This window comes from Azospirillum sp. UENF 211521, from assembly GCF_058780535.1.
Genome location: NZ_JBSNCF010000002.1, coordinates 628063 through 1076682 on the forward strand (window position 1 = coordinate 628063; position 448620 = coordinate 1076682).

416 protein-coding genes, 1 tRNA gene and 13 pseudogenes (1 of these 430 only partly in view) are annotated in these 448620 nt (G+C 68.8%); 182 read left to right on the forward strand and 248 right to left on the reverse strand.

The window, feature by feature from the left end; genetic code table 11:
• Positions 1-58 precede the first annotated feature (58 nt).
• Positions 59-2008: a methyl-accepting chemotaxis protein gene (locus ACWPN5_RS19520; protein WP_247888073.1), complete on the forward strand. Its 1950-nt coding sequence runs from the start codon at positions 59-61 to the stop codon at positions 2006-2008.
• 102 nt (positions 2009-2110) lie between these two features.
• On the forward strand, positions 2111-3100 hold the full coding sequence (locus tag ACWPN5_RS19525; RefSeq protein ID WP_145680605.1) for a small ribosomal subunit Rsm22 family protein: 990 nt from the start codon (positions 2111-2113) through the stop codon (positions 3098-3100).
• Between the two features lie 3 nt (positions 3101-3103).
• Here the strand turns inward: ACWPN5_RS19525 and ACWPN5_RS19530 are convergent, their stop codons facing one another.
• Entirely contained in the window at positions 3104-4222 is a 1119-nt protein-coding gene (locus ACWPN5_RS19530) for a DNA topoisomerase IB (RefSeq protein ID WP_145680606.1), read from the reverse strand.
• 145 nt (positions 4223-4367) lie between these two features.
• On the opposite strand from ACWPN5_RS19530, the gene ACWPN5_RS19535 reads away from it, so the two are divergent.
• The 3 genes from ACWPN5_RS19535 (at position 4368) to ACWPN5_RS19545 (ending at position 7653) form a co-directional block, all read left to right on the forward strand.
• On the forward strand, positions 4368-4679 hold the full coding sequence (locus tag ACWPN5_RS19535; protein WP_145680607.1) for a hypothetical protein: 312 nt from the start codon (positions 4368-4370) through the stop codon (positions 4677-4679).
• A gap of 74 nt (positions 4680-4753) precedes the next feature.
• Positions 4754-6379, forward strand: a complete 1626-nt coding sequence (locus ACWPN5_RS19540) for an alpha-glucosidase family protein (protein ID WP_145680608.1) — start codon at positions 4754-4756, stop codon at positions 6377-6379.
• Between the two features lie 167 nt (positions 6380-6546).
• Positions 6547-7653, forward strand: a complete 1107-nt coding sequence (locus ACWPN5_RS19545) for a TRAP transporter substrate-binding protein (protein ID WP_145623558.1) — start codon at positions 6547-6549, stop codon at positions 7651-7653.
• A gap of 63 nt (positions 7654-7716) precedes the next feature.
• Here the strand turns inward: ACWPN5_RS19545 and ACWPN5_RS19550 are convergent, their stop codons facing one another.
• Positions 7717-8337 carry a glutathione S-transferase family protein gene (locus ACWPN5_RS19550; protein ID WP_307833677.1) on the reverse strand — a complete coding sequence of 207 codons (621 nt, stop codon included), beginning with the start codon at positions 8335-8337 and terminating at the stop codon, positions 7717-7719.
• 205 nt (positions 8338-8542) lie between these two features.
• Between ACWPN5_RS19550 and ACWPN5_RS19555 the strand changes: the two genes are divergently transcribed.
• From ACWPN5_RS19555 to ACWPN5_RS19565, 3 genes are all read left to right on the forward strand, one after another.
• On the forward strand, positions 8543-10354 hold the full coding sequence (locus tag ACWPN5_RS19555; protein ID WP_492296952.1) for an extracellular solute-binding protein: 1812 nt from the start codon (positions 8543-8545) through the stop codon (positions 10352-10354).
• A gap of 17 nt (positions 10355-10371) precedes the next feature.
• Positions 10372-10776: a response regulator gene (locus tag ACWPN5_RS19560; RefSeq protein WP_200478655.1), complete on the forward strand. Its 405-nt coding sequence runs from the start codon at positions 10372-10374 to the stop codon at positions 10774-10776.
• Positions 10777-10993: 217 nt separating this feature from the next.
• Positions 10994-11446, forward strand: a complete 453-nt coding sequence (locus ACWPN5_RS19565; RefSeq protein ID WP_200478656.1) for a hypothetical protein — start codon at positions 10994-10996, stop codon at positions 11444-11446.
• 41 nt (positions 11447-11487) lie between these two features.
• On the opposite strand, the gene ACWPN5_RS19570 is transcribed toward ACWPN5_RS19565, so the two are convergent.
• Both ACWPN5_RS19570 and ACWPN5_RS19575 read right to left on the reverse strand, forming a co-directional pair.
• A complete protein-coding gene (locus tag ACWPN5_RS19570; protein ID WP_492296953.1) occupies positions 11488-12684 on the reverse strand; it encodes an E22 family MetX-like putative esterase in 1197 nt (398 codons plus the stop codon).
• 104 nt (positions 12685-12788) lie between these two features.
• The gene (locus ACWPN5_RS19575) at positions 12789-13109 is read right to left on the reverse strand and encodes a heavy metal-binding domain-containing protein (protein WP_014197078.1); all 321 of its coding nucleotides are present in this window, start codon (positions 13107-13109) and stop codon (positions 12789-12791) included.
• Positions 13110-13328: 219 nt separating this feature from the next.
• Here ACWPN5_RS19575 and ACWPN5_RS19580 point away from each other — a divergent pair, with 219 nt between their 5' ends.
• The 6 genes from ACWPN5_RS19580 to ACWPN5_RS19605 all read left to right on the forward strand — a co-directional run bounded on the left by ACWPN5_RS19580 (position 13329) and on the right by ACWPN5_RS19605 (position 17555).
• Positions 13329-13964, forward strand: coding sequence for an XRE family transcriptional regulator (locus ACWPN5_RS19580; protein ID WP_145680614.1), 636 nt, complete (start codon positions 13329-13331; stop codon positions 13962-13964).
• 354 nt (positions 13965-14318) lie between these two features.
• Entirely contained in the window at positions 14319-15260 is a 942-nt protein-coding gene (locus tag ACWPN5_RS19585) for a YqaJ viral recombinase family protein (RefSeq protein WP_200478659.1), read from the forward strand.
• Between the two features lie 30 nt (positions 15261-15290).
• Positions 15291-16103 (forward strand): hypothetical protein, encoded by an 813-nt coding sequence (locus ACWPN5_RS19590; protein WP_492296955.1) that lies wholly within the window; start codon positions 15291-15293, stop codon positions 16101-16103.
• 39 nt (positions 16104-16142) lie between these two features.
• Entirely contained in the window at positions 16143-16469 is a 327-nt protein-coding gene (locus ACWPN5_RS19595; RefSeq protein WP_492296957.1) for a hypothetical protein, read from the forward strand.
• 39 nt (positions 16470-16508) lie between these two features.
• A complete protein-coding gene (locus ACWPN5_RS19600) occupies positions 16509-16829 on the forward strand; it encodes a hypothetical protein (RefSeq protein WP_145680617.1) in 321 nt (106 codons plus the stop codon).
• 90 nt (positions 16830-16919) lie between these two features.
• Entirely contained in the window at positions 16920-17555 is a 636-nt protein-coding gene (locus ACWPN5_RS19605) for a LysE family translocator (RefSeq protein ID WP_145680618.1), read from the forward strand.
• A 25-nt stretch (positions 17556-17580) separates the two neighbouring features.
• On the opposite strand, the gene ACWPN5_RS19610 is transcribed toward ACWPN5_RS19605, so the two are convergent.
• Positions 17581-18660, reverse strand: a complete 1080-nt coding sequence (locus tag ACWPN5_RS19610; protein ID WP_492296959.1) for a diguanylate cyclase domain-containing protein — start codon at positions 18658-18660, stop codon at positions 17581-17583.
• A 155-nt stretch (positions 18661-18815) separates the two neighbouring features.
• Positions 18816-21197 carry a Tex family protein gene (locus tag ACWPN5_RS19615; protein WP_492296961.1) on the reverse strand — a complete coding sequence of 794 codons (2382 nt, stop codon included), beginning with the start codon at positions 21195-21197 and terminating at the stop codon, positions 18816-18818.
• Positions 21198-21605: 408 nt separating this feature from the next.
• On the opposite strand from ACWPN5_RS19615, the gene hyfB reads away from it, so the two are divergent.
• From hyfB to ACWPN5_RS19645, 6 genes are read left to right on the forward strand one after another with little or no spacing between them, the layout of a single operon-like run.
• Complete coding sequence (hyfB, locus tag ACWPN5_RS19620; RefSeq protein ID WP_492296963.1) at positions 21606-23639, forward strand: hydrogenase 4 subunit B; 2034 nt, start codon at positions 21606-21608, stop codon at positions 23637-23639.
• Positions 23636-24592, forward strand: coding sequence for a respiratory chain complex I subunit 1 family protein (locus ACWPN5_RS19625; RefSeq protein WP_492296965.1), 957 nt, complete (start codon positions 23636-23638; stop codon positions 24590-24592). Before hyfB ends, ACWPN5_RS19625 begins: the two co-directional genes overlap by 4 nt.
• A gap of 1 nt (position 24593) precedes the next feature.
• The gene (locus ACWPN5_RS19630) at positions 24594-25256 is read left to right on the forward strand and encodes a hydrogenase-4 component E (RefSeq protein WP_145680623.1); all 663 of its coding nucleotides are present in this window, start codon (positions 24594-24596) and stop codon (positions 25254-25256) included.
• Positions 25253-26710: a hydrogenase 4 subunit F gene (locus tag ACWPN5_RS19635; RefSeq protein WP_492296966.1), complete on the forward strand. Its 1458-nt coding sequence runs from the start codon at positions 25253-25255 to the stop codon at positions 26708-26710. The genes ACWPN5_RS19630 and ACWPN5_RS19635 overlap by 4 nt, the downstream gene beginning before the upstream one ends.
• 10 nt (positions 26711-26720) lie before the next feature.
• Entirely contained in the window at positions 26721-28262 is a 1542-nt protein-coding gene (locus ACWPN5_RS19640) for a hydrogenase large subunit (RefSeq protein ID WP_492296967.1), read from the forward strand.
• 11 nt (positions 28263-28273) lie between these two features.
• Positions 28274-28795 (forward strand): NADH-quinone oxidoreductase subunit B family protein, encoded by a 522-nt coding sequence (locus ACWPN5_RS19645; RefSeq protein WP_492296969.1) that lies wholly within the window; start codon positions 28274-28276, stop codon positions 28793-28795.
• 14 nt (positions 28796-28809) lie between these two features.
• Here the strand turns inward: ACWPN5_RS19645 and mazG are convergent.
• From mazG to ACWPN5_RS19735, 18 genes and pseudogenes are all read right to left on the reverse strand, one after another.
• Positions 28810-29613, reverse strand: a pseudogene (gene mazG, locus ACWPN5_RS19650) (nucleoside triphosphate pyrophosphohydrolase); the annotation flags it as partial.
• Positions 29614-29791: 178 nt separating this feature from the next.
• Positions 29792-30211, reverse strand: a complete 420-nt coding sequence (locus ACWPN5_RS19655) for a hypothetical protein (RefSeq protein WP_492296970.1) — start codon at positions 30209-30211, stop codon at positions 29792-29794.
• A gap of 72 nt (positions 30212-30283) precedes the next feature.
• Positions 30284-30553: a hypothetical protein gene (locus ACWPN5_RS19660; protein WP_492296972.1), complete on the reverse strand. Its 270-nt coding sequence runs from the start codon at positions 30551-30553 to the stop codon at positions 30284-30286.
• A 133-nt stretch (positions 30554-30686) separates the two neighbouring features.
• A complete protein-coding gene (locus ACWPN5_RS19665; protein ID WP_200478860.1) occupies positions 30687-31499 on the reverse strand; it encodes an inositol monophosphatase family protein in 813 nt (270 codons plus the stop codon).
• Positions 31496-32026 carry a hypothetical protein gene (locus ACWPN5_RS19670; protein WP_492296973.1) on the reverse strand — a complete coding sequence of 177 codons (531 nt, stop codon included), beginning with the start codon at positions 32024-32026 and terminating at the stop codon, positions 31496-31498. The genes ACWPN5_RS19665 and ACWPN5_RS19670 overlap by 4 nt, the downstream gene beginning before the upstream one ends.
• Positions 32027-32123: 97 nt before the next feature.
• A complete protein-coding gene (locus ACWPN5_RS19675) occupies positions 32124-32408 on the reverse strand; it encodes a hypothetical protein (RefSeq protein WP_145680632.1) in 285 nt (94 codons plus the stop codon).
• Positions 32409-32580: 172 nt separating this feature from the next.
• Positions 32581-33840, reverse strand: coding sequence for a GTPase HflX (hflX, locus tag ACWPN5_RS19680; protein ID WP_492296975.1), 1260 nt, complete (start codon positions 33838-33840; stop codon positions 32581-32583).
• Positions 33841-33892: 52 nt separating this feature from the next.
• The gene (gene hfq / locus ACWPN5_RS19685) at positions 33893-34141 is read right to left on the reverse strand and encodes an RNA chaperone Hfq (RefSeq protein ID WP_035675971.1); all 249 of its coding nucleotides are present in this window, start codon (positions 34139-34141) and stop codon (positions 33893-33895) included.
• 95 nt (positions 34142-34236) lie between these two features.
• Positions 34237-34935, reverse strand: coding sequence for an HAD family hydrolase (locus ACWPN5_RS19690; RefSeq protein ID WP_492296977.1), 699 nt, complete (start codon positions 34933-34935; stop codon positions 34237-34239).
• A complete protein-coding gene (locus ACWPN5_RS19695; protein ID WP_492296979.1) occupies positions 34932-35795 on the reverse strand; it encodes a D-amino-acid transaminase in 864 nt (287 codons plus the stop codon). The genes ACWPN5_RS19690 and ACWPN5_RS19695 overlap by 4 nt, the downstream gene beginning before the upstream one ends.
• A gap of 42 nt (positions 35796-35837) precedes the next feature.
• Positions 35838-37214, reverse strand: a complete 1377-nt coding sequence (gene trkA / locus ACWPN5_RS19700; protein WP_145680636.1) for a Trk system potassium transporter TrkA — start codon at positions 37212-37214, stop codon at positions 35838-35840.
• A gap of 209 nt (positions 37215-37423) precedes the next feature.
• Positions 37424-37732, reverse strand: coding sequence for a hypothetical protein (locus ACWPN5_RS19705; RefSeq protein ID WP_145680637.1), 309 nt, complete (start codon positions 37730-37732; stop codon positions 37424-37426).
• A gap of 364 nt (positions 37733-38096) precedes the next feature.
• Positions 38097-39497 carry a nitrogen assimilation response regulator NtrX gene (ntrX, locus tag ACWPN5_RS19710; protein WP_145672018.1) on the reverse strand — a complete coding sequence of 467 codons (1401 nt, stop codon included), beginning with the start codon at positions 39495-39497 and terminating at the stop codon, positions 38097-38099.
• Entirely contained in the window at positions 39487-41808 is a 2322-nt protein-coding gene (locus ACWPN5_RS19715) for a sensor histidine kinase NtrY-like (RefSeq protein ID WP_145672020.1), read from the reverse strand. Before ACWPN5_RS19715 ends, ntrX begins: the two co-directional genes overlap by 11 nt.
• A gap of 186 nt (positions 41809-41994) precedes the next feature.
• A complete protein-coding gene (gene ntrC / locus ACWPN5_RS19720) occupies positions 41995-43440 on the reverse strand; it encodes a nitrogen regulation protein NR(I) (protein ID WP_145672022.1) in 1446 nt (481 codons plus the stop codon).
• The gene (locus ACWPN5_RS19725; protein WP_145680638.1) at positions 43437-44639 is read right to left on the reverse strand and encodes a two-component system sensor histidine kinase NtrB; all 1203 of its coding nucleotides are present in this window, start codon (positions 44637-44639) and stop codon (positions 43437-43439) included. The genes ntrC and ACWPN5_RS19725 overlap by 4 nt, the downstream gene beginning before the upstream one ends.
• A complete protein-coding gene (gene dusB / locus ACWPN5_RS19730) occupies positions 44639-45625 on the reverse strand; it encodes a tRNA dihydrouridine synthase DusB (protein WP_145680639.1) in 987 nt (328 codons plus the stop codon). Before dusB ends, ACWPN5_RS19725 begins: the two co-directional genes overlap by 1 nt.
• A 124-nt stretch (positions 45626-45749) precedes the next feature.
• A complete protein-coding gene (locus tag ACWPN5_RS19735) occupies positions 45750-46565 on the reverse strand; it encodes a cytochrome C assembly family protein (protein WP_492296982.1) in 816 nt (271 codons plus the stop codon).
• A 199-nt stretch (positions 46566-46764) separates the two neighbouring features.
• Between ACWPN5_RS19735 and ACWPN5_RS19740 the strand changes: the two genes are divergently transcribed.
• Entirely contained in the window at positions 46765-47919 is a 1155-nt protein-coding gene (locus ACWPN5_RS19740; protein WP_492296984.1) for a bifunctional 2-C-methyl-D-erythritol 4-phosphate cytidylyltransferase/2-C-methyl-D-erythritol 2,4-cyclodiphosphate synthase, read from the forward strand.
• Positions 47920-47990: 71 nt separating this feature from the next.
• The gene (locus tag ACWPN5_RS19745) at positions 47991-48494 is read left to right on the forward strand and encodes a CinA family protein (RefSeq protein WP_145680641.1); all 504 of its coding nucleotides are present in this window, start codon (positions 47991-47993) and stop codon (positions 48492-48494) included.
• A gap of 13 nt (positions 48495-48507) precedes the next feature.
• Here the strand turns inward: ACWPN5_RS19745 and ACWPN5_RS19750 are convergent, their stop codons facing one another.
• From ACWPN5_RS19750 to ACWPN5_RS19785, 8 genes are all read right to left on the reverse strand, one after another.
• Positions 48508-48975: a type II toxin-antitoxin system RatA family toxin gene (locus tag ACWPN5_RS19750; RefSeq protein WP_040134124.1), complete on the reverse strand. Its 468-nt coding sequence runs from the start codon at positions 48973-48975 to the stop codon at positions 48508-48510.
• A gap of 44 nt (positions 48976-49019) precedes the next feature.
• The gene (gene lipA / locus ACWPN5_RS19755) at positions 49020-49976 is read right to left on the reverse strand and encodes a lipoyl synthase (protein WP_137116308.1); all 957 of its coding nucleotides are present in this window, start codon (positions 49974-49976) and stop codon (positions 49020-49022) included.
• A 262-nt stretch (positions 49977-50238) separates the two neighbouring features.
• Complete coding sequence (lpdA, locus tag ACWPN5_RS19760) at positions 50239-51636, reverse strand: dihydrolipoyl dehydrogenase (protein WP_114860153.1); 1398 nt, start codon at positions 51634-51636, stop codon at positions 50239-50241.
• A gap of 13 nt (positions 51637-51649) precedes the next feature.
• On the reverse strand, positions 51650-52993 hold the full coding sequence (locus ACWPN5_RS19765) for a pyruvate dehydrogenase complex dihydrolipoamide acetyltransferase (protein WP_492296986.1): 1344 nt from the start codon (positions 52991-52993) through the stop codon (positions 51650-51652).
• Positions 52994-53006: 13 nt separating this feature from the next.
• A complete protein-coding gene (locus ACWPN5_RS19770; protein WP_145680643.1) occupies positions 53007-54404 on the reverse strand; it encodes a pyruvate dehydrogenase complex E1 component subunit beta in 1398 nt (465 codons plus the stop codon).
• 78 nt (positions 54405-54482) lie between these two features.
• Positions 54483-55499 (reverse strand): pyruvate dehydrogenase (acetyl-transferring) E1 component subunit alpha, encoded by a 1017-nt coding sequence (gene pdhA, locus ACWPN5_RS19775; protein WP_014198781.1) that lies wholly within the window; start codon positions 55497-55499, stop codon positions 54483-54485.
• Positions 55500-55711: 212 nt separating this feature from the next.
• Positions 55712-56083: an FtsB family cell division protein gene (locus ACWPN5_RS19780; RefSeq protein ID WP_492296989.1), complete on the reverse strand. Its 372-nt coding sequence runs from the start codon at positions 56081-56083 to the stop codon at positions 55712-55714.
• A gap of 164 nt (positions 56084-56247) precedes the next feature.
• On the reverse strand, positions 56248-56634 hold the full coding sequence (locus tag ACWPN5_RS19785; RefSeq protein ID WP_200476946.1) for an acyl-CoA thioesterase: 387 nt from the start codon (positions 56632-56634) through the stop codon (positions 56248-56250).
• Positions 56635-56816: 182 nt separating this feature from the next.
• On the opposite strand from ACWPN5_RS19785, the gene parE reads away from it, so the two are divergent.
• Complete coding sequence (gene parE / locus ACWPN5_RS19790) at positions 56817-58805, forward strand: DNA topoisomerase IV subunit B (protein WP_492296990.1); 1989 nt, start codon at positions 56817-56819, stop codon at positions 58803-58805.
• A 124-nt stretch (positions 58806-58929) separates the two neighbouring features.
• On the forward strand, positions 58930-59487 hold the full coding sequence (locus ACWPN5_RS19795; RefSeq protein ID WP_145680645.1) for a hypothetical protein: 558 nt from the start codon (positions 58930-58932) through the stop codon (positions 59485-59487).
• Between the two features lie 18 nt (positions 59488-59505).
• Here the strand turns inward: ACWPN5_RS19795 and ACWPN5_RS19800 are convergent, their stop codons facing one another.
• The 3 genes and pseudogenes from ACWPN5_RS19800 to ACWPN5_RS19810 all read right to left on the reverse strand — a co-directional run bounded on the left by ACWPN5_RS19800 (position 59506) and on the right by ACWPN5_RS19810 (position 60804).
• Complete coding sequence (locus ACWPN5_RS19800; RefSeq protein WP_492298004.1) at positions 59506-59958, reverse strand: alpha/beta fold hydrolase; 453 nt, start codon at positions 59956-59958, stop codon at positions 59506-59508.
• 4 nt (positions 59959-59962) lie between these two features.
• A pseudogene (locus ACWPN5_RS19805) lies at positions 59963-60211 on the reverse strand (alpha/beta fold hydrolase); the annotation flags it as partial.
• Positions 60212-60261: 50 nt separating this feature from the next.
• The gene (locus ACWPN5_RS19810) at positions 60262-60804 is read right to left on the reverse strand and encodes a hydrolase (RefSeq protein ID WP_200476942.1); all 543 of its coding nucleotides are present in this window, start codon (positions 60802-60804) and stop codon (positions 60262-60264) included.
• 277 nt (positions 60805-61081) lie between these two features.
• Here ACWPN5_RS19810 and ACWPN5_RS19815 point away from each other — a divergent pair.
• The 4 genes and pseudogenes from ACWPN5_RS19815 to ACWPN5_RS19830 all read left to right on the forward strand — a co-directional run bounded on the left by ACWPN5_RS19815 (position 61082) and on the right by ACWPN5_RS19830 (position 66318).
• Positions 61082-62663, forward strand: a pseudogene (locus ACWPN5_RS19815) (DEAD/DEAH box helicase).
• A 5-nt stretch (positions 62664-62668) separates the two neighbouring features.
• Positions 62669-62911, forward strand: coding sequence for an Lrp/AsnC ligand binding domain-containing protein (locus tag ACWPN5_RS19820; RefSeq protein ID WP_014198771.1), 243 nt, complete (start codon positions 62669-62671; stop codon positions 62909-62911).
• 173 nt (positions 62912-63084) lie between these two features.
• Positions 63085-65496, forward strand: coding sequence for an LPS-assembly protein LptD (locus ACWPN5_RS19825; protein WP_492296993.1), 2412 nt, complete (start codon positions 63085-63087; stop codon positions 65494-65496).
• Between the two features lie 96 nt (positions 65497-65592).
• Positions 65593-66318, forward strand: coding sequence for a hypothetical protein (locus ACWPN5_RS19830; protein ID WP_145672047.1), 726 nt, complete (start codon positions 65593-65595; stop codon positions 66316-66318).
• Here ACWPN5_RS19830 and ACWPN5_RS19835 read toward each other — a convergent pair.
• The 4 genes from ACWPN5_RS19835 to ACWPN5_RS19850 are packed head-to-tail and all read right to left on the reverse strand — an operon-like array spanning position 66315 to position 70390.
• Positions 66315-68339 (reverse strand): O-linked N-acetylglucosamine transferase, SPINDLY family protein, encoded by a 2025-nt coding sequence (locus ACWPN5_RS19835; RefSeq protein WP_492296995.1) that lies wholly within the window; start codon positions 68337-68339, stop codon positions 66315-66317. The genes ACWPN5_RS19830 and ACWPN5_RS19835 overlap by 4 nt on opposite strands.
• 13 nt (positions 68340-68352) lie before the next feature.
• Positions 68353-68688 (reverse strand): YdbL family probable chaperone protein, encoded by a 336-nt coding sequence (locus ACWPN5_RS19840; RefSeq protein ID WP_145680651.1) that lies wholly within the window; start codon positions 68686-68688, stop codon positions 68353-68355.
• Positions 68685-68951 (reverse strand): YnbE family lipoprotein, encoded by a 267-nt coding sequence (locus tag ACWPN5_RS19845; protein ID WP_145672053.1) that lies wholly within the window; start codon positions 68949-68951, stop codon positions 68685-68687. Before ACWPN5_RS19845 ends, ACWPN5_RS19840 begins: the two co-directional genes overlap by 4 nt.
• The gene (locus ACWPN5_RS19850; protein ID WP_492296996.1) at positions 68948-70390 is read right to left on the reverse strand and encodes an intermembrane phospholipid transport YdbH family protein; all 1443 of its coding nucleotides are present in this window, start codon (positions 70388-70390) and stop codon (positions 68948-68950) included. Before ACWPN5_RS19850 ends, ACWPN5_RS19845 begins: the two co-directional genes overlap by 4 nt.
• 223 nt (positions 70391-70613) lie before the next feature.
• On the opposite strand from ACWPN5_RS19850, the gene ACWPN5_RS19855 reads away from it, so the two are divergent.
• Positions 70614-71165, forward strand: a complete 552-nt coding sequence (locus tag ACWPN5_RS19855) for a peptidylprolyl isomerase (RefSeq protein ID WP_145680653.1) — start codon at positions 70614-70616, stop codon at positions 71163-71165.
• A gap of 152 nt (positions 71166-71317) precedes the next feature.
• Here ACWPN5_RS19855 and ACWPN5_RS19860 read toward each other — a convergent pair whose 3' ends face one another.
• Positions 71318-73978, reverse strand: coding sequence for a serine/threonine-protein kinase (locus ACWPN5_RS19860; RefSeq protein WP_492296999.1), 2661 nt, complete (start codon positions 73976-73978; stop codon positions 71318-71320).
• 278 nt (positions 73979-74256) lie between these two features.
• On the opposite strand from ACWPN5_RS19860, the gene ACWPN5_RS19865 reads away from it, so the two are divergent.
• Positions 74257-75195: an aldose 1-epimerase gene (locus ACWPN5_RS19865; RefSeq protein WP_492297001.1), complete on the forward strand. Its 939-nt coding sequence runs from the start codon at positions 74257-74259 to the stop codon at positions 75193-75195.
• A gap of 46 nt (positions 75196-75241) precedes the next feature.
• Here the strand turns inward: ACWPN5_RS19865 and ACWPN5_RS19870 are convergent, their stop codons facing one another.
• Positions 75242-76051 carry a lysozyme inhibitor LprI family protein gene (locus ACWPN5_RS19870; protein ID WP_200476945.1) on the reverse strand — a complete coding sequence of 270 codons (810 nt, stop codon included), beginning with the start codon at positions 76049-76051 and terminating at the stop codon, positions 75242-75244.
• Positions 76052-76064: 13 nt separating this feature from the next.
• Positions 76065-76982 (reverse strand): hypothetical protein, encoded by a 918-nt coding sequence (locus ACWPN5_RS19875; RefSeq protein ID WP_145680657.1) that lies wholly within the window; start codon positions 76980-76982, stop codon positions 76065-76067.
• A 261-nt stretch (positions 76983-77243) separates the two neighbouring features.
• Between ACWPN5_RS19875 and ACWPN5_RS19880 the strand changes: the two genes are divergently transcribed.
• The 3 genes from ACWPN5_RS19880 to ACWPN5_RS19890 all read left to right on the forward strand — a co-directional run bounded on the left by ACWPN5_RS19880 (position 77244) and on the right by ACWPN5_RS19890 (position 84270).
• The gene (locus ACWPN5_RS19880; RefSeq protein ID WP_492297004.1) at positions 77244-80588 is read left to right on the forward strand and encodes a transglutaminase family protein; all 3345 of its coding nucleotides are present in this window, start codon (positions 77244-77246) and stop codon (positions 80586-80588) included.
• A 129-nt stretch (positions 80589-80717) separates the two neighbouring features.
• A complete protein-coding gene (locus tag ACWPN5_RS19885) occupies positions 80718-83312 on the forward strand; it encodes a circularly permuted type 2 ATP-grasp protein (protein WP_492297006.1) in 2595 nt (864 codons plus the stop codon).
• A 73-nt stretch (positions 83313-83385) separates the two neighbouring features.
• Positions 83386-84270 carry a transglutaminase family protein gene (locus tag ACWPN5_RS19890; protein ID WP_307833702.1) on the forward strand — a complete coding sequence of 295 codons (885 nt, stop codon included), beginning with the start codon at positions 83386-83388 and terminating at the stop codon, positions 84268-84270.
• A gap of 157 nt (positions 84271-84427) precedes the next feature.
• Here the strand turns inward: ACWPN5_RS19890 and ACWPN5_RS19895 are convergent, their stop codons facing one another.
• The 3 genes from ACWPN5_RS19895 to ACWPN5_RS19905 form a co-directional block, all read right to left on the reverse strand.
• Entirely contained in the window at positions 84428-87565 is a 3138-nt protein-coding gene (locus ACWPN5_RS19895) for an efflux RND transporter permease subunit (protein ID WP_492297008.1), read from the reverse strand.
• 3 nt (positions 87566-87568) lie between these two features.
• A complete protein-coding gene (locus tag ACWPN5_RS19900; RefSeq protein ID WP_492297010.1) occupies positions 87569-88699 on the reverse strand; it encodes an efflux RND transporter periplasmic adaptor subunit in 1131 nt (376 codons plus the stop codon).
• A gap of 142 nt (positions 88700-88841) precedes the next feature.
• Complete coding sequence (locus tag ACWPN5_RS19905) at positions 88842-89210, reverse strand: hypothetical protein (protein ID WP_492297012.1); 369 nt, start codon at positions 89208-89210, stop codon at positions 88842-88844.
• A 166-nt stretch (positions 89211-89376) separates the two neighbouring features.
• On the opposite strand from ACWPN5_RS19905, the gene ACWPN5_RS19910 reads away from it, so the two are divergent.
• Entirely contained in the window at positions 89377-90192 is an 816-nt protein-coding gene (locus tag ACWPN5_RS19910; protein ID WP_492297014.1) for a phosphodiesterase, read from the forward strand.
• Here ACWPN5_RS19910 and ACWPN5_RS19915 read toward each other — a convergent pair.
• Positions 90150-91010 carry a glycosyltransferase family 2 protein gene (locus tag ACWPN5_RS19915; protein WP_492297016.1) on the reverse strand — a complete coding sequence of 287 codons (861 nt, stop codon included), beginning with the start codon at positions 91008-91010 and terminating at the stop codon, positions 90150-90152. The genes ACWPN5_RS19910 and ACWPN5_RS19915 overlap by 43 nt on opposite strands.
• Before the next feature lie 260 nt (positions 91011-91270).
• Here ACWPN5_RS19915 and ACWPN5_RS19920 point away from each other — a divergent pair, with 260 nt between their 5' ends.
• Complete coding sequence (locus tag ACWPN5_RS19920) at positions 91271-91897, forward strand: ATP-dependent Clp protease proteolytic subunit (RefSeq protein WP_114859990.1); 627 nt, start codon at positions 91271-91273, stop codon at positions 91895-91897.
• A 97-nt stretch (positions 91898-91994) separates the two neighbouring features.
• On the opposite strand, the gene ACWPN5_RS19925 is transcribed toward ACWPN5_RS19920, so the two are convergent.
• Together ACWPN5_RS19925 and ACWPN5_RS19930 are read right to left on the reverse strand one after the other, a co-directional pair.
• A complete protein-coding gene (locus ACWPN5_RS19925; protein WP_186465944.1) occupies positions 91995-92207 on the reverse strand; it encodes a hypothetical protein in 213 nt (70 codons plus the stop codon).
• Between the two features lie 75 nt (positions 92208-92282).
• Positions 92283-92795, reverse strand: a complete 513-nt coding sequence (locus tag ACWPN5_RS19930) for a hypothetical protein (RefSeq protein ID WP_492297018.1) — start codon at positions 92793-92795, stop codon at positions 92283-92285.
• 271 nt (positions 92796-93066) lie between these two features.
• Between ACWPN5_RS19930 and ACWPN5_RS19935 the strand changes: the two genes are divergently transcribed.
• Positions 93067-94551, forward strand: a complete 1485-nt coding sequence (locus ACWPN5_RS19935; RefSeq protein WP_492297020.1) for a tetratricopeptide repeat protein — start codon at positions 93067-93069, stop codon at positions 94549-94551.
• Positions 94552-94555: 4 nt separating this feature from the next.
• Here the strand turns inward: ACWPN5_RS19935 and ACWPN5_RS19940 are convergent, their stop codons facing one another.
• From ACWPN5_RS19940 to rpoZ, 10 genes and pseudogenes are all read right to left on the reverse strand, one after another.
• Positions 94556-95596, reverse strand: coding sequence for a YcjF family protein (locus tag ACWPN5_RS19940; RefSeq protein ID WP_492297022.1), 1041 nt, complete (start codon positions 95594-95596; stop codon positions 94556-94558).
• Complete coding sequence (locus tag ACWPN5_RS19945) at positions 95593-97008, reverse strand: YcjX family GTP-binding protein (RefSeq protein ID WP_492297024.1); 1416 nt, start codon at positions 97006-97008, stop codon at positions 95593-95595. The genes ACWPN5_RS19940 and ACWPN5_RS19945 overlap by 4 nt, the downstream gene beginning before the upstream one ends.
• 78 nt (positions 97009-97086) lie before the next feature.
• Positions 97087-98130, reverse strand: a complete 1044-nt coding sequence (gene era, locus ACWPN5_RS19950; RefSeq protein ID WP_145680667.1) for a GTPase Era — start codon at positions 98128-98130, stop codon at positions 97087-97089.
• Entirely contained in the window at positions 98123-98872 is a 750-nt protein-coding gene (gene rnc, locus ACWPN5_RS19955; RefSeq protein ID WP_200478808.1) for a ribonuclease III, read from the reverse strand. Before rnc ends, era begins: the two co-directional genes overlap by 8 nt.
• 63 nt (positions 98873-98935) lie before the next feature.
• Positions 98936-99706, reverse strand: a complete 771-nt coding sequence (gene lepB, locus ACWPN5_RS19960) for a signal peptidase I (protein ID WP_014198741.1) — start codon at positions 99704-99706, stop codon at positions 98936-98938.
• Complete coding sequence (gene acpS, locus ACWPN5_RS19965) at positions 99703-100170, reverse strand: holo-ACP synthase (RefSeq protein ID WP_492297027.1); 468 nt, start codon at positions 100168-100170, stop codon at positions 99703-99705. Before acpS ends, lepB begins: the two co-directional genes overlap by 4 nt.
• A pseudogene (locus ACWPN5_RS19970) lies at positions 100167-100920 on the reverse strand (pyridoxine 5'-phosphate synthase). The gene acpS and the pseudogene ACWPN5_RS19970 overlap by 4 nt, the downstream one beginning before the upstream one ends.
• Before the next feature lie 99 nt (positions 100921-101019).
• Positions 101020-101442: an HIT family protein gene (locus ACWPN5_RS19975; RefSeq protein WP_492297029.1), complete on the reverse strand. Its 423-nt coding sequence runs from the start codon at positions 101440-101442 to the stop codon at positions 101020-101022.
• Positions 101443-101482: 40 nt separating this feature from the next.
• Positions 101483-103654, reverse strand: a complete 2172-nt coding sequence (locus ACWPN5_RS19980) for a RelA/SpoT family protein (RefSeq protein WP_145680672.1) — start codon at positions 103652-103654, stop codon at positions 101483-101485.
• Between the two features lie 105 nt (positions 103655-103759).
• Positions 103760-104206, reverse strand: a complete 447-nt coding sequence (gene rpoZ / locus ACWPN5_RS19985; protein ID WP_145672097.1) for a DNA-directed RNA polymerase subunit omega — start codon at positions 104204-104206, stop codon at positions 103760-103762.
• Between the two features lie 297 nt (positions 104207-104503).
• Here rpoZ and ACWPN5_RS19990 point away from each other — a divergent pair, with 297 nt between their 5' ends.
• Positions 104504-105085 carry a LabA-like NYN domain-containing protein gene (locus ACWPN5_RS19990; protein ID WP_145680673.1) on the forward strand — a complete coding sequence of 194 codons (582 nt, stop codon included), beginning with the start codon at positions 104504-104506 and terminating at the stop codon, positions 105083-105085.
• A 34-nt stretch (positions 105086-105119) separates the two neighbouring features.
• On the opposite strand, the gene ACWPN5_RS19995 is transcribed toward ACWPN5_RS19990, so the two are convergent.
• Positions 105120-106142 (reverse strand): esterase-like activity of phytase family protein, encoded by a 1023-nt coding sequence (locus tag ACWPN5_RS19995; RefSeq protein ID WP_492297032.1) that lies wholly within the window; start codon positions 106140-106142, stop codon positions 105120-105122.
• Between the two features lie 302 nt (positions 106143-106444).
• On the opposite strand from ACWPN5_RS19995, the gene ACWPN5_RS20000 reads away from it, so the two are divergent.
• Positions 106445-107511, forward strand: a protein-coding gene (locus tag ACWPN5_RS20000) for an IS630 family transposase (protein ID WP_492296215.1) whose coding sequence is annotated in 2 segments (ribosomal slippage) — positions 106445-106930 and positions 106933-107511 — 1065 coding nt in all. Because the reading frame shifts where the segments join, the coding sequence is not laid out codon by codon here.
• Positions 107512-107557: 46 nt separating this feature from the next.
• A complete protein-coding gene (locus ACWPN5_RS20005) occupies positions 107558-108250 on the forward strand; it encodes a sensor histidine kinase (RefSeq protein ID WP_492297034.1) in 693 nt (230 codons plus the stop codon).
• A 21-nt stretch (positions 108251-108271) separates the two neighbouring features.
• Here the strand turns inward: ACWPN5_RS20005 and ACWPN5_RS20010 are convergent, their stop codons facing one another.
• From ACWPN5_RS20010 to ACWPN5_RS20070, 13 genes and pseudogenes are all read right to left on the reverse strand, one after another.
• On the reverse strand, positions 108272-108676 hold the full coding sequence (locus ACWPN5_RS20010; RefSeq protein WP_492297036.1) for a NifB/NifX family molybdenum-iron cluster-binding protein: 405 nt from the start codon (positions 108674-108676) through the stop codon (positions 108272-108274).
• Between the two features lie 78 nt (positions 108677-108754).
• Complete coding sequence (locus ACWPN5_RS20015) at positions 108755-109288, reverse strand: MarR family transcriptional regulator (RefSeq protein WP_145680677.1); 534 nt, start codon at positions 109286-109288, stop codon at positions 108755-108757.
• A 159-nt stretch (positions 109289-109447) separates the two neighbouring features.
• Positions 109448-110257: a DUF2076 domain-containing protein gene (locus ACWPN5_RS20020; protein WP_492297037.1), complete on the reverse strand. Its 810-nt coding sequence runs from the start codon at positions 110255-110257 to the stop codon at positions 109448-109450.
• Positions 110258-110349: 92 nt separating this feature from the next.
• On the reverse strand, positions 110350-112767 hold the full coding sequence (gene lon, locus ACWPN5_RS20025; protein ID WP_492297039.1) for an endopeptidase La: 2418 nt from the start codon (positions 112765-112767) through the stop codon (positions 110350-110352).
• An 11-nt stretch (positions 112768-112778) separates the two neighbouring features.
• Positions 112779-113186, reverse strand: coding sequence for an Hsp20/alpha crystallin family protein (locus tag ACWPN5_RS20030; RefSeq protein WP_145680680.1), 408 nt, complete (start codon positions 113184-113186; stop codon positions 112779-112781).
• Positions 113187-113218: 32 nt separating this feature from the next.
• On the reverse strand, positions 113219-113425 hold the full coding sequence (locus ACWPN5_RS20035) for a DUF2934 domain-containing protein (RefSeq protein ID WP_145680681.1): 207 nt from the start codon (positions 113423-113425) through the stop codon (positions 113219-113221).
• 168 nt (positions 113426-113593) lie between these two features.
• Positions 113594-113845: a hypothetical protein gene (locus ACWPN5_RS20040; RefSeq protein WP_145680682.1), complete on the reverse strand. Its 252-nt coding sequence runs from the start codon at positions 113843-113845 to the stop codon at positions 113594-113596.
• Between the two features lie 93 nt (positions 113846-113938).
• Entirely contained in the window at positions 113939-114766 is an 828-nt protein-coding gene (locus ACWPN5_RS20045) for a universal stress protein (protein ID WP_492297042.1), read from the reverse strand.
• Positions 114767-114913: 147 nt separating this feature from the next.
• Complete coding sequence (locus ACWPN5_RS20050; protein ID WP_492297044.1) at positions 114914-116722, reverse strand: autotransporter domain-containing protein; 1809 nt, start codon at positions 116720-116722, stop codon at positions 114914-114916.
• A 241-nt stretch (positions 116723-116963) separates the two neighbouring features.
• Complete coding sequence (locus tag ACWPN5_RS20055) at positions 116964-117554, reverse strand: cytochrome b (RefSeq protein WP_200479074.1); 591 nt, start codon at positions 117552-117554, stop codon at positions 116964-116966.
• 203 nt (positions 117555-117757) lie between these two features.
• Positions 117758-119746 (reverse strand): PP2C family protein-serine/threonine phosphatase, encoded by a 1989-nt coding sequence (locus tag ACWPN5_RS20060; protein ID WP_492297046.1) that lies wholly within the window; start codon positions 119744-119746, stop codon positions 117758-117760.
• Positions 119747-119902: 156 nt separating this feature from the next.
• A complete protein-coding gene (locus ACWPN5_RS20065) occupies positions 119903-120370 on the reverse strand; it encodes a M48 family metalloprotease (RefSeq protein ID WP_492297047.1) in 468 nt (155 codons plus the stop codon).
• Positions 120371-120452: 82 nt separating this feature from the next.
• A pseudogene (locus ACWPN5_RS20070) lies at positions 120453-120908 on the reverse strand (M48 family metalloprotease); the annotation flags it as partial.
• Positions 120909-121154: 246 nt separating this feature from the next.
• Between ACWPN5_RS20070 and ACWPN5_RS20075 the strand changes: the two are divergent.
• Together ACWPN5_RS20075 and ACWPN5_RS20080 are read left to right on the forward strand one after the other, a co-directional pair.
• A complete protein-coding gene (locus ACWPN5_RS20075; protein WP_200476787.1) occupies positions 121155-122063 on the forward strand; it encodes a DnaJ C-terminal domain-containing protein in 909 nt (302 codons plus the stop codon).
• Position 122064: 1 nt separating this feature from the next.
• A complete protein-coding gene (locus ACWPN5_RS20080) occupies positions 122065-122433 on the forward strand; it encodes a chaperone modulator CbpM (protein WP_200476786.1) in 369 nt (122 codons plus the stop codon).
• A gap of 1 nt (position 122434) precedes the next feature.
• Here the strand turns inward: ACWPN5_RS20080 and ACWPN5_RS20085 are convergent, their stop codons facing one another.
• The gene (locus tag ACWPN5_RS20085; RefSeq protein WP_014198714.1) at positions 122435-122626 is read right to left on the reverse strand and encodes a hypothetical protein; all 192 of its coding nucleotides are present in this window, start codon (positions 122624-122626) and stop codon (positions 122435-122437) included.
• Positions 122627-122961: 335 nt separating this feature from the next.
• On the reverse strand, positions 122962-123891 hold the full coding sequence (locus ACWPN5_RS20090; protein ID WP_145680689.1) for an NAD(P)/FAD-dependent oxidoreductase: 930 nt from the start codon (positions 123889-123891) through the stop codon (positions 122962-122964).
• A gap of 177 nt (positions 123892-124068) precedes the next feature.
• Here ACWPN5_RS20090 and ACWPN5_RS20095 point away from each other — a divergent pair, with 177 nt between their 5' ends.
• The 3 genes from ACWPN5_RS20095 to ACWPN5_RS20105 all read left to right on the forward strand — a co-directional run bounded on the left by ACWPN5_RS20095 (position 124069) and on the right by ACWPN5_RS20105 (position 125382).
• Positions 124069-124458 (forward strand): Hpt domain-containing protein, encoded by a 390-nt coding sequence (locus tag ACWPN5_RS20095; RefSeq protein WP_145680690.1) that lies wholly within the window; start codon positions 124069-124071, stop codon positions 124456-124458.
• Between the two features lie 73 nt (positions 124459-124531).
• Positions 124532-124903, forward strand: a complete 372-nt coding sequence (locus tag ACWPN5_RS20100; RefSeq protein WP_247888082.1) for a response regulator — start codon at positions 124532-124534, stop codon at positions 124901-124903.
• A gap of 98 nt (positions 124904-125001) precedes the next feature.
• On the forward strand, positions 125002-125382 hold the full coding sequence (locus ACWPN5_RS20105) for a hypothetical protein (RefSeq protein ID WP_145672131.1): 381 nt from the start codon (positions 125002-125004) through the stop codon (positions 125380-125382).
• A 30-nt stretch (positions 125383-125412) separates the two neighbouring features.
• On the opposite strand, the gene ACWPN5_RS20110 is transcribed toward ACWPN5_RS20105, so the two are convergent.
• Positions 125413-126360, reverse strand: a complete 948-nt coding sequence (locus tag ACWPN5_RS20110) for a glutathione S-transferase family protein (protein ID WP_492297049.1) — start codon at positions 126358-126360, stop codon at positions 125413-125415.
• 64 nt (positions 126361-126424) lie between these two features.
• Positions 126425-127027, reverse strand: a complete 603-nt coding sequence (gene wrbA, locus ACWPN5_RS20115; RefSeq protein WP_492297050.1) for an NAD(P)H:quinone oxidoreductase — start codon at positions 127025-127027, stop codon at positions 126425-126427.
• Between the two features lie 126 nt (positions 127028-127153).
• Here wrbA and ACWPN5_RS20120 point away from each other — a divergent pair, with 126 nt between their 5' ends.
• Positions 127154-128092: a LysR family transcriptional regulator gene (locus tag ACWPN5_RS20120; RefSeq protein ID WP_145680694.1), complete on the forward strand. Its 939-nt coding sequence runs from the start codon at positions 127154-127156 to the stop codon at positions 128090-128092.
• Between the two features lie 30 nt (positions 128093-128122).
• On the opposite strand, the gene ACWPN5_RS20125 is transcribed toward ACWPN5_RS20120, so the two are convergent.
• A complete protein-coding gene (locus ACWPN5_RS20125; RefSeq protein WP_492297051.1) occupies positions 128123-129442 on the reverse strand; it encodes a class I SAM-dependent DNA methyltransferase in 1320 nt (439 codons plus the stop codon).
• 597 nt (positions 129443-130039) lie between these two features.
• On the opposite strand from ACWPN5_RS20125, the gene ACWPN5_RS20130 reads away from it, so the two are divergent.
• The 5 genes from ACWPN5_RS20130 to ACWPN5_RS20150 all read left to right on the forward strand — a co-directional run bounded on the left by ACWPN5_RS20130 (position 130040) and on the right by ACWPN5_RS20150 (position 134561).
• Positions 130040-130684: a transglycosylase SLT domain-containing protein gene (locus ACWPN5_RS20130; protein WP_247882931.1), complete on the forward strand. Its 645-nt coding sequence runs from the start codon at positions 130040-130042 to the stop codon at positions 130682-130684.
• 81 nt (positions 130685-130765) lie between these two features.
• A complete protein-coding gene (locus ACWPN5_RS20135; protein ID WP_200476782.1) occupies positions 130766-131605 on the forward strand; it encodes a 23S rRNA (adenine(2030)-N(6))-methyltransferase RlmJ in 840 nt (279 codons plus the stop codon).
• A gap of 110 nt (positions 131606-131715) precedes the next feature.
• Positions 131716-132711 carry a hypothetical protein gene (locus ACWPN5_RS20140; protein WP_145680697.1) on the forward strand — a complete coding sequence of 332 codons (996 nt, stop codon included), beginning with the start codon at positions 131716-131718 and terminating at the stop codon, positions 132709-132711.
• Between the two features lie 31 nt (positions 132712-132742).
• The gene (locus ACWPN5_RS20145; RefSeq protein ID WP_492297052.1) at positions 132743-133744 is read left to right on the forward strand and encodes a hypothetical protein; all 1002 of its coding nucleotides are present in this window, start codon (positions 132743-132745) and stop codon (positions 133742-133744) included.
• 91 nt (positions 133745-133835) lie between these two features.
• On the forward strand, positions 133836-134561 hold the full coding sequence (locus ACWPN5_RS20150; protein ID WP_247888084.1) for a protein tyrosine phosphatase family protein: 726 nt from the start codon (positions 133836-133838) through the stop codon (positions 134559-134561).
• Positions 134562-134574: 13 nt separating this feature from the next.
• Here ACWPN5_RS20150 and ACWPN5_RS20155 read toward each other — a convergent pair whose 3' ends face one another.
• Entirely contained in the window at positions 134575-136353 is a 1779-nt protein-coding gene (locus ACWPN5_RS20155) for a tetratricopeptide repeat protein (RefSeq protein WP_492297055.1), read from the reverse strand.
• Between the two features lie 370 nt (positions 136354-136723).
• On the opposite strand from ACWPN5_RS20155, the gene ACWPN5_RS20160 reads away from it, so the two are divergent.
• Positions 136724-139324 carry a hybrid sensor histidine kinase/response regulator gene (locus tag ACWPN5_RS20160; protein WP_492297057.1) on the forward strand — a complete coding sequence of 867 codons (2601 nt, stop codon included), beginning with the start codon at positions 136724-136726 and terminating at the stop codon, positions 139322-139324.
• 46 nt (positions 139325-139370) lie between these two features.
• Here the strand turns inward: ACWPN5_RS20160 and ACWPN5_RS20165 are convergent, their stop codons facing one another.
• Entirely contained in the window at positions 139371-141164 is a 1794-nt protein-coding gene (locus ACWPN5_RS20165; protein WP_059399253.1) for an ABC transporter ATP-binding protein, read from the reverse strand.
• Between the two features lie 190 nt (positions 141165-141354).
• Between ACWPN5_RS20165 and ACWPN5_RS20170 the strand changes: the two genes are divergently transcribed.
• Entirely contained in the window at positions 141355-142371 is a 1017-nt protein-coding gene (locus tag ACWPN5_RS20170; protein WP_145680702.1) for a patatin-like phospholipase family protein, read from the forward strand.
• Between the two features lie 14 nt (positions 142372-142385).
• Here ACWPN5_RS20170 and ACWPN5_RS20175 read toward each other — a convergent pair whose 3' ends face one another.
• Positions 142386-142709, reverse strand: coding sequence for a hypothetical protein (locus tag ACWPN5_RS20175; RefSeq protein ID WP_145680703.1), 324 nt, complete (start codon positions 142707-142709; stop codon positions 142386-142388).
• Positions 142710-142889: 180 nt separating this feature from the next.
• Between ACWPN5_RS20175 and ACWPN5_RS20180 the strand changes: the two genes are divergently transcribed.
• Positions 142890-143420, forward strand: coding sequence for a GNAT family N-acetyltransferase (locus ACWPN5_RS20180; RefSeq protein WP_492297059.1), 531 nt, complete (start codon positions 142890-142892; stop codon positions 143418-143420).
• A gap of 78 nt (positions 143421-143498) precedes the next feature.
• Here the strand turns inward: ACWPN5_RS20180 and ACWPN5_RS20185 are convergent, their stop codons facing one another.
• Together ACWPN5_RS20185 and ACWPN5_RS20190 are read right to left on the reverse strand one after the other, a co-directional pair.
• Complete coding sequence (locus ACWPN5_RS20185; RefSeq protein WP_014198692.1) at positions 143499-143678, reverse strand: hypothetical protein; 180 nt, start codon at positions 143676-143678, stop codon at positions 143499-143501.
• Between the two features lie 139 nt (positions 143679-143817).
• The gene (locus tag ACWPN5_RS20190; RefSeq protein WP_247888086.1) at positions 143818-144570 is read right to left on the reverse strand and encodes a porin; all 753 of its coding nucleotides are present in this window, start codon (positions 144568-144570) and stop codon (positions 143818-143820) included.
• A gap of 278 nt (positions 144571-144848) precedes the next feature.
• Here ACWPN5_RS20190 and ACWPN5_RS20195 point away from each other — a divergent pair, with 278 nt between their 5' ends.
• Complete coding sequence (locus tag ACWPN5_RS20195) at positions 144849-146738, forward strand: potassium/proton antiporter (protein WP_145680706.1); 1890 nt, start codon at positions 144849-144851, stop codon at positions 146736-146738.
• Between the two features lie 28 nt (positions 146739-146766).
• Here ACWPN5_RS20195 and ACWPN5_RS20200 read toward each other — a convergent pair whose 3' ends face one another.
• Both ACWPN5_RS20200 and rpoH (ACWPN5_RS20205) read right to left on the reverse strand, forming a co-directional pair.
• The gene (locus tag ACWPN5_RS20200; RefSeq protein ID WP_492297062.1) at positions 146767-148845 is read right to left on the reverse strand and encodes a putative bifunctional diguanylate cyclase/phosphodiesterase; all 2079 of its coding nucleotides are present in this window, start codon (positions 148843-148845) and stop codon (positions 146767-146769) included.
• Positions 148846-149200: 355 nt separating this feature from the next.
• Positions 149201-150076, reverse strand: coding sequence for an RNA polymerase sigma factor RpoH (rpoH, locus tag ACWPN5_RS20205; RefSeq protein ID WP_492297064.1), 876 nt, complete (start codon positions 150074-150076; stop codon positions 149201-149203).
• Between the two features lie 252 nt (positions 150077-150328).
• On the opposite strand from rpoH (ACWPN5_RS20205), the gene ACWPN5_RS20210 reads away from it, so the two are divergent.
• Together ACWPN5_RS20210 and ACWPN5_RS20215 are read left to right on the forward strand one after the other, a co-directional pair.
• Positions 150329-150703 carry a response regulator gene (locus ACWPN5_RS20210; RefSeq protein WP_145680709.1) on the forward strand — a complete coding sequence of 125 codons (375 nt, stop codon included), beginning with the start codon at positions 150329-150331 and terminating at the stop codon, positions 150701-150703.
• Positions 150704-150818: 115 nt separating this feature from the next.
• The gene (locus tag ACWPN5_RS20215; RefSeq protein WP_492297066.1) at positions 150819-151829 is read left to right on the forward strand and encodes a M23 family metallopeptidase; all 1011 of its coding nucleotides are present in this window, start codon (positions 150819-150821) and stop codon (positions 151827-151829) included.
• 14 nt (positions 151830-151843) lie between these two features.
• On the opposite strand, the gene ACWPN5_RS20220 is transcribed toward ACWPN5_RS20215, so the two are convergent.
• From ACWPN5_RS20220 to ACWPN5_RS20245, 6 genes are all read right to left on the reverse strand, one after another.
• On the reverse strand, positions 151844-152296 hold the full coding sequence (locus ACWPN5_RS20220) for a hypothetical protein (RefSeq protein WP_145680711.1): 453 nt from the start codon (positions 152294-152296) through the stop codon (positions 151844-151846).
• A 204-nt stretch (positions 152297-152500) separates the two neighbouring features.
• Positions 152501-152989, reverse strand: a complete 489-nt coding sequence (locus ACWPN5_RS20225) for a YajQ family cyclic di-GMP-binding protein (protein ID WP_145672163.1) — start codon at positions 152987-152989, stop codon at positions 152501-152503.
• A 128-nt stretch (positions 152990-153117) separates the two neighbouring features.
• Positions 153118-153654, reverse strand: coding sequence for a hypothetical protein (locus tag ACWPN5_RS20230; protein ID WP_137140886.1), 537 nt, complete (start codon positions 153652-153654; stop codon positions 153118-153120).
• A gap of 22 nt (positions 153655-153676) precedes the next feature.
• Complete coding sequence (locus ACWPN5_RS20235) at positions 153677-154312, reverse strand: DUF2135 domain-containing protein (protein ID WP_014198682.1); 636 nt, start codon at positions 154310-154312, stop codon at positions 153677-153679.
• On the reverse strand, positions 154309-154974 hold the full coding sequence (locus ACWPN5_RS20240) for a MotA/TolQ/ExbB proton channel family protein (protein ID WP_145680712.1): 666 nt from the start codon (positions 154972-154974) through the stop codon (positions 154309-154311). Before ACWPN5_RS20240 ends, ACWPN5_RS20235 begins: the two co-directional genes overlap by 4 nt.
• Positions 154975-155474: 500 nt before the next feature.
• Entirely contained in the window at positions 155475-155885 is a 411-nt protein-coding gene (locus ACWPN5_RS20245; RefSeq protein WP_145680713.1) for a bacteriohemerythrin, read from the reverse strand.
• 204 nt (positions 155886-156089) lie between these two features.
• On the opposite strand from ACWPN5_RS20245, the gene ACWPN5_RS20250 reads away from it, so the two are divergent.
• Positions 156090-156383 (forward strand): DUF3072 domain-containing protein, encoded by a 294-nt coding sequence (locus ACWPN5_RS20250; RefSeq protein ID WP_145680714.1) that lies wholly within the window; start codon positions 156090-156092, stop codon positions 156381-156383.
• Between the two features lie 36 nt (positions 156384-156419).
• Here ACWPN5_RS20250 and ACWPN5_RS20255 read toward each other — a convergent pair whose 3' ends face one another.
• The 7 genes and pseudogenes from ACWPN5_RS20255 to ACWPN5_RS20285 form a co-directional block, all read right to left on the reverse strand.
• Entirely contained in the window at positions 156420-157424 is a 1005-nt protein-coding gene (locus tag ACWPN5_RS20255; RefSeq protein WP_079284970.1) for a peptide ABC transporter ATP-binding protein, read from the reverse strand.
• Complete coding sequence (locus tag ACWPN5_RS20260) at positions 157424-158413, reverse strand: ABC transporter ATP-binding protein (protein ID WP_145680715.1); 990 nt, start codon at positions 158411-158413, stop codon at positions 157424-157426. The genes ACWPN5_RS20255 and ACWPN5_RS20260 overlap by 1 nt, the downstream gene beginning before the upstream one ends.
• A gap of 8 nt (positions 158414-158421) precedes the next feature.
• Positions 158422-159348, reverse strand: a complete 927-nt coding sequence (locus ACWPN5_RS20265; protein ID WP_059399254.1) for an ABC transporter permease subunit — start codon at positions 159346-159348, stop codon at positions 158422-158424.
• An 8-nt stretch (positions 159349-159356) separates the two neighbouring features.
• A pseudogene (locus ACWPN5_RS20270) lies at positions 159357-160366 on the reverse strand (ABC transporter permease subunit).
• Positions 160367-160498: 132 nt separating this feature from the next.
• Positions 160499-162100 carry an ABC transporter substrate-binding protein gene (locus ACWPN5_RS20275; RefSeq protein WP_145680716.1) on the reverse strand — a complete coding sequence of 534 codons (1602 nt, stop codon included), beginning with the start codon at positions 162098-162100 and terminating at the stop codon, positions 160499-160501.
• 136 nt (positions 162101-162236) lie between these two features.
• Entirely contained in the window at positions 162237-162707 is a 471-nt protein-coding gene (locus ACWPN5_RS20280; RefSeq protein ID WP_492297072.1) for a GNAT family N-acetyltransferase, read from the reverse strand.
• A gap of 30 nt (positions 162708-162737) precedes the next feature.
• Positions 162738-163502, reverse strand: a complete 765-nt coding sequence (locus ACWPN5_RS20285; protein WP_035679133.1) for a class I SAM-dependent methyltransferase — start codon at positions 163500-163502, stop codon at positions 162738-162740.
• Between the two features lie 112 nt (positions 163503-163614).
• Between ACWPN5_RS20285 and ACWPN5_RS20290 the strand changes: the two genes are divergently transcribed.
• Both ACWPN5_RS20290 and ACWPN5_RS20295 read left to right on the forward strand, forming a co-directional pair.
• Positions 163615-164412, forward strand: a complete 798-nt coding sequence (locus ACWPN5_RS20290; RefSeq protein WP_492297074.1) for a helix-turn-helix transcriptional regulator — start codon at positions 163615-163617, stop codon at positions 164410-164412.
• Positions 164413-164441: 29 nt separating this feature from the next.
• Positions 164442-165383 carry a DMT family transporter gene (locus tag ACWPN5_RS20295; RefSeq protein WP_492297076.1) on the forward strand — a complete coding sequence of 314 codons (942 nt, stop codon included), beginning with the start codon at positions 164442-164444 and terminating at the stop codon, positions 165381-165383.
• Here the strand turns inward: ACWPN5_RS20295 and hutU are convergent.
• From hutU to hutI, 4 genes are read right to left on the reverse strand one after another with little or no spacing between them, the layout of a single operon-like run.
• On the reverse strand, positions 165361-167049 hold the full coding sequence (gene hutU, locus ACWPN5_RS20300) for a urocanate hydratase (protein WP_492297078.1): 1689 nt from the start codon (positions 167047-167049) through the stop codon (positions 165361-165363). The genes ACWPN5_RS20295 and hutU overlap by 23 nt on opposite strands.
• A 43-nt stretch (positions 167050-167092) precedes the next feature.
• Positions 167093-167506, reverse strand: a complete 414-nt coding sequence (locus tag ACWPN5_RS20305; protein ID WP_492297080.1) for a type II toxin-antitoxin system VapC family toxin — start codon at positions 167504-167506, stop codon at positions 167093-167095.
• A gap of 12 nt (positions 167507-167518) precedes the next feature.
• Entirely contained in the window at positions 167519-167755 is a 237-nt protein-coding gene (locus tag ACWPN5_RS20310; RefSeq protein ID WP_145680723.1) for a FitA-like ribbon-helix-helix domain-containing protein, read from the reverse strand.
• A 38-nt stretch (positions 167756-167793) separates the two neighbouring features.
• Positions 167794-169053, reverse strand: a complete 1260-nt coding sequence (gene hutI / locus ACWPN5_RS20315) for an imidazolonepropionase (protein WP_492298006.1) — start codon at positions 169051-169053, stop codon at positions 167794-167796.
• Positions 169054-169057: 4 nt separating this feature from the next.
• Here hutI and ACWPN5_RS20320 point away from each other — a divergent pair, with 4 nt between their 5' ends.
• Together ACWPN5_RS20320 and ACWPN5_RS20325 are read left to right on the forward strand one after the other, a co-directional pair.
• Complete coding sequence (locus ACWPN5_RS20320; RefSeq protein WP_492297081.1) at positions 169058-169933, forward strand: ChbG/HpnK family deacetylase; 876 nt, start codon at positions 169058-169060, stop codon at positions 169931-169933.
• Positions 169934-170113: 180 nt separating this feature from the next.
• A complete protein-coding gene (locus ACWPN5_RS20325) occupies positions 170114-170896 on the forward strand; it encodes a class I SAM-dependent methyltransferase (RefSeq protein WP_492297083.1) in 783 nt (260 codons plus the stop codon).
• Here the strand turns inward: ACWPN5_RS20325 and ACWPN5_RS20330 are convergent.
• The 4 genes from ACWPN5_RS20330 to ACWPN5_RS20345 all read right to left on the reverse strand — a co-directional run bounded on the left by ACWPN5_RS20330 (position 170860) and on the right by ACWPN5_RS20345 (position 174192).
• Positions 170860-171288, reverse strand: coding sequence for a GtrA family protein (locus ACWPN5_RS20330; RefSeq protein WP_247888088.1), 429 nt, complete (start codon positions 171286-171288; stop codon positions 170860-170862). The two genes, ACWPN5_RS20325 and ACWPN5_RS20330, sit on opposite strands and share 37 nt — an antisense overlap.
• Positions 171285-172922 (reverse strand): AMP-binding protein, encoded by a 1638-nt coding sequence (locus ACWPN5_RS20335; protein WP_492297084.1) that lies wholly within the window; start codon positions 172920-172922, stop codon positions 171285-171287. The genes ACWPN5_RS20330 and ACWPN5_RS20335 overlap by 4 nt, the downstream gene beginning before the upstream one ends.
• Positions 172919-173452, reverse strand: a complete 534-nt coding sequence (locus ACWPN5_RS20340) for a MarR family winged helix-turn-helix transcriptional regulator (protein ID WP_145680728.1) — start codon at positions 173450-173452, stop codon at positions 172919-172921. Before ACWPN5_RS20340 ends, ACWPN5_RS20335 begins: the two co-directional genes overlap by 4 nt.
• A gap of 176 nt (positions 173453-173628) precedes the next feature.
• Positions 173629-174192 carry a hypothetical protein gene (locus ACWPN5_RS20345; RefSeq protein WP_200476759.1) on the reverse strand — a complete coding sequence of 188 codons (564 nt, stop codon included), beginning with the start codon at positions 174190-174192 and terminating at the stop codon, positions 173629-173631.
• Positions 174193-174546: 354 nt separating this feature from the next.
• Here ACWPN5_RS20345 and ACWPN5_RS20350 point away from each other — a divergent pair, with 354 nt between their 5' ends.
• Entirely contained in the window at positions 174547-176106 is a 1560-nt protein-coding gene (locus ACWPN5_RS20350) for a tyrosine-type recombinase/integrase (RefSeq protein ID WP_492297087.1), read from the forward strand.
• A gap of 47 nt (positions 176107-176153) precedes the next feature.
• Here ACWPN5_RS20350 and ACWPN5_RS20355 read toward each other — a convergent pair whose 3' ends face one another.
• Together ACWPN5_RS20355 and ACWPN5_RS20360 are read right to left on the reverse strand one after the other, a co-directional pair.
• A complete protein-coding gene (locus tag ACWPN5_RS20355; RefSeq protein WP_492297089.1) occupies positions 176154-177212 on the reverse strand; it encodes a tyrosine-type recombinase/integrase in 1059 nt (352 codons plus the stop codon).
• Between the two features lie 97 nt (positions 177213-177309).
• Positions 177310-177480: a hypothetical protein gene (locus ACWPN5_RS20360; protein WP_492297090.1), complete on the reverse strand. Its 171-nt coding sequence runs from the start codon at positions 177478-177480 to the stop codon at positions 177310-177312.
• Positions 177481-177672: 192 nt separating this feature from the next.
• Between ACWPN5_RS20360 and ACWPN5_RS20365 the strand changes: the two genes are divergently transcribed.
• Entirely contained in the window at positions 177673-177867 is a 195-nt protein-coding gene (locus tag ACWPN5_RS20365) for a hypothetical protein (RefSeq protein ID WP_492297091.1), read from the forward strand.
• 368 nt (positions 177868-178235) lie between these two features.
• Here the strand turns inward: ACWPN5_RS20365 and ACWPN5_RS20370 are convergent, their stop codons facing one another.
• The 8 genes and pseudogenes from ACWPN5_RS20370 to ACWPN5_RS20405 form a co-directional block, all read right to left on the reverse strand.
• Positions 178236-178451 carry a hypothetical protein gene (locus ACWPN5_RS20370; protein ID WP_492297093.1) on the reverse strand — a complete coding sequence of 72 codons (216 nt, stop codon included), beginning with the start codon at positions 178449-178451 and terminating at the stop codon, positions 178236-178238.
• A 158-nt stretch (positions 178452-178609) separates the two neighbouring features.
• On the reverse strand, positions 178610-179167 hold the full coding sequence (locus tag ACWPN5_RS20375) for a hypothetical protein (protein WP_492297094.1): 558 nt from the start codon (positions 179165-179167) through the stop codon (positions 178610-178612).
• 141 nt (positions 179168-179308) lie between these two features.
• A complete protein-coding gene (locus ACWPN5_RS20380) occupies positions 179309-180547 on the reverse strand; it encodes a hypothetical protein (RefSeq protein WP_492297096.1) in 1239 nt (412 codons plus the stop codon).
• A 189-nt stretch (positions 180548-180736) separates the two neighbouring features.
• Positions 180737-181537: pseudogene (locus ACWPN5_RS20385) on the reverse strand (tape measure protein).
• Positions 181538-181555: 18 nt separating this feature from the next.
• Entirely contained in the window at positions 181556-181687 is a 132-nt protein-coding gene (locus tag ACWPN5_RS20390; RefSeq protein WP_492297098.1) for a hypothetical protein, read from the reverse strand.
• A gap of 580 nt (positions 181688-182267) precedes the next feature.
• Positions 182268-183095, reverse strand: a complete 828-nt coding sequence (locus tag ACWPN5_RS20395; RefSeq protein ID WP_492297100.1) for a DUF3800 domain-containing protein — start codon at positions 183093-183095, stop codon at positions 182268-182270.
• Positions 183096-183392: 297 nt separating this feature from the next.
• On the reverse strand, positions 183393-184316 hold the full coding sequence (locus tag ACWPN5_RS20400) for a hypothetical protein (protein ID WP_492297102.1): 924 nt from the start codon (positions 184314-184316) through the stop codon (positions 183393-183395).
• A gap of 1138 nt (positions 184317-185454) precedes the next feature.
• Complete coding sequence (locus tag ACWPN5_RS20405) at positions 185455-186015, reverse strand: recombinase family protein (protein ID WP_492297104.1); 561 nt, start codon at positions 186013-186015, stop codon at positions 185455-185457.
• A 1283-nt stretch (positions 186016-187298) separates the two neighbouring features.
• Between ACWPN5_RS20405 and ACWPN5_RS20410 the strand changes: the two genes are divergently transcribed.
• From ACWPN5_RS20410 to ACWPN5_RS20420, 3 genes are all read left to right on the forward strand, one after another.
• A complete protein-coding gene (locus ACWPN5_RS20410; protein WP_492298007.1) occupies positions 187299-187727 on the forward strand; it encodes a BRO-N domain-containing protein in 429 nt (142 codons plus the stop codon).
• Between the two features lie 974 nt (positions 187728-188701).
• Positions 188702-188803 carry an HNH endonuclease gene (locus ACWPN5_RS20415; RefSeq protein WP_492298009.1) on the forward strand — a complete coding sequence of 34 codons (102 nt, stop codon included), beginning with the start codon at positions 188702-188704 and terminating at the stop codon, positions 188801-188803.
• 58 nt (positions 188804-188861) lie between these two features.
• Positions 188862-189029 carry a hypothetical protein gene (locus ACWPN5_RS20420; protein ID WP_492297105.1) on the forward strand — a complete coding sequence of 56 codons (168 nt, stop codon included), beginning with the start codon at positions 188862-188864 and terminating at the stop codon, positions 189027-189029.
• Here ACWPN5_RS20420 and ACWPN5_RS20425 read toward each other — a convergent pair.
• Positions 189005-189529: a hypothetical protein gene (locus ACWPN5_RS20425; protein WP_492297107.1), complete on the reverse strand. Its 525-nt coding sequence runs from the start codon at positions 189527-189529 to the stop codon at positions 189005-189007. The genes ACWPN5_RS20420 and ACWPN5_RS20425 overlap by 25 nt on opposite strands.
• Before the next feature lie 89 nt (positions 189530-189618).
• Here ACWPN5_RS20425 and ACWPN5_RS20430 point away from each other — a divergent pair, with 89 nt between their 5' ends.
• The 5 genes from ACWPN5_RS20430 (at position 189619) to ACWPN5_RS20450 (ending at position 192335) form a co-directional block, all read left to right on the forward strand.
• The gene (locus ACWPN5_RS20430; protein ID WP_492297109.1) at positions 189619-189741 is read left to right on the forward strand and encodes a hypothetical protein; all 123 of its coding nucleotides are present in this window, start codon (positions 189619-189621) and stop codon (positions 189739-189741) included.
• 24 nt (positions 189742-189765) lie between these two features.
• A complete protein-coding gene (locus ACWPN5_RS20435; RefSeq protein ID WP_492297110.1) occupies positions 189766-190026 on the forward strand; it encodes a hypothetical protein in 261 nt (86 codons plus the stop codon).
• Between the two features lie 60 nt (positions 190027-190086).
• Positions 190087-190305: a hypothetical protein gene (locus tag ACWPN5_RS20440; protein ID WP_492297112.1), complete on the forward strand. Its 219-nt coding sequence runs from the start codon at positions 190087-190089 to the stop codon at positions 190303-190305.
• 223 nt (positions 190306-190528) lie between these two features.
• A complete protein-coding gene (locus ACWPN5_RS20445; protein WP_492297114.1) occupies positions 190529-190675 on the forward strand; it encodes a hypothetical protein in 147 nt (48 codons plus the stop codon).
• Positions 190676-191540: 865 nt separating this feature from the next.
• Positions 191541-192335, forward strand: a complete 795-nt coding sequence (locus tag ACWPN5_RS20450) for a response regulator (RefSeq protein WP_145680730.1) — start codon at positions 191541-191543, stop codon at positions 192333-192335.
• A 77-nt stretch (positions 192336-192412) separates the two neighbouring features.
• Here ACWPN5_RS20450 and purU read toward each other — a convergent pair whose 3' ends face one another.
• Positions 192413-193279: a formyltetrahydrofolate deformylase gene (gene purU / locus ACWPN5_RS20455; RefSeq protein WP_040134208.1), complete on the reverse strand. Its 867-nt coding sequence runs from the start codon at positions 193277-193279 to the stop codon at positions 192413-192415.
• 169 nt (positions 193280-193448) lie between these two features.
• On the opposite strand from purU, the gene ACWPN5_RS20460 reads away from it, so the two are divergent.
• A complete protein-coding gene (locus ACWPN5_RS20460) occupies positions 193449-193835 on the forward strand; it encodes a hypothetical protein (protein ID WP_145680731.1) in 387 nt (128 codons plus the stop codon).
• Positions 193836-193879: 44 nt separating this feature from the next.
• Here ACWPN5_RS20460 and ACWPN5_RS20465 read toward each other — a convergent pair whose 3' ends face one another.
• From ACWPN5_RS20465 to ACWPN5_RS20480, 4 genes are all read right to left on the reverse strand, one after another.
• Positions 193880-194401: a hypothetical protein gene (locus ACWPN5_RS20465; protein ID WP_449227345.1), complete on the reverse strand. Its 522-nt coding sequence runs from the start codon at positions 194399-194401 to the stop codon at positions 193880-193882.
• Positions 194398-195009 (reverse strand): DUF2135 domain-containing protein, encoded by a 612-nt coding sequence (locus ACWPN5_RS20470; protein WP_492297116.1) that lies wholly within the window; start codon positions 195007-195009, stop codon positions 194398-194400. Before ACWPN5_RS20470 ends, ACWPN5_RS20465 begins: the two co-directional genes overlap by 4 nt.
• On the reverse strand, positions 194996-195739 hold the full coding sequence (locus ACWPN5_RS20475) for a MotA/TolQ/ExbB proton channel family protein (protein ID WP_186465946.1): 744 nt from the start codon (positions 195737-195739) through the stop codon (positions 194996-194998). The genes ACWPN5_RS20470 and ACWPN5_RS20475 overlap by 14 nt, the downstream gene beginning before the upstream one ends.
• A gap of 430 nt (positions 195740-196169) precedes the next feature.
• The gene (locus ACWPN5_RS20480) at positions 196170-196322 is read right to left on the reverse strand and encodes a hypothetical protein (RefSeq protein WP_162473411.1); all 153 of its coding nucleotides are present in this window, start codon (positions 196320-196322) and stop codon (positions 196170-196172) included.
• 307 nt (positions 196323-196629) lie between these two features.
• On the opposite strand from ACWPN5_RS20480, the gene ACWPN5_RS20485 reads away from it, so the two are divergent.
• The 3 genes from ACWPN5_RS20485 (at position 196630) to ACWPN5_RS20495 (ending at position 199583) form a co-directional block, all read left to right on the forward strand.
• Positions 196630-197427, forward strand: coding sequence for an N-acetylmuramoyl-L-alanine amidase family protein (locus ACWPN5_RS20485; protein ID WP_492297118.1), 798 nt, complete (start codon positions 196630-196632; stop codon positions 197425-197427).
• 165 nt (positions 197428-197592) lie between these two features.
• Positions 197593-198177 carry a BON domain-containing protein gene (locus ACWPN5_RS20490; protein ID WP_035679005.1) on the forward strand — a complete coding sequence of 195 codons (585 nt, stop codon included), beginning with the start codon at positions 197593-197595 and terminating at the stop codon, positions 198175-198177.
• A gap of 23 nt (positions 198178-198200) precedes the next feature.
• Positions 198201-199583 (forward strand): hypothetical protein, encoded by a 1383-nt coding sequence (locus ACWPN5_RS20495; RefSeq protein ID WP_145680735.1) that lies wholly within the window; start codon positions 198201-198203, stop codon positions 199581-199583.
• 18 nt (positions 199584-199601) lie between these two features.
• Here the strand turns inward: ACWPN5_RS20495 and ACWPN5_RS20500 are convergent, their stop codons facing one another.
• Both ACWPN5_RS20500 and ACWPN5_RS20505 read right to left on the reverse strand, forming a co-directional pair.
• Positions 199602-200006: a class I SAM-dependent DNA methyltransferase gene (locus tag ACWPN5_RS20500; protein WP_492297120.1), complete on the reverse strand. Its 405-nt coding sequence runs from the start codon at positions 200004-200006 to the stop codon at positions 199602-199604.
• A gap of 448 nt (positions 200007-200454) precedes the next feature.
• Positions 200455-201060, reverse strand: a pseudogene (locus tag ACWPN5_RS20505) (tetratricopeptide repeat protein); the annotation flags it as partial.
• On the opposite strand from ACWPN5_RS20505, the gene ACWPN5_RS20510 reads away from it, so the two are divergent.
• Together ACWPN5_RS20510 and ACWPN5_RS20515 are read left to right on the forward strand one after the other, a co-directional pair.
• The gene (locus ACWPN5_RS20510) at positions 201059-204649 is read left to right on the forward strand and encodes a tetratricopeptide repeat protein (protein WP_492297122.1); all 3591 of its coding nucleotides are present in this window, start codon (positions 201059-201061) and stop codon (positions 204647-204649) included. The pseudogene ACWPN5_RS20505 and the gene ACWPN5_RS20510 sit on opposite strands and share 2 nt — an antisense overlap.
• Positions 204650-204875: 226 nt before the next feature.
• Complete coding sequence (locus ACWPN5_RS20515; RefSeq protein WP_040134215.1) at positions 204876-205058, forward strand: YdcH family protein; 183 nt, start codon at positions 204876-204878, stop codon at positions 205056-205058.
• Positions 205059-205152: 94 nt separating this feature from the next.
• On the opposite strand, the gene ACWPN5_RS20520 is transcribed toward ACWPN5_RS20515, so the two are convergent.
• The 19 genes from ACWPN5_RS20520 to ACWPN5_RS20610 all read right to left on the reverse strand — a co-directional run bounded on the left by ACWPN5_RS20520 (position 205153) and on the right by ACWPN5_RS20610 (position 226940).
• Entirely contained in the window at positions 205153-208968 is a 3816-nt protein-coding gene (locus ACWPN5_RS20520) for a tetratricopeptide repeat protein (RefSeq protein WP_492297124.1), read from the reverse strand.
• A gap of 66 nt (positions 208969-209034) precedes the next feature.
• The gene (locus ACWPN5_RS20525; RefSeq protein WP_492297126.1) at positions 209035-211119 is read right to left on the reverse strand and encodes a tetratricopeptide repeat protein; all 2085 of its coding nucleotides are present in this window, start codon (positions 211117-211119) and stop codon (positions 209035-209037) included.
• Complete coding sequence (locus tag ACWPN5_RS20530) at positions 211116-211541, reverse strand: flagellar biosynthesis repressor FlbT (RefSeq protein WP_145680738.1); 426 nt, start codon at positions 211539-211541, stop codon at positions 211116-211118. Before ACWPN5_RS20530 ends, ACWPN5_RS20525 begins: the two co-directional genes overlap by 4 nt.
• Positions 211542-211672: 131 nt before the next feature.
• On the reverse strand, positions 211673-213538 hold the full coding sequence (locus ACWPN5_RS20535; protein WP_145680739.1) for a flagellin N-terminal helical domain-containing protein: 1866 nt from the start codon (positions 213536-213538) through the stop codon (positions 211673-211675).
• Positions 213539-213680: 142 nt separating this feature from the next.
• Positions 213681-214805: a ketoacyl-ACP synthase III gene (locus ACWPN5_RS20540; protein WP_492297128.1), complete on the reverse strand. Its 1125-nt coding sequence runs from the start codon at positions 214803-214805 to the stop codon at positions 213681-213683.
• 16 nt (positions 214806-214821) lie between these two features.
• Positions 214822-215553 (reverse strand): SDR family NAD(P)-dependent oxidoreductase, encoded by a 732-nt coding sequence (locus ACWPN5_RS20545; RefSeq protein WP_145680741.1) that lies wholly within the window; start codon positions 215551-215553, stop codon positions 214822-214824.
• The gene (locus tag ACWPN5_RS20550; RefSeq protein ID WP_492297130.1) at positions 215550-216638 is read right to left on the reverse strand and encodes an ANL family adenylate-forming protein; all 1089 of its coding nucleotides are present in this window, start codon (positions 216636-216638) and stop codon (positions 215550-215552) included. The genes ACWPN5_RS20545 and ACWPN5_RS20550 overlap by 4 nt, the downstream gene beginning before the upstream one ends.
• Before the next feature lie 127 nt (positions 216639-216765).
• Positions 216766-217044, reverse strand: a complete 279-nt coding sequence (locus tag ACWPN5_RS20555; RefSeq protein ID WP_200478250.1) for an acyl carrier protein — start codon at positions 217042-217044, stop codon at positions 216766-216768.
• A complete protein-coding gene (locus tag ACWPN5_RS20560) occupies positions 217041-217499 on the reverse strand; it encodes an alpha/beta hydrolase (protein WP_492297132.1) in 459 nt (152 codons plus the stop codon). The genes ACWPN5_RS20555 and ACWPN5_RS20560 overlap by 4 nt, the downstream gene beginning before the upstream one ends.
• Positions 217417-217860 (reverse strand): alpha/beta fold hydrolase, encoded by a 444-nt coding sequence (locus ACWPN5_RS20565; RefSeq protein WP_492297133.1) that lies wholly within the window; start codon positions 217858-217860, stop codon positions 217417-217419. Before ACWPN5_RS20565 ends, ACWPN5_RS20560 begins: the two co-directional genes overlap by 83 nt.
• 7 nt (positions 217861-217867) lie before the next feature.
• On the reverse strand, positions 217868-218101 hold the full coding sequence (locus ACWPN5_RS20570; RefSeq protein WP_145672226.1) for an acyl carrier protein: 234 nt from the start codon (positions 218099-218101) through the stop codon (positions 217868-217870).
• A 15-nt stretch (positions 218102-218116) separates the two neighbouring features.
• Positions 218117-218875: a cytidylyltransferase domain-containing protein gene (locus ACWPN5_RS20575; RefSeq protein WP_492297135.1), complete on the reverse strand. Its 759-nt coding sequence runs from the start codon at positions 218873-218875 to the stop codon at positions 218117-218119.
• Complete coding sequence (gene pseI / locus ACWPN5_RS20580; RefSeq protein WP_145680746.1) at positions 218876-219925, reverse strand: pseudaminic acid synthase; 1050 nt, start codon at positions 219923-219925, stop codon at positions 218876-218878.
• 30 nt (positions 219926-219955) lie between these two features.
• On the reverse strand, positions 219956-221575 hold the full coding sequence (locus tag ACWPN5_RS20585) for a glycosyltransferase (protein WP_145680747.1): 1620 nt from the start codon (positions 221573-221575) through the stop codon (positions 219956-219958).
• Between the two features lie 65 nt (positions 221576-221640).
• A complete protein-coding gene (locus ACWPN5_RS20590) occupies positions 221641-223590 on the reverse strand; it encodes a tetratricopeptide repeat protein (protein ID WP_492297137.1) in 1950 nt (649 codons plus the stop codon).
• Positions 223591-223604: 14 nt separating this feature from the next.
• Positions 223605-224312: a sugar phosphate nucleotidyltransferase gene (locus ACWPN5_RS20595; protein WP_247874697.1), complete on the reverse strand. Its 708-nt coding sequence runs from the start codon at positions 224310-224312 to the stop codon at positions 223605-223607.
• Positions 224313-224476: 164 nt separating this feature from the next.
• Positions 224477-225028 carry a GNAT family N-acetyltransferase gene (locus ACWPN5_RS20600; protein ID WP_145672236.1) on the reverse strand — a complete coding sequence of 184 codons (552 nt, stop codon included), beginning with the start codon at positions 225026-225028 and terminating at the stop codon, positions 224477-224479.
• A gap of 29 nt (positions 225029-225057) precedes the next feature.
• Positions 225058-225816, reverse strand: coding sequence for an SDR family NAD(P)-dependent oxidoreductase (locus ACWPN5_RS20605; protein WP_145680749.1), 759 nt, complete (start codon positions 225814-225816; stop codon positions 225058-225060).
• Entirely contained in the window at positions 225813-226940 is a 1128-nt protein-coding gene (locus tag ACWPN5_RS20610) for an aromatic ring-hydroxylating oxygenase subunit alpha (RefSeq protein ID WP_145680750.1), read from the reverse strand. Before ACWPN5_RS20610 ends, ACWPN5_RS20605 begins: the two co-directional genes overlap by 4 nt.
• Before the next feature lie 118 nt (positions 226941-227058).
• On the opposite strand from ACWPN5_RS20610, the gene ACWPN5_RS20615 reads away from it, so the two are divergent.
• Complete coding sequence (locus tag ACWPN5_RS20615) at positions 227059-228141, forward strand: 3-oxoacyl-ACP synthase III family protein (RefSeq protein WP_492297139.1); 1083 nt, start codon at positions 227059-227061, stop codon at positions 228139-228141.
• An 11-nt stretch (positions 228142-228152) separates the two neighbouring features.
• Positions 228153-228923, forward strand: coding sequence for an SDR family NAD(P)-dependent oxidoreductase (locus ACWPN5_RS20620; RefSeq protein ID WP_200478257.1), 771 nt, complete (start codon positions 228153-228155; stop codon positions 228921-228923).
• Between the two features lie 117 nt (positions 228924-229040).
• Here the strand turns inward: ACWPN5_RS20620 and pseG are convergent, their stop codons facing one another.
• The 4 genes from pseG to ACWPN5_RS20640 all read right to left on the reverse strand — a co-directional run bounded on the left by pseG (position 229041) and on the right by ACWPN5_RS20640 (position 233312).
• Positions 229041-230126: a UDP-2,4-diacetamido-2,4,6-trideoxy-beta-L-altropyranose hydrolase gene (pseG, locus tag ACWPN5_RS20625; protein ID WP_492297141.1), complete on the reverse strand. Its 1086-nt coding sequence runs from the start codon at positions 230124-230126 to the stop codon at positions 229041-229043.
• A gap of 17 nt (positions 230127-230143) precedes the next feature.
• Positions 230144-230818, reverse strand: coding sequence for a hypothetical protein (locus tag ACWPN5_RS20630; protein WP_492297142.1), 675 nt, complete (start codon positions 230816-230818; stop codon positions 230144-230146).
• Between the two features lie 71 nt (positions 230819-230889).
• The gene (gene cydB, locus ACWPN5_RS20635; protein ID WP_492297144.1) at positions 230890-231897 is read right to left on the reverse strand and encodes a cytochrome d ubiquinol oxidase subunit II; all 1008 of its coding nucleotides are present in this window, start codon (positions 231895-231897) and stop codon (positions 230890-230892) included.
• A 5-nt stretch (positions 231898-231902) separates the two neighbouring features.
• The gene (locus ACWPN5_RS20640) at positions 231903-233312 is read right to left on the reverse strand and encodes a cytochrome ubiquinol oxidase subunit I (RefSeq protein WP_492297146.1); all 1410 of its coding nucleotides are present in this window, start codon (positions 233310-233312) and stop codon (positions 231903-231905) included.
• 300 nt (positions 233313-233612) lie between these two features.
• Here ACWPN5_RS20640 and rpoH (ACWPN5_RS20645) point away from each other — a divergent pair, with 300 nt between their 5' ends.
• Entirely contained in the window at positions 233613-234512 is a 900-nt protein-coding gene (gene rpoH / locus ACWPN5_RS20645) for an RNA polymerase sigma factor RpoH (RefSeq protein ID WP_040134236.1), read from the forward strand.
• A gap of 155 nt (positions 234513-234667) precedes the next feature.
• Here rpoH (ACWPN5_RS20645) and ACWPN5_RS20650 read toward each other — a convergent pair whose 3' ends face one another.
• From ACWPN5_RS20650 to ACWPN5_RS20670, 5 genes are all read right to left on the reverse strand, one after another.
• A complete protein-coding gene (locus tag ACWPN5_RS20650) occupies positions 234668-235429 on the reverse strand; it encodes a DUF6969 family protein (RefSeq protein WP_145680757.1) in 762 nt (253 codons plus the stop codon).
• A gap of 81 nt (positions 235430-235510) precedes the next feature.
• The gene (locus ACWPN5_RS20655) at positions 235511-236191 is read right to left on the reverse strand and encodes an ABC-type transport auxiliary lipoprotein family protein (protein WP_492297148.1); all 681 of its coding nucleotides are present in this window, start codon (positions 236189-236191) and stop codon (positions 235511-235513) included.
• Positions 236188-237147: an MlaD family protein gene (locus tag ACWPN5_RS20660; RefSeq protein ID WP_145672264.1), complete on the reverse strand. Its 960-nt coding sequence runs from the start codon at positions 237145-237147 to the stop codon at positions 236188-236190. Before ACWPN5_RS20660 ends, ACWPN5_RS20655 begins: the two co-directional genes overlap by 4 nt.
• 9 nt (positions 237148-237156) lie before the next feature.
• Positions 237157-237909 carry an ABC transporter ATP-binding protein gene (locus tag ACWPN5_RS20665; RefSeq protein WP_040135477.1) on the reverse strand — a complete coding sequence of 251 codons (753 nt, stop codon included), beginning with the start codon at positions 237907-237909 and terminating at the stop codon, positions 237157-237159.
• Positions 237910-237960: 51 nt separating this feature from the next.
• The gene (locus ACWPN5_RS20670) at positions 237961-239097 is read right to left on the reverse strand and encodes an ABC transporter permease (RefSeq protein WP_145680759.1); all 1137 of its coding nucleotides are present in this window, start codon (positions 239095-239097) and stop codon (positions 237961-237963) included.
• A gap of 199 nt (positions 239098-239296) precedes the next feature.
• Between ACWPN5_RS20670 and ACWPN5_RS20675 the strand changes: the two genes are divergently transcribed.
• Together ACWPN5_RS20675 and ACWPN5_RS20680 are read left to right on the forward strand one after the other, a co-directional pair.
• Positions 239297-239812: an adenine phosphoribosyltransferase gene (locus ACWPN5_RS20675; RefSeq protein ID WP_035678983.1), complete on the forward strand. Its 516-nt coding sequence runs from the start codon at positions 239297-239299 to the stop codon at positions 239810-239812.
• Positions 239813-240071: 259 nt separating this feature from the next.
• Positions 240072-241745, forward strand: a complete 1674-nt coding sequence (locus tag ACWPN5_RS20680) for a CocE/NonD family hydrolase (protein WP_492297150.1) — start codon at positions 240072-240074, stop codon at positions 241743-241745.
• A gap of 12 nt (positions 241746-241757) precedes the next feature.
• On the opposite strand, the gene ACWPN5_RS20685 is transcribed toward ACWPN5_RS20680, so the two are convergent.
• Positions 241758-242576 carry a Fic family protein gene (locus ACWPN5_RS20685; protein WP_492297152.1) on the reverse strand — a complete coding sequence of 273 codons (819 nt, stop codon included), beginning with the start codon at positions 242574-242576 and terminating at the stop codon, positions 241758-241760.
• Between the two features lie 220 nt (positions 242577-242796).
• On the opposite strand from ACWPN5_RS20685, the gene ACWPN5_RS20690 reads away from it, so the two are divergent.
• Complete coding sequence (locus ACWPN5_RS20690; protein ID WP_145680762.1) at positions 242797-243219, forward strand: bacteriohemerythrin; 423 nt, start codon at positions 242797-242799, stop codon at positions 243217-243219.
• A 66-nt stretch (positions 243220-243285) separates the two neighbouring features.
• Here ACWPN5_RS20690 and ACWPN5_RS20695 read toward each other — a convergent pair whose 3' ends face one another.
• Together ACWPN5_RS20695 and ACWPN5_RS20700 are read right to left on the reverse strand one after the other, a co-directional pair.
• Positions 243286-243930 carry a BON domain-containing protein gene (locus ACWPN5_RS20695; RefSeq protein WP_145680763.1) on the reverse strand — a complete coding sequence of 215 codons (645 nt, stop codon included), beginning with the start codon at positions 243928-243930 and terminating at the stop codon, positions 243286-243288.
• Between the two features lie 209 nt (positions 243931-244139).
• Positions 244140-244616: a CYTH domain-containing protein gene (locus tag ACWPN5_RS20700; RefSeq protein ID WP_492297154.1), complete on the reverse strand. Its 477-nt coding sequence runs from the start codon at positions 244614-244616 to the stop codon at positions 244140-244142.
• Positions 244617-244815: 199 nt separating this feature from the next.
• On the opposite strand from ACWPN5_RS20700, the gene ACWPN5_RS20705 reads away from it, so the two are divergent.
• Positions 244816-245052: a hypothetical protein gene (locus ACWPN5_RS20705; protein ID WP_492297156.1), complete on the forward strand. Its 237-nt coding sequence runs from the start codon at positions 244816-244818 to the stop codon at positions 245050-245052.
• Positions 245053-245116: 64 nt separating this feature from the next.
• Here the strand turns inward: ACWPN5_RS20705 and ACWPN5_RS20710 are convergent, their stop codons facing one another.
• The gene (locus ACWPN5_RS20710) at positions 245117-245275 is read right to left on the reverse strand and encodes a DUF3309 family protein (protein ID WP_145680764.1); all 159 of its coding nucleotides are present in this window, start codon (positions 245273-245275) and stop codon (positions 245117-245119) included.
• A 153-nt stretch (positions 245276-245428) separates the two neighbouring features.
• Positions 245429-247108: a CorA family divalent cation transporter gene (locus ACWPN5_RS20715; protein ID WP_145680765.1), complete on the reverse strand. Its 1680-nt coding sequence runs from the start codon at positions 247106-247108 to the stop codon at positions 245429-245431.
• Between the two features lie 191 nt (positions 247109-247299).
• Between ACWPN5_RS20715 and ACWPN5_RS20720 the strand changes: the two genes are divergently transcribed.
• Together ACWPN5_RS20720 and ACWPN5_RS20725 are read left to right on the forward strand one after the other, a co-directional pair.
• Positions 247300-248022: a hypothetical protein gene (locus tag ACWPN5_RS20720; RefSeq protein WP_492297158.1), complete on the forward strand. Its 723-nt coding sequence runs from the start codon at positions 247300-247302 to the stop codon at positions 248020-248022.
• A 199-nt stretch (positions 248023-248221) separates the two neighbouring features.
• A complete protein-coding gene (locus ACWPN5_RS20725) occupies positions 248222-248986 on the forward strand; it encodes a metallophosphoesterase family protein (protein ID WP_145680767.1) in 765 nt (254 codons plus the stop codon).
• Positions 248987-248990: 4 nt separating this feature from the next.
• Here the strand turns inward: ACWPN5_RS20725 and ACWPN5_RS20730 are convergent, their stop codons facing one another.
• Positions 248991-249896 carry a LysR family transcriptional regulator gene (locus tag ACWPN5_RS20730; RefSeq protein WP_492297160.1) on the reverse strand — a complete coding sequence of 302 codons (906 nt, stop codon included), beginning with the start codon at positions 249894-249896 and terminating at the stop codon, positions 248991-248993.
• A gap of 136 nt (positions 249897-250032) precedes the next feature.
• Here ACWPN5_RS20730 and ACWPN5_RS20735 point away from each other — a divergent pair, with 136 nt between their 5' ends.
• Positions 250033-251034: an aldo/keto reductase gene (locus ACWPN5_RS20735; protein WP_145680769.1), complete on the forward strand. Its 1002-nt coding sequence runs from the start codon at positions 250033-250035 to the stop codon at positions 251032-251034.
• 113 nt (positions 251035-251147) lie between these two features.
• Here the strand turns inward: ACWPN5_RS20735 and pyk are convergent, their stop codons facing one another.
• Positions 251148-252566, reverse strand: a complete 1419-nt coding sequence (pyk, locus tag ACWPN5_RS20740) for a pyruvate kinase (protein ID WP_492297163.1) — start codon at positions 252564-252566, stop codon at positions 251148-251150.
• Between the two features lie 355 nt (positions 252567-252921).
• Between pyk and ACWPN5_RS20745 the strand changes: the two genes are divergently transcribed.
• Positions 252922-256686 carry an autotransporter outer membrane beta-barrel domain-containing protein gene (locus ACWPN5_RS20745; protein ID WP_492297164.1) on the forward strand — a complete coding sequence of 1255 codons (3765 nt, stop codon included), beginning with the start codon at positions 252922-252924 and terminating at the stop codon, positions 256684-256686.
• Between the two features lie 4 nt (positions 256687-256690).
• Here ACWPN5_RS20745 and ACWPN5_RS20750 read toward each other — a convergent pair whose 3' ends face one another.
• Both ACWPN5_RS20750 and ACWPN5_RS20755 read right to left on the reverse strand, forming a co-directional pair.
• Positions 256691-257665: an alpha/beta hydrolase gene (locus ACWPN5_RS20750; RefSeq protein WP_492297166.1), complete on the reverse strand. Its 975-nt coding sequence runs from the start codon at positions 257663-257665 to the stop codon at positions 256691-256693.
• Positions 257666-257846: 181 nt separating this feature from the next.
• On the reverse strand, positions 257847-259256 hold the full coding sequence (locus ACWPN5_RS20755) for an FAD/NAD(P)-binding protein (protein WP_492297168.1): 1410 nt from the start codon (positions 259254-259256) through the stop codon (positions 257847-257849).
• Positions 259257-259450: 194 nt separating this feature from the next.
• On the opposite strand from ACWPN5_RS20755, the gene ACWPN5_RS20760 reads away from it, so the two are divergent.
• Positions 259451-260455, forward strand: a complete 1005-nt coding sequence (locus tag ACWPN5_RS20760; RefSeq protein ID WP_145681159.1) for a C-terminal binding protein — start codon at positions 259451-259453, stop codon at positions 260453-260455.
• Between the two features lie 11 nt (positions 260456-260466).
• On the opposite strand, the gene ACWPN5_RS20765 is transcribed toward ACWPN5_RS20760, so the two are convergent.
• The 8 genes from ACWPN5_RS20765 to ACWPN5_RS20800 form a co-directional block, all read right to left on the reverse strand.
• Positions 260467-261549, reverse strand: coding sequence for a malate/lactate/ureidoglycolate dehydrogenase (locus ACWPN5_RS20765; RefSeq protein WP_492297169.1), 1083 nt, complete (start codon positions 261547-261549; stop codon positions 260467-260469).
• A gap of 2 nt (positions 261550-261551) precedes the next feature.
• Positions 261552-262793 carry a threonine synthase gene (locus tag ACWPN5_RS20770; RefSeq protein WP_492297170.1) on the reverse strand — a complete coding sequence of 414 codons (1242 nt, stop codon included), beginning with the start codon at positions 262791-262793 and terminating at the stop codon, positions 261552-261554.
• 175 nt (positions 262794-262968) lie between these two features.
• On the reverse strand, positions 262969-263865 hold the full coding sequence (locus ACWPN5_RS20775) for an ABC transporter permease (protein ID WP_492297171.1): 897 nt from the start codon (positions 263863-263865) through the stop codon (positions 262969-262971).
• The gene (locus tag ACWPN5_RS20780) at positions 263862-264710 is read right to left on the reverse strand and encodes an ABC transporter ATP-binding protein (protein ID WP_492297172.1); all 849 of its coding nucleotides are present in this window, start codon (positions 264708-264710) and stop codon (positions 263862-263864) included. The genes ACWPN5_RS20775 and ACWPN5_RS20780 overlap by 4 nt, the downstream gene beginning before the upstream one ends.
• A gap of 4 nt (positions 264711-264714) precedes the next feature.
• A complete protein-coding gene (locus tag ACWPN5_RS20785) occupies positions 264715-265737 on the reverse strand; it encodes an ABC transporter substrate-binding protein (protein WP_492297173.1) in 1023 nt (340 codons plus the stop codon).
• 174 nt (positions 265738-265911) lie between these two features.
• Complete coding sequence (locus ACWPN5_RS20790) at positions 265912-266814, reverse strand: TauD/TfdA dioxygenase family protein (RefSeq protein ID WP_145680777.1); 903 nt, start codon at positions 266812-266814, stop codon at positions 265912-265914.
• 65 nt (positions 266815-266879) lie between these two features.
• Positions 266880-267077 (reverse strand): hypothetical protein, encoded by a 198-nt coding sequence (locus tag ACWPN5_RS20795; RefSeq protein ID WP_145680778.1) that lies wholly within the window; start codon positions 267075-267077, stop codon positions 266880-266882.
• Between the two features lie 3 nt (positions 267078-267080).
• Positions 267081-268190: an ABC transporter substrate-binding protein gene (locus tag ACWPN5_RS20800; RefSeq protein WP_492297174.1), complete on the reverse strand. Its 1110-nt coding sequence runs from the start codon at positions 268188-268190 to the stop codon at positions 267081-267083.
• Between the two features lie 295 nt (positions 268191-268485).
• Between ACWPN5_RS20800 and ACWPN5_RS20805 the strand changes: the two genes are divergently transcribed.
• On the forward strand, positions 268486-268749 hold the full coding sequence (locus tag ACWPN5_RS20805; protein ID WP_492297175.1) for a hypothetical protein: 264 nt from the start codon (positions 268486-268488) through the stop codon (positions 268747-268749).
• Positions 268750-268855: 106 nt separating this feature from the next.
• Here ACWPN5_RS20805 and ACWPN5_RS20810 read toward each other — a convergent pair.
• Positions 268856-268949, reverse strand: a tRNA-Ser gene (locus ACWPN5_RS20810).
• A 197-nt stretch (positions 268950-269146) separates the two neighbouring features.
• Here ACWPN5_RS20810 and ACWPN5_RS20815 point away from each other — a divergent pair.
• Positions 269147-269380, forward strand: a complete 234-nt coding sequence (locus ACWPN5_RS20815) for a hypothetical protein (RefSeq protein ID WP_145680781.1) — start codon at positions 269147-269149, stop codon at positions 269378-269380.
• A 30-nt stretch (positions 269381-269410) separates the two neighbouring features.
• On the opposite strand, the gene ACWPN5_RS20820 is transcribed toward ACWPN5_RS20815, so the two are convergent.
• The 4 genes from ACWPN5_RS20820 to gatC form a co-directional block, all read right to left on the reverse strand.
• On the reverse strand, positions 269411-271525 hold the full coding sequence (locus ACWPN5_RS20820; protein ID WP_145680782.1) for a PAS domain S-box protein: 2115 nt from the start codon (positions 271523-271525) through the stop codon (positions 269411-269413).
• Positions 271526-271623: 98 nt separating this feature from the next.
• Entirely contained in the window at positions 271624-273075 is a 1452-nt protein-coding gene (gatB, locus tag ACWPN5_RS20825) for an Asp-tRNA(Asn)/Glu-tRNA(Gln) amidotransferase subunit GatB (RefSeq protein ID WP_492297176.1), read from the reverse strand.
• 21 nt (positions 273076-273096) lie between these two features.
• Entirely contained in the window at positions 273097-274578 is a 1482-nt protein-coding gene (gene gatA, locus ACWPN5_RS20830; RefSeq protein WP_145680784.1) for an Asp-tRNA(Asn)/Glu-tRNA(Gln) amidotransferase subunit GatA, read from the reverse strand.
• On the reverse strand, positions 274578-274865 hold the full coding sequence (gene gatC, locus ACWPN5_RS20835) for an Asp-tRNA(Asn)/Glu-tRNA(Gln) amidotransferase subunit GatC (protein ID WP_014198426.1): 288 nt from the start codon (positions 274863-274865) through the stop codon (positions 274578-274580). Before gatC ends, gatA begins: the two co-directional genes overlap by 1 nt.
• Before the next feature lie 264 nt (positions 274866-275129).
• Here gatC and ACWPN5_RS20840 point away from each other — a divergent pair, with 264 nt between their 5' ends.
• The 4 genes from ACWPN5_RS20840 (at position 275130) to ACWPN5_RS20855 (ending at position 279361) form a co-directional block, all read left to right on the forward strand.
• The gene (locus ACWPN5_RS20840) at positions 275130-276806 is read left to right on the forward strand and encodes a methyl-accepting chemotaxis protein (protein ID WP_145680785.1); all 1677 of its coding nucleotides are present in this window, start codon (positions 275130-275132) and stop codon (positions 276804-276806) included.
• 63 nt (positions 276807-276869) lie between these two features.
• Positions 276870-277442 carry a Holliday junction resolvase RuvX gene (gene ruvX / locus ACWPN5_RS20845; protein WP_492297177.1) on the forward strand — a complete coding sequence of 191 codons (573 nt, stop codon included), beginning with the start codon at positions 276870-276872 and terminating at the stop codon, positions 277440-277442.
• Between the two features lie 7 nt (positions 277443-277449).
• Entirely contained in the window at positions 277450-278379 is a 930-nt protein-coding gene (locus tag ACWPN5_RS20850; protein WP_492297178.1) for an AEC family transporter, read from the forward strand.
• A gap of 94 nt (positions 278380-278473) precedes the next feature.
• Entirely contained in the window at positions 278474-279361 is an 888-nt protein-coding gene (locus ACWPN5_RS20855) for a hypothetical protein (RefSeq protein WP_492297179.1), read from the forward strand.
• A gap of 21 nt (positions 279362-279382) precedes the next feature.
• Here the strand turns inward: ACWPN5_RS20855 and ACWPN5_RS20860 are convergent, their stop codons facing one another.
• The 3 genes from ACWPN5_RS20860 to ACWPN5_RS20870 form a co-directional block, all read right to left on the reverse strand.
• A complete protein-coding gene (locus tag ACWPN5_RS20860) occupies positions 279383-280129 on the reverse strand; it encodes an SAM-dependent methyltransferase (protein ID WP_145680789.1) in 747 nt (248 codons plus the stop codon).
• 153 nt (positions 280130-280282) lie between these two features.
• On the reverse strand, positions 280283-280714 hold the full coding sequence (locus ACWPN5_RS20865; protein WP_492297180.1) for a GFA family protein: 432 nt from the start codon (positions 280712-280714) through the stop codon (positions 280283-280285).
• A 36-nt stretch (positions 280715-280750) separates the two neighbouring features.
• Complete coding sequence (locus tag ACWPN5_RS20870; protein WP_200476745.1) at positions 280751-280981, reverse strand: DUF1127 domain-containing protein; 231 nt, start codon at positions 280979-280981, stop codon at positions 280751-280753.
• A 167-nt stretch (positions 280982-281148) separates the two neighbouring features.
• Between ACWPN5_RS20870 and ACWPN5_RS20875 the strand changes: the two genes are divergently transcribed.
• The 6 genes from ACWPN5_RS20875 to plsY are packed head-to-tail and all read left to right on the forward strand — an operon-like array spanning position 281149 to position 285955.
• Positions 281149-282102, forward strand: a complete 954-nt coding sequence (locus tag ACWPN5_RS20875) for a transcriptional regulator GcvA (RefSeq protein WP_145680792.1) — start codon at positions 281149-281151, stop codon at positions 282100-282102.
• A gap of 30 nt (positions 282103-282132) precedes the next feature.
• Complete coding sequence (locus ACWPN5_RS20880) at positions 282133-282489, forward strand: DUF6152 family protein (protein WP_200476747.1); 357 nt, start codon at positions 282133-282135, stop codon at positions 282487-282489.
• Positions 282490-282517: 28 nt separating this feature from the next.
• Entirely contained in the window at positions 282518-283024 is a 507-nt protein-coding gene (locus ACWPN5_RS20885; protein WP_492297181.1) for a hypothetical protein, read from the forward strand.
• A 55-nt stretch (positions 283025-283079) separates the two neighbouring features.
• On the forward strand, positions 283080-284057 hold the full coding sequence (locus tag ACWPN5_RS20890) for an aspartate carbamoyltransferase catalytic subunit (RefSeq protein ID WP_145680795.1): 978 nt from the start codon (positions 283080-283082) through the stop codon (positions 284055-284057).
• On the forward strand, positions 284050-285357 hold the full coding sequence (locus ACWPN5_RS20895; protein WP_492297182.1) for a dihydroorotase: 1308 nt from the start codon (positions 284050-284052) through the stop codon (positions 285355-285357). The genes ACWPN5_RS20890 and ACWPN5_RS20895 overlap by 8 nt, the downstream gene beginning before the upstream one ends.
• A gap of 4 nt (positions 285358-285361) precedes the next feature.
• Positions 285362-285955, forward strand: coding sequence for a glycerol-3-phosphate 1-O-acyltransferase PlsY (gene plsY / locus ACWPN5_RS20900; protein WP_145623934.1), 594 nt, complete (start codon positions 285362-285364; stop codon positions 285953-285955).
• Between the two features lie 10 nt (positions 285956-285965).
• On the opposite strand, the gene ACWPN5_RS20905 is transcribed toward plsY, so the two are convergent.
• Together ACWPN5_RS20905 and ACWPN5_RS20910 are read right to left on the reverse strand one after the other, a co-directional pair.
• Positions 285966-286349, reverse strand: coding sequence for a response regulator (locus tag ACWPN5_RS20905; protein WP_492297183.1), 384 nt, complete (start codon positions 286347-286349; stop codon positions 285966-285968).
• 90 nt (positions 286350-286439) lie between these two features.
• Positions 286440-288332 (reverse strand): DEAD/DEAH box helicase, encoded by a 1893-nt coding sequence (locus ACWPN5_RS20910; RefSeq protein WP_145680798.1) that lies wholly within the window; start codon positions 288330-288332, stop codon positions 286440-286442.
• Positions 288333-288578: 246 nt separating this feature from the next.
• Here ACWPN5_RS20910 and ACWPN5_RS20915 point away from each other — a divergent pair, with 246 nt between their 5' ends.
• The 7 genes from ACWPN5_RS20915 (at position 288579) to ACWPN5_RS20945 (ending at position 296010) form a co-directional block, all read left to right on the forward strand.
• Positions 288579-288878: a cupin domain-containing protein gene (locus ACWPN5_RS20915; protein WP_014198409.1), complete on the forward strand. Its 300-nt coding sequence runs from the start codon at positions 288579-288581 to the stop codon at positions 288876-288878.
• A 26-nt stretch (positions 288879-288904) separates the two neighbouring features.
• Positions 288905-289324 (forward strand): hypothetical protein, encoded by a 420-nt coding sequence (locus ACWPN5_RS20920; protein ID WP_014198408.1) that lies wholly within the window; start codon positions 288905-288907, stop codon positions 289322-289324.
• 213 nt (positions 289325-289537) lie between these two features.
• Complete coding sequence (locus ACWPN5_RS20925) at positions 289538-290182, forward strand: metal-dependent hydrolase (RefSeq protein WP_492297184.1); 645 nt, start codon at positions 289538-289540, stop codon at positions 290180-290182.
• 224 nt (positions 290183-290406) lie between these two features.
• Positions 290407-292023, forward strand: a complete 1617-nt coding sequence (locus tag ACWPN5_RS20930) for a hypothetical protein (RefSeq protein WP_492297185.1) — start codon at positions 290407-290409, stop codon at positions 292021-292023.
• 182 nt (positions 292024-292205) lie between these two features.
• Positions 292206-292742 (forward strand): (2Fe-2S)-binding protein, encoded by a 537-nt coding sequence (locus tag ACWPN5_RS20935; RefSeq protein WP_145680801.1) that lies wholly within the window; start codon positions 292206-292208, stop codon positions 292740-292742.
• Positions 292739-293737, forward strand: a complete 999-nt coding sequence (locus ACWPN5_RS20940) for an FAD binding domain-containing protein (protein WP_145680802.1) — start codon at positions 292739-292741, stop codon at positions 293735-293737. The genes ACWPN5_RS20935 and ACWPN5_RS20940 overlap by 4 nt, the downstream gene beginning before the upstream one ends.
• Positions 293734-296010 carry a xanthine dehydrogenase family protein molybdopterin-binding subunit gene (locus ACWPN5_RS20945; RefSeq protein WP_492297186.1) on the forward strand — a complete coding sequence of 759 codons (2277 nt, stop codon included), beginning with the start codon at positions 293734-293736 and terminating at the stop codon, positions 296008-296010. Before ACWPN5_RS20940 ends, ACWPN5_RS20945 begins: the two co-directional genes overlap by 4 nt.
• A gap of 115 nt (positions 296011-296125) precedes the next feature.
• Here the strand turns inward: ACWPN5_RS20945 and ahpF are convergent, their stop codons facing one another.
• Together ahpF and ahpC are read right to left on the reverse strand one after the other, a co-directional pair.
• Entirely contained in the window at positions 296126-297706 is a 1581-nt protein-coding gene (gene ahpF / locus ACWPN5_RS20950; protein WP_040134338.1) for an alkyl hydroperoxide reductase subunit F, read from the reverse strand.
• A gap of 231 nt (positions 297707-297937) precedes the next feature.
• Positions 297938-298501 carry an alkyl hydroperoxide reductase subunit C gene (gene ahpC, locus ACWPN5_RS20955; protein WP_145680804.1) on the reverse strand — a complete coding sequence of 188 codons (564 nt, stop codon included), beginning with the start codon at positions 298499-298501 and terminating at the stop codon, positions 297938-297940.
• A gap of 234 nt (positions 298502-298735) precedes the next feature.
• On the opposite strand from ahpC, the gene ACWPN5_RS20960 reads away from it, so the two are divergent.
• Positions 298736-299674 (forward strand): LysR substrate-binding domain-containing protein, encoded by a 939-nt coding sequence (locus ACWPN5_RS20960; RefSeq protein WP_492297187.1) that lies wholly within the window; start codon positions 298736-298738, stop codon positions 299672-299674.
• A gap of 58 nt (positions 299675-299732) precedes the next feature.
• Here ACWPN5_RS20960 and ACWPN5_RS20965 read toward each other — a convergent pair whose 3' ends face one another.
• The 5 genes from ACWPN5_RS20965 to ACWPN5_RS20985 form a co-directional block, all read right to left on the reverse strand.
• Complete coding sequence (locus ACWPN5_RS20965; protein WP_492297188.1) at positions 299733-300344, reverse strand: helix-turn-helix domain-containing protein; 612 nt, start codon at positions 300342-300344, stop codon at positions 299733-299735.
• 47 nt (positions 300345-300391) lie between these two features.
• Positions 300392-301408: a sulfate ABC transporter substrate-binding protein gene (locus tag ACWPN5_RS20970; RefSeq protein WP_492297189.1), complete on the reverse strand. Its 1017-nt coding sequence runs from the start codon at positions 301406-301408 to the stop codon at positions 300392-300394.
• Between the two features lie 193 nt (positions 301409-301601).
• Positions 301602-302507, reverse strand: coding sequence for a prephenate/arogenate dehydrogenase family protein (locus tag ACWPN5_RS20975; RefSeq protein WP_174440307.1), 906 nt, complete (start codon positions 302505-302507; stop codon positions 301602-301604).
• Positions 302508-302783: 276 nt separating this feature from the next.
• Positions 302784-303878, reverse strand: a complete 1095-nt coding sequence (hisC, locus tag ACWPN5_RS20980; protein ID WP_492297190.1) for a histidinol-phosphate transaminase — start codon at positions 303876-303878, stop codon at positions 302784-302786.
• A gap of 8 nt (positions 303879-303886) precedes the next feature.
• Complete coding sequence (locus ACWPN5_RS20985) at positions 303887-304801, reverse strand: chorismate mutase (RefSeq protein WP_137104967.1); 915 nt, start codon at positions 304799-304801, stop codon at positions 303887-303889.
• A 145-nt stretch (positions 304802-304946) separates the two neighbouring features.
• Between ACWPN5_RS20985 and metX the strand changes: the two genes are divergently transcribed.
• The 3 genes from metX (at position 304947) to ACWPN5_RS21000 (ending at position 307499) form a co-directional block, all read left to right on the forward strand.
• Positions 304947-306170 carry a homoserine O-acetyltransferase MetX gene (gene metX / locus ACWPN5_RS20990; protein WP_492297191.1) on the forward strand — a complete coding sequence of 408 codons (1224 nt, stop codon included), beginning with the start codon at positions 304947-304949 and terminating at the stop codon, positions 306168-306170.
• A complete protein-coding gene (gene metW, locus ACWPN5_RS20995; RefSeq protein WP_492297192.1) occupies positions 306167-306817 on the forward strand; it encodes a methionine biosynthesis protein MetW in 651 nt (216 codons plus the stop codon). The genes metX and metW overlap by 4 nt, the downstream gene beginning before the upstream one ends.
• 97 nt (positions 306818-306914) lie before the next feature.
• Positions 306915-307499 carry a PRC-barrel domain-containing protein gene (locus ACWPN5_RS21000; protein WP_145680811.1) on the forward strand — a complete coding sequence of 195 codons (585 nt, stop codon included), beginning with the start codon at positions 306915-306917 and terminating at the stop codon, positions 307497-307499.
• A gap of 4 nt (positions 307500-307503) precedes the next feature.
• On the opposite strand, the gene ACWPN5_RS21005 is transcribed toward ACWPN5_RS21000, so the two are convergent.
• Together ACWPN5_RS21005 and ACWPN5_RS21010 are read right to left on the reverse strand one after the other, a co-directional pair.
• The gene (locus ACWPN5_RS21005; RefSeq protein ID WP_145680812.1) at positions 307504-308067 is read right to left on the reverse strand and encodes an RBBP9/YdeN family alpha/beta hydrolase; all 564 of its coding nucleotides are present in this window, start codon (positions 308065-308067) and stop codon (positions 307504-307506) included.
• 61 nt (positions 308068-308128) lie between these two features.
• A complete protein-coding gene (locus tag ACWPN5_RS21010; protein WP_186465964.1) occupies positions 308129-308905 on the reverse strand; it encodes a class I SAM-dependent methyltransferase in 777 nt (258 codons plus the stop codon).
• Positions 308906-308968: 63 nt separating this feature from the next.
• On the opposite strand from ACWPN5_RS21010, the gene gloB reads away from it, so the two are divergent.
• The 3 genes from gloB to ACWPN5_RS21025 are packed head-to-tail and all read left to right on the forward strand — an operon-like array spanning position 308969 to position 310845.
• Positions 308969-309730: a hydroxyacylglutathione hydrolase gene (gene gloB / locus ACWPN5_RS21015; RefSeq protein WP_492297193.1), complete on the forward strand. Its 762-nt coding sequence runs from the start codon at positions 308969-308971 to the stop codon at positions 309728-309730.
• Positions 309731-309784: 54 nt separating this feature from the next.
• Complete coding sequence (locus tag ACWPN5_RS21020) at positions 309785-310390, forward strand: glutathione S-transferase N-terminal domain-containing protein (RefSeq protein WP_492297194.1); 606 nt, start codon at positions 309785-309787, stop codon at positions 310388-310390.
• 26 nt (positions 310391-310416) lie between these two features.
• On the forward strand, positions 310417-310845 hold the full coding sequence (locus ACWPN5_RS21025; protein WP_492297195.1) for a cupin domain-containing protein: 429 nt from the start codon (positions 310417-310419) through the stop codon (positions 310843-310845).
• A gap of 92 nt (positions 310846-310937) precedes the next feature.
• Here the strand turns inward: ACWPN5_RS21025 and dcd are convergent, their stop codons facing one another.
• Positions 310938-311522 carry a dCTP deaminase gene (dcd, locus tag ACWPN5_RS21030; RefSeq protein ID WP_145623733.1) on the reverse strand — a complete coding sequence of 195 codons (585 nt, stop codon included), beginning with the start codon at positions 311520-311522 and terminating at the stop codon, positions 310938-310940.
• 160 nt (positions 311523-311682) lie between these two features.
• Here dcd and ACWPN5_RS21035 point away from each other — a divergent pair, with 160 nt between their 5' ends.
• The gene (locus ACWPN5_RS21035; protein WP_492297196.1) at positions 311683-312558 is read left to right on the forward strand and encodes a hypothetical protein; all 876 of its coding nucleotides are present in this window, start codon (positions 311683-311685) and stop codon (positions 312556-312558) included.
• Between the two features lie 13 nt (positions 312559-312571).
• On the opposite strand, the gene ACWPN5_RS21040 is transcribed toward ACWPN5_RS21035, so the two are convergent.
• Positions 312572-312976 carry a four-helix bundle copper-binding protein gene (locus ACWPN5_RS21040; RefSeq protein ID WP_492297197.1) on the reverse strand — a complete coding sequence of 135 codons (405 nt, stop codon included), beginning with the start codon at positions 312974-312976 and terminating at the stop codon, positions 312572-312574.
• Positions 312977-313132: 156 nt separating this feature from the next.
• Here ACWPN5_RS21040 and ACWPN5_RS21045 point away from each other — a divergent pair, with 156 nt between their 5' ends.
• On the forward strand, positions 313133-313882 hold the full coding sequence (locus ACWPN5_RS21045; protein WP_145680819.1) for a sulfite exporter TauE/SafE family protein: 750 nt from the start codon (positions 313133-313135) through the stop codon (positions 313880-313882).
• Here ACWPN5_RS21045 and ACWPN5_RS21050 read toward each other — a convergent pair.
• Positions 313872-314909 (reverse strand): SDR family oxidoreductase, encoded by a 1038-nt coding sequence (locus tag ACWPN5_RS21050; RefSeq protein ID WP_145680820.1) that lies wholly within the window; start codon positions 314907-314909, stop codon positions 313872-313874. The genes ACWPN5_RS21045 and ACWPN5_RS21050 overlap by 11 nt on opposite strands.
• A 190-nt stretch (positions 314910-315099) precedes the next feature.
• Here ACWPN5_RS21050 and ACWPN5_RS21055 point away from each other — a divergent pair, with 190 nt between their 5' ends.
• Genes ACWPN5_RS21055 through ACWPN5_RS21065 form a run of 3 tightly spaced genes read left to right on the forward strand, consistent with a single transcriptional unit; the run spans position 315100 to position 316945 of the window.
• Positions 315100-315336 (forward strand): sulfurtransferase TusA family protein, encoded by a 237-nt coding sequence (locus tag ACWPN5_RS21055; RefSeq protein ID WP_145680821.1) that lies wholly within the window; start codon positions 315100-315102, stop codon positions 315334-315336.
• A 32-nt stretch (positions 315337-315368) separates the two neighbouring features.
• The gene (locus ACWPN5_RS21060) at positions 315369-316607 is read left to right on the forward strand and encodes a DUF2478 domain-containing protein (RefSeq protein WP_492297198.1); all 1239 of its coding nucleotides are present in this window, start codon (positions 315369-315371) and stop codon (positions 316605-316607) included.
• Positions 316608-316618: 11 nt separating this feature from the next.
• Positions 316619-316945, forward strand: a complete 327-nt coding sequence (locus ACWPN5_RS21065; protein ID WP_200477816.1) for a DUF1244 domain-containing protein — start codon at positions 316619-316621, stop codon at positions 316943-316945.
• Between the two features lie 45 nt (positions 316946-316990).
• Here ACWPN5_RS21065 and ACWPN5_RS21070 read toward each other — a convergent pair whose 3' ends face one another.
• The gene (locus tag ACWPN5_RS21070; RefSeq protein ID WP_492297199.1) at positions 316991-318244 is read right to left on the reverse strand and encodes a molybdopterin molybdotransferase MoeA; all 1254 of its coding nucleotides are present in this window, start codon (positions 318242-318244) and stop codon (positions 316991-316993) included.
• A 395-nt stretch (positions 318245-318639) separates the two neighbouring features.
• Between ACWPN5_RS21070 and ACWPN5_RS21075 the strand changes: the two genes are divergently transcribed.
• The 8 genes and pseudogenes from ACWPN5_RS21075 to ACWPN5_RS21110 all read left to right on the forward strand — a co-directional run bounded on the left by ACWPN5_RS21075 (position 318640) and on the right by ACWPN5_RS21110 (position 324583).
• Positions 318640-319314: an amino acid ABC transporter permease gene (locus ACWPN5_RS21075; protein WP_145672398.1), complete on the forward strand. Its 675-nt coding sequence runs from the start codon at positions 318640-318642 to the stop codon at positions 319312-319314.
• Positions 319315-319328: 14 nt separating this feature from the next.
• Positions 319329-319982 carry an amino acid ABC transporter permease gene (locus tag ACWPN5_RS21080; protein ID WP_014197338.1) on the forward strand — a complete coding sequence of 218 codons (654 nt, stop codon included), beginning with the start codon at positions 319329-319331 and terminating at the stop codon, positions 319980-319982.
• 33 nt (positions 319983-320015) lie between these two features.
• Positions 320016-320828 carry a transporter substrate-binding domain-containing protein gene (locus ACWPN5_RS21085; RefSeq protein WP_200477818.1) on the forward strand — a complete coding sequence of 271 codons (813 nt, stop codon included), beginning with the start codon at positions 320016-320018 and terminating at the stop codon, positions 320826-320828.
• 143 nt (positions 320829-320971) lie between these two features.
• The gene (locus ACWPN5_RS21090; protein ID WP_059399204.1) at positions 320972-321760 is read left to right on the forward strand and encodes an amino acid ABC transporter ATP-binding protein; all 789 of its coding nucleotides are present in this window, start codon (positions 320972-320974) and stop codon (positions 321758-321760) included.
• A 26-nt stretch (positions 321761-321786) separates the two neighbouring features.
• Complete coding sequence (locus ACWPN5_RS21095; protein WP_492297201.1) at positions 321787-322725, forward strand: 2-hydroxyacid dehydrogenase; 939 nt, start codon at positions 321787-321789, stop codon at positions 322723-322725.
• A gap of 12 nt (positions 322726-322737) precedes the next feature.
• Positions 322738-322824, forward strand: a pseudogene (locus ACWPN5_RS21100) (hypothetical protein); the annotation flags it as partial.
• Positions 322825-322876: 52 nt separating this feature from the next.
• Entirely contained in the window at positions 322877-323791 is a 915-nt protein-coding gene (locus tag ACWPN5_RS21105) for a LacI family DNA-binding transcriptional regulator (RefSeq protein WP_492297202.1), read from the forward strand.
• Positions 323792-323830: 39 nt separating this feature from the next.
• Entirely contained in the window at positions 323831-324583 is a 753-nt protein-coding gene (locus ACWPN5_RS21110; RefSeq protein WP_492297203.1) for a 2-keto-4-pentenoate hydratase, read from the forward strand.
• A 176-nt stretch (positions 324584-324759) separates the two neighbouring features.
• On the opposite strand, the gene edd is transcribed toward ACWPN5_RS21110, so the two are convergent.
• Together edd and ACWPN5_RS21120 are read right to left on the reverse strand one after the other, a co-directional pair.
• On the reverse strand, positions 324760-326562 hold the full coding sequence (gene edd / locus ACWPN5_RS21115) for a phosphogluconate dehydratase (RefSeq protein WP_492297204.1): 1803 nt from the start codon (positions 326560-326562) through the stop codon (positions 324760-324762).
• Positions 326563-326590: 28 nt separating this feature from the next.
• Positions 326591-327094 carry a gluconokinase gene (locus ACWPN5_RS21120; RefSeq protein WP_492297205.1) on the reverse strand — a complete coding sequence of 168 codons (504 nt, stop codon included), beginning with the start codon at positions 327092-327094 and terminating at the stop codon, positions 326591-326593.
• Between the two features lie 166 nt (positions 327095-327260).
• Here ACWPN5_RS21120 and gntR point away from each other — a divergent pair, with 166 nt between their 5' ends.
• Positions 327261-328319: an HTH-type transcriptional regulator GntR gene (gene gntR / locus ACWPN5_RS21125; RefSeq protein ID WP_492297207.1), complete on the forward strand. Its 1059-nt coding sequence runs from the start codon at positions 327261-327263 to the stop codon at positions 328317-328319.
• Between the two features lie 97 nt (positions 328320-328416).
• Complete coding sequence (gene gnd, locus ACWPN5_RS21130) at positions 328417-329859, forward strand: NADP-dependent phosphogluconate dehydrogenase (RefSeq protein WP_492297208.1); 1443 nt, start codon at positions 328417-328419, stop codon at positions 329857-329859.
• A gap of 224 nt (positions 329860-330083) precedes the next feature.
• Here gnd and ACWPN5_RS21135 read toward each other — a convergent pair whose 3' ends face one another.
• From ACWPN5_RS21135 to ACWPN5_RS21145, 3 genes are all read right to left on the reverse strand, one after another.
• Positions 330084-330884, reverse strand: coding sequence for an oxepin-CoA hydrolase, alternative type (locus ACWPN5_RS21135; protein WP_492297209.1), 801 nt, complete (start codon positions 330882-330884; stop codon positions 330084-330086).
• Positions 330881-331300, reverse strand: a complete 420-nt coding sequence (locus tag ACWPN5_RS21140; RefSeq protein WP_492297210.1) for a PaaI family thioesterase — start codon at positions 331298-331300, stop codon at positions 330881-330883. The genes ACWPN5_RS21135 and ACWPN5_RS21140 overlap by 4 nt, the downstream gene beginning before the upstream one ends.
• A gap of 73 nt (positions 331301-331373) precedes the next feature.
• The gene (locus ACWPN5_RS21145; RefSeq protein ID WP_492297211.1) at positions 331374-332354 is read right to left on the reverse strand and encodes a S1C family serine protease; all 981 of its coding nucleotides are present in this window, start codon (positions 332352-332354) and stop codon (positions 331374-331376) included.
• Positions 332355-332563: 209 nt separating this feature from the next.
• Here ACWPN5_RS21145 and lysM point away from each other — a divergent pair, with 209 nt between their 5' ends.
• Together lysM and ACWPN5_RS21155 are read left to right on the forward strand one after the other, a co-directional pair.
• Entirely contained in the window at positions 332564-333052 is a 489-nt protein-coding gene (gene lysM, locus ACWPN5_RS21150; protein ID WP_282184070.1) for a peptidoglycan-binding protein LysM, read from the forward strand.
• Positions 333053-333210: 158 nt separating this feature from the next.
• Entirely contained in the window at positions 333211-334098 is an 888-nt protein-coding gene (locus ACWPN5_RS21155; RefSeq protein ID WP_137116075.1) for a regulator of G-protein signaling domain-containing protein, read from the forward strand.
• A 3-nt stretch (positions 334099-334101) separates the two neighbouring features.
• Here ACWPN5_RS21155 and ACWPN5_RS21160 read toward each other — a convergent pair whose 3' ends face one another.
• From ACWPN5_RS21160 to ACWPN5_RS21185, 6 genes and pseudogenes are all read right to left on the reverse strand, one after another.
• Positions 334102-334854 carry an ABC transporter permease gene (locus ACWPN5_RS21160; protein WP_492297213.1) on the reverse strand — a complete coding sequence of 251 codons (753 nt, stop codon included), beginning with the start codon at positions 334852-334854 and terminating at the stop codon, positions 334102-334104.
• A complete protein-coding gene (locus ACWPN5_RS21165; protein ID WP_492297214.1) occupies positions 334851-336959 on the reverse strand; it encodes an ATP-binding cassette domain-containing protein in 2109 nt (702 codons plus the stop codon). The genes ACWPN5_RS21160 and ACWPN5_RS21165 overlap by 4 nt, the downstream gene beginning before the upstream one ends.
• 30 nt (positions 336960-336989) lie before the next feature.
• The gene (locus ACWPN5_RS21170; RefSeq protein ID WP_492297216.1) at positions 336990-337496 is read right to left on the reverse strand and encodes a glycine betaine ABC transporter substrate-binding protein; all 507 of its coding nucleotides are present in this window, start codon (positions 337494-337496) and stop codon (positions 336990-336992) included.
• A gap of 100 nt (positions 337497-337596) precedes the next feature.
• Positions 337597-338151, reverse strand: a pseudogene (locus tag ACWPN5_RS21175) (glycine betaine ABC transporter substrate-binding protein); the annotation flags it as partial.
• Positions 338048-339187, reverse strand: coding sequence for a ferrochelatase (gene hemH / locus ACWPN5_RS21180; protein WP_492297217.1), 1140 nt, complete (start codon positions 339185-339187; stop codon positions 338048-338050). The pseudogene ACWPN5_RS21175 and the gene hemH, both read right to left, overlap by 104 nt.
• Positions 339188-339255: 68 nt before the next feature.
• The gene (locus ACWPN5_RS21185; RefSeq protein WP_492297219.1) at positions 339256-340038 is read right to left on the reverse strand and encodes a GntR family transcriptional regulator; all 783 of its coding nucleotides are present in this window, start codon (positions 340036-340038) and stop codon (positions 339256-339258) included.
• 224 nt (positions 340039-340262) lie between these two features.
• On the opposite strand from ACWPN5_RS21185, the gene ACWPN5_RS21190 reads away from it, so the two are divergent.
• The 9 genes from ACWPN5_RS21190 to ACWPN5_RS21230 all read left to right on the forward strand — a co-directional run bounded on the left by ACWPN5_RS21190 (position 340263) and on the right by ACWPN5_RS21230 (position 349148).
• Complete coding sequence (locus tag ACWPN5_RS21190) at positions 340263-341282, forward strand: ABC transporter ATP-binding protein (RefSeq protein ID WP_492297221.1); 1020 nt, start codon at positions 340263-340265, stop codon at positions 341280-341282.
• 52 nt (positions 341283-341334) lie between these two features.
• Positions 341335-342651 carry an ABC transporter substrate-binding protein gene (locus tag ACWPN5_RS21195; RefSeq protein WP_492297223.1) on the forward strand — a complete coding sequence of 439 codons (1317 nt, stop codon included), beginning with the start codon at positions 341335-341337 and terminating at the stop codon, positions 342649-342651.
• A 169-nt stretch (positions 342652-342820) separates the two neighbouring features.
• Positions 342821-343744, forward strand: a complete 924-nt coding sequence (locus tag ACWPN5_RS21200; protein WP_137104899.1) for an ABC transporter permease — start codon at positions 342821-342823, stop codon at positions 343742-343744.
• A gap of 3 nt (positions 343745-343747) precedes the next feature.
• Positions 343748-344587 (forward strand): ABC transporter permease, encoded by an 840-nt coding sequence (locus ACWPN5_RS21205; RefSeq protein WP_492297225.1) that lies wholly within the window; start codon positions 343748-343750, stop codon positions 344585-344587.
• Between the two features lie 17 nt (positions 344588-344604).
• Positions 344605-345351: an aspartate/glutamate racemase family protein gene (locus ACWPN5_RS21210; protein WP_492297226.1), complete on the forward strand. Its 747-nt coding sequence runs from the start codon at positions 344605-344607 to the stop codon at positions 345349-345351.
• Between the two features lie 14 nt (positions 345352-345365).
• Positions 345366-346208: a GNAT family N-acetyltransferase gene (locus ACWPN5_RS21215; RefSeq protein WP_492297228.1), complete on the forward strand. Its 843-nt coding sequence runs from the start codon at positions 345366-345368 to the stop codon at positions 346206-346208.
• Between the two features lie 131 nt (positions 346209-346339).
• Positions 346340-346720: an RcnB family protein gene (locus ACWPN5_RS21220; protein WP_492297230.1), complete on the forward strand. Its 381-nt coding sequence runs from the start codon at positions 346340-346342 to the stop codon at positions 346718-346720.
• 102 nt (positions 346721-346822) lie between these two features.
• The gene (locus ACWPN5_RS21225) at positions 346823-348781 is read left to right on the forward strand and encodes an O-linked N-acetylglucosamine transferase, SPINDLY family protein (RefSeq protein WP_492297232.1); all 1959 of its coding nucleotides are present in this window, start codon (positions 346823-346825) and stop codon (positions 348779-348781) included.
• Between the two features lie 109 nt (positions 348782-348890).
• Positions 348891-349148, forward strand: a complete 258-nt coding sequence (locus ACWPN5_RS21230; RefSeq protein ID WP_200479568.1) for a hypothetical protein — start codon at positions 348891-348893, stop codon at positions 349146-349148.
• Here the strand turns inward: ACWPN5_RS21230 and ACWPN5_RS21235 are convergent.
• From ACWPN5_RS21235 to ACWPN5_RS21295, 13 genes and pseudogenes are all read right to left on the reverse strand, one after another.
• The gene (locus tag ACWPN5_RS21235; protein WP_200479569.1) at positions 349118-350194 is read right to left on the reverse strand and encodes a response regulator; all 1077 of its coding nucleotides are present in this window, start codon (positions 350192-350194) and stop codon (positions 349118-349120) included. The genes ACWPN5_RS21230 and ACWPN5_RS21235 overlap by 31 nt on opposite strands.
• A gap of 231 nt (positions 350195-350425) precedes the next feature.
• A complete protein-coding gene (locus tag ACWPN5_RS21240) occupies positions 350426-351175 on the reverse strand; it encodes a response regulator (protein ID WP_492297234.1) in 750 nt (249 codons plus the stop codon).
• Positions 351176-351260: 85 nt separating this feature from the next.
• A complete protein-coding gene (locus ACWPN5_RS21245; RefSeq protein WP_492298010.1) occupies positions 351261-351545 on the reverse strand; it encodes an Hpt domain-containing protein in 285 nt (94 codons plus the stop codon).
• Between the two features lie 177 nt (positions 351546-351722).
• A pseudogene (locus ACWPN5_RS21250) lies at positions 351723-351998 on the reverse strand (response regulator); the annotation flags it as partial.
• 133 nt (positions 351999-352131) lie between these two features.
• Positions 352132-354135 (reverse strand): annotated as a pseudogene (locus ACWPN5_RS21255) (sensor histidine kinase); the annotation flags it as partial.
• A 453-nt stretch (positions 354136-354588) separates the two neighbouring features.
• Positions 354589-354906, reverse strand: coding sequence for a hypothetical protein (locus tag ACWPN5_RS21260; RefSeq protein WP_492297236.1), 318 nt, complete (start codon positions 354904-354906; stop codon positions 354589-354591).
• Between the two features lie 10 nt (positions 354907-354916).
• Positions 354917-355351, reverse strand: a complete 435-nt coding sequence (locus tag ACWPN5_RS21265) for a hypothetical protein (protein WP_492297237.1) — start codon at positions 355349-355351, stop codon at positions 354917-354919.
• A 148-nt stretch (positions 355352-355499) separates the two neighbouring features.
• On the reverse strand, positions 355500-356273 hold the full coding sequence (locus ACWPN5_RS21270; RefSeq protein WP_145680852.1) for a hypothetical protein: 774 nt from the start codon (positions 356271-356273) through the stop codon (positions 355500-355502).
• Positions 356274-356294: 21 nt separating this feature from the next.
• Complete coding sequence (locus tag ACWPN5_RS21275; RefSeq protein ID WP_492297239.1) at positions 356295-357548, reverse strand: ATP-grasp domain-containing protein; 1254 nt, start codon at positions 357546-357548, stop codon at positions 356295-356297.
• Complete coding sequence (locus ACWPN5_RS21280) at positions 357545-358330, reverse strand: GNAT family N-acetyltransferase (RefSeq protein ID WP_492297240.1); 786 nt, start codon at positions 358328-358330, stop codon at positions 357545-357547. Before ACWPN5_RS21280 ends, ACWPN5_RS21275 begins: the two co-directional genes overlap by 4 nt.
• 1 nt (position 358331) lies before the next feature.
• On the reverse strand, positions 358332-359384 hold the full coding sequence (locus ACWPN5_RS21285; protein WP_492297241.1) for an ABC transporter substrate binding protein: 1053 nt from the start codon (positions 359382-359384) through the stop codon (positions 358332-358334).
• Entirely contained in the window at positions 359381-361360 is a 1980-nt protein-coding gene (locus tag ACWPN5_RS21290; protein WP_492297242.1) for an MFS transporter, read from the reverse strand. Before ACWPN5_RS21290 ends, ACWPN5_RS21285 begins: the two co-directional genes overlap by 4 nt.
• Positions 361357-362208, reverse strand: a complete 852-nt coding sequence (locus tag ACWPN5_RS21295) for a hypothetical protein (protein WP_492297243.1) — start codon at positions 362206-362208, stop codon at positions 361357-361359. The genes ACWPN5_RS21290 and ACWPN5_RS21295 overlap by 4 nt, the downstream gene beginning before the upstream one ends.
• A gap of 343 nt (positions 362209-362551) precedes the next feature.
• On the opposite strand from ACWPN5_RS21295, the gene ACWPN5_RS21300 reads away from it, so the two are divergent.
• The 4 genes from ACWPN5_RS21300 to topA all read left to right on the forward strand — a co-directional run bounded on the left by ACWPN5_RS21300 (position 362552) and on the right by topA (position 368990).
• A complete protein-coding gene (locus ACWPN5_RS21300; RefSeq protein ID WP_492297245.1) occupies positions 362552-363526 on the forward strand; it encodes a response regulator in 975 nt (324 codons plus the stop codon).
• Between the two features lie 154 nt (positions 363527-363680).
• Positions 363681-364889, forward strand: coding sequence for a helix-turn-helix domain-containing protein (locus ACWPN5_RS21305; protein WP_492297246.1), 1209 nt, complete (start codon positions 363681-363683; stop codon positions 364887-364889).
• 85 nt (positions 364890-364974) lie between these two features.
• Complete coding sequence (dprA, locus tag ACWPN5_RS21310) at positions 364975-366096, forward strand: DNA-processing protein DprA (protein ID WP_492297247.1); 1122 nt, start codon at positions 364975-364977, stop codon at positions 366094-366096.
• A gap of 53 nt (positions 366097-366149) precedes the next feature.
• The gene (gene topA / locus ACWPN5_RS21315; RefSeq protein ID WP_492297249.1) at positions 366150-368990 is read left to right on the forward strand and encodes a type I DNA topoisomerase; all 2841 of its coding nucleotides are present in this window, start codon (positions 366150-366152) and stop codon (positions 368988-368990) included.
• Positions 368991-369180: 190 nt separating this feature from the next.
• Here the strand turns inward: topA and ACWPN5_RS21320 are convergent, their stop codons facing one another.
• Positions 369181-369852, reverse strand: coding sequence for a TIGR02117 family protein (locus tag ACWPN5_RS21320; protein ID WP_492297250.1), 672 nt, complete (start codon positions 369850-369852; stop codon positions 369181-369183).
• Positions 369853-369977: 125 nt separating this feature from the next.
• On the opposite strand from ACWPN5_RS21320, the gene rnr reads away from it, so the two are divergent.
• From rnr to rpmG, 3 genes are all read left to right on the forward strand, one after another.
• Positions 369978-372263, forward strand: a complete 2286-nt coding sequence (gene rnr / locus ACWPN5_RS21325) for a ribonuclease R (RefSeq protein ID WP_492297252.1) — start codon at positions 369978-369980, stop codon at positions 372261-372263.
• Between the two features lie 215 nt (positions 372264-372478).
• Positions 372479-374002 carry a S41 family peptidase gene (locus ACWPN5_RS21330; RefSeq protein ID WP_492297253.1) on the forward strand — a complete coding sequence of 508 codons (1524 nt, stop codon included), beginning with the start codon at positions 372479-372481 and terminating at the stop codon, positions 374000-374002.
• 161 nt (positions 374003-374163) lie between these two features.
• Complete coding sequence (gene rpmG, locus ACWPN5_RS21335) at positions 374164-374331, forward strand: 50S ribosomal protein L33 (protein ID WP_012974790.1); 168 nt, start codon at positions 374164-374166, stop codon at positions 374329-374331.
• A 120-nt stretch (positions 374332-374451) separates the two neighbouring features.
• On the opposite strand, the gene ACWPN5_RS21340 is transcribed toward rpmG, so the two are convergent.
• The 5 genes from ACWPN5_RS21340 to ACWPN5_RS21360 form a co-directional block, all read right to left on the reverse strand.
• On the reverse strand, positions 374452-375849 hold the full coding sequence (locus ACWPN5_RS21340; RefSeq protein ID WP_492297255.1) for a PleD family two-component system response regulator: 1398 nt from the start codon (positions 375847-375849) through the stop codon (positions 374452-374454).
• A gap of 27 nt (positions 375850-375876) precedes the next feature.
• Positions 375877-376254, reverse strand: coding sequence for a response regulator (locus ACWPN5_RS21345; protein WP_145672476.1), 378 nt, complete (start codon positions 376252-376254; stop codon positions 375877-375879).
• Between the two features lie 94 nt (positions 376255-376348).
• Positions 376349-378121, reverse strand: a complete 1773-nt coding sequence (locus ACWPN5_RS21350; protein WP_492297257.1) for a sensor histidine kinase — start codon at positions 378119-378121, stop codon at positions 376349-376351.
• A 197-nt stretch (positions 378122-378318) separates the two neighbouring features.
• Entirely contained in the window at positions 378319-379143 is an 825-nt protein-coding gene (locus ACWPN5_RS21355; protein WP_145680865.1) for a GGDEF domain-containing protein, read from the reverse strand.
• Between the two features lie 247 nt (positions 379144-379390).
• Positions 379391-380377 (reverse strand): 2-hydroxyacid dehydrogenase, encoded by a 987-nt coding sequence (locus ACWPN5_RS21360; RefSeq protein WP_145680866.1) that lies wholly within the window; start codon positions 380375-380377, stop codon positions 379391-379393.
• A gap of 105 nt (positions 380378-380482) precedes the next feature.
• Here ACWPN5_RS21360 and ACWPN5_RS21365 point away from each other — a divergent pair, with 105 nt between their 5' ends.
• Together ACWPN5_RS21365 and ACWPN5_RS21370 are read left to right on the forward strand one after the other, a co-directional pair.
• A complete protein-coding gene (locus ACWPN5_RS21365) occupies positions 380483-381361 on the forward strand; it encodes a cell envelope integrity EipB family protein (RefSeq protein ID WP_211111416.1) in 879 nt (292 codons plus the stop codon).
• Between the two features lie 148 nt (positions 381362-381509).
• Positions 381510-381728: a hypothetical protein gene (locus tag ACWPN5_RS21370; RefSeq protein WP_145672482.1), complete on the forward strand. Its 219-nt coding sequence runs from the start codon at positions 381510-381512 to the stop codon at positions 381726-381728.
• Between the two features lie 128 nt (positions 381729-381856).
• Here ACWPN5_RS21370 and aspS read toward each other — a convergent pair whose 3' ends face one another.
• Entirely contained in the window at positions 381857-383686 is a 1830-nt protein-coding gene (gene aspS, locus ACWPN5_RS21375) for an aspartate--tRNA ligase (RefSeq protein WP_200477272.1), read from the reverse strand.
• 166 nt (positions 383687-383852) lie between these two features.
• Here aspS and rnd point away from each other — a divergent pair, with 166 nt between their 5' ends.
• Together rnd and ACWPN5_RS21385 are read left to right on the forward strand one after the other, a co-directional pair.
• The gene (rnd, locus tag ACWPN5_RS21380; protein ID WP_492297258.1) at positions 383853-385019 is read left to right on the forward strand and encodes a ribonuclease D; all 1167 of its coding nucleotides are present in this window, start codon (positions 383853-383855) and stop codon (positions 385017-385019) included.
• A 264-nt stretch (positions 385020-385283) separates the two neighbouring features.
• Positions 385284-386573 carry an EAL domain-containing protein gene (locus ACWPN5_RS21385; protein ID WP_186464724.1) on the forward strand — a complete coding sequence of 430 codons (1290 nt, stop codon included), beginning with the start codon at positions 385284-385286 and terminating at the stop codon, positions 386571-386573.
• A gap of 52 nt (positions 386574-386625) precedes the next feature.
• On the opposite strand, the gene ACWPN5_RS21390 is transcribed toward ACWPN5_RS21385, so the two are convergent.
• Positions 386626-388179, reverse strand: coding sequence for a Ppx/GppA family phosphatase (locus ACWPN5_RS21390; RefSeq protein ID WP_145680870.1), 1554 nt, complete (start codon positions 388177-388179; stop codon positions 386626-386628).
• 19 nt (positions 388180-388198) lie between these two features.
• Positions 388199-390346, reverse strand: a complete 2148-nt coding sequence (locus ACWPN5_RS21395) for an RNA degradosome polyphosphate kinase (RefSeq protein WP_492297260.1) — start codon at positions 390344-390346, stop codon at positions 388199-388201.
• A 216-nt stretch (positions 390347-390562) separates the two neighbouring features.
• On the opposite strand from ACWPN5_RS21395, the gene ACWPN5_RS21400 reads away from it, so the two are divergent.
• The gene (locus tag ACWPN5_RS21400; protein ID WP_492297262.1) at positions 390563-391081 is read left to right on the forward strand and encodes a SixA phosphatase family protein; all 519 of its coding nucleotides are present in this window, start codon (positions 390563-390565) and stop codon (positions 391079-391081) included.
• A gap of 71 nt (positions 391082-391152) precedes the next feature.
• A complete protein-coding gene (locus ACWPN5_RS21405; protein ID WP_492297263.1) occupies positions 391153-392760 on the forward strand; it encodes a CYTH and CHAD domain-containing protein in 1608 nt (535 codons plus the stop codon).
• 159 nt (positions 392761-392919) lie between these two features.
• Here ACWPN5_RS21405 and ACWPN5_RS21410 read toward each other — a convergent pair whose 3' ends face one another.
• Positions 392920-393834: a LysR family transcriptional regulator gene (locus tag ACWPN5_RS21410; protein WP_145680873.1), complete on the reverse strand. Its 915-nt coding sequence runs from the start codon at positions 393832-393834 to the stop codon at positions 392920-392922.
• Positions 393835-393906: 72 nt separating this feature from the next.
• Here ACWPN5_RS21410 and ACWPN5_RS21415 point away from each other — a divergent pair, with 72 nt between their 5' ends.
• Positions 393907-394389: a DMT family transporter gene (locus ACWPN5_RS21415; RefSeq protein ID WP_145680874.1), complete on the forward strand. Its 483-nt coding sequence runs from the start codon at positions 393907-393909 to the stop codon at positions 394387-394389.
• A 40-nt stretch (positions 394390-394429) separates the two neighbouring features.
• Complete coding sequence (locus ACWPN5_RS21420) at positions 394430-395032, forward strand: FMN-dependent NADH-azoreductase (protein WP_145680875.1); 603 nt, start codon at positions 394430-394432, stop codon at positions 395030-395032.
• A 76-nt stretch (positions 395033-395108) separates the two neighbouring features.
• On the opposite strand, the gene ACWPN5_RS21425 is transcribed toward ACWPN5_RS21420, so the two are convergent.
• The 5 genes from ACWPN5_RS21425 to ACWPN5_RS21445 form a co-directional block, all read right to left on the reverse strand.
• On the reverse strand, positions 395109-395888 hold the full coding sequence (locus ACWPN5_RS21425; protein WP_114858152.1) for an SDR family oxidoreductase: 780 nt from the start codon (positions 395886-395888) through the stop codon (positions 395109-395111).
• Complete coding sequence (locus ACWPN5_RS21430; RefSeq protein ID WP_052584373.1) at positions 395827-396591, reverse strand: HdaA/DnaA family protein; 765 nt, start codon at positions 396589-396591, stop codon at positions 395827-395829. The genes ACWPN5_RS21425 and ACWPN5_RS21430 overlap by 62 nt, the downstream gene beginning before the upstream one ends.
• Positions 396592-396632: 41 nt before the next feature.
• Positions 396633-397694, reverse strand: coding sequence for an AI-2E family transporter (locus tag ACWPN5_RS21435; protein ID WP_200477276.1), 1062 nt, complete (start codon positions 397692-397694; stop codon positions 396633-396635).
• Entirely contained in the window at positions 397691-398251 is a 561-nt protein-coding gene (locus tag ACWPN5_RS21440; protein ID WP_114858155.1) for a CDP-alcohol phosphatidyltransferase family protein, read from the reverse strand. Before ACWPN5_RS21440 ends, ACWPN5_RS21435 begins: the two co-directional genes overlap by 4 nt.
• An 88-nt stretch (positions 398252-398339) precedes the next feature.
• Complete coding sequence (locus ACWPN5_RS21445) at positions 398340-399797, reverse strand: DUF2066 domain-containing protein (protein WP_492297266.1); 1458 nt, start codon at positions 399795-399797, stop codon at positions 398340-398342.
• A 156-nt stretch (positions 399798-399953) separates the two neighbouring features.
• Between ACWPN5_RS21445 and purM the strand changes: the two genes are divergently transcribed.
• From purM to ACWPN5_RS21460, 3 genes and pseudogenes are all read left to right on the forward strand, one after another.
• Positions 399954-400988, forward strand: coding sequence for a phosphoribosylformylglycinamidine cyclo-ligase (purM, locus tag ACWPN5_RS21450; RefSeq protein ID WP_374191463.1), 1035 nt, complete (start codon positions 399954-399956; stop codon positions 400986-400988).
• Positions 400976-401645: pseudogene (purN, locus tag ACWPN5_RS21455) on the forward strand (phosphoribosylglycinamide formyltransferase). Before purM ends, purN begins: the two are co-directional and overlap by 13 nt.
• 82 nt (positions 401646-401727) lie before the next feature.
• Positions 401728-401877, forward strand: a complete 150-nt coding sequence (locus tag ACWPN5_RS21460) for an aa3-type cytochrome c oxidase subunit IV (protein ID WP_109072472.1) — start codon at positions 401728-401730, stop codon at positions 401875-401877.
• Between the two features lie 74 nt (positions 401878-401951).
• Here ACWPN5_RS21460 and ACWPN5_RS21465 read toward each other — a convergent pair whose 3' ends face one another.
• Both ACWPN5_RS21465 and ndk read right to left on the reverse strand, forming a co-directional pair.
• On the reverse strand, positions 401952-402431 hold the full coding sequence (locus ACWPN5_RS21465) for a hypothetical protein (protein WP_200477280.1): 480 nt from the start codon (positions 402429-402431) through the stop codon (positions 401952-401954).
• A 187-nt stretch (positions 402432-402618) separates the two neighbouring features.
• Positions 402619-403041 (reverse strand): nucleoside-diphosphate kinase, encoded by a 423-nt coding sequence (gene ndk, locus ACWPN5_RS21470; RefSeq protein ID WP_014197473.1) that lies wholly within the window; start codon positions 403039-403041, stop codon positions 402619-402621.
• A gap of 215 nt (positions 403042-403256) precedes the next feature.
• Here ndk and ACWPN5_RS21475 point away from each other — a divergent pair, with 215 nt between their 5' ends.
• From ACWPN5_RS21475 to ACWPN5_RS21485, 3 genes are all read left to right on the forward strand, one after another.
• Positions 403257-405152, forward strand: coding sequence for an ABC-F family ATP-binding cassette domain-containing protein (locus ACWPN5_RS21475; RefSeq protein ID WP_492297267.1), 1896 nt, complete (start codon positions 403257-403259; stop codon positions 405150-405152).
• Entirely contained in the window at positions 405149-405850 is a 702-nt protein-coding gene (locus ACWPN5_RS21480) for an exopolysaccharide biosynthesis protein (protein WP_492297268.1), read from the forward strand. Before ACWPN5_RS21475 ends, ACWPN5_RS21480 begins: the two co-directional genes overlap by 4 nt.
• Before the next feature lie 245 nt (positions 405851-406095).
• Positions 406096-406608, forward strand: coding sequence for a class I SAM-dependent methyltransferase (locus tag ACWPN5_RS21485; RefSeq protein WP_247882954.1), 513 nt, complete (start codon positions 406096-406098; stop codon positions 406606-406608).
• A 21-nt stretch (positions 406609-406629) separates the two neighbouring features.
• Here the strand turns inward: ACWPN5_RS21485 and ACWPN5_RS21490 are convergent, their stop codons facing one another.
• Entirely contained in the window at positions 406630-407391 is a 762-nt protein-coding gene (locus ACWPN5_RS21490) for an SDR family NAD(P)-dependent oxidoreductase (protein WP_200477282.1), read from the reverse strand.
• Positions 407392-407527: 136 nt separating this feature from the next.
• Here ACWPN5_RS21490 and ACWPN5_RS21495 point away from each other — a divergent pair, with 136 nt between their 5' ends.
• Both ACWPN5_RS21495 and gmk read left to right on the forward strand, forming a co-directional pair.
• Positions 407528-408394, forward strand: coding sequence for a YicC/YloC family endoribonuclease (locus ACWPN5_RS21495; RefSeq protein WP_492297270.1), 867 nt, complete (start codon positions 407528-407530; stop codon positions 408392-408394).
• 24 nt (positions 408395-408418) lie between these two features.
• Positions 408419-409066: a guanylate kinase gene (gene gmk / locus ACWPN5_RS21500; RefSeq protein ID WP_492297272.1), complete on the forward strand. Its 648-nt coding sequence runs from the start codon at positions 408419-408421 to the stop codon at positions 409064-409066.
• A gap of 115 nt (positions 409067-409181) precedes the next feature.
• On the opposite strand, the gene rsmA is transcribed toward gmk, so the two are convergent.
• The 5 genes from rsmA to ACWPN5_RS21525 all read right to left on the reverse strand — a co-directional run bounded on the left by rsmA (position 409182) and on the right by ACWPN5_RS21525 (position 413086).
• Positions 409182-410030 (reverse strand): 16S rRNA (adenine(1518)-N(6)/adenine(1519)-N(6))-dimethyltransferase RsmA, encoded by an 849-nt coding sequence (gene rsmA, locus ACWPN5_RS21505; protein ID WP_492298011.1) that lies wholly within the window; start codon positions 410028-410030, stop codon positions 409182-409184.
• Positions 410031-410112: 82 nt separating this feature from the next.
• A complete protein-coding gene (locus ACWPN5_RS21510) occupies positions 410113-410664 on the reverse strand; it encodes a hypothetical protein (RefSeq protein WP_145680889.1) in 552 nt (183 codons plus the stop codon).
• 119 nt (positions 410665-410783) lie between these two features.
• The gene (locus ACWPN5_RS21515; RefSeq protein WP_492297273.1) at positions 410784-411635 is read right to left on the reverse strand and encodes an alpha/beta fold hydrolase; all 852 of its coding nucleotides are present in this window, start codon (positions 411633-411635) and stop codon (positions 410784-410786) included.
• A 28-nt stretch (positions 411636-411663) separates the two neighbouring features.
• On the reverse strand, positions 411664-412473 hold the full coding sequence (locus ACWPN5_RS21520; RefSeq protein WP_492297275.1) for a lytic transglycosylase domain-containing protein: 810 nt from the start codon (positions 412471-412473) through the stop codon (positions 411664-411666).
• Positions 412474-412549: 76 nt separating this feature from the next.
• Entirely contained in the window at positions 412550-413086 is a 537-nt protein-coding gene (locus tag ACWPN5_RS21525; protein WP_492297276.1) for a hypothetical protein, read from the reverse strand.
• Positions 413087-413275: 189 nt separating this feature from the next.
• On the opposite strand from ACWPN5_RS21525, the gene ACWPN5_RS21530 reads away from it, so the two are divergent.
• Together ACWPN5_RS21530 and ACWPN5_RS21535 are read left to right on the forward strand one after the other, a co-directional pair.
• Positions 413276-415606 carry a hybrid sensor histidine kinase/response regulator gene (locus ACWPN5_RS21530; protein WP_492297277.1) on the forward strand — a complete coding sequence of 777 codons (2331 nt, stop codon included), beginning with the start codon at positions 413276-413278 and terminating at the stop codon, positions 415604-415606.
• A 127-nt stretch (positions 415607-415733) separates the two neighbouring features.
• Positions 415734-415856 carry a hypothetical protein gene (locus tag ACWPN5_RS21535; protein ID WP_257722160.1) on the forward strand — a complete coding sequence of 41 codons (123 nt, stop codon included), beginning with the start codon at positions 415734-415736 and terminating at the stop codon, positions 415854-415856.
• Between the two features lie 19 nt (positions 415857-415875).
• Here the strand turns inward: ACWPN5_RS21535 and pdxA are convergent, their stop codons facing one another.
• From pdxA to lptG, 3 genes are all read right to left on the reverse strand, one after another.
• Positions 415876-416913: a 4-hydroxythreonine-4-phosphate dehydrogenase PdxA gene (gene pdxA / locus ACWPN5_RS21540; protein ID WP_492297279.1), complete on the reverse strand. Its 1038-nt coding sequence runs from the start codon at positions 416911-416913 to the stop codon at positions 415876-415878.
• Complete coding sequence (locus tag ACWPN5_RS21545; protein ID WP_145680895.1) at positions 416913-418355, reverse strand: peptidylprolyl isomerase; 1443 nt, start codon at positions 418353-418355, stop codon at positions 416913-416915. The genes pdxA and ACWPN5_RS21545 overlap by 1 nt, the downstream gene beginning before the upstream one ends.
• A 139-nt stretch (positions 418356-418494) precedes the next feature.
• Positions 418495-419589, reverse strand: a complete 1095-nt coding sequence (gene lptG, locus ACWPN5_RS21550) for an LPS export ABC transporter permease LptG (protein ID WP_145680896.1) — start codon at positions 419587-419589, stop codon at positions 418495-418497.
• 226 nt (positions 419590-419815) lie between these two features.
• Between lptG and ACWPN5_RS21555 the strand changes: the two genes are divergently transcribed.
• From ACWPN5_RS21555 to ACWPN5_RS21565, 3 genes are all read left to right on the forward strand, one after another.
• Positions 419816-421318 carry a leucyl aminopeptidase gene (locus ACWPN5_RS21555; protein ID WP_492297282.1) on the forward strand — a complete coding sequence of 501 codons (1503 nt, stop codon included), beginning with the start codon at positions 419816-419818 and terminating at the stop codon, positions 421316-421318.
• A 71-nt stretch (positions 421319-421389) separates the two neighbouring features.
• The gene (locus tag ACWPN5_RS21560) at positions 421390-421839 is read left to right on the forward strand and encodes a DNA polymerase III subunit chi (RefSeq protein ID WP_145680898.1); all 450 of its coding nucleotides are present in this window, start codon (positions 421390-421392) and stop codon (positions 421837-421839) included.
• A gap of 201 nt (positions 421840-422040) precedes the next feature.
• Positions 422041-423288 (forward strand): ATP-binding response regulator, encoded by a 1248-nt coding sequence (locus ACWPN5_RS21565; protein WP_200478036.1) that lies wholly within the window; start codon positions 422041-422043, stop codon positions 423286-423288.
• 82 nt (positions 423289-423370) lie between these two features.
• Here ACWPN5_RS21565 and ACWPN5_RS21570 read toward each other — a convergent pair whose 3' ends face one another.
• The 4 genes from ACWPN5_RS21570 to uvrB all read right to left on the reverse strand — a co-directional run bounded on the left by ACWPN5_RS21570 (position 423371) and on the right by uvrB (position 428687).
• Positions 423371-424687, reverse strand: a complete 1317-nt coding sequence (locus tag ACWPN5_RS21570; protein WP_211101611.1) for an MFS transporter — start codon at positions 424685-424687, stop codon at positions 423371-423373.
• Between the two features lie 218 nt (positions 424688-424905).
• Entirely contained in the window at positions 424906-426021 is a 1116-nt protein-coding gene (spbR, locus tag ACWPN5_RS21575) for a SpbR family protein (RefSeq protein ID WP_492297285.1), read from the reverse strand.
• A gap of 148 nt (positions 426022-426169) precedes the next feature.
• A complete protein-coding gene (locus tag ACWPN5_RS21580) occupies positions 426170-426448 on the reverse strand; it encodes a neuropeptide-like protein 29 (protein ID WP_145680901.1) in 279 nt (92 codons plus the stop codon).
• A 100-nt stretch (positions 426449-426548) separates the two neighbouring features.
• On the reverse strand, positions 426549-428687 hold the full coding sequence (uvrB, locus tag ACWPN5_RS21585; protein WP_109138712.1) for an excinuclease ABC subunit UvrB: 2139 nt from the start codon (positions 428685-428687) through the stop codon (positions 426549-426551).
• Positions 428688-429010: 323 nt separating this feature from the next.
• Here uvrB and ACWPN5_RS21590 point away from each other — a divergent pair, with 323 nt between their 5' ends.
• Complete coding sequence (locus ACWPN5_RS21590) at positions 429011-429814, forward strand: S1 family peptidase (protein ID WP_492297288.1); 804 nt, start codon at positions 429011-429013, stop codon at positions 429812-429814.
• The gene (locus ACWPN5_RS21595; RefSeq protein ID WP_492297289.1) at positions 429807-432071 is read left to right on the forward strand and encodes a S8/S53 family peptidase; all 2265 of its coding nucleotides are present in this window, start codon (positions 429807-429809) and stop codon (positions 432069-432071) included. Before ACWPN5_RS21590 ends, ACWPN5_RS21595 begins: the two co-directional genes overlap by 8 nt.
• 69 nt (positions 432072-432140) lie before the next feature.
• On the opposite strand, the gene ACWPN5_RS21600 is transcribed toward ACWPN5_RS21595, so the two are convergent.
• Positions 432141-433013, reverse strand: coding sequence for a branched-chain amino acid aminotransferase (locus ACWPN5_RS21600; RefSeq protein WP_492297291.1), 873 nt, complete (start codon positions 433011-433013; stop codon positions 432141-432143).
• A gap of 140 nt (positions 433014-433153) precedes the next feature.
• Here ACWPN5_RS21600 and ACWPN5_RS21605 point away from each other — a divergent pair, with 140 nt between their 5' ends.
• On the forward strand, positions 433154-433666 hold the full coding sequence (locus ACWPN5_RS21605) for a MarR family winged helix-turn-helix transcriptional regulator (RefSeq protein WP_035676767.1): 513 nt from the start codon (positions 433154-433156) through the stop codon (positions 433664-433666).
• A gap of 36 nt (positions 433667-433702) precedes the next feature.
• Here the strand turns inward: ACWPN5_RS21605 and ACWPN5_RS21610 are convergent, their stop codons facing one another.
• Both ACWPN5_RS21610 and ACWPN5_RS21615 read right to left on the reverse strand, forming a co-directional pair.
• Positions 433703-433843, reverse strand: a complete 141-nt coding sequence (locus ACWPN5_RS21610; protein WP_247888816.1) for a hypothetical protein — start codon at positions 433841-433843, stop codon at positions 433703-433705.
• Positions 433844-434126: 283 nt separating this feature from the next.
• Entirely contained in the window at positions 434127-434333 is a 207-nt protein-coding gene (locus tag ACWPN5_RS21615) for a cold-shock protein (RefSeq protein ID WP_014197503.1), read from the reverse strand.
• A gap of 324 nt (positions 434334-434657) precedes the next feature.
• Here ACWPN5_RS21615 and ACWPN5_RS21620 point away from each other — a divergent pair, with 324 nt between their 5' ends.
• The 10 genes from ACWPN5_RS21620 to treY form a co-directional block, all read left to right on the forward strand.
• Positions 434658-436850 carry a hybrid sensor histidine kinase/response regulator gene (locus tag ACWPN5_RS21620; RefSeq protein ID WP_492297292.1) on the forward strand — a complete coding sequence of 731 codons (2193 nt, stop codon included), beginning with the start codon at positions 434658-434660 and terminating at the stop codon, positions 436848-436850.
• A gap of 87 nt (positions 436851-436937) precedes the next feature.
• Positions 436938-437636 (forward strand): response regulator, encoded by a 699-nt coding sequence (locus ACWPN5_RS21625; RefSeq protein ID WP_145672531.1) that lies wholly within the window; start codon positions 436938-436940, stop codon positions 437634-437636.
• A gap of 43 nt (positions 437637-437679) precedes the next feature.
• Positions 437680-439041 (forward strand): ATP-binding protein, encoded by a 1362-nt coding sequence (locus tag ACWPN5_RS21630; protein ID WP_145680907.1) that lies wholly within the window; start codon positions 437680-437682, stop codon positions 439039-439041.
• Between the two features lie 34 nt (positions 439042-439075).
• A complete protein-coding gene (locus ACWPN5_RS21635) occupies positions 439076-439408 on the forward strand; it encodes an HNH endonuclease (protein ID WP_145680908.1) in 333 nt (110 codons plus the stop codon).
• A 105-nt stretch (positions 439409-439513) separates the two neighbouring features.
• Positions 439514-440692: an NAD(P)/FAD-dependent oxidoreductase gene (locus ACWPN5_RS21640; RefSeq protein WP_492297295.1), complete on the forward strand. Its 1179-nt coding sequence runs from the start codon at positions 439514-439516 to the stop codon at positions 440690-440692.
• A 65-nt stretch (positions 440693-440757) separates the two neighbouring features.
• Positions 440758-440922: a hypothetical protein gene (locus ACWPN5_RS21645; RefSeq protein WP_200480013.1), complete on the forward strand. Its 165-nt coding sequence runs from the start codon at positions 440758-440760 to the stop codon at positions 440920-440922.
• Positions 440923-441020: 98 nt separating this feature from the next.
• On the forward strand, positions 441021-441272 hold the full coding sequence (locus ACWPN5_RS21650; protein WP_145680910.1) for a hypothetical protein: 252 nt from the start codon (positions 441021-441023) through the stop codon (positions 441270-441272).
• Positions 441273-441377: 105 nt separating this feature from the next.
• Positions 441378-441692 carry a hypothetical protein gene (locus ACWPN5_RS21655; RefSeq protein WP_145680911.1) on the forward strand — a complete coding sequence of 105 codons (315 nt, stop codon included), beginning with the start codon at positions 441378-441380 and terminating at the stop codon, positions 441690-441692.
• Between the two features lie 80 nt (positions 441693-441772).
• Entirely contained in the window at positions 441773-447424 is a 5652-nt protein-coding gene (gene treZ / locus ACWPN5_RS21660; protein ID WP_492297298.1) for a malto-oligosyltrehalose trehalohydrolase, read from the forward strand.
• Positions 447425-447536: 112 nt separating this feature from the next.
• On the forward strand, positions 447537-448620 hold the start of the coding sequence (gene treY, locus ACWPN5_RS21665; RefSeq protein WP_492297299.1) for a malto-oligosyltrehalose synthase. Its footprint extends 1685 nt past the window's final position; 1084 of the gene's 2769 nt are visible here — the first part of the coding sequence; it begins with the start codon at positions 447537-447539; its stop codon lies beyond the right edge, outside the window.

Genomic DNA, 448620 nt, shown 5'->3' on the forward strand with positions numbered 1-448620 from the left:
GGAGATGGTAGCCGGTGCGAATGAACGGGCGAAACGCTCGACCTTTCAAGTCGTTGTGGTGGATTGCCTGATTGCGGGCGTTGTGGTGGCCGCTTTGGCGGTGTTCGGCGGCATGACCGCCATGGAGGCGACGCGGATCGCCGACGGCAACGCCGAACTGGCGCAGCAAGTTGCCGAGAACCAGCGGATCGCACTGGAGGCCGAACGGCTCGCCAAGCTGGGCGAGGCGGTGATCGCCAGCGGAGACGAGGCGACGCGGGCCGAGGCGCTGACCAGCCTGGACGCCCACGCGGCGCGGATGTCGGCCAACGCCGCGCCGGAGATCGCGCAGACCGTCGCCAAGGCGGTCGCGGCGAGCCGGGAGGCCGCGGCCATCGGCGCCAAGGTCGAAGCGCTGGACAAGAAATTCGGCTTCAACATCAGCCGCGCCGAAAGCCTGTCGGGCGACATCGCCCGCGGCCTGTCCGCGGCGATGCGGGCGACGGCGCAGCCGACGGACGAGCAGGCGCTCGCCACGCTCTTCTCGACGATCCGCGACGCCAAGTTCCTGCTGACCCGCCTGCCGTCCCAGCTCTACCCGCCGGCCGTCGGCAACGACCTGCGCCAGTTCCGCGAGCACATGGCGAAGGCCATGGAGCTGCGCCGGCATCTGCCGTCCGCCGACGAGTTCGAGAGCGTCGCCGACGACATCGCGTCCTTCGCGGCACTCGACGAGGCCTTCACGCAGCGCACCGAGACGCTGCGCCTGACCACCGACGCCAACGCCCACAACCAGGAGGTCCGGACGCTGGTCGACGGGCTGGTGCAGGGGATGAACGCCGCCTCCGATGCGGTGACCACGCGCAGCCAGGAGGGCGCGGCGGCGCTGACCGCGGTGCTCGACCGGCTGACGCTGATCGCGCTGGGGGCTTTCGTGCTGATCGGGCTGATCGGCGGCCTGAACATGCTGCTGGGCTACCGCTTCATCATGCAGCCGGTGCGTGACGCCAGCCGGGCGCTCCAGGCGCTGACCCGTGGGGAGGGCGCGGTGCCCCTGCGCCCCTCGCCCCTGCGCGAGATCGCCGACATCCACGGCGCGGTCGAAGCCTTCCGCGAGGCCCTGGACGCGCGCCAGCGGGCGGAAGAGACCCGACGGCACCAGGAACGCCGTGCCGAGGAGGAGCGCCGCGCCCTGATGGCGGAGTTGGCGGATGGGCTGGAGCGCACCGTGCAGGCGGTGGCCGGGTCGCTGTCCGTGGCGGCGTCGGAGGTCACCGGTTCCGCCCGCGCCGTCGCCGGCATGGCGTCGGACACCGCGCAGCGCACCCGCGCCGCCGCGGACGCCGCCGGCACGGCGACCAGCAACGTCGGCGCTGTGGCCTCGGCCAGCGAGCAGCTCTCCGCCTCCATCGACGGGATCGGACAGCAGATCGCCCAGTCGCGCAGCGTGGCGGAGGACGCCATCGCCGAATCCCGGCGCGCCGACGGCCTCACCAAGGGCCTGTCGGACTCCGCCCAGAAGATCGGCGAGGTGGTCGCCATCATCACCGCCATCGCCCAGCAGACCAACCTTCTGGCGCTCAACGCCAGCATCGAGGCGGCGCGGGCCGGCGACGCCGGCAAGGGCTTCGCTGTGGTCGCCACCGAGGTGAAGGCGCTCGCCTCCCAAACCGCTTCCTCGACGGAGGAGATCGCCACGCTGGTCCATGGCATCCAGCAATCGACCATGGGTGTGGTTGACGCCATCGCCCGCATCGGCTCCACCATTGGCGTGATCGGCGAGAGCGTGAGCGGCATCGCCGCGGCGGTCGAGCAGCAGCGCCAGGCGACCTCGGAGATCACCCACAACGTGCGCATCGTGGAGTGCATGAACACCGACGTGTCGTCCAACATCGGCGACGTCAGCCGGGTGGCGGTGGACACGGGGCGCTCCGCCGACGCCATGATGGGGGCGGCCGACCGCCTGTCGGAGCTGGCCGGCACCCTGAACGGCGCGGTGGACGATTTCCTGCGGCAGGTGCGGGCGTAAGCGCCGGTTCCCTGTTTTGTCCCGGGCTCTGTTTTGTCCGTGTGCGCGGGGCGGGCGGCGTGCTAACAGGCGGAACGAGACCACGCCTGCTCCTCCGGACCCATGGAACTTCCCCCCTCGCTCCGCCACGCGGTGGACCGCGCGCTCGACGGCATCGCCCTGTCCGATCTGAAGCGCGCGGCGGACCGCCTCTCCCAACGCTACCGGGCGGAGGTGCGGGACGGGCGTTTCCACCTGTCGGACGATCTGGCGGCGCGGGCCTATCTCGCCACCCGCCTGCCGGCCACCTTCGCCGCCGTCCGCTCCAGCATGGCGGCGGTGGCCGAGGCGCTTCCCGACTTCGCGCCGGTCACCGCCCTGGACGTCGGGGCCGGGCCGGGAACCGCGCTGTGGGCGGCGTCCGACTGCTGGGTCAGCCTGGACGACGCCCTGCTGATCGAGGGCAGCCCGGCCATCCGCGCGGTCGGCGAGACGCTGTCGCAAGCGGCGACGCCCGCGCGGGTCGCATGGCGGGCCGGCGACGCCACGGGTGACCTGCCCGGTCTGGAGCCGCGCGATCTGGTGACGCTGGCTTATGTGCTGGACGAATTGGCAGAGCCGGCGCGCGACCGGCTGGTCGACCGGCTGTGGTCGCTCACCGCCGGGACGCTGCTGATCGTCGAACCCGGCACGCCCGCCGGCTGGGCGCGGATCGTCCGGGCGCGGGAGCGGCTGGTCAGCGCCGGCGCCCATCTGGTGGCGCCCTGCGTGCACAGCGCCGCCTGCCCGCTGGCCGCCCCGGACTGGTGCCATTTCTCCCGCCGGGTCGCCCGGTCCCGCCTGCACCGCATGGCCAAGGGGGCGGAGGTGCCGTGGGAGGACGAGAAGTTCGTCTACATCGCCGCCTCCCGCCAACCCGGCGCGCGCCCCGACGCCCGCATCATCGCGCCGCCCTGGAGCGCCGGGAACGGACGCATCGGCTTCAAGCTCTGCGGCCGGGACGGCGCTCAAACCGAGCGGATTCTCGGGAAGCGCGACGGCGCCGCCTTCAAGGCCGCGCGCCGGCTGAACTGGGGCGACGGCCTGTCCACCCCGGACCAGTCGAAGGCATAGGCCCTACGCGGCGCGCCGCCGTCGGCTCTCGCTGGCGCGGGACCGCCGTTCGCGCTCCAGCCGGCCGCGCAGGAAGGCCAGAACGGCGGCCTCCTCGGCCTCCAGCTCCGGAAGCTCCTCGCGCAGTTCGGTCTCGACCTCGCGGGTCAGGGAGTCCAGCAGGTTGCCCTCCAGATAGGCGTCCAGAATCTCGGGATGGACGTAGCTCTTGCGGCAGACGCTGGCGGTGTTGCCGAGGCGGGCGGCCACCTGCTCGATGGCGTGGGTGACGTTGCGCTTGGCCTTGGCGGCGCTGTCGAAGGTTTCGAACTCGCGCAGCGCCATGGCGGCCAGGACGGTACCGGCCCAGGTGCGGAAGTCCTTGGCGGTGAAGTCCTGGCCTGTGGCGGCACGCAGATACTCGTTCACGTCGCCGGAACTCACCGCGTGGCGCTGCCCGTCGCGGTCGACATACTGGAACAGCTCGTCCCCGGGCACATCTCGGCAGGCACGGACGACGCGGGCGAGGCGGCGGTCCTTCAGCGCGACGTTCCATTCCTTCCCGGACTTGCCCTTGAAGGTGAAGCGGATTTCCGACCCCTCGATGTCGGCATGGTCGTCGCGCAGGGTGGTCAGTCCGTAGCTGCTGTTCTCGCGCGCGTAGCTTTCGTTGCCGACGCGGATCAGCGTGGTCTCCAGCAGCCGGACCACGGCGGCCAGCACCTTTTCCCGCGGCAGGCCGCGGCGGGCGAGGTCGCCGTCCACCTGACGGCGGATGGCCGGCAGGGCGCGGCAGAAGTCGAGCATCCGCCCAAATTTCGTGCCCTCGCGCATCTCGGTCCAGCGCGGGTGGTAGCGGTATTGCTTGCGCCCGCGCGTGTCGCGGCCTGTGGCCTGGAGGTGGCCGTCCGGGTCCGGGCAGATCCAGACGCCGCGGTAGGCCGGGGGAATCGCCAGCTTGCGGATGCGCTCCAGCGTGTCCTCCTCGGTCACCCGCGTGCCGTCGGGCCAGCGGTAGGAGAAGCCCTTGCCGGCGCGGCGTCGCCGGATGCCCGGCTCGTCGTCGCAGACATAGCTCAGCCCGGCGCAGGCCGCGGCCTCTTCCGCGTCGGTGCGGGGATCGGTGACCGTCACTCCGTCCATGCTGGAATCCCCATCGGTTGCCAGCCCATCGGCTGCCAGCGGGAAACATCGGCGCCGCGTTTTGGTTGCATGGTTGCGGCGCGCGCGCCGTTCGGCGACCATGGCCCCGGCCAAGAGGCCCGCCGGCACCGAAGGGAAGAGGACGATGGAAGAGACCAAGCTGACCGCCGCCCTGCCGAACCTGGACATCCAGATCCTGCACCGGGACGACCCGGAGCGCGGGGCCGAGACGATCGCCATCCAGATCACCGCCACGCCGTCCTTCGACGCGCTGCGCGGGATGATGGGGCCGGCGCTGCTGGCCTCGGCCAACCCGCTGCTCAACCCGGCCCTCGCCAACGCCAACCCGATGCTGGCCCTGTGGACGGCGCCGATGCGGATGTGGAGCGACGCCGTGCGGCTGGCCTGGGCGCCCTGGCTGCGCCTGACGCCATCGCCGGGTGCTCGGAAGCCGTGACCAAAACCGGCCCGGTAACCGATCGTTAGGGCTATGGGGCGACCCTTTCCACGAGTCTCTTGTGGAGGGTCCTTATGTCCCAGGCGTCTTCGTGGCTGCGCGGTGCCGCGCTGTACCAGATCTATCCCCTCAGCTTCCTCGACCGGAACGGCGACGGCTGGGGCGATCTGGACGGCGTGCTGGACGGCCTCGGCCATGTGGCGTCGCTCGGCGTGCAGGGTGTGTGGATCAGCCCCTTCTACCCATCGCCGCAGAAGGACTTCGGCTACGACATCACCGACCACCGGGCGGTCGACCCGCGCATGGGCCGGCTGGAAACGGTGGACCGCATCATCGAGGCGGCGCACGGCCACGGGCTGAAGGTGATCCTGGATCTGGTCTGCGGCCACACCTCGGACGCGCACCCGTGGTTCAGCGACAGCCGCCGGTCGCGCGGCGGGGCGTTCGCGGACTGGTATGTCTGGGCCGACCCGCGCCCCGACGGCACGCCGCCCAACAACTGGCTGTCGGTGTTCGGCGGACCCGCCTGGACCTGGGAGCCGCGGCGGCGCCAGTATTACCTGCACCATTTCCTGTCCAGCCAGCCCGCCCTGAACCTGAACGACGAGGCGGTGCTGCAAGCTCTCGGTGACACCGCAGCCTTCTGGCTGGAGCGCGGGGTGGACGGCTTCCGCATCGACGCGGTGGACTTCTTCGCCCACGACCCGCAGCTCCGCTCGAACCCCGCGGCGGCCTGGAACGGGGCGGAGCCGCCGGCCAAGCTGTTCGCCCTGCAACAGCATCTCTACGACATGATGCACCCGGCCATTCACACCGTGCTGGCCCGGCTGCGCGCGGTGGTCGACCGTTATCCCGACCGGGTGCTGCTGGGCGAGCTGTCGAGCCAGCCGGGCGCGGCACGGCGCATCGCCGCCTATTGCGGGCCACAGGGGCTGCACGCCGCCTACACCCTGTCGCTGGCCAAGCAGCCCTTCACAGCACAGAACTTCGCCGGGGCGCTGACCGGCACGCCGCAGCCGGAGGCGATCTGCTGGAGCTTCTCCAACCACGACGTCGAGCGCGCCGCCAGCCGTTGGCTGCCGCCCGGCGCCGATCCGGAGCGCTTCAACGCCCTGTTGGCCACCCTGTTCGCTGTGCTGCCCGGCACCGTCTGCCTCTATCAGGGGGAGGAGCTGGCGCTTCCCAACGCGGCGCTGGCGCCGGAGGATCTGCGCGACCCCTTCGGCATCGCCTATTGGCCGGATTTCCAGGGGCGCGACGGCAGCCGCACGCCGATGCCCTGGCGGTCCGGCGCCGCCAACGCCGGTTTCTCCAGCGCGGTCGACACTTGGCTGCCGGTCGCCGAACCCCACCACGCCCTGGCGGTGGACGCGCAAGAGCGGCGCCCCGGCAGCCCGCTCGACGTCTGGCGGGACGCCCTGCGTCTGCGCCGGCGGCACCCGGCGCTGACCCAGGGCGGCGTGGCGGCGGTGGAGGAGGCCGGCAACGTCCTGGCTTTCGAGCGCACGGGGGAGGGGGAGGAGTTGCTGGCCGTCTTCAACCTGTCCGACCGGCCGGCGGAATACGCGCTGAAGCGCAAGCCGCCGATGGCCGCCCTTGACCTGCCGCGTCCGCCGGGGACGCCGGTTCCGGAGGTCAGCGCGGATGGACGGACGCTGGTCCTGCCGCCGCTCTGCGCCTTCCTGGGGCGGCGTGGCTGAGCAGCGCGCGTAATCCGTGGGACCGGGGTAGACCTGTCATGCGCTTTTGTGCGATGAATCGGAACGAAAACGCTGCTTTGTTACAGTTGTGAAAATTCCCTCGCAACAAGTGGTCCGACGGACCGCTTGAAACGAAAAGGGAAGGCGGAGTCCACGGGAGAAGAATCGTGAAAAGACGTGCGTTTCTGAAGTCGGCGGGTGCGGGCGCTGCGGCCGCGGGTGCGGGGCTGGCGGTGGCCGGCGTGGCCGCGCCGGCCATTGCGCAGTCGCAGCCGGAAATCCAGTGGCGCCTGGCGTCGAGCTTCCCGAAGAGCACCGACATCCTGTTCGGCGCTTCGGAGCTGATCGCCCGCCGCGTCGCCGAGAGCACGGACGGCAAGTTCCAGATCCGCGCCTTCCCGGGTGGTGAGCTGGTGCCCGGCCTCCAGGTGCTCGACGCCGTGCAGAACGGCTCGGTCCAGTGCGGCCACACCTGCGGCTATTACTATGTCGGCAAGGACCCGACCTTCGCCTTCGACACGGCCATTCCGTTCGGTCCGAACGCCCGTCAGACCACCGCCTGGTTCCAGGCCGGCGGCCTCGATCTGATGCGCGCCTTCATGAAGAACCACAACGTCATCCAGTTCCCGGCGGGCAACACGGGCGCCCAGATGGGCGGCTGGTACCGCAAGGAAATCAAGACCGCCGCGGACTTCCAGGGCCTGAAGATCCGCATCGCCGGCATCACCGGCCAGATCATGTCGAAGATGGGCGCCACCCCGACCCAGATCGCCGGCGCGGACGTCTACCCGGCGCTGGAAAAGGGCACCATCGACGCGACCGAGTTCGTCGGCCCCTACGACGACGAGCGTCTGGGCTTCCATCAGGTCGCCAAGTACTACTACTACCCGGGCTGGTGGGAAGGCGGGCCGAACGTCTCGCTCTACGTCAACCTGCAGGAGTGGGAGAAGCTCCCCAAGTCCTACCAGTCGATCCTGACGGCCGCCTGCGCCGAGGCGAACACCTACATGATCGCCCGCTACGATTCGGAGAATGCCAAGGCTCTGAAGCGTCTGGTCGCCAAGGGCACCATCCTGCGCGCCTACCCGCGCGACCTGATGGAGCAGGCGCACAAGATCGCCTTCGAGTATTACGACGAGTTGGCGAAGACCAACCCGAACTTCAAGACGATCTACGAGAGCTGGAAGCCGTTCCTCGACGAGACCCAGCTCTGGTTCCGCGTCGCCGAGCTGCCCTACGACAGCTTCGTCGCGTCCGCCGGCACCAAGAAGTAAAAGCGCTCGCTTAAAGAAAGGCCCCCATCCGCAGCGCGCGGGTGGGGGCCTTTTCTTTGGGGGTCAGCCGATGTCCTGCTGCGGCATCAGCGCCATCTGGCGCTTGGCGCCGGGTTGGGCCAGCATGCGGGCGTGCCACGCCTGGACGTTGGGGTAGGTGGCGATGTCGATGTTCGACTCCTCCACGAGGTCGATCCACGGGAAGGCGAAGATGTCGGCGATGCTGACCCGTTCGCCCTCGATAAAGGTCCGGCCCGCCAGATGGCGGTCGAACTGGGCGAGCCCCCCGGCCGCCGCGGCGTCGATCCAGGGCAGGGCGTTGGCGTCGCCGTTGAACTTGCGCACCGCGCGGGCGCGCTGGACCGGCAGAAGCACGTCGGCCAGCCAGGACAGCCACTCCGCCAGCCGTACCCGCTCCGCCTCGTCCCGCCCACCGAATTGGCCGGTCTTTTCCGCCAGATAGGTCAGGATGACGCCCGATTCGGAGATGCTGAGATCACCGTGCACCAGGGTCGGCACCCGGCCGAAGCGGTTGATGGCGAGATAGTCCGGGGACTTCTGCTGGCCGCCACGCAGGTCGACATGGCGGTAGACGTAGGGCACGCCGGCCATCGACAGGAACAGGACGACGCGGGTGGCGGGCTGCGAGTTGAAATTGCCGTAGACGGTGAATTCAGCGGACACGGTCGAAGAACCCTCCATGCTGTCGCGCTTGGCCGCGCGGATTGCCGAAAACCATGACCGCAAGCCCGCCGCGACACCAGAGCAAATCGCGGGGCGCGATGCCGCGGGCTGGGGAAGGGGGTTTCGCACCGCCTCATCCCTCCCACATGTTATCAGAGCGGAACCGGGGCCGAGCGCCCTGGAGCAAACGATGGGAGGATGAGGCATGCGCCGTGTGGCCGCTGGACTGTTGATCGGGATGATCGCCGTCGCCGGACCGGCGGGCGCGCAGTCGCAGCCGCAGCACGGCATGGCGCTGTATGGCGAGCCGAAATACGGGCCGGACTTCCGGCATTTCGACTACGTCAACCCGGACGCCCCGAAGGGCGGCAAGGTGACCCTTCAGGCCATCGGCTCCTTCGACACGCTGAATCCCTTCACGCTGCGCGGCGTGCCCGCGGCTGGAGCGACGCTGATCTACGATACGCTGATGACGGGGTCGGCGGACGAGCCCTTCACCGAATACGGCCTGCTCGCCGAAAGCGTGGAGATGCCGGAGGACCGTTCCTCCATCACCTTCAACCTGCGCTCCGGCGCGCGGTGGCACGATGGAAAGCCGGTGACCGCCGAGGACGTGGTGTTCTCCTTCACCATCCTGACGGAAAGCCATCCCTTCTACCGCAGTTATTACGGCGCGGTGGACAAGGTCGAGGCGGAGGGGGAGCGCCGCGTCCGCTTCACCTTCAAGCCGGGCGACAACCGCGAGCTTCCGATGATCGTCGGCCAGCTGCCGGTGCTGCCGAAGCATTATTGGGAGGGCAAGGATTTCCAGTCGACCACGCTGGAGCCGCCGCTGGGCAGCGGTCCCTACCGCATCGCGTCCTTCGATCCGGGCCGCGGCATCACCTATGAGCGGGTCGCCGACTATTGGGGCCGGGACCTGCCGGTGAATGTCGGGCGGAACAATTTCGGCAGCATGGCCTACGAGTACTACCGGGACGCCAGCGTCGCCCTGCAGGCCTTCCGCGGCGGGCTGTACGATTTCCGCCAGGAGAACGTCGCCAAGACCTGGGCCACCGGCTACGACTTTGACGCGGTGCGCGACGGCAAGGTGGTGAAGGAGGAGATCGCCAACGAGGTGCCGGCGGGCATGCAGGGCTTCGTGTTCAACACGCGCCGCCCGGTCTTCGCGAACCCGAAGGTGCGCCAGGCCATCGCCTACGCCTTCGACTTCGAATGGACGAACCAGACCCTGTTCTACGGCGCCTACAAGCGGACGGAGAGCTATTTCGAGAACTCGCCGCTCCAGTCCAGGGACCTGCCGCAGGGCCGCGAACTGGCGATCCTGGAGCCGCTGCGCGGAAAAATCCCCGCCGAGGTCTTCGAGAAGACCTACCACCCGCCCAGCACGGAGGGCCAGAACGGGCTGCGTCGCAACCTGTTGGAGGCCAAGCGGCTGCTCGACGAGGCGGGGACCGACGTGCGCAACGGCGTGCGGGTTGATGTCGCGACCGGCAAGCCGCTGGACTTCGAAATCCTGCTGGACAGCCCGACCTTCGAGCGGGTGACTCTGCCCTTCATCGAGAATCTGAAGCGGCTCGGCATCCGGGCCAGCATCCGCACGGTGGACACCACCCAGTACGAGAACCGCACCCGCGACTTTGATTTCGACATGATGGTCCATGTCTGGCCGCAGTCCCTGTCGCCGGGGAACGAGCAAACCGGCTATTGGGGATCGGCCTTCGCCGACCGTCCGGGAAGCCAGAACATGGCCGGTGTGCGCAGCGAGGCGGTCGATCACCTGATCGGCGAGATCGTCCGCGCCAACAGCCAGGAGGATCTGAAGGCCGCGGTGGCTGCGCTCGACCGTGTGCTGCTGTGGGGCCATTACGTGGTGCCGCACTGGTACTCCGGCGTCTACCGCGTGGCTTATTGGAGCCGGCTGAAGCGTCCCGAGACCGTGCCGCCCTATTCGCTTTCCTTCGACTCCTGGTGGCTGTCGGACGCCTCGGCCGCCGGCACCGGCAAGACGCCCTGACGAGCGGAACGGTTTCCATGGATGCCCATTCGCCGGACCGGACACGGACCATTCTCGTCGTCGACGACAACGCGCTGATGCGCAAACTGCTGGTTCGCTGCCTGGAGGAAGGCGGTCACCGCGTCGTGGAGACGGACGACCCGCGGGGCGTGCTCGACCTGATGCGGGCGCTGAAACCCGATCTGGTGATCCTGGATGTGGTGATGCCCGGCCTCTCCGGCGTCGACCTGATGCGGATGATCCGCGCCGACCGGGCGTTGGCGCGGACGCTGGTCGTCGCGGTCACCAACCTGTCGACACCCACGGACATGCTGCGCTTCTCCCGCGCCGGCTTCGATGGCCATGTGGCCAAGCCGATCCAGCCACGGGACTTCCTGGCGACGATCAACGATTATCTGGGCGGAAAAGGTAATCGGATATAAATTCATTACAAAACAAGCATTTATAAGATTTTCCTGAGATATCGCTTTCGATAGATCGCCATCCGGAAACCTTTAACTCATCACTCAAATAATTCTCTACAATGGCTTGATAAAGCTGAGCTTTTAGCAAGCCCATGCTCTCTGGTCGACGGACGCTCCTCGTGGGCGGCCGATCCGTGCTATGATCCCACCGTCCTTGGCGTTTTTCCCGCGGTTCATGAAAGTCGTCGCCGCCGTCCCGCTGCTGCTTGCGCTGCTGTCCACACCCGCTGCGGCGGACCCGATGCGGGTGGAGCGGACCGATCCCAGCCATCTGCGGGCTTTGAACCGCTCCGTCCTCGCCCCGGAGGTCATTCCCCCTCGTCCCCGCTACGTGCGCAGCCAGGCGGTCTACAATCTGCCGAAGGGGATGGACGGCCTGACCCGCTACGATGCCGCGCTGTCACGCCTGTGCCAACGCGGCGCCTTTGGGCAGGAAACCGATGGATTCTACTGGGCGCGGACGCCGGACAAGCGGTATGGCGTCGCTTTTTCAGGCGGGGCGAACCTGTCGGACCCGCAGAACAAGCGGAAGTCCAGCGAGGTGTACTTCTTCGACGGCCAGGACAGCCGCTGCAAAGTCTATGTCGGCGATCAGGCCAAGCTGATGCCTCATTACGTCGGTCCGTGAACACGCGCCCCGCCGGGGGGCGGCGGGGCGCGTGTGGATCGTCACTTGGCCATGAAGGACGCGATTGTATCGCCGGCCTTGGCGATGTTGGCGATGCCGTCGAGGTGGCCGAGGCTGGTGGTGATCGCGTCGGTGTAGGTGACCGAGACGCCCTGTTTCTCCAGCCGGTCCTTCAGCGGGTGCATGGCGCGTTCCGGCGGGAAGACGAGGTCATCGGCGGAGGGGATCAGCAGGACCGGCGCCTTGATCTTCGCCAGCCCCTCGTCCAGCGCGCCGCCGCCGCCCACCAGGAAGGTCTGGTTGGCCTTCACCAGATACAGGAAGTGGTTGGCGTCGCTGACCGCGGCGCGGGCCGCCGCCGCCTTGTCCAGCCACGCTTCGATGGCGTACTGGTTGTTCATGCTGGCGGCCGGGTCCTTGCCGTCCTCCGCCCAGCCGCGGCCGAAGGTGGCGTCGGCCCATTTCCAATGGCGGGCGTGCAGGGTCACCAGCTTCAGCGCCTCGGTCAGCCCAGCCTTCGGCTCCGCCTTGCCGTAATAGTCGCCGCCCTGCCAGTTCGGATCGACGCGGATGGGCGCCGCCCACAGGTTCAGCCAGCCGATGAGAAAGGGGTCGGCCTCGGCCCCGCCGATCACCGCGACCACGCGCTTGACCATCTCCGGATGGGAGGCGCCCCATTCCAGAGCCTGGAGCGATCCCATGGATCCGCCCATCACCGCATGCAGAGACTTCACATCAAGACTGTCCAGCAACGCCTTCTGGACATTGACAAAATCGCGGATTGTGACGACCGGGAAACTCATGCCGTAGGGCTTGCCGGTGTCCGGGTTGACGCTGGCCGGGCCGGTGGTGACGACGGTCGGGTCCTTCGGCGACAGGTTCACCAGCGTGTCGGAACTGATGATGAAGTACTTGTCGGTGTCGAGCGGCTTGCCCGGCCCGATGATGGAATCCCAATAGCCGGGGGCCGGGTCCTCCATCTTGTACTTCCCGGCGGCGTGGCTGGTGCCGCTGAAGAAATGGGTGACGAGGATGACGTTGTCCTTGGCGTCGTTCAGCTTGCCGTAGCTTTCCCAGCCGATGCGGACGTTCTTGATCGTGCCGCCGCCCACCGTGGTGTAGGACGGCATCTCGAACACCTTCTTCTCCACGAGGCCCTCGAAGGCCAGGGCCGGCGCCGCGCAGAAGAGCCCGGCGGCCAGAGCCAGGCCGCCGAGCCATTTCGCCAGAGAACGCATGTCGTCCCTCCCGTTTCTCAAAGTCCCTATCGATGCGGGGAGGGAGTGTAAGGGGGTGCGACCGCCCGTCCAGGCGGGCAATCGGCCTAAACGATTGGTGGAACTCAGCCCAGCCGGACGGCCGTTCCGTTGATGGAAACCATCAGCATGCCGTTCTCCTTGCCCAGCACTTCGTAATCGATGTCGACGCCGACGATGGCGTCGGCCCCCAGCGCCCGCGCGGCGTCCTGCAGATCGGCGAAGGCGGCCTCGCGGGCGTCGCGCAGCGCGTTCTGGTAGCCGCCGGCCCGGCCGCCGACGATGTCGCGGATGCCGGAGAACAGGTCGCGGAACATGTTCACGCCCAGAATCGCCTCGCCGGCGACCATGCCGAGATACTGGGTGACGGGACGGCCTTCGACGGTGTCGGTGCTGGTGACGATCATCGGTTCCTCCGGATGTGGTTTTCCGCCATCCAGATGGCGGCGCGCGCGGCCTGTCGCAATGGGTGGGGAAGGGGCGCAGGCGGAGGGAAGGGGAGTCCGACGCGATACTGCGAAATCGCAGCGCATCCTCGGCGAAATTGCGACATAAGCGAAGAAACCTTGCGCGTTCCGTCAACGTTCTCTCTTATAAGGCGCTCTTTCGGCGGGGAGGACGGCGGTATGGACGACACGCGGCGGGCGATCCTGCGCTGGATGACCGGTGTGATGGAGGCCCAGGGCTGGAGCGCCGGGGCCTGGGCGCGGCTGGCCGAGGTGACCCCGACCAACATCACGCGCTTCCTGCGGGACCCAGCGCGCGGCAGCGTTCCCAGCGCGGAGACGCTGGGCCGGCTGGCCCGCGTCGCCGGGTCGGAGCCGCGCTTCCTCGACGAGACCGCCTACACGCCGGTCGCCCGCGTGCCGCTGCTGTCGGTCGAGCAGGTGCGCGCCTTCCTGGAACTGGGGCGGCGGGCGGGCGAATCCTTCATCGCGGCGGCGCTCAGCGGCGGCGCGCGGGGCGTCGCCGTGGACCGCCCGGCCTCGCGCCGCGCCTTCGCGCTGACCATCGCCTCCTCCAGCCTGAACGCCGCCGGCGTGTTGCCCGACGACTGCGTGGTGCTGGAGCCGCTGGACGTGCTGGTCCCGCAGGCCGGCGACGTGGTGGTCACGGTGGGCGACGGAACGGTGTGCGGCTACCGCTTCTTCCCGCCGCACCTGCTGCCGGTCAGCACCGACCCCGGTTGCCGCCCGACTCCCATCGACCGTGCCAACGTCGCCGGCGTCGCGGTCCACATCACCCGCTGCCTGCGCGCTTGATCGCCCGTATTTGGCGGGAATCTGAAAGAAAAACGGTGCATTCGGCCGCCTGAAATTCTTTTCCACGGCCCCCTTTGACGCCACGAATCCATGCCCATCTGTGCCGAGTCGCCCGATTCGGTCACAGCATGACCGCGGCCGCGCCGCATTCTACTTAGTTTTTTGAAAAGGTTCGAAGATTCGATCCTACGGCCAAGCCGCAGGTTCTCTTTTTGTTCTTGAATGCTGCGTGTTCGCAGCCCATATTTACGCTGCTGGTTATGGTTAACGGCGATGGCGCTGCGAAGACGCACCGAACTCGGGGCCGGAACAGAGGCCAGGCACGTGGGGAAACGGCTGGGGGCCGGCAGGGGAATGGCGATTACGGACGCGCAGCGCGCCGCGCGGGCAGGGCGGATCGGGTCTTCCGACGCCACCCGCATCATGGCGGGCGATTGGTTGAGCCTGTGGCGCGAGAAGACGGGGCGGTCGACGCCGGCCGATCTCGACCTCGTCGCCGCGGTCCAGATCGGCATCGCGACCGAACACCTGCATCCCCGCTTCGTGGAGAAGGCCACCGGCCGTCCCTGCGTGCCGGCGGAACGGACCTGGGTCCATCCGGAGCATGACTGGATGGTCGCCCACCCGGACTTCCTGACGTGGGAGGACGGCACGGATGGCGACGCGCCAGACATGCTTGTGGAGGCGAAATTCACCGGCGGCTTCCAGACCGATGCGGAGCTGGCCCAGCGCTACCACTGGCAGGTCCAGCACCAGCTGGTGGTCACCGGTCTCGACCGGGCCATGCTGTCGATCCTGCGCCCCACCGGCCACGCGCTCGTCCGCGTGCCACGGCGGGAGGCCGACTGCGAGCGGCTGATGACGACGTTGGACGCCTTTTGGTGGCACGTCGCCAACGACGTGGAGCCCGGCGACCCGGTGCCCACGGAGGCGCCGGCCTACGAGACTCGCCGGGTGGTCGACATGGCCCGGCACAACCGCTTCGCCGCCTTGGCGGCTGAGCTGGTCGACCGCCGCGCCGCCGCGCTCGCCGCCCGCGAGGCGGAGGCGGCCCTGAAGGCGCTGATGCCCGCCGACGCCCGCATCGCCTTCGTGGCTGGGGATGAGCCGGGCCGTGGCCTGTACCTCGCCCGCGACCGCGAGGGGCGTCTGTCGCTGCGTTACGGCGCGCCGCCGCGGCGGGCGCTCGACACCGCCGAACCGTGGCAGCCCGCCACGGCCGATCCGTCCCCTGACCCGAGCCTGGACGCTGTGCTCAGCGGCGGCTGGGGTGAGGGGAGAGACGAACGCTACTGACCAAAGGGGAACCCGACGACCATGGGACGCATGAGCAAGACCGACACCGTTGCCGAAACCGAGAAGACCGTCAGCACGGCCGCTCCGAAAATTGCCGGTTCCCAGACCTCCACCGCGGGGTCCGCCACCGTGGATGCCGCCGCGGCGGACCCCATGCATCTGTGGAACCGGCTGAAGCGGACCGACCCGAAGGCGACCAAGCCCTTCACCCGCTCCGGCGGCTTCCGCGGCACGCAGATCGACCCGACGTGGCGCCTGATGATGATGACCGAGGTGTTCGGCCCGGTCGGCAAGGGCTGGGGCTATGAGCAGATGGACTGGACCATCGCCGAACGCATGGTCTTCATCTGCGCCCGCGTCTGGTATCTCGACCCGCAGACGGGCGAGAAGTGCTGGACCGGCCCGCAGTGGGGCGGCACCGAGATGGTCCGCCGCCGCAACGGCATCGAGGCGCCGGACGACGAGTGCTTCAAGATGTCGATGACCGACGCGGTGGGCAAATGCCTGGTCCAGCTCGGCCTCGCCGCCGACGTCCATATGGGCCAGTTCGACGACAGCAAGTACCGGGAGGAGGCCGAGGCCTTCTACGCCGCCAAGTCCAACCCGGACCTGCAGCCGGCCGCCATTGCCGCCTTCGAGGAGGAGATCCGCAAGCGGCTCGGCGCCTGCCTGGACCTGGACGACCTGGAGGAACTGTGGCGCACCGGCGCCGGCACCCGCCTGCGCGAGATCGGCACGGTGGACCGCACGGCCCAGCACCGCATCACCAGCCTGTTCGCCCAGAAGAAGGCGGAAATCCTGAAGCAAGACGACGACGAGGGCGGCGATCTGGAGGCCGCCTGAGCCACGCCACTCCTGCGGCGTGGAAGGGAGAAGCCCTGTATGACACCCGCAAGCACGACGACCAAGCACACCCACGCCGAACGCTCGCCCAGCGGCCTGTTCCGCATGAGTTCCTGGGAAGGCGAGATGGAGCGCAGCCACCCGCAGCTTCCACGCTGGTACTGGAACGAGGCGGAGCGCCGCAAGCAGTATGCCCGCTGGGTCGAGGCGGAGGCGGAATCGCTGGCCCTGCGGCTGGCCGGGCTGCTCCGCCCCGACACCCCGGCGGATTCCGCCGGCCCCGCCCGCCTGCTGGTCGAATCGCTGGCCCGCGACGCCGAATGGGCGCGCAGCCTGGAAGACCGGCTGCTTTGCAGCGCCGCGTGATCGAAAGGCCGCCTGATGTTCAAGAAGGATGCACGCGCCATGACCATAGAAGAGGTCCAGTCCCGGCTGCGCGCGGCCCACGCCCGGATCGGGCATGAGGGACGCTTCGCCCTGACGCTCACGCTGAACGGGACCGAGGACGGTTACATCACCCACTGGTTCCGCCCCGACCCGCACGCCTTCGAGGACTGCCGTGCGGTCGGTTCCGGGTCGATCGCCGAGTGCCTCGCCGCCCTCGACCGTTATGTCGAGGCCTACCGGCGCCAGCCGACGACCGAGGAGGTCGGCCGGACGATCGGCCTGCCGGACCTGCCGCCGCGCGCCCACCACGGCGCGAGCTTTCTGATGGCCGCCGAGTGAAGCCGGGCGGGACGCCGCAACCAATTGGTGGCTGACGATCGCGCCCGCCATCCCTAAACTGCGGTCTTCCCGATCAGCGGAGCCGTGTCCATGGATGGGTCCGTTCTTGCCCTTTTGAGCGTTCTCGGCGCCCTGGCCATCGGCGCCATCAGCCCCGGCCCGAGCTTTGTCCTGGTGGCCCGCACGTCCATCGCCGTGTCGCGCCGCGCCGGGCTGGCCGCCGCCGTCGGCATGGGGATCGGCGGCGTGGCCTTCGCAACCCTGGCCCTGCTAGGCCTGCACGCCGCGCTGACCCAGGTCGGGTGGCTCTATCTTGCCCTGAAGATCGCGGGCGGCCTCTACCTTGTCCATCTGGCGGTGCGGATCTGGCGGGGGGCGGCGGAGCCCATCCGCGTTCCGGACGGGACGGCCGAGGCGGACGGTGTCCTCCGGTCCTTCGGGATCGGTCTGGCGACCCAGATCAGCAACCCGAAGACCGCCATCGTCTACGCCAGCATCTTCGCCGCCCTTCTGCCGGCTTCACCGCCGGGCTGGGTCCTGCTGGCACTGCCGCCCTCCGTGTTCCTGGTCGAGGCGGGCTGGTACGCCATCGTCGCGGTGGCCTTCTCCGCCGGCCGCCCCCGTGCTGCCTATCTGCGGTCCAAGACGTGGATCGACCGGCTGGCCGCCTCGGTCATCGGTGCGCTGGGCGTTCGGCTGGTGATGGACGCGGCCACGCCATCCTGAGGGCCAACCCAGACCGCTGCACCGGTCAGGCGGTGCCCAGCTCCAGCCGGTTCTTGCCCAGGCGTTTGGCCCGGTACATGGCCTGATCGGCGCAACGCAGCAGCACGCCGGCGTCGGCACCGTCCGACGGGTAGAAGGCCATGCCGACGCTGGCCGACACCGACAGGTCGAGGCCGGGAATGGGACGGTCGATGCAGTCGATCACCTTCTCCGCCACCGCCCGGGCGTTCTCGACGGAAATGTCTCCCTCCAGCAGGACGGCGAACTCGTCGCCGCCGATGCGGGCGGTGGTATCGCTGCTGCGCAGGGCGCTGGACACGCGTTGCGCGGTGGTCACCAGCACCTCGTCGCCCTTCTGGTGGCCGTGGGTGTCGTTGACCTCCTTGAATCCGTCAAGGTCGAGGAAGAGCAGGGCGAAGCTCCTGTCCTCACGCTTGGCGCGGGCAATGGCGTGCTCCAGCCGGTCTTCGAAGCGGATGCGGTTGCACAACCCGGTCAGCGCGTCGTGCCCGGCGAGGTAGCGCAGCCGCTCCTCCAGATGGTGCTGGGCCGTGGTGTCGCGGGCGATCCCCTCGATTCCGATGGGCCGCCCGGCGGGATCGCGCCGGATGTAGGCGTTGGCGGAAATCCAGAAGACGGTGCCGTCCTGCCGCCGCATCGGCATCCGATGGTCGCGGACCTCGCCGCCCGCCTCCTCCAGCGCCGCGAGGAACTTGGCGCGTCCGTCCGCCTCCACGTAATGGTCGGCGATGCGGGTGCCGATCACCGTCTCGGGGGCCAGCCCGAACTCCCGCGCGAACTGGGGAGAGGCCATGCTGATGCGACCGTCCAGGTCGGTGCGGAAGAAGGAGTCCGGCAGCTTTTCGATGACCGAGCGAAGGTCGGCCTCCGACTGCGCCAGCCGCTCCAGCGTGGAGCGCAGGGCGTCCTCCGAGCGGGTGCGCCGCCGGAACTCCTGGCGCAGGAAGCCCCACAGCGCCAGGGCGGTGAACAGGACGAAGGCCGTGCCCTTGACGTTCTGGATCAGCACCACCTCGCCCAGCCCGGCGGCGTCCAGAACGAGGTCGGACCCCACCACCCACGCGGTGGCAAGGCCCGTGTACAAGCCGACGATTCGGGTTGCCGAAGAAAGCATGGGCGCAACTGCGGTTGGCGTCGGTGCAGACTAGCCTTTGGCGCACGAACCGTCCATGGGAAGAGTACCGGAGTGTGCCGGCACCCGCCCCATGACACGCGTCCCGCTGGGCGCCCGTTGCGGCCTTACCGCTTCTTGCCGGCCTGCGCCCGCGCGAAGGCTTCGGCGAAGGCGTTGTTGATGGGCTCCGGCGCCTTCGCGGGTTTCGGAGCCGGGCCGCCCTTGCCGGGCGGCGGGCCGCGGCGGTCGTCACGGCGGTCGTCACGGCGCCTGTCGTCGCCACGCTGGCCTTCACCCCGGCCGTCCCCGCGACCCTGGCCCTTTTCCGGGCGCGGGGCGGCGTCGGTCAGGCGCATGGTCAGGCCGATGCGCTTGCGCGGGATGTCGACCTCCATCACCTTGACCTTCACGATGTCGCTGGCCTTCACGACGGTGTGCGGGTCCTTCACGAAGCTGGTGGACAGCTGCGAGATGTGAACCAGCCCATCCTGGTGCACGCCGATGTCCACGAAGGCGCCGAAGGCGGTGACGTTGGTCACCACCCCTTCCAGAACCATGCCGGTCTGGAGGTCCTTCAGCTCCTCGACCCCCTCCTGGAAGGTGGCCGTCTTGAACTCCGGACGCGGGTCGCGGCCGGGCTTCTCAAGCTCCTTCAGGATGTCCTCGATGGTCGGCACGCCGAACCGCTCGTCGGTGAAGTCCTCGGCGTTCAGCCCGCGCAGGAAGCGGGCGTCGCCGATGACGCTGCCCAGATCCTTGCCGGTCTTCTTCAGGATGCGCTCGACCAGCGGGTAGGCCTCGGGGTGGACGGCGGAGGTGTCCAGCGGGTTGTCGCCCTCGCGGATGCGCAGGAAGCCGGCGGCCTGCTCGAAGGTCTTCGGGCCGAGGCGCGCCACGTCCAGCAACTGCTTGCGCGAGCGGAAGGCGCCGTTGCGGTCGCGGTGCTCCACGATGTTGCGGGCGATGGTCTCGTTCAGGCCGGACACGCGGGTCAGCAGCGGGACGGACGCCGTGTTCAGGTCGACGCCGACGGCGTTCACGCAGTCCTCCACCACCGCGTCCAGCGAGCGGGCGAGCTTGCCGCCCGATACGTCGTGCTGGTACTGGCCGACGCCGATGGACTTCGGCTCGATCTTCACCAGCTCGGCCAGCGGGTCCTGGAGGCGGCGGGCGATGGAGACGGCGCCGCGCAGGCTGACGTCCAGCTTCGGGAACTCCGCCGCCGCGGTCTCCGACGCGGAATAGACCGACGCGCCGGCCTCGCTGACCACCAGCTTGGTCAGCTTCAGCTCCGGGTGGCGCTTGAACAGGTCGGCGACCAGCTTGTCGGTCTCGCGGCTGGCCGTGCCGTTGCCGATGGAGATCAGCTCCGCCTTGTGGCGCACCGCCAGGGCGGCGATGGCGGCGATGGCGCCGTCCCAGTCGTTCCTCGGCTGGTGCGGGTAGACGGTGGCGGTGTCGACCAGCTTGCCCGTGGCGTCGACCACGGCGACCTTCACGCCGGTGCGGATGCCGGGGTCGAGGCCGATGGTGGTGCGCGGGCCGGCCGGGGCGGCCAGCAGCAGGTCATGCAGGTTGCGGGCGAAGACGCGGATGGCCTCGTCCTCGGCGCGCTCGCGCAGGTCGCCCATCAGGTCGGTCTCGACATGCGGGCCGATCTTCAGCTTCCAGGTCCAGCGCACCACGTCGGACAACCACTTGTCGGCCGGGCGGCCCTGGTCGCGGATGCCGGTGTGGGCGGCGATGGTGCGCTCCGCCGGGTGGGGCTGCCCCTCCTCGACCGGCAGATCCAGGCGGATGTCCAGAACGCCCTGGGTCCGGCCGCGGAACAGCGCCAGCGCGCGGTGCGAGGGCACCTTCGCCCAGGGCTCGTCGAACTCGAAGTAATCGGAGAATTTGGCGCCCTCGGCCCGCTTCTCCTCGATCACCTTGGCGGTCACCACGCCCTTGTCGGCCATGGTGGCGCGCAGCCGGCCGACCAGCTCGGCGTCCTCGCCGAAGCGCTCCACCAGGATGTGGCGGGCGCCGTCCAGCGCCGCCTTGACGTCGGCCACGCCCTTGTCGGCGCTGACGAAGCCGGCAGCCTCGGCGTCCGGCGGAAGCGTCGGATCGGCGAGCAGACGGTCGGCCAGCGGCTCCAGCCCCGCCTCGCGGGCGATCTGCGCCTTGGTGCGGCGCTTCGGCTTGTAGGGCAGGTAGAGGTCTTCCAGGCGCGTCTTGGTGTCGGCCTGGCGGATCTGCAGTTCCAGCTCCGGCGTCAGCTTGTCCTGCTCGCGGACGGAGGACAGGATCGCCGCGCGCCGGTCTTCAAGCTCGCGCAGGTAGGACAGCCGTTCCTCCAGCGTGCGCAACTGCGTGTCGTCGAGCCCGCCCGTGGCCTCCTTGCGGTAACGGGCGATGAAGGGAACGGTCGATCCTTCGTCGAGCAGCTTGACGGCCGCGGCGACCTGGGATTCGCGGACCGAAAGCTCGTCGGCGATGCGTTGGCTGATGGACGTGGACGGCATGGAGGACCGGTGACTGGTGAAAGGGAAGGGTGCCTCCTATAGCGCGAAGGGGGCCTTCCCGGCCAGTGCCGATCTGGGAGAGGCGGGGGAGACCGGTCCGGAGGCCGGTCCGGAGCGGACGCGCGAGTCCGGAACCCGATTCTTGCGAAAAAGTATAGTCAAAGAAAAACTCCGCGCGATTCACGCGTCGTTAACCTTAACGGGCGCATATCTTCCCCTGCAACTTGGTTGCGTTTCCTCCCGAACAAACTCCGGCGGCTCCCGATTTGGTGAGCCGCCTTTTTTCTGTGCGCGTGGCGCCCAAAGCACGCGCATCCACGAGATGAACACGACAGAGTTTTTCCCCTTGCGTTCATTGGGAGAAACATCCTTACTGATTGTGGGTCTAATCCAAACGGATTCGCTGCCTTGGGACTGGTCGTTTCGGCAATCGCCTTTCTGTTCGCAGTGGCCGTCGTCGGCGCCGCGGCGAAGCGGCTGCCGCAAGCACCCACGGTGGTCTATGGCGGAACGGCGGCGGCCTGTGCGCTGATCGCGCTGTGGGCGGCGCTGCGGCTGGCCGGGGGCGGGGCGGACGCCGACTTGGTCCTGCCGGTCGGACTGCCTTGGATCCAGGCCCATCTGCGCGCCGACGCGCTGTCCGCCGTCTTCCTGATCGTCGTCAACCTGGGCGGCATCACCGCCAGCCTGTTCGGCTGGGGGTACGAGCGGGCGCATCACGAATCCCATGGTGCTTCTCAGGACGGCCCGGTCCTGCCGCTCTACCCGCTGTTCCTGGCGGGCATGAACATGGTGCTGATCGCCGCCGACGCCTTCACCTTCCTGCTGTCCTGGGAGTTCATGTCGCTGGCCTCCTGGCTGCTCGTGCTCTCCACCCACCGGGACCCGGACACGCCCAAGGCGGCGCGCCTCTACCTCCTCATGGCGAGCTTCGGGACGGCCTGCCTGCTGCTGGCCTTCGGGGTGTTGGCGACGGCGCACGGCGACTACAGCTTCGCCGCCATCCGCGCCCACGCCCCGGCGGCCGGGGCCGCGGCGTTGGTCGTGGCGTTGATTCTGTTGGGGGCGGGGTCGAAGGCCGGGCTGGTGCCGCTGCATGTCTGGCTGCCGCTGGCCCATCCGGCCGCCCCCAGCCACGTCTCGGCCCTGATGTCCGGCGTGATGACCAAGGTCGCCGTCTACGCGATGATCCGCGTGCTGTTCGACCTGCTGGGCGAACCGGAGTGGTGGTGGGGCTGCGTGACCATGGGATTCGGCGCGCTGACCGCCGTGATGGGTGTGCTCTACGCGCTGATGCAGGACGACGTGAAGCGGCTGCTCGCCTATTCCACGGTGGAGAACATCGGCGCCATCGTCATCGCGCTCGGGCTGGCGCTGGTCTTCAAGGCCGCCCACACGCCGGTGATCGCGGCGCTCGCCCTGGCGGCGGCGCTGCTGCACGTCGTCAACCATTCCCTGTTCAAGAGCCTGCTGTTCTTCGCGGCGGGCGCCATGCTGACCGCCACGGGGGCGCGCGACCTGAACCGGCTGGGCGGGCTGATCCACCGGATGCCGACCACCGCCGTCCTCGCCCTGATTGGCGCCGCGGCGATCTCGGCCCTGCCGCCGCTGAACGGCTTCGTCGGGGAATGGCTTCTGTTCCAGGCCATCCTGAACGCCCCGGCCTTGTCGGAATGGTCGCTGAAGATCGAGATCGCCGTGGTCGGCGCCGCCTTGGCGCTCGCCACCGCGCTCGCCGGCGCCTGCTTCGTCCGGCTCTACGGCATCGCCTTCCTGGGCCGCCCGCGGTCGCGCGCCGCCGCGGAGGCGGTCGAAGTCGGGCGGGCGATGCGGCTCGGCATGGCGGTCCCGGCGGTGCTCTGCGTCGTTCTCGGCGTCCTGCCGACTCCGCTGATCCGCCTGTTCGAGCCGGCGCTGCGCCTGCTGGTGGAGGCCGGGCCGTTCGACGGGCGCGCCTACCAGCCGTGGTTCTGGCTGGCCCCGACTTCGGCCATCGGCAACTCCTACAACGGCCTGATCATGCTGGTGGTGATCGCGCTGCTGTCGGTCGTGCTGGTGCTGGGCATCCATCGCAAGGCGAGCGACCGGGTGCGCTGGTCGATCCCCTGGGGCTGCGGCTTCGAAGGGCCGGACCCGGCGGCGGTCACCCAATACACGGCCTCCAGCTTTGGCCAACCGATCCGCCGCGCCTTCGGCAGCACGGTGTTCCGCGCCCGCGACCATGTGGACATGCCGGCACCGGGCGACACGCGCCCCGCCCGCCTGTCGGTGACCTGGACCGACCCGGCCTGGGTCGTGGTGGTGGAGCCGCTGGCCCGCGCGGTGGGGTGGCTGGCCGAGAAGGCCAACCGGTTGCAGTTCCTGACCATCCGCCGCTACCTGACCCTGATGTTCCTGGCGCTGGTCGTGCTGCTGGTGATGGTGGCGGTGACGCAACGATGACGCCGCTGCTCGCCACCCTGTACCAAATTCTGCAGATGCTCCTGGTGCTGGCACTGGCGCCGCTGCTGACCGGCTGGGTGCGGCTGGTCAAGGCGCGGCTGGTCGGGCGGCGGGGGCCGTCCGCTCTCCAGCCCTACCGCGACCTGCTGCGGCTGCTGCGCAAGGAGGTGGTGCTGGCCCGCAACGCCTCCTGGCTGTTCCGCTCCGTCCCCTACATGATGTTCACGGCGATCTGGCTGGCCGCCGGGCTGGTGCCGGTCTTCACCACGCAACTGGCGCTCGCCCCCACGGCGGACCTGATCGCGCTAATCGCCCTGCTCGGCTCGGCGCGCTTCTTCCTGGCGCTCGCCGGGATGGACACGGGGACGAGCTTCGGCGGAATCGGCTCGTCGCGCGAGATGATGATCGCGGCGCTCGCCGAGCCGGCGATGCTGATGATCGTCTTCTCGGTGGCGATCCTGGTCCGCAGCACCTCGCTCGCCGAGATCGCCGACTTCATGATGTCCGGCGCGGTCGGGCTCCGCATCTCCCTGGCGCTCGCGCTGATCGCCCTGGTCATGGTCGCGATCGCCGAGAACGCGCGCATTCCCATCGACAACCCGGCCACGCACCTAGAGCTGACCATGGTGCACGAGGCCATGGTGCTGGAGTACTCCGGCCGCCATCTCGCCCTGGTCGAGGCGGCGAGCATGCTCAAGATGCTGCTTTACATGGCGCTGATCGCCTGCGTCTTCGCGCCCTGGGGCATGGCCACCGCCGGGTCCGGCGTGGCGGCGGCGCTGGGCGGCGTGGTCGTCTTCGTGGCGAAGCTGGCCGTCGGCGGGACCCTGCTGGCGCTGTTCGAGACCTCCATCGCCAAGATGCGCGTCTTCCGGGTCGGCGAGTTCCTGGGCGGCGCCCTGCTGCTGAGCCTGCTCGGCGCGATCTTCCTCTACGTGTCGCGGGGGGTATGAGGTGAGCGACCTGGGCTATGACGCCGCGCACATGCTGGGGGCCGTCGTCCTGCTGATGAGCTTCGCTCTGCTCTACCAGCGGCGGCTGTTCTCCCTGCTCAACGTCTTCACCCTGCAGGCGCTCGCCCTGACCGCGACGGCGGCGTGGCAGGCCTACTCCCACGGGGAGCCGCACCTCTACATCACAGCACTCCTGACCCTGGTCCTCAAGGCCATCCTGATCCCGGTGGCGTTGCACCGCATCATCGTGAAGATGAAGATCCACCGCACGATCGAGCCGGCGCTGGGCATCGGGCTGACCATGGTGGCGGGCGTGTCGCTGGTCACCCTGTCGATCCTGCTGGTTCTGCCGGTGACGGCCGACGCCACCGCCCTGACCCGCGAGAACCTGGCGCTGTCGCTGTCGGTCGTCCTGCTCGGCCTGCTGATGATGATCTCCCGGCGCAACGCGGTCAGCCAGGTGGTCGGCTTCATGTCGATCGAGAACGGGCTGATCCTGGCGGCGGTCGGCGCGGCCGGCATGCCGCTGGTTGTCGAGATGTCGGTGGCCTTCTCCGTCATGGTGGCCTTCATCATCTTTGGCATCTTCCTGTTCCACATCCGCGAGCGGTTCGACACGCTCGACATGCAGAAGATCGAGAGCTTCCGGGGGGAAAGCGATTGAGCGTCGTCGCCGTCATCGTCGCCACCCCGCTGATCGGCGCCGCCGTCCTCGCCCTGGTTCCCGGCCACCGGCTGGGCGCGCGGCTGAACATCGGCTTCTCCGCCGTCACGCTGCTGGCGTCCCTGGTCCTGTTCGGGCTGGAGCCGTCGAGCGGCGCGCTGTTCGTGGTGGACGCCTTCAACATCTACCTGATCGCGCTCACCGCCTTCGTCGGGCTGACCACCAGCGTCTTTTCCGCCGGCTACATCGCCCACGAGATCGCAGTGGGCAAGCTGGACGAGCGCAAGCTGCGCTTCTACCACGCCATGTACCAGGCCTTCATGTTCACCATGCTGCTGGCCCTGTCGGCCAACAACCTGGGCGTCATGTGGGTGGCGGTGGAGGGGGCGACCCTGACCACCGTGCTGATGGTCAGCCTCTACCGCACCGCCGCCAGCATCGAGGCGGCGTGGAAATACTTCATCCTGTGCGGCGTCGGCATCGCGCTCGCCTTGTTCGGCACCATCCTGATGTACATGGCTGCCCAGCCGGTGATGGGACCGGGCATGGCGGCGATGACCTGGACGGAACTGATGGGCCACGTCGCCAAGATCAGCCCGGCGATCCTCAACCTCGCCTTCGTATTCCTGCTGATCGGCTACGGCACCAAGGTCGGTCTGGCGCCGCTGCACGCCTGGCTGCCGGACGCCCACGCGGAGGGGCCGACGCCGATCTCCGCCGTGCTGTCGGGCCTGCTGCTGAACGTGGCGCTCTACGCCGTGCTGCGCTTCAAGATGCTGCTGGCGGCGAACGGGCAGGCCATCGCGCCGGGGCCGCTGATGATCGCCATGGGGCTGGCCTCGCTGCTGCTGGCCGGGCTGATGCTCTACCGGCGGCGCGACGTGAAGCGCTTCTTCGCCTACAGCTCCATCGAGCATATGGGCATCATCACCTTCGCCTTCGGCATGGGCGGGCCGCTCGCCAACTTCGCCGGGCTGCTGCACATGGCGATGCACAGCCTGACCAAGTCGGCCATCTTCTACGCGGTCGGCCACGCCGTGCAGGTGACGGGGACGCAGCGGATCGAGCGGATTTCCGGCCTGACGGTCAGCCATCCGGCGCTCGGTTGGGGCCTGCTGGCCGGGGTCGTGGCCATCGCCGGGTTGCCGCCCTTCGGCGTGTTCATGAGCGAATTCCTGCTGGTCACCAGCACCTTCGCGCGGCAGCCGGTGCTGGCCCTGCCGCTGGTCGTTGGCATCCTGGTCGCCTTCGGGGCGCTGGTGCTGCGGGTCCAGCAACTGTGCTTCGGCGCGCCGGGCATGGTGGAGGGCAGCGGCGTTCCGGTTGCCGAGGTGCCGCTGCAGGGGACGCTGGTTCCGCTCTACGCGCATCTGGCGCTGGTTCTGGTGGCGGGGGTCTGGCTGCCGGGGCCGCTGGTCGCGTGGTTCCAGGCCGTCGCGGCGCTGCTGGGGTAGGGGAGGCGGCATGTACGGGGAAGAACCGCTGTTCGGCCTGTTGAACCGCATCGGCACGCCGGTTGAGGGGCACCGGCCCTGGCCGCGCTACCGGCTGGGACGCGACGGCTGGCTGCGCCTGATCGAGGAACTGGCGGGCAACGGCTGGAGCCTGCTCGGCCTGTGGGGGGAGCCGAAGGCGGTCCACGCCGCCTTCCGCGAGGATTTCTCCGGCGACGTCGCGGTGGTCAGCCTCGACTGCCCGCAAGGCCGTTTCCCGAGCCTGAGCGCCGTGCGCCCCGCCGCCAACCGGCTGGAGCGCGCCGCCCACGACCTCTACGGCTTGGTGGCGGAGCGCACCACCGACCCGCGCCCCTGGCTGGACCACGACGCCTGGGGCGTGCGCCGTCCCCTGTCGGAGCAGCCGGCGGCCCCGGTTCCCAGCCCCGGCCCCTACACCTTCCTGCCGGTGGAAGGCGAAGGGTTGCACCAGATCCCGGTCGGCCCCGTCCACGCCGGCATCATCGAGCCCGGCCATTTCCGCTTCACCGCCAACGGCGAGACCGTCGTCCGGCTGGAGGAGCGGCTCGGCTACGTCCACCGCGGGGTGGAGGGGCTGATGCAGGGCAGGCCGGTGGCGGAGACGGCGAGGCTGGCCGCCCGCATCTCCGGTGATGCGACGGTGGCGCACAGCCTCGCCTTCGCCCGCGCGGTCGAGGCGGCGCTGGGGATCGAGGTGCCGGCGCGGGCGGTGTGGCTGCGCGCCCTGATGGCCGAGCTGGAGCGGATCGCCAATCATCTCGGCGATATCGGGGCGATCTGCAACGACGCCGCCTTCGCCTTCATGCTGGCCCAGACCAGCCAGTTGCGGGAGCGCGTGCTGCGCACCGCGGACGCCTGCTTCGGGCACCGGCTGATGATGGACCGGGTGATCCCCGGCGGTGTCGCCACCGACCTGCCGGAGCGCGGCGCGGGCCTGCTGCTGGAGCTGGTGGCGGAGCTGCGCAAACGCTTCCCACCGCTGGTCGCGGTCTATGACGGCAAGGCGTCCTTGCAGGACCGCACGGTCACGACGGGGATCGTCTCCGCAGAGCTGGTCACCCGCTTCGGTGCCGGAGGACACGTCGGACGCGCCTCCGGCCGTGACCAGGACGCCCGCCGCAGCCCCGGCTACGCGCCCTACGACGAGCTGAATTTCGAGGTGCCGGTGCTGACCGAGGGCGACGTGAACGCCCGCGTCTGGGTGCGCATCCGCGAAGTGGAGCAGTCCCTGTCGCTGATCGAGCAGATCGTCACCCGCCTGCCGGCGATTTCGCGCGGCCTCGACCACCCGTCGGTCCCGCTGGAGGCCGGCCGGGGCGGGGAGGGCATGGCCTTGGTCGAATCCTTCCGCGGCGAGATTCTGACCTGGGTGCGGCTGGACGGGGAGGGCATGGTCGCCCGCTGCCACCCGCGCGACCCTTCCTGGTTCCAGTGGCCGTTGCTGGAGGCGGCCATCGGGGGAAACATCGTCGCCGACTTTCCGCTGTGCAACAAGTCGTTCAACTGTTCCTACGCGGGACACGACCTGTAAGGAGGCCGCCGATGCTGAAGCACATCCTGACCTCCCTGACCGGCGGCCCTGTCACCGAGGCCGCGCCTGCCCCCGCCGATGCGGCTTTGGCGGAGCTGGCCGGACAGTTGGACAAGGCCGCCAAGGCTCGGCTGGGCCGCAGCCTGTCGATCCGCGAGGTCGACGCGGGGTCCTGCAACGGCTGCGAGCTGGAAATCCACGCGCTGAACAACCCGATCTACGACCTGGAACGGTTCGGCATCCGCTTCGTCGCCTCGCCGCGGCACGCCGACGTCCTGCTGGTCACCGGTCCGGTCGCCCGCAACATGCGCGAGGCACTGATCCGCACCTGGGACGCCACGCCCGGCCCGAAATGGCTGGTGGCCTGTGGCGACTGCGCCGTCAGCGGCGGCCTGTTCGCCGGCGGCTACGCCTGCGTCGGTCCGGTGGAGGAGGTGCTGCCGGTGGACCTGCGCATCCCCGGCTGTCCGCCACGACCGGCCGATCTGCTGGCCGGCCTGCTGGCCTTGCTGGAGACCAGCGCGGCGCGGTGAGGGCGGGTCAGGAACTCGCCGCGTTCCTCGCGCTTGGCCTGCTGCCAGAAGGCCTCCATCTCGTCCAGCGTCGCCTCCTTGGGGGTGCGGCCCTGCTCGGACAGAAGCGCCTCAATGCGGTGGAAACGGCGTTCGAACTTGGCGTTGGTGCCGCGCAGCGCCGATTCCGGCTCGACCTTCAGGCGGCGGGCGAGGTTGACCAGAGCGAAGAGCAGATCGCCCAGCTCGTCGGCCACCCGATCCGGGGCGGAGCCGCTGTCCATCTCATGCCGCAGTTCGCGGACCTCCTCCTCGATCTTGTCGAGGATGTCCCGCGCGTCGGTCCAGTCGAAGCCGACGCGGGCGGCGCGGTTCTGCAGCTTCAGGGCGCGGGTGAGGGCAGGGAGACCGGCGATGACGCCCTCCAGGGCGGACGGGGCGCGGCCTTCCTCGGCGGCCTTGGCGGCGCGCTCCGCGGCCTTGTGGTCCTCCCAGCGCGAGGTCTGCATGTCGGCGCCCTTGACCTCCTCGGCGCCGAAAACGTGCGGGTGGCGACGAATCATCTTGTCGGCGATGACGCCGGCGACCTCGTCGAAGTCGAACAGATTCTCTTCGCGGGCCATCTGGCTGTAATAGACCACTTGGAAGAGCAGGTCGCCCAACTCCTCGCGCAGCGCCGGCATGTCGCCTTTTTCGATGGCGTCGGCCACCTCGTAGGCTTCCTCGATCGTGTGCGGCGCGATGGTGGCGTAGTTCTGCTCCAGATCCCACGGGCATCCGCCGTTGGGGTCGCGCAGGCGGGCCATGACGTCGATCAGGCGGTCGATGTTGCGGGACATGGGAAGGTCTTCTTCGGCAGCGGGATGGAATGGGTCAGCGACCTTAGCGGACCCGTACCAGCGAGAAAAGAGCGTGCGCCCCGCCGGAGCATTGAAATCATATAAGAGAGATTATGGAAAATAAGTTCTTGAAGAAGCGAGGAGGGCGCCTTTGGCAGCCCTCCGGTCCTCGATGGCTTCAGCCTCCGCGGAACCCCTTCAAGCTTTCGGCGGGTGGCTGAGGTGGAAAATCCGCGCCGCGGGCGGCCTGGATCAGCGATTCCACGAAGGACCGGTACGGATCGCCGGAAGTCTTTGCGGATTCTGCCGGTTCGATCGGCGCGTCATAGCCGGTGTCGCTCGGAGTAAGCGCTCCATACTCGGAGTTCTCCAGGGTCGGCGACAGAAAAATCGAGTGGGTCGTCGTCTCCGGCTCGCCGACGTGACGTTGGGAGGGCTTCAGCGAGAAGTTCCCATCAGCGTCCGGCATCGACAGGATCATCACGCCATGCTCCACCGCCTCCTTGTCCCGCGCGTTCTGCCGCGCGTCGTTGTCGAAGGCGCTTCGTGGGTAGACGCTCTCGATGCTTGAGGGATCGTGGATGTTGGCCGTCTGCATGGATCACCCGCCGTTGTTGCGTTGGTCCAACACATGGTGGCGATGGCGGGTTCCGAGGGATCGCGGGCCTTTTCACTCCATGGAATGCGCGTGCGTGGCGGGCCGCGGCTTCCGACGCTGCGGCGGTGCCACGCTGAGCACCGGTTCGGCGTCGATCGCGCGAACCACCTCGTGATCCAAGGCGGCGTCCGCGGTCTCGGGCTCGGTGGAACACTGTGCCGCGTCGGCGGCCAGGACCGCCGCTCCGCCTGAAGGCTGACATTCGGCGATGCGCTCCGCGCAGGCCGTGGGCGCCAGCAGTGACGCCACCAACAGCACGCGCTTCAGGGCAATGGCCTTCATGATCGGGCGCTCCGCAAGGCTCACGGCGGCCGTTTCCGGCATCCTGGCACTATAAGGCCGCCTTACCCAGGGAGTTCCCGCCGAATCCGGTCCCCGCCGGAGGACGTGTGCGGTAGTCCGGTGCGCGTTCCCCTTAGCCGAACAGATGCCGGTGCATCGCCTCCCAACTCGCACGGTCGGGGGTCAGCATCACCCCACCGTTGAGGGCGGTCGGACGATAGGGCGAGCCGTCGAACAGCGCGCTGTAGCCGCCGGCCTCCGCGTGGAGCAGAACGCCAGCCGCGTGATCCCATGGCATCAGCCGGTGGTACATCGAGAAATGCGCCCGGCCGTCGAGCAGGCGCAGATACTCCTGCGCGGCGCTGGACAGGCAGACGCGCGGGCCGAGGGAGCGGCCGCGCTCGTCGAGCTGGCGTCCCAGATCCTCCGCGCAGAAGCGCGTCGACAGGGCTCCGGTCATCTCGGCCAGGGGGACCGCCGGGGCGACCGTGACGCGCTTGCCGTTCAGGTGGGCGCCCTGCCCTTTCACCGCCGTGGCGATGCGCCCGTCGCACGGGTCGTAGATCCAGCCGGCCACCGTCTCGCCACGGCAGGCCAGGGCGATGATCACCGCGAACAGCGGGCGCCCGTTCGCGAAGTTCAGGGTGCCGTCGATCGGGTCGATGATCCAGACCGGCGCATCGCCGTGGATGCGGTCGAGCAGGGACTTGTCCTCGGAGACGGCCTCCTCCCCCACCACCGTGCTTCCGGGAAGCAGGTCCAGCAGGCGCGGCGTCAGGGCGCGCTCCCCCGCCTCGTCGGCCAGCGTCACGAGATCGGCCGGACCGGTCTTCTCACGGATGCCGGCGTTCGCCAGATCGCGGAAATAGGGAAGGATTTCGCTTTCCGCGACCTCGCGGATGATCGCGGAGACGCGGTCGACGTCGGGAATCGGAAAATCTGTCACGGTTTCGGTGCCGCTTTGTTGGATCGGGGGTCGAGTCTCAGAACCGTTCCGCCATCCTTCGGCGGTTCCGGCAGCATGACTTTGCCGTCCAAGCCGCTGTCTTTCAACGCTTTGACCAGCGCGTCATAGGTGGCTTGATCGGCCGCGGGGTTCGGGGCGGGCGGCGTGCCGGTCGGCGGGCCGGGGTCCGGCGGCTTGCGCGGCGCGTTCGGATCGGGCGGGGACTGCGGCACGTCGCGCGCCTCCCGTGTTTCCTCCTTGGGCGGCGGCGGGGGCGGACGCCACAGGCGGAAGCAATCGGTGAAGGTCGCTTCCTTGCAGGCTTTCAGCAGTTCCTTCGGGTCCGGCGCCACCACCAGCGGGCCGGGCGGCGCTGGAGGAAACTCCGCAGGCTCCGGCGGCAGGGGGGCTTCCGGGGCGACCGGTGGCTCCTCCACGAATCCCGGCGGCAGCACCCGCTCGGCGGCGGAGGCGGTGCCCGCGAAGGCCAGAAACGCCAGGGACAGGAGAGCGATCGGTACGCGCAAGGGAATCCGGAAAAAGAAAGCGGGCCGAGCGTCCATTATGGCGCCCTGCCCGCTGCATAGCCACGGACAAATCCTTGTCCCGGCACAGCCGTCTCCGTCAGGAGCGCGGCAGGCTTTCGCTCGGGGTGGCGTGCAGCGCCCAGGCGGCCAGTTCGGACCGCAGGGCGGCAATCTTGCCGCTTTCCGTCGGGTTGGTTTCCTTGCGCCAAGCGTCGCTGATGATTTCCAGCAGACGGGCGCGTCCGGCGGTGTCGCGCGACAGTTCCTGGATGCGCAGCACCGCGGCACCGGGCGACAACTGCTCCTGCCGGGCGACCAGGGTCACCTGATCGGCCAGAAAGGCGGTGATCGAGAAGTGTGTAGGATCGGTCTGCAAACGCATAGGCGGGCCTCCTCCCGGGGATAACCCATCGGCTCCCCGTGTCGAATATCGGGGGCGCGTTAGGAAAAGGCTACACCTCGGACGTCGTAGGACGGGGCTGAAATCGGGCGCGTCATGTCGTCGCATGTGCACGAACGAATTATGACGCGCCCGACTCCTTTATGGCGAAAGATCAGCCGTGCACGAACCGTTTCTCGAAACGGGCCAGATCCGCCGGGTCGATGGCCACCTGGATGTGGGCCTGGACCTCGTCGTCCCGCCGCTCCAGCACCTCACCTTTTGCATAGAGCCACGCGAGCGCCGCCCCATCCCCCAACTCGACCGACAGGTCCACCACATGGCGGTGGGCGTTCATCCGCTGGTCAAGCAGCCGGTCGAGATCGGCGATCCCCGCCCCGGACAGGGCGGACACCGCCACCGCGCGCGGGTTGCGGGCTGTCTGGGCCAGGATCGCCTCACGCGACTCCTCGTCCAGCGCGTCGATCTTGTTCAGCACCTCGATCACCCGGTCGTCGGCGTCCGGGTCGATGCCCATGTCGCTCATGACCTCGTGCACGTCGGCCTTCTGGGCCTCGCTGTCCTGGTGGGACACGTCGCGGACGTGCAGGATGATGTCGGCGGCGTCCACCTCCTCCAGCGTGGCGCGGAAGGCGGCGACGAGGCCGTGCGGCAGGTCGGAGATGAAGCCCACCGTGTCCGACAGGATCACCTTGCGCCCGGACGGCAGCGTCACCTGACGCATCGTCGGGTCCAGCGTGGCGAACAGCAGGTCCTTGGCGAAGACGTCGGCGTTGGCCAGCCGGTTGAACAGCGTCGACTTGCCGGCGTTGGTGTAGCCGACCAGCGCCACCACCAGGTACGGCACCTTGGCGCGGGCCTTGCGGTGCAGGCCACGGGTGCGGCGGACCTCCTCCAGCTCCTTCTTGATCTTGACGATGCGGTCGCCGATCAGGCGGCGGTCCATTTCAAGCTGGGATTCGCCGGGGCCGCCGAGGAAGCCGAAGCCGCCGCGCTGGCGTTCCAGGTGGGTCCAGGAGCGGACGAGGCGCGACTTCTGGTAGGTCAGAGCGGCCAGCTCGACCTGGAGCATGCCTTCACGCGTGCGGGCGCGGGCGCCGAAGATCTCCAGGATCAGACCGGTGCGGTCGATGACCTTGACCTTCAGGGCCTTTTCCAGATTGCGCTGCTGCACCGGCGACAGCGCGTGGTCGAGGATGACGAGGGACGCCTCCGTCTCCTCCACGATCTGGGCAAAATGCTCCACCGTCCCCGACCCGAGAAGGATCGAAGGCTGCGGGCGGTTCACCCGCGCGCATTCGGCGTGCACGACCTCCAGATCGATGGCGCGGGCAAGGCCCACCGCCTCGTCCAGGCAGGATTCGGGATGGCGCAGGACCCCGTCCGCCTCATTGCGGAGGACGGGGTGGACCACGATGGCGCGGCCGGAGGCATCAGGCGTCCGGCCGTTGCCATTGGTCGAAAGATCAGACGTTTTCACCTTCCTTGGGCGGCTCGAAGAGTTGGATCGGATGCGCGGGCATCACGGTGGAGATGGCGTGCTTGTAGACGAGCTGCGAATGCGCGTCGCGCCGCAGCAGAACCGAGAAGTTGTCGAACCAGGTGATGATTCCCTGAAGTTTAACACCGTTCACGAGGAACACGGTCACGGGAGTCTTGTTCTTGCGGACGTGGTTGAGGAACACGTCCTGCACATTTTGGCTTTTTTCAGACATTTTATGTCGCCCCCTTCTTCAGTGTTTTTTGGGGCCCCTTGTTAGAAGCCCGCCCCCTGCAGCGATAAGGTCATGGTTGGTCGCAACCGTCTCGACTACTGGTCATCCGATATGGTGTCACCACCGCTGCCCACCAAGCCGCACAATGCATGGCAGGTGTCGTACCGATGGGCCGGAGGGAAGCGGGTGAAGCCGCTGCCCTCGCCCGCCCCTATTAGCACCGGGACCATTCCCGCGCCATGGGCACATTCCATGTCGATGTCGGCGTCCCCCACGAACCAGACGTCCGGGCCGGGCGGAATGTTCGCCGGTTCCAGCGCCATGAGGACCGGCGCCCGATGCGGCTTGTCGAATTCGGCGTCATGGGCGCCGACCAGACGGCCGAAATAGCCGGTCCAGCCCAGCGCGTCGGCCTCCGCCCGCAGGAAGCGGCCGGTCTTGTTCGACACCACCGCCTGGTAGATTCCGCGTTCGGCGAAGCCGCGCAGCAGCGATTCCGCGCCCGGCAGAGCGCGGAGATGCTCCAGGTGATGGGATTCGAAGTAGGCGTAGAAGAGATCGCGCGCGTCGGTCCAGCGTTCCCCGAAGATGCGGGGGAAGCTGTCGCGCAGCGACTGCTTGATGCGCTCGCGCGCCTCCTCCTCGGTCCAGGCCGGATGGCCGAAGGTGACCAGGGCGTGGTTCAGCGCGGCCCGCACGGTGCCCCAGTTGTCGACCAGCGTGTTGTCCCAGTCGTAGAGGACGGCGCGCGGCAGCACGGGCAGGCGGTCGATGACGGCGGCGGCGTCGCTCACGACGGCACCCCGGCGGCCACGTAATCGAGATAGGCCTGACGCAGCGTCCGGGTGACCGGCCCTGGCCTGCCCTCGCCCACCGGCTTGCCGTCGATGCGGGTCACCGGCAGCGCGAAGGTGCCGGCGGAGGACACGAAGGCCTCGCGGGCGGCGAGCGCCTCCTCCACCGTGAAGCTGCGCTCCTCCACCGGGATGCTGCGCTCCCCGGCCAGCCGCAGGAGCGACAGGCGGGTGATGCCGTTCAGGATCTTCTGCGACGGGGCGCGGGTCACCAGCACGCCGTCCCGGGTGACGATCCAGGCGTTGGAGGAGGACCCCTCCGTCACCGTGCCGTCCGGATCGATCAGCCACGCCTCGTAGGCGCCGGATTCGGCGGCCTGCTGCTTGGCGAGCACCGGGGCGAGGAGGCCGACCGTCTTGATGTCGCGCCGGCCCCAGCGGATGTCCGGCACGGTCACGACGGCCACGCCCTTCTCGAGCTGCTCCGGCTTGGCGAAGGCGGTGACCCGCTTAACGGTCATCACCAGGGTCGAGGGGACGTTCGCCGGGAACTTGAAGTCGCGCGGGGCGACCCCGCGGGTGACCTGGAGGTAGAGCGACCCGTTGCGAACGCCGTTCCGCCGCACCAGCTCGCGGGCGATCATCGTGACGACGCGCGGGGCCGCCGGCCAGTCCATGCGCAGCTCCGACAGGCTGCGGCCCAGACGCTCCATATGGCCGTCCAGGTCCGCGAAGCGCCCGTCGAGGAGGGTCACCATCTCATAGACGCCGTCGGCGAACTGGAAGCCGCGGTCTTCGACATGGACCGCGGCCTGCCGGTGCGGCAGGTAACGGCCGTTGACGTATGCCCATCGAGCCATGGAAGTTCTTTTTGTTGGTGCCAAAAACGATACGGGAGGCGATCAGAAGAATTCAAGCCGGACGGCGAACATCTTCTCCACCTTTTTCACCTGACCGGCGGTGGCCAGGATGATGACGCGGTCCTTGGGGCGGATCACCGTGGCCGGGCGCGGGATGATCACCTCGTCGCCGCGCACGATGGCGCCGACGATGACCCCGGAGGGCAGTCTCACCTCGCGCAGCGGCGTGTTCACCACCGCGGAGGTTTCCAGCGCCTCCGCCTCGATCACCTCGGCGAAGCCGTCGCGCAGGCTGTGCACCGCGCGGATGCGGCCCCGCCGGACGTGCTGGAGGATGTTCGACACGGTGATGGCGCGCGGGCTGACCACCGCGTCGATCCCCAGCGGCGACACCAGCGAGGTGTAGGACGCCTTGTTGATCAGCGTGATGGCGCGCTTCGCCCCGTGCCGCTTGGCGAGCAGCGAGGACAGGATGTTGCCCTCGTCGTCGTTGGTCACGGCGACCACCGTCTCGGTGGCGCGGACGTTGGCCTCTTCCAGGATTTCCGGGTCCAGCCCGTCGCCGTGCAGCACCATGGTGCGCGACAGGCGCTGCGCCACGAACTGGGCGCGGCTGCGGTTCATCTCGATGATGCGGGCGGTGACGTGGGGGTACTTCGCCTCCAACTCCTCCGCCAGGCACAGCCCGATGTTGCCGCCGCCCAGGATGATGATGCGGCGGGCCTCCACCTCCTCGTGGCCGAAGGCGGCCATGGCACGGTTGAGGTGGCGGTTGTCGCAGGCGAAATAGACCTCGTCGCCGGGCAGCATCTGGTCGTCGCCGCCGGGGATGAAGGAGCGGTCGTTGCGGATGATCGCCACCACCTCCAGCCCCAGGTCGGGGAACAGGCCGGTCAACTGGCGCAGCGGCGTGTGCAGCACCGGGCAGGTTTCCGTGCACAGCACGCCGACGACGCGGACCTTGCCGTCCGCCAGAGGGATCATGTCGAAGGCGCCCGGCACCTGGAGCCGGCGGGCGATGGCCCGCGCCACCGCGATCTCCGGCGAGATGATGACGTCGATCGGCATGTGGTCGCGGCTGAACAGGTCCGCCCAGATCGGCTTCAGATAGCTCTGGTTGCGCACGCGGGCGATCTTGGTCGGCACCTTGAACAGCGCGTGCGCGACCTCGCAGGCGACCATGTTGATCTCGTCGATCTGGGTGACCGCGATGATCATGTCGGTCTCGCCCGCCCCCGCCGCCTCCAGCACGTCGGGGTGGGAGGCGTGACCGACCATGGCCTGCACGTCGAGCGTGTCGCTGATCCGCTGGATGAGTTCCGGCGAATGGTCGATCACGGTGACGTTGTTGCCTTCGGACGCCAGATAGCGCGCGATGTTCGAACCGACCTGCCCGGCTCCGCAAACGATGACCTTCACGGCCTATGCACCCTTCCCCGCCCATTTTCCAGGCACTCAGGCCGAGGACATTACCATTTTGCGGTTGGACGCACCAACTCTATGTTTGCGAAGGGAAATACGGGCCAACGCTGGAAGCCTGGGGCGGAAGAAGGGGGACGAAGGCGCCGTGCCCATCCCCCCTCCCCGACCGTCATTGCGAATCCCGGACCGGTGCGCCGGTCCCGGCGTCAGCTGTTGTCGATCGTGTAATAGAACTGCGTGACGACCCCGTCCGGAGCACCGTCCCTTCGGGTGTCGAAATTGAAGTCCTGCGACCGGCCGTCGATGTTGACCGATCCCTGGAAATGGGCGGGCCCGCTGAAGTTCACACCGACCAGCAGGAGCTGGTTCACGCCGGCCTGCAGGTTGCCGGTCAGCACGACCTGTTCATTGATCGCTTCACCGCCGCCAATGCGGTTGTAAACCTGAGCCCCATTCAAATAGGCAACAAGCTGGTTGTCGGTATAATTGACAGTCAGAACGGCTGTTGTCGTCATTTTACGGTTCCTCCTCAAAGAAATAATGTTTTTTCGGTCGTTGAGCGCGCCCACAAACAATAAATATTTACGCAATTATCGTCGATCAACAGTAAAAATGTTATTTATGGTTTCATGAAATATATAAATACAATTGTATTTGCGGGTTGCTCGAAAAACAGGAGGATTTAACGTCAACTGCACTCACAGAGTGACAATGCAGCGACGCATTATCAGCAGCCCATGCTCGTGCCAGAAGGCGGCCGATGCCGGTCACGGACAATGAAAAAAGCAGGCTCTCAAGCCGCCCGCATTCCGGGCGTGCTTGGGAAACCTGCTTGTGAAACGGCGATGACGAGCGGCTCTTGACGATACGGCGGCAGGGTCACTCGACGAACAGTTTTCCCTTTTCGCTGCCGTGCACACCAAGCGATTTCAGCTTGCGGTGCAGGGCGGAGCGCTCCATCCCCACGAACGAGGCGGTGCGGGAGATGTTGCCGCCGAAGCGGGTGACCTGGGCCAGCAGATATTCGCGCTCGAACACCTCGCGGGCCTCGCGGAGCGGCAGGCCCATGATCTCGCCCCCCTTGTCCCATTTCAGGACGGTGGGGGTGATGGCGCCGATCTCGGGCGGCAGCTGGTCGGCGCGGATCGGCTCCTTGGGGTCGCCCTGCGCCATGATCAGCAGCCAGTCGACCACGTTGCGCAGCTGGCGCACGTTGCCCGGCCAGTCGTAGGCCTGGAGCGCGGCCATGGCGTCCTCGCCGAACTCACGGATCGGCAGACCGGCGGCTTCGGCGGAACGCTGCATAAAATGGCGGGCCAGCAGCGGGATGTCCTCGCGCCGCTCGGCCAGCGAGGGCACGCGGATCGGCACGACCGCCAGCCGGTAGAACAGGTCCTGGCGGAAGCGGCCCTGGTCGATCTCCGCCTGGAGATCGCGGTTGGAGGTGGCGACGACGCGCACGTCTACCTCGACCCGCTGGCCACCGCCGACCCGCTCGAAAACCTGCTCCTGCAGGGCCCGGACGATCTTGCCCTGTGTTTCCAGAGGCATGTCGGCCACCTCGTCGAGCAGCAGCGTGCCGCCGTGCGCCTGCTCGAAGGTGCCGATCTTGCGCCCGCCGCCGTCGACCCCAGCCTCCGTCCCGAACAGCTCCATCTCCAACCGGTCGGGGCGCATGGTGGCGCAGTTCAGCCCGACGAAGGGGCCGCCGGCGCGGCGCGAGCGCGCGTGGATCAGTCGGGCCACCACCTCCTTGCCGGAGCCGGCGGGGCCGGTGATGAGGACGCGGCTGCCGGTGGGCGACACCTTCTCGATGCTCTGGCGGACGTGGTTGACGGCGGTGGATCGGCCGACCAGCTCCACCTCGCCGCCGGCGCGCAGCTTCAGCTCCTCGTTCTCGCGCTTCAGCCGGGCCGCCTCGATGGCGCGGTCCACCATCAGCAGCAGCCGGTCGGCCTTGAACGGCTTCTCGATGAAGTCGTAGGCGCCGATCTTGATCGCCGACACGGCGGTCTCGATGTTGCCGTGGCCCGAAATCATGATGATCGGCAGGTTCCGGTGGTCGCGCATCAGCTGTTCGAGAATCTGGAGCCCGTCCAGCCGGCTGCCCTGCAGCCAGATGTCCAGAACCACGAGGCTCGGCCGGCGCGCCGACACCTGCGCGAACGCTTGGTCGGCGTCGGCGGCCTCGCGCGTCTTCATGCCTTCGTCGTTCAGGATGCCGGCGATCAGCATCCGGATGTCCGCTTCGTCGTCGACGATCAGAATGTCATGCGCCATGGGCTGCGTGCCTCTTCTCTTCACCGGTCTCCGCCGGCGTGCCAACGCCGCCGTGGGCGTCGCCCGCGGCCATGCCGGAGCTGGTGGACGTGTTGGGGATGACCAGACCGACGCGCGCCCCGCCGCCTTCGCGGTCCTCCAGGGTCAGCACGCCGCCGTGGTCCTCCATGATCTTCTTGACGATTGCCAACCCCAGCCCCGTGCCTTTGGCGCGCGTGGTCACATAGGGTTCGGTCAGCCGGTCGCGCTCCTCGGTCGGCAGGCCCTTGCCGTTGTCCTCGACGATCACGGCGATGCGCTCGGCATCGACCTCGACGCGGATGGCGATGTGGGCGGGCGGCAGTTCCGTTCCATCGGCGGGCTGCGGGCGCCCTTCGATGGCGTCCGCGGCGTTCTGCAGCAGGTTGGTCAGCGCCTGGCTGATCTGGCGGCTGTCGCAGGGCACGGTCAGCGGCCCCTGGGGCAGCGCCATGTCGAACTTGATCTTCCCGGCGTGCGCGCTGGACTGCAGGAACACCGCCTGCCGGACGAGGTCGTTGAGGTTGCAGGGCTTCATCACCGGCTGCGGCATGCGCGCGAAGGCCGAGAATTCGTCCACCATGCGCCGGATGTCGTCCACCTGCCGGACAATGGTGTCCGTGCACATGGTGAAGACCTCGGTGTCGCTGGTGATCTCCTTCAGGTATTTGCGGCGCAGCCGCTCGGCGGAGAGCTGGATCGGCGTCAGCGGATTCTTGATCTCGTGGGCGATGCGGCGGGCCACGTCGGCCCAGGCCGCCTTGCGTTGGGCGGAGACCAGCTCGGTGATGTCGTCGAAGGTCACGACGTAGCCGCGGATCTCGCCGCTGCCCCGCCCTTCGGTGGAGATGCGGACGAGCAGCGTCAGCGGCGTCGTGCCGGGGCGGCGGACCTGGATCTGGTCCTGCACCACCCGGCCGGGCCGGCCGGGCGCGTGGTCCAGAAGCTCCCCCATCTCCGGCGACAATTCGGCCAGCCGCATCCCGATCAGGCTCTCCGCATCCTCGACGCCGAGAAGGCGCGCGGCGGAGAAGTTGGGCAGCGTGATGCGGCCGTCGGCGTCCAGCCCGATCACCCCCGCCGACACGCCGCCCAGAACGGTTTCCGTGAAGCGGCGGCGCTCGTCGATCAGACGGTTGGCCGAGAGGAGCTCGTGCCGCTGGCTTTCGATCTCGGTCGTCATGCGGTTGAAGGCGCGCGACAGCAGGCCGAGTTCGTCCTCGCCCGGTGGCTCGGTGACGCGGACGGTCAGGTCGCCGGCGCGCACCCGTTCCGCCGCGCCGATCAGGGCGCTGATCGGCCGCGCCAGCCGCGTCGCGAAGATCAGCCCCGCCCACACCGCGGCCAGCAGCAGGAGAAGCGCCACGACGAGGAAGATCAAAGTGAAGGTGATCTGCAGGCTGCCGCGCTGGCTTTCCAGCGCCCCGAACTCCCGCACCGCCCCTTCCGCCGAGGCCATGTGCGACAGCACGCGCGGCTCCACCATGCGCCCGACGTAGAGATAGGTGTCGGCGAAGCGGTCGAGCCGGACCAGCGCGCGCACGCGGTCGTCGTTCTCACTGACGATCATCGCCACCTCGCCGCGGCGGGCGGTGGCGAGCTTGTCGTCGGGAATCGGATCGAACTCCAGGGCGAAGGTGTAGCCGGAGCGCGCGACGATGGCGCCGGTCGTCCCGTTGAAGACGATGGCCTCCGACAGGGCGCGCAGCATCGCCTGGGTGGCGACCACTTGCTCGAACCGCTCCGGATCGCTGGCGAGGCGCGCCGCCTCCTGGTTCAGGTCGTTCGCCATGGCGAGCGCGTCGGCGCGGATGTTCTGCTGGTGCTCGTGCAGATAGGCGCTGGCGACGGCCAGCGATTCGTTCACCGCGGTGCGCACCCGTTCGCTGAACCAGGACTGCACGCCGACATAGAAGAAGACGGTGGAGAAGATGGCCATGATGATGGCCGGTGCGACGGCGAGCAGGCTGAACACCGCGACCAGCCGCACATGCATCTGCGACCCGGCGAGGCCGCGCCGCCGCCCGATCCACAAATAGACGATGCGCCGCGCGATCAGAACGCCGAGCAGCAGCAGGAGCGCCAGATCGAGGGTGAGCAGCCACGTGACGGTGCGCGGGTTGGTTTCCCCGAAGGGCGCGCTTTCCGTCAGCGCCGTGTAGGTCGCGAAGCCCGCCACCAGGGCCGCCAACGACAGCGCGAAGGCAAGCCGCTTCGCCAACCCGAACCGGGTTGCCCAGCGAAGGAACTGTTGCCAAAGCGGCGTGGCGGTCTCAGGGGGTGTGGGCGACATCAATCCGGCAACCAGTCTGTTGCCAGAATGATACACGAGCTGTTGCCGTCCTGCCAAGCGGCAACCCCTCTGCCTTTCGCACAGTCCCTAAGGAGCATTGCGAAGGGCGGAGCCAGCGAGAGCCTGTCGCAAAAACAACACGCTGTGGGAAGGCAGCGACGCCCGGCCGATCCGCCGGGCGCCCGATCACTTCAGCCCGCGCACCACCTGGATGTCGAGATCGCGGATCTTCTTGCGCAGCGTGTTGCGGTTGAGGCCGAGCAGCTGCGCCGCCTTGATCTGGTTGCCCCGCGTCGCCGAGAGGCTGAGCGAGATCAGCGGCCGTTCCACCTCGCGCAGCACCCGGTCGTAGAGGCCGTTCGACGGCATGCCGTCCTTGTGCGCGGCGAAATAATCCTTCAGGTGGCGCTCCACGGCGGCGGACAAGCCCTCGCCCTGCGGTTCCTCGACCGGCTGGGCGGCGGGGGTGGTGTCGGCAAGCTCCGCCTCCACCACATCCAGCCCGATGACCTCCTGCGAATAGAGCGCGGCGAGGCGGCGGACCAGATTCTCCAGTTCGCGCACGTTGCCCGGCCAGCGGTAGCGCTTCAACCGGTCCATGGCAGGCTGGTCGATGCTCTTGACCGGCAACCCTTGCGCCGAGCACTGGTTCAGGAAGTGGCGGACCAGGAGCGGCACATCCTCCGTACGCTCGCGCAGCGGCGGCAGGCGGATGGGCACGACGCACAGGCGGTAGAACAGATCCTCGCGGAACAGGCCCTGGCGGATCAGGGTGCGCAAGTCGCGGTGGGTCGCGGCGACGATGCGTACGTCCGTCTTAATGGGCGTACGCCCGCCGACGGTGGTGTACTCGCCCTCCTGCAAAACGCGCAGCAGGCGGGTCTGCGCTTCCAGCGGCATGTCGCCGATCTCGTCGAGGAACAGGGTGCCGCCCTGCGCCTGCTCGAACCGGCCGGTGGAGCGGTTGGTGGCGCCGGTGAAGGCGCCCTTCTCGTGGCCGAACAGCTCGGACTCGATCAGCTCGCGCGGGATGGCCGCCATATTGATGGCGACGAAGGGGCCGTTGCGCCGCTTGCCGTAGTCGTGCAGCGCGCGCGCCACCAACTCCTTGCCGGTGCCCGACTCGCCGGTGATCGTCACGGTCAGGTCGGTGCCCATCAAACGGGCAAGGACGCGGTAGATTTCCTGCATCGCCGGCGAGCGGCCGATCAGGGGAAGCTGCTCGTCGGCCTCCCCGGCGTCGGCCGGCAGAGGGGCCGGCGGGGTGTTGGAGTTCAGCGCCCGCTCGACGACCGAGACCAGCTCCTTCAGGTCGAAGGGCTTGGGCAGATACTCGAAGGCGCCGCGCTCCGCCGCCTTCACCGCGGTGATCAGCGTGTTCTGGGCGCTCATCACGATGATGCGCAGATCCGGCCGGATCTTCTTGATCCGCGGGATCAGGTCCAACCCGTTCTCGTCGGGCATCACCACGTCGGTGATGATGAGGTCGCCCTGCCCGTCCGCCACCCAGCGCCAGAGCGTGGAGGCGTTGCCGGTGGTCCGGACCTCGTGCCCGAGGCGGGCGAGCGCCTGGGTCAGCACGGTGCGGATGGCGCGGTCGTCGTCCGCGACCAGGATCGTGGCTGCACTCATCCGATGGCCCCTCGGATGCCTCTGGCCGGTGCCGGATCGCCGCTCATCTGCGCTTCATCGAACATGGGTAGCGAAACCTTGAAGACGGTGCGGCGCGGCTGGCTGTCAAACTCGATGACGCCACCGTGGTCGCCGACGATTTTGGCTACCAATGCAAGCCCCAGGCCAGTCCCATTGACCTTCGTCGTAATGAAGGCATCGAACAGGTTGGAACGCAGGTCGTCGGGTATGCCGTCCCCATTATCCTGAACGGACACCAGCAACGGCAGATGCAGGCGGGTGTCGCCGCCCGGAAGGGCCATGCGGACGCCGTGCTGATAAGATGTGCTGAGTATGATCTCGCCGCCTGATTCCGGTGCAGCTTCTGCCGCATTTTTAATCAGGTTGAGGAAAATCTGGATGAGCTGGTCACGATTGCCATAAACCGGCGGCAGGGACGGGTCGTAGCGCTCTATGAAGCGGATGTTTCGCGCGAAGCCGCTCTGGGCCACCTTGCGGACATGCTCCAGAACGGTGTGGATGTTCACCGCGTCGCGCTCGAGCGGCCGCTGGTCGGAGAAGACCTCCATCCGGTTGACCAGGGCGACGATGCGGTCGGCCTCGTCGCAGATCAGCCGGGTCAGCACCCGGTCGGACTCGCTGCAGTTTTCCTCCAGCAGCTGCGCCGCGCCACGGATGCCCGACAGCGGGTTCTTGACCTCGTGCCCCAGCATCGACGCCATGGCGGTGACCGAGCGGGCGGCGTTGCGGTGGGTCAGCGAATTGTCGATCTTGCGGGCCAGCGTGCGTTCGTTGACCGTCAGCAGCACATGGTCGGCCGGCTCGCCCAACGCGGTCACCCGCACGGTGACGTGGTGCGGGCCGATGCGCGGGGTGTCGATGACGACGCCCTCCTGCGAGGCGCGGTGCCGGCCCTGCTGAACCTGCTCGATCAACTGGCTGACCGGGCTGTTGGGCGGCAGAAGCTCCGCCAGGGGCATGCCCTCCATCATGGCGGCGGACAGGCCGAAGAACTCCTGCGCCTCCAGATTGACGTAGCGGATGTCGCCGGCGCCATCGACGACCAGCACGGGGTCTGGAAGAGCGTTCAGCATGACGGACGGATCGATGCAGGGGCGGACGGGGCGGTAGGAACTGGAGGGCGCACGGGGCCGCGCCGGGCGGCGTGGCAACGGAGCAGCGGCAGATGCACGGGCCATCAGGCAGCCATCCTTTCGATCGCCGGGGCGTAGAAGTCGCGGATGAAGCCGCGCACGTGTTCGGGATCGGACATGCGGTTGACCTCCGATCGGAATTCGGCGGAGTCGCGCAGGCCCGTGGAGTACCAGGAGATGTGCTTGCGGGCGACGCGCAGCCCGCCCTCGACGCCGTAATGGGTCAGCATGGCGTCGTAATGCTCTAGCAGCGTGTCGAGCTGCTCGTTGAGCGGCGGGTCGGGCAGCCGCTCGCCGGTGCGGATGTAATGCATCACCTGGGCGGGGAACCAGGGGCGCCCGTAGGCACCACGCCCGATCATCACCCCGTCGGCCCCGGACTCGGCGAGCGCGCGGTCCACGGCGTCGAAGGAGGTGATGTCGCCGTTGACCACCACCGGGATCGACACCGCCTCCTTTACGGAGCGGATGAACGACCAGTCGGCGGTGCCGGTGTAGAACTGCTCGCGAGTGCGGCCGTGAACGGTGACCAGCTTGATCCCGCACTCCTCGGCGATGCGGGCGAGGCGGGGGGCGTTCAGGCTGTTGTCGTCCCAGCCCTTGCGCATCTTCAGCGTCACCGGGATGGAGACGGCCTTCACCGTGGCTTCCATGATGCGGGCGGCGAGCGCCTCGTCGCGCATCAGGGAGGAGCCGGCGTGGCCGTTGACCACCTTCTTCACCGGGCAGCCGAAATTGATGTCGACGACGGCGGCCCCGCGATCCTCGTTCAGCTTCGCCGCCTCGGCCATCACCTCGGGCTCGCAGCCGGCGAGCTGGACCGCCATCGGGAACTGCTCCGGCTCGCACTCGACCATGCGCAGCGTTTGGCGGTTCTCGCGGATCATCGCCTGGCTGGCGACCATCTCGGACACGACCAGACCGCAGCCGGACTGTTTCACCAGCCGTCGGAACGGTAGGTCCGTCACACCGGACATAGGGGCGAGGATCACCGGACCCTCAAGTGAGATGGTGCCGATTTGAATGGCCATGTTCACCTGCCCACATGATGGGCACATTAGCGATATGATGAGAATTTGTGCACGGTAGCACAGCGTTTCGGCATGTTGCAAGTGCACATCCCGCGTGCGCCGCGGTGGCTGACATGCGCCGGGTTTAGCCGATCAGAACGTCGGTGACGAATTTGACGCCGGGATAGGCGAGGGTCAGCAGCAGGTAGGCGATCAGCACGAGACGCGCCGCCATCCGCCCGCGCACACCGGTGCGGGCGTGGGCCAGCAGCAACCCGCCGATGACGACGAAGCTGGCGACCGACAAAAGCGTCTTGTGGTCGGCGCGCAGCGGCGCGCCGGTTTCGTAATAGAGCACCGCCATTCCTGTGGCGAGACCGGCCCCCAGGACCGCCTCCGACGCGGCGAGCAGATGGAGCTGCATCCGCTCGCTTTCCGCCACCGGCGGCAGGAAGCGGGTCAACGGAGTCGGGCGTTTCGACTTCAGCGCCCGCTCCTGGAGGAAGGCGGCGAGCGACGCCACCGCGGCCATGGTCAGCAGCGCGTAGGTGATGACCGACACGGCGATGTGCAGGTCGATCCAGATGCCCGGCGCCCCGCCGCGCAGCACCGGCGCCGGGGCCTGCTGCGCCAGGGTCGCGACGGCGCCGACGGTCAGCAGATAAGGCAGCAGCAGCGGCGACAGCCGCCACGCCGACCGGGTCAGCGCGCTCATCGCCATGAACAGCAGCATGCAGGCCGCGATGGTGATCCACAGCGCGGTGGACAGGCCGGTGTGCCAGCGTCCCGCCACCTGGGTCAGCGCCCAGGCCGCCGGCCCGGCGAAGCCCAGCGCCAGGGCGCCCCAGAAATAGGCGGACCGGCCGTCGGCCCCCTGCCCCGCGATCCGGTGGTACGGATAGATGGACGCCGGCAGCAGAGCCATCAGCGCGGTCAGGCTGTAGACGATGTTCTGCGACATGCGGCGGACCCGTGCCCTTCCCTCTGCGGAAACCCAAAGTCGCTGTTGGACCCAAAGTCGCTGTTGGACAAGTCTCTGAAGCTCTTGGCGGAACGCCGGTGAGCGGCTAGGCTCCTGCGTCCGGCCGCCATGACGTAAGCGTCACGCGGGCGGCCCGTCAAGCGCGGATACCATAGCCCAAACGGCACGGATACGTCCCATGTCTTCCTGTATCGCGCTGATCGTCGCCGCCGGCAGCGGCCAGCGTTTCGGCGCCGAACAGCCCAAGCAGTATCTCGATCTGGCCGGGCAGCCCGTTCTGCGCCGCACGGTCGAGGCCTTCCGGCGCCACCCCAAGGTGAGCGCGGTGCGCGTCGTCATCAATCCCGCGTTTCGCGATCTCTACGATGCGGCGGTCGCGGGGCTCGACCTGCCCGAGCCGGTGACCGGCGGGGCGTCCCGCCAGGATTTGGTCCGCAACGGGCTCGAAGCGTTGGCCGATTCGGCGCCGGACCACGTGCTGATCCACGACGCGGCCCGCCCGCTGATCGATCCCGCAACCATCGACGCGGTGATCGCCGCTCTGGACACCCACCCCGCGGCGTTGGCCGCCGTTCCGGTCACCGACACGCTGAAGCGCGGCGAGGGCGGGCTGGTGACCGGCACGGTGGACCGCGGCGGCCTGTGGCGCGCCCAGACTCCGCAGGGCTTCCGCTTTCCCGATATCCTGGCCGCGCACCGCGCCGCCGCCGGGCTGGAACTGACCGACGACGCGGCGGTCGCCGAACGCGCCGGGCTGCCGGTCGCGCTGGTGCCCGCCAGGGAGGAGAATTTCAAGGTGACCACCCCCGACGACCTGACCCGCGCCGCCCGCGCGCTCGACAGCGCCCTGTCCGACATCCGCACCGGTTCGGGCTTCGACGTGCACCGCTTCGCCGAGGGCGATCACGTCACGCTCTGCGGCGTGCAGGTGCCGCACACGCATCGGCTGGACGGTCATTCGGACGCCGACGTCGGGCTGCACGCGCTGACCGACGCCATCCTGGGTGCGCTGTGCGCCGGGGACATCGGCAGCCATTTCCCGCCCAGCGACCCGCAATGGCGCGGCGCCGACAGCGCGCTGTTCCTGAAACACGCGGCGGAGCTGGTGACGGCCCGCGGCGGGCGGATCGCCCATGTCGACGTGACGATCATCTGCGAGCGCCCGAAGGTCGGCCTGCACCGCGAGGCGATGACCGCGCGCGTTGCCGAAATTCTGGGCATGCCGGTGGACCGGGTCAGCGTGAAGGCGACGACGACCGAGCGGCTGGGCTTCACCGGGCGCGGCGAGGGCATCGCGGCGCAGGCGATGGCGACGGTCCGTCTGCCGGGGTAGCATGAGCTTTGCGTAGCCCTCCCCCGAAACGGGGAGGGGCTGGTTCTGGCACGACGACGAAAGGGACCCGCATGTTTCCCGATCACATCCGCGAACTCTCCGCCAAGCTGCTCGCGGAATATGAATTGGCCGGCTACACCCTGGCGACCGCCGAATCCTGCACGGGCGGCCTGATCGCGGGGGCGCTGACCGACATCGCGGGCTCGTCCAAGGTGGTGGACCGGGGCTTCGTCACCTACTCCAACGTCGCCAAGTCGGAGATGCTCGGCGTGCCGCCCAGCCTGATCTACGCCCACGGCGCGGTCAGCCCGGAGGTCGCGGTGGCGATGGCGGTGGGTGCCCTGGCGAAGTCGAAGGCCGACGTGACGGTGGCGGTGACCGGAGTTGCCGGCCCCGGTGGGGGAACGCCGGAGAAGCCGGTGGGGCGCGTCTACATCGCCACGGCCGTCCGCCGTGGTGCGGCCAAGCACAAGGAATACACCTTCCCCGGTGACCGCGAGGCGGTGCGGCTGGCGACCGTGCAGACCGCGCTGGAACGGCTGCGCGCGGCCCGGCCGGAAACCGCGATTCGCTGACGGAGAGCCGGCTTTAGGCGGTCCGCGCCGCGGCGGGCCGGGTGGCGCCGTTGCCGTAGAGCTGGTTGGCGCGGGTCTCGAAGGCCTGAACCATCCGGCGCACCGCCTCGTTGAACAGCACGCCCATAATCTTTTGCAGCATCTTCGAGCGGAACTCGAAGTCCACGTAGAAATCCACGCAGACGCCGCCCTCGTGCGGGGTGAAGATCCAGTGGTTGTTCAGGTACTGGAACGGTCCTTCGGTGTACTGGACGTTGATGCGGCGGTTCGCTTCGTCCAGCTCTACCCGCGAGGTGAAGCGTTCGCGGACCATCTTGAAGCCGATGACAAGGTCCGCGAACATCACGTCGCCTTCGCGGCGGCGGATGCGGGCGGCGAGGCACCAGGGCAGGAATTCCGGATACTTCTCCACATCGGCGACCAGCCGGTACATCTGCTCCGGCGTGTAGGGAAGAACCTTCTTTTCCGCGTGCGTCGGCATACCCGCTCCGTTTCTCTTTCGGCCGCCTCTCAGCCCGCCGCCTTTCAGCCCGCGGTTGCCGCGAGCTTGCGGAGGCGAGCCTCCCGCAGCTTCGCGAAGTCCGCCCCCGCGTGATAGCTGGAGCGGGTCAGCGGCGTCGAGGCCACCATCAGGAAACCCTTGCCGCGGCCAAGTGTTGCGTAGCTCTGGAATTCTTCCGGAGTCACGAACCGGTCCACCGCCGCGTGCTTGGGCGTCGGCTGGAGGTACTGGCCGATCGTCATGAAGTCAACATCGGCGGCGCGCAGGTCGTCCATCACCTGCCCGACCTCCTCCTTCGTCTCGCCCAGGCCCACCATGATTCCAGACTTGGTGAACATCGACGGGTCCAGTTCCTTCACCCGCGCCAGAAGCTGCAGCGAGGTAAAGTAGCGCGCACCCGGACGGATCGTCGGGTAGAGGCGCGGCGCGGTTTCCAGATTGTGGTTGAAGACGTCCGGCTTCGCCTCGACCACCACCTCGACGGCACCCTTCTTCTTCTGGAAGTCGGGGGTCAGAATCTCGATGGTGGTGTCGGGCGACGCGGCGCGGATGGCGCGGATGGTCCGGGCGAAATGCTCGGCCCCGCCGTCCTCCAGGTCGTCCCGGTCCACCGAGGTGACGACCACGTGGCTCAGCTTCAGCTGGGCCACCGCCTCACCCACATTGTCCGGCTCGTGCGGGTCGAGCTGGTCGGGGCGGCCGGTGCCGACGTTGCAGAAGGCGCAGCCGCGGGTGCAGACGGACCCGAGGATCATGAAGGTCGCGTGCTTGTGCTTCCAGCACTCCCCGATGTTCGGGCAGGCGGCCTCTTCGCACACGGTGTTGAGCTTGAGCCCGCGCATCAGGTTGCGCGTCTCGTTGTATTCCTGGCTGGTCGGCGCCTTGACGCGAATCCAGCCCGGTTTGCGCTGGATCGGGTTGTCGGGCTTGTGGGCCTTTTCGGGATGGCGAAGCTTCTCGGGGTGATCGGCCACGGTCATGGTCTGAAGTGCTCCCACGGGCTGCCCGGTGGCAGCGCCGATGCTGAACGGTAACGCGCCGCCTTCCGCGCAAGGGACGGCACAGGGAAACGGCGCATGGCCGGCGGACACGGTCCCGCCGGATAGGCCGGAATGACCGACCGGTCAAGTCTGATTATCGGCCGCGACGAAACAACACCGCCAAAAGGATGACGACATCGGAATCGTTGCTCCCCCGCCCCGGAGGGCGAGGGAGGAAACGACCGCCAGTCAGACTCGCCACTTAGAAGTGGATGGCCCGGCCGTAGGCATCAAGAACCGACTCGTGCATCATTTCCGACAGGGTCGGATGCGGGAACACCGTCTGCATCAGCTCCTGCTCGGTGGTCTCCATGGTCTTGGCGACCGTGTAGCCCTGGATCAGCTCCGTCACCTCGGCGCCGACCATGTGGGCGCCCAGCAGCTCGCCGGTCTTGGCGTCGAACACGGTCTTCACCATGCCGTCCGCCTCGCCCAGCGCGATGGCCTTGCCGTTGCCGATGAACGGGAAGCGTCCGACGCGGACCTCGTAGCCCGCCTCCTTCGCCTTCTTCTCGGTCAGCCCGACCGACGCGATCTGCGGGTGCGAGTAGGTGCAGCCCGGAATGTTGCGGACGTCCAGCGCGTGCGGGTGCTTGCCGGCGATGTGCTCGACGGCGATGACGCCCTCGTGGCTGGCCTTGTGGGCGAGCCAGGGAGCCCCCGTCACGTCGCCGATGGCGTAGACGCCCGGCTCGTCGGTCTGGCAGTTGGCGTTGGTCTTGATGTGGCCGCGGTCGGTCTGGACCTTGGTGTTCTCCAGGCCCAGATTCTCCGTGTTCGGCGAGATGCCGACGGCGAGGATCACGCGGTCGACCGTGATGTCCTCGGTCTTGCCGTTGGCCTCCACCGCCACCGTCACGCTGTCGGCACCCTTGCGCAGGTTGCCGGCCTTGCCGTTGGTGATGATGCGCATGCCCTGCTTTTCGAACTGCTTGCGGGCGAAGGCCGAGATTTCCTCGTCCTCGACCGGCAGGATGCGGTCCATCACCTCGACCACCGTCACCTTGGCGCCCAGCTCGTTGTAGAAGCTGGCGAACTCGATGCCGATGGCGCCGGAGCCGATGACCAGCAGCGACTTCGGCGTCGTGTTCGGAGTCATCGCCTTGCGGTAGGTCCAGACGAGGTTGCCGTCGTCCTCCAGACCCGGCAGGGTGCGGGCGCGGGCGCCCGTGGCGATGATGATGTTCTTCGCCCCGAAGGTGCCGACCGCCGCGCCGCCCTTGGTCACGGCCACCTGCCCCTTGCCGAGCAGCTTGGCCTCGCCCTCGATGACGGCGACCTTGTTCTTCTTCAGCAGGTGCTTGACGCCGCCGTTGAGCTGCCCCGCCACCTTGCGGGACCGCTGGACGACCTTGTCCAGGTCGAAGGACGGGTTCTGGATGACCAGCCCGTACTCCGAGGCGTGCTTGGCGTTGCGCAGCACCTCGGCGGAGCGCAGGAGCGCCTTGGTCGGGATGCAGCCCCAGTTGAGGCAGATGCCGCCGAGATTCTCACGCTCCACCACCGCGGTGCTGAGGCCGAGCTGGGCGGCGCGGATCGCCGCCACATAGCCGCCCGGACCGCCGCCGATGACGATGAGATCGTAGTTCATGTCAGCCATGGTCGACGCCCCCTTACAGCAGCATGCTCAGCGGGTCCTCGATCAGCTTCTTGAAAGCCGCGAGGAATTCCGCACCCTGCGCGCCGTCGGCGACGCGGTGGTCCACGGTGACCGAGACGGTCATCACGGTGGCGATGGCGAGCGCGCCGTTCTTCACGACCGGACGCTGCTCGCCGGCGCCGACCGCCATGATGCAGGCCTGCGGCGGGTTGATGATCGCCGCGAACTCCCGGATGCCGTACATGCCGAGGTTGGAGATCGAGAAGGTGCCGCCCTGGTACTCTTCCGGCTTCAGCTTGCCGTCGCGGGCGCGCTCCGCCAGACCCTTCATCTCGTTGGAGATCTCGGCCAGGCCTTTGGTCTCCGCCTTCTTGACGATGGGCGTGATCAGGCCGGTCGGGGTGGCCACGGCGACCGAGATGTCGACGTGGTCATAACGGAGGATGGCCTCCTCCGACCAGGCGGCGTTGATGTTCGGGAACTTCTTCAGCGTCAGCGCGGCGGCGCGGATGATGAAGTCGTTGACCGACAGCTTGTAGTCCTTGGAGCGGGCGTTCAGGTCCGAGCGGACCTTCAGCAGCGCGTCCAGCTCGCAGTCGATGGCCAGGAAGTAATCCGGCACCGTCTGCTGCACCTCGGTCAGACGACGGGAGATCGTCTTGCGCATGGAGCTGTTCGGCTGCGCCTTGTAGCGCATGCCCAGCTTGTCCGACAGGTCCTTGGCGTCGATGCCCGCGGCCTTCGGGGCCGGAGCGGCGGCCGGAGCAGCCGCCGGGGCCGCGGCGGGAGCCTGGGCGGCGGCCTGCGGAGCGGCGGCCTTGGCGGTGCCGCCGGCCTTGGCGGCCTCGACGTCGGCCTTGACGATGCGGCCGTTCGGGCCGGTGCCCGTGACGGCCTTCAGGTCGAGACCGGCCTGCTCGGCCAGACGGCGGGCCAGCGGGCTGGCGAACACCCGGCCACCGCCCTGGGCGGCGGGAGCCGGAGCGGCCGCGGCCTGCGGAGCCGGAGCAGCCGCCGGAGCGGAGGCCGCCTGGGTCTGGGCCGGGGCCGGAGCCGCCGCGGGCGCCGCTGCCGGGGCGGGAGCGGCGGCCTTGGCGAGCGCGCTGTCGTCCTCGCCCTCTTCCAGCAGCACGGCGATCGGGGTGTTCACCGCGACGCCCTGCGTGCCGGCCTGCACGAGAATCTTGCCGAGACGGCCTTCGTCGGCCGCCTCGACTTCCATGGTGGCCTTGTCGGTTTCGATTTCGGCGATCACGTCGCCGGACTTCACCGCGTCGCCTTCCTTCTTCAGCCACTTCGCGAGGTTGCCCTCGGTCATGGTCGGAGAGAGGGCGGGCATGAGAATCTGAATGGTCATTCGCTCGCCCTCCTTACTTGCGGTAGCAGGCCTTCTTCGCCGCTTCCGCGATGCGGTCGGGCGAAGGAAGGACGAGCTTTTCCAGGTTCGCCGCGTAGGGCATCGGCACGTCGAGGCCGGTCACGCGGATCACCGGGGCGTCCAGATAATCGAAGGCCTGCTCCATCATCAGGGCCGACAGCTCGGCGCCGATGCCGCAGGTCGGCCAGGCCTCCTCGACGGTGACGAGGCGGTTGGTCTTCTTGACGGAGTTGACGATCGTCTCGGTGTCGAGCGGACGGATCGTGCGCAGGTCGATGACCTCGGCGCTGATCCCTTCCTTTTCCAGCAGATCGGCGGCGGCGAGCGCGTAGCTGACCATCAGCGAATGGGCGGTGATGGTCACGTCCGTGCCGGCGCGGCGGATCTTGGCGCGGCCGATCGGAACGATGAAGTCCTCGCTCTCCGGCACCTCGAAGGACTGGCCGTAGAGGATCTCGTTCTCAAGGAAGATGACCGGGTTCGGATCACGGATGGCCGACTTCATCAGGCCCTTGAAGTCCGACGCGCTGTAGGGGGCGACGACCTTCAGGCCGGGCACGCTGGCGTACCAGGGGGTGAAATCCTGGCTGTGCTGTGCTGCGACGCGGGCGGCCGCACCGTTCGGGCCGCGGAACACGATCGGGCAGCCCATCTGGCCGCCGGACATGTACAGCGTCTTGGCGGCAGAGTTCACGATGTGGTCGATCGCCTGCATCGCGAAGTTGAAGGTCATGAACTCGACGATCGGGCGCAGGCCGCGGAAGGCCGCACCGACGCCCAGGCCGGCGAAGCCGATCTCGGTGATCGGCGTGTCGATGACACGGTCGGCGCCGAACTCCTGGAGCAGCCCCTGCGACACCTTGTAGGCGCCCTGGTACTGCGCGACCTCCTCACCCATCAGGAAGACGGTCGGGTCGCGGCGCATCTCTTCGGCCATGGCATCGCGCAGCGCTTCGCGGACGGTCTTCTTCACCGTCTTGTCGAAGAACTTGTCCTCGTCCGAGGCCGGCGGCGCGGCGGCCGGGCCGCTGGCCGGACCGACCGGCAGGGTGGCCGGGGCGTGCGCGCCCGTGTCCTTCACCACCGGCTCGGCGGCGACCTTCGGGGCCGGCGTCGGGGAGCCGGACACGGCGTCGGTGACGCTCTCGCCCTCGCCGAGAATCACGGCGATGGGGGTGTTCACGGCGACGTTCTCGGTGCCTTCGGCGACCAGGATCTTGCCGATGCGGCCTTCGTCGACCGCCTCGACCTCCATGGTCGCCTTGTCGGTCTCGATCTCGGCGAGCACGTCGCCGGACTTGACCTCGTCACCTTCTTTTTTGACCCATTTCGCCAGCTTGCCCTCGGTCATGGTGGGCGACAGCGCCGGCATCAGCACTTCGATCGGCATTCCTCAACCTCCGGCGGCGCGGGTTCACCGGGAGGCGAAGCCTCCGGCCCTCGGCGCCGCTCCTGCTTATCGTTGTCGTCAGGCTTCGACCAGGACGTCCGTCCACAGCTCCGCCGGATCGGGCTCGGGGCTCTGCTGCGCGAATTCGGCAGCCTCGGTCACCACGGCCTTGACCTCGCGGTCGATTTCCTTGAGCTGGTCCTCGGTCACGTAAGCGCCTTCCAGCAGGACGCGCTTCAGGTTGTCGATCGGATCGGACTCGCTCCGCATCTTCTCGACCTCCTCCTTGGTCCGGTACTTGGCCGGGTCGGACATCGAGTGGCCGCGGTAGCGGTAGGTCTTCATCTCGAGGATGACCGGGCCGTTGCCGGCGCGGATGTATTCCACCCACTTGTCGGCGGCCTCGCGGACCTCGAGGACGTCCATGCCGTTGACCTGATGGCCGGGAATGCCGTAGGCCGCGCCGCGCTGGTGCAGCTCGCCCGCCGAGGCGCGCTCCTGCGAGGTGCCCATGGCGTACTTGTTGTTCTCGATCACGTAGAGCACCGGCAGCTTCCACAGAGCCGCCATGTTGAAGCTCTCGTAAACCTGACCCTGGTTGATGGCGCCGTCGCCGCAATAGACCGCGGACAGGCCGTCATCCTTGTTGTACTTGTGCGAGAAGGCGAGACCGGTGCCCAGCGGAACCTGCGCGCCGACGATGCCGTGGCCGCCGTAGAAGTTCTTCTCGCGGCTGAACATGTGCATCGAGCCGCCCTTGCCCTTGGAGTAGCCTCCACGGCGACCGGTCAGCTCGGCCATCACGCCCTTGGGGTCCATGCCGCAGGCCAGCATGTGGCCATGGTCACGGTAGCTGGTGATGACGTCGTCGTTGTCCTTCAGCGCGGCCTGGATGCCGACCACAACGGCCTCCTGGCCGATGTAGAGGTGGCAGAAACCGCCGATGAGGCCCATGCCGTAGAGCTGGCCCGCCTTCTCCTCGAAGCGGCGGATCAGAAGCATCTCGCGATAGTACTTGATCAGGTCCTCGGTCGAAGCGGCCTGCTTCGAAGCGGAGTCAGTCTGCGCCTTCGGACGGCGTCGTGACGCGGCCATGTTTCCTCCCCAGGGTTTATGCAGCGACGGCAAGCGAACAGCCAGGGCTGCAGCACGTTGCGAGGGTACATCCCACTTATGAGGGTGCATCCCCCTCGCACCGGAAGCGGATGCGGGGCGCACAGTACACGACAAGCGCACGAGACGCAAATATCTGTTTTTAAACGCGAAATTCGGCGTTAACCGGCTTTCGGTTAATTCACTGATATGACCTACTTCTCAGCGCTAGCATCACCTTCGGCCTGAGCCGGAGGGAGTGCGATTATGACGTCGCGGGGGCCTGAAAGGTTCAACATCGTGCGCGCACGCTCGTCCAGCATGTCGCGGTCCAGGTGGTCGCTGCGCATCAGTTGCGCGCGGCGGTCCATCCGCTCGCGCTCGGCCTTCACCTGATCCAGGACGGATTCCGCCGTGGCGATCTCCGCCTTCAGGTGGTTCATGGCGAGCAGCCCGCGGTCCCCCTGGACGGCGTAATAGACGAAGTAGGCGACGACGCAGGAGCCGATGGCCGGCCCGATGGCCTGGCGAAGGGCGCTTTTGGCGGCGCGTTTCAGCGAGTTGGTGAGGTTCTGGAGCATGGTCATGGCGGTATGATGGAATCATACGCGATTCCTTCGGTCAAACGGAAAAGAAGCAATCCGAAAGAATTCACCGCGCCATGCTCTTGGCAGCGCCGAGTAATAGGCGGTTTACACCCCCAAAGGAGAGGGACACAGTGCGCAACCTTCGAAAGAAGGCGGGCTGCGCTTCACTCCGGCGGGACCTCGCGCGGGCGGCGGTCCTCGCCGATGGCGACGTAGGTGAAAACGCCCTCGGTCACCTTGATCGCCTCCCCCGCGCTGCGCTGGCGGCGCACCCAGGTCTCGACCCGCACGCGGATGGAGGTTCGGCCGACCTTGGTGACATGGGCGAAGCAGCTCACCTCGTCGCCGACATAGACCGGCTTGTGGAAGGTCATCGCCTCGATCCCCACCGTCGCCACGCGCCCACCGGCGCGGCGCAGGGCGGCGACCCCGCCGGCCAGATCCATCTGGGACAGCAGCCAGCCGCCGAAGATGTCGCCGTTGGGGTTGGTGTCCGCCGGCATGGCGATGGTGCGCAGCGCCGGGCCGCCTTCCATGTCCGGTTGGGCCATGTCCGGTTGGGCCATGTCCGGATGGGCCGGGGTTTGATCGGTGGGGGTGCCGTCGCTCATCGTGCCTCCGCCCTCGTCCGTTCTGGGGTCGAAAAAGCGCATCACAAAATATGGTGCGGGGAGTATATAGGAGCCACCGCATGCGCTTGCGCAGCCCTGACGAAATTCCTATAACTGGGGCCATGAGCGATCTTTTCGAGAACACGGCGCGCAAGGCCGAGACCTACTCCGCCCAGGACATCGAGGTTCTGGAGGGGCTTGAGCCCGTCCGCCGGCGCCCCGGCATGTACATCGGCGGCACCGACGACCGGGCGCTGCACCATCTGGTGGCCGAGGTTCTGGACAACGCCATGGACGAGGCGGTGGCCGGTCACGCCAGCCGCATCGACCTGGAGCTGACCGTCGACGGCACGGTGGTGGTGCGCGACAACGGGCGCGGCATCCCGATCGACGACCACCCCAAGTATCCGGGCAAGTCGGCGCTCGAGGTCATCCTCACCACCCTGCATTCCGGCGGAAAATTCTCCAACAAGGTCTACCAGACCTCCGGCGGCCTGCACGGCGTCGGCCTGTCGGTGGTGAACGCCCTGTCCGACCGGCTGATCGTTGAGGTGGCGCGCGACCGCCAGCTCTACGTGCAGCACTACAGCCGCGGCCTGCCCCAGGGACCGCTGACCCGCCAGGGCGCGGCCAATCGCCGCGGCACGACCATCCGTTTCCACGCCGACCCCGAAATCTTCGGCGAGGCCGCGCATTTCGAACCGCACCGGCTGTACCGGCTGGCGCGCTCCAAGGCCTACCTGTATCGGGGCGTCGAGATCCGCTGGAGCTGCGACCCGACGCTGCTGTCGCCCGACAGCACCACCCCGGCGCAGGAGACGCTGCATTTCCCCGGCGGCCTGCTCGACTACCTGAACGCAGCCCTGAAGGAACGCCGGACGCTGACCCGCCTGCCTTTCTCCGGCGCGCTGGACTTCCCGAACCAGCAGGGCCGCGTCGAATGGGCTATCGCCTGGCCGGAGGATGACGAGGGCTTTTCCCACACCTACTGCAACACGGTGCCAACCCCGCAGGGCGGCACGCACGAGGCCGGCCTGCGCGCCGCGCTGACCCGCGGCCTGAAGGGCTACGGCGAGCTGACCAGCAACAAGCGCGCCGCCCAGGTCACTGCGGACGACGTGGTGGGCGACGCCTGCATCCTGCTGTCGGTCTTCATCCGCGAGCCGCATTTCCAGGGCCAGACCAAGGAAAAGCTGGTGACGGCGGAAGCCCACCGGCTGGTTGAGGCGGCGATCAAGGATCACTTCGACCACTGGCTGTCCGGCGACCCGTCCTCGTCCAAGGCCCTTCTGGAGCGGCTGATCGAGAAGGCGGAGGAGCGGGCCAAGCGCAAGCAGTCCAAGGAGTTGGGACGGAAGTCCGCGACCCGCCGCCTACGCCTGCCCGGCAAGCTGGCCGACTGTTCGCGCAATTCGCCGGAGGGCACCGAGATCTTCCTGGTCGAGGGTGATTCGGCGGGCGGGTCGGCCAAGCAGGCGCGCAACCGCGAGACCCAGGCCATCCTGCCGCTGCGCGGCAAGATCCTGAACGTCGCCTCGGCCTCCTCCGACAAGATGAAGGCGAACCAGGAGCTGAACGACCTCACCCAGGCGCTCGGCTGCGGGGTGGGCAAGGACTTCTCCAGCGACAAGCTGCGCTACGAGCGGGTCATCATCATGACCGACGCCGACGTGGACGGTGCGCACATCGCCTCGCTGCTGATGACCTTCTTCTACCGGGAAATGGGCGGCCTGATCCAGAACGGGCACCTGTACCTCGCCCTGCCGCCGCTCTACCGCATCAGCCACGGCGCCAAGTCGGTCTACGCCCGCGACGACGCGCACAAGGACCAGCTCATGAACAAGACGTTCAAGGGCAAGAAGGTGGAGATCAGCCGGTTCAAGGGCTTGGGCGAGATGATGCCGGCCCAGCTCCGCGAGACGACCATGGACCCGGCCAAGCGCACGCTGCTGCGCGTCGTCGTGCCGAACAGCGCCGACCCAGAGCAGGCGGAGGACGTGAAGGCAACCAAAACCCGCGTGGAGGAGCTGATGGGCCGCCGTCCGGAGCTGCGCTTCCAGTTCATCCAGGAGAACGCAAAGTTCGTCCGGGTCGACGACATCGACGTGTGATGCTGAACGCCGCCTGGATGCGCGGTCGGCTGAGCGGCGACTCTTCCGGAGGCGCGGGCTTGCCGGTGCTGCGGCGACGTCCCATGATTGGTCGCCCCACGTCCACTCAGCAGCCAGGCGAGCCATGACCTTCCTGCCCCGTGCCAGCCTTCTCGCCCTTTGTGCGATGGCGGCGGCCTGCACCAACGAACGCGTGGTGGCCGACCTGCCCGTCCCCGCCTACACGCTGAGCGAGGTGTCCTACGCGGCCTCCGACCGCGATCTGCGCGTGGTGATCCTCGGCAACCCCTTCGGCATGGACCCGCAGACCTTCGGGCCGCTGGTGACCGCCAACATGCAGAACCGCATTTCCGGCGTGCGCACCAATTTCACCACCACGCCGAACCAGACGGCGCGGCCCGATTACCGGGTCGTCCTGGCCTTCAACCCGGCCGAGACGACGCTGAACTCGTACCTGTGCAGCGGCCAGCCCTTGCGCACCAGCCCGCCCGGCGGCCCCATCGTGGTCCAGGGGGCCTTCTGCCGGGGCGGCGGAACGCTGTCCTCGGCCACCGGCTGGCTCGACCGCCCGCAGGGACCGAACGACCCCGATTTCCGGTCGCTCATCAGCGACATGACCTTCGCCCTTTTTCCGGCCCGCCGCGCCGACCTGGACGGCTGCGGCGGGGGTCCTGACTGCTGAGGCGGGAAAGGACGGCGCTCAGGCGTAGAGCAGCCACTGCCGCAGCAGGGCGGTGACCGCCTGCGGCCGCTCCATGGCCGACAGATGGCCGCAATCCTCGATCAGGGCGAGGTGGGCGCCTGGAATGCCATCGGCGATCTCCTCATGCAGAGCCGGGGGCGTGATGGCGTCCTGCCGCCCGCACAGCACCAGCGTCGGGCAGGCGATGCTCCGCAGGCCGGGCCGGCTGTCCGGACGGTTCATGATGGCGGTCTGCTGGCGCGCGTAGCCGTCCGCCCCGACCCGCTGGGCCTGGGCCTGCACCGAGTTCGACGAGAGCGGCTTCGCCCGTCCGGTCGGGATGGACGAGGCGCGGCATGCCGGCGGCCACCACCTGCCGCAGCCGCCCCTGCCCGACCAAGCGCACGGCGTCCTGACGCGTCGCCGTCTGCTCCGGCGTGTCCGCGCGGGCGCTGGTGTCAAGCAGGGCAAGCTTCGCCACCCGTTCCGGCGCCTGGCGCAGGATCTCGAAGCTCACGTAACCGCCCATCGACAGACCGGCAAGCGCGAACCGCTCCGGCGCCCGCGCCAGCACCGCGGCGGCGAGGGCGGCCACTGTGTCATGGCCGGTCAGGTCGCCGACGATCGGCTCCGCCACATCGGCGAGATGGTTGGTCTGGTGCTCCCACAGCGCCGCGTCCAGCGGCATGCCGGGCAGCAGGATCAGGGGAATCCGGTCGCTCATTCCTCGTCCTTTCCAAAAGCAGCGGTTCGGGCAGTCAGCGGTTCAGGCGGTCAGCGGATCAGGTCCAGCACCGCTTTGAAGGCGGGGATGTCCGACCGCTCCATCCACTCGAACAGAACCATCTCCGTGCTGACGATGGTCGCCCCGGCGGCGCGCATGCGGGCGATGCCCAACTCCGCGTTGAGGGGCGTGCGCGACGACACCGCGTCGGCCACCAGCACCACCTCGAATCCCAGATCGACCAGGGACAGCGCCGTCTGCATCACGCAGACATGGGCCTCCGACCCCGCCAGCACGACCTGACGGCGGCCGAGCCGTTCCAGGCGCTCCAGGAAGGCCGGCTCGCGAGCGGCGGAGAAGCTGATCTTCTCCACCACCCCGTCCGGCGGCAGCAGGGCGCGCAGCGACGCGGCGGTTGGGCCGAGGCCTTTGGGATACTGTTCGGTGGCGAAGGCGGGCACGCCGAGCAGCGCGGCGCCCTTCAACAGCGTCGCGGCGTTGCGCTCCACCCGCGCGGACTCGGCGATCGACGGCATCAGCTTTTCCTGGATATCGACCACCACCAGGACGGAGCGTTGGGAAGAAAGAAGCATCGCAGGACTGCCTTTTTTGATTGTCCGGTCCGGAGGGCGAAAATGGCCGCAAGAGCGTCCACAACCGCCGCAAGGGCCGGATTTCCGCGGTTTTTACGGCCTTTTCACAGCCTAGCCGAGCGGGCGCGACGCGCCAAGCGGCCCGTCCGGACACGCGCGATGCGCGATTCCATCACAAGGTCTATTGACAGCGCCCTTTGACTTCATATTCTGCCGCACCATCTACTCGTCGGGCCGTACCGGCACGATTTTCGCACTCCAGACAGAAACAGGTTGGATGCTCTTTTCGGAACTTGGGCTTGGACCTGACGTCCTGCGGGCAATCGAGGACAAAGGTTACACCCAGCCGACGCCAATTCAGGAACAGGCCATTCCCTGGGTCCTGCAAGGCCGCGACGTGCTCGGCTGCGCGCAAACCGGCACCGGGAAGACGGCCAGCTTCACCTTGCCGATGATCAGCATTCTGGCGTCGGGTCGGGCCCGGGCGCGCATGCCCCGGTCGCTCATCCTGGAGCCGACTCGCGAGCTGGCGGCGCAGGTCGCCGAAAGCTTCGAGACCTACGGCAAGCACCACAAGCTCAGCATGGCGCTCCTGATCGGCGGCGAGACCTTCACCGAACAGGTGAAGCGGCTGGACCGTGGGGTGGACGTGCTGATCGCGACGCCGGGCCGTTTGATCGACCTGTTCGAGCGCGGCAACATCATGCTCAACGACATCAAGGTCTTCGTCATCGACGAGGCGGACCGGATGCTCGACATGGGCTTCATCCCGGACATCGAACGGATCGTCAGCAAGCTGCCGAAGCTGCGCCAGACGCTGTTCTTCTCCGCCACGATGCCGCCGGAAATCCGCCGTCTGGCCGACGCCTTCCTGTCGAACCCGAAGGAAGTGACCGTCGCACCGCCGGCTTCGCCGTCGGAGACGGTGACCCAGGCCATGGTCCTGGTGCACGAGGAGGACAAGCGCAAGGCGCTGCGTCACCTGCTGCGCACCGAGGACGTGAAGAACGCCTTCATCTTCTGCAACCGCAAGCGCGACGTCGCCATCCTGCAGAAGTCGCTGGAGAGCCACGGCTTCAACGCCGGCGCGCTGCACGGCGACATGGTGCAGTCGAAGCGGATGGAGACGCTGGACGCCTTCAAGAAGGGCGAGATCACGCTGCTCGTCTGTTCCGACGTGGCGGCGCGCGGCCTGGACGTGCAGGGGCTCAGCCACGTCTTCAACTTCGACGTGCCGATCAGCGCGGAGGACTACGTCCACCGCATCGGACGCACCGGCCGGGCCGGCCGCTCGGGTCGCGCCTTCACGCTGGCCAGCCCGCTGGACGGCAAGCAGGTTTCGGCCATCGGCTGCCTCATCAAGCGGGAGATTCCGTTGATCGCCATTGACGGGCTCGAGTTCGGCCGAGTTCCTCAGCGAAGACGAGGCGCGCCGTGGCCGCAGCCGTGGCCGTGGCAAGGAGAAGGAGCGCGGCGACCGCGGCCCGTCCCGGGCCGAGCGCGCCGAGCGTCCCGACCGCGAGGAGCGGGCCCCCCGCGAGGAACGTCAGGCCCGCGAGGAGCGGCAACCGCGTGAGGAGCGGCCCAGCCGCGACGAGCGCCCGGTGCGTGAGGAACGGGTGCGCGAGGAACGGCAGCCCCGTGAGGAGCGTCAGCCGCGCGAATCGCTGGCCGCTGCCGAGAGCCGCCGCCAGGAGCCGCGCCGGGATCGTGACCGCGACCGCCGCCGCCGCCGCGACGAGGACGAGGACGACACACCCGTGATCGGCTTCGGCGACCATATGCCGGCCTTCATGCTCCGCTCCGCGCGGCGCCCGGCGCCGGCCGAACCCGCCGAGCAATCCTCGCAGGAGGGCTGACCGCCATGCAGACCATCTTCGTCATGGTCAAGTGCGAGCTGGGCAAGGCTTATCAGGTGGCCGATCAGGCCGTTCAGGACATCGAGCAGGTGTCGGAGGTGCACTCCATCTCCGGCCAGTACGACCTGCTGATGAAGTGCTATCTGCCCCAGGATCTGGACATCGGCCGATTCGTGACCGAGAACATCCAGACCCTGACCGGGGTGCGCGACACCTTCACCCTCATCGCCTACAAGGCCTTCGCCTGAGGGGTGGGCGGCGGTCGCGCCGCCTCGGATAAGGCCGGAAAAAAGGGGACGTCCGCCTGTCGCGGCCGGTCCCCTTTTTCATGCCTCGCCCGGCCGGCAACAGACATCGGACAATTCGCGAAACATGCCGCGAAACCGTTGACTTGGCCGGTTGGTTACCTCAAACGTTCCGCATGTCCCAGCTCCCGTCCCGACATGCCCGGCGCGCCCGCGCCACCAGCCCGAAGATGCACCGCCCATTGGACCGCCGGTCGCTGGTCCTGCGATCCGGCATCGTCGCCCTGATGGCCGCCTGCGGCATCGTCCTGGCCGATCTGGCCGACGCGCAGCAGCCTCCCGCTCCGGCGCCTCAGGCGAACGGCGCGCCGCCGGTCGGGGCAGCGGACCAGGGTGGGCGGCTCGAAGTCGTCGTTCCCGCACCCCAGCCGGCCGCGGGCAAGCCGCAGGACCCCCCGGTCCTTCTGGGAGCGGATTCGGTCACCTTCGACGAGGCGAACAGCCTCGTGACGGCGTCGGGCAACGTGGAGCTGTCGCAGGGCGCGCGGACGGTCCACGCCGACACGATCACCTACAACCAGCAGACCAAGGTGGTGATCGCCTCCGGCAACGTCCGTCTGGTCGAGCCGTCGGGCGACATCCTGTTCTCCAGCTACGCGGAACTGACCGACGACATGCGCGACGCGTTCGTCGAGAACGTTCGCGTGCTGATGACCGACAACAGCCGCATGGCCGGCACCGAAGGCGAACGCCGCGGCGGGCGGCTGATCCGCCTGAACCGCGCCGTCTACAGCCCCTGCGAGCTGTGCAAGTCCGATCCGACCCGCGCCCCGGTCTGGCAGATCCGCGCCGCCCGCGTGGTGCAGGACAACGAGGACCACGAGGTCCGTTACCGCGACGCCTTCATGGAAATGTTCGGCGTTCCGTTCTTCTACACCCCGTATCTCTCCCACCCCGATCCGACGGTGGATCGGCGCTCCGGCTTCCTGACGCCCAGCTTTCGCAACAACTCGAATCTCGGCTTCGGCGCCATCACCCATTACTACTGGGACATCGCGCCGGATCAGGATGCGACGTTCGATCTCGGCGGCTATTCCGAACAGGGCCTGTTCCTGGGCGGCCAGTACCGCAAGCGCTTCGAGAACGGGCGGCTGCAGCTCGACGCGTCGGGAACGCAGGGTGAAATCCCCAACGGCACGCTGAAGGGCGCCGACGACCGGCGCTGGCGCGGCCACGCCTTCGCCAGCGGCCTGTTCGACATCGACGAGACGTGGCGCTGGGGCTTCAACCTGAAGCGGGCCAGCGACGAGCTGTATCTGCGCCGCTACTTCAACATCCGCGACGAGGTGCTGACCAGCCGCGCCTTCATCGAAGGCTTCAACGGCCGCAACTACGCGGCGGTCAACGCCTACAGCTTCCAGGACCTGCGCTGGGGCAACAGCGTGCAGGAGCCCTATGTGCTGCCCGAGGCGCGCTACAACGCGCTGGGCGAGCCGGGCAGCCTGATGGGCGGGCGCTGGTCCCTGGACAGCAGCCTCCTGGCCGTCGCCCGGCCGGGCAGCGGCGGTCCCGACACCCAGCGGCTGGCCGTCCAGCCGGGCTGGCAGCGGGACATCTACTCGAACCTGGGTTTCGTCACCACCATCGAAGGCAGCGTGCTGCTGGCCGGCTACACCGCCCAGCGGTTCGATCCGAACGATCCGGGCGGCGGGACCGGCAACGACAGCGTCCAGCGCCTGCGCTTCTTCCCGCAAGCCACGACCACGGTCCGCTACCCCTTCGTCCGCTATGGCGAGAGCAGTTTCCAGACCATCGAGCCCATCGGACAGGTCAGCCTGGCGCCGAATGTGGACAACGATCCGGCCTTCCCGAACGAGGACAGCCTCGACGTCGAGTTCGACGAGGTCAACCTGCTGATGCCCAACCGCTTCACCGGCATCGACCGGCTCGACGGCGGGCTTCGCGCCACCTATGGCCTGCGCACGACGTTCCAGGGCTACAAGACCGGGTCGGCCAGCCTGTTCGTCGGCCAGAGCTTCCGCGCCGACGATACGGAGAATTTCCGCGGCGGGTCGGGCCTCGACAAGAAGTCGTCGGATTACGTCGGTCGCCTCGATCTCCGTCCGGCCGATTGGCTTGATGTGAATTACGGCTTCCGCATCGACCACGACACGCTGAAGCCGCGCCGGCATTCGGTCAACGCATCGGCCGGCGTGCCGCTGCTGCGCGTTTCCGGCACCTACACCTATGTCGACCAGACGGAAAACCCCTACGTCGTCGAGCGTAACGAGGTTGAGCAGGCGGGCATCTCGGTGTCGTCGCAGTTTTCGCAACATTGGTCGATCGGCGTGTCCCATTCCCAGGCCTTCCGTCCCGATGCCGGGCCGCGCTCCAGCTCGGGCGTGCTGCGCTATCAGGACGAATGCCTGATCTTCGAAACCATCGCCCAGCGCGACTACACCGTCATCCAGAACGGCGAGCAGGAAGGAAACACCATCTTCTTCCGCTTCGTGTTCAAGAATGTCGGCGAGTTCCGCACGCCGGGCATCAGCGCCGGGTTCCTCGGCCCGTCCGGAGCCAGCAACTGACCTGAAAGGGCTTTTCCTGCCAAGGTCAAGGGGTTGCATCGGACGGCCGATCTGGGTAGCCATAGCTCCCTCCTCTTCCGCTCGGGTTTGCTGCACATGGCCTTGGGACGCTACGACTACGAACGCCGTTATCGCCGCCGCTTCTGGGCGGGGTTCGCGAAGTTCGGTCTGTTCGCCGCCGTTCTCCTCGGCGTCGGTCTGTTCGCCTACCAGATGGGCATCGAGCAGTTGAAGGGCCGCGACGTCACGCTGCGGGAGGAGATCTCCACACTGTCGCGTCAAAAGGCGGAACTGGAACTGCTGGCCAGCCAGATGCAGCACGCCGCACGCACGGCGGAGGCCCGCGCGACGGATCTGGAGGCCCGGCTCCAGCGCGAGGTGCCCTCGGGCGACCTCGCCCGCCTGGCCGGACTGGTGTCGGAGCGTCTGAAGGGCGGCATGGACCCCAACCGCCTCGCCTTCGTGATCGCCCAGGTCCAGGCGGTGCGCAACTGCCAGCCGGCGGAGACCAAGCGCTTCGCCCTGGCCACCCCGCTCCTGAAATCGGGCAACCGCAGCACCAGCTTCAACAACGGCGCGGTGACGGTCAGCGGTGAGGGCCAGTCGTCGCGCAACGCCCAGGGCAACGCTGAGAGCTGGTACGATCCGGCGCAGCCTGTGACCATCAAGATCTCCGGGATGGGCGGCAAGGAGACGGTCGCCAAGGGGGTCCTGCCGCTTCACCAGACGGTGGTGATCGACAGCACCGAATACCGCTTCACCTTCGCGCCCGGCGCCCGCTCCTTCGTGGACGTGACCGCCGACCGCTGCCCCTTCCCCTAACCTTCGTCCGGGACGGCGAACGGGAGGGGCATCCGCCCCGCCGCGTGGATGTCCCACATCGTCGCGTAGGCGCGCTCCAGGGCGCGGGCGAAACGGTCGGTGTCGAACAGCGGCGCGCGGCCCCGCTCCGCGGCGAGGCGGGCCTTCAACCGGGCGATTCCGTCCGGATCGCCGGCCAACCGCAACGCCGTGGCCTCGTAGTCGTCGAGCGAGCGCACCGCCAGTTCGGGCAGCCCGGCGGCGCGCAGCAGGCTCGCCCCGACGCGGGACGCGAACCCCTCCCCCAGGACCGTCAGGACCGGCACCCCCGCCCACAGCGCGTCGCTGGCCGTGGTGTGGGCGCCGACCGGGCTGGTGTCCAGGAACAGGTCGGCCAGACGGTAGCGCGCCAGATGCTCCGCCGGAGGCCGCCGGGGGGCGAAGACCAGCCGCTCCGCCGCCACGCCGCGGCGTGACGCCTCCCGCCGCAGGGTCGCGCTCGCCTCGGGATGGCTGTCGAGCAGCCACAGCACGCTGTCCGGCACCGCACGCAGCAGGCGGCACCACCGTTCGAAGAGGTCCGGTGTGATCTTGTAGGCGGCGTTGAAGCAGCAGAAGACCGTGCCCCGCTCCGGCAGGCCGCAGGCCGCGCGCGACGGCGTCGGGCCGATCGGCCGGCTGCGGTCGTTGGGCTGGTAGCAGACCGGAAGCTGAACGATGCGCTCCGCGTAGAAGGGCTGGTGATCGAACGGCGTGACCAGCGGATCGCCGATCACGTAGTCAATGAACCCGGCACCCGTCGTCCCCGGATAGCCCAGCCACTGCACCTGCACAGGGGCGGGGCGGTGGGCGGCGATCTCCGGCCGGGCGTGCTGGGTGTAGCCCTTGAGATCCACCAGGATGTCCACCCCGTCCGCCCGGATGCGCGCCGCCGCGTCGGCGTGGGAGCAGGCAGCGAGGTCCACGAATCGGTCGAAACCGGCGGACAGCCGGCGCCGCATCGGGCCGCCATCGTCGGGCCCATAGCTGTAGCCGACGACCTCAAGCCGGTTCCGGTCGTGCCGCTCGATCAGTTCCGCGATGAGGGCGGCGGTGGCGTGTTCGTGATAGTCGGCGGACAGATAGCCGACGCGCAGTCGGCCGCGCGGGCCGGAGCCGCGGCGGGCGGGCATGGCGGCGATGCCCTGCGTCCGCCAGTCTGCGTAGCGGCGGGCGCAGTCCTGTTCCGCCGCCGGGCCGGCCCCCTCGCCAAGGAAGATCCAGGGATGGACCTGCCGCGTCGCCCCGCCGCGCACCAGGGCGGCCAGTTGGGTGGACCGCTCCGCCAATCCGTCCCAGCGGCCGAGGTGCCGCATCTGCTGGACGAGTTGGGCGAGCACGCCGCCGGCGTCGGGCAGGCCGAGCGCCAGGGCGCGCTCGAAGGACGGCAGGCTGTCGGCAAGCCGCCCGGCCTCCTTCAGCAGCAGCCCGAGATTCGCGTGGGATTCGGCCAGATCGGGGCGCAGCGCCAGGGCGTTCCGGTAGCAACCGGCGGCGGCCTCCGCCGGGACGTGCCCTTGAAGCACCGCGCCGAGGTTGAGCCAGCCGGGAACCAGCGTGGGGTCGAGCGCCACGGCCCGGCGCAACGCCGCTTCCGCCGCCTCGCGCTGCCCGAGCGCGCGGAGCAGGACGCCCTGGTTGCACGGGGCCGGGGCGAAGCGCGGCATCAGCCGGGCGGCCTCGCCGTAGGCGTCCGCCGCCGCCGCGGTGCGGCCCAGCGCCTGGAGGGTCAGGCCCAGATTGAAATGGTTGCCGCCGAAATCGGGCAGCCAGGACAGGGCCGCGCGATGGTGCAATTCGGCCTCGGCCGCCCAACCCTGCCGCCGCAGCGCCTCGCCGAAGGCGGAGCGGGCCACCGCCTCCTCCGGCGTGCCGGGCTCGCCCAGCGCGTCGAGCGCGCCGAACAGCCCGGCCAGCGCCGCCGAATCGCCCGGCGCCGCGGCCAGGGCGGCGCGGCACGCCCCGATCCGGGCGCGGAGTTCGGCGATCCTGGGCGCCGTCATGGAACGGGCAGGCCTATTTGCGAACCCAACGCCCGCCCGACAGCACATACTGACCAGCGGGGGTCCGCTCGATCAGCTGCTTTCCGGCCAGCGCCTGGACCTGATCCACCGACGTGCCGTTGCTGCCGGCGATCTCGCGATAGCGGGCGATGCGCTGGGCGTTGACCTGCTCGGCGAGTTGGGCTGCGGCGGCCGGCGCACCGGGAACCGCCCCGACCAGCCCGTCCGGCCGCTCGCCGATCTGCCCGGCGGCCTTGGCGGCGCCCAGGGCGTCCTGGGCCGACGCCGTCGCGGGCCCCGACAGGGCGAGCGCCAGAACCAGCCCGGCGGCGGCAAACATGCGCTTCATGGCTTCTTCCCTCCCTTCGCGCCGCCCAGGCTGTCCTGGGACGGCGGCAGGCCGAACAGGGCCGGATCGTCCGCGATGGCCTTTTCCAGGTCGCGTTCGACCTTAACCCGGACTTCCTGTTCGATCCGGATGTTCAGGTTGATCTCGATGGGCCTGTCGGGCGCCTCGACCTTGACGGTCGGGGTGCAGGCGCCCAATCCGGCCACCAACCCGGCGAACAGTGCGGCGGTCGGGACGCGCCGGCTTCGAACCGTGTGTCTCATGGATTCTTTCGTTGAAACTCCGTCATGCGGTCGCGCACCGTCTCGGGGATGCGGTAGGTATCGAGGCTCTGCCGCAGGATCCGGTCGAGCGCGCCGCTCACCTTAAGATTAAGCGCGACCGGATAGCCATCGTAGAATGCCGGGTTGGAACCGCGGATGGCGATGCCGACCGCCAGCTCGCCTCCGGCCTGTCCATCGACCGTGGCGGTCAGCGTGTCGTAGCGGAAGTCGGTCAGCGCCCCCATCAGCAGGGCCGTCGGGCTGCCCTCCTCCCCCTTCAGGAAGCCGGGCGGGTTTTCCGGGTCGTAGCGCAGCGTGCCGGGAGCGTCGGCCTCCAGCAGCCCGCCGTCGAGATGGACGCTGTCGGCTCCGATGCGCACCGGCAGGCGCCCGCTGACCGTTCCGCTGGCCTCCAGCCCGTCCACCGCGACCATCGCCAGCATCGGGCCGAGATGCACGCGCTCCGCCCGCAGCGTGACCGTTCCCTGCGGCGCCACCGGGTCGATGGCGAAGGGGTCGGCCCGCAGCACCCCGCCGGCCCAATGCCATTCGGCGCGCTCCACGCTCAGCCGCCCTTTGGTGCCGTAGCCGAAGCGGAGGGTCCCGTCGGTCAGCGGCAACCCGACGTCGAGCAGCTTCACCGCCAGCGTCTGACCGGGCGCCACCACCGGCGGGAACAGGCTGGGCAGCGACAGCACGCCGTTGATGCCGCTGGCCGACACCGGCCCGAACCGCCCGGCGAGATCGGCGAGCAGAAGGTCGCCCTGCGCCTTCAGCGCCGAGCCGTCCCAGGTGAGGCGCGCCTTGGCGGTCAGGGTGCCCACCGTCTCGGCGATGGTGCCGGCGCCCGTCCAGTGGGTCAGGACCGGCAGTCCCTTGGCCGCGGCGGTCAGGGTCGCCTGCCCGCGGTGCAGCGCGCCGTCGCGGGTCATGGTCAGGCGCAGCGTCCCGTCGGCCGTGCCCCGTGGAGTCGCCAGGGTCACCGCGGCGTCGCCGAGCCGGATGGTTTCGACGGGGATCGCGAAGCTCTCGCCATCCGCGGCGCCGCGGTCGCCTCCCGCCGTTGGGGAGCCGGTCAAGGGATAACCGGCGATGCGCAGGCTGCCGTCCTTGGCCACGTCCAGCCTCAATCGGGCGCCCGAAAGATCCAGGCTTTCGATTCGCCCCTCTTGGAGGGCGTCCAGCGGGTGGCGCAGGGTGAGGGTAGCCCCGACCGCCCCCGGCCGGTCCAGGCGGACCACGGCGCGGGTCTGCTCCGCCGACAGCTCGGTCACCGCCACGGTGGCGTCCGGAAAGCCGGCGCGGCGCAGCGCCTGCGTGGCGGCGGTGCCGGCCAGATCGGTCCGGTGCTGGACGGCGAGGGCGACCACCCCACCGATCAGCGCCAGCTTCACCAGCACCAGCCATCGTCTCAACCGCCGCACGCTCTGCTGCCGCACGCCCCAACCCCCTCGCCATCGGTCACTTTCGGGTATGAACACCCCGAAGGCAGTCTATCGTCCATCGCAGGCCGGGCGCGACCGTGCAGCGTTGGGACAATGATGAGGCGGCGGAGGTGGCACCGGAGGGCGCCGATGAAGGCAGCCCCGCAGGGCGTCTTTGCATCCGCGCCGGTTTCCCCTATGGTCGCGTCCGCGGAATCGGCACATCGGAGTGTTTCGCATGTTGCGGTGGACGCGCATTCTCATGGTGGCCCTGTTCGCCACTTTCTTTTTCGCTCAGGGGGAGGCCAAGGCCTTGGATCCGGAAAACACCCTCTACCTCGACCTCAAGGACGGCCGCGTGGTCATTGAACTGCGCCCCGACCTGGCACCGAACCACGTCGCCCGCATCAAGGAGCTGACCCGTCAGGGCTTCTACAACGGCGTCGTCTTCCACCGTGTGATCGACGGCTTCATGGCCCAGACCGGCGACCCGACCGGCACCGGCACCGGCGGTTCCGGCAAGAAGCTGAAGGCCGAATTCAGCAACGAGCCGCACGTCCGCGGCACGCTGTCGATGGCCCGCACGCCGGACCCGGACAGCGCCGACAGCCAGTTCTTCATCTGCTTCGCCCCGGCCTCGTTCCTGGACAAGCAGTACACCGTCTGGGGCAAGGTCGTCGAAGGCATGGAATTCGTCGACAAGATCAAGAAGGGCAGCCAGTCCCGCAACGGTCAGGTCAGCGACCCGGACAAGATCGTCAAGATGCAGGTTGCCGCCGACGCCAAGTAACGGCGCCAAGCAACGGGGCCGGGCCAGGATCGTCCGTTACGGCGATCCTGTCAGGTGGTCCTGTTCAGGTGGCTCTGTCCAGGTGACTGGGGCGGTGAAACCGCGCACCGCCCCGTTTCCGGCCGCACGCCCCCGGATGCTCAACCGGGCGCTCAGGGCCCGTTCAACGCCGCGGTCAGCGCCACCAGGAGATCCCGCATGCTGCGGGGACGGTCCTGCCAGCGCATCGACAAACCGCTCAACAGCACCTTCTCGAATCCCGGCGGCACGGTCGCGCCGCTTTCGGCCAGACGGGGCACCCGGTCGTTCATGAAGCGGCTGGTGGCGTCGGGCGGGGTCTTGCCGGTCAGTGCGTAATGGATGGTCGCGCACAGCGCGTAGACGTCCGTCCAAGGTCCCTGCTTGCCATCCGGCGCGTATTGCTCGGGCGGCGCGTAGCCCGGCTTCAGGATCACCGTCAGATCGGCGCTCTTCCCCGCCGCGTGGCGGGCGGCCCCGAAATCCAGCAGTTTGCGCTCACCGCCGCTCGTCAGGAAAATGTTGTCGGGGCTGATGTCCCGGTGAATGAGCCCCTGCTCGTGCACGGCGTGCAGCGCCTTGATGATCGGCGATAGCAGGGTCAGCGTCGGGCGCGCCGCGATCCGCCCACCGTTTTCGGAGACGTGCCGCTTCAGGGTCCGTCCGTCGAGAAGCTCCATCACGAGGTAGGCGGTCTCGTTCTCCTCGAAGAAGTCCTGAACGCTGACGATCTCCTTCACCTCGCGCAGGCGGGCGAGCATGCGCGCCTCCTCCAGGAACTTCGCCAGCCCGGCCGAGAAGCCCCGCGCGTGGTCGTCGGAGAAGGGGACGACTCCCGACGATCCGGCCCCCCGGGACACCAGATTGGCCGGGTAGAACTCCTTCACCGCGACCTTGATCTGAAGCCGCTCGTCCCAGCCGAGATAGGTGGCGCCGAATCCCCCCTGCCCCAGGACCCGGCCCACCAGATAGCGGCCCAGCAGCTTCGTCCCGGGAAGCAGGTGGACTCCGGCGCGGTTCTGGACGCGGACCGGATAGCCGCACTCCCGGCACGCCTCGCGCGGCGCCTTCGGCACGAAACAGGCCGGGCACAACCCCGGCGCGGCGCTGGCGGCGGGAGCCTCCATCGTCACGGCGGCCGTCACGGCGGCGAGGCTGGCCGGCACAGCGATGCCGCGCACCGGCGGCGCCACCACGGTCGGCAGCGCCGTCGCGCCGCAGGGTTCGAAGGACGCCCCGGTGCCGCCCGGCGCGGCCGCCGGTGCCGGCTTGGCCGATGGCAGCGGCATCTGGCTCAGCCGGTCGAGCAACTCATAGAGACGGCGAACCTCCGCCTGGGCGATGTCGTCGCCCTGGGACCCGGCCAGTTCGGTCTGGAACGCCGGTTGGCGGACCGTTTCCAGAATGTGCTGGCGCAGCACCGAAATCGCCCCGTCATCGCCGACCAAACCGGAGCATGCCAGCTCGGCCAGCCGGATGATCCGACGGCGCGGCAACGGCTCGATCTGGCGCAGCCGCTGGACGAGGCGGCCCCGGCGGGCGAACTCGTCGACCACCGAAGCCGCGCGGGCGGCGATCCGTTCGCGGTCGTGCTCCGCCAGGGCCGAACCGCGGATGGCCTCCACAGCACCGGTCAGGGCCTGCCGCACCAGCGCCGTGTCCGGCGTCTGGAGCACCATGTTCTCCACCAGAAGCTCGTTCTTCAGCGCGGCGTCCAGCGCGTCGACGATTTCGCCCATGTGCCGCTCCGCGGCGGGCACCGCGGAGACGGCCGCCAGATAATGGATCCGGCAGATCAGGTCCGGCTGGGTTTCGCTGAGCCCGACGATGGACCGCCGGTAGGCGCTCGCCCCGCCCTGCTCCAGACGACGGGAATAGCGGACGGTCAGGGCGTCGGCCATGGCGGCCCCGCCGGTCAGCCCCGCCGGGGACAGCAGATGCCCCGTCAAGGTCCGCAACAGCTCCGATTCCTGATCCGCCGTGCCGCGCCCGAGCGGCTGCGGCGCGCGGAGCTGGCGCCGGATGCGCTCCAGCACCATGGCGCGGGCGGCGGGCAGACGGCCCTGGCGGAACAGGCCGTTGAGGACGCCCAGCCGGTTCGGCCCGAAGGCGTCCATCGGCACGCGCCCGAACAGGAGGTTGCACAGCGTGACCAGCGGCGCCCCGCCGGCCGGCGTGCTGCCGAACAGTTCCTGGGTGGCGGCGGGCGAGGCCAGCACATCGCCGATCACCTCGTCGAGCGCCGCGCACAGCGCGTCCTGCCGCTCCGCCGGGAACAGCTGGATCAGCGCGTCGAGCTTCGACGTCCAGGTGCGGCATTCCTCCAGTTCCATGGAGAGCGCCACGCGCAGGTCGAACCCGGCGTCGCCGGTCGGCGACTTCCCCGGCGCGCCGCGCAGGATGGACTCGATCAGGCTGCGCCCCTGCGCTGCGCCGGAGAAGGCGGTGTGGGCGGCGCGCGCCTTCGCCGTGGTTTCCGACACCGCATTGTCCAGCGCGCGGCGGCGGGCCTTCGCCTCCTGGCCGGGAAGGCGGGCCTGCACCGTGGCGATCCGGCCCAGGGCGGCCTCCATCAGCGTGGTCTTGGCCTGAAGCGCCTTCAGATGCCGGCTGTTGTGGATCAGCTCCGTCGGGGTCAGCACAAGGCCGTCGAGATGCTGGCGCAGGACGATGCCGACGACCATCCGCGCCGGTCCGCCATGGTGATCGGCGAGCGTGTGGCACAGCGCCGCCTCGTCGAGCGCGCCGGCGGGGCCGGGCGCCCCTGCGGGAGCGGGTGTCCTGGAGGCGGGCATTGACACGGGTGGCCTTCGGGCGGAATCGGCGCGGCGCGCGGATGGCGTGGACGGTGCATCATCCGGGCGATCCGGTAAACAGCCGGTATACAGGGGCCAAAATGACTGATCGGCCCGGTTGCGCAACACACTGAGCCGTTTGCGCAAAGGTGTTGCAAGAGGCCATAGGGCTTGGCCCATGGCACACCTTTGCGCGCAGCCCTGCCCTTCCCTTCCCCTGCGGGCTGTGCGATACCCGAACGATACCGGCGTCCAACCACCGCCGGCAGGAGGTCCGGATGCAGCAGGTCGAGTTCGACCAGGGAATCGGCGCCCACACCCTAACCTTGAATCGCAGCGCTGCGAACGGTTCTTTGGAGTGCACACTGTGCCCGGAGCGGGGCGGCGTCGTGACCCGCCTCGCTTGGCACGGGGCGGACGGCACCATCGACCTGCTTCGTCCGGCTTCCGATTGGGCGCTGCGCCACGGTTCGGCCACCGACATGGGCTGTTTTCCGCTGGTGCCCTTCTCCAACCGCATCGCCGGCGGGGAGTTCACCATCGACGGTCGGCGGGTCCGGCTTCCGCTCGACGGGGACGGCAACCCGCACGTCATCCATGGCCATGGCTGGCGGGCCGGCTGGACGGTGGAGGACGCCACCGCCTCGGCCGCGCGCATGGTCTTCCGGCACCGCGCCGACGCTTGGCCCTGGCGCTACCGCGCGACGCAGACCGTGGTGCTGGAGGAGGATGGAGCCAGCCTGACCCTCTCGCTGGTCAACGAGGACGACCAGCCGATGCCCGCCGGGATCGGACTGCACCCCTATTTCCCGAAGCCTCCGGGCACCCGGCTGACCGCCCGGGTCCATGGTGTCTGGCTGAACGGCCCGACGATCCTCCCGGTGGAGCATGTCGCGGTGCCGCCCCGTTGGGCCTTCACGGATGGGATCGTCATGGACCGGACCGTCCTCGACAACGGCTTCACCGGCTGGGACGGGGTGGCGGCGCTGGACTGGCCTACGCTCGGCCGGCGACTGTCGATGGAGACGGAGGGACCGTTCGGCCATCTCATCGTCTACGCGCCGCCGGACGCGGACTATCTCTGCGTCGAGCCGGTCTCCCACATGACCGATGCGGTCAACCGGCCGGAGAAGCCCGGCAACGGTCTGCGCCGTCTGGAGCCGGGCGAGGAGCTGAGCGGCACCCTGCGCCTGCGCCTGGAACCGCTCGCCCGCTGAGCGCCAGTCATCTGAAGAATGGTCCTCTGAAGAACGGTCCGCAGGGTCAGCGGCAGCGGACGAAGGTGGCGCCGAAGGCCGGCGGGTCGAGCGTCAGGAACAGCCGGTCCAGCCGCGGCGCCTCGGCGGTGTCCAGCCGCAGGACGCCTTCCGGCAGCCCCTCCTCCCCGCCGAAGGTCAGCCCGTCCGCCAGATCGCCCTCGCCGGGCGCCAGAGGGCCTTCCAGCGGGAAGGCGGCGATGCGCGGGTCGTGCAGGCTGAACCCGCCGTCGCCGGTGATCTCCAGATAGGAGGTCCGGCAATCGTCGATGGGCGTCCGGGTTGCCGGGTCGGCCTTGGCCCAGCGGCCGGTCAGGGCCGGCAGGTCCGCCGAGCGCTTCACTGGGCCCGGTTTCGGCTGGCCCTGAGTGACGGCGGCAACCGGGCGCGGCGGGGCGGACGCTGAAACGGTCAGCGGCTCGTCGGCCACCGGGGCGCGGCGGGCGGCCAGTTCGGTTTCCAGCGCCTTGGTCCGCTCGGCCATCTGGCGCGCCAGACAGGCGGCGCGGTCCTTGCCCTTCTTCGCGTCGGCCAGATCGGCCTCCGCGACCGGGCAGGCGGCGTCCCGCCGCTGGATCCAGGCGCGCTGGCCTGCGGCCACCGCCTCCTCTCCGGCCTTCCCCGCCTCGTCGGACAGCGCCCGCAGCGCCGACTCGAGCTTCTCGGCAGCGGTGGCGAGCGTCGCGTCTCGGCAGAGGAGAAGCGCCACCGGCGCCTCTCCGGCGCAGTCCGCGGGCTTGGCGGCCTCCCCGCTGGTGTCCGCCGCCATGGCCGTTCCGGCCATCAGCATGCCCGCCAGAAGAATCGCTGCCCGCATCGCACAAAATCCCTTACGCCGGAAACGCTTCCAGGACGGCCTTCACCTGCCGCTGGAAATCCTGGTCGCTGCGATAGCGCGTCAGGACCGTCTTGTCACGCTGAACGAGGAAAAAGATGTCCTCGCGGCTGGGCAGCGAGCGCGGGTTGGGCTTGTCCAGAAGTTCCCCGTTCCAGCCGATCCGCGCCATGAAATAGACAGCGCGCGAGTTCAGCATGAACAGCTTGTTGTCCGGCGTCAGCTTCTCCCGGCGCAGCAGCGCGTAGAGGTAATAGTTGCGCCCATGGAAGTAGTTGACGTAGATCGCCTGCAGCGCGGCAAAGCGCTCGTCGGGGCTGGTGTATTTCTTGATCTGCCGTTCCAGCTTGAACCCGGCGAAAAAATACTCCCGGGCTTCGTTCTCGAAGGAAAAGGCGGAGCCGCGGATCTGGGTAAGCTGCTCTCCATACTTGCGCAGGACGCGCCCCATCAACAGTTCGAGGAAGCGCCGCTCCGCCGCGAGATCATCGGGGGGCTGCAGAATCATCTCGAAGACGTGGCGGAGATGATAGGGGTGCCGGACCACGATGACCGGAGCGCTCGACGCGGGACGTTTTTCCCGCTCCCCCAGCATGGTCGTCGCCGGCGACACCGAGGCGATCACCGAGGAGATGGTGTCCTGGATCTTCCAGCGCTGCTTCACCTGCGCGGACTGCTTGCCAATATGGAAACGCGCGAGCCGGCGCTGCCAACGGCTGCGCCACGTCTCCTTCGGCGCCTTGTGTGTCGGCAGGTTGGCAACGACCAGCGGGTTGCCCAGCACGTCCGGCGGCGGCGGCAGCGGGTTGAAGTTGAAGTATTTGCCGGTGACGACGCCGCGCGTGCCGCCGCCGGGCGCCCCGTCGCCCGCCGAAGCACCGCCACCCATGGACAGGCCCGCCAGCGTCGCCATTTCCGATTCACACTCTGCCTGGGTCGCTCCCGCCCGGCGGACAGGGCCGACGGTCAGGGATCGGGTCTTTATAAAGCGGGCGGAGCGGTGATGAAAGACGCAACCGATCCACTCTGACATTGCATGTTTTTTGTGCAACCAGTTCGTGCCGCGTCTGCGAAGCCACTCTGGTCTGCGCGAACTCTTCGATGGTACTATGCCCTTGACCGTGCGGCGGAGAGCCGCAGGGGACCGGCCAGCGCAGACAACGGGTGGAACTTCATGGCGATCCACGTCGCTCTCAACCACAAGACCGTCTACCGTTACGACCGTTTGGTCAATCTGGGGCCACAGATCATCCGGCTCCGCCCGGCCCCCCACTGCCGCACCCCGATCCTCAGCTATTCGCTGCGCGTCACCCCGAAGCATCATTTCCTGAACTGGCAGCAGGACCCGCAGTCCAACTATCAGGCCCGTTTCGTCTTCCCGGAGAAGACCCGCGAATTCGTGATCGAAGTCGATCTCGTTGCGGAGATCGCGGCGATCAACCCGTTCGACTTCTTCCTTGAGGAGAAGGCCCAGACCATCCCCTTCGCCTACGAACCCTGGCTGGAGCGCGAGCTGCGCCCCTATCTGGAGGTCGAGGAGCCGGGGCCGCTGCTGGCCGACTACATGACCGGCATTTCGCGGGAGCCGGCGGCGTCGATCAATTTTCTGGTCGACATCAACCAGCGGCTCCAGAAGGACATCGGCTACGTCATCCGCCTGGAGCCCGGCATCCAGACCTGCGAGGAGACGCTGGGCAAGCGCACCGGCTCCTGCCGCGATTCGGCGTGGCTGCTGGTGCAGATCCTGCGCAACCTCGGTCTCGCCGCGCGGTTCGTCTCCGGCTACCTGATCCAGCTCACCGCCGACCAGAAGGCGCTCGACGGACCGTCCGGTCCCGAAGAGGACTTCACCGACCTGCACGCCTGGACCGAGGTGTTCCTGCCCGGCGCCGGCTGGGTCGGGCTCGACCCCACCTCGGGCCTGCTGGCCGGCGAGGGCCACATCCCGCTGGCCTGCACGCCGGACGCCTCCTCGGCCGCCCCGATCTCCGGCCTCATCGACGAGTGCGAGGTGGAGTTCGGACACGAGATGTCGGTCACCCGCATCTACGAGGCGCCGCGCGTCACCAAGCCCTACACCCCCAAGCAGTGGGCGGGCATCGAGGCGCTGGGCCACCGCATCGACGAGGAGCTGACCGCCGGCGACGTGCGCCTGACCATGGGCGGCGAGCCGACCTTCGTGTCGATCGACGACATGGACGGGGCGGAGTGGAACACCACCGCGCTCGGGCCCAACAAGCGCAAGATGGCCGCCGACCTCGTGCACCGGCTGGCCAACCGCTTTGCGCCGGGCGGGCTGCTGCATTTCGGCCAAGGCAAATGGTATCCCGGCGAATCGCTGCCGCGCTGGGCGATGACCGTTTACTGGCGCCGCGACGGCGAGGCGCTGTGGGCGAACAGCGACCTGCTGGCCCGCGAGGACACCGACTACGGCCACACGGCGGAGGACGCCGGCGCCTTCCTGGTCACGCTGGCCAAGAAGCTGGGGCTCGACCCGGCGCTGGTGCTCGCCGCCTATGAAGACCCCTGGCACTACCTGCGCCGCGAATCGCTGCTGCCGGTCAACGTCGATCCGCTGGACAGCAAGCTGGAGGACAAGGAGGAGCGCGCGCGCCTCGCCCACGTCTTCACCCGTGGGCTGAACGAGCCGGTGGGTTTCGCCCTGCCGATCAACCGCAAGATGACTCAGCAGGGGCCGGTGTGGCTGTCCAGCGCGTGGCCGCTGCGCCAGGAACGGCTGCTGCTGATGCCGGGCGACAGCCCGGTCGGCTACCGCCTGCCGCTCGGCTCGCTGCCCTGGGTATCGCCGCAGGACTATCCCTACTCCTGGGAGACCGACCCCTTCGAGGAGCGGGCGCCGCTGCCGCCCAACCGGGTGCCGCTGCGCCAGCACGCGCTGCGCGAGGAGGCCGGGCGCCAGGACGCCTCCCGGCGGAACGAGCGCGTCCAGCGCGCCATGGCCGAGGTGCGCAGCGAAATGCCGGAGCACGGCAAGTCCGCCTGGTGGGTGGTCCGCACCGCCCTGACCTGCGAGGCGCGCAACGGCCGCATCCACCTGTTCCTGCCGCCGATGAACACGCTGGAGGACTATCTGGCGATGCTGGCGGAAATCGAGGCGACGGCGCTCGAACTGGACATGCCGGTGGTGATCGAGGGCTACCAGCCGCCGAAGGACCCGCGCCTGAACTCGCTGGCCGTCACCCCCGACCCCGGCGTGATCGAGGTGAACATCCACCCCTCGCACAACTGGGACGAGCTGGTCCGCAACACGCTGGAGCTTTACGAGGACGCCCGCCAGTCGCGGCTGGGCGCCGAGAAGTTCATGATCGACGGGCGCCACTGCGGCACCGGCGGCGGCAACCACGTGGTGATGGGCGGCGCCACCGCGGCGGACAGCCCCTTCCTGCGGCGGCCCGACATGCTGCGCAGCCTGATCACCTTCTGGCAGAACCACCCGTCGCTGTCCTACGCCTTCTCCGGCCTGTTCATCGGCCCGACCAGCCAGGCGCCGCGCGTGGACGAGGCCCGCGACGACGCGCTCTACGAGCTGGAAATCGCCTTCAACCAGATCGACAAGGCCGCCGCGACCGGTGATTGCCCGCCCTGGATGGTCGACCGCGTGCTGCGCAACCTGCTGACCGATGTGCAGGGCAACACCCACCGGGCCGAGTTCTGCATCGACAAGCTCTACTCCCCGGACAGCTCCACCGGGCGGCTCGGGCTGGTCGAGTTCCGCGCTTTCGAGATGCCGCCGCACGCGGAGATGAGCCTGACCCAGCAGCTTCTGCTGCGCGCCCTGGTCGCGCGCTTCTGGAAGGCGCCCTACAAGGGCAAGCTGGTGCGCTGGGGCACGGAGCTGCACGACCGCTTCATGCTGCCCTACTTCGTGCAGCAGGATCTGGCGGACGTCGTCGCCGATCTGCGCGACCATGGCTATCCCATCGAGGAGCGCTGGTTCGACCCGCACATGAACTTCCGCTTCCCGGTCTACGGCCACGTCAACCAGCGCGGCATCTCGCTGGAACTGCGCATGGCGCTGGAGCCGTGGAACGTCCTGGGCGAGGAGCCGGGCGGCGGCGGCACCGTGCGCTACGTCGACAGCTCGGTCGAACGGGTGCAGGTGCGGGTCACCGGCCTGACCGACGCGCGCTACACCATCACCTGCAACGGCCGTCGCGTGCCGCTGATTCCCACCGGGACGGAGGGCGAGTTCGTCGCCGGCGTGCGGTACCGGGCGTGGCAGCCGCCCTCCTGCCTGCACCCGACGATCCCGGTGCACACGCCGCTGGTCTTCGACATCCTGGACCTGTGGGCGGGCCGCTCCATCGGCGGCTGCACCTACCATGTCATGCATCCGGGCGGGCGCAACTACGACACCTTCCCGGTCAACGCCAACGAGGCGGAGGGGCGGCGCCTCGCCCGCTTCTTCCCCTTCGGCCACACCCCCGGCCCGATGGACAGCCCGGCGGAGGAGCGCAACCCGCAGTTCCCGATGACCCTGGATCTGCGGCGCGGCTGATCGGTCCTCCCCTTCCCCCGGCCGGAATACGCCTTTCGGCCGGGGTCCGCCGATGCGCCGCTTGCATCGGCGGGAGCGGGCGTTCACACTTGCTGCGCATTGCACCGCCGTGAACGTACGATCCGAACCTTGGCCGACCGCGAATCCCCCTTTCTTGACCCCAGCGCGCCCCCTCCTCCGGGGCTGCGGCCGGTGCCGTTCCTCCAGGGGTCGCTGTTCGGCGAGGCCGACGCCATGGGTTACGGCCGCGGCGAGGTCTATGACGAGATGGTCACCGGCCAGGGGCGCCTGCGCCCGCACTGGCAGACCTTCATGGGCACGCTGGGCCCCCTCGACCCGGAGCTGATGGCCGAGCGCTGGGAGGAGGCGCGGCGCCTGCTCCACCAGAACGGCGTCACTTACAACATCTATGGCGATCCCAAGGGGATGGAGCGGCCCTGGCCGCTCGACATGGTGCCGCTGCTGATCCCCTCCCACGAGTGGAAGGCGGTTGAATCGGGCCTGATCCAGCGCGCCACGCTGCTGAACGCGGTGCTGGCCGACATCTACGGGCCGCAGACCCTGACGCGCAGCGGGCGGCTGTCCCCGTCGGTGATCCACGCCGACCCCGGATTCCGCCGCGCCGTGCACGGCATTCCGGTGCCCAACGACATCCACCTGCATTTCTACGCCGCGGACCTCGCCCGCGCGCCGGACGGGCGCTGGTGGGTGCTGTCCGACCGCACCCAGGCGCCGAGCGGCAGCGGCTACGCGCTGGAGAATCGGGCGGTGCTGGCGAAGGTGCTGCCGGACAGCTTCCGCCACTGCCAGGTGGAACACCTCACGCCCTTCTTCGAGGCGTACAAGGAAACGCTGCTGTCGCTGAGCCCGCGCCGCGACCAGCCGCGGATCGTCCTGCTGACGCCCGGCCCCTACAACGAAACCTATTTCGAGCACGTCTATCTGGCCCGCTACCTCGGCATCACGCTGGTGGAGGGGGCCGACTTGACCGTGCGCGACCGTCAGGTCTATCTGAAGACGCTGTCGGGGCTGGAGCCGGTGGACGTCATCCTGCGCCGTCTGGACGCCGACTTCGCCGATCCGCTGGAGCTGCGCGCCGACAGCTCGCTGGGCGTGGCCGGGCTGATCGAGGCGGTGCGCGCCGGCAACGTCGTCGTTGCCAATTCCCTCGGCTCCGGCTTCCTGGAATCCATGGCGGTCAAGCCGTCTCTGCCCATGCTCTGCCGCCATCTTCTGGGCGAGGAGCTGAAGATGCCCGGCGTCGCCGTCTGGTGGTGCGGCAACGACGACGAGCGCGCCTACGTCATCGAGCATCTCGACGGGCTGGTGGTGAAGCCGGCCTTCCCGTCCCTGTCCTTCGAGCCGATCTTCGGCGCCGACCTGTCGTCGGCGGAACGCGCCGCCCTGGTCGAGCGCATCAAGGCCCGCCCCTGGTGCTACGTCGCGCAGGAGCGGCTGGCCCTGTCCACCGCACCGCTCTGGCAGGGCGGACGGCTGCAGCCGCGCCCGCTCGTGCTGCGCGTCTTCCTCTGCGCCCGGCCGGACGGCAGCTACACCGTCATGCCCGGCGGCCTCACCCGCGTGTCCACCGAATCCGGGAAGCTGGTCGTCTCCATGCAGCGGGGCGGCGGCAGCAAGGACACCTGGATCCTCTCCGGGCGCCGGGCCGAGGCCACACCGGCGACGCCGCGCCCGCAGCCGGCCCAGGAACCGCAGCCGGTGCCCAAGGCGGCCTCCGCCGACCTGCCCAGCCGGGTGGCCGACAGCCTCTACTGGCTGGGCCGCTACGCGGAGCGGTCGGAGGGCACGGTGCGCCTGCTCCGTTCCACCCATTCCCGCCTGACCGACGGCAACGTGCCGGGGGCGTCGCTCCAGCTCCGCCCGCTGCTCCATCTGATGGCCTGGGAGGGCATGATCCCCTGGGACCTGACGCGGGTCACGTCGCTCGGCGGCGGACGAGCGCTGCGGACGGCGCTCTACAGCTCGGTCGTCGATCCGGACCATCCAAACAGCCTGCGCGCCCAGGTGCAGCGGGTGCACCGCACCGCCTATTCGGTGCGCGACCGCCTGTCGCTCGACATGTGGCGGGTGGTGACGATGCTGGAGCGGCAGAGCCAGCCGCCGGCGCACAAGCTCGACGCCGCCGCCATGCTGCTGCGGCTGGACGACCTGATGACCTGCCTTGCCGCCATCGCCGGGCTGGAGCAGGAGAGCATGACGCGCGGCCAGGGCTGGCGTTTCCTCGACATCGGCCGGCGCATCGAACGGGCGCTCCACATCATTTCGGTGATGCGCGGCATTCCGGTCCACACGCTCGACCGCCAGGATGAGCCGGTCCAGGTGGCGACGCTGAGCGTGCTGTTGGAACTGGGGGAAAGCGTGATGACCTACCGGTCCCGCTACCTGACCAGCGTGCGCCGCCGCCCGGTTCTGGAATTGCTGCTGGCCGACGAGTCCAACCCGCGCGCGCTGGATTTCCAGTTGGCGGCGCTGGAACGGCACGTCGCCGCACTGCCCAGCGGGTCGCAGGCCGTGCCGGGCGACACGGCGGCCTCGGCCCGCTCGATCCTCGGCGCCGCCCGCGCCTCGCTGCGTGCGCCGGACGCGCTGGAGTCGGGGACCGCCCTGCACACGCTGCTGGACACGCTCGCCTTGTCGCTGCCCGAGATTTCCAACCTCCTGACCCACGCCTATTTCAGCCATGCCTTTGCCCGACCGGCCTGACCTCTCCCCGACCGTGGCCGGCGCGGCCCCCGCTGACGATCACTCCGGCGACGGATTCGGCGTGTGCTTTCGCGTGCGCCACACGACCCGCTACGACTATGCGGAGGACGTGTCGGTGTCGCACCATCTGCTGCACCTGACCGCCCGTCCGCACCCGCGCCAGCGCGTCCACCACAGCGCGCTGACCATCGTGCCGGCGCCGGCGGTGCAGTCGTCCCACACCGACTATTTCGGAAACACCGTCACCTACGTCGCGATGCAGGAGCCGCACCGGCACCTGATCGTCACCGCGGAGAGTGAAGTGGAGGTCGGCCCGCCGCCGCCGCTGGACGCCGCCGCGACGCCATCCTGGGAAAGCGTGCGGGACTCGCTGGGCGGCCTGAGCGGGCCGGAGGACGGGGCGGAGGTGGTTCAGTACCGCTTCGACAGCACACTGGCGGCGGCCAGCCCGACGCTGCACGACTACGCCGCCCAGTCCTTCACGCCCGGCCGGCCGTCCGCGGAGGCCGCGCTGGACCTGATGCGGCGCATCCACGACGACTTCACCTTCGATCCGGCTGCGACGACGATCGCCACCCCGCTGGCCGAGGTGATGCGGCACCGCCGCGGAGTCTGCCAGGACTTCGCCCACATCGTGGTCGGCTGCGTGCGCGCCATGGGGTTGCCCGCCCGCTACGTCTCCGGTTATTTGCGCACCCTGCCGCCGCCGGGCCGGCCGCGTCTGGTCGGCGCCGACGTCAGCCACGCCTGGGCGTCCGTCTGGTGCGGCGCCGAGGCCGGTTGGATCGACGTCTGCCCAACCAACGCGCGCCGCGCCGACCAGGACTTCATCACCATCGCCTGGGGCCGCGACTACGACGACGTCAGCCCCGCCCGCGGTGTCCTGATGGGGGCCGCCGGCCACACGCTGTCCGTCAGCGTCGATGTGGAACCGCTGAACGGGCTCGGGGCGCCCTGATGTCCTTTCAACCCTCTCCCCACCGGGGAGAGGGTGGCCCGGAGGGCCGGTGAGGGGGTTGCGCTTTTGCCGGACGTACTGCCACGCGCAACCCCCTCACCCTAACCCTCTCCCCAGAGGAGAGAGGGGATTTGCGATGAACACCAATGCTTGGCGGTCACTCCGCCGGCTGCGGGTGCGCGCCCGTAGGCGGATGGCCGGTCGGGTGGCTGGCGGAGCCGTCCACCGCCGGGAGGGGCTTCTTCTTCGCGATATAGCTGTAGACCGTCGGCACCACGAACAGCGTCAGGAAGGTGCCCAGCAGCATGCCGCCGACGATCACCGCGCCGATGGCCTGCCGGCTCTCCGCGCCGGCCCCATGGGCGTTGGCGAGCGGCACGGCGCCCAGCACCATGGCGCCCGTGGTCATCAGGATCGGGCGAAGGCGCAGCACGGCGGCCTCCTCCACCGCCTTGCGGATGTCCACCCCTTCGCGCTGGAGCTGGTTGGCGAACTCCACGATCAGGATGCCGTGCTTGGTGATGAGGCCAACGAGGGTCACCAACCCAATCTGGCTGTAGACGTTCATCGTCCCGCCGGTGAAATGCAGGGCGGCCAGCGCGCCGGTCATCGACAGCGGCACCGTCAGCATGATCACGAAGGGGTCGATGAAGCTTTCGAACTGCGCCGCCAGCACCAGATAGATGAAGGCCAACGCCAGGATGAAGACGAAGTACAGGCCCGTTGCCGACTCCCGGAACTCGCGGCTCTGCCCCGCATAGTCGGTCTGGGCGGTGGCCGGCAGCACCCGGTTCGCCGCCGCCTGGAGATAGCCCAGCGCCTCGCCCAGCGAGGTGCCCGGCGCCAAAGTCGCGGTGATGGTCACGGAGCGCAGCTTGTTGAAGTGGTTCAGTTCCTTGGGCGCCACCCGCTCCTCGATGCGGACGAGGTTGGCAAGCGAGATCATCGCCCCGGTGCTGGTGGCGACGCCGGCCTCCGCCGCCATGGTCGGCGTGCCGCGGACGTAGATGGAGGCGATGTCGTCCGGGTTGCGGCGGTCGACGTCGCCGACCTGGACCACCACGTCGTACTGCTTGCCCTCCTTCTTGAAGCGGGTGACCTGCCGCCCGCCCAGCAGGGTTTCCAGCGTGCGGCCCACCGTCTCCACATCCACCCCGAGGTCGGCGGCCTTGTCACGGTCGATGGTGATGCGCAGTTCCGGCTTGTTCAGCTTCAGGTCGGTGTCGAGGTTGGTCAGGCCGGGGAACTTCCGCGCCTCCGCCATCAGCCCGTCGACCATCTTCTGAAGCTCGTCGTAGGGCAGCGAGCTTTGGATGACGAAGTTGACCGGCTTGTCCACCGGGCTCTGGCCCAGCGAGGGCGGATTGGTGACGAAGGCGAGGATGCCGGGGATGCCGAACATCTTGGGGAAGAGCTGGGCGGTGATCGCCTGCTGCTTCACGTCGCGCTCGTCCCAGTCGATCAGGCGGACGAAGGAGATGCCCTGGTTGACCACCGGGAAGCCGACCACGACGAAGAACTTCTCGACGATGGGGATCTGGCGGAACAGCTCCTCCATCCGTTTGGCGTAGCTTTCCGTGTAGTCGAGGGTCGAGCCTTCCGGCGCGATGGCGATGCCGACGATGGTGCCGCGGTCCTCGACCGGCGCCAGCTCCGACTTCAGCCCGGTGAACAGCGTGTAGCTGAGCCCCGCCACCACCGCCCCAACCAGCAGCACCAGCGGGCGCGCCTTCAGCGACAGCCGCAGGATGGCGCGATAGCCGTTGGTCAGCCCGTTCAGCAGCCGCTCGATGGCGTTGTAGAGCGCGTTGTGCTTGGTCTGGTGCTTCAACAGCTTGGAGCACATCATCGGCGACAGGGTCAGGGCGACGAAGCCCGACACGATCACCGCCCCCGCCAGCGTCAGCGCGAACTCGGAGAAAAGGCGCCCTGTGCGGCCGGTCATGAAGCCGATGGGCGCGTAGACCGCGGCCAGCGTGATCGTCATCGCGATGACCGCGAAGCCGATCTCCCTCGACCCCTGCAAGGCCGCCTGGAAGGGCGGCACGCCCTCCTCGATGTGGCGGTAGATGTTCTCCAGCATCACGATGGCGTCGTCGACGACGAGGCCGATGGCCAGCACCATGGACAGCAGGGTCAGCGTGTTGACCGAGAAGCCGAAGGCGTACATCAGCGCGAAGCCGCCGATCAGCGACACCGGGATGGTCACCAGCGGCACCAGCGTGGCGCGGAAGCTGCGCAGGAACACGAAGATGACCAGCACGACCAGGACGATGGCCTCGAAGATCGTGCTGAACACCGCGTCGATGGACTTGGCGATGAAGACGGAGCTGTCATAGCCGACATCCACCCCCATGCCGTCGGGTAGGGCGGCGCGGATCTTCGGCAGCGCCTCGTTCACCGCCTTGGAGACGTCCAGCGGGTTGGCGGTGGACTGCTTGACCACGCCGATGGCGACGGCGCCGCGCCCGTTGAAGCGGGCGCTGACCCGCTCGTCCCGCGCCCCCAACTCGGCCCGGCCGACGTCCTTCAGCCGGACCAGATAGCCGCCGTCGTCGCGCAGGATGATGCGGTCGAACTCCTCCGGTGTGCGCAGGTCGGTCTCGGAGACGACGGTGAACTCCCGCGCCTTGCTCTCGACGCGGCCCGCCGGAATCTCGACGTTCTGCTTGCGCAGCGCGTTCTCGACGTCCTGCGGGGTGACGCGGTAGGCGGCCATGCGCTGCGGGTCGAGCCACAGCCGCATGGCGAAGCGCCGCTCGCCGAAGATTCGCACCTGGGCAACGCCGGGCAGGTTCTGCAAGCGGTCCTTGACGTAGCGGTCGGCGAAGTCCGTCACGTCCAGCGGCGAATGGCGGTCGGACGAGAAGGCCAGATAGATGATCGGCTGCGCGTCGGCCTCCACCTTCGCGATGACCGGCTCGTCGATCTCGTTGGGAAGCTGGGCGCGCACGCGGCCGACGCGGTCGCGCACGTCGCTGGCCGCCGTGTCGACGTTGCGGTCCAGGCGGAAGCGCAGGGTGATCTGGCTCTTCTCGGCGCGGCTGATCGAGGACATCACGTCGATGCCCTCGATGCCCGACAGCGAGTCCTCCAGGATCTGGGTGACCTGGCTCTCGATGATCTCGGCCGACGCGCCCTTGTAGGTGGTCTCCACCGTGACGACGGGCTCGTCGATCTTCGGGTATTCGCGCACCGACAGGCGCTGGTACGACACGATGCCGATCAGCATGAGCGCAAGGCTCATGACCGTCGCCAGGACGGGCCGGCGGATGGAGATGTCGGAGAGAACCATGGGTCAGCTCCCCGCCGGCTTGTTGTTCACGACCACCACCGGGGCGCCGTCGCGGATCTTCAGCTGGCCGGCGGTCACCACCACGTCGCCGGGCTGCAGGCCGGCGGTGATCTCCACCTCGGCGTTGCGGCGCTCGCCCAGCGTGACCGTGGTCTGCACCGCCTTGCCCTCCACCACCTTGAAGACGAACTGCTTGTTGCCGAAGGCGCTGACCGCCTGCTCCGGCACCAGCACGGCGTTCGGGGTCTGGTCCAGCGTCAGGGCCACCCGCGCGAACAGGCCGGGACGCAGCGCGCCGTCGCTGTTGGGGACGCGGGCACGGATCACCACGGCGCGGCCGTTCACGTCGACCAGCGGGTCGATGGCGTAGACCGTGCCGTCGAAGGTCCGCCCGCCGAAGGAATCCACGGCGACCTTCAGGGTCTGGCCGGTGCGGACGGTCGGCAGATACAGCTCCGGCACCCGGAAATCGAGCTTCAGGGTCTCGATGGCCTCCAGGTTCACGATGTCCTTGCCCGCCGCCACCACGTCGCCCACCGAGACCTTGCGCAGGCCCAGAACGCCGTCGAAGGGGGCGGTCAGGGTCAGCTTCTCCAACTGCGCCTTGGCGAGCTGCACCGCCGCCTCGTCGGACTGGAGCTTGGCGAGCGCCTGCTCGCGGTTGCGGGCTGGGCCGGTGCGCTGGCGGTACAGCTCGTCGGCGCGGGCCAGCTCGGCACGAGAAAAGGCGATGCTCGCCTGCGCCTGGGCCAGCGTGGCGCGGGCGATGGAGTTGTCGAGCCGGATCAGCACCGCGCCCTTCTTCACCGCCTGCCCTTCCAGGAAGGCGATCTCGGAGACCTTGCCTGCCACCTCGGGCCGGATGACCACCGATTCGCTGGACAGCAGCGAGCCGACCGCGGTGACCTGACGCGACACGGTGCCAATCTTGACCGGCAGTGCCTCCACCGGCATCGGCGGCGCGCCGCCCGGCGGTCCGCCCGCCGCCGGACCCGCGGAGGCGCCGCCGGGGGACGGAACCTTGCCGACAAGCAGCGTGTTGATGGTTCCGCCCTGCTTGACGAAGTACCAGTAGGCGCCGCCGCCGAGTGCGACCAGAACCAGAAGGGCGACGATGCGAAGCGTGTGGCGCATGGATACGGAACCCGCACAGGCCCGCCGGCCCGCCAAGCGGGCGCGCGGGGCGTTTCGTGTCAACCGGGCCGCTGTGAGGGGCGGGCGGTAAACTGAACTATATCGTTCAGTTCAGTTCCGGAGTTGAGACGGTTGCAAGGGTTCAGGCGCGGGAGTGCGGAGGATCGGGTTGCACAACCCGGCCCTTCTCCATCTCCAACCGCTCCCCATCGGGAAGAATCACCGTCAGATCAGCGGGTTGGCCGGGGCCGACCGCGGTGCAGCCACCGCGCGGGAGAACCGGCCCGCCATCGAGGCACAGGCCGGGCGCGCAACAGGGCGCCTCGCCCGCCGGTAGAACCGCACGAATCCGATCGCCTTCGATGCGAACATCGGCCAGCAGGGCGCCGTCCGCTCCGGGTGGCGGGGCGCCCTCGCCGAGGTCCGGGGAGGCGATGCGGGCGCGCTTCAGCCAGAACTTCCCGGACGCCAGCAACCGTGCGAGCAGGCAGGAGGAGGTGGACGCGCTCATTCCCCGATCCGATGCTGTGGCGGCGAGACGGTCGTTCGGCCGATGGCTCAGCCTGTCACGGAAGCGTAAAGGAAGTTTTGCTCCGGTTGGACTCTTGAAGACATCCGGGAAATCGGCGATGTGACAATCCTTGGTCCTCCGACCCTCGCGTCCCCAGGGGTGCCCGATGCTGATCGCCCAGATGTCCGACCTGCATGTCACGGCCCCCGGCACCGCCCCGACGACCGGTTACGACACCAACACCCGGCTCGCTGCCGCGGTGGCCCACCTCAACGCGCTGGTGCCGCGCCCCGACCTCGTCCTGATCACCGGCGACCTCGTCAACGGGCCGAAACCCGGCGAGTACGAGGCGATGTCCGCTCTGCTGGAACCGCTCGCCATTCCCTTCCGCGTGCTGCCAGGCAACCACGACGACCGCGCGGAACTGCGCCGGACCTTCGCCGACCGCGGCTGGATGCCCATGGATGGTCCCTTCCTCCATTATGCCATCGAGGAGTTTCCGGTCCGCATCCTGATGCTCGACTCGGTCGTTGCCGGTTCGGCGGTGGGCGGCCTGTGCGCCGATCGGCTGTCCTGGCTGGCGGAGCGTCTGGCCGAGCAGCCGGAGCGGCCGACGGTGCTGGCGCTGCACCACCCGCCCTTCGACACCGGGCTGGCCTTCCTGGACACGCTGCGCTGCCTGGAGGGCGCGGAGGAGTTGGGGCGGCTGGTGCGCAGCCATCCGAACATCCGGGCCGTCCTGTGCGGCCACACCCACCGCCAGACCGCGGTAGCCTGGAACGGAACGCACGGTTATGTCGCGCCGTCGGTGGCCTACCAGATCGCCCTGGACCTCGCGCCGGAGCCGCCCTACCGCTGGACGGACGAGCCGTCCGCGCTCGCCCTCCACCTGTTCCGTCCGGACGGATCGGTGGTCACGCATCTCAGCGTGATCGGCGACTACCCCGGCCGGGAGTTTTCCCGCAAAGCTAGGAACTCCTGAAAATTGGCGCAGCGTCCGGCGGCCTGCGCGGCCATGTAGGCGGCGTTCAGGGCGCGCTTGGCGCCCAGGGCGGCGGCGAAGCGGTGGCGCAGCGCGGCATCGGCGATCCGCAAGCCGTCGGCGGACAGACGGTCGAGCACATGGCGGTAGCAGAGTTCGGCCCGCGTCCCGCTGTCGGCGGAACAGGTGATCGACCCCTCCCGCTGTCGGTATTCGTAGAGCGGCTCCAGCACGAGCGGCAGTCGGCCCACCCGGTCGAGGACCTGGATGTTGAAGACCACGTCGTCGCAGAAATCCACCCCCTCCTCCCAGCCTGGGACAAGGTCGCGGCGGACCACGAAAAACATCGGGACGGAGGTTTCCAGGAAGGCCGCCGCGTCCAGCGTGGCGGTTCCTGTCCCGGATGGGAACAGGGTGGAGAGCGGCGCACCGTCGCCGTCGCGCACCACCGCCACATTGTCCGCCGCCGCCCCCTGCGCCGCCGCCAGCGGGGCCAGCCGCGCCAGCCGGTCCGGTTCGAACCGGTCGTCGGCGTCCAGCGGGGCGATCAGGGCCAAGCGCGCGCGGCGCAGTCCGGCGTTGCGCGCCGCCGGTGCGCCGGACCCGACGCGGCCGGTTCCAGTGAAGGTCAGGCGCGAGTTGGTGATGCCGGCGGCTTCCAGGACCGCGCGGTAGTCGGCGCCGTCGTCGCTGACCACCACCGCTTGCCAGTGGGAAAAGCTCTGCGCCAACAGGCTGGACACCGCGCGGGCGAGGGTGCCCTGCGCCCGGTAGGCCGGAATGATGACCGAGACGCCGCCACCGCTGTCCCTTTCCATGCACCGCCCCCGATTGTGCAAGTGGCAGTGTGCCTCTCCTTCCCGATGGTCGGCAAGCGGCGATCCGCACCGATGCGGCCAGCCTGAGCGCGACTATGACGATCCGGGGGTGGGATTTGGCGTCGCGGCCCGTTGAACAAGGAACCGATACGGGCTATGTGGAGAAACGAGTGGCGTGGTTCGGTCCCCATCCGACATCCCAGGCCCCCGCAAGCCAAAGCCCCCCGGTAGACACGCCGACCTCAGGGAGTTCAAAAACGATGGCGCAAGACGGATACACCCGCTTCGACGACGAACCCGAGCAGGAGCCGGACGAGAAGTCGAAGGAAAGCGCCCCGCCGCCGTTCGCTGCCGTGCAGTCGAACCTGTTCAAGGCGCGCACGGTGCTGATCTTCGGGCAGATCGACATGAAGCTGGCGCAGGCCGTCTCGGCCCAGCTGCTGGCTCTGTCCCACGAGAGCAACGACGACATCACGGTCGTGGTGAACTCCCCCGGCGGCCACGTCGAGGCGGGCGACACCATTCACGACATGATCCGCTTCGTGAAGCCGCGCGTGAAGATGCTGGGCACCGGCTGGGTTGCCAGCGCCGGCTGCCACATCTTCCTGGCCGCGAAGAAGGAAGACCGCTACTGCCTCCCGAACACCCGCTTCCTGATCCACCAGCCACTGGGCGGCACCGGTGGCCGGGCGACGGACATCGCCATCGAGGCGAAGGAAATCATCCGCATGCGTGAGCGGCTGAACCGCATCATCGCGCGCGAGACCGGCCAGCCGGTGGAGAAGGTGTCGAAGGACACTGACCGGAACTACTGGATGCTGGCCGACGAAGCCCGCGAGTACGGCATCGTCAGCCACGTCATCGACACCTTCGACGAGCTGAAGTAAGCGGTCCTCCGGAACGCACGAAGCCCCTCTCCAGCGAGAGGGGCTTTTTTTATGGCCGCGGCGTGGCTGGAACGATCGAGCCCGTCGGCTCAGCCGCTCACACGACGATGTTGAGATTCTGCCCGCGCGTGGCCGTGACGTTCCCGCCGGCCGACGCACCGTCCGAGCCGCCCTGGAGCAGCGTGGCGATCGCTTGGTCCTGCTGCTGCGCGGTCTGGTTCAGCGTCTTAACGCCGAAGTCGATCTGGCCCTGCGCCTGCCGCAAGCCGACCGCGGCACCCAGGGTGGAGGAGGAGATGTCGAGACCCATCGGAGGATGCCTTCACAGAAAACAGGCGGCCCAAGGAAACAGGCGAACGGCGCTCTGTTGTCCGCATCGCGCCGGTCAGATGACCACGTTTACGGAACCGGCCCCCGCCGAGGGAGCGGCCGCCGCGTGGGCCACCATCGGGGTTGAGGCTACCACCGGTGCGGTGTGCGCGGAAGTCCCCTGTGACGGGCCGGAGCGGCCTCCGCTGGTCCCGGAATGGCCTGCGGCCCAACGGTGCACGGGGGAGCTGTTGGCGGATGTCCCGCCCTGCCCCGCGCCGTTCGGCTGGTCCTGCCCGTCCGAACCGCCGACCAGAAGCTCAAGCGACGCCTTCCCGCCCTTCCGGTCCTTCTGCGCCTCGCGGTACTGGCGCAGCGCCGCCTCGGTCGGGATCTGGTCGAGGGTCGCGCCGTCCTCCGGGCTGCGGAACAGCAGCACCAGCCGCGACGCGTCGGCATCGTAGCGGTAGGCGGTCTTCGTGTAGCGTCCGGACAGCAAGGTTTCGGACTGCCCGGTGGCCGGGTCCCCCCTAGAGGGAGTCCCGGTGTCGGCCGCGTTATCAACAGCGTCGCTGTTGCGGGCCGTCATGAAGGCCAACGGCCTTGCAGCCGTTGCGGTGGCGAGGGCCACGTTCATGACATTACACCGATGGTTGGACAATCCAGATCATATATTGCAGCCGCACTCGTGCATTGTAAAGGGTTCGTTCACCTTTTTTCCGGCTAGTCCGAAGGGCGGGCGCCCACAGGCTGTTTGCAGCACCAAGGTTTCGCATTCCAGGACCATCGGGACCGCTCCCCACCCTTTCTCACAGCCGTGACACTTGCGGAGGGGCGCCGGGGTGCTTAAGCCTGTAGGCATGGTTACGATCGCGGAAGCGCTGGCGCTCGCCCTGGAGCATCACCTGGCCGGCAGGCTGGCCGAGGCCCAGCAGCTCTACCACCGCATCCTGGATGTGGACCCGGACCAGCCGGACGCCCTGCATTTCCTGGGGGTTCTGGCCGGACAGGTGGGGGAGCAGGCGCTCGGCCTGCAACTCATCGCCCGCGCCATCGCCCAGCGGCCCGAGGCGTCGGACATGCACGCCAACAGCGGCAACATCCGCCGCTCCTCGGGACAACCGGAGGCGGCGGTGGAGGATTACCGGCACGCCGTCGCCCTCCAGCCGGATTTCGCCGAGGCCTGGACCGACATGGCAAACGCCCTGCGCAGCCTGGGCCGCTCCGCCGGAGCCATCATGGCGCTGGAACGCGCCGTCGCGTCCGCTCCCGGCCTTGCCATCGCGGTGGAACGCCTGGGCGCACTGCGTCACGAGGAGGGGCGTCTCCTGGTCGAGCAGGGGCGCGGCACCGAATCCCTGCCGCCGCTGGCCCGCGCCGCGGAACTGTTGCCGCTGGATGCCGACATCGCCTTTCTCTACGGAAACGCGCTGTTCGCCATGGGTTTGCGGGAGGATTCCACCCTCGCCTACCGCAACGCCCTGGCCATCACCCCGGATTTTCCGTCCGCCGCCGTCAATCTGGGGATCGCCCTGGGGGTCGTGGGCCGGCTGGAGGACTCCGCCCGCGCGCTGGAGCGGACCGCCCGTCTGGATCCCCGTCATCTCGACGCCATAGACCGGCTGGTCGTCGCCCTCGCCTTCCTCGGCCGGGACGACGAGGCCGCGGAATGGGGGGAGCGCGCGCTGGACCTGAAGGACCGGACGGCCATCGACACGGCCCCCGCCCTGCCCCCGCTGCCCGCCCAGCCGCGCGGCGTGGAGCGACGGCACCGCAACGTCATCGCCTTCAGCCTGTGGAGCGGCCAGCCGGCCGGTGCCCACGATCCGGTCGAGATTCTGCGGCGTACCGTCGCGCTGTATCCGGGTTGGACCTGCCAAGTCTATCACGACGACGGTCTGGCCGACGACCGGTTGGTCGAGCTGGCCGCGACGGGGGCCGACCTCGTGGCGGTGACGCCCACCGCGCCGACCGGCGGCCCTTATTGGCGGCTGGCCGCCGCCGACGACCCGACGGTGGCGCGTTTCCTCTGCCGGGACTGGGACGCCCTGCCGTCCGCCGACGGAAAGGCGGCCGTCGATGCCTGGATCGCCTCCGGCCAGCCCTTCCACGTCCTGCGCGACGGGGTGCTGCACACCGAGGTGATGGCGGGCGGTCATTGGGGCGGCGTCGCCGGGCTGCTGCCCGACCTGCTGCCGCTGGCCGAGCGGCACGCCGCCGCCGAGCCGGACCGGACGCAGGATCACCGGTTCCTGCGCCGCATCGTCTGGCCGATGATCCGCGACCGCGCCCTGGTCCACGACCGGACCCACCCCCGGCACGGCCGGCCCTTTCCCACGCCGTGAGCGGCTACAACACCTGCTTCGGCAGGGACAGCAGCTCCTTGCGGATCTGGCCCATGCTCGGCCGGTTGTCGGGACCGAAGGCGATGGGGCGGCACAGATGCATGGCGGTCAGACCGACCCGCGCGGTCAGCAGGCCGTTGATCACTCCCTGCCCCATGCGGGTGGAAATGGCCGCGGCGATGGAGCCGCCCAGCGCCTCGACGGCGACGTGGTGGGCGCTTTCCGCCACCCCGGCGACGGCGAGGTTGGCGAGCATCCGCCGCAACAGCCGCAGCGACCCGACGTAACCGGGCCGCGCGCCGTAGAGCGCCGCGATCTCGCGCACCAGTTTCAGGTTGCGCCACAGCACCACCGCGAGGTCGACGACCGCCGCCGGGCTGAGCGCCGTCGCCACCGCCGTGTCGCGCGAGGCGCGCAGGACGGTCTGGTAGGCGCGACGGTCCAGCGGCCCCATCACCTCGCGGTCGAGCAGGCGCAGGATTTCCGCGTCGTCGTGGGCGTCGGTCACATGGTCGCGCACCCGCTCCAGCGCGGGCGTCAGATCGGGACGGCCTTCGTAGAGGCGGGTCAGCGACCCGGCGAAGCGCTCGGCGTGGCCCGGCTCCCCGGCCTTCGTCACGATCTCCGTGGACAGACGCCCCGCCTCGCCGCGCAACTCCTCGATCTTGCGCAGGCGGCGCAGCGCGCGCAGTTCGCGCAGCAGCATCGCCAGCGCCGCCCCGCCCGCCACCGCCACGGCGGCGGCCACCAGCACGCCCAGCGCGGCGCTGGTGGCGAAGGCGCGGTTGAACAGGTCCCAGGTGTCGAAGCCCAGCGCGATCAGCACCAGCGCCGCGACCGACCCGGCCAGCCAGCGGCCGAACCGGCTGCGCGGCCGGCCCTCCGCCAGCAGCGCGGGCAGACGCTCCGCCGCTGAACCGGACAGGGGGCCGGCCAGGGGGCCGGCGATGATCGCCTCCTCCTCCGCCGCAGGCACGGCGGCGGCGCGGGTGGGGTCCAGCTCCATCGGCGGGACCCAGTGGCGGTCGCGCGTGCGCTCGCTCATTCCAGATAATCCCCCAGCAGGAACTGCATGGCCTGATCCAGGCGGATGTGCGGCAGACCGCGCGCCTCGCGGGCGAGGTCGGCCGGCGGCTGGAAGGCCATGAAGTTGTACGGCCGCTCCTGCCCCGGCGGAAAGTCGGCGTCCTCGGGAATTTCACCGGGGAACAGCACGGTTGGACGGTCGCGACCGAGCGGGACGCCGCGCACGCAGCGCAGTTGCCGTTCTTCGTGCTCGGTCACCACCGTCTCGGTCGACTTCAGGGCGGCGATGGCCATGGTCTCCACCCGCGCCCCTTCGAAGCGGATGCCGGCGCGGGCGTCGGACACCAGCCGGTCCAGCAGGTGGCGCAGGCTGTTGTGCTGGTGCGAGGCGACATGGTCGGCCTTGGTCGCGGCGAACAGCACACGGTCGATCTTGCGGCCCAGCAGCCAGTCCAACCAACTGCTGGACCCGTGGCGGAAGGGCTCCAGGCTCAGTTCCAGGGCGCGCTTCATGTCCGCCATGCCGGCCGGGCCGGAGTTCAGAGCCCCCAGCACGTCGATGAGGACGATCTGGCGGTCGAGCCGGGCGAAATGCTCGGCGAAGAAGCGACGGACGACCTTAGACTTGTAGGCCTCGTAACGGTCCTCCATCAACGCCCACAGGCTGCCGCGGGTGCGCGGACGGTCGCCCGGCAGCGGGCAGAAGGTCAGCAGCGGCGCGTTCGCCATGTCCCCCGGCTCGACGAAGCGCCCCGGCTGGATCAGGCTCAGCAGATTGTCGGAGCGGCGGCAGGCGTGAAGATAGTCGGTGAACAGCGCCGCACCACGCCGCGCCTGCTCCTCCTCCGCCGGGGCCGCCGTGTCGATGGTGGCGAGCCAGCCGCGCCAGGACACCGACAGCTCGTCGCGCGGCGCCCGGCCGGCCAGCTCCAGGGTCAGCGCGCTCCATTCCGCGAAGGACTGGTGCAGCAGCGGCAGGTCGAGCAGCCATTCGCCGGGATAGTCGACGATGTCGAGATTCAGCGTGGCGACCGGCTGCACCGTGCGCTTCAGCACGGCGTTCGGGCGGTAGCGCATCGACAGGCGGAGCTGGCTGATGCCCTGGGTTTCCTTGGGCCAGCGGGGAATGGGCCCGGTCAGCTCCGCCAGCCGCTGCTCGACCTCGAAACGGGGAACCTGGGCGTCGGGCTGCGGGCGCAGGCGCGACGCCTGGAAGCGCCCGGACGACACCACGTCCAGGAAGGGAAGCCGCCCGGCCTTCAGGAGGTTGTCGACCAGCGAGGTGACGAAGACGGTCTTGCCGGCCCGCCGCAGCCCGGTGACGCCGAGACGGACGTCCTGCTCCAGGATGCCGCCGGAAACGAGATCGCCGGCCCGCCCCAACAGGCGCGAGCCGGCGTCGTACAGGTCGTTGAAAATGGGCACGCGCACGGTCAGCCGGTCAGTGGATGGAAGGGCGCCCTTCTATATGGGGGACCGTCCGTCCACGCCTATACCCTGACCGGCGCTTTAGGAGGCCCCGAAGTCGAGGTTCCAGGCCTCGTAGCGCTCCGGATCGTTCTCCCAGTCCTCGCGCACCTTGACGAACAGCATCAGGTGGACGCGCTGCTCCAGCATCTCCTCCAGCTCGGTGCGGGCGGCCTGCCCGAGCGCCTTGATGCGGGTGCCCTGCTTGCCGAGCACGATGGCCTTCTGGCTGTCGCGCTGGACATAGACGACCTGGGAGATCTTGACCGACCCGTTCTCGAACTCCTCCCATTGCTCGGTCTCGACCGTCGCCGCGTAGGGGAGTTCCTGGTGAAGCTGCTGGAACAGCTTCTCGCGGGTGATCTCCGCCGCCAGCAGGCGCATCGGCATGTCGGAGATCTGGTCCTCCGGGTAGTGCCAGGGGCCTTCCGGCATGCGGGCGGCCAGGAAGCCGCGCAGATGCTCCACCCCGTCGCCGGTCGAGGCGGACAGCATGAAGATGTCGGTGAAGATGCCTTCCTGGTTGAAGCTGTCGGCAAGGCCCAGCAGCTTCTCGCGCGGCACGAGGTCGATCTTGTTCAGGATCAGGATGGCCTTGCGCCCCTGCTCCTTCAGCCGGGCGATGATGCCCTGGGTGTCCTGGTCGATGCCGCGGCGCGACACGTCGAACAGCAGGCCGACCAGATCGGCGTCCTCCGCCCCCTGCCAGGCCGCCGCCACCATGGCGCGGTCCAGCCGGCGCTTCGGCTTGAAGATGCCGGGGGTGTCGACGAAGATGATCTGGCTGTCGCCGGCGATGGTGATGCCGAGCACGCGCGTGCGGGTCGTCTGCACCTTGGAGCTGACGATCGACACCTTGGAGCCGACCATCGCGTTCAGCAGGGTCGACTTGCCGGCGTTGGGCGCGCCGACCAGGGCAACGAAGCCGCAGCGCGGGTTCTCGGGCACATAGACGGCCTCTTCGGCGACGGCCTCTTCGGCGCCTTCTTCAGCACCGCTGTCGGCACCCTCATCCACGCTCTCGCTCACGCCCTCGTCCTTATCGTCGAAATCGTCGTCTTCAAACTTGTCGCGGCCGTCAGTCATCGACCTGCACTCCCAATTGGCGCAGCAAGGCGCTGGCCGCTTTCCGTTCGGCGACCCGCTTGGACGGGCCGGTGGCCGTCACCGGCTCCATGCCCTTCAGCCGGACCGCGATGCGGAACACCGGCTCGTGCGCCGGGCCGCTCTGCTCGATCAGTTCATAGGTGGGGATGGGACGCTTGTTGCCCTGCGCCCATTCCTGCAACGCCGTCTTGGAATCCAGCGGCGGCGGGTCCGCGCGGTCGATCTGTCCGGCCCAGGCCCCGCGGATGAAGTCCCGCGCCTTGTCCATGCCGCCGTCCAGATAGAGCGCCCCGATCACCGCCTCGCAGGCGTCGGCCAGGATGGTGCGGTTGCTGCGCCCGCCGCTCTGCGCCTCCGCCGGGGACAGGCGCAGGTAGCGCCCGAGCTGCAGCGTGTCGGCGACGCGACTCAGCGCCTCCCGCCGGACCAGCGAGACGTGCCGCTTGGCGAGCGCGCCCTCGCGTTCGTTGGGGAAGCGCTCCAGCAACCATTCGGCGATGACGAGGCCGAGCACCCGGTCGCCCAGGAACTCCAGCCGCTCATAGGCGAGGCCGGGTCCCTGCTCGGGCCGCCCGCCGTGGGCGTTGCGCTCCAGCCCCATCAGGCTGGGATGGGTGACCGCGTCGGCCAACCGTTGCGGGTCGGCGAAGCGATGGCCGACGGCCGCGGCCAGCTCCGCTAGGTCGGCGGAATCGGCGCTCACGTCCGGATCGGACGCCATGGGGGTCCCCCGTTCTTCAGGGCTCACAATAACAAATCTCCGCGCCCCAGTGCTCGACGGGGCTCACTTCACAGCGTTGAACAGGCGGCTGAACCGCAGGTCCGCCGGCCAACGCCACACTTCGAAGAAGCGCGTCCCATCCTCCAACGAGAAGAACAGGAATTCGGCGCGCCCGACCAGATTCTCCATCGGGACATACCCCACCTGCGACGGGACGCGGCTGTCCAGCGAGTTGTCGCGGTTGTCGCCCATCATGAACAGATGGTTCGCCGGCACCTTGAAGGCCGGGGTGTTGTCGAGCGGACCGTTGTCCGACTCCTCGATGATGCGGTGGCTGCGCCCGCCCGGCAGGGTTTCCACATACTGGGCAATGCGGACCTCGCGGCCCAGCGCGTCGCGAGACACATAGTCCTCGATGCGCTCGCGCTTCACCGGCTGGCCGTTGATGTGCAGCACGCCGCCGGTCACCTGGACGGTGTCGCCCGGAAGCCCGATGACGCGCTTGATGTAGTCGGTCTTGTTGTCGCGCGGCAGCTTGAACACGGCGACGTCGCCGCGCTCCGGCGCGTGGCCCAGGATGCGGCCCTCGAACAGCGGCAACCCGAAGCCGACCGTGTACTTGCTGTATCCGTAGGAGAACTTGGACACGAACAGGTAGTCGCCGATCAGCAGCGTCGGGATCATCGACCCGGACGGGATGTTGAAGGGCTCGAAGGCAAAGGTCCGCACGCCGAAGGCGATGATGACCGCGTAGAAGACCGTCTTCACCGTCTCGGCAAAGCCGCCTGTCTCTTTGGATTTGCCGGTCAAGGCGGTCTCTCTGTTCATGGTCATGCGGAGGGTGCCGTGGAGGTGGTGATGGAGGTGTCGGCGGAGGGGGCGGCCGGTTCGGCGCTGATGATGACGAAGGCCTCGGCCATCGGATACTCGTCGGTCAGCGTCACGTGGATGCGCGCCTGCATGCCCGGCGGGGTGATCGCCTGCAGCCGCTCCAGCGCGCCGCCGGTCAGGCGCATGGTCGGCTGGCCGGAGGGCAGGTTCACCACCCCCATGTCGCGCCAGAACACGCCGTCGCGGAATCCGGTGCCCAGCGCCTTGGAGCAGGCCTCCTTGGCGGCGAAGCGCTTGGCGTAGGTCGCGGCCCGGGCGCTGTGCTTGCCGGCGGCGCCGGCGCGGCGCTCCGACTTGGCGCGCTCCACGTCGGTGAAGATGCGGGCGATGAAGCGGTCCCCGAAACGGTCCAGCGACTGCTCGATCCGGCGGATGTCGATCAGGTCGTTCCCGATGCCAAGGATCATGAGACGCCTCCGCTTGCCAAACGGGCGTCCTTCATGACGGCGCGCATGCGCTGGAGCGTGTTGCCCAGCCCGACGAAGATCGCCTCGCCGATCAGGAAATGGCCGATGTTCAGCTCGACGATGGTCGGTATGGCGGCGACCGCGCCGACCGTCTCGTAGCTCAGCCCATGGCCGGCGTGGCACTCCAGCCCGATGGCCTCGGCGTGAGCCGCCGCCCGGACGATCCGCTCCAGCTCCGCCGCGCGCTCCGCCCCGGCGGGCGCGTCGCAGTAGGCGCCGGTGTGCAGTTCCACCACCGGCGCGCCCAAGGCCTTCGCTGCGTCGAGTTGCGCCGGTTCCGGGTCGATGAACAGCGAGACGCGGATGCCTGCGGCGCCGAGTTCGCCGACGAAGCGCTTGAGGGTGCCCATCTGCCCGGCGACGTCCAGCCCGCCTTCGGTGGTGACCTCGGTGCGCTTCTCCGGGACGAGGCAGCAGGCGTGCGGCCTGTGGCGCAGCGCGATGCCGAGCATCTCGTCCGTCGCCGCCATCTCCAGATTTCAGCGGCAACCGGCTCTCCGCCATCAGCCGTTCGATGTCGGAATCGATGATGTGGCGGCGGTCTTCGCGCAGATGGGCGGTGATGCCGTCGGCCCCGGCCTCGGCGGCGAGCTTCGCCGCGCGCACGGGATCGGGGTGACGCCCGCCCCGCGCGTTGCGGACGGTCGCCACATGGTCGATGTTCACGCCGAGGCGCAGAGGGCGGGGCATAGGCTCGAAACTCCGGTATCGCGCCGGTCCCGCATCCTGCATCCGGCGGGCACCGGTTCTCCCTGCTATATAGCGGCGGTGCAGCGTCGCGTCACGCCGTCATTCGACGACGTGATGCGCGACGATCCGCTCGGCGAGCGCCTTCAGCTCCTCGATGGGCGGGTCATGGCGCGGCCAGACCAGATCGGCGCCGTCGTTCTGATAGCGCGGCACCACATGCACGTGGATGTGCGGCACCGTCTGCCAGCCCGCCGGTTTGTTGGTCTGGAGAATCGTGACCCCCTCCGGCGAAAAGGCCGCCTGGACGGCGCGGGCGACCTTGTGGACGGTGCGGAACAGGGCCGCCGCCTCGTCCTCCGTCACGTCCAGAATGGTCGGGGCCGGGCGCTTCAGCGCCACCAGCACATGGCCGGGATTGACCTGACCGGCGTCCATGAAGGCGAAGGTCTCCGCATCCTCGTACACCACCGCGCAGGGCAGCTCCCCGGCGATCAGGCGGCTGAAGATGGTCGGGCTGGACATGCTTCCCTCGCTTCCGATGGGCGCGACCGGGCGGGCGCCCTCACCGCCCCCGCGCCCGCTCCACCGCGTTGATGGCGGGGGTGGCGCGCAGGGCCGCCATGATGTTGGTCAGATGCTTGGCGTCCTTCACGTCGATGTCGATCAGCAGCTCGAAGAAGTCGGTGTTGCGGCTGGTGATCTTCAGGTTCGTGATGTTGCCGCCGTTCTTGCCGATGACCGTGGACAGCGTGCCGAGAGAGCCCGGCTCGTTGTTGACCACCAGCGAGATGCGCCCGACATGCTCCTCGGGGCTGTCCGGTCCGATGTCCCAGGCGACGTCGATCCAGCGCTCCGGCGACTCGTGGAAGCTCTCCAGCGTCTCGCAGTCGATGGTGTGGATGGTCACGCCCTTGCCGGTGGTCACGATGCCGACGATGCGGTCGCCCGGCAGCGGGTGGCAGCAGCGGGCGTAATGGACCGCCATGCCGGGGATCAGACCGCGGATCGGCAGCGGCGCGTTGTGGCCCTTTACCTTCGGCTTGGGCTTCGGAACCGTGATGGCGTTCTTGTCGTCGCCTTCCTTCGTCGTCGCCACATGCGGCTTGTGGCCGGGGAAGACGGCGTGGAAGACCTCGCGGCCCGAATGCAGCCCCGACCCGACGCTGGCCAGCAGATCGTCGGCGCTCGGCTGCTGGAAGATCTTGATGACGCCTTCCAGCGCCTTTTCCGAGAACTCGTAGCCTTCCGACTTGAACTGGCGCTGCAGGATGGCGCGGCCCAGCTCGATGTACTGGGTGCGCTGCTGGGTGCGCAGGAACTTGCGGATGCGCGCCCGCGCCTTGCCGGTGACGACGAAGCGCTCCCAGCCCGGAACCGGGGTCTGGGCTTTGGAGGTGATGATGTCGACCTGATCGCCGTTCTGCAGCTGCGTGCGCAGCGGCAGCATCCGCCCGTTGATCTTGGCGCCGACGCAGTGGTCGCCGACCTCCGAGTGGACGGCGTAGGCGAAGTCCACCGGGGTGGCGCCGCGCGGCAGCGCGATCAGATCGCCCTTCGGCGTGAAGCAGAAGACCTGGTCCTGGAACAGCTCCAGCTTGGTGTGCTCCAGGAACTCCTCGGGCTTCTGGGCGTGCTCCAGGATGTCCAGGAGCTCGCGCAGCCAGCGGTACTCGCGCCCCTGCTGGGTGCGCGGCTCGCCCTGCTTGTAGGCCCAGTGGGCGGCGACGCCGAGTTCGCAGATCTCGTGCATGTCGCTGGTGCGGATCTGCACCTCGATCCGGTTGCGCTCCGGACCGATCACCCCGGTGTGGAGCGAGCGGTAGCCGTTGGGCTTGGGCGTCGAGATGTAGTCCTTGAAGCGTCCCGGAACGACCGGGTAATGGGCGTGTATGACGCCCAGCGCCTGGTAGCATTCCGGCACCGTGTCCACCATGATCCGGAAGGCCATGATGTCGGACAGCTGTTCGAAGCTGACATTCTTGCGCTGCAGCTTGCGCCAGATCGAGTAGGCGGTCTTCTCGCGCCCGGTGACTCCGGCGTTGGGCAGACCCTCCTCCGCCAGCGTGCCGCGGAGTTCCTGGATGATCCGCTGGACGCGGTTCTCGCCTTCGGTGCGCAGGCGGGAGAGCTGGGCCAGGATGCTGTCGCGGGCGTCCGGATTCAGCTCCGCGAAGGAGAGATCCTCCAGCTCGTCCTTGACCTGGTGCATGCCGATGCGCTCGGCGAGCGGCGCGTAGATCTCGATCGTTTCGCGGGCGATGCGCTTGCGCTTGTCCGGATTCTTCAGATGGAACAGCGTGCGCATGTTGTGCAGCCGGTCGGCCAGCTTCACGAGGAGGACGCGGATGTCCTCCGACATGGCGAGCACCAGCTTGCGGAAATTCTCGGCTTGCTTGGCCTGCTCGCTGTGCAGTTCCAGGCGCGACAGCTTGGTCACGCCGTCGACCAGACGGGCGATCTCCTTGCCGAAGTGCTTCTCGATGTCCTCCAGCGTGGCGACCGTGTCTTCGACCGTGTCGTGCAGCAGCGCCGTCGCGATGGTCCCGGCGTCCAGCTTGAGCTGGGTGAGGATGCCGGCGACCTCCAGCGGGTGGAGGAAATAAGGGTCGCCCGAGGCGCGGGTCTGGGAGCCGTGCGCCTTCATGGAGAAGACGTAGGCGCGGTTGAGCAACTCCTCGTCCGCCGAGGGGTCGTACGCCTTGACGCGTTCGACAAGCTCATATTGCCGGATCATGCCACCCGACCCGGCGCAGCGTGCGCCATGAAGTTTCGCAAATGATTGGTTTGTCGACGGAATAGGGGGCCGTCGGCCCCCAAGACCGGTCGCTGTCGGTCAGCGTCAGAGATCCCCGTCCGCATCGCGGCCGACGACATCGTCCTCGGTCTCGCCGAAGGCCGCCGCCGGATCGCTCTCCATGTCGGACATCAGATCGTCGCCTTCGCCGACCTCCTCCGCCTCGCTCATCCCGTCCTCGTCCTCCAGCGACGTGTCGCCGCGGGCGGCCCAGTCGTGCTCGCCGGCCATAAGCTCGACGATCTCCTCCTCGGGCTCGTCCGGCTCGACGTGCTTCTGGTGGCCCTTGATCAGGGCGTTCTTCAGATGCTCCAGCATCACCGTCTCATCGGCGATCTCGCGCAGGGCAACGACCGGGTTCTTGTCGTTGTCGCGGTCGATCGACAGCGGGGCGCCGGACGCGATCTCACGCGCGCGCTGGGCCGCCATCATCACCAGCTCAAACCGGTTCGGAACCTTGAGGACGCAATCTTCGACGGTAACGCGGGCCATACCAAACCAACTCCGGGATCTGCGAAGGGAACCGAATATATTGATGCGTTCGCGCCGGCGCAAGCGCTTCGAGCCTCGTCGGGTCCACCCGCCGTACCCCGCCCGCAGAGGCCCCATGCCCGCGCGCCCCCTTGCTCGCGCGTAGACGAACCCCTACGTTACTTATCTGGTGAATCGCAATTTCGCGTATGCCTGAGATATAATTCAATCCATCGTGGAAGGATTACGAAATTGGATCGCAATACGACTTTGCCGAAAGATGTTACGAAGCTCTTTTATAAGGAAGAGCGTCTGGCGATGTTCATCGACGGAGCCAATTTGTACGCAGCCGCCCGGTCCCTGGGCTTCGATATCGACTACAAGCGCCTGCGCGACGGCTTCGCCTCGGAAGGAAGACTGGTGCGCGCCTTCTACTACACCGCGCTGGTGGAGGATCAGGAGTACTCGCCGATCCGGCCGCTGGTCGATTGGCTGGACTACAACGGCTACACCATGGTGACCAAGCCGACCAAGGAGTTCACCGACGCCTCGGGCCGCCGCAAGATCAAGGGCAACATGGACATAGAGCTGGCCATCGACGTCATGGAGATGGCCGAGCGGGTGGACCACATCCTGCTCTTCTCGGGCGACGGCGATTTCCGCCGGCTGGTCGAGGCGGTGCAGCGCAAGGGCGTGCGGGTCAGTGTCATCAGCACCGTGCGCTCCCAGCCGCCGATGGTCGCCGATGAGTTGCGCCGTCAGGCCGACAACTTCATCGAGCTCCAGGACCTCGCCCCGAGCATCGCCCGCGTCCATCACCACCGCGAGCCGATGGGCAATCCGGGTTCCCCGGGCTCCCCGGAAATCCCCAGCCAGGGCGGCCCCTACGCCAACTTCTGATAAGCACTATTCACCGCGGGGCGTGCCTGACCGGTCAGCGCCCCGCCACGGCGGGCTTGAGCGCGTTGGCCGGAAGCTGGAACATCATCAGATAGGTCCGTTGGAGCGGGCTGCGGTTGTCGTCGGAAACGACGTAGACCAGCAGATCGCCGTCCGGGCCGGGGCGCACCGCCAGCCCTTCGAAATTGTCGGTCAGCAACGGCGGTTCCAGACGCGCCAGTTCCACGCCATCCATCGTCGCACCGCCGCGCAGCGAATCCGCCGGCACATGGACGATGCGCGCCGCCCAGCCGCCCAGCAGGGATACCCGCCGTTCCAGCACCAAGACCCCGCCGTCCGGCAGGGGCGCCGCCGCCGTGGGACGGAAGCGCGGCGCGGCGCGGTAGGTCAGCGGTTGCCAGTCCCCGCGCTTCTTCAGGTCGGCGGGAGCAATCCAGGCGTGGCGTTCCCGGACTCCGTTGTCGTCCCCTTCCTCGATGGCGAGAATGCGGCCGTCGGCCAGCGCCGCCAGAGCCTCGACCCCGCCGTTCGACGGCGCCGACTCCAGGCCGGGCGGAGTCGGGAACTTGCGCGGCTGCCCCTCGGGCCGGGCGGCGCCCTCGTAACGGAGGATGCGGTGGTTGCGTTCGAACGGCACCAGCCAGCCGCCGTCCGGCAGGCGGGCAAGGTCCTCCGAATCATTGAGCCGGCCACGGTAGTCCGGGTCCTTGTCGAGGGCGAGCGGGCGGACATCATACTGTCCGGCGCCCGCCAGACGGCCCTGGGCGTCGTAGGACAGGCGTCCGGTGACGCTCTTGCCGAGGTCGGACACCGCGACGAAGCGGTCGCCCGAGTCGCTGACCCAGAGGCCGGACAGGCCGCCAACCCCCGCCCCAGCGGGCAGGCGGAGGGCGCCACGAAATCGCAGGGCGCCGACCTCCGAAAGATCGGGACGGTCGCGGTCGAGCGCAACCGGAACGGACGACTCGGCGGGCCCGCCGTTGCCGGCCACCGCGGCGCAGCCGCCGGCCACGGCCAGCAGGGCGCAGAAGGGAATCACCAAGGTTCTCAAACGCATGGCGGCACTCATGCCACGACGGGACGGCCAGGGGAACGCATTTTCCGGCTTGCCCCGCCTGCCCATGCTTCCGACCTTTCGTCCGCCGGCCGCATAAGCCCTGCCCCTCCGCCCGAACGTGGACGAACGAATTGGATATGCGCAGAGGGTTAATTCCTCAGAACCAATTCGGGAGTGGGTTCAAGCGCATAAATTGTTCTGTACCTAAGTAATACCGGCGAGCGGAGCCGCTGACTCACTGAGAGGGATTCCCAAGGCCGGCAACCCGTGATTCGATTCCCCATCGCGATGGGGAGGAGCGAATGCCAGCGGCGTTGCCGATCCGGGAAGACCTGAGCGCCAGCGAATTGCGTGCTTTGGCGCGGCGGGAGAACAAAGGGCGGGTGGCGGCACGCATGTTCGCCATCGCCCATGCGCTCGACGGGGTGAGCCGGGCGGAAGCGGCGCGGCTGGCCGGCATGGACCGCCAAGCCCTGCGCGATGCGGTGGTGCGCTACAACGCCGAAGGCGTCGCCGGACTCTATGATCGTCCGCTGCCCGGCCGTCCGGAATGGCTGACCGAAGGCGAGCAGGCGACGCTCAAGGCCATCATCCTGGCCGGTCCCGATCCCAAGCGGCATGGCTGCGTGGAATGGACCCTGCCGATCCTGTGCGAGGTGATCGCCGACCGCTTCGCCAAGACGCTGCATCCGGCCAGTCTGTCGCGCATCGTGCGTCGGCTGAACCTGTCGAAGCAGAAGACGCGGCCCCGCCATCCGCAGTCCGACGCCAAGGCCCAGGCCGCCTTCCAAAAAAGGGGCTGCGCGAAGCGCTGAAGGCCGCGGCCGCCGCGCATCCGGAGCGGCGCCTCCAACTCTGGTTCCAGGACGAAGCGCGCATCGGCCAGAAGGGCCGCACCACGCACCGCTGGTGGGAGCGCGGGCAGCGTCCGGCCGGGCTGTGCGACAAGCGCTTCACCTCGGCCTACCTCTACGCCGCCGTCTGCCCGGCCAGCGGCGCCGACTTCGCGCTGGTCATGCCGACCGTCTCCACCACCGCCATGAGCCTGTTCCTGGACGGCTTCTCCCGAAGCCTGGAACCGGACGTCCAGGCGGTGCTCGTGCTCGACCAGGCCGGCTGGCATGGATCGCGGACGCTGGTCGTGCCTGACACCATCACGCTGGTGCCGCTGCCGCCCTACAGTCCGGAGTTGAACCCGGTCGAGCGCGTCTGGCTGTACCTGCGTGAGCGCTTTCTGTCCCACCGGCTACTGGACGACTACGACGCCGTCGTCCAGGCCTGCTGTGACGCCTGGAACGCCCTCACCGCCACACCGGAGCGCCTACGCTCCCTCACCAGCTATCCGTGGCTCCCATGTGTCAGTGCTTAAGCTCGGCGGTATAAAACATTGCCCAGCTTCAGCCGAGAATTGCGTGATGCCCAATCCCCTCCGGTCCCGGCCGGTCGCCCTGCCTGCTGATCGCCCCGCAACCGGTTCGGGAGCGCCGGAGGACCCAATCGCGGAACGCATCCGCGAGTTGGAGGCTGAACTGCGCGAGCTTCAGCACCGGGCCAAGAACAGCCTCCAGCTCGTCATCAGCCTGCTCAAGCTGCAGACGGGCCGCATCCGCGATCCGGACGCACGCGCCGCCTACGAGCAGACGCTGGTGCGCATCGAAGCGCTGGCCATCCTCTACCGCCAGCTCCACGAGTTGGGCACCGGCACCCATGTAAATCTGGGCCGCTACATCGAATTGCTGGCCGACGCGGTGAAGCACGGGACGCCCGGCGGCCTCGCCAACGTGCCGATCGAGGTGAAGAGCGATCCCATCCAGATCGGCCTCTACGAGGCCATGCCGCTGGGACTGATCACCGCGGAGCTGATCACCAACAGCCTGCACCACGCCTATCCCGAACAGGGCTGGATCCGCGTGTCGATCACCCAGGAGCAGAACGGCCGCGCCCGCCTGATCGTCGAGGACAACGGGCGCGCCCTGCCCGCCGGCTTCGACACGACGGCGGAGGACGGGCTGATGCTCGCCGAGGCTCTGGCCGCCCAGCTCGGGGACACGCTGAACACGGAAAGCGACGCCGCCGGGACCACCGCCAGCGTGTCCTTTCCCGTCTGATGACGGCGGCGCCTCGATGATCTAGGCCGGCGCCCCGTGGCGCTCCTGCGGGGTGTCCCCGGGGCCGTGGTCGTGATGCTCGTGGGGATGCTCGGGCGGCGGCGCGGTCTTGACGGACCCCGCGAACCAGTCGCGGATCGCCTGCGCCGGGTCGCTCTCCAGCGTGGTCACCGGCTCGATGCCGCGGCGCTTCATGTGGTTGATGAAGCCCTCGCCGGAGGAGCCGGTGATCACCACCCGCACCGCGTCGATCGGATGGGGGCGGCCGTCGCCGGCGAGGTGGAGCACCTCATCCTCGGCCAGTTCGATCCGCGAGACCTCCACGGGCTCGCCGCCCGCCTCGGCTTCGAAGACCAGGAAGCGGCGCGTGCGTCCGCCATGGGTGGCGATGCTGCGGTAATCCTGCGTGCCGACGGCGAACCTCATCCCACATCCCCCTCAAAGCCCAGCGGCCTTACCGTGGCACGGCGTCCCGCCGCGCACACTGAGGGAGGTCAATGCGCGTCAGAGGATTTCCGTTTCGTCGGAGCGGATGACGTCCGTCCATTTGCGCTCCAGACGGCGCAGCGTGCGGTAGGTGACCTCGAAATCCTGGCTGTCGCCGTCGGTGCGGATCAGCCCGTCGGAGTGGACCGACGCCATGTGGCGCAGCCGCTCGCACAGCTCCAGCCCGCGGGGCGACAGCTTCAGCCGGGCGGCGCGCTTGTCGCGCGGCGAAGCGGAGCGGTCGACATAGCCGCTGTCCACCAGCTGCTTCAGGTTGTAGGAGGCGTTGGAGCCGAGGTAATAGCCGCGCTCGATCAGGTCGCGCACGCTGATCTCGCCGTTGGAGATGTTCAGCAGCATCATCACCTGCACCGGGCTGATGTCGTCGATGCCGATGCGGGACAGCTCGATTCGCAGAACGTCGAGAAACCGGCGGTGCATCCGTTCGATGATCCGCGCCACCTCATGGTACATCTGGGTGGCAGAGGCCTTGCGCTCAGCGTCGGTGCGCTCGGCGTCTTCGGTCGGCTGGGGCTGAACGAGCGTCGTCATGGGCCTCGGTTCTGCGTGGGGATCGGGAAATATGGCCTGCCTTGCCCAACGCACCGTAGGGACCTAACTGTTTAATTTATATTAACTGTGATGGCGGCACGAAGGCGCACCGGACCTTTCCCAAAGGTTGGCACGCCTTCCGCCAAGGACTGGATAAGGTCAGATCCAGCTGTCGTCTCCACCGCCATCGCCGCCGCCGTCGTCGAACGAGGAGTTGTCGGCCTGATAGTCGACATTCTGGAGGTTGTTGTCCTCCGGCGGGAAGCCTTGGTCGGCCGCCTGATCCGCGGAGTCGCCGTAGTAGTTGTTGATGATCGTCTCGCCATGGCTGGCCGTCTGGCCCGCCGCCGCAGCAGCCTCGCCGAACGGTCCCGGCGAGTGGCTGAGCATCGAGGAGATGGCGCTGGCCGCCAGCATGCCGCCGGCCACGCCCGCCGCCGTCTGCGCGGCACCGCTCAGGAAGCCCCCGCCGCGCGGCGCGTAGCCCTGCGGGGCGAATCCGGGCGGCGGGGCATAGACGGGCTGGGGCGGATAGGCGGGCTGTCCATAACCAAGCTGGCCGCCGGCCTGCGGGGCGGCGCCCCACGGGCTGCGCGGGGGGGCGGCCGGGGACTGCATCGGTGCCGGAGCGGACGGCTCCGCCGGACGGTTGCCCCCGCCGGCCCACGGGCTGCGCCCCAGCCCCAGCGCGTTGGAGAGGAAGCTGCCGCCGGACGGCTGGGCCTGGGGCTGCTGGGCGCGGGACTGCGCCTCCTTCACCTGCCGCTCCAGATCCTCGATGCGCTGCTGGGCGGCGGTCAGCGCCTGCTGCTGCACCAGGACCGACTGCGCCATGTAGTAGGCGGCGGCAGGCTGGCCCTGGATCATCTGCTGGATGAAGCGTTCCGCCTCCGGATCGCGGGGTTGGTTCTCCACCTCGCGCAGGTGCGTGAACAGATCGGAAAGGAGGGTGCGTTCCTCGGGCGTCATGATCGTCTCCTGTGCGCGCTCCGTGCGGGCGCGCCATTGATGTGGCGCACCGCACCCCCGGTGCGCAAGGGGCCCGGCCCCTGCGGAGAACGCTACCCGGCCTTGCGCTCCGCCGCCTCCGCGGAGGGCTCCGGCACCAGCGCCGCGCGGACGGCATCGTCCACCCGCTCCAGCCAGACGAAGCTCAGCCGCTCGCGCACCGCCGCCGGGATGTCGTCGAAATCCTTGCGGTTGCGGGCGGGCAGCATCACCGTCTTCAGCCCGGCGCGCTGGGCGGCCACCACCTTCTCGCGGATGCCGCCGACCGGCAGAACCAGACCGCGCAGGCTGATCTCCCCGGTCATCGCCGTATCGGAGCGGATGCAGCGGCCGGACAGCAGCGACACCAGGGCCGTGAAGATCGCCACGCCGGCGGACGGCCCGTCCTTCGGGATGGCGCCGGCCGGGACGTGGATGTGGATGTCGAAACGGTCCAACCCCTCCGGGTCGAGGCCGAGGTCTTTCACCCGCGACTTGACGAGGCTGAGGGCGGCCTGGGCGCTCTCCTTCATCACCTCGCCCAGCTGGCCGGTCAGGATCAGCCGCCCCGAGCCGGAAAAGCGGCTGGCCTCGATGAACAGGATGTCGCCGCCGACCGGCGTCCAGGCGAGGCCGGTCGCCACGCCGGGCACGCTGGTGCGCATCGCCACGTCGTTCTCGAAGCGCGGCGGCCCGAGGATCGCCGTCAGGTCCGCCGGCTCCACCCGCATCCGCTCGACCTCGCCCTCGGCAATGCGGACGGCGGCGTAGCGCCCGACCGCGCCGATCAGCCGTTCCAGTTGGCGGTTCCCAGCCTCCCGCGTGTGGTCCCGGATGATCGCGCGCAGCGTGTCGTCGGGGATCTCCAGCTGCTCCGCCGTCAGCCCGTTCGCGGTGAGCTGACGGGCCAGCAGGTAGCGCCTGGCGATCTCCAGCTTCTCGTCCTCGGTGTAGCCGGACAGCTCGATCACCTCCATGCGGTCGCGCAGCGGGCCGGGGATGGTGTCCAGCATGTTGGCGGTGGCGATGAACATCACCTTCGACAGGTCGAAGGGCACGCCCAGGTAATGGTCGCGGAAAGTCGCGTTCTGCTCCGGGTCCAGCACCTCCAGCAGGGCGGCCGAGGGGTCGCCGTGGAAGCCCTGCCCCAGCTTGTCCATCTCGTCGAGCATCAGCACGCAGTCGCGCGTTCCGGCCTTGCGGATGGCCTGGACGATGTTGCCGGGAAGCGCCCCGACGTAGGTGCGGCGGTGGCCGCGGATCTCGCTCTCGTCGTGGACGCCGCCCAGCGAGACGCGGGCGAAGGCCCGCCCGGTCGCCCGCGCGATGCTCTGGCCGAGCGAGGTCTTGCCCACCCCCGGCGGGCCGACGAAACACAGGATGGGGCTGCGCCCCTCCGGGTTCAGCTTGCGCACCGCCAGGAATTCCAGGATGCGGCGCTTGACCTTCTCCAGCCCGTAATGGTCCTCGTCGAGGATGCGCCGGGCCTCGGCGATGTCGATCCGCGATTCCGACCGGCGGTCCCACGGCATCTCGATCAGCCAGTCCAGGTAGCTGCGGACCATCGAGTACTCCGCCGCCGCCTCCGGCATGCGCTCCAGCCGGCGCAGCTCCTTCTCGGCGTGCTCGCGAACGTCGGGCGGCATGCCGGCCTTGGCGATGGCGTCCTGAAGCTCGCCGATCTCGGCCTGCCGCCCCTCGTCGGCCTCGCCCAGTTCCTTCTGGATGGCGCGGAGCTGCTCGCGCAGCAGATATTCCCGCTGCCGCTCATCCATCGCCTCGCGGGTGCGCTCGCGGAGGTCGCGCGACAGCCGCAGCACCTCGATCCGCCGGGCGAGCAGGCCGCCGACCTTGTCGAGCCGCTCCGGCAGGTCAACGGTCTCCAGCACCTCCTGTTTCTCGGTGGGCTTAAGGTCCATGTAGCTGGCGGTCATGTCGGCCAGCTCACCGGGGCTTTCGAGCGCCTGGACGGCGGCCAGCAGCTCCTGCGGGGCCTGGGGCAGCAGTTGCAGCGCCTCCACCGCCTCGTTGCGCAGGTTCAGGAAGCGGGCCATGACCTCCGGTGTGGCGGCGTCGCTCTCCTCGATCATCTCCACGCGGGCGGCCATGAAGGGATGGCCCGGCACCCACTCGACGATGCGGAAGCGCTGCTGCCCCTGGCACACCAGATGGTGGGAGCCGTCGGGCGTGGTGACGTAGCGCAGAATGCTGGCGGTCGTCCCGACGCGGTGCATGTCGGCGCCGGTCGGCTCCTCCACCGCCTCGTCGCGCTGGAGCAGGATGCCGACCGGCCGCTCGGTGCGGGCCGCCTCCTGCGCCGCGGCGACCGAGCGCGCCCGACCGACCGTCACCGGCAGCACCACTCCCGGAAACTGCACGAGGTTGCGCACCGGAATGACCGGGATCACGTCCTCCGGCAATCCTGAGATGGGCGGCGCGGCGGATGACGCCTGGGACGTTGGCGTCGCTTCGGCGGCATGTTCATCAGTCATTCCGACGTCCTTCATCCCATCTTGTCGAGCGTCAGGACAAGGCAGCCCGCCGACAGCTCGCGCCGTCCCATGCGGAAGGCCCCGGCGGGCAGCTCGATCCGCCGCTCGAAGCGGCCATGGGGAATCTCAAGCCGATGGATGATCCCATCGCAGCCCAGCGGCAGCGTCCGCTCCCCGGCAACCACCAGAACGCCGTCCTCGACGGCGACGTGAAGCTGCTCCGCGCCGACGCCGGGAAGGGCGACCACGATGGTCACCGCATCCTCGGTCTCGTAGACGTCGACGGGTGGAGTCCAGCAGGCGCGGCGCAAACCGGGCGGGGCCGGGCGGAAGAACTGGCGGTGCAGCCGCTCGGCGCGGTCCAGCAGTTCGACGGCCTCCGACCACATGAAGGACGCGGGATCACGGCGGGGCGGCATGGCGTCTCCTTGGGGAACGGGTGTGGCGGACGTCAGATGCCCGCGCCGGAATCCGCGGAGGCTCGGGCGGGAGTGCCGGGATCGGAGGCACCCGGATCGGGGCCTTCGTTCTTCGCCCGCTCATCCTCCTCCTGGAGTTCGCGGCAGGCGCGCTCCCAATGCTCGGCGCGGCGGCCTTCGGGGCGCCCCTCCTGCTCCCAGATCTCGTAGGCACGGTGGCGGATGCGGTGCTCGTCCATCGCGGCGTTCCCCTCCTTCCCGCCCCGGCCGCAGGCATGGCCCGTCCGGCCGCAAGAACCGGGGCTCCTTCGTCCCTTCAGCAACGGCGGGGAGTTCGCAGGCGTTCCGCCGACCATGCGGACATCAGACGGAAGAAAGGCCAATGGCCCCTTTTGAGTTCTGGTTTTTTAAAGGCGGTCCGGCCCGTCCGTGGGGTCGGGACGGCCCGCCGCCTCGTCGTGGCCGCTGCGGTTGCTGAGGAAGACCAGGGCCATCAGCCCGATGGCGACGGCGCTGGTCAGCACGGCGCCGCCAACCAGGGCGAGCAGGCCCGGCAGGCTGAGGCCGAACAGGTCGAAGCCCGTTGCCGCCCAGGCGGCGAACAGCGCCGCCAGGACAATGGCGGGACAGGCGATCAGGAAGACGCGGAGCCAGGACATGCACGCTCTCCAGCCGGTGCCGGGACAACCTCTAGATGGCCGCCCGGCATGGCGGAGGAAAGCCCGCGACTCCTTTCCGTCTTCCGGACGGTGTCAGTGGGAGAGCAGCAGCGGCACCGGGCAGGTGCGCAGGACATGGCGCGTCCCGCCGCCGCGGTGCAGGAAGGGGAAGCCGTAATGGCCGTGCGCGCCCATCACCAGCAGGTCGGCACCGGAGTCGATGCTGCGGGCGAGAAGCGCGTCCATGGCGCCGATGTCGGTCACCGTAAAATGCGTCTGGTCGGCCGTCACGCCGTGCAGCGCCAGATGGTCGAGCAGGCCGATGCGCTGCGGCTCCGTCCCGGCCGGCGGGGCGGCCTGGGTCAGCACGGTGATGACCGTGACCTCGCCGGCGCCCTGGAGGAAGGGCATGGCGTCGGACAGGGCGCGGGCGGCCTCGCGCTCGGCGTTCCAGGCGACGGCGACGCGCTTGCCGATCACCGGGAAGGTGCCCGCGAAGGGCAGAACCAGCACCGGGCGGCCCGAATTCAGCACCACCTGCTCGTTCAGCTCCTCCGGCGCCACGCCGTCGGCGGGGGCGCTGCGGTCGAACTGGCCGAGCACCGTCAGGTCGGCGAAGCGCGACCAGATGATGACCTCGCGGATGACGTGGTTGTGCTCGCCATGGGTCAGGCCGTGCCACTGGCCCTGCAGGCCCGACGCCTGGAGCTTGTCGCGGAACATCGTCTCGCTGCGGGCGGCGGCCTGCTCCAGATGGTCGCTGGAGCGGCGGGCGATGACGCTGGTGGCGCTGCGGTCCGGCTGGGCGAACAGGCCGCGCAGGAAGGCGCCGCTGGTCTTCGCCAGGGCGATGGCCGCGTCGAGGCGCGTTTCCACCTGCGGGCCGGAATTGAGATGCACGAGGATGTGCTTGTAGGCCATGAAACTCCTCCCTTTGTTGTTGTCCGGGCCGTTGTTCTTGTTCGGGCGGGCGTGCCCGGAGGCGACGCACCGGCACCGATTGTTCCTCTTGCGGCGCCGCAACGCCAGCAGGAAAAAGCCCTCCGGAAGGATGGAACAAGCGTTTCCTCAGAAGCTCATCCGCAAGCGGGCGGTGAAGGCGTGGTTATGGCCGTCCGCCCCCGACAGTTCGCCGCGGTAGCCGACCGTGGCGCTGACCGCTTGCCAGAGCTGGGCCGACAGGCCGGCGCCGATCACCAGGGAGTCGCGGCCGTCGCCGCTCGGGCTCACGCTGTTGGCGGCTCCGCCGGGCAGGCGGACGGTGACGGTGCGCGCGTCCTCGGCGAACTGGTGCTCCCAGGCGATGCCCAGGCTGGGCTGAAGCACCGTCCGCCCGATCTCCACGACGGTGGAGGCATCGGCCCCGACGCTGCTCTCCAGCGATTCGGCGCTCTGCCGCTCGACGCCGAGCGACAGCAGGCCGGCGCCGCTCTCCTGATAGCCGTCGATGCGTGTGTGGATGTAGCGCAGGCCCAGCCGCGGCCCCAGCGCCACCGGCCCGAGTTGCGCGGTGTAACCCCCGGCGACCGACAGGGCGTAGGTCCGCCCGTCCGTCTCCGCCGAGGCGTTGGGGAACGGCGCGAAACCGGTGGTTCGGTCGATGTCGCCGTAGCGGTCGAAGGAGACGCTGCCAGCCACGGCCAGTTGGAAGCCTTGCGCCTCGGTCACCGCGTGCAGGCCGATGATGGTGCTGGTCATGTCCAGCGTGCCCGCCCCCTCGTCCAGCCGGGCGCGGCCACGCGACCCACCGACCGACAGGCCGATGCGCGAGGCCGGCCCGACCGGCAGTTCGGCGCCGACACCGCCCGACTGGGTGTTGAAGCGGAAGCCCTGGCGCTCCGGCGTGCCGCCGAGACGGCCCCAGGCGGCGTCGCCGATCAGGAACGCCCTCAGCTCCCCGCTGCCGAGCGGCGCCTCCACCCGCGTGGCGGCAGGGCCGGCGATGGAGCCGAGCAGCGCGCGGTGCCAGCTCCGCGTCGCTTCGAAGGCCAGTTCCGGCTGCATCGCCACCGTCTCCGCCGCGTCGTTCAGGGCCAACAAGGCACCCTGCATGTATTGCGCGATCAGCAGATGGGCGGCGCGGGTCGGGTGGATCTCGTCCCAATAGACGGTCTGGTCGGCCTGCGCCTCGGTCCCGCAGGCGCCGGTCGGCGCGTTGTTCGACAGGCAGGGCGTGACGGTGTTGGTGAAGCCGTAGGCCGTCGGGTTGGCCGCCACCGCGCGGTACAGCGCGTTGACATCGGCCACCACGACGGTGACCCCCAGCCGCTTCTCCACGTCGGCCATTGCCTGCGACAGCAGCGTGTTGTGGGAGGCGGTGACGGCGTTCAGCACGGTGGCGCGGTCGGAATTGCGGGTGTCCGGAATCGTGCCGAGGTCCGGCAGGTTCGGCACCAGGAAGGTCTTACCGCCGAGCGCTGCCAGACGTTCCACCGTGGTGACGATGTTGCCGACCGTCTGGGTGACGAGACCGGACGGGTCCGACCCGGCGGAGACCCGGTTGAAGTAGTCGTTGCCGCCCGCCCAGACCGCGAACAGCCCGCTGTTGGTGCCGCCCGGGCGGCTGAGCAGAAACTGCCCGACCTGCCCCTGGATGCCAGGAACGCCGGTCTGCGACAGGGTGCCCGTCTCGGCACCGCCATAGGCGAAGTTGGTCTTCTGGTCGGGTTGGCTGCCGATCAGCGGGGCCAGCCGCTCGACCCAGACGGGTCCGTTGGAGAAACGCCCGTCGTAATAGGGCGGGCTCTGCGGAATGGCGCCGCGCGTCAGCTCATAGACCCGGCCGGTGTCGGACAGGCTGTCGCCAAAAACGAACACCCGGTCGAACGGCACCGCCCCGGCGGGCGCCGACGCCAGCAACGCAGCTCCCGCCGCCATACGAATCACCCTGCCCGTCACCGCTTCACCCTCCCCCGCTGGACAGCCGGAAAACAGGGGCGGTGCGTCAAAGCGGGGGGCGGTACCGCCATTGCGTCGGGAAGAGAAGCCGCTTGGGCGGGTTCATCAGACCATGGGGGACCCGAGCATGGGTCCATCCATGGAGGAGGCAGGACCTCACCACTCGGCGGGCGGCGCCCCCCGGCAGTCCGGTGCCGGCGCCGCCCGCCCTTTTCTCAGCTCAGCGGCTTCCCCAGGGAAGCATGCGGCTCAGCGTCCCGTCCTTCAGGACATACTGGTGGACCAGGGCCGCCGCCGCGTGCAGGCCGGCCAGCACGATGATGGCGGTGCCGAGAAGCTCGTGCAGCTTCTCCAGCGTGTCGCCGAAGGCATGGTTTTCCGCCACCAGCGTCGGCAGGGTGAACAGGCCGAAAAAGGCGACGGGATGGCCGTGGGCCTGGGTCATCGTCACGCCGGCCAGCGGCACCGCGATCATCAGGGCGTAAAGCGCCAAGTGCCCGGCCTTGGCCGCCAGCAGGAGCAGCGGCGCGGTGTCGGCGGGCATCGGCGGCGGCGGGCTGACGACGCGCCAGACCATGCGCAGCGCCACCAGCGCCAGCACAAGGACGCCGAGCGAGCGGTGGATATCCATCAGGGCGGTCCGCTCCGGCCCGCGGGGCACCAGCCCGCGCCCCTGGGCGATGGCGAAGGCCACGAGAATCAGAAGGGCGACGCTCCAGTGCAGGAACAGCATCATCCCGTCGTACCGGGTCTTGACGGGGCGGGTCTTGACGGGTGGCCGGGCGGCGGCCTCGGAGTAAGCGTTGGACATCGGAGGTCCCCTCATCGGCAGAAATGGGCAAGTCCTGCCGATCCTGTCCGGGGGCGACTGAACCGAAGCTGAACGGCGGAACCCAGGACTGAGATGGGGGCGCAGGGCTGGTCCGCGCCGGGGTCTCACGGATGACCCGGCGCACCAGCCGGGTCACCACCAACAGGGAGAAGCGCCGGTACGCCGGCCTTGGCCGGACGGCGTCACACCGCCGCTTCGGATTCCGGTGCCAGCTCGGCGGCGGGCAGCAGCCGGCGGACGGTCAGGCAGACGATGTCGCCGGTCTGCCCGCCCACCCCCACATGAGCCTCCACCGCGCGCAGCAGCAGTTCGGAGCGGTCGCGTGCCGACAGGCCGCGGCCCTGGTGAAGGATTGCGGCCAGACGCTCCTCGCCGAACGGCTCGCGCTGGGCGTTCACCGCGCGCAGCACGCCCTCGGTGCACAGGAACAGCGTGTCCTCCTGCTCCAGCCGGGTCACCGCCTCGCCGTAGGGAATGCCCTTGCGCACGCCCAGCGCCGGACCGCCGGCGTCCGCCAGGGTCAGGACGCTGCCGTCCGCCCGGATGCGGCAGGGGGCGCGGTTGCCGGCGCTGGAATGGCTGAGCATTCCGGTCTCGCGGTCGTAGAGGGCGACGAACGCGGTGGCGAAGCCGTCGAAGGGGCTCTGCCCGCACAGCCGGTCGTTGGCCGCCGCCAGGATGGCCGCGGGGGTCAGGCCCGGCCGGGCCGCCGCCTCGCGGATCGCGCCGCGCACCAGCAGCATCAGGAAGGCCGCCGGCACGCCCCAGCCGGACACGCCGGCCACCACCAGCAGGCAATGGCGCTCGTCCAGCTCGATCACGTCGTAGAAGTCGCCGCTGACCGCCGGGCCTGGAACCAGAAGGCCGAAGAACTGGCTGTCGCGCCCGGCGGGAAGCTGCTGTGGCAGCAGGTTCGCCTGCACATCGCGGGCGGCGCGCTGCTCCTCCTCGATCAGGTGTTCGGCGGCGGCCAGCTTCTCCGTGCGGGTCTCCAACTCGGCCGTGCGCATCAGAAGCTGGGCGTCCAGCGTCTCCTCGCGGTAGGACGCCTCCAGCGCCATGCTGCGGAAGACGCGGGCGAGGCGGCCCATCTCGTCGTTGCGCTCCATCGCCTCGTTCAGGGTGAAGGGGTTGAAGCGCCCGGCCTCCACCGCGGCGACGGCCTCGCCAAGCCGCTCGATGGGGGCCATCTGGCTGCGCGCGAAGCGGACGGCGCCGTAGACGCCCAGCGCCAGGGCGAGCAACCCGACCAGCACGCCGATCTTCACATGGCGGCCGACCACCGAGGACAGGTCCTCCGCCGGCAGGCGGACCACCGCGATGCCCGCCCCCTGCCCGGCTGCCCCCTGCCCGGCCACAGCCGGAACCGGGGCGAAGGCGGTCAGACGGTCGCCCTCGCGCAGCAGGCCGGTCTCGCCGGCCGCCGCCGCGGCCTTCGCCGCCTCCACCGCCCGCTCCGACAGCGGCCCGGCGCTGGGGCCGGTGGCGTGCACGGCGAGGCGCCCGTCGCGCTCCAGCAGCCACGCGCCCTCCACCGTGCCGCCGGCCAGCAGGGAGGCCATCACGCCGTCCACCCCGGCCTTGCGGGCGATGTCGGCCAGCCGGCGCACGTCGGCGCCGACCTGGACGATGCGCGGCTTGTCGACGCCGGCCACGCCGGCGAACTTCATCAGCTTGCCACCTTCGGCGGCGGCGTCGGTCACCACCTTCTCCGGCGCGCGGTTCAGCAGGCCGTAATAGGGCGCCTGGCGCGGCTGCGCCCGCGCGTCGGGGCCGAAGGTGATGTCGGGGCCGGGGATATTGTGCAGATAGGCGCGGCCCCGGTTGTCGGTGACCCAGATCTCATCCGGCCCGCCGCCGTCCGCGACGGCCTTCAGCCGGTCGGTCACCGCCTTGGTCGGCGCCTTGCCCGCCTCCATCACCGCGACGAGATGGGCAGCGAGCGTCGCCTCCGACAGCAGACGGTCGCCCAGCAGCGCCTCGACGTCGCGCGGAACCTCGCGCGCCAGCGTGGCGCTGCGGGCCAACAGGGTCGCCGCACCGCGGCCGTCCGCTTCCACCCGCGTCTGGATCGCCGAATGGGTCGTCCAGGCCAGCAGAATCGTGACCAGCGCCACCGCCAGCGTCACCAGCCCGGAGATCAGGAGGACCAAACGCCCTTGAAAGGTCATGGAGGGGACCCGCCTTTTGTAGCCAACCGACCGCCGCGGGCGCTCCGCCGTCCCCGGACAAGCCTGGGATTTGGGAAAATTGCCCGACCGCGCCCGTCGGTTCTACCCAGCCGGGCCCCCCGAGTCCAGGAGTGGCGGACGTGCCCCCCTGTAACCTCAGTACCAGTAGCCGCCGATCCGGTAGCGCGGGCGCCGCAGCGCCGCCGGCATGGCGAGCGGCGGCGGGGCATGAAGGGGATGGGCGCCGAGCCCAGGCAGGACCGGCGGCGGGGTGCGCAACGCCATCAGGCGGCGGACGCGCTCTTCGGTGTCCGGGTGGGTGCGCAGCAGGGACGGGATGTTCTGCGCCCGGCGGCGGCCGGGAAAGCGCAGCCCCTCCCACGGGCTGTGCTGAAGCCGCTCGATCCGGGCGAGCGCCGAGGCGACGCCCTCCGGGTCGCCGGTCAGGTGGGCGGCGTCGAGGTCGGCGTCGAATTCCCGGGTGCGCGACAGGGCGAGTTGCAGAAGGACGCCGATCCAGGGTGCGGCGATAAGCAGCAGCACCAGCAGCCAGGGAACTCCCTTCTGCCGCATCATCAGCAGGGGCAGGTTGAGAATCAGCAGGGCCATCCCGAAGACCGACATCAGCCGAGTTCAGGCTGGTCACCGTGTCGGCCAGCCCCATCACGGTCAGGTCGTTGTTGCGCACGTGGCTGACCTCGTGGGCCAGCACACCGGCCAGTTCGCGCAGGCTGAGCGCGCGCAGCAGCCCGTCGGTGACCGCGATGGCCGACCGGCGGCGGCTGCCCACGGCGAAGGCGTTCAGCGCCGGGCTGGCGACGTACCACAGCTCCGGCACCGCGGGCAGTTCCGCCCGCCGGGCGATGACGGCCAGCGCGTCGAACAGGACCGGGGCCTCCGCATGGGTCAGGCGGCGGGCGCCGAACATGCCGAGCACCATGCGCGGCGACAGGCGCGGGCTGAACAGCAGGCTGACGGCGCCGCCGAGCAGCGCCCACAGCACCCCCTCCACCCCGGCCAGGATCATCCCGCACAGAGCCAGCAGCAGCACCATGCCGCCGAGCAGGAGGAGGGACTGGAGCACATTCGCGGTCTTGTGACGCCGCCGCAGGTCGGCGACGGCCTGGTCGGTGGGCATGAAGAACGGGTGCGTGCGCGGCATGTCGTGGGCTCCCTCTCTCACCAACTCCTTTTCGGGGCTCCTTTCGGGAACGTTCAACCGGAAGCAAGTCCGGCCCGCACTATATTGGCGCTTTCGACCCGGTCGCCATCCCGGCCGCAAGCACAGGCACCGTGCGCCGTATGGATGGGCCGCCCTCTTGATTTGCGGGGAGGCCTTGTACACATACACGTCACACGTGCTCACCCTTTTGCCGCTGACCCCCGCTTTTCACTGACGGTCATCGCCATGAGCAATCCTTACGAGATTCTGGGCGTATCCCCCACCGCGTCGGACGACGAGATCCGCAAGGCCTACCGGAAGCTGGCCAAGAAGCACCACCCCGACCTCAACCCCGGCAAGGCGGAGGCCGAGCAGCGCTTCAAGGACATCAGCGCCGCCTACAGCCTGCTGTCGGATGCCGACAAGCGCGCCCGCTTCGACCGCGGAGAGATCGACGACTCCGGTCAGGAACGGCCGCAGCGCCACTATTACCGCGACTTCGCCGAAGGCCCGGCGGGCGCCCGCTACGCCCACGCCGAGGGCTTCGCGTCGGACGATCTGGAGCACATCTTCGCCGACCTGTTCGGCGCGCGCGGCGGCGCGCGTGGCGCCGCCATGCCGATGAAGGGCGGCAACCTCGGCATGGCGCTGACCGTCGACTTCCTGGCGGCGGCCAAGGGCGGCAAGCGCCGCGTCACCATGCCGGACGGCAAGACGCTGGACATCGATTTGCCCGCCGGTCTGGAGGATGGCGGCACCATCCGCCTGAAGGGCCAGGGCTTGCCCGGCAGCAACGGCGGTCCGCCCGGCGACGCGCTGGTGACCGTCAAGGTCACCCCCCACCCCTGGTTCCGGCGCGACGGCGACGACATCCAGCTCGACCTGCCGGTGACCCTGGCCGAGGCGGTGCTGGGCGGCAAGGTGCGCGTGCCGACCATCGACGGGCCGGTGATGCTGACCGTTCCGAAAGGGGCGAACAACGGCACGCGGCTGCGGTTGAAGGGCAAGGGCCTTCCCGGAACGAACGGGGCGCGCGGCGACCAGTATGTGACCCTGCGCATCGCCCTGCCCGACGCGCCCGACCCGGCGCTGGAGGCGTTCGTCCGGGATTGGAAGACCGACCACAACCCGAGACGGGATATGGAGGCCGCGTGAGATGGACCGGAACGGCATGGACCAGGACGGCGTGGCATGGCGGACCGAGGAAGTGCTGACGATCTGCCGGCGCGTCTCCTCCGCCCAATTGACGGTGTGGGTGGAGCGGCATTGGCTGCGGCCGCGTCACGAGGGGACCGGTTTCGTCTTCAGCGCGGCCGACATGGCCCGGCTGGAAATGATCTGCGATCTGCGGGAGGACTTGGCGCTCGACGACGAGGCGATGCCGGTGGTGCTGTCGCTGCTCGACACCGTCTATGGGCTGCGGCGGCGCCTGCGCGTGCTGGCCGAGGCCATCGGCGATCTGCCGCCAGAGGCCCGCTATCTGCTGCAGGACGAACTGCGGAAGCGGGAGGAAATGGAGGAGTAGGTCAGCTCCGGACGCCGAAGGCCCGTCCGCTCAGCGCGATGTCCTGGTTGAAGCCTTCCGCGACCCGGTCGTTGCCGCCGGACTGCATGCACAGCGTCACGTTGATGGCGCTGAGGATCGCGTGGTCGATCTGCTCCGGCTTGGCGTTGTGGCGTTTGATGGCTTGAAGCGCGCGGGTCACGGATTGGGCCATGGAGCAGGTTCCGTTCGTTCTGGCAGGCTGGCCGGGTTGATCGGGGGGTTGATCGATGACGGCATCATGCCGCCGTTTCGCTCATCCCGCTGTGCACCGGGCCACACCCGCCGCACGGACCGCCTCTCGCAATGGCGAGAGTCCTAAGGCCCAAATTCTTAATCAGGTGTAAACGTCCGGCCGAGCCCAAAAGGCATAACCCTTCATGCCTTTCCTGGAAGCTCCATCAAACCAAGAGCATAGCTCAAGCCATTGGTTTGGTATTACCATTCATTAATGTCAAATGCGACACTTTGCCCGGGACCGCTGGCCACTCGCCAGGGAGGCATCGCCCCTCAGAGGTCCCCGTCCTCCGCCAGGAGTCGGCGATGGATGGCGGTGGCGGCGATCGCGGCCTGTCCCATGGCGACCGAGATCTGGTTCAGCCCCTCCACGATGTCCCCCGCGGCGTAGAGCCCCTCGATCCCCGTCTGCTGGTGCCCGTCGGTGACCAGCCGTCCGCTCGGCCCGATGCGCACGCCCAGCCCCTTCACCGCCTCGTTGCGCGGGTGGCAGCCCAGGGCGGAATACAGAGTGTCGAAGGTCAGCCGCTCCCCGGACGCCGTGGTCAGGGCGGCGATCCGCCCGCCCTCGGTGTGGATTTCCACCACCGGCTCCTCGACGGCGCGCAGCCCGGCCTCGGCCATGCGGCGCTCCTCCGCCTCCTCCAGATTCATCGGCTCGCCGAGCGTCAGGACGGTGATGTCGCGGGAATAGGTGCGCAGGAACAGCGCCTCCCCCAGGGCTCCGGTGCCGTGGCCGATGACGCCGATGCGGTGGCCGGTCACCTCGAACCCGTCGCAGATCGGGCAATGGCGGACCAGCCCCCGCTGAACCGCCTGATACAGGTTGGGCAGTTCCGGCTCACGGTCGATCACGCCGGTGGCGGCCAGCACGGTGCGGGCGCGGAACAGCCGGCCGTCCTCCGTCCGCACGCGGTAGCCCTCGTCGCCGCGCTCCACCGCGGTCACCGTTCCCGGCACAATCCGGGCGCCGTAACGCTCCGCCTGGGCGCGCATGCGGGCCAGCAGCTCGTCGCCGGTCACCCCGTCCGGAAAGCCCGCGTGGTTGTGGGACAGCGGAATCCAGGAGGCGCGGCTCGCCCCGGAATCCACCACCAGGAAGCGGCGGCGATAGCGCGCCAGATAGATCGCCGCGGTCAACCCGGCGGGGCCGCCGCCGACGATCAGGGTGTCCAGACTCTGTTCTTCGGGTGCGGCGGTCATCGCTCGGGCGTTCCAGCGGTCGTTGGCGACGTTGGGGAACAGGCTGCGCCTTCCCAGGTTCCGCGACCGGATGCTGCGGCGCCGAAGCGTCCATTCGTCGCGCCGGGCCCGGCTTGACCGGGTTGAATTGCCACACGCACTGTACGGCCATACCGTGTCCTGCCGGAAGCCGTCGCCGTGCCCCAGCCGCCGTCCAGCCAGCGCGAAGCGCACCCGGCAGACCTCCCGCCGTCCGACCGGGACATTCTCGATGTGGAGCCGATGCTGCGCAACTTCGGCGGCCCTGGCCCGACCGTCACGATGCTCTACGCCCTGTTCCTGGAAAACGCCGACGCGCTGTCACGCTCCTTGAAGGAGCGGCTGGCCGCCGGCGACCTGGATGGTGTCCGGCTGGCCGCCCATTCGGCGGCCGGCGCCGCCCGCAGCGCCGGGGCCGGGCGTCTCGCCGACCTGTTCGGCTCGGTGGAGGAGGCGGCCCTGCGCGGCGACGCGACGATCGCGCGGCGGGACGCGGCGGCCCTCGACCGCGCGCTGGCCGACGTGAAAATTTTGATTGCACGCATTTGAGTTTCTTTCGCGCTGATATATCATGCGGGCGTAACCCTTAGGGGTGTCCACGGGACGAAGCGCGAGGGTGGCCGTGTCGTTCAATTCGTGCGCGGTGCTGGTCGTTGAGGACGAGGTGGTGACCCGCAGCGTCTCGGTGCGGCTGCTGAAGCAGTTGGGTGTCGGCACGGTGATCGAGGCCGCCGACGGGGCGGAGGCGCTGGCCCGCTGCAACCGGGTCGATTTCGACGCGATCTTCTGCGACGTGGACATGGCGCCGATGGGCGGCCTGGCCTTTCTGCAGGCCTTGGACGGGCGGGCGCCGGTCATCATGCTGACCAAGCACGACGGGTCGGACGTCGTCCTGTCGGCCCTGCGCTCCGGTGCCACCGGCTATCTGGTGAAGCCGCTGACCCCGGTCGGCCTGCGCGAGAAACTGGAAAAAGCGCTGTCCGCGAAAGAGTAGAACCTTGACCGCGACATTATACTTTTCGTAACCACGGCGGAATTATTCTGTACACGGTGCATTGCTGCACCCTTGTGCGGATTGCCGGGAGATTCCGCATGCCCATGAACGTTCTGGAAGTGGCGATCTACGCCATGGTGCTCACCGCGTCGCAGCCGCGCCCCTATGAGTGCGTGGCGGTTCAGCCGGAGGGGGTGAACTGCACGAACGGCCTCGCCGTGGCGTCCGAGACGCCGAACGGCGTCATGGCCTTCAACACGGGCGTGCAGGTCATCAAGGACAATCAGGGCCGCGTGCGGCTGAGCAACGGAATCACCACCCATTTCGACGCCTCGGCCTGGGTGGCCTTCAAGAATCCCGGCGGGCAGACCCTGGTCAGCGTGCGCAAGACCGGGCCCTTCCGCTTCAAATTCTCCAACAGCTTCCAGTGCGAGATGATCGGGCCCAACCAGGACATGGCGCGCTGCTACAAGCCCTGACCCCGATCACCCCTCCCCTCATTCAAAAAGTCACCCCACCGCGTCACGGCCGTGCGGCGCGTCGAGGTCCAGCGCCGGCCCCTTCGGCACGATGCCGGTCGGGTTGATCATGGTGTGGCTGGCGTAATAGTGCCGCTTGATGTGGTGGAAATCGACCGTCTCCGCCACGCCGGGCACCTGATAGAGGTCGCGCAGATAGCCGGACAGGTTCGGATAGTCGGCGATGCGGCGCAGGTTGCACTTGAAGTGGCCGACATAGACGGCGTCGAAGCGCACCAGCGTGGTGAACAGGCGCCAATCGGCCTCGGTCTGCCGGTTCCCCAGCAGATAGCGCCGGTCGGCCAGCCGCTCGTCCAGCTCGTCCAGCGCCGCGAAGAGGGCGTCGAACGCCTGCTCGTACTTCTCCTGGCTGGTCGCGAAGCCGGCCTTGTAGACGCCGTTGTTGACGCGGTCGTAGACGAAGGCGTTGAGCCGGTCGATCTCCTCCGCCAGCTCTGCCGGGTGGAAGTCCAGCGAAGCGTCGCCGAAGGCGTCGAATTCCCGGTTCAGCATGCGGACGATCTCCGCGGACTCGTTGCTGACGATGGTCCCGGTCTTCCTGTCCCACAGCACCGGGACGGTGACGCGCCCCGAATAGGCGGGATCGGCCTTGGTGTAGACCTCGTGCAGGCGGGTGGAGCCGGTGATCGGATCGGGTTCGGGGAAGGTCCAGCCCTCCTCGCGCATCAGGGGATCGACCACGGTGACGCCGATGGCGTCCTCCAGCCCCTTCAGCTTGCGCAGGATCAGCGTGCGGTGCGCCCAGGGGCAGGCCAGCGACACGAACAGGTGGTAGCGCCCGGCCTCCGGTTGGAACGGGGTCGAGCCGTCGGCCCGCACCCAGTTGCGGAACTGGGTCTCCGGACGGACGAAGGCGCCGCCGCTGTTCTTGGTGTCGTACCACTGGTCGTGCCAGCGGCCGTCGATCAACAGGCCCATGCCCTGAACTCCCCTTCTTGCGGCCTCCCTCCCCCGCCCGGACGGCGGGAGAGGGTGCTCCGCCTCAACCGTGCAGCTTCTTGGCGATCTCCGCGACGTGACGCCCCTGGTAGCGGGCGCCGTCCAGTTCGACCGCGCTCGGCTGGCGGGAGCCGTCGCCACCGGCGATGGTGCTGGCGCCGTAGGGGCTGTTGCCCATCACCTCGTCCACGCCCATCTGGCCTTGGAAGCTGTAGGGCAGGCCGACGATCACCATGCCGTGGTGCAGAAGCACCGTGTGGGTGGTGAGGATCGTGCTCTCCTGCCCGCCGTGCTGGGTGGCCGAGGAGGAGAAGGCGGCGCCGACCTTGCCGACCAGCGCGCCCTTCGCCCACAGGCCGCCCGTCTGGTCGAGGAAGTTCTTCATCTGGCCCGGCATGTTGCCGTACCGCGTCGGCACGCCCAGGATGATGGCGTCGTAGTTGGCCAGCTCGTTCGGGTCGGCGATGGGAATGTTCGGCTCTTCCTTGAAGTGCGCCTTCTGCCGCACCTCCTCGGGGACCAGCTCCGGCACGCGCTTCACCAACACCTCGGTTCCCGGAACCGACCGGGCGCCCTCAGCCATCGCCTGCGCCATGGTGGAGATGTGGCCGTAGCTGCTGTAGTAGAGCACCAGAACCTTCGCCATGTCTCGTCTCCCCTCTGTCGTTGCGGCCGCGCCGGAGGCTGCGGCGTCCCAAAAGATAGCGCGTTGCCCCGTTTCGGCAAATCCAGGGCGCTGGAACTTCATTGTTCCCAGGTGTAGAACAATGGCATGGACCGCCTCGACGACATGATGGCCTTTATCAAGGTCGTGGACACCAAGAGCTTCACCACCGCGGCGGAGCGCCTGAACCTGTCCAAGTCCGTGGTTTCCCGCCGCATCGCGGAACTGGAGAACCGGCTGGGGGCGCGGCTGCTGAACCGCACCACGCGCAAGCTCAGCCTGACCGAGGTGGGACAAGCCTATTACGAGCGCTGCACCCGCATCATCGCCGACCTGGAGGAGGCGGAACAGGCCGTCGCCGACCTGCACGCCGCCCCGCGCGGGCGGCTGAAGGTCAACGCGCCGGTGTCCTTCGGACTGCTGCATCTGGCCAAGGCGGTGGCCGAGTTCCTTGAGCGCTATCCGTCCATCGAGATCGAGATGGACCTCAACGACCGTTACGTGGATCTGATCGACGAGGGCTACGATCTGGCGGTGCGCATCGGGCGGCTGCGCGACAGCTCGCTGATCGCCAAGCGGCTGGCCCCCAACCGGCAGGTGGTCTGCGCAAGCCCGGCTTATCTGGAGAAGCACGGCACTCCTCAGACGCCGGATGAGCTGTCCAATCACAACTGCCTGATTTACACCAATGTTCCGACTGCTGAGCAGTGGCAGTTCCGCGTTGGCGACGCCATGCGCTCCGTCCGTGTGTCGGGCTCGCTGCGCACCAACAACGGCGACCTGCTGCGCGAGTCCGCTATCGCCGGGGTCGGCATCATCGTGCTGCCCACCTTCCTGTGCGGCGAAGCGCTGTCCAAGGGGCAGCTCCAGTGCCTGCTGCTGGACTATTACATGGCGGAGTCGAACGTCTTCGCGGTCTACCCACAGAACCGGCATCTGTCGCCGAAGGTCCGTGTCTTCGTTGATTTCCTGGCTGAGCGTTTCGGCCCGCGCCCCTATTGGGACTGCGCCCTGCTCAGCCTGCAGCCGTTCCGGGCGGAGGCGTGACTCACGCCCCCGCCCCGAGCGGCGTCTTAGTCAGTTTTCCGGCTTCTCCAATATAAAGAGCAGACCCGGCACACCGACGCCCTTCTCCCGGCGGGGGGAGCAGGGCTCCATCAGCCGCACCGTCAGGCCCGCCGCCGCCGCCGTCTCGCGCAGATAGGCTTCGGTGTGGGCGTAGCGCCGCGACGGGCCGAGCGCATGGCCGGCGCCCGCCGCGTCCCCCTCCAGGCGCTCCACCGTCGCGGCGAAGCGACCCGCCGGCCGCAGAGCCTTGGCGGCTCCCTCGAACAGCGCGGTCAGGTTGCCGAGATAGACCAGCACATCGGCGGCGACCAGCAGGTCCCAGCTTCCCGGCGCCGGTGCCAGCGCCGCGACCACGTCGCCGACCGCCAACTCGTCATAAAGCGCGCGGGCGCGGGCCTTCTCGACCATGCGCGGGGCGAGATCGACCCCGGCGAGATGCCCGGCCAGCGGACGGAACGCCACGCCCGCCAGCCCGGTGCCGCAGCCGAGGTCCAGCACCCGCAACCCAGGCGCCCCAGGTTCGGAAGCTCTAGGTTCGGAAGCCGGCCCCAGCCGGTCCACCGCCTCGCGCAGCAGGGCCGGCGCGGAGTAGCCCAGCTTGCCCACCAGATCCTGGTCGAAGCGGTCGGCGTAACGGTCGAACAGGGCGCGCACATAGGCGGCCGAAAGGTCCTCTCCCGCGCCGCCTTCCAGCGCGGAAATCAACGCCGCGCAGCCGAGTCGGCCGTCCGGGTCGAGGTGTTCGGCACGGCGCAGCGCGGTCAATGCCTTCGCCGGCTCCTGCAGCGCGATCCAGGCCCGCCCGATGGCGGCGTGCAGGCCCGCGTCCTCCGGGTCCCGGCGGGACAAGGGCTGCAGCAGTTCGACCGCGCCCAGCGCGTCGCCGGCCTCGACCAGCAGGGCGGCCAGTTCCAACGCTGCCTCGCGGTCGCCGGGGCGCAGAGCCACGGCCTCGCGGTACTCCTCCAGCGCGGCGTCCCGCCGGCCCGACGCCGCCAGGGCACGGGCGAGGCCGAGCCGGGCCGTTGCGGAATCCGGCCGTTCCGCCGTCAACACCCGCCCGGTGGCCACGGCCTCCTCAAACCGGCCAGCGGTCCGCAACGCCTCGGCCAGCGCGATCCGCCAGGGCCACACGCCGGGGTCGAGCGCCACCGCCCGCCCGCAGGCGGCCAGAGATCCAGCGGCCTCGCCCGCGTCCCGCGTGCTGTCGGCCAAGGCGCCCCAAGCCTCGCCCGACGCCGGGTCGGCGGCGCAGGCAAGGCGGAAGGCGCGCGCCGCCCCCACCGCGTCGGCGGCATAGAGACGGTCATAGCCAGTCTGGAACAACATGCCCGGAACGTCTCCGGGTTGGACGAGGGGGGCTGCCCCCTCCCGCTCGGCTTGAGCCGTTGAATCGCGATCCACGATCACTTCGCTATGGGAGATGCGCTGGCGCCGTCCCCCTCCGGGAGACTCCGGACTGCGAGAGACGACGTGAACTCCTGCACCAGCTTCGAGACGCGCGCAAGAGGCATCCGAAGGAGGTCATCCAACCACGAATCGAGCGTCAGACCGTCGCATTAGGCCGTTTGGAGGAAATTGTACGCCTTTTGCAAAATTCACCACTTTCGGTTTTTCAAACGGCTTCGGAATCAGTGCCTTAATGGCTAAGGCCGAGGCGGAGAGTCGGCTTTTCAAACGGCCTTGTGACATCGTTCGAGCGAAAGGCGTGGTATTACCGGGCCGCAAATAGATTGACGCTGTATAAAATTTTTGGAAGTGTGGCTTCGGCGCCCGATGGTGGGCGCTGAACTTTCGGGTAGGAGGCGGTCACCGTAAGCAACTCGGTGACCGGTAATGGCGGCCCCGCGCGGGGGGCCAAAACGAAGCCGGATGACCCCGGCAACGAACGAGGGGACCGAGGATATGCAGGATCGAACTCAGCGCGTGCGACGCACGTATGGCGGCTGGATCGCTCTTGCACTGGGCTTAGCCGCCGCTCCGGTCCTCCTCGCCAAGCCCGCCGCCGCCCAGGACAGCAGCTGCGTCTCCCACGCCGTGGAGGCCGAGCGCAAGTTCAACATCCCCTCCGGCCTTCTCGTCGCCATAGCCCTGGTGGAAAGCGGCCAGGACGGCGCCCCGACCCCCTTCGCGATGAGCGTGGAAGGCCGTCCGGTCTACGCCCGCAACGCCAATGACGCCGCCCGGCACCTCCGCGACAAGCGCGGCCAGCTTCGGCAGAACGTCTATGTCGGCTGCATGCAGATCTCGCTGGGCACCCACCGTGGTGAGTTCCAGCCGGTGGAGCGGATCGTCGACCCCCGCGAGAACGTCAACTACGCCGGCCGCCTGCTGCTTCGCCTGCACGGCGAGCAGGGCAGCTGGAAGACCGCCGTCGCCCGCTACAACGGCGGCTCCACCCGTCAGGCCCAGAACTACGTCTGCAAGATCTGGCAGCACCTGAACGAGCTGGACCCGAAGAGCGCCAAGCTGCTGGAATCCGCCCGTTGCGGCGACTCCGAACCGGCCAGCATCGCGCCGAGCACCCGCCGCACCTTCCGCAACGCCCAGCAGGTCGCCTCCCTGGATTGATCCCGGCGTCGCGCCCGGCATCGTCATGACCCGCTCGCAGGGGATGGCGCGGAACGCCCCGATGGGCTAAATCCCTGCCCCATGAACTACCGTCACATTTTCCACGCCGGCAACCCCGCCGATGTGATGAAGCACGCCGTCCTGGCGCTGATCATCGATCATCTGCGCGCCAAGCCGGCGCCCTTCTGCGTGCTCGACGCCCACGCCGGCATTGGGCGCTACGACCTGGACTCCGAACCGGCGCGCAAGACGCTGGAGTTCCAGGACGGAATCGGACGGCTGTTCGGCCGGCCGGCGCCGCACCCGGCGCTGCGGCCCTATCTCGACGCGGTGTCGGCTCTGAACCCGGACGGGCGGCTGCGCTGGTATCCCGGATCACCCCGGCTGGCCCGGGCGCTGCTGCGCGAGCAGGACCGGCTCCTCCTCAACGAGCTTCACCCCGACGACTGGCAGACCCTGAAGACGGAGTTCGCCGGGGACCGTCAGGTCTCGGTCTTCAAGACGGATGCCTATCAGGCGCTGAAGGCCCATCTGCCGCCGCGGGAAAAGCGCGGCCTCGCGCTGATCGACCCGCCCTTCGAGCAGCCGGACGAGTTCGCCCGCATGGCCGAGGGGCTGAAGGCCGCGCACAAGCGCTGGTCCACCGGCATTTACGCCCTGTGGTACCCGATCAAGGAGCGTGCCGCCGTCTGGCGCTTCCAGGAGGCGGTGGAGAACACCGGCATCCGCAAGATCCTGAGGGTCGAACTGACCTGGCACCCGGAGGACACCCACCTCCGGCTGAACGGCTCCGGGCTGCTGATCGTCAACCCGCCCTGGACGCTGGACGACACGCTGCGCGACCTGCTGCCGGCTCTGCACGCCGCCCTGCCCTCCACCGGCGGTGGCTGCACGGTCGACTGGCTGGTTCCGGAAGGTTGAAACCGCAAATTTCAACGGGAAAGCGTCAACCGGTCACAGAGGTTGCCGTTGCAACCGCCCCGCCAATCGCCCTAGGCTGAACGGGATTACTCCGTTCCGGCAAGGCCACGATGTCCCGTTCCAACGAATTCGCCAGCAGCTTCATCAAGGCTCACGCCGACGCCGGGTTGGAGCGCGTCTCGATCGCCCACATCCTCCAGACCATCCAGAAGGACCCGGCCTTCCTGTTCAGCGAGGAGTTGCGGCGCGGCGGCGGCCAGTGCCCGATGCACGCAGCCCCCAACGCCGACGACGCGGACAAGGTGACGGTCAACACGCTGCTGGCCTACCTGTTCGAACGGCTGCGCGACCATGTGGCGTCCAAGCTGCCGCTGGACGAGCGCGGACAGGTGATGCTGCCGATCCCGCCGCGCTCCCCACACGGCATCAACCCGGCCGACCGCGCCGCGATGGCGGCCGCGCCGCTCGACGTGATGGCCTCGGTCCTGCGCGACGCCACCTGTCACCTGCTGGACGGCCTCATCACCGGCTGGGCGGCCGACCTGCTGTCGGAGGAGGAGCATTACCGGGCGCAGGGCACGGGTGAAATCTCCGCCGCCGCCGCCGCCACCTTCATCCTGCGCACGACGCTGGAGGATTCGCCGCTCTACCAGCGCGCCGGCTACGACATGCTGTCGATCACCAAGACCGGCAGCCACACCGCCATCCACATCTGCTGGGCGATGGTCGAGGCGGCCCCCCTGCTGCTCCCGGACAAGGACGCGGCGGCTTACGACGACCTCGTGCGGCGCAGCCTGAAGCAGGTGGTGCCGCTGTCGATGGCCAGCCTGGGCATGCTGGTCCATTACATGGAGGCGTCGGGGATCGAACCCCACGACGGCCTCGCCATCCACCTGCTGCCCAAGGACCAGACGGCGTTCGTCCTCGACGAGGCCGGGCTGATCTGCCTGAACCCGGAGCCGATCACCCGCTTCGCCAAGCCCGACGAGCGGCACTACACCGGCTGCCCGGCCTTCTACACGCCCGGCTTCATCAAACTGTATCTCGACATCGTGGCCAGCATCGCCATGGACTACGGCGTCTACGACCGGCTTCGCGACCGCTGACCGTCCTCACCCACGAGATTGACGCCCCATCATGGCCCGCTCCAACGACTTCGCCCTGACTTATCTCGCCGCGCATGAGGAGGCCGGGATGACCCGGATCAACCTCGCGCCGATCCTGCACCGCATCACCGAGGACCCGAACTACCTCTTCACCGAGGAGCTTCAACGCCTCGCCGGCCAGTGCCCGGCCCACGCGGACACCCGCAAGGAGGATTACGAGAAGGTCGCGATCAACACGCTGCTGGCTTTCCTCTACAACGACCTGCGCGACCACATCACCAACCGCATGCCGCTGGACGCCGACGGCCATCTGCAATTGTGCAACCCGCCGGACTCGCCGCACGGGCTGGACGTCGCCGACGCCGCCGGGCTGGAGGCCGCCTCGGCGGAGACGCTGATCGGCTTCCTGCGCGACAGCGTGTGTCACCTGCTGGACGCCATCATCAAGGACTGGGCGATCAAGGTGACCCTGGAGGAGGAGCGCTGCCGGGCGGAGGGCGCCATCACCCCGCTCGCCGCGGCCAGCTTCGTCCTCGCCAACACGCTGGAGGCGTCGGTGCTGCACGCGCCGTCCGGCTACGACATGCTGTCGATCACCAAGACGGGCAGCCACACCGCGCTCCACGTCTGCTGGAACCTGTGCGAGTCGGCGCCGATGCTGAAGCCCGGCCTGACCCCGGCCGAATACGACGACCTGTCGCGCCGCAGCCTGAAGCAGGTGCTGCCGCTCGCCATGGGCAGCCTCGGCATGCTCTGCCAGTTCATGGGGGCCGGCCACATCGAGGCCGACGACCACCAGGCCATCCACCCCCTGCCCCGCCACCAGACCGCCTTCGTCTACGATGCGGAGGCGCCGGGCGGCATGATCGTCCTGAACGCCGACCTGATCGAGCCGACCGCGCAGGCGGGCGAGCGCCACTACACCGGCTGCCCGGCCTTCTACGCCAACGGCCTGATCAATCTCTACATGGAGATCGTGCTGTCGCTGGCCGCGCGGTACGACATCTACGGGCGCGTCCTGCGGGCCGGATGACCAAAGCGCCGCACAGCCCAGCGGTGCGGCGGCCTTGACGCCACGCAAAGTGTGCCTATCTTGGCGGCCTTGTCGATTTGGAGACTGCTGCGTGGCCACCACCCGGAAGATGTTGCGCCGTTACACGACCACCGCCCTGGCCGACGGGATCAAGCGGGCGCGCGGGCGCATGGTCTCCCCGCTGCAACGGGCGCTCGGGCATGTCGAAAGCGTGTTCATCGACCACGCCTGCTTCCGGCTGGTCTATTCGAACACCCACCGCATCTCCCCCAACATGTACCGGGCGAGCCAGCCCTCGCCCTCGCACATCCGGGAAGCGGCGCGGCACGGCGTGAAGACCATCCTGAACCTGCGCGGCGGCCGCGACTGCGCCTCCTACATCCTGGAGGCCGAGGCCTGCCGGGCGGCCGGCCTGACGCTGGTGGACTTTCCCGTCAACTCCCGCGACATGCCGAAGAAGGAGACGCTGCTGAAGGCCCGCGACCTGTTCGCGACCATGCAGTATCCGGCGCTTCTGCACTGCAAGTCGGGGGCGGACCGCGCCGGTTTCATGTCGGCGCTCTACCTCTTCATCCACGAGGGCGTGCCGCTGGAGCGGGCGACCAAGCAGCTCCACTGGAAATACGGCCACTTCAAGCAGGCGAAGACCGGCATCCTCGACTATTTCTTCGAGCTGTACGCCGCCTACAACGAGAAGCGTCCGATCGCCTTCTGGGACTGGGTGGAGCGCGTTTACGACCCGGTGGAGGCCAAGGCCAGCTTCCGCTCCCGCGAGTGGGCCGACACGGTGGTCGACCGGGTTCTCGGCCGGGAGTGACCCGGCGGGCGCGTCACTTCGCGCCGACGAAGTGGCAGTAGGGGAAGTTCAGGAAGTCGAAGCGGCGCACCCGGATCGGCTCATGCCGCTTCAGCCAGTCGAGCACCGCGTAATGGGCCATCTGGTCCAGCATCCAATAGACCTCCGCCCCTGCCAGGAAATGCCCGATGTAGGCGCCGAGCAGGGACAGGAAACGGTCGCCGCCCGGCGTGTTGTTGTAGACGTTGAAGCAGACGGTGATTTCCCGTGATGGTCCGCGCCTGCGCCCGTCGATGAGGAACCCGACGTCATAGCCCGCCATCTCCTCCCGCAAGCTCCGCAGGTCCTGGGCGATCCGCGCGTCGGTGTCGATCACCATCAGCGGGCGGTCCAAGCGGCGCAGCCACTGCAAGGCGCGGAGGAAGCGGGCAGAGGCGTAATAGGTGACGCGCTTGATGTCGGTCCATCCGGCCATGTCCGGCCGGTCCAGCGAGAAGCCCACGCTCAATCGGCCGTCCCGGCTCCAACGGGCCATGGCCTGCTCCGTCTCCGGCGAGGGCGCCACCACATGGACGGCGACCGTGGCGCCCGGCATACGCTCCGCCAGCGACTCCAGCAGCGCGGGGGCGAACCGGCGGAAATAGACGTCGTCGCAGCAGAAGAAGACCGCCGGCTCCCCGGTGGGTCCCGGCACCGGGGCGATCCGGAAATCCAGGGGGGCCATGCCCTCCAGCACCGTTTCGACCGGCGGCAGGGCGCGGAAGAAGACGTCGTCGGCGCGCAGCATGGTCCATAGGCCCAGCTCATGCTCCCGGGCGACCTCCGCCGCGGTGAAGCGCCGGCGGAAGCGCCGACCCAGCCAGGAGGCGAGGACGAGCCGGTCCCGGCGGTAGGCGTGGAAGCCGATGACCGACGCCGCCACCGTGTCCTTGGGGTGGCGCCGCAGGCGGACCCAGGCGGCCCGCGCCCCGTCGCGCAGGACCGCGTCGGACGCCAGACCCACCTGCACCAGCGTCGCCACCGCGGCGACGTGCAGCCAGTCGGCCTCGTCATCGTCCGGGCGGGCGGCGACGGCCCGGCGCAAGGCGCCGATGGCCTCCTCGACCAGCGCCCGGTCGACCGCGAAGGGCTTGCCGTCCTGCACCCCCATCGCCCCGCTGCGCTCCAGCAGCAGGCGCCCCAGCAGCCGGTTGGCCCGGTGGTTCCCGTCATCGCGGTCCAGGGCGGCGCGCGCCATCGCTTCCGCCACCGCCGGATCGCCGACCGTCACCAGGGACTCCGCCGCCGCAACCCAGGTTTCAGCGTCCGCCAAGGGGAGGCGCGCCGCGGCGCTCCGCCGCTCGGCCTCGTCCAGGCGCGCGCCCCACTGCTCACGCAACGCCGCCCGGTTGCCCGCCGCCCCGGCATGGCCGGGTTCAAGATTCAGGGTCCGCCGGTAGCTCCGCTCGGCGCCGGCCGCCTTCTCCTGCTGATTCAAGCCGTTGCCGAGGTTGAACCAGGAGGCCGCGTGCGCCGGGTCGAGGGCCAGCGCCCGATGCAGGCAGCCGATGGCCTCCGCCCCCTGCCCGGCCAGACGCAGGGCGGCGGCGAGGTTGCTGTAGCCGGCGACGCCGCCGGGCTCCAACCGCAGGATGGTTCGGAAATGGCCGACGGCCTCGGCCGGACGCCCGGTCTGCACCAGAAGCATCGCCAGCATCTGCAGCGCGCCGCGATTCGCCGGCTCGCGCTCCAGCACGGCACGGTAAAGCGGCTCCGCCCCCGCGTGGTTGCCGGATTTGTGCAGGCGGATCGCATCGTCGAGGGAAGGTTCCATGAGGCGGGACCATAGACCGGATCGGCCCCGGCGCCAATTGCCGGCGGGGCATCCGGGGCCCCTTCCCTGGGCGGGTCGATGGATTCTCAACCGATTATTGTGTGGTATGATACAACCCGGTTTAGAGATGCCAAGCAACCGGTGACCCAGGGGTGGCCTGCGAAATGCCTCGGTACGTTCGGACCGGACACGTCTCCTTGATCGATGGCCCCGATAAAACCAAGCCGTTTCATGGACTTCGAGGGATGAGAGCGCGCGCTGCGGTGCCGTCCGGACCGCGAGGAACCACCCGCGACGAAGCCCCCCGCCAACTCGGTCGCTGTCCGCAAGCGATCCGACACCGGGTTGTGTTCGGACGCCGGCCGATTCGATGACCCCCAATCCGGTGATGCCACCGCGGCCGACGGCTTGGCTGCGCCCGCAACGGGTCCGGGGCTGGCTCGTCCTGCTCGTCATGGCGGTCGCCGTGCCGCTGGTCCTCTTCTCGGTGTTCCTCCTCATCCGCAACGTCGACGCGCAGGCCCGGCAAACGGAACAGCTCGTCCTCGACCGGACGCGCCTGTTGGCGGAGGATGTGGAGCGCGAGGTGAGCCGCCTGATCGCCGCCGCCGAGGTGCTGTCCACAACGGAAAGCCTGACAACAGGCGATATGGCCGCTTTTTACCGGCAGGCCGCCGGCACGCGCGACCGGCTGGGCACCAACGTGGTTCTGCGCGATCCGCAGGGCCGGCAATGGGTCAACAGCCGGGTGCCCTGGGGCGAGGAGCTGCCGGACCGCACCGTGCTCGATGCCGATCAGCGGGTGATGGACACGGGAAGACCGCAGGTCACCGGACTGTTCATCGGCGGCGTAAGCCAGATGCCGCTTCTCGCGATCGTCGCCCCGGTGATCCGCGACGGCCAGATCCGCTACCTGCTGAGCCTCAACATTCCCCAGGACCGGATTCAGGCCATCGTGTCGCCGGAACGCATCCCGGCGGGCTGGCGGGCCGGGGTGATCGACCAGGACGGCGTCGTCATCGCCCGGTCGCACCAAACCGAGCAGTTCGTCGGCAAGCGCCTTCCCGACTCCTTGTGGACCGGGATGCAGCGGGTACCGGACGGCTTCCACAGCGCCGTCAATCTGGAGGGTGTGGAGGCGATCCAGACCTACAACCGATCCCGCAGCTTCGGCTGGGTGGTCGCGATGAGCGTCCCCACCGCCCTGGTGGCGACCCCGGCGCGCCACGCCCTCCTGCTCTTCACCGGCGGCGGCGTGGTCCTTCTGCTGATCGGGGTCGCGGCGGCGATCCTGCTTGGGCGGCGCCTGACGCGATCCGTCTCCCAACTGGCCGAAGCGGCCCAGGCCCTGGGCGCCGGACGCCCCGTGCCGCCGCCCGGCGGCGGCGTGGCGGAGATCGAGGCGGTGGGCCGCGCCATCCGCGGCGCGGCGGATCTCATCCGGCGACGCGAGGCGGCGCTGGCGGAAAGCGAGGCACGCCACCGGGCCATCGTGCAGACCGCGGTGGACGCCATGCTGGTGATCGACGAGACCGGCACGATCCAGAGCTTCAACCCGGCGGCGGAGCGCATCTTCGGCTACGAGACCGGCGAAGCGGTCGGCCGGAACATCCGCATCCTCATGCCGGAGCCCTACCACTCCGCCCATGACGGCTATCTCCAGGCCTACCAGAATACGGGCGAGAGGAGGATCATCGGCATCGGGCGCGAGGTGGAGGGGCGGCACAAGGACGGTTCGATCTTCCCGATCGAACTGGCGGTCACCGAATGGACCGCCGGGGAACGCCGCTTCTTCACCGGGATCGTCCGCAACATCACCGAGCGCCGCCGCGCCGAGGATGCCCTGCGCGCCTCGAAGGCCGAGGCCGACCGCGCCAACGTCGCGAAGTCCAAGTTCCTCGCCGCCGCGAGCCACGACCTGCGGCAGCCGGTCCAGGCGATGATGCTGTTCCAGTCGGCGCTGGAGGAACGGCTGGACGGGCACCCCGCCGCCCCTCTTCTCGATTCCATGGGGCTGGCCATGGACGGGCTGCGCATGCTGCTCGACAGCCTGCTCGACGTGTCCAAGCTGGACGCCGGGCTGATCGTGCCGCAACTGCAGGATCTGGCGATCGGCCCGATCATCGAACAGCTCGCCGCCGAGTATCACCCCCAGGCGCAGGCCAAGGGGCTGCGGTTGCGCGCGGTTCCCTGCGCCCTGACGATCCGCAGCGACCCGGCCCTGCTGATGCGAATCCTGCGCAACCTCGTGGAAAACGCGTTGCGCTACACCGAACGGGGCGGCCTGCTGATCGGTTGCCGACGCCGGGGCGACCGCCTGCGCATCGAGGTGATGGACTCAGGCATCGGCATCCGGTCCGACAAGCACGAGGAGATTTTCGAGGAGTTCTTCCAGGTCGCCAACCAGGAGCGGGACCGCAGCAAGGGGCTGGGGCTCGGCCTGGCGGTGGTGCGCCGCCTCGCCCGCCTGCTCGGCCACACGATCCATCTGCGCTCGCGGCCGGGACGAGGTTCCGCCTTCTGCATCGACGTGCCGTTGGTCACCCGCCAAGCCACCGGCGCCGCGCCGCCGGAAGCCCGTCTGGTGACGGGCGACGGGCGGGGCATGATCCTGGTGATCGACGACGAACCGCTGATCCGCCTAGGCCTGCAGGCGATGCTGGAGGGCTGGGGGTATCGGGTGCTGACGGCCGGCTCCATTGAGGACGCGGTCCGGCACGTCGAGAGCGGCGAATGGCCGAGCGCCATCCTGGCCGACTACCGCCTGCGCGACGGCAAGACCGGGTTGGACGCCATCCGGGCGGTGTGCGACCGGCTGCGGGCGCCGGTGCCGGCGACGATCATCACCGGCGACACCGCGCCGGAGCGGCTGGCGGAAGCCCGCGCGGGCGGCCACACCCTGCTGCACAAGCCCATCGCCGCCCAGGAGCTGCGCAACGCCGTGGTGGAGATGCTGCCCGCGGCGGAATGACCGCGGGCCGGCCACATTCCAACCCGCCCGTTCAGTTCATGGGGTCTCAGGGCGCCAGCAAGGCGGCCTCGCCGTCCTCGCCGAACTGGAGCTTGCACAGGCGGGCGTAGGTACCGTTCTGCGCGATCAGGGCGTCGTGGGTGCCCTGCTCCAGAATGCGCCCGCCCTCCATCACGACGATCCGGTCGGCGTTGCGCACGGTGGCCAGACGGTGCGCGATGACCAGCGTCGTGCGCCCCTGGGTCAGCCGCTCCAGCGCGCCCTGCACCAGCCGCTCGGACTCGCTGTCCAGCGCGCTCGTCGCCTCGTCGAGCAGAAGGATCGGCGCGTCCTTCAGGAAGGCGCGGGCGAGCGCGAGGCGCTGCCGCTCACCGCCCGACAGCTTCACGCCGCGGTCGCCGATCACCGTGTCGTAGCCCTCCGGCAGCCGGGCGACGAAGTCGTGCGCGGCGGCGGCCTTCGCGGCGGCCACGATGTCGTCGAAGGGGGCGTCCAGCCGACCGAAGGCGATGTTGGCCCGCACCGTGTCGTTGAACAGGACGGTGTCCTGGCTGACCAACGAGATCACGCCGCGCAGGCTCTTCAGCGTCACCGCCCGCACGTCCTGTCCGTCGATCAGCACCTGCCCGCCGGTCGCGTCGTAGAGGCGCGGGATCAGGTTGAACACCGTGGACTTGCCGGCGCCGCTGCGCCCGACCAGGGCCACCGTCGCTCCCGCCGGAACCTCCAGGTCGATGCCCTTCAGCGTCTCCGTCCCCTCCTCGTAGGCGAAGCGGACGTCGCGCAGGGACACGGCGGCGCGTTCCACCGCCAGGGGCTTGGCGCCGGGCTGCTCGGTGATGGTCGGCTTCTCGTCCACCAGCTCGAAAATGCGTTGGGCGGCGGCCAGACCTTCCTGGAGCACGGCGTTCAGCGTGCCGATGGCCCGCACCGGCTGCGCCGCCATCAGGAGCGCGCCGACGAAGCCGGAGAAGGCGCCGACCGAGCCTTCGCCCATCGCCATGCGGTAGCCGGCGAAGGCGATCACCCCGGCCACCGCGGCGCCGCCCAGAACCTCCATCATCGGGTCGATGCGCGAGCGGGCCCGCGTCGCCTTCATGGTCAGGGCGAAATTGTCCTCGAAGGCGCGGGCGGCGCGGGCGCGCTCGTACTCCTCCAGCGAGTAGGTCTTCACCATGCGGGCGCCGGCCAGGCTTTCCGTCAGCAGGGCGGTCATGTCGCCCATCTGCGCCTGGGTGTCGCGCGACACGCGGCGCAGCCGCTTGCCGATGTTCACGATGGGAATGGCGGCGATCGGGTAGATCAGGAAGACGATCAGCGACAGCACCCAGTCGAGATAGAACATCGACCCGACCAGCGCGATCACCGTCAGGATGTCGCGCACCAGCCCGGTCAGGGTCCGCGACAGGGCGTTGCGGATCAGGTCGACGTCGCTGATGAAGCGGGAGGTCAGCGTCCCGGTGGGGGCCGCGTGAAGCTGCGCGGTGTCGGACCGCAGCAGATGGTCGAACATCGACAGGCGCACGTCGGTGATGATCCGCTGCACGATGTCGGTGGTCACCACCGTCTGGGAATACATGGACAGCGCCTTGACCGCCGTGACCACGATGATCAGCAGCGGGATGACCAGCAGCATGCCGCGGTCCTGCTCGGAGAACATCGAATAGGCCTGGTCGATCAGCAGCGGATAGGCGCCGGTCGCCGCCGCCACCACGGCCATCAGCAGGAAGGACACCATCAGCTTGCCGGTGTAGGGGCGCACCCATTCCCGCAGCATGCGGCCGACCAGCCGTTCCGTCGCCGCGTCGAGGCGCAGCCGTTCTCCGCTCTTCTTGCTCACGTGCACGTCTTCCTGTAGCGCAATCGCGATGGCTTAGCCGATGGCGCCGGTGCTTGTCCACCGGGCCTTACTTCACCGGGGCCCGTCCGGCGGGCCTTGTCCGGCGGGGCGGAACCGATCAAGCTTCCTTAACCGGGCGGATGGCACGATACCGACCGGAACGCGCTCCACCCCGTGCAAAGGAGGCGCCATGGCGGCGGACGGCGGAAACGGACAGGGTCCCGGCAATCGCTACGGCCAGCACCATCACCGACCGCGCATCGGTCTGGCGCTGGGCGCCGGGGTGGCCCGCGGCTGGGCGCACATCGGCGTCCTGCGGGCGCTGGCGCGCTACGGGATCGAGGCGGACATCGTCTGCGGCAGTTCGGTGGGGGCGCTGGTCGGCGGTCTCCACCTCGCCGGCAAGCTCGACGCGCTGGAGGAGTGGACACGAAGCCTGACCCGGATGAAGATCGTCGGCTATCTGGACCTTCGGCTGCGCCAGGGCGGCGGGCTGATCGGCGGTGACCGGCTGGTCGCCGAGATGCGTCACCATCTGGGCGACGTCCGGATCGAGGAGCTTCCCAACCCCTTCGCCGCCATCGCCACCGATCTGGTCACCGGGCACGAGGTGTGGATGCGCAACGGCCCGCTGGTGGACGCGTTGCGCGCCTCCTTCTCCCTGCCTGGGGTCTTTCCGCCGGTGCGCTTCGAGGGGCGCTGGATGGTCGACGGCGCCCTGGTCAACCCGGTTCCGGTGTCGGCCTGCCGCGCCCTGGGCGCCCAGATGGTGATCGCCGTCAATCTGGCCGCCGACATCATCGGCAAATCGCGGCGCCCCGGCGCCGCCGTGCCGACCGCGGCGGGGTTCGATCTCCTGAAGCTGATCGACGAGGAGCAAGGGCCGGATGGCGAGTCCAAATCCCGCGCCGGCTTCCGCGTGCCCATCGGCGCGCTGAGCCGCCGCATCTTCCGGCGCGACTACGAGGGGCCGAGCCTGTTCGGCGTCATGGTCTCCTCGCTGGGCATCGTCACCGACCGCATCGCGCGGTCCCGTCTGGCGGGTGAACCGCCGGACGTGCACATCACGCCGCGCCTCGGGCACATCGGCCTGTCGGAGTTCGACCGGGCGGACGACTGCATCCGCGAAGGCGAGGCGGCGGTCGAGCGCGTCCTCCCCGACCTTCAGGACGCGTTGAGGGTGTTCGGCTACGCGCCCCCGGTCTGAGCGGTGCCAAGCTATCAGGCGGTCAGGTCGACCGCGGCGCCTCGCCGGTCCTGCTCGCCGGTCAGTTGGCGCTTCAGTTCCTCGGCGATCTGCTTCTCGATGGCCGCCCGCTTTTCCGGCGGCATCTCCGCGAGGGACTGCTCGTCCAGCTTCATCCGGGCCAGCAACTGGTCGCGGATGCGCTGGGCCGGTGATTTCCGCGCCTCCTTGAGGAAGGCGTCGGCGGCGCTGACGCCGCCGCTCTCCTTCTCCGGTTCGGTCTTCTCGGTCTTCTCGGTCTTCACCGCGAACTTGGCGACGACGCGGGAGACCTCGGTTAAATAGCTGCCGATCTGCATGACGGTTTCTCGTGACCGATGGGTTGGAGATCCGACAAGCAAGTTTTGTGCAACCATAAATATGCTTGGCAATCAACCGCGTAAGTGGGATTCCTGATAGCCCCAATGTGCCGGTCGGCAAAATTGACCGGCCCATGATTTGCCGGCTTCCCCGCCCGGCCCCTTCCGCAGAGGCGATGAATGGACCCCATCACCACCGAGCGCCTGATCCTAAGACCCTTCCGGGACGGGGACGCGGCGGACCTGCTTGCCTACCTGCGCCATCCTCGGGCGAATTGTTTCCTCTCTCTCAAACTGGATGACCTCGACGCGGCGGCCGCGGAGGTGGACGCGCGCAGCCGCAGTGATGAACACGTCGCCGTGTGCCTGCGCAGCACCGGCCGGGTGATCGGCGACCTGTTCCAAATGCCCGAACCGCCGGACACCCATTCGGTCGGCTGGAACTTCAACGCGGAGTTCGCGGGAGCGGGATACGCCGCCGAGGCCGCGCGGGCCTTCTTCGATCATCTGTTCGCCGCGAGGCAGGCGCGTCGTCTCTACGCCTATGTCGAGGACACCAACATCGCGTCGCAGCGCCTGTGCGAACGGCTCGGCATGAGGAAGGAGGGGCTGTTCGTGGAGTTCATCTCCTTCACGACGGACGGCAACGGGGCCCCGCTCTACGAGAACACCATGCAGTACGCCATCCTGCGGAAGGAATGGCGGGCCTGACAAAGCGAAAGCGCGCCGCACCGGATCGGTGCGACGCGCTTGTCGTCATCGGCAACGGACCCTGTCCGTTGCGTCCGGTCAGCGATCCAGGGCCGTGCCCAGGGCGGCGCCGCCCAGGCCACCGATGATCGCGCCACGCTTGCCGTCCACGGCGTAACCGCCCGCGGCGCCAGCCGTGCCACCCACCACGCCGCCGGTCGAACAGGCCGCGAGCGTCAACAGCGCAATGGCGGTCCCGATCAGGCGCAAACGAGACATGTCCAAACCCTCCTTGTGGTGCATCTCGCCCCTATAAACAGGCGAGAAGGCCATTTGCTTCCACGACACCGCGATTCCGTCGGGAAACCACCCTTGGATAAGGGCGAAAGAGGCATGTCGAGCCCATTCGGGCCAAGAATCAGAACAGAACGCGGGTCCCGACGCGCAGCATCGTGCTGTCCGACGGGTCGCCGCCGTAGGTCATGGTGCCCAGATCGGCGGTGACGCTCACCTTCGGCGACATGCGGAAGCGCAGGCCTGTGGACCAGGCCTCCTGCGGAGCCTCGTTGCCGATCTGGCTGTGGGCCAGCCGCCCCATCACCGTCCAGCCGCGCAGCGGCGTGCCCTGCTCCAGATAGAGACCGGCGTTGAGCGTCCGCCGCGCCACGCCGTCGTCCGGCAGCTGCTCGCGATAGCCGGCACCGACCGTGACGCCGGGCAGCGTCACCTGACCACCGACCACCCAGGACCGGCGCGGCGTGCCGCGGTCCTTGGCGACGGCGGCCTTGCCCGCGCCGGCGGTGATGCGCAGCCGGGCCTTGCCCAGCCGGCCGTCGTGCCGCACGACGCCCTCCACCACATGGCGGGCGAGCGGGTCGGCCGCACCCAGCTCCGTCCGCACGGGGGTGTAGCCGAGACCGATGTTGAACCCGTGCAGCCGCGGCGAATAATAGGTCGCCCGCGCGTCCGGCCCACCGAAGGCGCCGTCGTTCATGAAGACCGGGTCGGAGAACCATTGGTCGCGCACCGGCGTGGTCACCACCATCCGGCGCGACGCGCTCTCCGTCTGGCCGACCTCCAGGGCGCCCCAACCGCCAAGGTCGATGGCCTTCTTGTCGAACCGGATCGGCGTCGTGCCGCCGCCCGCCGCCGTGCGGTCCAGATCCGGCAAGGCCCCCGCCATCGCCGCGGCGGAAGAGGACAGAACAAGGATCAGGGCTGCGAGGGGTGGTGTCGGAATACGCCGTGTACGAAACATGAAATGCCCCCTCGCCCGTTGCATTAACCCGGAAGGATTGTAGCCCGCCGCAATGCTGCATTGCGGGAGACATTTCTGTATTATTTTAGGAACATTGGGAAATTTTGGCCGCTGCGTTGCACTCGTGCCCAAGAATTGCCAAAATCGGATGACCGCAAAGGCGGCATCATCCCCATTCCGGCGCGAGGACTATGGAGACGGCGAGCACCATCATCCTGATCGGATCGTCGCTGCTGATCGTCAGCATCCTGACCAGCTATCTGGCGCTGCGGATCGGCACGCCGCTGCTGCTGATCTTCCTGGGCGTCGGGCTGTTCGCCGGCGTCGACGGCGTCGGGGGCATCAGCTTCAACGACGCGGACAGCGCCTTTCTGATCGGCTCCATCGCGCTCGCCGTGATCCTTTTCGAAAGCGGCCTGGACACCAAGCTGTCGAGCTACCGCGCCGCCGCCTGGCCGGCGCTCAGCCTCGCCACCTTCGGGGTCGCCATCACCTCCGGGGTCATCGGCGTCGCCGCGCATGTTCTGCTGGGCCTGCCCTGGATCGAATCCTTCCTGGTCGGCGCGGCGGTCAGCTCCACGGACGCGGCGGCGGTGTTCTTCCTGCTGCGGGTCGGCGGCATCACCATCCGCGACCGCGTGCGCTCGACGCTGGAGATCGAGTCCGGCAGCAACGACCCGACGGCCATCCTGCTGACCGCGATGCTGGTGGAGGCGGCGCTGCACGGCTGGGGGACGCCGCTGGAACTGGCCGGCTTCCTGGTCAAGCAGATCGCCGGCGGAGCGGTCCTCGGCGTGCTGGGCGGGGCCGGGCTGGCCGCCTTCATCAACAAGGCCCGCCTCGACCCCGGCCTGAACCCGGTGGTCACCCTGGCCTTCGCCTTGTTCCTGTTCGCCGGCACGAACGAGCTGGGGGGCAGCGGATTCCTCGCCGTCTACGCCGCCGGCCTCGTCGCCGGCAACGTGAAGCTGCGCGGGGCGCTGGGCCTGCGCCAGTTCCACTCGGGCCTGACCTGGCTCAGCCAGATCGTCATGTTCGTCATGCTGGGCCTGTTCGCCACCCCGCACGATTTCGGGGCGATCGCCCTACCCGCCCTGGCGCTGGCCGTCCTGCTGATCCTGCTGGCGCGCCCGCTGGCGGTGTGGCTGTGCCTGCTCCCATTCCGCTTCTCGGCCAACGAGAAGACCTTCATGGCCTGGGTCGGGCTGCGCGGCGCCGTCTCGATGCTTCTGGCGCTGGTGCCGATCCTGGGCGAGCTGCCGGGTGGTCAGGTGATCTTCAACACCGCCTTCCTGGTGGTGATCGTGTCGCTGGCCGTTCAGGGCTGGACCATCGGCCCGATGGCGCGCTGGCTGAAGCTGATTGTGCCGCCGCGGCGCGGCCCGGTCGAGCGGTTCGAGCTGGAGCTGCCCGGCGGGGCCGACCAGGAGATGGTCGCCTACACCGTTCACCCCAAGAGCCCAGCCGCCCGCGGTCAGCGCACGCCGCGTTTCGCCCGCCCCTCCCTGGTGATCCGCGACGGCCGCGTGGTGCCGCTGCACAAGGCGCGGACGCTCCAGGCCGGGGACATGGTCTATCTGTTCACCCCGCCCAGCCAACTGCCGCTGATCGACAAGCTGTTCGCCGAAAGCCGGCCGCTGGACCAGGACGACCGCGCCTTCTACGGCGATCTGGCGCTGAATCCCGACGCGACGGTGGAGCAGATCGCCGAGATGTACGGCCTGCCCCTGTCGCTGGCCAACGCCCAGCGCTCGCTGCGCGACCTGCTGCGCAACGAGTTCGGCGGCGCCTGCGAGTTGGGCGACCGGATGCGGATGGGCGGTGTCGAGCTGATCGTCCGCGACATGCAGGACGGGCAGATCACCTCGGTCGGCCTGGCACTGGAGCCGTCGGCGATGGACAAGCCCCGCGTGCCGCTGTTCCAGGGGCCGGAACGGCTCTGGCAGACGATCCTGTCCTGGTGGTCGAAGCGCTCCTTCCGCCGCTGGCAGCGTCGGGAAACCCGCCGCGAGCGCCTGCCCGCCCGTGCCATCGAGGCGCCCACCTTGGCTGGAAAGGAACCGGAACGGCTGGAGGGGTGATCCTCATCCAGCCTCTTCCGCCGGACGCTCAGGCCATCGCGGGCTGTTGGGCGCGGACCATCGCCGCGAAGGCGTCGGGGGCGACGGGGCGGCCGAACAGGTAGCCCTGGAGCAGGTCGCAGCCCACCGACACCAGGAAGTCGCGCTGCTCCTCGGTCTCGACCCCTTCGGCGACGGTGACGAGGCCGAGTCCGTGCGCCATACCGACCGCGGCGCGGACCAGCGCCCCGTTTTTCAGGTTGTCCGGGATGTCTTCCATGAAGGCGCGGTCGATTTTCAGCTTCGACACCGGAAGCTGCTGCACGTAGCTGAGCGACGAATAGCCCGAACCGAAATCGTCGATGGCCACCTGGACGTCAATGGCCTCCAGTTCCGTCAGGGTCTGCACGGCGGCCTTCAGGTCGCGCACGGCCGCCTGCTCGGTGATCTCCAGCCCCAGGCAGCCGCGCAGCTCCGGATGGCGGCCCAGCAGTTCCTCCAGACGGGCGCTGAGGTTGCCACGCAGGAACTGCGGCCCGGAAACGTTGATGAAGATCTGCTTGGGCAGGGTGCCGGCCTTCTCCCAAACGGCCATCTGCGCGACCACGGCGGTCAGCACCCAGTCGGTGATGGGGACGATCAGGCCGCTTTCCTCGGCGACCGGGATGAACTCGCCCGGGGAGACCGGCCCCAGCGTGTGCTGGTTCCAGCGCAGCAGCGCCTCCGCCCCGACGATCCGGCCGGAGCGGGCCTCGACGATCGGCTGGTAGGCCATGTGCAGCTCGTTCCGCTCGATGGCGTGGGCGAGATGCATGGTCAGGAACATGCGCCGGGTCGCCGCCGCGGCCATCTCCGGCGTGTAGAAGCAGACGGCGTTGCCGCCGTTGTGCTGGGCCGCCTGGAGCGCCAGCTTGGCCTTGGCGTTCAGCTCCTCCAGCGTGCGGATGTCGGCGTCCTGGACCGCGGCGCCGATCGACAGCCGCAGCCGCACCCAATGGCGGTCGGCGTAGATGGAGGCGGTCAGCCGGTCGTGCAGCAGATCGGCCAGGGTCTCCGCCTGCTCGGCGCTCTCGACGCGGGACAGGGCGGCGAACTCGTCGGCGGCGATGCGGCAGACGTAGGTCTGCTGCGGCAGCACCTCGGTCACCCGGCTGACCATCGCCTTCAGCGCCGCGTCGCCGACGTGGAAGCCGAACGCCTCGTTGATGTCGCTGAACTGGTCGACGTCGAGCGCGTAGAGCGCGAACAGGCCCCCTTCCTGGCCGGGGAACGGCGCGGACAGCACGGCCTCGCATTCCTCCAGAAAGGCGGTGCGGGTCAGAACGCCGGTGAGCGGGTCGTGCCGGGCGAGATAGGTCGCTTTCTGCTCCGCCGCCAGCCGTTCGGAGATATCGCGGATGATGCCGACGAACACGACCTCGCGCGCCAACTGGGCCTGCCCGACGCTGAGATGGATCGGGAACACCGCGCCGTCCTTGCGCCGTCCCAGCGCGTCGCGCCCGATGCCGATGATCTTGGCGCGCTCCGTCTCCAGATAGCTGCCGATGTACTTGTCGTGGTCGCGGGAGAAGGGCGGCGGCATCAGGACGGAGACGTTCCGCCCGATCAGCTCCTCCTCGTCATAGCCGAACAGCGTGCGGCAGGACCGGTTGACGGTGCGGATGATGCCGTGGCGGTCGGCCACCACCACCCCGTCCACCGCCGCGTCGAGCAGCGTGGTCACGAAGGGGTCGCGGCGCAGGACGAAATCGGCGATGCGGGCCGGGTCCGTCACATCCTGGAACAGCCCGAGAAAGCCATGGCCCCCGTCGCCGGTGCGGTGGGGAAGGACAAAGCCGGTCAGCACGCCGCGACCGCCGTCCGCGCGCTCGACCTCGCAATCCACCGGAGCGGCCTCCCCGGTCTGGCCGGAGCGGTCCAGCGCCTGGACGACGGCGCGCGCCAGCGGATGGTCGAATTCGGCCAGGGTCCGCCCGGTCAAGGCAGCGGGCGCCGTCCGCAAGACGGCCGCGAAGCTTGGGTTGGCGAACAGGCAGCGCCCATCGGCGTCGGCGTAAACCAGCGCGAAGGAGGCTTGATTCATGAGGCTTTCGGCCAGCGACGCCAGGAACGCCGACGTGGTCGGCATTGCTGGTGCGGACGGGCCGTCAGGCCCCTGATGCTCTGCCGGAGACACGTTGGACAAAACCGTACCCGCTCACCAAGGCGCCCGCGAACATCGAGATGTGGCCCGATACCCAGGGGTGCACAGAAACCGAGTTGTCATTATGACGGCTTGTGGACCGATTTCCAACAAATTGCGGCGAAATCACAACATCTGCTGCATCCAGGGTTCCCCGTACCACAACTTCAGGCAGGAGAACGGCGCGCCGCCTCACCCGGAGGAATGGCACCAAGGGCTGGCGCCAGCCTTCCCGGAGATACGCCTTTAGATATACACCAAGTCAGAGCGGGAGGCAACGCGCCTCCCTTCAAGTCCCCCCTCAAGCCGCTGCGGCGAGTTCCCGCACCCGCTGGGACAGCTTCTGGAAGGCGCGCTCCTCGATCTGGCGGATGCGTTCGCGGCTGACGCCGTAGACGGCGGCCAGATCCTCCAGAGTCTTCGGCGAAGGGCTAAGGCGGCGGGCGGTCAGGATGTCGCGCTCGCGGTCCTTTAACACCTCCATCGCGTCGCGCAGCAGGGCGCTGCGGTGCATCGCCTCGTCGCGCTCAAGCAGGCTGTCCTCGGCGTTCGGGCGCTCGTCGGGCAGGAAGTCCTGCATCTCCGCGGTTCCCTCCCCGGCGGAGAGCGGTGCGTTCAGCGAGGCGACCGGCTGGACGAAGCGTCGGTTCACCGCCACCACGTCGCTTTCCGGAACGTCGAGTTCCTGGGCGATGCGGGACACGCTCTCCGGCTTCAGGTCACCGTTGCCGAACTCGCCCAGCTTGCGCTTCAAGCGGGACAGGCCGAAGAAGAGCTTCTTCTGGGCGCCGGTCGTGCCCAGCTTCACGAGGCTCCAGGAGCGCAGGATGTATTCCTGGATCGACGCCTTGATCCACCACATCGCGTAGGTGGACAGGCGGAAGCCGCGGTCCGGCTCGAACTTGCGGACGGCGGTCATCAGGCCGATGTTGCCCTCGCCGACCAGATCGGTCATCGGCAGGCCGTAGCCGCGGAAGCCGGTGGCGATCTTGACGACCAGACGCAGATGGCTGGTCACCAGCTTGCGGGCCGCCTCCATGTCGCCATGCTGGCGCCACGCGGTGGCCAACACATACTCCTCCTCCGCGCCCAGGACGGGGAAGCGGTGGACCTGCTCGATGTAGCGGGACAGCGACTCACCGGGAAACGGGGTGGTCAGTGCCAATGCGGTGCTCATGTCACATCCTCTTGAAAGCGATATGACCCAATCGACCGATCCCCGTGATGGGCGACCGGCACCTTCTTCGTGAAGGCGCCCCCAGTTTACGCGCACGGAACGCCAAGTCAACGCCGTGCGATCGCGGGTGCGGGGTGCCCTGACGGGGATGCATGGCCGTCCCCGCTCATAAACGGGACGTAAACCACCCCCGCCTTATTCAGATCGGAAAATCGCAAACCCGAACAATCGTCCAAGAGAGGGCAGGCTCCGATGGCAGACATCCTTGTCGTCGATGACGACCCGGTATCCCTCAGCATCGTCAGCAAAATCCTGGAAAAGGAAGGCAACAGCGTGACCGGCTGCACCGACGCGCGGGCGGCCATCGAATCGTTGACCTTCCATGAGTTCGACCTGCTGGTCACCGACCTCATCATGCCGGAGCATGACGGGTTCGAGGTCATCCAGGCGGCCAGAAGCCTTCGTCCGGACCTGCGGATCATCGTCCTGTCCGGAATCGACGAGCGGGTGCCGCCGGAGCTGACCATGCAGGCCCTGACCAAGCTGGGCGTCGCCCGGATGGTCCGCAAGCCGATCAAGCCGGCGGTCCTCGCTTCGGAGGTGCTCGCGGTTCTGATCGCCGGCTGACGGGCTTTTACCAGGGGACAATGGCTGGGCGGCGTATGGCTTCCTTGCGGTTGCGTCGGAACGGGGCTTCCCTCACCCTGCCCTCTCCGCCCGCCCTCCTCCCTGGGAAGCCCGCATGATCCGCACCGCGCTCGCCACCGCTGTCTCCGCAAGCCTCCTCGCGGGTGCCCTGTCCGTCGCCGGCCCCGCCGCGGCGGAGGCGCCGGCTTTCGCGCTGCCGCTCGCCTGCCAGGTCGGGGAGACCTGTTTCGTCCAGAACTACGTCGACGAGGACGCCGGCCCCGGCTGGCGCGACCACGCCTGCGGGCGGCTGAGCTACGACGCCCACGACGGAACCGACTTCCGTCTGCCCGACTACACGGCCATGGACAAGGGCGTCGCCGTGCTCGCCGCCGCCGCCGGCACCGTCCTGCGGGTGCGCGACGGCATGGAGGACGTGAACGTCAATGTCATCGGCCGCGACACGGTGATGAAGGTCGGGGGCGGCAACGCCGTCATCATCGATCATGGCGACGGCTGGCAGACCGTTTACCTGCACATGAAGCGCGGCAGCGTCGCGGTCACCCCCGGCCAGCGGGTGGAGGCCGGGCAACGGCTGGGCCAGGTCGGGCTGTCGGGACTGACCGAATTCCCCCACCTGCATTTCGGCGTGCGCCACAACGGCGCGGTCGTCGACCCCTTCGTCGGACAGCAGCCCTTCACCGCCTGCGGCCAGGCCATGGCGCCGTTGTGGAACGCCGCCACGGCCAAGGCCTTGGCCTACCGCCCGACCGCCGGCCTCGGCGCCGGCTTCGCCACCAGACGCGTCCCGGAGGCCGAGCCGGCCCGCCACGGCGAATTCGCCGGCGAGACGCTGACCCGGGATTCCCCCATGCTGGTTCTGTGGTCCGACATCATGGGCGTCCGCGACGGCGACACCCAGAGGATCCGCATCCTCGACGGCGACGGACGGCCCCTGTTCGACAACAGCAAGGGCATCACCGGCGACAAGGCCGTCTGGTTCTCCTACCAGGGGCTGAAGCGCCCGGCGGCGGGATGGCCGAAGGGACCCTACCAGGGCATCGTGACCCTGGCCCGTGACGGTAAGACGGTGGTCACACTGGAGCGCCGGCTGGAGGTTCGCTGACTCTCGCCCCCCCATCAGCGGGCCGACCCCGCCTTCATCGTGTCGGGAGCGCTCTGCGTCAGCAGCGTGGTCAGCCAGCGGAAGTTCGGGGCGTTTTCGGCCTGGAGCGCGCTCTGCACCACCTGCATCGCCTCCTCCGCGTTGGGCGCCGGCATGTCGGGTGTCTGTCCTTCGGCCTGACCGGCGGACGCCGTGCCGGCATCGCTCTGCGCGAAGACGCTGACGGCGCCGACGCCGAGCCGATGGGCGATCGCCGAGCTTCCCGTCACCGGACCCGCCGTGGAGGACGCCATCGGGCCCGCCGCGCCATCCTCGCCGCCGACGCCGTTCAGCTGCTCCAGCATCGCGGCGAACTGGCCGGCGAGTTCCCCCGCCTGCCGGGGCGCACCCGTGCCTTTGCGCTCCAGAAGCTCTTCAGCCCGGATGCGCATCAACTGGGAAGCGTCGGCGTTGGCCGGTATCGACATGGCGCGTGGACCCTGCGGCGTTCGGCTACCGGATCAGGGCAAGCAAGGGACGGGCCATCGTCGGACGATGCGGAAGGCCGGGTGGCGGGGCCCTCTCGCCACCCGCGCACCCGGCAAAAATTTCCGCCCCACCCGGCAAGAATGACCCGCCGCCCGGCAAGAACGGCCCCGTGGAGCCCTTGCCGCCGGTCAGTCGCGGAAGTTTCAGTCGCGGAAGTTCAGGTACTGCAGGGGCTGCTCGATCTTCAGCCCGCGCACCAGCGCGATGGCGTCCTGGAGGTCGTCGCGCTTCTTGCCGGTGACGCGCAGCTCGTCGCCCTGGATGGAGACCTGGACCTTCATCTTGGCGTCCTTGATCGCCTTGACGATGGTCTTGCCGAGGTCCTGGGCGATGCCCTGCTTGACGGTGACGACCTGGCGCAGCGCGTCGCCCGCCGCCCGCTCCGGCGGCTTGGAATAGTCCAGGGCACCGGCGTCCAGCTTCCGCCGGGTGACGTAGACCCGCAGCAGTTCCTGCATCTGCTCCAGCTTGGGGCCATCGTCGGCCAGCAGGGTGATGTCGTTCTCGGTGCGCTCCACGGTGCAGCGCGAGCCCTTGAAGTCGAAACGGGTCTCGATCTCGCGGCGCATGCCGTTCAGCGCGTTGTCGATTTCGTGGATGTCGGTCTTGGACACGATGTCGAAGGACGGCATGGGACTCTCTTTGCTCAAGCGGGGTGATTCGCGGAACCGTAGACGAGGCCGCACCCCGCCTTCAAGGGGCCTTCACGGAGGCTGTGACGGAAAGCCGCCGGAAGGCCCCGCCAACCGACCACCGGCTGTCAGGTCGGCTGGCCGGGATGCTGAAACTCGATTCCCGGATTGCCGCCCGGTCCGCCGTTGCCGGGCGCGTTCTCATAGGGCTTGTCCGGCATCTTCGGCTGCGGCTGCGCGTAGAAGCGCGGTTCCCGGTCGTCCCAGGACCGCTCGAAGGGCAGGCGCATCATCGGGTTGGTGCCGTTGCGCTGGGCCTCGCGCTGGGCCTCCTGCAACTGCTCCGCCATGCGGCGGTCCCAGGGCAGGCGGTAGAGGTTGGGCGCCTGCTCCCAGAGCAGGGTGAGGTAGATCGCTTCGTTCTCCACCAGCGTGGCGCTCAGCACCTTGGCCTCGCGCACGTTGGCCCCCATCCATTCCAGCGTGACCGGCTTCGCCCGGCCCAGCAGCGTCGCCGGCGCCGCGTAGGCGGCCGGCAGCAGCAGGGCGAACAGCAGCAGGATCACCACGCGGGCCATCGGGCTGCGCGTCCAGCGCAAAGCCGACAGCACGAGCAGCAGGGTGACGACGGCGACGAAGCCGAAGATGACGGTCAGGCTTTCCATGGCGCACTCCCGGTCCGGCGGGTCAATTCTTGGCCGAGCGCAGCGGCTTGAACACGGCGTTCAGGGACCCCGGCACCAGTTCGCCCCGCTCCGTCAGGGTGAAGCGGAAGGCGGTGATCTCCTGCCCCTCGTGGTCCAGCCGGACGCGCGTGGCGGCGATGGTGGCGGCGCCCGATTCATGCTCCGCCTTGACGCGGGCGACCACCCGGACCCAGATCGGAAAGACGTTCTCCAGATTGCGGAACATGTGCACGTTGACGGTGTATTCCCCCGGAGGAATGCCGCGGGAGTAGGAGGTCTCGAAATTGATCTCCGTGGGATCGGCGTAGGCCCCCAGATCGTCGCGCAGGAGGTTGAAGATCAGCCCCGACTTGTTCGAATAGCCGACCGGCACGTCGCCCGGCGCCTGCACCCACAGATCAACGTCGCTGCGCAGCTTGTCGTCCCAGCGTGCCTCGATGATGACGTTTCCCGGCGGCTCCATGCCCGCGGCGGCGGACGAGGAGGACTCGTTCTGCTGGTTGGCCTCGGTCTTCTTGGCCTCATTGATGAAAGGGACCGCCAGAACCGCGCAGGCCACGAAGCCGCAGAGCAGCAGCGTCAGCAGGTCCCGCGCGACGAGCACACCGGTTTGGTCCTCGCCCAGGAAATCGTTCATGATGTGGCCTCACCGCCGAGCGCGCCGTAGGGGGCCGCCTGCGGCGCGGCGAAGTCCGGCGTCCCGGACCGCGACCCGGCTTGCGGAGCGATGCGCGAGCGGGCGTGGGCCTCGTCCATGATCAGCGCGCACAGCGACGCCGTCGCCCCGCGCAGGAGCTGCAGGTTGCAGGTCGTCCACAGGCACAGGGCGCCGCCCAGCATCGTGGCGTAGATCGCCACGCCCAGACCGCTGGCCAGCGTGGTCACCATGGCGCCGGCCGAGGCGGCGTTGCCCACCATGTCGGGCGTGATGTTCGCGGCGAACAGGCTGAAGCCCCAGGCCGTGCCGATCAGGCCGAGCATGCCCAGCGCGTTGGCGATGTGCTGAAGGTGCGAGATGCGGGAGAACAGGCGGATTTCCAGGGCGCGTTCGCTCTCAACCTTCATCAGCCGCCCGCCGCCGAGCTTGGCCTTGTCCAACTCGCCGCCGATCTTCCACACCCGGTAGGCCGACATCACCAAGCCGACGACGAAGACGATCCCGATGATCGCGGTCGCCACGGCGATGTGCCCGGTCAGCACCCGGTCCAGCCACCCCTGCGCATAGAGAACGAAGACGAACGCCGAGATCGTCAAATTGAAGGCGACAAATTTCGCCTTGAGGAGCCACTGTTCTTCCATGGTTTTGACCCTGTGACGGTTGCGTGTGTCTCCGGATCGTCATGGTCAGGCGGCAATGGCGCGTAACGGCGGCGCCGCGGAAAGCCGGGCGGCGATGGCGGGATCAGGAGAGCGGAGGGCAATTCGGGACGGCGTGCGCTGGCGGTCCCGGCGCTGTCGGTCCGGGCGCGGGTGGCGGGACGGCTCCGTGTCGGCCATCGGTTCATCGGCGCACCTTCGCCGGAATTGCGCGACGACGGAGCCTTTCAGGAGTCATCCGTCACGTCATGAACCCCGGCCCCGGCCAAGAGTTCCCGACGCCCGGCGACGGCCGGGCCGGGGCAACGCGCGATGCGGGTTGATAAAACCCCGCTGTCGGACAGAACAAGGCAGCGCTCCGCGACATCCCGTGCCGTTGACCGGCGACGACGATCGCGTCGGGAGTCAGAGGTTTAGCGGATCGACCGCCCCGATCCTGGGAGGACGCGCACGGCCATGGCCGTCCTTCGAGAAATGGCCCTTTACCCCACGCCATTTTCCTTCAGGAAGGGGCCGTACTTCTTGTCGGTACCCTGGATGTGCTTGATCAGCCAGTTCTTCAGGAAGTTCATCACCTCCATGCTCAGCGTGGCGGTGGCGCCGGCGTGATACTTGCGCTGCACCTCCAGAACCTGATTGGACAGCGCGTCGTGCTCCGCCTTGTGGGCGTCGCGGTCCGGATAGCCGAGGCGGGCGAAATGCTCCTCCTCGTGGGTGAAGTGCGACTTGGTGTAGGCGACGAGGCTGTCGAGGATGCCGCCCAGCGCCTCCTTGCTGCGCCCCGCCTGGACGGCGTCGAACAGCTCGTTGACCAGGGCGACCAGTTGCTTGTGCTCCTCGTCAAACTGCGCGATTCCGACGCTCAGCTTCTCGTTCCACACCATCAGCGGCATTTCGTTCCGTCCCCTCGCGCTGGGCCCCTCATGACCGGCCGGGAAAACCCCAGCCCGCGGAAGGGTAACGCCTTCTGGATGAGGCTTCAACGACGCTTCAACCACCGGCACCGGTCGCCGGCACTGGTCAACCCCACCCATCTTCGGGAACCAATCCCCTGGGCGGGCTGTTCGACAACCGTTTCCAGCAAAAAGGAACATTTCATGAACGAGAAGCGCAGCAACGACCATGAGCGTCGCCCGCAGTCCCATCGTGAAGGCGCGCCGACTCCGGAGAGCAACCCGAAGACCGCGCCCGTTGGGGATGCCGATCACTCGAACCGAGAGAAGGACCCCGACGACTGGACCACGGGCGACGAGCCGATGACCGGCGCGCAAGCCTCCTACTTGAAGACGCTCAGCGAGGAGGCCGGCGAAGGCTTCGACGGGGACCTGACGAAGGCCGAAGCCTCCAAGCGCATCGACGCCCTGCAGGACAAGACCGGCCGCGGCGCCTGACGGGCGACGCCGCGGCCCCCTGGGCCTCAGCGGACCTCAGGCCATCTCTTCCGCGAAGTGGCAGGCGACCAGCCGTTCGTCCACGGGGCGCAGCGCCGGCACCTCGGTCGCGCAGCGCTCCGTGGCGTGGGGACAGCGCTTGTGGAACGGGCAGCCCGGCGGCGGGTTCAGCGGCGAGGGCAGTTCGCCCTTGGGGATCACCCGCTCCGCCCGCAGCGCCGGGTTCACCCGCGGCGTGGCGGCCATCAGGATGCGCGTGTAGGGGTGGCGCGGGCGGGAGTAGACCACGTCCTTCGGCCCGTGCTCCACCGGCCGGCCCAGATACATCACCATGACCGCGTCGGCGATGTGCCGGACCACGCTGAGGTCGTGGGAGATGAACAGGTAGGCGAGGTTCAGCTCCTCCTGCAGATCCATCATCAGGTTGAGCACCTGCGCCTGGATCGACACGTCGAGCGCCGACACCGGCTCGTCCGCCACGACCACCCGCGGATTCAGCATCAGCGCGCGCGCGATGGCGATGCGCTGGCGCTGGCCACCGGAGAACATGTGCGGGTAGCGGTCCACCTGATCGGGGCGCAGCCCGACCTTCGCCATCATGGCGACAGCCCGCTCCCGCCGCTCCTGCTTGCCCATCGGGGTGTTGATGACCAGCGGCTCCGACAGGATCGAGCCCACGGTTTTGCGCGGGTTCAGCGATCCGTAGGGGTTCTGGAAGACCATCTGGACGGTGCGCCGCAGCTCCTTCATCTCCGAGGCGGTGCGCCCGACCACGTCGCGCCCGTCGTAGAGGAGCTGTCCCGAGGACGGCGGCTCGATCATCGTGACGGAGCGCGCCAGCGTCGACTTGCCGCAGCCGGACTCGCCGACCACCGCCAGCGTCTTCCCGGCTTCGAGCTGGAAGGACACGCCGTCCAGCGCCTTGACGGTGGCCGCCGGCTTGAAGGCGCCACGCTTCACCGCGTAGTGCTTGCGCAGGTGGATGGCTTCCAGAACCACCGGGCCGGTGGCCGGCATGACGTCGGTGAGGATGTCAGTCATCACAGAACCTCCCCGGCGCCGACCGGAGCGTCGGCGAGCGGATAGAAGCAGCGCGCCTTGCCGGCATCCACGTCGAACAGGGCCGGCCGCTCGATGCGGCAGCGGTCGTTGGCGAAGCGGCAGCGCGGGTTGAACAGGCAGCCCTGCGGCCGGTCGCCGATGCCCGGCACCACGCCGGGAATCGTCGGCAGCCGGCGCTTGCCCAGCGCCCGCTCCGGCAGCGCGTCGAGCAATGCGCCGGTGTAGGGGTGGCGCGGCGCCTTGAACAGAGCGTCCACCGGGCGCGTCTCGGCGACTTGCCCGGCGTACATGACGACCACCCGCTGCGCCGTCTCCGCCACCACGCCCATGTCGTGGGTGATCAGGATCAGCGCCATGCCCCGCTCCTTCTGGAGGCGGACCAGCAGGTCGAGGATCTGCTTCTGGATGGTCACGTCCAGCGCCGTCGTCGGCTCGTCCGCGACCAGCAGGCGCGGGTTGCAGGCGATGGCGATGGCGATCATCACGCGCTGGTTCATGCCGCCGGAGAGCTGGTGCGGAAAGGCCGACAGGCGGCTTTCCGGGGCCGGGATGCCGACCTGCTCCAGCAGTTCGATGGCGCGGTTGCGCAGCGCCTTGCCGGACAGCCCCTCATGCACCTTCAGCGTCTCCATGATCTGGAAACCGACGGTGAAGCAGGGGTTCAGGCTGGTCATCGGCTCCTGGAAGACCATGGCCACGTCCTTGCCGGTGATCTTCCGGCGCTGCGACGGGCTCATCGCCAGCAGGTCCTTGCCGCCGAAGTGCATGCGGTCGGCGACCACCGTGCCGTTGGAGCCGAGCAGGCCCATCACGGCGAGCGAGGTCACGGACTTGCCGGACCCGGACTCGCCGACGATGCCCACCACCTCGCCCTCGTCCACGGTGAGGTCGATTCCGTCCACGGCGCGGAAGGTGCCGGCGCGCGTGGTGAACTCGACGGACAGGTTCTTGATGTCGAGAAGAGGCATGGCAGGCATCAGCGTTTCAGCTTGGGGTCGAGCGCGTCGCGCAGCCCGTCGCCCAGCAGGTTGAAGGCCAGCACCGTCACCAGGATGGCCACGCCGGGCCAGGTGACGACCCAGGGGGCGCGCTGGAGGAACTGGAGGGAGGAAGCCAGCATGGTGCCCCACTCCGGAGTCGGCGGTTGCGCGCCAAGGCCGAGGAAGCCCAGCGCCGCGGCGTCGAGGATCGCCGTGGAGAAGCCGAGCGTCGCCTGGACGATCAGCGGCGCCACGCAATTCGGCAGGATCACCACCAGCATCAGCCGCAGCGGCCCGGCCCCCGCCACGCGGGAGGCGACGACGTAGTCCTTGTTCGTCTCCGCCATCACAGCGGCGCGGGTCAGGCGGGCGTAGTGCGGGATGACCACGATGGACACGGCCAGCATGGCGTTGACCAGCCCCGGCCCGAGGATCGCCGCCACCACCACGGCCAGCAGCAGGCTGGGCAGCGACAGCAGAATGTCCATGAGGCGCATGACCAGCGCGTCGGTGACGCCGCCGAAGAATCCGGCGATCATGCCCAGCGCCAACCCGACCGCCAGCGACAGCGTGACGACGATCAGGCCGATCATCATCGACAGCCGCGCCCCGAAGATCAGACGGGACAGCATGTCGCGCCCGATGTCGTCGGTGCCGAGAAGGAAGGCCCAGCGCCCGCCCTCCTGCCAGACCGGCGGCACCAGGATGGCGTCGCGGTACTGGATGTTGGGATCGTGCGGCGCCACCAGTTCGGCGAACAGCGCCACCACGGCGATCAGCAGGATCACGGCAAGGCCGGCCATGGCCCCCTTGTTCTGCCGGAAATGGTACCAGAACTCGACCAGCGGATGCGGCGGCTGGGAAACCGGCGGAGAAGCGGCCGGAAGAGTCTCCGGAACGCCCGTCGTCGTAGGAGTCGTCATGGCTCACCTCACCGCGAATGGCGGATGCGGGGGTTCAGGACGCCGTAAAGAACGTCCACCAGCAGGTTCACGGTCATCACCGTCGTCGCGATCAGCAGCACCCCGCCCTGGAGCGCCGGATAGTCGCGGCGGTTGATGCTCTCGATCAGCCACTTGCCCACGCCGGGCCAGGAGAAGATGGTCTCGGTCAGGATCGCGCCGCCCAGCAGCGTGCCCACCTGGAGGCCGATCACGGTGACCACGGGGATCAGCGCGTTGCGCAGGGCGTGCATGCCGATCACCCGCTTGCCCGCCAGCCCCTTGGCCTTCGCGGTGCGGATGTAGTCCTCGCCCAGCACCTCCAGCATGGCGGAGCGCGTCATGCGCGCCACGACGGCCAGCGGAACGGTGCCGAGAACGATCATCGGCAGGATGAGGTGGTGCAGCGCCGACCAGAAGGCGCCGTACTCCCCGGCCATCAGCGTGTCGATCAGCATGAAGCCGGTCACCGGCTCCACGTAATAGAGCAGGTCGAGCCGCCCGGACACCGGCGTCCAGCCCAGCCCCACCGAGAAGAACAGGATCAGCAGCAGGCCCCACCAGAAGATCGGCATGGAATAGCCGGTCAGGCTGATGCCCATCACGCCATGGTCGAAGATCGAGCCGCGCCGCACCGCCGCGATGATTCCCGCGGGCAGGCCGACCACGGTGGCGAACAGCATGGCCAGCGCGGCCAGTTCCAGCGTCGCCGGGAACAGCGTCACGAATTCGCTGAACACCGAATTGCGCGTCACCAGCGACACGCCGAGGTCACCCTGGAGGACGCCGCCGATGTAGTCGAGGAACTGGTGCCACAGGGGCCGGTCCAGCCCCAGCTCATGCCGCAGTTCGAGAAGCCGTTCGGGGGGATTCCGCGCTCACCGACGCGCACCTCGATGGGGTCGCCGGGGACAAGGCGGATCAACAGGAAGGTCAGGAAGGTGACGCCGAGAAAGGTCGGAATCACCAGGCTCACCCGAGTCAGGATGAAGCGTAGCATCGGATCGTCACCGGGGGCTCGAAACGAAAGCAAGGGGGCCGCGGCCCCCTTTTTTACCTCTGCATCCGCAAAGGGAAGCCGGGGGTTTAATGCCCCGGCCACCGCTTTGTAAAGCCGCTTGCTACGCTGAGTTTATTGTTTCAAATCGACGCCGTAGAAGCGATGGATGCCGAACGGGTCCATCTTGTAATCGACCACATTCTTGCTCAGCGCCATGTGCACGACCGAGTGCGCGACGGTCAGCCACGGGGCCTCTTCCTTGAAGATGACCTGCGCCTGCTCGTACAGCTTGGTGCGGGCGGCGATGTCGGTGGTGCGCTTGGCCTGAACGACAAGGTCGTCGAACTCCTTGTAGCACCACTTGGCGATGTTCGACCCACCCGGACGCGCGGCCTCGCAGCCGAGCAGCACGTGCAGGAAGTTGTCGGGGTCGCCGTTGTCGCCGGTCCAGCCCAGCATGCCCATCTGGTGCTCGCCGGCCTGGAGGCGCTTGCGGTACTCGCCCCACTCGTACTGCACGACCTTGGCCTTGATGCCGACCTTGGCGAGGTCTGCCTGCATCATCTCGGCCATGCGCTTGGCGTTGGGGTTGTAGGGGCGCTGCACCGGCATGGCCCACAGGTCGGTCTCGAAGCCGTCCGGGAAGCCGGCCTCGGCCAGCAGCTTCTTCGCGCGTTCCGGATCGTACGGGTAGTCCTCAATCTCCTTGTTGTACGACCACATGGTCGGCGGGATCGGGTTCTTCGCCGGGACGCCGGCGCCCTGGTACACCGCGTCGACCACGGCCTTCTTGTCGATGGCCATGTTCAGCGCGCGGCGGACGCGCACATCGTCGAAGGGCTTCTTGGTGACGTTGAAGGCGAGATAGCCGACGTTCAGGCCTTCCTGCTCCATCAGGGTGATGGCGCTGTCCTTCTTCATCGCCTCCAGATCGGCCGGGTTCGGGTACGGCACGATGTGGCACTCGCCGGCCTTCAGCTTGGCGTAGCGGACGGCGGCGTCGGGCGTGATGGCGAAGACGAGGTTGTCGAGCTGCGCCTTGCCGCCCCAGTACGGCTCAAACGCCTTGTAGCGGATGACCGCGTCCTTCTGATAGGCGACGAACTGGAAGGGACCCGTGCCGATCGGCGCCTGATCGATCTTGTCGATCTGGTTCTTCTTCTGCAGGGTCTCGGCGTACTCGGCGGACTGGATGGGCGCGAAGGGCATCGCCAGATTGGCGATGAAGGGCGCCTCGACCTTGTTCAGCGTGAACTTGACCGTGTAGTCGTCGACCTTCTCGATCGACTTCAGCAGGTCGGGCATCGCCATGTCGTTGAAGTAGTCATAGGCGCCGCCGGACACCTTGTGGAAGGGGTGATCCTTCTTCCACTGACGGTTGAACGACCACAGAACGTCGTCCGCGTTGGCGTCGCGCGTCGGCTTGAAGTCGTTGTTGCTGTGCCACTTCACGCCCTTGCGCAGGTGGAACGTGTAGGTCAGCCCGTCCTCCGACACCTCCCACTTCTCGGCGAGGCCGGGGACCACCTTGGTGCCGCCGTACTCGAACTGCACGAGGTTGTTGTACACGGGCAGCGAGACGTCGAAGCTCGTTCCGGTCGTGTTGACCATCGGGTTGAAGTTTTCGGGGCTGCCCTCGGAGCAATAGACGAGGGTCTTGGCGGCCTGGGCCGGCGCAGCGAGCGCCAAGGTGGCGGCAACGCCAAGCCCGGCACCCAGCAGGATGCGCTTCATTCCTAACAACCTCCCGTGTTCGGTCGAATGGCCGCCCGTTCTTTTCGGCGGCCGGTGATGCGGGTTCATTTGGCGCGTGGCCGAATCGTCTGTCAACACGCAACCAAGCCGCATCACGCAAGCTCCACGGCAGGCGTCAGGCCAAGCGGAATTTCAGGCGCGGCCCGATCTCCGTGAAGCCCTCGCGCTGGTAGAATCGCAGGGAATCCGGCCATTCCGCGGCGGACGGCGCCCCCACCTCGACCCTCGACCAGCGATGGCGGCGGCCATGGTCAAGAACGGCCCGGATCAGCACCCGCCCCACCCCGGCGGAGCGCGACTCCGGTGTCACGTACAATTCCCGGATCGTCCCGAACCGGCCCAGGGCGGAGATACAGGCCCCTTCCGACAGGGTCGCGACGCCGAGCGGGCGCCCCGCCGCGTCCTCGGCCAGGAACACCGTGTAGGACGGGTCGTCGCCGCTCAGCAGGGATTCGGCGACGGCCAACATGATCGCCCGCGGCGTGTCGCTCTGCCCGGCGGAAAGTTCGGAGAGCAGAGCCGCCACGAGGCCGGTGACCGTGCCCGCATCAGTGAGACCAGCCTTTCGTACGCGAACGTCATTCATCACCGGCCTCCCCCATCCTTTTTCTTGTGGTCAGCAAGCCTCCGCTTCGATGGTCAGGCTGTCCAGGAGAAAGCTGCCGTCCTCCAGGATGTCGAAATGGCGACGCACCTCATCGGAGGCGAGGTCCTGGAGGGCGCGGATGGCCTGGGCGCGCAGGTCGGGGGTGGAGGTGCGGGCGGTCCAGACGGCGAACTCCATGCGCAGGCGGCGCGGTGTCAGGCCGGTCACCGCGAAGCCGGCGCGCGACAGGGCGGCCATCCATTCCGCGGCGCTGTAGTTGCGGACGTGCGAGGTGTCGCGCAGCAGTTCCACGGCCTGGAGATGGGTGTCCAGCAGCGGGTGCCCCGGCGACACGATGTCCACGAAGACCGCCCGCCCGCCGGGGGCCAGCACCCGCCGCGCCTCGCGCAGGCCGGCCTCGGCGTTCAGCCAGTGATGGGCGCTGAAGCGGCTCAGCACCACGTCGAAATGGCCGTCCGCGAAGGGCAGGCGCTCGGCGGGGGCCTGGGTGGTGGTGATGTTGGTCAGCCCGCGCTCCGCCGCGGTGCGGGCCACCGCCTCCAGCATCGGGGCGGTGACGTCCACGGCGACCACCTCGGCGGCGTGGGGAGCGGCGCGGTAGGCGACATGGCCGCCGCCGCAGCCGAGATCCAGCACGCGGCCGGCGTTCCTCCCGCGCAGCGTATCCTCGATCTGGTCCAGGTCGGCGCCGGAAGCGTGGACGGCACTGGTCACATAGGCGTCGGCGCGCTGGCCGTACTGCGCGGCGACGACGCCGTGGTGGCTGTTGGTCATGGTGGCGATTCCGTTGGTGCTTGTTGGGGCGTGTCCGTTGTGATGACCCAGCATCAGGCTTCCGGCAAACTGGTACAAGGCAAGCGCTTATCCTGGTATAAGCGCTGCCACCATGAGTTCCGACGACGATGCCCGGCACCGGCTGGGCGCCTTCCTGCGCGCCCACCGGGAGCGGCTGACCCCGGCCGAGGCCGGCATCCCGCAGACCGGCTCGGCCCGCCGCCGCACGCCCGGCCTGCGGCGGGAGGAGGCCGCCCAGCTCTGCGGCCTCAGCCCGACCTGGTACACCTGGCTGGAACAGGGGCGCGAGGTCTCCGTCTCCCCCCATGCGCTGGCGCGCATCGCCGGGGCGCTGCGGCTGACCGCGGCGGAGCGCGCCTATCTGTTCGAGCTGTCGCGCAAACGCGACCCCGACGCCGACGCGACGGACGGATCGGACCAGCCGCCGGCTCCGCTGCTCGCGGCGCTGGAGTCGATGACGGCGCCGGCCTACCTGCTGGACCGCGTCTGGACGGCGGTCGGCTGGAACGCGGCGGCGGCGCATCTCTTCTCCGGCTGGCTGGGCGGGGCGGAGCGCAACCTGCTGCGCTACGTCTTCCTCGATCCCACCGCACGGGTTTTCATCGCGGACTGGGAGGACCGCGCCCGCCGGCTGCTCGCCGAGTTCCGCGCCGACACCGCCCGCCGCGCCGGGGATGCGGAGGTGACCGCCCTGGTCGACGGCCTGCGCGCGGCCTCGCCCCGCTTCGCCCGGCTGTGGGAGGACCAGGGCGTTCTGGAGCGCGAGGGCGGCACCCGCGGCTTCACCCATCCCCAGGACGGGACGCTGGTCTACGAACAAGTGACGTTGTGCCCCGCCGGACGATCCGACTACAAGCTGGTGATGCTGCTGGGGCCGCAGGCTCCGTAAGACGCCCACCGACACGCTCCGGACGCCCCATGGATCGCCAGCCGCGCAACGCCGTCTTCACAGCCTATGCCCTGTATCTGCTTTCCTCGGCCTTCTTCGCCTCCAACGTGGTGATCGGGCGGGCCGCGGCCGCCATCGTGCCGCCGGTCGGGCTGGCCTTCTGGCGCTGGGTGCTGGCCTTCCTGATGATCCTGCCGCTGGCCCTGCCCGGCCTGATCCAGCACCGCCACGTCCTGCGCGCCTCGTGGAAGCGCTTCCTTCTGCTGGGTGCGCTGGCCCAGGGCGTGTGCGGCGCCGTCGTCTACATGGGGCTGGAGCGCACCAGCGCGACCAACGCCGCCCTGATCTACGCCACCAGCCCGGTCATCATCCTGATGATCGCCGCCCTGTGGCTGCGCGAGAAGGTGACGCCACGGCAGGCCGCGGGAATCGCCGTCGCGATGGCCGGCGTGCTGGTGATCCTGACCCGCGGCGACGCGCAGGCGCTGCTGCACCTGTCCTTCAACGCCGGCGACCTGCTGATCCTGGTGGGGTCGGCGACCTGGGCGGTCTACACGGTGCTGCTGCGCCAGACCCGCAGTTCGCTGCCGGTGGTGACGGTGTTCGCGGCGAATGCGTTGGCCGGTGTCGTCGTGCTCGCCCCCTTCTACGCGTGGGAGACGCTGGCCCTGCGCCCCGTCCCGCTGAGCCTGGACGCCGCCGTCCGCATCGCCGGGGTGGCGCTGTTCGCCTCCGTCCTGGCCTTCCTGACCTACCAGAAGACGATCAACCTGATGGGGCCGGCGCGGGCCGGCACCTCGCTCTACGTCATGCCGCTGTGGGCGGCGGTGGCGGCCTGGGCGCTCCTGGGGGAGCAGCTCCAGATGTTCCACCTGCTCGGCGTCCTGCTGGTTCTGCCGGGGGTGGCGCTGGCGACCCTGCCGCCGCGCGCCGCCCCCGCAAAATCCATCAGCCGATCATCGGAAGCGTGAGTCCCTTCTCCTTCGCGCAGTCCTTCGCGATGTCGTAGCCGGCGTCGGCGTGGCGCATCACGCCGGTGCCCGGATCGTTGGTCAGCACCCGCTCCAGCCGCTTGGCCGCGGCGTCCGTCCCGTCGGCGACGATGACCATGCCGGAATGCTGGCTGAAGCCCATGCCGACGCCGCCGCCATGGTGCAGCGATACCCAGGTCGCCCCCGAGGCGCAGTTCAGCAGCGCGTTCAGCAGGGGCCAGTCGGACACCGCGTCCGAGCCGTCGATCATCCCCTCCGTCTCGCGGTTCGGGCTGGCGACGGAGCCGCTGTCCAGATGGTCGCGCCCGATGACGATGGGGGCCTTCAGCTCGCCCTTCGCCACCATCTCGTTGAAGGCGAGGCCGAGCCGTGCCCGGTCGCCCAATCCCACCCAGCAGATGCGCGCCGGCAGGCCCTGGAAGCGGATGCGCTCGCGCGCCATGTCGAGCCAGTTGTGCAGGTGCGGGTTGTCGGGGATCAGCTCCTTCACCTTGGCGTCGGTGCGGTAGATGTCCTCCGGATCGCCGGACAGGGCGGCCCAGCGGAAGGGGCCGATGCCCCGGCAGAACAGCGGCCGGATGTAGGCGGGCACGAAGCCGGGGAAGGCGAAGGCCTCGGCCACCCCCTCGTCCTTGGCGACCTGCCGGATGTTGTTGCCGTAGTCCAGCGTCGGCACGCCCATGGCGTGGAAGTCCAGCATGGCGCGGACATGGGTCGCCATCGACGCCTTGGCCGCCGCGACCACCGCCGCCGGGTCGCTGCGGCGCTTCGTCTCAGCCTCCTCCATCGTCCAGCCGGCGGGCAGGTAGCCGTTCAGCGGGTCGTGGGCGCTGGTCTGGTCGGTCACCGCGTCGGGACGGAAGCGCGGGTCGGCCTTGGCGCGGCGCACCAGCTCCGGAAACACCTCCGCCGCGTTGCCGAGCAGACCGACCGACACCGCCTTGCCGGCGGCCTTCGCCTCCCAGAGGATCGCCATGGCCTCGTCGAGGCTGGTCGCCGAGCGGTCGAGATACTTGGTCTCCAGCCGCCGTTCGATGCTGCGGGCGGAGCACTCCACGGCCAGCATGGACGCCCCGGCCATGGTCGCGGCCAGCGGCTGCGCGCCGCCCATGCCGCCCAGACCGCCGGTCAGGATCCAGCGACCCTTCAGGTCGCCGCCGTAATGCCGCCGCCCAACCTCGACGAAGGTCTCGTAAGTGCCCTGCACGATGCCCTGGCTGCCGATGTAGATCCAGGACCCGGCGGTCATCTGGCCGTACATCATCAGGCCCTTGGCGTCCAGCTCCCGGAAATGGTCCCAGGTCGCCCAGTGCGGCACGAGGTTGGAGTTGGCGATCAGCACGCGCGGCGCGTCGGCGTGGGTGCGGAAGACGCCGACCGGCTTGCCGGACTGGACCAGCAGCGTCTCGTCCTCGTTCAGGGTCTTCAGCGACGCCACGATGGCGTCGAAGCAGTCCCAGTTCCGCGCCGCCCGCCCGATGCCGCCATAGACCACCAGCTCGTCCGGGTTCTCCGCGACGTCGGGGTCGAGGTTGTTCATCAGCATGCGCAGCGGCGCTTCGGTCAGCCAGGACTTGGCGGACAGCTCCGTCCCGTGCGGCGCCCGGATGACGCGGCGGTTGGCCGGCGGCTTGGTGTCGGACATGTGACTCGTCCCTCTCGAATTTTGCTTGATGCGTTTGTTGTTTTCAGACGTGCACCGTGCCGCCACCGAGGAGGACGGTCAACGCCTCCCAAGGGGTGGAGCGGGTGCGGGCGCGCAGACGCTTGTCCAGCGTGACGAGCGGTGCGCCTCGCGCTTCGGCGAGCGCCAGATAAGCGCAGTCATACACGGGATGATCCAGTTGACGGGCGATGCGAAGCGCCTGTGACCATACGACGGTCGGCGGAACCAGTTCGGTCAAAGCGCGGGGAATGCGCTCCACGATGCCTTCGGCCTGCTCCGCCTGAATGCCGCCGCGTCGCGCGATCTTCCAGACGGCGTTGGCAACTTCGATCAAGATGAAGTCCGGAGCAATCAAGGGCCGGGATGACAAAAGAAGGGATTCCGCCGTTTCCGCCAGTGAGTTCCTCGACCCCCCACAGCACCGCGACACTGGCATCCACCACCAGAGTCATCGCTCGCGTCCCTCGCGAATCACGGCCGCGACATCGATGGGGGCACCGGGTGGCGTCAACGCGCGGATTTGTCGAAACTCCTCGACCAGCGCGCTGCGGTCGGGAGGCGGCGCGGCCGTCGCTTCCTCGACAATCCTGCCAATTTCCTCTTCGACGGACCGACCGGCGATGCTGGCCCGCATCTTCAAGCGGTCGAGCACATCTTCCTCAATCCTGAGCGTGATCTCCCCCATCGCCGCCTCACCTCCGTCCGCGTTGCCCCGATGATATCTTACCCCTGGAGCGATTTCACCAGCCGCCCGTCCCGCACCACCGCAGCGCAGGGGTTGGCACCCAGCCAGTAGCACAGCTCCGCCGGGTCGCCGACGTCCCACACCGCCAGATCGGCGGCCTTGCCGGGCTCCAGCGTTCCGTGAGTGGCGGCCATGCCCAGGGCCTGGGCGGCGTTGCGGGTGACTCCGGCCAGCGCTTCCTGCGGGGTCAGGCGGAACAGGGTGCAGGCCATGTTCAGCATCAGCAGGAGCGACACGGCGGGCGAGGTGCCGGGGTTGCAGTCGGTGGACACCGCCATCGGAACGCCGTGGCGCCGGAACAGGTCGATGGGAGGCAGTTTGGTCTCGCGCAGCGTGTAGAAGGCGCCGGGCAGCAGCACCGCCACCGTCCCGGCCGCGGCCATTGCCCGAGCGCCCTCCTCGCCCGTGTGCTCCACATGGTCGGCGGACAGCGCGTTGTAGCGGGCGGCCAGCGCGGCCCCGCCGCCGTCCGACAGCTGGTCGGCGTGCAGCTTCACCGGCAGGCCGAGCCGCCGCGCGGTGTCGAAGACGCGGGCCGTCTGCTCCGTCGAGAAGGCGATCCGCTCGCAGAAGGCGTCGACCGCATCGAGCAGCCCCTCCGCAGCCAGGATGGGCAGGATGTCCTCGCAAACCAGCGCTATGTAATCGTCCGCCCGCCCGGCGAACTCCGGCGGCAGGGCGTGGGCAGCCAGCCCGGTCGTCCGCACCGTGACGGGGAATCGCTCACCCAACGCCCGCGCCGCACGCAGCATCCGCCGCTCCGTGGCGAGGTCGAGGCCGTACCCGGACTTCACCTCCACCACCGTCACGCCCTCGGCCAGCAATGGTCGCAGGCGAACGGCGGCGCTGGCGATCAGGCTTTCCTCGTCGGCAGCGCGGGTCGCGGCGACGGTCGAGGCGATGCCGCCCCCGGCGCGCGCGATCTCTTCGTAGGTCGCGCCCTCCAGCCGCATCTCGAACTCGCGGGCGCGGTTGCCGCCGAAGACCAGATGGGTGTGGCAGTCGATCAGCCCCGGCGTGACCCAGCGGCCACCCAGGTCATGCTCCTCGGCGGCGCGACCGGCGGGGCGGTCCTTGGCGGCGCCGATCCACGCGATCCGCCCGTCCTTTACGGCGATCACGGCGTCCCGCAAGACGCCTCCCGGAGCCATGGTGGCCGCATGACCGTTGAACCACAGGCTGTCCCACTCCATCATCCCCTCCCCGGCTTCGCGCCGCTGTCCGTCCCACCTTACCATCGCCATGGCCGACACCGACACCACCCCAGCCCCGCGTACCGCGCATCCGGTCCTGCTCTGCGCCGATGACTACGGCCTTGCGCCCGGCGTCAACGAGGCCATCCGCGACCTCATCGCCGCCGGACGCCTGACGGCGACCTCGGTCATGTCGCTCTGTCCTTATTGGGCGGAGGGCGCCGCGCCGTTGAAGGCGTTGGCCGACAAGGCGGACGTCGGGCTGCATTTCACCCTGACCGACCAGCCGCCGCTGGGTCCTCTGCCCAAGCTGGCGCCGGACGGCAAGCTGCCGCCGCTGGGGCGGCTGATGAAACTGGCCTACAGCGGTGGCCTCGATTCCAAGGAAATCCGGGAGGAACTGGCCCGCCAGCTCGACGCCTTCGCCGCGGCCTGGGGCGGCCCGCCCGCCTACATCGACGGCCACCAGCACATCCACCAGCTTCCCACCGTGCGCGACGTGGTGGCCGACGCCCTGGCCGCCCTGCCCGGCGCCTATGTCCGCCTGTGCGGGGAACCGGTCGGTGCCGTCCTGCGCCGCGGGGTGGCGGTTCCGAAGACGCTGCTGATCGGCGGGCTGGGCGGCGGGCTGGCGCGGCTGGCGCGGACGCGCGGCATACCCACCAACGACCGCTTCGCCGGGGTCTACGACTTCTCCAGACACCAGCCTTTCCCGGACCTGATGGCGCGCTTCCTCGACCGTCCCGCCGGCCGGCTGCTGGTGATGGTCCATCCCGGCATCCCCGACGAAGCCCTGCGCCGTGCCGACCCGCTGGTGGAGCAACGCAAGGTGGAGCATGACTATCTGAAGAGCCCGGCCTTCGCCGCCCTGCTCGCCGAGCGGAACATCCGGCTCGCCCGCTTCGCAGGGTTCCCGGCGCCCTGACACAACCTCCCGCATTCCCGCCCCTCCGGCGGCATAGTCCCGCCGGTCATTCTTGACCGCTGCGATTGTTCGCCCCTACCATCATTACGACACGGCCGGATCGAGGGGGGCTCTTCCGGACGAAGAGACGAACAACACATTCCCTCGGCAAGAAACGGCCTACAAAAAGGGATGCGGGACATGCAGAACAACGGGCAAAAGGACGGACTGTCGTCCGGGCCGCCGAACGGCCAGGGTTCCAGCGGCTGGGTCGATTTCTGGAACCGCCCCAACGCCATCTACGCGAACCAACGCAACCTGGAAGCGCATTTCGCCTGCTTGCAGAACGACCTCGACGCCCATCTGCCAAAGGGGGGGACCGTCCTGGATTTCGGCTGCGGCGACGCACTGGCGGCGGAAGCCATGGCCAAGCGCTGCCGGAACGTCTGGCTCTACGACGCCGCGCCTGCGGTGCGGCAACGCCTGCGCGAGCGGCTGTCCGGCCATCCGCGGATCCGGATTCTCGACGACGACGATCTCGCCACTCTGCCGACGGGCAGCGTCGATCTGGTGCTGGCCGTCTCCGTGCTGCAATACATCCCGCGTGAGGATCTGGAGGGCGTCCTTCACCGCTGGCGCCATCTGATCGGCGCGCGGGGGCGCATCCTGATCGCCGACGTGGTGGAGCCCGACACGCCGATGCTGCGCGATATCGCCAGCCAGCTCAGCATGGCGCGCCGGCACGGCTTCCTGATGGCGGCGCTGATGGGGTTGGGGCGCATGGCCCTGTCCGACTACCGCCGCATCCGGCGCGAGGCCGGCTTCTCCACCTACACGCCCGCGGAGTTGCAGGCCCGGCTGTCCGCCGCCGGGTTGCGGGGCGACCGTCTGGCGAAGAACATCGGCCCGACGCCGCACCGCCATTCCTTCGTCGCCCGGCTCCATGCTCAGGCGGCCGGCGATCCGTCCTTGAAGGTCCAGTAGCGGTTCGCACCGAAGCTCCACAGCATCACCAGCCCCGTGGCGGTGAGCTGGGCCAGCAGGTAATGCAGGCCCAGCCGCTGCGCCAGGGCCCACATGATGGCACTGTTCACGCACAGCCCCACCGCCGCGACGGCCACGAACTTCGTGGCGGTGGGCAGATGATCCTGCTCGCTGCGGAAGACATGGCCGTAGTTCAGCAGGTAGCTGATGACGCCGCCGACGAGGAAACCCACCGCCGAGGCCAGGACCGGCGGGGCCGCCGCCAGCTCCGACAGGGCGATCAGCACGCCGTAATGGCCGACCGCCGCGGCGCAGCCGACCAGCGCGAAGAGCAGGAACTGCACCAGCGGCGGGTGCGCCGCCCGGTCCCCAGTGAATCTTCCCCCGGTCAATCCTCGTTCTCGACCCATTCCCTCTGCCGCAGCTTGTAGCGCTGGATCTTGCCCGTTTCCGTCCGCGGCAATTGCTCCAGGAACTCCACCGCGCGGGGGTACTTGTAGGGGGCGATCCGGTCCTTGACGTAGCATTGCAGCCGTTCCGCCAGATCGTCGCTGGGCCGCACGCCGTCGCGGGTGACGATGAAGGCCTTGGGGATGGAGCCGCGCAGCGGGTCGGGCGCCGCGATCACCGCGCACTCCTCCACCGCCTCGTGGCCGAGCAGGACGTCCTCGACCTCCAGGCCGGAAATCTTGTAGCCGGCGGAGACGATCAGGTCGTCGGTCCGCGCGTGATACCAGAAATAGCCGTCCTCATCCATGCGGAAGGCGTCGCCGGTCAGGTTCCAGCCGCCCTGCACGTAATTCTCCTGACGCGGGTCGTCCAGGTAGATGCAGCCGGTCGGGCCGCGCACGGCCAGCCGCCCGATCTGGCCGGGGGGCAGCGGGGTCAGGCTGTCGTCGACCACGCGGGCCTCGTAGCCCGGAACCACCGTCCCGGTGGCGCCGGGCCGGACGGCACCGGGCGGCGAATGCAGGACGGCGTTGAGCATCTCGGTGGTGCCGAAGCTGTCGAGAATCTCCATCCCGGTCACCGCCTGCCAGCCTTCCAGCGTGGTCGCAGGCAGCGGTTCCCCCGCCGAGACGCAGGCGCGCAACGTGCGCAGCCCTTCGGCCAGGGCCGGGTCCTCCTCGATCCGCGCGGTCATGGCGCGGTAGACGGTCGGCACGGTGAACATCACCGTCGCCTTGTGCTTCGCGGTCACCTCCAGCAGCCGCTCCGGCGTCGCCCGATCCAGCAGCACCACGGACGCCCCCACCCGCAGCGGGAACAGCAGCATCCCCCCCTGCCCATAGGCGAAGGCGAGCGACGGCGTGCCGCAGAACACGTCATCGCCGCCGGTCCTCAGCAGCGATTGCGGCGACAGGTCGGCCACCGCCAGAAGGTCGCGGTGGAAATGGGCGGTCGCCTTGGGCTTGCCCGTGGTGCCGGAGGTGAAGGCGATCAGCGCCACGTCGTCGGCGGCGGTGTCCACCGCGGCGAAGCCGGTTTCGGTCTCCTCCAGCCGCCCTTCGAGGTCGCCGCCGTTGAAGGTCACGACGGGCATGCTCCCGTCCATCGCCTGCGCCGCCGCGTTCAAATCCTTGGCGAAGCGCGCGTCGCACAGCGCCAGCGAGACGGCGGCGCGGTCGAGGATGCTCTCCAGCTCGGTCGCGCGCAGCAGCGGCATGGTCGGCACCACCACCGCCCCGGCCTTCAGCACCGCCAGCCAGCAGGCGGCGAGCATCGGCGTGTTGGTCCCGCGCACCAGCACCCGGTTCCCCGGAACGATGCCGAACCGTTCGGCGAGGAGCCGCGCGATGCGGTCCACCGTGTCGCGGAAGCGGCCGTAGCTCCACACATCGCCGTTGCCGATGACGCAGGGACGCTCGTCCCAGCCGCGCTCGCGCCAGACGTCCAGCAGGGCCGCCGCGGCGTTCAGACGGTCAGGATAGGTGAGTTCGGGGCGGTCGTAGGAGAAATCGGGCATCTGCTCCGGCGGCGGCAGCCGGTCGCGCGTGAAACTGTCGATATGACCGGACCGAATCATCCCCTGACGCCTCCGCCACGCACCGTGTTCTTGAGCTTTCCCAACAACCCCATCAGCTGGACCACATCGCCGTGGGGCATTCCCTCCGTCAGCTCGGTCAGCCAGCGGCGTTGCGCCGCCATGATGGCCTGCGCCAAGGCGCTGCCTTCGGGGGTGATCCGGACGAACTGCATGCGCCGGTCGTTCGACGCCGCGGCGCGCGTGACCAGCCCGTCCGCGGACAGCCGTTCTACAATGCCGGTGACGTTGCCGTTGGTGACCATCATGCGCTTCGACAGCTCGCCCATGGTCAGCCCTTCCGGCTGGCGGTCGAGCAGGCACAACAGGTCGAAACGCGGCTGGGTGGTGCTGAACTCGGCGCGCAAACGGCTGCGCAACCGGGCGCCGATCAGAACGGCGCACGCCGAAAGACGCAACCAGAGGCGCATCTCCGGGGAGGCGGCAAGGTCAGCCGCAGCCTCCACATCGACCGACACGTCCCCCTGCGCCTCGGCCGATGCGTCGGCCGCTGCGGTGGCGGGTCCCTTCACGGTCTGTCTCCACTCCCGATGGGAGGCATCCGCCGCAGCGCCGCCTCTTCTTCGTTCGAAGGCTTACTGTAGTTGGACGCTCGGCCTTTGAGCCATGCAAGGAAGGAATGCTTGGTGCACAAGCAATAATCATCTGCGCAGAGATCAGGCGCTTTTTTCCGTCAGCGCCGCGTCGGTTACTCGGCGCTGAGGTACAGATCGATTTCGCGCTGCTCCATGACGTGCGCGGTGCCGTGGATGATGCCGTTGGCGACCTGAATGATTCGATGGATCATCGCCACCGAGGTCTGGCAGTCCAGCCGCAGCTTGTCGCTCGCCCCATCCTGGATGTCGACGGACACGCGTTCCAACGTGTGGCGGACCACCTGATGCGCCTGGGCGATGGTGTCCTCGAAAGGCCGTTTGAACTTGGCCGGAACGTGGCCGTACGCCTCGATGGCGAGATCCTTGTCCGAGAAACCGCTGTCGCGGAAATGCTCCGGGTAGCTCTTGGGCTGCCAGATCAGGCATTCCTCCAGCATGTCGGGCATGTCCGGAATCATCTCGATCAACATCACGATCTCGTTGAAGTGATTGAGATAATCAGTCGCCAGCAGGGTCTTGTCGGAAATGTTGGTGCCGACCACGCGCTGCCGCCAGGCGTGAAAATCCGCCAATTCATCCGGCGCGACACCGTCGGTCACCGAAGGATCGGAATCGGGCGGATGAGAGTCCGATGGGTCGAAGTCTGGTTCGGTCATTCGCGACTTCTGGCATGCGCGGCCCTGGCATACACGGTTCGACAGGAACGGGTCTGGCGAGGCGGCGTGGACGGTTTCGACGCCGTTCCATCACCGGTGCGTGACGCCGGGGACAGTCAGTAATATCGCACTCATCCCTGTGCAAGCCCACGGGCGCGGTTTTTTTTGGTGCCGCGCAAAAAAACGCCGCCGGCGCGTCCTCGATGGGACAGGCGCTGCGGCGGCAGTGACTGGCGGTTCAGGGAGGACTTCCGGCCCCCTTCCCTAAGCGCCTGAGAACGCTCAAACCCTTCTGTTTCCTTGCCTTTTGGGTAGAGGATTGGGTAAAACTTTGGGTAAAATGGAGCGTTCCGCATGCCGACTCAGATAGCTGATTACGTCTACGTCCGGAAAGAGACGGGTTACCTCTTCGTGGCGATCACCGTGCCACCTGAGTTGCGCGCGTTTGTCACAGGCGGGCCGAAATCCAAGCTCTCCAAGTCGCTTGGCGTCCCTCCTCCGATGACCGGGGAGGCGAAGCGCAAGGCAACTCAGGCCATTGCGGAGTTCCAGAACGAGATCGAAGCGGCGCGGAAGCGGTACGAGGCGCTTGAAGCTCGCAACCGCGCTGACGAAGCCAAGCGCGATGTCCGGCGGAATCTCGAAGTTCTCGGCTTCTTCGGAGCGGAGGGAGTTGTCGGTGGAGAGGACGACGGTTCTCCCGACCCTTCCCCTCCCTCGCTCAATGATGCGCTCGACTTTGTATCTTCCGGTTGGCTGAGCCAGGAGGCAACCGCTGATGCACTGAATGATGTCGTTGAACGCATCAAGACGGCACACGATTCCACAGTTCAGCTATCCAAGGTCGAGGCGTACATCAGCGCTGAAGCTGCGAAACTCGACACAGCGCGAAACGTGCTGCACAGCTTGAAGGTCTCCACCACGCCGAAGGTTGAAGAAGCGCTTGACAGTACGCTTACGGTATCCAGGCTTCTGGAAAAGTTTCTGAAGGACCATCCCAAAACCATAGACACAGAACGCCAGTACCGCACGGCCAAGGACATCTACCTATCAAACCAAGATGACAAGCCGATTCAAAAGATCACGCGAGCCGATGCGCTGGCGTATCGCAGTTACCTGCAAGGCTGTACGGACTTGAGCTTTGGGACTTGTGATCAACGGCTGAAGAAGTTGAGAGCGCTATTCAACTACGCCACGAAGGAGCTGCGAGCGCTCTCCCACAACCCGTTCGAAGGCATTCAGATCGATCAGAAGGCAAAGACCGGTCATGGAAATGAGCTTGACCGTGCCTCAATCACTCCTGAACCAATCAACATCAACCTTACGGAAATTATTCCTACATTTGGCCGCGACGATTCGATGCGCTGGCCCTATCTGATTGCCTTCTTCACTGGGGCAAGAATTGAAGAGATTTGCGGTCTTCGAATGGACGAAGTGGGAGTGAGGTGGGGTATTAACTGCATTCACATTCGCCCACGTCCAGAAGACAATAGAACTGTAAAAACGAAAGAAGCAAGATACGCCCCACTTCACCGCTTTTTGTGGAACGAGCTTGGATTCGGCGAGTTTGTTGATGCGCGGCGGGAGGCAGATGAAACGATGCTGTTTACGTTCAGTCAATGGAAAAAAAAATACTATTCGGGAAAGTTCAGCGCAAAAATGACAGAACTTCGCGCCCCGATTGAAAAAGAGCGTAGCATTGACTTAGCAGATCAGCATTCTCTACGTCATAACCTAACGACATTGCTCCGAAATGCTGGTGTGCACGATGAATGGCGCTGCCTTTTAATTGGGCAGAGTTATGGAAGCAAAATTAACGCTGGATACGGGAGCAATGACGGAACGCTCACGCACATAAATGATGCTCTCCATAAGATCGACTTGTCTGACTTCGACTTCTCGAAGCTGAAATAACGAAACGAAAGACAGGGAGACAACGGACTCCCTGTACTTCTACAATATTAGAACTCCAATGCCTTTATAGCTTCAGCCACGAACTCGGGCGAGTGGTGTCCATAGACGCGCTGAATGATCTCCTTCGACGTGTTCGTGAACTTGGCGATGCGTTCGAAACTGATATCAGCCTGAACCATCCATGTTACAGCACTGTGCTTCAGCACATGCGATGAGACGTGAGGGATTCCGGCCTTCTTGGAAGCTCGCATAAGTCCGCTTTTCACATCCCGCAATGAGCTACCATACCACGTAATGACAAGCTCTGAAGTTGACTGCTTCTTGGCTTCCTTAAGTGCTTCGATAAGACGGGTGTTTCCTGAGATAGGTGACGTACCGCGACGCTTGTTCCCTACGTCCTCTCCGAAGTCTATGTATTCGTACCCCTGCCGATCCAAGTGCACCCTGTCCCAAGTGAGTTGCAGGATGGCAGAACGCCTTTTGGCCGTACTGAGCGCGATCAAGATGAAAAGGGCCAGATAAGGCGGCGATGCGGCTATCAGCCGATTCGCCTCGTCCTTGGTGATCCACTCGTCACGAACTTTTCCCGTTGACAGATCAATGCGAAAGCCCGGTTTACGGCTCAATAGACCTTCAGCATAGGCCCAGTTAAGTGCCGCGCGGACCATACGCAGCTCTTTGTTAATCGTAGCTTCGCTTACCAACGGGGCGTCTACACATCCCTTGAAGCGCCCCTGTAACTTCTCCTGGCTGCGCTTCTTGATATACTCGGTAACATTCGACTGTGTGAACGTCTCAGCTTTGAGCGCGCCGAGGAGGCGTCTCGGAGCTGCAAAAACATAGTCGAATGTTACGGGTGCTGCGACTATGGGCTTCCGGTACTCAACATAGGTGTCAAAAACTTCCTTCAGAAGCGGCCCTTCAGGGAGCTTTGGCTTCAGATAATCGGCAACATATTGCGCACGGAATAGTTCGGCCCTCTCCGCATCCCTGGTGCCGGTTGATACCGTCTTCGTGCGGCCATCATGCCGATAACGGATTTGATAGTACCCGTCAGGTCGCCGCGTCATGTTAAAGTTTGGAAACTTGAGCTTGGGATAAGTCATTGCCCTCTTTGCCCTCCCGCTCCCTTCAACCGCCATGCCTTGTCAGCGATGGGTGGGGAGCATTCAAATGAGCGAATTGGAAGGCATTGCGTCCAGTTCAGTTTTGCTCTTTACCATTATCCTCATGTTTCTCCTCGCTATTTAACGTATCAATGACGTCACTGAGCAAAGAAAGCGTACCTACCAACAAGTCACGGAGGCTTGTCTTATTACTCTGCGCCTCGCGAAGCAGCGTGTCAACGTGGCGGTTCATTTCGGCGACGGACATGGCTGTGCTTTCTCCTATGGAATGGGAGTGAAGTGCTTGCGGTGCATTCGATGGGTGGCATCGCGTCGGATGCCTAATCCAGAACGTAGGTCACACGATCTACATCGTCAACTGTTTTTTGTAGCTCTATTGACCTACGCAGATTGCGTGGTCTAGCCTCAGCCAATGAAGCAAGATCGAGCGAAGCGAATCATGCGTCTCCTGGGCTGGGGACAGTCCGAGACGGCGCGGCAGTTCAACCGGGTCGCGGGGACGCGCCTTGGTCGGCAGAACATCAATACCCAGATCAACGGCACACGCGGCATATCCGAATCGCTGGCCGTGTTCCTGCGCATGGCTGTGCGGGTGGCCGTACTGTCCAGGCGCCGGGATCGGGGATGCCGGTGATAGACGGCGGGTCGCCCCCTCCTTACAGACAAGAAAGCCCCGGATTGCTCCGGGGCTTCTGTGTTTCAGGCGCAGTACACCGCGTTACGGCTTACCGCCTACCTCGCATTTCGCTCAGCGCCCGCAACAGAGCGGTACGCACCGTATCAAGGAACTGGACCGCGATAGACGCCTGTTCGTCCGCATCGCCCTTCAGCCTGGATTCCCAAAGCTCGGGGGTGATTGCCTTACCGGCACGCTCGGCAGCAATCTTCCGCGCGGCCCTGCGGTACTTGCGCCCCGCGTCCTCCATCTCTTCAATGAGGAGCGCTTCAACGTCATCGATCAGAGCATTGATGTAGTCCGCCCGGGACTAGAAGAGCGGCGAGTCAGTCATTCTCGTTCTCCAGATAAGCCCGCACAATCTGCGAAGCGGAATTCGGGTCTAGGGGGTTAAGATCAAGCGCGATATCGTGAGCAAACGCTGCGACCATCAGATTAGCATATTCTTGCGTCCCTGCGTCGTTGGCATACATATCCTCCCACTCATTTTCAGCGGTTAGCATCTTGACCAGTTCGTAAACTGGGCGAAGTTTGTGCTTCATCGCCCGACGAACTGTGCGAGTAGGATGAGGATGATAGTCGAGGTAGGCTTCTTCAGCGGTACGCTTGAGCGTGCGAGCAAAGAATTCCTAAGCCAGGAGCGGCTAGATATTATTGATCTTGGGCATTTTGCCTCCAAGTATGAATGTTGATAGGATGCTCAGGCAAACAGATGGCCTTCGCAGATGGAAAGGAAGCGTTCTGGGTCCTTGGCGAACGCTTCCTTGATTTCAGCGTGGTTGTACATCGGCCTAACCGGTGAGATGCGGATACCGCCACGCTGAATATGGACGTGAACCAGTTCGCCACCGATGCCGGACCATGGGTTCTCGGCATTGGCAATCGGCGCGACCGTTTCAGCAACCTTGATAAGAATGTCCGGAACCTTGGCGGACAAAGACACTTGATCTTCGTCAGGGAAGCCCGGTTGCCAGATGAATCCCGGCTTCAACCACTCCATTGCTACGTCAGTGCCGTCCACCGTGAAGCGGAAGCCAACGCAGCGCTTCTGCTGTTCCGACCATCCGATGATGATGCCCAGTTCCGTGCGTCCTTCGAAGGTGTCGAACACGTCGCCGTATCGCTCCTCCTTCAGCGCCGCGACGGTGCGGAGCGCGTCCGGCAATGCGGCGTATACGCCTTCGATGTCGGTAAGCGGGGCGTGGTTGAGCCAGCGTCCCAAGGTATCCGAGAACCAAGTCGTTCCGGTGTGCACCATGACACTGCGAAGATGAGAGAGGATTACCGGCTTCGTTCTGAAACCGGTGAATCCTAGAACCGGATTGGATATCGCACTGTCAGTGATGATGTGCGCTTCCTACGGCTTCAGTGAGATGTTCAGAAGGGTCATTCTTCTTCCTCATTGTTCGATTAGGGGGAGGATGCTGACAGAAACCGGCTTCACGGGAGCGATGTATGCCATGTCCGCCAGCGTCTTCGTGAAGATGTCCTTCAGGCTGCTGGCGAAATCACGGAACGTGACCTTGCTGCCCTTGACCATCTTGTCAAAAAGGTCTTCCCAAGCGTCCCCTATGTCGTCAAACGCCCTGTAGAACGCGCCCTCGACCGTCTTGGTTTGCTTGGTGATGTCCCACGCGGCGCGGCTGAAAGCCGCTTCAAGCTCGGGAGTCATCTTGCCGTTCTGGGCAAGAACGCGCTGCGTCTCGTTCAGCTTCTCCAGCCCAAGGCGAAGGCGGGTCGCACCGTCACCGTACCGCTCAAGGATGGACTGCCCTTCCTGCGCGGCTCGGAGATATTCCCGAGAAGCTTCCGCCGCTTCCAGCTTCGCCGCGATCTCGGAACGAAGGGCCTGAAGGTCCGCGTCCTTCGCGTCCAGGCCCATGGCGCGGAGTTGGCGTTCAACCTCGATGGACTTCGCCATTTCCGCCGCTGCGCTGGCACCCTGAAGGGTGGCGTCCGCGAGGCGCTTGGTCTCCTCCGTCTCCGTCGCCAAGTCCTTTGCGCGCTTCAGCGCGTAGACCTTGGCGCGTTCGACTTCGATAGCTCGGAAGCCTTCGCGAAGATCGTCCAAGGAAACGCCAGCGGCCTGAGCAAGTTCAGCAAGCGACTTTCCGACAATATTCGCCTTCTTGCCGAAGTCAGTCAGGAAGTCTGTCACACGCTCGTTCGCCTTTACATCAATGATCGTGCCTTCACCAAGCCTCAGAGCTTCGGTTGCCAGCTTCGCGCTGTTTAGTTCCAAAACGAGAGCGTTGTAACTCTCCGCGACGCTCCAAACCGCCTTCCCTTCGATGGTCATCGTGTTTGCCGATTTCTCGGCGCGCGCAATGGCATCGTCACGGCTCTTGGTAATCGCCTTGAAAGCAGTGTCGTAATCGTCAACGCTGATGTCGGGCTTGAACTTGTTTAGCTGTTCAAGGCTCTTGGTGTACTCAGCGTTCGCCTTCGCAATCGGGTCGTTCGCTTCGATGATGTCTTTTGCGCCCCGCTTGGCTACGCCGACACGCTGTTCCCACGCCCGGTTATCCGCGTCGATGGTGGCTTGCCCAGCGTCCACAGCGGCGCGGACCATGTCCGTCTGAACCCCGTCCAGTTCTTTCACAAGCTCAGCGCGTTGGTTCTGGAGTGCCTTGCGCATCCACCCGATGGGGTTCCGGGCGATCTACGAATCCAGTGAGGCAATCTGTCCCTGAAGGTCGGCAACCCGTTCGGCTGGCTTGGGACCGGCAAGCATGTTGTTCGCGGCCTGAAGCGCCTTCTCCGGAAGCTACAAAAAGAACTTGTACAGGTCGGATAGGTGCAACTTGCTGTCCAAGTTGATAAGAAGCTAATCCCACTGATTGCTAATGGAAGTGTTGATCTGTTCAACGGTACGAGGGATGACGGAGAAGTCCTTATTCACCTGATCCGTCATGTTGCGCATCGCCTTCAACACAATGTCGGTGGTGATTAGGCCCTGACTGGCAAGCTCCTTCAGCTCTCCCGTCGTCACGCCCATGATACGGGCGATTTCGCGGGTAAGGGGAGGCATGTTCTCGGCAAGAGACCGATACTCGTCCCCCTGGAGGCGGCCGCTCGCAAGAGCCTGTGACAGCTACGTCAGTGAGGAAGCCGCTTCCTGCGCCGTCTGACCGGACACCTTGCCCAGCTTCAAAAAGGTCTCGGTGAGGCTGGAAACGTCGCTGTTCGCCAAGCCTATGTCCTTCCCAACACCCGCGAACCGGGCCATGGCCGAACCCACGTCACCCACGGCAACGCCAAGGCGGTTCGCGATGGCGACCGTATCGGCGTACAGCACCTTGGCCGATTCCATACTTCCGCTCGAAGCGTTCAGCTTCCCAATCAGCAGGTCCATGGCGTCAACTGGCCTTGCCATTGCTGCGCCCGCTGCAAGGGCCGCTACGCTCAGTGCGGTGAAGCCCAAGGCAACCCCGCCGACGATGCCGACAGCCGCACCAGCGGCCACGCCAGCGGCGCGCAGACCCGTTGCCACCGTGCTCACGCTGTGGGCCGCGCTACCCGCTGCGGGGGAGAGAGTGCCAAGCGCCGAGATGACGCCACCGAAGCCCCGGTTCAGGGTCGGGAGAAGGCCGTTGGTGCGCGCGATCTCATGGTTGAGGGTGTTCATGCTTCGGGCGAATTCGCCCTACGCCTTGGCGCCTTCCATCGAGCGTGCGCCGAACGTCTGGAGGGTGCTGTTGTAGGTGGAGAGCGCGACACGCGCGCGGTTGGTCATGTTCGCGTTGCCGTCCATCTGCCGCCCGATTCGCTGAACCATCGATTCGGTGCGGGTAAGAGCGGCTTGGTAGGCCCGTTCATTGGCAAGGGCCTGCCGCGCGATATCGACGGCGTTGCGCCCGGCGTTCGACCCGCCCGAGCTGCCGGGACGGGAGTTGGAACCACCCGGCGCGTTGGCGCGGGCCTGGATATCGGACAGGCGCTTGACCTTGCGTTCCGTCTCGGTGACGAACTGGTCTACCTGCTACTTCGCGCCGGTGAAGTCGATCCCGGCTGTGAGGATAAAATCGGTGGTCATGGGGCTAAAGTACTTTCGGTCTGGGGTACGGTCGGGAGAATAACTATGTTCTCGCGAAGGAATGCCGTAGAGATGAAGATTTGCCCTCCACGCCCTCGTCCCTATCGGACTACATGGCCGTCAAAAAGACCTTCGCGGTAGGCGCGACGCACAAATTCGACGTGCCAACCGACAATATCGGCAAAATCCTAAGCGGAGACAAATGAAGGTAAAGAATGAATATAATTAAGTTCGACAATGCGCATCTGAACACTCCATAGCCATTGAACTCAGGTATTATACATCATTTGTTGTAAAATGTCAAGATGCGATGCGAATCTAATTACCAATCTCCGTCGTACCCATAAGACCTGAACAGCTCCCTTTGGTCTTCCGGCAGGTTCATTTCGTGAATATATGGCATTGTCTTCACGCCGTGCCCCATGTAGCCGCTGCGCCCGATCGTTTTCCCTCTTCGATATACCCGCGGCTGCAATGCTTTGGCGAAAGTTGGGTCGCACTTCCCTTTGTACGCTGTTACCCCTTGGAAAAATGAACTGGCAATCACATCAGCAAGCTGGAGTCCTGGGTGTTGGGTATGGGGGATCGCATGTATCGCATTGAAATCTACGACCGAGAAATCTATCCTGTAGTCTAGGTAAAGGTTGTTGTTGTCGCTTTGAATAGACAGTTTGATCAAATAGTCAATAAGCTTCTGATAGTTGAAATCATCGCGTTTTGAGAAAATTATCTCAGCAACACGCCGTCTTTCATCGTACTTGCGCGACCATGCTCCGCAAAAAGCAGTCACTCGCTCCAAAAGCAGTCTTGTCATCCACCAATACATGAACAGACGGTTTGCTGGCAGGCGCTTATTGTTGTGTGTCACCATGTTTCGCTTGTTGGACATTACGCTGAAGTATCTTGCTTCTAGCTTTGCCGCTTCTGCGCACACCAATGATTTTTTGTATGGCTGAAGATCACGAAAATGAATGTCTCGCCGCTGAGGGCTGTTTGTAATTTTCTTGCAATTATCTAGCCACTCAGAAACACGATGTTCATTTTCTACGCGGATGACTGCCGCTGACAATACGAACCATTCAGACGCGCCGTTTGGATAGAATGGCTTTATTCGCCTGATATGATCGTCTCCCGCCTCATCGATGTACACGAGATATCCCACGTCCACTTGTTCGCCTCCTTTTCTCCCATCCTGCAAGCTGGAAAAGCCTGTTGCAGGCGAATGAATTCCCGCTATGGTCGTCTTTTTAGTGCGAGATGATGCGGCTCCATCGATATCTATTGGATGACGCTACCATGGAGGGTGTGGCAGGGCAATCCAGGCAAGGCCACATACTCAGGCACATTCGGATTTGGACGCGTTCAATCGATGTTTGAGAGCGGTCAAAATCGGTCAAACCAAATGACCAAAATTAAAAAGGAGGGGGAGCCAATCCCCCTCCATGTCCTATACGAAACCCATCGCACGCAACGCCATGCGGGCGGCGGTTGCTGCCTCATGTGGTGGCGTCGTGATATGGAATGCTTTTGGTAGAAACTTCTTAGCCTTGTCCATGGGGTGCGTGCGTTCGGTGAACAACTGTTGACCAGTCTCGCACGCATTCTTTACGTGCTCGATCATCGCCAATGCGAATGCGAGCATATTCTGTCGGGCGATTGATCTGGCTTCTTCAAGTGATGAACCTGCCCCCAGAGCCTGAGTCATGTCGGACTGCATAGCGTTGAATACGGCGGAGGGGTTCAGGTCCTTCATGTAGGAACTGATGAAGTGCTTCGTCGTCGTTCCTCCGAAGTCGGCGCCGCCCGCGATCTGGATCAGCATGTTCGTCAGGTCGCGCTTCAGCGCCGACTCCGGATCGACTTCGATGTCCTCCGGGTAAAGCCGCCCGCGCTTGAGCTTGGTTTGACCGAACGGAGTTCCTTCCTCTTCGAGGCTGTCGGCTTCGGAAAGAGCGGACATGAAATCATCCCGATCCAAAGGGGCACTCGCTGGAGAGGGCTTGACGTTCAATGACTCATTGTAAGCCCCACGTATGTGGGTGGGGTGGCAGAGGTCGTCTTCCACGGCTTGGAAGACGGCGTTCCAGTTCTCCGCCAGCCACATCGCATCAGATCGGCGGCGGGGATCGATGTCACTGAAGCCGTTGTCCCGGCACCACTGGCCGAACGCCTGATTGCTTCGGTGGAGTTGGCGACCATGACGGAGCGCTTCCCCGACCTTTCGCCAGTCTTCCCGCATCATCTTCGCAGCGGTGTTGATGCGTTTCCAGGCTTCGCGGCCTTCGGCAATCGGATCAGGGGAAGTGGGTGCAACGTCACCAAGGTTGATCTCCACGGATATGTTCAGGTCTGCTTGCTCTTTGGTCAGCACGTCTACATTCCTTCCGCTAAAGTACTTTAGTCATGGCGACGTGCGGCACCCGCTCCACCACCAAAAGGAGACACCAAGTTGGTGTCTCCTTCCGTGTGTGAATCATCCAACTTCATAGGAAGACGCCCGCGCGACATCATTGCGGGCATCAAAAAGGGACGGCGGTTGCCGTCCCCTCGGTTCACTGGCGCTGATGCCCACCGCCCTTCTGGCCCGGTGGTGTGGGTGGTGCGTCGTCGTGTCCTTCGTAAGGGTGATCGGTCAGTGGGGCGGATGGTTCTGGAATACGCCTATTGCCCGCGCGTCGGCGCGTTCTTCATAAGGGCCGTTAGTTCGTGTACCCAGCAATCCCGGCTTAGCCAAAAGGGAGGCTGGGCCTCCCTCTCTGCCGAACGTGTGTCACGCGGCGCGGCGCATCAGGGCGATGAAGGACCTTTCGTACGATGTTGACTATCCATGATGACGGCAACGCCAACGATCTTCTCGACCAAATTGTATCCTGCTAGAAGGAACGTGAAACTCAACGCCCAGAAAAGCAGAACACCGATGCACTGCAATATCTTACTTGCGCGCCCAATCAGCTTCAAAGAGATATGCCTTGACATGGCTATAGAGTAGTTTGTCAATACCATTAGAATAGCCATGACCATTAGAAGAGCTGTGGCAAGCACATAAATACTTCCGCTTACCTTAGCTGCGATAGCCATGACGCCTGTCGCTAGGCACCAGGAGATAAACTTGAAGAATCGCTCAATGGCGTCATGGGACGATTTATGAAAATCACTTGGCGATTTAGACAGGAGGACAACGAAGCTATTAAGAAAGCTATCTGCGTATCTCACAATCCGTAACACAGCAATCTCCTCATCGCTCTCTGATTAGTTGGTCATCCGACCAACAATATCAAACCGACGTTGATCTGTGAAGGATTGGGCAACCTTAGCATACAGAACGAATGCTCAATCTCGTCGTTTTTCACCCAACATTCGAGGGGTTGCAGGCTTCCAAGTGCGGGAGGCAATGCTCCGAGAGGGTGACAAAGGAGGGGGCGTTTCCGCCGCACTCATTGGTAAAGTACTTTCGTTGGGCTTCCGCGCGTTGCCTCGCGAACACCGCAACGTCGCGCCGAGCGGGGGCGTTACGCCTCCCCGCCGTCCAAGGCTCGGTAGACGCTGGCACGGCTCACGCCCAGCGCTTCCACGATCTGCGGAACCGTCTTGCCGCTGGCGCGCATCGCGCGGATTTCGTCGCCCTTGGCGCGGGCGGTAGGCGCCCGACCCTTGTACTTCCCTTCGCTCTTGGCCTTGGCGATGCCTTCGCGCTGGCGTTCGAGCATGATCGCGCGTTCGAACTCGGCCACCCCTCCCATGACCGTCATCATGAGCTTCCCGGTGGGCGTGGCAGTGTCGAGGTTCAGATTCAGGATGCGCAGCGCCGCGCCCTTCGCCTCGATACGGTCCACAATCTGCAACAGATGGGCGACGGAGCGTGCAAGCCTGTCCAGGCGCGTCACAACGAGCGTATCCCCGTCGCGGAGGTAGTCCAGAGCGGCTTCAAGCTGGGTGCGCTTCGCCACGTCCACGGACGAGACTTGCTCGCTGAACAGCTTCCCCACGCCAGCGGCGGTAAGGTCGCGGTGCTGCGCGTCCAACCCGGCTTCCTGTTCGGTAGTGCTGGTACGCGCGTAGCCGAGCAACATGGCGTCTCTCCGTCTCAAAGTCTCACTAGAGTCAAAGGCGTTGTCTCATGGCCGTCTCAAAACGTCAATACCATTCGTGTGAGACGGCCAAGCCCGCGCTTTGGCGAAGCGGTGAGACATCTCGCACGGGTAAGGTCCAGTGAGACGCCACGCAACGGTTTGAAAAGCGGGGCACGGGCTTTGCGCTACGCCCCAACCCGCAGAAACACACGGCGTGGGGCGCAATGCTCCGAAATACGACTAACGCTTTCCCTACGTTTCGAGGGGATTCCGCAACGCCTTCAAAGCAAATGCCGGGACGTGGGCTGTGCGGTGGCAATGCCCGGCGCAATGCAGGTGGATGGGACCCAAGGGGGGTAGTATCCCCCTTCACCGCTGTGCCGTACAGGTGATGGGGCAATAGTAAAAAAACGCTTGAGCGCGTCAAGACATGAGCGTCGGGATGTGGTACAATACTCTTGTCGGCACCACCCAGTCGCCGACGTTTTCTTGCGCGAACGAGAAAGAGAGGCCGCTCAACTGAGCGGCCTTTCGCATTCGTGGGTGGTTTCCCTGCGCTGGCGCTGCTATTGTGCTTCCGGAGCGGAGGTTTTCGGCTCTTTTGAGGCGCTGAAGAGCGGTTTATCCGCCTTGGGCCGCTTGTTTGGTTGTTTTGATTGCGATATTTTTCACCTTAGGGTAGCAGAAAACACCACCTCCTGGACGCTGTGCGAGAAAGATATTCTCCTTTTGGTGGAAAATCGAGGACCTTGGACTGTCCTTTTTGAACCCAAAAATCGCGTAAGACATTGAAATCATTGACGAAACTAGCCGAGGGACCTTCTGTGCGTACCGTTGCATATAGTAAAATACACATGTTGTGGGGGGTATAGTGCCATACGGTATGTGTACTCCCCCTAAAACAACAAGAATTGGAAAAGTAAATAGGAAGGATCAATGCCTAACTGCTTAACTGAGAACTCTCTTTCTTCAATAAAATCAACGACTTCCGCCCGGAGAAGCCGTCTGGAGAAGGGTCGTTTTTCGCCCGTTTCGGCGGAAAGGCTCCCTCGCTCAGGGCTGAAAACTGCCGTTTTTGCCTATCTTGAGTTGCATTCTATGGCGAGCCCACTCAACCGAACTTCACTCACATCGCCCAGAAGAAGGGCAATTGCGCCCCGCTATGCGCCAAGTCGAGGCGAAATCACCACCCGTACAGCCGCTTCAGCGCTCCTAGACCGCCTTGCAACCGCCCTTGACCGACTAAAGTACTTTACTCGGCACTGACAACCACCCCATTTGACATCACAACACCCGCCTTCGGCGGAAAGCCCGTCCGCACGCTCAAGATCGAGGGGGTGAACTGGTTCTGCTCCAAGGATGTATTCGACGCGCTGGGAATCTCTACCGTCAACATCGCCGCGCATCTGAACCTGTTTAACGTCCCGAAGGACGAACGGCAGATGCTGCGCGGACTGATCGGTAACGGGTCCCTAGCGAATTCCGCTACGCACCCGAACACCGGCTTTATCAACGCGACCGCCGTCCGCCGCATCGCCCAGCGCTCGAACAAGCCCGCCGCCCGCGAGTTCCAGACCTTCCTGAACAAGACGGTCGCGCGCGCCATCGAGAAGGACGGCGTTCACACCTGTACAAAGCTCACCCTTTTCGCGAGGATGATTGCTCGTAACCCTCCCTTCGCGAGTGCGTTCTCATGTTTCGTCCATTCGTAATCATGCTTGTGGCTTTGGCATGTTCGGCTTGCACAAAGCGTTTCGAGCCAATGTCATCAGGCTTGATTCACTACGGGCCACCGGGGTTTGTAACACCAGAAGAACCCACCCTCATTACTTTGCGACTTAGGGCTATGATTGGTGCTTGCCTTAAGGATATTCCAGATCGGGCGCCGATGGTAATTAAGGAACTACCGGGTGGTGACAGAGTCCTCATCTTCAATAGTCTTGTCTATGCGGAAGCTGGCCATATCTCAGCATTCAACGCACAGGACGGCACCAACGTCGTGGTAAACGGAGACAGGTTGATACCACACTTCATTAAGATAAAGAGCTGGGCCGAAGGTGACACAACGTGCTGAACAAGGCTGGAAGCAGAAACCTTCCCTAACCGATCGTTAGGAGCGCTTCGTTCCATCGTCACAAATATTTCGTGCGCCCATTGTAATCACATCGTCAATGGTGTATAATTCGCTCATTGCTTTGAAACAGAGGAAACCTCCAATGGTCGATATTACTGAGTACATTTCGGTTGCCGAAGCGGCGACGATTGCGGGCGTATAGGAAGAGACCCTCCGCAAACGCCTCCAACGCTTCGGCTTCCAAGCGTCCGTCCGTATCGGGCGGCGCATTTACCTGAACCGCGCCGAGTTCTTGCGCTCACCCTGTGCATGCGCACTGTGAGGCAAAAAGAAAAAGGGGCGTACCGCGCCCCCGCGATACGCCCCCTGAATATTCTCTTGATCAACTTGGCGCCTATTATAGCACACGCAAAGCGAATAGGCAAAATGAAACACAACGAACTTGACGGGATGGCAACCATCCCCGGATATCCCGCTTACGCTATCACTCCGGAAGGGGTTGTATTCAACCTCAGAACACGGCGCATGTTGCGTTCTTTCCCTTCAACCTACGGGTACCCCGCCGTACGACTATGCCGCAACGGCTAGGGGCGGAACCATTACATCCACCGGCTGCTCATGGACACCTTTGTCGGACGCCCAATCGAGCCGGGCGACTGGACGGTTGATCATCGCAACGGCGTCCGAGATGACAACCGCCTACCAAATCTGTAGTGGCTCACGCGCGGTGAGAACACCCGACAAGCCAACATGCGCAGAAAGGCACGCAAGAGTGCTCAGCAAGAAACGTAATCCGTCCGCCGCGGCCAAACAGGCGCTAAGCCGGTTCTTCGTCAAGCCGAAGAAGACCGAGACGAAGCCGAAGGAACGTGGCTCTAAAGTACTTTTCGACAACGCCGACTTCGGCACCCAAGATCATCTTGAATCAACAAAGGACTGAAAATGAACTCCAACGAAACCAAGAGCCTGCTTGATCAGGCGAACAGCAGCCTCTCCAACGCCCAGTTGGCGCTTGAAGACGCGCACAAGGCCCGTGACTCCGTCGCCGCTGAAATGGCGTCCGGCAGTGTTGACGCCGTGTCCCGCCTTACCGCCGTCCAGTAGATCGTTCGCGCTTGCGAAGACGATATCGCGGCCTTCCGAATCGTAGCCGACCACGCGCAGCGCCAGCACCAAGAGACCGTGGCGCGGGAGTACCGGGAACGCCAGGAAGAGCTGTACCACGACGCCTTGGCCGTCTGTGACGATGTCTGCGAACTTGCTGGAGAAGTGGATGCCGCGTTTCTGGAGTTCAACGCCAAGTTGGCCGAACTCAACACTCGCGTCGGTGATGTGTTCAAGCTCATGCGCGAACGCGACAAGGACCGCGAGAAGCCACTTTTCCAAGGAATGTGGATGCTGGGACAGTCCCTCGCGTGGGACCTTGAAAATCGCCTTCACGTATACCGAAACGGTGATGTTGTCCGTGAGTTCAGATGCGCCGATGGATACTCGGGAAACTTCCGCAACTCGGTGAGGAAGGCTCGATAATGACCCACGATTACAAAATCTTCTGGGACGAGAGCGGCAACTCCCTTGTGTCGCGCACCCATTTCCCCTGCGAGTACGTTGTGACTTCGAAGACCGGCGACATCGAACGCGGCATCGCGTAGGCCGCTGGATTCCGCGTTATCGAATTGAACGACGAAGGCCGCATCGTTGAACCGCTGTCTTCCTACCTGAAGGATGAACCGGACGCCTTTTCCCCGAAGTGGAAGCCGCTCGCAGAGAAGATTCGGAGCGAGTTCCATCCCGCCCCGCCATCCGAAGCGAAGGGGTCCGGTACCGCCCCCACGCCCGTCAGCGCTTCCAAGCCCGTCGCCCCGGATTACGGCGAAGTCAAATTCATCAGCGGGGTTGCGCCCGGCACCGTCACCGAGACCTTCGAGGATGGATAGACCCTCACATCCTCGATGGGCCGACGCGGGCGAATTGAGACGCCGCCCGTCCAGCCCGCGATGCGCACGTTCAACCCGTTCTCCGTTGACATGAACGGCTACATGGAACTTCGCCGTCAGGGTTTCACTCCTGAAGTCCGCGTGAAGGTGGTGGGGAACGACTCTCTCGGCCAACCCGCCGATACGCCTGCTTGGCAGAAGCCCCACTCCACAGCCCTGACGCCGCACGAAATGGAAACGTGGCTTGAAGCCCGCGCCCGTGGCGAGGTGCCAGTATGACGAGCCTTCCACGCGGCTTTGACGCCGACGTTCCGAAGGAGGCGCGCAACCCGAAGCGCGCCCCTGTCCTTCCCGAAGCGGCACCCAACGAACCCGTTGCGGCGCCAACCGCGCCAGAACCGGTAGCAGCGCCGACGCACAAGGTCGAACCCTTCGCGGCGCTGAACGCGCTGAAGCGGCGATCCACCCGGTAGGGTCCGCCAAGGAATTGGGAGGCGCAGCAATGACGCGCAAGGAAGCCCTAATCGTCATCGCGCTTGATGCGCTCTATCAGCTTCGCGACGAAGTCCCCGCCGACCTTAAGAAGAAGCTATCCTCCGTGCGGAGGCGACGTAAAAAGACCAGCAAGAAAGGAAAACCCAATGGTTGAATTCTAGGATTATGACGGCGGCAAGTACGCTGTTGTTGGCGCCCCCGGCGCATCTGCCGTGGTCACACTGATTATCGAAGACAATACCGGCTATGGTTGGCTCAAGTGCCCCACGACGCGCGGTGCGGTGCTTGTCTGGACCCCCGGCGTCCGTCAGTGGACGTTCAAGGGCCACTTCTGATGTGCAGCGCCGTTGTGGCGTGGCTGTTTGCCGCCGCTCAGACGCTTCAGGAGCGCGCTGAGTGTGCTGAGCCAGCGATGTAGCGGCAACGGCGCAGACCGAATCCAGCGGGCCGTGAGGCGGCGCGCTGAGGGTGGTTGAAGCCGGGGCCTATTTGGTGACGCCCCTACCCCAACCGACAACGCCCATCGCCCCGAAGCGGTGGGCGTTTGCATTTGGCCGACCGTTGGGTAAAAATTGGGTAATCAGTTGGGTAAAGGGGTGGGTAGAGACAAGAACCGACACAACGGCTAAGCCATTGATTTTAGCCAATTTTGTCTCTACCCACGCAGTTTATGGCGGTTCAGGGAGGAATCACACCATTGGCAATCCCAACACCCTCCCCTTGCCGATTGTTCCGTCACCACGCACATGCAGCGGACCGCGGGACGACGAAGCGCCCGGAAGTGCCCGGAGCCCAAGCGGACGAAGTATGACGTCGCCCGACCGGGGACCGGATTTAATCCGATCAAGCTATCCCGAATAACCCTTTCGTCATCACTCCCGATACGGCGCGAACTGCGCCATATGAACTTAACTTTGTAAGGGATCGGACGGGAACATTCGGCACAGTCCGAGAAACGCGGCAGGCAAGCCAGCGCCCCTTCGGCGGTCCGCACTGGCTGGAGGTACGGGGAAAAAGTCATGGATCAGAACACCCGCCACCTGATGGAACATCTGCCTTATCTGCGACGCTACGCGCGGGCCTTGACGGGAACGTCGACGCAGGGGGATGCCCTGGTGACGCGCACATTGGAATGGTATCTGGACGGGCCGGGTGGATCGGCGGCGGTCGACTCGTCGCGCGGCTCGCTCTACCGCTATCTGAACCAGCTGCAGGACAGTTCCGGCGCCCGGGCCGGCGCGCCCGGCGCCCATCCGGTCGAGGCGGCGCTGCACAGCCTGGACGAGATGGACCGCCGGCTTTACCTGCTGGTCAACCTGGAGGACCTGCCGGTCGCCGACGCCGCCACCGTTCTGGGCATCGCGCCGGAAGACGCGGTGGAGCGGTTGAACTTCGCGCGCGAGCGGGTACGGTCGAAGCTGACGGCGACCATCCTGATCGTCGAGGACGACGCCATCATCGCCTTCGATCTGGCGGAAACGGTGCGCGGCATGGGCCACACCGTCTGCGGCAACGCCGCCACCATGGACGAGGCGCTGACGCTGGCAGGCCGCCATGCGCCGACGCTGGCGCTGATGGACATCCGACTGGCCGAGGGCGACAACGGGATCGAGGTGGCGCGGGAGCTTCGCCGCCAGCGCTTCCTGCCGGTGATCTTCGTCACCGCCTTCCCCAATGAGCTGGCCAAGCAGGGGCTGGAGCATCTGGGCCCGGTGATTCCCAAGCCCTTCACCCGCGAGCAGATCGAACAGGCGATCACCCGCGCCGTCTTCACCCCCCACCCCGAGGAAGCCTCGCTCGCCATGAAGCACTGAGAGTCCGCGGGTGGAGGGCGAGCCGGCTTTGCCGGAAGACCGCCCTCCCTGACCAGCGCCTTACTTGAACCAGCGCCTTACTTGAAGACGACGGTGCGCCCGCCGTTCAGCAGGACGCGGTGCTCGACGTGGTAGCGGACCGCCCGAGCCAGCACGATGTTCTCGATGTCGCGCCCGATGGCCACCAGGTCGTCGGGCGTCATCGTGTGGTCGACGCGCTCCGCTTCCTGCTCGATGATCGGCCCCTCGTCCAGGTTCGAGGTGACGTAGTGGGCGGTGGCGCCGATCAGCTTCACGCCGCGGGCGTGCGCCTGATGGTACGGCTTGGCGCCCTTGAAGCTCGGCAGGAAGGAGTGGTGGATGTTGATGACCCGCCCGGCCATCCGCTCGCACAGGGCCGGGGACAGCACCTGCATGTAGCGGGCGAGCACGACCAGATCGATCTTCTCCTGCTCCGCGATCTCCAGCAGCCGGGCCTCCTGCTGGGCCTTGCTGTCGTTGTTCACCGGCAGGTAATGGAAGGGAATGTTGTGCCACGCCGCGAGCTGGTAGAAGTCGCGGTGGTTCGACACGATGGCCGGGATCTCGATCGGCAGATAGCCGGTGCGGTAGCGGTACAGCAGGTCGTTCAGGCAATGCCCGAACTTCGACACCATGATCAGCACCCGCTGGCGCCGCCCGGCGTCGTGCAGCTTCCAGGTCATGCCGAAGCGCTCGGCCACCTGCTCGGCGAAGGCCGCCTGAAGCTCCGCCTGCGACGGCCCCGACGCCTCGGCGGAGAAATGGATGCGCAGGAAGAACAGATTGGTCCCGCGGTCGCCGAACTGCGCGCTGTCGATGATGTTGCACGACCGCTCGGCCAGGAAACCCGACACGGCGTAGACGATGCCCACGGCATCGGGGCACGAGACGGTGAGGATGTATTCAGAAGCGGTGCCGGACATGCGCGCCTACCGTTGCGACCTGGAATCGAGGGCGGATTCCCTAGCACGATCGTCCGCGGGATGCATCGTGCAATGTCGGAATACCGGAACGCCCATCCGGCAGCATTTGGTAAGGATTCCCATGCGACAATGCACCGTTTCGGCATTGGACCGACCGCGGAGGCGAGCCATGGGCATGGGCGGCAAGATCATCGGCGAATACGCCAAGGGCAAGGTTGACAAGCTGCTGACGCCGGAGGCGGCGGAAAGCACGTCGCGGCACCGGATCATGCACTTCCTGGAGAACATGGAAGCGGCGGTGCTGGAAGCGAACTGCGAGGTGATGGGGCGGGAACTGCCGAACCTCGACCAGACCGCCTTCCTGCGCATGGCCGTGCGGGTGGCGGAGCTGCGGGCCGACTATCTGCGCGCCGGGCTGAAGGTGGCGGATCACCGGCATCCCAACGCCGCCGCCATCGAGGAGCTGGCCCGTGTCCGCCGCGCCTACGAGGAGATGCAGGCGGTCTTCGAAGCGGCGGAGCGGGTGATCGAGCGGGGCTACGTGAAGCTGGGCTGAGAGAGCCTCCTTCCCAGCGTCACGGCCCGGTCGATGCCAAGACATCAGGCGTCCATGCCGGGGTGGCGGTAGACCATCGGCCCCGGCCCGCCCTCCTCGCCGTTCTTCTCCGGAAGCTGCGGCTGCGGCAGGGCGTAGAATTTCGGCTTGTCGGGATCCAGCGTCTTCTCGAAGGGGAGCGTCATCGCCATGCCGGAGCGGTTCCTCTCCGCCTCGCGCATCGCCTGCTGGAGCTGTTCGGCCAGCTTCTGGTCCCAGGCCAGCTTGTAGTAGCGCGGCTCGACCCCGCCCTCCAGCTGGAGCCACAGGTAGATCCCCTGCCCCTCCTTGATCTGGGCGCCCAGAATGGTGGCCTGGGCGGTGGCGCTCTGCGCCCATTCCATGCGGACCGGCTTGGGCTTGCTCAGCAGGTCGGCCATGCCGGCGTAGGCGACGGGCATGAAGCCGATGGAGACGGCGACCGCCGACACCTTCACCCACAGCCGGCGCGGTGCCCAGATGGCAATGGTGGCGAGCGTGGCGGCCAGCGCGACCGCGGCGACCTGGAAGTCGAGCAGTTGGGTCATGATTTCCTCCCGCTGCGCAGGGGCTTGTAGAGGCTGTGCACGCTGTCGCCGACCAGTTCGCCGGCCTCCGTCAGCTTGAAGCGGAAGACGGTCAGCTCCTGCCCTTCCCGGTCCAGCTGGACAGTGGTGGCGAGGAGCTGGCGCGCGTTGTCGCCGTCCGGCCGCTTGGCGCTGACCACCACCGTGACCGGGACCGGGAAGACCATCGCCTTGTTCCGGTAGAGATGCAGGTTCACCGCGTATTCGCCGGGCGGGATGCCGCGGCTGTAGCTGGCCTCGTAGTTCAGCTTCGTCGGATCGGCGTTGCGGCCGAGGTCGTCGCGCAGCAGGTTGAAGATCACGCCGGACTTGTTGGAATAGCCGACCGGCACGTCGCCCGGCGCCTCCACCCACAGATCGACATCGGCGTCCAGCTCGTCGGGCCAGCGGGCCTCGATCATCACGTTGCCGGGGGCTGCGACGCCCGCCGCGTCGGCCTGCTTGGCCTCCGGCCGGATGTGGGGAAGCAGCAGGATGACCACCGCCACGAAGCCGCAGAGCGCCAGCGTGATGACGTCGCGGAAGACGGTGCCGGCGTCGTCCTCTTCGAACTGGTCAAGGGCCTGCATGGCGTTCCCCCACGGCGACGATCTCGGTGATCAGGTTCACCGTGGCGCCGGACAGCAGGCCGATGTTGATGTTCAGCCAGATGTTCAGGACGCCGCCGACCAGCGTGGTGTAGAGCGCCACGGCCATGCCCTCGATCAGCTTCGACACCATCGGGCCGATGGCGGCGACGTCGCCGGCCTTCTGCGGGTCCACACCCGACAGGGCCATGATGAAGCCGATGACCGTGCCGATCAGGCCGAGGATCACCAGGGTGGAGGAGATCTGCCGCACCGTGCCGATGCGCGCCGACATCTTGAATTTCAGGCACGACGCGGCGATCGACCGAGCCCCGGAATCCCGTCCGCGGACCTCCGCCAGATAGCGCGCGGCCCGCGACGGGATTGACGGGTCGAACTCCTTGGCGCGGTTCAGCTCGCGGCTGGTGCGCAGGATGCGCTGGGCCGACAGGCCCAGCCCGGCCAGAAAGACCAGAAAGATCAGCAGGCAGAGATGCGTGCTGTCGGTGGCGATGATGGGATCGATCAACCCTTCCGCCCAGGCGGCGGCGAGAAGCGTGAAGCCCACGGCGTTGACGACCGCGAAGCGCAGAAGCAGCAGGTAACGTTGCGACACCAGCGACAGGCCGGCGGTCAACTGGCCGCCACGGCGGCGGCGCACGGTGGGCACGAGGGAATGAACGGGGACGTTCTGGGCGTCATCGGCCATGGCGTCCGAAACAGCGTCCGACATCGGGCAGCCCTCCATCCAGGGAGCAGGGAGCGTTCGGACTGGCACTCCGCAACCGGCGTGCCAGCGGTTCGTCATCGGTCCCACCCAATCCCGCAGCCCGCCGCTCCGGCCCGTTCATGTGCTTGGCCGGATGGGATAAATCGCCCCTGTGACAAACAGGCTACTCCGGAAGTCTGTCCGCAGCGCTTGAACTCTCCATTGCTTTGGATCAACGGATTCCGCGATTTCGCGCGACGCGGTGATTAAATTGTAGTCAAGGCCCAAGACCCGGCCCATTCATTGCTTACGAAATAAGCAAAATTATGCTGCACCGCAGCATGGCAATGACACACGCGTTGCAGGCGGCGCGACGCTCGCGCGAATACAGAAAACCCCTTTCCAGCCATTGCAGGAAAGGGGTTTGCGGATGGCTTCGTTCGTATTCGTGCGATCAGGCGTCGCGGTAATGTTCCAGTTCGCGCCGCAGGTCGGTAACTTCGCGCTGCAACGCAACCACCCGGCCGACATCGGGAGCCGTGCGGCGCTCTTCCTTTTCGAGTTCGTCTTCGACCTCGCGCTGCTCCTGCCGGATGATGTTGAACAAGGCTTTCCTCAACATCGCCACCTCCCGAGCTTATTTCTAAAATTTTAGCGCTTTCGACCATCATCATCAAGGAATTCTTGGAAAGAGTCGAATCTTCATAGGGTGGCGACGCCCTCCATGACGGCGTGGCCGCGACAATTGGCGGAGCTAACCCGGCCGACCTTGACAACCCTTTTGCGCGTCCCCATTGGTTAACGCTCACACCTTGGGCTCAACCTCAGGCCTCTCCAGGCCGGTCGCCGCCTTTCCGATCGCGCTCAGGACTTTTGGTTTCGGCGGCCCCAACTCCTTGCGGAATCAGGGGCGAATGGAACGCAGACGTCTTCTCCAACTGGCGCTGACCCTCCCCCTCGCCGGGGCCGGCGCCTTGCTGCTCCCGCACACCGCGGGAGCCCAAACCAAGGCCCGCCCGGCGGCGCGCCCGCGCATGGTGGTGCTCGACCCCGGCCACGGCGGCATCGACCCGGGGGCCATCGGCGCGCGCGGCACCCGGGAAAAGGACATCACCCTGCACATCGCGCAGGAGGTCGGGCGCCTCCTGTCGCGCCAGCACAAGCTGGGGGTGACCCTGACCCGCGACGGTGACCGCTTCCTGGCGCTGGGCGAGCGGGTGGACGCCGCACGCGCGGCGCGCGCCGACCTGTTCGTGTCCATCCACGCCGACAGCGCGCCCAACCGCGAGGCCCGCGGTCTCTCCGCCTACACCCTGTCCGAGAAAAGCTCCAACTCCTTCGCGGCGGCGCTGGCGCACAAGGAGAACGCGGTGGACCGGCTGGGTGGCGTCGACGTGAAGGACGCCAAGAAGGCCGTGAAGGAAATCCTGCTCGACCTGACGGCGCGCCACACCAAGCACGCGGCGCTGGTGGCCCGCCACGCGATCGTGAAGGGCGCTGGGAAGGACATGCTGCTGCTGGACAACCCGATGCGCTCGGCCAACTTCGCGGTGCTCAAGGCGCCGGACATTCCGTCCGTCCTGCTGGAGACCGGCTTCCTGTCGAATCCGAAGGACGAGGCGATCCTGCGCGACTCCAAGGCGCGGCAGAAGATCGCCCGCGTTCTCGCGCGCGAAATCGCCGGGCTGGTGACGCGCGCGCCCTTCGCCTAGCCCGGATTCCTTCGCGCTCGCAGCGAGTGAAACATTCGTGCATCACCCCGGGACAAAACCACGATGAAGCCTGACACCACCAAGATTCCCCATTGCCAACGCACCTGCGGCATGACTTTTTCCGCCCGCCCGTTCTTTCGGCGGGCCGGGGATCGGAGGCAGAGCGTGTCGGGGTTTGGCCGCCTTTGGGCGCTGGTCGGGATGGCCGCTGTGGCGGGCCTTGCGTCTGGCTGCGCACCCGTCGTGCTGGGCGCCGCCGGGGGGACCGCCGTCGTCGCGGCCAGCGAGCACCGCGGCCTGTCCGGCTTCGCCTCGGACACCGAGATCAAGGCCCGCATCAACCACCTGTGGTTCCAGCACTCGCTGGAGATGCACAGCCGCATCGGGCTGACGGTCGACCAGGGCCGCGTGCTGCTGACCGGCCGCGCCACCGACGCGCAGATGCGCCTCGACGCCGTGCGCCTGTGCTGGCAGGTGGAAGGGGTCAAGGAAGTCATCAACGAGATCCAGGTGGACACCGACTCGGGCATCATGGACAGCGCCCGCGACACCTGGATCACCACGCAGCTGCGCACCAAGCTGACCTTCGATTCACAAATTCATAGCCAGAATTTCAGCATCGATACCGTCAACGGCGTCGTCTATCTCATGGGTCTGGCCACCCACCAGGGCGAGCTCGACCGCGTGATCGAGCACGCCCGCACGCTGCCGAACGTCCAGCGTGTCGTCAACTACGCCCGCGTCCTCTAGCGCACCAGGGTCTCCGCACCGCCATGGCCATCCTGCCCGCCTTCGCCCGCCGTCTTGCCGCCTCCGCCGCCATGAGCCTGCTCATGGCGCTGGCGGCGTTCACCGTGGCGGCGGGGGGCGCCGGCACCCCGGCGGCGGCACAGCAGCCGCAGCCCGACCAGGGGCCGGCCAACCGCCTGTTCGTCCAGGCGATGCAGATGATCCGGCAGGCGGACAACACCTACGACATCGCCGAGGAGAGCCGCTTCCTGAAGGAGGCGGACCGGCTGCTCAACGAGATCGTCGTCAAGTTTCCGGACAGCGCGCTGGCCGTCCAGCTCGTCACCAACCAGTTCGTCGGCGACTTCGACTTCTTCGAGTTCCGCTCGCGCATCCGCTCGCTGGTGTGCAACGAGCCGATGACCTCGCTGTGCTTCCTGCACCGGGTGGCGGAGATGCTGCCCCCGGTGGAGACGCCGATCACCGCCGCCCGGTGGGACTGGCTGTCGCTGGCCGTCGCCTACAACACCATCGGCGACACCGCGCGGGCCAAGGAGATCATCGCCCCCTTCGTCAGCGCGGTGCGCCGCGGGACGGCGGCCGACGGAGCCGGCCAGGACCTGTTCGTCGCCCGCGCGCTCGCCCTGATGGGGCAGAACCAGCTCGCGCTCGACATCACCCGGCAGATCCCGGAATGCTCGACCCGCATCTACAACCTCGCCGACATCGCCAAGGCGGCGGCGTGGCGCGGCGACATGGCGCTGGCGGGCCAGCTCGCCGAGGAGGCCAAGGCCTACGCCACCGCCCGCAACTGCAGCTGGGAGCTGGGCCTGGTCGCCCAGACGCTGCTGCGCGCCGGCAAGGAGGGCGCCGCCCGCACCCTCTTCCTGAACACGGTGGAGACGCAGTTCTCCAAGTTCCGCGAGACCAAGACCGATTGCTGCCCGCCGGAGCTGGCGGTCGCCGCGTCGGAGCTGGGCGACACCAATCTGGCGCTTGGCCTGCTGCGCACGGTGCAGGACGAAAATCCCTGGACGATCCCGGCGGTGCTGGGCCGCATCGCCCGCCGCTCCGACGCCTCGGTGGCGCTGTCCTACGCCGAGCAGGTGCAGGACCTCGACATCCGCGGCGAGGCTCTGGCCGAGCTGATCGAGGCGGCGCTGAAGCGCGGCGACCCGACCAGCGCGAACGAGCTGATGAAGCGGCTGACCCGTCTGGTGGATGATTCCGCCGGCCGCCGGCCCGGCCTGCTCGCCCAGAAGGCCAAGGCGGAGAAGGTGATGTACGGCGACGACCGCTGGCGCAAGAGCTTCCAGGGCTCGCTCAACGCCGCGGACCGCGCGAGCAACTTCGTGCGCCGCGACATCGGCGCCCCCCTGCTCGCCGCCCTGGTGCGGATCGAGACCGGCCTGCCGATGCTCGACTGAGACCGGCTTGCGGCCCCGTCAGGGCCGCGCCGCCAACACCACCAGCCCGGCCACCGGCGCGCCGCTCTCGTGGCGCAGCGTGTCCGGGGCGAAGCGTAGGACGGTCAGGCCCGCGGCGGTCAGGGCGTCCCGCACATGGCCCTCCGTGTGAGCGTAGCGGCCGTGCGGGCCGACCCGCCAGGGCGCTTCGCCCTCCTCCAGCCGCTCCACCGTAAAGGCCAGCCGCCCCCCCGGACGCAACGCCGCGGCGGCCCGGGCCAACACCCCGTCCAAAGCACCGAAATAGCAGAGCACGTCCGCGGCCACGATCAGGTCGAAGGAGGCCGGGCGGGCGTCCAGGAAAGCGCCGAGTTCCGCCTCCTCCAGCGCGTCGTACAGGCCGCGGGCGGCGGCGCGCTCCAGCATGCCCGGCGACAGGTCCACCCCGACCAGAACTCCGCGCCGCGCCGCGCAGGAAGGGACCGCACAGGCCGGTGCCGCAACCGGCGTCCAGCACGTCCAAAGCCCCGTCCGCCATGATCCCGGCGTCGGTCACCGCCTCGGCGAGCAGCGCCGGGGCGCGGTAGCCCAGCTCGCCCAGCAGCTTGTCGTCGAATTCCCCGGCGAACAGGTCGAACACCTGCCGGACATAGGCGTCGGACGCCCGCTCCCCGGCGTCCAGCCCGGCGATGGCGGCGCCGATGTGGCGGGCCACCGGATGGTCGGGATGATCGCGCAGCCACAGCCGGGCGAAGCGCGCCGCCTCCTCGTTCCGCCCCGCCTCGTGAAGCAGGTAGAGGGCTCCGGACAGGTTGTCGTGCGCTTCGTCCCAGTCGGGCCGCAAGGCCAGAGCCCGGCGGTAGGCCATGGCGGACTCGGTCAGCCGGTCGCCGTCGCGCAGCAGGTTGGCGAAATTGTTGAACGCCTCGGCATAGGCCGGTTCCTCGGCCAACGCCCGGCGGAAATGCCGCTCGGCCGGCGCCGCGTCGCCCGCCGCCTTCAGGGCCGAGGCCAGATTGTAATGGACCAGCGGGTGGTCGAGGCCGCAGGCCAGCGCCTCGCGATAGGCTGCCACCGCCTCCTCCGCGCGGCCCAGCGCGCGCAGCACGTTGCCCAGGTTGTTGTGCGCCTCCGCGAAGCGCGGGTTCAGTCCCAACGTGCGGCGGTAGGCGGCCTCCGCCTCCACGGCCAGCCCCTCGGCGGCCATGGCGTTGGCCTCCGCGTAGAGTCGCATGGCCTGAGCGGCCAGACCGCCGAGCCTCCCCGCGCCACGGGCGAGCAGGCCCGGACGCGGCGACGGGGGGCGGGGCGGATCGCTCGGCTCGGACACGGAACGGCTCCTGAATGGGGCGTGGGCTGACAGCATCTTTCTAACAGCATCTTTACCGGGAACCGGTGAACATGGCACTCCCTTCCGGCAACAGTCCGGCGGTAACAGGCCGTCGGCAGGCCCAGCAACCCGGGGCCGGATCGGGCAGACGGAAAAGGCGAACCCCATGACCCAGCCCACCGACCAGGATTCGCCGACGACGCCCGACGACCTCGCCGCCCGGCTCGGCCGCGCCGTCGACCACCATCGGGCGGGCCGGCTGGCCGATGCGGAGCGCGACTACCGCGCCGTCCTGGCGGCCGACCCGCGCCACCCCGACGCGCTGCACCTGCTGGGCGTGCTGGCGCTCCAGGCCGGGCATCCCGGCCCCGCCGTCGAGCTGATCGAAGAGGCCATCCGGCAGGCCGGCGGAATCGCCGACTACCACGACAATCTGGGAAGCGCGCTCGCCGCGCTGGACCGCCACGCCGAGGCGGCGCAGGCGCACCGCATGGCCGCCGCGCTGAATCCGCTGTCGGCCCGGCCGCGCCACAATCTGGGCAACGCCTTCCAGGCGCAGGCTCTGCCCGGGCTGGCGGCGCTGGCCTTCACCACGGCGGTGGAGCTTGAGCCGGGTTACGCGAAGGCCTGGTACAATCTCGGAAACGCGCTGCGCGCCCAGAAACGCCTGGGCGATGCCGTGCGCGCCTTCGCCCGCGCCGCGGTGCTGGCCCCCGCCATGGCCGAGGCCCACACCAACCTAAGCGACGCGCTGAGCGCCGCCGGGCGGCCCGACGAGGCGCTGGCCCAGGCCCGCGCCGCGCTGCGGCTGCGGCCGGACGATCCGAAGGCCCACCACAATCTCGGGGCCGCCCTGCAGCACAAGGGCGCCTACGAGAGCGCGGAGATCGCCTACCGCGAGGCGCTGAAGCGCGCTCCCGACAGCCTGACGACGCTGATCGACCTGGGGGGCGTTCTGCTGACGCTGGGGCGCCCCGCACCGGCCGAGCAGTGCTTCCGCAAGGCGCTGAGCCGGGACCCCCACGCCGTGGAGGCCATCCATAACCTCGGCAAGGCGTTGCAGGCCCAGGGGCATTACACCAAGGCGGAGGCCTGCTACGAGGAGGCGCTGGCCCACGCCCCCAACCTCGCCGCCGCCAGCGACAGCCTCGCCATCATCGCTCTTCTGCACGGCCGGCTGGAGCGCGGCTGGGAGGGCCACGAGCGGCGTTTCGCCGCCGGCCGGGCCCGGCCGGACCGGCGGATCGACGCGCCGCGGTGGCGGGGCGAGGGGCTGCGCCGGCGCCGCCTGCTGGTCTGGCGGGAGCAGGGAGTGGGCGACGAGATCCTGTTCGCCTCCTGCTACGGCGATGTCATCGCCTGGGGCGGCGGGCCGGTGACCATCGAGACCGACCCGCGGCTGGTCAGCCTGTTCGCACGCTCCTTCCCGCGCGCGACGGTGCGGGCGGAGACCATCGATGCCGATGGACGGGAGACGGCGGTTCCCCTGGATGCCGACCTCCAGATTCCGGCGGGCAGCCTGCCCGGCCTGCTCCGGGGAACGCTGGCCGCCTTCGACCAGTTCGACGCGTGGCTGAAGCCCGATCCGGTCCGCACGGCCCTCTGGCGGGAGCGGCTGGACGCGCTGGCGCCGGGGCTGAGGGTCGGTGTCGCCTGGCGCAGCCATCGGACCACGCCCGAGCACAAGGGCGCCTACACCACGCTGGACCAATGGGCGCCCCTGTTCGCCCTGACCGGGGTGGTGTTCGTCAACCTTCAGTACGGCGACTGCGCCGAGGAGATCGCCGCGGCGGAGGCGCTCTTCGGCGTGACCATCCACCGCTGGGACGATCTTGACCTCAAGGACGATTTCGAGGGCGCGGCGGCGCTGACCGCCAACCTGGATCTCGTCATCACCCCGGCGACGGCGGCGGGCGAACTGGCCGGCGCCCTCGGCGTGCCGGTCTGGCGCTTCGGACACCGGAGCTGGAGTCAGCTCGGCACCGCGGTGCGCCCCTGGTTCCCGGCGATGTGCCTGTTCGAGCCGCGCCCCGGCGAGACCTTTGACCATGTCCTGACCGGCATGGCGGATCGCCTCGCCGCGTTGCGCCCCGCCCCGGCACGCCCGGCCGCGCCACCTCCGCTGCCACCGGTGACGGTGCCGACCACTCCGCCGGCCGATCCGGACGCCGTGCTGAACGACGCCATCGCCCTGCACCGCTCCGGGCGGTTGGACGCGGCCATGACGGCCTACCGCGCGGTCCTCGACCTGGAGCCACGGCACAGCGACGCGCTCCACCTTCTCGGCCTGATCCAGCATCAGCTCGGTCATCACGCCGAGGCGGAGGAGCACATCGCGGCAGCGCTCCGGATCGATCCCGAGTTTCCCACGGCCTGGAACCATCTCGGCCTCGTCCGGCAGACCCTGGACCGCCCCGAGCAAGCCCACGCCTGTTTCAGCCGCGCCATCGCGCTGCGTCCGGACTTCCCCGAGGCGATGACCCACATGGGGCTCAGCCTGAAACAGCCGGACCGGCTGGACGAAGCCAAGCGCTGGCACCGCCGGTCGATCCGCCTTGCCCCGGCCAACCCGGCCGCCCACACCAACCTCGGCTATGCGTGCGAGGTCGAAGGGCGCTTCGAGGCTGCGGCGGGCCATTACCGGCGGGCGCTGACCCTGCGGCCGGACTCCGCCGACACCCTGAACAACCTGGGCACGCTGGCCAAGATGGCGGACCGGCCGGCCCTCTGCCGGCATTTCCTCGACCGCGCCCTGCGGGTGTCCCCCGGCCTCCCCCTCGCCGCCTGGAACGTCGGACTTCTCGCCTTGGCGGACGGCGACCTCGCCACCGGCTGGGCCGGCTATGAGCGCCGCTTCTCCGCCCGCCAGCTTCAGCGGGCGCGCCGCATCGCGCTCCCGGTGTGGACCGGCGAGCCTCTGCGCGGGCGCCGCCTGCTGGTCTGGCCGGAGCAGGGGCTGGGCGATGAAATCCTGTTCGCCTCCGTCTTCGGCGATCTGAAGGACAGCGACGGGACGGTGGTTCTGGAATGCGACCCGCGTCTGGTCACCCTGTACGCCCGCGCCTTCCCCTGGGCAACCGTGCGGGCGGAGTCCGTCGCCCCCGACGGGCGGGAGCGGTTCGACCCGCCGGACTGCGACCTGCAGATCGCCGCCGGCTCCCTGCCAGCTCTGCGGCGAGACCGGCTGGAGCGTTTCCCGCCCCGCCCCGCCTTCCTGACCGCCGATCCGGAGCGGGCCGCCGTCTGGCGGGCGCGGGTGGAGGCGCTCGGCCCCGGCCTGAAGGTCGGCATCAGCTGGCGCAGCCAGATCGTGACGGCGCACCGCGAGGGCGCCTACACCCGCATCACCGACTGGCTGCCGCTGCTGGAGGTGCCGGGAGTCCACGTCGTCAACCTGCAATATGGGGACTGCGCCGCCGAATTGGCCTCCATCGAGCCTAGGGGCGTCCGGCGCGTCCATCGCTGGGACGATCTGGACCTCAAGAACGACCTGGAGGGGGTGGCGGCCCTGATGGCGGCGCTCGACCTCGTCATCCTGCCCGCGACCGCCGCCGGGGAACTGGCGGGCGCCTTGGGCGTGCCGGTCTGGCGGCTGGGAGGCCGGGACTGGACCTGGATGGGCAGTCGGGTGCGGCCTTGGTTCCCCACCCAAAGGCTGATCGGCCCATACCCTGCCGAGACCTCCGCCGACATGATCTGCCGGATCACCGGGATGCTGGCCCGGATGGCGCCGAATCCTATCCCCGATGGGGTATGACGACGCAAGAATGCGCAGACTTTCGGTCTAATCCCGCAACGAAAGGCACGGGGCAGGCCTATGCGGCGAATTGTCCTACCCCCCCATCGTAAGGGGCGGTCACCCCCCGTCTTTGGAGTACTAGGACAAAAGTTTGGGGTTGTTTGGCAGCACGGATGGGTGAACACTATGGTTTCCGGCCTGCCGGACTTGGCAGGAGCCGGTTCGATCTGACGGAGAGCAGCCCATGCACACTGATGCTCGCCTATCTTCCCTGCAGGAAAAGCACCTGCGTCTCGACCGCGCCATCCTCGACGAGGAGAAGCGTTCGTGGCCTGACGATAGTGCCATCAAGCGGATGAAGCTTGAGAAGCTCCACCTCAAGGAAGAAATTGATCGTTTGGCCAGAACCAGTCACAGGGTGAATTAACACCCTTCCGGATCGATCCGATTCGTAAAGTCGGGGGCGGCGGACGGTTCGCTCCCGGCTTTCTTTATGCGGCGCTGTCTATACTGGGCCTTGTTCATACTGGGCGAAGCGCGGCCAGACGGCGCGCGATCGTCGGCAAGGCACCGGACGCCGCCTCTCCCGCCGGCGCCGGGATCAGCGCCATGCTCGGGAACCAGGGGCGGACGCCGGTGCCCAGCGCCGTCCAGTCGCCCCGCGGCCCGAACCGCCAGACCGGCACCCCCAGCGCCCCCGCCAATTCCCCCACCGAACTCGCCGGGGTGACGACGAGGTCGAGGGCCGTCATCAGGGCGGCCACGCCATCCAGGTCGTCCTTGAGGTCCAGATCGTCCCAGCGGTGGAGGGTCACCCCGAAGCGCCGCTCCGCCTCGGCGATCTCGGCGGCGCAGTCCCCGTATTGCAGCGTGACGAAGACCACGCCGGTCAGCGCGAACACCGGCCCCCAAACGTCCAGCGGCGCGTAGGCCCCGCGGCGTTCCGCGGTCATCAGCCCGCTGCGCCACGCGATTCCCACCTTGAGGCCGGGGCCGAGCGCCGTCACCCGCTCGCGCCAGCGGGCGGCCCGCTCCGGGTCGGCGGTCAGGAAGGACGGGCGCGACGGAAAGCGCTCGAAGCGGGGCCGCAGCCAACGCGGCAACGACCCCATGGCGACGTGACGGTCGATCCCGGCGCAGGGCGCGTCCGGGTGCGCCGGAGCCGGGCGCCAAGCCGCCTGGGGAAAGGACCGCGCGAACAGCGGCACCAGCCGCCGGTCGCACTCCACAACCACCGCGGCGGCCCGCGCGACCAGTTCGTCCAGGCAACCGGCGAACATTATCTCGTCACCGATCCCCTGCTCCGCCCAGACCAGCAGGCGCAGGCCGGCGGGATCCTCTCCCTCCCAGGCGGGCACAGGGACGACACGGGCGCCGCCGGACAACTCGCGCGCGCGGAAGCGGGCGTCATAGCCGCGCCACCCCGATTCCAGCCTGCCACGGGCCAGATCCAGAAGCCCGAGGTTGAACGCCGCCGCCGGCTGCCCCGGCTCAACCGCCAGGGCGCGCCGGCACCAGCGTTCCGCCGCCGCGGAATCGCCCCGGTCGCGCAGCAGACGCCCCAGATTGCCCAGCCCATCCCCAAGGGCCGGGACCAGGGCCAGCGCACGGATCAGCGCCCGCCCGGCCTCGTCCAACCGCCCCGCCCGGCGCAGCACCACCCCCAGATTCAGCCATCCATCCGCGCGGTCCGGAGCCAGGCGCAGCGCGTGGCGGTGGCGCTCCTCGGCCAAGCCCAGCGCACCGAGCCGGGTCAGTACCGCGCCCCAATTGTCGTGCGCCTCCGCCAGCGCCGGGTCGGCCAAGGTCGCCCGGCGGTGGGCCTCGGCGGCGGCGCTCAGGTCGTGCGCCGCCTCCAGCGCGTTGCCGAGATTGGTCAGGGCCGCGGCGGCGGCCGGTTGCAAGGCGAGCGCGAGACGAAAACGGCGCACCGCCTCCGGCGCGCGGCCCAGCGCCAGCAGCACGGTTCCCAGGCTCGAGTGGGCGGCGCCGTAGGCGGGCAACGCGTCCAGCGCACGGGCGATGCGCGCCGCCCCCGCGGCGGAATCGCCGGTTTGATGCGCCAGCAACCCCGACAGGTGCAGGGCGACCGGGTGGTCCGCCTTGACCGTCAGCACCCGCTCGTACAGGGGGGCCGCCTCGGCCAGCCGGCCGTCCCGGTGGTGGGCGGCGGCGGTCTCCAGCAGCCTGTCCAGATCATGCGGACCACCCTGCGGCAATCCGCCGGGCGGTGGGTCGTCGTCCGGGGGCATGAGCCGGCGCAGCGTGTTCGCCATCCGGCCCATGACGTCGGCCAGCCCTTCGCCGGGGCGGGGCTGGAACAGGCGCATGGACGGGAACCAGGGGCGCACCCCGGTGCCGAGCTGGGTCCAGTCGCGGTGCCCGATCCGCCACACCGGCACGCCGAGGGCGCCGGCCAGTTCGCCGGTGGAGATGGCGGGGGTGAGGACGAGATCCAGATTGGCGGTCAGCGCCGCCGCGCCCTCGAAATCGTCCTTGAGGTCGAGATCGTCCCAGCGGTGGATGGTCACCCCGAAGCGCGCCTCCGCCGCGGCAATCTCCGCCGCACAGTCACCGTATTGAAGATTGACGAACACCACCCCCGGCAGAGCGAACAGCGGCACGAAGGCGTCAAGCGTGACGTAGGCGGCGCGGCGCTCGCCATCCATGATCTGGCTGCGCCACGCGATGCCGACCTTCAGCCCCGGTCCCAGAGCGGCCAGCCGGTCGCGCCAGCGGTCCAGGCGTCCGGGATCGGGCACCAGCCAGGGCTGGGCCGGGAACCGCTTCCTGTCGGACCGCAGCAGCCGCGGCAGGGACGCGGCGGCAACCTGCACATCCACGTCGCGCGGCTCCACGGTCGGCGCGCGAACCGTCGCGCCGGGGAAGGAGCGCGCGAACAGCGACACCAGACGGCGGTCGCATTCGACCACCAGATGCCCGGCGCGGCGCAGCAGATCGGGATAGCAGGAGGCGAAGAGGATCTCGTCGCCGACCCCCTGCTCCCGCCAGACCAGCAGGCGGGAGGACGCGATGTTCTCGCCACGCCAGGACCGTGCCGCGACGTGGCGTTTCTGGCCGTGGAACTGGGGGGTGTCGAACCGCCACTCATGCTCCAGCCATCCGGAGCGGAGTTCTCCCTGTTCCAGCAGCAGGAGCGACAGATTGTAATGGGCGGTCGGCAACGCCGGATTGAGCCGGATGGCTTGGCGGTAGGCGTCGATGGCCTCCGCCGGGCGCTGCCGCCGCGCCCAATGCAGGGCGAGGTTGGCCTGCGCCTCGGCCATCTCCGGCGCCCGGTCGACGGCCCGGCGGTGGCAGGCCAGCGCCTCTTCGACGCGGCCGAGCCGGTCGAGCGCGCTGCCACGGTGGCTCCAGGCCACGGCGGAGTCCGGAGCGCTCGCGGCGGCACGGCGCAGCAACCGCTCCGCCTCCGCCGGTCGGTCGGTGCGCAGGCGGAAAGCGCCGAGGCTCACCAGCGCATCGGCGTCCGACGGCGCCAGGGCGAGCGCGCGTTGGTGACTCCGCTCCGCTCCCTCTCGGTCCTCACGCTCGGCGAGCAGGTGGCCCAGATGGGCGTGCGCCACGCCGAGCTGCGGGCGGGTCCGCAGGGCCCGCCGCGCGCAGGCCTCCGCTTCGGCCCCCTCGCCCGCCCCACGCAGCAGGGCGGCGCGGTTGAGCCAATGCTCCGCCGCGTCCGGGCGGAGCAGAATGGCGTTGCGTTGCGCCGCCCGTGCGGCGTCGTGCCGCCCCAGCGCCTGCCAGGCATCGGCCAGGGCCGCGTGCGCGGCGGCGTTGCCGGGGTCGGCCGTCACGGCAAGGGCCAGCATCGCCGCCGCACCTTCGGCGTCGCCCTGGCGAAGCCGAAGGATCCCCGACAGGTGAAGGGCGACGGAATGCTCCGGCACGGCGTCCAAGACCGCGCGGCACCGGTCTTCCGCGTCCTGCAAGGCTCCGGCGCGATAACGGGCGACGGCCTCGGCGATCAGCGGTTCGACGTCCGGCGCCGCGGCGGGCGCCACGGATGGGCTGCTCGCCGCGGCCTGGACCGGCCGCGCGAGATCGCTGAGGGTCCAGGCGACGCGCGCCATGACGGTCTCCAACGTCTCGCCGGCGCGCGGTTGGAAGAGGCGCATCGACGGATACCAGGGACGAACCCCGGCGCCCAGTTGGGTCCAGTCGCGGGCGCCGATGCGCCACGCCGGAACGCCCAGAGCCCCGGCCAGTTCGCCGGTGGACACGGCCGGGGCGATGACCAGATCGAGCGCGGCGGTCAGGGCCGCGGCGCCCTCGAAATCGTCCTTGAGATTCAGATCCTCCCAGCGGTGGATGGTCACGCCGAAGCGCGCCTCCGCCGCGGCGATCTCCGCCGCGCAGTCGCCGTACTGGAGGTTGACGAGAACTCACCCGGGGATTGTGAACAGGGGGGCGAACGCCTCCAGAGTGATGTAGGCGGCCTTTCGTTCGGTCGTCATCAGCTGGCTGCGCCAGGCGATGCCGATCCTCAAGCCAGGCCCCAGGGCGGCCAGCCGCTCGCGCCACAAGGCAAGGCGTTCCGGGTCGGGCACCAGCCAGGGACCGGTCGGAAAGCGCGCCAGATCCCGACGCAGAAGGCGCGGCAAGGCACCAGCGGCGATGTGGGCGTCGCAGTCGGCCGGGACCGGCGCCTTCGCCCCGTCGGCGGCGCTGGAGTCCGCCCGGACAGTGGCCCAGGGAAAGGAGCGGGCGAATAGGCTGACCAGCCGATGGTCGCACTCCAGGACAACCTGACCGATCCGCCCCGCCGCCACGCGATCCGCCAGGGTGGGATAGCAGGAGGCGAACATGATCTCGTCCCCCACCCCCTGCTCGCGCCAGACCAGGAGACGAGGCACGGCCGCTCCGTCGTCCTGCCAGAGCGGCGCGCCGATGGCGCGCTCGGGAAGGTCCTTGGCCTTGAAGCGGTCCTGATAGGCCGGCCAGCCCTCCCGCAGATTGCCCGTCGCGAGGCTGACCAGAGCGAAGTTCAGCCGTGCCGCGGCCAAGGTGGGGTCGGTGTGCAGGGCGCGGCGCAAAGTCCGCTCCGCTTCGGCCACGCGCATCGATTGCCATTGCAGCATGCCGAGGTTGGCGTAGGCCTCCGCATGAGCGACGTCGATGGACAGGGCGCGCCGATGCGCGGCTTCCGCCTCGCCGTTCCGTCCTAGCATGTTCAGGGCAAGGCCCAGGGTGGTCAGCGCGATGGCGCTCCGTGGCGCGAGACGCACCGCGCGCCGGTGAAGGCGCAGCGCGCCCGGCCAGTCGTCGCCGTCCTTGAGGACGTTGCCAAGGTTGGTGTAGCTGTCGGGATAGTCCGGCTGGACGATCAGCGCGCGCCGGTACAGCGCGGCGGCGGCCTCGGCCCGGCGCGCGACCCGGTGGGAGTTGCCCAGATTGTTCAGCGCCTTGCCATACTCCGGCTGGATCGTCAGGGCCCGCTGGAAGACCCGCGCGGCCTCGGCGGGCCGGTCGATGCCGTCAAGGCCGGTGCCCAGGTTGTTGAAGGCCACCGCGTCGGTGGGATGCAGCGCGAGGCAGGTCCGCAGCGCCGCCACCGCGGCGGTGTGGTCCCCCAGGTCGAGCAGGGCGACGCCGAGATTGTTCCACCCCCCCGCCAGCAACGGGTCCTTGGACAGCGCATCACGGTAACGGGCCACCGCCTCCGCCAGCCGTCCCTCCCCCTGGAGCGCGCTGCCCAGATAGAAGATCAAACGGGCGTCCTGACCGGCGTCGGCCTCCACCGCCGGAGCCAGAACCGTCACGGCGTCGGCGAAGGCGCCCCGGCCGTTCAGAAGCGTTCCCAGGGCGCGCGCCACTTCGCGGTCGGTCGGGTCGTCGGCCAAGGCGCGGCGCAGGCACAATTCCGCGTCGGCATGGCCCAGGACCCACAGCACGAGCGCCAGGCTGCGCCACGCCTCCCTATGGTCCGGCCGCGCCTGGACGACGCGGTAGAATGCCAGGGCGGCCTCGTCGAGACGGCCGAGGCGCCGATAGAGAACCGCCAGATCGAAGCGCGTCGCCGGACGTTCGGGATCGGCGCGCAACGCCTCTTCGTAAGCCGCGACGGCGTCGCCGATCCGCTCCTGGGCCTGAAGAAGAAGACCAAGATTGCCGAGCGCCTCGGCGTAGCCGTCCTGAAGCGCGATGGCGCGGCGGTAGGCGCGGATGGCGTCGTCCGGACGGGCCCGGTCGGCGAGGAGGTTGCCCAGGCTGTTGTAGGCCGGGGCGAAGGACGGTTCGATCGCCAGGGACAACCGAAAGCACGCCGCGGCCCGCTCGGGCTCGCCGGCCTGATAGGCGGCGATGCCCGACAGGTGACGGGCATCGGTATGATCCGGATCGGCGGACAGGATGCGGCGGTAGAGCTGCTGCGCCTCGTCCAGATTGCCCGCCCTGTGCCGGGCGACGGCGTCGGACAGAAGCGTGTCTGCGGATTGGCCGCCCCACCCCTCGACGGCGGCGTCGGTCACGGTGCCGGATCGGCCGCCGGGCTTTCCGCCGTCCCGTCCGGGGCGTTGGACGAGGCATCACCGCCCTTGAACATCTTCCGGCAGATTTTCAGCGCGCGGTAATAATTGCGGGCCTCCACGAGCCGTTCGATCTCGTCGAGATCATCGCGGCAATCAGGACGCGCGTCGCGCGTCTCGCCCAGTATCGAGGCGAAGCGCTGCAGGTTGAGCACCGCGTCTTCTGGAAAGATATAGATAAGCTGGATGACGAAGTAGAGTTTCTTCTCGATGCAATCGATCTGCTCTTCCTTCAACACCTCGCGCCCGCGGAGAAAGTTGGCGGTGTTGTAAAGAAAGAACGAGCCGGGACGGTCACCGGCCCCGATGACCGCACCGTTGATGATGACCTTTTCATTGGGGCGGAGAACGAACTTCAGAGGCATGAAACGGACCCGGTCCTTGTCTCGGCGGCGCGCGGAAGCGAAAAGCGCTTGCCGGAAAGCGCCGCACAAATGAAACGGGCGGCGGCTCGCGCCGCCGCCCGCCGGGCGTAATCCTACCCGAACTCTCAGGCTTAGAACAGACGCAGGATCGACTGCTGCGACTGGTTGGCCAGCGAGAGGGCGATGGTGCCGAGCTGCTGACGGGTCTGCAGCATCAGCAGGTTGGCGCCTTCCTCGTTCTGGTCGGCCAGCGTCAGCTTGCTCGCGCCTTCCGTCAGCACGTCGCTGAACTCCTTGGTGAAGTTCTCACGGGTCGTGATGACGTTCAGGTTGGTCGACAGCGTCTGCGAAGACGACCGCAGGTTCTGCTTCGCGTAGTCGATGCTCGCGACCGCCTTGTCGATGTCGGCGCGGTCGGTCCAATCGTTCTGCGCGTAGTCCAGACGCAGGCCCTGGCCGCTGGTGGTCAGGTTCTGGGCCTTCACCGTGATCGCGTTGGTGTTGCGCTCGTTGAGCTGCACCGTCAGATCGTTCGAGGTGTTGGCGTCGGTCACCTGCACCGAGACCAGGTTGGCCGCGGAGTTGGCCGCCGCCGCCTGCTTGATGTTCTTCTGATCGACGTTGAAGCGCACCGTGCCGGTGTCGAACGCGTAGGCGTTCTCGCCGTCCGCCAGCTTGCCCTCGCCGCGCTTGGACATGCCGTCGCGGGTCACCGTGGCGCCGCTCAGGTTGCTGACCTGGATCTGGATGTCGACCTTCTTCTCGATGGTCGAGATGCCGTTGCCGTTGTTGGCGGCCTGCTCCAGAAGGTTGCGGTCCACCGTGAAGGACACGATGGTGCCCGACGCGAAGCTCTCGGAGATGCGCTTGGTCAGGGCGTTCTCGGACGTCGCCTTGACGGTCATCTCGCGGGCGGCGTTGGTCGTCGTCGCGCCCGACAGCGTGATCGTGCCGGTGGCGTTGGACGTGACGGTCTGGACGTCCTTGCCGCTGAGGCGGCCGTTGGCGCCCAGCGCGTTGTTGATCGACGCCTTCAGCTGGTTGGCGATGTTGACGCGGGCGGTCTGGCCCGTCGCCACGTCGCCGGCGGTGGCGGTGTAGGTGAAGGTCTGGTCTTCGACGGTGATGGTGAAGCTGTCGCCGGCCTCGATCGTCCCACCCATCGACACCTGGGTGATCTGCGCGGTGCCCGACTTGGCCGCGGTCGTCGTGTTGGCGGCGATCGTCTGGCTGTTGTCGAAGTAGGTGATCGTGCGCGACTCGTTGCCGTCCGTGACGATGAACGACCGCTCGCGGCCCTTGGCGCCGCGGACTTCGATCTGCACGTCGGAGAAGCTGCCCGCCGACGTCGACATCGTGCCGGAGAGCTTCAGGCCGACCAGGCCGTGGGCCATCTCAGCGCTGTTGATCTCGCCGGCCGCGCCCTCGATCGAGCCGTCGCCCTTGACGCGCACCGTGTAGGTGTCGGTCGACACGACGTTGGTGACGCGGGCGTTCTCGATGCCCTGGATGGTATTGACGGCGCGGCGCGATTCGCTGGTGGAGTCCAGACGCAGGCCGTTGCCGGTCAGCAGGTTCTTGCCACCGTAGGAGGAGTCACCGGCCAGCTTGTCAATCTGCTCCTTCAGCGCGTTGAACTGGCCGGAGAGCGACTTGCGGGTGGCGACGGAGCCGGCATCGGTGCCGAGCGCGGAATAGGCGGCGGTGGTCAGGCCGCGCGCCTGCTCGATCATGTCGTCGATCGAGGTCAGGCCCTTGTCGGCGGCCTTGATGGTGCTGATGGCCTGACCCATCGTGTCCTTCAGCGCGGTCAGGTCGCCGGCGCGCTGGGTCAGGTTCTTCGCGGCGAAGAACGACGTCGGGCCATCGAGCGCCGAGTTGATCTTGTTGCCGGTCGAAAGGATGTTCTGCTTCTTCGCGATCGAGTCCTGCACGCCCTGCAGCTGCAGCAGGTTCGTGCGCATCGACGACGAGAGGGAGATGTCGCTGGTAGCCATGGAGTCACTCCTTTTGGAGGATGTCGATCCGCACGACGGTGCGCGTACGGAGAGGGACTAATTCCCTCGGGCTACCGGTAGGCAATAAATGGGCCAGATCGAATTTGCCGCCCGAGTGAGGAAAATCCTGCCTCTGGGCAAATCAGGGGTCGGCAATTTTTGCCGGGCACCCGGCAAGATTTGCCCGCTCCCCGGCACCCTTTGCCGGTTGCGCATCCGGCCCGGCAGATTCTGCCGAGCTTGCAGGGAGCGTGATCACCTCGCAGACGGCGAGCGGGCCGGCGGTCAGCGCAACGCTTCCCCACGACCAGCCGACACCGAACCCCGAGAGCAGAAGGCGCAGCGCCCCCCCGTGCAGCGCCCCACCCAATTCCGACGCCAGCGCCAGGGGGATGGACGCCGAACTGGTGTTGCCGAACCCGGCGAGCCCGACCACCGTCTGCGCGGGAGTCGCCCCGAGCTTCTGCGCGAGGTGGCGGATCATCTGGGCGTTGGCCTGATGCAGCACCAGACGGTCCACCGTCTCCATCGCCCAGCCCGCGCGCTCCAGAACCGCGCGGATGTTGCCCGGCACCTCCCGCAGGGTGAAGGCGAAGACCTGGGTGCCGTCCATGAACAGGTGCGCCGGCTCGCCCGGCCGCCGCAGCCCACCGCCGGGAACGGCGAGGTAGGGGGCACCGGCGCCGTCGCTGCCCAGCGCGAAGACCATGGGCGGCGTCGCCTCCGCCCCCGCCTCCGCCGCCTCCAGCGCCGTCGCCGTCGCGGCGTCGCCGAACAGAGGCGCCACGGCGCGGTCGTCGGGGTCGATCACGCGCGATGTCGTGTCGCCGGCGACCAGCAGCGCCCGCCGCCCGCCCGCCGCCTTCAGCATCGCCGACGCAGTCCACAGGCCATGGACGTAACCCGAGCAGCCGAGCGTCAGGTCGAGCACCGCGGCGCCCTTGCCCAGCCCCAGCCGTCGGTGGAGGAGATAGCCCGAGGCCGGCAGGATATGGTCGTGGGTCTGGGTGACCATGACCAGGAGATCGACGCTGTCAGCCGCCCAGCCCAGCCGGTCGAGCAGGCGCCGCGCCGCGGCCTCGCCCAGGTCGGAGGTGCATTGGTGCGGCGGCACGAGATGGCGGGCCTCGATGCCCGTCGCCTTGGCGATCCGGCGGGCGGCGTCCTCGCCGAAACGGGCGGCCAGATCCTCCACCGTCTCGCGTCCCTCCGGAACGCAGGCGACGAGTCCGGTCAGGGCGACGCCCTCGATCACGCTGGCCACCATGGGGCGTCTCCTTCCGTCAGCCGGTGATGCCGCCGTCCACGACGATGGTCTGGCCGGTCACGAAGCCCGCCCCGTCGCCCAGCAGGAACCGCACCACCGGAACGACGTCGGCCACCGCGCCCAGCCGGCCCAGCGGGGTGCGCCGCACGATCTGGTCGCGCTGCCCGTCGGCCAGCGAGCCGGACATCTCGGTGTCGAGATAGCCGGGCGCAACGGAGTTGACGGTGACCTGGAGCCGCCCGACCTCGCGGGCCAGCGCGCGGGTCAGCCCGTCCATTCCGGCCTTCGACGCCGAATAGGCGGACAGGCCGGTGTAGCCCCGCTGCCCGATGATGGAGGAGATGTTGACGATCCGCCCCGGCCCCCGCTTGACCAGCTTGGCGCGCAGGAAGGCGCGGGCGACCTGGATGGCGCCGGTCAGGTTGACCTGGACGACCTCCTCCACGTCGATCTCCGGGAAGGTCGCCAGCACGCCCTCGCGCGCGATCCCGGCGTTGTTGACCAGCCCCCAGAGCGGCGACGCGCCGCCCCATTCCAGCGCGGCGTCCGTGAAGGCGCGCACCTGCTCCCCGTCGCCGATCCGGCAGGCCTGCCAGAACAGGTCCGGCCCGGCCAGCCGCTCCAGCGCCGCGCTCGGCGCGCGGCTGCAGGTGGAAACCCGGTAGCCCTCGGCGAGCAGCGCCTCGACGATCCCCAGCCCGAGCCCGCGGCTGCCGCCGGTGACGATGACGTGCCGTTTGCCGCTCATGCCGTTCCCTTCCGCGTCTTCTTGCCCGCCGCCCCCAGGGCGATGCTCCCGGTCATGGTCACCAGACGGGGGCGCGCCGCGGGCGGCAGGTCGGCCACGGCGGCGCGGATCGCGGCGCGCAGGGCCGTTTCCTCCACCCCCGGCGCCGGGACCACCAGGGCGGTCAGGATGTGGCCGGTCACCGGGTTGGCCGCGGCCTCGACCAGGGCGTCCCGAACGCCCGGCACGTCCAGCAGAATCTGCTCCACCACCTCCGGGGAGACCTTGACGCCACCGACATTGATCCGCCCGTCGAGCCGCCCGGCGAACAGCGCGCGGTCGCCGCGCCGTTCCACGATGTCGCCGGTGGACAGCCAGGCGCCGTCCCGGCCGACCTCGCGGCCAATCTGAAGGCCGAGCATCGCGCGGGGGCTGTTCACCTCCAGCACGCCATCGCGGACACGCAAACCCACCCCGTCGACACCGCCGTCGAGCCAGGCGGCGGGGAAGCCCGCCTTGCCGTCGCCCACCGCGAAGAGGGACCCGGCCTCCGTCGAGGCGTAGATGTGCCGCAGCTTCGCGGTCGGGAACCGCTCGGCCAGCCGGTCGAGCAGCGGCTGGTCGGCCACCTCGCCGCCCAGCGTGATGGCGGCCAGCGGCGGCGCGGCGCCGTCGAGCGCCAGCAGGAAGGCGCGCCAGAAGCTGGGCGTCGCGCTGATGTGGGTGACCGCGTGCGCCACGGCGAGGCGCGCCAGATCCGCCGCCCCGGCGCCGGGCGCCGACACCAGGGTCGCCCCCGCCGCCAGCGCCGTCAGGATCACCTGCAGCCCGGCGAAGGCCGCCGGCTCATAGGCCAGCAGCCAGCGCGCGTCCGGATCGGCGGTCCCACGCAGGCGTCCGCGCAGACGCTGGAAGTCGTGCCGGACCAGCTTCGGCGTGCCGGTGGTGCCGGAGGTCTCCAGCAACACGGCGAACCCCGGTTCGCCGGGCTCGCTCGCCGCGTCCGCAGGCATGGCACGGCGCGACAGATGCAGCTCCACCCCGGCCCGCTCGGCGGCGACCAGGGCGGCGACCAGAGCCGCCACGCCTTGCGGCGGCAGGACCACCCTCCCCCCGAGGCGCGGAACGCCGCCTCGAAGGCGTCGGCCTGCGCGGCGATCCCCGCCCAGCCGACGCAACGCTCCGCCTCGATCAGACGAAGGCCGGGATGCAGCCAGGAGGGCGGCGGCTGGCTCATGCGGACCCGGCGGGCAGGCCCGGATGGTGAAGCGTCGGACGATAGAGGGCCGCAAGCTCCCCGACCGTGTGGAACTGGACGAAGCCGGCGCGGAACGGGTCCTGGCCGGTGCGCTGCTCCAGCACCACCAGAAGGGTGGCGAGGTCGAGGGAGTCGATCGGCAGATCCCCACCCAGGAAGCGCGTGTCCGGGCCGAGCGTCGGCAGGGTTTCTCCCTTCTCGGCGGCGATGCGGGCAAGCTCTTCGGCGATCAGCGCGAACATGGATTCGGTCATTGGGGGTCGCATGCGGAAAGAAAGTCGCGGAGGGTGGCCGTGACCGGGGTTGCTGCCTCACTATGCGGCAAGTGCCCGGCCTTGTCGAAGAGATGAAGCGGTGCGCCGGGGGGCAGGCGCTCGGCGCTCGGCACCGGGATGATGCGGTCCTCCCGTCCCCACAGGAGCTGGATCGGCATCGGAAACGCCGCCCAGTCCACCGGGCCGGGCGACCGGTGCGCCTCCGCGAAGGAGCCGGCGATGATCCGTTCCAGGGCGGCGCGGCGGCGCGGATCGGCGGCCTGGGCGTGCATCACCTCGCCGACACGGCCCGCCAGCAGCCAGGGCCGCGCGAACAGCCGCGCGGCACAGTCCCGCCCCTCCTCCACCGTCTCAAGCGCGGCGACCCGCCGCAGGAACTCCAGGTCGAAGTCGGGGCCGAGACCGGCGCTGGCGACCAGAGACAGGCTCGCCACCCGCCCCGGGGCCAGAACGGGCCAGTTCCAGCGCGACGTAGCCGCCCATCGAATGGCCGACCGCGTGGACCCGCGGAATCTCCAGCGTGTCCAGCAGGCGCAGCAGCCAGGGCGCGAAGGCGCCGACCCGGCCGTCCCCGACCTCCAGGGTCGAGGCGCCGTGCCCCGGCAGATCGACCGCCACGACCCGGCGGTGGGCGGCCAGAGCCGCGGCGTTGAATTGCCAAGTCAGGGAATCCCCGGCGAAACCGTGCAGCAGCAACGCCGGAACGCCGCCCCGCCCCATCGACAGATAGGAGGCGGGACCGCCCTCGATGTCGGCCCGCCCGCGGCGCGGCGAACGCTCGACCTTTGCCGTCACCGGAACGTCAGGCCGTGACGGCGATGCCGGCCAGAGCGAGCAGGTCGTCCACCGTCTTCGCCTTGACCAGCTTCTCGCCCTCCACGACGTGCCCGAGCTTCTCGTCAACCAGCGCGATGAAGCTGATGACGGCCAGCGAGTCCCAGCTGTCGATCGAGTCGAGTTCTTCAGCGCCCGTCAGGGTGCCGGCGTCCAGCTCCAGCATCTCGTCGAGCGCGAGCAGGAAATCCTTGCGGTCCATGGTGGTGTCTCCGTTTCAGTGGAGCGTGTTCTGACGCACGCTGCCGTTCAGGTCGGCCCATTCAGGGTGGTCGCGCAGGACTTTGCAACAATCCTGCCAGCCGAAGTCGGGATTTTCGGGAAGCAGCGCCCCCAGCAGGCGACGCACCAGTTCCAGATCGGCCTCCTCGTCCACGCACCAGCGCTGGTCGATGACGCTGCCGTCCTCCGGCGCCAGGGGGGCGCCGACGCGGAACCGCTCCGGGCGGCGGTAGAGGTGGGCGGTGACGTGCTCGCGCTCCGCCGGCTCGGTGGCCCCGGCGGCCGCCGTGTCCAGCGCGGCGCGGGTGAGAACCTCCGCATCCAGCCCGCGCGGGAAGCGGGTGACGTCCAGGCTGAGGTAGTCGAGCGGCGGCGCCGCGTCCAGGAAGGCGCTCACCACGCGGTCCACCAGCGCCGGGTCGATCAGCGGACAGTCGGCGGTGACCCGAACCACCACGTCCGCCCCGGCCATGGCGGCGGCCCCGGCGAAGCGCCCGAGCACGTCCTGCTCGTCACCGCGGAAGACCGTCGCGCCGAGCGCCGCCGCCAGTTCCGCCACTGGGTCGTCGGTGCCGTTCACCGTGGTCGCCAGCACCAGCGCGTCGAGCGTCCGGCAGCGCGCCAGCCGGCCCAGATGATGCGCCAGCAGCGGCTTCCCCGCCGCCTCCATCAGGACCTTGCCGGGCAGGCGGGTCGAGGTCATGCGGGCCTGCGAGATGCAGACGACGCGCGGCTTGGCCGGGTTGGTATCCATTCAATCCTCCGGGGCCAGCATGTCCCAGCGCAGCGGCTCGCCGCGCGTCAGCGCGCGGGCGGCGCGGCGGCCGAGGACGGCGGGGAGATGCTTCGGCTCCAGGCCGAAGCCGGGACGGATGGAGCGGACGCTGGCGGCGCTCAGCGCCTCACCCGCCGCCACGTCGGCGGTGACGTAGAGGGACCGGCGGTAGTCGCGCCCGCCCGCCTCGCTTGGCTTCACCCCGTAATGGACGCGGCCCAGCGCCGCCCAGGCGGTGCGGACGGACTCGGCCATCGCCTTGAACTCCGCCGGCTCCAGCGAGAAGGCGCTGTCCACCCCGCCGTCGGCACGGGACAGGGTGAAGTGCTTCTCGATCACCACCGCACCCAAGGCCGCCGCGGCGACCGGCACCGCCGTGCCGTGGGTGTGGTCGGACAGGCCGGCATCGACACCGAAGGCCTGCGCCAGATGCGGGATGGTGCGCAGGTTGCAGTCTTCGGGCGTCGTCGGATAGCCGCTGACGCAATGGAGCAGCACGAGCGGCGCGTCGCCCGCGGCCTCCACCGCTTCGCCGATCTCGCCCAGCGTGGCGAGGCCGGTGGAGAGGATCAGCGGCTTGCCCGAACGGGCGGCCCGGCGGATCAGCGGCAGGTCGTTCAGCTCGAAGGAGGCGATCTTGAAGGCCGGGGCGTCCAGCCGCTCCAACAGGTCCACCGCCGTCTCGTCGAAGGGGGAGCTGAAGATGGTCAGGCCGAGGGCACGGGCGCGCTCGAACAGAGGGCCGTGCCATTCCCAGGGGGTGTGGGCCTCGCGGTAGAGGTCGTGCAGGGTGCGGCCCTTCCACAGCCCGCCCTCCAGCAGAAAGCCCGGCCCGTCATGGTCGATGGTCAGGGTGTCGGCGGTGTAGGTCTGCAGCTTCACCGCGTCGGCGCCGGCCTCCTTGGCGGCATCGACCAGGGCGAGCGCCCGGTTCAGGTCGCCCTTGTGGTTGCCCGACATCTCGGCGATCAGGTAGGGCGGATGGCCGGGGCCGATGGGGCGGCCGTTGATGATGACGTCGCGCGGCACGGAGGGCGGTCTCGCTGTGGTGGTCGGGCGTCACTCTGGCACGGAAGCGGACGGCGGGTCTTCCTTTTGTGCGCCCGCCTTGGCCGCGGCGCGCAAAAGGTCCCGCGCCTCCTCGCCGTAGGCCAGCAGCCGTTCGGCGCAGCGATGGCGGTCGCCGACGGTCCGGAAGCGCGTGAGCGACAGCTCAACCTGCCGCTCGCGCAGCGCGGGGTCGGCGACCAGGGCGGCGGCGCGCTCCACATAGGCGGCGGCGTCCGGCACGGGAATGCCGGTCCCCGCCACGCTCGCCACATCGCCCCAGGCCAGCGTGACCACCGGCAGCCCCTCGGCGATGGCGTAGGCGGCGCTGCCGCCGCCCCCCTGGCGGGACGGGTTGAGGTAGGCGTGGCAGCGCCGGTAAAAGGCGCGGATGTCCTTGAGATGGCCCAGGCTGCGCATCCGCGCGCCGTTGCGCGCCGCCTTCAGCCGGGCCGGCAACCGCTCGACCTCCCCGGCGAAGACGATCACGGCGCCGGGGCAGCGGTCGAGGATGGCATCGGCGAGCGCGAGGAACTCCGCAGTCACCTCCAGGTCCAGGCGGGTGCCGACCACGGCGAAGACGAAGTCCGCATCGCCGAGGTCGAGCGTGCCCCCGACTCCCGCCGTGGGGGGTGGGGAGAAGCCCAGCGTGAAGGGCCGGAATCGCTGCGCGAAGGGGCCGCGGTAGAGCGCCGGCATGGCGTCCGTGTGGTTGCCCTCCTCATAGCCGAGGACGAGATGGGCCAGCGAGATGGTCATGCCGGAGGTGGTGGGCAGGCACACCACCGGCCGCGAGCCGCTCACCGCGAAGAGGTCGCCCACCACGTTGGCCCCGCCGAAGGTGACCAGCAGGTCGGGATCGTAGCCGTCGATGGCGCCGACGATGGTTTCCAGCTTCTCCTTCGAAAACGCCCGGTCGGTGAAGGACGCCATCTTCACCTGCCGACCGAACATCGTCAGCGCGAAGACGCCCTCGTAATCGGTGACCAGCTCCGCGATCATCGGCGGAACGAACAGGTTCTCGGCCCGCAGCGGCATGGTGTTGCAGTTGATGATGGCGACGTCGAGCCCGAACGCGTCCTGGAGCCGGCTGGCGTAATCGAAGCAGTCGCGCGAGGGCTGGTGCTGGTCGTTGGTGAACTGGTTGGTCAGAACGGCCACCCGGCGGATCGGCCCGTCGCGCGGCGCATGGCGCGGCGGAACGACGCCCCAGCGCCGCGCCACCGCCCGCACCAACTCCTCGTGGAAGCGGAACAGGTCGCAGGGGCCGAAGGCGGCCAGCTTCTCCGGCGCCGACGCCGCCAGGAAGAGCTGCCGGGCCATGCACCAGTAGGTGTAGTGCATCATCTGCGGTCCGACCCGCTCGCCGCCGAGCAGCAGGTAATGGAGAATCCGTTCGTAGTGGTAGAGGTCGCCGGTGAGCTGGAACAGCACGGAGTGGAGCAGCACCGTCTCGCCGGTCGGCGGATCGCGGCGCAGCTCCTCGGCGATGGACAGGCGGGCGTCCGGGTCCAGTTCGCGGCGCATGCGCTCGCAGTGGGCCGTCAGGGTGTTGAGCCGGTCGGCGTTGAACTGGCGCTCGGCCAGCAGGGCTTTCAGCGTGGCGGCCTGGTCCCCGGCGATGTCGGACATGCTGTTCCCCCAACCGGCGCCTGTGGTGCGCCTCGCCTCCTGATAGCCCCGACGTGGTTAAGGTTTCAAGAATGCGCGGCGGTTTGCTCCGCCAGCGCCGCCGCGGCCTCCGCGGCCACCGCGGCCCAATCGCCGGGCCGGGGCTGGCGGAACAGGCGGGCGGTCGGGTACCAGGGGCTGTCGGCGCGGTCGAGCAGCCAGCGCCAGTCCGGCGCGTGGGACAGCAGCACCCACACCGGCACCCCCAACGCTCCGGCCAGATGGGCGGGAGCGGTGCAGGAGGACACCACCAGATCGAGCGACGCCATGATCGCCGCGGTGTCGGCGAAGTCGCTGATCTCCGGCGCCAGATCGGTGAAGGAGGCCGGCATCGCCCGCCCCGCCAGCTCGTCGTGGCCGGGGCCGAGTTGCAGCCCGAAGAAGCGGCAGCCCGGCACCTCCAGCAGCGGGGCCAGCGCCGCCAGCCCCGGCGACCGCTCGCGGTCCCCGGCGAATTGCGGGTTGCCGGCCCAGACCAGCCCGACCGTGAGCCCCCCGCCGGCCAGCCGTTCCCGCCACGCCGCGACGCGCGCCGGGTCGGCGGTCAGGTAGGGCACGGCGGCGGGGATGGTTTCCAGCCGGGTGGCGAAGGCCCGCGGCAGGCTGAGCAGCGGGCACTGCCAGTCGAATGCCGGCAAGGGCTCACCGCGCGCGACGACCCGCTCCACCCCCGGCAGACCACGGAACAGCGGCACCAGATCGGCGCCGGTCTCCAGCAGCACGCGGGCACCGCGGGCGGCGACCAGGGGGGCGTAGCGGACGAACTGGATGGCGTCACCGCGGCCTTGCTCCTCGTGCAGCAGGATGGTCTGTCCGGCGATGTCCTCGCCGCTCCACCGCGGCTGCGGCAGGCCGCGCGGCTTGGTCGGGAAATCGGCCACGCCCCAGCGCGCCTCGTAATCCTCCCACCCTCCGATCAGGTCGCCGGCGAGCAGCCGCGCCAACGCGCGGTTCCAGCGCGCCTCGGCGCTCGACGGCTCAAGGCGGACGGCCCGGTCGTGCAGGCGCAGCGACGCCGCGATCGCCCGCCGGTCCCGCAGACGGTTCGCCAGCCCGCTCAGCGCGCTGCGGTGATCCGGCCGGAGGACCAGCGCGCGGCGGAGCGATTCCAGGGCGCCGGGCTCGGACAGGGAGAGCGCGTGCCAGCCGTTCGCCGAGTCCGGACGCAGCCGCAGGGAACGGCGCAGCGCCCTCACCGGGGGCTCCTCCCCGCCCGCCCGGCGCCGTGCGGCGGCGAGAAGCTCCAGCGCGCCGTCGTTCGCCGGGTCGAGCGCCAACGCGCCGCGCAGGGCCGCAATGGCGGCCTCCCAACGCCCCGCGTCGTAATGGGCACGGCCGAGATTGAGCCGGACCGTCGCGTCCTCCGGCAGCAGGGCCGCAGCCTGCGCCAACGCCGCCGCCGCGTCCGGCTCCCTGGTCCGCTGGAGCGCCACACCGAGATGGTGCCACGCCTCGCCATGGCCGGGGCGCAGCCGGACGGCGCGGCGCAGGGCCGACGCCGCCTCGCTGGTCCGTCCCGCGTAGCGCAGCAGGATTCCGGCCTGGGCCATCGGCTCGGCAAGGTCGGGCTGGATGAGGGTGGTGCGGCGGTAGGCCGCCAGTGCGAGCCCGCCATCCCCCGCCTGACGCGCTGCGCCCGCCAGCGGGAAGGCGAGCGCCGCCGAATCGGGGCAAAGCCGCAGGGCGGTCCGGTATTCCTCCGCGGCGGCCGCGGGGTTGCCGCGGGCCTGATGCAACGCCGCGAGGTTGGCACGGTACTCGGTTTGGCCGGGGCGCAGCGCCACCGCTTGGCCCAGCAGATCGGCCGCCTGCTCCAGCCGGCCGCTCTGGGCACAGAGAAGCCCGTAGAGGTGAAGGGCGTTCGGTTCGTCCGGAACGGCGTCGAGGATGCGCCCGTAGAGGGTTTCCGCCTCCTCCGTCCGCCCGGCGGTGTGGAGGTCGAGCGCGATGGCCAGCGCCTCGTCCAGCGTCGCCACGGCGCCCGCTCCGCTCAGGTCTCGCGGCCGCCGATCACGCTGGCGGCGACCGCCAGACTCTCCGGCGTGCCCATGTCGATGAAGCGGGCCTTGGCGATGTGGCCGTGCAGGGTCCCCGGCGGCATCTTGTGCAGCACGTCGCGGGTCAGCGAGCTGGCCCCGGAGGCGGCGAGGCGGTCGAGGAAGGCCGCGGAGAACAGATACACCCCGGCGTTGATGACGCCGCGCCCCGGCGCCTTGTCGAGGAACTGGCGGACCCGGCTGTCCGGCCCGACCTCGACCCGGCCGAAGCGGGCGGCGTCCTCCACCTCCACGCACAGCACCGACGCCTCCGCCCCCGACAGGCGGTGCGAGGCGACGAAGGCGCGCAGGTCGGCGTCGAGGAAGGTGTCGCCGCTCATCACCAGGACGGTGCCGGCCTTCAGGTCCTTGCGGATGTAGGCGAGCGCCGCGGCGGAGCCCATCTGGCTCGGCTCGATCTGGCAGACGACGTCCAGCGACCGGTTGGTGTCCCCCTGGGCCAGCCAGGCCGTCACCCGGTCGGCCAGATGGCCCAGGCACAGCACCACCCGACGCGCGCCGTAGGCCGCCAGATGGTCCAGCAGATGTCCGAGAAAGGCGCGGCCCGCGATGGGAGCCAGCACCTTGGGCGTGTCGCCCGAGACGCCCCGCATGCGCGAGCCGAGACCACCGGCAAGCAGCGTGACGTCGATGTCCGTCAAGGCTTCCTCAGGCCGCACCGTGCTTCCCCTCATGCTCCCGGCGCCTCGGCGCCGCCCCCACCCCCGCCGCATACCGCGTCGGCGGTGGATTGGTCAAACATTCGGTGGGGGTGACGGCGAACTTTCCCGGCCGACCGCCCAACGTAAGCCCCCCGCCGCTTGGCCTATTCCGCGAAGGCGGCCAGCGTGGTTTCGCGCGGGAAGAGACGTATATGCCCCTCCCACTCGCTGCGCAGCGTTTCAAAGACATAGACGTCGTGAAAACGGCCATATTTGTGGACATGTTGCCGCAGCACGCCGACCTCACGTGTTTTCAGCACGCGTTGGATGCGGATGACCGTGTCGTTCCCTTCCATGAAATAATTGACGATCTTGTTCATCCCCATGCCGTAATAGCAATAATCCATGATGAAATTGTGCAAAAAGCCAGCGAGCTTCCGGCGGTCCTTCTCCTCCGCGATGTAGGAACCGGAGGAGCAGCGCAGATGCACCCAGTCGATATCCGAATAGGAGAGATAGCCGATGGGGCGCCCCTCATGCTCGATGATGAAATGGCGGAAGTCCCGGCGCGCCTCGATCGCGGCCAGCCACGCCCGCTGCCGGTCCACGTCCGGGTTCTCCAGATCGGTGAACATGAAACGGGTGATCGACGGCTCGGTGCGCCAGCGCAGAAGCATCTCGGCGTCGTCGGCCGTTGGACGGCGGAATCGAAACATGAAGACCTACCCCTTGCGCTCGCGTGGTGTCACTTCGCCAAATAGCCGCCGTCCACCGGCAGCGTCACCCCGTTGATCCAGCGGGCGGCGTCCGACAGCAGGAAGGCGATGGCCGACGCCACGTCCTCCGGCTTGCCGAAACCCATGGGGTGGGCGGCGCGGATGGCCTCGAACTGCTCCGCCGTCGTGGTCTGGCGGAACCGTTCCATCATTTCCGTCTCGACCATCGCCGGGGCGACGCAGTTGACCCGGATGCCGTCGCGCAGGAACTCCATGGCGAGCCCGCGGGTGGCCGAGACCAGCCCGCCCTTGGCCGCCGAATAGACCACGTTGCCCGGCTGCCCGATCTCCGCGGCGACGGAGGACACGAGGACCAGCGCCGCCCGATCGGCATGGCAGCCCTTTTGACGCAGGCCACGGGCCAGTGCCAGGGCGCTCAGAAGGTTGGCGTGCAGGATCGTGTCGAAGAAAGCCTGATCGACGCTGCGCACCGGCTTGCCGATCTGAACGCCCGCGCAATGCGCCAACCCGTCGATGGGACCGGCCTCCGCCGCCTGAAGCTTCACCCATCCCGGAATGGAATCGACGTCCGACAGGTCGAAGGCCGCGATCCGATGCCCGTGACCATCCAGCCGGGCCAAGGTTTCGGAAAGCCGCCCCTCGTCCCGCCCGTTGAGGGTGACCCGCGCGCCGAGGCTCGCGGCAGTGGCCGCCGTGGCCCGCCCGATCCCCGACGACGCGCCGGTCACCAGCACATGGCGCCCGGAAAGATCGCCCAGCGGCGTCATTCGTCGGCCATGCGGGCGAACCACGCCCGGTGGAAGGCCGCGATGCGCTCTTCGCAGGCGCCGAGGGCCGCGGGAACACGCACCTGCTTCAGCCCGCGATGAGCGGATTCGGCGACGATCCGGTCCTCATCGAGAACCTGGCGGTTGAACCCGCAAACGTTGGCTTCCACCGCCTTGCGCGTCGGGCCGCCGATGCTCTTCGGCTTCGACGTTTGACCAAGGAACAGCCGGAAATGCAGGTTGCTGCGCTCCGGTCCGACGGGATCGTAGGTCTGCACGCTCATCAGCGCGCCGTGAGTGACGCCGATGGCGAGATTGGGGAAGATCATGAAATGATCGTAGTTCCGCAGCGTCTCGCTGCGCGGCAGCCCCAGCCGCTCGATCACGCCGTCCCACCAGCGCGCGGAGGTGTCCGACAGATGGGTCGTGCCGCGCGAATGCTCCCCTTCATAGGAACAGATCCAAACCTTCTTGGCGAACTTCTTGAAGGTTTCCGGGTGGGTCGCATCGACGTGATAGACCTCCAGCGCGCTTTCCAGCGCCGCCTTCCAGTTCGCCTGCCAAGGAAGCACGTCCTCGTCGATCCGATCGGTGAACATCGCCGACAGATGGTCGAGAATCGCCCCATAGGCGCCAAGCTGCTCGTCCAGTCCGGGTCCGCCCGGCTCCAGCCGGACGAAGACGAAACGGCCCCGCACCGCCACCTCGAAACGCGGCAGGGCGAGACGCTTCTTGTCCGCGTCGTCGAATCCGAAATGCTCGCGGTTGCCGGGAATGCCGACCGGCACGCCGTCGCGGTTGAAGATCCAGCCATGATACGGGCAGACCGGCTTGCCGTTGCCGCAGGGCCGCAAGTGGATTTGCGCGTAGCGGTGGGTGCAGACGTTATGAAAGGCCCGCAGTTCGCCGTCGAAGTTCTGGACCAGCACCGACGTTCCGGCGATGTCCGCGGTGATGAAATCGTTGTCGTTCGTCAGATCATTGGCAAACCCAACGAACATCCATGACCGCCGGAAGATTTTGTCGACTTCTTCGGCAAAAGTCGCATCACCGGAATATCGCTGGGGCGGGATAACGGAGTCCGGAGGGTACGCGAGCTGTTTCACCTGAACCCGGTCATCCATGGCTGATCCCATTTATCGGTTCGTTAATCACTCGACCCTAGCGTTCTTTCGGTTAATAGTCTCCGAATTCGCCCAAGTCCAGGACGGACGGAAGGGCGGCGGAGGGAGGGAGCATCCGGTGAAGGCCATCATCGAGGGCGTGCGCATCGCGGGTTTCCGGGCCGCCGTTCCGCCGCACCGCCATTCCTTCCTGGAGGACCACTCCCTCTTCACGGCGGAGGAGGCGGAGAAGCTGCTCGCCACCACCGGCGTATACGAGCGGCGCATCGCCGCACCGCACATCTGCGCGTCGGACATGTGCGTGGCGGCGGCGGAAGGGCTGCTCGCCCAGCTCGGCTGGGACCCGGCCAGCGTCGACGTGCTGGTCTTCGTGTCGCAGGACCCGGACTACAACGTGCCGGCGACCTCCTGCGTCATGCAGAAGCGGCTGGGGCTGGCGACGGGGGCGGCCTGCTTCGACGTCAATCTGGGCTGCTCCGGCTTCGTCTACGGGCTGTGGATGGCCGGGCGCCTGCTTGGCGGGTCGACGGGCCGGCGGGCCATCGTGCTGTGCGGCGACACCAGCTCGCGCCACCTCGTGCCGGGCGACCGCTCCACCCTGCCGCTGTTCGGCGACGCGGGCGGGGCCGTGGCGCTGGAGGTCAGCCAGGGGGCGACGCCGATCCACGTCGTCGTCGGCACCGATGGCGGCGGGGCCAAGAACATCTGGGTCAAGGCCGGTGGCCGCCGCAACTCGCTGGTGCCGGGCCGCGAGCCCTGGCCGGCGGACAAACAGGAACAGATGTTCACCGACTCGCGCCTGTCGCTGAACGGGGCGGAGGTCTTCGCCTTCACGCTGCGCGCCGTGCCGCCGCTGATCCGCGAGACGCTGGAGTTCGCCGGGGTCGGGGTCGAGGACATCGACCTCTGCGTGATGCACCAGGCCAACGCCTTCATGCTGGAGCATCTGCGCAAGAAGACCAAGTTCCCGCCGGAAAAATTCCTCGTCGACATGCACGATTTCGGCAACACCAGCTCCGCCTCCATCCCGCTGGCGGTCAGCCACCGGCTTGGCGAGGCGCTGTCCACCGGCACGCACAAGATGCTGCTGGCCGGCTTCGGCGTCGGCTGGTCCTGGGGCGCCGTGGTCGCCGACGTCGGGCCGATCCCCGCGCCGGAGGTGCAGGAAATCCCCGACGATTTCCCCCTGCTGACCCCCTGAGCCGCCGGACCATGCGCAACCCGCTCGACCTCACGGGACGGCGCCTGCTGGTGACCGGGGCCTCCGCCGACAGCGACATCGGTCGGGAGATCTGCCGGACGCTGGCCGGGCTGGGTGCCGCGCTGACGCTGGTCGGCCGGCGCGCCGACGCTCTGGAGGCCACCCGCGCCCTGCTGGACGGGCCGGAGCGGCACAGCGTCGCTCCCTTCGACCTGACCGACCTCGACGCCATTCCCGGCTGGATGAAGGGGCTGGCGGAGTCGGGCGGTCCCTTTGCCGGGCTGGTCCATTCCGCGTCGGAGCAGGGCTACTCCGTGCTGCGGCAGGTCAACCGGGCGCAGTTCGACCGCTATTTCACGCTGAACGTCGGGGCGTCGCTGATGCTGGCCCGCGCCTTCCACCAGAAGGGCGTCGTCGCGCCGGGCGGCGGGTCGATCGTCTATGTCGGGTCGGTCGCCGGGCTGAAGGGTCAGAAGGGCCGCTCGCTCTACGCCGCGAGCAAGGCGGCGCTGGTCTCGGTCGCGCAGTCCTTGGCGCTGGAACTGGCCGACAAGCGCATCCGCGTCAATGTGGTGGCCCCGGCGGTGGTGCTGGGCGCCAAGGCGGAGAAGCAGTTCGCCATGCTGCCGGCGGAGCAGAACGCCGCGCTCGCCGCCGCCCACCCGCTGGGCTACGGCGCGCCGCAGGACGTGGCCGATGCCGTGGCCTATCTGCTGGCCGACAGCGGACGCTGGGTGACGGGAACGGTGCTGCCCGTGGACGGCGGCTTCACCGCGGGGTAAGTGCGCCGACTGTCATCGCCCTCGCCCCTCCGGGGAGAGGGAGGGGACCCGCGCCGCAGGCGTGGGGAGGGTGAGGGGGATGCCCGTGGCGGCACGTCCGGCAAAAGCGCATCCCCCTCACCCTCCCCTCTCCCCAGGGGGGAGAGGGTTAATGGGAGCGCCGGAGTTCATGATGGCCTCCGCCAGCGCACGTGCGATGCGCAAGGCGCCTTGGCCATCGACGATCCCCGCCAGCTTGCCCGCCATGGTCCGCCGCCGCGCCGGATCCGCCCACAGCTCCAGCGCGACGTCCGCGATCCGCTCCGGAGCACCCTCGGTCTGTCCGGGCACCAGGGCACACCAGCCCAGAGCCTCCGATTGGCGGGCGGCCTCCAACTGGTTGTCGGCGATGGTGACGAGCACGGCAGGCGTGCCGATGGCCGCAAGTTCCCCCGTCGTGGTGCCCGCCGCCGAGACGGCCAGCCCGGCCTGCGCCATCAACTGCCCCATGCGCGGCGTATCGCGGTGCAGCCGCACGCTGTCTTTGAAACGCCCCGCTGCAGCCTCCACCGCAGCCGCGTCGCGCACCGCCCCGCCGATCGCCACGTCCAGCCAAACGCCGGGTGGCAGGCGGGGGGCGAGGCGTTCGATCACCGGAGCCGTCAGCCCCAACGGGTCGGAGCCGCCGAATGTGACCAGCAGGCTGTGGCGTTCCTCCAGCGGCGGCTTGGCCGCCGCCGCGGCCTCCCGCACCTCCCGCCGCAGCGGCGCGTGGGCGGGGCCGAGCAGCAGCCGGGCGTCGGGATTGCCTTTGCGGTAGGGCAGCGACGCGGCGTCCGGCGCGGCGTTGACGATCAGCCCGGCGTGGATCGGCTCCCCCGTTCCGGCGTCGTCGAAGGCCAGGATGGGCAGCCCCGCCTCGGCCAGCCCGGCCCGCCAACCTTCGGAGAATCCATAACCGTCCAGCACGACCACCGCGGTTCCGGCTTCCGCCGCGATGGCACGCGTCGCGGCGAGGTCCGCGGCGCTGCCGGCCTCTGCGTCGATCCGGTGAACCGCCATGCCGGCCGCGCGCAGACGCTCGTCCAAAGCCGATGGCAGGCTCGCCACCACGAACAGCGCATCGCCGCCCAGTTCCTGCACGGCTTCCGCCACCGCGAGGCAGCGCATGACATGCCCGGCCCCGATGGACGCCCCGGCGTCGGAGCGGAACAGCACCCTCACGGGCCGTCTCCCGGCGTTCAGTGCAAGGTCGGCGCGTTCGGCCCGGTGGGGCGCAGCCGCGTGCGGGCCGAGGACAGGCAGAAGGCGTGCCAATAGAGCGCGATGAGGGCGCCCGGCATGCTGTCCAGCTCATGCCCCGGCAAAGCCGTGATGTTCGCCGCGTGGGCCATGGCGGCGTTGGCGGCGTTGAGGCTGTGCTGCGCCGCCGGACCGATCAGCGCCAGCGTCTCCGCCAGCGCGCGGGCGTCGAGGCGCAGGGTCGCCGGGGCGACGGTCACCTGGGCGGTCCCGTCGCGCAGGCGCCCGATGGCGATGTAGGCCTCCAGAAGGTCCGGCCGGTCCTCCGGGCGGATCACCGCGGCGACCACGCGGTTGCCGGTCAGCGGGCCGGTGCCGTCGAACTCGAACACCACGGCGCGCTCGGCCTGCCGGGCCTCGGCCAGGGCGGCGGCGCGCTCCCCGGCGGACACTCCGGCCAGCCGCATCGCCTCCTCGAACATCTCCGGCCGCCCGCCGCCCTCGGCGTGGACGACCAGCGGCGCGTCCATCGTCGCGGCGATGGCGAGACGGCGCGCCATGATGTTCACCGCCTCCTCGGCCGCGTCCTCGGGCACCGTGCTCTGCAGCAGTTCCGCGCCCTTGCGCAGCATCACCTCGGCGAAGCTGATGTCCGGGGCGGTGTCTGGGGTCATGGCGCGGTCTCCGTCGGAAGGGGTCGGCTGTTGTACGCCAGGGGCAGGCTCCGGCTCAATGGCAGCCGCCATCAATGATAACCGATGGCGCCCGTCACCTTGCCGCGGAAAACCCAATAGCTGTAGGCGGTGTAGATCAGGATCGTCGGAATCAGGAAGGCCATGCCGATCAGCAGGAAGACCTGGGTCTCCGGCGGGGCCGCCGCCTGCCAGATGGTGATTCCCGGCGGGATCAGCACCGGCCAGAGGCTGATCGCCAGCCCCAGATAAGACAGGGCGAACAGCCCCATGGCAAAAGCGAAGGGCAGCACCTCCCGCCCCTCGTCCAACGCCCGCCACAGGCCGAAGGCGAGGAAGCCGACCATCAGAGGCACCGGCGACAGCAGCAGGATGTTGGGAACCGAGAACCAGCGCGCGGCGATGGAGGCGTCCAGGAAGGGCGTCCACAGGCTGACCGCCGCGACCAGAACCAGCACCACGATGAGCAGCCGCCGCGCCACGCGGAAGCACCAGTCCTGCAGAATGCCGATGGTCCGCCAGATCAGCCAAGTGCTCCCCAGCAGCGCGTAGCCGGCGATCAGCGCCACGCCGCAGAACAGGCTGAAGGGGGTCAGCCAGTCCAGCATGGTCCCGGCGAAGTTGCGCCCCTCCACCTCAATCCCCTGGATGAAGGAGCCGAGAACCACCCCCTGCGCGAAGGTGGCGAGCAGCGAGCTCAGGAAGAAGGCCTTGTTCCACAGATGGCGGCTGCTCCGCGCCTTGAAGCGGAACTCGAAGGCGACGCCGCGGAAGACCAGCGCGATCAGCATCAGCAGAAGCGGCAGATACATGGCCGGCAGGACGACGGCGTAGGCGATGGGAAAGGCCGCGAACAGCCCCGCCCCGCCGAGGATCAGCCACGTCTCGTTGAAGTCCCAGACCGGCGCCACCGAGTTCATCATGACGTCCCGCGCCTCCTCGCTGGGGGCGAAGGGGTAGAGGATGCCGATGCCGAGGTCGAAGCCGTCCATCAGCACATACATGAAGACGGCGAAACCGACGATGGCGACCCAGGCGAGGGTCAGCAGGCTGCCTTCCATGGGCGTCACTCCGCGGGTTCGATGGATTCGCCGGGCACCGACAGGGGCCGCTTCGGCTGGTGGCCCTGCGCCACCGCCGGGACCTCCAGATCCTCGTCGTTCAGCCGCGCCGGGCCGATGGTCAGCAGCCGGAACAGGTAATAGGTCCCGGCCCCGTAAATGATCGTGTAGACCACCATGAAGACGATCAGCGAGGTCAGCACCGCGCCGCCGGTCAGCGCCGGGGTCACCGCGTCCGCCGTGCGGATCATGCCGTAGACCACCCAGGGCTGGCGCCCGATCTCGGTGGTGAACCAGCCGGCCAGGATGGCGATGAAGCCCAGCGGCATGCAGCCGACCAGGAGCTTGTGGAACCAGTGCGGGCTGTAGAGCTTTCCGCGCACCCGCTGCACCAGATGGATCAGCGCCACCGCCAGCATGATCATGCCGATCCCCACCATGATGCGGAAGGTCCAGAACAGGATTTCCGGGTTGGGGCGGTCCGTCACCGGGAAGTTCTTCAGGCCGGGAACCACCCCGTCCCACTCGTGGGTCAGGATCAGGCTCGACAGGGCGGGAATGGCGATTTCGGCGTGGTTGGTCTCCGCCTCGTTGTCGGGGATGGCGAACAGGATCAGCGGCGCCCGCGCCCCACCCTCCCAATGGCCTTCCATCGCGGCGATCTTGGCCGGCTGGTGCTCCAGCGTGTTCAGCCCGTGCAGGTCGCCGAGGAAGATCTGCAAGGGCGCCAGGATGGTAATGAGCGCCAGCGACATGCTGAGGCCGACCCGCGCGTGCTCCAGGAAGCGGTTGCGCAGCAGGTAAAAGGCGCTGATGCCGGCCACCAGGAACCCGGTGGTCAGGAACATCGCGGTCAGCATGTGGGCCAGCCGGTAGGGGAAGGAGGGGTTGAACACCACCGCCCACCAGTCGGTGACGAAGAACCGCCCGTCGCGCAGTTCCGCCCCCGCCGGGGTGTGCATCCAGCTGTTCGCCGACAGAATCCAGAAAGAGGACAGCACCGTGCCGGTCGCCACCAGAACCGCCGCCAGGAAATGGATGCCCCGCGGCACGCGGTCCCGCCCGAACAGGAGGATGCCGAGGAAGGCGGCCTCCAGGAAGAAGGCGGTCACCACCTCGTACTGGATCAGCGGACCCAGAACGTTGCCGACGATGTCGGACCAGCGGCTCCAGTTCGTGCCGAACTGGTAGGTCATCACGATTCCCGAGACCACGCCCATGCCGAAGGAAATGGCGAAGATCCGCGTCCAGAATTCCGACAGGCTGCGGTACAGCGCCTTGCCGGAGATCAGCCAACGCGCCTCCAGAACGGCGATCCAGCAGGCGAGCCCCACCGTAAAAGATGGGAAAAGAATGTGAAAAGAAATCACGAAAGCGAACTGGATTCGTGACAGAAGCAGCGGATCGAGGTCCATGGCCGCGGTCCTCCATTGACGCTCACAGGGCCGATTCCAGGCGGCCCAACCGACCCCCAACGCGGCCTGTCCCGGGGAGTTCCCATTTTCCGGCTGCGGATACTTTCTTTCCCCCCACCCCTTGAACCGCCGTCGCGACCTCTTATTTCTAAGCTCTTGCCGACATCCACACAGTCACGGCCGGCCCTGGGCCACAGCCGATCTCAACCCCGCTCCGATGGCCCCGCCGGCCAGCCGGGCCAGGGGGCATCGGTCCATTGCAGGGTGTTTCCCGAGGATGCCGGAATCAGGAGAAGCTCTTTGACGGAACTGGCAGTTTCTGGCGAACCCCTCACCCTCTTTCTAAAAGAAACCCGCAAGTACGACTACCTCACCCCCGAGCAGGAACGCGACCTCGCCATCCGCTGGCGGGAGCGGCAGGACCGGCGCGCCCTCGACAAGCTGATCGGCAGCCACCTCCGGCTCGTTTTCAAAATGGCCCGCGGCTATCAGGGCTACGGCCTGCCGCTGTCCGACCTGATCGCCGAGGGCAACGTCGGCGTCATGCAGGCGGCGCAGAAGTTCGACCCCGACAAGGGATTCCGCTTCGCCACCTACGCGTCCTGGTGGATCCGCGCGGCGATCCAGGAATATGTGCTGCACAACTGGTCGCTGGTGAAGATCGGCACCACGGCGGCCCAGAAGAAGCTGTTCTTCAGCCTGCGCCGGCTGAAGGCGCAGTTGCAGGACGCCGAGAACGGCACCTTCGGCGGCGACCTGTCTCCGGAAGCGGTGGAGAGCATCGCGACGACGCTGGACGTCTCCCAGGCCGACGTGATCGAGATGAACCGCCGGCTGGGCACCGACCGCTCGCTCAATGCCACCCTGGCCGAGGATGGTGACAGCGAATGGCTGGACCTGCTGGCCGACGAGGGCCCCGACCAGGAGGCGATCCTGGCCGGCGCGCAGGAGCGCAAGCGCCGCCAGCAATTCCTCAAGCTGGGGCTGGGCGTTCTCGACGACCGCGAGCGGCAGATCCTGGTGGCCCGCCGCCTGCGCGACGAGCCGCTGACCCTGGAGGAGCTGAGCCAGCACTTCCACGTCTCGCGTGAGCGCGTGCGCCAGCTTGAGGTGCGCGCCTTCGAGAAGGTTCAGAAGGCGGTGATGGCCCAGGCCCGGCAGGTGCCGGGCACCACGGGCAAGGCGCTGCTGCCGGTGTAAAAAAAGCCCTCTCCCGTCCCGGGAGAGGGTGGCGCTGGAGGCGCCGGGTGAGGGTCGCGCAAGGATCAAGGCGCTGGCCCATTGCAGGCACCCTCACCCTTCCCACGCTGATGCGTGGGCCCCTTCCCTCTCCCGGGGCGGGAGAGGGAATTTTATCAAGGCGTAACGAAGCGCGGCGGCTCCGGCAGCACGGAGGTCCGCCGCCGCACGCCGCGCAGCGCGTGCTCCACCGTCGCGATCTGCTCCTCCACCGAAATCAAGATCTGCGACGTCACCTCCAGCGAGCGGTCCTCGTAGACCCAGCCGTCGGGATGGCGGTCGCTCCAAGCGGCGACCGTGCGGTCGCGCTCCTCCAGCAGGCTGAGAATCTGCGGCCGGAACAGCCGCATCATCGCGGTGATCCAGCGGTTCGCCGGCCAGGACGGCCGGGCGTGGTCCACCGTGAAGCTGTCGAGCATGCGGATCACGTCGTCCGCCGCGTACCAAGTCTCGCCGGTCACCCAGCGGTTCGTCGTGAACAGGCGGACCGGCTGCCCCGCCACGTCCATGGCGATCCCCACCAGATGGGACAGCGCGTCGTTGGGGTTGTCCGGCTCCTCGTAGTCCCGCAGCGGCAGCGGCACCATGCCCGGCGGCATGCCGAGCGGGCGCAGGAAGGTGTGGAAGTGCCCGTGCTCGCCATCGGGCCGCTCGTCTTCGGGGTGGCAGTGGTAATAATACTGGGCGTGATATTCGGCGTCGTAGACGTCGCCCGGCGGGTAGTGGCGCCATTCGTAGAGCGTGCCGTGCCCGCGCAACAGCTCCCCCACCACCGTGTCGCCGGTCTTGGCGAGCACCCGCTGGCACAGCCGGACCTCCCGCGCTGCCTCCGACATCGCCTGCAATTCGTCGCGCGAAAGCTCCGAAAGCTCCATCATCGGATGCTCTGCCCCGTCAGCCCCTGCCCGTCCCACATCCCTATTACGTATGAGGCTTTGTACGCATAGCAAGCGCTTTCCTTAACGGGAGCCCGCCGAACGGCTACGGCCGGCATCCGCACGGAACACTGCCTCGCCCCGCCGCAGCGTCCAATCCACCAACGCGCCCTCGACCTGACCCAGCGCCGTGTTGAAAGCGGCGATCACGTCGGTGAAGTCCGACCCGCGCACCGGGACCACGGCGTCGAAGGTCTCGCCCGCCTCGATGGTCCGATTGGGCATGGCGACCAGCTTGGCCGACAGCCGCACCCGCACCCGGTCCGGCGCCGTGGCGTTGGCGTCGCTGAACTCCGCCTGGAAATCGCGCAGTTCCGTCTTCAGCAGGAAATCGGAGCGCAGCCCCGCCGAATCCCGCCCGACCGAGACGATCCGCCGGCTGTCCTCGAAGGATTGGACGATCAGCCCCTGCACCATGTTCGGCGCCCGGTCGGCCCAGGATACCCCGGCGAAGTAGTCGAGCGCGGTGGCGGAGCGGGTGACCGCGATGCGCGGCGTGTCGATGCCGGCGCTGGCCGCCGGCGGTTCCACCAGCAACTGCCAGCTTACCAGCGGCGGCCCGGACTCCGCCACGGTTCCCGGCGTCAGCGTGTACAGGCTGGGTGCTGTCGGGTTCAGCGCCGCGCAGCCGCTCATCAGGCCGGCCGCCAGCAGCGCCGCCGCCATCGGCTTCATCAAACGCCTCGTCACCAAACGGCTCGTCATCGTCCACGCACCTCCACGCCCTGGCGGGTTCCGCCGAACAGGAAGTTCGACGGGTCGTTCTCGATCCGCGTGACGACGCGGGACAATTGCCCCGACAGGTCGCGCAACTGCGAGATCAGCAAGGTCAGTTCATACAGCCCACCGCCGGTGAAGTCGCGGACCGCCCCGCGATTCTCGCCAATCATGGCGTTGAGCTGGTTGGCGGTTTTGTTCAGCGACCCGGCCAGCGTGCTCAGATCGCCGGTCAGCGTCTTGGTGCCGCTCTCCACCGCGGCCAGCGTGCGCTGCGCCTGCTCCATCGTCTGGCCAAGCTGCGGCCCGACCGTCTCGAAGCCCTGGAGCGTGCGGTTGGCCTGGGCGAGCGTGGTGTCCAGCCCCTGGCTGGCGCGGGCCAGCTCGCCGGTCAGCGTGCGGGTGTTGGCCAGGATCTCGGCGATGGCCGCCTGGTTCTGCGGGGTCAGCAGGTCGGCCACCCGGTTGGTCAGGTCGAGCGCCCGGTTCAGAAGCTGCGGCGCGGCGTCGACGAACACCGTCAGCGACGACGGGCGCGACGGGATCACCGGGATGCCGCCGTCATGCGCTGTGCGCAGAAGCTCGCTCATCTCCGTGCCGCCGGAAATCTGGACGTAGGCGCCGCCGGTGATGCCCTGCACCTCCAGCGAGGCGATCGAGTCGGTCTTGATCGGCGTGCCTTCCTGCACCTCGATCCGCACGCGCACGCGGCTGACATCGTTGGGGTCCAGGCGAATGTCGGTCGCCGTGCCCACGGGAATACCGCGGTAGCGCACCGGGCTGCCCTCCTGAAGGCCGGTCACCGAGCCGGTGAAGTAGATGTAATAGGGCTGGCGCGTCTCCTCCAGCTGGATCTTGGCGACCCAGACCGTGAAGACGAAGAGGCCGGCGAGCAAGGCCAACACGAAGCTGCCCACGAGGATGTAGCTGGTGCGGGTTTCCATGGCGTCCGGTCAGCTTTCTGCATGGCGCGCGGCGCGGCCGCGCGGTCCGTGGAAATAGTCGTGAATCCAGGGATGCGGGTCGCGGAGATGCTCCTCCAGCGTGCCCACGCGAATCTTCTTGTCCACCAACACGGCGATGCGGTCGCAGATGGAGGTCAGGCTGTCCAGGTCGTGGGTGACCATGAAGACGGTCAGCCCCAGGCTGCGCTGAAGGTTGCGGATGAGCTGGTCGAAGGCGGCGGCGCCGATGGGGTCCAGCCCGGCCGTCGGCTCGTCGAGGAACAGGATGTCGGGGTCGAGCGCCAGCGCGCGGGCCAGACCGGCGCGCTTGATCATCCCGCCCGACAGCTCCGACGGGAACTTGGCCCCGGCGTTGGCCGGCAGGCCGGACATGGCGATCTTGACCCGCGCGATCTCCGCCGACAGCGCCGCCGAGAGGTCGGTGTGCTCGCGCAGCGGAACCATGACGTTCTGCGCCACGGTCATGGAGCTGAACAGCGCGCCGTTCTGGAACAGCACGCCGGTGCGCGCCTGGAGCGCCACCCGCTCCGATTCCGGCAAGCCGGCGGTGTCGCGGCCCAGCAGCTCGATCCGGCCGTCGGCCGGGCGGATCAGGCCGAGGATCTCCTTGAGCAGGACCGACTTCCCGGTGCCGGAGCCGCCGACCACGCCCAGCACCTCGCCCCGCCGCACGTCGAGGTCGAGCCCGTCATGGACCACCTGCGGGCCGAAGCGGGTGACCAGCCCGCGCACGCGGATCACCGCCTCCTGCGCACCGGTCCGTTGGTCATCGTCGAAAGGCGCCACGGTCCCTCACAGCCTGAGGAAGGAGAACAGGACGGAGAAGACCGCGTCCAGGACGATCACCAGGAAGATGGACTCGACCACCGACTTGGTGGTCAGCGTGCCCACGCTCTCGGCGCTGCCGGAAACCTTCAGACCCTCGTAACAGCCGACCATGGCGATCACCAGCGCGAAGACCGGCGCCTTCACCAGTCCAACCAGGAAATGCGGCAGCGTGACGGCGCCGTGAAGCTGGCGGATGAACTGCCCGAAGGTGATGTCCAGCGTCGCGTAGCTCATCACCGCACCGCCGAACAGCCCCATGATGTCCGCGTAGAAGGCCAGCAGCGGAAGGGTGATCATCAGGGCCAGCGCGCGCGGCACCACCAGAAGCTCCACCACGTCCAGACCCAGCGTGCTGATGGCGTCCACCTCCTGGTTCACCTTCATGGTGCCGATCTGAGCGGTGAAGGCGGAGCCGGAGCGCCCCGCCACGATGATGGCGGTCATCAGGATGCCGATCTCGCGCAGGATCGACACGCCCAGCAGATTGACCACGAACAGCTCCGCCCCGAAGCGGCGGAGTTGGTCCGCTCCCTGGAAGGCCAGAACCACGCCGATCAGGAAGGAGAGCAGCCCGAGGATCGGCAGGGCGTTCAGCCCGGTCTGCTCGATGTGGAACATCACCGAGCGGAAGCGCAGCCGCCGCGGATTCACGATCAGCCGTCCGAAGGTGATGGCGATCAGGCCGAGGAAGGACAGCAGGTCCCGCCCCTCGCGCAGCCCGTCGACGGCGGTGCGCCCGGTGCGCTCGAGCATGTCGAGGATGGGGCGGTGCGTCTGCGCCCGCTCGACCGGCGGGGGACCGACCTCGCGCACGGCGTCGAACAGGGCGGCGTGCTCCGGGCGGATGGCGGCCAGATCGACGCCGTGGCCCGCCGCTTTCAGCCGGTCGGACAGGGCGGACAGCAGATAGGCGCCGACCGTGTCCATGGCGTCCAGCCGCGACAGGTCGAGGCTGACCGCCCCGCCGCCGTCCAGCGCGAAGCCGTCGAGCGCGCCCGAGAGCCCGCCCGCGGCCTTCAGGTCCCAGTGGCCGAGAGCCGTCAGCCGCCATTCACCGTCGCCGGCGCGCGACGATTCCAACCACGCCCTTTCGCGCGCCATGCCCCGTCCTGCCCTTCCCTTCCGGTGCCGCGATGCGGCAATGCTCGTGCTTGTGGAGAGGAACTTGGCCGCAAGCCCCCCCGATGGTCAACCTCAAGCCGGGGAAAAACAGCCGCGCAGCGGCGGTTTGCACGCGGGCCGCCGCCCCGATAGTATGGCGCCGCCGTTGCACAGGAACCTTTTCACCATGCCGAACCCCATCGATCTGAAGAACCACATCCGCGGCATCGCCGACTTCCCCAAGCCCGGCATCCTCTTCTACGACATCTCCCCGCTGCTGGCTCACGCCGAGGCGTGGAAGGAAGCGGTGGACCAGCTCGCCGAGGCGCTGCGCCCGCACAAGCCGGAGCTGCTGGTTGGCATCGAATCCCGCGGCTTCCTGATCGCCGCCCCGCTGGCCCTGGCGCTCGGCACCGGCTTCATCATGGTGCGCAAGCACGGCAAGCTGCCCGGCGACAAGGTCGCCCATTCCTACGACCTGGAGTACGGCACCGACACCATCGAGGTTCAGGCCGACGCCGTGAAGCCCGGCCAGCGTGTGGTCGTCCTGGACGATCTGCTGGCGACCGGCGGCACCATGGCCGCGGCGATCAGCCTGCTGCGCCGCGTCGGCGCCGACGTCCGCGCCGCCGCCTTCCTGGTCGAGCTGACCTTCCTCAACGGCCGCGACAAGCTGGACGTCCCCAGCGTCTCCCTGATGAGCTACGATTCGTAAAACCGCCTTCCGGAGAGGCGTCTGCCCATCGTTTAAGCATCCTCTCCCGCCCCGGGAGAGGGTGGCGCCGAAGGCGCCGGGTGAGGGTGCTGCCAAGGATCAGACACCAACCTGTTGCCGGTACCCTCACCCTTCCCGCGCGTTGCGCGGGCCCCTTCCCTCTCCCGGGGCGGGAGAGGGAACGTCGCGACGGCCATCCGCCGGTCATGGCACAGCGCTTGCGAGAGTTGCCGGTCACAGTTGCTCGGCAGGGCGCCCCATGACCCATATGGCCCCGGTGATTCTCGAACAGCCGCCTCTCCTGGCCGTCCGGCCGCCCGAAACCGTTTCCATGCGGACGCGCGACGGAGTGCGGCTGGACGCCGACCTCTACCGTCCCGACGGGGTCGGCCCCTGGCCGGTCCTGCTGCTGCGTCTGGCCTGCGGGCGGCGCACGGCGATGACCAGCCATTACGCGCACCCGCGCTGGTACGCCGCCCGCGGCTACGTCGTCGTGGTGCAGGATGTGCGCGGGCGGGGCACGTCGGAGGGCCGGTTCCGCCCCTTCGAGGCGGAGCGCGAGGACGGCGCCGACGCGGTGGCCTGGGCGGCCTCCCTGCCCGGTTCCAACGGCACGGTCGGCCTGTACGGCAGCGGCTACGCCGGGATGGCGCAGCTCCTGGCCCTGGCCGAGCGGCCCGCCGCTCTGCGCGCGGCGGTTCCGGCGCTGGCCGGCTGGGATGTCTTCACCGACTGGGCGACGGAGGGCGGCGCTTTCCGGCTGGCCGACGCGATGGGCTGGGCGTTGCACTGCGCGGCGGAGTCCGCCCGCCGGCTGGAGGATGGCGCGGCTTACCGCGCGCTCCTGGAGGCGATCCGCAGCCTGCCGCTCGACGACGAGATTCCGTCCCGTCCACGGGTGCTGCGGGACTATGCGCGCCACTGCCATTACGACGACTGGCTGACCACGCCCGGTCCGGGCGGAAGCTGGGACGATCTGTCCCCCCGCCACGCCCTGTCCGGGGGCGTCGGCGAGGTCTCGGTCCTTCAGATCGGCGGCTGGTACGACCCCCGCCTGACCGGCACGCTGGCGGCGCACGAGGCGCTGTCCGCCGGCGGCGACGGCACCGTCCGTCTGCTGGTCGGCCCGTGGGACCGCCATGGCGTGGCCGCCCATGCCGGGCTCGACAGCCCGAAGCCGACCGATCTCCCGTCCTTCGATGCCCTGCAACTCGGCTGGTTCGAGCGTTTCCTGAAGGGGGAGATGAACGGCGCCGACCGCGGCGGGCCAATCCGCCTGTTCGACGTTCTGGAGCGCCGCTGGCGCGACCTGCCGGCCCTGCCGCCCGCAGCGCAGCCGTTGCATCTGTCGAGAGACGGCCTCGCCGCGCGGCGCGGCGGCACCCTGTACGACGACGCCCCGGATGAGGCGTTCCTCGACGTGCTGGTCCACGACCCGCGCGACCCGGTGCCCACCGTGGGTGGCCACGCCGTGCCGGACGCCGGCCCGCGCGACCGCGCCGCCACCGACGCCCGCCCCGATGTGGCGGTCTACGACACCGCCCCGCTCGCGGCGCCGCTGACGCTGGCCGGCCGCATTGCCCTGGAAGTCTGGGTGGAAGCCGACGCGCCGTCCTTCGACGTCAGCGCCGTCCTGTCCGCCGTGCTGCCCGACGGGCGCGTCCTGCCGCTCAGCCAGGGGCACGCGCGGGTGGAGCCGGGCGGCGAGCAGCGCCCCATGCCGGTGGCCCTGCGCGCCCTCTGCGCAACCCTGCCAGCCGGCGCGGCGCTGCGCCTCAGCCTCGCCGGGTCCTGCTTCCCGGCCTACCCCGTCAATCCGGGAACCGGAGCCGAGCCGGGCGAAACCCGCTTGGTCGACGCGCAGCCGATCACCCTGCTGATCCACGGCGGAGGTTCCCGCCCGTCGCGCCTGCTGCTGCCGGCCCGCGGCTGACGTCAGACGGCCTCAGGGGCGCCGGCCGTAACCGTCCTCGTAGCCGTCGTCAAGGGCGGCGCCAAGGCCGCCCTCGTTGTCATCGGCCGCTTCGAAATCGCGGAGGGCGCGGGCGGCGCTGCGCAGACACAGGTTCAGGCTGCGGTCGAGCAGCCGCATCATCAGGTCGCGGAACGGCGTCTTGTCGCCCAGCGACCAGGCGCGCTCGACCATCGCGCCGTACATTTCGCGATCCTCGTCGGTCACCACCACCGGCGGGAAGCCGGCGCGGTTCAGGATCAGGTTGCACAGCAGAAGCGCGGTCGCGGCGTTGCCCTGGAAGAAGGGGCGGACGCTCATCAGCCGGTGATGCGCCTCGAAGGCGGCCTCCGGCCCCGCTTCCGTCCGGCGCAGCCAGCCCGACAGAGCCGACATCGACACCCGCACCTTCGCCGGATCGGGGGAGGCGCCGGCGTCGTCCTTCAGCGGGCCCTCCCGGTAACGCCCGGCGTTGGTGTCAATCCCCTGGTACAGCACGCCGTGGAAGGCCGCGATGGTGCGCTCCGTCACCACGCCGCCGCCCTGGAAGGACAGGCGGGCCATCAGTTCCAGCGCGGAGCGGTGGTTGAGCACGAGGCGCTGCGGGTCGGCCGGACGGCTGCGCAGCACAGCGCCGCGGTCCAGCACCATGCGGATGTCGTCCGGGGACAGTTCCACCCCCTCGACGAGGAGACAGGCGGTGGTCAAGCCGCGTTCGAAGCGGTCGGCCAGATCGCGCACCACCGTCAGCGGCATGGGCCGGGCGTCGTCCAGAACCCGCTTCTTCTCCAGAATATCGTCCAGCAGCGCCATCGTCCCGAACTCCGCAGATCCCTTGCATTTTCATAATGCCTGGACGGCGCGCGGGGAAGCACATCCTTTGCCGGCCCACAAGGTCACAGGCTGCGGCGCAACCTCCGGCCTGCGGTTTTTTGCCGCTTGTGCCGCCGCGGTTGCCGGTTTTAACATCGCATCCCAAGATTTCCGCGCCCCCTATACTCGGCTGACCCGGCCCTCTGGAAGGATTGATCCGATGCAACATGTTGCCTGGGATAAATCGATGAGCGTCGGCGTCGAAGTTCTCGACGACGACCACAGAAAATTGCTCGACATGTTCAACCATCTACTCAGGGCCGGCATCGCGGAGAAGGACCGCTCCAGCCTGTCCGGGCTGCTGGGGGGCTTGCAGGAATACACGACCGTGCATTTCGCGCGGGAGGAGGCGCTGATGGAGCGGCAGGGCTATCCCGGCCTCGATGCCCACCGGGCCGCCCACCGCTACTTCATCGACGAGGTGCACAAGCTGTCGCTGGACAACGACGACGACAACGAGATGATGCTCCGCATCGACCTGATCCTGCTTTTGAAGGAATGGTTCATCGAGCACATCCAGTCGGTGGACAAGCAATACAGCCCTTTCATGGCCGAAGACGCCGGCAGCACCACCGCCCATTGACCGGACGCGCGAACGCCCCCGCGCTGGTTGGTGCGGGGGCGTTCCGACGGCGCCTCGGCGGCGGACTCAGAAAGCCATGGTGCCGCCCGGTTCACGCAGGCGCAGGTTGTTCTGGACGTGGCGTACTCCGGAAATGGCGTCGGCCAAATCCTCAGCGCGGCGCTTCGCCATGCGGTCGTCCACCGTGCCGTCCAACGTGACCTCGCCGCCCGACACGGACACCGCGATGTCGCTGGCGTCGAGATAGGGGTCCTCGGTCAGCCGGTCGTTCAGATCGTCGCGGATCCGCTCGTCCGAGCGGGTGTAGCCCCGTGGGCCGCGCCCGCGGAACTGGGCGCGCCGCTCGTCCTCTTCGCGGCGGCGTTCGGCGTCGTCGTTGCCGAACCAAGAGGCGACCTCGTCACCGGCCTGCTCCCAGAAATTGCGTTCCCGAGCCATGCCGATGGGTTCGTCGCGGTAGCGGTCACCCTGTGTCCGGTCATCGCGCATCCGGTCATCGTGATGCCATCCACGCTCGGCGTGGCCCCAGTCGCTGCCCCAGCGGCGGCTGGGATCGCGCCCGCCGGAACCGCCACTTTCGTAGTCACTCCGGGGATAACCGCCTGCGCCGTAGGCGCCACGCCCAAATTCGTTGCGCTCGCGGACGTCGCGGCGGTCGTCCTCGTCCACGTTGCGGGCCTCGTCCTTCCACCGGTTCTCGTATTGAGCCATCGTGCCAGACTCCCGTTCGCCGTTGCCCGCCGCCCGTCCGGACGGCTCTTTGGCAACAGGGCGGCGGCGCTCTGCGTTCCTCTTTCGGTGCAGCGCCGGCGTGTCCGCACAATCTGGCACGCGGATTGCTGCGCTGCACACAGTCATCCACGCAGCCTTGGCCCCGGTCTCCCCTTTGGACCGGGGCTTCTTTTTTTCCGGAAGACCTCTCAGGCCGCGCTGACCCAGTGGCGGATCGGGCTGCGCGACAGGGCGGAATTGCTGTAGGCCGCCCGCTGCGTGACCTCCGCCCCCACCCAATCGGGAAGCGGGACGACTTGGTCGGCGTGGGACAATTCGACCTCGGCGATCACCAGACCGGCGTTCTCGCCGCCGAACACGTCGATTTCCCAGCAGAAACCATAATGGTGGACGAGGTAGCGGGTCTTCTCGATCAGGCCGCCGCGGCAACTGTGGCGCAGCAGGCCGAGGGCGAGGTCGAGGGGAAGCGGGTGTTCGACCTCGTCGCGGCACAGGCCGCGGCGGGGACCCTTGACGGTCAGGGTGGCGTCCGGGCCGGCGACCCGGACCCGCACCGTCCGGCCATCGTCGGAGGGCAGATAGCCCTGGATGATGGACAGGCCGTTTCGGCACAGGGGACGGATGTCCCTCCGCACCAGAAAGCGCCGTTCGATCTCAACCGCCATGACACCGGCCTTTCGGCATATCGGACACCGCCGAGGATAGTCGTCCGCCACGCTGCGGTGCAACCATGCCCCATACGCATGAAGTCCATCCCTGCGTTGCGGTATTACCATTTGGACACATCACCGAACAAGCGTCGAGGGCATGGCTCCCGCCGCTCCGTGGTGGGAGCGGCCACCCGTTTTGGGGTAGCATGCAGCCATGGCACAAGACCTTGCACCCTGGCTGATCCTGTTCGCCTTGTACGGCGCGCCTCTCCTTCACGTGATGCTGTCGCGGCGCGGTGGTCCGTGGCGTCCCCCGCCCGGCACGCGCTGCCCCTTCGGCCCGCGGGCCGGCTGGGTGGTGATGGTGCTGATTCTGGGGCCGATCGGCTGGCTGATGTTCGTCATACGCAACGGGCGCCGTTCCCGTCCCGGCCGCAGCCCCGGAGCGTGACGCCCAGGGGCCGGTGGCGGAACGGGAACGGCGCCCGCGCCGGTAAGCCGGTGTGGCTTGCCCGTCAGATCCGGCCCATCAGCAGAAGCACGATCAGGACGATCAGCAGCACGCCGAGGATGCCGCTGGGGCCGTAACCCCAACCGCGGCTGTGCGGCCAAGCCGGAACCGCGCCGATCAGAACGAGAATCAAAATGATGAGCAGAATGGTGCCGATGGTCATGGCGTCCCCCTAAATGTGGAGCTTTCGCTGAGAAGAACGCGAGCTTGACCGGCTGGTTCCTGTACCCCGCCTGTTCTTTGGCGCCTGCCCCCTCCATTCGTGGCACCGACGCCCTATCCTTCCGGTCTTCCTGTAAATTCCATTTCCACCGGATCAGAAGGGCGGCCCGGCGCGGCGACTCGGGCGCTCCCAGACCTTCCCCAGCAGCGCCAGCTTGCTCCGCCCCGGCAGCCGCTCGTCGGACAGGGCTTCCAGGAAATCGGCCAGCCGCTTGGACCGCATCACGCTGAAGGCGATCAGCCCGACCGTCGCCAGCAGGACGAACAGGAAGAACAGTACGCGCGCCGGCAGCGGGTCGTCGGCCATGGCGAGCAGGTTCATGCCGAGGAAACCGGTGACCAGCGTGCCGATGGTGCTGACCACCGTCACCACGGTCAGCCGCAGCACCGTGTTGGCCTGCCGCCGCAGCCCGTCGCTGTCGAGGTAATCGGACATGTCCTGAACCTCGTCCCGCACCTCGGCGTAGAGACGGTCGGTGCCGAGATGCCCGGCCCACAGGCGGAACAGGTCGCGCAGCGGCCCCTGAATCGACAGCTCGTGGAACCAGTAGCGGTGGGTGAAGCGCAGGAAGATCTCGAACACCTGCCGGATGTCGCGCTTGAACCGCTTCACCGACTCCACGGTGCCAATGTCGAGTTGGCTGACCGCCAGCACCAGCCGGTCGGACAGCATCACCAGGGCCGCCCGGTGGAAATGCACGACCAGCCCCAGCAGGAAATACTGGTGCCGGAACTGGCCGAGCAGCCCGGTTTCCGCGTCGGTGAAGAAGGCGTCGCCCTCCGGCCCCACCATGACCAGCGAATGGCCGCAGCACAGGATGCGGCTGCGCGTCCAGGCGCCGGGTGCCCGCGGGTCCCAGTAGCGGTCGTAGCAGTAGCGTTGCTCGAACCCCTCCAGGAAGGCCGGGGCGAAGGGCATCGCCTCCCCCGGCCCCGGTCCCGGCCCCGATCCCGGCCCGGGCGACGTGGCGAAGCCCAGCCGCACCCAGTCGGCCCGCTCCAGCCGTTCCGGCTCGTCCAGCGACAGATAGGCCATGGCCGGCATCCGCTGATATTCAAGCTGGCGGTAGCGCAGCAGCCCGGTCTCCTCCGAATGGTGGTGGACCAGGGGGCGCAGAAGGAACGACCAGTGGGCGGCGATGCGCGGCGCCCGGTGGCGGCACACGAAGGACAGGTAATCGGCCTTCCGCTCGTAGTCGGAAACGGCGAGCACGGCGCCGTCGGCGCTGATCCATTCGACGCGGTGCGGGCATTGCGCCGCGCTGCCGTCCGGCTCCCAGGCGGGCGGATAGGTGCGGCCCAGCCGGAACAGCGTGTCCTGCACGCGGTCCAGCGGCAGGTCCTCGCCGAACAGTTCGACGACGAGGATCGCCACGTCGACGTCGTGGAAGAAATGCAGATCGACATGGGCGATGGTGAAGCGCAGCGGCGCCTGCCCCCGCCGCAGGGTGACCGCCAGCGCCGCCACGTCGCGCCGCCGGAAAACGCGGATCGGAGAACCGCCATAGCCGGGCCGATGGTCGCGCGATTCCCCCTCGCCATAGAGAAAGCGCTGCACATAGGGCAGGAAGGACACGAACTCGCTGTAATGGCGCTCGCTGAATTCGCCGGGGTCCTGGGTGAACTCGTCCGCGACCTCCTGCCAGGGGCAATCCGGCCCGCCCAGCCATTCCCAATGGTTCTGGATCTGTGCGCCCGCCTTCAGCGGCATCAACTGCACCGGCCACAGCAGGATTTCGCGAAACCGGCGCACGCGGATCGGGCTCTCGTCCATGGCGCCCCTCCCCCTTGTCCTTCTTTTCCCACATCCTAACAGAGTCCGGACCGGCGAGAACGCCGCACCGGGATTGGAGTGGCAGGACGTTCGCGCCATCCCGTTCGCCGCGGACCATTAACCAGGACGAAAGCCCGGCCCTGGTAGCGTCCCCTGTTCAGATCATGCGCCGGAGGAGGGTTGATGTGCCGATGACGCGCCGAATCGGGCTGTTTCTTCTGGTGGCCGGCCTGGGGACCGCCACGCCCGCCCTGGCCGTGGAGGGTCCCGTCTCCGATGTCGTCTGCGCCGGTGAGGGCACCGGGCAGCGCTGCACCGTGTCCGCCGTCCAGCCCTTCGCCGACAACCGCGGCGGCCTCGGCGAGTTGAGCATCAGCGCGGTGCGCGACGCGGCTTGCACCTCCCTCTACATCCTGTTCGACGAGCCCATCGCGCTTTCCCGCCCCGTCACTCTGGCGGTCGACGGCGCCCCGCCGCAGCGCTTCTACACGCCACGCCAGCTGTCCGACCTCGCCAACGCGCTCGACGCCGACGCGCTCGACGCCGACGCTCTCGACGCCGACGCTCTCGACGAGGGGCCGCAGACCGGCGCCGCGGCGGAGGCGGCTCCGCCCGAATTCGCCCGCTTCCTGGCCCAGGTCGCCGCGGGCACGATCGCCGACGAGGACGCCGGGACGGAGATGCTGAGGCGCTTCGCCGCGATCAAGGAGCCGCGGCGGATCGGCCTGACCTGCGGCCCGATGGAGCGCCTGATGCCGCTGGTCCGCTCCGACCGCCCGTTGCGGCTGGAGTTCCAGAAGCAGGCCGGCGGCGCGACCCAGCTCTATCACTGGCCGCGGCTCGACCGGCGAACCGTGGAGTTCCGGTTGGGCGGCCTGCTGGAGGCGCTGGACCGGGCCATGCCCGGCTCCTGACGCCACCGCCGAAGCGACGCCATCCGGAGTAACCATTCCGGCCCCTTGACGGCACCCCCTCTTTCCAGTCCGACTCGCCCCAATGGGATGAATTGGCGACGCCGGGCCGGGCAAGCGGGTGTGCGACTTGAGTGCGCGCGCCACCATCCCCATCCTGTCAAGGCAGGACCCACCCATCAAGGACGGAGGAGAGCGGAGCGTGTTCGGCTTTGCGCGCAAACTGTGGTCGGACCCGGAACCCGTCGCGAGCCATGTGCCGCGGGGCGTGCGCGTCTACGCGGTGGGCGACATCCACGGACGCCTGGATCTGCTCGACCAGCTGCTGGCGCAGATCGACCGCGACGCGACGAGCGGCGCCGACCTTGTCAAATATCTGGTCTTCCTCGGCGACTATGTGGACCGCGGGCCGGATTCCGCGATGGTCATCGAACGGCTGTGCCGCGAGCCCCTGCCCGGCTTCGGCGCCATCCACCTGCGCGGCAACCACGAGGCGGCGATGATGGACTTCATCGACAAGCCGGAGGCCGGGCCGGACTGGCTGGAGTATGGCGGGCGGGCGACGCTGGCCAGCTACGGCGTTCCGGCCCCCGTCGAGGACGCCCCGCCGGAGCATGTGGACGAAGCCCGCCAGCGCTTCGCCGCCGCCCTGCCGCCCCATCACCGGGCCTTCCTGGCCGGGCTGCGCTCCAGCGTCGCCATCGGCGACTATCTGTTCGTCCATGCCGGCATCCGTCCCGGCCTGCCGCTGCACCGCCAGCGCGACGAGGACCTGCTGTGGATCCGGCGGGAGTTCCTGACCTCCCACCTCGACCACGGCAAGCTCGTCGTGCACGGCCACACCATCGTCGAGCAGCCGGACATCCGCTCCAACCGCATCGGCATCGACACCGGGGCCTACGCCTCCAACCGGCTGACCGCGCTGGTCCTGGAGGGCGGGGAGCGCCGCTTCCTCTGCACCGTCTGACTCCCTACGGAGCGGCCTGACGGCGCCAGTCCTTGAGGAAGTCGAGAAAGGCGCGCAGCGCCGCCGGCGGCTGGCGGCGCGACGGGTAGTAGAGGAAGGGGCCGGGAAAGCCCTGGCTCCAGTCCTCCAGCACGGCAACGAGGCGGCCGGACGCGAGGTGATCGGCCACATAGCCGTCGAAGGTCAGCAGGAAGCCCAGCCCGTCCAGCGCCGCGCGGACCTGAACGCCGACATGGCCGGCGTGGAAGGGCCCGCCCGGCTGGACGCGCACCACGCGCCCGTCCCGCTCGAACTCCCAGGGCGGGTGGGCGCCGCTGGCGTAGACGACGGAGATGGTCGGCTTGCCCAGCAGGTCCTCCGGCTGTTGCGGCACTCCGAAACGCTCCAGAACCGACGGCGCCGCGCACAGCACGTAGCGTTGCGGCGGGCCGAGCGGCACCGCGATCATGTCCTGCGCCAGATGTTCCTCGTAGCGCACACCCGCGTCATAGCCCCGCGCCACGATGTCGATCAGCGCCATGTCCACGGTGATCTCCAACTCCACCTCGGGGAAGCGGGTCAGGAAGGGCGTGACCATTGGGGCCAGCACCAGATCGGCCGCGGGGGCCGGGGCGTTGATGCGCAGCCGCCCCGCCGGTCGGCCCTGGCGCTCCCGCAGGTCGGACAGGGCGCCGGCCACCTCGCCCAGGGCCGGTTCCAGCCGGCGGAGAAGCTGCTCCCCGGCCTCGGTCGGGGCGACGCTGCGCGTCGTGCGGTTCAGCAGGCGGACGCCGAGATGCTCCTCCAGGTCCCGCATCCGCTGGCTGAGGCTGGAGACGGACACCCGCTGCTCCAGCGCCGCGCGGCGGAAGCTGCGAAGACGCGCCACGGCGGCGAAGGCGTGCAGGTCGCGCAGGTCGGTGTCGTCCATTTCCGCGGTCCGATTGTTCGATGCAGTGAACAGCCCATTCGACATTGTCCAGCTTATCGGATCAATGGCGCCGGGTCATCATCCAGGGCACGGCGCCACCGGACCGGCGCCGCGACGGACGGAGAGGATCTAAACCATGGAACAGCGCACGCTTGGGGCCGCCGGCCCCGTCAGTTCGGTCATCGGTCTCGGCTGCATGGGCATGTCGGACTTCTACGGCCCCGCCGACCAGGAGGAGAGCATCGCCACGATCCACGCGGCGCTCGACGCCGGGATCACGCTGCTCGACACCGGCGACTTCTACGGCATGGGGCACAACGAGCTGCTCATCCGCGACGCCCTGCGCGAACGCGACCGCGACGGGCTGCTGATCAGCGTGAAGTTCGGCGCCCTGCGCGATCCGCAGATGGGCTGGAACGGCTACGATTCCCGCCCGGTGGCGGTGAAGAACTTCCTGACCTATTCGCTGCGCCGGCTGGGGGTGGACCACATCGACATCTACCGACCGGCCCGCCTCGACCCCAGCGTGCCCATCGAGGACACGGTGGGCGCCATGGCCGACTTGGTGAAGGCCGGCTACATCCGCCACATCGGCCTGTCCGAGGTCGGACCGGACACCATCCGCCGCGCCGCCGCGGTGCACCCGATCAGCGACCTGCAGATCGAATACTCCCTGATCTCCCGCGGGATCGAGGAGGCCATCCTGCCGACCTGCCGGGAGCTTGGCATCGGCGTCACCGCCTATGGTGTGCTGTCGCGCGGCCTGATCAGCGGCCATTGGAGCAAGGACCGTGCGGGCCAGGATTTCCGCAGCCGCAGCCCGCGCTTCCAGGGCGAGAATCTGGACCGGAACCTGGCGCTGGTCGAGCGCCTGCGTGACATCGCCCAGCGCATCGGCGGCTCGGTGGCCCAGGTCGCCATCGCCTGGGTGGCGGCGCAGGGCCGCGACATCGTCCCGCTGGTCGGCGCCCGCCGCCGCGACCGTCTGGCCGAGGCGCTGGGCGCCCTCGACCTCACCCTGTCGGCGGAGGATCTGGCGCAACTGGCCGAAGCCCTGCCGCCGGGTGCTGCGGCGGGCGAGCGCTACCCGGCGGCGCAGCTCGCCCATATGGACAGCGAGACGTACAAGAAGCCGTAAGGTTTGCCCCCACCCCGGCCCTCCCCCGCTGTCGCAGGGGAGGGAGATAGGTCCCCTCCCCTGCGACAGCGGGGGAGGGTTAGGGAGGGGGCAACCGAACCGCCGCCCGCGCCTTACCCCTCGACCTGCACCACGCGCAGGTTGTTGGTGGTCCCCGCCTTGGCGAACGGAATGCCGGCCACCACGACCATCTGGTCGTTGGGCTTGGCGAAGCCCTCCTCCTTGGCGAAGCCGAGCGCCCGCTCGACCATCTCCTCGTAGGTGTGGATGTCGGCGGACAGGACGCTGTGCGCGCCCCAGAGCAGGGACAAGCGGCGCGACACCGCGGCGTGCGGCGTGATCGCCAGGATCGGCACCGCCGGGCGACGGCGGGCGATGCGGGCGGCCGTGGTGCCGCTGGAGGTGTAGGCGACGATGGTCGAGGCGTGGATCACCTCGGCCAGATCGGCCGCGGCGGCGGCCACGGCGTGCGGCGCGGTCTGCTCCTCGCCGGGGTCCGACGCGTCGATGATGGAACGGTAGAGCTTGTGCTGCTCGGTGCTGCGGATGATGCGGTCCATCATCTCCACGGCCTCGACCGGGAAGGCGCCGCTGGCCGATTCCGCCGACAGCATCACCGCGTCGGCGCCGTCATAGATGGCGGTCGCCACGTCCGACGCCTCGGCCCGCGTCGGGGTCGGCGCGTTGACCATGGAATCGAGCATCTGAGTCGCCACGATCACCGGCTTCACGGCGAGGCGGCAGGCGCGCACCAGCTCCTTCTGGCGGCCCGGCACCTCCTCGTGCGGGATCTCGACGCCCAGGTCGCCGCGGGCGACCATGACCGAGTCCGACAGGCGGATGATGTCGTCGATGCGGTCGAGCGCCGCCGGCTTCTCGATCTTCGACATCAGCCCGGCGCGGTCGCCGATCAGCCCGCGGGCCTCCAGCAGGTCGGCGGGCTTCTGCACGAAGGACATCGCCACCCAGTCGACACCCAGTTCCAGACCGAAGGCAAGATCGACGCGGTCCTTGGCGGTCAGCGGCGACAGCTCCAGCACCGTGTCGGGCAGGTTGACGCCCTTGCGGTTCGAGATGGTCCCGCCGATCACCACCTTGGCATCGATGTAATCGTCGCCCAGCCCGGTCACGGCGACGCGCACGCGTCCGTCGTCGATCAGAAGATTGTGGCCCGGCATCACCGCGGCGAAGATTTCCGGATGGGGCAGCGGGATCGCCGTCTTGTCGCCGTCGACGCCGGACAGGACGAAGCGGATCGATTCGCCGGCGGCGACGGTGATCTTGCCGTCACGGATGGTGCCGACGCGGATCTTCGGGCCCTGCAGGTCCTGAAGGATGCCGATGGGGCGGCCCATCTCGGCTTCCAGCGCGCGGATGGCGGCGTGGACCTTGGCGTGGTCCTCGTGCGTCCCATGGCTGAAATTCAGGCGGAAGGTATCGACGCCGGCCAGGAACAGCCGCTTCAGCATCTCAGGCGTGTTGCTGGCGGGACCGACCGTGGCAACGATCTTCGCGCGGCGGTGACGACGCATATAATTTCGGCCTCTAGGGCCGCCTCCTTGATGGAGTGTCGAACGGCGGGCATGCCGGGTGGGAACCGGGCGGTCCTGGAACCGCCCGGCTGCCGTTCACATTGGTGGATGAGCGCCCGCTGACAACCACCAGGGCCGCAATAAAGCCCCGCCTGTGGCACGGCCGCCGCCGGCGGGCCGCGCCCCGCGTCCGTTCGTACACCCAATCATCACCGATCCGTCACCGAACGGTCACGCAAGGCCGCTATCACTCGCGCCGGCTGAGCGCGCGCCGCGGATTCGACCGCCGCGCGCGCCGACCTCCTGCCCGCAAGACATTCTCGCCATCGACCGCGTCATCTCAGGGAGTGTGACCATGCCGACCCGCCAGGGGCTCTTGGCAACCACGGCGCTGCACGGCTGCGTGGGCCTTCTGCTGTTCGTGTCCAGCCCGGCGCTGGCCCAATTCGCGGTGACGGGCGGAAGCACGGTCACCGGGTCGCAAACCCTCTCCGGCAGCCAGACCGGCACCGTCGCCGCCGGCGGCACGCTGCAGACCTCCGGCGCCGCCGTCACGCAGAGCGGAACCGCCAGCAATGTGATTCTGGACAACGCCGGCACCATCCGCTCGACCGGCGGGCGCGGCTTCGACACCTCGGGCGGCAACACGGTGCGGACGCTGACCCTGACCAACCGGGCCGGCGCGCTGATCCAGTCGGACGCCAACGACGCGGTCCGCATCAACACCAACATCACCAGCGGCGGGGTCACCATCGACAACGCCGGCACCATCCGCGCCGCCGCCCCCACCGATCCGGCAAGCGCGGTGCAGGGCCAGGCGCTGGACCTGCGCACGATGAACACGGCGGGCGTTCCGCTGAGCGTCATCAACCGCGCCACCGGCGTGATCGAGGCGCTGAACGACGACGCCCTGCGGCCCGGCCTGAACGCCACCATCGACAATTCCGGAATCATCCGCAGCTTTGGCGCCAACACCAGCGGCGGCGCCAACGGCACCGCCGACGCCATCGACGCGGGCGGACGGACCGGCGTGACCGTGACCAACCGTTCGGGCGGCCTGATCTCCGGCGCGCGGCACGGCATCACCGCCGACACCGACATCACCGTGGTCAACGAGGCCGGCGGCACCATCGTCGGGCGCAACGGTTCGGGTGTCGGGTCCGACGGCAACGGCACGGTCATCAACCGCGGCCTGATCTCCGGCGACTACGCCGGCGCCGGCAACATCGTCAACAGCAGCGGCGCCGCCTCGACCAACGGCGATGGCGACGGCGTGGACATCGATTACATCGGCACCATCGTCAACGACGGGACGATCCGCGGCACCGGGGCCGGCGGCGTCGATTCCGGCGGGCGCCCGAACGGCGCCGACGGCATCGCCATGGGCGGCGGCACCATCACCAACGCCGCCGGCGGCGTCATCTCCGGCACCGGCCACGGCATCATGATCGACGACGGGGCGGAGGGGGCGGCCTATGGGGTCACCACCATCACCAACGCCGGGCGGATCGAAAGCCGCGACGGCCCGGCCATCACCCTGATCGGCCCCTACGCCAACACCATCACCAACTCCGGCACCATCACGGGCGGCGGCGGCGACCCCATCGCCATCGCCTTCGGCGCCGGCAACGACCGGCTGGTGATCCAGGGCGGATCGATCACCGGCAAGGTGCTGGGCGGCGGCGGCACCGACGCGCTGGAGGTCCAGCTCGGCAGCGGCGGGCGCTACGTCATCGGCGCGCGGGACGCCTACAGCGGCTTCGCCACCGCAACGGTCGGCAGCGGCACGCTGGTGGTCGACGGCCCGCTGGCGCTCGGCAGCGCCCTGACGGTCGCCTCCGGCGCCACGCTGGCCGGCACCGGCAGCATCACCGTACCGGCGACCACCGTGGCCGGCACCGTGGCGCCGGGCACCGGCACGTCCGGCACGCTTGCGATAGCGGGCAATGTGTCCTTCGCCGCCGGCTCCCGCCTCCAGGTCGGCATCGCCCCCGCCGGCACCGCGTCGAAGCTGGCGGTCGGCGGAACGGCCACGCTGTCGAACGGCGCCACCGTCCAGGTGACGGCGGCCGACGGGCTGTACCTGACCGGGCGCAGTTACGAGATCCTGACCGCCTCGGGCGGAGTCACCGGCCAGTTCGGCGCCGTCGAGCGGCTGAACCCGGCGCCGCTCGGCGCCGGCACCCTGGCGCTGAGCCAGACCGGCAATGCCATCCTGCTCCAGCTCAACCCCGGCAACCCGTTCAACGGGCAGCGCAACAGCGTCAACATCGCCAACATGGACGTCGGCTTCGCCATCGCCGGGGCGGGCAGCGGCGACAGCCTGACGCTGGAGGGCAACTCCACCGTCCGCGCCGACGTCACGAACCTCGCCCAGCTCCAGATCGGCACGAGCACCGGCACGGCAACCGGCGTCGCGCTGGCCTCCGGCACCCAATCGGTCGCCGCCACCACGGTGAAGGCGAACGCCCAGCTGGCGGTCAACACGCGCCTCGCCAGCCCGACCGTCACCGTGGAGCGCGGCGGCCTGCTGTCGGGCGGCGGGCGGATCACCGGCGCGGTGAGCAACGGCGGCACGCTCAGCCCCGGCAACTCCCTGGGCGTCCTGACCGTGGAGGGCGCCGTCGCCAACGCCGCCGGATCGACCCTGCGCGTCGAGATCGACGGGCCGACCGCCGGGACCGGCGCCGGCTTCCACGATCAGCTGGCGGTCACCGGCACGCCTGGCACCTTCGCCGCCGGGGGCACGCTGGTCCCGGTCACCCGCGGCATCACGGGCGGCGCGACCAACAGCTTCACGCCGCGCCTCGGCCAGGGCTTCACCATCGTCACCGCCAGCGGCGGCGTGACCGGCGCCTTCGCCGGCATCGCCCAGCCCGCCGTCGCTCTGCCCGCCGGCACGCGGTTCGACACCGTCTACGGCCCGAATACGATCACCCTCACCGCCACACCGGCGAGCTACGCCCGGCTGGCGGCGGCGGACGTGCCGGCCACGGCCAACCAGTCGGCGGTCGGCGCCGCGCTGGACGCCGTCCGCCCGGCCGCCGGCACCCGCCCGTCCGACGCGGCCAAGCCGCTGTTCGACGCCCTCTACCCGCTGTCCGGCCAAGCCATCCCCGCGGCGCTCGACAGCCTGGGCGGCACCGTCCATGCGGAGGCGGTGACCGCCGCCCGCGACACCGCCCGCCTGTTCGGCGACGCGGTCCAGGGCCGCATGGCCGCGCTGCGCGCCGACGGCCTCGCCACCTCCATCGCCCCGCTGGCCATGCCGGAGGCAGAGCACGGGACGGCGCTCGGCCTGTGGGCGCGGGCACTGGGCCGCTTTGCCAACTCCGACGGCGACGGCAACGCCGCCGGCACCCGGCAGCGCAGCGGCGGCATCGCGCTGGGCGCCGACCGCGACCTTTCCGACACGATGACCGCCGGCGCCGCCTTCGGCTACCAGCGCACGGCGGTGGATGTGCGGACCAGCGGCGACCGGACGGACATCGACAGCTACAGCGCCGCGCTCTACGGCACCTACCGCGTCGGCGCCTGGTTCGTCGACGCCCAGGCCATGTACGGATTCGGCCAGTACGACAGCCGCCGCGTCCTCCGGATCGGCGCCCCGGGCGGAGTGGAGCACCGCGCCGATGGCGACAGCGACGGCCACGGCTTCGGGGCGGCCGTCGCCACCGGCTACGCCGTGACCTGGAACGGCGCCCGCATCGAGCCCTTCGCCGGGCTCCGCTTCGACCGGGTGACCCGCGACGGTTTCACCGAGACCGGCGCCGGCGCGCTGGGCTTGGCGGTGGACGATACCGACCTGAGCACGCTGCGAACCAGCCTGGGCCTGCGGACGAGCTGGCGCCTGAAGGCCGGCGAGACGGCGCTGGAGCCCGAACTGCGCGCCCGCTGGGACCACGACGTCCTCGACGTGGCTGCGCGCAGCGGGGCGCGCCTGCTGGGCGCCTCCTACACGGTGTCCGGCGTCCAGCCGGGGCGCGACGCCGCGGTGCTGGGGGCGGGCCTGACGGCGGCGCTGGGCGAGCGGTTCCAGGCCTATGGCAGCTACGACGCCGACCTGCGCCGCGACGCCACCGGCCACACGCTGAGCGCCGGCCTGCGCTACCGCTGGTGACCGGTCAGACGTTGAGGTGGCGGCGCACCGCCAGGGCGGCCTGCAGGACGGCCCCGTGCGCGCGGTCGACCAGACGGGTTGCCGTGGCGAAGGAGTGGGGCAGCCCATCATAGACGGCGAGCCGGTGCGGAACCCCCGCCTCGGCCAGCCGCTCCGCCAGACGGAGCGTGTCATCGCGCAGGCAATCGAGGTCCGCGGCCAGCAGCAGCAGGGGCGGCAAGCCACGCAGGTCGGCGAGCAGCGGCGCCGCGCGCGGGTCGTCGGGGGAGGCGGCGCCGAGATACTGGTTCCAGTACCAGCGCATCCGCGCCGTCGTCAGCCCGTACCGCCCGTCGCCGAAACGGCGGTGCGACAGGGTGTCGAAGTCGTGGGCGAACATGCCGTAGAACAGCAGCCCAAAGGCCACCCGCGGTTCGCCCCGCCCGCGCGCGGCCAGGGCGAGGACGAGGGCGAGGTTTGCCCCCGCGGAATCGCCGCCGACCGCGATCCGCTCCGGATCGATCCCGTGCGATGCGCCGGCGGCGGCAACCCAGCGCAGGGCGGCCAGCGCCTCCCCGTGCTGGTGCGGAAAACGGCGCTCCGGCGCCAGGCTGTAGCGCACCGCGCAGACCACCGCGCCGCTGTGCCGGGCGAGCAGCCGCAGCAACCGGTCGTGGGTGTCCACGCTGTTCACGACGAAACCGCCGCCATGGAAATAGACCAGGACGGGCAGCCGCTCCGTCCCGCGGCCCGCCGGGCGGTAGAGCCGCAACGGCACAGGACCGGCGGGGCCGGCCACCGTCGCCTCCGTCACCTCCGCGGCCAGCGGCGTGGCGCCGTTCAGGAAGGCGTGATAGCGCTCCGCCGCCGCGCGGGCCGCGGCGAGCGGGAGGCTCAAAGGATCGGCGGGGGCGGCGCCGAGGCGGGCGGCCGCCTCGTTCATCGCGATCACCTGCGGGTCCAGGCGGTCCGCCGCGGGCCGCAAAATGCTGTCCGGCATGACATCCTCCTTCTCAACCGAAGCGACGGCGCACAGCCGCGCGGACCGGGAGCGGTGCCGGTCAACCGGATGGGACCTCCGGATGCCGGATGGAAATCAACACTGGACGTCATGATAGACACAAAAATCTATCATGGAAATAGGATTTATGAACATAAAATAACAATGTAAAAATGTTTTATTAAGCGGGGCTTTTCGTGAGGCGGCGGCGGGCGAGAGCGAGCGCGGCGTCCGCGCACTGGCTGCGCAGTTCGGGAACCGCGGTCATCTCCCAGAAGGGCGCGCGGCTGACCGGGCCAAGAGCGAAGAGACGGTCGGACACCGCCCCGCCCTCCCCGATCAGCGCCCCCTCCTCGGTGACGTCGAGGCCGAGACGCAGCGGGTCGGGCCGGGCCAACCCCTGTTGGAGCAGGGCGCGCATCAGCGGATGGCGGATGCGCCCGAAGTCGCATTCGGTGCCGGTCGCGTTGACGATGGCGCCGACCGTCCGCGTCCACTGTGCCTCGTCGGCACCCCGCGCGCGGATCGTCGCCTCCACCCCGTCGGGGGTCGCGGCCAGCGACTGGAGGCGGCCGGCGCGGACGGTCAGTTGCCCACTCGCCCGCAGGGCCTCGATGCGCGCGGCCACCTCCGGCGCCATGCGGTGGCGGTGCACCTCCCAATAGGGCCGGGCGTGGCGCAGGAAGCGCTGCCGCTCCTCCAGGGGCAGATGTTTCCAGATCAGCGGGTGGAAGGGCCGCAGGGAATCGAAGGCAGCACGCCAGTCCAGCCCCTCCTCCCGCGCGCGGCGGACGTCGGCCTTCAGGGCGATCAGCACGTCCAGCACCGTGCCGGGCAGCGTCTGGGGATGGACGAAGCTCTTGAAGGGCCGCGTCTCAAGATGGGTGGTGGGCAGCAGCCCGCGGCGCGACAGCGCCAGGATCGGGCCGCGGTGGCCCTGGTTCTCCAGGGACAGCACCACGTCGACCATCGTCAGTCCTGTGCCGAGGATCAGCACCGGCGCGTCCGGGTCGATGGCGGCGACGGCCTCGCGGTTCCAGGGGTCGCCGACGAAGCGGTCCGACGCGAAGACCTCCGGCGCCGGGATCGACGGCGGCGAGGGCGGAAAATGCCCGACGCACAGCACCGCCCGGTCCACCGCGAGGCTTGTCCCGTCGGCAAGGCTCAACCGGACGCCGCCATCCACCGCCGCATTGACGACCTCCGCCCGCACCGTGTCGAGCGTCACATGGGCGGGGGCCTCCGCCTGGGCCTCGCGCAGCACGTCCTGGATGTACGCGCCGTACAACCGGCGCGACACGAAGGCGTGGCCGCTGGGCGGCACGTCGCCGCCGAGGTCCTTCGCCCACAGCCAGCGCAGGAAGTGGCGCGGGTCGTCGGGATAGGCGCTCATGTTGTAGGCGCGCACGTTCAGCAGATGCGCCGCGCTGTCGGTGGAATAGGCCAGTCCGGTGCCCAGCGTGCCGGCGCGTTCGATCAGGTGGATGCGCGTCGGCTCCTCCGCCTTGCGCAGAAGGTGGGCCGCCAGGATACTGCCGGTGAAGCCGGCGCCGACGATGGCGATGCTGTGCGCGGTGTCGTGGGACGGCATGCTCGTCGTTCCTCTCCCTGTGTCCAGCACCCCGCGGGGCGCCCCCGAATTGCCATCATTAGAGCACCATGAATCCCTATTTAACAAGTTGGCTTTTGCCGTATCGCATGTGCTTTCATATGTCGTGCGCCAAAAACAACTCGTAGAATTTGTTGATTCCCCTCGACCAAAAGGACCCGAACCGCAGAATGACCATGGGCAAGCGTGCACCCTTCGTCGTCGGAATCACCGACCACATGATCCCCCCGCCGGACCTGGAGGCGGCGGTTCTCGACGGCTGTGCCGAGGTGGATTTCCTCGACACCCGCCGCGAGGAGGATCTGGACCCGGAGCGTCTGGCCCGGCTGGACGCGCTGCTGGTGTGGAGCACCCGCATCGGCCCGGCGACGGTGGCCAAGCTGCCGCGCTGCCGCGTCGTCGTGCGGTTCGGGGTCGGCTACGACAAGGTCGACGTGGCGGCGCTGGAGGCCGCCGGCATTCCCTTCTGCAACAACCCGGATTACGGGACGGAAGAGGTGGCCGACCACGCCGTATCCCTGCTGCTCTCCCTGCAGCGCCGCCTGTGGGAGCATGACGCCCGCGCCCGCGGCTACAGCACGACGTGGCAGGCCAACACGCTGACCCCGCTGCGGCGGTCCAGCGCGGCGACGGTCGGCGTCGTCGGCGTGGGGCGGATCGGCACCGCGGTGGTGAACCGGCTGAAGCCCTTCGGCTATCGCATCCTCGGCTACGATCCGCAGCAGCCCGCCGGGCATGAGAAGGCGGTCGGCTACCGGCGCGTCCGCCGGCTGGACGAGTTGCTGGCCGAATCCGACATCGTGACCTTCCATTGTCCGCTGACGCCGGAAACCCGCGGCCTGATCGACGCGGAGTTCCTGGCGAAGCTGAAGCCCGGAGCCCTGCTGGTCAACACGGCGCGCGGCGAGATGTTCGCCGGCCTCGACCCGCTGGAAGCGGCGCTGCGCAGCGGCCAAGTCGCCGCGGTGGGGACGGACGTGCTGCCGACCGAACCGCCCGCCCCTCACCCGCTGCTGGACGCGTGGCGCCGCCGGGAATCCTGGCTGGAAGGGCGGCTCGTGGTCACGCCGCACAACGCCTTCCATTCCGACGAGGCGGCGATCGAGATGCGCCGCAACGCCGCCGAGACCGCCCGGCTGTTCCTGGAGGACGGGGTTCTGCGCAACCGCATCCTGCCCTGACCTCAACCCGGTCAGGCCACCAGGAAGGCCGGAACGTCGAGGCCGAGCGCGCCCCCGATCCCATGCAGGGCGCGCACGGTGTCGGGGTCGAGCGTGATGCCGCGCTCCGCGGCCAGCGCCCGGCTCCGCCGCTCCGGCCCGCCGGGCACAAGCACGCCGTCACCGCCGGGTACCGGCGGGGTGTCCTGGATGTGGTCGAGCACCGCGTCGGTCAACGCCTGCCAGTTGCCATTCTCCGCGTCGCCCCCAGACTCGGCCACCCGCGCCGGGTCGATCAGGAAGGCCAGCGCGTTGTTCACCACCCGGCCCGGACGCAGGTTCTCCGGCAGGGCCGGCAGCCCGCCGGCCAGCGCCCCGGCGAGGATCTCGCAGGCGAGCGCCAGCCCGTAGCCCTTATGCCCGCCAAAGGGCAGGATGGCGCCGGTCGGATCGCGGAACATCACGCCGGGGTCGCGAGTTGGCGCCCCCCGCTCGTCGATCAGCAGGCCGTCGGCGAGCTCCTTGCCGGACGCGGCGGCGACGCGGCACTTGTTGGCCGCCACCGCGCTGGTCGCGAAGTCCAGCAGGAAAGGCGGATGGCCCGGTGTGGCGGGAACGGCGATGCAGATCGGGTTGGTGCCGAGCCGCGGCCGCCCGCCGCCATGGGGTGCGGCCAGCGGACGGCTGACCACGTTGACGAAGAAGACCCCGGTCGCGCCGGCCGCGATGCACTGCTCGCCGTAGGCGCCGACCCGCCCGATGTGATGGGCGTTGCGCAGGGCGAGCACACAGGCCCCGCCGGCCTTGGCCCGCGCGATGGCGAGGTCCGTCGCCTCCCGCGCGATCACCTGCCCGTAGCCGACATCGCCTTCGACCACCAGGAACGGCGCCTCGTCGCGGACGACGCGGGCGTGCCGGTTGGGTTGCAGATGACCCAGTTCCAGGCTCTTCGCGTAGACCGCGATCTGGCACACGCCGTGGCTGGCGTGGCCGGTGGCGTCGGAGTCCACGAGGTTGGCGGCGACGATGGCCGCCTCTTCCGGGCTGCTGCCGGACCGTTGCAGAATGGCGTCGAGCAGAGCCACCAGACGGTCCGTCGCGTAAGGACCATTCATCCTCAGAACACCGAGTAGTCGATGGGCTGGTGACGATCGAGCGTCCGGTGGACCGGCGGCAGCGGGTACTTCAGCCCGGTCGCGCAGTTGAACAGCACGGCGCGCTCGTCGCGGCCCACCCGCCCGTCGGCCAGCGCCTGCTTGTAGGCGGCGTAGGTGGCGGCGCCCTCCGGACACAGCAGGAAGCCCTCTTCCCGCGCCGCCTCGTCCAGGGCCGCCTGGATGGCCTCGTCCGGAACGGCGACGGCGAAGCCGCCGCTCTCCCGCACGGCGCGCAGGATCAGGAAGTCGCCGACCGCCTGCGGCACGCGGATGCCGGACGCGATGGTGTGGGCATCCTGCCAGCGCGGCGCGTGTTCCTCCCCCGCCTCGTAGGCGCGGACCATCGGGGCGCAGCCGGCGGCCTGCACGGCGACCATGCGCGGGCGCTTGGAACCGATGAAGCCGATGGCCTCCAGCTCGGCGAAGGCCTTCCACATGCCGATCAGCCCGGTGCCGCCGCCGGTCGGGTAGAAGATGACGTCCGGCACCTCCCAGCCGAGCTGCTCGGCCAGTTCCAGCCCCATGGTCTTCTTGCCCTCGATCCGGTAGGGCTCCTTCAGGGTGGAGACGTCGAACCAGCCGGCCTTGGCCTTGCCCTCTCCCACGATCTTGCCGCAGTCGTCGATCAGCCCGTTGATCCGGTAGACCGTGGCGCCCTGGAGTTCGATCTCCGAGACGTTGACCTCCGGCGTGTCCTCCGGGCAGAAGATCGTCGTTTTGATGCCCGCCCGCGTCGCGTAGGCGGCCAGCGCCGCGCCGGCGTTGCCGTTGGTTGGCATGGCCATGTGCTTGATGCCGAAGGCCTTCGCCATGGACACCGCCATGACCAGCCCGCGCGCCTTGAAGGAGCCGGTGGGCAGGCGTCCCTCGTCCTTCACCAGCAACTCGGCGGCCCCCAGCTTGGCGGCGAGCTTGGGCAGCGCGACCAGCGGGGTCACCGCCTCGCCCAGGCTGACGATGTCCTGCACCCGGCGCACCGGCAGCAGTTCGCGGTAGCGCCACAGATCCTGCGGGCGTTCGGCCAGCGCGTCCTTGGTCAGCGCGCCGCGCACCCCCTCCAGGTCGTAACGGACGAGCAGCGGCTTGCCCGCCTTGGACAGGTTGTGGACGGTGTCGGCCTCGTACCGCTCGCCGGTGTAGGCGCAGTCCAGATGCGTGACGAAGGTCGGGCGCTCGGTGGTCAGGTTGCTGTCGAAAGGCACGGATGGATTTCCTTGCTGAAGAATCCCCTCTCCCGCCCCGGGAGAGGGTGCCCGCGAAGCGGGCGGGTGAGGGTCGCGCAAGGATCGAACCACTGATCCTCGCCGATACCCTCACCCTCCCGCCGCGGAGCGGCGGGTCCCTCCCTCTCCCGGGGCGGGAGAGGGGATTTGGTTGCTATCGGACCATTCCCCACTTGCGGACGGTGTGGGTCTCGATCCAGCGGAAGACGACGTTCTCGACAACGAGGCCGATCAGGATGACGGTGACGAGCCCGGCGAACACCTTGTCGATGTACAGCTCGTTGCGGTTCTGGAAGATGAACCAGCCCAGCCCGCCCTTGCCCGACGAAACGCCGAACACCAGCTCCGCCGCGATCAGCGTCCGCCAGGCGAAGGCCCAGCCGACCTTCAGCCCGGTCAGGATCGCCGGAAAGGCCGCCGGAATCAGCATGGTGACGACGTAGCGGATGCCGCTCAGCCCGTAATTCCGCCCGGCCATGCGCAGCGTCTCCGACACCGAGGTGAAGCCGGCGTGGGTGTTCAGCGCCAGCGGCCACAGCACCGCGTGGACCAGCACGAAGGTCAGGCTGACCGCCCCCAGCCCGAACCACAGCATGGCGATGGGCAGCAGCGCGATGGCCGGTAAGGGGTTGAACATGGAGGTCAGGGTGGACAGCACGTCGTTGCCGATGCGCGTGGACACCGCGAAGCTGGTCAGCACCACCGCCAACACCACGGCGATGGCGTAGCCCTTCAGCAGGACCGACAGCGACACCCAGGCCATCGACAGCAGGTTCTCCCGCCAGATCGCCTCCCACAGCGCCGCGACGGTGGCGGTGAAGGTGGGGAACATCAGCGGGTTGTTCTGCCACGTCGCGGCGACCTGCCAGAGCAGCGCCACCGCGGCCAGAACGGCGAAGCGGCGGAGCGCGGTGATGTTGCCGATCCGCTCCCACAGGGACAGCGGGCGGGCCACGTCGCCGATCGGGCCGGTGGTGGCGACCGTCCGTTCATACTCCGGGCGGACGGGGGGCACGCGGCGGCCTTGCGGCGCCAGGGACAGGCCGGTCATGAGCGCGGCCCCTTCACCGTTTCCACCTCGTCGGCGAACAGCATGGTGTGGATGCGCTGGGCGGTGTCCTGGAACGCCGGGCTGCCCATCGCGACATGGTCGTAGCCGTCGCAGTTCAGCTCCGCCTTCACCTGGCCGGGATGCGGCGACAGCACCAGGATGCGCGAACCGACGACCAACGCCTCCTCAATGGAGTGGGTGACGAACAGCACGGTGAAGCGCAGATCGTCCCAGAGCTGGAGCAGCTCCTCCTGCATCTTGCGGCGGGTCAGCGCGTCGAGCGCGGCGAAGGGCTCATCCATCAGCAGGATGTCCGGCTCCATCGCCATGGCGCGGGCGATGGCGACGCGCTGCTTCATCCCGCCCGACAACATGTGCGGATGCACGTCGGCGAACTTGGACAGGTTCACCCGCGCGATGCAGTCCAGCGCCTTCTCCTCGGCCTCCCGGCGCGACGCCTTGCCGCTGGCGAGCAGTGGGAACATGACGTTCTGTTTCACCGTCTTCCAGGGCGGCAACTGGTCGAACTCCTGGAACACCATCATGCGGTCCGGCCCCGGCCCGGTCACCGCGCGCCCGTTCAGGCGGATGGCGCCCTCCACCGGCGGCAGGAAGCCGCCCACCGCCTTCAGAAGCGAGGACTTGCCGCAACCGGACGGCCCCAGCAGGACGTAGCGTTCCGCCTGGAACACCTGGAAGTCGACGCGGTAGGTCGCGGTCACCAGATGGCGGCGCGTCTTGTACTGGAGCGTCACGCCGGACACGTCCAGCAGCGGGCGTTCGGACACGCCGGCGGTGCCCACGCTCTCGGTGTCCACGCTGGCGGGATAGGTGAAGGCGTTCATCGGATCAGCTCCCGGTTTCGCCGTGCAGGTCTTCGAAGAACAGGTCCTTCCAGGAGGCCGGCTTGTTCTTCATGGCGCCGACCTTGTGCATGAAGTCGGCGAAAGCGCCGACGCGGGCGGGGGCCACGGTGAACTGGTTGTCCGGGTCGTCGAGGATGCTGACGACGAAGGCCTTGTCGAGGTCGCCCCGGTTCTGCGCCAGATAGATGTCCGCCGCCGCGGAATGGTCGGCGTTGATGACGTCCATCGCCTCCTTCAGCGCGCCGAGGAAGGCCTGATAGGTCTTGGGATTCTTTGCGCGGAAGGCTTCCTTCGCCCAGATCAGGTTGAAGGTGTGCGGCCCGCCCAGCACGTCGTAGGAGCTGAAGACCTTGTGGATCTTCGGGTCGCGAAGCTGCTGGTACTGGAACGGCGGCCCGGAGATGTGGCCGGTGATCTCCGACGATCCGGACAGCAAGGCGGCAGTGGCATCGGGGTGTGGCAGCGAGACGGTCAGCTTGTCGAGCGCGTCGAACTTGCCCTCCCCGAACTCCTTCTCCACGGCCATCTGGAGCACGCGGGCCTGGACGCCGACCTTCACCGCCGGCAGGGCGATCCTGTCCTTGTCGGTGAAGTCCTTGAGCGTCTTGACGTTGGGGTTGGTGGTCGTCAGGAACAGCGGCATGCTGTTCAGGGCGGCGATGGCCTTGACGTTGGCGTTGCCCTTGGTGCGGTCCCAGATGGTCAGCAGCGGACCGACGCCCGCCGAGCCGAGATCGATGCTGTCGGACAGCAGCGCGTCGTTCATCGCCGCCCCGCCGGAGAGCTGCACCCACTCCACGGTGACGTCGAGACCCAACTCCTTGCTGTGCTTCTCGATCAGCTTCTGGTGGCGCAGCACATGCAGCGGCAGATAGCCCAGCCCGTACTGTTCGGCGATCCGTATCCGGCCTTCCGCCGCCGCCGGACCGGCCAGCGCTGCGGCGGCGAGCCCCAGCCCGGCCAGGGCGCAAAGCGCGCGGCGGATGACACGTGCAGGCTTGACCATACGAACCTCCGATAAATTTTACCTAATCTCTAGTAGGAAAATGACATCATGATTCCACGAATGATTCAACTGGGAAAATCGGATATAATAACTATTTGATTATGTGAAATTCGCGTGTGCAAAGACGGGACCGGCATGGGGAACCGCGCCCCCACGCCGGTCCCGGCCAGACGATCAGGCGGCGATGCTCGGCTTGCGGCCGAGCACACGGGTCACGCTGGCGCGGCCGTCGACGCCGACCACCACATCGCCGGCCACCGTCGTCCGGCGGACGACGCGGGGTCGGCTGCCGTAGTCGTCGACGGCGCGGTGGATGGTGGCCCGGTTGTCCCAGATCGCCACGTCGCCCGGAGACCAGTGCCAGCGCACCGTGTTTTCGGGACGGGTGGCGTGGTCGGTGACGATGCCGATCAACCGGTTGGAGTCGGAGGTGCCGAATCCGATCAGCCGTTGCAGGAAATGCCCGACCAGCAGGGTGCGCTCACCGGTGACCGGATGGACGGAGACCAGCGGATGCTCCGTCTCGTAGACGGTCGAGGTGAAAACCTCGTTGAAGCGCTTCAGCCCGTCTTCGCGCACCGTCCCCCGGTCACCCGCGTAGTCGTACTGGTTGGTGTGGATCGCCCGCAGCTTGTCGGCCAGATCGCGCAACGGCTCCGGCAGTTCGGCGTAGGCCGCCGCCGTGTTGCCCCACAGCGTGTCGCCGCCGCGGTCCGGCAGCTCATGCGGGCGTAGGATGGTGATGCTGGGATAGGCGTCGAGGAAGGTGATGTCGGCGTGCCAGGAGCTGGCGCGCTCGCCGCGGGAGCCGTCCACGTCCAGGATGCCTTCGGTCCCGCTGAGCGACGGGACGGTCGGGTGACCGACCAGCCTGCCCCACAACCGCCCGAAGGCCTCCTGCCGGGCGTCGTCGAGGTGATGCTGGTCACGGACGAAGACCACCTTGTGCTCGTACACGGCGTCCTGGATCGCTTTCAGCACCGCCGGGTGCAGGTCGCCGGACAGGGCGACACCGCGCAGTTCGGCGCCGATGTTGCCGTTGATGGGCTTGATGTCGAAACCGCTGGGAAGGCTCATCGGACAGGCTCCTGTGGGAAGGGATGGACGGGCAGGCGGAGATGAAGGGCGGGGAGCGGCCGGCGTCAGGCCGCGTGGAACCAGGCGAGCAGCGCGACGGCGCCGAAGGCCAGCAGCACGAAGGCCCCCGACAGGGTGTGCAGACGCCCAAAGTCCAGCGGCGGATCGGTCTCGCCGGTGTCGGACATCAGCAGCCACAGCGCCATGGCCTCGGGAAACGGCAGGCAGATCAGTTCCACTGGCGGTTCACGGTCGCCGGGCATGGGTCAGCTCCCCGTTTCGTTGTGGAGAATTGGGAGGGTGTAGTCCTTCCACGAGGCCGGCTTGGTCTTGATCGAGCCGACGCGGTGCATGTAGTCGGCGATCACGCCGGTGTTCTGCGGGATCTGGGAGTAGCTGATGTGGGGGTTGTCGAGCAGCGCCACGACCTCGTCCCGGGTCAGCTTGCTGCGCTCTTCCGCCAGATAGATGCGGGCGGCCTCGGCCTTGTCGCGCTTGATCAGCGCGAATCCGTCGCCCATCGCCTTCACCACGGCGGCGGTGAGCTTCGGGTTCTCGTCGTAAAACTTCTGCGTGGTGTAGCTCAGCACCAGCGTCGCCTCGCCGATGACGTCGCGCGAATTCAGGATGCGGTGGACGTTTGGGTAGGCGAGCTGCTGCGACCCATAGGTCGGGGTGGTGATGTGGCCGGTGATTTCCGTCTTGCCGGAGACGAGCGCCGCCGTGGCATCCGGGGGGCTCAACGTCGTGGTCAGCGGCTCGAAGTCATAGTGATGGCCGGGCCCGAACTCCGTCTCCGCGGCGATTTGGAGAATGACCGAGTTGATGGAAACCTTCACCGCCGGCACTGCGATGCGGTCCTTGTCGGTCAGGTCGCGGATGCTGCGGACGTTCGGATTGTTGCTGTTGATCCAGTAAGCCGAGGAATCCAGCCCGGAGATCGCCTTCACACCGAGGCCGCCGCGCGTCTTGTCCCAGACGGTCAGCAGCGGCGCGATACCGGCGGAGACGATCTGCGCGCTTCCGCTCAGCAGCGCGTCGTTGGCGGCCACACCGCCGTTCAACACCAGCCAATTGACCTTGACCGGTCCGATGCCCTGCGCCTCGGCATGTTTCTCGATCAGCCCCTGATTCTTGGCGATCATCAACGGCAGGTAGCCCAGCCCGTACTGGATGGCGATGGTCAAATCCGTCGCCTCGGCCCGCGCGCCGCCCGCGGGGACAAGGGCTACGCCCGCCGCCAGGGTCAGGCCGAGAAAAGCCCGTCTTGCGGTGGAACCGATGCGTTTCGCATCCGCTGTCATTGAAGCCTCCCAAGAAAGCGCGCCGGAGTTGATCGACAACCCAATCACAGCAATTTTCTGAGGCTTCGTCAATTACAATCTACTTATCAAGTAGATTTTTACGAGATGATAATACAAAAAATTAATGCTTAATATCCATTCGGTTCGGCTTTGGCTGCTCCGCACGGCACAGGGCGGCCTTGTGTCTGTTGCGCTTTGAGCGAATGAAATTGGCGCGCTGGAGGGCGGAGCGGTGAGAAATCAAGGGGCTGGACAGCCCGAGTCCATCACGATGGCGGTTCGATGTGGGACCATTGCGTCGGCGTTGCTCATGGCGGCCTGCGCCAACCTCAGCCCACCGCCACAAGCCGCCCCGGAACCCGGCGCGGTGAGCGCGCTGAATTGGCTGAGTTCGAATCCGTGCAACCCGGTCGTGGCGTCATCCCTCGCCGGGGTGCGCATACCGGTGTCCGAGGTGCGTTATCTCGCTTACGGTCTGTATCGTGACATCCGGAGGGGCGAGATTGTCGGCTACGATGCGTGGATGGGGCTGAACAGCCAGCCGGGGGCCGTCGTGGTGCAACTCGATGCGCTTTGCGCACCCCAGCAGATCTATGCCCGCGGCGGCGCCCGGCTGCCAGATGCCCGGTGATCGACGTGGCGGGACAGGTGCCGGAGGAGTCAGGCGCTCCGGGGCGCGGACCGCAAGGTCCAGAAACGAAAACGCCCAAGCAACTGAGTTGCTTGGGCTGAATTCGTGGCGGAGGGGATGGGATTCGAACCCACGATAGGGGTTTGAGCCCCTATAACGGTTTAGCAAACCGCCGCCTTCAGCCTCTCGGCCACCCCTCCTACCGGGGCGGCGCTCTGTGGCGCCGCCGGCGTGGGTGCGTTCTAACGATCCGGATGGGGCCTGTCAACGCTTACTCTCCAAAAATGTGATCGCGTGGAGAAAGATCGAAATCTGTATAAAATTTTATGTACTTTTTAGAAAATCAAAGGTAGCTTACCACCAGAACGCGATAGCAATCCTTGCTCGGGGGGACGCCATGAGCCTGTCACGCCGCTGCGCCGAAACGCTGATCGATCTGGTCGAGATCAAGCTGAGCTGTCTCGAGATCACCGACCGCGAGGATCTGCGCGAGAAGGAGCTGCTGTTGCGCTGCGTTCAGGAGCTGAAAGCCGAGGTGCAGGGTGAAAGCGGCGCCACGGCGGCCTTTGCCCCACCCAAACGGCGCGGCCGCCGCCCCAAGCATCTGCAGTTCCAGGACCTTCACATCTGACGCGGCCCGCCGCCCGAACCGGGGACTCCGTCAGACCGGGACCGCCGGCCCCGGCTCGGGCGATGGAACGGCCTCCGGGGCGGTTTCCCGCGCGACATGGCGCGGCAATCGCAGGGTGAATCCCGTGCCCTGCCCGGCCGCCGACCGCACCGCCACCGTCCCGCCCAGCACGCCCGTCACCGTGCTGTGCACGATGTGGAGACCAAGCCCCGAGCCGCCCTCGCCCCGTTTGGTCGTGAAGAAGGGCTCGAACACCTTCGTCAGATGATCGTCGGGAATGCCGAACCCATCGTCGGAAAAATCGATGACGACGTGATCGTCGCCATCGGCATGGGCCGCGATGCGGATGGTGCCCCGCTGGTCGTCGCCATAGGCGTGAATCAGCGCGTTGATCACGAGATTGGTCAGAACCTGGCTCAGCGCGCCCGGAAAGCTGTCCATCTCCAGCCCCTCCGGACAGTCCACCTCCACCGCCACCAGCGTGCGTTTCAGCCGGGGTCGCAGGGAGAACAGCACCTCGTCGACGTAGGTGCGCAGGTCGAAGGAGCGCCGCTCGCCGGAGGTCTGGTCCACCGCCACCCGCTTGAAGCTCTGCACCAACGCCGCCGCCCGGTTCATGTTCGACACCAGAAGGCGCGCGGCCTCCGTCACCGTGTCGAGATACTCGGCCAGATTCGTCTTCTTCAACTGACCCGAATCGAAACGGACGCGCAGATCGCGGGCCTGTTCGGCGATGTGGCTGGCGGCGGTGAGGCCGATGCCGATGGGCGTGTTGATCTCATGCGCGACCCCGGCGACGAGTTGCCCCAGCGAGGCCATGGCCTCCGCCTGGATCAGGCTTTCCTGGGCGGCGCGCAGGTCGGCAAGCGCGCGCTCCGCTTCGTCGCGGGCGGCGACCATGGCGGCCTCCGCCGCCTTGCGGTCGTTGATGTCGTAGAGCCAGGTCAGCAGCGCCGGCTCCCCGTCCATTTCGATCTCACCCCAGCTCGACAGCACCCAGACGATTGTCCCGTCCGGCTTGCGGAAACGCACCTCGGCGTCGCGGAAGGGCCCCTCCCGTTCGAAGCGGTCGATCAGAGCCTGACGGTCGGCCGGATCGGCGTACAGCCGCTCGGCCGGCATCGGCAGCAGGTCGTCGCGCGACCGGCCAAGGATGATCTCGGACTGCGTGTTGCAGAACACCAGCAGGCCGTCGCGGCGCGTGATGTTCACGGCGATGGGGCTGGCCTCCAGGATGCGCAGCAGCCGTTCCTTGCCGGCGCGGACCTCCTCTTCCTGGCGGCGGCGCTCGGTGATGTCGGTCATGATGCCGACATAGCGCACCGCCTGTCCGGAAGCGTCGCGAATCGCCCGCCCCTGCGCGGCGATCCACATCCAGCCGCCGTCGGCCCGGCGCAGCCGGTAATCATAGGCATAGGCCGCGGTCTCGCCGCGCAGGTGGGCGTCGATGGTGGTCAGCACGCGCTGCCGGTCGTCGGGATGCAGGCGCCGGTCCCAGAAGTCGGCGGGCATCTCCGGCGGCTCGGCGTAGCCCAGCATGCGCGCGAAGCTGTCGGACCACCAGCAGGTCCCCCGCGGGATGTCGGTGTCCCACACCGCCGCCCCGGTGGCGTCCAGGGCCATTTCCAGACGGTCCGCCAGATCGCGGCGCACCGCGTCGGCCTTCTTCTGCTCCGTCAGGTCGTAGAACCAGCTGATGTGGCAGCGCTGCCCTTCGAACTCGATGACGGTCGAACTCAGCGAGCCCATGCAGGTTTCACCGTCGCCACGGCGCAGCAGCACCTCCTGCCCGTCGAAGCGCCCCTCGGCGTAGAGACGATCGATGGCCGCCCGGCGGTCCCCCGGGTCATGGTAGAGCGGCCACATGCCGTCGCGCTGCAGCTGCTCGCCGCTGACTTTGAAACAGGTGGCGGCGCTGGGGCTGTGGTAGAGATTGTCGCCGTCGCGCGTGTTGATGAGAACACCGATGGGAGCGGTGTCCAGGATGGCGCGCAGCCGGTCTTCCGTTGCCGCGGAGGAAGGGGTCGTCCTGTCGACCCGGAAGCGCCCCGCCACGCGCCGAGCCGCCAGCACGCCGGCGAGAAATCCGGCCAGGAGACCGGCGAACAGCGCGAACAGCGCCACCGTCAGCGAATTTGCAATCATCGGGCCTCCCGCCGGCTCCAATTGAAACCGACGGGAGAACAAAATCAATGGCTATGACGCCGCACCGTGTTCCGGCGCGGCATCACGGCCGTTGCCGATCAGCCCTTCAGCTTGGCCATCAGGATTTCGTTGACCAGGGCCGGATTGGCCTTGCCCTGCGTCGCCTTCATCACCTGACCGACGAAGAAGCCGAACAGCTTGTCCTTGCCCGAGCGGAACTCCGCCACCTTGTCGGCGTTGGCGGCCAGCACGGCGTCGATGGACGACTCGATGGCCCCGGTGTCGGTGACCTGACGCAGGCCCTTCTTCTCGACGATGTCGGCGGGCTTCTCACCGGTCTCGAACATCGCCTCGAACACCTCCTTGGCGATTCGGCCGGAGATGGTGTTGTCGGCGATCAGGTCGATCAGGCCACCGAGGTTTTCCGCCGAGACGGGGCTCTCCTCGATCTCCTTGCCGGCCTTGTTCAGGTAGCCGAACAGCTCGCCGGTGACCCAGTTGGCGGCCAGCTTCGGGTCGCGCCCCTTGGCCACCGCCTCGAAGAAATCGGCGCGGGCCTTCTCCGACACCAGCACGTTGGCGTCATAGGGCGACAGCTTGTACTCGCTGATGAAGCGGGCCTTCTTGTCGTCCGGCAGTTCCGGCAGGGTCTTCTTGATGTCCTCGACCCATTCGGCGTCCAGCTCCAGCGGCAGCAGGTCCGGATCGGGGAAGTAGCGGTAGTCGTGCGCCTCCTCCTTGGAGCGCATGGAGCGGGTCACGAACTTTGTCGTGTCCCACAGACGCGTCTCCTGGTCGATCTTGCCGCCCTCTTCGATGATCTCGATCTGGCGGCGCGCCTCGTACTCGATCGCCTGCATGACGAAGCGGATCGAGTTGACGTTCTTGATCTCGCAGCGCGTGCCGAAGGGCGCGCCCGGCTTGCGCACCGACACGTTGACGTCGCAGCGCATGGAGCCTTCCTCCATGTTGCCGTCGCAGGTGCCGAGGTAGCGCAGGATGGAGCGCAGCTTGCGCACATAGGCGCCGGCCTCCTCCGCGGTGCGCATGTCCGGCTCCGACACGATCTCCATCAGCGCCACGCCCGACCGGTTCAGGTCGATGTAGGTCTTGGCGGGGTGCTGGTCGTGCAGCGACTTGCCGGCGTCCTGCTCCAGATGCAGGCGCGTGACGCCGACCGTGCGGGAGGAGCCGTCCGGCAGGTCCAGCACGATCTCGCCCTTGCCGACGATGGGCTGCTGGAACTGGCTGATCTGATAGCCCTGCGGCAGGTCGGCGTAGAAGTAGTTCTTGCGGTCGAACACCGAGTGCAGGTTGATCTGCGCCTTCAGCCCCAGGCCGGTGCGCACCGCCTGCTCGATGCAATGCTCGTTGATGACGGGCAGCATGCCGGGAAAGGCGGCGTCGACGAAGCTGACCTGGCTGTTCGGCTCCGCGCCGAAGGCGGTGGCGGCGCCGGAGAACAGCTTGGCGTTCGAGATGACCTGGGCGTGGACCTCCAGCCCGATCACGATTTCCCAATCGCCCGTTTCGCCCTGAATGTACGACATCGGTCTCTTCTCTCGTCCGGCTCAGGCCATGAACGGCGGGGTGGCGGTGACGGCGGCGGCCTTCTCGATGACCTGACCGACGCGCAGGACGGTCTCCTCATCGAAGGGCCGGCCCAGGAGCTGGAGCCCCAGCGGCAGCCCGTCCGACCCGACCCCCGCCGGGACCGACATGCCCGGCAGGCCGGCCAGCGAGGCCGGGACCGTGAACACGTCGTTCAGGTACATCTGGATCGGGTCGTCCATCTTCTCGCCGATGGCGAAGGCGGTGCTCGGCGCGGTCGGCGTCAGGATGACGTCGCACTGCTTGAACGCCTCGTCGAAGTCCCACTTGATGCGCGTGCGCACCTGGCGGGCCTTGTTGTAGTAGGCGTCGTAATAGCCCGCCGACAGCACGTAGGTGCCGATCAGGATGCGGCGGCGGACCTCCTTGCCGAAGCCGGCGCCGCGGGTGTTCTCGTACATGTCCTTCAGGCTGGCGCCCTCGACCCGCAGGCCGTAGCGCAGGCCGTCGTAGCGCGCGAGGTTCGACGACGCCTCGGCCGGAGCGACGATGTAGTAAGTGGCCAGCGCGTACTTGGTGTGCGGCAGGCTGATCTCCACCGGCTCGGCGCCGGCCTGCTTCAGCCATTCGATGCCCTGGTCCCAGATCGCGGCGATCTCGGCGGGCATGCCCTCCACCCGGTACTCCTTGGGAATGCCGACCTTCAGGCCGCGGATGTCGCCGGTCAGCGCGGCGCGGAAGTCCGGCACCGCCATGTCGACCGACGTCGAATCCTTCGGATCGAAGCCGCACATCGAGCGCAGCATGATCGCCGCGTCCTCGACCGTGCGGGTCATCGGGCCGGCCTGATCCAGCGAGGAGGCGAAGGCGACCACGCCCCAGCGCGAGCAGCGGCCGTAGGTCGGCTTGATGCCGACGATGCCGGTGAAGGCGGCGGGCTGGCGGATCGAGCCGCCGGTGTCGGTGCCGGTGGCGCCCAGAGCGGCGCGCGCGGCCACCGCCGCGGCCGAGCCGCCCGACGAGCCGCCGGGGACGATCTGGCGCGACCAGTTGCCGACCTCGCCCGGGCTCCACGGACTGATCACGTTGCCGTGGTGCGAGGTGATGTTGGCCGAGCCCATGGCGAACTCGTCCAGGTTCACCTTGCCCAGCATGACGGCGCCGTCGCGCCACAGGTTGCTGGTGACGGTGGACTCATACTCCGGCTTGAAGCCGTCGAGGATGTGGCTGGCCGCGGTGGTCAGCACGCCCTTGGTGCAGAACAGGTCCTTCACCGCGATGGGCAGACCCTCCATCGGACCGGCCTCGCCCTTGGCGCGGCGGGCGTCGGAAGCCTTGGCCATCGCCAGCGCCTGCTCCGGCGTCTCGGTGATGAAGGCGTTCAGGGGGCGGATCGTCTCCACCGCCTTGACGTGGGCCTCGGTCAGCTCGACCGCGGTGAATTCCTTCTTGGCGAGGCCGTCGAGGGCCGCCGCCATGGTCAGATGCGTAAGACCGGTCATCACTCGACCACCTTCGGAACGACGTAGAAGCCTTCGGCCGTCTCCGGGCCGTTGGAGAGGACGGCGTCGCGGTAACCGCCATCGGTCACCTCGTCCTTGCGGCGGCGCAGGGTTTGCGCGGCCACGCTGGTCATCGGCGGCACGTCCTGCGTGTCGACCTCGCCCAACTGTTCGACGAAGGTCAGGATTTGGCTCAGCTCACCCGCCAGGTGATCCAGTTCATCGTCCGGCACCTTGATGCGGGCCAGATGCGCGATCTTGGCCACGGTGGCCTTGTCGAGCGACATGCCTTCCACTCTCTTCCGAAACGTCTGGAAAAACGGCTTGGAAGCTATCACCCGAATTCTATTACCGCAATGATTCAGGGATATCCCTTCCACCGGCGCGCGCGCCGAGCGGCGGTGCAGAGGTGCAGGGAGACGGAGGCGCGGCAAAAGGCTTCCGCAGCCGACACCGCATGGTGCGGCGTCCGATTCCCTGTTAGATTGACCAACATACAAATCAAATTCGTGCCGAAGCCATTTCATCTCACTCAACCCGGCAGGCCTCCGATGACAGCATCACTGACGCTGGCGAAACGTCTTTTCCTCGGCTTCGGCATCGGCGTGGCGGGCTTCGCCGCCGTCGCGCTGTTCAACACCATCGCCATGACGCGGCTGAGCGATCTGCAGCAGGAGGGGATGCGGCGGGTCGCCGACGCCACGACGCTGACCGAACTCGCCGGTTATGACGGGCGCCTCTACAAGATCGTCGCCGACGCACAGATCAACGGCTACGCGCCGCAGCACGACGAACAGTGGAAGACCGTCCGCGGGAACGCCGAACTCTACATCCGCAGGACCGCCGAAGTGATGGACACGCCGGACGAGCGCGCTTGGGCGGACGAGGCCGAACGGCATTTCCGGGCCGCCGTGGACATCTTCGAGACGGAGATGCTGCCCATCCTGCGCAACGGACCCGCCGACGCGCGGACCCGCGCCATGGACGACCGCATCGACCGCGAGCTGGCCGCCATGTCTGACCTCTACGAGAAGATCAAGCTCTCCACCGCCCGCGAGGCCAGGGAAGCGGACGAGGAGTACGACACCACCGCCGACCGCTACGGCGCGATCGGGGTGGCGATCTCGCTGGGCATGACGGCGATCCTGCTGCTCACCGCTCTGCTGACCACCCGCGCAGTGGCCCGGCCGGTGCGCGCCATGACGGAGGCGATGCGCCGGCTGGCCGACGGCGATCTCTCCATCACCGTCCCCGCCCGGAACCGGCGCGACGAGATCGGCGCGATGGCCGGCGCCATGCTGGTCTTCAAGGACAGCCTCCAGCGCAACCGCGCCATGGAGGAGGAGGCCCGGCAGGCCGACCAGCGGGCCGCGGCGGACAAGCGGCGGCTGATGAATGAGCTGGCCGGCTCCTTCCAGACCGGCGTCCAGGGCATGGTCGGCGCGGTCGCCGCGGCGGCGGGCCAGCTCCAGAGCAGCGCGCGCAGCATGACGGCCATCGCCGAGCGGACGACGGCCCAGGCATCCTCCGTCGCCACGGTGACCGAGCAGGCGTCTGGCAACGTCCAGACCGTCGCCTCCGCCACCGACGAGTTGAGCGGCTCCATCGCCGAGATCGCCCAGCAGGTCGACGGCGCGGCGCGCACCAGCCGGACCGCGCTCGACGAGGCGCAGCGCACCAACGCCACGGTGGAAAGCCTGTCCGGCACGGCGGAGCGCATCGGCAGCGTGGTCCAGCTCATCCAGCAGATCGCCTCGCAGACCAACCTGCTGGCGCTGAACGCCACCATCGAGGCCGCCCGCGCCGGGGAGGCCGGCAAGGGCTTCGCCGTCGTCGCCAACGAGGTGAAGGGCCTCGCCAACCAGACCGCCCGCGCCACCGAGGAGATCGCCGCCCAGATCCAGGCGATCCAGGAGGAAACCCAGGACGCCGTGTCGGCGATCCGGGGCATCGCCGACACGGTGCGGCAGGTGAACGACATCGCCGGGTCCATCGCCCTGTCCGTGGAACGCCAGACCACGGCGACCGGGGCGATCGCGCGCAACGTCCAGCAGGCCGCCAAGGGGACCGCCGACGCCTCGCACAGCATCCGGCAGGTCAACGACGCCTCCCGCGAGGCCGGTCAGGCGGCGGCCGATGTGCTGCAGGCTGCCAACAGCCTCGGCGACCACGCCCAGGCCATGCGCCGGTCGGTGGACGAGTTCGTGCAGCGCATCCGCAACGCCTGAGGCGCCTCGCGCCCTGCGCCGCCGGGCTTGCCGTCCGGGCTTGCGGCTTCTATGGTTCGCGGCATGATCCACACGCTTCCCGAACTGGCCGCCCGCCTGGGCCGGGGCCAGCGCCTGCTCGGCCTCGACGTCGGCACCAAGACCGTCGGCATGGCCGTGTCCGACCCCAACTTCGTCGTCGCCTCGCCGATCGGCACGCTGAAGCGCACGAAGTTCACCCAGGACGCCCGCGAGCTGTCGCGGACGCTGCGCGATTACGGGATCGGCGGGCTGGTGATCGGCCTGCCACTGAACATGGACGGGTCGGAGGGGCCGCGCGCCGAGTCCACCCGTGCCTTCGCCAAGAACCTGATGGAGCGGTCCGACCTGCTGGGCTGGGACGCTGAGATCGCTTTCTGGGACGAGCGGCTGTCGACCTCCGCGGTGGAGCGTTTCATGATCGGCGAGGCCGACATGACCCGCAAGCGCCGGGACGAGGTCGTCGACAAGATGGCCGCCGCCTACATCCTGCAAGGCGCGCTGGACGCCCTGGCCCACATCCGCCGCATGGAGCGGGAGCAGCGGGAGCGCGACGAGTACGACAACGACATCGGCGGCGACAGCAGCGGCGGCGACAGCAGCGGCGGGGACGCCTGACGACCCCATGCTGCCCATCGCCGGGGCGCTGGCTCCGATCTTCCTGCTGATCCTGTTCGGCCAGGGGTTGCGCCGCCGCGCCGTGATCCCCGAGTCCGCTTGGCCGTCGCTCGACCGGCTGACCTATCTTCTCTTCTTTCCCTGCCTGATCGTGGACGAGCTGACGCGGAGCGATCTGCGCGCTCTGTCCATGGGCCCGATGGGCGGGACGATGGCGGCGGGGATCTTCGCCGGCGCCGTCCTGGCGCTTGCCGTCCGGCGCCCGATCGGGCTGGACGGTCCGGCCTTCACCTCGGTCTTTCAGGGGGCGATCCGGCCCAACACCTATGTGGGGCTGGCCGGGGCCGGCGCCCTCTACGGCTCCGCCGGGCTGACGCTGACGGCGGTGGGCATCGCCGTTGTGGTGCCGTTGGTCAACCTGCTCTGCGTCACGGCGATGGTGCGCTATGGACGGGTGGCGGACGGCGTGCCACAACGCAATGGCATGGGTGCGGTCGTCTCCGGCATCCTGCGCAACCCGATCATCATCGCCGTCGCCATCGGCGCCGTCCTGAACCTCAGCGGGATCGGCCGGATTCCAGTGATCGGCGACGTGGTGGGCATCCTGGCGCGGGCCGCCCTGCCCATGGGGCTGCTCTCGGTCGGCGCGGGGCTGGACCTCGCCGCGGCGCGCGGCGCCGGGCTCGGCGTGGCGCTGTCCAGCGTCCTGAAACTGCTGCTGGTCCCCGCCGCGACGGCGCTTGCCGGGCTGTGGCTGGGCGTGGACGGGCTGCCGCTGACCATCGCGGTGCTGTTCAACGCCCTGCCCTGCTCGGCCAGTTCCTACGTCCTGGCCCGGCAGATGGGTGGCGACCATGCACTGGTGGCCGGCATCATCACCGTCCAGACTCTCGCCTCCGCCGCGACGCTGCCGCTGGTCGTCGCCCTGGCGGGCTGACGGTCCGTCGCCGTTCATAAGCGGCCATTCATGGTTCGTTAGGAATTGCCCGGAAACACTACTCTGGCTAGTTTTTCCTGGGAGTCGCACAGCCATGACCATCAGCCAGACGACAACTCACAGCCATACATTGTCGTCGGCGCCTCGGGAAGCGATCCTGGGCAAGCCCTCGGGAAGCATCTCGGTGGCGACGCGGTCCTCATCGGCCGAGCCTCCCGCCTCCGGGCCGGTGGACACGGTCAGCCTGTCCGCCCAGGCTCAATTCCGGATGAGCGGCGCCACCCGAATGGCCGTGACCGCCGACTCGCTGGCTCAAGCGGCGGCGGCCGCCGAAACGGTGCCGGGACTGAACGCGGATGCGGAACTCTTCACACCCGAAGCGTTGGCGGCCCATGCCGATTGGCGGGAAAAGCACAATGAGTACCGGGGGAAGGTTCGCAGCCTCGTCGACCAGACCTTCGGCTTGAGCGCAGACGGCAACAGTTGGGCGGCGGGCGGAGCCGCGCTGACCGCCATAAAGAATCTCGCGGAAAAGAACGGGCTGGTCGAACCGGACATGCCCCCGGCCGTAGCCAAAATGCTGCAGACGACGGGCGAAAGCATGTGGACTGATAAAAGCGGCGTGTCCACCGGCATGTTCGACGTGACGTTCCTCCCGAAGGGCACGGAGAAAGGCGGGAACCTCCGCATCCTGTTCGACGGCGCCAGGAAACCCGACGCCGACACGTCCCTGGTCGATTTGAAGACGGGGGGCCTGAAGGCTCAAGCCGCCCTGTCGAGCATCCGGGCCTCGACGCTGGGTGCGGCGCTGGACAGCGTGGGCGGCTGGACTCCGGGCAGCGCAGCCAACGCCTACGCCATCACGAACGGCACGGACAGACGCGGCGGGGTCGTTGGCATGGTGATCGCCAACGGCGTGGAAGATGAAGCCAGGGAGCGCTCCGCCACCATTCTCAAGACGCTTCAGAGCCTGATTCCGTAAGGCGGGGAACCCTACAGCCCGTCACCGCCTGATCAGCGCGAACACACCCCATCCCAGATGCTCACGCGTGTGGGTGGCGTAGCGCTCGGGCTCCGAGGTCAGTTTGTCCCGGACCTCCGGCGCAAGCCCGTCGTCGGGGTTGGCGTCGAGCCACCGGCGCATGGTCAGCCATTTGGCCGCCTCGTAGCGGTCCCAGCCGTCCTGGTCGGCGAGCATCATCTCGACGACGTCGAAGCCAAGCTCGCGGAAGGACGCGAGAAGGCCCGGCAGCGTGAGAAAGTCGGAAACCGCCCGGGCAAGACATCCCCGGGCGACGTCGTCGGTGGGCGGCAGGCGCCGCCAGTAGGGCTCGCCGACGAGGATGATGCCGCCGCGGCGCAGGCTGCGTTCCAGCAGGTCGATCGTGCCGGCGACCCCACCGCCAATCCATGTGGCCCCGACGCAGGCCGCCACGCCGACCGTCTCGGCGGAGACATAGCCCGCGGCATCGCCATGCACGAACGATACCCGGTCGGCGACGCCGAGTTCCACGGCGCGGCGCTTCGCCTGCTCGGTGAACAGCCGGCTCATGTCGATGCCGGTGCCGACGATGCCGTGGTCGCGCGCCCAGGTGCACAGCATCTCCCCCGACCCGCTGCCGAGGTCGAGGACCCGCGTCCCGGGCTCCAGACGCAACGCCGCGCCGAGCGTGGCGAGCTTCTCCGGGGTGATCGGGTTGTGGATGCGGTGGGCGCTTTCCGTGATGTTGAAGATCCGCGGAATGTCCATCACCGTATCCCCCGAGAATGATGCGAATAATTCTTTCCAGAACCCGAATAGTCTTGGTGAAAACATCCGAGTGGAATCAGGTTAGCATGATTCCACGCTCGATAGCCGGGTTTCAGGGCCAGCGCAATAATGTGCGACGACTTGTCCCGCCACTTATGGCGGCTCGGGAGCGCCCTGGGGGAAGCGCTCCAGACCGTCGTCGATGGTGTAATAGTCCGCCTTGTCCGCCACATGGATGTGCCGCAGCGTGGCGAGGCCGGTCGGCTGGTCCAGGCTGCCGGCGGCGACGTCGAACAGGTTGGACCCGTCGCCGTTCCAGAACAGCGAAGACCCGCAGCGCGCGCAGAATCCGCGTTGCGCCTTCGCCGACGAGCGGTACCAGGACAGGGTGCCCTCCGCGTCGGACACCGCCACCGCCGTGCGGGGGACGGTGATGTAGGCGCCGAAGTGGCCGTGAAAACGCCGGCACTGGCCGCAATGGCAGTTCACCACCCCCATGGGCCGCTCGGTCACCGTGTAGCGCAAGGCGCCGCACAGGCATCCACCCGCCAGAACACCGCCCACCAGAACTCCGCCATCGCTCATCGGTCCGCTCCCGTCCGTTTCCCAGATGGAATTGCCTCAGCCCTGCCAGAAGGGCTTGTCGGCCTCGGTCACCGCGTCGGCGCGGGACAGGCCGATGTCCTGCAACAGATGATCGGGCAAAGCCTCCAACGCCCGCCGCTGCCGCCGCCGCTCGTTCCAGGTCGCCACCGTGTCGAACAGGGCGACCAGCGCACCGCCGATCCCCTGGCCGGGCCGCTCCTGGGCGTCGGTGCGGGTGTTCATGCCGTCATTCATGCTCTGGGCCATGACCGCGTCTCCTCGTGTCTCCGGTGGTCGTCGGCGTCTGTCGCCCGACGTTCCGGACTGTGTTCCGTGACTGGAGGATGAGCCACCCGGTCCTTGCGCACAAACGACGCTTTCTCATAGTTTGGATTAGTAAAACTAATCCGAAGCCCGTGTCCCGGAGTCGCTCCATGGCCCGCCGCCTGCCGCCGCTGAACGCCCTGCGCGCCTTCGAATCCGCCGCGCGGCACCTGTCCTTCACCAAGGCGGCGGAGGAGCTTCACGTCACCCAGGCCGCCGTCAGCCACCAGATCAAGGGGCTGGAGGAATGGCTGGGCATGCCGCTGTTCCGCCGGATGAACCGCGCGCTGATCCTGACCGAGACCGGGCAGTCCTACCTGCCGCCGGTGCGCGACGCGCTCGACACGCTGTCGCACGCGACGGAGCGGCTGTTCCGCATGGACGGGTCCGGCGCGCTGACCATCTCGACCATGCCGAGCTTCGCCGCAAAGTGGCTGGTCATGAGGCTGGGCCGCTTCCAGGCCCGCCATCCGGAGCTGGAGGTGCGGCTGCACACCACCCCGCAGCTCGTGGATTTCACCCAGCAGGACGTGGACATCGGCATCCGCTTCGGCGCCGGCAACTGGCCCGGCCTGCGCTGCGAGCGGCTGATGACCGAGGACATCTACCCGGTGTGCAGCCCGTCGCTTCTCGACGGCCCCCGCCCCCTGTGCTGCCCGGAGGACCTGCGCCACCACACGCTGCTCCACGACGACTACTTCATCACCTGGGGCACCTGGGGCGAGGCCGCGGGCATCGGCGGGCTGGACCACGCCCGCGGCCCGCGCTTCGACGATTCGGCGCTGCTGCTCCAGGTCGCGGCGGAGGGCGGCGGCGTGGCTCTGGCCCGCGGCGTCCTGGTGGCGGACGATGTCGCCGCCGGGCGGCTGGTGCGGCTGTTCGACGTCCATCTGCCGGGCAACTACGCCTATTACGTCGCCGCCCCGCCCCATTACTTCTCGCGCCCGAAGGTGAAGGCGTTCCGCGACTGGCTGTTCGAGGAGGCCGCCGCCGATCCTACGGACGCTCACAGCCGGACCTTGTCCGCGGCGGAGTCCGCCACAACCTCTTCCCCAGACGCCTGAACAGACGCCTGACCGGGGAAAGGTTGCGCCATGACGCCCGCACGTCCGCTCGCCCTCGCCGCCCTGCTGTCCGCTTCGCTGGCCTGGCCCGCCTCCGCCCACCATGGTTGGGGCGGCTATGAGGCAGGCCAGGAGATGACGCTGACCGGCACCGTGCAGCAGATCGCCTTCAACAACCCGCACGCCATGCTGAACCTCCAGGCCGACGGCAAGGTCTGGCACGTCGTGCTCGCCCCGCCCAGCCGGATGAGCACACGCGGCCTGCCCGCCGATTCGATCAAGCCCGGCCAGACCGTGACGGTGGTCGGCTATCCCGCCAAGTCCGACCCGGCGGAGTTGCGGGCGGAGCGCATCACCGCCGCCGACAAGACCATCGAGCTGCGCTGACGGCGGCCCCCGCGCCCGGTCGCTCAGCATGGACCACGATCTCGCCCCCGCCGGCCCCGGCTGGCTCGTCGCGCTGGAGACGTCCGGGCTCGGCGAATCGCTGCGCCAGTCGATCTGGCTCTATCCGCTGGTCGAGATCACGCACATCCTCGGTTTCGCGCTTCTCGTCGGGTCCATCCTGGCCTTCGACCTGCGTCTGATCGGGGTCCGGGCGCCGCTGCTGCCGGCGGATGCGCTGGCGCGGCTGCTCCTGCCGGTGGCGGTGACCGGCTTCGCGCTGGCGGTGCCGACCGGCCTCCTCCTCTTCACGACGGAGGCGACGGCGCTGGCGGGCAACCCGGCCTTCCTGGCGAAGCTGACGCTGATCGGGCTGGCCCTGCTCAACATCCTGGCCTTTCACCGGCTCGCCGGCCGTCGGATGGCGGAGTGGAGCCTTGCGGACCAGCCGCCACCGGGTGCCCGGTTCGCGGGCGCTGCCTCGCTCGCGCTGTGGGTCGGCGCCCTGGCCTGCGGGCGCCTCATCGCCTACCTTTAAAAAGGTCATAGGGCGCGCTTGCGGGCGTCCGGGACCGCTCCTATAGTCGCGGCCCATGACCGGATCGCCCCATTCCACGACGGTTTTCCCGCACCGCCACCTCCTTGGCATCGAGGGGCTGACGGCAGGCGAGATCACCACCATCCTCGACCTCGCCGACGGCTACGTCGAGCAGAACCGCCAGCCCACGAAGAAGTCGTCGCTTCTCGACGGCCGGACGATCGTCAACCTCTTCTTCGAGAATTCGACCCGCACCCGCACCAGCTTCGAACTGGCCGGCAAGCGGCTCGGCGCCGACGTCATCAACATGTCGTCGGACGGCAGCTCGGTGAAGAAGGGCGAGACGCTGATCGACACGGCGATGACGCTGAACGCCATGCACCTCGACGCGCTGGTCGTTCGCCACGCCGATTCGGGGGCGGTGAAGCTGCTGGCCGACAAGGTCAACTGCTCGGTCATCAACGCCGGCGACGGCCATCACGAGCACCCGACGCAAGGGCTCCTGGACGCGCTGGCGATCCGCCGCCGCCTCGGCAGCCTCGAAGGGCTGATCGTGGCGATCTGCGGCGACATCCTGCACAGCCGCGTCGCGCGCTCCAACATCCATCTGCTGAACGCCATGGGTGCCCGCGTCCGCGTCGTGGCGCCGCCGACGCTGATCCCCTCGCAGATCGACCGGCTGGGCGTCGAGATCCACCACTCCATGGCGACCGGCCTGAAGGACGCCGACGTGGTGATGATGCTGCGTCTCCAGACCGAGCGGATGAGCGGCCAGTATGTCCCCTCGACCCGCGAATACTTCTACTTCTACGGCCTCGACTACGAGAAGCTGGCGGTGGCGAAGCCGCACGCGGTGGTCATGCACCCCGGCCCGATGAACCGCGGCGTCGAGATCGATTCGGAGGTCGCCGACGACCTCAAGCGCTCCATGATCCTCGATCAGGTGGAGCTGGGCGTGGCCGTCCGCATGGCCGTGCTCGACCTTCTCACCCGCGACCCTACTAAAAATGAAGGCCGGGGTTCCAATGCCTAATTCCAACGCACCCCGCGTCGCCTACCGCAACGCCCGCCTGCTCGACCCCGCCAGCGGCCTGGACCAGCGGGGCGACCTGCTGACCGAAGGCGCGAAGATCGCCGACTTCGGCCCGTCCCTGTTCGCCGACGGCGTGCCGGAGGGGATCGAGGTCGTCGACCTCCAGGGCCAGTGCCTCGCCCCGGGCCTCGTCGACATGCGCGTCCTGATCGGCGAGCCCGGCGAGGAGGAAAAGGACACCATCAAGAGCGCGTCGCGCGCCGCGGTGGCCGGTGGCATCACCGCCGTGGTCCTGCTGCCCAACACCGATCCGGTGACCGATGAGGTGGCGAGCCTGGAGTTCATCGCCCGGCGCGCCCGCGAGGTGCGTCTGGTCAAGGTCTTCGCCTACGCCGCCGCCACCCGCGGGACCGAGGGCAACGAGATCACCGAGATGGGCCTGCTGTCCCGCGCCGGGGCCGTGGCCTTCACCGACGGCACCAAGGCGATCGCCAGCGCCAAGGCGATGCGCCGCGCGCTCAGCTACGCCCGCACCTTCGACAAGCTGATCGTCCAGCATCCGGAGGAGCCGAGCCTCGCCAGCGGCGGCATGATGAATTCGGGCGAGCGCGCCACCCGCCTCGGCCTCGTCGGCATCCCGCGGGAGGCTGAGATCATCATGATCGAACGCGACCTGCGCCTCCTCGAACTCTCCGGCGGCCGGCTGCACTTCGCCCACGTTACGACGGGCGAGTCGGTGGACCTGATCCGCCGCGCCAAGGCGCGCGGGCTGAAAGTCACCTGCGACACCGCCCCGCATTACTTCGCCCTGACCGAGACGGACGTCGGCGATTACCGCACCTTCGCCAAGGTCTCGCCGCCGCTGCGCGGCGAGATGGACCGGCGGGCCATCGTCGAGGGTCTGGCCGATGGCACCATCGACGCCATCGCGTCCGACCACACGCCGCAGGACCAGGATCAGAAGCGCCTGCCCTTCGCCCAGGCCGCCTGCGGCGTGATCGGGCTGGAGACGCTGTTCCCGCTGACCCTGGAACTGGTGCACAAGGGCGCCATGCCGCTGCTGAAGGCGCTGGCCTGCGTGACCGTGAAGCCGGCCGAACTCCTCGGCCTGCCGCTCGGCCGCATCGCCAAGGGCGCCCCCGCCGACCTGATCGCCTTCGACCTGGATGTGCCGTGGAAGGTGGACGTGGCCGCCTTCAAGTCGAAGTCGAAGAACAGCCCCTTCGAGGACCGCCCCGTCCAGGGCCGTCCGCTGCGCACCGTGGTGGACGGGCGCACCGTCTGGCAGTTCGAGGGCTGATCCGGTGACCCTCCTGATCTCGGCCCTGCTGGGCTACCTGCTGGGTTCGATTCCCTTCGGCTTGGTGCTGACCCGGCTGGCCGGGCTGGGCGACATCCGCAAGATCGGCTCCGGCAACATCGGCGCCACCAACGTGCTGCGCACCGGCAACAAGCCGCTCGCCGCCGCCACCCTGATCCTGGACAGCGGCAAGGGCGCCATCGCCGCCCTGCTCGCCCTCGCCTGGGCGGGGCCGGAGGCGGCGGTCTTCGCGGCGGGCGGCGCCATGCTGGGCCACAGCTTCCCGGTCTGGCTCGGCTTCAAGGGCGGCAAGGGCGTGGCGACGGCGCTCGGCGTGCTGCTGGCGGTGTCCTGGCCGGTCGGCGTGATCGCCTGCGCGACGTGGCTCGCCATGGCCTTCCTGTTCAAAATTTCGTCGCTGTCAGCCCTGACCGCCCTTGGCCTCAGCCCGATCTTCGGCTGGATCTTCGGCGGGCCGCTGGTGGCGGGTCTGTGCCTGTTCATCGCCGTGCTGGTCGCCATCCGCCATTCCGCGAACATCAAACGCCTGCTGAAGGGCGAGGAGCCGAAGATCAGCTTCGGCAAGAAGAAGGCCTGACCACGTCCGGTCAGGTCTTCAGGAACACCTGATCCAACGCCGCCAGAAGTTCCCCCGCCAGGACGGGCTTGCGCAGGATCACCAGCGGTCCGCCCTCCCCGTCCTGCAAACCGGGGATTCCGTCCTCGGGCGGAGAGGCGGACAGCACGACGATGGGCAGGTCGGGCCAGTTGCGGCGCAACTGGCGGATCATCGCCTCGCCACCCAGGCGCGGCATGACCAGATCGGTGATGACGGCGTCGAAGCAGTCCTCGGCCAGGGCGCTCAGCCCGGCTTCGCCGTCCGTCACGGTGGTCACCGTGCAATGGGCCATTTCCAGCATGCGGGCCATCGCCATGGCGGTGAGCGAATCGTCCTCCACGAGAAGAATCTTGAGCGGCCTCGCGAAACGCACCGGTAACCTCCACGGGTGGCGAACGGGCCGACACATTCTACGAAGGCCAATGTCTTCGCTCCTGCAAAAAAGTGTGCCGGGGTGCGTTATTTAGGACGCCGGCTTTCCCGTCCCAGGGGATGGCGTCCGGCGGGCCGGTTTCGAAAAGGCCGTGACCGACCCCGCCCCTCGGCCCTTGCGGCGGCTCGACCAGCGGTATTGCGGGTCGTCGGCGATCAGGTGCAGGTGATCGGAGATGCGGTTGCGCTCCAGCCAGCCGAGGGCGGCCTCAAGCTCCGACAGGGTCATCTCCGACCGCGCCTTGTTCATGCAGCGCTTCAGCACGGCGTTGTAGGTGTGGTAGCTGACCGGCCCTTCGGCGACGAGGTTGTTGTCCTGGTCCTCGATCACCTGGGCCGCCACGATCTGGCCGATGCGCTGGCGCAAATGATGCTCAACCGCGCTGGGCACCTGCACCCCGTCCTTTGACGGGCGCTCGGCCGAGGGGCGGTCGGCGGAATCGCGCCCCGGCGGCGGGTTGCCGAAATCGGGGCCGGGCGCCACCACGGCGAAGCGCAGGGCCGTCGCGTTGGATTCCAGCGGGATGATCTCCGGCTCCGCCTCCACCGTGCGCTCGAAGGGCAGTTCGTGCTGGCGCCGCATCTTGACCATGGCACGCGTGCCCTGCTGGGTCTCGACCATCTGGCGGAACCGCTCGAACATCATGTCGGAGGGATGGTAGATCACCGCCCGCTGCTGCTCGTAGGCGCCGGCGTGGGGATCGACGCGGGTGGCCCGCGCGATGGCCTGCTCCAGCCAGGGGCGGGAGCGGATGTGGGTCAGACAGGCGACGTGCGAGATGGCCGGCGCGTCCAGCCCCTCATAGGCCATGGCGACGGAGACCAGAACGGCGGGTTCGGGGCGCAGGCGGAAGGCGGCCACCACCTCCTGCGCGTCGCGCCGTTCGGAAATGGCGATCTGCGCCATCCGCGCCGCCTGCGCGCCGGGCATCCAGCCGCGCAGCGTGTCGAGGTAGTTGCGGGCGGTCTCCTGGTCCGGCGCGATCACCAGCAGCTTGCCCAACCCGGCGCCCTCATGCTCCGCCCCATTTGGACCGGTCGCCGCCGCGCGCCGCTTCGCCCGGTGCTCGCGGCAGGAGCGGTAGGCCTCGCGCAGCATGGCCTGGGCGAAGCCGGTGCGCAGCGCGGTGAACAGGGCGTCGCGGGTGTTCTCCCCGGCGCGGGACAGCGCGTCGACGCTGCGCGTCGTCCGCTCCGCGTCCAGCCATGTCGCGGTGCCGTCCATCGCGCCGAAGGTCACCGGAAGGATGGCCTTCTCGGCCAGCGCCTGCCGCCGCGAATAGCCGACGATGGCCCACCCCGGCGCCTTGAAATCGATCTCGCGCACCCGCCGAACCCCCTGCGGGGTGCGGTAGGGCAGCCAGAGGATGGGGCGCCCGTCCGCCCGCTCCAGGGTGCCGCTCATCAGCAGCCGGGCGGCGGCGCTTTCCAGAAGCGGCAGGATGGAGCGGCTCCAGGCGGTCTCGTCCTCCGCCGTGGACGCCGCACCGCTGTCGGCGACGGCGGGCAGGTGGTGCAATTCGTCCACGGCCAGCAGATAGCGGTGGCGGCGGAACTCCTGAAGGTGCAGGTCCGGGGCCGCCGCGACCGCCTGATAGGTGGTGACGTAGCCCTGGAGGCCGCGGCAGGGATCGCGCCCGTTCTCCGCCGCCCGCAGTGCGATCCCGTGACCCAGCGCCTCGCGCCAGCGCGGATCGGCGAAGGCCTCCTCCGCCTGCCGGCGCAGGCTGTCGCGCGGCACGATCCAGCAGATGCGGTCGATCAGCCCGGCGCGCATCAGCGCCGCCCCCATGATGACCGGCAGCAGCGACTTGCCTCCACCCGGCGTCACCGCGGCCAGCACGTCCCGCACGTCCGTCTGCCGCTGCGCGATGGCCGCGGCGACGCCGGCGACCATGGTCTGGTGGCTCCTCAACGCTGGCATGCCGGCCTGACGCCCCTCCCTGACGGTTTTGCGCGGTACGGACCGGCAAGGCTAAGCTGCGGGGAGTCATCGGGTCACGGATTCAATCGTAGGTAGACATCCTCCAAAGGAGGGGGGCTGCTCGCCAAAGGAGTCCGAAGGAAAGGCGCCGGATGCGCTTCGGTCTGGGCGCGGCTCGGGCTTCGTGGTACACGAATTGTTCTTTTGAAAAGTCCCCAACGAGACGAGCAACGAGGGCACCAGACGATGAGCACCCGTCCGCAGGCGGTTTCCACCCAGCATGTCGAGAACGAGCGCACCCGCGTCACCGAATGGCGTCTGGTGCCGGGGGCGGAAACCGGCGCCCATGTGCACGGCTACGACTATGTGATCGTTCCGGTGACGGCCGGCGCCTTCACCATCGTCGATCCGGACGGCAACGCCCGCCAGTTCCCGCTGGAACCGGGCCGTTCCTATTTCCGCAAGGCCGGCGTCAGCCACAACGTCATCAACGACGGCGACAGCGACATCGTCTTCGTCGAGGTCGAATTCCTCCAGCCCGGCTGACCCCTCACGCCCGATCCGACTGACCGATGCACCGCGGCTCCACCATGTTCGACTATGGCCAGGACGGCGACGAGCCGCTTCCCGACGCCGTCATCCGTTCCGGCGGGCCGCGGTCCGTCCAGCATTTGCTGCTCTCGCTGTCGCCCGAAAATCCGCTCTACCTCTACGCCGACGCGGCGGACGCCGGAGGCGGGGCCTATTACCGGGACTCCCGCGAGGTCTGGCAATCGCTGGCCGACGGGGAGGGGCAGCGCTGGCGGTGGTTCGTCGGCAGCCAGGGCCGCGTCGTCGAGGCCGCCCCCGGCGACGTTCATGGCCTGCGCCGCGCCGCACCGGTCGCCTTGACGATCACCTGGTACAGCCTGCCGGACCGCGAAAGCGTCGGGCGGGTGCGCAACGCCCTGCGCGCCATCGGCGCCACCTGCAGCCGCGGCCCGGCGGGCTGAGGGCGTGCCTCCATCGCGGACGCCTGTGAACGCATAGGCGCCATGTCATTTCGGAATCCCTCTTGATCAGGCCGGGATTGTGTGGGCGCGACTTCTGTCCTAGTGTTAGGAACCAGGAATCCGGGAGCAAACGACAGAGTGGCCGTCACCCAGGCACAGCCTTCGCGCGTTCTGACGCCCTGTGCCTCATCGCTCGTCCCGCGGTGACCGCCCATGATGGCCTCTTCCCACATGATCGTCGGCGGGGCGGCGTGGTTTTACGCCTCGGCGCGATTCGGCCTGCCCTTCGATGTGGTGGCCTTCGGGGCGGCGGTGGTCGGGTCCCTGGCACCGGACATCGACCATCCCAAATCGACGCTCGGCCAGTTGATGCGGCCCCTGTCGAACGTGATCTCCGCCGTCTTCGGGCATCGCGGCGTCACCCACTCCACACTGGCCATCGCGGGATGCTTCTGGGCCCTGCACGAGTACGCGGACTACTCGCACCTGATCCTGCCCTTCCTGATCGGTTATCTGACCCATCTGGCCGGCGACCTGCTGACTCCGGCGGGGCTGCCGCTGCTGTGGCCGATCAAGCGGCGGCGCAACTTCGCGCTGCCCATCCTGAAGACCGGCGGATTCTCGGAGCAGTTGGCGGTCACGCTGCTGGCCGGCTGGATGATTTCCGGCCTGTTCTCCGCCTCCTGGCCGGGCCTGCCTCTCGACCGCCTGCCTTTCGACAATTGGATCGCGATGGACCGCCCGTGGCGCTCCGCCGTCGTCGCGGCGCAAGGTTTCCTCGGAGAGGAGGGGCGGGAACGCAGCGCGCCCCCATCCCCGCGCGCAAACCCGCCGAGCCGGCGAAGACCCGACCGCTGAAAGGCTGAGTCATGACCGCCCGGGTTGTGTTTTTAATGTAACGGTCAATGAGTCATCTTTGCTTTCTGTTTCATCAACCTTGTTACATTTCGTCATAGAGCCCGCGAAAATCTGTCTTTGTCACCGCTTAGTGATTCGTTAGGCTTTTTAGGCATATTCTAACAACCATATCCAATCGATCTTAGATTGAAATTCCACACGCATCGATGCGGATGGGTCCGACCATGGCAAAGCTCCGGATGTCGAAAGAGACGCAGGCGGCCGACGGCGCTGCGCCCGATGCGGTGACGGCGATGCCGCCGCTGCACCTCTCGCTGTCCGGCCTGCCCGGCGGGCAGGACAAGAGTTTGAAGCGTGTGTCGGACGTGCTGGCCCCGCTGGACCATGGGCAGAAGCTCCAGCTCTACAAGATGATCCGCGACGGGTATCTGGAGGACATGGCCGAGCCGGTCGCCCAGATGCTGGTCACCATGCTGAACGGGCGGCGGTCGGAGCACGCGCGCCGCGTCTGGACCGGCCTGTTCGACGCGCTGATCCTGCGCGACGATTCGTTGCTGACCAGCGGGGTGCGGCTGGCCGGCGCCCTGCACCTGGCAGACGTCAGCGCCTGGTGGTTCGCCCTGGCCCCGCGCCTGGAGCCGGCGGTCGGCCGCGTCCAGGAGACGGTGGCGCGCCTCGCCAAGGACCAGCCGCTGAACGAGATCTTCGCCTCCGCCGAGGCGCAGGTCTGGGCCGACGAGCTGCGCCAGCGCAGCCTTGCCGTGCTGGCCCGCCTGCGCGCCACGCCCGCGGAGGCGACCGCCTTCCTGGCCGAGGTGTCGGGCTTCCGCGCGCAGATGTTGAAACGCCACGGCGTGCGCCAGCGCGAGGGTGTCGCCCGTGCGGAGCTGGAGCGGATGGAAACCATCCTTCTGGCGGCCCCGGCCTGGGCGGACCAGCCCCTGCCGTCGCTGCTGCACGGCGACCCGGTGCGTCTGGGGCGGGAGATGGTGCGCCGCGGCGACTGCACGCGCGAGGGGGCGGCCATGTTCGCGGTGGCCGGCCTGCACCGGCGCGACGACGCCGCTCTGGCGATCCGCCTGTTCGAAGCCTTCCCCGTCGCCGTCGCCAAGGACGCCATCATTGGCCGCCTTCTGGTCGCCGCGGAGGCGTTGAAGGCCACGCTGACCGGCAGCTTCCTCAGCAAGCCGGGCCTGCTGGTGGCGGACGCGGTCGACGACCGCGACCATCCCTCCGCCCAGCTGCAGCATTTCCTGGCCTGGTACGACGCCGTCCACGCGCTGGAGCTGGACACCACCGACCGCGAACGCAACATGGTCCATCAGGCGTTCCGCGAGCTGAGCAACGCCGTGCACGAGGACCTCGCCCCCGTCCTGGCGCGGCGGATCGAGGCGCTGACCATGCACAGCGTGCTCGACCCGCTGATCGAGCGCGTGCGCTTCGTCAACGAATTTCAGTCGCAGCTGGCGCGGCGCGGCATCGTGTCGTCGGGCAAGCCGTGGCGGGCGGAGGACGGCAACCACGTCGCCACGGTGTTCCGCCGCCTGTCCTCCACCGGCGCCGCCGAAGGGCTGCGGGCGCTGGGCCAGCTCGCCGATCTGGCGGACATGCTGAGCTACCCCATCGAAATCACCGCGCTCGACATCGCGCTGGCCGGGGTGATCGAGGCGGCCCTGCGGCAGCAGAAGACGTTCGGCGACTCGGAATCCCGCCTGATCGACCGCGTCATCGCCGTGTCGAGCGACGAGCGCAAGCGCTGCCGCTGGTGGGTCGCTCCGGAGGTCGTCACCCTGCTGGACGCCGCGGAGAAATCCGGCATCGCCGGCACCGCGAAGAAGTAACCGCGGACCACCGATCCCACATTTCCTCTGCCTGTTCCCAAATTGCGGGTGCGCCTGTTCACGGCCGGTTCGTTCCGGCTGCGGAACGGCGGTGCCAACCTCCTGTTGTCCGGACATGTGAAGTCGGCGCAGCCCGTTATCATGGCGGCGTCCGGCGCTCCCCCGCAGATCCGGAAGTCTTCATGGCACCGCTCAAGGCCAGCCCGCGCCCGGCCGTCGTCCCGCCGCCCGCGCCGATTCCCGTCACATTGACCGTCAACGGGGTGGAGCGGACGCTCCATCTCGCTCCCTGGACGACCCTGCTCGACGCGCTGCGCCTGCATCTCGAGCTGACCGGCACCAAGAAAGGCTGCGACCATGGCCAGTGCGGGGCCTGCACCGTGCTTGTGGACGGGCGGCGCATCAACGCCTGCCTGACGCTGGCGGCGATGCAGGACGGCCGCAAGGTCACCACCATCGAGGGGTTGACCACCGGCGACTCGCTCCACCCGCTTCAGGACGCCTTCATCGAGCATGACGCCTTCCAGTGCGGCTACTGCACGCCGGGCCAGATCTGTTCGGCCGCCGGGCTGATCGCCGAAGGCAAGGCCACCACCGACGATGAGATCCGCGAGTTGATGAGCGGCAACCTGTGCCGCTGCGGGGCCTATCCCAACATCGTCGCGGCGATCCGTCAGGCCATGACCATCGCCGGCCCGAAGGCGGAGGGCGCGCCATGAGGTCCTTCACCTACGCCCGGGCCGACAGCGCGGCGGACGCCGTCGGGCGAGCCGGCGCCTCCGGGACGGCCTTCGTCGCCGGAGGAACCAACCTGCTCGACCTGATGAAGGCCGACGTGGCCCGGCCGGGCGGGCTGATCGACATTTCCCGCCTGCCGCTGGACCGGATCGAGGAGACGGCGGGGGGCGGCCTGCGGCTGGGCGCGCTGGCCCGCAACGCCGACACCGCCTACGACGAGCGCGTGCAGACCCGCTACCCCATGCTGTCCAAGGCGATCCTCGCCGGGGCCTCGGCGCAGCTCCGCAACATGGCGACCAACGGCGGCAACCTTCTGCAGCGGACCCGCTGCTACTACTTCTACGACACGGCCACCCCCTGCAACAAACGGGAGCCGGGGTCGGGTTGCGGCGCAATCGGCGGGGTAAACCGCATCCACGCCATCCTGGGCGCCAGTGACCAGTGCATCGCGGTTCACCCATCCGACCTCTGCGTCGCTTTGGCCGCCCTCGACGCGGTCGTCCAAGTGCGTGGGCCGGACGGCGAGCGCAGCATCCCCTTCGCCGAGTTCCACCGCCTGCCCGGCGACCGGCCGGAGATCGACACGACCCTGCGGCCGGGCGACCTCGTGACGTCCATCGACCTGCCGGCCAAGGGCTTCGCCGAGCATTCGACCTATCTGAAAATCCGCGACCGCGCCTCCTACGCCTTCGCGCTGGTGTCGGTGGCGGCGGGACTGGAGCTGGATGGCGGCACCGTCCGCGACGCCCGTCTGGCGCTGGGCGGGGTTGCCCACAAGCCCTGGCGCGACCCGGAGGCCGAAGCCGCCCTCATCGGCAAGCCCGCCGCGCCCGACAGCTTCCGCGCCGCCGCGCGCGTTCTGCTGCGCGACGCCAAGGGGCACGAGCACAACAGCTTCAAGATTGAACTCGCCGAGCGCGCCATCGTCCGCGCCTTGAGCGAAGCCGCCGACCGCAAGGGAGCGTCCCACCCATGACCGCCATTCCCAGCATTCCCGGCTTCCTGAAGGAGCCCAACGGCCCGATCGGTAAGCCCGTCAGCCGGGTGGACGGACGCAAGAAAGTGACCGGCGACGCCCACTACGCGGCCGAGTTCACCCTGCCGGACCTCGCCCACGGCTACATCGTCTCCAGTGCCATCGCGCGTGGTCGGATCACCCGGATCGATGCGTCCGCGGCGCTGGCCCTGCCCGGAGTCATCCACGTCTTCACCCATGAGAACCGGCCGAGCCTCGCCTGGTTCGATCGCAAATGGAAGGACGACGACGCGCCCAAGGGGGCGCCGTTCCGCCCCCTCTATGACGCGGAAATCCACCATGCGCTCCAGCCGGTGGCGCTGGTGATCGCCGAGAGCTTCGAGCTGGCCCGCTACGCCGCCCGCCTCGTCCATATCGAGTATGAGGCGGCCCCCCACCAGACCGACCTGCGCGCCAACCGCGTCAACACGTTCACTCCCGGCAAGGACAAGGGCGGTTTTCAGCCCCCGCCAAAGCCGCGCGGCAACCCGGAACAGGCCTTCCTGGACTCGCCCGTCCAGGTGGACGCGGAGTTCACCCAGGCGGCGGAATACCACAACCCGATGGAGATGCACGCCACCACGGTCCTGCACCACGACGACGGCACGCTGACCGTCCACGACAAGACTCAGGGCGCGCAGAACTGCCAGACCTACATCTGCAACGTCTTCGGCTTGTCCAAATCCGCCGTGCGGGTGATGTCGCCCTTCGTCGGCGGCGCCTTCGGCTCCGGTTTGCGGCCGCAGCATCAGCTCTTCATGGCCATGCTGGCCGCGACGCAGTTGAAACGCTCCATCCGGGTGGAGTTGTCGCGTCCGCAGATGTTCAGCTTCGGCCACCGGCCCGAAACCATCCAGCGGGTGGCGCTGGGCGCCGAGCGCGACGGCACGCTGCGGGCGCTGATCCACGAGGCGGTGCAGGAAAGCTCCCAAAACGAGAACTATGTGGAGATCGTCGTCAACTGGTCGGGGCAGCAATACGCCTGCGACAACGTCCGCCTGGACTACAAACTGACGCGGCTGGACGTGCACACGCCGCTGGACCAGCGCGCGCCGGGGGCGGCGACCGGTGTCACGGCGCTGGAAATCGCCATGGACGAGTTGGCCGGCAAACTCGGCATGGACCCGCTGGAGCTTCGCCTGAGGAACTACGCGGAGACCGACCCCAACACCGGAAACCCCTTCTCCAGCAAGGAGCTGCGGGCCTGCTTCCAGCAGGGGGCGGAGCGGTTCGGCTGGGCGAAGCGCAGCCCCGCGCCGCGCTCCATGCGGGACGGGCGCGAACTGATCGGCTGGGGCATGGCGGCGGGCGTGTGGGACGCCATGCAGGGGCAGGCCGCCGCCAAGGCCGTCTTGGGCGTCGACGGCAAGCTGGTGGTGTCCAGCGCCACCGCCGACATCGGCACCGGCACCTACACCGTCATGACGCAGATCGCCGCCGACGTGCTGGGCCTGCCGATCGGGGAGGTGACCTTCTGCCTGGGCGATTCCTCGCTGCCCACCGCCCCCATCGAAGGCGGGTCCTGGACCGTCTCCACCGTCGGGTCGGCGGTGAAGGCGGTGTGCGACCGGGTGCGCTCACAGTTGGTGACGTTGGCCGGAAAGCTGAACGACAGCCCGCTGAAGGGCGTGGCGGAGGAGGACATTCTCTTCGCCGACGGCCATCTGATCGTCCGGAACGACCGGGCGCGGCGGCTGTCCATCACCGACGTGATGCGCGGTTCCGGCACCCTCAGCATCGAAGAGGAGGCGCGCGCCCTGCCCTATCTCCTGGCGCGGGCGCGGCACACCTTCGCCACCCATTCCGCGGTCTTCGTGGAGGTGCGGGTGGATGAGGACCTCGGCACCATCCGGGTGGCCCGCGTGGTCAGCGCCATCGCCGCCGGACGCATCATCAACCCCAAGACGGCGCGCAGCCAGATCCAGGGCGCCGTGGTCTGGGGCATCGGCATGGGTCTGGAGGAGGAGGCCTTCACCGACCACCGGCTGGGCCGCGTGATGAACCATGACTACGCCGAGTACCATGTCCCGGTGAACGCCGACGTGCCGGACATCGACGTGCTGTTCGTCGAGGAACACGACGACATGGTCAACGCGCTGGGCGCCAAGGGGGTCGGCGAGATCGGCATCGTCGGCGTTCCCGCCGCCATCGCCAACGCCATCCATCACGCGACCGGCGTGCGCGTGCGCGATTTCCCGCTCACGTTGGACAAGGTGCTGGCGGGACTGCGCTGACCGGATTGGGTGGTCGCGACGGGCCCCCCTCCCGACCTCCCCCCGCTTCGCAGGGGGAGGAGAAAAGCCGAAGCGGGGGAGGGTTGGGTGGGGGCCCTACACGACCACGTCCCCCTTACGCCGCCGCGACGGCCTCGACCGGAGCCATGCGGATCAGGTAGTCGAAGGCCGACAGGGCGGCCTTCGAGCCCTCGCCCATGGCGATGATGATCTGCTTGTAGGGCACCGTCGTCGCGTCGCCCGCCGCGAAGACGCCGGGGATGGAGGTCTGGCCGCGGGCGTCCACCTCGATCTCGCCGCGCGGGCTCAGCGCCACCGAGCCCTTCAGCCATTCGGTGTTGGGCACGAGGCCGATCTGCACGAAGATGCCTTCCAGGTCGATCCGGTGCACCTCGCCGGTGTTGCGGTTCTTGTAGCTGAGGCCGGTCACCTTGGTGCCGTCGCCATGCACCTCGGTCGTCAGGCCCGAGGTGATGACGCGCACGTTGGGCAGGCTGCGCAGCTTGCGCTGGAGCACCTCGTCGGCGCGGAGCTGGCTGTCGAACTCGATCAGCGTCACCTCGGCGACGATGCCAGCCAGATCGATGGCCGCTTCCACGCCGGAGTTGCCGCCGCCGATGACCGACACGCGCTTGCCCTTGAACAGGGGGCCGTCGCAGTGCGGGCAGTAGGCCACGCCCTTGTTGCGGTACTCGTCCTCGCCGGGGACGCCCATCTGGCGCCAGCGGGCGCCGGTCGACAGGATCACCGTCTTCGACTTCAGCGAGGCGCCGTTGGCGAGCTGGACCTCGATCAGGCCGCCCGGCCCCTCAGCGGGGATCAGCTTTTCCGCCCGCTGCAGGTTCATCACGTCGACCTCATACTCCTTGACGTGCTGCTCCAGCGCGGTGGCCAGCTTCGGCCCCTCGGTGTGGGAGACGGAGATGAAGTTCTCGATGGCCATGGTGTCGAGCACCTGACCGCCGAAACGCTCCGCCGCGACACCGGTGCGGATGCCCTTGCGGGCCGCGTAGATCGCCGCCGCGGCGCCGGCCGGACCGCCGCCGATCACCAGCACGTCGAAAGCGTCCTTGGCCTTGATCTTCTCCGCGTCGCGCTGCGAGGCGCCGGTGTCGATCTTGGCGAGGATCTGCTCCAGCCCCATGCGGCCCTGGCCGAACGGCTCGCCGTTCAGGAAGATCGACGGGACGGCCATGATCTTGCGCGAGTCGACCTCCTGCTGGAACAGCGCGCCGTCGATGGCGACATGCTTGATCCTCGGGTTCAGGACGCTCATCAGGTTCAGGGCCTGCACCACGTCGGGGCAGTTCTGGCAGGACAGCGAGAAGTAGGTCTCGAAGCGATACTCACCCTCCAGCGCCTTCACCTGCTCGATGACCTCCGCCGACTCCTTGGAGGGGTGGCCGCCGACCTGCAGCAGGGCGAGGATGAGGGAATTGAATTCATGGCCCATCGGCAGGCCGGCGAAGCGGACGCCGATGTCGGTGCCGGTGCGCTTGATCGCGAAGGACGGCTTGCGCGCGTCGTCGTCGGTGCGGACGAAGGTGATCTTGTCCGACAGGGACGCGATGTCCTGCAGCAGAGCCTGCATGTCCTGCGACTTGGCGCCGTCGTCCAGGGAGGCGGCCAGTTCGATGGGCTGCGTGATCTTGTCGAAATAGGCCTTGAGCTGGCCTTTGACGTTGCTATCCAACACGGCGAGGGCTCCCGAAAGTGGTTTTTCGAAGCGAGCCCGGTGGCGCCAGGGCGGGTCCGGGCAGCAGAGTGTCTTTGAACAGACTTTTTTTGAACGGATGAAGGCCACTCGTGATCCGGGCCCGGAATCGATCCGGGCCCGAAGCCGTGGCGCCGCGGCCAGCGTGGCCGCGGCCGAACCGTCCGGCCGCGGTAGCGGCCGGCGGTTCCCAGAGGATCAAGCCGGGGAGGCTTAGATCTTGCCGACGAGGTCGAGCGACGGGGCGAGCGTCTTCTCACCCTCTTCCCACTTGGCCGGGCAGACCTCGCCCGGATGCGAGGCGACGTACTGGGCGGCCTTCACCTTGCGGAGCAGCTCGCGGGCGTCGCGGCCGATGCCGCCGGCGGTGATCTCGACGATCTGGATCTTGCCGTCCGGGTCGACGACGAAGGTGCCGCGGTCGGCGAGGCCCTTCTCCTCGATCAGGATCTCGAAGTTGCGGCAGATCGTGGCGGTCGGGTCGCCGACCATGGTGTACTCGATCTTGCCGATGGCCGGCGAGGTGTCGTGCCAGGCCTTGTGGCAGAAGTGGGTGTCGGTCGAAACGCTGTAGATCTCAACGCCGAGCTTCTGGAACTCGCTGTAGTTATCGGCCAGGTCTTCCAGCTCGGTCGGGCACACGAAGGTGAAGTCCGCCGGGTAGAAGAAGACAACCGACCACTTGCCCTTCAGGTCGGCGTCGCTGACGTCGATGAACTTGCCGCCCTTGAAAGCGGTCGCCTTGAACGGCTTAATCTCGGTGTTGATCAAGGACATGATTTCTCCATCAGTCTGAATGATTGGAGCAAGCGTCACTCCGGTGTCCTGCCCGCTTGGCCCCGTCTTCCCAATGGTTTCCCATATGGGCTACCGGTGCCGCGGCATCCCTGCCGGAAGTCTGCTCCCCCCTCGTTGGTCGCTTGACACCAGGGAAGTTAGGGGCAATGGGTCAGCGATGGAAGCGAAAAATACCAATCGCTTTGATCGATAAAACCGATTATTGTGCAGTGCATGAAGCCCCTCCCCACCTTACGTCAGCTCCACTACCTCGTCGCCGTCGTCGATCGCTGCCATTTCGGCAAGGCGGCGGAGGCGTGCCTCGTCAGCCAGTCGACGCTCAGCGCCGGCATCCAGGAGTTGGAGAATCTGCTGGGCGCCCCGCTGCTGGAGCGCACGCGGCGCACCGTCCTGCCGACCCCGCTGGGCCGCGAGATTGCCGACCGCGCCCGCCTCGTCCTGAAGGGGGCGGAGGAGTTGGTGGACATGGCCCGCTCGGTGGAAGACCCGATGTCGGGGCCGCTCCATCTCGGCGTGATCCCGACCATCGGCCCCTTCCTGATCCCCCGCGTGATGCCGGCGCTGCGCGACAGCTTTCCCAAGCTGAAGCTGTTCCTGCGCGAGGACCAGACCGCCCGGCTGCTCGACCGGCTGGAATCGGGGGAGCTGGACGCGGCCATCCTCGCCCTGCCCTACCCCTCCGGCGACGTGGAATCCATCGACATCGCCGAAGACCGCTTCTCCGTGGTCTGCACGCCCGAGCACCGGTTGAGCGACGTCACCACGCCCCGCCCGTCCGACGTGGCGCTGGACGATCTGCTGCTGCTGGAGGACGGGCACTGCCTGCGCGACCACGCGCTGGCCGCCTGTTCCATGGAAGGGGCGCGGCAAAGCGCCGCGTTCCAGGGCACCAGCCTGCACACGCTGGTCCAGATGGTCGCCAACGGACTGGGGGTGACGCTGCTGCCGCAGATGGCGCTCGAACTCGGGGATTCTGCGCGGTTTGGATGTGGTGGTCCGCCCGCTGGGCGGGGAGCGGCCGTTCCGCCGCATCGGGCTGGTCTGGCGCCGCACCTCCGGCCGCAAGGAAACCTTCCGGCAACTCGCCGCCGCCCTGAAGACGGAGATGTCCCGCGACAGCGGACCGCAGGCCCCCGCCAACGGCGACGCTAGCGTGCGGACCGCCGCCTGATCCAGGGCCAGAGAACGCCAGAATCAGAGAACGCCGGAATCAGAAGACGTAGGTCATCACGAGATACAGCAGCGCCTCGCCGTCGCCGACGTTGCGGTAGGCGTGTGGAGCGTCGGCGTCGAACTGGATGGTGTCGCCTTCCTCCAGCCGATGGGTGCCATCGCCGGTCTCGATCTCGACCACGCCGCGCCCGACCAGGATGTTCTCCACGGTGCCGATGGTGTGGGCGTCGGCCCGCTCGTCGGTGCCAGGGGCGAGGCGCAGCTCGTAGAACTCGACCTGCCGCTCGCCGCGGAAGGGGAACAGCGCCCGCGAGCTGAACCGCCCGTCACGCGAGGCCAGCGGCCGGCTGTCCGCCCGCCGGATCACCGTGGTTCCGCCGCTGCCCCCGCTGCTGAGGAGGCTGGAGAAGGGCACGTCGAGCGCGCGGGCGATGGTCCACAGGAAATCGATGCTGGACGGCCCCTGCCCGGCCTCGACCGCCGCCAACTCGGCCCGGCTGTTCCCAGACAGCTTGGCAAGCGCGTCGACGGACAGCCCCTGGCGGAGCCGGAAGTTGCGGATGTTCTCGGCGATCACGCCGGTCAGCGCGTTGGCATCGCCGTCCGCCGTCCGGGAGTCCGTGCTCCGGGGGGTCGATGTCGTGCTCATGGTGTTTGGCCCTCCCGTTCCATCACTGCGTGCTCTTGTCCTGGGCTTCAGCGGGGCGCCGACTGGAGCTGGTCAAACAGGGCGCCCTCCGCGAAGTGGGTCGCCTGGGCCTTGCGCCAGCCGCCGAAGACGTCGTCCACGGTCACCAGCGCCACCGGGGAGAAGCGCCCGGCGTACTGCCGCGCCAGCTCGGGATGGCGGGGCCGGTAGAAATTCCGGGCGGCGATTTCCTGCCCTTCGCGGGTGTAGAGATACTGCACATAGGCTTCCGCCACCTTGCGGGTGCCCTTGCGGTCGACCACGCTGTCCACCACGGCCACCGGCGGCTCGGTGAGGATCGACAGGGACGGCACGACGATCTCGAACTGGTCGGCGCCGAACTCCTGAAGCGACAGGAAGGCCTCGTTCTCCCAAGCCAGAAGAACGTCGCCGACGCCCTTGCGGGTGAAGGTCAGCGCGGCCCCGCGGGCGCCGCTGTCCAGCACCGGGACGTGTTTGTAAAGGTCGGCGACGAATTGCCTGGCTTTTGCCTCGTCGTTGCCGTTGGTCTTCAGCGCATAAGCCCAGGCGGCAAGGTAGTTCCAGCGCGCGCCGCCCGAGGTCTTTGGATTCGGCGTGATCACCTCCACGTCCGGCTTTACCAGATCGTCCCAGTCCTTGATCTCCTTCGGGTTGCCCTTGCGGACCAGGAACACGATGGTGGAGGTGTAGGGGGAGCTGTTGTTTGGCAAGCGCTCCCGCCAATCCTTCGCGATCAGCCCGGCGTCGGCGATGGCGTCCACGTCGTAGCCAAGAGCCAGCGTCACCACGTCGGCGTCAAGACCGTCGATGACCGAGCGCGCCTGCGCGCCCGATCCTCCGTGCGACTGGTGAATGACCACCGTCTCCCCCGACGCGTCCGCCCAGGTGCGGGCGAAGGCGGGATTGAACTCCTCGTACAGTTCCCGCGTCGGGTCGTAGGAGACGTTCAGGATCGTGCTGCGGCTCGCGGCGCTGGCGGTCGCCAGGGCGGCCAAGGTCACCAGCCCGACGGCGATGAGGCTCTGGCTGAAGCGCGACGGCATGAACGGTGTTCCCCAGGCTGACGGTCGATGGCGTGATGCCGGGGATTATTGAACACGGGCGATCCCTATCAGGCAAGTCGTCTTTTGCTGCTAGGTGTGTAATTCACATATGTCCAATTATCATTTATCGGAGTTTTAATGTGAAAATAGGTCGTCAAACGGTTGCGCCAGCCGAACGGCGCAACCGGACCGGTCAGGCCTGCTTGGCGTCGATGATGCCGCGGCGGATGGCGCGGGTCTTGGTGAAATGGTCCTGCAGCTGCTCCCCCTCGCCCCAGCGGATGGCGCGCTGGAGGGCGGTCAGGTCCTCGGTGAAGCGCTGGAGGATTTCCAGGACCGCTTCCCGGTTGTTCAGGAACACGTCGCGCCACATCACCGGGTCGCTGGCGGCGATGCGGGTGAAGTCGCGGAAACCGCCGGCCGAGAACTTGATGACCTCGGACTTGGTGTCGTCCTCCAAGTCGGACGCCGTGCCGACGATGGTGTAGGCGATCAGGTGCGGCAGGTGCGAGGTGATGGCCAGCACGCGGTCATGATGGTTGGCGTCCATCAGTTCCACCGTGGAACCGATGCGGCGCCACATCGTCACCACCTTGTCCACCGCGCCCTCGTTGGCGCCGGGCGGCGGGGTGACGATGCACCAGCGGCCCTGGAACAGGGTGGCGAAGCCGGCCTCTGGCCCCGAATGCTCGGTGCCCGCCACCGGGTGGCCAGGGATCAGGTGCACGCCGTCCGGAATGTGCGGCCCGACGTCGCGCAGCACCGCCTGCTTCACCGAGCCGACGTCCGTCACGATCATGCCGGGCCGCAGCAGCGGCCCAAGCTGCTCCCCTACCTCGGCGAAGGCCCCGACGGGCGTTGCCAGGACCACCACGTCGGCACCCTCCAGGGCTTCCGCCAAATCGGTGGTGGCGCGCTCAACGATGCCAAGCTCCATCGCCTTGGCGCAATGCTCCGGGCTGCGGTCCGCGCAGACGACCTGACGCGCCACCCCATAATGCGTGAGCGCTCGCGCCAGGGACGAACCGATCAGACCCACGCCGACGATGGCGACGCGGTCGAACAGGGGGGCGGCCAGAGGGGCTGCGGTCTCGCTCATGATCTCAAGGCACCGGCTGCGGATGGGTTGCAGAACGCCCCGCTATAAAGCACCAAGGCGCCCTGTGACCAAGGGAAAGTTTGCCCGGCCGCCTCGTGAGGAAACGCGCGCAACGGCGCGCCCCCCTCTCCCGCCCCGGGAGAGGGGGGCCCGAAGGGCCGGGTGAGGGTAGCGCAAGGATCAAGGCGCTGATTCTTGTCTATACCCTCACCCTCCCACCGCTTCGCGGCGGGCCCCTCCCTCTCCCGGGGCGGGAGAGGGAAAACCACTCCGGCCTTACGCCGCCAGGAAGTCCTTCAGCGCCCGCACCACCTCGCGCATTTCGGCCTCCGTGCCGATGGTGACGCGCAGGCAGCTCGGCAGGCCGTAGGCGGGCATCTGGCGGACCAGGATGCCGCGGCCCTTCAGGAACAGGCGCGCCGCCTCGGCGTCGTCCTTGCCGGCGGTCTGGCCGGCGAAATCAACCAGAACGAAGTTCGTCACGCTGGGATGGGTCTTCAGCCCCAGCCCCTGGACCTGCTGGACGAACCACTCCCGCCATTCGATGTTGTGGCTGCGCGAGCGCTCCAGGAATTCGGTATCCTCCAGCGCCGCCACCCCGGCGATCTGCGCCGCGGAGGACACGTTGAAGGGACCGCGCACGCGGTTCAGCACGTCGGCGATCCCCGCCGGGCAATAGGCCCAGCCCAGCCGGACCGAGCCCAGCGCGAAGATCTTCGAGAAGGTGCGGGTCATTACCACGTTGGGGAAGCGGTCGACCAGCTCCTGCCCCGCCGAATAGTCGTTGTGGTTCATGTACTCGGCGTAGGCCGCGTCGATGACCAGGATGGCGTTTGCCGGCAGGCCGGCGTGCAGCCGGGCCATCTCGTCGGCGGTGATGTAGGTGCCGGTCGGGTTGTTCGGGTTGGCGACGAAGACCAGCCGGGTGCGCGGCGTGACGTGGGCCAGCAGCGAGTCCACATCGGTGGTCAGGTTCGTCTCCGGCGCCTTGACCGGCGTGGCGCCGACCGACTTGGCCCCGATCGGGTACATCAGGAAGCCGTGCTGCGAATACAGCACCTCGTCCCCCGGCCCGGCGAAGGCGCGGATCAGCAGGGCGATCAGCTCGTCGGAACCGGCGCCGCAGACCACGCGGTCGGCGTCCAGGCCGAAGCGCTCGGCGATGGCCTTGCGCAGCTTGGCGGAGCCGCCGTCCGGGTAGCGGTGCAGTTCGCCCGCGGCGGCCTTGTAGGCCTCCACGGCGCGCGGGCTCGGGCCGAGCGCGCCTTCGTTGGAAGCGAGGCGGATGTGCCCCGCATGCTCGCCGCCGACATAGGGGGCGATGTCGAGAATCCCCGGGCGGGGCGCCGGGCCGTTGTTCGGCTGGGTCATGTCAGGTCTCAGACCTTGCGGGCGTCGTGGGAGAAATGAAGCGGGACGGCGTAGCCGCCCACGATGTTGATCCGCACCGGGATCTCGCCCAGCCGGCCGGCGAAGGCAGCCAGGCGTGGGTCGGTGTGGTCGACGAAGTCGGCGACCTCGACCAGATGGATCGACGGGCCGGACGGGTCGCGGGCGTGCCAGGTGCAGAAATAGGTCGGCGCGAGGCCGCTCGTCTCCAGATGGTCCTTGAGCCGGCCGCGGCTGAGGTCATGCCCCAGCTCGATCCCCAGCAGGGTGCGGTCGTCGCCGGTCGGCTCGTGCGGGACCAGCGCGATGGCCAGCGCGTCGCGGTCCTCGCCGCGGGCGTTGCCGCGCCCGGCGAAGGGCAGCCGCGCCACCACGCGCGGCGTGCGCGCGTCGGACGACACCAGGAAGCGCCACCAGGGGTCCGCGTCGTCCTCCGCCGGGTAGGGAACGACGCCGACGGTGGCCGTGCCCTCCGACACCGCGCGGATCGCCGCGGCGGGGGAGTTGACGGCGGTCATCGGGACGACGCTGCCGAAATGGTCGCGGGCCACGTCCCAGAATCCGCGGCGGTCCTCCGGCGCGTAGACCGCAACGGCGAAGGGGCCCTGGAGCCGGGTGAAGGCGGTGATCATCTCCCGCCACATGCGGGTGACGGCCATCGCCGGGAAGGAGCCGGCGTGGCGCGCCATCAGGCGGCGCAGGATGACCGCCTCGCGCGCCGGGCGCAGATAGATCGGGGTCTGGGGGTTCCCGCTGACCTGACCTTCCGCGGCCTCGATCTGGCTTTTCACGACGCCGACGCGCTCCACCACCGCGGCGCGGCGCATCAGCAGGTCGTGGATCGTATCGTCGATGTGATCGATCTCGCGGCGCAGATCGTCGAGCGGGGACTTGGGCGGAGGCATGGGGCGGGAAACCGTCAAATCCAGGGCGAATCCAAAGCCGGATAGTAGTAGTCCGCAAGCGGCACGAAATCAAAGAAAACGTTGACACTCCCAACCGCCGGTCCGTAGCTATGAACTCCCGTTTTCCGGAGGCTCCCGACCCGTCATGTCCGCGCCGAACCCCGCCGCCGCCGTGTCTGGCGCCGTCTCTGCCGCCGTGCCTGCCGAGCCCGCGACGCTGCCCGGCCACCGGGTCACGCTCGGGGTGGGCCGGCCCATGCGGCTGGACAGCGGCGCGGAGCTGGGGCCGTTCGAGATCGCCTACCAGACCTACGGCGCGCTGAACGCGGACCGGTCGAACGCCGTCCTGATCTGCCACGCCCTGACCGGCGACCATTACGTGCTCGACCAGCATCCGGTGACCGGCAAGCCCGGCTGGTGGGAGATGCTGGTCGGACCCGGCAAGCCGGTCGACACCGACCGCTACTTCGTCATCTGCTCCAACGTCATCGGCGGTTGCATGGGCTCCACCGGCCCGAAGGAGACCGATCCGGCGACCGGCAAGCCCTACGGCCTCGGCTTCCCCGTCATCACCATCGGCGACATGGTGCGCGCGCAGAAGCTGCTGGTGGAGCATCTCGGGATCGACCAGCTCTTCTGCGTGATCGGCGGCTCGATGGGCGGCATGCAGGTGCTGCAATGGGCCGTCGCCTACCCGGAGTCGGTTTTCGCCGCGGTGCCGATCGCCACGGCCGCCCGCCACTCCGCGCAGAACATCGCCTTTCACGAGGTCGGCCGGCAGGCCATCATGGCCGACCCGGACTGGGCCGGCGGCAACTACCTGCTGGAGGGCACCCGCCCCCACCGCGGGCTGGCGGTGGCGCGCATGGCCGCGCACATCACCTACCTGTCGGAACCGGCGCTGCACCGCAAGTTCGGGCGCAACCTGCAGAACCGCCAGACCGTCACCTACGGCTTCGACGCCGATTTCCAGGTGGAAAGCTATCTGCGCCACCAGGGCATCACCTTCGTCGAGCGGTTCGACGCCAATTCCTACCTCTACATCACGCGGGCGATGGACTATTTCGACCTCGCCGCGGATTACGGGGGCGGCACCCTGTCCAACGCCTTCCGCAAGGACGGCAAGGGCACGCCGGTGCGCTTCTGCCTCGCCAGCTTCTCCAGCGACTGGCTGTTCCCGACCTCCGAATCGCGGGCCATCGTGCACGCGTTGAACGCGGTGGCCGCCAACGTCAGCTTCGTGGAGATCCGCACCGACAAGGGCCACGACTCCTTCCTGCTCGACGAGCCGGAATTCCATCAGGTGATCCGCGGCTTCCTCGACGGCTGCGCCGAACACCGCGGCCTGACGCGGGACTCCCGGCCATGAGTCCCCTCGACGACAAGCAAGCCGCCGCCCGCGCCGCCTCCGGCACCGGCATCCGCTCCGACCTGAAGCTGATCGCGGAGATGGTGGAGCCGGGCAGCCGCGTGCTCGACGTCGGCTGCGGCGACGGCGCCCTGCTCGCCTTCCTGTCCCGGCAGAAGGGGGCGGACGCGCGCGGGATCGAACTGTCGATGGACGGCGTGCACCAGTGCGTGGCCCAGGGCCTGTCGGTCATCCAGGGCGACGCCGAAACCGATTTGAAGGACTACCCGCCGGGCGCCTTCGATTACGTGATCCTCAGTCAGACCCTGCAGGCGATGCGCGAGCCGCGGACGGTGCTGGAGACGATGACCCGCATCGGGCGGCGGGCCATCGTGTCGGTGCCCAACTTCGGCTATTGGCGCATCCGCGTGCAGCTCCTGCTGACCGGACGCATGCCGGTGACGGAGAAGCTGGGCTACCAGTGGTGGGAAACGCCCAACATCCATTTCTGCACGATCCGGGACTTCGTCGTCCTGGCGGAGGAGATGGGCATCCGCATCGAGCGCTGCATGATCGTGAACGGCACCGGCCGGGTCACCGGCCACGTCCATTCCGGGCTCGCCAACCTGCTGGGCGAGCAGGGCGTCTTCCTGCTGCGCCGGGACTGACCGGACCCCGCCGGACGGCGGCGATGCAACCCCTGCCCCGCTGGCGCTGTTGAACAGGCAAAGTCCGTTCAACAACCGTCAGCGGGAGCTTCGCACCATGCGCCTCGTCCTCTCCTCCGTCCTGGCCGCATCGGCCGCCGCCCTGCTGTTGTCCGGCGCCGCATCGGCACAAACGCCCCAGGCTCAGGCACCGCAGGCTTCACCGGACGCCGCGCGGCCCCCGCTGATGACGGCGCCGCGCCCGGACGACACCCCGGCCACCCCGCCCGCGGCCTCGCAGGAAGGGCTCGGCGGCGACGCGCCTTCCGACGAGATGAAGCGCGCCGCCCCCTCCGTCGCCGCGATTCCCCATCTGCTGACCCCGGAGGAGGCGCGGACCCTGATCGGCAAGGAGGTGCGGACCCGCGACGGCCAGCCCGGCGGCTCCATCAAGGACTTCACTCTGGACGGCAGCGCCGCTTCGATCGAGCGGATCGTGCTGGCCCCCGCGGAGGGCAGCGGGGCGGACGGCAAACTGCGGTCCCTGCCGGTCAGCATGCTGCGCACCGACATCGCGGGTGCCGCCCCCGGTGGCGATGGCGCGACGACGCCGACGCTGGACCTGCCGGCCGCCGAACTCGCGCGGGCGCCGGAATTCACCTATGGAGACGGGGTAAAAACGGTGAGCGGCCAGCCGCAGTGACGGCTCAGGCGCCGCTCTCCACCGCGCGCAGCAGGTCGAGGACGAGCCGCTCGCCGTCCGGCCAGGGGCCGTAGCCGGCGGCGGTGTTGATGTGGCCGAGGGCGCCGCCGTCGATGAAGTCGGCGCCCCACCCAACCGCGAAGGCGCAGGAGCGGGCGATCGCGGCGTAGGGGTCGTCGTGGCTGGCCAGCACCAGCGCGCGGAAGGGCAGCGGATCGGTGGGCACCGGGGCGAAGCCGTGGACCTCCGGCGGCGTGTGCTCCGCCGATTCGACGTCGGGCGGGGCAACCAGCAGGGCGGCGGCGACCTGGCCCACCGACGACCCGCTCCGCACGCCCCAATGGGCGACGGCCATGCAGCCCAGGCTGTGGGCGATCAGAACCACCGGCGCGGTGGCGGCAGCCACCGCATCCTCCAGCGAGCGAACCCAATCCTCCAAGTGCGGCGCGTCCCAGTCGGCCTGCTCGACACGCGTGAAGGACGGGTGGCGCCGCTGCAGCCAGCTTTGCCAATGGTCCGGGCCGGAATTGCCGAGTCCCGGCACGATGAGAACGCTCGCCTTCGTCATGGGGTCCGATCCGCTGCGGTGACCAGCGAGGTTACAAACCGCAACGGCCCCGGAGCAAGGCTTACGGCTCCTCCGACACCCGCCACGCGCCGGACCCCGCCGGACGGCGGGCCGGAGCGGCCCCGCCGGGAAGCGGAACGATCAGGCGGCGCTTGACCGGTTGCTGGGTCTTGCGCGACACCCCGGCGAAGATCTGCTTCGACGCCTCGATCATCGTCACCCCGGCGAAGGCTTTGAACCAGCGGCAGCCGACCTCCTCCCAGGCCGGGGCGGTCTTCATCAGGAAGCGGGAGCGCAGCGGCGGCAGGAACAGGGCGTGCCCCGTGCGCTCCGGCACGAACATGGTGTCGCGCAGAACCTGCTTCAGTTGAGAAGCCGAATAGGGAAAACCATGGCCGAAGGGCGTCCAGTCGGCCCGCGCCCACAGGCCGCGGCGGTTCGGCACCACCACCAGCACCCGCCCGCCGCCGGCCAGCACACGCCAGATCTCGCGCATCATCGGGCGGAGTTGCTCCGTCCCCTCCAGCCCGTGGACGAGCAGCACGCGGTCCACCGACATGTCGGCCAGCGGCAGGTCCGCCTCGTCGCCCAGCGCCACCAGCCCCGGCCCGCCCGGCGGCCAGAAGGTCACGCCCTGGGTCGCCGGCATGATCGAGAACACCCGCTCCGCCTCGTCGCGGAAGGGCTGCAGGTACGGCGTCGTGTAGCCGACCCCCAGCACGATCTGGCCGCGCAGGTTGGGCCAGATGGTGCGGATGCGCCGGCGGATCATCCGCCGCGCCGCCTGACCAAGCCCGGACTCGTAGAATTCACGGAGATCGACGATATCGGTGTACATGGTCATCCCAGGCTATCACGTTTCGATCGAACGTCCATTCATGCGGGAGAGGGGCCCAAGCCCATGGACATCCACCTGATTCCGGCCTTCGCCGACAACTACATCTACCTCCTGCGCGATCCGGCCAGCGGCGCCGTCGGTGTCGTCGACCCCGGCGACGCGCAGCCCGTGCTGGCGGAGCTGGACCGGCGCGGCTGGACGCTGACGCACATCTTCAACACCCACCACCACAACGACCACATCGGCGGCAACCACGCGCTGAAGGCGCGCTATGGCGCCGATGTGATCGGCCCGCGCGCCGACGTCGCCCGCATTCCCGATATGGAGACGTGTCTGGGCGAAGGCGAGACCATTTCGTTCGGATCGCACACCGCCCAGGTGTTTTTCGTCCCCGGCCACACCTCCGGCCACATCGCCTTCTGGTTTCCGGAGGCCAAGGCGCTGTTCAGCGGCGACACGCTGTTCGCGCTCGGCTGCGGGCGGCTGTTCGAGGGCACGCCGGCCCAGATGTGGACATCCCTGGTCAAGCTGCGCGGCCTGCCGGACGACACGCGCGTCTATTGCGGCCACGAATACACCCTGTCCAACGCCCGTTTCGCCGTGACGGTGGAGCCGGCCAACGCCGCCCTCAAGACCCGCGCGGCGGAGATCGCCGCGCAGCGCGAGCGCGGAGAGCCGACCATCCCCTCCACGCTGGGAGTGGAGAAGGCCACCAATCCCTTCCTGCGCGCCGACATGCCGGAGGTCCAGGCCGCCCTCGGCATGGCAGGCGCCGACCCGGTGGCGGTCTTCGCCGAGATCCGCGGCCGCAAGGACCGCTTTTAAGACGGCGCGCCCTCGCGCTACCCTGACGCCCACAAAACGGGAGGAGAGATTCTGATGAAGCTGCGCTGGAGCCCGACCTCGCCCTACGTCCGCAAGGTCGCGATGGTCCTCATCGAATGCGGGCTGGACTCGACGGTCGAGAAGCAGGTGACCAACGCCTGGGCGCCCGACACCGACCTGCCGGCGGACAACCCGCTGGGCAAGGTGCCGGCCCTGATCCTGGACGACGGCTCGGCGCTCTACGACAGCCCGGTGATCGCCGAGTATCTGGACTCGCTGCACGACGGCCCGCGCCTGTTCCCAGCCGCCGGCCCGGCGCGCTGGACGGCGTTGCGCCAGCAGGCGCTGGCCGACGGCATCTGCGACGCCGCCATCCTGCGCCGCCTGGAGCTTCAGCGGCCGGACGGCGAGCGTTCCGAGACCTGGGCGGACCGCCAGCGCCGCGCCGTCGCCCGCGCGCTCGACGTGCTGGAGGCGGAGGCGCCGGCCCTCGACGGCACGCTGACCATCGGCACACTGTCCATCCTGGTGGCGCTCGGCTACCTCGACTTCCGGTTCGGGCACGAGGACTGGCGGGCGGGCCGTCCGGAGCTGGCGGCGTGGTTCGCCTCGGCCTCCGACCTCGACAGCTTCCGCCGCACCGCGCCGCCGCCGGCGTGACGGCCACGGTGAGAAAGGACGACGCCATGGAGGCCCTGACGCCCGAGCGCATCATCGCGACGCTGGGCATGCAGCCCCATCCGGAAGGCGGCCACTATGTGGAGACCTTCCGGGACGCCCCGCCGGGCGGCGGGCGTGGGGTCAAGACCGGCATCCACTACCTGCTCCAGGCGGGCGAACGCTCCCACTGGCACCGGGTGGACGCGGTCGAGATGTGGCACTGGCACGCCGGGGGACCGCTGGAGCTGTCCATCTCCGCCGACGGCCGGTCGGTGGAGCGGATTGTGCTGGGGATGGACCTCGCGGGCGGCCAGCGCCCGCAGGGCGTCGTTCCGGCGCACGCGTGGCAGGCGGCGCGGCCGCTGGCGGGCTGGGTTCTGGTCGGCTGCACCGTCTCCCCCGCCTTCGAGTTCGCCGGCTTCGAGATGGCGCCGGAGGGGTGGGAGCCCGGCTGACATCCGGGCGGCTGGGCCGCCGGACACCCGCACGAAAAAAGGCGCCCCGGAAGCGGGGCGCCTTTTCATGGTCGGCCTTCGGAAATCAGCCTTCAGGACTGCTCAAGGTTGATCCGGCTCGGGAGCGGGTCGAGCTGGTCGCGGTACTTGGCGTCGGGGCGCGCGGCGTAGGGCTTGGAGGTCGGCGACATCAGCGTTTCGAAGCTGAGGGCGCAGATCCGCATGCCCGGGCGCAGCGCCAGCGGCAGCCGTCCGCAGTTGAAGAATTCCAGGGTGATGCGGCCGTTCCAGCCCGGATCGATGGTGTGCGCGGTGGCGTGCACCATCAGGCCCAGGCGGGCGAGGCTGCTGCGGCCGTCCAGGCGGCCGGCGATGTCGTTGGGCAGGCCGATGCGCTGCACGGTGATGCCGAGCACCAGCTCGCCCGGATGCAGGAAGAACGGCTCGCCGACGGGAACCTCGACGCGGTCCATCAGCTTGTCGGGAACCTGGCTGGGATGGCCCTCGGGCGGGGCGAGGTCGACGAAGGCCGCCTTGCCCGGCGGGAAGACCTGGAAGGCGCTTCCGAGCTGGAGGTCCACCGACATCGCCCCGATCTGGCTCTCCGCCGGCAACGGGTCGATCTCGATGCGTCCTTCGGCGAGGTATCGGCGAATATCGACGTCTGACAGCTTCATGCCTTCCGAACCTCCTGGCGAACCCGCAAACGGCGCGGCTCCGGTCGCTTCCCTGGCGCACTCTATAGCCGGATCGACGCCTCTCGACAACACAATCACCAGTCTTTTAGAAGGCACCAAGCCCCTTGGATGGGGCCGCATTGCACAAGGGGTGATGGGAATGGCGGTATCCTCGATCGACGCGGCGGCATCGGACCATCAGGCCGAGTTGCGGCACCTGTCCGTCATCCTGGGCGAGGTCCCGCCGGAGGGCGGACGGCCGGACCCGGTCGCGCTGTTCCGCAGCCGCGTCGCCCAGCATGGGGAGCGGGTCCGTGCCCTCAAGGCCTCGGTGTCGCCGCTGTTCGTCGAAAACAGCGACCTCGCCGCCTACGCCGCCACCGACGGCCCGCTGCCGGCGCTGATCCTGGTCGGCGACAATCCGGGGCGCCGGGAGTTCGAGCAGTCCGTCTACCTGTGCGTCCAGGGGCGCGCCGGGGCCATGGCCCACAGCTTCTTCGACGGCATCTTCGGCGCCGGCTCCTTCCGCGGCAAGGTGATGGTGCTGAACAAAAGCTCCTTCCACACGCCGCGCACGGTGGGACTGACGGAGGCGATGCGCGGCGATCCGGCGCTCGCCGAGGCCATCCGGCGCGACCAGGAGGAGAACGCCCGTCTGATCGCCGACTCGGTGGCCCTGCTCGGCGTTCCGGTCGTCACCATCGGCATGGAGAGCGGCGGGACGACCTTCCAGAGTTTCCGCAAGACGCTGGAAACCCGCTATCGCGCGCTCGGCAACCCGCCGGCCGTCTTCCAGGGGAAGCGCCTCGCCAGTCCCTTCCGCAAGGTGCCGCACTTCTCGCTGTCGAAGATCTTCTGCCGCAACGCCGATGCCGCCTGGAACGCCGGTCTGGACGGCTTCCTGGACCGACACGCGGCGGTTCCGGGCCTGCGGACCGAGAACGGCAACGTCTCGTCCAAGCTGCTGCTCGGGCTGGGCGATGGCCCCCTGCTCGCCGATTACCTGGACCGGGTGATCCTCGGCAACGGCGGCTGACCCCCGGCCGGCCTCAATGGCTCAGGGTCTGCAACGCCTTGCGGCAAGTGTCCTCGCAGGACCGGCAGGCTTCGGCGCAGATGCGGCAATGCTGGTGCATGGCGGCGTGCCCCTCGCACTCCTCGGCGCACAGGCGGCAGGCGGTGGCGCAGGCGTCGAGCATGGCGCGGATCACCGCCTCATTGGAGCCGCTGCGCCGGGTGGCGATGGCGCCGGTCGCCGCGCAGACGTCGGCGCAATCCATGTTCAGGCGGATGCACTGGACCAGTTCGGCCACCGCCTCCTCGCCCAGGCAGGCGTCGGCGCAGGTGGTGCAGGTCTGCGCGCAGTCGTAGCAGGCCTCGATGCAGCGGATGAGTGCGTCGTTGGGGTTTCCGCGCACGTGTGGGTGGGTGCTGATCATGTCGCGGGCGTGCATGGGCAATCTCCGTAAGGACGGGGTGATGGGAGTGGGCGTCGGCGCCCTGCCCTGCCAACAGCGCAGCACCTCCATGGTTCGGAAATTCTCCCCCTTTCCCTGGCCCCGCCAACGCCCGCCGGTTACAAGCGATCATCACGGCTTGGGGAAGTGCTGGTGTTCAACGAGACGGCCGGACTGACGGCGCTGATCCTGGTCATCGCCACGCTGTACGCCGCGGTCGGGCAGGCCGGAGCCTCGGGATATCTGGCGGTCATGGGCATCGTCGGGCTCGACCCGGCGACGATGAAGCCGACGGCGCTCGCCCTCAACCTTCTGGTGGCGACCATCGGCACCGTGCGCTTCGTCCGCGCCGGGCTGTTCACATGGCGGGCCTTCTACCCGTTCGGCGTGCTGGGGATGCCCTTCTCGTTCCTCGGCGGCACGCTGCACCTGCCGTCCCATCTCTACTACCCGCTGGTCGGGGCGATCCTCCTGCTGGCGGCGCTGGAACTGGCCCGCTCGACCTGGGTGGCGCGCGGCGCGCCGGAGAGGACGGCCGCCGTCGCCCCGCCCTTCCTGCCGGCGCTCGCCGCCGGGGCCGCGGTGGGCTTCCTGTCGGGGATGACCGGCACCGGCGGCGGCATCTTCCTGGCGCCGTTGATCCTGCTGATGGGCTGGGTCGAGACGCGCCGCGCTGCCGCTGTGTCGGCCGCCTACAACCTGCTGAACTCGGCGGCGGCGCTGGCCGGCACCTGGACGACCGTGACGACGCTGCCGGCCGCCCTGCCCTGGTGGCTGGTCGCCGCCGGGGTGGGCGGCGCGGTCGGCGCCTGGCTGGGCAGCCGCCATCTGCCGACCGCCACATTGCGCTATCTGCTGGCGGCGATCCTCGCCTTGTCCGGACTCAAGATGCTCACGGCCTGACCCTGGCACTCTCCCACGCCCGCCTTTCCCAGACCTGGGCGGGCAGGCGACTCATCAGGCCGATGGGCAGCAAGAACAGGGCGACGTTGGTCCAGCACAGGGCGCGGCGCCCTTCCCGGCCTTGGGGTGCCTGGGCTTCGGCCCGCTCCATCCAGCCGCCGCTCGCCTCGCGGTAATCCGGCATGGCCTCCAGAACGCCGCCGGAGGTGTCGTGGGCCGGGCGGTTGTCGAACATGTCGCGGTCCATCCGGTGGGCCATCCTGCGGTCCGCCAGCGCCGGCGCCACCGCGTGCGGCAGGGTGGCGGAGCGCCCCGCGGCGCCGACGAACAGCTCGGGCCGTGGGTTTTCGGCGAGGCGCAGGATGGCCTCGGCGACCTCCTCCGGCGGGTGCAGCGGTGTCATCGCCTTGACGGCGCGGCCGGTGTAGTTCGCGCCATGCTGCCACAGCGGCGTGTCGATGGGACCGGGCAGCAGGGTGCAGACCTGGATGCCGGGGTCCTCCACCAGCTCCTGCCGCAGCGTCTCTGAGAAACCGCGCACCGCGAACTTGCTGGCGGCGTAGGCGGCAGCGTAGCGCTGCCCGACGAGGGAAGCCAGCGAGGCGACGTTGATGACCGTGCCCTCCTCCCGCTCCAGGAAATGCGGCAGCACGGCGCGGCATCCGTTGGCGGTGCCGAAGAAGTTGGTGCGCATCACCTCCTCGAACACGTCCTGCGGGGTCTCCTCGAAACGCCCGAAGGCGATGACGCCGGCGTTGTTCACCCAGACGTCGATCCCCCCGAACACCTCGATGGCACGCTCGGCCAGACGGTTCATCTGCTCCTGGTCGCGCACGTCGGTGGGCACGACCATCGCCCGCCCGCCGGCGGCCACGCACTCCTCCGCGACCTCGTGCAGGGCGGCGTGGCGCCGCGCCGCCAGCACCACCGCGGCGCCGTGGCGCGCGAACTCCACCGCGGTCGCCCGGCCGATCCCGCTGGACGCCCCGGTGATGACCACCACCTTGTCGAAATGCCGACCGGCCATAAGCGTTGCTCCCGCATTGTTCGTTCGAATCCGTTTCCCTGGCTAACATTCCAGCCCGGCAAAGGTGCCCCGGCCCGCCGGGAGCGCCCAATTGCACGGAACGGCAATTCTGCCGGAATGGTGGAGACGGAGGCGGGAACCCGGTACAGTCGCGGCGTCCGGTGCCCATGCAGAAGAAGAGGTTACGTCCGTGGCGGCCAAGGAACTCGACGTGAAGGGGCTGCACTGCCCGCTGCCCATCCTGCGGACGCGCGCCCTGCTGGACAAAATGGCCGAGGGGGAGGAGGTGATCGTCTACGCCACCGACCCGGCGTCGATCATCGACTTCAAGCATTTCTGCAACACGACCGACAACGTGCTGCTGGCGCACGAGACGCGCGGGGAGGTGTTCGTGTACCACATCCGCCGCGGCGTCTCCGCCGTCTGACGTTCCTCTCCATTCCTGAAGGAGTCCGCCCCATGCCGACCCTGCGCCCCGCGGTTCCACCCCCGCTGCGTCCTGGTGCTGTGGTCCATGGCCCCGGCTCCATCGCCGTCGACGCGATGATCGACCGCTTCGTGATGGAGCTGCGGCGGCGCGGCTTCCGCGTCGGCGGCGTGATCCAGCGCAACACCGGCGCGCCCGGCGACTGCGCCGACCTGATGGAGCTGGTGGACGTCGCCACCGGCCAAGCCTACGACATCTCGCAGCATCTCGGCCGCGAATCGCAATCCTGCCGCGTCGATCCCCAGGGGGTGGCCGAGGCCAGCCAGGCGCTGCGCCGCGCCATCGCGGAGCGCGCCGACCTGCTGGTGGTCAACAAGTTCGCCGGGCTGGAGGCGCATGGCGAGGGGCTGGCGGACGAGCTGCTGGCCGGCATCGCCGAGGGCATTCCGGTGCTGACCAGCGTCGGCAGCCGCTTCCTCAACGAATGGCAGAGCTTCACCGGCGGCTTCACCTCCCTGATCTCGCCGCACGAGGACGCGCTGTGGCGCTGGTGGGGGGCGCACCGGCTTTACGACGACCTGCTGCACGGCGTGGAGGACGCCAAGGTCCGCGCGATCACCATCGGCGCCAAATGGATCATGGTGGAGACGGACGGCGCCGGGGGACCCGGCATCGGTCTGGCCGCCCGCCCGCAGTCGGCACCGCCGCCCGATCCGGCGCGCTGGGCCGGCGTCGGCCTCGCCGGGCTGGCCGCCCACGCCGCGCGCTCCTGGGACCCGCAGGAGACCGCGGTCGGCATGGCCGCGCTGAACGCCCACTACAACCGTCCCGACCTGACCGGCTCCACGGCCAACGGGCTGGACCTGTTCACCGGGATGGAGGGGCGCGTGGTCGTCTTCGGGGCCTTCCCGCAGATTGCCAAGCGCCTGCCCAACGCCCATGTGGTCGAGCTGAACCCCAGCGACGGGGAGTATCCGGAAGCCGCCGGGGAATGGCTGCTGCCGGGGGCGGAGGGCGCGGCGATCACCGCCTCCACCCTGACCAACCGCACCCTGCCCCGCCTGCTGTCGGTGGCCGAGGGAACCCGCGTCGCGCTGGTCGGGCCGGGGACGCCGCTGACCCCGCGGCTGTTCCGCTACGGCGTTGCCGCGCTGGCCGGCTTCGTGGTGGAGAACCGCGACGCCGTGGCCGAGGCGATCCTGGCCGGGGGCTCGTCCCAGAGCTTCCACCGCCATGGCCGCTTCGTCACGCTGCACAACGAACAAAAGTGAGAGGGATTGGAATGGACGAGAAGACCCGCACCGAGCTGGAAGCCGCCGCGTTCCGCGGACTGGTCGCGCATCTCCAGAAGCGCACCGACGTGCAGAACATCGACCTGATGAATCTGGCCGGCTTCTGCCGCAACTGCCTGTCCAAATGGTACGCCGCCGCCGCCCGGGAGCGGAACGTGCCGCTGACCGACGAAGAGGCCCGCATCGCCGTCTACGGCATGCCCTATTCGGAATGGAAGGCGAAGCACCAGAAGGACGCCACCCCCGAGCAGCAGAAGACCTTCGAGGACACCAAGCCCCTGCACGCCGAGATCAGCGGCCACATGCCGAAGAAGTAAGGACTCTCTCCCTCTCCCGGGGACGGGAGAGGGATCGTCCGGCGCTCAGGCGAACAGCCCGGTGAAGGGCAGGAACTCCACCATGTCCCCGTCATGGATCGCGGTGGCGTCGGCCGGCATGTCGACCAGCCCGTCGGCCTCGACCATCGAGGTCAGGACGCCGGAACTGTCGCTGGGAAACTTGTGGGCGACCGGGCGGCCATCGGTTCCGGTCGCCAGACGGGCGCGCAGGAACTCGCGGCGGCCCGGCTTCTTCCTGAACTCGAAACCGGCAACGACGAGGCAGCGGGGGGCCGGCGCGCTCTCCGCCCCCGACAGGCGCAGCACCAGCGGGCGGCCCACCAGCATGAAGGTCACCATCGCCGAAACCGGGTTGCCCGGCAGGCCGAGGAAGGGCGTGGTGCCGATGCGCCCGAGCGCCAGCGGCTTGCCCGGCTTCAGGGCGAGCTTCCAAAGGTCGACGGAGCCCAGTTCCCCGACCACCCGCTTCACATGGTCCTCCTCCCCCACCGAGGCGCCGCCGGAGGTGACGACGAGGTCGGCGGTCGCCGCGGCGTCGGCCAGGGCGGCGCGGGTCACGTCCGGCTTGTCCGGCAGGATGCCGAGGTCGCGCACATCCGCCCCCAGCGCGTCGAGCTGGGCGGCCAGCGTGTAGCGGTTGGCGTCGTAGATCGCGCCTTCCGGCTTCTCCGTCCCCGGCTCGCGCAGCTCGTCGCCGGTGGAGAACAGGACGACGCGCAGGCGCTTGCGCACCGACAGGCGCGACCGCCCGACCGCGGCGGCCAGACCGACCTCCTGGGCGCGCAGCCGCAGGCCGGGAGTCAGCACGACCGATCCGGCCGTCATGTCCTCGCCGGCGTCGCGGATGTTGGCACCGCGCTTCAGGCCGGCGGGCACCAGCACCGCGCCATCCTCGGCCCGGCAGTCCTCCTGCATGGCCACGGTGTCCACCCCCGCCGGGATCGGCGCGCCGGTGAAGATGCGCACCGCCTCGCCCGGCCCGACCGTTCCGGCAAAGACCGAGCCGGCGGGCACGCGCCCGACCACGGCCAGCCGCAGGACATCGCCGTCCCCGCCCACGGCGCCCGCATTGCCGTATCCCCAGCCATCCATCGCCGAGACGGCGACCGGCGGCACGTTCACGGTCGCCGTCACCGGTTCCGCCAGGATGCGCCCCAGCGCGGCGCGCAGCGGCACCTCCTCCGGCTCCGTCACCGCGCCGTAGGCGCGCTGCACGCGGGCCAGCGCCTCGTCCAGCGGCAGGGGGGCGGAGGGGGCGGGAGCGGCGAAGCAGTCCATGCGACAATCCTTCTCCATTGGGCCACCCTCAAGGGGGCGGCACCGCGTCGTATCACCCCGGATAGTCCGGTGCGCGGCCGTGTTCGACCTTGATAATCGTCAAGACGCGGCCCTGTGCAAGCGTCCGTTCGTCGACGCACCATTGCGGTTTAACATCACCACGGCGAATGCGCGGCAGGATTGTTGGCCACACGTAGTAAATTTCGCAGCGCTGCGTTTTCCGCCTTGCGCATTTGGATCGATCCAAATAGGCTCCCCCAACATCCGGCGCCCGAGGCATCGCCACGACCCGCCGGACAACGAGAGGCCGACAACGAGAATCCCGCACAAGGGACTGTTCACCGAACGCGCACAGCGGTTCGGATGCGGCCGGCCCGGATGCGGAGGGAAAGCCCGTGAACTACACCTTCGATTTCAAGGCGGTCATCGACTCCTGGGACTATCTGCTCCAGGGCGCTTGGCTGACCGTGCAATTGTCGATCGGCGCCATGGTTCTCGGCCTGATCGTCGCGATTCTCTGTGCGCTCGGCAAGACGTCCGGGCCGAAGCCGGTCCGGTGGGTGATCAACGCCTACATCGAGGTGGTGCGCAACACGCCCTTCCTGGTGCAGATCTTCCTGATCTTCTTCGGCCTGCCGACCATGGGCATCCGCCTGTCGCCCGATCTCGCCGCGCTGATCGCCATGGTGGTCAATGTCGGCGCCTACGCGACGGAGATCATCCGGGCCGGCATCGAATCGATCCAAAAAGGCCAGATCGAAGCCGGGCTGGCGCTGGGGCTGAAGCCGCTGCAGGTCTTCCGCTACATCGTCATCAAGCCGGCGCTGCGCACCGTCTACCCGGCGCTGACCAGCCAGTTCATCCTGCTGATGCTCAGCTCCAGCGTGGTCTCGGCGATCTCGGCGGACGAGCTGACCTCGGTCGCCAACAACATCCAGTCGCAGACCTTCCGCAGCTTCGAGATCTACATCGTGGTGACCGGCATCTATCTGATGTTGGCGATGATGTTCTCCGCGCTGTTCGCCGGCATCTACAAGCTGGCCTTCGCCTACGACACCGACCGGCGCTGAGGGAGGGCCGAACCATGATCCGCGCCTTCAGTTACAACGAATTCCTCTTCCTCCTCAGCGCCGTGCAATGGACGCTGGCGCTGTCGGCCATCGCCTTCATCGGCGGGGCCACGGTCGGGCTGGTCATCGCGCTGGCCCGCACCTCGGACATCAAGGCGGTGCGGCTGGCCGCCACCGGCTACATCCAGCTTTTCCAGGGCACGCCGCTGCTGATGCAGCTCTTCCTGGTGTTCTTCGGCGCCACGGTGATGGGGCTCGACCTCAACCCCTGGGCCGCCGCCGCTCTGGGCCTGACGCTGAACGCCAGCGCCTTCCTCGGCGAGATCTGGCGCGGCTGCATCCAGGCGGTGCCGCGCGGCCAGTGGGAGGCGGCCTCGGCGCTCGGCCTGCGCTATCCGGGGCTGATGCGCTACGTGATCCTGCCGCAGGCGGTGAAGGTCGCGGTGCCGCCGACCGTGGGCTTCCTGGTGCAGCTCATCAAGAGCACGTCGCTGGCCGCGATCATTGGCTTCACCGAGCTGACCCGTGCCGGGCAGATCGTCAACAACGCCACCTTCCAGCCCTTCCTGGTGTTCGGGATCGTGGCGGTGCTCTACTTCCTGATGTGCTGGCCGCTGTCGCTGCTCAGCGCTCGCCTGGAGCGGCGCTACGCCCTCGCCACCCGCTGATCCTATTTTCATAAGAACCGTGAGGAAACCCCAATGACCTTGTCGATCACCCGCCGCCTCGCCGTCGCCGGCGCCATGATGGCCGCCGCCATCGCCCTGGCCGCCCCCACCGCTGGCCCTGCGGCCGCCCAGACCGTTGACGAGATCAAGTCGAAGGGCAAGCTGACCATCGGCATGCTGGTGGACTTCCCGCCCTTCGGCATCACCACCGCCGACGGCAAGCCGGACGGCTACGACGCCGACGTCGCCAAGCTGCTGGGCAAGCACATGGGCGTCCCGGTGGAGATCGTTCCGGTCACCGGCCCGAACCGCATCCCCTACCTGCTGACCAACAAGGTCGACCTGCTGGTCGCCTCGCTGGGCATCACCCCGGCCCGCGCCGAGCAGGTGCAGTTCTCCGAGCCCTACGCCGCCATCGAGATCGGTCTGGTCGCCCCGGCCAACACCAAGATCAAGGAGGCCGCGGAGCTGTCCGGCAAGCGCGTCGGCGTCGCCCGCGCCAGCACCCAGGACAACGCCCTGACCGCCGTTGCCCCGAAGGACGCGCGCATCATGCGCTTCGACGACGACGCCAGCGCCGTGCAGGCCATGCTGTCCGGTCAGGTGGACGCGCTGGGCCTCAGCAACGTGGTCACCAAGGAGATCAAGAAGCTGGCCCCGCAGGCCAACTACGAGATGAAGTTCGTGTTGAACCGTCAGGTCCAGGGCATCGCCATGCGCAAGGGCCAGGACGCCCTGCTGAAGTGGGTCAACGAGTTCATCGAAACCGCGAAGTCGAACGGCGAACTGAACGAGGTCCACAAGAAGTGGCTGGGCACCGACCTGCCCCCGCTGACCAAGTCGTAAAGACTTAAACTCCCTCTCCCCTCTGGGGAGAGGGCTGGGGTGAGGGGGTTGCGCTTTTGCCGGACGCTCCGACAGGCGCATCCCCCTCACCCTCCCCTCTCCCCAGAGGGGAGAGGGTTTAAATAGAGCAGGAGGAGTCCCCCATGGCCTCGGCTTACGATACCACGGACGTCCCCGCGCCGCGGCCGGTCAGCGGCGAGGTCGTCATCCGGATGGCCGGCGTCCAGAAATGGTACGACAGCTTCCATGTGCTGAAGGACATCGAGCTGGAGGTCCACAAGGGCGAGCGGATCGTCATCTGCGGCCCCTCGGGCTCCGGCAAGTCCACGCTGATCCGCTGCATCAACCAGCTTGAGAAGCATCAGAAGGGCACGATCACCGTCAACGGCGTCACGATCGACGCCCACCACCGCCACCTCGATCAGGTGCGGCGCGACGTCGGGATGGTGTTCCAGCAGTTCAACCTGTTCCCGCACCTGACCGTGGTCGAGAACTGCATGCTGGCGCCCATGCGGGTGCGCGGCACCTCCAAGCAGGAGGCGCGCGACATCGCCATGAAGTATCTGGCCCGCGTGCGCATTCCGGAGCAGGCGGACAAGTACCCCGGCCAGCTTTCCGGCGGGCAGCAGCAGCGCGTCGCCATCGCGCGGTCGCTGTGCATGAACCCCAAGGTCATGCTGTTCGACGAGCCGACCTCGGCGCTCGACCCCGAGATGGTCAAGGAAGTCCTCGACACCATGATCGGGCTGGCCGAGGACGGCATGACCATGCTGTGCGTCACGCACGAGATGGGCTTCGCCAAGTCGGTCGCCGACCGCGTCATCTTCATGGACCGCGGCGAGATCGTCGAGCAGGCCACCCCGGCCGAGTTCTTCACGAATCCGAGGTCCGAGCGGACCCGCAACTTCCTCGGCCAGATCCTCACCCACTAAGTCTTCCCCATTAAGGACAGCCTTTGATGAAGCCGGAGATCCTCCTCGTCGAATCCATGATGCCGGACATCGAGGCGGCGCTGGACGCGGGCTACACCGTCCACCGCCTCGCCGGAGCGCCCGACCGCGACCGCTTGGTCGCTGAAGTGGGGCCGCGAGTCCGCGCCGTCGTCACCGGCGGCGGCACGGGCGTCAGCAACGCGATCATGGACGCCTGCACCAACCTGGGGATCGTCGCGATCAACGGCGTCGGCACCGACGCGGTGGACCTGAAGCACGCGGCCGGCCGCGGCGTCCGCGTCACCAACACGCCCGACGTGCTGACCGACGACGTGGCCGATCTCGCCATCGGGCTGATGATCGCCGGCTCGCGCCGCATGATGGTCGGCGACCGCTTCGTGCGCGCCGGGCGCTGGCCGAACGGTGGCCTGCCGCTGGCCCGCAAGGTCACCGGCAAGCGGCTGGGCATCCTGGGGCTGGGCCGGATCGGGATGGCCATCGCCCAGCGCGCCGCTGGCTTCGGCATGGACATCGCCTACACCAACCGCAAGCCGCGCGCCGACGTGCCCTACCGCTTCGTCGCCTCCCCGGTCGATCTGGCGCGGGAGAGCGACATCCTGATCGTCGCCGCCTCGGCCGGGCCGGACGCCCGCAACATGGTCAACCGCGCGGTGATCGAAGCGCTGGGGCCGGACGGGCTGCTGGTCAACGTCGCCCGCGGCGCCGTGGTGGACGAGCCGGAGCTGGTCGCCGCCCTGACCGACGGACGTCTCGGCGGGGCCGCGCTGGACGTCTTCGCCAACGAGCCGCACGCGCCGGAAGCCCTGTTCGGCCTGGACAACGTCGTCCTGCAGCCGCATCAGGCGAGCGCCACCGTGGAGACGCGCATGGCCATGGGCAATCTGGTGCTGGCGAACCTGTCGGCCTTCTTCGCCGGCCAGCCGCTGCCGACCGCCGTCGTCTGAATGGCGGCGTGAATGACCATCCTCGACGAGCGCGGCGGACCGGCCCGCATCACCCTGACGGAGGTGGCGCACCACGCCGGGGTGTCGCGGTCCACCGTCTCGCTCGTCCTGCGCGGCAGTCCGCTGGTCGCCGCCGAGAACTCGGGAGCGCGTGCAGGCCGCCATCGCGGCGTTGGGCTACGTCTACAACCGCGGCGCCGCGACCCTGCGCGCCGCCCGCACCGACACGGTCGGGCTGCTCGTCTGCGAGATCAACAACTCCTTCTACGGCGAGCTGACCGCCGGGGTGGATGACGTTCTCGGCGAGCAGGGGGTCGTCGCCTTCCTCGCCAACACCGCGGAATCGGGGGAGCGGCAGGACCGCTACCTTCAGCGCATGCGCGAGCAGAATGTGGATGGGGTGATCCTCTGCCCCGCCGCCGGCACGTCGCCGGCCCTGCTGGACCGGCTGCGCCAGTGGCAGCTTCCCGTCGTCCAGGCGCTGCGCTTCCTCTCCGCCCGTGAAGGCGATTACGCCGGGGTGGATTACGAGTTCGGCATGGAGATGGTGACCGAGCATCTGCTGCGGATCGGCCATCGCCGCATCGCCTTCGTCGGCGGCAACCTGTCCCACTCCGCCTTCGCCGGGCGCCGCGTCGGCTTCACCGCGGCGCTGCGCCGCCACGGCCTGACCCCGGACCTCGTCGTCCGCTGCCCGGCCACCCGCCGCGGCGGGCTGGACGCGGTGGGGCCGCTGATGGATCTTGCCGACCCGCCCACCGCGATGCTGTGTTACAACGATCTGGTCGCGTTCGGCGTGATGCTGGGGCTGGAGGCCCGCGGTCTGCGGGCAGGACGGGACATCGCGGTGACCGGTTTCGACGACCTGACCGAAGCGGCGATCAGCCGCCCTGCCCTGACCACCGTCGCCACCTCCGCCCGCCAGATCGGGCAGGAGGCCGCCCGCCTGCTGCTGCGCCGCATCGCCGACCCGCAGGGGGCTCCGGAGCGCGTGATCCTGCCCGCCCGGCTGGTCATCCGCGAGTCCTGCGGCGCCATGAGAGTCCAACCCGACAAGCACCAATAACCAAAGAAAAGCGAAGGCCCGAAGACGATGTCCGAAGAAATGAACGAGTCCGCATTCCGCGATTCCGTTGACGCCCTGATCCAGGCGCGGAAGAGCCGCGACTGGCTGTCCGCCTTGCCGACCCGCCCGACCAGCGAGGCCGAGGCCTACGCCATCCAGGACGCCGTGGCCCGCCGCCTCGGTCCGGTCGTCGCTTGGAAGGTCGGCGCCCGCACGCCGGAGTCCGAGCCGTTCCGCGCGCCCATCCACGCCGACACGCTGTTCTTCGACACCACGGTGCTTCCCGCGGCGGACTATCAGGTCATCGGCATGGAGGCCGAGATCGCCTACAAATTCGCCAAGGACCTGCCGCCCCGCGCCGAGCCCTACAGCCGCGAGGAGGTCCTCGACGCCGTCGAGTCCGTCCATCCCGCCTTCGAGATCGTCGACACGCGCTTCGCCGGTTTCGGTTCGCAGGAGTGGTTCAGCCACATGGCCGACCAGTTCAACCACGGTGCCCTGGTCGTCGGCCCGGCCATCGCCGACTGGCGCTCGCTGGAGCCGCTGAAGGAGCGGGTCGCCCTGGTCGTCGACGGCGAGACGAAGGCCGATACGGTCGCCGGCAACTCGGCGGGCGAGCCGGTGCGGCTTCTGGTGTGGATGGCCAACACCGGCGCGGTCAGCCTGGGCGGCCTGAAGGCCGGCGACGTGGTGACCACCGGCTCGCACGTCGGCACCGTCATGGTCCCGGCGGGCAGCACGTCCGTTGCCGTCTATGGGACGATGGGAACGTATGAACTGACGGTGAAGTGAGCGAGTTCCCCTTGGCCACACAAGAGTAGTCGCCGCTCGCCTTTATAAGCCCTCTCCCCTCTGGGGAGAGGGTGGCCCGAAGGGCCGGTGAGGGGGTTGCGCTTGTGCCGGACGTTCCGAGACGCGCACCCCCCTCACCCTAACCCTCTCCCCAGGGAGGAAGAGGGAACTACCCCTCACCCGAACACCGACGCCCCGGCCTCTGCGCTGCCGACCCCCCGGCGGAACACGCCGAACAGCTCCCGACCGCAGCCGACACCGGCATCCGCCGGCGCGTCCGCCGGTGGGCGGGCGTCCCATTCCGCGTCTTCCACCAGCACCTCCAACGTGCCGCGCTCGGCGTCCAGCCGCAGCACGTCGCCGTCCCGCACCCGCCCCAGCGGCCCGCCCGCCGCGGCTTCCGGCGTGACGTGGATCGCCGCCGGGACCTTGCCCGACGCCCCCGACATCCGCCCGTCCGTGACCAGCGCCACGCGGTAGCCAAGATCCTGAAGCACGCCCAGCGGCGGCGTCAGCTTGTGCAGTTCCGGCATGCCGTTGGCCTTCGGTCCCTGAAAGCGCACCACCACCACCACGTCGCGGTGCAACTCGCCGCGGCGGAACGCCGCCTGCACCGACTCCTGGTCGGTAAAGACGCGGGCCGGTGCCTCGATCACGCGGTGGTCCGGCTTCACGGCGGAGACCTTCACCACCGCGCGGCCCAGCGGCCCGCTCAGCACGCGCAAGCCCCCCTCGGCCGCCATGGCCGACGCGACCGGCGCCAGCACGGCGGGGTCGGCGCTCTCGCGGACGGCCACGCCGCGCACCAGTTCGCCCCCCTCCAGCCGCAGCGGACGGCGGTAGGCGGTGATGCCGTCGTCCTCCCACACCGTGGCGGCGTCGCCATGGAGAAGCCCGGCGTCGGCCAGCTCTCCGATCAGGAAGGCCATGCCGCCCGCCGCCTCGAAATGGTTCACGTCGGCGCTGCCGTTCGGGTAGACGCGGGCGAGCAGCGGCACGACCGCCGACAGCTCGGCGAAGTCCTCCCAGGTCAGGGCGATCCCCGCCGCTGCCGCGATGGCCGGCAGATGCAGCGTGTGGTTGGTCGAGCCGCCGGTCGCCAGCAGCCCGACCACCGCGTTGACGATGGCGCGCTCGTCGACGATCTCTCCGATGGGCGTGCGCAGGCCGACCACCCGCCGCGCCGCCGCGTCGGTCAGCGCATCGCGCAACGCCGTGCCGGGGTTGGCGAAGCTCGCCCCCGGCAGATGCAGCCCCATCATCTCGACCAGCATCTGGTTCGAGTTGGCGGTGCCGTAGAAGGTGCAGGTGCCCGGCGCGTGGTAGGACGCGGCCTCCGCCTCCAGCAGCGCGTCCTTGTCCAGCTTGCCCTCCGCGTATTGCTGGCGGATGCGCCCCTTCTCCTTGTTGGGAAGGCCGGAGGGCATCGGACCGGCGGGCACGAAGACGGTGGGCAGATGGCCGAAGGACAGCGCGCCGATCAGCAGGCCCGGAACGATCTTGTCGCAGACACCGAGGCACAGAACGCCGTCGAACGTGCCGTGCGACAGGGCGACCGCCGTCCCCATGGCGATGACCTCGCGGGAGAACAGCGACAGCTCCATCCCCGGCTCGCCCTGGGTCACGCCGTCGCACATGGCCGGCACGCCGCCCGCCACTTGCGCCACGCCGCCCGCCGCCCGCACCGCCGCCTTGAGCCGCTCCGGGTAGTCCCCGTAGGGCTGATGGGCGGACAGCATGTCGTTGTAGGAAGTGACGATGCCGATGGCCGGGGTCGAGCCGCCGCGCAGCGCCGCCTTGTCCTCCGCCGCGGTGCAACCGGCGAAGCCGTGCGCCCGGTTGGCGCAGCCCAGCGCCAGGCGGCGCGGCCCCTGCGCCGCCGCGGCGCGCAGCCGCTCCAGATAGGCGGCGCGGGTGGCGTGGCTGCGCTCCCGGATGCGGCGGGTGACGGCGGCGAGGACGGGATGAAGACTCGTCATGGCGCGGTCCTTCCAGACGGCAGGCTGTTCAGGCGGCGGGAGCGATCCGGGAGGAGACCCGGGCGGCGATCTCCGCCGGGCTGGCGTCGATGTCGCAGACGATGCCCAGCTCCCCGGACCCCAGCGGCTCCAGCGCCGCGAACTGGCTGTCGAGCAGGGTGGTCGGCATGAAATGGCCGGCGCGCAGCGCCATGCGGGCGTGGATGATGTCCCGGCTGCCGTCGAGATGGACGAACAGGACGCGCGTCCCCCCGGCGCTCAGCCGCTCGCGGTAGCGCCGCTTCAGCGCGGAGCAGGACACGACGATCGGCGCCTTCGCCTCCCGCGCCAGCGCGATGTGGGCGGCGATGGTGTCCAGCCAGCCCCAGCGGTCCTCGTCCTGCAGCGGGATGCCGGCGGACATCTTCGCGATGTTCTCCGGCGGGTGGAAGCCGTCGCCCTCCAGGAACTGCCAGCCGAGCCGCCGGGCCAGCTCCTCCCCCACCGAGGTCTTGCCGCAGCCCGCCACGCCCATCACCACGACCGCGTCCACGGCCCCGCTTGTGTTAGCGGTAACATCGGAAGACGGGGGAGCGCTCATGCCGGTCGGTCCTTGCAACATTACGGGAGGGGAGAGATGACGATGTTACCGCTAACAAACGAGACTTGTAAAGCCCAAAGGGGCGCGGGATAATGGCCGCCGGACAACTGGAACGCCGATGACCGCCACCCCCCGCAAACCCCGATCCTCGCGCAGCGGACGCGCCACCATGGCCGACGTCGCCGCCGCCGCCGGGGTCAGCGCCATGACCGTGTCCCGCGCCCTGCGACGGCCCGACACGGTCAGCGAGGAGGTGCGCGCCCGCGTCGAGGAGGCGAGCCGCCGCCTGGGCTTCGTGCCCAGCCGCGTGGCCTCGGCGCTCGCTTCGGCGCGGACGATGACGGTGGCGGTGCTGATCCCCTCCCTGACCAACGCCGTCTTCATCGACCTGCTGGCCGGCGTGCAGGAGACGCTGAGCCCGCAGGGCTACCAACCGCTGGTCGGCATCACCGGCTACGGCCCGGAGGCGGAGGAGCGCGTGCTGCGCACCCAGCTCGCCCACGATCCGGACGGGGTGATCCTGAGCGGGCTCGACCACACGCCGGGCACCTGGGACCTGCTGCGCGGCCTGAGGATCCCGGTCATCCACACCATGGATCTGGCCGCGGAGGGTGAACACGGCGATTGCCCGGTGCAGACGGTCGGCTTCTCGCAGTTCGACGCCGGCTACGCCGTCGGCGCGCATCTGGTGGCGCGGGGACGGCGGCGGATCGGGTTGATCGCCGGGCAGCTCGACCCGCGGACGCGCCAGCGCTGCGACGGCTGGCGGCAAGCGCTGCGCGACGCCGGGCAGCACGACCCGGCGCTTGAGTTGATGGTGCCGGACGCCACCTCCGTCGCGCTGGGCGCGGAGCTGCTGGAGCGCACGATGGCCACCCACCCGGACACCGACGCGCTGTTCCTGTGCAACGACGATCTGGCGCAGGGCGCGCTGTTCCAATGCGCACGGCTCGGCATTCCGGTACCGGAGCGGCTGGCCGTCGCCGGATTCAACGATCTGGCCGGGGCGGCCTGGACCGTCCCGCCGCTCACCACCGTCGCCACACCCCGCCGCGCGATCGGCGTGGAGGCGGCCCGCCTGCTGATCGCGGGCATGGCGGACCGGACGCCGAAAAGCCGGGAAAATCCGCAGCGTGTGGATCTGGGCTTCCGCCTGATGGTCCGCGAGACCACTTGAGAAACCGAAACCGACTCCCGCGCCGCGGGGCGTCATCAAAGTGCCCCCCCCGCACCGCGGGGGGATCATCAAAGAGAATGTACGGGAGTTCGTTGTGATGGTGCAGGGCAACTCGACCAGGACCGGAGCGGAAACCACCGCCATCGGCTCGGCCGACATCGCCGTCCTCGGCCTGGGCGTGATGGGGCGCAACCTCGCCGCCAATCTGGCCGACCACGGGGCCGTGGTGGCGGGCTACGACCTGGACGAGGGGCGCCGCGGTGCCTTCGCCGCCCAGGTGGGCAACGCCATCGCCTGCGCGTCGGTGGAGGAACTGCTGGGCGCGCTCAAGGCGCCGCGCACGATCCTGATGATGGTGCCCGCCGGCGCCCCGGTGGACGAGCTGACGGCCGCCCTGCTGCCCCGCCTGGCGCCGGGCGACGTGCTGATCGATGGCGGCAATTCCCACTTCCGCGACACCAACCGCCGCGCGGCGCTCGCCGCGACCGCGGGCGTGCGCTTCGTCGGGCTGGGCGTGTCGGGCGGCGAGGAGGGGGCGCGGCGCGGTCCCGCCCTGATGGCCGGCGGCGACGCCGAAGCGCTGGCCCCCGTCGCCCCGCTGCTGGCCGCCATCGCCGCCCGCGCGCCGGACGGCGAGTCCTGCTTCGCCCGCGTCGGGCCGGAGGGGGCGGGCCATTTCGTGAAGATGATCCACAACGGCATCGAATACGCCGACATGCAGCTGATCGCCGAGGCGTATCATCTTCTGCGCGAGATCGGCGGCTGCTCCTACGAGCGTCTGGCGGACATCTTCGCCGACTGGAACGGCGGGGAGCTGGCCTCCTACCTGATGGAGATCACCACCGACATCCTGCGCACCAAGGACGGCGAGACCGGCGCTCCGATCCTGGAGGTCATCCGCGACGCCGCCGGCCAGAAGGGCACCGGCCATTGGGCGGCGACCACCGCGCTGGAGCTGGGCATGCCCGCCCCGACCATCGCCGAGGCCGTGCACGCCCGCTGCCTGTCCGCCCTGAAGGACGAGCGCGTGCGCGCCGCCGAGGCGCTGGCCATCCCGCATGTTCCCGCCACGGAGGATCTGGTTGCGTCGGTCGGCGACGCGCTGCTCAGCGGACGGATCGCCGTCTACGCCCAGGGCTTCGCGGTAATCGCGGCGGGCAGCCGGCAGTTCGGCTGGGATGTCGATCTGGCGGCGGTGGCGCGCATCTGGCGCGGCGGCTGCATCATCCGCGCACGCCTGCTCGACCGCATCCTGACCGCGCTGAACCGCGCGCCGGAACTGCCGAACCTGATGCTGGACCCCGACATCGCCGGCCTGATGACCCGCGGCGACGCCGGCTTCCGCCGCGTGGTGGCCGCCGCGACGCTGGCCGCGGTGCCGGTGCCGGCGATGGCGTCGGCCCTGTCCTACTGGGACGGCTACCGCAGCGGCCGGCTGTGGGCCAACATGATCCAGGCCCAGCGCGACTATTTCGGCGCCCACGGCTACGAGCGCACCGACCGTCCGGGCATGGTGCACACGGAGTGGAAGGGGGCCTGAGGCCGCGGCGCGGGCCCCCACCCCGGCCCTCCCCCGCTCCGCGGGAGAGGGAGATCAGTCCCCTCCCCTGCGATAGCGGGGGAGGGTTAAAGCGGATTGCAATCCGCTTTGGACCGCGACGGTGGTCCCGGCCGCACATGCGGCCGAAGCCCGCCGGCAAGTGAGGCGATGTGAGTCTAAAGCGAACGGAAGTTCGCTTTAGGGTGGGGGCCTCACACCCGCACTCACCCCTTTGGAAACACCGGCGCCCGCTTCTCGAAGAAGGCGGTCACGCCCTCCCCGGCCTCGTCGTTGAACAGCGACTCCACGAAGGCGTCGCGCTCGCGGTCGAGCTGCTCCGCCAGCCCGCCGTAGGCCACCTCCAGCAGCCCCTTGGCGCGGCCCAGCGCGGCGGTCGGGCCGGCGGCCAGCCGTTCCGCCCAGGCGGTCGCCTCGGCCAGCGCGCCGCCGGGGGCGGTCAGCCGGTTGATCATGCCGAGCTGCGCCAGACGCGGCGCCCCGACGCGCCCGCCCTCGAACAGGATCTCCGCGGCGAGCTGCGGCGGCAGCGCGCGGGCCAGCGACGCCGTGCCGCCGCCGTCGGAGGTCAGCGCAACCTTGATGTAGGACAGGGTGAAGACCGCGTCCTCCGCCGCGACGATCAGGTCGCAGGCCAGCGCCAGCGGGAAGCCCGCCCCGCCCGCCGGCCCCTCGACCGCGGCGATCACCGGCTTGGGGCAGGCGCGCAGGCTGCGGATCATGGCGTGGAAGCTCTCCACCCCCGCCCGCACCGACTCGCGATCGCCGTTGCGCGCCTCCTTCAGCCATTTCAGATTGCCGCCGGAGCAGAAGGCCCCCTCGGCGCCGGTCAGCACCACCGCCCCGACGCTCGCGTCCGCCGCTGCCGCATCGAAGGCGGCGCGGGCCGCCTCCATCAGCGCCGGGCCGATCGAGTTGCGGGTGGCTGGATCGTTGATGGTCAGGCGCAGGACACGGCCGTCCTGCGCGATGTCCAGGCCGGTCTTCTTATCGTTCGTGTCGGTCATCGGGGCGTTCCCTCCGGATTTTCACTTCCCGGAGAATATTTGAACATTCCCTCGGCGGACGCCAGCAGCGCGCCGTCATCCTTGCGCCGCACCTCGCCCCGACAACCGACGATCTTGCGCCCGCCGCCCAGCAGCGTGCCGCGCGCCACCACCGTGCCGTCCGCCACGGCACCCAGAAAGCTGGAGGACAGCGACAGCGTGACCACCCGGCGCGAATGGCCGGGCACCACGCAGTGGGTCGCCGCGAATCCCATGACGGTGTCGAGCAGGGTCATCAGCGCGCCGCCGTGCAGGACGCCGCCCCGGTTGCGGTGCTGCGGCGCGATGGTCAGTTCCAGCTCCGCCACGCCGTCCTCCCAGCGCACCAGCGTGTAGCCGAGCAGGGTCTGGAAGCCGGAAGCCGGTTCCCCCTTCATCAAGTCGTCCATAAAAGCGCTCTCCAACCCGTCTTCTTGGTTCTGGAGCGCCAGTGTCGCACAGAAGGGCGTGTCAGTGCCGCCGCGCCGCCTTCAAAAAGCGCTCGCGGTCGCTGGAGCCGACGCGCATGTCGAAGACGTCGCCCTCCCGCTCCATGGTCAGCGGCACGTCGACCCCCGCCGGGCCAAGCTTCCACAGGGCGCGGTAGAAGTCGGCCAGCGAGCCCACCGGCTGCCCGGCGACGGCGCGCACCACGTCGCCGGCCCGCAGCTCCGCCCGCTGCGCCGGCCCGTCGCCGGCCAGCCCGACCAGCACCACCCGCTCCCGCTCGTCCTGCGTGGCGTAGAGGCCGAGCCAGGGGCGCGGCGGGTCGCTGACCCTCCCGCGGGTCATCAGGTCGTCGAGGATCGGCTTCAGCAGGTCGATCGGCACGTTCATGTTCAGCGGCAGGACGCGCTCCCCCTCGGCCCGGTACTGGAGCTGGAGGGAGCCAATGCCCAGCAGTTCGCCCCCCGCCCCCAGCATCGCCGTGCCGCCCCAGTTCGGATGGGCCGGCAGGGTGAACAGGGCGTCGTCGATCATGTACTCCCAATAGCCGGCGAACTCCTGGCGGGCGACCACCCGCGCGGTGATGGACCGCTGGCGCCCGCCGGCCCCGGCCACCACCACCGGGTCGCCCAACTGCACATGGCGCGACGAGCCGAGCATCAGCGCCGGCACGCCCAGCGGCGACAGCGCCTGCACCAGCCCGAATCCGCTGGTGTGGTCGTAGGCGACGACGTGGGCCTGCACCGCCCGCCCGTCGTTGGTGGTCAGCCAGATCTCCTCGGCCTCCGCGATCAGATAGCCGATGGTCAGGACCAGCCCGTCCTCGCGGATGACGGCGCCCTGCCCGGCGCGCTCCGTGCCCAGAACGCCGGCGGTGTAGGCGTCTTCAGGAACGCTGGCGCGCAGCCCGACCACGGCGGACAGCGCCCGGTCCAGATCATAGGCCAGATCATCCGGGTCGGGCTGGAATTGCGGCGGAATCCGCCAGTCGTCGGACGGGTTCATCGGCGGCTCCTTTGCGCAGGGGACGGTATGATCCTCTCCCCTTTCGGCGTGATTCTCTATCGCGTTATCTGGGCTCCATGGCCTTATTTGGGAAGTCGAACGCGCCTGCTAAGCCCGGCGTTCCTACCCCCCTCCTCCGCGCGTGAAACCAGCGAGCCGCAGCGATGTTGTCCGGGATCGCTTCACAAGGCGACCAACCGAGGGAGGACATGATGGGTCTGTTCGATTTCTTCCGCCGTGATCACGGCGAAAAGGTCGGTGCCGCGGACACCCCGACCGCCGACGAGCTGAAATCCCACCTGACGCAGGTCGGCCTGCCGACCAATGGGCTGGACATCCAGGTCGCCGACGACACGGTGACCGTGCGCGGCAGCGCCGCCTCGCAGGAGGAGAAGGAGAAGATCGCGGTGGCGCTCGGCAACGTGAAGGGCGTGTCGCGGGTGGACGACCAGACCGCCGTCATCGCCAAGGACCAGGGTGCGGGCGGCCCGGACCAGCCGACCGTTCCGCCGACCGGGCAGCCGGCCAGCCAGACGCAGTTCCACACGGTGGAGAAGGGCGACACCCTGTCCGCCATCGCCAAGAAGGTCTACGGCGACCCCAACCGCTACAACGCCATCTTCGAGGCGAACAAGCCGATGCTGAAGGATCCGAACAAGATCTATCCCGGTCAGGTCCTGCGCATCCCGCCGCAGTGAGGGCACGCCATTCCGCGGCGGGAGGCTCCCGCCGCGGGATCGGTCCGCAAAGGTGCAGATCGCGCCGGACTCTCCCGTCATTCCGACCGATCTCGAATTGCTCCGCCCAAGCCGCTCCGGCAGGCTCCCCGCCACGAACCGGCAAGGAGGAGCAGGCCATGAAGATCATCGGATACCCGGACGACCTCATTCCGCGGGTGGCGTCGGCCAGCCTGGGGACGTACCGGACCCGGCAGGAATGCGCGGATCTGCTGGCCGGGATGGCCGACGCGGAAAAGGCGTTCGGCTCGATCACGTGGCACAAGGTGATGCTGCTCGCCCTCACCAAGCCGGAGCCGTTGGACGAGGACACCATCCACGTCTACGAGAGCGAGGTGGACAACGCCATCGCCCGCGTGTTCCGCAAGATGAAGATGCTCAACACGCTGGCCGCCGCGGCCTCCAAGGATCTCGGCGCCCTGGCGAAGGCGAATCCGAAGGACGCGGTGGCGAAGAAGGCCCTTGCCGCCACCAAGGCGGTGCCGGGCGTCACAGCCAAGCTGGTGAAGGTCCTTGAGGATGCCATCGACAAGGACCGCAAGGACATCAAAGCCCGTCTGGCCAAGGACGAGGCGGCCCATGAAAAGCAGCGCAAGGCGGCCGAAAAGGCGGCGCAGCAAAACAATGGCGGCCAGTTCGTGAACCCCTTCCAGGGCAAGAGCCTCGCGGACATCCTGAAGAGCAGCAAGCTGACGCTGCTGCTGCACGCCTGCGCCGAGAAGGAACACAACGGCGAGAACATCGAATTCCTGTCGATCACTCGCAAGGGCATCGACCAGCGGGGGGCGCTGAAGCTCTACAACCTGTTCATCGACCCGAACGGAGCGAAGAGCCTGAACATCACGGCCCAGCAACGCAACGATTTCTCCAACGGGATCGGCACGGGCACCTATGTGGCGGCCCTGAAGGACATTCGGGAGCATGTCGAGCTGGTCGTCAGCCGGGACACCCTGAAGCGCGCCCAGGAACTCGGCGAACCCGCCCTGCGCAAGCTCGGTTACAAGTGACCCTCAAACAGCATTGGGCCGCCAGCGGGTCAGGCGCGCCGCCAGCCGGTCGAACCCGGCGTCCAGCACCACCGCCAGGGCGGCGACGATCACGGCGCCCTGGATGACGTAGGCGGGGTTGGAGCCGTTCAGCCCGACGATGATCGGCAGGCCGAGCGTCTTCGCCCCGACCGTGGAGGCGATGGCCGCCGTGCCGAGGTTGACGACCGCCGCCGTCCGCACCCCGGCCAGGATCACCGGGGCGGCCAGCGGCAGTTCCACCCGCCACAGCAGCGCGCCCGGCCCCATGCCCATGCCGCGCGCCGCCTCGCGCACCGGCTCCGGCACCGACTCCAGGCCGGCCACCGTGTTCTCCACGATGGGCAGCAGCCCGTAGAGGGTCAGGGCGATCAGCGCGGGCGCCGGGCCAAAACCGAGGACAGGGACCGAGACGGCCAGCACCGCCACCGGCGGGAAGGTCTGGCCCATCGCCGCCACCGCGTCGAGGACGCCGCGGAACTCCCGGCCGAAGGGCCGGGTCACCGCGATGCCCGCCGCCCCGCCCAACAGAACCGCGATCAGGCTTGCCCCGCCGGCCAGCGCAAGATGGTCCAGCGTCAGGGCGAGGAAGCCGTCCGCCTCGTACAAGGGCCGGTCGAGCGCCGGGAAGGCGGCGGCGAACAGCGGCTTCAGCGCCGGCATCCCCAGCACCAGCGCCGCCAGGACGAGCAGCCCCAGCGTCAGCCGGTCGGTCAGCAGGCTCCGCAGGCGGTTCACGGCCGGTCCGGCCCGCGCAGCAGGTCGGCGAGATGGAGCGTGCCCATCGGGCGTCCCTGCCCGTCCGCCACGGGAAGCCGGTCGGTGCCGCGCGCCACCATGGCGGCCAGCGCCTGACGCAGCGATGCCCCCGCCGCCAGGGGATCGCCCGGCGCCGTTTCGCCGGGGCGCGTCCGCTCCGCCACCGTTTCCACGGCCAGCCGCTTCAGCCCCCACTCCTCGCGCCCCACCAGATCGCGCACCCGGTCGTCGGCGGGGTCGGTCAGGATGTCGAGCGGCGTGCCGGTCTGCACCAGCCGCCCGCGGTCCAGAATGGCGATCCGGCTGGCCAGGGCCAGCGCCTCGTCCATGTCGTGGGTGACGAAGACGATGGTGGTCCCGGTCGCCGTGTGGATCGCCGCCATCTCCGCCTGCAAGGCGCCGCGGGTGATCGGATCGAGCGCGCTGAACGGCTCGTCCATCAGCAGGATGTGCGGCTCCGCCGCCAGCGCGCGGGCGACACCGACGCGCTGCTGCTGCCCGCCGGACAGTTCGTGCGGGTAGGCGCCGCGGTAGCGTTCCGGGTCGAGATTCAGCAGGGCGAGCAGCTCCGTCACCCGGTCGCGCACCCGCGCCCTGGGCCAGCCGAGCAGGTCCGGCACGGCGGCGATGTTGCGCTCCACCGTCCAGTGCGGGAACAGCCCGACGTTCTGGATCACGTAGCCCATGCGGCGGCGCAGCGCCTCCGGCTTCAGGCGGGCGATGTCCTCGCCCTCCACCCGGATCGTTCCGGCGTCCGGCGCGATCAGCCGGTTCATCATCCGCAGAACCGTGGATTTGCCGGAGCCGGATGGCCCGATCAGCACGCGGAACTCCCCGGCCGCCACGGTCAGCGACAAGTTATCGACGGCGGTCCAGGCGCCGAACCGCTTGGTCACCCCCTCGAAGGAGATCACGCCGCCGCCCTCCCGAAGTCTCGACAGCGCCAGCGCCGAGGCCAGCTTCAGCGCCGCGTCGGCGGCGACGGCCAGCAGGATCACCGGCACCGCCCCCAGCAGCACGAGGTCCAGCGCGTTGGCGAACAGCCCCTGGAACATGATCGCCCCCAGCCCGCCGGCGCCGATCAGCGCCGCCACCGCGGCCAGCCCGACCGCCTGGACCAGCGTGATCCGCAGCCCGGCCAGGAACACCGGCAGGGCCAGCGGCGCCTCGACCCGCCAGAAAATCTGGCGCGGCGTCATGCCGATGCCGCGCGCCGCTTCCCGCACCGGCTCCGGCACGCCGGCCAGCCCGGCCGCGGTGTTGCGCGCGATCGGCAGCAGCGAATAGAGCGTCAGCGCGATCACCGCCGGCACCGGCCCCACCCCGCCGATCCCCAGCCCCGGAAAGGCGGCGGCCAGCGCCGACAGCGGGGTGAGCAGCAGCCCGAACAGGGCGATGGACGGGATCGTCTGCACCACGTTCAGCACCGGAAAGACCAGCCGCCCCACGGCGGCGGAGCGCTGCGCCGCGATGCCCAGCGGCACGCCGATCAGCAAGGTCGGCGGCAGGGCCGCCGCGACCAAGGCGGCGTGGCGCAGCACGGCCCCGGCGAAGACGTCCCGCTGGTTGGCGTATTCCTTCATGATGGAGAGCTGGTCGAGATGCCCGGCGGCGAACTGCCCGCCGATCAGCGCCGCCACCAGCGCTCCCACGGCGACCCGCCCGGCGGGACCCAGCCCCAGCCGCCGCACCCCGTCCAAAACAGCGAGCAGAGCCGCCGCCTCCATCACCCAGAAGCCCGCCCCGAAGGAGGTCCGCGCCGCCGGGCTGGCCGTCGCGGCGAGCAGGACGGCGTGCTGCCCGGCCAGCCAGACCAGCCCCGCCGCCGCCAGAACGCCACCCCCGACATACAGGGCATTCACCGCCCGGCCCGGCCGCAGGAACGGCACGGCCAGCAGCAGGGCGACCGGCAGCAGCGCCGCCCCGCTCCACCCCGCGCCCGCCACCGTGCTCAGCGCGACGGCCTTTCCCGACAGCAGCCGGTTGGGCGCGAAGGCGAGGAACGGCAGGGCCAGCGCCGCCGCCACGGTCATGGCGGCGAGCAGCAGGGCGACGCGGTTGTGGATCGGACGGACGCGGGTCATCCTGTCAGTTCAGGCCGTCAGTTCAGGCCGTCAGTTCAGGAAGCCTTTCGACTTCAAATACGTCGTGGCGACCGCCCGCGGGTCCTGCCCCTCCACCGAAATCTTGGCGTTCAGCCCGCGCAGGGTCTCGGTGTCCAAGGATTTGAAGACCGGGTCCAGCAGGTCGCGGATCTTCGGATGGGCGTCCAGCACGCCGTCGCGGATGGTCGGGGCCGGGGCATAGACCATCTGCGCGCTCTTGGTGTCCTTCATGACCACGAGGTCCAGCGCGGCGATGGCGCCATCCGTGCCGTAAACCATGGCGGTGTTGACCCCGGATGTGCCCTCCGCCGCCGCGCGGATGGTCGCCGCGGTGTCACCACCGGCCAGCACCAGGATCTGGTCGGGCTTCAGCGTGAAGCCGTAGGATTTCTGGAAGGAGGGCAGCGCCGCCGGGCTCTCCACGAACTCCGCCGAGGCGGCGAGCTTCGCCGTGCCGCCCGCACCGACCCAGCGGGCGAAATCCTCCATGGTGGCGAGGTTGTTGGGTGCCGCCACGTCGCGACGCAGCGCGATGGCCCAGGTGTTGTTCGCCGGCGCCGGGGTCAGCCAGAACGATGTTGTTCTTGTCGCGGTCGAGCTGCTTCACCGTCTCGTAGCCGGCGGCGGCGTTCTTCCAGGCCGGATCGCTGTCGATGTTGAAGAAGAAGGCGCCGTTGCCGGTGTATTCCGGATAGACGTCGATCTCGCCGGCCAGCAGGGCGCTGCGCACGATCCGGGTGGGGCCGAGCTGGATCTTGTTCTCCACCGGGATGCCGTTGGCCTCCAGCACCTGGAGGATCATCGTGCCGAGCAGGCCGCTCTCGGCGTCCAGCTTCGATCCGACACGGACCTTGTCCGCCGCCACTGCGTCCGCCGCCACTGCGCTCCCCGCCGTCAGCAGCGCTCCCAGCGCCAGGGCGGCCACCGCCCGAACCACACGCCGCATCCCCCGCATCCTCCCAGCCATCGTCCAATTCGTCCGTCCGCCAGCATGGGGAAGCCGGGCCGCCGCGGCAACCCACCCTTTCCGCCTGTGCGGTCCGGCCGGTCCCGTGGCCGGAAGAGGGTCACGCCGTGACGTGGTCTTCCGCGTCGCGGGCCGCACGCGTCCGGGCGCCGTCCACCCAGCCGCCCAGTTCGCGCTCGACGAGGTCGGCCAGGAAGATGACATGGTCGGGATGGTCGTTCAGGCAAGGAATGTAGGTGAAGCGCTCGCCGCCCGCCGCCATGAAGGCGTCCTTCACCTGGAACTGGATCTCCTCCAGCGTCTCCACGCAGTCGGCGGAGAAGCCCGGCGCGATCACCGCGATCTTGGTCTTGCCGGCGCGGGCCAGTTCCTCGACGGTCTTGTCGGTGTAGGGCTTCAGCCACTCCGCCTTGCCGAAGCGCGATTGGAAGCTGTACTGCACGCGTCCCGGCTCCCAGCCCAGCCGCTCGGCCAGCAGGCGCGCGGTCTTCACGCAGAAGCAGTGGTAGGGATCGCCGCGGTCGAGATAGACCTTCGGCAGGCCGTGGAAGCTCGCCAGCAGGACGTCCGGCGTGTGGTCCAGCGCCGCGATGTGCCGCACCACCGAGCGGGCCAGCGCCTCGATGTAGCCCGGCTCGTCGTGGTAGGCGGGGACGGTGCGCACCGCCGGCTGCCAGCGCATGGTCATCAGGTGACGGAAGGCCTGATCGTTGGCCGTGGCCGTCGTGGTCGCCGAATATTGCGGGTAGAGCGGGAACAGCAGGATGCGGTCGCAGCCCTGGTCCTTCAGCCGCTGGATCGCCGGGCCGACCGCCGGCTGGCCGTAGCGCATGGCCCAATCCACGACGACCGAATCGCCGTGCCGCGCCGCCAACTCCGCCGCGACGCCCTCCGCCTGGGCGCGGGTGACGGTCTTCAGCGGGCTTTCGTTGCGCTCCTCATTCCAGATGCTCTTGTAGGCATGGCCGCTCTTGCCCGGACGCACGGTCAGGATGATGCCGTTCAGCACCGGCCACCACACCGCCTTCGGCACCTCGATCACGCGAGGGTCCGACAGGAACTCCTTCAGATAGCGGCGCATCGACCAGTAGTCGGTCGCCTCCGGCGTTCCGAGATTCATCAGAAGCACACCGACGCGGCGCGCGGGAACCGGCGGATGGTCGGCGGGCTTGGAAATGGGCTGCATGATGTCGGTCACCTCGATGTCGCGGCGGGCAGCATAATAGCGAGCCGAACCCATCGGAAGCAGCCCTTTGTCCCTATGCGGTCGATAGGGCCGGGCTATCCTCCGGCCGTTCGGACAGGCTCTTACGTCGCGCCCTCCGGCCGATCCGCGAAAACGGATTTCAGATCGACCGCGCCGTCCGACCGCGCGTCGAGGTCGAGCTGCCGCTCCACCTCGTCGAGATGCTCCATCATCAGCCGCATCGCCGCGCCCGGCGGGCCGGACTCCAGCGCCTCGACGAAGCGCCGGTGCTCGGTGGCGGAACAGGAGTGCGAGGACCGCCGCTCGAACGCCGCGATGGCGAGGCTGGAGCGGTCGATCAGGTCGGCCAGGATGCCGGCCAGGGTGGCGTTCCCGGCAAAGTCGGCGAGCAGTTGGTGGAACTGTCCGGACAGGCGGATCAGCGCCATGCGGTCGCCGGCCCGGTCGGCCTCCTCCTCCCGCGCCAGATGGGAACGCAGCTTCGCCGCCATCTCGTCCGGCAGGGGGCGGGCGGTGCGCTCCAGCGCCTCCACCACGGCGCGCTCGATCACGCGGCGGGCCTCGAACACTTCCCGCGCCTCCCGCGCGGTGGGTTTGGCGACGAAGGCGCCGCGGTTGGGGATCAGCGTCACCACGCGCCGCTGCGCCAGCAGGAGCAGCACTTTGCGCACCCGTTCCCGGCTGACGCCGAACACCTCGGCCAGGCTCTCCTCCGCCAGCTTGGTGCCGGGCGGCAGACGGCGGTCGGCGATGGCCTCGCCGATGCTGCGGACGATGCGGGCCTCCGCCCCCTCCCCCGCCCGCGAACGGCGCGGCGGGGGGCGCTCAGGACAGTCTTCATGATGGCACGGGTGCTGTTCAATTCGTTGCCGCCGATTGTGCACAAACCGGACCAGCGAACAAACGCAACGGCCGCGCCCTGCCCATGCATCGGGCACAGCTCACCCATGCACAATTTCGCGCCACAGCGCTGAAATCCTGACCAGTCGCCGATTTCTGCCGCCGGAAAACCACGGAAATCCGCCATTCACACGCTGGCATGGAACTTGCGGACATATTCGACAGCCGCAGCGGGACCTGCGGATTGTGCACAAAATCGGAGAGGGCCATGACCGCCAGATCGACCGCAGCCGGATCGCCCGCCACCGGATCAACCGTCGAACTGGTGAAGCTGCGCAAGTTCTACGGCTCCACCGTCGCGGTGGACGGCATCGACCTGCGCATCGCCGCCGGGGCCTATTGCTGCCTGCTCGGCCCCAGCGGCTGCGGCAAGACCTCCACGCTGCGCATGATCGCCGGGCATGAGGACATTTCCGACGGCGACCTGCTGATCGGCGACACGGTGGTGAACGGGGAGCCGCCGGCCCGCCGCGGCACCGCCATGATGTTCCAGAGCTACGCCCTGTTCCCGCATTTGGACTGCACCGACAACGTCGCCTTCAGCTTGAAGATGAAAGGGGTCGCGAAGGAGGAGCGGCGCCGCCGCGCGCGGGAGATGCTGGACCTCGTCCACATGTCCCAGTACGCGGACCGGCTGCCCGCCCAGCTCTCCGGCGGCCAGCAGCAGCGCGTGGCTCTGGCCCGCGCGCTGATCACCCGGCCGGGCGTGCTCCTGCTCGACGAGCCGCTGTCGGCGCTCGATCCCTTCCTGCGCATCCGCATGCGCGAGGAGCTGAAGCGCCTGCACACGGAGCTTGGCATCACCTTCGTCCATGTCACCCACAGCCAGACCGAGGCGATGGCGCTGGCCGACCTCGTGGTGGTGATGAACCAGGGCCGGATCGAACAGGCCGGCCCGCCGCGCGAGGTCTTCAACCAGCCGCGCACCGCCTTCGTCGCCCGCTTCATCGGCGGCCACAACGTGGTGGAGGACGCCGCCGGCCGCCGGGCCGTGCGGGCCGACCGCATCCTGCTCGGCCAGCCCGAGGGTACCGACCACCAACTGGAAGGCACCGTCCGCGCGCTGGAGTATCACGGCGCGTCGGTCCACCTGACGCTCGACGTGCCGGGTGCCGAGGATTTCGCCGTGGTGCTGGACGAATCCCGTTTCTACGACGCCCCGCTTGCCGTCGGTGACCGCGTGACCGCGGGCTGGCAGGCGCGCGACGTCCATCCCCTGGTTGCCTGATTTCCCGACCAATCCCCCAAAAAACCGACCGACCATACTGGAGGCACAGAGCATGACCGAGACGCGCACCGGTTCGCCCCTTTCCGCCGGGACCACCACAGGCGTCAGCCGCCGCACGCTGCTGAAGGGCACCGCCGCCGCCGCGGGTGTCGCCATCGGGTCGGGGGCGATCACCGGCTTCCCCACCATCTGGGCGCAGAACATCAAGAACGTCACGCTGCGCCAGTTCGGCACCGGCGTGTCGAACCTGAACGCCGTCGCCGACAAGGTGAAGGAGGATCTCGGCTTCACGCTGCAGATGACCGCGCTCGACAGCGACGCGGTGGCCCAGCGCGCGGTGACCCAGCCGAAGTCCTACGACATCGCCGACATCGAATACTGGATCTGCAAGAAGGTCTTCCCGGCCGGCGTGATGCAGCCGATGGACGTTTCCAAGATCAAGAACTTCGACAAGATCGTCCCGATCTTCGTCAACGGCAAGCTGACGCCGGAGAGCGCCGTCGCCCAGGGCACCGCCCCGCACACCGTCGGCTTCGTGGAGGGCAAGGACAGCATCAAGTTCGCCAAGTCGGCCACCCAGTGGATGACGCTGATCCCGACCATCTATAACGCCGACACGCTGGGCATCCGCCCCGATCTGGTCGGCCGCCCGATCAGCAGCTGGAAGGACTTGCTGGACCCGGCCTTCAAGGGCAAGGCGTCGATCCTGAACATCCCCTCCATCGGCATCATGGACGCCGCCATGGTCTGCGAGGCGATGGGCGAGGTGAAGTACGGCGACAAGGGCAACATGACCAAGGAGGAGATCGACAAGACCCTCAAGATCATGACCGACGCCAAGAAGGCCGGCCAGTTCCGCGCCTTCTGGAAGACCTTCGACGAAAGCGTCAACCTGATGTCGTCGGGCGAGGTCATCATCCAGTCGATGTGGTCGCCGGCCGTGGCCGCCGTGCGCGCCAAGGGCATCCAGTGCGTCTACCAGCCGCTGAAGGAAGGCTACCGCGCCTGGGGCGGCGGCCTCGGCATCGCCAAGCATCTGAACGGGCTGGAGCTGGAAGCCGCCTACGAGTACATCAACTGGTACCTGTCGGGCTGGGTCGGCGCCTATCTGAACCGCCAGGGCTATTACTCCGCCGTGCTCGACACCGCGAAGGAGCACATGTCGCCGGACGAGTGGGCCTTCTGGATGGAGGGCCAGCCGGCCAAGACCGACATCCTCAGCCCCGAGGGCAAGGTGATGGAAAAGGCCGGCGCGGTGCGCGACGGCGGGTCGTTCCAGGACCGCATGGGCCGTGTCGCCTGCTGGAACGCGGTGATGGACGAGGACCGCTACATGGTCCGCAAGTGGAACGAGTTCGTCGCGGCGTAACGACCGGACTTGCTCTACCCCCTCCCTTCCCGCGGCGCTGCCGCGGGCCCCTTCCCTCCCCCGCTTCGCGGGAGAGGGGGGATCCCCTCCCTCGCCGAAGGCGGGGGAGGGTTAGGGAGGGGGCGCCGCAAACTTCCATCACTCCCCCACGGCACCGGACCCCTGCGCCATGACCGTCTCCGCCGTCCCATCCGAAGCGTCCAGCGCGTCCGCGGCTCCGCGGGGCGGCGGGGTGCGCCGTTCCGTGCTGCGCCGGGTCGCCCCCTATCTCCAGGCCGGGCCGCTGGCCTTGACGCTGCTGGTCTTCCTGCTGATCCCCATCCTGACCATCGTCGCGGTCAGCTTCTGGGACTACGACAGCATCCGCATCTACCCGGATTTCGTGCTGACCAACTACGAGGAGCTGCTGACCTCTCCGGTCACCTGGAAGACCTACCTGAACACGGTGAAGTTCGCGGCGCTGACCTGGGTCATCACATTGCTGATTGGCTTCACGGTGGCCTATTTCCTGGCCTTCCACGTCCAGTCCACGACGTGGCAGATGGTGCTGTTCCTGGTCTGCACGATCCCGTTCTGGACCTCCAACATCATCCGCATGATCTCGTGGATTCCCTTCCTCGGGCGCAACGGGCTGCTGAATTCCGGGCTGATCTCCGCCGGGCTGATCGACCAGCCGCTGGAGTTCCTCCTGTTCTCGGACTTCGCGGTGGTGCTGGCCTTCGTGCACCTCTACGCGCTGTTCATGGTGGTGCCGATCTTCAATTCGATGATGCGCATCGACCGCGCCCTGGTCGAGGCGGCGCGCGACGGCGGCGCCAGCGCGGCGCAGGTGGTGTGGAACGTCATCCTGCCGCTGGCCAAGCCGGGCATCGCCATCGGCTCGATCTTCGTGGTCACGCTGGTGATGGGCGACTTCATCACCGTGCGCCTGATGAGCGGCGGGCAGAGCGCCTCCATCGGGCTGATGATCGCCAACGAGATTTCGCTGCTCCAATACCCCGCCGCCGCCGCGAACGCGGTCGTTCTGCTGGCCGTCGTCCTCATCATGGTCGTGGCGATGCTGCGCATCGTCGACATCCGCAAGGAGCTGTAAGCGATGATCGGCACCGGCACCCGGCGCGGCCTGTCCTTCTACCTGCTCGCCGCTTTCTTCGGGCTGTTCGTCCTGTTCCTCTACGGGCCGATCGCCACCATCACCATCCTGTCCTTCCAGGGGCCGGAGGGCGGGTTGACCTTCCCGATGAACGGCGTCTCCCTCCACTGGTTCAAGAACCTGTTCGAGCAGCAGGCGGTCGGCGATTTCGGCGGCTCCTTCCGCCGTTCGATCGCGCTGGGGCTGACGGTGATGGTGCTGACGGTGCTGTTCTCGCTGCTCGCCGGCTTCGCCTTCCGCCGCCGCTTCCTGGGCAGCGGGGCGCTGTTCTATCTGGCGGTGGCGAGCCTGATCGTGCCGTCGATCCTGGTCAGCCTGGGCATCGGCCTGCTCTTCAACATCCTGGGCATCGAGCCGACCTGGTACGGCTCGGCGCTCGGCGCGCATCTGACCTGGACGCTGCCCTTCGGCCTGCTGATCGTCTTCGCCATCTTCAACCGCTTCAACCCGGCCTACGAGGAGGCGGCGCGCGACCTCGGCGCCACGCCCTGGCAGACGGTGCGGCATGTGGTGCTGCCGATCCTGCTGCCCAGCCTGATCGGCGTCGGGCTGTTCGGCTTCACCCTGTCCTACGACGAGTTCGCGCGCACGCTGATGACCGCGGGGTCCTTCAACACCCTGCCGCTGGAGATCTACGGCATGACCACCAACGTCACGACGCCGGTGCTCTACGCGCTAGGCACGCTGACGACGCTGTTCTCCTTCACGGTGATCGGCCTGTTCCTGGCCGGGGTGATGATCCTGCGCCGCCGCCGGCTGCGGCGGACCGGCGCCGCCGGTTGACGGGAAAGGAACCAGCCATGCGAATCCTGGTCGTCAACCCGAACACCACCGCTTCGATGACCGCGAAGGCCGGGGATGCCGCCCGCGCCGTCGCGGCGCCGGGGACGGAGATCGTCGCCGCCAACCCGGCCATGGGTCCCGCCAGCATCGAGGGCTATTACGACGAGGCGCTGGCCGTCCCCGGCCTGCTGGAGGTGATCGCCGCCCACGGGCGCGCGGCACCCGGCATCGACGGCGTGGTGATCGCCTGCTTCGACGACGTCGGGCTGGACGCCGCGCGCTGCCTCTCCGCCGTCCCGGTGGTCGGCATCTGCGAGGCGGCGATGAAGACCGCCACCCTGCTCGGCGGGCGGTTCAGCGTGGTCACCACCATGCCGCGCTCCGTCCCGGCGCTGGAGCATCTGGCCGAGCGCTACGGCGTGGCCGGGCGCTGCCGGGTGCGCGCCGCCGGCGTGCCGGTGCTGGCGCTGGAGGACCCGGCGTCGGGCGCCGTGGAGCGGGTGCGCGAGACCATCCGCCAAGCCATCGCGGAGGACGGGGCGGAGAGCGTCGTTCTGGGCTGCGCCGGCATGGCCGATCTGGCGCGCGCCCTGACCGCCGAGATGGGCCTGCCGGTGGTGGACGGCGTCACCGCCGCGGTGAAGCTGGTGGAGGGGCTGGCCGCGCTGGGCTTGCGCACCGGCAAGACCGGCGGTTACGCTTTCCCCCTGCCCAAACCCTACGCCGGGGACATGGCGCGCTTCGCCCCCGCCCCGCAGCCGTGACCCGGAGGGACGCCATGGAAGGCTACCGCGTGCGCGTGATGAGCCGGGCCGAGCTGGATCTCGCCGTCGACTGGGCGCGGGCGGAGGGCTGGAACCCCGGCCTGCACGACGCCGGGGCCTTCCACGCCGTGGACCCCGAAGGCTTCCTGATCGGGGAGCTGGACGGCGAACCGGCGGCCTGCCTGTCCGTCGTCCGCTATCCCGAGAACTTCGGCTTCCTCGGCTTCTACATCGTGCGGCCCGACATGCGCGGGCGCGGCCTCGGCTGGGACCTCTGGCGGGCCGGGCTGAAGCATCTGGAGGGCTGCACCGTCGGGCTGGACGGGGTGGTGGCGCAGCAGGACAATTACCGCAAGTCCGGCTTCGCGCTGGCCCACCGCAACATCCGCTACGGCGGCGCGCCGCCCGCCGGAACCTCCTCCGCCGCGGCGCTGGTGGACGCGCGGACGGTGCCCTTCGACCGGCTGCTGGACTGGGACCGCGCGCTGTTCCCGGCGCCGCGCGCCGGCTTCCTGTCCAACTGGATCACGCTGCCCGGCGCCACCGCGCTGGCCGCCGTGGTGGGCGGCGAGTTGCACGGCTTCGGGGTGATCCGCCCCTGCCACAGCGGCAGCAAGATCGGCCCGCTCTACGCCGCCGACCGCGGCACGGCGCGCGATCTCGCTCTTGCGCTCGCCGCCACGGCGGGCGACGGCCCGATTTTCCTCGACGTTCCGGAGGTCAACCGCGACGCCGTGCTGCTGGCGGAGGAGCTGGGCCTGACCCCGCAGTTCGAAACCGCCCGCATGTATCTGGGCCCCGCCCCAACCATCGACACCGCGCGCCTGTTCGGCGTGACGACCTTCGAGCTGGGCTGAAGACGGGCAAGCGTTACCGTAACAGTCGGTTACCAAACAGGGGACCGCCGGACACACGCCGGCAACAGGGCGCGCGCAGCATCGGGGCATCGGGATCACGATCCCGGCCTGACGAGAAAAGGGACACCCCCATGTCGCGCACCCTGATCGCCGCCATGACCACCGCCACCATGCTGGTCGGCCTGGGCACCCAGGACGCCTCCGCCGCCGGTTGGGGACCGGATCATCGCGAACCGCCGCGGATCGAACGGGACCACCGCGGCCCCAATGCGCATTGCCCGGAAGCCCATCGCCCGCCGCCGCCAGTCCACCACACGGCCCGGCATTGGAGGCCCGGCGACCGGCTGCCCGCCGCCTACGCGTCGCGGCGCCACGTCATCGCCACGCCCGCCGCTTATCACCTGCACCGTCCGCCGCGCGGCCATCACTGGGTCCGCGCCGGGTCGGACGCCGTTCTGGTGGCGTCCCGCTCGGGAATCATGGTCCGGAACGTTCCCGGCCTGTTCCGCTGAGAACCTGCCCTTCCTTCATGGACGAGGTCCGGCCCGGCGGTCTACTCTCCCCCGAGTTGCACCGACTTTCCCCGCGATGCCCGATCCCATGATGGACGCTCCATGACGGTCAGCCATACCCCCCCGCCTTCGCTCACCGATGCCCTGACCCTGCACAACGACGGCTGCGGCGACGAGGCGGAGCGGGCGTACCGCCAGATCCTGAAGCGCGAGCCGCGGAATCCCGACGCCTGGCATCTGCTGGGCGTGCTGCAGTCCGAGCGGGGGGATCACGACGCCGGGATCGCCGGGATCCGCACCGCCCTGTCCATCCGCGACGCCTTGGAATACCACCTGAATCTCGGCTCCGCCCTGCTCGACGCCGGCCGCACGGACGAGGCGCTGGTCACCCTGATGGCGGCGCTGCGCCTCGGCCCGGAGCGGGCGGACGTCCACTTCCGGCTGGGCAACCTATTCCGTCAGCAGCGCCGGCCCAACGAAGCCGTCGCCGCCTACCGTCAGGCCATCGCCCTCCAGCCCGGTTTCGTGGAGGCGTTGAACAACCTCGGCTCCCTGTTCCTGGAGGTCGGGCAGACCGACGCCGCCGTCGCCGCCTTCACCGACGCCATCCAGGCGGCGCCGGCCAACGCCGAATCCCACGGCAACCTCGGCTACGCGCTGGACCTGCAGGACCGGCTGGGCGAGGCGGCGGCGGCCCACCGCGTCGCCCTGACCTTCCGGCCCGATTTCGCCCTGTCCTGGTCCAACCTCGGCAACGTCCTGAAAGGGCAAGGGCATCTGGAGCAGGCCATGGCCGCCTACCGCTCGGCGTTGACGCACCGTCCGGATTTCCCGATGGCGCACAGCAACGTGCTGATGGCCCAGCATTACCTGCCGGAGTGCGGAAACGCCGACTTCCTCGCCGCCGCCCGCGGCTGGGCCGAACGAAACGGCGGCGGCGTTGCTGTGGCCGCTCCGGCGGTGCGCGACGACAGCCCCCGCCCGCTGCGCATCGGCTACGTCTCCAGCGACTTCAACAGCCATCCGGTCGGCTATTTCCTGGAAAGCGTCCTGCGGGCGCACGACCGCAAGGCGGTCACCGCCTTCGGCTACGCCAACAACGGCCGCACCGACGACGTGACGGAGAGCCTTCGCGCCGCCGCCGACGGCTGGCGGCCGATCGTCGGCCTGGACGACGCGGCGGTGGCCGACCTGATCCGCCGGGACGGCATCGACATCCTCGTCGATCTCTCCGGCCATACGGGGAACAACCGCCTCACCCTGTTCGCCCGGCGGCCCGCGCGCGTCCAGGCGAGCTGGCTCGGTTATTTCGGGACGACCGGCCTGCCGGCCATGGACTGGATCATCGCCGACCGCCATGTCCTGCCGCCGGGCGAGGAGCGCTTCTTCACCGAGAAGGTCTGGCGCCTGCCCGACAGCTATCTGTGCTTCACCCCGCCGGCGGAGGATGTGCCGGTCGGGCCGCTCCCGGCGCTCGGCGGCGGGCCGGTCACGCTCGGCGCCTTTCACAACCGGGCCAAGATCACCCGGCCGACCGTCGCGCTGTGGGCGCAGGTCCTGACCGCGCTGCCGCAGGCCCGCCTGCTGCTGAAATCGCGGGAGTTCGGCGATTACGGCGTGCGGCAGGCGTTGCGCGACCAGTTCGCCGCCCACGGCATCGCGCCGAACCGCCTGCGCATGGAGGGCAAGACGCCACGGGCCGATTATTTCCGCAGCCACAACGGCATCGACCTCGCGCTGTCCCCCACCCCCTTCGGCGGCGGCACGACGACGGCCGAAAGCCTGTGGATGGGCGTGCCGGTGGTGACCCTGCGCGGCGACCGCTGGGCGGGGCGGATCGGGGTCAGCTTCCTGGAAACGCTCGGCCTCGCCGACCGGTTGGTGGCGGATGGCCCGGCGGACTACGTCGCCAAGACCGCCGCCCTGATCGGCGACCTGGACTCCCTGGCCACCCTGCGCGCCGGGTTGCGGGAGCGCGTGCGCCGCTCGCCGCTGTGCGACGCGCCGGCCTTCGCCCGGTCGCTGGAGGAGGCCTATCGGTCGATGTGGCGCGAACCGTAAGGGGGCCGTGGGCGTGCCAAAGGAAGTCCTTCCGATACGCCCTGGCACAACGGCGCGGACCATGCGTTGAAAGGACCGACGACGCAGCGGAAGCGAGGCCGAGACGCCGATGATGAAAGATCCCAAACAGATCGCGCGGGTTGCCCTGCAATCGGCCCGCGTCAATGTCGAGGTCTACGAGGCCTGCGGCCTGATCGACGCGCCCTCGGCGCACGGTCTGCGCTACAAGATCGCCGTGCAGGCCAGCGACGTGAACGGCGACGAGTGCCGCTTTCCCTCCTGCGCCTGCCCCTGGCCGGACTGCTCCCGCCAAGCGGAGGCGGAAGCGGAAGGCGATCAGCCCAGCGGGCCGACCGTCTCCACGTAACGCTCCATGGCGGCCACGCCCTCTTCGGTCAGTTCGATGAAGACGCGGCGGCCGTCCTTGTCGTCGGCGATGCGCCGGACCAGCCCGCGGTCGTGCAGGTCGGTGATGCGGCGCAGCGCCGTCGTCTGGGCAACACCGGAGGCGATGCACAGCGACGACACGGAAATCCGCCGCCCCTGGAGATGATTGATCATCAGGTCCAGCAGCATGTCCCAGCAGGGGTCCTCGAACAGGCCCTTGGGGAAGAACTTCTCGCGGGCGGCGCGCTTGCGCCGGATCGCCGTCAGGATGCCCAGGCTGTCCGGCACACCCGTTTCGGTCGCGTCGTCGCACAGCGACGGCACCCCGGCGGACGCCGCCACGGCCACGGCCGGCGCCATCGCTGCGACGGCTTGGCGTTGGACGGCGACGAAGGGCATCACGCGGGCCGCCGCGGCTTCTCCACGCAGGGCGCGCACCGTCTCGACCAGCGCCAGACCGTGGCGGTAGGCCTGCTCCAGCGCGTCGTCGCGGCTGTCCATGGCCACCGGCGAAAGATCCGGAGCCGAAGACGCGATCCCCTCCCCGCCATCGAGGACGCGGGCCAGCGCGCGTTCGATCTGCGCTTCGTCCTCCGGGTCGGTCACCACGTCGGCGGCCTCGAGCCGCAGGGCGCGCACCACGTCGTCCGCCTCGGGGTTGCGGGCGAAGAGGATGCAGGCGAGGCCGCGGTGGGTGCGGTGCAACCGCTCCATCAGCGCCAGCCCGTCGAACCAGGGCGACCCGCCATCCACGAAGACGACGCCGACGCTGCGGTCGACGTCGAGCAGGCCGAGCGCCGAGATCACGTCGCGCGTGTCCTGCACCCGGTGGCCGAGCCGCAGCGCGCAGTCGCGAATGCCCGCGATGGCCGCGCTGTCGTTGCCGATGATCAGAATGGAAGGCGCCGCCGAGTACGCCGGTGCCGAGCAACCCGCCGCCGTTTGGCCGGCTGCCGTTTGACCGGCGGCCATGTGACCCGTCAGCGCGAGACGCTCCGCCGAACGCGAAACCAGGGACCGTTGCATGCCGCTCTCACCCGCATCAGATCGCGCGCCGGTTAGCCGGCGGCGGTGTCAGGCCCGGCGCGGCGACCCGATGCGGCGGAACGCTCCGCCACTTCCAGTTACCCCGCTTGGAACCGTCAATCATTCGTTGGGTGATGTATAGCATTACCCCGTTCGAACGCGTATCAACGGCCGTTGATACTTTTCGATCGGAGTAACATGCGGTTTATTATTGCATATTAATCATTATCGTCAAGATTCGTCGGATTCCAATGCATAACCAACCCCGCGAACGGTAACGATCGGCGAGGCGGCGCCGTCGTCCAGCCGCATCTTGCGGCGCAGGCGGGTGATGAGCGTGTCCACCGTATGCTCGCTGATGGAGCGCGGGTCGCGGTTGCTGATGACGTCCAGCAGATACTCGCGGCTGACCGGGTTGGGCCGCATGGCCGCCAGCGCCGCCAGGATGTTGAACTCGCCGGTGGTCAGGGCGAGGTAGGAACCGTCGGGACGGAACAGCGCCCGGCGCACCAGATCCAGGCGCCATCCCCGGAAGGCCAGCGGCGCGTCGGGCGACGGCCCCGCCGCCCCCTCCGCGGATGCGGCCGGAACGGCGGACGCCCCGGAGCGGCGCAGCAGGTTGCGGATGCGGATCAGCAATTCCAGCAGATCGACCGGCTTGGTCACGTAATCGCCGCCATGGGACAGGCCGGCGATGCGGTCGGTCGGGCTGTCGCGCCCGGTCACGAAGATCAGCGGGACGGTTTCCCCCAGCCGCAGCCGCTCGGCCAGGGCCAGCCCGTCGCAATCCGGCAGGTTGATGTCCAGCAGCACGAGGTCCGGCCGGTCCCGCGCGACGCGCTCGGTCATCTCGGCGCCGTTCGCCGCCCGCAACACCCGCAACCCCTGGCTTTCCAGATAGGTGGCGATCAGATCCTGCGTTTCGGGAGAATCCTCGACCACCAGCACGGTCCGCCCGATCAGTTCCGATCCGACGCTCATGCCGCCCTGCCTGCCGCTGCCGCTGCCGGTCCTGTCCCGTCAAGCCCCGTCGCAACAACCGCTGTCGCAACCATCCTTGTCGCCGTCATGTCAGCCCCGCCTCCCCCTTTTCGATGGCGCGCAGGGCGGCGTGAAGCCGATCCCGAAGCGCCGCCGCGTCCCCGTGCATGGAAGCGGCCCCCCCGCCTCCGCTTTCGACGGCTTGCGCCGTCCGCTCCAGCGCCCGCGCCGCGGCGCTCACCTCCGGAAAGCCATAGGTGCCGCCGCTGCCCTTCATGCGGTGGGCCGCGTCGACGACACGCCGGGGCGGCGAGTCCGCGTCATCGAGCACCGCCAGCACGTCCCGGCAGGCCTGGGCGAAGCGCTCCATCAGCCGGGCGCGGTCGGCGCTCGACAGCCCGCCGGAGACGGGTGCCCCGGAAAGCGGCCCACCCTGGAGCGCGGCGGACGGAGCGGGCGCGCAGGAGCCGGACGGCGCGTGGCGGGCGAGCGCGTCCTGAAGCGCATCGGGGTCCACGGGCTTCGCCACCACCTCGTCCACGCCGGCGTCCAGATAGTCCGCCCGATCCTCCGGAGAGCTGTTGGCCGTCACCGCGATCACCGGCACCAGCGCCCGCTCGGCGTCCGGCAACGCGCGGATGCGCCGCGTCACCTCCACCCCGTCGATTCCCGGCAGCCGCATGTCGAGCAGCACGACGTCCATGGCGCGGCCGGCCAGCACGGCCAGAGCCTCCTCGCCGCTGTCCACATAGACGGCGCGGTGGCCGCCGGGCGCCAGATACTCGCGCAGGATCGCCTGGTTCTCCGGCGCGTCCTCGACCACCAGGATGTCCAGAACTCCCCGGCGCCGGCATGGGCGCGGCCCGGCCCGGCGACGGATCGGCGACCGGAAGCGGGCGGGTCGGCAGCGAGACGGTGAAGAGGGAGCCGCCGCAGGCCCGGCCCTCCAGGCAGACGTCGCCCCCCATCAGGCGGACGAGCCCGTTCACGATGGCGAGGCCCAGCCCGGCGCCGTCGCGGCGGTTGCCCTCGAACCGGGTCCCCTCCAGACGATGGAAGGGTTCGAAGATGATCGCCTGCGCCGCCCGCGGCACGCCGGGGCCGCTGTCCGCCACGGTCAGGCACAGAACGACCGTCCCGCTCGTCGCATCCGCCGACGCCGGCTTCGCGCTCAGGGTCACCTCGACCCCGCCGCGTTCGGTGAATTTCACGGCGTTGCTCAGCAGATTCAGGACGATCTGGCGCAGGCGCAATGGATCGATCCAAAAACGCGCCGCCCCCAGCCCGCTGACCGTCAGGGAGAGGTCGAGGCCCTTCTCCTCGGCGCCCGCGCGCATCAGCGCCACCGCGTCCTCGACCAGGGCGACCACGTCGGTGGGCTGGGGGTGCAACTCCATCCGGCCCGCCTCCAGCCGCGACAGGTCGAGGATGGTGTCGAGCATGGAGACGAGGTGCCGCCCCGCCTCGTCGGCGACGCGCAGCCGCTCGTCGAGCTGGCCGGTCGGGCCTTCGCGGCGGATCACCCGCACCATGCCCAGAACGGCGTTCAGCGGCGTCCGCACCTCGTGGCTGAGGTTGGCGAGGAAGCGTTCCAGGGTCGCGGACTTGTCCGACAGGGCGCGGGTGCGCTCGGCGATCTGACGCTCCAGCCCCTCGTTGAGCGCGGCCAGCTCCTGCGACAGCCGGCGCTCGTTGAGGAAGGCCGTCTCCACCCGCCGGCCCAGCACCAGCGCGTGGCTGAACAGGAACAGCAGCGCGCCGTAGGGCACGAGATCGACGCTCTCGAAGAAATGCGCGTACATCAGCGCGTCGTGCACCACCGACCCCAGGAAGGCCAGCGCCCCCGCCCCCAGCAGAAGCGCGCCGGGACGGCGGCGCAGGGCGGCCACCGTGAGGCGCCACGCGAAATACAGGGCCGACAGCACCAGCAGCAGGCTCGCCACATCGCGAAACTGCGTGAACTGCGCCGGTTCGGTCACCAGAACCAGGAACATGCCGGGCACCGCCACCGCCATCATGACGCGCCCGACCCCGCGGTGCAGGCATCCGGGAAACAGCTCGCGCAGCAGGTGGAAGTAGATCGGGTAGAACATGTAGATCGGCAGATATTCCAGCCGGTAGGCCCACACCTCCGACACGCCGGGGAAGAAGACGCGCAGCAGTTCGCTGGTGCAGATCAGCCGCATGGCGCAGGCCGCCAGCAGCATCACCAGGAACAGCGGGGCTGCCGACAGGCGGCGGCGCAGGAAGGCGCCGATGAACAGCGCCATCAGGGACAGCGACATCAGCGCCCCGGCGTTGGTCATCAGCTGCCGCTGCCACAGCCGCGACAGCCCGCCGTTGGCGTCGAGATAGATCGTGCGCCCGATCCCGCCCTCGAAATGGAAGTGGTTGGAGACCTCCACCGCCAGTTCGATCACCCGCTGGCCACCGTGCAGCGTGACGAAGCGGGAGACGGAGGAGGACTGCTCCTGCGCGGCGGCCAGGGCCGGAACCCCCGCCGCGGCGACCGAGCGGCCGTCCACCCACACCCGCATGGCCGAATTGACCGGCGGCATCTTCAGCGTCAGCGGCGGCATGCCCGGCGGCAGCAAAATCTTCAGGCGGAAGGTGGCGGCGCCGAACCCGCCCATCTCCTGCCCGTCCGGGCGCTCGGCGCCGTTCCAGATCGCCGGCAGGGTAAACGGCGTCCAGATTCGCCCGTCCGGCTCCGGCAAGGGATTCAGGGTTTCCTCGCCGGCCAGACGATCCCAGGACACCAACCAGTCGCCGTCCAGCGACACCGGCCCGTCGAGGTCGGCGTACCAGCCGCGCAGGTCGAGCACGCCGCGCTCCGCCTGCGGCAGGACGGTGGCCAGGGCTGAAACGGTGCCCGGAGCGGTGCAAAGAAGAGCGAGAAGCAGAACCGCGCCCAGCCGTCGGGCGGCAGAAGCAAGAATGGCGGTTACGGACGGCAGCATGACGGCAGGCGGCAGAGGCACCGGGGCACAGTTCCTTCGACAGGCGCATGGCACAGGCCGCGACCCGACCCGCTGGTCGAATGGCCCCCAGCCAATCCCATCATGAGAGGTATCGCAAAACGATCGTTGCGGAAATACCGATGCACCCAGGCATTTAAAGCCAAAACCCCATGAAACCGAAACCGGCCACGCTGCGAAGTATAATCGGGCATCGACGCAACAACGACTCAGAAATTCACAACACGCTTCATCAATCGTAAATCCTATAGAAAATGTGGTTTTAACCTTTCAATCGAGGATACGGCCCATACTTGGCGCTGACCACCGAACGTGGCGATTTCAACAGAGTTCGCTAATAGGCAGAGCGTCCGGAACCGCCTGAACACAGGCGAACTTCCGGACGCTCTCAACCCTTTCAGCCGATGGCCCGCGAGGCCGCGGCGCTGAACGCGGTCAGGCCAAGGCCTTCATCTGCTTGTCCATGCGGGCGAGCACGGCCATCACCTCCTTGCAACGGCCCTTCACATCGTCGTCGGTCTCCGGGAGGCCATCCTGGGAGGAGATGTTGCGCCAGTCCTTCAGGAAGGCCTTCAGCTCCGGCATCTTCGGCAGCTGGGTGCCGACGCCGCGGATGTCCTCCTTCCACAGGTCCTGGTAGTCGCTCACCGTCTTCGCCGTCTTCAGCTTCTTCGCCAGGGACAGCATGTACTTTTCCAGAATCTCCCGCCCCTTGGCCCGCACCTTGTCGGCCTTCTCGATGGCGTCCTTCATGCCCTCGTAGTCATCGACGATCTTGTCGCCGAGCGATGACTGGTTGAAGGCGACGAAGAGCTGGTCGGCGGCCTTGGCGACCTTCTCCGCGTGAGCGGTGGAATCCTTCGGAATCAGCTTGTTCGACTTGAACTTCTTGGCCGTCGCCTCGGCCAGGTCGCGGAGCTTCTGGAGCTGGGTGCGCAGCGGTTCGACCGAGCGCTTGTACTCCGCCCGCGCCTCCTCCAGAAGCGAGTTCGAGATCGTCCAGCGTCGCGTTGCTGGGAGAGTTCATCGACACGCTCAGCTTCTTCCAGTCGATGGCGCCGTGCGCCTTGTCGACCGCCTTCATCGCGTCGCCGACGCCGGTCTTGCCGGCGATCTTGGCGATGGCGCCCTTCTTCTTGTCCCAGTCCTTCTGGGTCAGGATGTCCGGGATGTCGATGCGCTTCAGGGGACCACCCATGTCTCAGCTCCTCCGCTTAACCAAACATTCACCCTGTCGACCTGCATGGTAGGAGGCGGGCGCGCCCCTCGGAATCGGCGATTGCTCCTCTCCCACCGCTACCGGAACCGAATGGGTCCAAAACGGCGGCTTCGCTCCCCGCCTCGCCTCAGCGGCCGCCCACCAGCTGCACCACGCCCTTGCAGACGGTGGCGAACTCCTTGATCAGGTCGGTGATCTGGCGGGCGGTGTAGTCGGGCGGCACGCGCATCGGCGGCCCGTCGCCGCCCTGCCCGGCCCACGGGGCCAGCTTCCGGCGGTAGAAGTCCGGATCGGCGCGCAGCCCGTCCAGCGCCTTCGCCGCGGCGAGCTGGGTGGCGAGATCGCGGGCCAGCGCCGGGAACAGCTCGTTGTAGGTGTCCGGCGTCGGCTTGGCCCGCACCTTGGCGACCCCGGCGGCCGCGCGGGCCAGCGCGCCGTTGATGTTCGCCTCCCACCGCTTCTGCGCCCGCTCCGACGCGGCGGCGTCCTTCTCGGCCTGGGCGGCCTGCGCCTTGAAGCGGTCGGCGTCCGCGCCGATGTCCGCCTCCAGCTCGGCGAGGTCCTTGGCGAGCGCCTTCATCGCCCGTTCGCAGGCCGCCGCCGCGGCCTTGTCGCCGCGGCTGGCCGCATCCTCGTCCAGCGCCTTCGCCAGCGCGGCCAGATAGGCCTTGCGCGCTTTCACGGCGTCCTTCCCGGCAGCGACGAGATCCTTCGCGGCCTCGTCACCGGCGGCGCCGGCGCGGTGGACGGCGTCGCCGGACTTCAGCGCCTTGACCAGCGCGGCGTCGCCGTTCAGCGCGGCGGCGACCGCCTTGGCGTCCTTCGGCCGGTGTTTCGCGGTCGCGGCCTCGAAGCGCTTGCGGGCCGCGGCCCAGCGCTGCTCATAGGGGACATGCGCCATCGCCGCCCGTCCGCTCCGACGCTACGCGACGGTCGGCTGGAGGCGATCCTCCAGCGAACGGATGGCGGCGCAGTCACGCTCGAACACGGCGCGGTCCGGATGGGCAAGATAGATCTTCGCCAGCACCTGCGTCAGGTCGAGGGTCGGCACCACATCGTCACCAACCCGCGGCACGAGGCCGTAGCCGCGCACGCTCGCCATCCCGTCGAGGATGGAAAGGTCCGGCAGCGCCTCCACCCGGCCCGACACCAGCACCGGCAGATAGAGGACCATCGCGTCGGCCTGGAACCGGTAATGGCCGTCGAGCAGCGGCCCGACCGCCGCCGCCCCGTCGAAGGCGTCGACCAGCAGATCCACCTGATCGTGCCCGGTGCCCGCCGCGATGGCGGTGGTCGAGCCGGCCGGCCCCATGGCGCGCGCCGCGATCTCCACCAGCGCCGGGCCGCGCGCGGTCATCCGCACCTCGGCATGGCCGGCGCCGTCGGTGATCTCCAGCGCGTCGAGCACCCGGCGGATGTAGGCCATCAATGCCTGCGCCACCGGCTCCTCCGGCGGCAGCAGACGGTAATAGTCGTAGACGAAGGGCGACCCGTTCAGCGCCCGCTTGGCCGACAGCAGCACGTCGCAGACATAGTGGCGACCACCGCGGCTGACCGTGTTGACGACGTATTCGAGCCCGTCAAGATAGGTCTGCACCAGCACCCGCTCGTTGGCCGAGCCGCAGAAGTCGCGGCTGCCCAGGATGGCCTCCACGGCGGCGCGGAGCTGCGCGGGGGTGTCGCAGAAATAGACATGGTCGGTGGAGGCGCTGGCCATCGGCTTCGCCACCACGGGCCAGCCCGCCTGCGCCGCCCACTCCACCGCCTCCGCGGTGCCGGTCGCCATGGTCTGGCGGGCGGTCAGCAGGCCGGCGGCGGCCAGCCGCTCGATCATCATGAACTTGTTGCGGCGCGCGGCGGTCAGCTTCGGGCTGTTGCCCGGCGTGCCCAGGACGGCGCCCAGCGCGTCGGTCAGCTCCACCGCGGACTCATTGCCCGGCAGGATGAAGGCCGGGGCCAGCGGGCGCAACGTCCTCGCCAGCGCGTCGAGGTCGCCGTCATGGAGGATGTGCGCCGCGAAGTCGTCGGGCTGGTGGCTGCGCAGCAGCGACGGGGCGAGGTCCGGGCGGCTCTGCACCGCGACCACGTCGTAGCCCCGCGCGCGCAGGCGCGGCGCCAGAAGGATGCCGGTGGAATAGGGGTCGACGACGACCGCAATCTTGCGCAGGGCACTCACGGCGTGGCCTCCAGCTCGGCGTCCTGGGGTACGGCCTGCACCGGCTCCTGCGGGCGCGCGTAGGTGACCAGCGGCACCGGGCCGTCCAGCTCCACCGACCGCCCGATCCAGCCGGCCTCGATCACCGCCCGCTGCTCCTCCAGCTCCGGCACGGCGAAGACGCGCTCGCTGCCCGGCACCCAGGCGGGCGGCGCCGCTCCCAGGTCGCGGTGCAGCAGGTAGCGCAGCCGGCCGCTGGCGTGCATGACCAGCACCCGCCGCACCAGGAAGCCGCCGGCCAGCAGATTCGACAGGCTGCGCGGGTTGGACAGGGCGACGCGCGAGAGCAGGTGCGGGCGCCCGGCCCCCAGCGCGTGGAGCGTGCGCAGAGTCACCAGCAGCCGTTGCAGCCCGTTGCCGCGGAAGTCCGGATGGACCATGCAGCTCGCCATGTGGGCGGTGGCGGTGACGGCGGGGCGAGAGCCCGGCAGGTCGTCCACGAAGGCCGGCATCCCGGGCTGCGGCAGGCCCAGGATGGCGCAGCCGATCAGCCGCCCCTCGGCCTCCAGCCCCAACGTCACGCCGCGCTCGCCCAGATGCAGACCGGCGAACTCCGGCGTCTCGGGGAAATAGGCGTCGATGTCCGGCAGCTGCCCGAAGATGTAGCCGCGGAACGCCTCCAGCGCCGGCAGGTCGGCGTGGCCGAGGAAGCGGATGCGGTAGGGAACGCAGATAGGCTCGCCGCGCCGGACGCGCAGCATGCCCGTGTGGACCGTCTGTTCGGGGGATAAGAGGACCGTCATGTCAGGCGTCCTGGACGATTTCGGCGATGTTGAGCAGGCGCATCGGCGGGTAGAGGTCCAGTTGCTTGGCCGCCCCGATGCGCAGCAGCAGGGAGAAGCGGTTCAGCGTCTCCACCGGGATGGTGTCGGCGGGCTTGGCCCCGGTCAGGATCTCCACGGCCTTCAGCCCGGCGAAGCGCCCGACGTTGACCGCCGGGCTGACCAGCCCCATCAGCAGGTTGGCCCGGCGGATCGGCAGCTCGGTGGAGCAGAAGGTGGCCAGCCGGTGGGCCAGCGCCTGCTCCGCCACCACCGCGTTGTTGTTGGAGGCGACCAGCGTGTCCGGCCCGATGTAGACCAGCTCCGCCCCGGCGCGCGCCGCGTCGGCAATCAGGTCGGGGATGGCGGCGGCCTGCGGCGCCCCGGCGGCGTCGCGCGGCAGCGCGGCGTCGTGGATCTCCACCCCCTGGCGGGCGGCCTCCTCCTTCAGGTCGCGCACGGCGACGACCATGTTGTCCTCGGCCGGGTTGTAGACCGCGGCGATCTTCTTCCAGCGCCGGTAGGACAGCATCGTCTTCATCTGCACCGCGGCCGGCGCGATGTGCCGCGTGCCGGTGACCGCGCGCCCCGGACGGTCGAGCGCGCGCACGACGCGCGACGCCACCGGGTCGGTGACCGAGGTGAAGACCACCGGCACGTCGGTCAGGAAGCGCGACGGGTCCGGATCGTCGTAGCGCCCGACCGTTCCCAAAGTCAGCGGCGTGAAGACCGTCACCACCAGATCGGGCTTGGACGCCCGGATCTCCGGCAGCAGCGTCGGCATCGCCGAGGCCTGCGGCACCTCGCGCACCTCCACCGTGGCCGACAGGCCGCTCGACGCGATGAAGTCGCGCAGGCCCAGCACGTCGCCGACGTCCTTGCGCGGGGTCAGCACGACGATGCGCGCCGGCTTGGCCGCGGTGAAGGTCCTGGCTGCCGGACCGAAGGTTGGCTGCGCGAAGGAGGGGGCGGCCCCGGCCAGCAGAGTTCCGGCGCTCAGGGCGCCCGTCAGGACGGTGCGGCGGGACAGGCTCATGCGGGGGTCCTCTGCGGAAGATCGGCGGCGGGCGGGCGCGGGCGGAACAGGGCGCTCAGCAGAAGCTGCACGGCGACGCAGGCCGCCAGCACCGCGCCGATGCCCTTCAGCGCTCCGGCGTAGCCGTAGTGGGCCAGGAACAGTCCGGCCAGGAAGGGGGCGATGACGGAACCCAACCGCTCGATCAGGCGGAACATGCCGATCACCGTGGTCTCGCCGAGCGCCGCGCGCTCCTTGACGCAGACGTCGGCGAGCATGGCGAGCTGCGGCGCGCCGAGCATGGCGTGCGCCACCCCCAGCAGGGCGACCCCGGCCAGCGCCGTGGCGAGCGACCCCGGCATCGACAGCACCCAGGCCGCCCCGGCGGCGACCAGCCCGCCGACCACCAGGAAGCCGACGCGCTGGCCCGAGCGGTCCGACAGCCTCGCGGCCATCGGCGACACCACGATCATCAGCAGCCAGTAGAGCAGCAGCACGCGGCCGATCCAGGACTGGCTGACCCCCTGGTCGTCCAGCGCCAGCGGCAGCAGGAAGAACAGCAGCGCCGTCAGCCCCAGCTTGGCCGGAACCGCGCTGAAGACGGCCAGCCCGACGAAGCGCGGGTTGCGCAGGCACAGCACGGCGTCGGCCAGACGCAGGCCGCGGCTGGATTTCCCCTGCGCGGCGCGCACCCGCGGCAGCACCTGCCACGCCATGAAGGCGGCCAGCAGCGCCAGCCCGGCGGAGATCAGGAAGGTCGTGCGGAAGCCCACCTGCCCAGCGATCACGCCGCCGATGGCCGGGCCGCAGACGCCGGCGCTGAGGATGCCGCCGGCGTACATGGCGATGGCCTGGGCGCGCTGCTTGGGGTCGGTGGCGTCGATGACGAAGCCCTGCGCGGCGATGAAGACGCTGGCGTAGCCGATGGCGGTCAGGCAGCGCGCGACGATGAGCTGGATGAGGTCGGTGGCGAGGCCGGAGCCGACCAGACCGACGAAGGAGAGCAGCGCCCCGCCGAGGAACACCGCCCGCCGCCCGCGCCGCTCCGACACGCTGCCGGCGATCGGCTGGCTGACCGCCCAGAGCAGCATGAACAGGGCGATGGGCGCGCCGATGACCATCTCCATCGACAGGCCGGGCACCGGCTCGAACAGCTGCTTGATGTAGACGGACAGGAAGGTGCGGGTCAGCTCCTCCGCCAGGGAGAAGATGAAGATGGCGAAGCGCAGCTCGACCACCCGCTGCATCATGCCGATCTTGGTCATCGCCTGCTCGGAGGCGGTCATGTCGGCCTTGTGCTGCACGCTGTCCAGCGCCCAGTCGACGGCGCGCGACAGCTCGCCCACCTCGTCGCGGTTGCGCAGGGCGACGCGCACGCCGAGATGCCCGTCGGCGGCCTGCTTCATCACCGCCGTCACCCGGCGCAGCGGCGCCGCGACGGAGGTGCCGACGACCAGCAGCAGGATCTCGACGTTCAGCAGGATGGCGACGATCAGAACCGAGCCGAGGTCGAACACCACCTCGTTCATGGCCGAGCGGACATAGCCGGAATCGACGCCGATGTGCAGTCGCGCCTCCCCGTTCCCCTCCAGCGCCAGGACGGTGTCGAGGAACTGCGGGGAGTCGCCCTCCGGCAGCGGGTCGGCGACGGTCAGGCGGTTGCCCGCCCGCGCCTCCTCGGTTCCTGAGAAGGCGTGGAGGCGACCGCCGATCTCCAGCGCCAGATACTTGACGTCCGGGTTGGCGGCCAGCGCATCGGAGAGCAGCTCGTCCACACCGACCAGCTTGTCCAGCTCGAAACCGAGCGCCACCGCGCGGTCGATCTGCGCAACCACGTAGGAGCCGACGACCTCGGCCTTGCGGGCCAGTTCGGGCTCGATCAGCGGGCGGAACAGCGTGTTGACGTGGTTGGTCTGGACGGCGAGGCTGACCAGCATCAGGATGGACACCACGCCCGTCAGCATCCAGTTCAGGCGGCGGATGAAGGACAGCTTCATGGCGCGACTCCCGCCGGACGCGCGGCTTCCGCCGCCGGACCGGCGGGCTGGGGATGGTCCTCCTCCGCGCCGTGCTGCTGCTGTTCCAGGATGCGGTCGGCGAAATCCTTCAGGCCGGGTGCGAAGGCCGCCAGCTCCGGGGTCAGGTTGGGCGGCTCGCCCATGCCCAGCGTGTTGATGCTGGCGGTCATCTCGCGCAACCGCCGCTGGATCGGGCGCAGCAGCAGCCAGACCGCGACCATGGTGACGAGAAGCCCGGTCACCAGATTGATGCCGCCGGACAGCAGCAGGTCCGGGATGGTGCCGCGGATGCCCGCCTGCACTTCGCCCAGCGAATAGGTCAGGGCGACGCCGCCGGCGACACCGCCGAAGGCGTTGCGGATGCCGAGCAGAAGCGCTTGGCTGTCGCCATCGGCGATGGCGGCCACGCGGTCGGACTTGCCGTCGCGCGCGAAGGCCCCCTTCCAACCGGCGGGAATCGTCCCGACCGGTCCGCCGTGTCCCGCCCCCCGGCCCGCCGCCGCCAGAACCTCGCCCGTGTCGGTGAACAGAACCAGCCCGGTGATCCGATCGTCCCGCGCCATCGAGCGCTGGATCAGCGCGTCGAGATTGCGCAGGGCGGTGATGGAGACGCCGAGGCTGACGGCGCCTTCGACCTCGCCGGCCAACCCGCGCAGGGCGACGGTGAAGCGGGACGCCACGGTGTCCTCCACCATCCGCTCCATCTTCAGGTAGGACAGGGCGGCGGTGGAAAGCAGCGCGAAGCAGAGCGCCACCTGCAGCAGCAAAATGATCTTCGTCGTCAGGGTCAGGCGCATGGGTCCGGTGCCGGCAAGGGGTACGGGCACCTTACGCGCATCGCCCGCGCCGCCGTTTCCGAGACGGGTCCAGTCTGGAGAAGACCCCGGCGACATGGCTCCGCTCCGGCCCGACCCTTCCGGGCGCGCCGCTGCGCACACCGCACTGCAACCGCAAGGCGCTTTGTGCCTATGCGTGCTTATAAAATGAAGAACAGAATGCGCCTCGATCCGCCTGTACTATGCCTTTTCGCCTAACCCGTCGAAATTTTGCGGAATTTTGAGACATTTTTTGATCGCTCTATTTTGGACCATGATTGCATCCATGATGGTTTGCTTTGCGTGGTAATCCATAAGCACAGCATTCCATGCACCCAACGGGGGAAGGGCTTCGATGCGGATCGAGTTGGAGCGACCCTTGGCGTGGCCGGTGCGTCCGGTCCAGACCAGCGCCGGCCTTCATGTTTCGGCGACGTCCATCCTGATCGCCTGCGCGGACCGTGCGCTGGGCATCGGCATGCACGACGCCTTCGAACGCAACGGCCACCGCATCCATGTGACCCACGACCCCATCGCGGCGCTCGACACGCTGGAGGCCGACGGCAGCATCGGCATCGTGGCGGTCGAACTGGCCCTGCCCCACTTCGACGGGCTGGCGCTGGTCGAGCGCATGCGCAAGAGCGTGCAGCGACACCTCCAGGTCATCGTCGTGGCGCCCAACGCCACCGCGGCGGACGTCGTCCGCGCCATGCATCTGCGCGCGGCGGATTTCATCAGCGACCCGCAGGACGGCAGCCAGCTCCATGGCGCGCTCGCCCGCGCTTTGGCCGCCCATCAGGCAGCGGCCCCGCTGCCCCCCGCTGCCCCGTCCGCACCCGCCGGCAACGGCGAGCTGCATGGGGCGCTGGAGGACGCCTACCGCCACGGCCTCGCCCTCATCGAAGCGGTGAAGGCGCTGCGCGAGGGGCAGCCGACGCCGGCCGTTCCGGCCCCCACCCCCGCCGTTCCGCCGTCCATCCCTGCGGCGGGGGAGAACCGGCGTCTGGCGGTGCTGCGGACGCTCCAGCAATCCCGCGTCGCCCGCGACAAGTATTTTCCCAAGGGTCTGTTCGAGGACCCCTGCTGGGACATGCTGCTGGACCTGATGGCGAACCATCTGCGCGGGCGGCGGATTTCCGTGTCGTCGCTGTGCATGGCCTCCGGCGTCGCCCAGACCACGGCGCTGCGCCGCATCACCGAACTGCACGACCGCGGGCTGGTCCGGCGCATCGCCGACGACAAGGACGGCCGCCGCGTCTTCATCGAACTGACCGAGCAGGGCATCGCCGCCCTGTCCGGCTATGTCGAGCACATCCAGGACCTGACCTGACCCGACCGGGCCGGATCGGCGCGAATTGGCCCGGTCCGGCGGGTTTCCCCACCCAGACTGCTTCAACCGGGACCTGTCCCGGATCGACAGCGTGCCCTGAAAGCGGCGAGCATCGCGGCAAGGAACGCCCTGCGCGCAGGACGGCGGAGACCCGATGGCCGACCAGAAACTGAAGGATGTGATCGTCGTCGCGACCCCCACGGAGGGGCTCGGTTCGACATCCTCCCTGCCCACGCGGCCGGCATCGCCCAGCGAGGAGCCCGACCGCCAGCGCATGGCCGAACGGCTGCGCGCCCAGGGCTGGAGCTACCGCCGCATCGCGGAGGAGCTTCAGGTGTCCTACATCCTGGTGTCGCGCTGGCTGGGCGGCGACGGCGCCACGCTCGGCGGCCCGCGCACGGCGCCCGCCGCAGCCCCCTCGCCACCGCCGCCCGCGACCGGCGGGCCGCGAACGACCAAGGCGGCCAAGGCGACCAAGGCCGCGAAGGCGGTCGCCAGCGCGGCGGCGGCCAACGCCGACGAGGACGTCCTGGCGATCCAGTTCCGCGCCTTCGAACAGTATGTGCGCGAGGTCATCGACACGCTGGAGACACGGCACGAGTCGCTGCTCCAGCGCCAGGAGGACCTGATCCAGGCGCTCGACACCGAGCGCGCCGCCGCCCGCGCGCGGGAGGAGGAACTGCTCGCCACCCTCGACCAGGAGCGCCAGCGCTGGAGCGAAGCGGAAGACCGCTTCCGCGAGGAGTTGGAACGCTTCAAGGGAGAGATGCGCCGCAGCCAGGCGACGGCGGGCGCCGCCGTCGTTGCGGCAACGGCCCTCGGCGCCGCCTCCGATGACGACGACGAGAGCGACGACGGGGACTCCTCCGATTTCTCCGCCTTCAGTTTCGACGATGATGATGAGGAGGAGGAGAAGGACGGCGACAAGGCCAAGGACGACGGTGAGGCGGGCGGCGACGACGCCTTCAGCTTCGATGATGACGAGGACGAGAGCGATCCCTTCAGCTTCGACACCGACGACACGGAGGAAGCGAGCGACGGCGAAACGTCTGAAGCCACCGCTTCGGCCGACGATTCCGATGACTCCGACCCCTTCAGCTTCGACGATGACGATGCGGAGGAGACGCTTGGGGAGGCTCCCGCGCAGCCGGACGAGGACCCGTTCTCCTTCGACATGGATGACGAGCCGGACGAACCCAAGGCCGACGCCGGAACTGAGATCGGCACCGCAAAGGCCGATGCCGCAAAGGCCGATGCCGAGGACGACCCCTTCTCCTTCGACGACGAACCGGAGCCGGAGCCGGAGCCCGAACCGGAGGCTCCGCCGAAGAAGAAGGGCCTCTTCGGCTTCTGGCGCAAATGACGGCCGCGCCGCAGGCCTGAGACGGCGGGCCGCGCACACGTTTGCGTGTTGATCGCCGCGCGTTTTCGGTTGTATGACATGACGCATGACTCAACCGCGCCGCCCCTTGTCCGCCGCCGAACGGTTCGACTGGCTCCGCCTGATCCGGTCGGAGAATGTCGGGCCGATCACCTTCCACCGCCTGCTGGAACGGTTCGGCGGCGCCGGCGCCGCGCTGGAGGCCTTGCCCGACCTCGCCAAGCGGGGCGGACGGACCAAGCCGCTGCGCATCGCCCCGAAGGCGGACATCGACCGCGAGTTGGCCGCCAACGAGCGCATCGGCGCCCGCCTGCTCTTCTCCTGCGAGCCCGACTACCCGGAACCCTTGGCCGCGCTGGACGACGCGCCCCCGGTGGTGTCGGTCCTCGGCCACCCGCACCTGCTGCGGCGGCGGGCGGTGGCCCTGGTCGGGGCGCGCAACGCCTCGATGAACGGCAAGAAATTCGCCGAGCGGCTGGCGCGGGATTTGGGCGAGGCCGGCCTTCTGGTCGTCTCCGGCATGGCGCGGGGGATCGACACGGCGGCCCATGCCGGGGCGCTCGGCAGCGGAACGGCGGCGGTGGTGGCGGGCGGCGCCGACGTCGTCTACCCGCCGGAGAACGAGGCGCTCTACCGCGACATAGTGCAGCAGGGCGTGGTGATCGCGGAAAGTCCGGTCGGCACCACCCCGCAGGCCCGCCATTTCCCGCGCCGCAACCGCCTGATCTCCGGCCTGTCGCTGGGGGTTCTGGTGGTGGAGGCGGCCCTGCGCTCCGGCTCCCTCATCACCGCGCGCATGGCCTTGGAACAGGGGCGGGAGGTGATGGCCGTTCCCGGCTCGCCGCTCGACCCGCGCTGCCAGGGCACCAACAACCTGCTGCGTCAGGGGGCGGCCCTGGTGGAGGGGGTGGACGACGTGTTGCGGGCTCTGGAAAACTTGTCGCCACCGGTCTTGCGGGAGCGCCAGGGAGACCTGTTCGCCCAGGCCCGCCCGGCCCCGCCATCCGATTCGGAGCTGGAAGCGGCGCGCGCCGTCATCCTGGAAAACCTCGGCCACACGCCGGTTGCCATTGACGAACTGGTCCGCGGGTGCCAATTGTCCGCTCCGGTGGTGTTGACCGTGGTGCTGGAACTTGAGCTTGCGGGCCGTGTCCAGCGCCAGCCGGGGAACCAGGTGAACCTGATCTGATCCCGATCCGCACCGCCAGCGTTTGGTAAAGGCACTTTCAGGGGCGCGGACTCTTGCCGGGCAGCAACGTCGTCATCGTCGAATCGCCGGCCAAGGCGAAAACGATCAACAAATACCTTGGCTCGGACTACACCGTGGTGGCCAGCTTCGGCCATGTGCGCGACCTTCCGGCGCGCGACGGATCGGTGCGTCCGGACGAGGACTTCGCCATGGACTGGGAACTGGGCGACCGCTCCAAGCGCCACATCGACGAGATCGCCAAAGCGGTCAAAGGGGCCGAACGCGTCTATCTCGCAACCGACCCGGATCGCGAAGGGGAAGCCATCGCCTGGCATCTGTCGGAGCTGCTGCGCGAAAAGCGGCTGATCGACGACTCCAAGGTCCAGCGCATCACCTTCAACGAAATCACGAAGACCGCCGTACAGGCCGCGCTGGAGGCCCCGCGCGACGTGTCGCGGGAGCTGGTGGACGCCTATCTGGCCCGCCGCGCCCTCGATTATCTGGTGGGCTTCACCCTGTCGCCGGTGCTGTGGCGCAAGCTGCCGGGCTCGCGCTCGGCGGGACGCGTGCAGTCGGTGGCGCTGCGCCTGATCTGCGAGCGCGAGTCGGAGATCGAGGTCTTCAAGCCGCAGGAATACTGGACCATCGAGGTGGGCTTCGCCACGCCGGGCGGCGCCTCCTTCACGGCCCAGCTCACCCAGCTCGACGGCAAGCGGCTCGACAAGTTCGCCCTGCCCGCCCGCGAGGCGGCCGAGGCCGCGGTGGCGCGCATCAGCCCGCAGGCCTTCTCGGTCGCGACGGTGGAGCGCAAGCAGAGCCGCCGCAACCCCTCCCCGCCCTTCACCACCTCGACCCTGCAGCAGGAGGCCTCGCGCAAGCTGGGCTTCGGCGCCACCCGCACCATGCGCACCGCGCAGCGGCTCTACGAGGGCGTGGACATCGGCGGTGAGACGGTCGGCCTGATCACCTACATGCGAACCGACGGCGTCAGCCTGTCGCAGGAAGCCATCGAGGGCGCCCGCAACCTGATCGGCTCCCATTGGGGCGAGCGCTACGTCCCGGCGCAGCCGCGCGTCTACAAGACCGCCGCCAAGAACGCCCAGGAAGCCCACGAGGCCATCCGCCCGACCGACCTGTTCCGCCGCCCCGAGGAGGTTTCGACCTACCTGGAAGGCGACGAGCTGCGGCTGTACGAACTGATCTGGAAGCGCACGCTGGCCAGCCAGATGGAAAGCGCGGTGCTGGATCAGGTGGCGGTGGACATCGCCTCGCCGTCCAAGGACGTCGTGCTGCGCGCCACCGGTTCGGTCGTCGTGTTCGACGGCTTCCTGAAGGTCTATCAGGAGGACCGCGACGACGGCGCCGCCGACGACGACCAGGAGCGCCGCCTGCCCGCCATGGAGCAGGGCGACGCCCTCGCCCGCGGCGACATCAGCCCGGAACAGCATTTCACCCAGCCGCCGCCCCGCTACACCGAGGCGAGCCTGGTCAAGAAGCTGGAGGAGCTGGGCATCGGCCGCCCGTCCACCTACGCCTCGATCCTCCAGGTGCTCCAGGACCGCAACTACGTGCGGCTGGACAAGCGGCGCTTCATTCCGGAGGACCGCGGCCGTCTGGTCACCGCCTTCCTGAAGAACTTCTTCAACCGCTACGTCGAGTACAACTTCACCGCCGACCTGGAGAACAAGCTCGACGAGATTTCCGACGGGCGGATCGACTGGAAGACCGTGCTGCGCGACTTCTGGCGCGCCTTCCACGTCGCGGTGGACGGAACCAAGGACCTGACCATCACCCAGGTCCTCACCACGTTGGACGAGGAGCTGGGGCCGCACTTCTTCCCGACCAACGCCAACAGCGACTCGCCGGGCCACGACCCGCGCGTCTGCCCGGTGTGCAGCCAGGGTCGGCTGGGGCTGAAGCTCGGCAAGATGGGCGCCTTCATCGGCTGCTCGCGCTACCCGGACTGCCGCTATACCCGCCCGCTCGCCGTCGCCAACGACGAGAACGGCGAGGCGCAGGAAGGCCCGCGCGAGCTGGGCAACGACCCCGAAACCAGCCTGCCGGTGACCGTGCGGCGCGGCCCCTACGGCGCCTACATCCAGCTCGGCCCGCCCCCGGTGGCCGCCGCCCCGGCCGAGGCCGTGGTGGAGGAAGCCCCCGCCGACGGCAAGAAGACCAAGGGCAAGAAGAAGGTCAAGGTCGAGGCGCCGAAGCCCAAGCGCGTCTCCCTGCCCAAAGGCATGGCCGCCGCCGACGTGGACCTCGACACCGCGTTGAAGCTGCTCGCCCTGCCGCGCAGCATCGGCAACCACCCGGAAACGGGCGAGGACATCAGCGCCGGCATCGGCCGCTTCGGCCCCTACCTGAAGCACGGCAGCGTCTACAAGTCGCTGACGCCCGACGACGACGTGCTGACCATCGGCATCAACCGCGCGGTCGACCTGCTGGCCGGCGCCGCCAAGAAGGCGTCGGCGCCCGCCAAGACGCTGGGCGACCACCCGAAGACCGGCAAGCCGGTGACCACCGGCGCGGGCCGCTTCGGTCCCTACGTCAAGCACGGTTCCGTCTACGCCTCCATCCCCAAGGGCACGGAGCCGGACAGCGTGACGCTGGAGCAGGCGCTGGAGCTTCTGGAGGCCAAGGCCGCCAAGGACGCCGCCAAGAAGGGCAAGGCCCCGAAGGACGCCGAACCGGCGGCCGACGGTGCCGAGGCGCCCGCCAAGGCCGAAAAGACGACCAAGGCCAAGGCGACCGCCGCCAAGAAGGAGCCGGCCAAGAAGGACGCGGCGAAGAAGGCCGCTCCGAAGAAGGCGGCCGCCAAGAAGGCCGACAGCGCCGAAGCCGACAAGACCGACGCCGGCGAGGACAAGCCCGCCGCCCGCAAGCGGGCTTGATTTCTCCTTATTATCGGCAACGCTGTTTTAAATTATCGGCAACGCTGTTTTAACCCTCTCCCCTCCGGGGAGAGGGTGGCCCGGAGGGCCGGTGAGGGGGATGTGCATGGCGGCATGTCCGGCAAAAGTGCATCCCCCTCACCCTAACCCTCTCCCCGGAGGGGAGAGGGGATAACTGCCGCCCCACCCCCTACCGCAGCCAGCGCATGACGCCGCCCTCGAACGGGGTCCAGGCGCCTACGGTCACGCCGGCGGCGCGCAGGGCCTTGCCGGTCCATTCGTTGCAGGTCTCGACCGGGCTGTAATGGCCGACCGCCTCGTAAAACATGTCGGTCGTGCCATAGCCGCTGCCCGGCAGGGGCATCACCTTCCCCGCTCCGTCCCGGCGGAAGCTGCGGCGCACGAAGGCGGCCAGGGCACCGTACTGCCCCTCGTCCAGCACCAGCACCCCGCAATCCGGGCTCCCCGCCGGGCGATGCAGCGCGTAGACATGCATCACCGACGGCCCGCGGCCGAACAGGGCGGACAGCGCCGTGGCTGGCCGCAGATCCGACCATTGGCGGGTTTCCAGATAGAAGGCGCGGTCGCCCCAGCCGAACGAGCGATGGCTCGCCTCGGGACCGGCACCGGGAAAATTGCCGCCCGGCAGGTCGATGGTCCAGTCGACGGCCTTCGTGACGGCGGGAAGCACCAGATCGGTGTGGATTCCGTTGCTGCAGACGAAGACCTCCACGCCCTCCCGCGCCGCGGGCTGGTCGTTCACAGCAAGGCGGGACAGCACGGCAGCGGCCAGCAAATAGGCTCCGGCCGCAAGCGCCGGAACGGCCAAAACCAGCAGCACCCCGTTCCGCACGATCCTCATGGATGCGCCCCCGCCACGCCCGGCACGGTTCTGGCGCGTCTTTGTGGCGGAGCCATGGCGCGGCGGTTGGATTCGCCGCGCCCAGGGCTTACTTAAGCGGTCCACTCTCCACGGCACGGATTCCCTTGACCGACACCTCCCGCCGCTCCGGCAGCTTTCCCGATAAGGACACGGTCCTCTCCTTCATCCGCAACAGCGCGACTCCGGTCGGCAAGCGCGAGATCGCACGCGCCTTCAAGCTGTCGGGCAGCGACGATCGCGAGAGGCTGAAGGACCTTTTGAAGGAGCTGGAGGCCGACGGCGCCGTCGAGCGCGGGCGCAACAAGCGCGTCGCCCCGCCGCAGTCGCTGCCGGAGGTCGCCGTGCTGGAGGTGACCGGCACCGATGCGGACGGCGAGGTCACCGCACGCCCGCTCACCTGGACCGGCGAGGGCAACCCGCCGCGCATCTTCCTGATGCCGGAGCGGAAGGGCCACCCCACGCTGGGAACCGGCGACCGCGTGCTGGCGAAGCTCAGCCGCGTCAACGACCGGCTGTACGAGGCCCGCACCATCCGCCGGCTGGACGGGACGGTGGGGCGCGTTCTCGGCGTCTATTACCCCGCGGCGGACGGTGGGCGCATCGTCCCCACCGACAAGCGCAACAAGACCGAACTGCTGGTCCTGCCGGCCAACCGCAACGACGCCGAGCCGGGAGAACTGGTGCTGGCCGACCTGCTGCCGGCCTCCCGAATGGGCTTGCCGCAGGCCCGCGTCGCCGAGCGGCTTGGCCACACGGCGGAACCGCGCGCCGTCAGCCTGATCGCCATCCACAGTCACGGGCTGCCCACCGACTTCCCGCCCGCCGCCATTCGCGAGGCGACGCACGCCGCCGTACCCTCCCTGACCGGACGGACCGACCTGCGCGATCTGCCGCTGGTGACCATCGACGGCGCCGACGCCCGCGACTTCGACGACGCGGTGTGGGCGGAGCCGGACTCCGACCCGGCGAACGAAGGCGGCTGGCACCTGCTGGTCGCCATCGCCGACGTGGCCTTCTACGTCCGCCCCAATTCGGCGCTGGACCGCGCCGCCTACGAGCGCGGCAACTCCGTCTATTTCCCCGACCGCGTCGTGCCGATGCTGCCGGAGGCGCTGTCCAACGACCTCTGCTCGCTCCGCCCCCACGAGGACCGCGCCTGCGTCGCAGCGCATCTGTGGATCGACCGCAACGGCGCGCTGCTGCGGCACCGCTTCGTGCGCGGCCTGATGCGCTCCGCCGCGCGGTTGACCTACGAGCAGGTGCAGGCGGCCCGCGACGGCGCCCCGGACGAGGCGACGGCGCCGCTGCTGGAGACGGTCATCGCTCCGCTCTACGGCGCCTACGCCCGCCTGTGGGCGGCCCGGCAGCGCCGCGGCACGCTGGAACTGGACCTGCCGGAACGGCGCGTCCGGCTGGACGAGCGCGGGCGGGTGGCGGAGATCGCGCCGCGCGAGCGCCTCGACAGCCACCGGCTGATCGAGGAGTTCATGATCTGCGCCAACGTCGCGGCGGCCGACAGCCTGGAGCGGGCGGGCATGCCCGGCCTGTTCCGCGTGCACGACCAGCCGTCGCTCGACAAGCAGGAGGCGCTGCGCGAGTTCCTGACCGGCATCGGCTACACGCTGCCGCGGGTGCCCCGGCTGTCCCCGACGCATTTCACCGCGATCCTCGACCGCGCCGCCGGCACCACGGAATCGCAACTGGTCAGCGAGGTGATCCTGCGCAGCCAGTCGCAGGCCGAATACAGCCCGGAGAACATCGGCCATTTCGGCCTGTCGCTCGACCGCTACGCCCACTTCACCTCGCCGATCCGCCGCTACGCCGACCTGATCGTCCACCGGGCGCTGATCCGCGCGCACGGGCTGGGGCCGGGCGGGCTGGACGACGCGGCCATGGCCGGGCTGGCCGACATCGGCGAGCACATCTCGATGACCGAACGCCGCGCCGCCACCGCCGAGCGCGACGCCATCGACCGCTTCACCGCCGCCTTCCTGGCCGACCGCGTCGGCGCCCTGTTCACCGGGCGGATTTCCGGGGTCACCCGCTTCGGCCTGTTCATCCGGCTGGACGAGAACGGGGCCGACGGGCTGATCCCCGCCAGCACCCTGCCCGACGACCAGTACGAGCATGACGAGCGCGCCCACGCCCTGGTCGGCCAGCGCACCGGCCGCAGCTACCGGCTGGGCGCCGCGGTCAGGGTGGTGCTGATCGAGGCCGATCCGCTGACCGGAAGCACCCTGTTCGCCCTGCCCCGCACCGACGGCGATGCTGGCGGGGATTCCGCTGGGCATACCGATCATCCGTTGCAATCCGGCCACCCTGGTCACCCCCCGCGGAGCGCCCGTTTCGCGGGCCGTGCAACCCAGAAGCAACGGAAACGTGGCCGCTGAGTCACAGTGGTGGACATTCCACGACAAAGAGTCCGGCCCCCGTCTTTTGTCCCGCCAGCCCTCATTTCTGAAGTGCTATTCCTTATCCGTTCGAATCCGGTGGGCAACCATCCGGGTCCGCCTGTGGGAAAGGAGGCCGCGTACGGCGCGCCATGGGCATACGGAAACGAGGATTTTCGCCGCGCGGGCGTCTGTCGGTCCCGCTCGCGGCCGCCATGTTCGCGGTTGGCCTCGGAAGCCTCGGCGGGACGCTGCCCCGTCCGGCCGCTGCCGCGACCGAAGCCGCCTTCATCAGCGAGCAGGTCTTCGCCGTCGCGTACGGCAAGATCGCCGAAGTGTATCTCCAACAGGTTGATTTCGGCCGCCTCGGGCTGGACGGTCTGAAGGGTCTTGCGACCATCGACCCGACCGCCCGCGCCGAACGCCAGGGCAACACCGTACGCCTGTACGTCTCCGGAAGCGTGATCGGGGAGTACGCCGCCCCGTCCCTGTCCGACGCCGCCGGCTGGGCCGCCTTGACCACCAAGGCGGTGGAGCGGGCCCGTCTCTACTCCCCCACCCTCTACCAGGCGGTGCCCGAGCGGGTCTATCAGGTCGTCCTCGACTCCGTGATGTCGGACTTGGACGGCTACTCCCGCTACACCGGCACCCAGCGCGCCACCAGCGAGCGCGCCCAGCGCGAGGGCTATGGCGGGATCGGCCTGTCGCTGGAGACGGCGAACGGCCGCACCCTGATCCGCAACGTGCTGCCGCGCAGCCCGGCCGACCGCGCCGGCATCCGCGGCGGCGACCAGCTTCTCGCCATTGACGGCGACCTGACCGCCCGCCTCAGCGAGTTGGACATGCGCGACCGTCTGCGCGGCCCGACCGGGACCATGGTCCTGCTGACCGTGGCGCGCGACAACAACCCGCCGCGCCGCGCGCCCCTCCGGCGCGAGCGCGTGGTTCCCAACACCGTGAACTCCAGCGTGTCCGAGCAGGTCGGCGTGCTGAAGGTGGACCGTTTCAACGCCGCCACCGCCTCCAACCTGCGCGACGCCGTGCTGTCCACGCGGCAGAGCGTGGGCAAGGGCCTGCGCGGTTTCGTGCTCGACCTGCGCGGCAACCCTGGCGGCCTGCTCGATCAGGCGGTCGCGGTGGCCGACCTGTTCATCGCGCAGGGCAAGATCATCACGACCGAGGGGCGTCACCCCGACAGCCGCCAGCGCTTCGAGGCCGGCCCCGACGACATCGCCGAGGGCTTGCCGCTGGTTGTCCTGGTCGACGGACGGTCCGCCTCCTCCGCCGAGGTGGTGGCGGCCGCCCTCCAGGACTCGGGCCGCGCGGTGGTGGTCGGCGCGTCCTCCTACGGCAAGGGCAGCGTCCAGACGGTGACCCGCCTGCCCAACGACGGCGAGCTGTTCCTGACCTGGAGCCGCATCTACACACCGGCCGGCTACACCCTGCACCGCCAGGGCGTGCAGCCCACGGTCTGCACCAGCCGCACCGGCCAGGACGACCCCGTCGCCCTGCTGTCCGACCTGCGCGACGGCCGGGCGCGCCCGATGACCCAGTTCGCCGGCTGGCGCGCCCGCGCCGCCGACGACGAGGAGGCGCTGGCCCGCCTGCGCGAGGCCTGCCCCTGGAAGGAGCATGAGCCTGAGTTGGACGTGAAGGTGGCGCTGCGCCTCCTCGCCGATCCCGCGCTGTACCAGCGCGCGGTCGCCCTGTCCTCCACCAACACCGTGGCCGAGCGCTGAGTCGTTTTCCGCCCGGAATTGCGGGCGGAAAAAGGACTCGGATCGGCCCTTCTTGGCACTTTACAAAGGCTTGACATCGCGGCTGTAGCGGGTATCTTCCCCCGCTACGACGCCGCCCCGCCGGGCTGGCGGGTCACGGATTTTTAGTCGGGATTGAGATCATGGCGAAGCAGAACACCGTCCTCATCAAGCTGGTGAGCACGGCCGACACCGGCTTCTTCTACGTGAAGAAGAAGAACCCGAAGAAGACCACCGAGAAGCTGTCGTTCCGCAAGTACGACCCGGTGGCTCGCAAGCACGTCGAGTTCAAGGAAGCCAAGATCAAGTAAGGTTTCCCCGGGACCACCGGAATCGAAAAGGCCGCCTTCCGGCGGCCTTTTGCTTGTGCGGAGAGCCCCCGGAGACACCGGCGGGGATCGGCCCAGAGCCGTTCAGGGCGCCAGAGCCGTTCAGGGCGTATGCAGGGCGCGGGCGCGCGGGTCGACGATGCTGCGGTTGCGCCCGGCCCGCTTGGCCTCGTAGAGCGCATCGTCGGCCCGGCGGATCAGCCCTTCGGCGGTGTCGCCGAGACGGCCGCCGACCGCGACGCCGATGGACACGGTGACCGGAATCTCGCCGGCATCGGCGCTCACCTTGAACAGCGTGTCGGCGATGCGCGTGCGCAGCCGCTCCGCCACCGTCAGCGCCGCCTCGGCGTCGGTGTCCGGCAGGATCACCACGAACTCCTCGCCGCCGAGCCGCGCCACCAGATCGAAGGTGCGCAGATTGCGGCTGGCGCGGCTGGACACCTCCTTCAGCACCTCGTCGCCCGCGGTGTGGCCGTAGCTGTCGTTGACGACCTTGAAATGGTCGATGTCGAACAGCAGGACCGCCACCGGCTTGTGGTTGTCGATCGCCCGCTCCAACAGCCGCGGCAGGTGGGCGTTGATGTAGCGGCGGTTGAAGACGCCCGTCAGGCTGTCGGTCAGGGCCATGGACAGGCTCTGCTCGTAGTTCGCGCGCAGCCGCTCCTGATAGCGCTTGCGGCGGATCTGGGTGCGGGCCCGGGCCAGCAGTTCGTTCCGGTCGATCGGCTTGATGACATAGTCGTTGGCGCCCAGTTCCAGGCCCTTGGCGACGCGGTTCAGGTCGCCCTCGTCCACCACCAGCAGGATCGGCACCTGTCGCGTGCGCTCGTGCGAGCGCAGCTGGGAACACAGGCGCAGGCCGTCCTCGTTCATCAGCGTCAGGCTGATCACCACGAGGTCCAGGTCGTCGCCCAGCGCCCGCTCCAGCGCCGCGGCGCAGGTCTCGGCGGACATGACGTGACCATGGTCGCGCTGCAGCGTCTCGGCGATCTTGGCCAGATCGAGCCGCGAATCCTCCAGCACCAGGATGCGGGCGCCCTCGAAGGACTCGCTGCGCAGAGTGCCGGTGGGCTCCAACACCCCGAACTGGCCGGAGGTGGTCTCGCGCAGCCGCCACTCGTCCATCATCATCTTCAGGCGGACGAGCGAACGCACCCGCGCGAACAGGGCCACGTCGTTGACCGGCTTGGTCAGGAAATCATCGGCCCCGGCCTCCAGCCCGCGCACACGGTCGGCGCCGTCGGACAGGGCGGTGACCATCACCACCGGGATGTGCATGGTCGCGGGGTCGGAGCGGATCTTTTCGCAGACCTCGAACCCGTCCATGCCCGGCATCATGACGTCGAGCAGAACGATGTCCGGCAACTCGCGGCGGACCACCTCCAGCGCCTCGGGACCATTGCTGGCGGTGATGACGTTGAAATACTCGCGCGTCAGCTTCGCCGCGAGCAGCTTCACGTTCGGAAGGACATCGTCGACGACGAGGACGCGAGCGGACATGGAACGTGCGACCGATCCCGTAAAAGGTTAACGAAGGAACTTCTGAACGGCTTGCAGGAACTTGGTCACCGAGATCGGCTTGGCGATGTAGTCCTCGCAGCCGCCCTCCCGGATCTTCTCCTCGTCCCCCTTCATCGCGAAGGCAGTCACCGCGATGATCGGAATGCCCGCCAGTTCCGGATCGTCCTTGATCCAGCGCGTGACCTCCAGCCCTGACACTTCCGGCAGTTGGATGTCCATCAGGATCAGGTCCGGCCGATGCTCCCGCGCGATGGACAGGGCGTCCATCCCGTTGCGGGTCTGAAGCGTCGCGTAGCCGTGCGCTTCCAGCAAATCGTGGAAGAGCTTCATGTTCAGCTCGTTGTCCTCGACGATCAGGACACGCTTCACGGTTCGGTCGTCCATCGGCGCCTTCTTGGGGCTGTTCGGTTTTGCGGGCGTCGTGCGACCCGCGCTTCTGCTTGCAGCGACCACACCCGGAGAGACCGGTATATCCCGTTCACTGTCCCGCCGCGACGGTTAAATTGTCGTTAGCAATGCCCTGCCTGACCCCGCAGAGGCCGAGAAGTCCTGACGATTCCACGGATTGCGTCATGCGATCACCCGCTCCGGCGGGAAATGCAGCTCGATCCGCGTGCCCTGCCCCGGGGCGCTGGAAAGGGCCAGCCGCCCGCCATGGGCCTCCACCAGGGACCGCACGATGGGCAGCCCCAGCCCGGTTCCGGCGCCGCCGCGGATGCGCTCCCCCGGCACCTGCCGGAAGGGTTCCAGGACGATGGGATGGTGCTCCTCCGGAATGCCGATCCCGGTGTCGATCACGGCGATGCGCAGCCCCGCCCCGGCCTCCTCCCCCAGGCGAGTTCACGTCGATGGTGACGCGCCCCCCCGCCGGGGTGAACTTGACGGCGTTGGACAGCAGGTTCAGCAGAATCTGCCGCAACGACCGCCGATCGGCGCGCAGGCGCGGCAGCGGCCGGGGGAACAGCGCGTCGAAGGTCAGCCCGGCCGACGCCAAGGTCAGTTCCTGCAGCGCATAGACCTCGCCCACGACGATGGCGACGTCCACGTCCTCGTCGTTCAGATCGACATGCCCGGCTTCGATCTTCGACAGGTCCAGCACATCGTTGATGAGTTCGAGGAGATGCGTGCCGGAGGCGCGGATGTTGCCGAGATAGTCGCGCTGCCGCTCGGTCAGCGGGCCGGAGCCGGGGTGCAGCAGGAAATCCGAATAGCCGATGATGACGTTGAGCGGGGTGCGCAACTCGTGGCTCATCCCCGTCAGGAAGTCGGACTTGGCCCGGTTCACCTCCGCCTGCCGCGCCGCGAGGGCGGCCCGGCGCTCCCGTTCCGCGGTGCGTTCGGCGGCGTCGAGCATCAGGCCGAGCGCGTCGGCGGCCATGGCGGCCAGCATCCGGACGGCCGGCGGCACCGCGTGGGGTTGGCGGCGGTGGCCGGAGATCACCCCCCACGGCCGGCCGCCCTGGACGATCGGCACGGTCAGGGCCGCCCCGGCCCCCATGCGCCGCAGGAACTCCCGGCGCGGCGCGGGCGGGCTGCGCAGATGCGCGTGGGCCAGATCGGGCGGCGGAACCGCCGTGTCGGCGCGCAGGAGCGGAACCGGGTCCGCCGCATGGTCGAGGACCACGCGCAACCGCGGGGTCCCGTCCGGCCCGCGGTCGAACACGCCCGCCGGGAGGGCCGCGCCGGGCCGAAGCTCCGAAGCGGCGTGGCCCCAATCCGGCGCCTCGTCCCTCGCCACCACCTCGCCGTTGCCGGCGGCGTCGAAGCGGCAGACGATCACCCGGTCCATGCCGGTGAGACGACGGACGGTCTGGGCGGTGTGGGCGGCCATGGCCTGCAGCCCCGCGGCTCCGCGCAGGGAAGCGATCCCCGGCGGCGGGCCGGCCGGCGGCGGCGAGGCGGCCCAGTGCTCCGCCCCGGCGAGCGGCCCTTCCACCTCGAGGATCACCCGTCCGCCATGCTCGTGGAGAAAGGCCGGGAGCGGCCGGCCCCCCGGCGGTGTCACGGACGCGTGCAGGCCCGCCGACCGCTGGTCCGCCGGCAGGGCGCGCAGCCGCGCCAGCAGATCGGCAAGCTCGGGAAGGGCGAGCGCCTCCGCCGCGCGGCCCAGCAGCCGGTCCGGCGCCAAGCCGAGAAACTCCGCGGTGTTCGCGCTGCAGGCCAGGATCGTCCCGCCATCACCGTCCAGCGCCACCAGGGCGCCGTGCGGCTGTATCCCCTCCGCGTCGCCCGTGGTCGGTCGGTCGGCCATGGGCAGGGGCGAGGGACGGGTCCGACGATCCGAAGACGTGTTCAGGACAGGCACCTTTGCGACGGAAAGGTGCAGATGCTGCGGCGGGATCATCCGCCCGGTCAAGCCCGGTCTGAGGGGTGCGACAGGCTGCCCGAGCCGCCCGTGGCGCGGCGGCGGCGCAATCAGCGAGAGGCCAGCGAGAGGCCAGCGGAAGGTCAGCCGGAGGTCAGCCGGTTCGCCGCGCGCTGCCCGGCCGGAGTCCCGGTCTTGCGACCCGCCGGGCGTGGCCGGCGGCCGGCCTTGTCGCGGTACATGCGGGAATCGGCGAGACGGACCACCTCCTCCTCCCGGTCGTCGGCGCCGTAGGGCTGCACCCCGAAGGAGAAGCGGATCGGCAGATCGGCGTCGTTCCAGCGCACGCAGCGGCGGCCCGCCGCGACCGCGATCTGCCGGGCGCGGAGGTCGCCGCAGGCCGCATCGGTCTTGGTCAGCAGCACCGCGAACTCGTCACCACCCAGCCGGGCCACCACATCCTCCTCGCGGACCGATCCGACGAGCAGGCGGGCGACCTGCCGCAGATAGGCGTCGCCGGCCATGTGCCCATGGGTGTCGTTGATCCGCTTGAAGCCGTCCAGATCGATGATGACCAGCACCCCGCCGCCCGTTCCCTGTCCCTTGCTGACGTTCCCCTTGGCGCCGTTTCCCTTGGCGCGTTGCCGCCGCGCGGCGGCGATCTCGCGGCGGAAATGGCTGAAGAAGCCGCGGCGGTTCAGCAGGCCGGTCAGCTCGTCCGTCATGGACAGGCTTTCCAGATAGGCGATCCGGTCACGCTGTTCGGCGATGGTCGCGCGGGCCTCGGCAAGTTGCTGTTCGAGGGCCGACGCCTCGGCGGTCGCGATCACCGCCGGATGGGCAATGCGGGGGCCGCGCAAGGGGGGCATCCGCAGCAGCCGGTCGTGGGTCCCGCGGTCGAAAGGCAGTCCGTCGTGATGGTCGGCGGCGATAACGTCCGGGTCCTGGGTGTTCACGACGGCGCTCATGGGCTTTCTCCACATGATCGGCACTGGCTGCCCCCAAACGAAAGCAATCGCCATGCCATATGCGGAACTCCCGAAGACTAGGCCTTTCGTCCCGGCAATTTCTGCCGGGCAAGGCCGCCCCCAGGCAGAATTTGCCGGGAGAACGGCCGATTACGGAAAATTTTATCTATTTTTGATTTATTTTCTTTTTTGAACCGTTTTCGAACAAAGGCACTGTCGGCCTCCCGACAGGGACTCTGCAACGGCCTCACACCACGCGGTCGGGCGGCGCCGCGCCGGCAAAGAAGGCGTCCAGGTTGTCGAGCGCCTTGAAGCCCATGGCGTTGCGGGTCTCCACCGTGGCGCTGCCCAGATGCGGCAGCAGGAAGGCGTTCTCCAACCCGCGGTAGCCGGCGTGCAGGTTCGGCTCGTTCTCGAACACGTCCAGCCCCGCGGCGGCCAGCCGTCCGCAGGCCAGGGCGGCGATCAGCGCCTCATCGTCGACGACCGAACCGCGGGCGGTGTTGACGACAATGGCCCCCGGCGGCAGGCGCTCGATCCGCTCCGCGTTCAGCCAGTGGGTGGTTTCCGGAGTCGCCGGGAAATGCAGCGACAGCACGTCGCAAACCGCCAGCATCGCCTCGGGGTCGGCGTGGTAGACCGCCCCGGCCTCCTGCTCCGCGGGCAGGCGCCGCCGGTTGGAATAGTGGATGGTCATGCCGAAGGCCCGAGCCCGCTGCGCCACCGCCTGCCCGATTCGACCCATGCCGATGATGCCCAGCCGCTTGCCGCCCAGATGGGTGCCGAGAAGCTGGGTCGGCGTCCAGCCGTTCCAGGCCCCGGCGCGGATCATCCGCTCGCCCTCCGAGGCGCGCCGCGCCGCGCCGAGCATCAGCAGCAGCGCGATGTCGGCGGTCGCGTCGGTCAGCACGTCCGGGGTGTTGGTGACGATCAGGCCGCGGGCCTTGGCCGCGTTCAGATCGATGTGGTCGGTGCCGACGGAGAAGGTGGCGACGATGCGCACGCCCTTGGGCAGCGCCTCGATGGCCGCGGCGTCCAGCCGGTCCCCGGCGGTGCAGAGGATGCCCTGGGCGCCGGTCTCCGCCGCCAGGGCGGCGATGTCGGCGCCGGACAGCGCGCGGTCCTGCGGGTTCAGCCGGGCGTCGAAAGCGCGCGCGGCGCGGGCCTCCACCGCGTCGGGCAGGCGCCGGGTCACCAGGAGAACGGGCCGTGATGCCTGGGTGTCACTGCGCATGTTTCTGTCCTCAGCCTTCCGTTTATTCGGGGGGTCGGGCCTTCCGCTCCGACGCCGAAACACCCATAATCCATCCGACGCTGCCAATCACCTGTGGATGTCGCTTTGCAGAACCGCCGCTCCGCCGCCCGCTTCGCCCTTTGCGCGACCTTCGGCGCGTTCCTGGTGTCCGTGACCGCCCTTCCCGCCGCCGGCCCGGCCCAGGCGGCCCCGGCCAACGCGGCCGGCGCGGCGGTGGGGGCGGCGGCCGGTGCCGCGGCGAACATCCTGCCGCACCGCGCCGTCTACAAGATGTCGCTGCTGTCCGCCCGCAACAGCTCCAAGGTCAGCGACGTGCGGGGCCGCATGCTGTTCGAATGGGCCGACGCCTGCGACGGCTGGACGACGGAGCAGCGCTTCCAGCTCCGCTTCGTCTACGCCGAGGGCGACGAGATGGCGATGACCACCAACTACACCACGTGGGAGGCCAAGGACGGGCAGCGCTACCGCTTCAACGTCCGCAAGCTGATCAACGGCGAGGAGGACGAGGAGGTGCGCGGCGACGCCCGGCTGGCCAAGGACGGCACCGGCACCGCCGCCTTCTCCAAGCCCGAGCCCCAGGACATGGAGTTGCCCCCCAACACCATGTTCCCGACCGCCCACACCCTGGCGGTGCTCGACCACGCCGGCGCCGGCGAGACCTTCTTCAACCGGGTCGTTTTCGACGGCGCCGATTCCGAGGGAGCGACCGAGGTGTCCACGGTCATCGGCTCGGCGGTCCAGACCAAGGAGGACGGCGCCGACCCGCTGCTCAAGGGCAAGAAGGCGTGGCCGGTGCGCATGGCCTTCTTCCCGCTGAAGAGCGATTCGGCCCAGCCCGAGTACGAGATGAGCCTGCGCCTGCTGCAAAACGGCGTCGCCGAATCCATGCAGATCGACTATGGCGATTTCACCGTGAACGCCATCCTGGAGAAGGTTGAGGCGCTGCCGAAGTCGGGATGTTGACCACCGGACGAAAAAGGTCACAGCCTTTGCCGCAAATCGTTACAATTCAATTTGCCATATTTTGAGGAAACTGGCCTAAGCTGTGCATGGTGCATTCGCGCCTCCACGGAGTCGTGGCGTGCACCGACAGCAGGATGAGGGTTTCCCTATGGCCAAGAAGCAGGTTTTGGTGGGACAGGTGTTCCAGACCGTTGGAGCGACCAACGGGCGGTCCTGGCGCGTGCGGGAGACCGTGACCCTGTTCGGCATCCCACATGCCCGCGTGGTCAGCACGGAAGACGAGGGCGACGCCAAGACGTTGAGCTGCTTCGTCCTCGTCGACTCCAACTATTACCGCATGATCGGCTCCGGCACCGTCGCGGCCTGACGCCCTTCCGGTTTCCCGAACAAGAAAGCCCCCCGGCCTCGCGGACGGGGGGCTTTCTGTTGAGCGCATGTCCGTTGGCCGCCCCTCCCTCCCCGCCGGGGCGGGAAGGGAGGGACGGTCCCGGATCGTCAGGTGGCCGCCTTCGGCGTCTCGGCGGCGACCTTCGGCTTCGGCAGGTCCAGCTTCAGATGCAGCTCGCGCAGGCGCGACTGGTCAACCGGGGCCGGGGCCTGCATCAGCAGGTCCTCCGCGCGCTGGTTCAGCGGGAAGGCGATGACCTCGCGGATGTTCGGCTCGTCGGCCAGCAGCATCACGATGCGGTCGATGCCCGGGGCCGAACCGCCGTGCGGCGGGGCGCCCAGCTTGAAGGCGCTGAGCATGCCGCCGAAGCGGGCTTCCAGCTCCTCGGGCGGGTAGCCGGCGATCTCGAACGCCTTGTACATCAGTTCCGGCAGATGGTTCCGGATGGCGCCCGACGACAGTTCCACGCCGTTGCAGACGATGTCGTACTGGTACGCCTTGATGTCCAGCGGGTTCATCGTGTTCAGCGCCTCCAGGCCGCCCTGCGGCATGGAGAAGGGGTTGTGGCTGAAGATGACCTTGTTGGTCTCCTCGTCCAGCTCGTACATCGGGAAGTCGACGATCCAGCAGAAGCGGAAGGCGTTCTTCTCGATCAGGTCCAGCTCCTCGCCGATCTTCGTGCGGGCGAAGCCGGCCAGCTTGGCCGCCGGGCCGGGCTGGTCGCAGACGAAGAAGACCGCGTCGCCGTCCTCCACGCCCGCCGCCGTGCGCAGCTCCGCCTGGGCGGCCTCCGGCACGAACTTGGCGATGGGGCCCTTGCCGCCCGCCGCCTCGAAGATGATGTAGCCGAGGCCCGGGGCGCCGAGGCCGCGCGCCCAGTCGTTCAGCTTGTCGAAGAAGCTGCGCGGCTTGTCGGACACCTTCGGGGCGCGGATGGCGCGGACCACGCCGCCCTTCTCCAGCGTCTGCTTGAAGGCGCGGAACTCCACGTCGTCGCGCTTGAAGACGGCGGTGACGTCGGTGATCTCCAGCGGGTTGCGCAGGTCCGGCTTGTCGTTGCCGTACTTCAGCATCGACTCCGCGAAGGAGATGCGGCGGAAGGGCGGCTTGTCGATGGCCGGCGGCGTCTCGCGGCGGAAGCCGCCGAACTCGTCGAAGATGCCGTGCAGCACCGGCTCGATGGCGGCGAACACGTCCTCCTGGGTGACGAAGGACATCTCGAAGTCGAGCTGGTAGAACTCGCCCGGGCTGCGGTCGGCGCGGGCGTCCTCGTCGCGGAAGCAGGGGGCGATCTGGAAGTAGCGGTCGAACCCGGCGACCATTAGCAGCTGCTTGAACTGCTGCGGCGCCTGGGGCAGCGCGTAGAACTTGCCCGGATGGTTGCGGCTGGGCACCAGATAATCGCGGGCCCCCTCCGGCGAGGAGGCGGTCAGGATCGGCGTCTGGAACTCGGTGAAGCCCTGGTCGATCATGCGGCGGCGCGCCGACGCGATGACGCGCGAGCGCAGCAGGATGTTCTCGTGGATGCGCTCGCGGCGCAGGTCGAGGAAGCGGTAGCGCAGGCGCACATCCTCGCCCGCGTCGGTGTCCTGGTTGACCTGCAGCGGGATCTGCTCCGCCTCGCCCTGCACCGACAGCTCGGCGATCTGCACCTCGATGCGGCCGGTCGGCAGGCGGTCGTTGATGGTCTCCGCCGTGCGCTTGACCACCTTGCCGGTCACGGTGATGACCGATTCCAGCTTCAGCCGCTCCGCCGCCTGGAAGGCCGGGTTGGAGGTGTCGACCACGCACTGCGTCAGGCCGTAATGGTCGCGCAGGTCGATGAACAGGAGCTGTCCATGGTCGCGCTTGCGGTTGATCCAGCCCGACAGGCGGACAATCTGACCGGCGTTCTCTTCGCGAAGCTGGCCGCAGGTGTGCGTGCGGTAGGGGTGCATGGGTCGAAACACCTTGGAAAAGGTCGGAATCCTGCGCGGAAAGGCGGCCCGACACACCACACCGACAGCGCGGGAATGTCAAGTCGCCATCCGCGTCCGCTGCACGCTGGGAGAGTTGCCGAAGGGCGAGCTTTCGCGCGGTCGCGCGCTCGTGTATGAAGCGGCTATGACACTGATCACGACCACCGAAGACCTTGACGCCTTCTGCCGCTCGCTGGCCGGGGCGGAGTACATCACCGTCGACACCGAATTCCTGCGCGAGAAGACCTATTGGCCGCAGCTCTGCCTCGTGCAGGTCGGCGGGCCGAACGGCGCGGTCGCCATCGACCCGCTGGCCGAAGGGATCGACCTCGCGCCGCTGTTCCGCGTGATGGTGGACCCGGCCATCCTCAAGGTCTTCCATGCCGCCCGGCAGGACGTGGAGATCTTCTGGCACCTGTCCGGCCAGATCCCCCACCCGCTGTTCGACACCCAGGTCGCGGCGATGGTCTGCGGCTTCGGCGAGAGCGTCGGGTACGAGACGCTGGTCACCAAGCTGGCCGGCGCGCGCATCGACAAGTCCAGCCGCTTCACCGACTGGTCGCAGCGCCCGCTGACCGAGCGGCAGCTGACCTACGCGCTGTCCGACGTGATCCACCTGCGCCCGGCCTACGAGAAGCTGAAGCGCCGCCTCGTCCGCTCCGGCCGCGCCCACTGGCTGGAAGAGGAGATGGCCGTCCTGACCGACCCGGCCACCTATCAGGTGGACCCGGACAGCTCCTGGCTGCGCTTGAAGGTGCGGACCAACAAGCCACGCTTCATGGCCGTTCTGAAGGAGTTGGCGGCGTGGCGGGAGCGCGAGGCGCAGCGCCGCGACCTGCCCCGCTCGCGCGTGCTGCGCGACGAGGCGCTGCTGGAGATCGCCGCCCACGCCCCGACCAGCGTGGACGACCTCGCCCGCACGCGCGGCATGGGCCGCGGCTTCGCCGAGGGCCGGCAGGGCGCCGAGGTGCTGGCCTGCGTGCAGAAGGGGCTGGATATCCCGGACTTCGACCTGCCCCGCGTCGAGCCGCGCGAAGAGCCGCCCCCCGGACTGCAACCAATCGTTGAATTGCTCCGCGTGCTTCTGAAGATGAAGTGCGAAGAGAACAACGTGGCCTCCAAGCTGATCGCCTCCGCCGCCGATCTGGAGGCGATCGCCGCCGACGACGCGGCCGATGTGCCGGCGATGCAGGGCTGGCGCCGGGAACTGTTCGGCGACGACGCGCTGGCGCTGAAGCATGGCCGCATCGGTCTGGCGGTGCTCGACCGCCGTGTCCGCATCGTTCCGGCCGGCACTGGAGAGAGGTCATAAAACGGCCCCATCCAGAATCGTTCCAGAGTGGCGCAAGAGTCGGCCCGGCACGGTACAGGTTCGGGGAGCTTCGCGACGTTTAGCCAAAATTATGAAACAATTCATCGCAATTAACAGCGCTTTAAGGCATTGTTAAAAAAACTAAGGGCTAATAAGTCACGGGCTCCGTATCCATGCCGTGTGGCGGCGGGGTGTGGTTCGCGGGGGAATTCTCGCCTTTAAGGTGCGCACAAGCCCTATGCGCACACCCAGGGGATTTCGCGTATGAGCAGGTTCGGCGGCAAACCACCCATGGGACGCGACCGCGTCCGCCTCTCCACCACGGAGAAGCAGGCCGCCGTCGCCGCCGCGAAGGACCAGAAGCCCGAATTCGACAACGACAAGCTGCTGAATCTGCTCCGCTCCGCGAAGTCCGAACTGCAGGGCATGCGGCTGATCCACATGCATCTGTCGCTGCTGCGGGACAAGGACCCGTCGAGCCAGATGATCGTCCGCACGATCATCCAGGAGCTGGCGAACAAGGCCTCCTACCTCCAGTCCTTCAACATCTCCAACGGCGACGTCATCATCCTCTACAAGGGGCTGAAGCTGACCGGCGTCACCGACGTCTGCCAGAAGGTGGAGCAGATCTTCCTGGCCAAGACGACGCTGATCGGGGCCAACCCCTACAAGGAATTCTCGCTCTACTCGATCATGGAACTGGCGTTGAACTTCATCAACGTCATCCGTTTCATCGAGGAGCTGCAGGCCAACGAGACCGGCGACCACTCCAACGAGACGAAACCGCCGATCACGCTGGAGGAGATGGCCAAGCTCGAACGCTCCATGCAGATGTTCGACCTGTCGCCCTTCCTGTTCAATCAGGCCATCGCCAACATCGGCCGCAACGCCGAAGAGGACATGGCCTATTTCGAACTCTACATCTCGATCAAGCTGCTCCAGGAGCGGCTCTGCCCGGACTACGACATCACGGCCAACAAATGGCTGTTCAACTATTTCACGGCCAACCTCGACCAGTCGGTGCTGCGCGCGCTGAACCACGGGCTCAGCTTCATGCGGGGCCGGCGCATCGGCATCAACATCAACCTGTCCACGGTCATCTCCACCGGCTTCGTGAAGTTCGACGAGCGGCTTCCCGTCGATTTCCGCGGGCAGGTGGTGCTGGAGATCTCCAAGGGCGACCTGATCGAGAACCTGTCGCTCTTCAACGAGGTGGTGGAGTTCGCCCAGGACCGCCGCTACCAGATCGCGGTGGATGGGCTGAACCCCTTCTGGGTGACGAACTTCGACCTGGAGTACCTGAACGCCGACTACGCGAAGATCTTCTGGTCCAACGACATGCTGGAGATGGACCCGACCTTCGAGAAGTATTTCATGGAGCGCATCCAGGAGCAGGACCGCTGCAAGTTCATCCTGGCGCGCTGCGACAGCGTGTCGAGCCTCGTCTACGCCCAGAAGGTCGGCATCACGATGGTGCAGGGCCGCGCCGTCGACAACATCCTGCGCAAGGGCGTGAGCGTCCGCGAAGCCATCGCCCACGCCAAGGTGGCGTGAAGGCTTTTCCCGTCTGATCCCCTCTCCCGCTCCGGGAGAGGGGTAAAAACCTCTACTCCGCCGCTTGCGGCCGAGCCGGCGGGACGATCTCGCCCTTGCGGTTCAACGCCTTCGCCAGAGCGTCCAGGCGCCGCTGCACCGTCTCGCCGGCCGGCACGCTGAAATCGTCCGGCAGGGTCAGCACCAGCCGCTCCCCCGACACCTTCAGCGCCGTGCGCTGCAGCAGCGCGGTGGCTCCGCCGGTCAGCGTGTGGGCCAGCCGCAGCGCCAGCCCCAGCACCAGCGCCTTGCGCGCCTGGGCGTCGCTGAGCAGCGACCGCGGCCCCGCGGTGACCGCGTTGGGCATGCCCGGACCGTCGATGGAACCGGCGTAGCGGGCGTAGACGGCCAGCGCCAGGAAGGCCCGCTCGTCATGGTCGATGCCGGGGAAGGGATAGCGCAGGATGCGCAGGCAGGCGTGCTCCGCCCGATAATCGGGATGCTCAGCCCAGCCCACGTCGCTCAACAGGCAGGCGGCTTGCCGCAGCCGCAGCGCCGCGTCGTCCTCTCCGGCGAAGAGGTTGCCGGTCCAGGACACCAGCAGGGCCGGATCGCCGATGCGGACGAAGCGCTGCGCCCAATCCTCCACCGCGGCGATCAGCGGGTCCTGCCGCTGCGCCTCGGGATCGAGCAGCGCGTAGAGGTGCCCTTCCCGCAGCCCAAAGGCCGAGAACACCACGCTGGACGGCTGGACCATGCGCAGCAACCGCTCGAACACCAGCGCCGCGTAGGGCAGCGTGTCGACCCGGCGGCGCGACCCGGACATCTTCTCCAGCGAGGACCGGCTCTGCTTGGCGATCAGCCCGGCGAAGTCCCGCGCCTCGGCGAAGGGGACCGTGTAGTGGTGGATGATGTGCAGCGGGTGCTTCACATGCTCCATGTGCAGCTTGGCCAGCGCCCGCCAGCCGCCGCCCACCGGAAAGAAGGGCTTGCCGCGCATCTGGGCCAGCCAGTCCAGCTTCTCCAGATGCTGGTCGATGGCGCGGACCAGCCCGTTCGGCTTGGCCGGGTTCAGCTCCATCAGGCGCAACGGCCCCAGCGGCATCGTCAGATGCTCGCCGATCACGCCGCGCTCCAGCCGCACCAGCTCCAGGCTGCCGCCGCCGAGGTCGCCGACCAGCCCGTCCGCGGCGGGGGTGCCGGACAGCACGCCCATGGCGGACAGCCGCGCCTCTTCCTCGCCGCTGATGACGCTGACGTCGAGGCCGGTGCGGTCCTTCACCCGCTGGATGAAGGCCGGACCGTCCGTGGCGTCGCGCACCGCCGCGGTGGCGATGACGTCCAGACGCCCGACGCGCATGCCGGCGACCAGAAGGGCGAAGCGTTCCAGGGCCTCAAGGCCCTGGATCACCCCGTCCGGGTTCAGGCAGCCGGTCTTCTCCACCCCGCGGCCGAGCCCGCACAGGACCTTCTCGTTGAAGACCGGCAGAGGCGACCGCTTCAGAGCGTCATAGACGACGAGCCGGATCGAGTTGGACCCGATGTCGATCACGGCGATCCGCTCGCCCTTCTCGACCACCCTCTCGACGGCCCTGGTAGCGACCGTGTGTTCCTGCGCCGGCGTCATAAGCAACCGATGTCCTCAATCAGATGACCGTACGCAGCTTCAACCGCGGCGGCGTCTTTTTGCTGCTGAGCGCGCTGCCGCGGCCCGACAGGCTGGGGTTCGTCATGAAATAGTTATGGGCGCTGAACGCGTCCGGACCAGCCTCCACCCGATGATAAACGCCATCGGGGCCGAGTTTCCAGGTGTTCGCCTCATCCTTCAGGTTGGCGACCATGATCTGGTCCAAAACCTGCTCGTGCACCGTCGGGTTCTCGATGGGCACCAGCGTCTCGATGCGGCGGTCCAGGTTGCGCGTCATCCAGTCGGCGGAGGAGATGTAGAGCTTGGCCTGCGGGCTGGGCAGCGCTTGGCCGTTGGCGAAGCAGATGACGCGCCCGTGCTCCAGGAAGCGGCCGACGATGCTGCGCACCCGGATGTTCTCCGACAGGCCCTTCACGCCGGGGCGCAGGCAGCAGATGCCGCGGATCACCATGTCGATCTGCACGCCCTTCTGCGACGCCTTGTAGAGCCGGTCAATGATCTCCGAATCGACCAGCGAGTTCAGCTTCACCCAGATGTGGGCGGGCTTGCCGGCGGCGGCGTTGGCGACCTCCGCGTCGATCAGCTGGCCCAGCTTCTGGCGCAGCGTGATCGGGGCGATGGCAATCTTCTCCAGCAGCTTCGGCGTGGCATAACCGGTCATGTAATTGAACATCACCGCCGCGTCGTGGCAGAGCGCCGGGTCGCAGGTGAAGAAGGACAGGTCGGTGTAGACCTTCGCCGTGATCGGGTGGTAGTTGCCCGTCCCGAAATGGACGTAGCTGCGCAGCGCCTTGTTCTCGCGCCGCACCACCAGCGACACCTTGGCGTGCGTCTTCAGGTCGACGAAGCCGTAGACCACCTGGGCGCCGGCGCGTTCCAGATCGCGCGCCCAGCGGATGTTGGCCTCCTCGTCGAAGCGGGCCTTCAGCTCGACCAGGGCGGTCACCGACTTGCCGGCCTCCGCCGCCTCGATCAGCGCGGCGACGATCGGGCTGTCCTTGCTGGTGCGGTAGAGCGTCTGCTTGATGGCGACCACCTGCGGGTCGCGCGCCGCCTGACGGATGAACTGCACCACCACGTCGAAGCTCTCGTACGGGTGGTGGACGACGATGTCCTTGTCGCGGATGGCCGCGAAGCAGTCGCCGCCGAAGTCGCGGATGCGCTCCGGGAAGCGGGCGTTGAAGGGGCGGAAGACCAGATCGGGCCGCTCGTCGACGATCAACTGGCGGGTGTCCGACAGGCCGATCAGCCCATCAAGGATGAACACGTCGTCGTTCGACACGCGCAGTTCGTGGCGCAGGAACTCGCGCAGGTCGGCGGCCATGCCGGCGTCGGTGGCCAGACGGATGACGCTGCCGCGGCGGCGGCGCTTCAGCGCGCTTTCGAAGGTGCGGACCAGATCCTCCGCTTCCTCCTCGATCTCCATCTCGCTGGCGCGCAGGACGCGGAAGACGCCGTGGGCCTTCACCTGGAACGGCGGGAAGAGCCGGTCGATGAACAGCATCACCAGCTTTTCCAGCTGGATGAAGCGGATCTCCGAGCCCGGCAGGCGGATGAAGCGGTCGAGCTGCGCCGGCAGCGGGACCAGCGCGTCGAGGTGCCGCCCCTTAACCGGCTCGTGCAGTTGCAGCGCCAGCGAGAAGCCCAGGTTGGGCAGGAAGGGGAACGGGTGCGCCGGGTCCACCGCGATGGGGGTCAGGATGGGGAAGATGTCGTCGAGGAACTTGGCCTCCAGCCAGTCCTTCTCCCCGTCGGTCAGGTCCTCGGCGCCGGCCACCATGATGCCGGCCTCGCGCAGGTCCTGCTTCAGGCTGCGCCACATGGTCTGCTGCGCGTTCATCAGCTCGACGATGCGCTGGTTCACCGCGGTGAGCTGCTGGGCCGGGGTCAGGTTCTCGGCGCTGGGGGTCTTCACCCCCGCGGCCACCTGCCCCTTCAGGCCGGCGACGCGGACCATGTAGAATTCGTCGAGGTTGCTGGACGAAATCGACAGGAACCTCAGCCGCTCCAGCAGCGGGTGATTCGGGTTGGACGCCTCATCCAGGACGCGCTGGTTGAAGGCCAGCCACGACAGTTCGCGGTTGATGAAGCGCTCCGGCGCGTCCGCTTCGATGCAGGTCGCTTCCAGGTCCTGAAGTTCGGTCACAGCAGCCTCGGGCTTTTGCGTGATGGGTGGTGCCGCTACAGTCCGGTCGGGCCGAACCGCCCCGCCGCGGTCGATGGGCCAGGCAACCTACCCCAACTACGTTACGGTTTTGGGTCAGACAGCATAATACTGCCGTCACGATAATACCGCTGCGAAAACAGTCGCACCCCCGGCGCATCCCGCCGGAGGCCGATTCGGAAGGAAGGGACTCCCGCGATGAAGACGCTCTATCTCATGCGCCACGGCAAGTCGGCGTGGGACGATCCCTCGCTGGACGATCACGACCGCCCGCTGGCGCCGCGGGGGAAGAAGGCGGCCCGGCTGGTCGGCCACGAACTGAAGGAGCGCGGGGCGCGCATCGGGCTGGTGCTGTGCTCCACCGCCCGGCGCGCGGCGGACACCGCCGACCGGCTGCTGGAGGTGATGGACGCGCCTGACATCCCGGTGGAGCGCGAGCGCGGCCTCTACCTGTGCGGGGGGCGCGTCCTCCTGGAACGGCTGCACGACGCCCCCGACTCCGCCTCGTCGCTGATGCTGGTCGCCCACAACCCGGACCTCCACGACCTCGCCCGCGACTTGGCCGGACGCGGCGAGGAGCGGCACCGCGCGGCACTGGCGGAGAAGTTCCCGACCGGCGCCTGCGCCGTGTTCCTGTTCGAGGGCGCCCGCTGGGCCGACCTGGACAGCGGGTCGGGACGGCTGGCCGATTTCATCCTGCCGCGGAAACTCTCTTAACGCCCTTCTGCCAATTGGGGTATTTCAACCCTGAACCGAGCAGGCCCGGAACCGAGCAGGAGTCGCCCCCCGTGTCTTCCGCGCCCCAGAACAACGCGCCCCCGGGTGCACCCGCCGCGGCGTCCGCCACGGTGTCGGCCGTGCGCGAGGTGGAGATGAAGCTCCATCTCGATCCGCGCGACCTCCCCCGCGTTGCGGACCTCCCGGCGCTGAAGGAGAAGGCGGAAGGCGCGCCCGCCGTCCGCGCCCTGCGCACCGTCTATTACGACACGCCGGACCGCCGTCTGTTCCTGGGGGGCGTGGCCCTGCGGGTGCGGCAGGACGGCGACCGGTTCGTGCAGACGCTGAAGACCATCAACGCCGCCACCCCCGGCGATTCGGCCGCGGTGGCCATCCGCAAGAAATGGGACTGGGCCATTCCCACGGCCGCCCCCGACATGACGCCCCTCGACGCCGAGGGCGTGGCCGCCCTGGTGCCGGAGGACGCGCGGGCGGCGCTGGCTCCACAATTCACGACGGAGTTCCGGCGCACCACCCTGCTTGTCCGCCCGGACGCCCTGACCTCCATCGAGGTGGCGGTGGACGACGGCCAGATCACCGCCGGCAACGCCTGCGCCCGCATCAGCGAGGTCGAGCTTGAGCTGAAGTCGGGCCGCATCGGACGCCTGTTCGATCTCGCCTTGGCCCTCCAGCGCCGCGTCCCGGTTCGCATAGGAACGGAGAGCAAGGCGGAAATCGGCGACCGCCTCGTCACCGGGCGCCTGCCCGCCCCCGTCCTGCCGGAACCGCTGGGCTTGACCCCGGTCACCACGGTGGCCGAGGCCTACCGCCACATCATCCGCCACGGGCTGCGCCTGCTGCTCGCCAACGAGGCCTGTGCCCTGGCCGGCGGCGACGTGGAGGGGCTGCACCAGATGCGCGTCGCGCTGCGCCGCCTGCGCACGGCCATCCGCCTGTTCCGCCCTCTCGCCGGGGTGCCGGAGGCCTGCCGCGCCGGGAACGACATCCGCTGGTTCTCCCGCCAGCTCGGCCCGGCGCGCGATTGGGATGTGCTGCTGTCCCACGGGATCGCGCCCTTCTCGGCAACGGAAAAGGCCCCCGCCGACGCGCTCGCCGCGCTGACGGCCGCGGTGCGTGAGGCCCGTCGGGCGCCCGCGCTGGCCGCGGTGGAGGCGATCCAATCGCCACGCTGCACCGGGCTGATCCTGGCGCTCGGCGCTTGGCTGGAGGACGGGGCGTGGCAGTCCGGCGCCGCGCCGGAGGTCCGCGCCCAGCTCGACCGCCCGATGGCCGAGCTGTCCGGCCCCTGGCTGGCCGCCCAGCACGCCAAGGCCCTGAAGGCGGGACGCGACATTGAGGGGGCTGACGCCACGGCGCGCGACCGGCTGCGCCGCCGCCTGCGCAAGCTCCGCCACACGGCGGAGTTCTTCCGCGGCCTCTGCGCTGAAACTGCGACGGTGCCCTTCATCGCCGCACTCGACGCCCTGCTGGATGCGCTGGACGCCGAGCACGACGCCGTGGTGGCCGGCGACCTTCTGCGCGGCCTGTCGGCGGACCGGCCGGAGCAGCGGCCCACCGCCGAGGCGACCGCCCGCTGGCTCGCCAAGCAGGCCGACAAGCGCCGCAAGGCACTGCCGGGGTTGTGGAAGGCCTTCCGCGACGGGCCGGTGTTCTGGTGACGGTCCTGCCCCCACCCTAACCGTCCCCAGCTTCGGCGGACCGAAGGTCCGCCTGCCGCGTCAGCGCAAACTATGTTTGCGCGAGAGCTTCGCAGGGGCGGGGATGGACGCCGCGTCGAGGACGTTGCGTGGACAGCACCACCCCTGGCTGGCCGCCAACTACACAGCCATCGAGACGTTCGCGACCGCGTTGCGCAGCCACAGGTGCCCGGGATCGCCGCCGCGCCGTTCATGCCAAACCTGAACGAAGGGAAATGGCGGTATCGGAAACGGCGGCTCGAAAACGACGACGGCCGGGTCATGCTCACAGAGCGCAAGGGCTTTCCGGGCCACCGTCAGAACGAGGTCCGTTCCTTGGATCAACCGTGGCGCGTTTCCCCAATGCGGCAGCGTGACGGCGATGCGGCGCGTGTGGCCGACGGCGCGCAAGGCCGTGTCGATCTCGGTGTTTGCTTCGTCCTTCATCGCAACGAGCACGTGTGGCCGGTCAAGATAGGCCCCGATATCCAGGCGGTCATGGCCCCCCAGCCCCTCCCGATCCGCAAGGCAAGCGAAGCGCTCGGCGAAAAGCTGCTCTGATTCGATCCGTTCGGGACGATCGGGAAACACACCAATTGCCAGATCGCAGTCCCCATCCAACACCTGCCGGAGCATCGTTTCCCGGTTCGATTGGGTGATCACCAGATCTATTCCCGGCGCTTCGAGGCGCAGCATCTTCAGCAGACCCGGGAGGACGACAGCGGAGCCGTAATCCGACATCGCAAGGCGGAACGTCCGTTTTTCCCTGGCCGGGTCGAAGCCTCCCGGTCCGAGGACCTCCCGCACCTGTCGCAGGGCTTCGGTCAACGCCGGAGCGACTTCAAGCGCCCTTGCGCTCAGAACCAGTTGCCCGTCGCGGCGTATCAACAGGGGGTCGTCGAACAGATGGCGAAGACGCCCGAGCGCATGGCTGACCGCGGGCTGACTCATGTTCAGCCGGGATGCGGTGCGCGACACATGCCGCTCGGCCAGCAGTGCATCGAGGACCACCAGCAGGTTGAGGTCGATGCCGCGAAGGGTATTCATGTCGTGCATGATCGAGATATTACATCAGAATTTCCATCCATGGCATGAATGCGGCATCTGGTGATGCATGGAGGCTCAACCATGCAAACCAATGCCCTGCTTCTCATCCTGGCCGCGATCATCACCGGTGCGGTTGTTCCGTTTCAGGCCGGGGCCAACGCCGTCCTGGGACGGACGCTCGGCCATCCGCTGTGGGGGACGGCCGTATCCCTGTGCGTCAGCTTCGCCTGCATCCTGCCCGTCATGGCCCTGGCGCGGGTGGAGGCGCCGACCCTTTCGAATCTGGCGCAAGCCCCCCGCTGGGTGTGGATCGGTGGTGTCGTCGGCGTCGTCTACATCACCGGCGCGCTCATGCTGGCGCCGAAACTCGGCGCCGCCGGCTTCATCACGGCGGTCATCGCCGGGCAAATGCTGGCATCGATCATCATCGACCAATGGGGGCTTGTCGGCCTCCCGCGAAAGCCCGTCTCGCTGTCCCGTCTCGCCGGTCTTGGCCTGATCTTCCTCGGGCTGATCGTGATGCAGGTGCCCGCGCTCGGCGTGAAGCCGCCCGCCGGTTCGTGACGGCACGACGCTCTCGCCGACCTTTCAAGAAAGATCACCCATGAACCTGCTTCACATCGACTCCAGCATTCTCGGTGAGCAATCCGTAAGCCGTATGCTGTCCAAAGCCATCGTCCAGCGATTGAAGGACCACAATCCCGAGATCGACATCGTCCATCGTGATCTGGCCGCTGTTCCCGTTCCCCATCTCACCGGCGACCATCTGGCGGCCTCCCCGGCGGTGATGGAGGACATCGCGTTTGGTGAAAAGCTTCTGGACGAGTTCCTCAACGCCGATGTCATCGTCATCGGCGTCGCGCTCTACAACCTGACCATTTCCAGCCAACTCCGGACATGGATCGACCGGATTGTCATCGCGGGGAAGACGTTCCGCTACACGGAGAACGGCCCGGAAGGATTGGCGCAGAACAAGCGGGTGGTCCTTGCCGTGGCGCGGGGCGGTCAATATCGACAGGGCACGGCCCTGGCGTCGTCCGAACACGCCGAGGCCTACCTTCGGTCGATGTTCGCGTTCATCGGCGTGACGAGGCTCGATGTGATCGCCGCGGAAGGTCTCGCCATCAGCGAAGCACACCGGGAAAGCGGCATGCAGGCCGCGTTCGAGGCGATATCAGCCCTCGATCCATGTTGCGATTTCCAGTAGGCGCTCCGCCAGGTCCTGTCCGATGGCCCTTGGAATGGTGGTCGGACAGGACCCGGCTCAAGTCTCAACCAGCCGCTTACAGCGTCCCCGCGTAGGCGCCGCCGTCCAGCAGGACGTTTTGCCCGGTCATGAAACCGGCGTGGGCCGAGCAGAGGAAGGCGCAGGCCGCGCCGAACTCCGCCGGATCGCCGAAGCGGCCGGACGGGTTGCCGGCGCGGCGGAGGTCCATCTCCTCGTCCAGGCTGCGGTTGTTGGCCTTGGCCCCGCCCTCCATGGTGGCGCGCAGGCGGTCGGTCTCGAAGGGGCCGGGCAGCAGGTTGTTGATCGTCACGTTGTGCCGCACGGTCTGGCGCGACAGTCCCGCGACGAAGCCGGTCAGCCCGGCCCGCGCCCCGTTGGACAGGCCGAGGATCGGGATCGGCGCCTTCACCGCCGCCGAGGTGACGTTGACGATCCGCCCGAAGCGGCGCCCGATCATGCCGTCCACCGTCGCCTTGATGAGGAAGATCGGGGCCAGCATGTTGGCCTCGACGGCGCGGACCCAATCGTCGCGTTCCCAGTCGCGGAAGTCGCCCGGCGGCGGGCCGCCCGCGTTGTTGACGAGGATGTCCGGCTCCGGACAGGCGGCGAGGGCCGCGGCGCGCCCCTCCTCCGTCGCGATGTCGCCCACGGCGGTGGTCACGGTGGCGCCGGTCTCCTTGCGGATCTCCTCAGCGGCGGCCTCCAGCAGGTCGCGGCCGCGCGCGGTGATGGTGACCGCCACCCCCTCGCGCGCCAGCGCCAGGGCGCAGGCCTTACCCAGTCCCTTGCTGGCTGCGCACACGATGGCGCGGCGTCCGGCGATTCCCAGATCCATCCTCGTCTCCTCCCTTCCCGGCCTCCAGACCGGCCAGCACCTCGCGGGCCAGCGGCACGGTCAGGGGACGGTGCGCGGCCAGCGAGGCGCGGTCAAGCGCCGCGACCACCCGCCCCGCCGCCTCCAGCGAGCGCTCCATCCGGGTCAGCAGGTAGGTGATGAGGTCCATGCCCGGCCGCAGCTGGCGGTCGGCGAACAGCTTGACCAGCACGGCGGCGAGCAGGGCGTCGTCCGGCGCCTCCACCCCCACCGCGGGAGCCGCCTTGATGCGGGAGCGCAGGTCGGCCAGCTTCATCCGCCAGCGCGACGGCGGGCGGCGCGACAGCAGAAGCAGATGCCCCCCCGAGTCGCGGGCGAGGTTGTAGAGGTGGAACAGCGCCTCCTCGCGCGCCGGCGCGCCGGCCACCCGGTCCGCGTCCTCCACGACCACGGCGTTGGCGCGGGCCAGCAGGGCGTGCGGGTCGATCTGGTCCAGCGACTCGCCCAGGGCGATGGGGGCGTGGCTGCGTGCCCGCCAGACATGGCCCAGATGCGTCTTGCCGCAACCGTCCGGCCCGTACAGCGTCAGGGCCGGCGCCGGCCAGGAGGGCCAGCGGTCGAGCCACGCCACCGCCTCGGCGTTGCTGGGCGCGACGAGGAAATCCTCGCAGCCCATGGCGGCGCGGTGTCCGAGGTCGAGCGGGATCTGGGCCGCAAGTGTCATGGGGCAACGGTCATGGGGCTGCGGTCATGAGGCGGGCATCATCAGGTCGGGGTACCGCGGTAGTAGGGGCTATCAAGATAGCGCCCCAACGCGAAGCGTGTCAGCACCCCGATCACCGCCGCCACCGGAACCGCCAGCAGAACGCCGACGAAACCGAACAGCGACCCGCCGGCCAGCAGGGCGAAGATCACCCAGACCGCGTGCAGCCCGACCTTCTCGCCCACCAGTTTCGGGGTCAGGACGTTGCCCTCCACCGCCTGCCCGAACAGGAAGATCGCGATGACGATGGCGATTCGCCACGGGTCGTCGAACTGCAGCAGGGCCAGCCCGGTGCTCGACACGAATCCGAACAGCGAGCCGACATAGGGGATGAAGGACAGAAGCCCCGCCATCAACCCGATCACCAGCCCGAAATCCAGCCCGGCCAGCGACAGCGCCACCGCGTAGAACACGCCCAGCACGAGGCAGACCAGCGCCTGCCCGCGGACGAAGCCGGCCAGCGTCTCGTCGACTTCGCGCGCCTGCTCGCGGATGGTCGCAGCGTGGTGCAGGGGCAGCCAGCCGTTCACCTTGGCGACCAGGATGTCCCAGTCGCGCATCAGATAGAAGGCGACGATCGGCGTGATGAACATCACCGACAGCACGTCGAACAGCGCCAACCCGCTCGACAGGATGTGCTTCAGCACCTTGCCGACCCAGCCGACCACGTCCCCGGCGTAATTGCCGGCGGCACCGCGCAGCCGCTCCACATCCTCCGGCGACAGGCGGTGGACCAGCCGGTCGAGCATCGGCATCAGCCGGTCCCGCGCCGCGTTGGCGTAGTTGGGCAGCACCTCGATCAGGTGGGACACCTGCGACTGCACCAGCGGCAGCAGCAGCAGGACCATGAGCACCAGGACCAGGACGAAGGACAGCAGCACCAGCGTCGTCGCCAGCCAGCGCGGCAGGCGCCAGCGCTCCACCCGGTCGACCACCGGGTCGAGCAGATAGGCCACCGCCAGCCCGACCACGAAGGGCAGCAGCATGCCGGACAGCAGCCACAGGGCCAGGACGAACAGGCCAAGCCCGATCAGCCAGAAGCGGATCTGCTTGCCCGCCGTCACGGAACCCCTCCATGCCGGCTGAACAGAAGGCCGCCACGGTAGACGTAGGCCAGCCCCGACAGCACCGTCGTCGCGGCGCAGGCCCAGATGAGCAGCGGCACCAGCTCCTGCCCGAACAGATGGAAGTCGGGCAGCCCCAGCCCCGCCGGGGCCAGCACCGCCGCCGCCAGGGACAGCTGCACCGCCGTGTTGATCTTGCTGACATAGAGCGGCTGCATGGCCAGCGACTCCTTCAGCGTGTAGAGCAGCATCACCCCGCCGATGATCATCAGGTCGCGGAACACCACCAGGATGACCAGCCACAGCGGCAGCACGCCGATGTGGCCCAGCGAGACGTAGACGCTGACCAGCAGCGCCTTGTCGGCAATCGGATCGAGATAGGCGCCCAGCACGGTGCGGGCTCGGAACATGCGGGCCACCGCGCCGTCGACGGCGTCGGACACCCCCGCCCCGACGAACAGCCAGAAGGCGACTCCCAGCTCCCCGGCCAGGATGAAATAGACGGCGACCGGCACCACCAGGATGCGGCCGAAGGTGATGATGTTCGGAATGCTCACCGCGGTGCCTTCTGCCGTTGTCCTTGCCGCCGCCGTCCCCGCAAGGGCCGGTCCCGGCCCGTCTGTAACGCCGGGAGGCCGTTTGCCGTCACGCCCTTTCGATCATGGGCGCGCCGTGCCGGTGGCCGGCAGCGTGCCCAGGATGCGCGGCGGCGCCCCCGGCGCGGCCTGCGGCACGCCGACGGGGGCCGGAGTCGATGCTGGGATAGGCCGACGGCGCGGCGGTGGCCGGGGAGAAGGCGGACGGTGTCGCCGGGACGGGCCCCGGAGACGGCGCGGCGGGCTGCGCCAGGGACGACGCCCCGGCACCCTTCGCCAGCACCTGGAGTTGCCATTCCGGCGTGGGCGCGACCGGCGGAAGCGGCTGACCCGGAACAGGAGCCGGCATCGGTGCCGCGACCGCCCCGGTGCGGGCGAGGCCGAGGTCGCGGCGGGCCAGCGCTTGGCGCAGCCGCTCGACGTCACCGCGGTGGGTCAGCGCGACCAGCGCCTCGTAGCGGCTGATCGACAGCACGTCGGTGCGGGTGACGGCGTTGACCATGCCGAGCCGCTTGCGCGTCTCCACCCAGTCGTTGAGGCTGGCCAGTGGCACGCGCACCAGAGTCGCCTGCTCCGGCCCGCTCGCCACGGTGTTGTCGCGGCGGTAGGATTCGTCGATGGCGGCCGACACGAAGGTCGTCGCGCGGGTCAGGAAGTCGCCGGCCCGGTCGGCCATGTCGGCCTTCACGTTGACCGTCTGCTGGTCCCGCGCGCCGTCGGGGGTGTAGTGGGTCACCTCGACCGCCAGCGGCCGGCCGAGATCCAGACCGCCCGCCGGCAGGTCGGTCTTGGCGACGATCACGCCGCCGGCGTTGTAGCGCTGGGCGATGCGGGCCAGCGCCTCGGCATCGCCGGACAGCGCCTCGTTCACGCCGATGGCGGAGATGTCCGCCAGTTCGCCGTCCGGAACGACCAGCGGCACCAGCGAGGCGGCGGTCTGCCGGCCTTCCCAGGCCTCGCGCCACTCGGTGCGGTCCTCCCACAGGACGGGGCGGCCGTCCACGACGGTCACCGGCAGGATCACGTAGGGCCGGGCCGGCGGTTCGACATACTGCTGGCCGCCGCCGGCCAGCGTCTCGCGCACCGGGTTGGGGCGGAAGCGCACGGTGATGCTGCCGACATAGCGGGTGGCCGACACCTTCTCGTCGTCGATCTCGAAGCCCTGGACCAGCCGGGCGAGTTCGATGTCCGACACCCGCGGAACCGTGGTGGCCGAGGGGACGAGGCGCTTGTACAGCTCCGCCCAGGCCTTCACCTGCGCATCGCGGATCGCCTGATCGCGGGCGGCGTTGGCGTTGGCGGCGCTGACGTCCACCTTCACGCCCGATACGGTGAAGGGGTCCGCGGCCTGGACCGCCGCCGGAGCCGTTCCGGGCGCTGCCGGAGCCGCCACCGCGGGTGGAGCGGCGCCGGTCACCTGCGCGTCCACGGGGCCGGCCGGAACGGCCAGGGCCACGGTGATGGCGGCGAAGCCCGCAAACAGCGGCGCATGGCGGCGGTGGAGCATTGCAAAGCCTTCCGATTCGAGTATGTTCGGCCCGTTCCCTATTGACCCGGCCCAAAATGACCCGGTTCAGGTGGCCCAGGTATATAGCTCAGCCCAAGCGAGGATACCATCAGCACCCAGTCTAATAACACGTCCGACGCCTACAAGCAGGCCGGCGTGGACATTGATGCGGGCAACGCGCTCGTTGACGCGATCAAGCCGCTCGCCCGTTCCACCGCGCGCCCGGGCTCCGACGCCGGGCTGGGCGGGTTCGGCGCCCTGTTCGACCTGCGCGCGGCCGGGTATCACGACCCGCTGCTCGTCGCCACCACGGACGGCGTCGGCACCAAGCTGAAGGTCGCCATCCTGGCGAACCGCCACGACACGGTGGGCATCGACCTCGTGGCGATGTGCGTGAACGACCTCGTCGTCCAGGGCGCGGAGCCGCTGCTGTTCCTCGACTATTACGCCACGGGCAAGCTGGACGTCGCCGCGGGCCGCGCCATCGTCGCCGGCATCGCGGAAGGCTGCCGTCAGGCCGGCTGCGCTCTGGTCGGCGGCGAGACGGCGGAGATGCCGGGCATGTACGCCGACGGCGACTACGACCTCGCCGGCTTCTCGGTCGGTGCGGTGGAGCGCAAGGACGCGCTGACCGGCGCCACCGTGCAGGACGGCGACGTCGTGCTCGGCCTCGCCTCCTCCGGGGTGCATTCCAACGGCTATTCGCTGGTCCGCAAGCTGGTGGAGACGTCCGGCCTCGGCTACGACTCGCCCTGCCCCTGGGACGCCTCGAAGACGCTGGGCGAGGCGCTGCTGACCCCGACCCGCATCTATGTGAAGAGCACGCTGGCCGCGGTGCGCGCCGGCACGGTGCGGGCGATGGCCCACATCACCGGCGGCGGCCTGATCGAGAACATCCCGCGTGTCCTGCCGGACGGGCTGGGCGTCACGCTCGACGCGTCCACGTGGCCGCTGCCGCCGGTCTTCAACTGGCTGATGAAGACGGGCGGGCTGACCCCGCTGGACATGGCGCGCACCTTCAACACCGGTCTCGGCATGGTCGTCGTGGTCCCGGCGGACAAGGCGCAGCAAGCGGCTGAGATCCTGGCCCAGGGCGGCGAGACGGTCTTCACCGTCGGCACCGTCCACGCGGTCAAGGACGGCGACCCCCGCGTCACCGTCACCGGCATGGACACGGCATGGTCGGCCTGACGCCCAACGCGCTGAAGGTTGGGGTCCTGATCTCCGGGCGCGGCAGCAATCTGCAGGCGTTGATCGACGCCTGCGCCGCCCCGGACTTTCCGGCGGAGATCGCGCTGGTGCTCTCCAACAAGGCCGACGCCTATGGGTTGGAGCGCGCCACCGCCGCCGGGGTTCCGGTCGCCGTGGTCAGCCACCGCGACTTCCCCGGCGACAAGCGCGCCTTCGAAGAGGCCATGGACGCGCGCCTGCGCGAGGCGGGCGTCGAACTGGTCTGTTCTGGCCGGCTTCATGCGGCTGCTGTCGCCCTGGTTCGTCGAGCGCTGGCACGACCGGATGATCAACATCCACCCGTCGCTGCTGCCCTCCTTCAAGGGGCTGGACACCCACCGGCGGGCGCTGGACGCCGGGGTGCGCTTCCACGGCTGCACCGTCCATTACGTCCGTTCGGAGATGGACGAGGGGCCGATCATCGCCCAGGCCGCGGTTCCGGTCCTGCCCGGCGACGACGCCGACCGGCTGTCCGCCCGCGTGCTGGAGGCCGAGCACCGGCTCTACCCCCAGGCGCTGCGCCTGATCGCCGGGGGCCGCGCCCGCGTCGAGGATGGCCGGGTGACCCTGTCGGGTCCTGAAACGACTGTGCCGACCCTCATCAACCCGTCGGCCTAAGTCGCCCTAGCGGAACCCTTGCCGCAACCGTCCGCGCTCCCCACATTTTGCGCCGGAACCATAACAGGGGAGGCAGAGGGCGATGGCGGTTACCGATCACGGCCACAATCCGGTCAGCGAGGATGTCGTCCGCCGCCATGAAGCGGGCTGGCACGCCTTCACCCGCTTCATGACGCTGGCAACCGCGGGCGTGATCGCCGTGCTGGTCTTCATGGCGATCTTCCTGGTCTGACGGCCTTCCCGGTCTGACGGCCCGTTCAAGCGGCCAACCGGAAGCCTGCCAACCGAAACGCCGTGGCGGGGCGCTTACGCCCCGTCCGGCAGACGGCCCAGCAGCAGGTCGCGCATCTCGCCGACCAGCGCGTCCACCTGCTGCTCCCACGCCTCGGTGCCGCCCTGGATGGCGTGCATGACGTGGGTCGCGAGGTGGATCAGCGCGGCGCGCACGCAATCCTCGGCCGGGAAATCCAGCCCCACCGTGTCCTGAAGGAACTGGCCGAGCTGGTCGGCGGCGTTCCAGGGATGGACGACCACCGTGTCGAAGCCGCTGGTCCCCAGGAACACCGCATTCAGGGCGGTGGCCTGCGCGTTGATCGCATCGATGGCCGCGTCCTGCTCGACGTTGCCGTGCAGCACCTCCTGGAAGGCCGCCAGGCACTGGTCGACGTAGCCGCGCACCAGCAACTCCACCACGCCCGGATCGCTCAGGTCGTTCCTGCCCTTCACGAGGGACGGCAGCGGCTCCAGCAGGGCCGCGACGATCGGCTTGACGTCGGGATTTTCCATGGCGGGGGTACTCCTAGCGGTAGAATCCCCGAATACTCGACTTCGCCACGCCTGTCCACGACGCCGTGACCCGGTGCGGGCGACAAGTTGCGGGCGGCCATCTCGAAGCGCAAGGTCCTGAATTCGAAAAGGGCCGCCCCGATTGGGACGGCCCTTCGCGCAAAGCTGCGAAGCGGAAGACCCGCGATCAGCCAACCAGCTCGATGCCGGCGAAGAAGAAGGCGATCTCCTGGGCGGCGGTCTCCGGAGCGTCCGAGCCGTGCACCGAGTTGGCTTCGATCGACTCGGCGAACTCCTTGCGGATGGTGCCCTCGGCGGCGTTGGCCGGGTTGGTGGCGCCCATGATCTCGCGGTTGCGGGCGATGGCGTTCTCACCTTCCAGGACTTGGAGCACGACCGGGCCGGAGATCATGAAGGAGACGAGGTCGTTGAAGAACGGACGCTCGCGATGCACGCCGTAGAACTGCTCGGCCTGGGCCTTGGACAGCTGGACGCGCTTCTGCGCGACGATGCGCAGGCCGCCGTCCTCGAACTTGGCGTTGATCTTGCCGGTCAGGTTGCGGCGGGTGGCATCGGGCTTGATGATCGAGAGGGTGCGTTCGACGGCCATGGCGGTGGGCTCCTGCTGGAAATGCGTTATGGGCGCCGCTGGTTTGGCCGGGGCGCCGATTGCGCGGGGTTATATAGGCGCTTTTCGGCCACGGCAACCGCTTCGTGAGGCCGGTTCGTGAGGCCGCGCCGCGTCGCTTCGCGCGGCTGCCATGAAGGGTTGCCCCGCGGGTCCCGCTTCAAATCGCGGTTTCCCCGTGGTAAACCGGCGCCGATATGCTGCACATCAACGACCTGACGTTCCGCTACGGCGGACGTGTGCTGTTCGACCGCGCCACCGCGGTCGTGTCGAAGGGCCACCGCGTGGCGCTGGTCGGCCGCAACGGCACTGGAAAATCCACCCTCCTCAAGCTCATCGCCGGCCAACTCCAGACGGACGCCGGAGCCATCGGCGTGCCGACCGGCACCAAGATCGGCATGGTGGCGCAGGAGGCCCCGAGCGGCGCCACCACGCTGATCGACGCCGTCCTGGCCGCCGACACGGAGCGCACCGCCCTGCTGGCCGAGGCCGAGACGGCCACCGACCCCATGCGCATCGGCGAGATCCACGCCCGGCTGGCCGACATCGAGGCGCATTCGGCGCCGTCGCGCGCCGCCCAGGTGCTCTCCGGGCTGGGCTTCGACGCCGACGCGCAGGCCCGGCCCTGCTCCGATTTCTCGGGCGGCTGGCGGATGCGCGTGGCGCTGGCCGGCGTGCTGTTCGCCCGGCCCGACCTGCTGCTGCTCGACGAGCCGACCAACCACCTCGACCTGGAGGCGACCATCTGGCTGGAGGGGTACCTCAAGAACTACCCCCACACGATCCTGCTGGTCAGCCACGACCGCGACCTCTTGAACTCGGTCCCCACGACGACCATCCATGTGGACCAAGGGAAGCTGGTGACCTACGCCGGCAACTACGACCAGTTCCTCAAGCAGCGCCGCGCCAACATGGAGCGGCTGCAGGCCATGGCGACCAAGCAGGAGGCCAAGCGCAAGCACATGATGGCCTTCGTCGAACGCTTCCGCTACAAGGCGACCAAGGCCCGGCAGGCGCAGAGCCGCCTGAAGGCCCTGGAGAAGCTGGAGACCATCACGCTGATGGAGGACGACGCCGAGGTCGTCTTCAACTTCCCCCAGCCGGACGAGATGGCCCCGCCGCTGATCGCGCTGGACGGGGTGACCATCGGCTACGGCGACCGCGCCATCCTGCGCCGCGTCAACCTGCGCATCGACATGGACGACCGCATCGCCCTGCTCGGCGCCAACGGCAACGGCAAGTCCACGCTGGTCAAGCTGCTGGCCGGTCGGCTGGAGGCCATGGCCGGCGAGGTGAAGCGGCCGACCAAGCTGCGCGTCGGCTATTTCGCCCAGCACCAGCAGGACGAGCTGGACCTGTCGCTGACCCCGATCCAGCAGACCCAGCGCATCATGCCGCTGGCGCCGGAGGAGAAGGTGCGCGCCCATCTCGGCCGCTTCGGCTTCCAGCAGAGCAAGGCGGAAACCCGCATCGCCGACCTCTCCGGCGGCGAGAAGGCCCGGCTGCTGCTGGCGCTGATGAGCCGCGAGACGCCGCACATCCTGATGCTCGACGAGCCGACCAACCACCTCGACGTGGACAGCCGCGAGGCGCTGATCGAGGCGATCAACGGATTCGAGGGCGCGGTGATCCTCATCAGCCACGACCCGCACCTGATCGAGCTGACCGCCGACCGGCTGCTGCTGGTGGCCGACGGCACGGTGCAGCCCTACGACGGCGACCTCGACGACTACCGCCGCTTCCTGCTCGACCGCGCGCGGGCCGAGCGCGCCGCCGCCAAGGGCGGCGAGACGGTGGACGCCGGGGCCAGCCGCAAGGACCAGCGCCGCGCCGCGGCGGAGGCCCGCGCCACGCTCGCCCCGCTGAAGAAGAAGGCCACCGACGCGGAGTCGCAGGTCAACAAGCTGACCGAGGAGAAGCGCAAGATAGAGGCGAAGCTGGCCGATCCCGCCCTCTACAGCGGCCCCAGCGACAAGCTGCAGAAGCTGCAGATCGACCTGGGCGTTGTGGACAAGAAGCTGTCCGCCGCCGAGGAGGCGTGGCTGGAGCATCTCGAAGCCTATGAGTTGGCGGCGGCGGAGGCCGGCGTATGAGCGTGCCGCGCGACGTGGCCTTCACCGGAGCGGCCTCGCTCCCCGCGACCACCGCCCGTCGCGGGCGGCAGGACCATGGGGAGGAGCGGACCTCCGACGTCCTGGCGGCCTTCCGCGCCAACCTGCCGGAGGGGCGGGTGTCGCTGGGCGACCTGATCCAGGCGCTGGGCGACCGCTCGCTGGGAACCATCCTGCTGGCCCTGTCGCTGCCGACCATCGCGCCGGTGCCGCTGGGCGTGTCCTGCCTGTTCGACCTGCCGATCCTGCTCTTCTCCGCCCAGATGGCCTTCGGCAAGCGCGGCGCCGCCCTGCCCGGCTGGATCCTGCGCCGCTCGGTCAGCCGCTCCCTCGCCGCCCGGATGATCGACAAGGCGATGCCGCGGCTGACCGCCATCGAAAGGATGCTGAAGCCGCGCCACAGCCGCTTCGCCAGCATCGACGGGGAGCGCTGGTTCGGCGTGCTGGTGCTGCTGCTGTCGCTGACCTGCGTGGTGCCGCTGCCGCTGACCGGCTGGCTGCCCGGCTTCGCCCTGGTCCTGCTGTCCCTGGGCCTGATCGAGCGCGACGGGGCCGCCGTCGCGGTCAGCCTCGCCCTCACCGTGGCGGGTCTGGTCTTCTTCGCGCTGGTCGCCAGCAGCCTGTCCTACGCCGGCCAGACCCTGTTGTCCCTCACGTCATATCCCGCGTTCATGGCATAGCTCCCGCCGCTGCGGCCGGTTGCGGGGGAACCCCGGATGCGACATAAGTGCGCTCTGGGATTGTTAGGTTCGGGACCCCCTGAGGCTCCAGCTTGTTTAGCCCCGGGGTAAAACGCTCAACAGCCAACGGCGAAAGGCCGATCATGACACCAACGGAAATCACCGTCGCGGAGAAGCAGAAAAGCGGCAAGACGCCGCCGGCCGCGTGGCTTTTCTTCCAGCGTTGGTTGGCAAATCCCCTTTCCATGGGTTCCGTTACACCATCCTCGGGCGCGCTCTGCCGGCTGATTGGCGAACAGGTGCTGTGCGGGCCGGACCAGGTCGTCGTGGAGTTCGGCGGCGGCACCGGCGCCATCACCAAGGCCCTGCTCCAGCGCGGCATTCCGGGCAACCGCATCTTCACCTTCGAGATCGACGACCACCTGTCGCGCTTCCTGCGCGGCCATTACCCGGACGTCAACGTCGTCCATGACGACTGCCGCAAGGCCGCCGACATCCTCGGCCCGGAGCTGGTCGGCAAGGTCGGCACGGTGGTGATCGGCATCCCCATGCTGAACCTGCCGATGCGCGCCCAGAAGGAGGTCGTCGAGGCCTGCTTCCGCATCCTGCCCGAGGGCGGGCGCTTCGTTCTCTACACCTACGGCCTCGTGTCGCCGCTGAACCAGCGCGCGCTGGGCGTCAAGGGCAAGCGGCTGGGCTTCACCCCGCTGAACGTCCCGCCGGCCTCCGTCTGGGGCTATTGGAAAGCCCAGCCCTAATCCCCCATCACCCCTTGCCCATCACCCTTTACGGGGCGCCTGCCGCAGCAGGACATCCGTCAAGCCCACCGGCAGAGCCGCCATCAGCCACACCGCGGCGGCCATCGGCCAGGGGAAGGCGATGCGCGGCCTGTTGCGGGCCAGCCCGCTCTTGATGACCTGGGCGGCGCGGTCCGTCTCCATCAGGAAGGGCATGGGGAAGCGGTTCACCGCGGTCATCCGGCTTTTCACGAAGCCCGGACAGATCACCGTCACGCCGATCCCCTGCCCCGCCAGATCGCCGCGCAGCGACTCGCCATAGACCCGCACCGCCGCCTTGCTAGCGCAATAGGCGGGCGCGCCGGGCATGCCGCGGAATCCGGCCAACGAGGCCATCAGGGCGATCTGCCCGCGCCGCCGCGCCTGCATGCCGGGCAGCAGCGGGTGGACGCTGTTCAGCACGCCGTCCACATTCACCTGGAAGATGCGCCGCGCCTGCTCGGCGCTCTCCACGCCGCCCCCGGTGCCGGCGGAGATTCCGGCGTTGGCGATGACCAGATCGACCGGCGCGCGGGCGTCCAGCGCGCTCAGCCACCCCGCCATCGCCGCGCGGTCGGCCGCATCGACCAGCGCGGTTTCCACCGCCGCCCCGGCGGCGCGGCAGCGCTCCGCCACCGTCTCCAGCCTTACGGAGTCGCGCCCGCTCAGGGCCAGCGTGACGCCGGGCGCCGCGTAGACGCGGGCCAGTTCCTCCCCGATGCCGCTGGACGCCCCGGTGATGACGATCGAGCGCGGATCGCGCATGCCCCTGTCCCCCCTTCCTTGTCCTATGTCCCTGACGCTTGTTGCCTTGGCCGCCCGACGCTATAACGTGAGCCTCCCAATCACACAAAGACTCGTCGAGGCCGCTTTGCCCGCCCAACGCTCCGCCGTATCCAGCATGACCGGTTTCGCACGCGTGGACAGGCATGCCGACGGCTACAGTTGGACCTTCGAGGTGAAGAGCGTCAACGGGCGCAACCTCGACATCCGCTGCCGCCAGCCCGCCGGCTTCGACACGCTGGAGGCCGCCGCCCGCGCCGAGATCCCCAAGCGGCTGGCCCGCGGCAGCGTCAACCTGAACCTGACCGTCACCCGCAGTCAGTCGGTGTCGCAGCTCCGCATCAACCGCGAGCTTCTCGCCCAGGTTCTGGAGCTGGCGCGCGAGATCGAGGGCGCCGGGGCCGCCGCGCCGCGGATCGACTCGCTGCTGTCCGTCCGCGGCATCATCGAGCCGGTGGAGGAGGACGAGGGCGACGCGCGGGAGCGGGTCGAAGCGGCGCTGAAGGCCGACCTCGGCCGGCTGATCGGCGAGCTGGTCACCGCCCGCCTGTCGGAAGGGGCGCGTCTGGTCACGGTGCTGAACGGCCATCTCGACGAGATCGAGCGGCTGATCACCGCCGCCGCCGCCTGCGCCAGCACCCAGCCCGAGGCTTTGCGCGAACGGCTACGCAGCCAAGTCGCCGCCCTGCTCGACGCCGCCCCGGCCCTGCCGGAGGAACGGCTCGCCCAAGAGGCCGCCATCCTGATCGCCAAGGCCGACGTGCGCGAGGAGATGGACCGCCTGCGCGCCCACATCCAGGCCGCCCGCGACATGCTGGCGGAGGGGGGCGCCATCGGCCGCCGCTTCGACTTCCTGTGCCAGGAATTCAACCGCGAAGCCAACACCCTGTGCTCCAAGTCCGCGGACGTGGAGTTGACCCGCATCGGCCTGTCGCTGAAAGCCTCCATCGAGCAGCTTCGCGAGCAGGTCCAGAACATCGAGTGATACCCGCCTCATGCCCGAGACCATATGCCTGAGACCATGAACACGAAGATCGCCCGGCGCGGCCTGATGCTCGTGCTGTCCTCCCCCTCCGGGGCGGGCAAGACCACCATCTCGCGCCGCCTGCTGGACCGCGACCCCGGCATCACCCTGTCGGTGTCCGTCACCACCCGGCCGATGCGCCCCGGCGAGCAGCCGGGCGTCCATTACTACTTTGTCGACATGCCGGAGTTCGACCGCATGGCCGGCCAGGGCGAACTGCTGGAGCACGCCCGCGTGTTCGGCAACTGCTACGGCACGCCGCGCCACGCCGTGGAGACCGCGCTGAGCGCCGGGCGCGACGTGCTGTTCGACATCGACTGGCAGGGCATGCAGCAGCTGGCGGCCAACGCCCGCGCCGATCTGGTCAGCGTCTTCGTCCTGCCGCCCTCGGGCACCGAGTTGGAGCGCCGCCTGCACGCCCGCGGGCAGGATTCGGCGGAGGTGATCGCCCAGCGCATGGCCAAGGCGTCGGACGAGATCAGCCACTGGGGCGAGTATGATTACGTGATCGTCAACAACGACGTGGACGAGAGCGTCACCGCGGTCCAGGCCATCCTGCGCGCCGAGCGGCTGCGCCGGACACGGCAGGTCGGGATGCCGGCGTTTGTGGAGAGCGTGCAGGCGGCGCTGTAAGGCGGCGGCCCCCTCCCACCCCACTTCGTGGGTCCCCTCCCTCCCCCGCTTCGCGGGAGAGGGCACTCATCCCCTCCACCGCGAAGCGGGGGAGGGTTAGGGAGGGGGCAAGGACCTACTTCCCCCGATACGCCCGCGCCAGCGCCGCGAACCCCGCCACATCCACCTCCTCCGCCCGCGCGGTCGGCTCGATGCCGGCGGCGGCCAGCAGCGCCTCCGCGTTCCCCAGGCTCTTCAGGCTCTGGCGCAGCATCTTGCGGCGCTGGCCGAAGGCGGCGGCGGTCACCTGCTCCAGCGCCTTCCACTCCGCCGGCTCCGGGTTGGCGCGCGGGGTCAGGTGGACGATGGTGGACTCCACCTTGGGCGGCGGGGTGAAGGCCTTGGCCGGCAGGTTGAACAGCACCCGCGCGTCCGACCGCCATTGCGTGATGACCGACAAGCGGCCGTAGGCCTTGCTGCCCGGCTTGGCGACCAGACGGTCCGCGACCTCCTTCTGGAACATCAGCGTCAGGCTGACGAACTCCTCGATCCGACCCAGCCAGCCGATCAGCAGCGGCGTCGCCACGTTGTAGGGCAGGTTCGCCACGATGGCCCTCGGTGCCGGAGCGATCGCGATGGGATCGACCTCCAGCGCGTCGCCCTCGACGATGGACAGCCGCCCGTCCGCCGCCTGGATCACGTCCTGCAACGCCTCGATGAAGCGGTGGTCGCGCTCGATGGCGATGACCTGCTTCGCCTTGGTCGCCAGAAGGGCACGGGTCAGCCCGCCCGGACCAGGACCGATCTCCACGACCGTCACGCCGGCCATGTCGCCCGCCGAGCGCGCGATGCGGCCCGTCAGGTTGAGGTCGAGCAGAAAGTTCTGCCCGAGCGCCTTGCGGGCATCCAGCCCGAAACGGGCGATCACCTCGCGCAGCGGCGGCAGGGCCTGCGGGTCGAAAGCGGTGGGCATGGGGCCAGACATGGGGGCGGGATCGGGCGTGGCGTCGGTCATGGGCGCACTTATAGGACGGCGCAGGCCCGCCGTCATCTGCCGCGCGTCGTTCCTACCCGTCGCTCTTGAGCGCGATGTTCTCCGGCGTGGCGTCGAGACGGCCCGTGCAGGTGATGCGTCGCCCGTCGTCGAAAGCCTGGGACGGCTTCGGCCCGACGGTCACCTGCAGAACCACGCGGTCGGCCATCTGGTCGCCGAGGTCCTGGGGCCGGTCGCCGCCCTGGGAATCGTGGCTGAACACGCTCTCCAGATACCAGGCCGCCCCGCCCGCCCCCTGCGGCCCGCCGCGGACCAGCGCGCCGGCCAGACGGGTGTAGAGGTCCTTGCACACCTCCTCGGTCCGGTTGCGCGGCAGATCGACGAAGTTGGCGTAGGCGACGATCCGCCGGTCCTGGAAGCGGTAGAAGACGCCGCTGCGCGACACCTCCGTCCGCAGATCGCGGGACAGCCCGTCCACCGTGTCGTGCAGGTCGCCGCGCAGCCGGGTCATCCCCCAGTCGAGCAGGGTCACCGGCTCCCGCGCCAGCCAGTCCAGAGCGTCACGGGCCTGAACCGGTCCTGAGACGAAGGACAACAACAGGACGAGCGCGGCGAAACCCCTCATGGCGTCGGGCCTCCGGACCATCGTTGCGGCGCAACCGTATTGGCGATGCTATGCCAGGAGCACGGTCATCGCCAGCCGGATTCCGGGCCGCATGCCGCACCCAAGCCGGGGTACCCCCGTCAGCCCTCCAGCAGGAAGTCGCGCACCGCGGCGATCTGGTCCCCGGTCATCAGCGCCGGGGCGTGGCCGGTGTGGGCGAACTCCACCAGACGGGCCTTCGGGCCGCGGCGGGTCATCTCCTCCGCGGTCTCCGCCGGAAGGATGTCCGAGGTGGCGCCGCGAAGCACCAGAACCGGGCAGCGGATGCGGTCCCAGACGGCCCACAGGTCCACATCCTCCATCGGCTGCGCCTTGAAGGCCTCGGCGATGGCCGGGTCGTAGGCGAGGCCGTAGCAGCCGTCCGGGCGCAGGCGGGCGCTGTGCTCGGCCATGTGGCGCCACGCCTCGTCGGAAAGCCGCCCGAAGCCCATCAGGACGAAGCGCAGGTAGGACTCCACCGCCGCCAGATCCTCGAACACCGGGTCCTTGCCGACGTAATCGGCGATGCGCTGCAAGCCCGCCTTCGGGATGAAGGGGCCGATGTCGTTGACGACCAGACGGCGGATCGGGCTGTCGGGCTGGGCGGCCAGCAGCATGCCGATCAGCCCGCCCATGGACGTACCGACCCAATCCACCTCTTCCACCCCCAGCCGGGCGATCAGCGCCGCCATGTCGGCGCAGTATTGCGGGTAACCGTAGAGCGTCGGGTTGGCCAGCCGGCCGCTCTTGCCACGCCCCACCACATCCGGGCAGGCGACGCGGTAGCGGTCGGCCAGATCGAGCGCCAGCGCGTCGAAATCGCGGCCGTTGCGGGTCAGGCCATGCACGCAGACGGCGGTGCGGGCCGCGTCCTCGCGCCCCCACTGGGTGTAGGCGACGCGGTGGAACCCCGCCGCGCTGAGGCCGAGAAAGCTGCGTTCGGACATCGGCACGGGCGCGCCCTCCCCTGTTGATTCGTTCTCAGCCCTTGCCGGGCTTCGCCAGCTCCGCCGCCTGCCGGACGACCATCGGCGACGGCTCCGCCGCCGCCGCGTCGAAAGGATGGCGCGGCGCGTCGTACAGCCGGCGGATGGCGCGCACGTAGTTCCGCGTCTCCTCGTAGGGCGGAACGCCCCGGTAGCGGTCCACGGCCCGCTCCCCCGCGTTGTAGCCGGCCAGGGCCAGCGTAACGTCCCCCTGGAAATAGGCCAAGAGCCAGCGCAGGTAGCGCACGCCGCCGCGGATGTTCTGGGCGGGGTCGAAGACGTCGGACACGCCGAACCGCTCCGCCGTGTCGGGGATGAGCTGCATCAGACCGGCCGCCTCCTTGGGCGACACCGCGTCGGAGCGGAAGGCGCTCTCCACCCGGATCACCGCCATGACCAGCGCCGGGTCCAGCCCGTACTGCGGCGCGGTCTTGTGGACCAGCGCGATGATTTCCGGCGGCGGAGGCGACGCCTCGCGCAGGGGCGCGGCCCCGGGGCGGCACCAGGGACGGACATGGCCCATGCGGCCCGGCACATAGGCGACCAGCCGCCGCGCCTCCTTGTGGCCGCGCGACGCCGCGGCGCGCAGCCACGCCGTGCCGACCCGCTGGTCGCGCTTCACCCCGACGCCGAACAGGAAGCGCCGCGCCATGCGGTAGGAGGCCTCCGGATCGCCCTTCTCCGCCGCCTCGCAGTCGGCCATGCGCGACTCGCGCGAGGAGACGGAGCCGGACTTGCCCGCGGCGAGGGCGGCGGGGGCCGCCAAGGCGACGAAAAGGGCGAAGGTCAGGGGGAGGAAACGCACGGGTTGGCCTTGGAACGGTCTGCAAAACCGCATTGATATGAGGCTGCCCGCAGGACACGGCAAGCGCAGGGCAGGGTTACCCTCTTTTCGACACAGCGCGCAGGCGGTCGCGCAGCGACCGCGCCCAGCCGCGGATCACCGCCAGCGCCGGGCGGATTGCCGCGCGTACCCGCCCCACCAACCGCTTGGCGGCCTGCCAGGGCGGCAGGGCGATCAGCCAGGCCAGCCAGCGCACCACCCGGACATAGCACCAGGCGAAGGCCGGGATGGTCAGCAGCTTGTCCTTGCCGATGTGGAACAGCCGCTCGACCAACGTGACCTTGACCAGTTCCACGGCCCCCAGAAGCAAGGCGCCCTGGACCGCGTGCCCGGTGCCCATCAGGTACAGGCCGACCGGCTTCAGCGGCTCCAGAATCACCAGCGGAATCACGAACAGCGCCAGCGTCGGATAGGGGCCGAGCCGGCGGATGCGCGCCGCCAGCCGTTCGGCGAAACGTTGCCGTCCGATCCAGGCGGCCAGCGGGCGCAACGCCTCCAGCGCCACCGCGTCGATCAGGAAATAGACCAGCGCCGCGACGGTCAGCAGGGGGCGCAGCACGAAGCGGCGCAACAACCCCGCCAGCCTCCGCCCCAAGCTCCGATCCAAAGTCCGAGAGGAGGAATTTCCGTTCGAGGTAGCCATTAGGTCTTTCGTCAGGCGTACAGGGGCGTTTCGCCGGCTTGGGTTCGCCGCGGATTTCCACTATCTAACGTTTCTGCCATTGCGCGTCCGTCCCCTCGTCCACTCTCGGTGCGCCCCATCGTGCTCGGCCATTACGATCCTTACCTCGTTGCGCTGTCCGTTGTCGTGGCCTCTTTCGGCGGCTATGTGGCTCTGGACCTCGCCTCCCACGCGCGGGATGCCGGGCGGGGACGGAACGGCTGGCTGGGCGCCGCGGCGCTCGCGCTCGGGGCGGGGATCTGGTCGATGCACTTCATCGGCATGATGGCGATGCGCATGCCCGTGCCGGTGTCCTACGACATCCTGCTGACCGCGTTATCCTTTCTGCTGGCGGTCGGGGTGTCGGGGACCGGCCTCTTCGCCGTGGCGCACGGCGGGGGCGGCCGGACGACCCTGGCGGCGGCGGGCCTGCTGACCGGTTTCGGGATCGTCTCCATGCATTACGTCGGCATGGCCGGCATGCGGCTGCCGGTGCCGCTGGTCTACGACACGCTTCTGGTCGTCGCATCGGTGGCAATCGCCGTTGCCGCCTCCACCGCCGCGCTCTGGCTCGCCTTCCGCACGGCCAGCCCCTTGCAGCGCCTGTCCGGCGCGCTGGTGCTCGGCGCCGCGGTGGTCAGCATGCATTACGTCGGCATGGCCGCCGCCAGCGCCGTAGAGGACGCCGCCGGGAACGCCGCCGGGAACGCCATGGGCCACGCCATCGGTGTTGGGGCCGTCCCGGCCGGCGACGATCTCGGCCTCGTGCTGTCCACGCCGTCCCTGGCGGTGGGGACCGGAATCGGGACGCTGCTGATCCTCTCGCTGGGGCTGCTCTCCGTCCTGATCGACCGGCGCCGCTCGGCGGAGCGCGCGGCGGGGCAGGAGGCGCGCTACCGCGCCGTCGTCGACTCCGCCGTGGACCCCATCGTGGTGATCGACGAGACCGGCACCATCCAGTCCTTCAACCGGGCGGCCGAGACGACCTTCGGCTACGGCGCGGAGGAGGCCGTCGGCGCCAACGTCCGCATCCTGATGGCGGAGCCCCACCGCTCCGCCCACGACGGCTACATGAACCATTTCCGCGAGACGGGCGAGCGGCGGATCATCGGCATCGGGCGCGAGGTCGAGGGCCGGCGCAAGGACGGTTCCCTCTTCCCGCTGGAGCTGTCGGTGGCCGAATGGCACGACGGGCGGCAGCGCCTGTTCACCGGCATCATGCGCGACATCACCGCCCGCAAGGCGGCGGAGGACGCGCTGCACCGCGCCAAGGCGGAGGCGGAGCGCGCCCGCGAGGAGGCGCTGGCCGCCCGCGACAACGCCGAACGGGCGGACATGGCCAAGACCAAGTTCCTCGCCGCGGCCAGCCACGACCTGCGCCAGCCCGTGCAATCGCTGTTCTTCTTCGCCCATGCCCTGTCCGACCGGCTCGACGGCCACCCGGCCTCCCCCCTGCTGGCGAGCATGAGCGAGTCGCTGAACGGCCTGCGCACGCTGCTGGACAGCCTGCTGGACGTGTCGCGGCTGGACGCCGGTGTGGTCACCCCGGCGGTGACGGAATTCGCGCTGGGCCCCCTGCTGCAGCGTCTGGCCGAGGAGTACCGGGGCCGCGCGGCGGAAGTCGGCATCGCCCTGCGCCTCGTCCCCACCGACGGGTGGACGCGCAGCGACCCGGCGCTGGTCGAGCGCATCCTGCGCAACCTCGTGGAGAACGCCATCCGCTACACCGAGAGCGGTCGGATCCTGATCGGCTGCCGCCGCACCTCCGGCGGCCTGCGGATCGAGATCCTGGACACCGGCATCGGCATCCCCGAGGACAAGCGCGACGAGGTGTTCGTCGAGTTCGCCCAGCTCGCCAACCCGGAGCGCGACCGCCGCAAGGGGCTGGGGCTGGGGCTCGCCATCGTGCGGCGGCTGGCCGGGCTGCTCGGCCATGAGGTCACCCTGCGCTCCGAGCCGGGACGGGGCAGCGCCTTCGGCCTGACCGTGCCGTCGGTCGCGCCGCGCCGGGTGATGAAGACCTGCCGACCGGCTCCCCAGTCCGGCGCCCAGCCCCCCGCCAACGGCGGCAAGGGTCTGGTCGTGGTGGTCGAGGACGACGCCATAATCCTGCTCTCCATGCGGACCATGCTGGAGGAGTGGGGGTATGAGGTGGTCGCCGCCGTCTCCGCCGACGAGGCGATCGGCACGCTGACCAGCCTCGGCCAGCGCCCCGACATGATCGTCGCCGACTACCGCCTGCGCGAGGGACGGACCGGGCTTCAGGCCATCCGCGACATCTACGGCGTCTGCGGTGTGCGGGTGCCCGCGCTGGTGCTGACCGGCGACACCGACCCCGCGCGCATCGCCGAGGTCCAGCAGAGCGGCCACCGTCTCCTGCACAAGCCCGTGGCACCCGAGGTGCTGCGCAACGCCCTGACCTCCGCGGCCTAGACGCGTTTTCCCCGGCCGCTCCCGGCCGAGACCCGAGTGTGGTTGAAAGCGCGCTCCGCCCCGCTTATGGTCTTGGAAAAAGGCGCGTTTGCGCCGAAACCAGAATCAGGTTCCAGGAGCGCCCCCCATGAAAGCCATGCTGCTCGGCTTCGCCGCCGCCATCGTCATCGCCGTCGGCGCGTCGGTCGCGCTGACCTCCATCGACCACAGCTCGGCCAGCCGCTTCTCCAGCAGCTCGGTCCGCCTCTGACGCTTACCCCCGGCGACGGTCAGGCGCGGCGGCGGGCGGCCATGGCCTCCGCCGTCGCCAGGGCGGCGATCAGGCTCGACGCACCGGCCTTGCCGGTGCCGGCGATGTCCAGCGCCGTCCCATGATCCGGCGAGGTGCGGACGAAGGGCAGCCCCAGCGTGATGTTGACCCCCGTGTCGAAGTCGATGGTCTTCAGCGGGATCAGCGCCTGATCGTGGTACATGCACAGCGCCGCGTCGTAGCCGCGCCGCGCCGCCGCGTGGAACAGCGTGTCGGCGGGCTTCGGCCCCACCGCGTCGATGCCCTCCGCCCGCAGGTCGGCGACCGCCGGGGCGATGACGTCGATCTCCTCCCGCCCCATGGCGCCGCCCTCCCCCGCATGGGGGTTCAGCGCGGCGACAGCCAGCCGGGGCCGGGCGATGCCGAAGTCGCGGACCAGCGCCGCGGCGGTGACCCGGCCGGCGTGCAGGATCGCCTCCCGCGTCACCAGCGGCACGGCGTCGCGGACGGAGACATGGATGGTCACCGGCACGACGCGCAGATCCTGCGCGGCCAGCATCATCACCGGCTCTTCGGTGAGCCCGGCAAGATGCGCCAGATACTCGGTGTGTCCGGGATGGCGGAAGCCGGCGGCGTAGAGCGCCGACTTCTGGATCGGGTTGGTGACGACCGCCGCCGCCTCCCCGCGGCGGACCAGCTCGACCGCCCGGTCGATGCTGGCGATCACCGCCGCCCCGTTGGCCGGATCGGGCCGGCCCGGCGTGACCGGGACCGCCAGCGGCTGGGGCAGCACCGGCAACGCCGCGCCGAACAGCGCAGCACCCTCGGCCATGCTGCCCACCGCCCTCACCGGGACCGGCAGACCGAGCCGGGCGGCGAGCGCCTCCAGGCGGGCGGGATCGTCCAGAAGGACGAAGGGCGGCACCGCGCCGTCCGCGCGGGCCGCCCCGGCCTTCGCCCGAGCGTCCGCCCAGGCCTTCAGTGCGATCTCCCCGCCGATCCCCGCCGGCTCGCCCATGGTCAGGGCGAGCGGCGGCCGGACGCCGGACGTGGTCATCAGTTGCGGATCTCCACGAAGGCGGTGCGGCGCAGGTCGCGCAGGTAGCGGCGGGCCAGCAGGTCGGCGCGCTCGTTGATCAGGTCGCGCTCGATCTCCTCGCGCGGCGGCATCTTGATGTCCTTCGGATCGATCGGCGGCGGGGCCGGGGCGGCCACCGGCTGCGGCTCGGCCTCGGGCGGCGGCTCGATCATCGGCACGTCGCGCTTGCAGACGATCAGGATCACGGCGCCGCCCGGGCTCATCAGCACCGGGCTGGGCTGGCCGAGCGGGATGCCGACGGCGAGCTGCTGGAGGCCCGGCGCGAGGTCCTTGACCCGCAGCGTGCCCATGTCGCCCGATTCCGGAATGCCCATGGCGCGGGCCTTCTCGTCGAAGTCGGTGCAGCTCTTGATCGACTTGCGCAGCTTCTCCGCCTGCGCCTGGACCGCCTTCAGCTCCTCCTTCGAGGGGGCCGGGATGACGATCTGCTTCATGTTGACCTTGGCCTTGGCCAGATCGGGCTTCGGCTGGGCGCGCGGGCGCGGCGGCGGGGCCGGCGGCGGAGCGGTGGAGGCGTTGCTGCCGAAGGGCCGCTGGTCGCGGACCAGCAGGACGTGATAGCCGGTCGCCGTGCGAACCGGCGAGGAGAGCTGGCCGGCGCGCATGGTGGACAGGGTCTTGTCCAGCTCGGCGTTCAGCTCGCCCGTGCGCACCCAGCCCATGTCGCCGCCCGAGGCGGCGCCGGCGGACTGCGAGAACTGGCGGGCCAGCGCGGCGAAGTTGCCGCCGCGGCGCACCTCCTCGACCAGCCGTTCGGCGTTGCGGCGCACCTCCTCGTCCTGGTCGGGGCTGTCCACCGCCAGGAAGATCTCGGCCACCAGATACTCCGGCTTGCCGATGTTGGCCTTGATGCGCTGCATCACGGCGTCGATCTCCTCGTCGCCGATCACCACCTCCTGCCGGATGCGGCGCTGCATCACCCGCTGCCAGGACAGCAGCGCCCGCACCTGCTCGCGCAGGGTGGAGACCGGGACGTTCTGGGCCTTCAGCATGGCTTCGAGCTGCGGGCGGCCCATGCGGTTCTGTTCGGCGATGCGGCCGATCGCCTCGTCGATGTCCTTCGACGGGACCGAGACGCCGAGACGCTTGGCCTCCTGGAGCTGGAGCCGCTCGTCGACGAGCTGGCGAAGCACCTGCGGGGTCAGGCGCTGGCGCGTCTCCGCGCTGTCCTGGGCGCCGGCGTTCAGCAGAGCGAGGCGGATGCGCGCGTGCACGTCGGACAGCGAGATGACCTCGTCGTTGACGACGGCGGCGATGCGTTCCGCGGGGCCTTGCGTTCCCGCCGGGCTGTTCGGAGCGTTGGGAGCCCGCGTCTGGGCCGCGGCGGGCGATCCGGCGGCAAGAAGGGCGCAGGCGGTCGCCACGGCGAAGGCAGACCGGACGGCTCGCAAACTCTGCATGGTGCTCCAGACTCCAGAGGTGGTTGCCGTTTAATACGGCCCCCCCGGGCGCGTGTAAACGGAATCGTGGGACGCATCCTGCAACGGAATTGTGTCCAAAGACCGGGCGGGCGGTGTCGGGCCCGCTCCGGATCCGGCGTCAGCCGTCCTCCAGATGCAGCAGCGCCGCGGTGCCCAGAAGCACGCTGACGCAGGCCGGGCTCCAGGCCGCCATGGCCAGCGGGATGGTCTCGGAGATGCCGAAGGTGCGGATCACGTCGGTCATCACGAACAGGACGAATCCGGTCAGCACGCCGCCCGACACCATCGTCATGGTGCCGCCGCGCCGCGGCAGCCGCAGCGAGAAGGCCGCGGCGAACAGCACCATCGCCACATAGAGCACGGGCTGCGACAGCAGCGACTGGTAGTGCAGCCGGTGCCGCACCGCCGGGAAGCCGGTGGCCTCCAGCGTGCGGATGAACTGCGGCAGCTCCCAGAAGGAGATCGTCTCCGGCGCGGCGAAGCTCTCCTCGATGGTGGTCCGGTTCAGCTCCGTCGGGATGACATAGGCCGGGACCGTCTCCGATTCCTTCTTGCCGAGGTTGATCGTCGCGTCCTGCAGCTCCCACTTCCGGTCGCGCAGCACGGCGCGCGGCGCGTCCACCCGGCCGATGTAGGTCATGTTGGTGTCGAAGCGCAGAACGATGACCTGCGACATCTCGAAGGTCAGCGGGTTCACCCCGTCGGCGTGGATGAAATACTGCTCCCCCGCCTCCTGCTGGCGCAGCCAGAGGCCGCTGCGCGAGACGTCGAAACTGCTCGACTTCAGTTTCAGGTAGCGGTCCTGAAGCTGGTTGTACTTGGCGATGAAGACCGCGCCGACCGGGTTGATCATCGTCACCTTCACGGCGCCGATCATCAGTGCTGCGATCAGCACCGGGGTCAGGAACTGCCACGCCGACACGCCGACCGCGCGGGCCACCACCAGCTCCGCGCTGCGCGTCAGCCGCCAGAAGGTGAACATGCCGCTGAACAGGATCACGAAGGGGAAGATCTGCTGGCCGATCTCCGGCAGCTTCAGCAGGGCCATGCGCAGGACCAGCCAGAAGGTGATGTCCGGCTTGGTTCCGGCGCGGCGCAGCAGCTCCACGACGTCGAGCAGCAGGATGATCGACAGCAGGATGCCGAGCAGCAGCAGGAACCAGGTGACGAACTGGCGCCCGATGTAGCGCGACAGCGTGGCGGATGAATACATGGGCTCCGGCCTCCCCGGCCGATCGACGGGCGGTACGCGGCGCGCCGGGGGCTTCCACCACGGCGTGACGGGGCTATGTACTGCGGACGGGCGCGGGAAACAACCGGTCCGCGCCTTGACAGGGCGCACGGGAAGGTCTTTATCCCAGGGTGGTTGCGGATCGATCCCACCCGCCCCGGCGCCCGCGCGCCGGCCGTCCCAGCCGAGAGGAGCCCGAGAGGAGCCGATGAAGTTCGCCTTTGCGAAGCCCGCGCTGCCCAAGTCCGGCACCGTCGCCGTCACCGTCGCCACCGATCGCGCGCTCGGCGCCGCGGGGCAGGATCTCGACCAGAGGACGGGCGGCTCGCTGTCCCGCGCCATGAAGGCCAGCCGCTTCACCGGCAAGCGGGAGGAAACTCTGGCGATCCTCGCGCCCGCCGGGGTGGAGTTCGACCGCATCCTCCTGGTCGGCATCGGCAAGGGCGAGGATCTGTCCGAGGCCACGCTCCAGTCCGTCGGCGGCGCCATCGTCGCCGCCCTGGAAAAGTCCGGCGAGACCGAGGTCTCGGTCCTGCTCGACCTGCCGGACGGCGGCACCGTGGCCCCCGACGCGGCGGCGGCGGAGCTGGCCTTCGGCGCGCAGCTCCGCTCCTACCGCTTCGACAAGTATCGGACGACCGAGAAGAAGGAGGCCAAGCCCTCCCTCAAGAAGATCATCGTCCTGACCGCCGAGCCGGACACCGCCAAGCGCGCCTATGGCCGCCTGGAGCCGCTGGCCGAGTCCGTCGCCTACACCCGCGATCTGGTGTCGGAGCCGGCCAACGTCCTGAACCCGGAAAGCCTCGCCGACCGTTGCCGGGACCTGACCGAGGTCGGCCTGCAGGTCGAGGTTCTGGACCTCAAGAAGCTGAGGAAGCTCGGCATGGGCGCGCTGATCGGCGTCGCCCAGGGCAGCGCCTTCGAGCCGCGCGTCGTCGTGATGCGCTGGGACGGCGCCCCCGACGCCGAGGACCGCCGCCCGCTCGCCTTCATCGGCAAGGGCGTGACCTTCGACACCGGCGGCATCTCCATCAAGCCCGCCGCCGGGATGGAGGACATGAAGTGGGACATGGGCGGCGCCGCGGTGGTCATCGGCACCATGCGCGCGCTGGCCGCCCGCAAGGCGAAGGTCAACGCCGTCGGCATCGTCGGCCTGGTCGAGAACATGCCGTCAGGCACCGCGCAGCGCCCCGGCGACGTGGTGACCTCGCTGTCCGGCCAGACCATCGAGGTGATCAACACCGACGCGGAAGGCCGCCTCGTCCTGGCCGACTGCCTGACCTACGCGCAGGAGACCTTCAAGCCGCGCCTGCTGGTCGACCTCGCCACCCTGACCGGTGCGGTCATCATCGCGCTGGGCCATGAGCACGCCGGCCTGTTCGCCAACGACGACTGGCTGGCCGAGAACCTGCTGGCCTCCGGCAAGTCGGTGGGCGAGCCGCTGTGGCGCCTGCCGATGGGCGACGCCTACGACAAGGACATCAACTCCGACATCGCCGACATGAAGAACGTCGGGTCGGGCCGCGGCGCCGGCAGCATCGTCGGCGCGCAGTTCCTCAAGCGCTTCGTCGAGGATCTGCCCTGGGCGCACATCGACATCGCCGGCGTCGCCTGGTCGAAGAAGGACACGGCCACCGTGCCGAAGGGCGGCACCGGCTTCGGCGTCCGCCTGCTCGACCGCTTCGTGGCGAGCTATCACGAAGGCAAGTGAGGTCTTCGTCCGGCGGGGCGCCGCCCTGCCGGACGCATTCACGGACCGCAGGACTTCCGGACGATGAGGCCATGACCGAGGTCCGTTTCTATCACCTCCAGCGGCGCACGCTCGAACAGGCATTGCCGAAGATCCTGGAAAAGGTTCTGGAGCGCGGCTGGCGCGCCGTCGTCCTGGCCGGCTCGCCGGAGCGGGTGGACGCGCTCAATCAGCATTTGTGGACCTACGATCCCTCCTCCTTCCTGCCGCACGGCGCGGCGCGCGACGGCTTCGCCACCGACCAGCCGGTCTGGCTGACCGCCGAGGAAGAGAACCCCAACGGGGCCACCGTCCTGATCCTGGTGGACGGGGTGACCAGCGGCGCCATGGAGTCCTTCGACCTCGTCTGCGACCTGTTCGACGGCAACGACGGCGAGGCGGTGCTGGCGGCGCGCGAGCGCTGGAAGGTCTGCAAGGCCGCCGGCCATGCCCTCACCTACTGGCAACAGAACGACCGCGGCGGCTGGGAAAAGCGCGCCTAAAACCGACTAATTTTATATGCTTTAAAGCATTCTTCGAGTGATACCGCTAACGCGGTGTAATATTGCATTCATTTGTCTCAACCGTTCTTGACGGGCCTCCTGTGCGCAAGGTTAATCTAAAACCCGTAAAATCCCGCGGGGCGGCGCACAGGTGGAGGGCAGTATGCAAAGGTGCGTCCATAGGACCGGGACGGCTCCGCCATGACCCGGAGCGCTCTCGACCCGACCTTGGCGCGGGACGTCAAGGACGCCGCCATCCTGATCGTCGACGACAACGCGTCGAACGTCGAGCTGGTTCGCGACATCCTGATCCACGAGGGCTACACCGCCGTGCGGGGGGAAACCGATCCGCGCCGGGTCCCCGCCCTCTGCGAGGCGCAGCGCTTCGACCTTCTGCTGATCGACATCCGCATGCCGCACATGAGCGGCTTCGACCTGATGGAGCGCATCAACGCCCTGTATGGCGACGATGTCGTTCCCATCCTCGTGCTGACCGCCCACACCGACCAGGAGACTCGGCGGCGCTCGCTGGAGCTGGGCGCCAACGATTTCCTCACCAAGCCCTTCATCGCCTGGGAGCTGCTGCACAGGGTGCGCAGCGTGCTGGAAATCCGCAAGCTCTACCAGCGCGCCGCCGAGCAGAACCGTGGTCTGGAACGCCGCGTGTCGGAACGGACCGCGGAACTCAGCGCCGCCCTGGAGGCCGCACGCCACGCCGACCGGGCCAAGCTCGACTTCCTCTCGGTGACCAGCCATGAGTTGCGGACCCCGCTGAACGCCATCATCGGCTTTGCCGAGGTGCTGTCCAGCGAGGCGCACGGGCCGCTCGGCCACGACGACTACATGGATTACGTCCGGCTGATCGAGGAGAGCGGCAAGGCGCTGCTCGGCATGGTCAACAACATCCTGGACTTCACACGGGGGTCCGGCGGAATCGACCTTGCTGAATCGACCATCGACCTGCCCGCCCTGCTGATCCGCTGCATCGACCTGCTCGGCCCCAAGGCGCAGGCCAAGGCGCAGACCATCACGCTCCAGCCCGGCCCGCCCGTCACCTTGCGCGCCGACCAGCGCCGGCTGGGGGAGATGATCGTCCATCTGCTGGACAACGCGGTGAAGTTCGGCCACCGGGGCGGGGGGGTCACGCTGCGGATCGCGCTTCAGGGCGGGATGGTCGCCATCGCGGTCGCCGACGACGGCCCCGGCATCCCGCCGGAAATGGTCGACCACGTCTTCCGCCCTTTCATCCAGGGCGAATGCTCGCTGGTCCGCCAACATGAAGGGATCGGGCTGGGCCTGCCCATCGTCCGCCGCTTCGCCGAATTGCACGGTGGCAACGTCGAATTGGAAAGCGCGCCGGGGCGCGGCACCACCGTGACCATCCTGTTGCCCGCCGCCCGCCTGACGGCCCCGCCCATCGCCGGCCTCCGGGAATCCCGGGCTTTGTGAGGGCGGCCGAGGCCGGGCGGGCCGGGTGCCGGGTTTCCCGATCACTCGGCCCAATCACTTGGCCCGATCACCGGACCCTCAATCACTCGGCGAGGCTGGGTTCCTCCAACGGTCCCGCCCCGGCTTCGGCCGGGTTGGCCGGCGCGGTTTCCGGCAGGCCCAGGAACAGGGCGGCCAGCGCGATCAACGCCATCGCCCCCGCCGTCAGGAAGGCGGCGGAATAGCCGAAGCGGTCGACGATCACGCCGGTAACGAAGCCGCTGGTCGCCGCACCCACCCCCTGCATCGTGGCGACCGCGCCGAAGGCGAGGTTGTAGCGCCCGGTGCCGCGCATCAGGTCGGCGATCACCAGCGGCGTCAGGGCGGTGAAGATGCCGGCGCCGACCCCGTCGAGAAGCTGGACGCCGATCAGCCAGGCGCTGTTGTCCGACAGGGTGTAAAGGAGGGCCCGCAAGGGCAGGATGGCGAAGCCGACCAGCAGGATCGGCTTGCGGCCCCATTGGTCCGCCGTCCGTCCGACCAGGACAGCGATGGGCAGCATGACGAGTTGGGCGGCGATGATGCAGGACGACATCATGACCGTCGCCCATTCCGGGTGCGCCGCGGCCAGCTTTTGCCCGACCAGCGGCAGCAGGGGCGCGTTGGCGAAATGGAACAGCAGGGCGCAGATGCCGAAGATCAGCAGCGGCCGGCAATGGACCAGGATGCCCATGCCCGACACCGTCTCCCCGTCGCCCACCCCGTCGCCCACCCCGTCGGCGGCGGAGGCCTCCACCCCACGCGCCCGGCGCTGGTCGATGGCGGCGGCCGGAATCGACAGGACGGCCAGCGACGACAGGACGGCGAACACCGGCACCAGCAGGAACACCGCCTGCTGGGAGAACAGCCAGCCGACCAGCCCGGCGAGCGCCGCCACGGCCACGTTGCCCGCATGGTCGAAGGCGGCGTTGCGCCCCATCCGCCGGGCGAGCAGGCGCTGTGGGACAAGGCCGAGGGTCAGCGCCGCCACCGCCGGGCCGAAGACGTCCCCGACCACCGCGATCAGCGTGTTGGCGATCAGGACCGGCCAGAAGTTGGGGAACAGGTAGATGCACAGCGCTCCGGCGCCCAGCACGGCCAGGGCCAGGACGATGGCCTCGCGCTTGCGGTGCGTGGCATCGATGGCCGCACCGATCGGCGTCTGCACGGCAAGCCCGAGCCAGCCGGCGAGGCTGGTCACCAGCCCGACCTCCGACTGGCTCCAATGCTGTTGGGTCACCAGAAAGACGTTGAGATAGGGGCCGAGCGCCCCTCTTACGTCCGCCAGCAGGAAGTTCACGGCGTCCAGCGACGCCGGACGGAAGCCCCGGCCGGTTTCGCCCGAAGGCGCCGACACCCGTTCAATGCTGTCAGCAGGCAACGCGCTCTCCTTCCCAAGGATCTGGCAAAAAGACCGCGGCCAGACGCAAGGGTTAGGAACAGCGGGCGCCGCAAAATGGCACCATGGAACGGCCCGCTCAAGGTGATCGTGACCGGGCGGTCAGATCACCTCAAGGCTTTGACAAATGAAAGGTTGCCGATAAAACTTATCATCGCAACCGAAAACTGCGCATTAGGCAATTTTCGGAGTCTCTGGCGTTATTTCGTTTCCACGCGCATGAGATCGCCCAGCTTGTCGAGCAGGTAGTCCAGATCCTCCGCCGCCAGATCCTCATACTGGGTCAGGATGCGCTCGATCACCCGGCGGCGGTGGCGCTCGATGTCGTGCGGCTCGCCGTCGTAGGGGGTTTCCTTCAGCACGTCCAGGGCGATCCGGCAGGCCGGCAGCAGGGCCGGCGGCTGCTTCGCCTTGTCGTAAATGGACTTCAGACCCAGCCGCCCGGCGTCGTGGATCAGCAGGCGGGCGTTGGTGAGCGGCACGTTGGCGAGGTGGGACAGCGCCGTCTCGAAAAAGGCGGCGTCGCCCATGCACAGCGCCCGCACCATCAGCGACGGAGTCAGGCGGCCGCTGCGCGAGAGCTGCGCGACCAGCCGCTCCAGCGCGCCCTCGTCGCTCTCGCCGGAGAAGAGGGAAACGGTGGCGCGTTCACGGCTTTGCAGGATCAGGTCGGCGGCGACCTTGGCCGGGAGGTCGTGGTTGGCCACCAGATGCTGCTGCAGCTTCTCCGAAACCACGGCGACCAGCCGTTCGGCGATGGTGATCGGCAGGCGGGCGCGCTGGACCAGCGGCTCCTGCACCGTTTCGCTGTCGGCGAAGCGCTCGATGACCCTGCCGAGCGTGCCCTCGCCGAGGTCCGCGCTCTCGTTGGCGACCAGCACCGCCACCGCCCCTTCCGATGCGGTGTCGATCAGCGCGTCGGCGACGCTGGCCGACAGGGCCGGGCGCTGCGCGATGGCGGTGTGCTTGGCGTCCGTGCCGGTCCGCACCAGCTCGACGAGGTCGGCGTCGGTCAGCACGGTGGAGACGCTGAGCACCGGGATCGCCACGGCCTCGACATCGCGCGCCAGCATCAGCGCGACGTCGCGCGGCAGCGCCGGGTTGGCCTTCAGATTCTCGCCCAGCGACTGGCGGACGCGCACCACGGCGTCGCGAGCCATGAAGCGTATGATGTCCTCGGCGAGCCGGCGCTCGCTCTCCGACAGGCTGGTCGCGGAGAATTGCTTGGCGATCTTGACCGCCAGTTCGGAACGGCTGTTCGGCGACGGGTCCGACAGCAGCCGGGACACGTCGTCCTTGGTGAGTTGGTCGCTCATGGGTCCCTGACCCTTTCCTGCCCTGTATCGCCCCCGTGTCCTGGATTCGTGCATCAGCGGGAGCGAATGTATTCAGGTCATGATCGGACCAAAGCATTGAGCCTTTGTTAACGACGATTTCCGGTGAGGGACCGGCCCCGGCCGTTCCTCACCAGCCGCCCCTTCCCGAGCCGCCATGCCGGTGATGATGGCGGGGGCCGCCATGATGCCCACCGCGATATCCCCCGTAATAGCCGCCATAGTAGGGGCGGCCGTAGACGACGGGGGGCGGTGCGTAATGGCGGTACTGCGGGCGCTCGTAATAGCCGTAGCCATAGGACCGATGTCCGTAGCCGTAGACGGGCCCGGGAGTCCCGGCGGCGACATAGCAGCCGGACAGCAGAAGGGCGGCGAAGGACAGAAGAGACAGCGAGCGGAGCGTCGACATGGGCGTTCCTGTCAGGGATCGCGGCCCGGCGGGCGGGCCGTACTGACAGGATGAACGCCGGCGGCCGGGATATTATTCCCGAGCCGGCTCCGCCCTTCCGTCAGCGCCGCCCGCGTCGTCCCTGTTTCTTCGGGGCGCCCTCGGGGATGCCGCGGCCCTGGCGGGCAGAGCTGATGCCGATGCTGCCCGGCTGCTCCAGCCCGAGGTCCATCGCCTCCAGGCGGCGCAGCTCGTCGCGCAGGCGGGCGGCCTCCTCGAACTCCAGATCGGCGGCGGCGGCCTTCATGCGCTTTTCCATGTCGGCCATCACGGACTTCAGATTGTGGCCGACCAGTTCCGACGCGTTCAGGCCGGTCTTCACGGTGACGTGGTCGCCGCGCTCGTAGACGCTCTCCAGGATGTCGCCGATGGCCTTCTTCACGGATTCCGGCGTGATGCCGTGCTCCAGATTGTAGGCCCGCTGCTTCTCGCGGCGGCGCGCCGTCTCGTCGATGGCGTACTGCATGCTGCCGGTGATCTTGTCGGCGTAGAGGATCGCCCGCCCCTCGACGTTGCGGGCGGCGCGGCCGATGGTCTGGATCAGCGAGGTCTTGGAGCGCAGATAGCCCTCCTTGTCGGCGTCCAGGATGGCGACCAGCGAGCATTCGGGAATATCCAGCCCCTCGCGCAGCAGGTTGATGCCGACCAGCACGTCGTAGGCGCCGAGCCGCAGGTCGCGGATGATCTCGATGCGCTCCAGCGTCTCCACGTCGGAGTGGATGTAGCGCACGCGCAGCCCCGCCTCGTGCATGTATTCGGTCAGCGCCTCGGCCATTTTCTTGGTCAGCGTGGTGACCAGCACGCGGTTGCCCTTCGCCACCACCTCCTTGCACTCGTGGATCAGGTCGTCCACCTGGGTCTCGGTGGGACGGATGATCACCTCCGGGTCGATCAGGCCGGTCGGGCGGACCACCTGCTCGGCGAAGACGCCGCCGGTGCGCTCCATCTCCCAGGGGCCGGGGGTGGCCGAGACGAAGACCGTCTGCGGGCGCATGCCCTCCCACTCCTCGAACTTCAACGGGCGGTTGTCCATGGCGCTGGGCAGCCGGAAGCCGTATTCGGACAGCGTCTCCTTGCGCATCCGGTCGCCACGGTACATGCCGCCGATCTGCGGCACCATGACGTGGCTCTCGTCGACGATCAGCAGCGCGTCGCCCGGCAGATACTCGAACAGCGTCGGCGGCGGCTCGCCCGCCGCGCGGCCGGTCAGGTAGCGGGAGTAGTTCTCGATGCCGGCGCAGGCGCCGGTGGCCGCCATCATCTCGATGTCGAAGGTCGTGCGCTGCTCCAGCCGCTGCGCCTCCAGCAGCTTGCCCTGGGCGTTGAACTCCTCCAGCCGGAGCTTCAGCTCGCGCTTGATCTGCTCGATGGCCTGATTGAGCGTCGGCTTGGGCGTCACATAGTGGCTGTTGGGATAGATGCGCACGGCCTCCAGCGAGGCGATCTTCTCGCCGGTCAGCGGATCGATCTCGTGGATGCCCTCGATCTCGTCGCCGAACAGCGAGATGCGCCAGGCGCGGTCCTCCATGTGGGCGGGGAACAGCTCCACCGTGTCGCCGCGCACCCGGAACAGGCCGCGCCCGAAGGCCGCGTCGTTGCGCTTGTACTGAAGCTCCGTCAGCTTGCGCAGCAGATCGGGCTGGGCGACCACCTGTCCCTTGCGCAGGTCGACGGTCATCTCCGAATAGGTCTCGACCGAACCGATGCCGTAGATGCAGGAGACCGACGCCACGATGATGACGTCGTCGCGCTCCAGCAGCGCCCGCGTCGCCGAGTGGCGCATGCGGTCGATCTGCTCGTTGATCGAGGACTCCTTCTCGATGAAGGTGTCGGTGCGCGGCACGTAGGCTTCGGGCTGGTAGTAGTCGTAGTAGGAGACGAAGTATTCCACCGCGTTGTTCGGGAAGAAAGACTTCATCTCGCCATAGAGCTGTGCCGCCAGCGTCTTGTTCGGGGCGAGCACCAGGGTGGGGCGCTGGACGTGCTGGATGACGTGCGCCATGGTGAAGGTCTTGCCCGACCCGGTGACGCCGAGCAGCACCTGATCCTTCTCGCCGGCGCGCAGCCCCTCGGTCAGCTCCCCGATGGCGCGCGGCTGGTCGCCGGAGGGCTTGAACTCCGACACCAGTTCGAACTTCTTGCCCGCCTCCAGCTTGGGCAGGGACTTCTGCGGGAGGGCGGTCAGGACGGGATGGGACATGGGGCAGCGCTCGCGCCAGGGGTACGGAACGGGAACCGATTATATAGTCCGGTCGCCCCGCGATTGCCACACGTGCACGCGGATCGGCCGAGACGATCACCACAACAAGCCAGCCAAGCCGTGCGTCCACCATTCCCAATCATGAACGCGATGCGAAATATTTCAGAGACTAAATAAAGCAATGAATATCATTGTATGTAGAATTTTAAGGTATTGAGAAAAATGAATTAATGATGTTTCCAATAGTATCCGGATTGGATATTTGTATTGACTAAACGATCCGATGGGCTAACGTTTTTCCGCCCGATATCAGGGAGGAAATCATGATGAGGATGATCGCCGGCTTTGCCTTGATTGCGTTAGGGTGCCTGTCAGCGCAAGCCGCCAGAGCCGAGTTCACCATGAGCGTTCCGGAAACACCCCCGGAATCAATGGACACGGAAATTCTCGGTGGACATCCGGCCAAACCCGAGAAGTGGCCGGCAACGCTTCGCTTCTCCACAAAAGCGGGCTTTTGCACCAGCACCGCCATTGGCTCTCAAACAATCCTCACCGCGGCGCACTGTGTCGGTCATGAAGAGAAAGGCACGGTTCAGATCGGCGGATACACGGCCTCGGTGACCTGCACCCATCATCCGCGCTACACCGCCAACGACAAGGACCCGAACACCGCGTTCGACGTGGCCCTGTGTTTCGCGGAGACGCCAATCGCCCTTCCCGGCAATGGCAGGTATGAGAACATCAACATCAACCCGGCGCGCCCGCAAATCGGCACCGTCCTGGAGCTTGTTGGCTACGGATGCCGGCAAAGCGACGGCAAGGGCCCCTCGGGCTACCTTTACGAAGGGCTATCCGCCGTCGTGGCGTCGAGCTGGATCGACACTTACATTGAAACACTGGGCGGAGCGGCGGTGTGCTACGGCGACAGCGGCGGAGCCGCATACATCAACGTCAATCAATATCGCCGTGTGATCGCCGGCGTGAATTCGCGCGGGGATATCAGCACCCGCTCCTACATCACGCCGATCGCCAACAAGATCGTTCTCGACTTCATCGAGGCTTGGGCCAAAGCCCACAACACGACGATCTGCGGCCTGACCGAGCCGACGGCGCACTGCCATGCGTAGGCGTCCGGCGTTGGTGCGGGCGCGCCTGCACACCGCCGAGGCGGTTGCGGCATTCCTGCTGACCGTGGGACCGGCGTCCGCCAAGGACCAGGTCACGAGCTATCTGAACATCCAGGCTCCCACTCAGGTTGCCCCCGATCTGGTGGCGACCGTCGCTCGGATCGGCGTTCCGGAAAGCATCGACCTCAAAGCGGGCGCGTCGATCCAGGAGGTGGTCACCCGCCGATGTGGAGGCGCCGACCCGCTGTATTTGAAACTCCTTCTGGAGGCCAACTCCGGGCTGGATATTGATGACGTCGTCGAGCTTCGTTCCTCCCGCTCCGTGCTGTTTCCCGCCTGCGCCACCCTACCGGCCGCGCGGGCACAGCCGATCCAGTCGGGCGACAGCATCGCGACCATCGCCAAAGCCAGCCAGATTCCTCTCAACCTCGATCGCATCGAGGCGGCGGCAAAACGACCGCCATCGGAACCGTCCACGATCAAAGCCCCGCCCCCTCCCACCGTCGCGATGCCGCCGGGCGGGACAAACGCTCTCAAAACAATTCAATATGAAAAGACCAAGGAAATTATCCTAAAAACCCAAACGGGAGATAAAGCGTCACAGAAATACATGCAGGAGCTGTCAAAAAACTATTACAGCGCGGTCAACACGCAGGCCTTCATCGACGCCAACAAGGCATCCGATCCCCGCCGCCTGCAACCGGGACAGACGATCACTCTGCCCGGCGCCGAACCGACCTGGAGCACCATCCGGCTGCGCCCCGGCATCGCACCGGAAGCCGCGATCCAAGCAGTCAGCGACGCCATCGCCGCGACGGGCGTTTCGCCCGCCGATCGCGTGGAACCGGCAAAGCTGGCGTCCCTGATCGCACCCGTGGACAAGGATGTGGATGCCTTCTGCGCCGCCCCGGTTCCTCCCTCATCCTCCTGGCCTTTGAAGATTTCCGAACTTGTGGAGGTTCTGGCCAGCAACAAGGAAGAGATGGCCCAGCGCAAGGTGGAGCAGAAAACTCAGAAAGCGACAATTCTGATCCTGGACAGCGGGTTCGACTTTTTTGACAACCCGGGCATGGCCTTCTCCAGCGGCTATCTGGTGCGGGTGAAGGGTCAGGATCTTCCCAAAGGGGGCGGCCCGACTCCGGCCAACTACAATGGCGTCAACCTCAACACCAAACAGAACACGCCTGTCAGCCTCCAGGGATTTCCAGACCGTTGGCACGGGTTGGGGGTGGCCGGGGTCGCGGTCGGCGGCCGCCCCTTGGAACCGCTGCGCCGGTTTGCACCGCTGCCGATCGGCGTCGCCTTCGCCAACGTCGTGAGGCGAACGGAAAACCGGTACGAGATCAGCCCCGATACCCTGTTCCAAGCCGTCGAGTTCGCTGCGAAAAACGACATTCCCATCATCAACGTCAGCCTGAGCATCGACCAGCGGAGCGCGGCGCTGGAAATGGCCCTGAAGCGGCGCGGGGAGGAGATCCTGCTGGTGTCCGCGGCCGGCAACGATGGCCGCCGAATGGAACCCGATGCCCTTTGGCCCGCGGCGCTCGGCGGGAACACGGAAAATGGTGACGGCGCTACGATCGTGACGGTGGGCGCCCATGACGGGCAGGGGAACCGCGCGACCTTTTCCCGCTACAGCGCGAAAACAGTCGACCTCCTGGCCCCAGGCTGCCGTGTGCCGACTTACACCGGCGAAGAGGTGGATGGCGGAAAGCTGCGAATACGGCCCGCATCGCTGACCGGGACGTCCTTCGCAGCGCCGGTGGTAAGCTTCGTCGCCGCGCTGCTCCATAACGAAGGGTTAAGTGTCCGTGAGATCAAGGCCCGATTGCTGACCTCCGTGGACGCGCATGATGGCTTCGACAAAGTCGTCTTTTCCCGCGGCGTCCTGAACGCCACCAAAGCGTTGGCCGTCTGGCACGACCTTGTCGAGGTCCGGGTCGGCGACCGGACCGAAATCCGGCTCGGGCAGGTGCAGAACAAGGACGCCCTGCTCACGCTCTGCGAGGAGGATTTCCGGCTGTCGGAGGTGCGGAAGCTCGCCTTCACGGCCAAGGACGGCCAGCCGCCGGATCTCCACCTCTGGAAGGCCGGTTCCAATCCGACCATCCCTGCCGCGATGGAGCGTTGGAACCTGTGCCCCGCGAAGGATGTGGGCAATCAGTCCATCACCTTCACCAATTCGCGGACCGGCGACACCGAAGAGATCAGGCTTTCGACCCTCGTCGATTACGTGCCGGCCTGGTATCCACGTTGACGCACGGCATACCGCCATCGCCCTGTGAACCGCATGTTGGAAGCGGTTCACAGGGCGAGGCGCAACGGCCTATCCGCGCACCAGCGCGTCGTAGTCCTTCACCAGCGTCTCGCAGACGCGGCCCGGCGTGAAGCGGTAATCGCCGATCTGGCCGACCGGAGTCACTTCCGCGGCGGTGCCGGTCAGGAAGACCTCCTGGGTGTTGGCCAGTTCGTCGGGCTGGATGTGGCGTTCGATCACCTCGATCCCGCGGGCCTTGGCGAGGTCGATCACCGTGCGGCGGGTGATGCCATCCAGGAAGCAGTCGGGCTTCGGCGTGTGGATCTTGCCGTCCATGACCAGGAACAGGTTCGCTCCCGTCGCCTCGGCCAGATAACCGCGGTAGTCGAGCATCAGCGCGTCCTGGTAGCCCTCGGCCTCCGCCGCGTGCTTGGACAGCGTGCAGATCATGTAGAGGCCCGCCGCCTTCGAGGCGGTCGGCGCGGTGTTGGGGGCCGGGCGGCGCCAAGGCGCCCAGGTCAGCTTGATGCCGGCCATCTTCGCCTCGGGGCTGAAGTAGCTCGGCCACTGCCAGACGGCGATGGCGACGTGGATGCGGCTGTCCTGCGCCGCCACGCCCATCATCTCGCTGCCGCGCCACGCCACCGGGCGGACATAGGCGTCGGTGAAGCCCATCGCCTTCACCGTCTCGTTGGTCGCCGCGTCGATCTCCGCAACGGAATAGGGAAGCTCGAAGCCCAGGATGCGGGCGGAGGCGGCCAGACGCTCGCTGTGCTCGGTCAGCTTGAACACCGTGCCGTTGTAGACGCGCTCGCCCTCGAACACGCAGCTCGCGTAATGGAGGCCGTGCGACAGGACGTGCAGATTCGCGTCGCGCCACGGCACCAGCGCGCCGTCGTACCAGATCACGCCGTCGCGGTCGTCGAAGGGAAGGATGGACATGGCGGTTCCCACCTTGGTCTTTGGCCCGTTGCTCGGGACTTGGAATGGAATTGTTGAAAGCCGCGCTTGTCTCGCGCGCTTTGTTCGTTTATGTCTGGCTTATTGACCCATTTGTAACGAATCGCACCGATCACGTCAACATGGCTGACATAAAAGCGGGCGTGAACCAGCTTTTCCTGCGCGAAGAGGAACTTCGCACGGGCATGGAGCTGCTGTTCTACGCCTATCGGGAATTCACCGCGGAGCCGGACGAGATCCTGGCGCAGATCGGCTTCGGCCGGGCGCACCACCGCGTCATCTATTTCGTCGGGCGCTACCCGAAGATCACCGTGTCGGAGCTTCTGGCGATCCTGAAGATCACCAAGCAGAGCCTGTCGCGCGTGCTGGGGGAACTGGTCCGGCAGGAATTCATCCAGCAGCAGACGGGCGTGCGGGACCGGCGGCAGCGTCTGCTGGAACTGACCGAAAAAGGCGTGGAGCTGGAGCGCCAGCTCTCCGAAACGCAACGGCAGCGGATCGCCCGCGCCTACCGCATGGCCGGGGCGGAGGCCGTCGAGGGCTTCCGCAAGGTGATGCTGGGCATGATGGACGAAGAGGACCGGGTGAAGTTCGCGCCCCCGGTGCCGGCCCGGCTCGCCGCCGTGAAGCGGTAGGAACCGGACCGGGAAACCGGTCGGGCCGGCCTTCGGTCAGCTGTCCTTGGCCGGGGTCGCTTCCGGGGCGGCGGCGGGGGCCGCATCCGCCGGCGGGGTGCCGGCCGTGCCCTCCGCCCCGTCCTTGCCCGCAGCGTTCGCGGCGCCGCGGCGGCGGAAGGACGTGCGCTTGTACACCACGCTGTCCGAAGACCCCGGCGGGCACTGAACGATTTTACCCCCCTTCGCAAGAAACTCGCGGGTCATGGAGTCGAGATCATTCCGATCCGCGCTGCGGTTATCGGATGCCATGCATGCCTCCTGTGATCGTCATCGTGCCCCATGGCACCCTCCGGGCGCTCCCGGCGGTCCATGGAGCATGCGTTTCTTTTGTGAAGCGGCTGTTACAGGATTGGGGGCAACCGGTTTCTGAACAGGCGGCCCCTGAACGGGCGGCTCCGGCAAAAAGCGGAGCGGAAAATCACGCCTCCTTCAGGTTGGCCGCGGCGCTCTTGCCCTTCTTGGGGTCGCGCTGGAGTTCGTAGGACAGCTTCTGGCCTTCATGAATGTTGATGCCCGACCGCTCAACGGCGGAGATGTGGACGAACACGTCGGCCGTCCCGTCATCCGGCTGGATGAAGCCGTAGCCCTTGGTGGTGTTGAACCATTTCACGGTTCCAGTAGCCATCTGGTAGTTCCTTGAACGAGGTTTCCCACGGCGCGCGTGCCGCGGGTTCACATCAAATCACCGAGGGGAAGGACCAGACGCAGCGTTCTGCAAGCGGACCGAAGACCCAAAGAAATTCGACTCTTTTCATGTGGGGATCGAAAGGCCGGGATGCAACCCGAGCCCTTCGGCCAAAGCCCCGCGCACTTGATTCGCCTCCCGACTCTTGCCTCGTTCGTCGGTGCCGGCCCTGCCCTTCGGCGGAGTTGTCCCCGGCTTGTTGCTTAGCCCATAGTTTTGATGACCCGATTCTTTTGTCTTAGCTGTCTTGAAGGAGCCGGCGGCATGCAGCGTGCCCATCTCGTGGCCGCTTTCCTGACCTTTGCCGCCCTGTGCGTCGGCGTCTCCGCCCTGTCGGTGTCGCGCGACCGCCACGCCACGCTGGACCAGGCCAGCCGCGAGTTCACCGCGACCGCCCATCTTCTCGACGAACACGCCAGCCGCGCCCTCGAAGCGGGTGACACCCAGCTGCGCATGCTGCTCGACGCGCTGGAGCGCTGGGACCGCCGCGACCCCGCCGAAGGGCAGCGCATCCAGGCCGCGATGCGCGCCCGTGCGGAACGCCTGCCGCAGATCGGCGGGGTCTGGGCGCTCGACGCGCAGGGACGGCTGCTTCTCGACAGCGCGGAACACCCGCCGCCGCCCCGCGACCTGTCGGAGCGGGACTACGCCCAGGCCCATCTGGGCGCGGCGCCGGGACCGCCGCCGGGCCTCCATGTCGGCTCCCATCTGCCCGGCGCCGGAGTCAGCCAGGGGCGCTTCACCATCAGCCGCGCCCTGCGCGACGAGGAGGGAACCGTCCAGGCGATCGCGGTGGCCGGCATTCAGAACACCTACTTCTCGCAAATGTACGGCGAGGCCGGCTGGGGCGAGGGCGCCCGGCTGGCCCTGTTCACCAGCGGCAAGGAGAAGCTGGCGGAATGGCCGCCCGACAGCGCCGTCGCCCCGCCGTCGGCCGCCTGGCCCCAGCCCTGGGACCCTCCCGGCGGCCCAGCGATCGTCGAAGGCTCGCAGATCACCGCCGCGCGGACGCTGACCGGCTTCCCGATCGTGGTGGTGGCGAGCCGCCCCCTGGCCGAGGTGCTGGCCCCCTGGCGGGAGCGCGCCCTGTGGACCACGGCGGTCAGCGGCGGCATCCTGACCGGGGCGTCCGTGCTGTTCGTCTTCGCCCTGGCCGGCGCCCGGAGGGAGGAGGCGGTGCGGGCGGAGCTTCTGCGCGCCAACCAGAGCCTGGACGAACGGGTTCGCCAGCGCACCGCGGACCTGGAGAAGGCCCTGCGCAGCGCGGAGATGGCCAGCCTCGCCAAGATGAAGGTTCTGGCGACCGTCAGCCACGACCTGCGCCAACCCCTGCAAGGCCTCGCAGCCTTCCACGAGCTGCTGTTGAAGGAGGCGCCAAACCCGACGCTCCAGCAACTCGGCGGCATGGCCTCGGCGTCGCTCCAGGCCGGGCAGCGGCTGCTCGACGATCTGCTGACCCTGTCGCGGCTGGAGGCCGGGGTGGTGCCGGTGGAGATCGCCACCTTCCCGCTCGCCCCGCTGCTCGACCAGCTCGCCGCCGAGCTGCGGGCGGAGGCCGAAGGCAAGGGCCTGCGGCTGATCGTGGTGCCCACCAGGGCCTGGGTGCGCAGCGACCCGGCGCGGCTCCAGCCGATCCTGCGCAACCTGTTGTCCAACGCCGTCAAATACACGGCGCACGGCGGGGTGGTCGTCGGCGCCCGGCCGCGCGGCGGCGACCTGCGGGTGGAGGTCTGGGACAGCGGCCGCGGCATCGCCAAGACGGAGCTGGGCACGATCTGGGAGGAGTTCTACCAGATCGGCAACCCGGCCCGCGACGGGTCGCACGGCGCCGGCCTCGGCCTGTCCATCGCGGAGCGCACCGCCCGGCTGCTCGGCCATCCGCTGGAGGTCCGGTCGCGGGTCGGGCGCGGGTCCGTTTTCTCGGTCACCCTGCCCCATGTCCCACCCCCCGCCTCTGCCCTCGCCCCTGCCCTCGCCTCTGCCCCCGCCGCACCGCATCCGGAAACGGCCTTCCCCCCGGCGGACGCCGCCCCGCCGGCCGGCCCCGCCGGCTCCTCCCCCGGGCGCCTGTCCGGGCGGCGGGTCCTGGTGGTCGAGGACGACCCGTTGCAGCGCAGCTCCCTGACCCTGCTGCTGGAGCAGGCCGGGGCCGGGGTGATGGCCGCGGACAATTTCGATTCCGCCCTCGCCGCCGCCCAGGCGACCCTCCAGGCGCCCTCGGCGATCCTCAGCGACTACCGGCTGCCCGGCGGCACCGACGGGTTGAGCGGCATCCAGACCCTGCGCGGGGTGCTGGGGCGCGACGTCCCGGCCATCCTGCTGACCGGGGAGCTGTCCGCCGATCTCGTGCGCGCCGCCAAGGAGGCAGGCTGCCTCGTGCTGACCAAGCCGGCCGCGCCCAACCGCATCCTGTCCACCCTGGCGGAGCTGACCGCGGGCGCCGACGCGGCCGCCTGAAACGGGCCCTGACGTGCGGCCCGATGCCCCGGCCGGCGGCCGCCGCTTCCCTTGGTGCGCGACGCCCGCTTGCGCTACAGTCGCGCCATGACCGAAGAAGACCAGCCCCACATCCTGGTCGTCGATGACGACACCCGCCTGCGCGAGCTGCTGCGCAAGTACCTCGCCGGCAACGGTTTCCTGGTGGCGACCGCGAAGGACGCCGCGGAGGCGCGGGCCAAGCTGGCCGGGCTCGCCTTCGATCTGCTGGTGCTCGACATCATGATGCCGGGCGAGACCGGGCTGGAGCTGACCGAATCGCTGCGGCGGGAGCGCGACCTGCCCATCCTGCTGCTGACCGCGCGGGGTGAGCCGGACGACCGCATCGCCGGGCTGGAGGCCGGGGCCGACGACTACCTCGCCAAGCCCTTCAACCCGCGCGAGCTGCTGCTGCGCATCAATTCGATCCTGCGCCGCCAGGCCAGCCGCCCGGCCGACCCGGCGCCGCCGCAGCCGGTGAAGCTCGGTTCGATGATCTACCTGCCCGACCGCGACGAGCTGCGGGCGGGCGACGAGGTGGTCCGGCTGACCACGGCCGAGGCCGGGCTGCTGCGCGTGCTCGCCGCTTCGCCCGGCACCATCTTCTCGCGCGAGGAGCTGACGGAGCGCAGCAAGGTTGCCGGCAACGCCCGCACCATCGACGTGCAGGTGACCCGCCTGCGCCGCAAGATCGAACCCGACCCGCGGGAGCCGCGTTACCTCCACACCGTGCGCGGCGAGGGCTATGTGTTGAGGCCGGACCCGTAACCGGGACCGCCGGAAAGCCAGGACCAGAACCGGGACCAGGACCATGACCACCGACACCGCCGCCGCACCGATGCCGATGCCGCGCCGCTCGCAGACGGGGCTGCTGAAGCGGTTTTTGCCGCGCACACTGTTCGGCCGCTCGCTGCTGATCATCGTGACGCCGGTCATCCTGGCCCAGGCGGTGGCCACCTGGATCTTCTACGACCGGCATTGGGACACCATGACGAACCGGCTGGCCTTCGCGGTGGCCGGCGACATCGCCATGGTCATCGGCATGCTGGAGCACGACCCGACCCCGGAGGGCCGCAACTGGACGCTGGCCGCCACCGCGCGCAGCACCGACCTGATCGTGACGCTGGAACCCGGCAGCACGCTGCCCGAGCATCCGCAGAAGCTGCGCGGCATGCTGGAGAACACGCTCAGCAAGGCGCTGCACGAGCGGGTGCGGCGGCCCTTCGCCATCAACACCCGCATCACCCGCGAATGGTACGAGATCCGCGTGCAGATGCCGGACGGCGTGCTGTCGGTGATGTCGCCGGAGCGCCGCCTGTTCAGCCCCACCAGCTACATCTTCATCCTCTGGATGGTCGGCTCGGCCCTGGTGCTGTTCACCGTCGCCATCATCTTCATGCGCAACCAGATCCGCCCCATCAAGCGGCTGGCGGCCGCCGCCGACGCGCTGGGCAAGGGCCGCGACGTGCGCAACTTCAAGCCGGAGGGGGCGACCGAGGTCCGGCAGGCCGCCGTCGCCTTCATGCGCATGCGCGAGCGCATCCACCGCCAGATCACCCAGCGGACGGAGATGCTGGCCGGCGTCAGCCACGACCTGCGCACGCCGCTGACCCGCATGAAGCTGGCGCTCGACATGATGGGCGACGGGCCGGAGGTCGACGAGCTGCTGACCGACGTCACCGAGATGGAGACGATGATCGAGGGCTATCTGGCCTTCGCCCGCGGCGAGGGGACGGAGGCCGTCCAGCCGACCGACCTGACCCGCATCCTCAACGAGGTGGTCTCCGGCGTCCGCCGCGAGGGGGCGGAGGTGGCCCTGGCCGCACCGGACGGGCTGACCCTGCCGCTGCGCCCCAACGCGACGCGGCGCTGCCTCGCCAACCTGCTGTCCAACGCCCGGCGCCACGGGGACCGCATCTGGGTGCGGGCGGAGCGCGAGGACGGTTTCATCGACATCCTGGTCGACGACGACGGGCCGGGCATCCCGCAGGCGTCCCGCGACGACGTGTTCAAGCCCTTCTTCCGGCTGGACAGTTCGCGCAACCAGGCGACCGGCGGCGCCGGGCTGGGGCTGACCATCGCCCGCGACGTCGCCCGCAGCCACGGCGGCGACATCACGCTCAGCGACAGCCCCTACGGCGGCCTGCGTGTGCTGATCCGCCTGCCGGTGTGAGCCTCGCAGGAGCCCCCACCCTGGAGAACCGGCCATGCCCGTCAGCCCCGACGAATACCGCCTCATGGACGTCCAGCAAGGCGGGTGCTGTTTCTACTGCGGGGAGCCGGTGGGGGCCAAGGCAACCTTCGACCACCTGATCCCGCTGGCCTACGGCGGCCTCGACGCGGCGCCGAACGTCGTGCTGGCGCACCGCCGCTGCAACCAGCGCAAGGCCGACCGCCTGCCGATCCCGGAGGAGATCGAGCGCTTCGTCACCCAGCGCCGCCGCAGCCAACTGGGCGTGTGGCCGCCGCTGCTGGCGCTGCGCGATGCCGAGCCGGGCGACGAGTGGATGACCGTCGCCCGCGCCATCGCCGGGCTGTGAGCGGCCGCTTCAGCAAGGTCCCTTGACATCAAGGTCCCTTGACGGCGGCCCCGCCTTCTGGCCCGATCACCGGAACGATAAACAAGGTTAATTCGGGAGCGTTCGATGGCGGATCGGTACGACGTCGTGATCGTCGGCGGTGGTGTGATGGGCTGCGCGGTCGCCTATTTCCTGGCGAACGACCCCAGCTTCGGCGGCAGCGTGGCGGTGGTGGAGCGGGACCCGACCTACCAGCGCGCCTCGTCCGCCCTGTCGGCCAGCTCGATCCGGCAGCAGTTCTCGACGCCGGCGAACATCGCCCTGTCGCAGTTCGGCCTGTCCTTCATCCGCAACGCGACGGACCATCTGTCGGTGGACGGCGACCCGGTGGATCTGGGCCTGCGCGAGCCGGGCTATCTCTATCTGGCGACCGGGGCCGGGGCGGACATCCTGCGCCGGAACAACGCCATCCAGCTCTCCTGCGGCGCCGACGTCGCGCTGCTGTCGCCGGAGGAGCTGGCCGCCCGCTTCCCCTGGCTGTCGGTGGACGGGATCGCGCTCGGATCGCTCGGCCTGTCCGGAGAGGGCTGGTTCGATGGCTACAGCCTGATGCAGGCCTTCCGCCGCAAGGCCAAGGCGCTGGGCGTCGCCATGATCGCGGGAGAGGTGGCGGGCATCGACACCGCCGACGGCAAGGTCACCGCGGTGCGTCTGGCCGACGGGCGGCGGCTGTCCTGCGGGGTGGCGGTCAACGCCGCCGGTCCGCAGGCCCGCCGCGTCGCCGCCCTGGCCGGGGTGGACCTGCCGGTGGCGGCGCGCAAGCGCTGCGTCTTCGTGTTCGACTGCCGCGACGAGCTTCCCGGCTGCCCTCTGGTCATCGACCCGTCGGGCGTGTGGTTCCGGCCCGAGGGCAAGCAGTTCATCTGCGGCGCCCCGCCGCCCGCCGACCGCGATCCGGACACCGACGACCTGACGGTGGAGCACGACCTGTTCGAGGAGATGATGTGGCCGGCGCTGGCCGGGCGCGTCCCCGCCTTCGAGGCGATCAAGGTCACCAACGCCTGGGCGGGCTTCTACGAATACAACGAGATCGACCAGAACGCGATCATCGGGCCCCATCCGGAGCTTCGCAACTTCCTGTTCTGCAACGGCTTCAGCGGTCATGGGCTGCAACAGGCGCCGGGCGCCGGGCGCGGGCTGGCCGAATTGATCGCCACCGGCGCCTACCGCAGCCTGAACCTGTCGGCCTTCGCCTATGAGCGTCTGGCGGAGAACCGCCCCCTGCTGGAGACGAATGTCATTTGAGGGAACGGGCGCGAGCCCGGCCGGTTGATGGGGTGACCATTCCGAACGGAGCAAGAGGCCCCGCCATGAAGCAGCCCCACACCGAAGAGACCGTCAAGCACACCGACGACCAGCAGAACACCGGCAACCACAAGAAGCCGGACGCCCCCGACGCCAAGGGCGCCGACCGCTTCGGCGGGACCCGCAAGGGCGCGGAGAATGTGGAGCCGACCAAGGAAGCTGGTGATTGAGGCTGGTGACTGACGCCGGCCCGAAGGGCTTGCACCGGCGGGGGTGGACGTGCCAAACCCCCTGGCGCGTCCACCCCCACAGGCCCGGAGCCCCTCCCATGGCTCACGCCATGTTCAAACGCTACAAGGTTCTGTTCACCCGTCCCCTGCCCGGCCTGCGCCCTGGCCGGCCCGAGCGCGACGCCATGGTGGAGCGGCTCAAGCGCTTCGCCAGCCAGAACGGCATGGCCGGCGACCTGCACGCGATCGCGCCCAACGCCGGCTTCGGCATCCTGGAAATCCAGTGCACGGACAAGCTGGCCCGCCGCCTGAGCGACCTGTCCGATGTCGAATCCGTCCTGGAGGCGTAAGCGCCTCTACCTCCCGTTCAGTTGACGGGGCATCGGCTTGCGGCGGCGGCACAACGGGCCATTTTCAGTGTTTTAAAGCACAGATGCCGTCAGGAGCGTGCCTTCATGAATCCCCGGTTGCTCGCCGAGGTGCTGGAACCCGTGCTGAACGCCGCGGAGAAGGACGACGCGGCGATGCTCGACGCCGTGAATCTGTCGGCGGAGGCGCTGGCCGCGCTCGGCGCGGTCATCCTCGACCGCGACGGGCGCCCGGCCGACGGTGTGTCCGATGAACGCGCGGTGGTCGCCGCGCTCAACACCCACGCCCACTCGCTGATGCAGTGCGGGCGGCTCGACGACGTGGTCGAGGCGCTGCAACTGGCCGAACGGATCGGCCGGCTGGGACGCCTGCCCCACCATCCGCGCATGTCCGACGGCTAGCCACCTACGGTTAGGCGGGAGGAACACCGCACCGCCCCGGTTGTTGTGCGAGCCGTGCCGCCCAACAGGGGAGACGTGTCTTGTCGACAGCGCCCAAATCGAACGCTTTTTCCGGCCCCATCGAGGGCGAGGCCCTGTCCCTGCTCCAGGACGAACTGCTTCCCGGCTTCCTGACCGGACGGCGCTGGTACGCCGCAAAGGACGCCGGCACGCCCACCGTGCGCATCGTCGATGCGCTGCCCCTCCCTCTGGCCTCCGGCGCCGCCCAGCTCTGCCTGCTGCGGGTGGAGGCACCGGGGCGCGAGCCGCAGCTCTACCAGCTTCCCCTGGTGCTCAACCGCGACGGCAAGGCCGATGCCGCTGATCCCTTTTCCATCGCCGGGCCGGAGGCGCTCCCCTGGCCGGGCAGCCTGCGCGACGGCTACGGCGACGAGGAGGTGGTGCGCGCCCTGCTCGACGGCATCCGCAAGGGCGGCGAGAGCGGCGGTCTGCGCTTCGGACAAAGCCGCGCCCTCGACGCCGTGAAGGACGCGCTCGGCAAGGGCGCACCGCTGCGCTGGGCCGGGGTTGAGCAGTCCAACACCTCCGTCCGCGTCGGCGACGCGGCGATCCTGAAGGGGCTGCGCAAGCTGGAATCCGGCACCCATCCCGAACTGGAGGTCGGGCGCTTCCTGACCGAGGTCGCCAAGTTCCGCAACACCCCGGCCCTGCTCGGCTGGGTGGAGCGCACGGGAGACGGCGAGGCCGCCACCCTGTGCATCCTGCAGGAACTGGTCCCCGACGCCCGCGACGCCTGGAGCCATGTCACCGCCGCCCTGGCGGAGCGCGTCGAACGCTTCGACGACGATACGGCGGACGACGTTGCCCTGATGGCTTTCATGCGCCGGCTGGGCCGCCGCACGGCGGAGATGCACCGGGCGCTCGCCACCCCCGGCGGCGACGACGCCTTCACGCCGGAACCGGTGACCCCGGCCATGCTGACGGGTTGGGCGGACGGGGTGCGCAGCCTTGCCCGCCGCGTGCTGGGCCAGCTGCGCGAGGCCGCCCCGCGGCTGAACGCCGACATCGCCCCCTACGCCGCCTCCCTGGCCGACAGCGAGGCGACGGTGATGCGGCAGATCGAGACGCTGACGCCGCCGCGCGGCACCTTCCACGCCATGCGTCTGCACGGCGACTATCACCTGGGGCAGGTGCTGGCCGGCAAGGACGACCTGTTCATCGTCGATTTCGAGGGCGAGCCGATGCGCCCGCTGGCCGAACGGCGGGCCAAGCACTGCATCCTGCGCGACGTGGCGGGGATGCTGCGCTCCATCACCTACGCCGCCGCCGGGGCGCGGGCCGCCCTGCCCGCCGACCTGCCCAACACCCTGGACGAGACGGCGCGCGGCGCCCGCACCGCCTGGCTGAACTGGTGGGAGGGGGAGGCGGCGGCCGCCTTCGTCGCCGGCTACCGCGAGGCCATCGGCGATTGCCCCGGCTGGCCCGCCGACGCGACCACCGCCACGCAGCTTTTGAAACTCTTCCTGCTGGAGAAGGCGCTTTACGAGATCGGCTACGAGCTTGCGAACCGGCCCGACTGGCTGGCCATCCCGCTGGCCGGGGCGATCGGGATCCTGGGCGCCGACGCCGGGCCGGAGGTGGCCGACCGCGCGTCCGGCCCGGTTGGGCTGGCCGCCCCCGGCGCCACCCACCTCGGCGAAGCGCGCGCCCACGCCATGCCCTTCGGCGCCCAAGTGCAGCCCGACGGCTCCGTCCGCTTCGCCCTGTGGGCGCCGGGAACCGAGCAGGTGTCGCTGTGGCTGGAGGACACCCAGGCCCTGCTGCCCATGGTGCGGCGGGCCGACGGCTGGTTCGAATGGTCCACCGCCCAGGCACAGGCGGGCAGCCGCTACCAGTTCGAGCTGCCGGACGGGCTGCGCGTGCCCGACCCGGCCTCCCGCCACCAGCCGGAGGATGTGCACGGGCCGAGCGAGGTGATCGACCCCACCGTCTTCCGCTGGTCCGACGCCGCCTGGACCGGGCGCCCCTGGCACGAGACGGTGCTGTACGAGTTGCATGTCGGCACCTTCACCGAGGAAGGCACCTTCCGCGCCGCCATCGACAAGCTCGACCACCTCGTGGAGCTGGGCATCACCGCCATCGAGCTGCTGCCGGTCGCCGATTTCCCCGGCGCCCGCAACTGGGGCTACGACGGGGTGCTGCCCTACGCCCCGGACGCCGCCTACGGCCGGCCGGAGGACCTGAAGGCGCTGGTGGACGCCGCCCACGCCAAGGGACTGATGGTCTTTCTCGACGTCGTCTACAACCATTTCGGCCCGGACGGGAACTACCTCCACGCCTACGCCAAGGCCTTTTTCACCGACCGGCACAAGACGCCCTGGGGCGACGCCATCAACGTGGACGGGCCGCGCAACGCCACGGTGCGCGACTACTTCATCCACAATGCGCTCTATTGGATCGAGGAGTTCCACATGGACGGGCTGCGTTTCGACGCGGTCCACGCCATCCTCGACGACAGCGACAAGCTGTTCCTTCAGGAGCTGGCGGAGCGCGTGCAGGACGCCGTGCGCTGCCGCCGCCACGTCCATCTCGTTCTGGAGAACGACGAGAACGAAGCCCACCTGCTGGAGCGCCACCCGGAGGGCGACCCGCGCTGGCACACCGCGCAGTGGAACGACGACCTGCACCACTGCCTGCACGTCTGGGCCTCCGGCGAGGACGCCGGCTATTACGCCGACTACGCCGGCGACGCGGCGAAGCTGGCCCGCGCCATGGCCGAGGGCTTCGCCTTCCAGGGACACGCCTCCTCCTACCGCGGCGGCGAGGCGCGCGGCGAGCCGTCGGCGCATCTGCCGCCGACCGCCTTCGTCACCTTCATCCAGAACCACGACCAGATCGGCAACCGCGCCTTCGGCGACCGCATCACCTGCTTCTCGCGGCCCGAGGCGGTGCGGGCGGCGAGTTCGCTCTATTTGCTGGGGCCGGGCGTCCCGATGCTGTTCATGGGCGAGGAATGGGCGTCCGACCGTCCCTTCCCCTTCTTCTGCGACTTCGCCGACGAGCTGGCCGAAGCGGTGCGCAACGGCCGGCGGGAGGAGTTCGCCAAGTTCCCCGAATTCCAGGACCCGAAGGTGCGCGACCGCATCCCCGACCCGACCGCGCCGGAGACCTTCCAGTCGGCCAAGCTCGACTGGGACGACCGCGGCAAGGGCGAGCATAAGGAGTGGCTGGACTGGTACCGCCGCATCCTGGCGGTGCGCCGCACGGAGATCGCGCCGCGGCTCGAGAACGCGCCCGGCGGGGCGGCCGCCCACGAGGTCATCGACGGGCGCGGCATCCGCGTCTCCTGGCGGCTCGGCGACGGCAGCCGCCTGCATCTGCTCGCCAACCTGTCCGACGCCCCCGTGACGGGCATGGGCGAGGCCGTGGGCCGCGTGCTGTGGACCGAGGGCAAGGGCCTCGATGCCGGAACCATGGCGCCGCTGTCCGTCCTGTGGACCATCGAGGAGACCACCGCGCTCGACCGGCTCGGCGAGCGGATGGGCATCGAGACGCACTACACCGGTGCGTCGGGCGAGACCGTCCAGGCGTCGGAGGGCACCATCCGCGCCCTGCTCGCGGCCATGGAGGTGGACGCCGACGACCCGGAGAAGGCGCTGGAGGCGCTGGAGCGGCGTGAGCTGGCCCGCCCCCTGCCGCCGGTGGCGGTGCTGCGCGTCGACCGTCCGCCCTTCTCGGTCACCGTCACCCTGCCGGACGGCAGCGGGGCGCTGCGCTGGACCCTGACCCTGGAGGAGGGGGGCGAGCGCAGCGGAGAGGCCGATTTCGCCGACCTGCCGCTGGTCCGCAAGGCGGGCGCCGCGGGGCAGCGCTTCGAGGTGCGCCGCCTCGACCTCGGCGCGGCTCCGGCGCCCGGCTACCACCGGCTGCGGCTGGACGTCGACGGCTTGCGGGCGGAGCATCCCAGCCTGGAGACGACGGTGATCGCCGCCCCCGCCACCTGCCACCTGCCCGCCCCGCTCCAGATGGGCGAGCGGATCTGGGGCCTGTCGGTGCAGCTCTACGCCCTGCGCTGCGCCGGGGATTGGGGGATCGGCGACTTCGGCGATCTCGTCAACGTCGCGGAGATGGCCGCGGCGCGCGGGGCGGGCATCGTCGGGCTGAACCCGCTGCACGCCCTGTTCCTCGACCAGCCCGATCAGGCCAGCCCCTATTCCCCGGCCAGCCGCCTGTTCCTCAACCCGCTCTACATCGACGTGCTGGCGGTGCCGGAACTGATGGGCTGCGCCGAGGCCCGCGACCGGATCGCGGACGCGGCGTTTCTGCGCGACGTCAAGGCGACCGAGACCGATCCGCTGGTCGATTACGCCGCCGTGGCGGCGCTGAAGCTGCCGGTCCTGGAGCGGCTGTTCGCCCATTTCCAGACCGACGGCAGCGAGGAGCGGCGGCGGGCGTTCGCCACCTTCCGGTCCGAGCTGGGCGAGGGGCTGGAGCGCTTCGGCACCTTCCAGTCCCTGCGCGAGCGTTTCGCCAGGGACGGCACGCCCGACTGGCGCCGCTGGCCGGAGGAGTATCGGGACGCCGCCTCCCCCGCCGTCCGCCGCTTCGCCGAGGAGCAGCGGGAGCGCATCGACTTCTTCGTCTGGCTGCAATGGCTGGCCGACAGCCAGTTGCAGGCGGCGGCGGAGCGGGCGCGGGAGCGCGGCATGGCCGTCGGCTTCTTCCGCGACCTCGCGGTCGGGGCGGACAGCGGCGGTGCGGAGACCTGGGCCGACCCTCATGTGGTGGTGGCGCAGGCCCATGTCGGCGCCCCGCCCGACCTGTTCAACCCGGCCGGCCAGGACTGGGGCCTGCCGCCCTTCCACCCCCACGCGCTGCGCGAGGGCGGCTACGCCCGCTTCATCGAGCTTCTGCGCGCCAACATGCGCCACGCCGGGGCGCTGCGCATCGACCACGCCATGGCGCTCCAGCACGTCTACTGGATACCGGAGGGGCACCCGCCCTCCGAAGGGGCCTATGTCGCCTACCCGATGGACGACCTCCTCGGAATCCTGGCCCTGGAGAGCCAGCGCAACCGTTGCCTCGTCGTCGGCGAGGATCTGGGCACCGTGCCCGAGGGATTCCGCGAGCGCATGGCGGAGGCGGGTGTCCTGAGCTACCGGGTGATGTTCTTCGAATGGACCGAGGACGGCGGGTTCCGCGGTCCCGACGACTATCCCTATACGGCGCTCGCCACGGTGGGCAGCCACGACCTCGCCACGCTGCGCGGCTGGTGGGAGGGGCACGACATCACGCTGAAGGAGGAGCGCGGCCTCTACCCCGCCGAAGGCGAGGCGGAGCGCCAGCGCGACCGCCGCATGGCCGAACGCGCCCGCCTGCTGGAGGCGCTCGCCGACGCCTACCTGCCGCTGCCCGCCAGTTTCGGTCCCGACAGCCCTTACAGCGAGGCGCTCGGCCACGCGGTGCACGCCTTCCTCGCCCGCACCGGCTCGGCCATCGCCATGGTCCAGATGGACGACCTGACCGCCGAGCTGGAGCAGGTGAACCTGCCCGGCACGGTGGACCAGTACCCCAACTGGCGCCGCAAGCTGCGCCTCGCGCTGGAGGACATGGCCGACTGCCCGCAGGCCGGCGCCATCGCCGCCATCATGGCCGCCGCCCGACCGGCCGCGGTGGCCGATGGGAGGCGCAACGATAACCCCCTCTCCCCTCCGGGGAGAGGGTTGGGGTGAGGGGGATGCGCGTGTCGGAGCGTCCGGCAAAAGCACAACCCCCTCACCCTCCCCTCTCCCCGGAGGGGAGAGGGAACCCCTTCACAGGGAACACCCATCAGGAGACCAACCCATGGCGGCGGACGCCGAAAAGCCGATTCCCCAGGCCACCTACCGCGTGCAGCTGCGCGCCGAGTTCGGCTTCGACCGCACCGCCGGAATCGCCGATTACATGGCGCGGCTGGGTGTCAGCCACCTCTACGCCTCGCCCTACATGAAGGCGCGGCCGGGCAGCACCCACGGCTACGACATCGTCGACCACAACGCCCTGAACCCGGAGTTGGGCAGCGAGGAGTCCTTCCACGCCATGGTCGAGGCGCTGAAGCGCAACGGGCTGGGCCAGATCCTCGACTTCGTGCCCAACCACATGGGCGTCGGCGGGTCGGACAACGGCTGGTGGCTGGACGTGCTGGAATGGGGACCGGACAGCCCCTACGCCGGCTATTTCGACATTGAGTGGGAGCCCGACCGCCGCTACCTGCACGGCAAGGTGCTGGTGCCGCTGCTCGGCGACCAGTTCGGCGCGGTGCTGGAATCCGGCGGGCTTGAGCTGCGCTTCGACAGGGAGGCGGGCGGCTTCGCCGTCTGGGCCTACGACACCCACAAGCTGCCCATCCGGCCGGCCGACTACGGCACGATCCTCGGCGACGACCAGCCGGACCTGGAGCGCATCGGCGACGCCTTCCGCCATCTCGATCAGGTGCGCCCGCACCAGATCCGCCGCGCCAACGCCCTCAAGGCGGAACTGGCCGCGCTGGTCTCCGAGAAGCCCGATGTCGCCGAGGCCGTGGAGCGCCGGCTGACGCGCTTCCGCGGCGCGGAGGGCGAGCCGGAGAGCTGGCGCCGCCTGACCGACCTGATCGCCGCCCAGAACTGGCGCGCCGCCTACTTCAAGGTGGCGGCGGACGACATCAACTACCGCCGCTTTTTCAACATCAACGAACTGGCCGGCCTGCGCATGGAGGAGCGGGAGCTGTTCGACGTCGCCCACCGGCTGGCCTTCAAGCTGGTCGACGACGGCACGCTGGACGGGCTGCGCATCGACCACATCGACGGCCTCTACGACCCCAAGGGTTATTGCGAGCGGCTGGCCCAGGCGACGGAGCGGCCCTTCTATCTGGTGGTCGAGAAAATCCTCGCCCGCCACGAGCGGCTGC

Coding starts and splice junctions, on each gene's coding strand:
- ACWPN5_RS21070 (WP_492297199.1), bottom strand. CDS start 318,244: ATGGACTGCTTCGCCGCTCCCGCCCCCTCCGCCCCCCTGCCGCTGGAC.
- ACWPN5_RS20660 (WP_145672264.1), bottom strand. CDS start 237,147: ATGGAAACCCGCACCAGCTACATCCTCGTGGGCAGCTTCGTGTTGGCC.
- ACWPN5_RS19990 (WP_145680673.1), top strand. CDS start 104,504: ATGTTCATCGACGGAGCCAATTTGTACGCAGCCGCCCGGTCCCTGGGC.
- metW (WP_492297192.1), top strand. CDS start 306,167: ATGAGTCCCCTCGACGACAAGCAAGCCGCCGCCCGCGCCGCCTCCGGC.
- ACWPN5_RS20585 (WP_145680747.1), bottom strand. CDS start 221,575: ATGTCCGACATCGCCGGGGACCAGGCCGCCACGCTGAAAGCCCTGCTG.
- ACWPN5_RS21220 (WP_492297230.1), top strand. CDS start 346,340: ATGTCGCGCACCCTGATCGCCGCCATGACCACCGCCACCATGCTGGTC.
- ACWPN5_RS21000 (WP_145680811.1), top strand. CDS start 306,915: ATGCGCCTCGTCCTCTCCTCCGTCCTGGCCGCATCGGCCGCCGCCCTG.
- rnd (WP_492297258.1), top strand. CDS start 383,853: ATGACACTGATCACGACCACCGAAGACCTTGACGCCTTCTGCCGCTCG.
- ACWPN5_RS21565 (WP_200478036.1), top strand. CDS start 422,041: ATGACCCGGAGCGCTCTCGACCCGACCTTGGCGCGGGACGTCAAGGAC.
- ACWPN5_RS21495 (WP_492297270.1), top strand. CDS start 407,528: ATGACCGGTTTCGCACGCGTGGACAGGCATGCCGACGGCTACAGTTGG.
- ACWPN5_RS20185 (WP_014198692.1), bottom strand. CDS start 143,678: ATGTCTCGTTTGCGCCTGATCGGGACCGCCATTGCGCTGTTGACGCTC.
- ACWPN5_RS19570 (WP_492296953.1), bottom strand. CDS start 12,684: ATGCGTTCTCTGGCGAAATGGCTCGGCGGCCTGGCTCTGGCCGCCGGG.
- ACWPN5_RS21420 (WP_145680875.1), top strand. CDS start 394,430: ATGAACCTGCTTCACATCGACTCCAGCATTCTCGGTGAGCAATCCGTA.
- ACWPN5_RS20515 (WP_040134215.1), top strand. CDS start 204,876: ATGCACACTGATGCTCGCCTATCTTCCCTGCAGGAAAAGCACCTGCGT.
- ACWPN5_RS20485 (WP_492297118.1), top strand. CDS start 196,630: ATGGAACGCAGACGTCTTCTCCAACTGGCGCTGACCCTCCCCCTCGCC.
- ACWPN5_RS20700 (WP_492297154.1), bottom strand. CDS start 244,616: ATGGCGGTTGAGATCGAACGGCGCTTTCTGGTGCGGAGGGACATCCGT.
- rpoZ (WP_145672097.1), bottom strand. CDS start 104,206: ATGGCCCGCGTTACCGTCGAAGATTGCGTCCTCAAGGTTCCGAACCGG.
- ACWPN5_RS21050 (WP_145680820.1), bottom strand. CDS start 314,909: ATGGCCGGTCGGCATTTCGACAAGGTGGTGGTCATCACCGGGGCGTCC.
- ACWPN5_RS21040 (WP_492297197.1), bottom strand. CDS start 312,976: ATGCACGCCCGCGACATGATCAGCACCCACCCACACGTGCGCGGAAAC.
- ACWPN5_RS21140 (WP_492297210.1), bottom strand. CDS start 331,300: ATGAAGGGGGAACCGGCTTCCGGCTTCCAGACCCTGCTCGGCTACACG.
- ACWPN5_RS21635 (WP_145680908.1), top strand. CDS start 439,076: ATGCCCGTCAGCCCCGACGAATACCGCCTCATGGACGTCCAGCAAGGC.
- ACWPN5_RS20445 (WP_492297114.1), top strand. CDS start 190,529: ATGACGCGCAAGGAAGCCCTAATCGTCATCGCGCTTGATGCGCTCTAT.
- ACWPN5_RS21370 (WP_145672482.1), top strand. CDS start 381,510: ATGGCCAAGAAGCAGGTTTTGGTGGGACAGGTGTTCCAGACCGTTGGA.
- ACWPN5_RS21080 (WP_014197338.1), top strand. CDS start 319,329: ATGATCCGCGCCTTCAGTTACAACGAATTCCTCTTCCTCCTCAGCGCC.
- ACWPN5_RS20855 (WP_492297179.1), top strand. CDS start 278,474: ATGACCATCAGCCAGACGACAACTCACAGCCATACATTGTCGTCGGCG.
- ACWPN5_RS20790 (WP_145680777.1), bottom strand. CDS start 266,814: ATGAGCCTTCCCAGCGGTTTCGACATCAAGCCCATCAACGGCAACATC.
- ACWPN5_RS20430 (WP_492297109.1), top strand. CDS start 189,619: ATGACCCACGATTACAAAATCTTCTGGGACGAGAGCGGCAACTCCCTT.
- ACWPN5_RS21240 (WP_492297234.1), bottom strand. CDS start 351,175: ATGAGCGTCGGATCGGAACTGATCGGGCGGACCGTGCTGGTGGTCGAG.
- ACWPN5_RS20610 (WP_145680750.1), bottom strand. CDS start 226,940: ATGGATGACCGGGTTCAGGTGAAACAGCTCGCGTACCCTCCGGACTCC.
- ACWPN5_RS20730 (WP_492297160.1), bottom strand. CDS start 249,896: ATGGACGACACCGACCTGCGCGACCTGCACGCCTTCGCCGCCGTGGCG.
- ACWPN5_RS21410 (WP_145680873.1), bottom strand. CDS start 393,834: ATGCACGACATGAATACCCTTCGCGGCATCGACCTCAACCTGCTGGTG.
- ACWPN5_RS21460 (WP_109072472.1), top strand. CDS start 401,728: ATGGCGGTTACCGATCACGGCCACAATCCGGTCAGCGAGGATGTCGTC.
- ACWPN5_RS21465 (WP_200477280.1), bottom strand. CDS start 402,431: ATGGAAAATCCCGACGTCAAGCCGATCGTCGCGGCCCTGCTGGAGCCG.
- ACWPN5_RS21485 (WP_247882954.1), top strand. CDS start 406,096: ATGGGTTCCGTTACACCATCCTCGGGCGCGCTCTGCCGGCTGATTGGC.
- ACWPN5_RS20390 (WP_492297098.1), bottom strand. CDS start 181,687: ATGGTTCAGCGAATCGGGCGGCAGATGGACGGCAACGCGAACATGACC.
- ACWPN5_RS19655 (WP_492296970.1), bottom strand. CDS start 30,211: ATGCAGACGGCCAACATCCACGATCCCTCAAGCATCGAGAGCGTCTAC.
- ACWPN5_RS20720 (WP_492297158.1), top strand. CDS start 247,300: ATGACGCGCCGAATCGGGCTGTTTCTTCTGGTGGCCGGCCTGGGGACC.
- lepB (WP_014198741.1), bottom strand. CDS start 99,706: ATGACCATGAACAGAGAGACCGCCTTGACCGGCAAATCCAAAGAGACA.
- ACWPN5_RS20860 (WP_145680789.1), bottom strand. CDS start 280,129: ATGGACATTCCGCGGATCTTCAACATCACGGAAAGCGCCCACCGCATC.
- ACWPN5_RS20650 (WP_145680757.1), bottom strand. CDS start 235,429: ATGATGGAGCTTTCGGAGCTTTCGCGCGACGAATTGCAGGCGATGTCG.
- ACWPN5_RS19880 (WP_492297004.1), top strand. CDS start 77,244: ATGGCGATCCACGTCGCTCTCAACCACAAGACCGTCTACCGTTACGAC.
- ntrX (WP_145672018.1), bottom strand. CDS start 39,497: ATGGCGCATGACATTCTGATCGTCGACGACGAAGCGGACATCCGGATG.
- ACWPN5_RS20355 (WP_492297089.1), bottom strand. CDS start 177,212: ATGACTTATCCCAAGCTCAAGTTTCCAAACTTTAACATGACGCGGCGA.
- ACWPN5_RS21095 (WP_492297201.1), top strand. CDS start 321,787: ATGAAGCCGGAGATCCTCCTCGTCGAATCCATGATGCCGGACATCGAG.
- ACWPN5_RS20920 (WP_014198408.1), top strand. CDS start 288,905: ATGCACCGCGGCTCCACCATGTTCGACTATGGCCAGGACGGCGACGAG.
- ACWPN5_RS21065 (WP_200477816.1), top strand. CDS start 316,619: ATGGACGAGAAGACCCGCACCGAGCTGGAAGCCGCCGCGTTCCGCGGA.
- ACWPN5_RS20180 (WP_492297059.1), top strand. CDS start 142,890: ATGGACCCCATCACCACCGAGCGCCTGATCCTAAGACCCTTCCGGGAC.
- ACWPN5_RS21210 (WP_492297226.1), top strand. CDS start 344,605: ATGCGAATCCTGGTCGTCAACCCGAACACCACCGCTTCGATGACCGCG.
- ACWPN5_RS21655 (WP_145680911.1), top strand. CDS start 441,378: ATGAATCCCCGGTTGCTCGCCGAGGTGCTGGAACCCGTGCTGAACGCC.
- ACWPN5_RS19810 (WP_200476942.1), bottom strand. CDS start 60,804: ATGCTTCTTTCTTCCCAACGCTCCGTCCTGGTGGTGGTCGATATCCAG.
- ACWPN5_RS20780 (WP_492297172.1), bottom strand. CDS start 264,710: ATGAACGCCTTCACCTATCCCGCCAGCGTGGACACCGAGAGCGTGGGC.
- ACWPN5_RS20090 (WP_145680689.1), bottom strand. CDS start 123,891: ATGACCGCCGCACCCGAAGAACAGAGTCTGGACACCCTGATCGTCGGC.
- ACWPN5_RS20965 (WP_492297188.1), bottom strand. CDS start 300,344: ATGAGCACGACATCGACCCCCCGGAGCACGGACTCCCGGACGGCGGAC.
- ACWPN5_RS20265 (WP_059399254.1), bottom strand. CDS start 159,348: ATGACGACTCCTACGACGACGGGCGTTCCGGAGACTCTTCCGGCCGCT.
- ACWPN5_RS21475 (WP_492297267.1), top strand. CDS start 403,257: ATGCTGCACATCAACGACCTGACGTTCCGCTACGGCGGACGTGTGCTG.
- ACWPN5_RS21155 (WP_137116075.1), top strand. CDS start 333,211: ATGAAGATCATCGGATACCCGGACGACCTCATTCCGCGGGTGGCGTCG.
- ACWPN5_RS20250 (WP_145680714.1), top strand. CDS start 156,090: ATGAACGAGAAGCGCAGCAACGACCATGAGCGTCGCCCGCAGTCCCAT.
- ACWPN5_RS21265 (WP_492297237.1), bottom strand. CDS start 355,351: ATGGGTGGTCCCCTGAAGCGCATCGACATCCCGGACATCCTGACCCAG.
- ACWPN5_RS20930 (WP_492297185.1), top strand. CDS start 290,407: ATGGCAAAGCTCCGGATGTCGAAAGAGACGCAGGCGGCCGACGGCGCT.
- hisC (WP_492297190.1), bottom strand. CDS start 303,878: ATGACCCAGCCGAACAACGGCCCGGCGCCCCGCCCGGGGATTCTCGAC.
- ACWPN5_RS19835 (WP_492296995.1), bottom strand. CDS start 68,339: ATGACGGCGCCCAGGATCGCCGAACTCCGCGCCCGGATCGGGGCGTGC.
- ACWPN5_RS20055 (WP_200479074.1), bottom strand. CDS start 117,554: ATGTCCAACGCTTACTCCGAGGCCGCCGCCCGGCCACCCGTCAAGACC.
- ACWPN5_RS20640 (WP_492297146.1), bottom strand. CDS start 233,312: ATGGACCTCGATCCGCTGCTTCTGTCACGAATCCAGTTCGCTTTCGTG.
- ruvX (WP_492297177.1), top strand. CDS start 276,870: ATGATCCACACGCTTCCCGAACTGGCCGCCCGCCTGGGCCGGGGCCAG.
- ACWPN5_RS21005 (WP_145680812.1), bottom strand. CDS start 308,067: ATGACGAAGGCGAGCGTTCTCATCGTGCCGGGACTCGGCAATTCCGGC.
- gloB (WP_492297193.1), top strand. CDS start 308,969: ATGGACATCCACCTGATTCCGGCCTTCGCCGACAACTACATCTACCTC.
- lon (WP_492297039.1), bottom strand. CDS start 112,767: ATGACTGATGAACATGCCGCCGAAGCGACGCCAACGTCCCAGGCGTCA.
- ACWPN5_RS20850 (WP_492297178.1), top strand. CDS start 277,450: ATGCTGCCCATCGCCGGGGCGCTGGCTCCGATCTTCCTGCTGATCCTG.
- ACWPN5_RS19740 (WP_492296984.1), top strand. CDS start 46,765: ATGTCTTCCTGTATCGCGCTGATCGTCGCCGCCGGCAGCGGCCAGCGT.
- ACWPN5_RS19940 (WP_492297022.1), bottom strand. CDS start 95,596: ATGAGCGAGCGCACGCGCGACCGCCACTGGGTCCCGCCGATGGAGCTG.
- ACWPN5_RS20195 (WP_145680706.1), top strand. CDS start 144,849: ATGGAGACGGCGAGCACCATCATCCTGATCGGATCGTCGCTGCTGATC.
- ACWPN5_RS19925 (WP_186465944.1), bottom strand. CDS start 92,207: ATGGGTCTCGACATCTCCTCCTCCACCCTGGGTGCCGCGGTCGGCTTG.
- ACWPN5_RS21605 (WP_035676767.1), top strand. CDS start 433,154: ATGGCTGACATAAAAGCGGGCGTGAACCAGCTTTTCCTGCGCGAAGAG.
- gmk (WP_492297272.1), top strand. CDS start 408,419: ATGCCTGAGACCATGAACACGAAGATCGCCCGGCGCGGCCTGATGCTC.
- ACWPN5_RS19555 (WP_492296952.1), top strand. CDS start 8,543: ATGCGCCGTGTGGCCGCTGGACTGTTGATCGGGATGATCGCCGTCGCC.
- ACWPN5_RS20140 (WP_145680697.1), top strand. CDS start 131,716: ATGTCCCGTTCCAACGAATTCGCCAGCAGCTTCATCAAGGCTCACGCC.
- metX (WP_492297191.1), top strand. CDS start 304,947: ATGTCCGCGCCGAACCCCGCCGCCGCCGTGTCTGGCGCCGTCTCTGCC.
- ACWPN5_RS19625 (WP_492296965.1), top strand. CDS start 23,636: ATGACGCCGCTGCTCGCCACCCTGTACCAAATTCTGCAGATGCTCCTG.
- ACWPN5_RS21385 (WP_186464724.1), top strand. CDS start 385,284: ATGAGCAGGTTCGGCGGCAAACCACCCATGGGACGCGACCGCGTCCGC.
- ACWPN5_RS21430 (WP_052584373.1), bottom strand. CDS start 396,591: ATGACACTTGCGGCCCAGATCCCGCTCGACCTCGGACACCGCGCCGCC.
- ACWPN5_RS20255 (WP_079284970.1), bottom strand. CDS start 157,424: ATGACTGACATCCTCACCGACGTCATGCCGGCCACCGGCCCGGTGGTT.
- ACWPN5_RS20325 (WP_492297083.1), top strand. CDS start 170,114: ATGCAGAACAACGGGCAAAAGGACGGACTGTCGTCCGGGCCGCCGAAC.
- ACWPN5_RS19705 (WP_145680637.1), bottom strand. CDS start 37,732: ATGACGACAACAGCCGTTCTGACTGTCAATTATACCGACAACCAGCTT.
- ACWPN5_RS20335 (WP_492297084.1), bottom strand. CDS start 172,922: ATGATTCGGTCCGGTCATATCGACAGTTTCACGCGCGACCGGCTGCCG.
- ACWPN5_RS19770 (WP_145680643.1), bottom strand. CDS start 54,404: ATGCCGATCGAAGTGCTGATGCCGGCGCTGTCGCCCACCATGACCGAG.
- ACWPN5_RS20495 (WP_145680735.1), top strand. CDS start 198,201: ATGGCCATCCTGCCCGCCTTCGCCCGCCGTCTTGCCGCCTCCGCCGCC.
- ACWPN5_RS20460 (WP_145680731.1), top strand. CDS start 193,449: ATGGGCATGGGCGGCAAGATCATCGGCGAATACGCCAAGGGCAAGGTT.
- ACWPN5_RS21230 (WP_200479568.1), top strand. CDS start 348,891: ATGATGAAAGATCCCAAACAGATCGCGCGGGTTGCCCTGCAATCGGCC.
- ACWPN5_RS21355 (WP_145680865.1), bottom strand. CDS start 379,143: ATGAGCGCCGTCGTGAACACCCAGGACCCGGACGTTATCGCCGCCGAC.
- ACWPN5_RS20475 (WP_186465946.1), bottom strand. CDS start 195,739: ATGTCGGACGCTGTTTCGGACGCCATGGCCGATGACGCCCAGAACGTC.
- ACWPN5_RS20030 (WP_145680680.1), bottom strand. CDS start 113,186: ATGCCGCCCCGCCGTGATCCCGCGTCCTTCATGTGGTCGGAGGCCGTC.
- ACWPN5_RS20840 (WP_145680785.1), top strand. CDS start 275,130: ATGACAGCATCACTGACGCTGGCGAAACGTCTTTTCCTCGGCTTCGGC.
- ACWPN5_RS20750 (WP_492297166.1), bottom strand. CDS start 257,665: ATGCCGGACAGCATTTTGCGGCCCGCGGCGGACCGCCTGGACCCGCAG.
- lipA (WP_137116308.1), bottom strand. CDS start 49,976: ATGACCGTGGCCGATCACCCCGAGAAGCTTCGCCATCCCGAAAAGGCC.
- ACWPN5_RS19645 (WP_492296969.1), top strand. CDS start 28,274: ATGCTGAAGCACATCCTGACCTCCCTGACCGGCGGCCCTGTCACCGAG.
- ACWPN5_RS20040 (WP_145680682.1), bottom strand. CDS start 113,845: ATGTCCTGGCTCCGCGTCTTCCTGATCGCCTGTCCCGCCATTGTCCTG.
- dusB (WP_145680639.1), bottom strand. CDS start 45,625: ATGGCCATTCAAATCGGCACCATCTCACTTGAGGGTCCGGTGATCCTC.
- ACWPN5_RS20060 (WP_492297046.1), bottom strand. CDS start 119,746: ATGACCTTTCAAGGGCGTTTGGTCCTCCTGATCTCCGGGCTGGTGACG.
- ACWPN5_RS20765 (WP_492297169.1), bottom strand. CDS start 261,549: ATGAATGGTCCTTACGCGACGGACCGTCTGGTGGCTCTGCTCGACGCC.
- ACWPN5_RS19910 (WP_492297014.1), top strand. CDS start 89,377: ATGCTGATCGCCCAGATGTCCGACCTGCATGTCACGGCCCCCGGCACC.
- ACWPN5_RS19540 (WP_145680608.1), top strand. CDS start 4,754: ATGTCCCAGGCGTCTTCGTGGCTGCGCGGTGCCGCGCTGTACCAGATC.
- lysM (WP_282184070.1), top strand. CDS start 332,564: ATGATGGGTCTGTTCGATTTCTTCCGCCGTGATCACGGCGAAAAGGTC.
- ACWPN5_RS21280 (WP_492297240.1), bottom strand. CDS start 358,330: ATGACGGTCCTCTTATCCCCCGAACAGACGGTCCACACGGGCATGCTG.
- ACWPN5_RS21190 (WP_492297221.1), top strand. CDS start 340,263: ATGACCGCCAGATCGACCGCAGCCGGATCGCCCGCCACCGGATCAACC.
- ACWPN5_RS20890 (WP_145680795.1), top strand. CDS start 283,080: ATGACCGGATCGCCCCATTCCACGACGGTTTTCCCGCACCGCCACCTC.
- ACWPN5_RS20085 (WP_014198714.1), bottom strand. CDS start 122,626: ATGGCCCAATCCGTGACCCGCGCGCTTCAAGCCATCAAACGCCACAAC.
- pdhA (WP_014198781.1), bottom strand. CDS start 55,499: ATGGCCGCGTCACGACGCCGTCCGAAGGCGCAGACTGACTCCGCTTCG.
- ACWPN5_RS21165 (WP_492297214.1), bottom strand. CDS start 336,959: ATGACCCGCGTCCGTCCGATCCACAACCGCGTCGCCCTGCTGCTCGCC.
- ACWPN5_RS20080 (WP_200476786.1), top strand. CDS start 122,065: ATGGACCGGAACGGCATGGACCAGGACGGCGTGGCATGGCGGACCGAG.
- ACWPN5_RS20875 (WP_145680792.1), top strand. CDS start 281,149: ATGGCCCGCCGCCTGCCGCCGCTGAACGCCCTGCGCGCCTTCGAATCC.
- ACWPN5_RS19920 (WP_114859990.1), top strand. CDS start 91,271: ATGGCGCAAGACGGATACACCCGCTTCGACGACGAACCCGAGCAGGAG.
- aspS (WP_200477272.1), bottom strand. CDS start 383,686: ATGCACCCCTACCGCACGCACACCTGCGGCCAGCTTCGCGAAGAGAAC.
- edd (WP_492297204.1), bottom strand. CDS start 326,562: ATGACGAGTCTTCATCCCGTCCTCGCCGCCGTCACCCGCCGCATCCGG.
- ACWPN5_RS20440 (WP_492297112.1), top strand. CDS start 190,087: ATGCGCACGTTCAACCCGTTCTCCGTTGACATGAACGGCTACATGGAA.
- ACWPN5_RS20695 (WP_145680763.1), bottom strand. CDS start 243,930: ATGGCTCAATACGAGAACCGGTGGAAGGACGAGGCCCGCAACGTGGAC.
- ACWPN5_RS20015 (WP_145680677.1), bottom strand. CDS start 109,288: ATGACGACGCTCGTTCAGCCCCAGCCGACCGAAGACGCCGAGCGCACC.
- ACWPN5_RS21205 (WP_492297225.1), top strand. CDS start 343,748: ATGATCGGCACCGGCACCCGGCGCGGCCTGTCCTTCTACCTGCTCGCC.
- ACWPN5_RS20215 (WP_492297066.1), top strand. CDS start 150,819: ATGATCCGCACCGCGCTCGCCACCGCTGTCTCCGCAAGCCTCCTCGCG.
- ACWPN5_RS19725 (WP_145680638.1), bottom strand. CDS start 44,639: ATGGCCCGTGCATCTGCCGCTGCTCCGTTGCCACGCCGCCCGGCGCGG.
- ACWPN5_RS19525 (WP_145680605.1), top strand. CDS start 2,111: ATGGAACTTCCCCCCTCGCTCCGCCACGCGGTGGACCGCGCGCTCGAC.
- ACWPN5_RS19605 (WP_145680618.1), top strand. CDS start 16,920: ATGGATGGGTCCGTTCTTGCCCTTTTGAGCGTTCTCGGCGCCCTGGCC.
- ACWPN5_RS20105 (WP_145672131.1), top strand. CDS start 125,002: ATGCCCATGAACGTTCTGGAAGTGGCGATCTACGCCATGGTGCTCACC.
- spbR (WP_492297285.1), bottom strand. CDS start 426,021: ATGAGCGACCAACTCACCAAGGACGACGTGTCCCGGCTGCTGTCGGAC.
- ACWPN5_RS20465 (WP_449227345.1), bottom strand. CDS start 194,401: ATGACCCAACTGCTCGACTTCCAGGTCGCCGCGGTCGCGCTGGCCGCC.
- ACWPN5_RS20405 (WP_492297104.1), bottom strand. CDS start 186,015: ATGTTGCTCGGCTACGCGCGTACCAGCACTACCGAACAGGAAGCCGGG.
- ACWPN5_RS20915 (WP_014198409.1), top strand. CDS start 288,579: ATGAGCACCCGTCCGCAGGCGGTTTCCACCCAGCATGTCGAGAACGAG.
- hutI (WP_492298006.1), bottom strand. CDS start 169,053: ATGGTAAGGTGGGACGGACAGCGGCGCGAAGCCGGGGAGGGGATGATG.
- ACWPN5_RS20230 (WP_137140886.1), bottom strand. CDS start 153,654: ATGGAAAGCCTGACCGTCATCTTCGGCTTCGTCGCCGTCGTCACCCTG.
- ACWPN5_RS20985 (WP_137104967.1), bottom strand. CDS start 304,801: ATGCCTCCGCCCAAGTCCCCGCTCGACGATCTGCGCCGCGAGATCGAT.
- ACWPN5_RS21360 (WP_145680866.1), bottom strand. CDS start 380,377: ATGCGCAGTGACACCCAGGCATCACGGCCCGTTCTCCTGGTGACCCGG.
- rpoH (WP_492297064.1), bottom strand. CDS start 150,076: ATGAGCACCGCATTGGCACTGACCACCCCGTTTCCCGGTGAGTCGCTG.
- ACWPN5_RS21445 (WP_492297266.1), bottom strand. CDS start 399,797: ATGCTCCACCGCCGCCATGCGCCGCTGTTTGCGGGCTTCGCCGCCATC.
- ACWPN5_RS19980 (WP_145680672.1), bottom strand. CDS start 103,654: ATGATCCGGCAATATGAGCTTGTCGAACGCGTCAAGGCGTACGACCCC.
- ACWPN5_RS21025 (WP_492297195.1), top strand. CDS start 310,417: ATGGAGGCCCTGACGCCCGAGCGCATCATCGCGACGCTGGGCATGCAG.
- ACWPN5_RS20735 (WP_145680769.1), top strand. CDS start 250,033: ATGGAACAGCGCACGCTTGGGGCCGCCGGCCCCGTCAGTTCGGTCATC.
- ACWPN5_RS21625 (WP_145672531.1), top strand. CDS start 436,938: ATGACCGAAGAAGACCAGCCCCACATCCTGGTCGTCGATGACGACACC.
- ACWPN5_RS21590 (WP_492297288.1), top strand. CDS start 429,011: ATGATGAGGATGATCGCCGGCTTTGCCTTGATTGCGTTAGGGTGCCTG.
- ACWPN5_RS20555 (WP_200478250.1), bottom strand. CDS start 217,044: ATGACCGAATCCATGTTCGCGCTGATCGCCGAAGAGCTTGCCCGCATC.
- ACWPN5_RS20275 (WP_145680716.1), bottom strand. CDS start 162,100: ATGAAGCGCATCCTGCTGGGTGCCGGGCTTGGCGTTGCCGCCACCTTG.
- ACWPN5_RS21545 (WP_145680895.1), bottom strand. CDS start 418,355: ATGCAGAGTTTGCGAGCCGTCCGGTCTGCCTTCGCCGTGGCGACCGCC.
- ACWPN5_RS20605 (WP_145680749.1), bottom strand. CDS start 225,816: ATGACGCCGCTGGGCGATCTTTCCGGGCGCCATGTGCTGGTGACCGGC.
- ACWPN5_RS19535 (WP_145680607.1), top strand. CDS start 4,368: ATGGAAGAGACCAAGCTGACCGCCGCCCTGCCGAACCTGGACATCCAG.
- ACWPN5_RS19860 (WP_492296999.1), bottom strand. CDS start 73,978: ATGCCCGCCTCCAGGACACCCGCTCCCGCAGGGGCGCCCGGCCCCGCC.
- ACWPN5_RS20200 (WP_492297062.1), bottom strand. CDS start 148,845: ATGCCGACCACGTCGGCGTTCCTGGCGTCGCTGGCCGAAAGCCTCATG.
- ACWPN5_RS20820 (WP_145680782.1), bottom strand. CDS start 271,525: ATGATTGCAAATTCGCTGACGGTGGCGCTGTTCGCGCTGTTCGCCGGT.
- era (WP_145680667.1), bottom strand. CDS start 98,130: ATGACTGACGGCCGCGACAAGTTTGAAGACGACGATTTCGACGATAAG.
- ACWPN5_RS21285 (WP_492297241.1), bottom strand. CDS start 359,384: ATGAGCCTGTCCCGCCGCACCGTCCTGACGGGCGCCCTGAGCGCCGGA.
- ACWPN5_RS19935 (WP_492297020.1), top strand. CDS start 93,067: ATGGTTACGATCGCGGAAGCGCTGGCGCTCGCCCTGGAGCATCACCTG.
- ACWPN5_RS20450 (WP_145680730.1), top strand. CDS start 191,541: ATGGATCAGAACACCCGCCACCTGATGGAACATCTGCCTTATCTGCGA.
- ACWPN5_RS19640 (WP_492296967.1), top strand. CDS start 26,721: ATGTACGGGGAAGAACCGCTGTTCGGCCTGTTGAACCGCATCGGCACG.
- ACWPN5_RS19830 (WP_145672047.1), top strand. CDS start 65,593: ATGGCCTTGGGACGCTACGACTACGAACGCCGTTATCGCCGCCGCTTC.
- lpdA (WP_114860153.1), bottom strand. CDS start 51,636: ATGGCTGACATGAACTACGATCTCATCGTCATCGGCGGCGGTCCGGGC.
- ACWPN5_RS21290 (WP_492297242.1), bottom strand. CDS start 361,360: ATGAAGCTGTCCTTCATCCGCCGCCTGAACTGGATGCTGACGGGCGTG.
- ACWPN5_RS21490 (WP_200477282.1), bottom strand. CDS start 407,391: ATGCGCGATCCGCGCTCGATCGTCATCACCGGGGCGTCCAGCGGCATC.
- ACWPN5_RS21060 (WP_492297198.1), top strand. CDS start 315,369: ATGCCGACCCTGCGCCCCGCGGTTCCACCCCCGCTGCGTCCTGGTGCT.
- ACWPN5_RS21510 (WP_145680889.1), bottom strand. CDS start 410,664: ATGAGGGGTTTCGCCGCGCTCGTCCTGTTGTTGTCCTTCGTCTCAGGA.
- ACWPN5_RS20975 (WP_174440307.1), bottom strand. CDS start 302,507: ATGAGCGAGACCGCAGCCCCTCTGGCCGCCCCCCTGTTCGACCGCGTC.
- ACWPN5_RS19530 (WP_145680606.1), bottom strand. CDS start 4,222: ATGGACGGAGTGACGGTCACCGATCCCCGCACCGACGCGGAAGAGGCC.
- ACWPN5_RS20655 (WP_492297148.1), bottom strand. CDS start 236,191: ATGACGAGCCGTTTGGTGACGAGGCGTTTGATGAAGCCGATGGCGGCG.
- ACWPN5_RS19855 (WP_145680653.1), top strand. CDS start 70,614: ATGTTGCGGTGGACGCGCATTCTCATGGTGGCCCTGTTCGCCACTTTC.
- ACWPN5_RS20510 (WP_492297122.1), top strand. CDS start 201,059: ATGACCCAGCCCACCGACCAGGATTCGCCGACGACGCCCGACGACCTC.
- ACWPN5_RS20320 (WP_492297081.1), top strand. CDS start 169,058: ATGGCCGACACCGACACCACCCCAGCCCCGCGTACCGCGCATCCGGTC.
- wrbA (WP_492297050.1), bottom strand. CDS start 127,027: ATGGCGAAGGTTCTGGTGCTCTACTACAGCAGCTACGGCCACATCTCC.
- ACWPN5_RS20260 (WP_145680715.1), bottom strand. CDS start 158,413: ATGCCTCTTCTCGACATCAAGAACCTGTCCGTCGAGTTCACCACGCGC.
- ACWPN5_RS20895 (WP_492297182.1), top strand. CDS start 284,050: ATGCCTAATTCCAACGCACCCCGCGTCGCCTACCGCAACGCCCGCCTG.
- ACWPN5_RS19785 (WP_200476946.1), bottom strand. CDS start 56,634: ATGGCCCAACCGGACATGGAAGGCGGCCCGGCGCTGCGCACCATCGCC.
- ACWPN5_RS20290 (WP_492297074.1), top strand. CDS start 163,615: ATGAGTTCCGACGACGATGCCCGGCACCGGCTGGGCGCCTTCCTGCGC.
- ACWPN5_RS19675 (WP_145680632.1), bottom strand. CDS start 32,408: ATGCGTTTGCAGACCGATCCTACACACTTCTCGATCACCGCCTTTCTG.
- ACWPN5_RS20815 (WP_145680781.1), top strand. CDS start 269,147: ATGAGCCTGTCACGCCGCTGCGCCGAAACGCTGATCGATCTGGTCGAG.
- ACWPN5_RS20575 (WP_492297135.1), bottom strand. CDS start 218,875: ATGGATACCAACCCGGCCAAGCCGCGCGTCGTCTGCATCTCGCAGGCC.
- ACWPN5_RS21345 (WP_145672476.1), bottom strand. CDS start 376,254: ATGGACGACCGAACCGTGAAGCGTGTCCTGATCGTCGAGGACAACGAG.
- ACWPN5_RS19745 (WP_145680641.1), top strand. CDS start 47,991: ATGTTTCCCGATCACATCCGCGAACTCTCCGCCAAGCTGCTCGCGGAA.
- ACWPN5_RS19560 (WP_200478655.1), top strand. CDS start 10,372: ATGGATGCCCATTCGCCGGACCGGACACGGACCATTCTCGTCGTCGAC.
- ACWPN5_RS21195 (WP_492297223.1), top strand. CDS start 341,335: ATGACCGAGACGCGCACCGGTTCGCCCCTTTCCGCCGGGACCACCACA.
- ACWPN5_RS20545 (WP_145680741.1), bottom strand. CDS start 215,553: ATGAGCGGCAAACGGCACGTCATCGTCACCGGCGGCAGCCGCGGGCTC.
- ACWPN5_RS21400 (WP_492297262.1), top strand. CDS start 390,563: ATGAAGACGCTCTATCTCATGCGCCACGGCAAGTCGGCGTGGGACGAT.
- ACWPN5_RS20240 (WP_145680712.1), bottom strand. CDS start 154,974: ATGGAAGAACAGTGGCTCCTCAAGGCGAAATTTGTCGCCTTCAATTTG.
- ACWPN5_RS21035 (WP_492297196.1), top strand. CDS start 311,683: ATGGCGGTATCCTCGATCGACGCGGCGGCATCGGACCATCAGGCCGAG.
- ACWPN5_RS19580 (WP_145680614.1), top strand. CDS start 13,329: ATGGACGACACGCGGCGGGCGATCCTGCGCTGGATGACCGGTGTGATG.
- ACWPN5_RS19695 (WP_492296979.1), bottom strand. CDS start 35,795: ATGGCTCGATGGGCATACGTCAACGGCCGTTACCTGCCGCACCGGCAG.
- ACWPN5_RS21645 (WP_200480013.1), top strand. CDS start 440,758: ATGAAGCAGCCCCACACCGAAGAGACCGTCAAGCACACCGACGACCAG.
- ACWPN5_RS20225 (WP_145672163.1), bottom strand. CDS start 152,989: ATGCCGTCCTTCGACATCGTGTCCAAGACCGACATCCACGAAATCGAC.
- ACWPN5_RS19845 (WP_145672053.1), bottom strand. CDS start 68,951: ATGAGACACACGGTTCGAAGCCGGCGCGTCCCGACCGCCGCACTGTTC.
- gnd (WP_492297208.1), top strand. CDS start 328,417: ATGGTGCAGGGCAACTCGACCAGGACCGGAGCGGAAACCACCGCCATC.
- ACWPN5_RS20110 (WP_492297049.1), bottom strand. CDS start 126,360: ATGGGCCTGTTGATCGACGGCCGCTGGCACGACCAGTGGTACGACACC.
- ACWPN5_RS19895 (WP_492297008.1), bottom strand. CDS start 87,565: ATGGTTCTCTCCGACATCTCCATCCGCCGGCCCGTCCTGGCGACGGTC.
- dcd (WP_145623733.1), bottom strand. CDS start 311,522: ATGAAGCTGTCAGACGTCGATATTCGCCGATACCTCGCCGAAGGACGC.
- purU (WP_040134208.1), bottom strand. CDS start 193,279: ATGTCCGGCACCGCTTCTGAATACATCCTCACCGTCTCGTGCCCCGAT.
- pdxA (WP_492297279.1), bottom strand. CDS start 416,913: ATGACCACGTCCGGCGTCCGGCCGCCGCTCGCCCTGACCATGGGCGAG.
- ACWPN5_RS20280 (WP_492297072.1), bottom strand. CDS start 162,707: ATGAATGACGTTCGCGTACGAAAGGCTGGTCTCACTGATGCGGGCACG.
- ACWPN5_RS20135 (WP_200476782.1), top strand. CDS start 130,766: ATGAACTACCGTCACATTTTCCACGCCGGCAACCCCGCCGATGTGATG.
- ACWPN5_RS21620 (WP_492297292.1), top strand. CDS start 434,658: ATGCAGCGTGCCCATCTCGTGGCCGCTTTCCTGACCTTTGCCGCCCTG.
- ACWPN5_RS21260 (WP_492297236.1), bottom strand. CDS start 354,906: ATGAAGGACGCCATCGAGAAGGCCGACAAGGTGCGGGCCAAGGGGCGG.
- dprA (WP_492297247.1), top strand. CDS start 364,975: ATGACTCAACCGCGCCGCCCCTTGTCCGCCGCCGAACGGTTCGACTGG.
- rpmG (WP_012974790.1), top strand. CDS start 374,164: ATGGCGAAGCAGAACACCGTCCTCATCAAGCTGGTGAGCACGGCCGAC.
- ACWPN5_RS19600 (WP_145680617.1), top strand. CDS start 16,509: ATGACCATAGAAGAGGTCCAGTCCCGGCTGCGCGCGGCCCACGCCCGG.
- lptG (WP_145680896.1), bottom strand. CDS start 419,589: ATGTATTCATCCGCCACGCTGTCGCGCTACATCGGGCGCCAGTTCGTC.
- ACWPN5_RS20375 (WP_492297094.1), bottom strand. CDS start 179,167: ATGGTGCACACCGGAACGACTTGGTTCTCGGATACCTTGGGACGCTGG.
- ACWPN5_RS21215 (WP_492297228.1), top strand. CDS start 345,366: ATGGAAGGCTACCGCGTGCGCGTGATGAGCCGGGCCGAGCTGGATCTC.
- ACWPN5_RS20245 (WP_145680713.1), bottom strand. CDS start 155,885: ATGCCGCTGATGGTGTGGAACGAGAAGCTGAGCGTCGGAATCGCGCAG.
- ACWPN5_RS19875 (WP_145680657.1), bottom strand. CDS start 76,982: ATGGCGACGCTGGCGGGCCTGTCCATGGGTGGCGGTGCTTCGGCGGGC.
- ACWPN5_RS21110 (WP_492297203.1), top strand. CDS start 323,831: ATGAACGAGTCCGCATTCCGCGATTCCGTTGACGCCCTGATCCAGGCG.
- ACWPN5_RS20125 (WP_492297051.1), bottom strand. CDS start 129,442: ATGTTGTTCCAGACTGGCTATGACCGTCTCTATGCCGCCGACGCGGTG.
- ACWPN5_RS21615 (WP_014197503.1), bottom strand. CDS start 434,333: ATGGCTACTGGAACCGTGAAATGGTTCAACACCACCAAGGGCTACGGC.
- ACWPN5_RS20220 (WP_145680711.1), bottom strand. CDS start 152,296: ATGTCGATACCGGCCAACGCCGACGCTTCCCAGTTGATGCGCATCCGG.
- gntR (WP_492297207.1), top strand. CDS start 327,261: ATGACCGCCACCCCCCGCAAACCCCGATCCTCGCGCAGCGGACGCGCC.
- ACWPN5_RS20785 (WP_492297173.1), bottom strand. CDS start 265,737: ATGGTCAAGCCTGCACGTGTCATCCGCCGCGCGCTTTGCGCCCTGGCC.
- ACWPN5_RS20745 (WP_492297164.1), top strand. CDS start 252,922: ATGCCGACCCGCCAGGGGCTCTTGGCAACCACGGCGCTGCACGGCTGC.
- ACWPN5_RS20535 (WP_145680739.1), bottom strand. CDS start 213,538: ATGGCTACCAGCGACATCTCCCTCTCGTCGTCGATGCGCACGAACCTG.
- ACWPN5_RS19780 (WP_492296989.1), bottom strand. CDS start 56,083: ATGACCATGCTCCAGAACCTCACCAACTCGCTGAAACGCGCCGCCAAA.
- ACWPN5_RS20935 (WP_145680801.1), top strand. CDS start 292,206: ATGGCACCGCTCAAGGCCAGCCCGCGCCCGGCCGTCGTCCCGCCGCCC.
- ACWPN5_RS21600 (WP_492297291.1), bottom strand. CDS start 433,013: ATGTCCATCCTTCCCTTCGACGACCGCGACGGCGTGATCTGGTACGAC.
- rnc (WP_200478808.1), bottom strand. CDS start 98,872: ATGGCGTCCGATCCGGACGTGAGCGCCGATTCCGCCGACCTAGCGGAG.
- hemH (WP_492297217.1), bottom strand. CDS start 339,187: ATGGGTTCGGCTCGCTATTATGCTGCCCGCCGCGACATCGAGGTGACC.
- ACWPN5_RS20960 (WP_492297187.1), top strand. CDS start 298,736: ATGAAGCCCCTCCCCACCTTACGTCAGCTCCACTACCTCGTCGCCGTC.
- ACWPN5_RS20155 (WP_492297055.1), bottom strand. CDS start 136,353: ATGGAACCTTCCCTCGACGATGCGATCCGCCTGCACAAATCCGGCAAC.
- gatC (WP_014198426.1), bottom strand. CDS start 274,865: ATGTCGCTCGACAAGGCCACCGTGGCCAAGATCGCGCATCTGGCCCGC.
- uvrB (WP_109138712.1), bottom strand. CDS start 428,687: ATGTCCCATCCCGTCCTGACCGCCCTCCCGCAGAAGTCCCTGCCCAAG.
- ACWPN5_RS20755 (WP_492297168.1), bottom strand. CDS start 259,256: ATGCCGTCCCACGACACCGCGCACAGCATCGCCATCGTCGGCGCCGGC.
- ACWPN5_RS20715 (WP_145680765.1), bottom strand. CDS start 247,108: ATGGACGAGAGCCCGATCCGCGTGCGCCGGTTTCGCGAAATCCTGCTG.
- ACWPN5_RS20705 (WP_492297156.1), top strand. CDS start 244,816: ATGGCACAAGACCTTGCACCCTGGCTGATCCTGTTCGCCTTGTACGGC.
- ACWPN5_RS20940 (WP_145680802.1), top strand. CDS start 292,739: ATGAGGTCCTTCACCTACGCCCGGGCCGACAGCGCGGCGGACGCCGTC.
- ACWPN5_RS21415 (WP_145680874.1), top strand. CDS start 393,907: ATGCAAACCAATGCCCTGCTTCTCATCCTGGCCGCGATCATCACCGGT.
- ACWPN5_RS20005 (WP_492297034.1), top strand. CDS start 107,558: ATGCCCAATCCCCTCCGGTCCCGGCCGGTCGCCCTGCCTGCTGATCGC.
- ACWPN5_RS20045 (WP_492297042.1), bottom strand. CDS start 114,766: ATGGCCTACAAGCACATCCTCGTGCATCTCAATTCCGGCCCGCAGGTG.
- ACWPN5_RS20910 (WP_145680798.1), bottom strand. CDS start 288,332: ATGCCAGCGTTGAGGAGCCACCAGACCATGGTCGCCGGCGTCGCCGCG.
- ACWPN5_RS20345 (WP_200476759.1), bottom strand. CDS start 174,192: ATGACCGAACCAGACTTCGACCCATCGGACTCTCATCCGCCCGATTCC.
- ndk (WP_014197473.1), bottom strand. CDS start 403,041: ATGGCCGTCGAACGCACCCTCTCGATCATCAAGCCCGATGCCACCCGC.
- ACWPN5_RS21350 (WP_492297257.1), bottom strand. CDS start 378,121: ATGGCCGACCGACCGACCACGGGCGACGCGGAGGGGATACAGCCGCAC.
- ACWPN5_RS19715 (WP_145672020.1), bottom strand. CDS start 41,808: ATGTCGCCCACACCCCCTGAGACCGCCACGCCGCTTTGGCAACAGTTC.
- ACWPN5_RS19735 (WP_492296982.1), bottom strand. CDS start 46,565: ATGTCGCAGAACATCGTCTACAGCCTGACCGCGCTGATGGCTCTGCTG.
- ACWPN5_RS21320 (WP_492297250.1), bottom strand. CDS start 369,852: ATGAGGATCGTGCGGAACGGGGTGCTGCTGGTTTTGGCCGTTCCGGCG.
- ACWPN5_RS21235 (WP_200479569.1), bottom strand. CDS start 350,194: ATGCAACGGTCCCTGGTTTCGCGTTCGGCGGAGCGTCTCGCGCTGACG.
- ACWPN5_RS21535 (WP_257722160.1), top strand. CDS start 415,734: ATGAAAGCCATGCTGCTCGGCTTCGCCGCCGCCATCGTCATCGCCGTC.
- ACWPN5_RS20530 (WP_145680738.1), bottom strand. CDS start 211,541: ATGCCTCTGAAGTTCGTTCTCCGCCCCAATGAAAAGGTCATCATCAAC.
- ACWPN5_RS20630 (WP_492297142.1), bottom strand. CDS start 230,818: ATGACCCCAGACACCGCCCCGGACATCAGCTTCGCCGAGGTGATGCTG.
- ACWPN5_RS21270 (WP_145680852.1), bottom strand. CDS start 356,273: ATGGCGCATGTCCCCTATGAGCAGCGCTGGGCCGCGGCCCGCAAGCGC.
- ACWPN5_RS19765 (WP_492296986.1), bottom strand. CDS start 52,993: ATGACCATTCAGATTCTCATGCCCGCCCTCTCTCCGACCATGACCGAG.
- ACWPN5_RS20970 (WP_492297189.1), bottom strand. CDS start 301,408: ATGCCGTCGCGCTTCAGCCAGAGCCTCATCGCCGTCGGGCTGGTGACC.
- ACWPN5_RS19660 (WP_492296972.1), bottom strand. CDS start 30,553: ATGAAGGCCATTGCCCTGAAGCGCGTGCTGTTGGTGGCGTCACTGCTG.
- ACWPN5_RS20870 (WP_200476745.1), bottom strand. CDS start 280,981: ATGGCCCAGAGCATGAATGACGGCATGAACACCCGCACCGACGCCCAG.
- ACWPN5_RS20380 (WP_492297096.1), bottom strand. CDS start 180,547: ATGCGCAAGGCACTCCAGAACCAACGCGCTGAGCTTGTGAAAGAACTG.
- ACWPN5_RS19825 (WP_492296993.1), top strand. CDS start 63,085: ATGTCCCAGCTCCCGTCCCGACATGCCCGGCGCGCCCGCGCCACCAGC.
- ACWPN5_RS20540 (WP_492297128.1), bottom strand. CDS start 214,805: ATGGTGGCCAGCGTGATCGAGGGCGTCGCCCTGACCGGACTCGTCGCC.
- ACWPN5_RS20075 (WP_200476787.1), top strand. CDS start 121,155: ATGAGCAATCCTTACGAGATTCTGGGCGTATCCCCCACCGCGTCGGAC.
- ACWPN5_RS20170 (WP_145680702.1), top strand. CDS start 141,355: ATGGCGGCGGACGGCGGAAACGGACAGGGTCCCGGCAATCGCTACGGC.
- ACWPN5_RS20285 (WP_035679133.1), bottom strand. CDS start 163,502: ATGACCAACAGCCACCACGGCGTCGTCGCCGCGCAGTACGGCCAGCGC.
- ACWPN5_RS20570 (WP_145672226.1), bottom strand. CDS start 218,101: ATGGACCGCAAGGATTTCCTGCTCGCGCTCGACGAGATGCTGGAGCTG.
- ACWPN5_RS20470 (WP_492297116.1), bottom strand. CDS start 195,009: ATGCAGGCCCTTGACCAGTTCGAAGAGGACGACGCCGGCACCGTCTTC.
- ACWPN5_RS19795 (WP_145680645.1), top strand. CDS start 58,930: ATGACCTTCCTGCCCCGTGCCAGCCTTCTCGCCCTTTGTGCGATGGCG.
- gatB (WP_492297176.1), bottom strand. CDS start 273,075: ATGTCGTACATTCAGGGCGAAACGGGCGATTGGGAAATCGTGATCGGG.
- ACWPN5_RS20050 (WP_492297044.1), bottom strand. CDS start 116,722: ATGGCGGCGGGAGCTGCGTTGCTGGCGTCGGCGCCCGCCGGGGCGGTG.
- ACWPN5_RS20175 (WP_145680703.1), bottom strand. CDS start 142,709: ATGCAGATCGGCAGCTATTTAACCGAGGTCTCCCGCGTCGTCGCCAAG.
- ACWPN5_RS20120 (WP_145680694.1), top strand. CDS start 127,154: ATGGACCGCCTCGACGACATGATGGCCTTTATCAAGGTCGTGGACACC.
- ACWPN5_RS20795 (WP_145680778.1), bottom strand. CDS start 267,077: ATGCCCGGCGACCGTGAACCGCCAGTGGAACTGATCTGCCTGCCGTTT.
- hfq (WP_035675971.1), bottom strand. CDS start 34,141: ATGTCTGAAAAAAGCCAAAATGTGCAGGACGTGTTCCTCAACCACGTC.
- ACWPN5_RS20775 (WP_492297171.1), bottom strand. CDS start 263,865: ATGACCGGCCTGTCCCTGGCGCCGCAAGGCCGCCGCGTGCCCCCCGTC.
- ACWPN5_RS19930 (WP_492297018.1), bottom strand. CDS start 92,795: ATGACGGCCCGCAACAGCGACGCTGTTGATAACGCGGCCGACACCGGG.
- ACWPN5_RS21595 (WP_492297289.1), top strand. CDS start 429,807: ATGCGTAGGCGTCCGGCGTTGGTGCGGGCGCGCCTGCACACCGCCGAG.
- ACWPN5_RS20295 (WP_492297076.1), top strand. CDS start 164,442: ATGGATCGCCAGCCGCGCAACGCCGTCTTCACAGCCTATGCCCTGTAT.
- ACWPN5_RS21145 (WP_492297211.1), bottom strand. CDS start 332,354: ATGAACCCGTCCGACGACTGGCGGATTCCGCCGCAATTCCAGCCCGAC.
- ACWPN5_RS20010 (WP_492297036.1), bottom strand. CDS start 108,676: ATGAGGTTCGCCGTCGGCACGCAGGATTACCGCAGCATCGCCACCCAT.
- ACWPN5_RS20360 (WP_492297090.1), bottom strand. CDS start 177,480: ATGTCCGTCGCCGAAATGAACCGCCACGTTGACACGCTGCTTCGCGAG.
- ACWPN5_RS20925 (WP_492297184.1), top strand. CDS start 289,538: ATGATGGCCTCTTCCCACATGATCGTCGGCGGGGCGGCGTGGTTTTAC.
- ACWPN5_RS20035 (WP_145680681.1), bottom strand. CDS start 113,425: ATGGACGAGCACCGCATCCGCCACCGTGCCTACGAGATCTGGGAGCAG.
- ACWPN5_RS21390 (WP_145680870.1), bottom strand. CDS start 388,179: ATGACGCCGGCGCAGGAACACACGGTCGCTACCAGGGCCGTCGAGAGG.
- ACWPN5_RS21245 (WP_492298010.1), bottom strand. CDS start 351,545: ATGGAGCGCTTCGCCCAGGCCTGCCGGGACGTGCTGGCGGTGCTCGAT.
- acpS (WP_492297027.1), bottom strand. CDS start 100,170: ATGATCCTTGGCATCGGGAACGACCTGATCGACATCCGCCGGATCGAG.
- ACWPN5_RS21330 (WP_492297253.1), top strand. CDS start 372,479: ATGTTCGCGGTTGGCCTCGGAAGCCTCGGCGGGACGCTGCCCCGTCCG.
- ACWPN5_RS19565 (WP_200478656.1), top strand. CDS start 10,994: ATGAAAGTCGTCGCCGCCGTCCCGCTGCTGCTTGCGCTGCTGTCCACA.
- cydB (WP_492297144.1), bottom strand. CDS start 231,897: ATGGAAGGCAGCCTGCTGACCCTCGCCTGGGTCGCCATCGTCGGTTTC.
- ACWPN5_RS21225 (WP_492297232.1), top strand. CDS start 346,823: ATGACGGTCAGCCATACCCCCCCGCCTTCGCTCACCGATGCCCTGACC.
- ACWPN5_RS20885 (WP_492297181.1), top strand. CDS start 282,518: ATGGACCACGATCTCGCCCCCGCCGGCCCCGGCTGGCTCGTCGCGCTG.
- ACWPN5_RS19915 (WP_492297016.1), bottom strand. CDS start 91,010: ATGGAAAGGGACAGCGGTGGCGGCGTCTCGGTCATCATTCCGGCCTAC.
- ahpC (WP_145680804.1), bottom strand. CDS start 298,501: ATGTCCTTGATCAACACCGAGATTAAGCCGTTCAAGGCGACCGCTTTC.
- ACWPN5_RS21555 (WP_492297282.1), top strand. CDS start 419,816: ATGAAGTTCGCCTTTGCGAAGCCCGCGCTGCCCAAGTCCGGCACCGTC.
- ACWPN5_RS19595 (WP_492296957.1), top strand. CDS start 16,143: ATGACACCCGCAAGCACGACGACCAAGCACACCCACGCCGAACGCTCG.
- ACWPN5_RS19975 (WP_492297029.1), bottom strand. CDS start 101,442: ATGTCCAGCCCGACCATCTTCAGCCGCCTGATCGCCGGGGAGCTGCCC.
- ACWPN5_RS21200 (WP_137104899.1), top strand. CDS start 342,821: ATGACCGTCTCCGCCGTCCCATCCGAAGCGTCCAGCGCGTCCGCGGCT.
- ACWPN5_RS21425 (WP_114858152.1), bottom strand. CDS start 395,888: ATGGATCTGGGAATCGCCGGACGCCGCGCCATCGTGTGCGCAGCCAGC.
- ACWPN5_RS19575 (WP_014197078.1), bottom strand. CDS start 13,109: ATGATCGTCACCAGCACCGACACCGTCGAAGGCCGTCCCGTCACCCAG.
- ACWPN5_RS21580 (WP_145680901.1), bottom strand. CDS start 426,448: ATGTCGACGCTCCGCTCGCTGTCTCTTCTGTCCTTCGCCGCCCTTCTG.
- ACWPN5_RS20310 (WP_145680723.1), bottom strand. CDS start 167,755: ATGGGGGAGATCACGCTCAGGATTGAGGAAGATGTGCTCGACCGCTTG.
- ACWPN5_RS19905 (WP_492297012.1), bottom strand. CDS start 89,210: ATGAGCGCGTCCACCTCCTCCTGCCTGCTCGCACGGTTGCTGGCGTCC.
- ACWPN5_RS20690 (WP_145680762.1), top strand. CDS start 242,797: ATGCAACATGTTGCCTGGGATAAATCGATGAGCGTCGGCGTCGAAGTT.
- ACWPN5_RS20020 (WP_492297037.1), bottom strand. CDS start 110,257: ATGACGCCCGAGGAACGCACCCTCCTTTCCGATCTGTTCACGCACCTG.
- ACWPN5_RS21300 (WP_492297245.1), top strand. CDS start 362,552: ATGCGGATCGAGTTGGAGCGACCCTTGGCGTGGCCGGTGCGTCCGGTC.
- ACWPN5_RS20685 (WP_492297152.1), bottom strand. CDS start 242,576: ATGGCGCTGCTGGACGATATTCTGGAGAAGAAGCGGGTTCTGGACGAC.
- ACWPN5_RS19585 (WP_200478659.1), top strand. CDS start 14,319: ATGGCGATTACGGACGCGCAGCGCGCCGCGCGGGCAGGGCGGATCGGG.
- ACWPN5_RS19840 (WP_145680651.1), bottom strand. CDS start 68,688: ATGAAGCGCATGTTTGCCGCCGCCGGGCTGGTTCTGGCGCTCGCCCTG.
- ACWPN5_RS19615 (WP_492296961.1), bottom strand. CDS start 21,197: ATGCCGTCCACGTCCATCAGCCAACGCATCGCCGACGAGCTTTCGGTC.
- ACWPN5_RS20945 (WP_492297186.1), top strand. CDS start 293,734: ATGACCGCCATTCCCAGCATTCCCGGCTTCCTGAAGGAGCCCAACGGC.
- ACWPN5_RS20760 (WP_145681159.1), top strand. CDS start 259,451: ATGGGCAAGCGTGCACCCTTCGTCGTCGGAATCACCGACCACATGATC.
- ACWPN5_RS19820 (WP_014198771.1), top strand. CDS start 62,669: ATGCAGACCATCTTCGTCATGGTCAAGTGCGAGCTGGGCAAGGCTTAT.
- ACWPN5_RS21340 (WP_492297255.1), bottom strand. CDS start 375,849: ATGTCCGCTCGCGTCCTCGTCGTCGACGATGTCCTTCCGAACGTGAAG.
- ACWPN5_RS21135 (WP_492297209.1), bottom strand. CDS start 330,884: ATGACCGACACGAACGATAAGAAGACCGGCCTGGACATCGCGCAGGAC.
- pyk (WP_492297163.1), bottom strand. CDS start 252,566: ATGCGTCGTCACCGCCGCGCGAAGATCGTTGCCACGGTCGGTCCCGCC.
- ACWPN5_RS20880 (WP_200476747.1), top strand. CDS start 282,133: ATGACGCCCGCACGTCCGCTCGCCCTCGCCGCCCTGCTGTCCGCTTCG.
- ACWPN5_RS20710 (WP_145680764.1), bottom strand. CDS start 245,275: ATGACCATCGGCACCATTCTGCTCATCATTTTGATTCTCGTTCTGATC.
- ACWPN5_RS19750 (WP_040134124.1), bottom strand. CDS start 48,975: ATGCCGACGCACGCGGAAAAGAAGGTTCTTCCCTACACGCCGGAGCAG.
- ACWPN5_RS20680 (WP_492297150.1), top strand. CDS start 240,072: ATGACCCATATGGCCCCGGTGATTCTCGAACAGCCGCCTCTCCTGGCC.
- ACWPN5_RS21020 (WP_492297194.1), top strand. CDS start 309,785: ATGAAGCTGCGCTGGAGCCCGACCTCGCCCTACGTCCGCAAGGTCGCG.
- ACWPN5_RS21090 (WP_059399204.1), top strand. CDS start 320,972: ATGGCCTCGGCTTACGATACCACGGACGTCCCCGCGCCGCGGCCGGTC.
- ACWPN5_RS21630 (WP_145680907.1), top strand. CDS start 437,680: ATGACCACCGACACCGCCGCCGCACCGATGCCGATGCCGCGCCGCTCG.
- ACWPN5_RS21305 (WP_492297246.1), top strand. CDS start 363,681: ATGGCCGACCAGAAACTGAAGGATGTGATCGTCGTCGCGACCCCCACG.
- ACWPN5_RS20065 (WP_492297047.1), bottom strand. CDS start 120,370: ATGTCGGTCTTCGGGATGGCCCTGCTGATTCTCAACCTGCCCCTGCTG.
- ACWPN5_RS21010 (WP_186465964.1), bottom strand. CDS start 308,905: ATGTACACCGATATCGTCGATCTCCGTGAATTCTACGAGTCCGGGCTT.
- ACWPN5_RS20160 (WP_492297057.1), top strand. CDS start 136,724: ATGACCCCCAATCCGGTGATGCCACCGCGGCCGACGGCTTGGCTGCGC.
- ACWPN5_RS21560 (WP_145680898.1), top strand. CDS start 421,390: ATGACCGAGGTCCGTTTCTATCACCTCCAGCGGCGCACGCTCGAACAG.
- ACWPN5_RS19995 (WP_492297032.1), bottom strand. CDS start 106,142: ATGCGTTTGAGAACCTTGGTGATTCCCTTCTGCGCCCTGCTGGCCGTG.
- ACWPN5_RS20350 (WP_492297087.1), top strand. CDS start 174,547: ATGCCGACTCAGATAGCTGATTACGTCTACGTCCGGAAAGAGACGGGT.
- ACWPN5_RS20365 (WP_492297091.1), top strand. CDS start 177,673: ATGCGTCTCCTGGGCTGGGGACAGTCCGAGACGGCGCGGCAGTTCAAC.
- ACWPN5_RS19870 (WP_200476945.1), bottom strand. CDS start 76,051: ATGCGGGCAGCGATTCTTCTGGCGGGCATGCTGATGGCCGGAACGGCC.
- ACWPN5_RS20235 (WP_014198682.1), bottom strand. CDS start 154,312: ATGAACGATTTCCTGGGCGAGGACCAAACCGGTGTGCTCGTCGCGCGG.
- ACWPN5_RS19900 (WP_492297010.1), bottom strand. CDS start 88,699: ATGCGCCACACGCTTCGCATCGTCGCCCTTCTGGTTCTGGTCGCACTC.
- ACWPN5_RS20370 (WP_492297093.1), bottom strand. CDS start 178,451: ATGAAGCACAAACTTCGCCCAGTTTACGAACTGGTCAAGATGCTAACC.
- ACWPN5_RS20145 (WP_492297052.1), top strand. CDS start 132,743: ATGGCCCGCTCCAACGACTTCGCCCTGACTTATCTCGCCGCGCATGAG.
- ACWPN5_RS21640 (WP_492297295.1), top strand. CDS start 439,514: ATGGCGGATCGGTACGACGTCGTGATCGTCGGCGGTGGTGTGATGGGC.
- ACWPN5_RS20865 (WP_492297180.1), bottom strand. CDS start 280,714: ATGAGCGATGGCGGAGTTCTGGTGGGCGGTGTTCTGGCGGGTGGATGC.
- ACWPN5_RS19865 (WP_492297001.1), top strand. CDS start 74,257: ATGCAGCAGGTCGAGTTCGACCAGGGAATCGGCGCCCACACCCTAACC.
- ACWPN5_RS20210 (WP_145680709.1), top strand. CDS start 150,329: ATGGCAGACATCCTTGTCGTCGATGACGACCCGGTATCCCTCAGCATC.
- ACWPN5_RS20600 (WP_145672236.1), bottom strand. CDS start 225,028: ATGTTTCGATTCCGCCGTCCAACGGCCGACGACGCCGAGATGCTTCTG.
- ACWPN5_RS20305 (WP_492297080.1), bottom strand. CDS start 167,506: ATGCCAGTGTCGCGGTGCTGTGGGGGGTCGAGGAACTCACTGGCGGAA.
- ACWPN5_RS19590 (WP_492296955.1), top strand. CDS start 15,291: ATGAGCAAGACCGACACCGTTGCCGAAACCGAGAAGACCGTCAGCACG.
- ACWPN5_RS21480 (WP_492297268.1), top strand. CDS start 405,149: ATGAGCGTGCCGCGCGACGTGGCCTTCACCGGAGCGGCCTCGCTCCCC.
- ACWPN5_RS20670 (WP_145680759.1), bottom strand. CDS start 239,097: ATGGCGCGCGAAAGGGCGTGGTTGGAATCGTCGCGCGCCGGCGACGGT.
- ACWPN5_RS21085 (WP_200477818.1), top strand. CDS start 320,016: ATGACCTTGTCGATCACCCGCCGCCTCGCCGTCGCCGGCGCCATGATG.
- gatA (WP_145680784.1), bottom strand. CDS start 274,578: ATGACCGGTCTTACGCATCTGACCATGGCGGCGGCCCTCGACGGCCTC.
- ntrC (WP_145672022.1), bottom strand. CDS start 43,440: ATGAGTGCAGCCACGATCCTGGTCGCGGACGACGACCGCGCCATCCGC.
- parE (WP_492296990.1), top strand. CDS start 56,817: ATGAGCGATCTTTTCGAGAACACGGCGCGCAAGGCCGAGACCTACTCC.
- ACWPN5_RS20620 (WP_200478257.1), top strand. CDS start 228,153: ATGCGCAACCCGCTCGACCTCACGGGACGGCGCCTGCTGGTGACCGGG.
- rsmA (WP_492298011.1), bottom strand. CDS start 410,030: ATGTCTGGCCCCATGCCCACCGCTTTCGACCCGCAGGCCCTGCCGCCG.
- hutU (WP_492297078.1), bottom strand. CDS start 167,049: ATGTCCGACACCAAGCCGCCGGCCAACCGCCGCGTCATCCGGGCGCCG.
- ACWPN5_RS21650 (WP_145680910.1), top strand. CDS start 441,021: ATGGCTCACGCCATGTTCAAACGCTACAAGGTTCTGTTCACCCGTCCC.